At 68.8% G+C, this 338201-nt stretch carries 322 protein-coding genes, 9 tRNA genes and 1 other RNA gene (1 of these 332 running past the window's edge); 203 read left to right on the top strand and 129 right to left on the bottom strand.

Annotated elements, in window-relative coordinates; genetic code table 11:
• The coding region (locus ACFWHT_RS09010; protein WP_378827496.1) for an Rne/Rng family ribonuclease at positions 1-1972 on the top strand (1972 nt) is incomplete at its 5' end.
• Here ACFWHT_RS09010 and ACFWHT_RS09005 read toward each other — a convergent pair.
• Positions 1940-2203, bottom strand: a complete 264-nt coding sequence (locus ACFWHT_RS09005) for a DUF4031 domain-containing protein (protein WP_378827494.1) — start codon at positions 2201-2203, stop codon at positions 1940-1942. The genes ACFWHT_RS09010 and ACFWHT_RS09005 overlap by 33 nt on opposite strands.
• A gap of 213 nt (positions 2204-2416) precedes the next feature.
• On the opposite strand from ACFWHT_RS09005, the gene rplU reads away from it, so the two are divergent.
• The 9 genes from rplU (at position 2417) to rsfS (ending at position 9071) form a co-directional block, all read left to right on the top strand.
• A complete protein-coding gene (gene rplU, locus ACFWHT_RS09000) occupies positions 2417-2725 on the top strand; it encodes a 50S ribosomal protein L21 (RefSeq protein ID WP_378827492.1) in 309 nt (102 codons plus the stop codon).
• Positions 2726-2745: 20 nt separating this feature from the next.
• Positions 2746-3003: a 50S ribosomal protein L27 gene (rpmA, locus tag ACFWHT_RS08995; RefSeq protein WP_309128565.1), complete on the top strand. Its 258-nt coding sequence runs from the start codon at positions 2746-2748 to the stop codon at positions 3001-3003.
• A gap of 76 nt (positions 3004-3079) precedes the next feature.
• Positions 3080-4579, top strand: coding sequence for a GTPase ObgE (gene obgE / locus ACFWHT_RS08990; protein WP_378827490.1), 1500 nt, complete (start codon positions 3080-3082; stop codon positions 4577-4579).
• On the top strand, positions 4576-5361 hold the full coding sequence (gene proB / locus ACFWHT_RS08985) for a glutamate 5-kinase (protein ID WP_378827488.1): 786 nt from the start codon (positions 4576-4578) through the stop codon (positions 5359-5361). The genes obgE and proB overlap by 4 nt, the downstream gene beginning before the upstream one ends.
• A gap of 51 nt (positions 5362-5412) precedes the next feature.
• Entirely contained in the window at positions 5413-6690 is a 1278-nt protein-coding gene (locus ACFWHT_RS08980) for a glutamate-5-semialdehyde dehydrogenase (RefSeq protein ID WP_378827486.1), read from the top strand.
• Positions 6691-6739: 49 nt separating this feature from the next.
• Positions 6740-6952 (top strand): hypothetical protein, encoded by a 213-nt coding sequence (locus ACFWHT_RS08975; protein ID WP_378827485.1) that lies wholly within the window; start codon positions 6740-6742, stop codon positions 6950-6952.
• Positions 6953-6958: 6 nt separating this feature from the next.
• The gene (gene nadD / locus ACFWHT_RS08970; RefSeq protein WP_378827482.1) at positions 6959-7561 is read left to right on the top strand and encodes a nicotinate-nucleotide adenylyltransferase; all 603 of its coding nucleotides are present in this window, start codon (positions 6959-6961) and stop codon (positions 7559-7561) included.
• Positions 7558-8694 carry a hypothetical protein gene (locus ACFWHT_RS08965; RefSeq protein WP_378827481.1) on the top strand — a complete coding sequence of 379 codons (1137 nt, stop codon included), beginning with the start codon at positions 7558-7560 and terminating at the stop codon, positions 8692-8694. The genes nadD and ACFWHT_RS08965 overlap by 4 nt, the downstream gene beginning before the upstream one ends.
• A 26-nt stretch (positions 8695-8720) precedes the next feature.
• Positions 8721-9071 (top strand): ribosome silencing factor, encoded by a 351-nt coding sequence (gene rsfS / locus ACFWHT_RS08960; RefSeq protein WP_378827479.1) that lies wholly within the window; start codon positions 8721-8723, stop codon positions 9069-9071.
• A 7-nt stretch (positions 9072-9078) separates the two neighbouring features.
• On the opposite strand, the gene ACFWHT_RS08955 is transcribed toward rsfS, so the two are convergent.
• From ACFWHT_RS08955 to ACFWHT_RS08935, 5 genes are all read right to left on the bottom strand, one after another.
• A complete protein-coding gene (locus ACFWHT_RS08955) occupies positions 9079-9249 on the bottom strand; it encodes a hypothetical protein (RefSeq protein WP_378827478.1) in 171 nt (56 codons plus the stop codon).
• A 93-nt stretch (positions 9250-9342) separates the two neighbouring features.
• Positions 9343-9975, bottom strand: coding sequence for a DUF3592 domain-containing protein (locus ACFWHT_RS08950; RefSeq protein ID WP_378827477.1), 633 nt, complete (start codon positions 9973-9975; stop codon positions 9343-9345).
• Positions 9976-9984: 9 nt separating this feature from the next.
• Positions 9985-10950 carry an O-acetyl-ADP-ribose deacetylase gene (locus tag ACFWHT_RS08945; RefSeq protein ID WP_378827475.1) on the bottom strand — a complete coding sequence of 322 codons (966 nt, stop codon included), beginning with the start codon at positions 10948-10950 and terminating at the stop codon, positions 9985-9987.
• An 80-nt stretch (positions 10951-11030) separates the two neighbouring features.
• Positions 11031-11103, bottom strand: a tRNA-Ala gene (locus tag ACFWHT_RS08940).
• A gap of 95 nt (positions 11104-11198) precedes the next feature.
• Positions 11199-12338: a calcium:proton antiporter gene (locus tag ACFWHT_RS08935; RefSeq protein ID WP_378827473.1), complete on the bottom strand. Its 1140-nt coding sequence runs from the start codon at positions 12336-12338 to the stop codon at positions 11199-11201.
• 122 nt (positions 12339-12460) lie between these two features.
• Here ACFWHT_RS08935 and ACFWHT_RS08930 point away from each other — a divergent pair, with 122 nt between their 5' ends.
• Positions 12461-13531: an NAD(P)-binding domain-containing protein gene (locus ACFWHT_RS08930; RefSeq protein WP_378827471.1), complete on the top strand. Its 1071-nt coding sequence runs from the start codon at positions 12461-12463 to the stop codon at positions 13529-13531.
• 10 nt (positions 13532-13541) lie between these two features.
• Entirely contained in the window at positions 13542-14696 is a 1155-nt protein-coding gene (locus ACFWHT_RS08925; protein WP_378827469.1) for a glycoside hydrolase family 3 N-terminal domain-containing protein, read from the top strand.
• On the opposite strand, the gene ACFWHT_RS08920 is transcribed toward ACFWHT_RS08925, so the two are convergent.
• Genes ACFWHT_RS08920 through ACFWHT_RS08910 form a run of 3 tightly spaced genes read right to left on the bottom strand, consistent with a single transcriptional unit; the run spans position 14693 to position 17260 of the window.
• On the bottom strand, positions 14693-15568 hold the full coding sequence (locus tag ACFWHT_RS08920) for a 3-methyladenine DNA glycosylase (protein WP_378827466.1): 876 nt from the start codon (positions 15566-15568) through the stop codon (positions 14693-14695). The two genes, ACFWHT_RS08925 and ACFWHT_RS08920, sit on opposite strands and share 4 nt — an antisense overlap.
• Positions 15565-16590, bottom strand: coding sequence for an App1 family protein (locus ACFWHT_RS08915; RefSeq protein ID WP_378827465.1), 1026 nt, complete (start codon positions 16588-16590; stop codon positions 15565-15567). Before ACFWHT_RS08915 ends, ACFWHT_RS08920 begins: the two co-directional genes overlap by 4 nt.
• A gap of 13 nt (positions 16591-16603) precedes the next feature.
• Positions 16604-17260, bottom strand: coding sequence for a DedA family protein (locus ACFWHT_RS08910; RefSeq protein ID WP_378827463.1), 657 nt, complete (start codon positions 17258-17260; stop codon positions 16604-16606).
• Positions 17261-17302: 42 nt separating this feature from the next.
• Here ACFWHT_RS08910 and ACFWHT_RS08905 point away from each other — a divergent pair, with 42 nt between their 5' ends.
• From ACFWHT_RS08905 to ACFWHT_RS08890, 4 genes are all read left to right on the top strand, one after another.
• Positions 17303-18637, top strand: a complete 1335-nt coding sequence (locus ACFWHT_RS08905; protein WP_378827461.1) for an anthranilate synthase component I family protein — start codon at positions 17303-17305, stop codon at positions 18635-18637.
• Between the two features lie 97 nt (positions 18638-18734).
• A complete protein-coding gene (gene leuS, locus ACFWHT_RS08900; RefSeq protein ID WP_378827963.1) occupies positions 18735-21227 on the top strand; it encodes a leucine--tRNA ligase in 2493 nt (830 codons plus the stop codon).
• Positions 21228-21331: 104 nt separating this feature from the next.
• Entirely contained in the window at positions 21332-21952 is a 621-nt protein-coding gene (locus ACFWHT_RS08895; RefSeq protein ID WP_378827459.1) for a ComEA family DNA-binding protein, read from the top strand.
• Entirely contained in the window at positions 21949-22707 is a 759-nt protein-coding gene (locus ACFWHT_RS08890) for a DUF4131 domain-containing protein (RefSeq protein WP_378827457.1), read from the top strand. The genes ACFWHT_RS08895 and ACFWHT_RS08890 overlap by 4 nt, the downstream gene beginning before the upstream one ends.
• Positions 22708-22780: 73 nt before the next feature.
• On the opposite strand, the gene ACFWHT_RS08885 is transcribed toward ACFWHT_RS08890, so the two are convergent.
• The 3 genes from ACFWHT_RS08885 to ACFWHT_RS08875 form a co-directional block, all read right to left on the bottom strand.
• Entirely contained in the window at positions 22781-23752 is a 972-nt protein-coding gene (locus ACFWHT_RS08885; RefSeq protein ID WP_378827455.1) for a zinc ribbon domain-containing protein, read from the bottom strand.
• A 273-nt stretch (positions 23753-24025) separates the two neighbouring features.
• A complete protein-coding gene (locus tag ACFWHT_RS08880) occupies positions 24026-25294 on the bottom strand; it encodes a hypothetical protein (RefSeq protein ID WP_378827453.1) in 1269 nt (422 codons plus the stop codon).
• Positions 25295-25487: 193 nt separating this feature from the next.
• A complete protein-coding gene (locus tag ACFWHT_RS08875) occupies positions 25488-27038 on the bottom strand; it encodes a hypothetical protein (RefSeq protein ID WP_378827451.1) in 1551 nt (516 codons plus the stop codon).
• 195 nt (positions 27039-27233) lie between these two features.
• On the opposite strand from ACFWHT_RS08875, the gene ACFWHT_RS08870 reads away from it, so the two are divergent.
• Positions 27234-27968: an HAD domain-containing protein gene (locus ACFWHT_RS08870; protein ID WP_378827449.1), complete on the top strand. Its 735-nt coding sequence runs from the start codon at positions 27234-27236 to the stop codon at positions 27966-27968.
• 37 nt (positions 27969-28005) lie between these two features.
• Here ACFWHT_RS08870 and ACFWHT_RS08865 read toward each other — a convergent pair whose 3' ends face one another.
• Both ACFWHT_RS08865 and ACFWHT_RS08860 read right to left on the bottom strand, forming a co-directional pair.
• The gene (locus ACFWHT_RS08865) at positions 28006-28152 is read right to left on the bottom strand and encodes a hypothetical protein (RefSeq protein ID WP_378827447.1); all 147 of its coding nucleotides are present in this window, start codon (positions 28150-28152) and stop codon (positions 28006-28008) included.
• A 10-nt stretch (positions 28153-28162) separates the two neighbouring features.
• Positions 28163-28363 (bottom strand): hypothetical protein, encoded by a 201-nt coding sequence (locus ACFWHT_RS08860; RefSeq protein WP_378827445.1) that lies wholly within the window; start codon positions 28361-28363, stop codon positions 28163-28165.
• Positions 28364-28457: 94 nt separating this feature from the next.
• Between ACFWHT_RS08860 and ACFWHT_RS08855 the strand changes: the two genes are divergently transcribed.
• Both ACFWHT_RS08855 and ACFWHT_RS08850 read left to right on the top strand, forming a co-directional pair.
• Positions 28458-28676 carry a helix-turn-helix domain-containing protein gene (locus ACFWHT_RS08855; RefSeq protein ID WP_292885852.1) on the top strand — a complete coding sequence of 73 codons (219 nt, stop codon included), beginning with the start codon at positions 28458-28460 and terminating at the stop codon, positions 28674-28676.
• Positions 28673-29671 (top strand): hypothetical protein, encoded by a 999-nt coding sequence (locus ACFWHT_RS08850; protein ID WP_378827443.1) that lies wholly within the window; start codon positions 28673-28675, stop codon positions 29669-29671. Before ACFWHT_RS08855 ends, ACFWHT_RS08850 begins: the two co-directional genes overlap by 4 nt.
• A gap of 278 nt (positions 29672-29949) precedes the next feature.
• On the opposite strand, the gene ACFWHT_RS08845 is transcribed toward ACFWHT_RS08850, so the two are convergent.
• A complete protein-coding gene (locus ACFWHT_RS08845; protein WP_378827440.1) occupies positions 29950-30417 on the bottom strand; it encodes a hypothetical protein in 468 nt (155 codons plus the stop codon).
• Positions 30418-30763: 346 nt separating this feature from the next.
• On the opposite strand from ACFWHT_RS08845, the gene ACFWHT_RS08840 reads away from it, so the two are divergent.
• From ACFWHT_RS08840 to ACFWHT_RS08810, 7 genes are all read left to right on the top strand, one after another.
• The gene (locus ACFWHT_RS08840) at positions 30764-32278 is read left to right on the top strand and encodes an N-6 DNA methylase (RefSeq protein WP_378827438.1); all 1515 of its coding nucleotides are present in this window, start codon (positions 30764-30766) and stop codon (positions 32276-32278) included.
• Positions 32271-33464 carry a restriction endonuclease subunit S gene (locus ACFWHT_RS08835; protein ID WP_378827436.1) on the top strand — a complete coding sequence of 398 codons (1194 nt, stop codon included), beginning with the start codon at positions 32271-32273 and terminating at the stop codon, positions 33462-33464. Before ACFWHT_RS08840 ends, ACFWHT_RS08835 begins: the two co-directional genes overlap by 8 nt.
• A 1-nt stretch (position 33465) precedes the next feature.
• Entirely contained in the window at positions 33466-36540 is a 3075-nt protein-coding gene (locus tag ACFWHT_RS08830; protein WP_378827434.1) for a type I restriction endonuclease subunit R, read from the top strand.
• Positions 36541-36626: 86 nt separating this feature from the next.
• On the top strand, positions 36627-37961 hold the full coding sequence (locus ACFWHT_RS08825; RefSeq protein WP_378827433.1) for a class I SAM-dependent DNA methyltransferase: 1335 nt from the start codon (positions 36627-36629) through the stop codon (positions 37959-37961).
• Positions 37961-39040, top strand: a complete 1080-nt coding sequence (locus ACFWHT_RS08820; RefSeq protein ID WP_378827431.1) for an N-6 DNA methylase — start codon at positions 37961-37963, stop codon at positions 39038-39040. Before ACFWHT_RS08825 ends, ACFWHT_RS08820 begins: the two co-directional genes overlap by 1 nt.
• On the top strand, positions 39037-39849 hold the full coding sequence (locus tag ACFWHT_RS08815) for a GIY-YIG nuclease family protein (RefSeq protein ID WP_378827428.1): 813 nt from the start codon (positions 39037-39039) through the stop codon (positions 39847-39849). The genes ACFWHT_RS08820 and ACFWHT_RS08815 overlap by 4 nt, the downstream gene beginning before the upstream one ends.
• A 44-nt stretch (positions 39850-39893) precedes the next feature.
• Positions 39894-40124: a helix-turn-helix domain-containing protein gene (locus ACFWHT_RS08810; RefSeq protein ID WP_378827426.1), complete on the top strand. Its 231-nt coding sequence runs from the start codon at positions 39894-39896 to the stop codon at positions 40122-40124.
• A gap of 31 nt (positions 40125-40155) precedes the next feature.
• Here the strand turns inward: ACFWHT_RS08810 and ACFWHT_RS08805 are convergent, their stop codons facing one another.
• The gene (locus ACFWHT_RS08805; protein ID WP_378827424.1) at positions 40156-41004 is read right to left on the bottom strand and encodes a DUF4062 domain-containing protein; all 849 of its coding nucleotides are present in this window, start codon (positions 41002-41004) and stop codon (positions 40156-40158) included.
• Positions 41005-41065: 61 nt separating this feature from the next.
• On the opposite strand from ACFWHT_RS08805, the gene ACFWHT_RS08800 reads away from it, so the two are divergent.
• The gene (locus tag ACFWHT_RS08800; protein ID WP_378827422.1) at positions 41066-42061 is read left to right on the top strand and encodes a hypothetical protein; all 996 of its coding nucleotides are present in this window, start codon (positions 41066-41068) and stop codon (positions 42059-42061) included.
• A gap of 58 nt (positions 42062-42119) precedes the next feature.
• Here ACFWHT_RS08800 and ACFWHT_RS08795 read toward each other — a convergent pair whose 3' ends face one another.
• Genes ACFWHT_RS08795 through ACFWHT_RS08785 form a run of 3 tightly spaced genes read right to left on the bottom strand, consistent with a single transcriptional unit; the run spans position 42120 to position 46306 of the window.
• Complete coding sequence (locus ACFWHT_RS08795; protein WP_378827419.1) at positions 42120-42986, bottom strand: hypothetical protein; 867 nt, start codon at positions 42984-42986, stop codon at positions 42120-42122.
• A gap of 36 nt (positions 42987-43022) precedes the next feature.
• On the bottom strand, positions 43023-44678 hold the full coding sequence (locus tag ACFWHT_RS08790) for a UvrD-helicase domain-containing protein (protein ID WP_378827417.1): 1656 nt from the start codon (positions 44676-44678) through the stop codon (positions 43023-43025).
• Complete coding sequence (locus tag ACFWHT_RS08785; protein ID WP_378827415.1) at positions 44678-46306, bottom strand: ATP-dependent endonuclease; 1629 nt, start codon at positions 46304-46306, stop codon at positions 44678-44680. Before ACFWHT_RS08785 ends, ACFWHT_RS08790 begins: the two co-directional genes overlap by 1 nt.
• Before the next feature lie 199 nt (positions 46307-46505).
• Here ACFWHT_RS08785 and ACFWHT_RS08780 point away from each other — a divergent pair, with 199 nt between their 5' ends.
• Both ACFWHT_RS08780 and holA read left to right on the top strand, forming a co-directional pair.
• Entirely contained in the window at positions 46506-48101 is a 1596-nt protein-coding gene (locus tag ACFWHT_RS08780; RefSeq protein ID WP_378827961.1) for a ComEC/Rec2 family competence protein, read from the top strand.
• A 43-nt stretch (positions 48102-48144) separates the two neighbouring features.
• Complete coding sequence (holA, locus tag ACFWHT_RS08775; protein WP_378827413.1) at positions 48145-49197, top strand: DNA polymerase III subunit delta; 1053 nt, start codon at positions 48145-48147, stop codon at positions 49195-49197.
• 113 nt (positions 49198-49310) lie between these two features.
• Here the strand turns inward: holA and rpsT are convergent, their stop codons facing one another.
• Positions 49311-49571: a 30S ribosomal protein S20 gene (gene rpsT, locus ACFWHT_RS08770; RefSeq protein ID WP_378827411.1), complete on the bottom strand. Its 261-nt coding sequence runs from the start codon at positions 49569-49571 to the stop codon at positions 49311-49313.
• Positions 49572-49807: 236 nt separating this feature from the next.
• On the opposite strand from rpsT, the gene ACFWHT_RS08765 reads away from it, so the two are divergent.
• Together ACFWHT_RS08765 and ACFWHT_RS08760 are read left to right on the top strand one after the other, a co-directional pair.
• Positions 49808-51169 (top strand): GH1 family beta-glucosidase, encoded by a 1362-nt coding sequence (locus tag ACFWHT_RS08765; RefSeq protein ID WP_378827409.1) that lies wholly within the window; start codon positions 49808-49810, stop codon positions 51167-51169.
• A complete protein-coding gene (locus ACFWHT_RS08760) occupies positions 51166-52401 on the top strand; it encodes an MFS transporter (protein ID WP_378827407.1) in 1236 nt (411 codons plus the stop codon). The genes ACFWHT_RS08765 and ACFWHT_RS08760 overlap by 4 nt, the downstream gene beginning before the upstream one ends.
• Here ACFWHT_RS08760 and ACFWHT_RS08755 read toward each other — a convergent pair.
• The 5 genes from ACFWHT_RS08755 to ACFWHT_RS08735 form a co-directional block, all read right to left on the bottom strand.
• The gene (locus ACFWHT_RS08755) at positions 52352-53074 is read right to left on the bottom strand and encodes an alpha/beta fold hydrolase (protein ID WP_378827404.1); all 723 of its coding nucleotides are present in this window, start codon (positions 53072-53074) and stop codon (positions 52352-52354) included. The two genes, ACFWHT_RS08760 and ACFWHT_RS08755, sit on opposite strands and share 50 nt — an antisense overlap.
• A 79-nt stretch (positions 53075-53153) precedes the next feature.
• The gene (locus ACFWHT_RS08750) at positions 53154-54863 is read right to left on the bottom strand and encodes an ABC transporter family substrate-binding protein (RefSeq protein ID WP_378827402.1); all 1710 of its coding nucleotides are present in this window, start codon (positions 54861-54863) and stop codon (positions 53154-53156) included.
• A 143-nt stretch (positions 54864-55006) separates the two neighbouring features.
• A complete protein-coding gene (locus ACFWHT_RS08745; RefSeq protein WP_378827400.1) occupies positions 55007-56950 on the bottom strand; it encodes a dipeptide ABC transporter ATP-binding protein in 1944 nt (647 codons plus the stop codon).
• Positions 56947-57879 (bottom strand): ABC transporter permease, encoded by a 933-nt coding sequence (locus tag ACFWHT_RS08740; RefSeq protein ID WP_378827398.1) that lies wholly within the window; start codon positions 57877-57879, stop codon positions 56947-56949. Before ACFWHT_RS08740 ends, ACFWHT_RS08745 begins: the two co-directional genes overlap by 4 nt.
• 3 nt (positions 57880-57882) lie before the next feature.
• A complete protein-coding gene (locus ACFWHT_RS08735) occupies positions 57883-58866 on the bottom strand; it encodes an ABC transporter permease (protein ID WP_378827395.1) in 984 nt (327 codons plus the stop codon).
• A gap of 258 nt (positions 58867-59124) precedes the next feature.
• On the opposite strand from ACFWHT_RS08735, the gene lepA reads away from it, so the two are divergent.
• The 13 genes from lepA (at position 59125) to leuA (ending at position 73003) form a co-directional block, all read left to right on the top strand.
• Entirely contained in the window at positions 59125-60975 is a 1851-nt protein-coding gene (lepA, locus tag ACFWHT_RS08730) for a translation elongation factor 4 (RefSeq protein WP_378827393.1), read from the top strand.
• Positions 60976-61047: 72 nt separating this feature from the next.
• Entirely contained in the window at positions 61048-61698 is a 651-nt protein-coding gene (locus tag ACFWHT_RS08725) for a DUF1990 family protein (protein WP_378827391.1), read from the top strand.
• On the top strand, positions 61698-62918 hold the full coding sequence (gene hemW, locus ACFWHT_RS08720; protein ID WP_378827389.1) for a radical SAM family heme chaperone HemW: 1221 nt from the start codon (positions 61698-61700) through the stop codon (positions 62916-62918). Before ACFWHT_RS08725 ends, hemW begins: the two co-directional genes overlap by 1 nt.
• 121 nt (positions 62919-63039) lie before the next feature.
• Positions 63040-64083, top strand: a complete 1044-nt coding sequence (gene hrcA / locus ACFWHT_RS08715; RefSeq protein WP_378827386.1) for a heat-inducible transcriptional repressor HrcA — start codon at positions 63040-63042, stop codon at positions 64081-64083.
• 42 nt (positions 64084-64125) lie between these two features.
• Entirely contained in the window at positions 64126-65232 is a 1107-nt protein-coding gene (gene dnaJ, locus ACFWHT_RS08710) for a molecular chaperone DnaJ (protein ID WP_378827384.1), read from the top strand.
• Positions 65233-65249: 17 nt separating this feature from the next.
• Complete coding sequence (locus tag ACFWHT_RS08705) at positions 65250-65978, top strand: 16S rRNA (uracil(1498)-N(3))-methyltransferase (protein ID WP_378827382.1); 729 nt, start codon at positions 65250-65252, stop codon at positions 65976-65978.
• Positions 65979-66017: 39 nt separating this feature from the next.
• A complete protein-coding gene (locus tag ACFWHT_RS08700; RefSeq protein ID WP_378827380.1) occupies positions 66018-66365 on the top strand; it encodes an HIT domain-containing protein in 348 nt (115 codons plus the stop codon).
• An 85-nt stretch (positions 66366-66450) separates the two neighbouring features.
• Positions 66451-67476, top strand: a complete 1026-nt coding sequence (locus tag ACFWHT_RS08695) for a PhoH family protein (RefSeq protein ID WP_378827959.1) — start codon at positions 66451-66453, stop codon at positions 67474-67476.
• Positions 67473-67931 carry an rRNA maturation RNase YbeY gene (ybeY, locus tag ACFWHT_RS08690; RefSeq protein ID WP_378827377.1) on the top strand — a complete coding sequence of 153 codons (459 nt, stop codon included), beginning with the start codon at positions 67473-67475 and terminating at the stop codon, positions 67929-67931. The genes ACFWHT_RS08695 and ybeY overlap by 4 nt, the downstream gene beginning before the upstream one ends.
• A complete protein-coding gene (locus ACFWHT_RS08685; protein ID WP_378827375.1) occupies positions 67928-69223 on the top strand; it encodes a hemolysin family protein in 1296 nt (431 codons plus the stop codon). The genes ybeY and ACFWHT_RS08685 overlap by 4 nt, the downstream gene beginning before the upstream one ends.
• Positions 69216-70124: a GTPase Era gene (gene era / locus ACFWHT_RS08680; RefSeq protein WP_378827373.1), complete on the top strand. Its 909-nt coding sequence runs from the start codon at positions 69216-69218 to the stop codon at positions 70122-70124. The genes ACFWHT_RS08685 and era overlap by 8 nt, the downstream gene beginning before the upstream one ends.
• A gap of 1 nt (position 70125) precedes the next feature.
• Positions 70126-71073 (top strand): NADP-dependent oxidoreductase, encoded by a 948-nt coding sequence (locus tag ACFWHT_RS08675; RefSeq protein ID WP_378827371.1) that lies wholly within the window; start codon positions 70126-70128, stop codon positions 71071-71073.
• Positions 71074-71248: 175 nt separating this feature from the next.
• Positions 71249-73003, top strand: coding sequence for a 2-isopropylmalate synthase (leuA, locus tag ACFWHT_RS08670; RefSeq protein WP_378827369.1), 1755 nt, complete (start codon positions 71249-71251; stop codon positions 73001-73003).
• A 19-nt stretch (positions 73004-73022) separates the two neighbouring features.
• Here the strand turns inward: leuA and ACFWHT_RS08665 are convergent, their stop codons facing one another.
• Entirely contained in the window at positions 73023-73709 is a 687-nt protein-coding gene (locus ACFWHT_RS08665) for a trimeric intracellular cation channel family protein (protein WP_378827367.1), read from the bottom strand.
• Between the two features lie 36 nt (positions 73710-73745).
• Between ACFWHT_RS08665 and recO the strand changes: the two genes are divergently transcribed.
• Together recO and ACFWHT_RS08655 are read left to right on the top strand one after the other, a co-directional pair.
• The gene (recO, locus tag ACFWHT_RS08660; protein WP_378827364.1) at positions 73746-74489 is read left to right on the top strand and encodes a DNA repair protein RecO; all 744 of its coding nucleotides are present in this window, start codon (positions 73746-73748) and stop codon (positions 74487-74489) included.
• Entirely contained in the window at positions 74486-75289 is an 804-nt protein-coding gene (locus ACFWHT_RS08655) for an isoprenyl transferase (RefSeq protein WP_378827362.1), read from the top strand. The genes recO and ACFWHT_RS08655 overlap by 4 nt, the downstream gene beginning before the upstream one ends.
• Positions 75290-75313: 24 nt before the next feature.
• Here ACFWHT_RS08655 and ACFWHT_RS08650 read toward each other — a convergent pair whose 3' ends face one another.
• Entirely contained in the window at positions 75314-75871 is a 558-nt protein-coding gene (locus tag ACFWHT_RS08650; protein WP_378827360.1) for an AAA family ATPase, read from the bottom strand.
• A 53-nt stretch (positions 75872-75924) separates the two neighbouring features.
• Between ACFWHT_RS08650 and ACFWHT_RS08645 the strand changes: the two genes are divergently transcribed.
• On the top strand, positions 75925-76593 hold the full coding sequence (locus ACFWHT_RS08645; protein WP_378827358.1) for a DsbA family protein: 669 nt from the start codon (positions 75925-75927) through the stop codon (positions 76591-76593).
• A gap of 2 nt (positions 76594-76595) precedes the next feature.
• Here the strand turns inward: ACFWHT_RS08645 and ACFWHT_RS08640 are convergent, their stop codons facing one another.
• Positions 76596-77099 (bottom strand): glutathione peroxidase, encoded by a 504-nt coding sequence (locus tag ACFWHT_RS08640; RefSeq protein ID WP_378827356.1) that lies wholly within the window; start codon positions 77097-77099, stop codon positions 76596-76598.
• Between the two features lie 61 nt (positions 77100-77160).
• On the opposite strand from ACFWHT_RS08640, the gene dusB reads away from it, so the two are divergent.
• The 5 genes from dusB to ACFWHT_RS08615 all read left to right on the top strand — a co-directional run bounded on the left by dusB (position 77161) and on the right by ACFWHT_RS08615 (position 82515).
• Positions 77161-78339, top strand: coding sequence for a tRNA dihydrouridine synthase DusB (gene dusB / locus ACFWHT_RS08635; protein WP_378827354.1), 1179 nt, complete (start codon positions 77161-77163; stop codon positions 78337-78339).
• On the top strand, positions 78329-79693 hold the full coding sequence (locus tag ACFWHT_RS08630; RefSeq protein ID WP_378827352.1) for a deoxyguanosinetriphosphate triphosphohydrolase: 1365 nt from the start codon (positions 78329-78331) through the stop codon (positions 79691-79693). The genes dusB and ACFWHT_RS08630 overlap by 11 nt, the downstream gene beginning before the upstream one ends.
• Positions 79693-81549: a DNA primase gene (dnaG, locus tag ACFWHT_RS08625; RefSeq protein WP_378827349.1), complete on the top strand. Its 1857-nt coding sequence runs from the start codon at positions 79693-79695 to the stop codon at positions 81547-81549. The genes ACFWHT_RS08630 and dnaG overlap by 1 nt, the downstream gene beginning before the upstream one ends.
• Before the next feature lie 34 nt (positions 81550-81583).
• Positions 81584-82351 (top strand): ATP-binding cassette domain-containing protein, encoded by a 768-nt coding sequence (locus ACFWHT_RS08620; protein ID WP_378827347.1) that lies wholly within the window; start codon positions 81584-81586, stop codon positions 82349-82351.
• An 88-nt stretch (positions 82352-82439) separates the two neighbouring features.
• A tRNA-Asn gene (locus tag ACFWHT_RS08615) sits at positions 82440-82515 on the top strand.
• A 128-nt stretch (positions 82516-82643) separates the two neighbouring features.
• Here the strand turns inward: ACFWHT_RS08615 and ACFWHT_RS08610 are convergent.
• Together ACFWHT_RS08610 and def are read right to left on the bottom strand one after the other, a co-directional pair.
• Positions 82644-83159, bottom strand: coding sequence for a septum formation family protein (locus tag ACFWHT_RS08610; RefSeq protein WP_378827346.1), 516 nt, complete (start codon positions 83157-83159; stop codon positions 82644-82646).
• 98 nt (positions 83160-83257) lie between these two features.
• Positions 83258-83824 carry a peptide deformylase gene (gene def, locus ACFWHT_RS08605; protein WP_378827344.1) on the bottom strand — a complete coding sequence of 189 codons (567 nt, stop codon included), beginning with the start codon at positions 83822-83824 and terminating at the stop codon, positions 83258-83260.
• Positions 83825-83867: 43 nt separating this feature from the next.
• Here def and ACFWHT_RS08600 point away from each other — a divergent pair, with 43 nt between their 5' ends.
• Positions 83868-84905, top strand: a complete 1038-nt coding sequence (locus ACFWHT_RS08600) for a DMT family transporter (RefSeq protein ID WP_378827342.1) — start codon at positions 83868-83870, stop codon at positions 84903-84905.
• Here ACFWHT_RS08600 and pgl read toward each other — a convergent pair.
• From pgl to tkt, 6 genes are read right to left on the bottom strand one after another with little or no spacing between them, the layout of a single operon-like run.
• Positions 84899-85678 (bottom strand): 6-phosphogluconolactonase, encoded by a 780-nt coding sequence (gene pgl / locus ACFWHT_RS08595; RefSeq protein ID WP_378827340.1) that lies wholly within the window; start codon positions 85676-85678, stop codon positions 84899-84901. The genes ACFWHT_RS08600 and pgl overlap by 7 nt on opposite strands.
• 4 nt (positions 85679-85682) lie before the next feature.
• The gene (locus tag ACFWHT_RS08590; protein WP_378827338.1) at positions 85683-86618 is read right to left on the bottom strand and encodes a glucose-6-phosphate dehydrogenase assembly protein OpcA; all 936 of its coding nucleotides are present in this window, start codon (positions 86616-86618) and stop codon (positions 85683-85685) included.
• Positions 86615-88165 (bottom strand): glucose-6-phosphate dehydrogenase, encoded by a 1551-nt coding sequence (gene zwf / locus ACFWHT_RS08585; protein WP_378827336.1) that lies wholly within the window; start codon positions 88163-88165, stop codon positions 86615-86617. Before zwf ends, ACFWHT_RS08590 begins: the two co-directional genes overlap by 4 nt.
• 34 nt (positions 88166-88199) lie before the next feature.
• On the bottom strand, positions 88200-89804 hold the full coding sequence (locus ACFWHT_RS08580; RefSeq protein ID WP_378827334.1) for a glucose-6-phosphate isomerase: 1605 nt from the start codon (positions 89802-89804) through the stop codon (positions 88200-88202).
• Positions 89801-90913, bottom strand: a complete 1113-nt coding sequence (gene tal / locus ACFWHT_RS08575; protein ID WP_378827332.1) for a transaldolase — start codon at positions 90911-90913, stop codon at positions 89801-89803. Before tal ends, ACFWHT_RS08580 begins: the two co-directional genes overlap by 4 nt.
• A 32-nt stretch (positions 90914-90945) precedes the next feature.
• Positions 90946-93039 (bottom strand): transketolase, encoded by a 2094-nt coding sequence (tkt, locus tag ACFWHT_RS08570; RefSeq protein ID WP_378827330.1) that lies wholly within the window; start codon positions 93037-93039, stop codon positions 90946-90948.
• Positions 93040-93294: 255 nt separating this feature from the next.
• Between tkt and ACFWHT_RS08565 the strand changes: the two genes are divergently transcribed.
• Positions 93295-94215: a heme o synthase gene (locus ACFWHT_RS08565; protein ID WP_378827956.1), complete on the top strand. Its 921-nt coding sequence runs from the start codon at positions 93295-93297 to the stop codon at positions 94213-94215.
• A 32-nt stretch (positions 94216-94247) separates the two neighbouring features.
• On the opposite strand, the gene ACFWHT_RS08560 is transcribed toward ACFWHT_RS08565, so the two are convergent.
• A complete protein-coding gene (locus ACFWHT_RS08560; RefSeq protein ID WP_378827327.1) occupies positions 94248-95369 on the bottom strand; it encodes a heme A synthase in 1122 nt (373 codons plus the stop codon).
• A gap of 232 nt (positions 95370-95601) precedes the next feature.
• Here ACFWHT_RS08560 and sufB point away from each other — a divergent pair, with 232 nt between their 5' ends.
• Genes sufB through ACFWHT_RS08525 form a run of 7 tightly spaced genes read left to right on the top strand, consistent with a single transcriptional unit; the run spans position 95602 to position 102234 of the window.
• Positions 95602-97020 carry a Fe-S cluster assembly protein SufB gene (gene sufB, locus ACFWHT_RS08555; protein WP_378827325.1) on the top strand — a complete coding sequence of 473 codons (1419 nt, stop codon included), beginning with the start codon at positions 95602-95604 and terminating at the stop codon, positions 97018-97020.
• Position 97021: 1 nt separating this feature from the next.
• A complete protein-coding gene (sufD, locus tag ACFWHT_RS08550) occupies positions 97022-98218 on the top strand; it encodes a Fe-S cluster assembly protein SufD (protein ID WP_378827323.1) in 1197 nt (398 codons plus the stop codon).
• Positions 98215-98541 carry a non-heme iron oxygenase ferredoxin subunit gene (locus ACFWHT_RS08545; RefSeq protein WP_378827322.1) on the top strand — a complete coding sequence of 109 codons (327 nt, stop codon included), beginning with the start codon at positions 98215-98217 and terminating at the stop codon, positions 98539-98541. The genes sufD and ACFWHT_RS08545 overlap by 4 nt, the downstream gene beginning before the upstream one ends.
• Positions 98542-99312: a Fe-S cluster assembly ATPase SufC gene (gene sufC / locus ACFWHT_RS08540; RefSeq protein ID WP_378827320.1), complete on the top strand. Its 771-nt coding sequence runs from the start codon at positions 98542-98544 to the stop codon at positions 99310-99312.
• A gap of 9 nt (positions 99313-99321) precedes the next feature.
• Positions 99322-99651 carry a metal-sulfur cluster assembly factor gene (locus ACFWHT_RS08535; protein WP_378827318.1) on the top strand — a complete coding sequence of 110 codons (330 nt, stop codon included), beginning with the start codon at positions 99322-99324 and terminating at the stop codon, positions 99649-99651.
• A 1-nt stretch (position 99652) separates the two neighbouring features.
• Positions 99653-100840 carry a MalY/PatB family protein gene (locus tag ACFWHT_RS08530; RefSeq protein ID WP_378827316.1) on the top strand — a complete coding sequence of 396 codons (1188 nt, stop codon included), beginning with the start codon at positions 99653-99655 and terminating at the stop codon, positions 100838-100840.
• Positions 100837-102234 carry an MFS transporter gene (locus ACFWHT_RS08525; protein WP_378827314.1) on the top strand — a complete coding sequence of 466 codons (1398 nt, stop codon included), beginning with the start codon at positions 100837-100839 and terminating at the stop codon, positions 102232-102234. The genes ACFWHT_RS08530 and ACFWHT_RS08525 overlap by 4 nt, the downstream gene beginning before the upstream one ends.
• Here ACFWHT_RS08525 and ACFWHT_RS08520 read toward each other — a convergent pair.
• Complete coding sequence (locus ACFWHT_RS08520) at positions 102200-102748, bottom strand: TetR family transcriptional regulator (RefSeq protein WP_378827312.1); 549 nt, start codon at positions 102746-102748, stop codon at positions 102200-102202. The genes ACFWHT_RS08525 and ACFWHT_RS08520 overlap by 35 nt on opposite strands.
• Before the next feature lie 78 nt (positions 102749-102826).
• On the opposite strand from ACFWHT_RS08520, the gene ACFWHT_RS08515 reads away from it, so the two are divergent.
• Genes ACFWHT_RS08515 through ACFWHT_RS08505 form a run of 3 tightly spaced genes read left to right on the top strand, consistent with a single transcriptional unit; the run spans position 102827 to position 104701 of the window.
• Positions 102827-103420, top strand: coding sequence for a biotin transporter BioY (locus tag ACFWHT_RS08515; protein ID WP_378827310.1), 594 nt, complete (start codon positions 102827-102829; stop codon positions 103418-103420).
• Positions 103410-104108, top strand: a complete 699-nt coding sequence (locus ACFWHT_RS08510) for an energy-coupling factor ABC transporter ATP-binding protein (protein ID WP_378827308.1) — start codon at positions 103410-103412, stop codon at positions 104106-104108. The genes ACFWHT_RS08515 and ACFWHT_RS08510 overlap by 11 nt, the downstream gene beginning before the upstream one ends.
• On the top strand, positions 104105-104701 hold the full coding sequence (locus ACFWHT_RS08505) for an energy-coupling factor transporter transmembrane component T family protein (protein WP_378827306.1): 597 nt from the start codon (positions 104105-104107) through the stop codon (positions 104699-104701). The genes ACFWHT_RS08510 and ACFWHT_RS08505 overlap by 4 nt, the downstream gene beginning before the upstream one ends.
• A 55-nt stretch (positions 104702-104756) precedes the next feature.
• On the opposite strand, the gene ACFWHT_RS08500 is transcribed toward ACFWHT_RS08505, so the two are convergent.
• The 4 genes from ACFWHT_RS08500 to ACFWHT_RS08485 form a co-directional block, all read right to left on the bottom strand.
• Positions 104757-106049 (bottom strand): acyltransferase, encoded by a 1293-nt coding sequence (locus ACFWHT_RS08500; protein ID WP_378827304.1) that lies wholly within the window; start codon positions 106047-106049, stop codon positions 104757-104759.
• 82 nt (positions 106050-106131) lie between these two features.
• Positions 106132-106803, bottom strand: a complete 672-nt coding sequence (locus ACFWHT_RS08495; protein ID WP_378827302.1) for a response regulator — start codon at positions 106801-106803, stop codon at positions 106132-106134.
• Complete coding sequence (locus ACFWHT_RS08490) at positions 106800-107999, bottom strand: sensor histidine kinase (RefSeq protein ID WP_378827300.1); 1200 nt, start codon at positions 107997-107999, stop codon at positions 106800-106802. Before ACFWHT_RS08490 ends, ACFWHT_RS08495 begins: the two co-directional genes overlap by 4 nt.
• A gap of 4 nt (positions 108000-108003) precedes the next feature.
• Positions 108004-108663, bottom strand: coding sequence for a DedA family protein (locus ACFWHT_RS08485; protein WP_378827298.1), 660 nt, complete (start codon positions 108661-108663; stop codon positions 108004-108006).
• Positions 108664-108815: 152 nt separating this feature from the next.
• On the opposite strand from ACFWHT_RS08485, the gene ACFWHT_RS08480 reads away from it, so the two are divergent.
• The gene (locus ACFWHT_RS08480) at positions 108816-110414 is read left to right on the top strand and encodes an ABC-F family ATP-binding cassette domain-containing protein (RefSeq protein WP_378827296.1); all 1599 of its coding nucleotides are present in this window, start codon (positions 108816-108818) and stop codon (positions 110412-110414) included.
• 16 nt (positions 110415-110430) lie between these two features.
• Here ACFWHT_RS08480 and ACFWHT_RS08475 read toward each other — a convergent pair whose 3' ends face one another.
• The 4 genes from ACFWHT_RS08475 to ACFWHT_RS08460 are packed head-to-tail and all read right to left on the bottom strand — an operon-like array spanning position 110431 to position 112446.
• Positions 110431-111024, bottom strand: coding sequence for a GrpB family protein (locus tag ACFWHT_RS08475; RefSeq protein WP_378827294.1), 594 nt, complete (start codon positions 111022-111024; stop codon positions 110431-110433).
• 29 nt (positions 111025-111053) lie between these two features.
• Complete coding sequence (locus tag ACFWHT_RS08470; protein ID WP_378827292.1) at positions 111054-111866, bottom strand: SURF1 family protein; 813 nt, start codon at positions 111864-111866, stop codon at positions 111054-111056.
• On the bottom strand, positions 111863-112060 hold the full coding sequence (locus ACFWHT_RS08465; RefSeq protein WP_378827290.1) for a hypothetical protein: 198 nt from the start codon (positions 112058-112060) through the stop codon (positions 111863-111865). The genes ACFWHT_RS08470 and ACFWHT_RS08465 overlap by 4 nt, the downstream gene beginning before the upstream one ends.
• Positions 112057-112446, bottom strand: coding sequence for a DUF3099 domain-containing protein (locus tag ACFWHT_RS08460; RefSeq protein ID WP_378827288.1), 390 nt, complete (start codon positions 112444-112446; stop codon positions 112057-112059). Before ACFWHT_RS08460 ends, ACFWHT_RS08465 begins: the two co-directional genes overlap by 4 nt.
• Before the next feature lie 161 nt (positions 112447-112607).
• Between ACFWHT_RS08460 and fabG the strand changes: the two genes are divergently transcribed.
• A complete protein-coding gene (gene fabG / locus ACFWHT_RS08455) occupies positions 112608-113318 on the top strand; it encodes a 3-oxoacyl-ACP reductase FabG (RefSeq protein ID WP_378827286.1) in 711 nt (236 codons plus the stop codon).
• Positions 113319-113343: 25 nt separating this feature from the next.
• Here fabG and ACFWHT_RS08450 read toward each other — a convergent pair whose 3' ends face one another.
• From ACFWHT_RS08450 to ACFWHT_RS08440, 3 genes are read right to left on the bottom strand one after another with little or no spacing between them, the layout of a single operon-like run.
• Positions 113344-114027, bottom strand: coding sequence for an alpha/beta fold hydrolase (locus tag ACFWHT_RS08450; RefSeq protein WP_378827284.1), 684 nt, complete (start codon positions 114025-114027; stop codon positions 113344-113346).
• Between the two features lie 38 nt (positions 114028-114065).
• Positions 114066-114701 (bottom strand): phosphoserine phosphatase SerB, encoded by a 636-nt coding sequence (gene serB, locus ACFWHT_RS08445; RefSeq protein ID WP_378827283.1) that lies wholly within the window; start codon positions 114699-114701, stop codon positions 114066-114068.
• A 43-nt stretch (positions 114702-114744) separates the two neighbouring features.
• Complete coding sequence (locus tag ACFWHT_RS08440) at positions 114745-115986, bottom strand: glucose-1-phosphate adenylyltransferase (RefSeq protein WP_378827281.1); 1242 nt, start codon at positions 115984-115986, stop codon at positions 114745-114747.
• 46 nt (positions 115987-116032) lie between these two features.
• On the opposite strand from ACFWHT_RS08440, the gene glgA reads away from it, so the two are divergent.
• The 3 genes from glgA (at position 116033) to ACFWHT_RS08425 (ending at position 118359) form a co-directional block, all read left to right on the top strand.
• Positions 116033-117217 (top strand): glycogen synthase, encoded by a 1185-nt coding sequence (gene glgA / locus ACFWHT_RS08435; protein WP_378827279.1) that lies wholly within the window; start codon positions 116033-116035, stop codon positions 117215-117217.
• A 17-nt stretch (positions 117218-117234) separates the two neighbouring features.
• Positions 117235-118017, top strand: coding sequence for an ABC transporter ATP-binding protein (locus tag ACFWHT_RS08430; RefSeq protein ID WP_378827276.1), 783 nt, complete (start codon positions 117235-117237; stop codon positions 118015-118017).
• 84 nt (positions 118018-118101) lie between these two features.
• Positions 118102-118359 carry a type B 50S ribosomal protein L31 gene (locus ACFWHT_RS08425; RefSeq protein WP_378827274.1) on the top strand — a complete coding sequence of 86 codons (258 nt, stop codon included), beginning with the start codon at positions 118102-118104 and terminating at the stop codon, positions 118357-118359.
• Between the two features lie 52 nt (positions 118360-118411).
• Here the strand turns inward: ACFWHT_RS08425 and ACFWHT_RS08420 are convergent, their stop codons facing one another.
• Complete coding sequence (locus ACFWHT_RS08420) at positions 118412-118714, bottom strand: hypothetical protein (protein WP_378827272.1); 303 nt, start codon at positions 118712-118714, stop codon at positions 118412-118414.
• A 68-nt stretch (positions 118715-118782) separates the two neighbouring features.
• The gene (locus tag ACFWHT_RS08415) at positions 118783-119502 is read right to left on the bottom strand and encodes an exonuclease domain-containing protein (RefSeq protein ID WP_378827269.1); all 720 of its coding nucleotides are present in this window, start codon (positions 119500-119502) and stop codon (positions 118783-118785) included.
• Between the two features lie 70 nt (positions 119503-119572).
• On the opposite strand from ACFWHT_RS08415, the gene ACFWHT_RS08410 reads away from it, so the two are divergent.
• From ACFWHT_RS08410 to ACFWHT_RS08390, 5 genes are all read left to right on the top strand, one after another.
• Positions 119573-120196, top strand: coding sequence for a LysE family transporter (locus ACFWHT_RS08410; RefSeq protein ID WP_378827267.1), 624 nt, complete (start codon positions 119573-119575; stop codon positions 120194-120196).
• Positions 120197-120345: 149 nt separating this feature from the next.
• Positions 120346-120903, top strand: coding sequence for a single-stranded DNA-binding protein (locus ACFWHT_RS08405; protein WP_378827264.1), 558 nt, complete (start codon positions 120346-120348; stop codon positions 120901-120903).
• 52 nt (positions 120904-120955) lie between these two features.
• Positions 120956-121465 carry a DUF6993 domain-containing protein gene (locus tag ACFWHT_RS08400; protein WP_378827262.1) on the top strand — a complete coding sequence of 170 codons (510 nt, stop codon included), beginning with the start codon at positions 120956-120958 and terminating at the stop codon, positions 121463-121465.
• 97 nt (positions 121466-121562) lie between these two features.
• Positions 121563-123242: an energy-dependent translational throttle protein EttA gene (ettA, locus tag ACFWHT_RS08395; protein ID WP_378827260.1), complete on the top strand. Its 1680-nt coding sequence runs from the start codon at positions 121563-121565 to the stop codon at positions 123240-123242.
• A gap of 10 nt (positions 123243-123252) precedes the next feature.
• Positions 123253-123762 (top strand): acyl-CoA thioesterase, encoded by a 510-nt coding sequence (locus ACFWHT_RS08390; RefSeq protein WP_378827258.1) that lies wholly within the window; start codon positions 123253-123255, stop codon positions 123760-123762.
• Between the two features lie 25 nt (positions 123763-123787).
• On the opposite strand, the gene ACFWHT_RS08385 is transcribed toward ACFWHT_RS08390, so the two are convergent.
• Positions 123788-124672 (bottom strand): acyl-CoA thioesterase, encoded by an 885-nt coding sequence (locus ACFWHT_RS08385; RefSeq protein WP_378827257.1) that lies wholly within the window; start codon positions 124670-124672, stop codon positions 123788-123790.
• An 18-nt stretch (positions 124673-124690) separates the two neighbouring features.
• Between ACFWHT_RS08385 and ACFWHT_RS08380 the strand changes: the two genes are divergently transcribed.
• Positions 124691-125383 carry a hypothetical protein gene (locus ACFWHT_RS08380; RefSeq protein WP_378827255.1) on the top strand — a complete coding sequence of 231 codons (693 nt, stop codon included), beginning with the start codon at positions 124691-124693 and terminating at the stop codon, positions 125381-125383.
• 40 nt (positions 125384-125423) lie between these two features.
• On the opposite strand, the gene ACFWHT_RS08375 is transcribed toward ACFWHT_RS08380, so the two are convergent.
• The 5 genes from ACFWHT_RS08375 to ACFWHT_RS08355 all read right to left on the bottom strand — a co-directional run bounded on the left by ACFWHT_RS08375 (position 125424) and on the right by ACFWHT_RS08355 (position 129265).
• Entirely contained in the window at positions 125424-125699 is a 276-nt protein-coding gene (locus ACFWHT_RS08375; protein WP_378827253.1) for an HPr family phosphocarrier protein, read from the bottom strand.
• A 62-nt stretch (positions 125700-125761) separates the two neighbouring features.
• A complete protein-coding gene (locus ACFWHT_RS08370) occupies positions 125762-127219 on the bottom strand; it encodes a PTS ascorbate transporter subunit IIC (protein WP_378827250.1) in 1458 nt (485 codons plus the stop codon).
• 30 nt (positions 127220-127249) lie between these two features.
• Complete coding sequence (locus tag ACFWHT_RS08365) at positions 127250-127525, bottom strand: PTS sugar transporter subunit IIB (RefSeq protein ID WP_378827248.1); 276 nt, start codon at positions 127523-127525, stop codon at positions 127250-127252.
• Positions 127522-128061 (bottom strand): PTS sugar transporter subunit IIA, encoded by a 540-nt coding sequence (locus ACFWHT_RS08360; RefSeq protein ID WP_378827246.1) that lies wholly within the window; start codon positions 128059-128061, stop codon positions 127522-127524. The genes ACFWHT_RS08365 and ACFWHT_RS08360 overlap by 4 nt, the downstream gene beginning before the upstream one ends.
• Before the next feature lie 49 nt (positions 128062-128110).
• Complete coding sequence (locus ACFWHT_RS08355) at positions 128111-129265, bottom strand: ROK family protein (RefSeq protein ID WP_378827243.1); 1155 nt, start codon at positions 129263-129265, stop codon at positions 128111-128113.
• 64 nt (positions 129266-129329) lie between these two features.
• On the opposite strand from ACFWHT_RS08355, the gene ACFWHT_RS08350 reads away from it, so the two are divergent.
• Positions 129330-131447: a transketolase family protein gene (locus ACFWHT_RS08350; RefSeq protein ID WP_378827240.1), complete on the top strand. Its 2118-nt coding sequence runs from the start codon at positions 129330-129332 to the stop codon at positions 131445-131447.
• On the opposite strand, the gene ACFWHT_RS08345 is transcribed toward ACFWHT_RS08350, so the two are convergent.
• From ACFWHT_RS08345 to pepN, 4 genes are all read right to left on the bottom strand, one after another.
• Positions 131420-133084, bottom strand: a complete 1665-nt coding sequence (locus ACFWHT_RS08345; RefSeq protein ID WP_378827238.1) for an FAD-binding dehydrogenase — start codon at positions 133082-133084, stop codon at positions 131420-131422. The genes ACFWHT_RS08350 and ACFWHT_RS08345 overlap by 28 nt on opposite strands.
• Entirely contained in the window at positions 133081-133530 is a 450-nt protein-coding gene (locus ACFWHT_RS08340; protein ID WP_378827236.1) for a globin, read from the bottom strand. The genes ACFWHT_RS08345 and ACFWHT_RS08340 overlap by 4 nt, the downstream gene beginning before the upstream one ends.
• Positions 133527-134591, bottom strand: coding sequence for a mechanosensitive ion channel family protein (locus tag ACFWHT_RS08335; protein ID WP_378827234.1), 1065 nt, complete (start codon positions 134589-134591; stop codon positions 133527-133529). The genes ACFWHT_RS08340 and ACFWHT_RS08335 overlap by 4 nt, the downstream gene beginning before the upstream one ends.
• 67 nt (positions 134592-134658) lie before the next feature.
• The gene (pepN, locus tag ACFWHT_RS08330) at positions 134659-137211 is read right to left on the bottom strand and encodes an aminopeptidase N (RefSeq protein WP_378827231.1); all 2553 of its coding nucleotides are present in this window, start codon (positions 137209-137211) and stop codon (positions 134659-134661) included.
• Between the two features lie 141 nt (positions 137212-137352).
• Between pepN and ACFWHT_RS08325 the strand changes: the two genes are divergently transcribed.
• The 6 genes from ACFWHT_RS08325 (at position 137353) to ACFWHT_RS08300 (ending at position 143814) form a co-directional block, all read left to right on the top strand.
• Positions 137353-138537, top strand: coding sequence for a ferrochelatase (locus tag ACFWHT_RS08325; RefSeq protein WP_378827229.1), 1185 nt, complete (start codon positions 137353-137355; stop codon positions 138535-138537).
• A gap of 31 nt (positions 138538-138568) precedes the next feature.
• A complete protein-coding gene (locus ACFWHT_RS08320; protein ID WP_378827227.1) occupies positions 138569-139054 on the top strand; it encodes a ribose-5-phosphate isomerase in 486 nt (161 codons plus the stop codon).
• 1 nt (position 139055) lies between these two features.
• Positions 139056-140069 carry an Fpg/Nei family DNA glycosylase gene (locus tag ACFWHT_RS08315; RefSeq protein ID WP_378827225.1) on the top strand — a complete coding sequence of 338 codons (1014 nt, stop codon included), beginning with the start codon at positions 139056-139058 and terminating at the stop codon, positions 140067-140069.
• Between the two features lie 86 nt (positions 140070-140155).
• Positions 140156-141637: an alanine/glycine:cation symporter family protein gene (locus ACFWHT_RS08310; protein ID WP_378827223.1), complete on the top strand. Its 1482-nt coding sequence runs from the start codon at positions 140156-140158 to the stop codon at positions 141635-141637.
• A gap of 57 nt (positions 141638-141694) precedes the next feature.
• Positions 141695-142336: an FMN-binding negative transcriptional regulator gene (locus ACFWHT_RS08305; protein ID WP_378827222.1), complete on the top strand. Its 642-nt coding sequence runs from the start codon at positions 141695-141697 to the stop codon at positions 142334-142336.
• The gene (locus ACFWHT_RS08300) at positions 142333-143814 is read left to right on the top strand and encodes an amidohydrolase (RefSeq protein WP_378827220.1); all 1482 of its coding nucleotides are present in this window, start codon (positions 142333-142335) and stop codon (positions 143812-143814) included. The genes ACFWHT_RS08305 and ACFWHT_RS08300 overlap by 4 nt, the downstream gene beginning before the upstream one ends.
• 51 nt (positions 143815-143865) lie before the next feature.
• On the opposite strand, the gene ACFWHT_RS08295 is transcribed toward ACFWHT_RS08300, so the two are convergent.
• A complete protein-coding gene (locus ACFWHT_RS08295) occupies positions 143866-144351 on the bottom strand; it encodes a Dps family protein (protein WP_378827217.1) in 486 nt (161 codons plus the stop codon).
• 134 nt (positions 144352-144485) lie between these two features.
• On the opposite strand from ACFWHT_RS08295, the gene ACFWHT_RS08290 reads away from it, so the two are divergent.
• Together ACFWHT_RS08290 and ACFWHT_RS08285 are read left to right on the top strand one after the other, a co-directional pair.
• Positions 144486-145034 (top strand): gamma carbonic anhydrase family protein, encoded by a 549-nt coding sequence (locus ACFWHT_RS08290; RefSeq protein WP_378827215.1) that lies wholly within the window; start codon positions 144486-144488, stop codon positions 145032-145034.
• Between the two features lie 13 nt (positions 145035-145047).
• Positions 145048-145121, top strand: a tRNA-Ile gene (locus ACFWHT_RS08285).
• Between the two features lie 14 nt (positions 145122-145135).
• Here ACFWHT_RS08285 and ACFWHT_RS08280 read toward each other — a convergent pair.
• Positions 145136-145348: a hypothetical protein gene (locus ACFWHT_RS08280; RefSeq protein WP_378827213.1), complete on the bottom strand. Its 213-nt coding sequence runs from the start codon at positions 145346-145348 to the stop codon at positions 145136-145138.
• A 119-nt stretch (positions 145349-145467) separates the two neighbouring features.
• Between ACFWHT_RS08280 and ACFWHT_RS08275 the strand changes: the two genes are divergently transcribed.
• Positions 145468-146484: a YihY/virulence factor BrkB family protein gene (locus ACFWHT_RS08275; RefSeq protein WP_378827211.1), complete on the top strand. Its 1017-nt coding sequence runs from the start codon at positions 145468-145470 to the stop codon at positions 146482-146484.
• Positions 146485-146501: 17 nt separating this feature from the next.
• Here ACFWHT_RS08275 and ACFWHT_RS08270 read toward each other — a convergent pair whose 3' ends face one another.
• On the bottom strand, positions 146502-147356 hold the full coding sequence (locus tag ACFWHT_RS08270) for a DUF72 domain-containing protein (protein ID WP_378827210.1): 855 nt from the start codon (positions 147354-147356) through the stop codon (positions 146502-146504).
• Positions 147357-147456: 100 nt separating this feature from the next.
• On the opposite strand from ACFWHT_RS08270, the gene ACFWHT_RS08265 reads away from it, so the two are divergent.
• Positions 147457-147660, top strand: a complete 204-nt coding sequence (locus ACFWHT_RS08265) for a hypothetical protein (RefSeq protein WP_378827208.1) — start codon at positions 147457-147459, stop codon at positions 147658-147660.
• Positions 147661-147694: 34 nt separating this feature from the next.
• On the opposite strand, the gene ACFWHT_RS08260 is transcribed toward ACFWHT_RS08265, so the two are convergent.
• Positions 147695-148921, bottom strand: coding sequence for an alpha/beta fold hydrolase (locus ACFWHT_RS08260; RefSeq protein WP_378827206.1), 1227 nt, complete (start codon positions 148919-148921; stop codon positions 147695-147697).
• A gap of 26 nt (positions 148922-148947) precedes the next feature.
• A complete protein-coding gene (locus ACFWHT_RS08255) occupies positions 148948-150945 on the bottom strand; it encodes a DUF262 domain-containing protein (protein ID WP_378827204.1) in 1998 nt (665 codons plus the stop codon).
• 172 nt (positions 150946-151117) lie between these two features.
• On the opposite strand from ACFWHT_RS08255, the gene ACFWHT_RS08250 reads away from it, so the two are divergent.
• Positions 151118-151891 (top strand): hypothetical protein, encoded by a 774-nt coding sequence (locus tag ACFWHT_RS08250; protein WP_378827954.1) that lies wholly within the window; start codon positions 151118-151120, stop codon positions 151889-151891.
• Positions 151892-152070: 179 nt separating this feature from the next.
• Positions 152071-152574, top strand: a complete 504-nt coding sequence (locus ACFWHT_RS08245) for a DUF3145 domain-containing protein (protein ID WP_378827201.1) — start codon at positions 152071-152073, stop codon at positions 152572-152574.
• Between the two features lie 138 nt (positions 152575-152712).
• On the opposite strand, the gene ACFWHT_RS08240 is transcribed toward ACFWHT_RS08245, so the two are convergent.
• Positions 152713-154116 carry a PLP-dependent aminotransferase family protein gene (locus ACFWHT_RS08240; RefSeq protein WP_378827199.1) on the bottom strand — a complete coding sequence of 468 codons (1404 nt, stop codon included), beginning with the start codon at positions 154114-154116 and terminating at the stop codon, positions 152713-152715.
• Positions 154117-154211: 95 nt separating this feature from the next.
• On the opposite strand from ACFWHT_RS08240, the gene ACFWHT_RS08235 reads away from it, so the two are divergent.
• Entirely contained in the window at positions 154212-154865 is a 654-nt protein-coding gene (locus ACFWHT_RS08235) for a YitT family protein (RefSeq protein ID WP_378827197.1), read from the top strand.
• A 63-nt stretch (positions 154866-154928) separates the two neighbouring features.
• On the opposite strand, the gene ACFWHT_RS08230 is transcribed toward ACFWHT_RS08235, so the two are convergent.
• The 6 genes from ACFWHT_RS08230 to aceE all read right to left on the bottom strand — a co-directional run bounded on the left by ACFWHT_RS08230 (position 154929) and on the right by aceE (position 162545).
• The gene (locus ACFWHT_RS08230; RefSeq protein WP_378827195.1) at positions 154929-156167 is read right to left on the bottom strand and encodes a beta-ketoacyl-[acyl-carrier-protein] synthase family protein; all 1239 of its coding nucleotides are present in this window, start codon (positions 156165-156167) and stop codon (positions 154929-154931) included.
• A gap of 80 nt (positions 156168-156247) precedes the next feature.
• Positions 156248-156496 (bottom strand): acyl carrier protein, encoded by a 249-nt coding sequence (locus tag ACFWHT_RS08225; protein WP_087130211.1) that lies wholly within the window; start codon positions 156494-156496, stop codon positions 156248-156250.
• A gap of 63 nt (positions 156497-156559) precedes the next feature.
• Positions 156560-157558 carry a beta-ketoacyl-ACP synthase III gene (locus ACFWHT_RS08220; protein WP_378827192.1) on the bottom strand — a complete coding sequence of 333 codons (999 nt, stop codon included), beginning with the start codon at positions 157556-157558 and terminating at the stop codon, positions 156560-156562.
• The gene (locus ACFWHT_RS08215; RefSeq protein WP_378827190.1) at positions 157555-158475 is read right to left on the bottom strand and encodes an ACP S-malonyltransferase; all 921 of its coding nucleotides are present in this window, start codon (positions 158473-158475) and stop codon (positions 157555-157557) included. Before ACFWHT_RS08215 ends, ACFWHT_RS08220 begins: the two co-directional genes overlap by 4 nt.
• Positions 158476-158596: 121 nt before the next feature.
• Positions 158597-159814: a PucR family transcriptional regulator gene (locus ACFWHT_RS08210; protein ID WP_378827188.1), complete on the bottom strand. Its 1218-nt coding sequence runs from the start codon at positions 159812-159814 to the stop codon at positions 158597-158599.
• A gap of 4 nt (positions 159815-159818) precedes the next feature.
• Positions 159819-162545, bottom strand: a complete 2727-nt coding sequence (aceE, locus tag ACFWHT_RS08205) for a pyruvate dehydrogenase (acetyl-transferring), homodimeric type (protein WP_378827185.1) — start codon at positions 162543-162545, stop codon at positions 159819-159821.
• 166 nt (positions 162546-162711) lie between these two features.
• On the opposite strand from aceE, the gene ACFWHT_RS08200 reads away from it, so the two are divergent.
• Positions 162712-162784, top strand: a tRNA-Val gene (locus tag ACFWHT_RS08200).
• 225 nt (positions 162785-163009) lie between these two features.
• On the opposite strand, the gene ACFWHT_RS08195 is transcribed toward ACFWHT_RS08200, so the two are convergent.
• The 4 genes from ACFWHT_RS08195 to ACFWHT_RS08180 form a co-directional block, all read right to left on the bottom strand.
• The gene (locus ACFWHT_RS08195) at positions 163010-163831 is read right to left on the bottom strand and encodes a hypothetical protein (protein ID WP_378827183.1); all 822 of its coding nucleotides are present in this window, start codon (positions 163829-163831) and stop codon (positions 163010-163012) included.
• Complete coding sequence (locus tag ACFWHT_RS08190) at positions 163828-164445, bottom strand: hypothetical protein (protein ID WP_378827181.1); 618 nt, start codon at positions 164443-164445, stop codon at positions 163828-163830. The genes ACFWHT_RS08195 and ACFWHT_RS08190 overlap by 4 nt, the downstream gene beginning before the upstream one ends.
• Positions 164427-165074 carry a hypothetical protein gene (locus ACFWHT_RS08185; protein ID WP_378827179.1) on the bottom strand — a complete coding sequence of 216 codons (648 nt, stop codon included), beginning with the start codon at positions 165072-165074 and terminating at the stop codon, positions 164427-164429. The genes ACFWHT_RS08190 and ACFWHT_RS08185 overlap by 19 nt, the downstream gene beginning before the upstream one ends.
• A gap of 446 nt (positions 165075-165520) precedes the next feature.
• A complete protein-coding gene (locus tag ACFWHT_RS08180; RefSeq protein WP_378827177.1) occupies positions 165521-166567 on the bottom strand; it encodes a class I mannose-6-phosphate isomerase in 1047 nt (348 codons plus the stop codon).
• A gap of 105 nt (positions 166568-166672) precedes the next feature.
• On the opposite strand from ACFWHT_RS08180, the gene ACFWHT_RS08175 reads away from it, so the two are divergent.
• The 6 genes from ACFWHT_RS08175 (at position 166673) to ACFWHT_RS08150 (ending at position 172698) form a co-directional block, all read left to right on the top strand.
• Positions 166673-167383, top strand: coding sequence for a FadR/GntR family transcriptional regulator (locus tag ACFWHT_RS08175; protein ID WP_378827175.1), 711 nt, complete (start codon positions 166673-166675; stop codon positions 167381-167383).
• The gene (locus tag ACFWHT_RS08170) at positions 167380-168288 is read left to right on the top strand and encodes a dihydrodipicolinate synthase family protein (RefSeq protein ID WP_378827173.1); all 909 of its coding nucleotides are present in this window, start codon (positions 167380-167382) and stop codon (positions 168286-168288) included. The genes ACFWHT_RS08175 and ACFWHT_RS08170 overlap by 4 nt, the downstream gene beginning before the upstream one ends.
• A 4-nt stretch (positions 168289-168292) precedes the next feature.
• Positions 168293-169525 carry an aminotransferase class V-fold PLP-dependent enzyme gene (locus ACFWHT_RS08165; protein WP_378827171.1) on the top strand — a complete coding sequence of 411 codons (1233 nt, stop codon included), beginning with the start codon at positions 168293-168295 and terminating at the stop codon, positions 169523-169525.
• 7 nt (positions 169526-169532) lie between these two features.
• Entirely contained in the window at positions 169533-170888 is a 1356-nt protein-coding gene (locus ACFWHT_RS08160) for an ABC transporter substrate-binding protein (RefSeq protein WP_378827169.1), read from the top strand.
• A gap of 116 nt (positions 170889-171004) precedes the next feature.
• On the top strand, positions 171005-171865 hold the full coding sequence (locus ACFWHT_RS08155) for a carbohydrate ABC transporter permease (RefSeq protein ID WP_378827167.1): 861 nt from the start codon (positions 171005-171007) through the stop codon (positions 171863-171865).
• On the top strand, positions 171862-172698 hold the full coding sequence (locus tag ACFWHT_RS08150) for a carbohydrate ABC transporter permease (protein ID WP_378827164.1): 837 nt from the start codon (positions 171862-171864) through the stop codon (positions 172696-172698). The genes ACFWHT_RS08155 and ACFWHT_RS08150 overlap by 4 nt, the downstream gene beginning before the upstream one ends.
• Positions 172699-172761: 63 nt before the next feature.
• Here the strand turns inward: ACFWHT_RS08150 and ACFWHT_RS08145 are convergent, their stop codons facing one another.
• The 3 genes from ACFWHT_RS08145 to ACFWHT_RS08135 are packed head-to-tail and all read right to left on the bottom strand — an operon-like array spanning position 172762 to position 175624.
• Entirely contained in the window at positions 172762-173829 is a 1068-nt protein-coding gene (locus ACFWHT_RS08145; protein ID WP_378827162.1) for an acyltransferase family protein, read from the bottom strand.
• 5 nt (positions 173830-173834) lie between these two features.
• On the bottom strand, positions 173835-174788 hold the full coding sequence (locus ACFWHT_RS08140) for a methyltransferase family protein (RefSeq protein ID WP_378827160.1): 954 nt from the start codon (positions 174786-174788) through the stop codon (positions 173835-173837).
• Positions 174785-175624 (bottom strand): aldo/keto reductase, encoded by an 840-nt coding sequence (locus ACFWHT_RS08135; RefSeq protein WP_378827158.1) that lies wholly within the window; start codon positions 175622-175624, stop codon positions 174785-174787. The genes ACFWHT_RS08140 and ACFWHT_RS08135 overlap by 4 nt, the downstream gene beginning before the upstream one ends.
• A 61-nt stretch (positions 175625-175685) precedes the next feature.
• Between ACFWHT_RS08135 and ACFWHT_RS08130 the strand changes: the two genes are divergently transcribed.
• The 4 genes from ACFWHT_RS08130 to rnpB all read left to right on the top strand — a co-directional run bounded on the left by ACFWHT_RS08130 (position 175686) and on the right by rnpB (position 178962).
• Complete coding sequence (locus ACFWHT_RS08130) at positions 175686-176093, top strand: YchJ family protein (RefSeq protein ID WP_378827157.1); 408 nt, start codon at positions 175686-175688, stop codon at positions 176091-176093.
• Between the two features lie 10 nt (positions 176094-176103).
• Positions 176104-176838, top strand: a complete 735-nt coding sequence (locus tag ACFWHT_RS08125; protein WP_378827154.1) for a zinc ribbon domain-containing protein — start codon at positions 176104-176106, stop codon at positions 176836-176838.
• 31 nt (positions 176839-176869) lie between these two features.
• Positions 176870-178567: a bifunctional 3'-5' exonuclease/DNA polymerase gene (locus tag ACFWHT_RS08120; protein ID WP_378827152.1), complete on the top strand. Its 1698-nt coding sequence runs from the start codon at positions 176870-176872 to the stop codon at positions 178565-178567.
• Between the two features lie 35 nt (positions 178568-178602).
• An RNA gene (gene rnpB / locus ACFWHT_RS08115) (RNase P RNA component class A) lies at positions 178603-178962 on the top strand.
• Between the two features lie 70 nt (positions 178963-179032).
• Here rnpB and ppgK read toward each other — a convergent pair.
• A complete protein-coding gene (gene ppgK / locus ACFWHT_RS08110) occupies positions 179033-179779 on the bottom strand; it encodes a polyphosphate--glucose phosphotransferase (RefSeq protein WP_378827151.1) in 747 nt (248 codons plus the stop codon).
• Positions 179780-179846: 67 nt separating this feature from the next.
• On the opposite strand from ppgK, the gene ACFWHT_RS08105 reads away from it, so the two are divergent.
• From ACFWHT_RS08105 to ACFWHT_RS08090, 4 genes are read left to right on the top strand one after another with little or no spacing between them, the layout of a single operon-like run.
• Complete coding sequence (locus ACFWHT_RS08105; RefSeq protein WP_378827149.1) at positions 179847-180062, top strand: SPOR domain-containing protein; 216 nt, start codon at positions 179847-179849, stop codon at positions 180060-180062.
• Between the two features lie 2 nt (positions 180063-180064).
• Complete coding sequence (locus tag ACFWHT_RS08100) at positions 180065-181402, top strand: glutamine synthetase family protein (protein ID WP_378827147.1); 1338 nt, start codon at positions 180065-180067, stop codon at positions 181400-181402.
• A gap of 9 nt (positions 181403-181411) precedes the next feature.
• Positions 181412-184390, top strand: coding sequence for a bifunctional [glutamine synthetase] adenylyltransferase/[glutamine synthetase]-adenylyl-L-tyrosine phosphorylase (locus ACFWHT_RS08095; protein WP_378827145.1), 2979 nt, complete (start codon positions 181412-181414; stop codon positions 184388-184390).
• Between the two features lie 11 nt (positions 184391-184401).
• Positions 184402-185337, top strand: coding sequence for a diacylglycerol/lipid kinase family protein (locus ACFWHT_RS08090; protein ID WP_378827143.1), 936 nt, complete (start codon positions 184402-184404; stop codon positions 185335-185337).
• Between the two features lie 76 nt (positions 185338-185413).
• On the opposite strand, the gene glnA is transcribed toward ACFWHT_RS08090, so the two are convergent.
• The gene (glnA, locus tag ACFWHT_RS08085) at positions 185414-186838 is read right to left on the bottom strand and encodes a type I glutamate--ammonia ligase (protein WP_378827141.1); all 1425 of its coding nucleotides are present in this window, start codon (positions 186836-186838) and stop codon (positions 185414-185416) included.
• A 118-nt stretch (positions 186839-186956) separates the two neighbouring features.
• On the opposite strand from glnA, the gene ACFWHT_RS08080 reads away from it, so the two are divergent.
• Positions 186957-187376: an RDD family protein gene (locus ACFWHT_RS08080; RefSeq protein ID WP_378827139.1), complete on the top strand. Its 420-nt coding sequence runs from the start codon at positions 186957-186959 to the stop codon at positions 187374-187376.
• A gap of 19 nt (positions 187377-187395) precedes the next feature.
• On the opposite strand, the gene ACFWHT_RS08075 is transcribed toward ACFWHT_RS08080, so the two are convergent.
• Complete coding sequence (locus ACFWHT_RS08075) at positions 187396-187875, bottom strand: ATP-dependent zinc protease (protein WP_378827137.1); 480 nt, start codon at positions 187873-187875, stop codon at positions 187396-187398.
• A 25-nt stretch (positions 187876-187900) separates the two neighbouring features.
• Here ACFWHT_RS08075 and ACFWHT_RS08070 point away from each other — a divergent pair, with 25 nt between their 5' ends.
• On the top strand, positions 187901-189088 hold the full coding sequence (locus tag ACFWHT_RS08070) for a RimK family alpha-L-glutamate ligase (protein ID WP_378827134.1): 1188 nt from the start codon (positions 187901-187903) through the stop codon (positions 189086-189088).
• 65 nt (positions 189089-189153) lie between these two features.
• On the opposite strand, the gene ACFWHT_RS08065 is transcribed toward ACFWHT_RS08070, so the two are convergent.
• Positions 189154-189864, bottom strand: coding sequence for a DUF4191 domain-containing protein (locus ACFWHT_RS08065; protein WP_378827133.1), 711 nt, complete (start codon positions 189862-189864; stop codon positions 189154-189156).
• A gap of 122 nt (positions 189865-189986) precedes the next feature.
• On the opposite strand from ACFWHT_RS08065, the gene ACFWHT_RS08060 reads away from it, so the two are divergent.
• A complete protein-coding gene (locus ACFWHT_RS08060) occupies positions 189987-191354 on the top strand; it encodes a hypothetical protein (RefSeq protein WP_378827131.1) in 1368 nt (455 codons plus the stop codon).
• Positions 191355-191360: 6 nt separating this feature from the next.
• Here the strand turns inward: ACFWHT_RS08060 and sucB are convergent, their stop codons facing one another.
• The 3 genes from sucB to ACFWHT_RS08045 all read right to left on the bottom strand — a co-directional run bounded on the left by sucB (position 191361) and on the right by ACFWHT_RS08045 (position 196043).
• Positions 191361-193127 carry a 2-oxoglutarate dehydrogenase, E2 component, dihydrolipoamide succinyltransferase gene (gene sucB, locus ACFWHT_RS08055; RefSeq protein WP_378827129.1) on the bottom strand — a complete coding sequence of 589 codons (1767 nt, stop codon included), beginning with the start codon at positions 193125-193127 and terminating at the stop codon, positions 191361-191363.
• A 67-nt stretch (positions 193128-193194) separates the two neighbouring features.
• Entirely contained in the window at positions 193195-194568 is a 1374-nt protein-coding gene (gene lpdA, locus ACFWHT_RS08050; RefSeq protein WP_378827127.1) for a dihydrolipoyl dehydrogenase, read from the bottom strand.
• Positions 194568-196043: a leucyl aminopeptidase gene (locus tag ACFWHT_RS08045; RefSeq protein WP_378827126.1), complete on the bottom strand. Its 1476-nt coding sequence runs from the start codon at positions 196041-196043 to the stop codon at positions 194568-194570. The genes lpdA and ACFWHT_RS08045 overlap by 1 nt, the downstream gene beginning before the upstream one ends.
• Positions 196044-196155: 112 nt before the next feature.
• Between ACFWHT_RS08045 and ACFWHT_RS08040 the strand changes: the two genes are divergently transcribed.
• From ACFWHT_RS08040 to ACFWHT_RS08015, 6 genes are all read left to right on the top strand, one after another.
• Positions 196156-197082, top strand: a complete 927-nt coding sequence (locus ACFWHT_RS08040; RefSeq protein ID WP_378827124.1) for a proteasome assembly chaperone family protein — start codon at positions 196156-196158, stop codon at positions 197080-197082.
• A gap of 166 nt (positions 197083-197248) precedes the next feature.
• The gene (locus ACFWHT_RS08035) at positions 197249-198484 is read left to right on the top strand and encodes an RNA polymerase sigma factor (RefSeq protein WP_378827122.1); all 1236 of its coding nucleotides are present in this window, start codon (positions 197249-197251) and stop codon (positions 198482-198484) included.
• Complete coding sequence (locus tag ACFWHT_RS08030; RefSeq protein WP_378827120.1) at positions 198481-199800, top strand: MurT ligase domain-containing protein; 1320 nt, start codon at positions 198481-198483, stop codon at positions 199798-199800. Before ACFWHT_RS08035 ends, ACFWHT_RS08030 begins: the two co-directional genes overlap by 4 nt.
• On the top strand, positions 199797-200576 hold the full coding sequence (locus tag ACFWHT_RS08025; protein ID WP_378827117.1) for a hypothetical protein: 780 nt from the start codon (positions 199797-199799) through the stop codon (positions 200574-200576). The genes ACFWHT_RS08030 and ACFWHT_RS08025 overlap by 4 nt, the downstream gene beginning before the upstream one ends.
• Positions 200577-200589: 13 nt before the next feature.
• Entirely contained in the window at positions 200590-201279 is a 690-nt protein-coding gene (locus ACFWHT_RS08020; RefSeq protein WP_378827115.1) for an alanine racemase C-terminal domain-containing protein, read from the top strand.
• Positions 201276-202310: an alanine racemase gene (locus ACFWHT_RS08015; protein ID WP_378827113.1), complete on the top strand. Its 1035-nt coding sequence runs from the start codon at positions 201276-201278 to the stop codon at positions 202308-202310. The genes ACFWHT_RS08020 and ACFWHT_RS08015 overlap by 4 nt, the downstream gene beginning before the upstream one ends.
• A 3-nt stretch (positions 202311-202313) precedes the next feature.
• Here ACFWHT_RS08015 and ACFWHT_RS08010 read toward each other — a convergent pair whose 3' ends face one another.
• Positions 202314-202523 (bottom strand): hypothetical protein, encoded by a 210-nt coding sequence (locus tag ACFWHT_RS08010; RefSeq protein WP_378827111.1) that lies wholly within the window; start codon positions 202521-202523, stop codon positions 202314-202316.
• Between the two features lie 179 nt (positions 202524-202702).
• On the opposite strand from ACFWHT_RS08010, the gene ACFWHT_RS08005 reads away from it, so the two are divergent.
• Positions 202703-204802, top strand: coding sequence for a type IIA DNA topoisomerase subunit B (locus ACFWHT_RS08005; RefSeq protein ID WP_378827109.1), 2100 nt, complete (start codon positions 202703-202705; stop codon positions 204800-204802).
• A gap of 60 nt (positions 204803-204862) precedes the next feature.
• Here the strand turns inward: ACFWHT_RS08005 and ACFWHT_RS08000 are convergent, their stop codons facing one another.
• From ACFWHT_RS08000 to ACFWHT_RS07990, 3 genes are read right to left on the bottom strand one after another with little or no spacing between them, the layout of a single operon-like run.
• Positions 204863-205705, bottom strand: coding sequence for a TrmH family RNA methyltransferase (locus ACFWHT_RS08000; protein WP_378827107.1), 843 nt, complete (start codon positions 205703-205705; stop codon positions 204863-204865).
• Positions 205706-205754: 49 nt separating this feature from the next.
• Positions 205755-206591 (bottom strand): MerR family transcriptional regulator, encoded by an 837-nt coding sequence (locus ACFWHT_RS07995; RefSeq protein ID WP_378827104.1) that lies wholly within the window; start codon positions 206589-206591, stop codon positions 205755-205757.
• Positions 206592-206617: 26 nt separating this feature from the next.
• Entirely contained in the window at positions 206618-209056 is a 2439-nt protein-coding gene (locus tag ACFWHT_RS07990; RefSeq protein ID WP_378827102.1) for a DNA topoisomerase (ATP-hydrolyzing) subunit A, read from the bottom strand.
• 80 nt (positions 209057-209136) lie between these two features.
• Here ACFWHT_RS07990 and ACFWHT_RS07985 point away from each other — a divergent pair, with 80 nt between their 5' ends.
• A complete protein-coding gene (locus tag ACFWHT_RS07985; protein WP_378827101.1) occupies positions 209137-210264 on the top strand; it encodes an alkaline phosphatase family protein in 1128 nt (375 codons plus the stop codon).
• 6 nt (positions 210265-210270) lie between these two features.
• Here the strand turns inward: ACFWHT_RS07985 and sepH are convergent, their stop codons facing one another.
• Positions 210271-211290 (bottom strand): septation protein SepH, encoded by a 1020-nt coding sequence (gene sepH, locus ACFWHT_RS07980; protein ID WP_378827099.1) that lies wholly within the window; start codon positions 211288-211290, stop codon positions 210271-210273.
• 206 nt (positions 211291-211496) lie between these two features.
• Between sepH and ACFWHT_RS07975 the strand changes: the two genes are divergently transcribed.
• The gene (locus ACFWHT_RS07975) at positions 211497-211790 is read left to right on the top strand and encodes a DUF4193 domain-containing protein (RefSeq protein ID WP_378827096.1); all 294 of its coding nucleotides are present in this window, start codon (positions 211497-211499) and stop codon (positions 211788-211790) included.
• A 78-nt stretch (positions 211791-211868) separates the two neighbouring features.
• Here the strand turns inward: ACFWHT_RS07975 and ACFWHT_RS07970 are convergent, their stop codons facing one another.
• Positions 211869-212348 (bottom strand): DUF3093 family protein, encoded by a 480-nt coding sequence (locus ACFWHT_RS07970; protein WP_378827095.1) that lies wholly within the window; start codon positions 212346-212348, stop codon positions 211869-211871.
• A gap of 3 nt (positions 212349-212351) precedes the next feature.
• Here ACFWHT_RS07970 and dut point away from each other — a divergent pair, with 3 nt between their 5' ends.
• The 5 genes from dut (at position 212352) to dxs (ending at position 219274) form a co-directional block, all read left to right on the top strand.
• On the top strand, positions 212352-212801 hold the full coding sequence (dut, locus tag ACFWHT_RS07965) for a dUTP diphosphatase (RefSeq protein ID WP_378827093.1): 450 nt from the start codon (positions 212352-212354) through the stop codon (positions 212799-212801).
• The gene (locus ACFWHT_RS07960) at positions 212798-213385 is read left to right on the top strand and encodes a DUF3710 domain-containing protein (RefSeq protein WP_378827091.1); all 588 of its coding nucleotides are present in this window, start codon (positions 212798-212800) and stop codon (positions 213383-213385) included. Before dut ends, ACFWHT_RS07960 begins: the two co-directional genes overlap by 4 nt.
• On the top strand, positions 213382-214149 hold the full coding sequence (locus ACFWHT_RS07955) for a DUF3159 domain-containing protein (protein ID WP_378827090.1): 768 nt from the start codon (positions 213382-213384) through the stop codon (positions 214147-214149). Before ACFWHT_RS07960 ends, ACFWHT_RS07955 begins: the two co-directional genes overlap by 4 nt.
• A 130-nt stretch (positions 214150-214279) precedes the next feature.
• Positions 214280-217186 carry an aconitate hydratase gene (locus ACFWHT_RS07950; protein ID WP_378827088.1) on the top strand — a complete coding sequence of 969 codons (2907 nt, stop codon included), beginning with the start codon at positions 214280-214282 and terminating at the stop codon, positions 217184-217186.
• A gap of 144 nt (positions 217187-217330) precedes the next feature.
• Positions 217331-219274: a 1-deoxy-D-xylulose-5-phosphate synthase gene (gene dxs / locus ACFWHT_RS07945; protein WP_378827086.1), complete on the top strand. Its 1944-nt coding sequence runs from the start codon at positions 217331-217333 to the stop codon at positions 219272-219274.
• Positions 219275-219280: 6 nt separating this feature from the next.
• On the opposite strand, the gene ACFWHT_RS07940 is transcribed toward dxs, so the two are convergent.
• The 7 genes from ACFWHT_RS07940 to ACFWHT_RS07910 form a co-directional block, all read right to left on the bottom strand.
• Positions 219281-219829 carry a hypothetical protein gene (locus tag ACFWHT_RS07940; protein ID WP_378827084.1) on the bottom strand — a complete coding sequence of 183 codons (549 nt, stop codon included), beginning with the start codon at positions 219827-219829 and terminating at the stop codon, positions 219281-219283.
• Positions 219826-220497: a TetR/AcrR family transcriptional regulator gene (locus tag ACFWHT_RS07935; RefSeq protein WP_378827083.1), complete on the bottom strand. Its 672-nt coding sequence runs from the start codon at positions 220495-220497 to the stop codon at positions 219826-219828. The genes ACFWHT_RS07940 and ACFWHT_RS07935 overlap by 4 nt, the downstream gene beginning before the upstream one ends.
• A 50-nt stretch (positions 220498-220547) precedes the next feature.
• Positions 220548-221243: an SPFH domain-containing protein gene (locus ACFWHT_RS07930; protein ID WP_378827081.1), complete on the bottom strand. Its 696-nt coding sequence runs from the start codon at positions 221241-221243 to the stop codon at positions 220548-220550.
• A 153-nt stretch (positions 221244-221396) separates the two neighbouring features.
• Positions 221397-223505: a 3-hydroxyacyl-CoA dehydrogenase NAD-binding domain-containing protein gene (locus tag ACFWHT_RS07925; RefSeq protein ID WP_378827952.1), complete on the bottom strand. Its 2109-nt coding sequence runs from the start codon at positions 223503-223505 to the stop codon at positions 221397-221399.
• Between the two features lie 29 nt (positions 223506-223534).
• On the bottom strand, positions 223535-224740 hold the full coding sequence (locus ACFWHT_RS07920) for a thiolase family protein (protein WP_378827079.1): 1206 nt from the start codon (positions 224738-224740) through the stop codon (positions 223535-223537).
• Positions 224741-224813: 73 nt separating this feature from the next.
• Complete coding sequence (locus ACFWHT_RS07915; protein ID WP_378827077.1) at positions 224814-226007, bottom strand: HRDC domain-containing protein; 1194 nt, start codon at positions 226005-226007, stop codon at positions 224814-224816.
• Positions 226000-226581: a DUF3000 family protein gene (locus tag ACFWHT_RS07910; protein ID WP_378827075.1), complete on the bottom strand. Its 582-nt coding sequence runs from the start codon at positions 226579-226581 to the stop codon at positions 226000-226002. Before ACFWHT_RS07910 ends, ACFWHT_RS07915 begins: the two co-directional genes overlap by 8 nt.
• Positions 226582-226606: 25 nt before the next feature.
• Here ACFWHT_RS07910 and ACFWHT_RS07905 point away from each other — a divergent pair, with 25 nt between their 5' ends.
• Complete coding sequence (locus ACFWHT_RS07905) at positions 226607-227761, top strand: alpha/beta hydrolase family protein (protein ID WP_378827073.1); 1155 nt, start codon at positions 226607-226609, stop codon at positions 227759-227761.
• Here ACFWHT_RS07905 and ACFWHT_RS07900 read toward each other — a convergent pair.
• Both ACFWHT_RS07900 and ACFWHT_RS07895 read right to left on the bottom strand, forming a co-directional pair.
• Entirely contained in the window at positions 227745-228176 is a 432-nt protein-coding gene (locus ACFWHT_RS07900) for a SufE family protein (RefSeq protein WP_378827072.1), read from the bottom strand. The genes ACFWHT_RS07905 and ACFWHT_RS07900 overlap by 17 nt on opposite strands.
• Before the next feature lie 18 nt (positions 228177-228194).
• Entirely contained in the window at positions 228195-229091 is an 897-nt protein-coding gene (locus tag ACFWHT_RS07895) for a sulfurtransferase (RefSeq protein ID WP_378827070.1), read from the bottom strand.
• A 130-nt stretch (positions 229092-229221) separates the two neighbouring features.
• Between ACFWHT_RS07895 and zapE the strand changes: the two genes are divergently transcribed.
• From zapE to ACFWHT_RS07875, 4 genes are all read left to right on the top strand, one after another.
• Positions 229222-230265, top strand: a complete 1044-nt coding sequence (gene zapE, locus ACFWHT_RS07890; RefSeq protein ID WP_378827068.1) for a cell division protein ZapE — start codon at positions 229222-229224, stop codon at positions 230263-230265.
• Positions 230266-230378: 113 nt separating this feature from the next.
• The gene (locus ACFWHT_RS07885) at positions 230379-231614 is read left to right on the top strand and encodes an ammonium transporter (protein WP_378827066.1); all 1236 of its coding nucleotides are present in this window, start codon (positions 230379-230381) and stop codon (positions 231612-231614) included.
• Between the two features lie 20 nt (positions 231615-231634).
• On the top strand, positions 231635-232249 hold the full coding sequence (locus ACFWHT_RS07880; protein WP_378827064.1) for a type II toxin-antitoxin system PemK/MazF family toxin: 615 nt from the start codon (positions 231635-231637) through the stop codon (positions 232247-232249).
• A gap of 78 nt (positions 232250-232327) precedes the next feature.
• On the top strand, positions 232328-233083 hold the full coding sequence (locus ACFWHT_RS07875; protein WP_378827062.1) for an MBL fold metallo-hydrolase: 756 nt from the start codon (positions 232328-232330) through the stop codon (positions 233081-233083).
• A 7-nt stretch (positions 233084-233090) separates the two neighbouring features.
• On the opposite strand, the gene ACFWHT_RS07870 is transcribed toward ACFWHT_RS07875, so the two are convergent.
• Together ACFWHT_RS07870 and ACFWHT_RS07865 are read right to left on the bottom strand one after the other, a co-directional pair.
• Positions 233091-234290, bottom strand: a complete 1200-nt coding sequence (locus tag ACFWHT_RS07870) for a zinc-dependent alcohol dehydrogenase (RefSeq protein WP_378827060.1) — start codon at positions 234288-234290, stop codon at positions 233091-233093.
• Complete coding sequence (locus ACFWHT_RS07865) at positions 234287-235576, bottom strand: cytochrome P450 (RefSeq protein ID WP_378827059.1); 1290 nt, start codon at positions 235574-235576, stop codon at positions 234287-234289. The genes ACFWHT_RS07870 and ACFWHT_RS07865 overlap by 4 nt, the downstream gene beginning before the upstream one ends.
• Before the next feature lie 170 nt (positions 235577-235746).
• On the opposite strand from ACFWHT_RS07865, the gene ACFWHT_RS07860 reads away from it, so the two are divergent.
• A complete protein-coding gene (locus ACFWHT_RS07860; RefSeq protein WP_378827058.1) occupies positions 235747-236139 on the top strand; it encodes an SPW repeat protein in 393 nt (130 codons plus the stop codon).
• A 57-nt stretch (positions 236140-236196) separates the two neighbouring features.
• Here the strand turns inward: ACFWHT_RS07860 and ACFWHT_RS07855 are convergent.
• A tRNA-Val gene (locus ACFWHT_RS07855) sits at positions 236197-236269 on the bottom strand.
• Between the two features lie 197 nt (positions 236270-236466).
• Here ACFWHT_RS07855 and ACFWHT_RS07850 point away from each other — a divergent pair.
• The 6 genes from ACFWHT_RS07850 (at position 236467) to ACFWHT_RS07825 (ending at position 239955) form a co-directional block, all read left to right on the top strand.
• Positions 236467-236539 (top strand) — tRNA-Gly (locus tag ACFWHT_RS07850).
• A gap of 55 nt (positions 236540-236594) precedes the next feature.
• Positions 236595-236665, top strand: a tRNA-Cys gene (locus tag ACFWHT_RS07845).
• A 26-nt stretch (positions 236666-236691) separates the two neighbouring features.
• Positions 236692-236763: transfer RNA gene (locus ACFWHT_RS07840), tRNA-Val, on the top strand.
• 152 nt (positions 236764-236915) lie between these two features.
• Positions 236916-237083 carry a hypothetical protein gene (locus ACFWHT_RS07835; RefSeq protein ID WP_378827057.1) on the top strand — a complete coding sequence of 56 codons (168 nt, stop codon included), beginning with the start codon at positions 236916-236918 and terminating at the stop codon, positions 237081-237083.
• A 380-nt stretch (positions 237084-237463) separates the two neighbouring features.
• Positions 237464-239401 carry a threonine--tRNA ligase gene (gene thrS / locus ACFWHT_RS07830; protein WP_378827951.1) on the top strand — a complete coding sequence of 646 codons (1938 nt, stop codon included), beginning with the start codon at positions 237464-237466 and terminating at the stop codon, positions 239399-239401.
• A complete protein-coding gene (locus tag ACFWHT_RS07825; RefSeq protein ID WP_378827056.1) occupies positions 239398-239955 on the top strand; it encodes an HIT family protein in 558 nt (185 codons plus the stop codon). The genes thrS and ACFWHT_RS07825 overlap by 4 nt, the downstream gene beginning before the upstream one ends.
• A 12-nt stretch (positions 239956-239967) precedes the next feature.
• Here the strand turns inward: ACFWHT_RS07825 and pdxY are convergent, their stop codons facing one another.
• The gene (gene pdxY, locus ACFWHT_RS07820) at positions 239968-240819 is read right to left on the bottom strand and encodes a pyridoxal kinase PdxY (protein WP_378827055.1); all 852 of its coding nucleotides are present in this window, start codon (positions 240817-240819) and stop codon (positions 239968-239970) included.
• Between the two features lie 30 nt (positions 240820-240849).
• Complete coding sequence (locus ACFWHT_RS07815; RefSeq protein WP_378827054.1) at positions 240850-242157, bottom strand: aminotransferase class I/II-fold pyridoxal phosphate-dependent enzyme; 1308 nt, start codon at positions 242155-242157, stop codon at positions 240850-240852.
• Between the two features lie 81 nt (positions 242158-242238).
• On the opposite strand from ACFWHT_RS07815, the gene pdxS reads away from it, so the two are divergent.
• The 11 genes from pdxS to ACFWHT_RS07760 all read left to right on the top strand — a co-directional run bounded on the left by pdxS (position 242239) and on the right by ACFWHT_RS07760 (position 253531).
• Complete coding sequence (gene pdxS / locus ACFWHT_RS07810) at positions 242239-243141, top strand: pyridoxal 5'-phosphate synthase lyase subunit PdxS (protein WP_378827053.1); 903 nt, start codon at positions 242239-242241, stop codon at positions 243139-243141.
• Between the two features lie 106 nt (positions 243142-243247).
• On the top strand, positions 243248-244114 hold the full coding sequence (locus tag ACFWHT_RS07805; protein WP_378827052.1) for a GyrI-like domain-containing protein: 867 nt from the start codon (positions 243248-243250) through the stop codon (positions 244112-244114).
• Positions 244115-244116: 2 nt separating this feature from the next.
• Complete coding sequence (gene pdxT, locus ACFWHT_RS07800) at positions 244117-244731, top strand: pyridoxal 5'-phosphate synthase glutaminase subunit PdxT (protein ID WP_378827051.1); 615 nt, start codon at positions 244117-244119, stop codon at positions 244729-244731.
• 143 nt (positions 244732-244874) lie between these two features.
• Entirely contained in the window at positions 244875-245636 is a 762-nt protein-coding gene (locus tag ACFWHT_RS07795) for a YebC/PmpR family DNA-binding transcriptional regulator (protein ID WP_378827050.1), read from the top strand.
• A 103-nt stretch (positions 245637-245739) separates the two neighbouring features.
• The gene (gene ruvC, locus ACFWHT_RS07790) at positions 245740-246318 is read left to right on the top strand and encodes a crossover junction endodeoxyribonuclease RuvC (RefSeq protein ID WP_378827049.1); all 579 of its coding nucleotides are present in this window, start codon (positions 245740-245742) and stop codon (positions 246316-246318) included.
• A 9-nt stretch (positions 246319-246327) separates the two neighbouring features.
• A complete protein-coding gene (ruvA, locus tag ACFWHT_RS07785) occupies positions 246328-246927 on the top strand; it encodes a Holliday junction branch migration protein RuvA (protein WP_378827047.1) in 600 nt (199 codons plus the stop codon).
• Positions 246920-247951 carry a Holliday junction branch migration DNA helicase RuvB gene (ruvB, locus tag ACFWHT_RS07780; RefSeq protein WP_378827045.1) on the top strand — a complete coding sequence of 344 codons (1032 nt, stop codon included), beginning with the start codon at positions 246920-246922 and terminating at the stop codon, positions 247949-247951. Before ruvA ends, ruvB begins: the two co-directional genes overlap by 8 nt.
• 72 nt (positions 247952-248023) lie before the next feature.
• Positions 248024-248440, top strand: coding sequence for a preprotein translocase subunit YajC (gene yajC / locus ACFWHT_RS07775; RefSeq protein WP_378827044.1), 417 nt, complete (start codon positions 248024-248026; stop codon positions 248438-248440).
• 36 nt (positions 248441-248476) lie between these two features.
• A complete protein-coding gene (gene secD, locus ACFWHT_RS07770; protein WP_378827042.1) occupies positions 248477-250219 on the top strand; it encodes a protein translocase subunit SecD in 1743 nt (580 codons plus the stop codon).
• The gene (secF, locus tag ACFWHT_RS07765; protein WP_378827039.1) at positions 250219-251208 is read left to right on the top strand and encodes a protein translocase subunit SecF; all 990 of its coding nucleotides are present in this window, start codon (positions 250219-250221) and stop codon (positions 251206-251208) included. The genes secD and secF overlap by 1 nt, the downstream gene beginning before the upstream one ends.
• A 70-nt stretch (positions 251209-251278) precedes the next feature.
• Positions 251279-253531 (top strand): RelA/SpoT family protein, encoded by a 2253-nt coding sequence (locus tag ACFWHT_RS07760; RefSeq protein ID WP_378827037.1) that lies wholly within the window; start codon positions 251279-251281, stop codon positions 253529-253531.
• Here ACFWHT_RS07760 and ACFWHT_RS07755 read toward each other — a convergent pair.
• From ACFWHT_RS07755 to ACFWHT_RS07745, 3 genes are all read right to left on the bottom strand, one after another.
• A complete protein-coding gene (locus ACFWHT_RS07755; RefSeq protein WP_378827034.1) occupies positions 253518-254084 on the bottom strand; it encodes an SAM-dependent methyltransferase in 567 nt (188 codons plus the stop codon). The genes ACFWHT_RS07760 and ACFWHT_RS07755 overlap by 14 nt on opposite strands.
• 66 nt (positions 254085-254150) lie before the next feature.
• The gene (locus tag ACFWHT_RS07750) at positions 254151-255497 is read right to left on the bottom strand and encodes a DUF349 domain-containing protein (protein ID WP_378827032.1); all 1347 of its coding nucleotides are present in this window, start codon (positions 255495-255497) and stop codon (positions 254151-254153) included.
• 58 nt (positions 255498-255555) lie between these two features.
• On the bottom strand, positions 255556-255873 hold the full coding sequence (locus ACFWHT_RS07745) for a hypothetical protein (RefSeq protein WP_378827030.1): 318 nt from the start codon (positions 255871-255873) through the stop codon (positions 255556-255558).
• Between the two features lie 95 nt (positions 255874-255968).
• Between ACFWHT_RS07745 and ACFWHT_RS07740 the strand changes: the two genes are divergently transcribed.
• The 15 genes from ACFWHT_RS07740 to ACFWHT_RS07670 all read left to right on the top strand — a co-directional run bounded on the left by ACFWHT_RS07740 (position 255969) and on the right by ACFWHT_RS07670 (position 273240).
• A complete protein-coding gene (locus tag ACFWHT_RS07740; protein WP_378827029.1) occupies positions 255969-257300 on the top strand; it encodes a replication-associated recombination protein A in 1332 nt (443 codons plus the stop codon).
• Positions 257301-257471: 171 nt separating this feature from the next.
• Positions 257472-258101 carry a 30S ribosomal protein S4 gene (gene rpsD, locus ACFWHT_RS07735; protein WP_337331178.1) on the top strand — a complete coding sequence of 210 codons (630 nt, stop codon included), beginning with the start codon at positions 257472-257474 and terminating at the stop codon, positions 258099-258101.
• Between the two features lie 66 nt (positions 258102-258167).
• Positions 258168-258356, top strand: coding sequence for a hypothetical protein (locus ACFWHT_RS07730; protein WP_378827027.1), 189 nt, complete (start codon positions 258168-258170; stop codon positions 258354-258356).
• Between the two features lie 67 nt (positions 258357-258423).
• Positions 258424-261084 (top strand): alanine--tRNA ligase, encoded by a 2661-nt coding sequence (gene alaS / locus ACFWHT_RS07725; RefSeq protein ID WP_378827025.1) that lies wholly within the window; start codon positions 258424-258426, stop codon positions 261082-261084.
• Positions 261081-261563 (top strand): Holliday junction resolvase RuvX, encoded by a 483-nt coding sequence (gene ruvX / locus ACFWHT_RS07720; protein ID WP_378827023.1) that lies wholly within the window; start codon positions 261081-261083, stop codon positions 261561-261563. The genes alaS and ruvX overlap by 4 nt, the downstream gene beginning before the upstream one ends.
• Positions 261556-263010, top strand: coding sequence for an endolytic transglycosylase MltG (gene mltG / locus ACFWHT_RS07715; protein WP_378827021.1), 1455 nt, complete (start codon positions 261556-261558; stop codon positions 263008-263010). Before ruvX ends, mltG begins: the two co-directional genes overlap by 8 nt.
• A 1-nt stretch (position 263011) precedes the next feature.
• Positions 263012-263836: a shikimate dehydrogenase family protein gene (locus tag ACFWHT_RS07710; RefSeq protein WP_378827019.1), complete on the top strand. Its 825-nt coding sequence runs from the start codon at positions 263012-263014 to the stop codon at positions 263834-263836.
• A gap of 4 nt (positions 263837-263840) precedes the next feature.
• Positions 263841-265070 carry a chorismate synthase gene (gene aroC, locus ACFWHT_RS07705; protein ID WP_378827017.1) on the top strand — a complete coding sequence of 410 codons (1230 nt, stop codon included), beginning with the start codon at positions 263841-263843 and terminating at the stop codon, positions 265068-265070.
• Positions 265057-265587 carry a shikimate kinase gene (locus ACFWHT_RS07700; protein WP_378827949.1) on the top strand — a complete coding sequence of 177 codons (531 nt, stop codon included), beginning with the start codon at positions 265057-265059 and terminating at the stop codon, positions 265585-265587. Before aroC ends, ACFWHT_RS07700 begins: the two co-directional genes overlap by 14 nt.
• Positions 265584-266663, top strand: a complete 1080-nt coding sequence (aroB, locus tag ACFWHT_RS07695) for a 3-dehydroquinate synthase (RefSeq protein ID WP_378827015.1) — start codon at positions 265584-265586, stop codon at positions 266661-266663. Before ACFWHT_RS07700 ends, aroB begins: the two co-directional genes overlap by 4 nt.
• Before the next feature lie 29 nt (positions 266664-266692).
• Entirely contained in the window at positions 266693-267142 is a 450-nt protein-coding gene (locus ACFWHT_RS07690) for a type II 3-dehydroquinate dehydratase (RefSeq protein WP_378827013.1), read from the top strand.
• 126 nt (positions 267143-267268) lie between these two features.
• The gene (gene efp / locus ACFWHT_RS07685; protein WP_378827012.1) at positions 267269-267832 is read left to right on the top strand and encodes an elongation factor P; all 564 of its coding nucleotides are present in this window, start codon (positions 267269-267271) and stop codon (positions 267830-267832) included.
• Positions 267833-267834: 2 nt separating this feature from the next.
• Positions 267835-268245: a transcription antitermination factor NusB gene (gene nusB / locus ACFWHT_RS07680; RefSeq protein ID WP_378827010.1), complete on the top strand. Its 411-nt coding sequence runs from the start codon at positions 267835-267837 to the stop codon at positions 268243-268245.
• 64 nt (positions 268246-268309) lie between these two features.
• Complete coding sequence (locus tag ACFWHT_RS07675; RefSeq protein WP_378827008.1) at positions 268310-271579, top strand: SNF2-related protein; 3270 nt, start codon at positions 268310-268312, stop codon at positions 271577-271579.
• Between the two features lie 89 nt (positions 271580-271668).
• Positions 271669-273240: a Rieske 2Fe-2S domain-containing protein gene (locus ACFWHT_RS07670; protein ID WP_378827005.1), complete on the top strand. Its 1572-nt coding sequence runs from the start codon at positions 271669-271671 to the stop codon at positions 273238-273240.
• Between the two features lie 30 nt (positions 273241-273270).
• On the opposite strand, the gene ACFWHT_RS07665 is transcribed toward ACFWHT_RS07670, so the two are convergent.
• Both ACFWHT_RS07665 and pip read right to left on the bottom strand, forming a co-directional pair.
• Positions 273271-274161: an NUDIX domain-containing protein gene (locus tag ACFWHT_RS07665; RefSeq protein ID WP_378827003.1), complete on the bottom strand. Its 891-nt coding sequence runs from the start codon at positions 274159-274161 to the stop codon at positions 273271-273273.
• Positions 274162-274196: 35 nt separating this feature from the next.
• A complete protein-coding gene (gene pip, locus ACFWHT_RS07660; RefSeq protein WP_378827001.1) occupies positions 274197-275135 on the bottom strand; it encodes a prolyl aminopeptidase in 939 nt (312 codons plus the stop codon).
• 166 nt (positions 275136-275301) lie between these two features.
• Between pip and pyrR the strand changes: the two genes are divergently transcribed.
• From pyrR to ACFWHT_RS07515, 29 genes are all read left to right on the top strand, one after another.
• Positions 275302-275832 (top strand): bifunctional pyr operon transcriptional regulator/uracil phosphoribosyltransferase PyrR, encoded by a 531-nt coding sequence (gene pyrR, locus ACFWHT_RS07655; RefSeq protein ID WP_378826999.1) that lies wholly within the window; start codon positions 275302-275304, stop codon positions 275830-275832.
• Positions 275829-276794 carry an aspartate carbamoyltransferase catalytic subunit gene (locus tag ACFWHT_RS07650; protein WP_378826997.1) on the top strand — a complete coding sequence of 322 codons (966 nt, stop codon included), beginning with the start codon at positions 275829-275831 and terminating at the stop codon, positions 276792-276794. Before pyrR ends, ACFWHT_RS07650 begins: the two co-directional genes overlap by 4 nt.
• Positions 276791-278089 (top strand): dihydroorotase, encoded by a 1299-nt coding sequence (locus ACFWHT_RS07645; protein ID WP_378826994.1) that lies wholly within the window; start codon positions 276791-276793, stop codon positions 278087-278089. Before ACFWHT_RS07650 ends, ACFWHT_RS07645 begins: the two co-directional genes overlap by 4 nt.
• The gene (locus ACFWHT_RS07640) at positions 278086-278592 is read left to right on the top strand and encodes a hypothetical protein (protein WP_378826992.1); all 507 of its coding nucleotides are present in this window, start codon (positions 278086-278088) and stop codon (positions 278590-278592) included. The genes ACFWHT_RS07645 and ACFWHT_RS07640 overlap by 4 nt, the downstream gene beginning before the upstream one ends.
• A complete protein-coding gene (gene carA, locus ACFWHT_RS07635) occupies positions 278589-279761 on the top strand; it encodes a glutamine-hydrolyzing carbamoyl-phosphate synthase small subunit (RefSeq protein WP_378826990.1) in 1173 nt (390 codons plus the stop codon). Before ACFWHT_RS07640 ends, carA begins: the two co-directional genes overlap by 4 nt.
• Positions 279761-283048, top strand: a complete 3288-nt coding sequence (gene carB, locus ACFWHT_RS07630) for a carbamoyl-phosphate synthase large subunit (RefSeq protein WP_378826988.1) — start codon at positions 279761-279763, stop codon at positions 283046-283048. Before carA ends, carB begins: the two co-directional genes overlap by 1 nt.
• A complete protein-coding gene (gene pyrF, locus ACFWHT_RS07625; RefSeq protein ID WP_378826985.1) occupies positions 283045-283908 on the top strand; it encodes an orotidine-5'-phosphate decarboxylase in 864 nt (287 codons plus the stop codon). The genes carB and pyrF overlap by 4 nt, the downstream gene beginning before the upstream one ends.
• On the top strand, positions 283901-284809 hold the full coding sequence (gmk, locus tag ACFWHT_RS07620) for a guanylate kinase (RefSeq protein WP_378826984.1): 909 nt from the start codon (positions 283901-283903) through the stop codon (positions 284807-284809). The genes pyrF and gmk overlap by 8 nt, the downstream gene beginning before the upstream one ends.
• Positions 284810-284905: 96 nt before the next feature.
• Entirely contained in the window at positions 284906-285160 is a 255-nt protein-coding gene (gene rpoZ, locus ACFWHT_RS07615) for a DNA-directed RNA polymerase subunit omega (RefSeq protein ID WP_378826981.1), read from the top strand.
• 109 nt (positions 285161-285269) lie between these two features.
• Complete coding sequence (metK, locus tag ACFWHT_RS07610; protein ID WP_378826978.1) at positions 285270-286466, top strand: methionine adenosyltransferase; 1197 nt, start codon at positions 285270-285272, stop codon at positions 286464-286466.
• 7 nt (positions 286467-286473) lie between these two features.
• Positions 286474-288414: a primosomal protein N' gene (locus ACFWHT_RS07605; RefSeq protein ID WP_378826976.1), complete on the top strand. Its 1941-nt coding sequence runs from the start codon at positions 286474-286476 to the stop codon at positions 288412-288414.
• Between the two features lie 27 nt (positions 288415-288441).
• Positions 288442-289362 carry a methionyl-tRNA formyltransferase gene (gene fmt, locus ACFWHT_RS07600; protein ID WP_378826974.1) on the top strand — a complete coding sequence of 307 codons (921 nt, stop codon included), beginning with the start codon at positions 288442-288444 and terminating at the stop codon, positions 289360-289362.
• The gene (locus ACFWHT_RS07595) at positions 289359-290756 is read left to right on the top strand and encodes an RsmB/NOP family class I SAM-dependent RNA methyltransferase (protein WP_378826972.1); all 1398 of its coding nucleotides are present in this window, start codon (positions 289359-289361) and stop codon (positions 290754-290756) included. Before fmt ends, ACFWHT_RS07595 begins: the two co-directional genes overlap by 4 nt.
• A 3-nt stretch (positions 290757-290759) precedes the next feature.
• Complete coding sequence (gene rpe / locus ACFWHT_RS07590) at positions 290760-291440, top strand: ribulose-phosphate 3-epimerase (protein WP_378826970.1); 681 nt, start codon at positions 290760-290762, stop codon at positions 291438-291440.
• Entirely contained in the window at positions 291437-291700 is a 264-nt protein-coding gene (locus ACFWHT_RS07585; protein ID WP_378826968.1) for a phosphoribosyl-ATP diphosphatase, read from the top strand. The genes rpe and ACFWHT_RS07585 overlap by 4 nt, the downstream gene beginning before the upstream one ends.
• 38 nt (positions 291701-291738) lie before the next feature.
• Positions 291739-292581, top strand: coding sequence for an ATP phosphoribosyltransferase (gene hisG, locus ACFWHT_RS07580; protein ID WP_378826966.1), 843 nt, complete (start codon positions 291739-291741; stop codon positions 292579-292581).
• Positions 292581-293342 (top strand): imidazole glycerol phosphate synthase subunit HisF, encoded by a 762-nt coding sequence (hisF, locus tag ACFWHT_RS07575; RefSeq protein ID WP_378826964.1) that lies wholly within the window; start codon positions 292581-292583, stop codon positions 293340-293342. The genes hisG and hisF overlap by 1 nt, the downstream gene beginning before the upstream one ends.
• Positions 293339-293716: a phosphoribosyl-AMP cyclohydrolase gene (gene hisI, locus ACFWHT_RS07570; protein ID WP_378826962.1), complete on the top strand. Its 378-nt coding sequence runs from the start codon at positions 293339-293341 to the stop codon at positions 293714-293716. The genes hisF and hisI overlap by 4 nt, the downstream gene beginning before the upstream one ends.
• A 2-nt stretch (positions 293717-293718) precedes the next feature.
• Positions 293719-294312 (top strand): Trp biosynthesis-associated membrane protein, encoded by a 594-nt coding sequence (locus tag ACFWHT_RS07565; RefSeq protein WP_378826959.1) that lies wholly within the window; start codon positions 293719-293721, stop codon positions 294310-294312.
• 34 nt (positions 294313-294346) lie between these two features.
• Positions 294347-294577, top strand: coding sequence for an HGxxPAAW family protein (locus ACFWHT_RS07560; protein WP_378826957.1), 231 nt, complete (start codon positions 294347-294349; stop codon positions 294575-294577).
• On the top strand, positions 294577-295389 hold the full coding sequence (gene trpC / locus ACFWHT_RS07555) for an indole-3-glycerol phosphate synthase TrpC (RefSeq protein ID WP_378826955.1): 813 nt from the start codon (positions 294577-294579) through the stop codon (positions 295387-295389). The genes ACFWHT_RS07560 and trpC overlap by 1 nt, the downstream gene beginning before the upstream one ends.
• Positions 295386-296594, top strand: a complete 1209-nt coding sequence (gene trpB, locus ACFWHT_RS07550; protein ID WP_378826953.1) for a tryptophan synthase subunit beta — start codon at positions 295386-295388, stop codon at positions 296592-296594. The genes trpC and trpB overlap by 4 nt, the downstream gene beginning before the upstream one ends.
• Complete coding sequence (gene trpA / locus ACFWHT_RS07545; protein ID WP_378826951.1) at positions 296591-297394, top strand: tryptophan synthase subunit alpha; 804 nt, start codon at positions 296591-296593, stop codon at positions 297392-297394. The genes trpB and trpA overlap by 4 nt, the downstream gene beginning before the upstream one ends.
• Before the next feature lie 10 nt (positions 297395-297404).
• Positions 297405-298403, top strand: a complete 999-nt coding sequence (gene lgt / locus ACFWHT_RS07540; protein ID WP_378826949.1) for a prolipoprotein diacylglyceryl transferase — start codon at positions 297405-297407, stop codon at positions 298401-298403.
• A 151-nt stretch (positions 298404-298554) separates the two neighbouring features.
• A complete protein-coding gene (gene gltB, locus ACFWHT_RS07535) occupies positions 298555-303075 on the top strand; it encodes a glutamate synthase large subunit (RefSeq protein ID WP_378827947.1) in 4521 nt (1506 codons plus the stop codon).
• Positions 303068-304534 carry a glutamate synthase subunit beta gene (locus tag ACFWHT_RS07530; protein WP_378826947.1) on the top strand — a complete coding sequence of 489 codons (1467 nt, stop codon included), beginning with the start codon at positions 303068-303070 and terminating at the stop codon, positions 304532-304534. Before gltB ends, ACFWHT_RS07530 begins: the two co-directional genes overlap by 8 nt.
• A 55-nt stretch (positions 304535-304589) precedes the next feature.
• Positions 304590-306038 carry a pyruvate kinase gene (pyk, locus tag ACFWHT_RS07525; RefSeq protein ID WP_378826944.1) on the top strand — a complete coding sequence of 483 codons (1449 nt, stop codon included), beginning with the start codon at positions 304590-304592 and terminating at the stop codon, positions 306036-306038.
• Between the two features lie 63 nt (positions 306039-306101).
• A tRNA-Leu gene (locus ACFWHT_RS07520) sits at positions 306102-306184 on the top strand.
• Positions 306185-306209: 25 nt separating this feature from the next.
• Positions 306210-306827, top strand: a complete 618-nt coding sequence (locus ACFWHT_RS07515) for an ANTAR domain-containing response regulator (RefSeq protein WP_378826942.1) — start codon at positions 306210-306212, stop codon at positions 306825-306827.
• A 93-nt stretch (positions 306828-306920) separates the two neighbouring features.
• Here the strand turns inward: ACFWHT_RS07515 and ACFWHT_RS07510 are convergent, their stop codons facing one another.
• The gene (locus ACFWHT_RS07510; RefSeq protein WP_378827945.1) at positions 306921-307319 is read right to left on the bottom strand and encodes a hotdog fold thioesterase; all 399 of its coding nucleotides are present in this window, start codon (positions 307317-307319) and stop codon (positions 306921-306923) included.
• Between the two features lie 90 nt (positions 307320-307409).
• Between ACFWHT_RS07510 and polA the strand changes: the two genes are divergently transcribed.
• Genes polA through ACFWHT_RS07475 form a run of 7 tightly spaced genes read left to right on the top strand, consistent with a single transcriptional unit; the run spans position 307410 to position 315342 of the window.
• Complete coding sequence (polA, locus tag ACFWHT_RS07505) at positions 307410-310043, top strand: DNA polymerase I (RefSeq protein ID WP_378826940.1); 2634 nt, start codon at positions 307410-307412, stop codon at positions 310041-310043.
• 39 nt (positions 310044-310082) lie between these two features.
• The gene (locus tag ACFWHT_RS07500) at positions 310083-311756 is read left to right on the top strand and encodes a DUF885 domain-containing protein (RefSeq protein WP_378826938.1); all 1674 of its coding nucleotides are present in this window, start codon (positions 310083-310085) and stop codon (positions 311754-311756) included.
• 38 nt (positions 311757-311794) lie between these two features.
• Positions 311795-313144: an MFS transporter gene (locus tag ACFWHT_RS07495; RefSeq protein ID WP_378826936.1), complete on the top strand. Its 1350-nt coding sequence runs from the start codon at positions 311795-311797 to the stop codon at positions 313142-313144.
• A 35-nt stretch (positions 313145-313179) separates the two neighbouring features.
• Entirely contained in the window at positions 313180-313935 is a 756-nt protein-coding gene (locus tag ACFWHT_RS07490) for an SGNH/GDSL hydrolase family protein (RefSeq protein WP_378826934.1), read from the top strand.
• Positions 313932-314585 (top strand): YitT family protein, encoded by a 654-nt coding sequence (locus ACFWHT_RS07485; RefSeq protein ID WP_378826932.1) that lies wholly within the window; start codon positions 313932-313934, stop codon positions 314583-314585. Before ACFWHT_RS07490 ends, ACFWHT_RS07485 begins: the two co-directional genes overlap by 4 nt.
• Before the next feature lie 5 nt (positions 314586-314590).
• The gene (locus tag ACFWHT_RS07480) at positions 314591-314755 is read left to right on the top strand and encodes a hypothetical protein (RefSeq protein ID WP_378826930.1); all 165 of its coding nucleotides are present in this window, start codon (positions 314591-314593) and stop codon (positions 314753-314755) included.
• A gap of 32 nt (positions 314756-314787) precedes the next feature.
• Entirely contained in the window at positions 314788-315342 is a 555-nt protein-coding gene (locus ACFWHT_RS07475) for an arginase family protein (protein WP_378826928.1), read from the top strand.
• Here the strand turns inward: ACFWHT_RS07475 and ACFWHT_RS07470 are convergent.
• Positions 315236-316564: a nitrate/nitrite transporter gene (locus ACFWHT_RS07470; RefSeq protein ID WP_378826925.1), complete on the bottom strand. Its 1329-nt coding sequence runs from the start codon at positions 316562-316564 to the stop codon at positions 315236-315238. The two genes, ACFWHT_RS07475 and ACFWHT_RS07470, sit on opposite strands and share 107 nt — an antisense overlap.
• A gap of 180 nt (positions 316565-316744) precedes the next feature.
• Between ACFWHT_RS07470 and ACFWHT_RS07465 the strand changes: the two genes are divergently transcribed.
• The 3 genes from ACFWHT_RS07465 to ACFWHT_RS07455 are packed head-to-tail and all read left to right on the top strand — an operon-like array spanning position 316745 to position 319151.
• Entirely contained in the window at positions 316745-317788 is a 1044-nt protein-coding gene (locus ACFWHT_RS07465; protein WP_378826923.1) for a fatty acid desaturase family protein, read from the top strand.
• 12 nt (positions 317789-317800) lie between these two features.
• Complete coding sequence (locus tag ACFWHT_RS07460) at positions 317801-318034, top strand: ferredoxin (RefSeq protein ID WP_378826921.1); 234 nt, start codon at positions 317801-317803, stop codon at positions 318032-318034.
• A 31-nt stretch (positions 318035-318065) separates the two neighbouring features.
• Positions 318066-319151 (top strand): DNA polymerase IV, encoded by a 1086-nt coding sequence (locus ACFWHT_RS07455; protein WP_378826918.1) that lies wholly within the window; start codon positions 318066-318068, stop codon positions 319149-319151.
• 372 nt (positions 319152-319523) lie between these two features.
• On the opposite strand, the gene ACFWHT_RS07450 is transcribed toward ACFWHT_RS07455, so the two are convergent.
• From ACFWHT_RS07450 to ACFWHT_RS07430, 5 genes are all read right to left on the bottom strand, one after another.
• On the bottom strand, positions 319524-320327 hold the full coding sequence (locus ACFWHT_RS07450) for a class I SAM-dependent methyltransferase (protein ID WP_378826915.1): 804 nt from the start codon (positions 320325-320327) through the stop codon (positions 319524-319526).
• An 8-nt stretch (positions 320328-320335) separates the two neighbouring features.
• Positions 320336-322687, bottom strand: a complete 2352-nt coding sequence (locus ACFWHT_RS07445) for an ATP-binding cassette domain-containing protein (RefSeq protein WP_378826913.1) — start codon at positions 322685-322687, stop codon at positions 320336-320338.
• Positions 322684-323094, bottom strand: a complete 411-nt coding sequence (locus tag ACFWHT_RS07440) for a VOC family protein (RefSeq protein ID WP_378826911.1) — start codon at positions 323092-323094, stop codon at positions 322684-322686. The genes ACFWHT_RS07445 and ACFWHT_RS07440 overlap by 4 nt, the downstream gene beginning before the upstream one ends.
• Before the next feature lie 105 nt (positions 323095-323199).
• Positions 323200-323799 (bottom strand): VOC family protein, encoded by a 600-nt coding sequence (locus tag ACFWHT_RS07435; protein WP_378826909.1) that lies wholly within the window; start codon positions 323797-323799, stop codon positions 323200-323202.
• Positions 323800-323809: 10 nt separating this feature from the next.
• Positions 323810-324256 carry a helix-turn-helix transcriptional regulator gene (locus ACFWHT_RS07430; RefSeq protein ID WP_378826907.1) on the bottom strand — a complete coding sequence of 149 codons (447 nt, stop codon included), beginning with the start codon at positions 324254-324256 and terminating at the stop codon, positions 323810-323812.
• A gap of 128 nt (positions 324257-324384) precedes the next feature.
• Between ACFWHT_RS07430 and ACFWHT_RS07425 the strand changes: the two genes are divergently transcribed.
• Complete coding sequence (locus tag ACFWHT_RS07425; protein WP_378826905.1) at positions 324385-324978, top strand: HdeD family acid-resistance protein; 594 nt, start codon at positions 324385-324387, stop codon at positions 324976-324978.
• Between the two features lie 74 nt (positions 324979-325052).
• Here ACFWHT_RS07425 and ACFWHT_RS07420 read toward each other — a convergent pair whose 3' ends face one another.
• On the bottom strand, positions 325053-325817 hold the full coding sequence (locus ACFWHT_RS07420) for an SDR family oxidoreductase (RefSeq protein ID WP_378826903.1): 765 nt from the start codon (positions 325815-325817) through the stop codon (positions 325053-325055).
• Positions 325818-325932: 115 nt separating this feature from the next.
• Between ACFWHT_RS07420 and ACFWHT_RS07415 the strand changes: the two genes are divergently transcribed.
• The 4 genes from ACFWHT_RS07415 (at position 325933) to ACFWHT_RS07400 (ending at position 328603) form a co-directional block, all read left to right on the top strand.
• Positions 325933-326406 carry an NfeD family protein gene (locus ACFWHT_RS07415; RefSeq protein WP_378826900.1) on the top strand — a complete coding sequence of 158 codons (474 nt, stop codon included), beginning with the start codon at positions 325933-325935 and terminating at the stop codon, positions 326404-326406.
• A gap of 8 nt (positions 326407-326414) precedes the next feature.
• Positions 326415-327344 (top strand): SPFH domain-containing protein, encoded by a 930-nt coding sequence (locus tag ACFWHT_RS07410; RefSeq protein ID WP_378826898.1) that lies wholly within the window; start codon positions 326415-326417, stop codon positions 327342-327344.
• Positions 327341-328108 carry a glycerophosphodiester phosphodiesterase family protein gene (locus ACFWHT_RS07405; RefSeq protein ID WP_378826896.1) on the top strand — a complete coding sequence of 256 codons (768 nt, stop codon included), beginning with the start codon at positions 327341-327343 and terminating at the stop codon, positions 328106-328108. The genes ACFWHT_RS07410 and ACFWHT_RS07405 overlap by 4 nt, the downstream gene beginning before the upstream one ends.
• Positions 328109-328219: 111 nt before the next feature.
• On the top strand, positions 328220-328603 hold the full coding sequence (locus ACFWHT_RS07400; RefSeq protein ID WP_378826894.1) for an RNA polymerase-binding protein RbpA: 384 nt from the start codon (positions 328220-328222) through the stop codon (positions 328601-328603).
• Between the two features lies 1 nt (position 328604).
• Here ACFWHT_RS07400 and lnt read toward each other — a convergent pair whose 3' ends face one another.
• The 9 genes from lnt to ACFWHT_RS07355 all read right to left on the bottom strand — a co-directional run.
• Positions 328605-330044, bottom strand: a complete 1440-nt coding sequence (lnt, locus tag ACFWHT_RS07395) for an apolipoprotein N-acyltransferase (protein ID WP_378827943.1) — start codon at positions 330042-330044, stop codon at positions 328605-328607.
• Positions 330045-330133: 89 nt separating this feature from the next.
• Entirely contained in the window at positions 330134-332617 is a 2484-nt protein-coding gene (locus ACFWHT_RS07390) for a DEAD/DEAH box helicase (protein ID WP_378826892.1), read from the bottom strand.
• Positions 332614-333375, bottom strand: a complete 762-nt coding sequence (gene tatC / locus ACFWHT_RS07385; protein WP_378826890.1) for a twin-arginine translocase subunit TatC — start codon at positions 333373-333375, stop codon at positions 332614-332616. Before tatC ends, ACFWHT_RS07390 begins: the two co-directional genes overlap by 4 nt.
• A gap of 62 nt (positions 333376-333437) precedes the next feature.
• Positions 333438-333674 (bottom strand): Sec-independent protein translocase subunit TatA, encoded by a 237-nt coding sequence (gene tatA, locus ACFWHT_RS07380; protein ID WP_378826888.1) that lies wholly within the window; start codon positions 333672-333674, stop codon positions 333438-333440.
• Between the two features lie 29 nt (positions 333675-333703).
• On the bottom strand, positions 333704-334708 hold the full coding sequence (locus ACFWHT_RS07375; RefSeq protein ID WP_378826886.1) for a helix-turn-helix transcriptional regulator: 1005 nt from the start codon (positions 334706-334708) through the stop codon (positions 333704-333706).
• A complete protein-coding gene (locus ACFWHT_RS07370; protein WP_378826884.1) occupies positions 334705-335700 on the bottom strand; it encodes a helix-turn-helix transcriptional regulator in 996 nt (331 codons plus the stop codon). The genes ACFWHT_RS07375 and ACFWHT_RS07370 overlap by 4 nt, the downstream gene beginning before the upstream one ends.
• Positions 335697-336599 (bottom strand): hypothetical protein, encoded by a 903-nt coding sequence (locus ACFWHT_RS07365; protein ID WP_378826882.1) that lies wholly within the window; start codon positions 336597-336599, stop codon positions 335697-335699. Before ACFWHT_RS07365 ends, ACFWHT_RS07370 begins: the two co-directional genes overlap by 4 nt.
• A 10-nt stretch (positions 336600-336609) precedes the next feature.
• Positions 336610-337620: a tRNA (adenine-N1)-methyltransferase gene (locus tag ACFWHT_RS07360; protein WP_378826879.1), complete on the bottom strand. Its 1011-nt coding sequence runs from the start codon at positions 337618-337620 to the stop codon at positions 336610-336612.
• Positions 337617-338201, bottom strand: the 3' portion of a protein-coding gene (locus ACFWHT_RS07355; protein WP_378826877.1) for an HAD family hydrolase. 93 nt of this gene lie beyond the right edge of the window; only the last 585 of its 678 coding nucleotides appear in the window; the start codon falls outside the window, past its right edge; its stop codon occupies positions 337617-337619. The genes ACFWHT_RS07360 and ACFWHT_RS07355 overlap by 4 nt, the downstream gene beginning before the upstream one ends.

Here is a 338201-nt window from a genome sequence, read left to right as displayed (position 1 = left end):
GTATTCCGCCCCGCGCCCCGGGGCCCCCGTGGGGGAGCCGGCGCCGCCCGCCGCGCCGGGTGGGGGTTCCGGGGGTCGCGGGGCCCGCCCCCCCCCCCACGACGGCCGCGACGAACCGCGCCAGCGCCAGCGCTCGGTCGAGTACATCACCGAGCCCAAGGCCATCAAGGGCTCGACGCGCCTGGAGGCCAAGAAGCAGCGCCGGCGCGACGGCCGCGATGCCGGCCGCCGACGTCCCGTCGTGACCGAGGCCGAGTTCCTCGCCCGTCGCGAGGCCGTCGACCGGATGATGGTCGTGCGCGCCAAGAACGGCCGCACCCAGATCGGCGTCCTCGAGGACAACGTGCTCGTGGAGCACTACGTGGCGCGCAACCAGGACGCATCGCTGATCGGCAACGTCTACCTCGGCCGCGTGCAGAACGTGCTGCCCAGCATGGAGGCCGCGTTCGTCGACATCGGGCGCGGCCGCAACGCCGTGCTGTACTCGGGCGAGGTCGACTGGGACTCCGTGGAGACCGGCAACCAGCCTCGTCGCATCGAGCTCGCACTCAAGCCCGGTGACCGCGTGCTCGTCCAGGTCACCAAGGACCCGGTCGGCCACAAGGGCGCTCGCCTGACGAGCCAGATCTCCCTCCCCGGCCGCTACCTCGTGTACGTGCCCGGCGGATCGATGAACGGCATCTCGCGCAAGCTGCCCGACAACGAGCGCGCGCGCCTCAAGCGAATCCTCAAGGAGGTGCTGCCCGAATCCTCCGGCGTGATCGTCCGCACCGCGGCCGAGGGTGCCACCGAGGAGCAGTTGACCCGCGACGTGCAGCGCCTCACCTCGCAGTGGGAGCACATTCAGAAGCTGGTCGAGTCTCAGCAGGCGCCCGCACTGCTGCACGCCGAGCCCGACCTGCTGGTCAAGATCGTCCGCGATGTCTTCAACGAGGACTTCACGCGGATGACGATCCAGGGCGATGACGCGCATCGCACCATCAGCGCGTATCTCGAAAGCGTCGCGCCCGACCTGCTCGAACGCGTCGAGACGTACGCCGACGACGTCGATCCGTTCGACGCCTACCGCATCACGGAGCAGATCGAGAAGGCCCTCGATCGCAAGGTGTGGCTGCCTTCGGGCGGCTCGCTGGTGATCGACCGCACCGAGGCGATGACGGTCGTCGACGTGAACACCGGCAAGTTCGTCGGCTCCGGGGGCAACCTCGAGGAGACCGTCACCAAGAACAACCTCGAAGCGGCCGAGGAGATCGTGCGCCAGCTGCGACTGCGCGACATCGGCGGCATCATCGTCGTCGACTTCATCGACATGGTCCTCGAGTCCAACCGCGACCTGGTGCTGCGCCGTCTGGTCGAGTGCCTGAGTCGTGACCGCACGAAGCATCAGGTCGCCGAGGTCACCTCGCTCGGCCTGGTGCAGATGACGCGCAAGAAGCTCGGACTCGGGCTGCTGGAGACCTTCAGCGAGGCGTGCGAGGTCTGCGCGGGACGCGGCGTCATCGTGCACCACGATCCCGTCGTCAAGCACCGCGGTGGTGCCTCGAACGCACAGGGCCGCCGCTCGCGAGGGGGCTCTTCCTCCTCGCAGCAGAACAGTCAGGCCCAGGCTCCGGCTCCGGCCGCGGCGAACGGGGGCACCCACAGCATCACCGAGGGCGCCAAGTCGGCGTTGGCCGCGATCGCCGCTTCCACCATCGCGCCGGTGACGGGCGAGGTGCCGGTGAGTGAGGCTCCGGAGCCGGACACGGCAGCCGAGCGGCCGAAGAAGGGCCGGAAGAAGCGCGGTGCCGAGCGCCGCGCGCCGAAGTCGGAGGCCGAGCAGCTGCTGGACTCCGTGCTCGACGCCCTTCCCGAGCCTAAGGCCCCCGGCCAGGGGCGCGGCCGGCGCCGGGTCACCACCGCCATGCTGACAGCTTCGCCGTCGACCGGTCAGGACGCCTCAGCGGTCGCGGGCCCGGACCCGCAGTCCTGATGCGATCAGACGCCTCGTGAGCTCCTTGCCGCCGACGCGCTCCGCCCCGGCGGCGAGGAGCCGCGGCAGCGCGTCGGCGGGGACGTCGTAGTGATCGCGGTCGAACGCCCGGCGGGGCAGCGCCTGCGCGATCGCGAAATCGTGCAGCTCGGTCAGGCTCTCGTCGCTGACGAGATGCGCCCACAGCCGGCCGTGCGCCGGCCAGATGGGGTCGTCGACGAGAACGGTCATGCCGAGATCCTAGGCCGATGACACGCCCCGCCGCTCGCTTTGCGGCATCGCCTCACTTCCGGTAAAGTTGTCCTTTGGTGCGAGGCCCCTGCCGGCTGTCCCGGTCGCAGGAGAAGTCTTGCGTCCGCACCCGCCGCTCAGGCGGCGAACGCAAGCAACAGTCTTCCCGTGAGATTCCCGGAGCGATCCGCTCCCCAACGAAACAGGTATGAAGTGGTTTACGCAGTAGTGCGCGCCGGTGGCCGGCAGGAGAAGGTCGAGGTCGGCACGATCGTTCAGCTCGACCGTGTTCAGGCTGCCCAGGGCGAGAAGATCGAGCTTCCCGCCGTGCTTCTCGTCGACGGCGCCACGGTGACCACCGACGCCGACAAGCTGGCGAAGGTCACGGTCACCGCTGAGGTCCTCGGCGACCTCCGCGGCCCGAAGATCATCATCCAGAAGTACAAGAACAAGACCGGCTACAAGAAGCGCCAGGGCCACCGCCAGGAGCTCACGCGCGTCAAGATCACCGGCATCAAGTAAGCACGGGAAGAGGCTGAACAATGGCACATAAGAAGGGTGCGAGCTCGACCCGCAACGGTCGTGACTCCAACGCACAGCGACTCGGCGTGAAGCGCTTCGGCGGCCAGACCGTCAACGCCGGCGAGATCCTCGTCCGTCAGCGCGGCACGCACTTCCACCCCGGCGTCAATGTCGGCCGTGGCGGCGACGACACGCTCTTCGCCCTCGCCGCCGGCTCGGTGGAGTTCGGCGCGAAGGGCGGCCGCAAGGTCGTCAACATCGTCGCAGCCGCGCAGTAAGCGCAGCGCGCAGCAAGGACGGGGCGGGCTTCGGCTCGCCCCGTCCTGCGTATAGCCACAGTCAGAGGAGCACGACATGGTCACCTTCGTCGACACCGTCACCCTGCACCTGCGCGCGGGCAAGGGCGGGAACGGGTGCGTCTCGGTGCACCGCGAGAAGTTCAAGCCTCTCGGTGGACCCGACGGCGGCAACGGCGGCGACGGCGGCGACATCGTGCTCGTCGGGGACCCACAGGTGACGACGCTGCTGTCGTACCACCACTCTCCGCACCGCAGCGCCGGCAACGGCGGCTTCGGGATGGGCGATCACCGCTCCGGCGCCGAGGGGGAGTCGCTCGAGCTCCCGGTTCCCCTGGGCACCGTCGTGAAGAGCGCGGACGGCGATGTGCTGCACGACATGGTCACGCCGGGGGAGCGCTTCGTGGTCGCCGAGGGCGGGCGCGGAGGCCTTGGCAACGCCGCTCTCTCCTCGCCCAAGCGCAAAGCGCCGGGGTTCGCGCTCCTCGGCACCCCCGGTCACGAGGGCTCTGTGGTCCTCGAGCTCAAGACCGTGGCCGACGTCGCACTGGTCGGCTACCCCTCCGCCGGCAAATCCAGCCTGATCGCCGCGATGTCCGCGGCCAGGCCGAAGATCGCCGACTACCCCTTCACGACCCTGCACCCGAATCTCGGCGTCGTGCAGGCGGGCGACAGCCGCTACACCGTCGCCGACGTCCCAGGCCTCATCGAGGGCGCGAGCGAGGGCAAGGGCCTGGGTCTGGAGTTCCTGCGCCACGTCGAGCGCTGCAGCGCCCTGCTGCACGTGCTGGACTGCGCGACACTCGAGCCCGGCCGTGATCCGCTGTCCGACCTCGATGTGATCCTCGCCGAGCTCGCCGCCTACGAGGTGCCCGAGGGGCAGACGCCCCTGCTCGAGCGTCCCCAGCTGGTCGCCCTCAACAAGCTGGACGTGCCCGAGGCGCGCGAGCTCGCAGAACTGGTGCGCCCCGACATCGAGGCACGCGGCTTCCGGGTGTTCGAGATCTCGACGGTCTCCCGCGAAGGGCTTCGCCCGCTCAGCTTCGCCCTCGCGGAGCTGGTGGACGAGCACCGTGCCGCAGTCGCCGTGGAGGTGCCGCCGGAGAGGGTCGTCATCCGTCCCCGGGGAACCGAAGCGCAGTTCAGCATCCGGGTCGAAGGCGGCACCTACGGCAACGTCTACCGCGTGCTCGGCGAGAAGCCCGTGCGCTGGGTGCAGCAGACCGATTTCCAGAACGAGGAGGCGGTCGGCTACCTCGGCGACCGGCTCGAGCGCCTGGGCGTCGAGGACGGCCTGCTCAAAGCCGGCGCGGTGGCCGGCTCCACCGTCGTGATCGGCCAGGGTGACAACAGCGTCGTGTTCGACTGGGAGCCCTCGATCGCCTCCACCGCAGAGCTCATGACCTCGCCGCGCGGCACCGATGTGCGCATCGGCGGCAGCAACCGTCGGACGACCAGTGAGCGGCGTGAGCGCTATCACGAGCGGATGGATGCCAAGGCGGCGGCGCGCGCCGAGCTCGAAGAGCAGCGCCGCGCGTCCCGAGAGGGTGAGGAATGACCACCGTCAACCGCGCGGATCTGGCATCCGCCGGACGAATAGTGGTGAAGGTCGGTTCGTCCTCCATCAGCGGCGAGGCATCGTGGCGCATCCCGATGATCGTGCAGGCGCTGTCCACCGCCCACCGCCGCGGTGCGGAGATCATCCTCGTCTCGTCGGGTGCGATCGCCACGGGCATCCCGGTGCTGGCGCTGGAGTCTCGTCCCACCGACCTCGCCACACAGCAGGCCTCCGCAGCGGTCGGCCAGAACCTGCTCGTCTACCGCTATCAGGAGGCGCTGCGGCCGTTCGGCATCCTGGCGGGTCAGGTGCTGCTGACCACCGGTGACCTGGAGAACGCGACATCGCGCAGCAACGCGCGCCGGGCCATGGACCGCCTCCTGGCGCTGCGGGTGCTGCCGATCGTGAACGAGAACGACACCGTGGCCACGCAGGAGATCCGCTTCGGCGACAACGACCGGCTCGCGGCTCTCGTCGCCCAGCTGCTGGACGCCGATGCGCTTGTGCTGCTCAGCGACGTCGAATCCCTCTACACCAAGCCTCCCGCCGATCCTGGCGCGGAGCCGATCGATCTGGTGCGCTCCGACGCCGATCTGTCGGGCCTGGAGTTCGGCGCATCGGTCGTGAACAGCGTGGGCACCGGCGGCGCGGCGACGAAGGTCTCCGCCGCCCGAATGGCCGCGGCCTCGGGCATCGGCGTGCTGGTCACCAGCGCGGACCTCGTGGGAAAGGCCCTCGAGGGGGCCGCCGTCGGCACCTGGTTCGAGCCCGCCGGCCGCTGAGCGCCGGTCACACGCGGTCGGCGCCTATGCGCACGCCGATACACTGACCGGATGAGCATCCCCACCGTCGTCGACTCGTCGCCGGACACCGCACAGCATCGCCTGGCGCGCGCGAAGGAGGCCTCGCGATCCATCGCCCGGCTGACGAGCGGCGAGAAGGAGCAGGCGCTGGAGGCCATCGCGACGGCGATCGAGGAGAACATCGAGCGCATCGTCACCGCCAACGCCCTCGACATCGCGCACGGCCGGGAGAACGGCATCGGGGATGCGCTGATCGACCGGCTGCGCCTGGACGAGCTGCGGGTGCGCGCCCTGGCATCCGCCGTGCGCGACGTCGCCGCCCTGCCCGACCCGGTCGGGCAGGTGCTCGGCGGACACCGGATGCCCAACGGCGTCGCCCTCGAGCAGGTGCGCGTGCCCTTCGGGGTGGTCGGGGCGATCTACGAGGCTCGTCCCAACGTCACCGTCGACATCGCCGCGCTCGCGCTGCGCGCCGGCAACGCAGCCGTGCTCCGGGGCGGGAGCGCGGCACGTGAGTCGAACACGGTGCTGGTGGAGATCATGCGCGCGGCGCTGAATTCGGCCGGCATCGACCCCGAGGCCATCCAGACCGTCGACGACTTCGGTCGCGAGGGAGCGAGGGCGCTCATGCACGGGCGCGGATACATCGACGTGCTCGTGCCGCGGGGGAGTGCCGCTCTCATCGAGACCGTCGTCACCGAGTCGACCGTGCCCGTGATCGAGACGGGTGCCGGCGTGGTGCACATCGTGCTCGACGAGTCGGCGCCGGTGGAGTGGGCGCGCGACATCGTCGTGAACGCCAAGGTGCAGCGACCCAGCGTCTGCAACGCGGTCGAGACGGTGCTGGTGCTGCGCCAGGCCGCGCCGCTGCTGGTTCCCGTGGTCGCGAGCGCGCTGCAGAGCGAGGGCGTGGCGGTGCACGGCGACGACATGGTGGCGGGGCTCGTGTCGAACGTGATCCCGGCCACCGAGGAGGACTGGTCGACGGAATACCTCAGCCTGGACATCGCGATGAAGGTCGTCGACACGCTCGACGACGCCCTCGCCCATATCCGGCGGTACAGCACCGGCCACACGGAGTCCATCGTGACGACCGATTCCCGCAACGCCGAGCGCTTCCTCGCCGAGGTCGACTCGGCGGTCGTGATGGCCAACGCCTCCACGCGCTTCACCGACGGCGCCGAGTTCGGATTCGGCGCCGAGGTCGGCATCTCCACCCAGAAGCTGCACACCCGCGGGCCGATGGGCGTCTCGGAGCTGACCAGCACCAAATGGCTCGCGCGGGGGTCCGGCCAGACGCGGGGTTGAGGACTAGACTGGTCAGGCGTTTGCTTGACAGCTCAGAAATGGAGCAAGAATGAACCTCGTCGCACAGGTCGCGCTGGCCGCAGCCGAGACCGAGCACCACGGGAATGTGGCGGCCGACACCCTGATCTACGGCGTTCTCGCGGCCCTCGCGTTCGGTCTGCTCGCTGTCGTCACGCTGTCGTACCGCAACGTCGCGAACCGTCACTCGGCGAAGGCCGAGGCGTTCGCCGAGAAGCACGGCAAGGAAGGTCACGGCCACTAGGCGCGCATGCACGATTCCACCGCTCGGGCACCGCGCATCGGCGTGATGGGTGGCACCTTCGACCCCATCCACCACGGTCACCTGGTCGCGGCGAGCGAAGTGGCGCATTCCTTCGGCCTCGACGAGGTCGTCTTCGTGCCCACGGGCGAGCCGTGGCAGAAGCAGAACGTCTCGCCGAGCGAGCACCGTTACCTCATGACCGTGATCGCCACGGCGTCGAATCCCCGCTTCACGGTCAGCAGGGTGGATGTCGACCGAAAGGGACCGACGTACACGATCGACACGCTGCGGGATCTGAAGCGGCAGCGGCCCGACGCGGAGCTCTTCTTCATCACGGGTGCGGATGCCGTGGCGCAGATTCTCAGTTGGAGGGACCATGATGAACTGTGGGACCTCGCCCACTTCGTCGCGGTCTCCCGACCCGGACACGTGCTGAGCACCGACGGACTGCCCACCGAGAACGTGAGCCAGCTGGAGGTGCCGGCGCTGACGATATCGTCGACCGCGTGCCGCGAGCGGGTCGCCGACGAACAGCCCGTCTGGTATCTGGTGCCGGACGGGGTCGTCCAGTACATCGCAAAGCATCATCTGTATCGGAGCAAGGCATGAGCACATCGGACCAGGACGGACAGGCACGCCTCACGCGCAAGCAGCTGCGTGAGATCCGACTGACCGGCTCCACGCCGGTCATCAGCGAGGAGGAGGCCGCGTCGGCTGCGGCGCAGCCCACGCCGGTGCTTCCCCGTGCCGCCGAGCCGGTCGAGATCGCGCCTGCCCCGCCCGCGGACGAGCCCGCCCCCGGTGCGCCCCTGACCCGGCGGCAGATGCGCGCCCTCGAGCACGTCCGTGCAGAGGAGCAGGCGGCTCGCGCACCGCAGCCTGAGGAGCCGACGGGCAACCGGGAGGATGCTCCGGTGACCCTGCCGACGGCGACCGTCGCCCCGCAGACCGCCCCTGCTTCTGCCCCGGCGGAGGATCAGGCACCGTCGCAGGACCAGGACCAGGACCACGACCAGGACCAGGAGGTCGTCTCAGGCCTTCCCTCGTTCGATACAGCTCCGCGGCCGACCGTTCCGCGGTTCGATGCAGAGAACGGCGAGCAGGCCTCCGCACCGACGGATGCCGCCGCCGACCGCGAGCAGGTCGCGGCGATCTTCGATCAGGCCGCTGTCGAGTCCGTCGACGAGCAGGAGCCGCGGAACGCCACGGCCGCGGACGCGTCGAAGGCCACGGAGCCGGAGCGACCCATGGTCGGAGCCGCCTTCGGCATCGGCGTGAAGGCGGAGCACAAGGATCCCGCACTGGACTCGCTCTTCGACGAGCTGATCGACGGCGAGACCTCCGGCTCGCAGCACGGGGCACCGACTGCGCTCATCTTCACGCCCTCGCTCGGGTCGGGGTCGCTGTCGGGTCCCATCGCGTCGACGGGCGAGATGCTCATCACGGGCACCTACACGCTGCCCGACGGGATCGGGTCGCAGGGGCACGCGCACGGCGTGGCCGACGGCAAGGACCTGGACGCCATGCTCATCGACGGCGAGCTCGCTCCCGCGTCGTCGCCCACGCCGATCGCCGCCAGTTCCGCGATCAGCACCTCCAAGCAGGCCGGCGAGGTCATCCGTCCGCCTGCGCCCGACAAGGGCAACAAGCTCATGCTCACCCTGGCGATCGTCGCCGGCGGACTCGCGCTCGCGCTGGCCGCCGCCCTCATCATCGCCTTCACCACGAGAGTCCTTGGTTGATGCAATCCCCTGAGAACGCTGTTGAGATGCTTCAGATCGCCGCGAATGCGGCGGACTCGAAGGGCGGCGAGGACCTTGTCGCACTGAACGTCTCCGGGCCGCTGCCGCTGGTCGACGCCTTCCTCCTCGTCACCGGCAACAGCGAACGCAACGTCGCCGCCATCGCGGACGAGGTCGAGGACCGGCTGTACGAGGCCGGCCACCGCCGCATCCGCCGCGAAGGGCGCGCCGAGGCGCGCTGGGTGCTGCTCGATTTCGGTGATCTGATCGTGCATGTCTTCCACGCCGAGGAGCGCGTGTACTACGGGCTCGAGCGGCTCTGGAAGGACTGCCCGGTGATCCCGATCGAGATCACCGAGCGAGTCTCGGGGGAGTAGCCGGGCTCTACTCCTCGTCACCGCCGGACGCGAGCCGGTCCGCTTCGGCGCTGTCGATCAGCTCCGGGTCGGCATCCGGGTCGAGCTCGGTCTCGCCGTCGACCTCTCGCGTGGCGGGGCCGTCCTCCTCGCGCGCGTCGGGATCCTCGGGAAGGTAGTTGGGTGTGGGGTTGGACATGATCCGCTCCTGTCTCAGTGGATGCTACGGACCGTAGCCCGATCGTCCTCTGTCGTGGAGAACCTTGACGTCGCCGGCTCGCGGCGCTATCCATCAGTCCTGCTCCGACGTCACGCGCACCACGTGGCGTCGGGGGTTGTGCGGGTCGTACCAGAGGGTGAGCGGGTCGCCGGGTCGGGGGATGTTTCCGGACGGGACGCTCGTCGACCCGCGCAGCTCTCGGGGCGCTCCCGCCTCGTCGGAGTAGCGGATGAGGTAGCTCACGCCCTCGTACGCGGAGGTGGCGTCCGAGTGGCCGCCGCGCACTTCGACGAACTCGGCGTCCACCTGATGTCCGCGTGTGAGGATGTGGCGGATACGCCGGGCCCGCCACCACGAGACGGCGCCGAGGGCGGCGGCGAGCGGGAGCAGCACGAAGACGGCCACGAGCGGAGTTCCGAGAACGGCGGCCGAGACACCGACCCCGAGGGCGCCGCCGAGCGCCATGAGTGCGAAGGACGGGAGCAGTGACCGGTCGGTCTCGACGCGTCGGACCTTCATCATGAGGGTCGCGCCACCGAGTCCGACGAGGGCCGCCAGGCTCAGAACCGGTAGGTCGCCGGTGTCGATGGAGACACCGACGACGAGCGTTCTGCTGAGCCAGAACCCGATGAAGGCAGCCGAGCCGAAGACCAGGACCGCGCCGGTCATGGGGATCCACGCCACCAGGCGGTGATGTTCAGCCATGACCGGAGTCTATCCATCGCCTGCGCGAATGCCAGGCGGCTCCGGATACCGGATGCCCGAACCCCATCCGATCTCCCAACCCGGCTTCGGTTCGTACGCGTCGGAGTACGCGACGGGCAGCGCAGCATGGTCGGTGATGAGGGCGACGAGTCCGGAGAACCATCGTCTGTACTCCGGATCCGGCTCTGTGGCTTCCAACCCCAGCGCGGTGGCGATCAGCTCTGCGAAGTCGGCCGGGCTCGTGGTCACCGAGACCATGGTTTCCGCGAACTCCATGCCGCCTGCGGTCGAGTACCGGATGATCGGCCCGGCTTCTTCCCTTCGTGTGTGGTCGAGTTCTCCGGCAAGGACTCGGGCTTCGGCGATGGCAACGCGCCAATACGCGCCCGACGGACTCATTCCGGGGAGCGCTCGGACCTGCTCGTACCCGCGTTCATGCAGCACGCGCACACCCTCGAACATGTGGATGAGCATGTTCAGCTCCAGCTCGGCGCGCACGACGCGTTCGGTCTCCTCATCGAACGCGACGAACCGGATGTCCTCCACTGTGCCGGGCATCTCAAGGATCGTGCGCACCGCGATCTCGACGGCGTGACGGAGCGGCCACCGGTAGATCCCTGTACTGATGAGTGGGAACGCGATGCTGTTCGCGCCGAGCTCGTCGGCGACGGCGAGAGATCTGCGGTAGCAGGAGGCGAGCAGTTCCGGGTCCTGCTGGCCGGCACTGTAGTTCGGACCCACGGTATGCACGACCCACTGCGCAGGCAGGTCGCCTGCGGTCGTGTAGCCGGCGTCGCCGGTCGCGAGCCCGTCCGGGAAGCGTTCGATGCAGTCGGCGAGGATCTCGGGTCCCCCTGCGCGGTGGATGGCGCCGTCGACGCCGCCTCCGCCGCGCATGCGGTGGTTGGCTGCGTTGACGACGACGTCGACCAGCTGCTGGGTGATGTCGCCACGAACGACGGTGATGGTGCTCATACAGCAAAGCTATCGACTGGCTACCGATCGCTCGATTACCGGCGTGCAGCTGGAGACGTTTCTGAACATCTCACATTCGGTGGACCTGAGGGGACTCGAACCCCTGACCCCCTGCATGCCATGCAGGTGCGCTACCAGCTGCGCCACAGGCCCATCGCTGCCGTCTCGCGGCAACCTGTTCAGCATACTACGGCCGCCGAGCACAGTGCGAATCCGGCTCGAACACCGGGAGTGTCGTCCGCTGCGGCTTACGAGAACACGCTCATCGCGTACAGGGCGAAGACGAAGAGGTGCGCCGCGCCGTGCAGCGCCGTGACCCGCCGGCCCGCGAACGTCGCCAGAGTGAGCAGCAGCGTCACGCCGAGCAGCAGCAGGTTCACGGGGCTCTCGGCGAGCAGCACGTGCTGGCCGGTGAGCAGTCCGATGGTGAGCACCGCGGGAATGGTCAGGCCTGCGGTGGACACCAGCGCGCCGTGGCACAGGTTGCTGACGCGCTGCATCTCGCCGAGCAGCGCGGCGCGCACCGTGGTGATCGTCTCCGGCAGGAAGACGATCATGGCGATCAGCACGCCCGACAGGGCGACCGGCGCTCCTGCGCGCGCGAGGCCGTCATCCAGCAGCACCGCCATGTCGTGCGAGAGCAGCACGATGGGCAGTACCAGGGCGATCAGCAGAATCGTGCGCCCGAGGAGCTCGGTGCGATGCGCGGCCGGTCTGGCACCGGTCGGCCCGCCCGGCCGGGCATCCGATGCGGCAGCAGGGGCGCTTTCGGCGACTTCCTGGAAGTCCGCGCGCTGCGCACCGGTCTGGCGCACGAGGAAGAAACCGTAGAGCAGGATCGTGAGCGCGATGATCCCGATCGCCTGCGCGGGGGCGAAGGCCCCGCCGACTCCGAGGAGCCCCGGGAGTGCGAACGCCGTGGACAGCAGCACGATCAGCATTCCCAGGTACGCCGAGACGCCCGTGCGGTTGGCGCGCAGCTGCCGATGCCGCAGTCCGCCGATGACCAGCGCCGCACCGACGACCAGATTCATGATGATCATCGACACCGCCATCACCGAGTCGCGGGCGATCGTGGGGTGCTCGCCGGGGCCGAGCATCACGGCGGCGATGAGGATGACCTCGATGCCTGCGATCGACAGCGTCAGCACCAGCGTGCCGTACGGGTCGCCCAGGCGACGTGCGAGGTGCTCCGCCTCGGTGACGACGCCGAACGCGCACACGGTGATGACGGCGACGATGCCGGCCAGCAGAAGCCACAGGATGCCCGTGGACAGCGGAGCGTCGAGGAGCGGTGCCAGCGCCGACAGCACGCCGAAGGAGAGCCAGCCCAGTGCGAGTCGGGTCAGGGCGAGAGGAGTGAGGATCGAGCGGACGGTGGTGCGCATGACAGGATGCCGAATCTGCGGGGCCGTCCCAGCTCTGTTCTCGCCGCCCGGGTCGTCCCGGCGGTCGCTTCCACGCCATCCTATCCGGGAACAGGCGGGGACCGGGCGGCGTTGAGGGTGACGTGACCATCCTGGAGAGCGTCGTGGTGGGGGCCGGTCAGGCCGGCCTGTCGGCCTCGTACCATCTGAAGCGGCTCGGCATCGAGCGCGTCGTGCTGGATGCGAACCATCGACCGGGCGGCGCGTGGCAGCACCGCTGGAACGCCCTCACCATGCACGATGTGCACGGTGTCGCGGAGCTGCCCGCCGACGCCCCACCAGCGCGCTCGTCTCAGCGCGCAAACCGAGTGGTGCCGGCGACCTTCGCCGCCTACGAGCGTGCGCACGCGCTCCCGGTCATCCGCCCCGTCACCGTGCGCCGGGTGAGCGACGCCGGCGGCATCCTGACCGTCGATGCGGATGCGCGGCAGTGGCGCACCCGTACCCTCGTCAACGCCACCGGCACGTGGACCAGACCGTTCCTGCCGCACTACCCCGGGATGGAGACGTTCCTCGGCGAGCAGCTGCACACGGTCGACTATCCGGGGGCCGAGCATTTCCGCGGCAGACGCGTTCTGGTCGTCGGCGCCGGTGCGTCCGCGGTGCAGTTCCTGGGTGCTCTGGCACCCATCGCCGACACCCTGTGGGTCACACGCCGCCCACCCGTGTGGCGCACAGACGATTTCACACCCGAGGCGGGGGCGGCAGCGGTCTCCCTCGTCGAGCAGCGCGTCGCCCGAGGCCTGCCCCCGGAGAGCGTGGTCAGCGTCACCGGCCTGATGCTGCGGCCCCAGGAGCGCGAGGCCGAGCGCCTGGGCGCCTACGCTCGACGCCGGCCGATGTTCCAGCGCATCGAGCCCGACGGGGTCCGCTGGCCGGACGGGAGCTTCGAAAGGGTCGACGCCATCCTCTGGGCCACCGGCTTCCGTCCGGCGGTCGCCCACCTCGCGCCACTGCACCTGCGCGGCCCGATGGGCGGCATCCAGCTGGATCGGAACGGGCGCGGCACCACCGCCGTCGCCGATCCGCGCATCCAACTCGTCGGCTACGGGCCGTCCGCCAGCACGATCGGCGCGAACCGCGCCGGGCGCACCGCGGCCCGGGGCGTGCAGCGCCGGCTCGCGCTGATGGTGGCATCCAGCGCCGTGGCGTAGCGTCGCTGGCATGCGCAGGATGCTTCAGAGCGGCCTGGCCGCGGTCGCCGCCGTGGCTCTGCTCGTGGGTTGCGCGCCCGCACCCGCACCGACCGTGGCGTCGAGTCCGACGGCGTCGACGCCCACGCCGACGCCCACGCCGACCGTCGAACCCGCCGCGGCCGCGGTCGCGGAGATGAGCACGGCAGAGCAGGCGGCGAGCGTCGTGATGGGGCACGTGCCCAGCACCGACCCGGCGACGCTGCGCGCGTACATGGCGTCGGGGCCCGATGGAGCGGCGCTGGGCGGGTTCATCCTGATGGGCGCGAATGTTCCGGGCGACGCCGCGCAGGTGAGGGCCGTGGCGGACGCGCTCACGCTCGACGCGTCACTGCCCCCGCTGATCGCGATCGACCAGGAGGGCGGCGTCGTCTCGCGGCTGCCCTGGGACGACCTGCCCGGAGGACGTGCCCTGCAGGCCGAGACCCCCGAACGTACCCGCGATGTGTTCGCGCAGCGGGCGAAGCTCATCGCCGAGGCCGGCGCCCAGGTCAACTTCGGCATCGTCGCCGACGTGCCGATGGACTCGTCGTCGTTCATCTCGTCCCGGGCGCTGGGCGCAGACGCGGACTCGGCCGCCGCGCGCGTCGCCGCCGCCGTCGAGGGCGAGCGGGGGACCGTGCTCTCCACTCTCAAGCACTTCCCGGGCCACGGCGCCGCGCCGGGCGACTCACACCACAGCGTCCCGTCATCCGGGATGACGCTGTCGCAGTGGCGCGCCGCCGACGCGACGCCCTTCCAGGCCGGCATCGACGCGGGCGCCGAACTGCTGATGTTCGGACATCTCGCCTACACGTCGGTCGACGACGCCCCGGCGTCGCTCTCCGCCCGCTGGCACGCCATCGCCCGCGAAGAGCTCGGATTCGACGGCGTGATGATCACCGACGACCTGGGCATGCTCAGCTCCTCCGGCGTCGCGGCGTACCGGGACCCGGTGGCGAACGCCGTGGCGTCGATCGGCGCAGGGAACGACATGGTGCTCATGATCGCGGGCTCCAGCGCGCAGACCGCGCACGACATGGCGGCAGGCATCGCCCGAGCGGTCGACGAGGGCACACTTCCGGCGGAGAGGCTCAGAGACGCCGCGGAACGCGTGATGGAGCTGCGGATGCAGCTGTCGGGCTAAGCCGCGTCGGATGCCGCGGCGCCGAGCCAGGCCTCGAGCATCCGTGCGCGCAGCGCCGCACCGCGCTCCGCGAAGGCGCGCTGACGCCGTACGTACTCGGCCTTGCCCTCCGGGTCCTCGATGAGCACGGGGAGCACGCCCCAGGCGGAGAGGTCGTAGGGGGCCGCCTGCATGTCCAGCAGGCGGATGTCGCGTGCCAGCTCGAAGGCGTCGAGCAGCAGCTCTCCGGGCACGAGCGGTCCGAGTTTCACCGCCCACTTGTACAGGTCCATGCCCGCGTGCAGGCATCCGGGCTGCTCGAGCTCGGGCTGCGTGTCGCGCGTGAGCACCTGCCTGTTGCGCGGCGCGGCGGCGCCGGTGAAGAAGCGGAAGGCGTCGAAATGGGTGCAGCGCAGGTCGTTCGCCTCGACCACGGCATCCGTTCCCGCCTGGCCGAGGCGCAGCGGGACGGGATGTCGGTGCTCCTGGTCGCGGTAGACCATCGCCCATTCGTGCAGGCCGAAGCATCCGAACTGTGCGGGACGAGAGGCGGTGCGGCGCAGCATCCGTTCCACGAGGTCAGCGAGCTGGGGCTTGTCGGCTCGGAACAGGGCGGCATCGGGAGCGACACCGCCGGCGGCGGGGGAGTACCAGCGCCATCCCGCGCGCTCCTCGGCTCCGGTCAGAGCCACGCCGGCACCCGGATGCCAGCGCCGCAGCACGGCCGGCTTGTAGGCGTAGTAGGTGAACAGGAAGTCCCAGACCGGATGCTTCTCGCCTCGTGCAGCGCGTTCGCGGTGCGCGGCGGTGAGAGCATCCGCGCGCTCGGCGTGCGCCTGCGCGCGCGACGTCCACTCCGTGCGGGAGAGGGCAGGACTGGCCGAAACGGTCATGGCTTCGCGTCGATGATGCCGGCCTCGCCCAGTCGGTCGCGCAGTCCCGCGCCGTCCTCGGCGCTGACCCACGGCACTTCGTCGGCGGTGTGCTCGACCGAGGCCCGGCCACCGGCCAGAACAGCCTCGGCGGGGAGCAGGCGACGGATGGCGACGCCGGCGACCGCTTCCGGATGCTCGTCCAGGAACTGCGAATAGATCGCCTCGTCGTGCTGGCCGTCGTCGCCGATCAGCAGCCATCGCACATCGGGGAACTGTTGCGCGAGGCGGCGCAGATTGCCCGTCTTGTGCTCACGGCCGCTGCGGAACCAGCGATCGTGCGTGGGGCCCCAGTCGGTGAGCAGCATGGCACCGGCGGGGAACAGATTGCGGCTGAGGAACCGGCGCAGGGTCGGCGCGATGTTCCAGGCGCCGGTGGAGAGATAGATCATCGGCGCGCCCGGGTGGTCGCGCCGCAGCTGTTCGAGCAGCACCGCCATGCCGGGCACCGGCGTGCGCGCGTGCTCGTTGAGCACGAAGGAGTTCCACGCGGCGATGAACGGACGCGGCAGTGCGGTGACCATGACGGTGTCGTCGACGTCGCAGACCACGCCGAAGCGCTCTCCCTCGGCGACGACGAACACCGTGGCCTCGACAGGTTCGCGCCCCTCGACCGACATCGTGAAGGTCTGCCAGCCGGGCTCGAGGTCCGCGTCGATCACCGTGTCGATCACACCGCCGCGGTCGGCGACCACGTCGTGCGTGCGGCCGCCGAGATGCACCTGCACCGAGGCGAAGCTGACCGGGATGCCGACGAAAGCGCGCCATCCGCGCACGCCGGTGCCCTCGCCCCGTGAACCCTTCGGCGGTGGGACGATCAGCACGCGGCCGACGACGCGAATCCAGCCGGTGCCGCCGTAGCCCGGGAACGGGACGACGGTCGCCGAACGCCCGCGTCGGCGGGCGCGGCGTTCGCGCCAGACGTGGAAGCGGTGCTCAAGGCGAGCGAACCAGTGGATCTTGGCCGCTGTGGCTGGGGACATCGCCTCCAGTCTTTCACGGTTCCGCGTGGGGCTCATCCGTCATGTGACGCGCCTCGCGCCGGGCGATGACCTTCTTCGCGACGAACAGCCCGACCAGCAGCAGGGCGATCACGCCCACGAACACGTATCCGGCGTAGTGCACGCGCTGGGAGAGCTCCTGAAAGCTGCCGGCGGCTCCCGCGGCGAGCCCGACGTAGATCGTCGCCCACAGCGTGCAGGCGGGCAGAGTCCACGCGATGAACCGGCGGTAGGCGTACCCGCTCATGCCGACGGTCAGCGGTACGAGCGAATGCAGCACGGGCAGGAAGCGGGAGAGGAAGATGGCGATGCCGCCGCGGCGCCGGAGGTAGCGCTCCGATCGTTCCCAGTGATCCTCGCCGATGCGCCTGCCCAGCCACGACGAGCGGATGTGCGGGCCCGCCCAGCGACCCAGCCAGAAACCGAGCGATTCGCCGATCAGCGCGCCCACGATGACCGCTGCGCCCAGCACGATGCCCTGCGCCCACGAGGTGACGCCGATGGCGGCGACCAGCACGACGGTGTCGCCGGGTACGACCAGCCCGACGAGGATGCTGGTCTCGAGCATGATCGCGACGGCGGCGAGCACGGTGCGCAGCACGGGATCGACGGACCGCACGGCCTCGATCGCCCAGGACACGAAGTCATCCACACCATGAGCGTAGGGCCTGCCTGCGCGCTCTACGCTGTGAAGGTGCCTGCACCGCGCCCGCTCGCCGTCCGTCCTCTGGAGGGAGCCGTCGACGCCGAGAGCCTCTTCCTCCGCCTGTTCGCCGACGAGCAGGCGGCCTTCTGGCTGGATGCGGGAGACGGCGCCGCGGACGGCTGGAGCATCCTGGGCGCAGGCGATGAGGAGCCGGATCCCGCGGCGGTGCGGTCCGTTCCGCTGACCGCGGCCCGCCCGGACACGACGACTGAGCTGCCGTTCGCCGGCGGATGGGTGGGCTGGCTCGACTACGAGCTCGGCGCCGCAGCGCTGGGCGCGCCGGTCGCCGGTTCGGTTCCCTCGGGTGCGTGGATGCAGGTCTCCCGTGCGGTCGCCGTGGACCACGCCGCGGGGCGCGCCTTCGCGCTGGCTCCGGCAGGTGACGTCGACCGATGGCGCGCTCGTGTGCAGGAGGTCCTGCATCCAGGTGCGCCCGCGCCGGTGCTCGAGCCGGCAAGCGTCGCTCGCCCTGCCACGGCACGGCACGACGTCGCCGGGTACATCGGTCTCGTCGAGGAGTGCCGTGCCGCGATCGAGCGCGGGGACGCGTATCAGCTGTGCCTGACCACACGGTTCACGGTGCCGCGCCCCGAGCATCCGATCGACGTGTACCGCCGCCTGCGCACCGTCACACCCGCACACCACGGCGGCTACATCCGCATCGGTGGCCGGCACCTGCTCAGCGCGAGCCCCGAGCAGTTCCTCGCGGTCGAGGGCGGCGTCGCATCCACCAGCCCCATCAAGGGGACCAGGCCTCGGGGCGCGACCGCCGAGGACGACGTGCGGCTCGCCGAGGAGCTGCGCACCGATGTCAAGGAGCGCGCCGAGAACGTCATGATCGTCGACCTCATGCGCAACGACCTGTCGCACGTCGGCGTCCCCGGCACGATCCAGGTGGAGCGGCTGTGGGAGGTGGAGTCGTATCCGGCCGTGCATCAGCTGGTCAGCACCGTCAGTGTGCGACTGCGAGAGGGCGTCACCGTCGGAGACCTGAGCGACGCCGCGTTCCCGGCCGGGAGCATGACCGGCGCGCCGAAGCTCTCGGCGATGACGCTGCTGCACGCCTTCGAGAAGGTGCCCCGTGGCATCTACTCGGGGTGCTTCGGGCACGTCGGCCTCGACGGCAGGCTCGATCTGGCGATGGTCATCCGCTCGATCGTCGTCGAGGACGACATCGCCTACGTGGGGGCGGGCGGGGGGATCACCTGGCTCTCGGAACCGGCGGCCGAGGCTGCGGAGGTCGCGGTGAAGGCGCGCGCGCCACTGGCGGCGCTGGGTGCGACGGTGCCCGGCGAGTGGGCGGCCGTCGTCCAGTCGCGATAACCTGGAAGGACCCGATTTCCGGGCCGTCCCGCAGCGTCAGATTGGCCGTTCCTTGTCCGAGCATCCCGCAGAGTCCACCGCCGAGTCCACCGAGGCGATGTCGGCGCACGACATCCAGAGCAAGTGGCAGCAGTACTGGGCGCAGAACGAGACCTTCCTCGCGGGCGGGGCCGACGACGAGCGTCCGCGCAAGTACATCCTGGGGATGTTCCCCTACCCCTCGGGTGACCTGCACATGGGGCACGCGATCAACTATCTGTACCCCGACATCGTGGCGCGCTACTGGCGCCACCGCGGGCACAACGTCCTGAATCCGATCGGCTGGGACTCCTTCGGCCTGCCCGCCGAGAACGCGGCGATCAAGCGCGGCGCGGACCCGCGCGAGTGGACCTACAAGAACATCGACCAGCACAAGGCCGGCTTCCGCGGCTACGGGATGTCTTACGACTGGTCGCGCGTGCTGCACACCTCCGACCCGGAGTACTACCGCTGGAACCAGTGGCTGTTCCTGAAGCTGTACGAGCGGGGCCTGGCGTACCGCAAGAAGAGCGCCGTCAACTGGTGCCCGAACGACCAGACCGTGCTGGCCAACGAGCAGGTCGTCGACGGGCGCTGCGAGCGCTGCGGCGCCGAGGTCGTCAAGAAGAAGCTCACGCAGTGGTACTTCAAGATCACCGACTACGCCGACCGGCTGCTCGATGACCTGGACGCCCTGGAGGGCCACTGGCCGCACAAGGTGCTGCAGATGCAGCGCAACTGGATCGGCCGTTCCACCGGCGCCGACGTCGATTTCCGCATCGAGGGCCGTGAGGAGCCCGTCACGGTGTTCTCCACGCGCCCCGACACGCTGCACGGCGCGACGTTCTTCGTGGTCGCGCCCGACTCGGACCTGGCCGCCGAACTGGCCGCCGGCGCATCGGCCGAGGTGCGGATGCGGTTCCAGGACTACCTCGACACCGTCCAGAAGCAGACCGAGATCGAGCGGCAGTCGACCGACCACCCGAAGACCGGCGTGTTCCTGGAGCGCCATGCCGTCAACCCGGTCAACGGCGAGCTGCTGCCGATCTGGGCCGCCGACTACGTGCTCGCGGACTACGGCCATGGCGCCGTCATGGCGGTGCCCGCGCACGACCAGCGCGATCTGGACTTCGCCCGCGCCTTCGACCTGCCCGTCAGGGTCGTCGTCGACACGACCGTTTCGGGTGGAGCGGACGACGGCGAGGATCTCGCCGAGCTCGACCCCGCGACCACCGGTAAGGCACTGGTCGGCAGCGGACGGATGACCGGCTCGGGCGAGCTGGACGGGATGGACAAGGATGCCGCCATCGCGGCGACCATCGCACGCATGGAGGCCGACGGCACCGGCCGCGCGGCGAAGAACTACCGTCTGCGCGACTGGCTGATCTCACGCCAGCGGTTCTGGGGCACGCCCATCCCGATGCTGCACCTGCAGGATGGATCCGTGGTCCCCGTCCCCGAGGACCGGCTGCCGGTGAAGCTGCCGAGCGTGGAGGGCCTGGACCTGCGGCCCAAGGGCACGTCCCCGCTGGGTGCGGCGGAGTCGTGGGTGCGCACGGTCGATCCGGCCTCAGGGGAGCCCGCGCTGCGCGACCCGGACACCATGGACACTTTCGTCGACAGCTCGTGGTACTTCCTGCGCTTCCTGTCGCCGAACAGCGACGAGTTCGCGTTCGATCCGGCCGAGGCGAAGCGCTGGGCGCCGGTGGACGGCTACTTCGGCGGCGTGGAGCACGCGATCCTGCACCTGTTGTACGCGCGGTTCATCACCAAGGTGCTCTTCGACCTGGGGGTGATCGAGTTCGAGGAGCCGTTCTCGAACCTCGTCAATCAGGGCATGGTCATCATGGACGGCGCGAAGATGTCCAAGAGCAAGGGCAACCTCGTCGAGCTCTCCGACCTGCTGGGCCAGTACGGCGCCGACGCGCTGAGGCTCGGCCTGGCGTTCGCCGGACCGGTCGAGGACGACAAGGAGTGGAACGGCGTCTCGATCGCCGGCGCGCACAAGTTCCTCGCTCGTGCCCTGCGAGCCGCAGACGAGACGTCGAGCGCCGTGGGCGCCGACGCGGCGATCGGTGACGCGGCGCTGCGCCGCATCACCCACCGCCTGCTCGCCGATGCTCCCGGTCTGCTCGAGCAGACGAAGTTCAACGTGCTCGTCGCACGCCTGATGGAGCTGGTGAACGGCATCCGCAAGACGATCGACGCGGGTGCCGGCGCGTCGGATCCCGCCGTGCGCGAGGCCGCCGAGACGGTGGCGCTGCTGCTCGAACCCATCGCACCGCACACCGCCGAAGAGCTGTGGGCGCGTCTGGGACACGAGCCTTCGGTCAGCGCCGTGCCGTGGCCGGATGCCGACCCCGCGCTGCTCGTGGAGGACACCGTCACCACGGCCGTGCAGGTGAACGGCAAGGTGCGCGCGACGATCGATGTGCCCGCCGACATCTCCGAGGCCGATCTCGAGGCCGCCGCCCGCGCGGACGAGAAGGTGCAGCGCGCCCTGGAGGGCAAGGAGATCGTGCGGGTGATCGTGCGTGCACCGAAGATCGTGAACTTCGCCGTCAAGGGCTGACCAGACACCTCGAGAACTCCTGCACATCCGGCGATGTGCGGGAGTTCTCCACATCTGCCGGGCCCGCGCCTTCCGGACGGATGCGGGATGCGTAGCGTGACGACGTGCCCCCTTCAGAACCGACAGACGCGCCGGCCAGGCCGCGGCTGCGGCTCGGCGTCGGCGCGGCCGTCACCCTGGGCCTGGTGGTGCTCTCCGCCGCGGTGGGATGGGGCATCCTGCGCGGCCAGGCGGCGCCCGTGGAGGCGCTCGGGCTCGATGACTCCGTGTCGTCGGGCGAGGTCAGCGTCGACGAGGGCGGTGGGCTCTACGTGCACGTGCTGGGCGAAGTCGCGCACCCCGGACTGTACATCCTGGAGACGGACGCCCGGCTGGTCGATGCGCTTGCGGCCGCGGGCGGCGCCCTCGACGCCGCGGATCTGAAGGCGGTAAATCTGGCGCGTCCCCTCAGCGACGGCGAGCAGATCGTCGTGCCCGCGCAGGGTCAGCAGGGCGCAACGGGCGCGTCGTCCGATTCGGCGGTGGATTCTGACGGCCGGGTGGACCTGAACGCGGCGTCCCAGGCCGACCTGGAGACGCTGCCGCGGATCGGGCCGGCGCTGGCGCAGCGCATCCTCGACTGGCGCGAGGAGAACGGCCGGTTCCGCGCCGTCGAGGATCTGCTCGCCGTGCCGGGCATCGGGGAGAAGCTGCTCGCGGGCGTGCGCGAGAAGGTGCGGGTGTGAAGGACCTGCGCACGAGCCTGCTGGCGGTCGTCCTCTGGGCGGTCGCGCTGATGTGCATCCACCTTCCGCCGCTGGCGCTTGCGCTGGCCGGTGCATGCGGGGCGGGAGCCGTGTCGTACGTCGTCGTGCGACGGCTCACACGGCAGCGTGCGAACGGGCTGGTCGTGCTCGTGCTGGTCTGCTGCTGCGCGGTGGGTCTCGCCGTCGCCGGGGCGCAGCCTCGGAGAGCGGTGCTCGCGCAATCGGACGGGCGTGCGGTGGAGGCCGTCGTGGAGGTGTCCTCCTCGGCGTCGGTGGGCTCCGACGGGCGCCTCTGGTTCGACGCGGAGACCGTTGCGCTCGGCGCGCCGGATGCGATGCGGCCGCTGCGCGCCCCGGTGCGGGTGGGCGTGGATCCGATCGATGGCGTCGACATGGGCGCACGGCTGCGAGTGACCGGTCAGGCGAAGGCCACTGAGCCGGCGGAGCGGGCCGGACTGGTCGTCTTCGGTGCCGATGCGGAGGTGCTGGCACCCGCATCCGGCGTGTTCGCGGTCGCGGCCGGCACCCGCGCCGCGTTCGTCGCCCGAGCGACACGATTGCCGCAACCCGGCGCCGGCCTGCTCCCCGGCCTCGCGGTGGGTGACACGACGGCCGTCTCCGAGGAGCTGAACGCGGCGATGCTCGCCTCGGGGCTGAGTCACCTCACCGCGGTGAGCGGCGCGCCTCATCTGAGAGCATTCGCGAGAACGGATCAGCCACTTTCTCCAGGTTAGCGCCCGGTCAGGGTCGGTTTATGAACCCACCTTCTCACTGTAACCGACCCACCTGTTAACTCACGATCTTGGTTCATCTCCAGACGAGCTCAACCCGACCTTCGTTGATTCCTCTCAAGCCTCGATCGGACGGATCAATCGGATGGATCCGAGGATTGACGAGTGCACGAACGACGTGTCGCTGTTGAGCGATCGACATCCGCTTCCAGAGCTGTGCCGCGACCGGGAACGCTCTGTACAACGCGGTCACGAGAGGGTCCTGCGCCTCGAGTTCGATCATCCGATGTTGGGCTGCTTGGATCTTGGGGAGAACGATGTCCTGTTGCGGTTTCAACAGGTCGCTGGACGGACCTCGTCGCGAGTATTCTTCGTGTACTTCTTGGAGCCAGGCCCGGTGGCCTGCGATCTCGAGTCGAAGCGCCTCGTGCTCGTCACGAGCTGCCTCGTCTTTCAGCCGTGACGGCACTCGGAAACTCTCCTGTGCAACCCGTTCGAGCACAGCCTCGGTGATGATCTGGTCGAGGTGCTCCTGCCTCATGGACACGTGGAATCCGGTCTGGCCGGGTTGTCCAGGGCATTCGTAGACGCGGTACCTCGACGGCTCAGCGACCGAGCCGCGTGCACGAGGCCTGCGGCCGTTCTGAGCGCCGACACGGAGAGGCGCGTCGCACACGCCACACAGGGCAAGACGGCTCAGCAGATACTTCGAGGGACGACCGCCTTTTCGTGCGGCCGATATGCCAGCCTCTGCGCCCATGCGCTCAAGTCTGTCGTAGATGCATCGAGCCGCAGAGCGATTCGCGGTGAGGACCTCGATGGACCTGTTCGCCAGATCCGGACTGTTTGCCAGTGCGTCGTGTTGCGCTTCACGAGACGAGGACTGGTTGGTGCTGCAGAGGTCTACTTCCAAATGCGTATGTGCCGCACTGACGATCGCGGCGCGCACGGCATCGCCGATCGAAGCTCCGTTGGCGACGAGCGCGTCGAGTGCGTCGCCGGCGGCGATGTCGAGCGCAACGCTGATCTGCGCGCGCGTGGGTGGCATTCAGTGATCGCTAGATCGCGCGGGCAGCAGGAGCGAGCGGCGAATCATCCCGACCTGCGCGCGGAACAACGGGGATCAGGTTGCCGCTACTGGAACTTATCACTTCCTGTCTTTGGCTGCTGAGTCGGGCGGGCCTTCACCATGCCAGGAACGGCCGCGCGGACTACTTCCAGAGCTGGCTGCGCGCTCGGAGCACGTCTCGCGACTCCATCGTTGGGCACGTGTATCGGCAGCCCGGGCTCGCTGCGGCCCATGTTCATGACTGCAACGTTCCTAGATCGGGTAGTCCTTGGCGTCGGGCCAAGGCTCCTTCCAATCGCGGTTCTTCGGATGGCTGGCCAGCCATTGACGGATGTTGATCAGGACCTCGTCGACTTCGTGCATCAGGCGTTTCTGCTTGCGTACGAAGGTCCGGTCGGTCACGTTGCTGCGGAGGACGTGCGCGGGCTTCTGCCGTGCGGCGCGCACCTCACGTAGAGGTGCGAGTGCCCACTTCGCCCTGTCGGCTTCCACGCGGTTCATCGTCATGAACATCTCGAGCCGCACGAGGGTACCCAGAGGCTGCCCGGCGGCGTTCTTCTTGGGGACTCCCGCCTTATCGAGCGCTTTGCCATCGATGTTGTCCGACAAGAGCTTGTCGAACGAGTGAATGAAGTGGTCCCACTCGCGCTGATCTGCACGCAGGATCCACCCGAAGTCCTCGGGCGGCTCATGGGTCTTGAAGAGCTTCGCGTCCCAGACGTTCTCGAACAAGTCGTTGATGTTCTCGAGCTCCTGAGTCAGCCTGGCAAACGGCCCGATGCCGTCCGGCCAGCGGCCCATTTGCGTGCCGTACCAGACCGGATGGGGGTCGACGTCGTCGGCCTCGACCTGGAAGCTGGCCCACCGCTGCTGATGCTCGGGCGTCAGGTCCTTCAGATCGCCGTAGAACGCTGCGACGCGTCGAACTATCGGGGAGTCCGGCTCCTCAGGGTCGTACTGACTCATGTCGTATGCGAAGCCGAGATGCATCATCCCAACGTGGTCCTTGTCAGGCTGATTGTCGTCGTACGCCTCGTCTGACAGCCCGAAGTTGATGCCGAAGTCCCCCATGCCGAACCGGAACCGCGCGTCGTTGCGATACCCCTCGAGCACGTCCGCGCTGAAGAAGGCCAGTTCCAGCGTCGAGCGGCCGCGAGCCATGGCTCGGGAGAACGGAGCATCTTCGAACTTCTTCGGGAGCTTCACGCCCTTCATTGCCTTCGCCATCGGGTAGAGCGCGACGCCGTAGTCATCTTCGGTAAGCTCGCGCAGCTCCTCGATCTGAGCGGCAACGGTCCGGCGCGACGGCCATGGCCGGATGTGGATGTTCATGTAGTCCTCGTGCCCGACGACCTGGACGAGACCGGCTTCCGCGAGCTCGACCGCGGCATCGATCACCTCCTGGCCGGTTCGGTTCGGACGGATGTGCAACCCGTTGAAGTCCCTCGACTTCAGGTAGCGCTGCTTGACCAACTTCAGAAGGTCGCGCGCGGCGGGGGACAGGTCCTTCTTCGCAGCCATCTGCGCCTCCTCTCAGTCGAGCCACACAGGACAAGCATCGTGACAGCCTTCACGACACCGGAACGCCGGCGATCACGCCAACCTGGATGCCATGGAGCGAGGCTATCGCCCGCGGCGGACACTTTCTCACCAGGTCAACCGGGTGGTATCAGCGGTGAGCGGAACCGCTTCGCATCGTGATTGAGACCCTGCGTTAGCGACGCCACCAGCTGGGCCGGTCGCGCATACCCGGGTGCCAGGCCCGAGGCTCCGGCGAATGTCGGGCCTGTTGCTCGTGCGAGTCGCGACCGATGCTGTAGTCCTTGTGGGGCGCTGAGGGATCCCAGCCCTCCATGTACGGTCGCAAGTCCTTGGCCGATGGCTCCGCGTCGAAGACACCGTCGTCGAGGTGCGCGAGGTTGACCATCGGGTCGAACTCGTCCGCGCGACGACGGGCCCATTCCAACCACTCCTGCAATCTGGGGCGATCTTCCAGTAGCCCTTTCGCGGTTGCTTCGGTCTCGAGCTGGCTCGCGAAGTCCCGTAGCTCCTGCGCCCCTCGCCAGCTCTCGAACGCTCGCGCGAAGATCACCTCTCGCTGGACGAGAAGGGCCTTTGCGCGAGCGCGTTCGCGCACCTCTTCCCATGCACGCCGCTCGGCGGCCCTCTCTCGTTGAAATGCTTCATGAGCCTCGGCACGTCGTTGCTTCTCGCGCTCGGCCGCATCGACGTCCTCGACGACACCCTCCTTGATCACGCGCGCGATCTCGCCAACTCGGGTCTCGAGCGGCTTCTTGTCGTCGGACCAGCGGTCGCTGTTGCGTTCATAGGTGTAGCTCTGGCGACCGAGGTCGACCTGGTGCGAGCCGTCTCGTTCGATCTTGAGGTGCAACCGCCCGGACGGCACATTGTCGAACTTTGGGGTCTGCTTCCAAGGCGAGCGCCGGAGTTCTCGCTGCTCTGCGTCCGTGAGCATGTGGGGCACTTCGTCCAGGAGTTCGGTGATCTCCAGGTTCCGGCGGCGCGTGTCGACCTGGATGAACAGCTTCGGCGTCTTTAGCTTTTGGTTTACCGCGAGCCTCAGCTCGTGCGCGCGGAGCTCCTCGGCAAGACCGAGCACGACCTCGATGGCGCGGGGGCGAAGTGTCTCGCTGATCGAGCTCAGGATCGACGTGTTCTCCAACGCGGTGCGGAGCACGTCGAGATTCGTCGTGACGGTGCGCGCCGTCGTTCGGATGCGGTCCCAGGTTGTGGTGTCCGCCGGGGAGCCGCTGCTGAGCATGATGACGATGTCGCCCGAGGCGCGCCCGGTGAAGCGCAGTTCTTGTCCATCTGGCACCAGGTGATGGATTCTGCAGGCGTGCAGCACGCGACGATAGCGGGCCCTGATCGACTCCTCCGGGTCGGTGACCGTGAGCTGCCCTTGATCCTGGAGCTGCTGGATCAAGGTCTTCGCCTCCGCGAGCGTGTCTGACGCTCCCTCGCCCAGATCGAGCTTCGGCTGTGTCTCGCGACGTGAACGCTTGACAGCCGATACCGCGACCGGCGGGTCGTCGCTTGGCGGGTAGCTCCCATGCTCCAGGTAGTGCGTGCCCGCGTCGGTGATCGTCGCGGTCCAGGTTCTGCCATGGCCGGTGATGGTCGCGAGGCCCCGCGACTTCAGGGCGGCGGCACTGATCTTGTGCACGTTGTCGTCCGCGGACCACTTGCCCGCGGGGCACCCGTCGGCGATCCACCGCAGGACCTGCAGCTGCCGGTCATTCACGGGCCTGTTCATACGTGCAACGTATCGAATGCGCCTGACGTTGGCTCTACCTGGAACCTCCCAACTCACGTGCGACGCTCCATGAGCTACGGGCCGCCCTTCGCCCCCCGATGGCGTCGCGCTGCTCAGGTCTCGACGACATCTGCACAAGTCGGCTCTCGCAGGAAGATACGGTCGTACGACGAGGAGGAGATCATGCCGCCGACGGAGATGCCCGTGAGAGGTGAGAAGCCGCTGCTCCTGCTCGACGTCGACGGGCCGCTCAACCCCTACCGCCTTATCACTAAGAAGGGTTTTCTCGAGCCGAAGGTGAAGCCCGGTGAGCGGCGCTACCAGTACGAGCGCCAGGAGATGTACCCACGTGGCTGGGCCGGTCCCGGGGCTCTGACGGTGCTCCTCTCGCCCGACCACGGAGATGAGCTGCGCCAGCTTGCGGAGGTCTACGATCTGGTCTGGGCGACGACGTGGGAGCACACGGCGAACGAGCTCATCGCGCCGGTGCTCGGGCTGCCCGAGCTGCCGGTGATCCGGCTGCCCTGGTCGGAGATGAAGCGCTGGGGCCAGCACGCGCACCACTCGGGCTCCTGGAAGACCTGCATCATCGCCGGCTGGCTCGACGCCCACGCTCCCGGTAGGCCATGGGTCTGGATCGACGACGACATCACACGAGCCGACCGCGAGTGGCTCCACCGTCACTACGGCGACCATCGCGGCGGGCCGCCGGCACTCGACCGGTGGCTGCTCGACATCCATCCGTCGCATGGCCTGCGTGAGCACGACTTCGAAGCGCTTCGTACTTGGGCAGCGACGTTACAGACGCTCGCGCGTGGGCCGGTCACGCCCCCGTGCACGGCGCGGCACGAGCACATTGACTACCCGACGATGGCGGCCTTCTACGAGAAGGTCGACCTGGATCGCTCGGCCGAGTAGCAACGCCAAGCGGCCACGGCTCATCGGGGGAGAGAGCCTACTCGGCCGGTTCGGAGGCGCACCCCGGAAGTCGCTCTTCGACGCTGAGTTGCTCGATCGCATCGAGCATGCGCTGCTTATGAGCGTCGACGGTCGCCCGATCGACGGGATGGTCGACGAGGAACTCCTCCAGTGTCATCGCCACCACGTGCTCCTTACCGAACGTCATCGAACGGGTCGACGACCCCCTGCGGCCCGTGCTTGGGGCATGTGAACGCAACACGCACGCCATGCTGCTCCGTGACCATGGGTTCCGGCTCGCAGTCGCCACCGCAGACCGCGCAGGTGCGGTAGCCGTCGTCGCGCGGGACGCGGATCTCGAGTCCGTCCGGGCCCTCGATGCGCTCGTAGTCCATGGGTCGAGCCTAGAGGAGAAGCGCGGCGCGCGAAGGCGCAACCGGAACGCATAAGTACCTGGAAGCCATGAGTACCCGCCGCGACGCTTGAAAGGTGTCGAAACCTCTCCGATCGGTCCTGGGCGCGCAGTTGCGCGAACTCCGCCGATCCCGAGGACTTACCCAAGAGGGGCTCGCGGAGGAGCTCGGCGTCACGCCCCGCTACCTCGCCGGAATCGAGCGTGGCGAGCGGAACCTGACCTTGGACTCGGTCGATGCGCTTGCCAATCAGCTCAAGGTACCCGTCATGTCGTTGCTCGGTCTGCGACGATGAGCGCGGCGGGTGGAATTGAGCGCCTCGGGGAAAACTTCACCGAGCGTGATTTCAGCCTGCTCGTGCAACAGGCGTTGCCGGAGATTCTTGACACAGCTTCTATCGAACGAGAACCGCGTCTGAAGGGCGGGGCGCGGCCCGACTTCCTCGTGGTTCGTTCGGATGGGACTCCGGCCATCGTGGAGTTGAAGATCCCAACCCCGATGACGGGCGCCCGGTTGGAGAGAGTCGCCGCTCAGCTTCGTTCGTACGGCGAGACGTTCGCCGAGTCCTCGGGTGGGCGCGCGCCACAACTAATTCTCGTGGTTTCCGGGACTCTCACGCTTGAGCACGTCGCCCAGCTGCGGAAGGCGGGTGTGGACCGGGTTGTTGACGGGCCAACGTTACGTGACGCAGCGCCGTATTTGCCCTGGCCGCCTGCGGTTCGTGAACGCCACGTTTCGTCTGGGCCTCGTGCCGATAAGCGGAGTGACGGGGGTTCACTGGAAGGTCGGCTCGCGAGCATCGCTCCGGGAAAGCCCGAGTGGCCGGCCTATCAGCGTGTGGTGCGCGACATCTTGGCTGAGACAATTTCGCCGCCCCTCGAACAACCGCTCGACGAGCACAGAAATCAAAGCGGTGTGAATCGGCGGGACATCATCTTGGCGAACTATGCCGAGAGCGGCGGCTGGAAGTTCTTGCGGGATCACTATGAGGCGCACTACGTCGTCGTGGATGCCAAGAACTACAAAGGCGGTGTGAAGAAGAAGGACGTCCTGCAGATCGCCAACTATCTGAGCGCCCATGGTGCGGGACTCTTCGGCATTATCGTGTGTCGCACGGCAGAGCACCGCAGCGCTGAGATTACACGACGTGAGCAGTGGGTCATCCACCGCAAGCTGATCCTTGTGCTAGACGACGATGACCTCCGAACGATGCTTACGCTGTCCGCGACTGGCCAGGACCCCAGCACGGTAATCCGCCAGAAGGTCGAAGACTTCCGGCTCGGCTTCTGAGACCCGAGATGAGGTCAGAGGTCAGCCGAGCGCTCGATCAGCCTCTCACCATCCAGCCGCGCGACAAGCGCTGCAAGCTCGCGATCTTCGGCTTCGTAGCCCGCGCCTACGTCGGGAAGTCCCATGCGCCGCGGTCCGCATGCGCTGCCATGGGTCACCGCTTGATCTGACTGGACCAGACCGGGGTCGGATCGGTGGAGAGCCATCTCACCCAAAGTCGACAAGACGTGGAGGAGCTCGTCGCCCCTTCGTCTTTCTGCGGGACCGCCCACGCGTGTCTAACGCGCTCGGTTGGCGTAAAGCAGCTTCGCGACCTCAGGGGTCATCGAATAAGCCTCGCCGTCCCACTCCCAGATGTAGTGCCATGTGCCACCGCTCGGCGTGCGGTACATGGGCAGCCCAGCGCGACGGATCGCCTTTCCGACTCCGCCCAGAACTCCGGCCACGCCCGAGATTCCGTTCGGGTGCCTAGAGATGTCCGCAAGTTCTTGGGGGCGCAGGCGGATGGTCTCCTTGTCTGCTCCCTCGATCAGGTGGCGCAGCACGCCATACCCCATAAGTGAGATCTCGCTCATCAGCTTGGTAGCCATGCCCTTCGCCTCCTGGGTCTGGATCCATGCAGGTACTGTTCCGGACTCGAGGTTGAGAGGTCTGCCAAGATCTGGCGTTTCGACGATGAACTCGGCGAAGCGGACATAGAACTCTTCGACGCGATTCTCGCGGACGTGGACGGTGATCGGGATCACGATGCTTCCAAGGTAACTGACAAGATAGGTAACACCAGTGTGGTGCCCGCCTGCGTGGGTGTCAAGCTATCTGGTGAGATATCTTGATTGGGCTGCTCGCGGGGATGTGCAGCGGGAAGTGATCCCAGCTGGACTGCCCCCGGATGAGTCCTCCAAGCCAGGAATCGACAGCGGCTACTTTCCGGTCGGCTCCCTCGCCCCTCTCTCAACCGAGTCGGATCGTCGGATGGACTCGATAGATTTGAACGTGGCGAACGGGTCTTGCGTGGACCGGTCCCAATCGGCATGCGTCAGGGCTAAGCAGTGCCCCGTTTCCGAACCGTGCAATCTAGGAGCAACAACTTCAGTGACGATCACCCAGCAAGAACTCGAATCCAGGTTGTGGGATGCGGCCAACGCGTTGCGCGGCCCGGTTGATCCGGCCGACTTCAAGACCTACGTCTTCCCGATGCTCTTCTGGAAGTGGATCAGCGACACTTGGGTCTTCGAGCACGAGAAGGCGATCGAGGAGTACGGCGAAGAGCTCGACGATGAGATTGAGGCCGACTTCCACCGCTTCGAGATGCCGAAGGGCACGCTGTGGGACGAGGTCACCGGAACCGTCGCCAATCTCGGCGCAGCGATTGCGAAGACCTTCCAGCGCATCGAGAAGGCGAACCCGAAGTCGCTGGCCGGAGTGTTCGGCGACGCCGCTTGGGGTAACAAAGAGCGGATCCCTGAGTCGGCGCTGCTCGGACTGATTCAAGCGTTCAACCAGATCCGCCTCGACCCGTCGACCGTCTCCCACGACCTACTCGGTGCCGGCTACGAGTACCTCCTGAAGAACTTCGCCGACGAGTCCGGCAAGAAGGCGGGGGAGTTCTTCACCCCTCGCGAGGTGGTGAACCTTCTCGTCGGGATCCTGCAACCCGAGCCCGGCGAGTCCGTCTATGACCCGACCTGCGGCTCGGGCGGCATGCTGGTGGCGACGATTAACCAATTGCGGGCACACGGTAAGGACCATCGCACTCTGCGGGTCTACGGCCAAGAGATCAATCTGACCACGGCCTCGATCGCGCGGATGAATCTGTTCCTGCACGAGATCGAGGATTTTGAGATCAAGCGGGGAGACACGCTTCGAGCGCCGGCGTTCAAGGACACCAGAGGAGCTGTACGTACCTTCGACGTCGTGATCGCGAATCCGCCGTTCTCGCTTGCGAACTGGGGAGCTGAGCGCTGGGCGGCGGACCCGCGAGCGTTCTGCGGAGTGCCACCTGCTAAGAATGGCGATTTCGCCTTCGTGCAGCACATGATTTCGTCGATGAACTCGGGAACTGGACGAGTAGGCGTCGTGATGCCTCACGGTGTGCTGTTCCGAGGCGGGGCCGAGGCGAAGATCCGGCAGTGCCTCATTAGGGAGGACCGTCTAGAGGCGGTAGTCGGCCTGCCCCCGAACCTGTTCTACTCGACGTCGATCCCTGCCTGCCTGCTGATCTTCCGCGACCAGAAGCCCGCCGAGCGCAGGGGTAGTGTCCTGTTCATCGATGGTTCCGCGCGGTCCGCCAAGGGTAAGAATCAGAACGTCATGTATGAGAGCGATGTCCAGGCCCTCATTGACGCTTACCGCAGGGGTCAGGGCCCCGACGGTGAGGACGACACCGAGGTCCGCCTCGTGCCGCTCGAGGAGATCGAGGGCAACGGCTTCGACCTGAACATCGGGCGCTACATCAAGGTCGCCGCCGAGGACACCGCCGATCTGGCCACGGCGCTCGTCGCCTTCGCAGAGGCGCGTCAGCGCCGCATCGACACTGAGGCGGTCATGCTTGGGCGTCTCGCGGCGGCTGGTATCGATGTGAGTACCTTGGAAGTGTTTGATGAGTGAGTGGGAGGAAACGACCCTCGGTGAGGTGGTAACTGCTTCGCGTGATCGTATCGATCCACGTCAGCTTGGAGATATTGAACTCACCCACTTCAGCATCCCGGCGTTTGACGATTCCAAACAACCGGTGGTCGAACCTGCGGCCGGTATCAAGAGCCACAAGTTCGCGGTTCCGGTGGAGAGCGTGCTTGTTTCCATGTTGAATCCGCGTATTCAACGAACATGGAAGGTGCCCGGAGGTAGGTCTCATGTTTGCTCCACCGAGTTCGCCGTCCTTACGAGCAAAGATCCTACGCGCCTGATGCTCGAATACCTCTTCTTGCTTTGCGATGAGCGATCTTTTGCAGAGAAACTCGATATCCGTTCTAGGGGCACGACGGGAAGCCGCAAACGATCGAAGATCGAGGACGTCCTGGGACTCACGGTTTGGCTCCCGACCATCGAGGAGCAGCGTCGGGTAGTCGACCTGATGTCCGCTGTCGATACGCACGTCGAAAACTTGAGGAGCGAGCATGCTCGTTGTCTCACCGCGTACGCGCATACAAGTGGGGTGCTGTGGAACGAAGAGGACGGTACCGAAGCGGCCGGTCGTCCTTTCTCTCAACTTATGAAACTCGATGTCGAACGTCGTCGGCTCGAGATGAACGAGAGCTACCGCAGCGCCGGGGTGCTCAACGCGGGTCAGGGCCTGATCGACAAGGGTGTCTTTCGAGGCGAGGATACCGGGTACGAGGTCATGAACGTCTTGCGAGCCGGACAGGTTGTGATGCGGAAGCTGACGGCGTGGGAGGGGCCGATCACGGTAGTCCCCAACGAGTTCGATGGCTATCTCGCGAGCAACGAGTTTCCTACGTTTACGCTCAATGACGGGATCAGTGCTCGGTGGATTAAGCACGTGTGTCGATCGTCTCGACTGTGGGGGGAGATGAAGAGTCGAGTGACTGGTTCGGTCCAGCGTAGGAAAAGGTTGAGTGCCGAACAGCTCCTAACGGTTTCGCTTCCGGTGCCATCTCATTCCGCCCAAGAACGGACCGCTTCTGCGTTGGACTCGTTCGATCACGTCGCGGCCGCTCTGTCGTCTGAGCTCGCAACCCTGCGCTCTTACCGAGCGAGGCTCTTGACCTCGCTTCTAAACCAGGAGATCGAGATCCCCGACTCCTACGACCGTCTCCTCGAGGAGGTGTCGTGAGATGGGTTTCACCGAAGCGAGCACGATCCAGCGCTCCCTGATCGAGTGGGCGGAGGAGGCCGGCTGGGAATACCTCCGGGGTGACGAGCTGCCTCGTGACGAGCACGATGTGATCGTCGAGGGCTGGGCTCGCGAGGCCCTGCTCGCGCTGAATCCCGAACTCGTCGACGATTCCGAGTCCACGGAACTGGTGCTCCATGAGCTCAATCAAGCGATCTTGGATGCTCACAACGGCCTGGTTGCGGCCAACGAGCGTCTGACGGTGATGCTGCGCGGGGACCACTCGTTCCCGACCATCGACGGCGAGCACGTGCCGCGTCGGCTGATCGACTTCGACAACTTCGACAGCAACCGGTTCACCGTGGCCGACGAGGTGACGATCGCGGGTGCAGGCAGGCCGCGCCGCTTCGACGTCGTCTATTTCGTCAACGGGTTCCCGTTGGTCGTCGCGGAGACAAAGACGCCCGTGAAGCAGCAGGTCTCGTGGGTGAACGCCGCGCGCGACATCTACGGCACCTACGAGGAGGAGTATCCGAACTTCTTCGCGACGAACGTCTTCAACGTCGCGACCGAAGGTCTGGAACTCCGCATGGCCCCGATTCGTGCCGTGCCAGATCCCGACTCCGAGATTTGGGCTCCATGGGGCTCCACGGAGGATGACCCGAAGGTCATCACCGGCCCGGCTCGTGTCGAGCGAGCGGCAAGGCTGCTGCTGCGGCCGGAGACGATCCTGCCCATTCTCAAGGACCTGGCGATGTTCCGCCATGCACGCGATGCTTCCGAAATCGACGTCAAGTTCCTGCCCCGGTATCCGCAGTTCGAGGCAGCGCTCGGCATCCATCAGAAGGTCCTCGACGGTCGCCCCGGCGGCCTGATCTGGCATCATCAGGGGTCGGGGAAGACGGAGCTGATGGCGTTCGCCGCGGCGCGACTGCTGCGGGACCCGGCGGTGACCGAGTCCTTCGGCGGCGCACCGACGGTCATCGTCATCGCCGACCGGAAGGATCTGGTCCGCCAGACGGCGGAGATGTTTGAGACCGCAGGCATGCCCCGCATGAGCGTGCCCAGGAACCGACGGGAGCTGTTCGCCCTCCTCCGCAACGGGGAGCCGGGGGTCATCATCACCACGGTGCACAAGTTCGCCGAGGCCGGACACCTCAACGACCGATCGAACATCGTCGTCCTCGTTGACGAGGCGCATCGCTCCCAGGAAGGGAAGTTCGGCGAGGCCTGGCGCGTGGCAGTGCCGAACGCCAAGTTCTTCGGCGCGACCGGCACTGCGATTCAGGACAAGGACCGATCCACCTTCAAGCTGTTCGGCGATCCTGCCGACCCGGACTTCGTCATGTCTCGGTACACACCGGAGCAGTCGATCGCCGACGGGTTCACCAAGCCGGTGATCGTCGAGGGCAGATCCGTCGGCTTCAGCCTCGACAAGGAGGCCCTCGATGAAGCCTTCGACGAGCTCGCGGCCGAGGAGGCCCTTGATGAGGATGAGAAGGTCTACCTCTCGGGGAAGGCATCGCACATCGAGACGATCCTGTCGAACCCCGATCGCGTCGCCGCGGTGTGCGCCGACATCGTCGAGCACTTCCTCAACTACGTCGCACCCCTCGGGCAGAAGGCCCAGGTCGTCGCCTACAACCAGAGCCTCGTCATCGCCTATGCCCGCGCCATCGAGGATGAACTCGTCCAGCGTGGCGCGGTCATGCCTGATGGTCGCCCTCGCGAAGTCGGCGTCGTCATGCACGTCGCCGACAGTAAGGACACGCCGAAGGAGTATCGGCAGCACCTCCTCACGCCGGAGCAGGAGGAGGCGCTGAAGCGCCGCTTCAAGAAGGTCGATGACCCGATGTCGTTCGTCGTCGTCACTGCGAAGTGGATGACCGGCTTCAACGCGCCGATCGAGGGCGTGCTGTACCTGGACAAGCCGGCCAAGGACGCAAATCTCTTCCAGACGATCACCAGGCCCAACCGGCCGTGGAAGAACCCGATCACCGGGCAGCGCAAGGACTATGGGCGCGTGGTGGACTACATCGGGTTGGCCAAGGCCATCGGTAACGCGATCTCCGGACCGGAGGCAAGAGGAGGAGAAGACGATGAGCTCAATGTCACCGACGCCTCCAAACTCGCAGGGAAGTTCGTCGCGGATCTCACGCGCCTGCTGCACCTGTTCGCCGGAATCGACACCACCGATTCGTCGTTCGACTCGCTCGCCGAGGCGCACGAACGGATCCCCGAGGACAGCGCCGGACGTTCGGACTTCGTCGAGACGTATGTTGCGCTGCAGACCGTGTGGGAGTTCCTCGACCCGCACCCGATGCTGACGCCGTTCAAGCAGCAGTACTTCTGGCTGGCGAAGGTCTACGAGTCGATCCGGCCGAAGGACGTCTCGAAGGCGTTCCTCTGGGCGCGTCTCGGTGCCAAGACCACGGAGCTCATCCACGGCCACATGAACGAGGTCGTCGTGAAATCGCTGGCGTCGCGGACGGTGACCCTCGACGCCGCCGGCTTGGCACTCGTGAAGCGCATCGCCGAACAGCTTCGCGTGCCCAGCACCGCTCCTGAAGGGCCGGATCAACCCGACGTGTATCAGCAGGTGCTCGACTCGATCGAGGCGCGGCTCCACCGGCGTCTCGCCGAGACCGAGAGCCCGGTGTACAAGTCGCTCGCGGAGCGGATCGAGAAGCTGCGGGCGAAGGCCATCGAGAACGTCGAAGACTCGCTCGCTTTCCTCGAAGAAGCGCTGAGGATCGCGCAGGATGTCGTCGCTGCCGATCGGGCAGCCGAGGCGGGAGACGATGAAACGCTGGAGCGGCTCGCGGATCCCAAGCGCGGCGTGCTCACGCAGATCGTCGAGGAGAACACCCCACCGGGACTCCACCAGATCGTGCCCGAGATTGTCGACCGCATCGACGCGATTGTCCACGAGGTCGCTTACACCGGCTGGACGACGAGTGACGCGGGGGACAAGGCTGTTCGTCGAGAACTGCGCGCGGTACTCAAGAACTATGGTCTCCCGATCAAGGGCGATCTGTTCGACCGGATCTACCAGTACGTCCGGGAGAACTACTGATGTCCGTGCAGAACCCTCATCCGGCACTCCAGGCCATCCTTGAAGGTCCGCGGCCGTCGACTATGGGCTCCGACTTGGATGATTGGATGACCACGAGTCCGAGCCTCGCAAAGGCGCTGGCCGTGGGTTGCCTTGCCGGGCTGGACCAGAGCCTGAAGAAGATCGACATCTGGGACCCGGCGGTGGGCTCCGGCTACGCGGGCGGCATGTTGGCCGATGCCTTGACGGCCGCCGGAATCAATGTTCGCTACCGCGGACAGGACATCAACGAACGGGCCGTCATGGCGGCCCGAGATCGGCTTGCCTCGGTGCCCGACGCCGAGGTCGTGCACACGGACACACTTGGTGAAGACCGATTCGCGACCTTCACTGCGGATCTGGTCATTGTGGACGCGCCGTGGGGTCTCGATTGGAAAGCTTCGGGTCCCGCGGTGCACGCGCGACACGATCGGGGCGAGTTCCGATTCGGATTGCCGCAGGGCAGCGACAGTGCGTGGCTGTTCATCTCCCTTGCACTGGAAAAACTACGTCCGGCGAGTCAAGGAGGAGGACGAGTGGCGGCGCTGGTCGCGCCGAGGGCTTTGAGCTCAGGCGGCTCCACGGAGGAGCTGCGTCGCGCGATCATGGCCGCGGGTCTGATCGAGTCCGTGACACGGCTTCCCGAAGGCCTCGCACCGAACACCGCGATCCCGCTTTACCTGTTGACCTTCACGAATACCACGGGCCGAGTGACTCGGGACACGGCAATGATTGCGGATCTGCGGGCGCAGTTCACGACCGACAAGCGTCGACGTTCAATACTGCGGTCAGCGTTCGACGAGCTGGAATCCGGACTCCGCAGGTGGAAGCCCGGCCCGCGTAGCCGTGTTATTCGCACTAGCCAGTTCATCCGTCGCGACGCCACCCTGGGCAGGACAACCAGCGAGGGGCGAAAGCTCTCCTGGCGGCTGACGTCCTTCAATGACACTCCGGTCGACTCGGACCTCCTCGAATCGCGCTATGGGCCTGAAAGCGGCATCGCCGTTGACGGCTCACCGCGCGAGACCGTAGATCTGGATCCGAGCCACCACTTCAGCGATGACGCGGGAGACATACTGAAGAGTCTCGCCGCCACCGGATGGTCGGCGCGGCGTTTGACCACGCTGCTGGCGAGTGAGCCGACGCAGTCCGATGGCACCGAAGAGAGCAACGCGAGCATTTTCGTGCCGACCACACGAGTGGGCGTCGTGTCGACAGCGTCCGCCGGCACCAACTCCGAAGGACGTGTTCTTCGGGTCCCACTGGACGAGGTCTCGATCGACACGGGGTTCCTGGCAGCCTGGCTCAACTCTGAAGTCGGCGAGAGTAGCCGACGTAGGCGATCGACGCCGGAAGTACTGGCGCTCTTGTGCGAGCTCTCCGATCGGATTCGGGCTCATTGATGCGCTGGGCCGACGAGATGATCGTCCCAGTGCCGCCACGCGAGGTTCAGATCAGCGTGGTCTCCGCAGACGAGCGTCTCGCCTCGTTCCAATCAGAGCTGGACAGGCGGCGGGCAGGCATCTGGGTTGCTCCCGACACGGCGGACGGAGTTGTAGATAGTGTCGCTGGCGCTTTTGACGACTCGCTCAGCTCATGGATCGAGCAGCTCCCCTATCCGATCGCCACGGCGCTGTGGACAGCCGAGACAGCGTCTTCGCTCGGTGACAAGCAGCTCGCCTACATCCACGCGTGGGAAGCGATCGTCGCATTCCACGCGACCATTCTGCTCTCAGCATGTCGGAGCATTCCGGGCACGGGGGACGAGATGCAGGCTTCGATCCGCAGGGCTCTTGACGCGCACGGGCTCACGATCGAACGGGCGACGTTCGGAACTTGGGTCTTGATCGCGGAGAAGGCCTCGAGCGTCGTGCGGCAGGCGCTCTACTCTAACGATCGCGACGAACTTGCGCGCGTCCGGGCCGCGTTTGGCGACCTCGGACAGGCATCTATCGCTAAGCTCGCCTCGAAGCACCTCATCAGGAAGTTCAACGAGGCGAACAGCAAGAGAAACAAATGGATCGGTCACTCTGGCTATACCTCCGATGACGAGCGACAGGATCGAATCGAATCCCTTGTCGCGGACCTCAGAGAACTGCGGCAAATCCTCGGCGACGTCTGGTCGCAGTTGACGCTTGTCCGTGCAGGCGGGCTTGAGCGAGGACGAGATGGATACGTGCAAACGGCGGAGGTTGCGCTCGGGGCGAAGTCGCCCTTCCGCAGGAACGCCTATCGAGTCGGCGATCCGATGGTTGCCGGTGACCTGTATCTCGTGAAGGACGGCTCGGAACGCCCCCTACATCTACTGCAGTTCGTACAGCTGAGGTCGTCATCGCGCGATACGCGATGCACCACCTACTTCTACACTCGCATCGAGGGGACGAGCGTCCGCCTCGTGAGCTATCAATCCGGCTCCGAGAGCGAGCTGATGGAGAACGTCGCAAGTTTCGTTGACGATTTCGGACCGTTGGTGGGCCCTTGAAGCTCACGCTCGATCCGATCCTGCGCAGCGCCGGGATCGACCCGCTCGAGGCCCAGGTGCTTCGGCATGCTTTCGTGAAGGAGCACGAGGACACCGGCCTCCAGGGCATCCACGCCGACTCCACCGATGAAGAGATTCTGCTCTACACGAGCCAGCAGTCCGCGAACCCGAGGATCTTCCCGACGACGCCGCCGGCGATCTGGGTGGTGTTCGTCCGCGAGGGCGGCGACCGGGCCCGGTTCTGGTCGGTCGTGGAGAACCGCGGGGAGCTCGCGAACGACGGCGCGCTCAGAACCTTCGATCTCGTCGTGTCCGAGCAGATGGCGGACCTCAGGAACCGGCTGGTCATCGGCTGGCGGTCGCCCCGCACGTGGCGACTGAACGGACCAACCGCTGCCGGCTATCCGGTGATGGAGATCGCGGACGCGCAGCCGGTGCCGTTCCCGGGCTTCGACCGCCTCGTCCTCGACCACCCGCATCTTCAGGCGGTCATGCGCGAGCACCGTTACGCGGCTTGGCGAACGGCGCTCTCGTCGGTCGTCGGCATCTACCTCATCACCGACACGCGCGACGGCCGTCACTACGTCGGCAAGGCCGACGGTGCCGAGAACCTCCGTCAGCGTTGGAACGCCTACGCGACGAACGGCCATGGCGGCAACGTCGAGCTGCGCGGTCTCGACGCATCGACATTCCGCTTCTCGTTGTTGCGCGTGTTCGACCCGTCGACTCCGACACGCGAGATCGACGCAGCGGAGAGTCACTTCAAGCTCGCGCTGGACACACGCAAACACGGGCTGAACCGAAACTGATCCGCGATACTAGAGAAATGCCTCGCAACTCTTCGCCTGCCGCCGTGCAGATCGGCGGCAACATCGCGAATGCGCGGAAGGCGTTGTCGATGACGGTGGACCAACTCGCCGTCGCGAGCCGGATCGACTCTTCGAACATCCGCTCCTACGAAGCCGGCCGGGCGATGATGAACGTGCGATCCCTCGTGCGAATCGCAGAAGCACTCAAGGTCGATCCAGGTGTTCTGCTGGACGGGGTGGCCTCAGAGATGTTCGCGGGCGCGAGTCCGAGCTGAGCTGTCGCCCTGGTAGATCGTCGGCAGCGTTCTAAATGTCGTACTCCTTACTCTTAGGTTCCCCGTTCTCCACCCAGGTCAGTTTCACCCGGGGCTCGCCGCCGCCCATGCCGAGCCAGTAGCTCGCTGTTTGCTTCTGTCCCGCGTGAACCGTCCTTGGGCGATCCCACCCGGGAAGTAGCATTTGCTCGCTGACGCCCTCCAGCATGACTTCGATGACGTCGTCGTTGCCTCGGTTGGTGATCTCGACCCAGCGGCGAGTGTCGTAATGAACCCGACCCTTGCTGTCCGTCTTCGGTTCGCGTTCACTCCGTCCCTGTACGAGGAATCGCTCGCTTGGAGGCGTGGGCAGCGAAGCGGCCGCATGGAGTGGCTGGATGATGTCCCGAAGGTCCATCTCGATAGCGCTCCAGACCTTGGTCAGGAGCTCGTCCTCGTTCTCGAAGCTCCCGTACAAACCCCGCTCCTGCAGCGCAGCGCGGAAACCCCTCAGCGCCTGGAGCTGGGTAAGGTCGACATTCGCGGGATGGGGTGCTTCCGAGAAGAAGAGATGCACCGGCTTCCCACTGGCGACAGCGCCTTCGATCTCTTCGACGGTGCCGGAGATGCTGTTCGGCGTCTCGCTCCCGACGCGACTCCCGAAAAGCGCGATGACGATATCGGCCTTGGCGAGAAGCTGCTCGTTGAGGATGGCTTGCGGATGGTGCCCGAGCATCGGCACGGAGTCGGTTTCCCAGCGGAGCGGGTGAAGAACGAACCCACGGCCCGGCGTGTTGGCGCTGTTCCAACTCCGGAGAGCGCGCTCGACGGCGTCTCGTGCGGCAGGGATGTCCGATGGGGACGCGATCATCACGTTCACGACAGTTGCGAGTTGGGTCACACATGCACTCTAAGAAGCGGTTCGGACATTGAACGTCGGAAGCAAGAGCTAAGACGGATACATGGACGAGAAGAGGGGTACTGCCCAGGACATCAGCGTGACGCTTGAGCATGTCGGAGATAACCCGGTGCTCAACTTAGCGTTGGGGCTTCTGATCAACGAGTACAACCTTCTCGGCGAGATCGCGACCCAGATTCTTGAGCTGATGCCCGATCCCAGCCGCTGGCGACTGAATCTGAGCGGGGATCTGAGCGCCACGGTGAACGCGCTGGATTATCGACCTCTGCAGTCCGGATACAAGACGACCCGCGGTTCGGGGTACGTCGGCGGTGTCACATTCCCTCAGGAGGACGGAACTTTCCTTTTCGTCCTGGACGCGAACAATCTGGCGTTCCCGCCTGTCGACTCGGACTCGCTCGAGGAGGTGGTTGCGCATGCCCTTGCCACCGCGCGGCATCTCGGGCGGCATGAAGCTGGTCACGCGCTTCTCATGACGCGCGGGGAGAACGCCGAGATGTATCGTGACCTCGCTGACCTCGACCCGTCAGCGGCGGCGTGGTCGCACATTGTTGCTCGCGACATCGACGACTTTCGGATCGAGCGACATGTGCGCCAGAACCTCCTCTCGCCGTATTCGCATGTTGAGGGCCTGCCGGGTGCGCTCGATCACCTGTCAACCGCACTGGCGGCCGCAAGCAGAAATTGGCAACGGGACATTGCCAAGTACGCGGAAGCGAGCGATCACGCCGTCAGCGCGTTTTTGAGGGTCGTCGCGTACTTGTCCGCGGAAGTTGGACTGGATGAAGCCGCAGTTCCGCTGGTTCCTCGACCGGTTCCGGTCAAGTGGGACCGATACCTCGCGGATCATTGGGCGAGATGGAGCGCGGCCTTTCATCGGCTGAGCCCAGCCGATGAGCCCATGACGCTGGACCAGCTTGCGTCCACGACTGGCGAGCTCTGCGAGATCGCCGTCGAGTGGATGTCGGCTATCGGCTATCGAAGGGGCGTTGCGGATTCTGGCGAACTGTACGCCTACTGGACTGCAGACAGTTACTGACGTGGGTCGCCTGCAGGCGAGGGGCCCCTGATCAGATGCAGCGCTTGCAACGGCTTATCTATGGATCGATGCGTCCTCTGAATCGACGCTGAGGTAGTCGGAGGCGCGGTCTGAAGGCTGATTGGGGCCGGCGGAGCGTAGCCAGCGTCTCTTCACCCAGGTTGAAGGTTCGGGGCGTCGCACTCCGGATCCTCTCCAGCTTCTCGCCGACGACCTGGATGTCCTTCCCAATGCGGATCAGCGGGTCCACTGGGAGCTCGATGCGCTTCTCGACGTCCAGATCCAAGATGAACGTGTCGTGGAATGGTTTGTCTGAGACTGTCCCGGTGTATTCCGCCTCGACTGCCCAGCGACGGGGAACGCCCGCGGCTTCTTCGAAGAGCTCGGGTACGCGCCCCAAGAACCAGATGTATGAGTTTCCGGGATTCAACGTGGGAAAGGCAGTTTCGCCGTTGAACACTCGGTTGACTTCCTCGAAGTGCTGGCCCATCATCCCGGGCTTGAAGAAGGTCTCCAAGGACGTGAATGGAGGCGTTACGCGTAGTTTTACGTCGGTCGCGGGGCTGACGCCGATGTTGCGTACGGCGACGTAGAGGGTGCCCTTGACGGGACCGCCTCGCTCTTTCAGTACAGTCCGGTCAGCACGAAGCGCGACCTGAACGCGCGGCCTTACCGCTTCTGCGTTCACATGCTGTGAGTGCTCGTTGGATGCGATCAGGGCTTTGTTGGATTGGTCGACCTGGCGGATCTGATACCAAGCGAACCCCAGAGCGATCAGCGCGGTTGCGCCGAAGAGCGCCGACCATTCTTCGGCACTGGGCATTCCTGGGAAGCGCCACCAGGAGCCCCAAAACCATACGCTCGCGAAGAAGACAGCAAATATGCCAACGGCGGCGATCACTGCCCATACAGCTCGTCGTTTCACGGTTCGATCATAGAGATGACTGGCGGCCAGTCTTTCCTACGCTGGCTGCGCCTTCATCAGCTTCGCGATCGCCGGGGTCAGAGGTTTCGTCGCTTCGGCCATCTGGTCCCACCATTGCGACGGGTCGTTGTAGAACACTTTGCCGTACTGGTTCGTGTTCGAACTGGCGTGGGTGAGGAAAAGGCCCTTGCGGGCTCGGGAGACCATCACGAGCAGGATCCGTTCCTCCTCCAGTATCGCGGCGGGGGTCTTGGAGTAGCTGCTTGGGACGTGCCCGTCCTCGAGACCCATCACGATCACCCAGTCGAACTGCTGACCTTTGCCGACGTGAGCGTTCAGCACGTGCACACCGGGCGTGATCGTGGCGACGACCTGGTGGTCTCGGATACGGCTCACCAGCGCCGGGACTGAGGTTTCGGCGTTCTCATACTCGCGCAGCTGCTCGCACGCTTCGTGCACTTCTCGCAGTGTCTCGATATCGGTCGGAGGAATCGCCGCGCACGCGCGTTCCTGGAGGTCGTCCACCTGATCCGTGAACGGCACGTCCGGGTCGACGTGCCGGGCGTGAAGCTTCAGCAGCCGCGCAACCCTCGGTGTGTCAAGCGCGATGTCCCAGAACTGCGGCTGATGCTTGGCGCGATCGTAGGCGCGTTCCAGCGCTCCGCGGCGGTACTCCGCACGGCAGATGACGCCGATGCGGTCGTCCGGGTACTTCTCAGCGAGGTAGTCCGTGAGTTCGACGATCCCGTCAGCTTCGGCGGCGTCGTTCGGGTAGCCCGCTGCGTACGCGTGCCCGCCGGACTTGCCCCACTGCTCTGGTCGCGCGGCTTCGAGCGCGGGCGCGCCGAGGTCGGCCGACACGGTGTTGACGACCTTGAGAACCGCGGGGGAGGAACGGAAGGAGCTGGAGAGGTGCAGTACCTCGCAGCTTGATTCGAGGTCGGCCTGGATCTGTTCGGGCGCTGCGCCCGCCCAGCCATAGATCCCCTGGAATGGGTCCCCGACGTATGTGGCGTTGCGTCGACACACGCGCTGCGTGAGCTCGTACTGCTGCAGGGACAGGTCCTGGAACTCATCGACCAACAGTGCGTCGAAGTGGGCCTGGAACAGCGCAGCGACGCGGTCGTTGCGAAGGATGAGCTGCGCGTATCGCATAAGGTCGCCGTAGTCGACGTAGTTCTCGTCTCGGCGGGCCTCCTCAATCTCCAGCGCATCCTGATCCTGGGCAAGGCGCGCGAGAACCTCATCGTCGGTCAGTGGCTCCCGCTTGACGGACTGAAGGAGATCCTTCACCTCTCGTTCACGGGTCCGGCCCAGGTCTTTGGCTGCGAGGGCGCGGCGGAGCCAGGCGGGATTCGGCCCCTTGTATCCCCGCTCGAGACCGATCACGGGTGCATGAGCCTCGACGATCCGGGCCGCGAGCTCATGGAAGTTCATAGTCGACACACTGGTTCGCATCTGCGCCTCGCCGAGCTGCTGGCGGAGTCGCTCACGGAGGTTGTCACGGGCGCGGTTCGTGAAGGTAATTGCCAGGAGCCGTCGGCCAGGCCGCACGGTGCCGTCTCGAATCATGCGTTCCGCGCGCATGGCGAGTAGCTCCGTCTTCCCGCACCCGGGCGGCGCGACCACCAGCAATCGATCTGCCGTGCTGTCGACAGCCTGCCGCTGCGCGCCAATCGGACTGTTCGCCATCAATCCACCATCGCCTTGAGGTGTTCGACCAAGCCGCTGAGCGCGCCAGAGGGGGCGATCGCCTCGGGCGTGAGCAGCGGCGCGAGTACGCGCGCCGCTGGGATCTTTCGGTTGCCCTGAGCTCCGATGAAGTCGGCAAGGTTCTCTGCCGATAGTTCGTCCAGCTTGGTCACGCCAGCCGCGTTGAGGAATCCCTTCTCATCGCGAACGACGCCGGCAGCGACCAGCTTCGCGGCAACCACGCTCGGTTCAAGGCACGGAACGTACTCGTGCTCAAGGTCTGATCTCGCGACGAAGAATCCGTTGTCCTCAAGCTCCGTTGCCTTCATTCCCAGCGTGTTCGCCCACGACTGCTCGCGATCTTCGTCGCACAAGCCACACATGGCGAGGTCGAAACCGTACTTCCCAACGATCTCAAGGACTTTCTTGAACTTGTCCGCACCGTCAAGCACGAACACAGAGACACCGGCACGGTCCAGGCTGACGCCCGCGTTCATCGCAACCGCTTCGATGATCACGCGGTCCGCTGCGCCCTCGACGAAAAGCAGCCTCCGGGCGGTCAGCCCCTCGAGGAGCTGCGGCGACCACCAGTGGATGCGCTCCTTCTCGACGGCGCTGAAGTTCGCTTCCGGAATCTGCTTCACCTCCCGGTCGGGGTTGACCACGAGCACATGCTTCGGCTCGAATCGCTGGACCACGTAGGGGGAGTGCGTGACGACGATGCGCTGCTTCGGAGACGCGGCGAAGAGGGCGGCGACGGTTCGCTGGCTCGCCGCGTGCAGGTGGATTTCCGGTTCGTCGACGGCCACGATGTTCGCGGCCGATTGCGCGAGGTCGAAGAACGTCAGCGCCATGAGCTGCCGCATGCCATCGCTCTGATCCCCGAGTGCCTTGTAGCGGTCACCGTCACGGAGGTACAGCGTCGCGCCGTCGAGAGGACTGGTCTGAGGGTCAGCCGACGTGCGGATCGTCAGGCCGTCTGCATCATAAGAGCGTGGTACGGCGCGCGAAAGGTGCCCGGCGATTTCCTCGCGCAACGACTGGAGGGCGGCGTTGTCGGCGAGCTTCTCGTTGAAGGACTCGAGAAGGAGTTCCAGAGCGTCCTTGTCTTCGCCGACATCGACGGAGTCGAGCATCATGCGGAACGCACTCCGCTTGCCCTCCATGTAGTCCGCGGAGTTGCTTCGATCGGCCGGAAGGTACTGCCAACCGATCACCGCGAGCTGGTCCCGCGTCGGCTGTCTCCGGTTCCCGGAATCTGGGAAGTAGCGATCGATCAGGACGCTGTCGGCGTCTCCCTCCACCCTCGACACCTCCAGTCGGAGAAGCAAGTAGTCCGGTTCCCCTTCGCGAATGGACATCTGGAACGGGAACTGGCCTGCTTCGTCTTCGGTGAAGTCCTCGAGCCGCGCTTCCACGACAAGCATGTCTGCGCCCTCGCGGATGTGCTCGGGGCGAAGCGATTGATACAGCTGCTGTGTTGAAGCTCCCAGCAGCTGGTGAAGGAGCCGGAGGATCGACGTCTTCCCGACGTCGTTCCCTCCCACGATCACGAGGTGCTCCCGTACGGGAACATCCAGGTCGGCGAGCACGGCGTGCCCTGTGATCTTGATCTTCGTTAGCTTCATCGGTACCTCATGCCGGTCGGAGCATTCGTTGGCTGGTGGCATCCAACGATCGCCCCAGGCTATCGAGACGTAGTGGCTCCTCTGGCGGACCTGCTCCGTGTCTCGCCCGAGGAATCAACCCATTTCGATGCAACTTCAATCCGAGCCGGGAGGGAAAGTGAATCTGATCAGGTAAAAGCATGGGCACTCACCTGCCTGAATAACATTATCGGGAGCGAACTGCATGATCATCGTCGCGGCGGTGTTCTGGATGGTGTCGCTCGCCGGTGGAGGGCGTATGCTGCGCGTGGTGCTCGCGATGCTGGCGCTGGGGGCGTTCGTCGTGCTCGTCACACCGGAGCCGAGCGTTGTGCGCGCGGCGGTGATGGCGGCCCTCGCGATGCTGAGCGTGCTGCTGGGCCGGCCGAGCGCGGGACTGGCGATGCTGTCGCTGGCGGTGTGCGGTCTGCTGATCTCCGACCCGTGGTTCGCGGCGTCGCCCGGCTTCGCGTTGTCGGCCGCGGCGACGGCGGCGCTGCTCGTGCTCTCGCGGCCCCTGCTGAAAGGGCTCGGCCGCTGGATGCCCGCACCGCTCGCCCTCGCGCTGTCGGTGCCGCTCGCGGCGCAGGTGGTCTGCGGTCCGATCATCGCGCTCTTCTCCGAGCAGCAGTCGCTCGTCGGCGTCGCGGCCAACCTCATCGCCGCGCCGGCTGCGCCGGTGGCGACCGTGATCGGGCTGCTGGCGTGCCTGACGGCAGCCCTGCCCGCCGTCTCCGATCTGCTGGCGGCCGCGGCCTGGCTCCCCGCCGCCTGGATCGAGACGACCGCACGCGTGAGTGCCGATCTTCCCGGGGCCACCTTCGACGTCGTCGCAGGCCCTCTCGCCGCACTCGTGGTGGCTCTGGTGAGCGCTGCGCTGACCACCGTGCTCGTCCGACCGCGATCGCGCCGACTGCGCACCGCATCCGCCATCGTGCTGGTTCTCGTTCTCGGCTCGGGCGGAGCGCGGATGCTGCTCTCGGGCCCGCTCGCGACGCTGACGAACCCGGGGGACTGGTCCATCGCCGCGTGCGACGTGGGACAGGGCGATGCGGTGCTCATCCGATCCGAAGGGCGCACGGCGCTGATCGACACCGGACCCGAACCCGATGCGCTGAGCGAGTGTCTGGTGAGGACCGGCGTCGCCCGGATCGATCTGCTCGTGCTCACCCATTACGACCTCGACCACGTCGGCGGCACGGCGGCCGTGCAGGGCCGTGTGGGCGCGGTGCTGCACGGGCCGGTGTCGGAGCCCGCCGACGGTCGGCTGCTCGCGGAGCTCGCGGCCGCGGGCGCCACGCTGAGAGATGCGACCACGGGGATGACCGGCACGCTCGGCTCCGCGCGGTGGCGGGTGCTGTGGCCCGAGCCCGACCCCGTGGTCTTCCCGTCCGGGAACGACGCGAGCGTGGTGATCGAGATCGAAGGCGGCGGTGTACCGCGCACCCTGCTGCTCGGCGATCTCTCGGCCGCTCCGCAGCGGATGCTGCTCGCTTCGGGCCGTGTGCGGGGGACGTACGACGTGGTGAAGGTCGCTCACCACGGGAGCGGCGATCAGGAACCGGGGCTGTACGACCTCGTACGCGCCCCGGCCGCCTTGATCGGCGTCGGGAAGGACAACGACTACGGGCACCCGCGTGACAAGACCCTCGCGCTGCTGCAGCATGCCGGATCGCGTCCGCTGCGCACGGACGAACGCGGCATGATCCTCCTCGGAGTGCGCGACGACGAACTCAGAGTGTGGTCGGAACGCCCGCCGTCCGACGGGAGTCCGTGAGGTTCGGGCGGGTGATGTCGCTGCCCGCGGCTAGGCTGGATGCATGGCCGGCCCCCGTTCGACATCCCGAGGAAGCGGCAGTGCCGCCAAGGGCGTCAACATCCCCCAGGTGGCCTGGCGTGAGCCGCGACCCGCGCCGATCGTGCTGGTGTCGGGCCCGGAGGAGGTGCTCGCCGAACGTGCCATCGCCGGCGTACGCGACTACCTGCGCGCCGAGGATCCGGCGCTCGAGGTGAGCGACCTGCGTGCCGACGACTATGCGGCCGGCACGCTGCTCGCCCTCACCTCGCCGTCGCTGTTCGGCGAGCCGCGCCTGGTGCGGGTGGCCGGTGTCGAGAAGTGCTCCGACGCGTTCCTCCAGGAGGCGGTGAAGTACGTCGAGCATCCCCAGGAGGGCGCCACCGTCATCCTCCGCCACACCGGCGCCAGCGTGCGAGGCAAGAAGCTGCTCGACGCGGTGCGCTCGGGCACGGGCGGGGGGATCGAGATCCCCTGCGCCGCAGTCAAGCGCGACGGCGACCGGGTGGACTTCGCCGCGGGGGAGTTCGCAGCGGCGCGCAAGCGCATCGCCCCCACAGCACTGCGATCCCTGGTCTCCGCCTTCGCCGACGACCTCACCGAGCTCGCAGCCGCCTGCCAGCAGCTCATCGGCGACGTCGAGGGCGACATCACCGACGACATCATCACCAAGTACTACGGCGGACGAGTCGAGGTGTCGGCGTTCGTCGTCGCCGACACCGCCATCGCCGGGCGTCACGGAGAAGCGCTGATCGCGCTGCGTCACGCCCTGGCATCCGGTGCCGACCCGGTGCCGATGGTGGCCGCCTTCGCGATGAAGCTGCGCACGATGGCGCGGGTGGCCGGCAACCGAGAGCCGAGCCGGCAGCTCGCCCAGCGCCTGGGGATGAAGGACTGGCAGGTCGACCGGGCCCGCCGCGACCTCGCCGGCTGGAACGAACGCTCGCTCGGCATGGCGATCCAGGCGACCGCGCGGGCGGACGCCGAGGTCAAGGGCGCCGCGCGCGACCCGATCTTCGCCCTCGAACGGATGGTCACCGTCATCGCCACGCGCGAGCCCTTCGCCGCGACCCGCTGAGGTTCTCCGCACCGCTGCGGCCGTCAGCGGACGCCGTCAGAGGACCGAGACGGTCGCGGATGCGAAGAAGGCCCGCCCCGCGAACGGGACGGGCCTTCCGAGGTGTGTGCGGCTCAGAGCGCGGCGACCTGCTTGGCGATGGCCGACTTGCGGTTCTTCGCCTGGTTCTTGTGCACGACGCCCTTGCTGACGGCCTTGTCGAGCTTGACCGAAGCGACCTTGAGGGCGGCCTCAGCGGCCTCCTTGTCACCGGCGACGACGGCCTCGCGGGTCTTGCGGACGACGGTCTTCAGCTCGCTCTTGACGGCCTTGTTGCGCTCCTGCGCCTTCAGGTTGGTCTTGTTGCGCTTGATCTGCGACTTGATGTTTGCCACGTGTGGACACGCTTTCTGTCTGGATGGTGATCGGATGCTGCAGACGAGAGAGGGGCGCCGACAGCGGTCGTGAGGGACGAACCCACACGCAAGCCAAGAGTCAATGTTACCAGCACCGGGCCCCTGCACGCGAAACGGTGCCCGAGGGCGCGCCGAGAGCGCGAATGCGCCGCGGGAAGCGGGCGCCGGGTGCAGAATCGACGATAGCCGACAGACGACGACGTCGAAGGAGCACGATGACCCGCGCGCTGCCCGAAACCCGCATCCCCAGGGGCCTGCGCTGGTCCGCGGCGACCTCGGCCTTCCAGATCGAGGGCTCGCGCACCGCGGACGGCAGGGGCCGCTCGATCTGGGACGATTTCGTCGATCGCCCGGGCGCGGTGGTCGATGGCAGCACCGCTGAACCCGCCTGCGACAGCTATCGGCGCTCCGAGGACGACATCGACCTGCTCGCGGGCCTCGGTGTCGACGGCTACCGCTTCTCCATCCCCTGGGTGCGCATCCAGCCCGCAGGAGCAGGACCGGCGAACCGGGTAGCGCTCGATCGCTACTCGCGCTTCGTCGACGGGCTGCTGCAGCGCGGCATCGAGCCCGAGCCGACGCTGTACCACTGGGAGCTGCCCAGCGAGCTCGAGGACGCCGGCGGCTGGCTGAACCGCGACACGGCTTCGCGCTTCGCCGATTTCACCGCACTCGTCGCGGAGGGTCTCGGCGACCGGGTGCGTCGCTGGTACACGATCAACGAAGCGGCCATGACGACCCTGCAGGGGTACGGAATCGGCGATCTCGCCCCCGCAAGGCAGCTGATGTTCGGCGCGCTCCCGACCGTGCACCATCAGCTTCTCGCCCACGCCAGGGCGGCCGCCGTCCTTCGCGGCGCCGGAGCCCACCGCGTGGGTCTCACCAACAACCACACGCAGGTGCTCCCCGCGAGCGGCTCCGAGGCGGACCTCGCCGCATCCTTCGCCTACGACACGCTGCACAACCGGATGTTCTCCGAACCGCTGCTGGCCGGCGCCTACCCCGACATCGAGTCGCTCGGCCTGCCGCCCCTGCCGGTGCACGACGGCGACCTCGAGGCGATCGCCGGATCGCTGGACTTCTACGGCGTCAACTTCTACAACCCCACCACCGTCGCAGCCGCTCCCGACGGGAGCCCGCTGCCGTTCGAGCTCCTGCCGACCCCCGGCGTTCCGCTAACCGGGTTCGGCTGGCCCATCATGCCCGAGGCACTGCGCGACTTCCTCGTCGACCTCCACCGGCGCCATCCCGGTATGCCGCCGATCGTCATCGGCGAGAACGGCGCCTCTTTCCCCGAGCCCGACGTCGCGGCGACCGTGGAGGACGACGACAGGATCGCATTCCTCTCGGCGCACATCGGCGCCGTCGCCGACGCGGTCGATCAGGGCGTACGCGTGGAGGAGTACACCGTGTGGTCGTTGATGGACAACTTCGAGTGGGCCGACGGGTACACGCAGCGCTTCGGACTCGTGCACGTCGACTTCGACTCCGGGGTGCGCACCCCGAAGGCCTCCTACGACTGGTACCGACGACTCATCCTCGACGACCGCGCCGCAGGCCAGGGGAGCACCCGATGACTCCGGCGACCAGGGTCGGCGCGACGTGGATGTCGTTGTTCACCCTCGCCTGGCTCGCCATCTGGACCGTTCAGCTCACCCCGGTGCAGCTTCTCCTGCCGCTGCAGCTGGACACACCCGAGGACGACTGGATCCGCGGGGTCGTCTCCTCCGGCCTGGTGCTCGGCATCGGAGGACTGGCCGGCATCGTGGCCGGTCCCCTGGTGGGGGCGATATCGGACCGATCCCGATCCGCGCGCGGACGCCGGCGCCCCTGGGCGCTGCTCGGCGTGTGGGTGTCGGCGATCTTCCTCGTGCTGACCGGCCTCGTCGAGGGGCCGTGGCTGGTCGGCGCATGCTGGGTGGGGGTCTCCACCGGCGTGTCGGTCGCCTCGGCCGCGTTCACCGCGCTCATAGCCGACCAGCTGCCATCGTCACAGCGAGGCGCCGCGTCATCGGCCGTCGGCTCCAGTCAGGCGGTGGGCATCGTGCTCGGCGTCGGACTGGTGGTTCTGCTCGGTCTCGGCGTGCTCTCCGGCTATCTGCTGCTCGCGGGGGTCATCGCGGTCGTCGGCACCCTGAGCGCCGTGCTGCTGCCCGACCCGCCGGCTGCGGCATCCGATCGTCCGCCGCGTGCCGAGACGAGGCCGCGACTGGCTTCGCTGCGCGATCGCGACTTCGCGTGGATGCTGTCCGGACGGCTGGTCACCAACATCGGGAACGCGCTCGGGACGGCCCTGTTCCTGTTCTTCCTGCTGCACGGTCTCGGGCAGCCGAGCGCGATCGCGCAGGACAATCTGCTGATGCTGATCGTCGTGTACACGGTGTTCGTCGTGATCGCGTCGGTGCTGACCGGGATCGTCTCCGACCGCACCGGCCGGCGTCGCGGCCTCACAATCGCCGCGACGGTCGTCCAGGCTGCCTCGGGCGTCGTGATCGTCAGCTTCCCGACGTTCGAGGCGACCCTGGTCGCCGCGGCGCTGATGGGAGTGGGCTACGGCGCGTTCTCGACGGTGGGGCTCGCCTTCGCGACCGACCTGCTCCCGGGTGAGCACGACCACGCCAGGGACCTCGGCATCGTCAACGTCACCGCCGCCCTGGGCCAGCTGATCGGGCCCGTGCTCGGCGCGGCGTTCGTCGCCCTGGTCGGCGGGTTCTGGCTGGTGTTCCTGATGGCGGCGGTGCTCTCGCTGGTGGGCGGCCTCATGACCTCCCTCGCACGACAGCCAGAGCCAGTCCCAGCACCGCGTTGAAGACCTGCGGGCGCATGGCGGTGACCAGGTGCGAGGTCCGCGGCACCACGATGACCTCCGCGTGCGGGGCGAGACGGCGGAACAGCGCCTCATGGGTGCGCAGCTGATCGAACTGACCGTTCACGAACCACAGCGGGATCCGGATGCGCGCCACGGCCGTGGTGAGGTCCAGGGCAGAAAGGCTGCGAAGCGCGGTGTCCTGCGCATCCAGCGCGTAGCCGCCCGCACCGAAATCCGCACGGGTCTCCGCCGGGATCGTCGCGTCGAGGACGCGCTCGGTCAGCCAGGCGCCGCGCCCGGGGAGCGCGTCGAGGGCAGTCGCGAGCAGCCGGTATGCGCGCAGCGCCGCGCCACGGGGGAGCGCGCTGCAGGAGGCGGCGATCAGCCCGGCGACCGGGGGCGGCTCCTCGCCGCCGACGTAGGCGAGTGAGAGCAGCCCGCCCATCGAGTGCCCGACCAGCAGGACCGGGCCGCGCTCGGCGGCGGCGCGGACGGCGGCATCGATCGTGTGCAGCGCCTCGTGCAGGGTGAAGTCCTCGCCCAGCCGCGAACCGTGCCCCGGAAGGTCCACGGCCGTCACAGGGAAGCCGGCCGCCTCGAGATGCGCGACCTGTGCGCGCCACATGGTCGCCGAGGTGCGGATGCCATGGACGAGGACGACCTGTTCAGTCACGCTCCCAGCATAGGAAAGCGGGGCCGGTGGATGAACCACCGGCCCCGCTTGAGCCGAAGCTCAGGGACTCAGCTGGGGATCACTTCTCCCAGCCGACGTTCTCCACCGGCTGGACGCCGAACCCGTCGAGGCCCACGTAGGGCTCGGGGGTCAGGTTCGCGAGCCCGTCCTTGACGGCCGAGATGGTCGGACCGTTGTAGAGCGGGATCAGGCCCCAGCCCTGCAGCAGCTCCGGCTCGAGCTCCATGGCGGCGGCGATCTGCTTGTCGCCGTCGGTGATCTTCTCGACCTCGTGGATCTTCGCGTCGGTCTCCGCCGTCGGGACGCCCGACAGGTTCAGGCCCTGGTCGACGCCGTAGAGCTGGAAGAAGTCACCCACGCCGTACGGGTCGGACGACGTGAAGCGCAGGCTCACGATGTCCCAGTTCTTCGAGTTGTAGTCCTCGGCGAACTTGTTCGAGGGGCGGACATCGATCTTGACCTCGATGCCGATCTCCTTCTCGGACTTCTGGATCGACTGCGCGAGCGCGGCCTGCGTCGGGTCGTCGCTGAAGATCGGGTAGGTGACCGAGAGCTTCACGCCGTCCTTCTCGCGGATGCCGTCGGCGCCCTTCTCCCAGCCGGCGTCGTCGAGGAGCTTGTTCGCGTCGTCCTGGTCGAACTTCCAGCCCGCCTTCTCGAGCGAGTTGCTGTAGCCCGGCTGGAAGGGATACATCACGAAGGAGCCTGCGTCGGCCTCCTCGTAGTCCAGCCCGTTCCACGCGATCTGCTTCTGCTGGTCGATGTTGATCGCCTTGAAGAACGCCTCACGGACGTTCACATCCTCGAACTGCGGCTTCTCGGCGTCGACCTGCATGAGCGTGTTCGCGGTCTGCGTGGCGCGGTGGATCGTGACACCGTCCATGTCCCCGACCTGAGCGAGGCGGTCCTTCGTGTTCGTGCCGACCTGGTCGATCTGGCCGTTCTTGAACGCGTTGATGGAGGCCTGCGCGTCCATGCCCTGGAAGGTCACCTTGTCGAGGAGCGGCTTCTCGCCCCACCACTCGGGGTTCGGCTTGAAGGAGACGAAGTCCTTGTTCGCGTCGAACGTGTCGATCGTGTACGGGCCTGCACCCCACTCGGCGTGCGGGTCGTCGATGAACGCCGTGTTGAACAGCTCAGGCGTGTTGACCTTCGGGTGCAGCAGGATCGTGAAGCCCTTCGCGATCCAGGGGTACTCCCCGTCGTAGGTGACGATGGCGGTCTTGGCGGTCTCGCCCATCTCGACGGACTTGACCTCCTTGTAGCCGCTGGTCGCGTTCGGGACGAAGCCGTCCTTGTCGGAGCGGTTGGCCTTCCACGTGGCGTCGATGGCGGTCCAGTCCATGTCGGTGCCGTCGTTCCAGTGGGCGTCCTTGTTGAAGGTGAACGTGATGACGGTGTTGCCGTCCTTGTTCTCCACGTTCCACTCGTCGAGGTAGGCGTCGTTCTTGTACGGCGTTCCGTCGTCCTTGAACAGGATGAGCTGCGGCATGTACCACGCCGCCACTCGCGTCGTGTCTGCGCTGCCGTCGCCGTTGAACTGGTTCAGCTGCTCGGGGATCTCGTTGATCGGGAAGTTGACCGTGCCGCCTTCCTTGAGGTTCTCACGAGGCTGCGGGTTGTAGTCCGCGAAGTTGGTGGTCGGCTTGTCGCCACCGTTGTCGCCCCCATCACCGTTGTCGCCGGTGTTGGAAGCGCACCCGCTCAGAGCGAGTGCGAAAGCGCCGGTGAGTGCCAGCGCTCCCATCAGCTTGTGATGCTGCTTCATGGTGCTCCTTTCGCCTTTCGGCGTGTCATAAGGGGAGATTAGTTCGCATCGCCGTGCGGGGACGCGTGCGGGAGTGAATCCCGGCTAACTGTTATCGGACGGTGATCCGTCGTCCGCCGTGCGGTCCACGGCAGTCCGGGACGTCAGGCCGAGGCCGGCCTGGTGCTCATCGTCGCGGCGTCGAACACCACGCGCTGACGCGTGCGCTCGACGTCGGGATCGGGCACGGGAATGGCCGACAGCAGCGCCTGCGTGTACGGGTGCTTCGGATTGTCGAACACCTCGTCGACGTCGCCGTGCTCCACGAACTCGCCGAGATACATGACCGCGACGCGGTCCGCGATGTGGCGGATGACGGAGAGGTCGTGCGCCACGAACAGGTAGGACAGGCCCAGCTTGACTTTGAGTTCGTCGAGCAGGTTGATCACCCCCGCCTGGATCGAGACGTCCAGCGCGGAGACCGGTTCGTCGAGCACGACGATCTTCGGATTGGTCGAGAGCGCGCGCGCGATGCCGATGCGCTGGCGCTGCCCGCCGGAGAACGCTCCGGGGAAGCGGTCGCGGTGGGCCGGATTGAGGCCGACCAGGTCCATCAGCTCCTGCACGCGGGCTTGCACCTCGTCCTTGCGCATGCCGATGGCCCGCATCGGCTCGGCGATGATGTCCGTCACCGTCATCCGCGGGTCGAGCGCGCCCATCGGATCCTGGAAGACGATCTGGATGTCGCGGCGCAGGGTCCGCTCGAGCTTGCGATCGTCGAGTCCGTTGACGCTAGTGCCGGCGATGATGATGTCGCCGTCCTCCTGCTTCTCGAAATCCATGATCTGCAGCAGCGTCGTGGTCTTGCCGGAGCCCGACTCGCCCACGATCGCCATCGTCTCGCCCTCGCGCACATCGAAGCTGATGCCCTTGACCGCCTGCACCTCGCCGACCTTGCGCTTGAAGAGCGACCCCTTCATGAGCGGGAAGGTCTTGACCATGTTGCGGACCTCGAGCGTGACGGGACGCTCCTCGCGCGGCGTGCGGGTCAGGTCGCTGGCCGGAATCTCGGGCACCGGGTACACCGGCAGGCCCCCGATGCGCCCGGCGGAGTCGATCTCGTCGGCGCGGATGCAGGCGGCCAGGTGCGCCCGGTCGCCGGAGTCGGCGATCGGCGCCAGGTCGGGCTCCCGCTTGACGCACGCATCGATGGCGATGGGGCAGCGCGAAGCGAACGGGCACGCGTCCGGCAGATCGATCAGAAGCGGCGGGTTGCCCTTGATCGGGATCAGGGGTTCCTTCTCGGCCTTGTCGACCCGCGGGATGGCACCGAGCAGACCGATCGAATAGGGCATCCGGGTGTTGTGGAACAGCTCGTGCGCCGCCGCGTGCTCCACCGGCTTGCCGGCGTACATCACCATCACGTCGTCCGCTGTGCGGGCGACCACGCCCATGTCGTGGGTGATCATGATCACCGCGGCGCCGGTCTCGGTCTGCGCCTTCTCGATGAGATCCAGGATCTGGGCCTGGATGGTCACGTCCAGCGCGGTCGTCGGCTCATCGCAGATGATCAGACGCGGGTTGTTCGCCATCGCGATGGCGATCACGACCCGCTGGCGCATCCCGCCGGAGAACTCGTGCGGGAACGACTTCATCCGCTTCTCGGGGTCGGTGATGCCCACGACGCGGAGCAGTTCGAGCGAACGCTCCCACGCCTCGGCCTTGGAGAGACCGCGGTGCACCGTGAGCGCCTCGACGAGCTGGTCCCCGATCGTGAACACGGGCGTCAGCGAGGTCAGGGGGTCCTGGAAGACCATGGCCATGCCGTTGCCGCGGATCATCGACATCTGCTTGTCGGACTTGCCCAGCAGCTCCTGGCCCTCGAACTGGATCGAGCCGGTGACCTTGGCGTTCTCGTCGAGCAGACCCATGATGGCGAGCGACGTCACGGACTTGCCGGACCCGGACTCGCCGACGATGCCGAGGGTCTTGCCCGCGTCAAGGTCGAAGTTGACGCCGCGGACGGCGTCCACACGGCCGGCTTCCGAGGCGAAGCTGACCTTGAGGTCGCGGACGGACAGGACGGTCTTTGCGATGGGAGTGCTCATGCGCGGCCTCCAGCCGCCGAGGTGGGATCGAGGGCGTCGCGCAGGCCGTCGGCGATCAGCGCCATGGAGACGGTCAGCAGGGTCAGTGCCAGTGCGGGGAACGCGAAGAGCCACCATGCGCTGGTGACGCTCGCCGCTCCCGTGCCGATCAGCGAACCGAGCGAGATGTCGGGCAGCTTCACGCCGAAGCCGATGAAGGACAACCCGGTCTCGGTCATGACGGCGCTCACGACGCCGAGGGTGAAGTTGATCACCAGCAGCGAGCCGATGTTCGGCACCAGGTGCCGCAGCACGATGCGCATGCCGGGAACGCCCATGTAGCGGGCGGCGTCGACGTACTCGCGCTCTCGCAGCGACAGCGCGAGCGTCCAGATCACGCGGGCCGGGAAGAACCAGCTGACGAAGATCATCGCCAGTGAGATCACGCGCCAGTCGCCGCCCGCCCCGTTGGAGATCAGGGCGAGGATGAGGAACGTCGGCACGACCATCAGGAAGTGGATGAGAAGCAGAATGCTCTGCTCGACACGCCCTCGGAAATAGGCGGCCGCGGCGCCGACGATCGCCGACAGGACGGTGACGCCGACCGAGACCACGATCGCGATCATCAGCGACCTCTGCAGACCCACCGCCGTCTGCGTCCAGGTGTCATGGCCGCCCACACTCGTGCCGAACCAGTGCTGGGCGGACGGACCGGTGCTGAGGTTCATGAAGTCCTGATCGTCGATCTTGTACGGCGACGTGAGCGGCACGATGATGGAGAACAGCACCATCAGGACGAAGATCACGATGCCCGCGACGGCGGGCCTGTTGCGCAGGAAGCGCCTGGTGTACAGCCGCCACTTGCTCAGCTGCTTGGCCGGGATGCGCTCAGCCGTCGTGTCCGGGCCGACCGGCGGCTGCATGGCGGGGTCGAAGGTCTCGGTGCTCATGATTCAGCTCACCCTCACTCGGGGGTCCAGGACGACGACCGCGATGTCGGCGAGCAGAGCGCCGATGGCGGTCAGGACGGCACCGAAGGCCGCGACGGCGACCACGCCGTGAATGTCGTTCCCGTTGATGGTGGTCAGGAAGTAGCGGCCCATGCCCTGCCAGGCGAAGATCGTCTCGGTCAGGATGCCGCCGGTGAAGATCGCGGGGATCGAGAAGGCGACCTGCGTGGCCACCGGGATCAGCGAGGTGCGCAGTGCGTGCCGGCGGATCGCCTGCTGCTTGGTCAGACCCTTGGCGCGTGCGGTGCGCACGTAGTCGGCGCTGATGTTGTCGAGCAGCAGCGTGCGCTGCAGGAAGTGGTACTGCGCGTAGCCGATGATCACCAGGGCGATGGTGGGCAGGATCAGATGCTGCAGCGCGTCTATGATCACCGGGAAGAAGCCGGTGACACCCTCACTGGAAGACCCGGTCACGTAGAAGACCCGGGTGCCGACCCAGTTGTTGAAGTTGATCGCGAGGAGCACGACGGCCAGGCCCGCGACGATGATGTTGACGTTCATCGTCACGATCGAGATGCCCTGCCAGATGCGGTCGCCCACCTTGTACTGACGCGAGGCGGTGTAGACGCCGACGGCGATGCCCAGCAGGGTCGCGATGATCGTCGCGCCGAGCACGAGCTCCGCGCTGACCCACATCCGGAAGCCCACCTGGTCGTTGACCGATCCGCCGGTCGGGCTCACGCCCCAGTCCCAGCGGAAGATGACGCCGGAGAACCAGTTCCACCAGCGCTCCAGCAGCGGCATGTTCTGGCTGAGGTTGCGCGGGCCCAGCAGGCCTTCGATCTGTTCGGGGCTGAGCGGGGGCTTCCGGCCGACGTAGTTGCTGCGCGGATCGAGGAACGCCCATGCCAGGAAGTAGGTGACATTGGTCGCGACCACGATCATCAGCAGCCAGCCGAGTGTCCGGCGCGCGAGATACTTGATCAAGGTGGTGATTCTTTCTCTTCTACAGCTCGCGCGGGATCTGCCGACGCAACGCTGGGTCGGGATGACATTCAAGCATCATCCGAGCGCAAGCGCACTTCGACAGCTCGGGCGGCTGTGACGGAGTCCTGCGCCCCGTGGCATCCGGTGTCAGACGCGGCAGGGCAACTTCGGGAGACTATCACCGGATCCGCCGAATGGGGGATTAGGGCCGCCTGAACGTACAATCGACGGAACCCCTCCGGCCGCACCAAGGACCACATGTCACCCCGCGCTCTCACCCCGCTCTCGCCCTCCGCGACCCCTGCCTCGCAGATCCGGAACTTCTGCATCATCGCCCACATCGATCACGGCAAGTCGACCCTCGCCGACCGCATGCTGCAGATCACCGGCGTGGTGGCGGAGCGCGACATGCGGGCACAGTATCTCGACCGCATGGACATCGAGCGCGAGCGCGGCATCACCATCAAGAGCCAGGCGGTGCGGATGCCCTGGCAGGCGCAGGACGAGACCTTCGCCCTCAACATGATCGACACCCCCGGTCACGTCGACTTCACCTACGAGGTGTCGCGCTCCCTGGCCGCGTGCGAGGGAGCGATCCTGCTCGTCGACGCCGCCCAGGGCATCGAGGCGCAGACGCTCGCCAATCTCTATCTGGCGCTCGAGAACGACCTGACGATCATCCCGGTGCTGAACAAGATCGACCTGCCGGCGGCAGACCCCGACAAGTTCGCGAAGGAGCTCGCCGATCTCATCGGCGGCAGGCCCGAGGACGTGCTGCGCGTGTCCGGCAAGACCGGGCTGGGAGTGGAGGACCTGCTCGACCGCATCGTGCAGGAGATCCCCGCCCCGGTCGGCGACGCGGAAGCCCCGGCCCGCGCGATGATCTTCGACTCGGTGTACGACGCGTACCGCGGCGTGGTCACGTACGTGCGCATGGTGGACGGCAAGCTCGAGCCGCGTGAGCGCATCCAGATGATGTCGACCAGGGCGACGCACGACCTGCTGGAGATCGGCGTCTCGAGCCCCGAGCCGATCCCGACCCAGGGGTTGGGCGTCGGCGAGGTGGGCTACCTCATCACCGGTGTGAAGGATGTGCGCCAGTCGAAGGTCGGCGACACGGTGACCACGAGCCGGGGAGGGGCGACCGAGGCCCTGGCGGGGTACACCGACCCCAAGCCGATGGTGTTCTCGGGCATCTACCCGATCGACGGCAGCGACTACGCCGAGCTGCGCGAGGCCCTCGACAAGCTCAAGCTGTCCGATGCGTCGCTGCAGTACGAGCCGGAGACATCGGTCGCGCTGGGGTTCGGATTCCGCTGCGGCTTCCTGGGCCTGCTGCACCTCGAGATCGTCACCGAGCGGCTCAGCCGCGAGTTCGGCCTCGACCTCATCACGACCGCGCCCAGCGTGATCTACGAGGTGACGACCGACACGGGTGAGACGGTGACGGTGACGAATCCGAGTGAGTACCCCGACGGGCGCGTCGCCTCGGTGGCGGAGCCGATGGTGAAGACCGCGATCCTGCTCCCCAAGGACTACGTGGGAACCGTGATGGAGCTGTGCCAGGCCCGCCGCGGATCGCTGCTGGGCATGGAGTACTTCTCCGAGGAGCGCGTCGAGCTGCGCTACCTCATGCCGCTCGGCGAGATCGTCTTCGACTTCTTCGATCACCTCAAGTCGAAGACCCAGGGCTACGCCAGCCTCGATTACGAGCCCGCGGGCCAGCAGGCGGCGGATCTGGTGAAGGTCGACGTCCTGCTGCAGGGCGACAAGGTCGACGCGTTCAGCGCGATCGTGCACCGCGACAAGGCCTACGCCTACGGCACCCTCATGACCGAGCGGCTGCGCAAGCTGATTCCCCGCCAGAACTTCGAAGTCCCGATCCAGGCGGCCATCGGCGCGCGGATCATCGCCCGCGAGACGATCCGCGCCCTCCGCAAGGACGTGCTCGCCAAGTGCTACGGCGGTGACATCAGCCGCAAGCGCAAGCTGCTCGAGAAGCAGAAGGAGGGCAAGAAGCGCATGAAGATGGTCGGCCGCGTCGAGGTGCCGCAGGAGGCCTTCATCGCCGCGCTCTCCGGCGACGTCGAGAGCAAGGACAAGAAGTAGCGGTCCTCGCCCCGAGCGCCCGATCGGCGAGCCGGTCGGTCGTCGCTCAGGCGGGTCACGTAGGGTTGGATCATGCGTCGCGGGACATTCCGAGAAGGCACGGTGGACTATGCCGCGGTCGGGGCGACGCACGCCCCCGATCTGATGCACTTCCCGCCCGAGCGGAGCACTCCCGCCGAGGACTCCTGGCGCATCGGCAGTGGTGAGGACCGCTTCCGCACGGCCGGCGACGCCCTGCTGTCGTGGACCGCGCAGCGCGCCGCCGGGCTGGAGCTCCACGACGTACGGCCGGCCTCGGGCGCGGCCTACACGGGTGTCAGCTTCGACGCCGAGGGTGCACCGATCGCCCCCAACCGCACCCAGGTCGAGCAGCGGTTCGACTCGGAGGGCACCCCGTTCGTCGCCCCGGGCATGACGCTGCGCCTGCGCGGCCGTGTCGGCGGGATGAGAGCGGATGCCGAGCTGCGTGTCATCTCCGTCACCGAGGAGCGTCGCCGCATCGGCTTCGTGCTGGGCACGGTGGGCGGCTCGGTGGTGAGCGGCGAGGAGTCCTTCGACGTCGAATGGCGTGAGGACACCGACGAGGTCTGGTTCACCGTGCGCGCGTTCGACGCGCCGGTTGCGCTGCTGTACCGGGTTCCCGGCATGGTGCGGCGTCGTCGCAGAGAGCTGTTCGCCCGGTACCTGCGTGCGATCTCACCGCTGTACACCACGCCGATCTGATGGGCGGCCCCCTGCCCCTCGGAGATCCGGCGCCCGCCGACGGCCGCTTCCCCGAAGGCCTGCCGGTCGATGCGTCGACGCCGTTCTCCGCCTACCTGCACGTGCCGTTCTGCCGCGTGCGCTGCGGGTACTGCGACTTCAACACCTACACGTCCACCGAGTTGCGCGGTGCCAGACAGGACGAGTACGCGGACACCCTCATCCGCGAGATCGAGCTGGCGCACGCCGTGCTCGACGACGCGGGCGCGGTGCGGCCGATGGACACGGTGTTCTTCGGCGGCGGCACCCCGACGTTGCTTCCACCCGGTGACCTCGCCCGGATGCTGCGCGCAGCATCCGGCTCCTTCGGGCTGCGCGACGGAGCCGAGGTGACGGTGGAGGCCAACCCCGATACCGTCACGCCCGACGTCGTCGGCACCCTCGTCGACGCGGGCGTCACCCGGCTCTCCATCGGCATGCAGTCGGCGGTGCCGCACGTGCTGGCCGCCCTCGACCGCACGCACCGCCCCGAGAACGTGAGCAGCGCAGTGCGCGCGGCACGCGACGCGGGGCTCGATGTGAGCGTCGACCTCATCTACGGCGCACCGGGGGAGTCCCTCGCCGACTGGCAGTGCTCGCTCGATGCGGCCCTGGAACTCGAGCCCGATCATCTCTCCGCGTACGCCCTGATCATCGAGGACGGCACCAAGCTGGCGAGACAGATCCGCCGGGGCGAGGTCCCCGCGCCGGACGACGATCTGCAGGCGGACATGTACGAGGCCGCCGACCGGCGCCTGAGCGAGGCCGGATACGCCTGGTACGAGGTCAGCAACTGGGCGCGGTCGGATGCCAACCGCTCCCGTCACAACCTCGCGTACTGGCGGGGGTCGGACTGGTGGGGCTTCGGGCCGGGCGCGCACAGCCACGTCGCCGGTCTTCGCTGGTGGAACGTCAAGCATCCCGCGGCGTACGCCCAGCGGCTTCACGCCGGCGAATCGCCGGCGGCCGGCCGGGAGCGGCCCGACGCGCAGGCGCGCAACCTCGAGAGGGTGCTGCTGCAGAGCCGGCTGTCGGAGGGTCTGCCGATCGAGCAGATCGCGGAGAGCCGCCGGGAGCGCGTGGCGGGCCTGATCTCCGACGGGCTCGTCGATCCCGCCGCCGCTCTGCGGGAGCGCCGCGTGCGCCTGACGCTGCGCGGTCGGCTCCTGGCGGATGCGGTCGTGCGCGCGCTCACCGACTGACGCCCCCTTCGCCGACGGTGCCGCTCCGTGCAGACGCGACCGGCGTCTCGCGCGCAGGCCCGTTCCAGCCCGGCGGGGTAGGATTGGCACTCGACAGGTCTGAGTGCCAGCGGGAGGGATCATGGTCACAGAACGAGGACTCGAGGTCCTTCGCGCGATCGTGCAGGACTATGTCGCCACGCACGAGCCCGTCGGCAGCAAGTCGATCGTCGAGAGGCATGCGTTCGGCGTGTCGGCTGCGACCATCCGCAACGACATGGCCCAGCTCGAGGACGAGGACCTCATCGTCGCCCCGCACACCTCGTCGGGACGTGTGCCCACCGACAAGGGCTACCGCGTCTTCGTGAACCACCTCGCACAGCTGCGCCCGCTGTCCACCGGCCAGCGCAGCGCGATCGAGTCGTTCCTCACCGATCCCGCCGATCTCGACGACCTCATGGCGCGCACCGTCCGGGTGCTCACCCAGCTGACGGGCCAGGTCGCGCTGGCCCAGTACCCTTCGTTCGCTCGCGCGAGCATCACGCACATCGAGCTCGTGGCCCTCGCGCCGAACCGGCTGCTCGTGGTGCTGGTCACCGACGCCGGCGGCGTCTCGCAGCGCATCGCGCCGCTGCCGATCGAGCTCGACGACTCCGACGTGGCCGTGCTGCGCGCCCAGCTCTCGGCCCTGATCACGGGACGGGCGGTGAGCGAGGCCTCCGACCGGATGCAGGCCGTCGGGCAGGTCGACCCCGGCTCACCGGCCGCGCGGCTGCAGCCGGCCGTGATCAGCCTGGCTGCCGTGATCAGCGAGGAGCTCGCCGAGTTCCGCCAGGAACGGCTGGTGATGGCCGGAGCTGCGACCCTGGCGCGCCGAGAGCAGGACTTCCGCGGCAGCATCCACCCGCTCCTGGAGGCCATCGAGGAGCAGGTGACCCTGCTGCGACTGATGAGCGAGATGGTCACCGACGAGCACGGTCTGGCGACCAGCATCGGCACCGAGAACGCGCCCTTCGGGCTCGGCGAGGCGTCGATCGTCGCCAGCAACTACGCCGCACCCGGCGGCACGGCGCGCGTGGGCGTGATGGGCCCGACGCGCATGGACTATCCGAGCAACCTCGCCGCCGCGAGGGCGGTGGCGCGCTATCTGTCGCGGATGCTCGAAGAAGACGGATCCGCTCGCTGACGCGGTCGGACGCACAACTCACGCACACGCAGAAAGGTGATCGTGGCGGACCACTACGAAGTCCTCGGGGTGTCCCGGGACGCCTCACAGGACGAGATCAAGAAGGCCTATCGAAGGCTCGCCAGGCAGCTGCACCCGGATGTGAACCCGGGCGAGGACGCCTCCGAGCGCTTCAAGCTCGTCACCCACGCCTACGACGTGCTCGGCGACGAGGAGTCGCGGCGTCGCTACGACATGGGCGGCGACGAGAACAGCGGATTCGGGGGATTCGGCGGGTTCGGCGACATCTTCGAGACCTTCTTCGGCGCCGCCGGCGGCGGACGCTCCGCCCGCCCGCGCTCTCGCCGGGAGCGCGGGGAGGATGCGCTCGTGCGCGTGGACCTCGATCTCGGTGACATCGTCTTCGGCGTGCACCGCGACATCGAGGTCGACACGGCTGTGCTGTGCGAGACCTGCCAGGGCAGCTGCTGTCAGCCGGGCACGTCGCCTGTCACGTGCGACGTGTGCGGGGGCACCGGCCACGTGCAGCGACAGGTGCGCAGCCTGCTCGGCAACGTCGTCACCACCCAGCCCTGCGGCAGCTGCGAGGGATTCGGGACGACCATCGCGTTCCCGTGCGGGGGCTGCGCCGGTCAGGGGCGGGTGCGCACGCGCCGCACCGTGTCGCTCGACATCCCGGCCGGCGTCGAGACCGGTCTGCGTCTGCAGCTTCCCGGCTCGGGTGCCGTGGGGCGCGCGGGCGGACCCCACGGCGACCTGTACGTCGAGGTCACGGTCGCCCCGCACCCGGTGTTCAGCCGCGAGGGCGACGACCTGCTGGCGACGCTCGAGGTGTCGATGACGGATGCCATCCTCGGTGCGACCACGACCATCGAGGGGCTCGACGGCGAGGTGGATCTGGAGCTGCGGCCCGGCGTGCAGTCTGGCGACGTGCTGACGATCGGAGGCCGTGGTGTCACGCCGCTGCGCGGGTCGCAGCGCGGTGATCTCCGTGTGGGCGTTCAGGTGATCACGCCGACCAGGCTCGACTCCGCACAGCGCAGGCTCATCGAGGACTTCGCCAAGAAGGCGAAGGGCCCCGCCCCGAAGCTCGCCCAGTTCCAGCAGGGACTGTTCTCGAAGCTGCGCGACCGCTTCCGCGGTCACTGATCACGATCGGAGCCGACATGGCGCTGCACTTCATCGTCCCGGACTGCGCCGATGCCGCGGTCGGCGATCTCGTCTCGCTCACCGGTGCCGAGGCCAAGCACGCCTCGGTCGTGCGCCGGGTGCGCGTCGGTGAGACGATCACGCTCGGAGACGGGCGCGGCGTGTGGCTGGAGGGCGCTGCCGAGGACGTGGCCGCGGCCCACGTGAGCGTGCGGATCACGTCGCGCACGGTGCACGAGACGCCCGAGGCGCGAATCCTGCTCGCACAGGCGCTGGCGAAGGGCGACCGTGACGAGCTCGCCGTCCAGGCCGCGTGCGAGCTCGGCATCGACGAGGTCATCCCGTGGCAGTCCGCGCGAAGCGTGTCGCGGTGGGAAGGAGCGAAGGCCGCGAAGGGCCGCGAGCGCTGGGCGAGCATCGTCCGCGAGGCCGCGAAGCAGGCGCATCGCGCGTGGATCCCCGACGTGACCGAGGTCGTGACGACGGCGCAGCTGGCGAGCCGCGCCGCGGAGGCTCGGATGCTCGTGCTCGACCCGTGGTCGCAGACCCGGCTCTCCGGCATCCGCCCGGACGGCCGCGACATCCTGCTCGTCGTCGGACCGGAGGGCGGCATCGCCCCGGACGAACTGGAGCGGCTGGAGGCGGCCGGGGCCGAGCGCGTGCGGCTGGGCGACACCGTGCTGCGCACCTCGACGGCCGGACCCGCGGCGATCGCGGTGCTCTCCGGTGCTCTCGGACGCTGGTGACCTGGGACGAGCGTCCCCGCCCTCGGTAGACTGGACGTCATGACCGAAGCCTCGATCTTCACGCGCATCCTGAACGGGGAGATCCCCGGTGACTTCGTCGCGAGGACCGATCGGGTCTTCGCGATCCGCGACATCAATCCGCAGGCCCCGCTGCACGTGCTGGTGATCCCCGTCACCGAGCAGTACCGCGACGTGACCGAGCTGGCCGCCGGCGACCCTGCGCTCATGGCCGAGATGGTCGCCATGGCCGAGCAGATCGCGACCGAGCACGCCGACGGCGAGTTCCGCCTGATCTTCAACAACGGCGCACGCGCCGGTCAATCGGTCTTCCACGTGCACGCGCACGTGCTCGCCGACCTCGAGGAGGACAGGCTCGTTGGCTTCTGACACGGCATCACCTTCGGACGGCGGCGGCCCGCAGTTCCCCGCGCAGCCCGAGCGCACCGAGCGCATCTACGCCGACGGGGTCGCCATGGTGCAGCTGCTCGGTCCGCAGGACCGGCTGCTGCGGATGCTCGAGAAGCAGCATCCGCGCGTGCAGGTGCTGGTTCGCGGCAATGAGATCAACCTCGGAGGGTCGGATGCGGACGTCGCCGCGGCGAAGCGTCTCGTCGAAGAGCTGCTGGAGATGACCCGATCCGGGCACGATCTGGTGCCCAGCGACGTGGAGAACTCTGCGCGCATGCTCCGGCGTGACGACGGCCCCCGCCCGAGCGAGGTGCTCGGCGAGGCGATCCTGTCCACGCGCGGCCGGGTCATCCGCCCCAAGACGCTCGGGCAGAAGGAGTACGTCGACGCGATCGAGGAGAACACGATCGTGTTCGGCATCGGTCCCGCCGGCACCGGCAAGACGTACCTCGCCATGGCGAAGGCCGTGCAGGCGCTGCAGCGCAAGGAGGTGCAGCGCATCATCCTCACACGGCCCGCGGTCGAAGCGGGGGAGCGGCTCGGATTCCTGCCCGGGTCCCTGACCGACAAGATCGACCCGTACCTGCGCCCTCTCTACGACGCGCTGAACGAGATGATGGACCCGGAGATCGTGCCGCGGCTCATGGCGACGGGCACCATCGAGGTCGCACCGCTCGCCTACATGCGCGGGCGCACCCTGAACGACTCCTTCGTCGTGCTCGACGAGGCGCAGAACACGACGCCCGAGCAGATGAAGATGTTCCTGACGCGCCTCGGCTTCGGGACGAAGATGGTCGTCACCGGCGACATCACGCAGGTCGACCTGCCTCAGGGCGCGTCGGGCCTGCGGCTGGTCACCCGCGTGCTCGGGGACATCGACGACATCCACTTCTCGCGCCTCACCAGCGATGACGTCGTGCGCCACTCGCTGGTGGGACGCATCGTCGACGCGTACAGCGAGTACGACGAGCGACGCACCGCGGCACGGGTGGAGCGCGAGCAGGCGCACGAGTTCGCGAACCGCGCCGATCGGCGCGCGGGCATGCGACCGAACCTCCGAGACCGCAAGCCGAAACGGGGCCTGGAATGATCGAGATCAACAACGAGTCGGCGATCGAGGTCGACGAGACCGTCCTGCAGCGGCTCACCGCGTTCAACCTCGCGCAGCTGCACGTCAGTCCGGATGCCGAGGTCGCGATCGTCCTCGTCGACGAAGGCGCGATGGAATCGCTGCATGTGCAGTGGATGGATGAGCCCGGTCCCACCGACGTGCTGAGCTTTCCGATGGACGAGCTGCGCCCCGGCACTCCCGATCGCCCGACTGCACCCGGCCTGCTCGGCGACATCGTGCTGTGCCCGCAGGTGGCCGAGGCCCAGGCCCAGGCGGCCGGGCACACCCTTGTGGACGAGCTGATCCTGCTCACCACGCACGGACTGCTGCACCTGCTGGGCTTCGACCACGCCGAACCCGACGAGGAGCGTGAGATGTTCGGGCTGCAGAAGTCTCTGATTCAGGGATTCGCGCGCACCGAACGCCGCCGATGACGCCGGCCGTCCTTCTCGCGGCGGCCGTGCTGCTCGTCGCCTTCGGCGGCCTGATGGCGGCGGTGGACGCCGCGTTCTCGGTGACCTCGAGCAGCGATCTCGAGGAGCTGGCGGAGAGCGGCGGAGGGTCTGCGTCGCTGCGCGCCATCGCCGCCGATCCCGATGCGCACGTCAACTCGGTCGCCTTCATGCGCGTCCTCTCCGAGACCACGGCCGCCGTGCTGGTGACCGTCGCACTGGACTCTCTGCTGCCGAGCATCTGGTGGGCGATGCTCGCCGCGGCCCTGCTGATGACCGGCATCACGTTCGTGCTGGTGGGTGCGAGTCCCCGCTCGTTCGGACGGCTGCACGCGGCCGGCATGCTGCGGGTGTGGTCGCCGACCGTGCGCACCGTGCGCATTCTGCTGGGGCCGCTCGCCCAGGCGCTCGTGCGCGTCGGCCGCCGGGTCACGCCCAGGGCAGGCCGCAGCAGCTTCGCGTCGGAGGAGCAGCTGCTGAGCATGGTCGACGAGGCCGCCTCCAACGCCCTCATCGAGGAGGACGATCGCGACCTGATCCACTCCGTCTTCGACTTCACCGACCAGTTCGTCCGCGCCGTCATGGTGCCGCGCACCGAGATGCTCACCGTCGACGCCATGGCGACGACCACCGAGGCCATGGGCCTGTTCCTGCGCAGCGGGGTCTCGCGCATGCCGGTCGTCGACGACGACGCGGACGATGTGGTGGGCGTGCTGTATCTCAAGGACCTCGTGCAGTTCGCGTATCGCGACGAGAGCGCCTGGCGCGGCGCGCCGGTGCGGCCGATGGCGCGTGCCGCGGTGTTCGTGCCGGAGTCGATGCGCGCCGAGACCCTGCTGCAGCAGATGAAGCGCGACGCCGTGCACGTGTGCATCGTGGTCGACGAGCACGGCGGCATCTCCGGTCTGGTCACCCTCGAGGACCTGATCGAGGAACTCGTCGGCGAGATCGCGGACGAATACGATCGCGGCCCCGCCGAGGTGGTCGAACTGGGCGATGGACGGTACCGGGTGAACTCGCGGCTGCCGCTGGAGGATGTCGGCGATCTGTTCGGGCTGGAGCTGGAAGACGAGGACGTCGACTCCATCGGAGGCCTGCTCGGAAAAGCGCTGGGGCAGATCCCGCAGCCCGGCGCGACGACACGGGTGTCCGGACTGGTGCTGACCGGCGGCGCGTCGCGCGGCCGCGGGCGCGGCATCGCCACGGTGTTCGTGGAGCGGGCGCCCGGGGAGATCGGAGATGCGGATCGCGATGGAGGACACCGAGATGACTGAGGAACGCGACGAGAGCACGCGAAGCGGGTTCGTGACGTTCGTGGGACGGCCGAACGTCGGCAAGTCCACCCTGACAAACGCCCTCGTCGGCGAGAAGATCGCGATCACGAGCGAGAAGCCGCAGACGACCAGGCGGGCGATCCGCGGCATCCTCAACCGCCCGGACGGACAGCTGGTGATCGTCGACACGCCCGGAATACACAAGCCGCGCACGCTGCTCGGCGAGCGGCTGAACGACCTGGTCGAGCAGGTGCTCGGCGACGTCGACGTGATCGGGTTCTGCGTGCCCGCCGCCGAGAAGGTGGGGCCGGGAGATCGCAGGATCGCGGCATCCCTGGACGGCTATCCGCGGGCGAAGAAGGTGGCGATCGTCACCAAGACGGATGCTGCGGAGAAGGACGAGATCGTCGAGCGGCTGATGGAGGTCGACTCGCTGCGGGAGGACTGGGCCGCGGTGATCCCGCTCTCGGCGCTCACCCGAGAGCAGCTGGACGTGCTGGCGGACGAGATGCTGCAGCTCATGCCGAAGGGCCCACGGCTGTACGAGGACGGCGTCGTGACCGACGAATCGGACGAGGACCGCATCGCGGAGATCATCCGGGAGGCGGCGCTGGAGGGAGTGCGGGACGAGCTGCCGCACTCGATCGCCGTCGTCGTCGACGATGTCGAGCCGCGGGAGAACGGTGACCTCACCGACGTGTACGCCTCGATCGTCGTCGAGCGCGACAGCCAGAAGGCGATCATCATCGGGCGCAAGGGCTCCCGCCTCCGCGACGTCGGCGCGGCCGCGCGCGAGGGGATCGAACAGCTCCTCGGCACCCGCGTGTTCCTGAAGCTGCACGTCAAGGTGGCCAAGGAGTGGCAGCGCGATCCCAAGCAGCTCGGCCGACTCGGTTTCTGAGATGGGCGCCCGCTGGATCGCGCCGACGTGGGGGAGCCCCGCCACGTGGAGGCTGGTCGATGACGAGCCCAGGACGCCCGGCCCGGGCGAGGTGACCATCCGCGTGCGCGCTGCCGGCGTGAATCCGGCGGATGCCAAGCACGTCGCAGCCCCGCGGGCGGGCCTCGAATGGCCCGTGGCGATCGGCTACGAGGTGTCGGGGGAGATCTCCGCGATCGGGCCCGGCACTCGGATCGTGACCGGCGCCGCCTCCGTGGGCGATGAGGTCATCGCCTTCCGGGTGCGCGGTGGATACGCCACGGAGATCACGGTCCCGGCGCAGAAGGTGCTGCGCAAACCCGCGGCACTGACCCATCCCGAAGCGGCGAACCTCCTGCTCGCCGGTACCACGGCGGCGGAGATGCTCGAGGTGGTCGGCGCCGCTCCCGGGGAGACTCTGCTGCTGCACGGCGCGTCCGGTGCGGTGGGCGTGAGCGTCCTGCAGCAGGCGGCCGTGCGCGGCATCCGCGTGATCGGCACGGCGAGCCCCGCGCGCCATGCCGACATCCGCCGGTTCGGGGGCATCCCGGTCGTCTACGGCAACGGACTGGCTGAACGCGTGGAGCATGCACTCGGCGAGCACTCCGCCGGGCGGATCGCCGCGGCACTGGACGCCGCAGGCACGGACGAGGCCGTCGAGACGTCGCTGGCACTCGTCGCCGATCGGGATCGCATCGTGACCATCGTCGACCCCGGGTCGGCGGCGGCGCGCGGGTTCCGTGGCATCGCCGGCTCGATGCCTGCGAGCGCGCGCTTCCGCGACGAGGTGCGCGAGCATCTGGTCGAACTCGCCGAGAAGGGGCTCCTCGTCGTGCCGATGGCCGGGGAATTCCCCTTGGAGCGGGCGCCGGAGGCGCTCGATCTTCTGGCATCCGGGCATCCTGGGGGAAAGCTCGCGCTGATCCCCTGACAGCGCTCGCGTCGCGGTGATGAGCACAGTGCCAAGTGTGGTGCTAGCATCGAGGCATGCCTCTGGGCGGTCTGCTTCTTCTTAGCTGCCGCGACGAGTCCTGATCATCGGGCCTCTCTCGTCGCGGCGCTTGTGTTGGCCTGAACACGTTTTCTGACAGAGAAGCAGCCCCACCATGAAGAACAACCAGAAGCCCTCGTCGATGCCGGTCCACAAGTACCGGCCGTTCCACGAACAGATCCGCATCGACCTGCCCGATCGCACCTGGCCCTCCAACCGGATCACCGAGGCGCCCCGCTGGTGCGCTGTCGACCTGCGCGACGGGAACCAGGCCCTCATCGATCCGATGTCCCCCGAGCGCAAGCGCGTGATGTTCGAACTGCTCGTGAGCATGGGCTACAAGGAGATCGAGGTCGGCTTCCCCTCTGCGAGCCAGACCGACTTCGACTTCGTGCGCCAGCTGATCGAGGAGAACCTGATCCCCGACGACGTCACGATCCAGGTGCTGACCCAGTGCCGGGAGCACCTGATCGAGCGCACCTACGAGGCCATCGCCGGTGCGAAGCAGGCCATCGTGCACTTCTACAACTCCACCAGCGTGCTGCAGCGCGACGTGGTGTTCCGCTCCGACCGCGAGGGCGTCAAGCAGATCGCTCTCGAGGGCGCGCGCATGTGCCGCAGGTTCGAGAGCCGCATCCCCGACACGCAGGTGTACTACGAGTACTCCCCGGAGAGCTACACGGGCACTGAGCTGGAGTACGCCGTCGAGGTCTGCAACGAGGTCCTGGAGATCCTCGAGCCCACCGCCGACCGCAAGGTGATCATCAACCTTCCCGCGACGGTGGAGATGGCCAGCCCCAACGTGTACGCCGACTCGATCGAGTGGATGAACCGTCACCTGGCGCACCGTGAGAACGTCATCCTGTCACTGCACCCGCACAACGATCGCGGCACCGCGATCGCCGCGGCGGAGCTCGGCTACATGGCCGGCGCCGACAGGATCGAGGGCTGCCTGTTCGGCAACGGCGAGCGCACCGGCAACGTCGACCTGATCGCCCTGGGCATCAACCTGTTCACGCAGGGCATCGATCCGCAGATCGACTTCAGCGACATCGACCAGGTCAAGCGCACCGTGGAGTACTGCAACCAGCTGCCGGTTCCCGAGCGCAGTCCCTGGGCCGGTGACCTGGTGTTCACGGCGTTCAGCGGCTCGCACCAGGACGCGATCAAGAAGGGCTTCGAGGCGATGGCCGCGAAGGCCGAGGCCGAGGGCGTCACGGTCGACGAGATCGACTGGGCCGTGCCCTACCTGCCGGTCGACCCGAAGGACCTGGGACGATCGTACGAGGCGGTCATCCGCGTGAACTCCCAGTCCGGCAAGGGCGGCGTCGCCTACCTGCTGAAGACCGACCACGCGCTCGACCTGCCGCGCAAGCTGCAGATCGAGTTCTCGGGGGTCGTTCAGGCGAAGACGGATGCCGAGGGCGGCGAGGTGACCAGCGACCAGATCTGGTCCATCTTCACCGACGAGTACCTGCCCGCCGACGAGGACGCCGCCAAGTGGGGGCGCTTCGAACTACTGGGAACGCAGACCCGCAGCGACATGACCGGCGAGGTATCGCTGGATGTGCTGTTGCGCGACGGTGAGGAGCGGGTCGCCACGTCAGGCGGCGGCAACGGGCCCATCGCCGCCTTCATCGAGATCCTGCGCTCGCGCGGTTTCGACATCTCGCTCTACGACTACGTCGAGCACACCCTGTCCACCGGCGGCGACGCCCAAGCCGCCGCCTATGTGGAGCTGCAGGTCGACGACCAGCGGCTGTGGGGCGTCGGCGTCGACGGTGACATCTCGACCGCGTCGCTGAAGGCGATCGTCTCGTGCGTCAACCGCTCCATCCGCACACGGGAGTCCCAGCTCGTCGTCGCGTGAGCCTGCGGGAGGATCCCGGTCAGGGCTTGATGATCGGGATCATCCCCGTCTCGGTGGCGACCTTGCGCCGGTACAGGCGGCGCTGCTCGGGGAGCGAGACGTCGAAGATCACGGCGAGCACGCGGATGACCGCCGTGACAGCGATGCCGACCACCGCGGCGACGGTGATGCTGACGTCGAAGGCGTGCAGCACGACCACGGTCGTGCAGCCCACTCCCGCCGCGACGGCATAGAGCGAGCCGACGTGCATGATGGCGACGGGAAGCCCCATGAGCATGTCGCGGAGGGCGCCGCCTCCGACGGCGGCGCAGACGCCGATGAACACGGCGGGCACCGGCGGGATGCCGAAGGCGACGGCCTTGCTGACGCCGAACGCGCCGAACATGCCGATGACGATCGCATCGAGCACGACGATGACCGTGTTGAGCCGGTTGAAGACCCCGGCCAGCAGCATCCCGATCAGAGCGGCGCCGGTGGCGGTGATCAGGTACCAGTCGCTCTGCAGCGTGGCCGGCGGCTGCCCGATGAGCAGGTCGCGGATGAGACCGCCGCCCATCCCGATCATGATGCCGATGATCGCGACGCCCAGCCAGTCGAGCCGGCGCTGGCCCTGGAATCCGGAGGCGAACATCGCTCCCTGGATGCCGCCGAGTCCGACGCCGAGCAGATCCGCCCAGAGCGGGATGGTGAAGAGCGGTTCGGTCACCCGTCCATTCTCTCGTGCGCGGGGGATAATCGTGGAGTGCCCACCTACCGAGACGAAGCAGTGATCCTGCGCACCCACAAGCTGGGTGAGGCGGATCGCATCGTCACGATGCTGTCGCGGCGCAACGGCAAGATCCGCGCGGTCGCAAAGGGCGTCCGGCGCACGTCGTCGAAGTTCGGCTCCCGGCTGGAGCCGTTCATGGTCGCCGACGTGCAGCTCTACCGGGGACGCTCACTCGACATCGTGCAGCAGGCCGAATCCCTGGGCGCCTACGGCGCCGACATCGCGGTCGACTACGAGCGCTTCACCGCCGCCAGTGCGATGGTCGAGACGGCGGACCGGCTGAACGAGGCCGAAGCGACCGTGGAGCAGTACCTGCTGCTGGTGGGCGGGCTGCGCTCGCTCTCGCGCGGGGAGCATGCCGCTCGCAGCATCCTGGACTCGTACCTGCTGCGCGTGATGGCACTCTCGGGCTGGGCGCCCGCTCTGGAGGACTGCGCCCGCTGCGGTGCCCCCGGACCGCACGTGAACTTCGCCCCGCAACTGGGCGGCACGGTCTGCGGACAGTGCGCGCCTGCGGGCACACCGCGCCTCTCGGCTTCGACGCTCGGGCTGCTGAGGGCGCTGATGGGCGGGGACTGGGATACGGTGGACGCCGCACCGCCCGCCGATCTCGCCGCCGCCTCGGGTACCGTCGCCGCCTATGCGCAGTGGCATCTCGAGCGGGGCATCCGCTCTCTCGAGCACGTGAGCGCCGTTCGAGGACAGGGAGCACGGTGACCCCGAAGCCATACACGCACAAGGATGCGGTGCCGTTCCGGCCACTGGACTGGACAGGCGTGCGCCCACCGGCGTTCCCCGCCGTTCCCGGTCACGTCGCCATCGTCATGGACGGCAACGGCCGGTGGGCGAACCGACGCGGGCTCAACCGCATCGAGGGGCACAAGGCGGGCGAGGAGGTGCTTCTCGACGTGGTCGCCGGCGCGATCCAGGCGGGGGTGAAGCATCTTTCGGTGTACGCCTTCTCGACGGAGAACTGGGCGCGCTCGCCCGAAGAGGTGCGCTTTCTGATGGGTTACAACCGCGATGTGCTGCACCGTCGCCGCGATCAGCTCAACGAGTGGGGCGTCCGGGTGCGCTGGGCCGGCCGCAGGCCGCGCCTGTGGGGCTCGGTCATCAAGGAACTGCAGTTCGCGGAGCAGCTCACTCGCGACAACGACGTGCTCACGCTCACGATGTGCGTGAACTACGGTGGGCGCGTCGAGCTGGTGGATGCCATGCGTGCCATGGCAGAGGATGTGAAAGCCGGCAGGCTCAAGCCGAGCGCGATCACCGAGAAGCAGATCCGGCGGCACCTCTACGTGCCTGACATGCCCGATGTGGATCTGTTCCTGCGCAGCTCGGGGGAGCAGCGCACCTCGAACTTCCTGCTCTGGCAGTCGGCGTATGCGGAGATGGTCTTCCTGGACACGCTGTGGCCCGACTTCTCCCGCGAGGAGCTGTGGCGCGCCATCGGGATCTACCTGTCGCGCGATCGTCGCTTCGGTGGCGCGGTGGACGCGCCCGACGCGAGCGCCTAGCCTGCGCCCAGAAGGAGACTGCCCTCAGAGCACGGACACCGCACTCAGCCATCGGTCCGCCGCACGGGGGTGCCCGAAGCGGATCACCTCCAGATGCGGATACTGCTCGCGCAGCGCCGGCATCCGCTCGGACCAGTGACGGAGCGTCCTCGTCTGCCAGGCGAGGATGTTCCGATGGGGGTCGGGGTGGAACATGTTCGTCAGCCCGCGTTCGCGATTGCCGTTCCACAGCTCGGTGCGCAGCACCGCACGCCCGAACGTGCGCCTGATCAGCCGGGACCGCACGACGCGATACGGGTAGTCCAGCCACACGACCAGCTCGGCGCGCGGGGCGAGGATCTCGCTCGTCCCGCGGCTGGTGTACTGCCACTCCGTGACCCAGCGCTCCTCGGCGGCGAACGCCGTCACGTCGTCGAGAAAGCTCTCTCGCGGCGTCCAGTCGGGGCCGTGGAACAGGGCGTCGATCTCGACGTGGCGCAGATCCCATGCGGATGCCAGGCGCCGCGCGAACGTCGTCTTGCCCGAGCCCGTCACGCCGGCGATCAGCACGCGCGGGACAGGCGGATGCGGGTGCGGGAGCATCCGTGGATGCTACCAGCGGAATACGTCCGCGCTCCCGCGGGTTGTCCTGCTGTGTGAGCGAACCCATCTCCATCGACATCTGGTCCGACATCGCCTGCCCCTGGTGCTACATCGGCAAGCGCAACCTCGAGAAGGGACTCGCGGCCACCGCCGCTGACGACGATGCGCCACAGGTCAGCGTCACGTTCCACTCTTTCGAGCTCTCGCCCGACACTCCGGTCGACTTCGACGGTGACGAGATCGACTTCCTCGCCGGCCACAAAGGCGTGCCGCGCGAGCAGGTCGAGCAGATGCTGTCGAACGTCACGAACGCGGCGGCGGGCGCCGGACTGGAGTACCGCTTCGACCTGCTCCAGCACACCAACACCGTCAAAGCCCACGAGCTGCTGCACTTCGCAAAGGCTCAGGGACGCCAGCATGAGATGGCGGAGCGGCTCATGTCGGCCTACTTCACCGAAGGCGCGCACGTGGGACGCGTCGACGATCTCGTCGTCCTCGCCGAGGAGATCGGGCTCGACGGGGGCGCCGCGCGCGCCGCGCTCGAATCGGGCTCGTACCTGGATGCCGTGCGCGCCGACCAGGCGCAGGCACGCACCTATGGCATCAACGGCGTGCCGTTCTTCGTGATCGACGGCAGGTACGGCGTGAGCGGCGCGCAGCCGCCGGAGGCGTTCGAGAACGTGATCCGCGACGTGTGGGCGGAGAAGCGGACGCCCGCCTGAGCTCAGCGGCCGGCGGCGGTCAGCGCCTCCTCGATCGCCGAGACGATCTCGGGAGCATCCGGACGCTGCTTGGGGCGGAAGCGCTGAACCGAGCCGTCGGCCGACACGAGGAACTTCTCGAAGTTCCACTCCACGCGGCCGGCCTTGCCCGAGGCATCCGTCGTGCGCTTCAGCGCCTTGTACAGCTCGTGCGCGTTGCGGCCGTTCACCTTGAGCTTGTCGTTCACGGGAAAGCTCACGCCGTAGGTCGTCGAGCAGAACTCGAGGATCTCATCCATCGACCCCGGCTCCTGGCCGAGGAACTGGTTGCACGGGAACCCGATCACACTGAATCCGCGCTCACCGTATTCGCGCTGCAGCTGCTCGAGCTGCTCGTACTGCGGGGTGAGCCCGCAGCGCGAGGCCACGTTCACGACGAGCACGACGTCAGAACCGTACTCGTCGAGCGTCCGCTCCGTTCCTGTCGCATCGGAGAAGGGGATCCGCCTGATCGTCGTGTCGGTCATACTCCACAGCATAATTCCGCCTGACCCGCGCTCGGCCGCCGTCTGGGAGAATGGGAGGGACATGACTCTCGCCACCGCAAACGCCCCGGCCACCCGCCGCGCTCCCGCCCTGCGTATCGGACCGATCGATCTCGACGTCCCGGTCGTCCTCGCGCCGATGGCGGGCATCACGAACACCGCCTTCCGGCGCCTGTGCCGCGAATACGGCGCAGGCCTGTACGTCAGTGAGATGATCACCTCTCGCGCGCTGGTGGAGCGCAACGCCATCACCATGCGGCTCATCCAGCATCACGAGAGCGAGACGCCGCGTTCCATCCAGCTCTACGGCGTCGACCCGGCGACCATCGCGGAGGCGGTGCGAATCATCGTCGCGGAGGATCGCGCCGATCACATCGACCTGAACTTCGGATGCCCGGTCCCCAAGGTCACGCGCAAGGGCGGCGGAGCCGCGCTCCCGTGGAAGATCGGCCTGTTCGCGGACATCGTCGACCGGGCTGTGACGGCCGCGGGAGACGTGCCGCTGACCGTCAAGATGCGCAAGGGCATCAACCGCGACCACCTCACCTTCCTCGATGCGGGACGCGCCGCCGAGGACGCCGGGGCGGCTGCCGTCGCCCTGCACGCCCGCACGGCATCGGAGTACTACTCCGGGCACGCGGACTGGAGTGCCATCGGTGAGCTGAAGCAGGCGGTCACGAGCATCCCCGTGCTCGGCAACGGCGACATCTGGTCGGCCGACGACGCCGTGCGGATGATGTCGGAGACGGGCTGCGACGGGGTCGTGGTCGGGCGCGGATGCCTCGGTCGGCCGTGGCTGTTCGGCGAGCTCGCCGATGCGCTCGGGCCGGGGACGGCACGCAGCCCGAAGGTCGACGCCACTCTGCAGTTCGTCGCCCGGGCGTTCCGCCGTCACGCCCAGCTTCTCGTGGAGTTCTTCGAAGACGAGGATCGCGGCTGCAAGGACATCCGCAAGCACGTCGCCTGGTACTTCAAGGGGTACCCCGTGGGCGGCGAGCTGCGTGCCGCGCTCGCGCGGGCATCCAGTCTGCAGGAGATCGATGATCTGCTCGGCACCCTCGGCGACGCCCCCTATCCGGGCATCGGTGCGGAGGGGCAGCGTGGGCGTGCCGGGTCCCCGAAGCGCACGGCGCTGCCGGAGGGCTGGCTCGACTCCCGCGACATCGGTGCGGACACGGGCGACATGATGCGCGGAGCGGAGATCGAGAACAGTGGCGGTTGATCCCGGCTACGGCGAGCCCGACGCGGAACGCTTCTTCTCCGAGACGCACCGTTCCGAGCGCAACGACTTCTCCCGCGACCGCGCCCGCGTGCTGCACTCCGCCGCGCTGCGGCGGCTGGCAGCGAAGACCCAGGTGCTGAGCCCGGCCAGCACGGCGGACTTCGCGCGCAACCGGCTGACCCATTCTCTGGAGGTCGCCCAGGTCGGTCGCGAGCTGGCCAGCGCGCTGGGAGTCTCGGCCGACGTGGTCGACACCGCCTGCCTGAGCCACGATCTCGGGCATCCACCCTTCGGACACAACGGCGAGCGCGCCCTGAACGACTGGGCAGCCGACATCGGCGGGTTCGAGGGGAACGCGCAGTCTCTGCGCATCCTCACCCGACTCGAGGCGAAGGTGCTCGACGACGCCGAGCATTCCGTCGGACTGAACCTGACCCGCGCCAGCCTCGACGCCACCTGCAAGTACCCCTGGACGGTGGACAACCCGCTTCCCGATCCGGGCGGAAGGCTGAAGTTCGGCGTCTACCCGGAGGACGAGCCGGTGTTCCGGTGGATGCGGCAGGGGGCACCCGGCCGCCTGCGCTGCATCGAGGCCGAGATCATGGACCTCTCGGACGACATCGGCTACTCAGTGCACGACTTCGAGGACGCGATCGTCAACGGCTACCTCGACGTCGCCCAGCTCTCGGACCCGGTCGAGCACCACCCGCTCGTCGGCCGGATCCAGCAGTGGGTCGGGTACGACTACACCCGTGAGGAGCTGGCCGACGCCCTGTACCGGCTCACCCGCCAGCCCATGTGGCTGAAGACCTTCGATCGGTCGCGTCGCGATCTGGCGCGGCTGAAGAACCTCACCAGCGACCTGATCGGGCGATTCGCCCGCGCCTCGGTCGCCGCCACGCGCGAGGCTCATCCCGGCCCCTCCCTCGCGCGCTACAGCGGTCATGTCGTCGTGCCGCGCGTCGTCGAGACCGAGATCGCGGTGCTCAAGGGCATCATGGGCCAGGCGATCGTCACGATCGACGCCCGCAAGGGCGTCTACAAGGAGCAGCGCCGAGTGCTCACGCGCCTCGCCGACGCGCTGTGGTCGACGGACGCCCTGTGGTCGGCCGGCGCCGATGTGCTCGAGCCGGCGTTCGCCGCGGACTTCCTCGCCGCGTCCACGGATGCCGAGCGCGCACGCGTCGTCGTCGACCAGGTCGCCAGCCTCACCGATCAGACGGCCGTCGACTGGCACAACCGCCTGGTCGGAGAGATCGACCCGGCCGAAGTCGGCATCTGGACCCCCCGCCACGCCCGCCCCGGCGCCCACCGTCGTCCCGCGACACGGGTCGTCGTCGAAGGGGCCGTCTGATGCCGCGCATCCTGCAGGCCGACGTGGAAGAGGTCAAGTCGCGCACCAACATCGCCGACATCGTCGGCGAGCGCGTGGCGCTGAAGTCCGCCGGCGTCGGCTCCATGAAGGGTCTGTGCCCGTTCCACGACGAGAAGAGCCCCAGCTTCCACGTGCGACCGCAGGTCGGCTTCTACCATTGCTTCGGATGCGGCGCCTCCGGCGATGTGTACTCGTTCCTGCGGGAGATGGATCACGTCAGCTTCACCGAGGCCGTCGAACGCCTCGCGGGCCGCATCGGCTACGCGCTGCACTACGAGGACGGGGGAGCGGCGCCGGAGACGAGCGGCCGCAGTCGCCTGTACGCGGCGAACACGGCGGCCGCGGAGTACTTCCGCGGTCAGCTGCTGAGCGCCGAGGCGGAGAGCGCACGACGGTTCCTCGGCGAGCGGGGCTTCGACGCCGGCGCGGCTGCGCATTTCGGCGTGGGCTACGCGCCGCGCGGCTGGGACAACATGCTCAAGGCGCTGAACGCGCAGGGGTTCACGCGCGACGAGCTGAGCGCCGCGGGCCTGGTGTCGACCGGGCAGCGCGGCGTGTACGACCGGTTCCGTGGCCGTGTGATCTGGCCGATCCGCGACGTCACCGGTCAGACGATCGGCTTCGGTGCGCGGAAGCTCTACGACGACGACCAGGGGCCGAAGTACCTGAACACCCCCGAGACGCCGCTGTACAAGAAGACGCAGGTGCTCTACGGTCTCGATCTCGCCAAGCGTGACATCGCCCGCGGCGACCCGCGTCGCGTGGTCGTGGTGGAGGGCTACACCGACGTCATGGCGTGTCACCTGGCGGGCGTCACCACCGCCATCGCCACCTGCGGCACCGCGTTCGCCGCAGAGCACATCAAAGTGCTGCGGCGCGTGATGGGAGACGACTCCGCGAACGGCGAGGTCGTGTTCACCTTCGACGGCGACGAGGCGGGCCAGAAGGCCGCCCTGCGTGCGTTCTCGGAGGATTCCCGCTTCAACGCGCAGACGTTCGTCGCCGTCGCACCCGACGGGCTCGACCCGTGCGATCTGCGTCTGCAGCGCGGGGATGCCGCGGTGCGCGGCCTGATGGATGCCAAGGTGCCGATGTTCGAGTTCGCCATCGACCGCAGACTCGCCGGCTACGACCTCGCGACGGTGGAGGGGCAGGTGGGCGCGCTTCGTGCCGCCGCTCCGATCGTGGCGGAGATCCGCGACGAGCTGCTGCGTCCGGGCTACGAGCGCGTGCTCGCCCGCCGTCTCGGAATGGATCCCACCGCCGTGCACCAGCAGGTTCAGCGCGTGGCGCGAGGAACGGCGGCCCAAGACCTGCGACCCTCGCGGACTGCGGCGCAGGGCGCGCCGGAGACCGAATCGACCGCGCGGGTGCGTCTGACGGACCTGCCGCGCACGGCGGACGTCGCCATCGAGCGCGACGCCCTGATGGGCGCCCTGCAGTACGGGCACCGCATCGATGCCGCCCTGCTCGAGCGGGCCGTGTCGGAGCAGTTCCGGCATCCGGCGCTGGAAGCGGTGCGGGAGTCGATCGCATCCGCCGGCGACCGCGCCCGTGTCGGGTGGGCCGCTGCGGCCGCGGATGCGGTGCGCGAGCCGTACCGCGCTCTGGCGGGCGAGCTGCTGATGATGCCGTTCCCCGCCCGCGACGAGGAGGGAGCGGTGGCGTCGGCCACGGACCTCTGCCGGCGGCTGATCGTGCGCGGGATCGATCGGGAGAAGAACGAGCTGCTCGGTGCCGTGCAGCGGGTGCCCGCCGACTCGGACGGTGGCCGGGCGCTGCGCATGCGGCTGCGCGATCTCGACGCGGAGCGGATGCGGTTCGTCGAGTCGTGAGCGGGTGAGGGCGCGCACCAGGCAGGATGGAGTCATGCCTGCCGCCGCCGACGCCGCCATCGAGAGCTCCGATCTGGTCATCGACCGGGTCGGACACGGGGGAGTGACCCGCGCCGTGGACGGCGTGACGTTCACTGTCCGCCCGGGAGAGCTGATGTGCATCGGCGGAGCGACCGGGTCGGGAAAGTCGACGCTCGTCGCCGCTCTGGCCGGAGTCAGCGACCCCTCGCTGAAGGTGGCGGGCGGGCGCGCCCGCGTGTGCGGCGTCGACATCCGCAGGCCGGGCAGGAAGCGACGCATCCTGACGGCGCTCAGCGGCTACCTTCCGCAGGGAGCCGGAGCGAATCTGCCGCCGCGGCTGACTATCGGCGAGGTGATCGGCGAGCCGATCACCTCGCGTGAGAAGAAGGTCAACAGCAGGGCGCTCGCGATCCGGGTGGCATCGCTCCTGGACGAGCTGCATCTCCCGCTGGGGGCGGCCGGAAGGTTCCCGTACGAGCTCAGCGCCGGCATGCGCCAGCGCGTCGCGATCGCCCGTGCGCTCGTGCTCGAGCCGCGCGTGCTCATCGCCGACGAGCCGCTCGCCAATCTCGACCTGGAGGTGCGTCCGGTCGTCTTCGACGCGATCACACGGCGACGGACCGAGCAGTCGATGGCGGCGCTGCTGGTCACCAACGACGCGGCGTTCATCCGCGAGCTCGAGGCCGAGGCGCTGATGCTCCGCGGAGGTCATGTGGTGGCCCGCGGCATCGGCCGCAACCTCATCTGGGCACCGAACGCCGAGGCCGATACCACCCGCTGAATGCGCCACGCCCGGGCCGCCGCCCGTGTTCGGCAGTCGCTTCGGAGTTTGCTAAGCTGGATGAGTTGCCCGCCCGCGGGAAGCATGATCCTCGGTAGCTCAATTGGCAGAGCAGCCGGCTGTTAACCGGCAGGTTCTTGGTTCGAGTCCAAGCCGGGGAGCCAACCCCTCGAAACCCCGTCCTCGTGGCGGGGTTTCGTCGTCTCCGACGCCGCCATCTCGAAGGGGGACGACGAGGGCCCCGCCGCGCTCGTCGGTCGGACGAGGCGACAGGGCCCTCACAACCGGTTTCTCAGGCCTTGGCACCCTTCATCGACGCATCGAGCTTGGACTCGTCCTCGGCGTAGAGCACGCACTGGATCAGCCGGTCGTCGAGCTCGGTCCAGCCCTGTGAGGTCGGCCAGTAGTAGAAGTAGTGCAGAGCGGACTCCTCGGCGGCCACGCCCACGAACGTCGCGAACTCGGCCGCGCACTTCTCTTCGGCCGCGGCGACGATCTCGTCCTCGGCCGGATAGTCCCCCTCGGGCAGGTCGAACTCGAAGTAGACCTCCTCGTCGTGCGGCTCGTCGCACGGCACGACGTTGGTGTCGCTGAGCTGCTCGCTGTTCTGATCGTCGACCAGCTTGCAGTCGCCCACCTTCAGCTTGAAGATGTCGATGCTCGACTCCTCGGTGACGCTGCCGGCCTCGTCGCGCTGGGCGTCACCGCTGAAGAGGTTGGCGGGCACGCTGCAGGCGCTGAGCAGAGCGGCGAGGATCACGGCCGCGCCGGTCATGGCGAATCCGCGGCGAAGGGGGCTGGACGACATACGTGTGCTCCTGAAGAGAAGAGGGGGAACGGCGGCGATGCTGCTCGCCATCCCACACCGTACTGATCAGCGATCGACCCCGCCAAATCGACGGCGGATCAGCCCTCGAGGTCGTCCACTCCGGGCATCCAGCTCGCACCGCCCCGGGTCCACCCGCGCTTGCGGGCGATCTTCTGCACGGTCTTCGCATCTGCGTCGGAGAGGCGATCGACGTAGAGGACGCCGTCCAGATGATCGAACTCGTGCTGCATGATGCGCGCCCGCCAGCCGTCGACCTCGATGCGCACCGACGCGCCGGACAGATCGACGCCGGTCACGATCACGCGCTCGGAGCGGCGCAGGGCGAAGCGCTCACCCGGGAAGGACAGGCAGCCCTCCGACTCCTCGTCGGGATCGGGGGCGCCGGGAACCAGAGGCGCCATCCAGAGCACGGGGTTGATGATCTCGCCGCGCCACGGCAGCTCGTCGTCGTCGACGTACGAGTACACGTAGATCCGCAGCGCCACACCCACCTGGGGAGCTGCGAGCCCGACGCCGGGAGCGAGGTCCATGGTCTCGTACATGTCCGCCACGAGGGTGCGGATCTCGTCGGTGATCTCGTCGACCTCGGATGCGGGGGAGTGCAGCACGGGGTCGCCCATGATGCGGATCGGAAGAACAGCCACGCCACAACACTACTGGGCGCCTCGCGCCAGGTAGGGTGAAACGGTGCATCATGGGGTGGAGTCCGCGGCCGGCGTGAGTGATCAGCTCATCGGCGTCTTCCAGAACCCGGCGCTGCTGCTGGGCATCCCCCTCGCCCTGGCCGGTGCCGTGTTCATGTCGCTCGGGGCGCAGTACCAGCACCGCGGCGTGGAGAAGGTCGAGCGGATCACCGGCGTGGAGGGCACGACCGGTCTCAGCGGCACCCAGATGAAGGGTCTGCTCACCCGGCCGTCCTGGATCATCGGCACGATCATGCTCGGCTTCGCGATCCTCTGCCAGCTCAGCGCCATGGCGATCGCTCCGCTGATCGTCGTGCAGCCGCTCGGCGCCGTCGCGCTCGTCGTGACGACCCTGCTCAACGCGCGCGTCTCGGGGCACAGTCCCACGCGCCAGTCGCTCATCGCGATCAGCAGCTGCCTCGGCGGCATCTTCCTGTTCGTCGCCCTCGCCGCGTTCTACGCCGTGGAGCGGGAGATCAGCAACGAGGACCTCTTCACGATCCTGGCCGTGCTGCTCGTCGTGATCATCGTGCTCGGCGCCTTCTGGCTGGTGCTGCGGCACCGCATGCGGGCGCTGTTCTACGTCACCGGCGCCGGGATCCTGTACGGCTTCGTCGCGACGCTGGCCAAGGCGGTCATCAGCCGCATCCAGAACGGCAACTTCGAGTGGCTCACCGTGGTCTGCGTGATCGCGCTCATCGCCGCGGCGGCCGTCGGCGCCTACTTCGTGCAGACCGCCTACAGCTCCGGCCCGCCCGATCTCGTCATCGCAGGCCTCACGGTGATCGACCCGATCGTGGCGGTGCTCATCGGCGCGCTCGTCCTCGGCGAGGCCGAGGCCGCGCCGGTGCCGGTGCTGATCTTGTTCGTCGTCGCCGGTGCGATCGCCGTGTTCGGAGTGTTCGGCCTCGCGCGCTACCACCCTCAGGTGCTCAGCGAGAGCCAGGAGCTGGGGATCGAGCGCGGCAGCAGCGGGGACGGGTCGGGGACGGCGCCTTCCTCTGACGTGCCGCGGCCGCGCGACGGTGAGCCGCCTCAGTAGTCGCGGTCGATGAGCTCGGGTGCGACCTCGGATGCGGCGGCCTCGTCGACGAAGAACACCGTGCGCCGGCGCCCCTTCGCCCCCGCTGCGGGAACGCTCGCGTAACTCGCACCGGCCAGGGCCAGACCGAGTGCCGACGCCTTGTCCGCACCGGTGAGCACCAGCCACACGCGCTTGGAGGCGTTCAGCACGGGTCGGGTGAGCGTCACGCGCTCCGGCGGCGGCTTCGGCGAATCACGGACCGGCAGTACAGCGGCATCCGTCACGGTCACCTCGGGGCGATCCGGGAAAAGCGATGCGATGTGTCCGTCCGGACCGACGCCGAGGAAGCACACCGCGAACGACGGCCAGGGCTCGTCGTCGATGCCGAATCGCGCCAGCTCGGCGGCATACGCCGACGCCGCCTCGTCCAGGCCGACGCCGTCGGAGGGAGCGGCGACCTCGTGGATGTTCTCCGCAGGCAGCGGGAGCTGGTCCAGCAGCGCCCGGCGGGACTGCAGCGAGGTGCGGTCCGGGTCGTCGCGGTCGACGAACCGCTCGTCCCCCCACCAGAAGTGCACGAGCGACCAGTCGATCTCGTCGATGCGGTCGTCGTCCGCTGCGGCGGCGAGCACCGCTCCGCCCATGGACCCGCCTGTCAGGCAGACGTGCGCCAGCCGCCCATTCCGAGTGCGCGCCCTGACGCGGGTGAGGAAGCGGTCTGCGACCCGTGCGGCCACGCCGGCCGGGGTCGGCTGCACGACGACGGACTTGGTCGAACGCTGGACCTTCACGCGATCACGCACCCTTCTCCGGCGGACCGAGGCGCTCCCAGCCCTCCGTGATGACCCGACCGTACAGCAGGTCGGCGTCGAGGCGGCGCAGCTCCTCGGCGAGGCACTCCCGCAGGGTGCGGCGCGGCAGGTGCAGCTCATGGTCCGGCTGACCGGGCTGGGTGAGCACGGCCACTCCCGGCGCGGGGCGCTCGAGCAGGATGTCGCCGCTGGCCCGCGTGAGGCGCACCGACTTGATGCCCTCCTGCCAGCTGTCCGGCTCCTCGTACGACCAGGTGACCGGAACATCCAGTGCCATGCGCAGCCACGCGGCGAGCAGCGCGGTCGAGGGCGAGGCGGCGGCGCCGCGCACCTCGACCGCGGTGACGCGCTCGTACGGCGGCTGGTCGAGCACCGCCGCGAGCTGCTCGCGCCAGTGCGTCAGCCGGGTCCACGCCAGATCGGTGTCTCCCGGAGCGTGCGTGCGCCCCAGCAGCGCCAGGCGGTCCCGTACGTCGGGAGAGGTGGCGGCGTCGGTGATGCGCCGCTGCGCGATGCGGCCGAGGGGCGATGCCGCGGCATCCGTCGGAGCCTCCTCCGGCCACCAGGCCACGACCGGGGCGTCCGGCAGGAGCAGGCCGGTGACCAGGCTCTCGGCGTTGCTGGCGGCATCGCCGAAGGCGTGCAGCACCACGACCTCGCTGGCGCCGGCGTCACCGCCGACGCGGATCTGCGCGTCGAGGTGGGCGTCGCCCTCGCCCGTGACGAGCACGATCACGCGCATGGGGTGCTCGCGGGACGCGTCGTTGGCGGCGTCGATCGCGGCCTCGGCCACACCGTTGCGCGCGACGATGAGCAGCGTGAGAACGCGGCCGAGGGCGACCGCGCCGCCCTCTTCGCGCACCTTCACCAGCTGCTTGGCGACCTGGCTGACCGTCGTGTCGGGAAGGTCGATGATCACGGGCGTCTCCAGACTCGTCCGTCACGGGCAAGAAGGTCGTCGGCGGATGCCGGACCCCAGGAACCGGGTGCGTACTGCTCCAGCGGCGTGTGCAGCGAGGACCAGTACTCCTCGACCGGGTCGAGGATCTTCCACGACAGCTCCACCTCCTCGTGGCGGGGGAACAGCGGCGGGTCTCCCAGCAGCACGTCGAGGATCAGGCGCTCGTAGGCTTCGGGGCTCGCCTCGGTGAAGGCGTGGCCGTAGCCGAAGTCCATCGTCACGTCTCGCACGTTCGCACCGCTTCCGGGCACCTTCGAGCCGAAGCGGATGGTGACGCCCTCGTCGGGCTGCACGCGGATGACGAGCGCGTTCTGCCCCAGCTCGGAGGTCTGCGACCGACCGAACAGGTGCTCGGGCGCGCGCTTGAAGACCACGGCGATCTCGGTCACCCGGCGTCCGAGTCTCTTGCCGGTGCGCAGGTAGAACGGCACGCCCGCCCAGCGCCGGGTGTCGATCTCGAGCTTGATGGCGGCATAGGTCTCCGTGGAGGACTGCGGCGCCATGCCGTCCTCCTCGAGGAAGCCGTTGACCTTCTCGCCGCCCTGCCATCCGCCCGCGTACTGCCCGCGCGCGGTGGCCAGCGAGATGTCGTCGGGCAGGCGCACCGCCGAGAGCACCTTCTCCTTCTCGGAGCGCAGATGATCGGCCGACATGCTGATCGGCTCCTCCATCGCCGTGAGGGCGAGCAGCTGCAGCAGGTGGTTCTGGATCACGTCGCGCGCCGCGCCGATGCCGTCGTAGTAGCCCGCGCGACCGCCGACGCCGATGTCCTCGGCCATCGTGATCTGCACGTGGTCGACGTAGTTGCGGTTCCACAACGGCTCGTACAGCTCGTTCGCGAAGCGCAGCGCCAGGATGTTCTGCACCGTCTCCTTGCCGAGATAGTGGTCGATGCGGAAGATCGCGTCGGCGGGGAAGGCGGACTCGAGCGCCTCGTTCAGTGCACGGGCGGTCTCGAGGTCGCTGCCGAACGGCTTCTCGATCACCACGCGACGCCAGTGCAGATCGTCCGCGCTCTGCTCGCCGACCAGTCCCGACTCCCGCAGCTGCTTCGCCACCTGGGGGAAGTCCTTCGGGGGGATCGAGAGGTAGTACGCGTGGTTTCCCATGGTGCCGCGTTCGACGTCGAGCTTCTCGACGGTCTCGCGCAGACGGCGGAAGGAGTCGGGGTCGTCGAAGGTGCCCTGGACGAACCGGATGCCCTGCAGCAGCTGCTGCCAGGTCTCCTCGCGGAACTCGGTGCGCGCGTGCTGCTTGACAGCCTCGTAGACGACCTGGGCGAAGTTCTGGTCCTCCCAGTCGCGGCGGGCGAAGCCGACCAGCGCGAACCCGGGCGGCAGCAGGCCGCGGTTGGCGAGATCGTACACGGCGGGCATGAGCTTCTTGCGCGACAGGTCGCCGGTCACGCCGAAGATCACCAGGGCGCTGGGACCGGCGATCCGGTTGAGGCGGCGGTCATCGGGGTCGCGGAGCGGATTGTGTCCGCGCGAGATGGGGGCAGTCATCGGTGGGGGATATCTCCAGGTCTTCCGGACGGGGTCACTGAGTGGCGGTGAAGAGGGCGAGCACGTCGTCGGCGGCATCCGTGATCGTCAGCGAGACGACGGGGCGCCCGAGCGAGGAGAGCACCGATGCGTCGCCGGATGCCTGCGCCTGCAGGAGCTCGCCGAAGGTGTAGGGGCGACCGGGGATCTCCAGGTCCACGTCGGTGCGCTCGAGGATCTGCAGGAAGACGCCGGTGGCGGGCCCGCCCTTGTGGAACTGCCCGGTGGAGTGCAGGAAGCGCGGTCCCCACCCGAAGGTGGCAGGGCGGCCCGAATCGGCCGCCGCCATCTCGCGCAGACCCTCCAGCTGACCCAGCTCGAGGCGGTTCACGTACGCCTGCACCGACACGTAGCCGTCGGAGGGGAGCTCGGCCCAGAGTGCGTCGAGCACGCCCTCCACCGTTCCGGAGGCGGCAAGACGCGGATCGCTGACGCGCACCTCGATGCCGTCCTGGACGAAGGCCGGCTCGGAGGAGGCGGGGCGACGGTCGAGGAGTCCGCGCGCCGCCGCTTTGGCGGATTCCACATCGGGCTGGTCGAAGGGGTTGATGCCGAGCAGGTGCCCGGCGATGGCTGTCGCGTGCTCCCAGAGCAGGAACAGCGCGCCCAGGCTGCCGCTGACGAGGATCTCGCCGGGGTGTCGGTCGCGCAGGTGGAACTCGTCGGCATCCTCGACCAGACGCACGATCTGCAGATCCGCGGGACGTGCCTCGAGCTCGGGTGAGACGGGCAGCATCACCACCGGCAGGATGCCGGTGCCCTGCTTGCCCGTGGACTCGGCGATGAGCTGCTCGACCCAGTCGGGGAGCCCCTCGACATGGGTGCCGTCGCTGATCAGGCCCAGTTTGTCCCGACGCGGCGAGCCGCCCGCGATCGCCGCGGCCAGCCGCAGCGCGGGATTCTCGGGGGAGTCGATCGCGAGCTCCAGCAGCGACGCCTCCGCCTCATCCAGCAGCTCTCCGATGTCGACGCCGGCGAGCCCCGCGGGCACGAGGCCGAAGGCGGTGAGCGCGGAGTAGCGGCCCCCGACGTTCGGGTCGGCGTGGAACACGCGGCAGCCCGCCGTGCGAGCCGCGTCGTCGAGCGCCGAGCCCGGGTCTGTCACCACGACGATGTGTCGGGCGGGATCGATCCCGAGGTCGGTGAACGCCGCCTCGAAGGCACGGCGCTGAGCATCGGTCTCGACCGTCGTGCCGGACTTCGACGACACGACGAGCACGGTGCGGGCGAGATCGCCGTCCAGGGCGGCGAGCACCTGCGCGGGCGCCGTCGAGTCCAGAACCGTGAGAGGGACGCCGGAGGTCCTGGCGATCACCTCGGGTGCGAGCGATGAGCCGCCCATCCCGGCAAGCACCACCCGGTCGACGCCCTCCGCCGCGAGCTCCTCGCGCAGCGCGACGATCTCGTCGACGAGGGGACGGGACACCGAGACGGCCTCCACCCAGCCGAGGCGCACGGCGGCGTCGGCCTCGGCATCCGGGCCCCACAGGGTCGGGTCGCCGGCGGTGACACGTGACGCGACCAGATCGGCGACGAGGCCGTGGACGAGTTCGTCCACGGCACCCTTCGCCGCCTGCGACACGTGCACCGAGACGCTCATCGCGCGGCTTCCAGCCCCTCGGTCACCTGGGCGAGCAGACCGTGCCACGAGTCGATGAACTTCTCGACGCCCTCGTCCTCGAGCACCTGGGTGACGTCGTCGAAGTCGACACCCACGTTCTTCAGACCTGCGAACACCTCGCGAGCGTCGTCGTAGCCGCCGGTGACGGTGTCGCCGGTGACGACTCCGTGGTCGAAGGCGGCCTCGAGGGTCTTCTCGGGCATCGTGTTGACGACGCCGCGCGCCACGAGCTCGGTGACGTACAGCGTGTCGGGCAGGTTCGGGTCCTTCACACCGGTCGACGCCCACAGCGGACGCTGCAGGTTCGCGCCGGCGGAGATCAGCGCCTGCGCGCGCTCGCCCGCGAAGGTCTTCTCGAACAGCTCGTAGGCGAGCCGGGCGTTGGCCAGCCCCGCCTTGCCCTTCAGGGCCGCGGCCTCATCCGTGCCGATGGCGGCGAGACGCTTGTCGGTCTCGGTGTCGACGCGCGAGACGAAGAAGGACGCGACCGAGTGGATCGTGGACAGATCGGTGCCGGCGGCCTTCGCCGTCTCCAGACCCGTCAGGTATGCGTCGATCACCTCGGCGTAGCGCTCCAGGCTGAAGATCAGCGTCACGTTCACGCTGATGCCCGCACCGATCGCCTGTGCGATGGCGGGGAGGCCGGCCTTGGTCGCGGGGATCTTGACGAGCAGGTTCGGGCGGTCGATCTTCGCCCACAGCTCCTTGGCCTGCGCGACGGTGCCGTCGGTGTCGTGAGCCAGATCGGGGGAGACCTCGATCGAGACGCGGCCGTCGACGTGATCGGTCGCCTCCCAGACGGGGCGGAAGACGTCGAGGGCGGCCCCGACGTCCTGCGTGGTCGCGGCGAACACGGCCTCCTCGGCCGAGGCTCCGGCGGCGGCGAGTTCGCTGACCTGAGCGTCGTAGGACGTGTTGCTCGCGTCGGTGATCGCGTTGGCGAAGATCGTCGGGTTGGTGGTCACGCCCGTGACGTTGCGCGTCTCGATGAGCTGCTGAAGGTTGCCGGACGTGATCCGGGTGCGGGACAGGTCGTCGAGCCAGATGCTGACGCCGGCGGCGGAAAGGTCTGCGGTGGGGGTGCTCATGCGTTCTCCTCAGTGCTGTCTGCTGCTGCCGCTCACGCGGCGGCGATGGTCTCGCGAGCCGCCTGGACGACGGCCTCGGCGGTGATGCCGAACTTCTGGAACAGGGTCTTGTAGTCGGCGGAGGCGCCGAAGTGGTCGATGCCGACGGAGCGACCGCGGTCGCCCACGATGCCCCGCCAGCTGAGGACGGAGCCTGCCTCCACCGACACCCGCGCGGTGACGGCCTTCGGCAGCACGGACTCGCGGTACGCCTCGTCCTGCTCGGCGAACCACTCGAGCGAGGGGGCCGAGACGACGCGCGCGTTCACGCCCTCGGCGGCCAACGTCTCGCGTGCGGCGACGGCCAGCTGCACCTCGGATCCGGTGGCGATCAGGATCACGTCAGGGCTTCCGCCCGCGGCCTCGGCGAGCACGTACGCGCCCCTGGCCGTGTGGGACGCCGACGCGAACTCGTCGCCGGTGGCCGCCCCCTCGCCGCGTGCGAACACCGGGATGTTCTGACGGGTCAGCGCGATGCCGACGGGACCGCCGTGGCGTCGCAGGATCTCCAGCCATGCCGCGGCGGTCTCGTTGCCGTCCGCGGGACGCACCACGGTGAAGTTCGGGATGGCGCGAAGCGACGCGAGCTGCTCGATGGGCTGGTGGGTCGGCCCGTCCTCGCCGAGTGCGACGGAGTCGTGCGTCCAGACGAAGATGCTGGGGATGTCCATCAGCGCGGCCAACCGGACGGCGGGACGCATGTAGTCGCTGAAGATGAGGAACGTGCCGCCGAAGGCCCGGGTCGGACCGTGCAGCGTGATGCCGTTCAGGATCGAGCCCATCGCGTGCTCGCGGATGCCGAAGTGCAGCACGCGGCCGTAGGGGCTCGCCTTCCAGTCGTGCGTGGACCACTCCTCGGGGATGAACGAAGGGGCCCCCGAGATGGTGGTGTTGTTCGAGCCGGCGAGGTCGGCGGAGCCGCCCCAGAGTTCGGGGAGCTCGGGGGCGAGCGCGTTGATGACCTTGCCCGAGGCGGCCCGGGTGGAGACCTCGGTGCCGCTCTCGAAGGTGGGGAGCGCGTTCTCGATCCCCTCCGGGAGCGCCTGCGCCTCCAGCCGGTCGAGCAGCGCCTTGCGCTCCGGGTTCGCCGACGCCCAGGCGTCGAACGTCTGCTGCCATGCCGCGCGGGTCTCCCGGGCGCGGTCGGCGAGGCTGCGCGTGTGGGCGATGACCGCGTCGTCGACGACGAAGGACTTCTCGGGATCGAAGCCCAGCACCTCCTTGGTCGCCGCGACCTCGTCTGCGCCGAGCGCGTTGCCGTGCACGGACTCGGTGCCCGACTTGTTCGGTGCGGGCCAGCCGATGATCGTCTTCAGGATGACGAGCGTCGGCCTGGTCGTCTCGGCCCTGCCCTGCGCGAGGGCGTCGTCGAGCTCCTGCACGTCCTCGACGTACTGTCCCGTGCGGCGCCAGTCGACCTCGAGCACCTGCCAGCCGTACGACTCGTAGCGTGCACGCACGTCTTCGGTGAAGGCGACGTCGGTGTCGCCCTCGATGGAGATCTGGTTGGAGTCGTAGATCGCGATGAGATTGCCGAGCTGCTGGTGGCCCGCGAGCGACGACGCCTCGCTGGTCACACCCTCCTGCAGATCGCCGTCGCCCGCGATCACGTAGACGTGGTGGTCGAAGGGGCTGGTGCCGGCCGCGGCATCCGGGTCGAACAGACCGCGCTCGTAGCGGGCGGCGTAGGCGAAGCCGACGGCGGAGGCCAGCCCCTGCCCGAGCGGACCGGTGGTGATCTCCACGCCCTTGGTGTGCCCGTACTCCGGGTGGCCCGGCGTCAGCGAGCCCCAGGTGCGCAGGGACTCCAGGTCCGACAGCTCCAGCCCGAACCCGCCCAGGTACAGCTGCACGTACTGAGTGAGGGAGGAGTGCCCCACCGACAGGATGAAACGGTCGCGGCCGAGCCAGTCGGTGTCGGCCGGGTCGTGACGCATCACGCGCTGATACAGCAGGTACGCCACGGGGGCGAGACTCATCGCCGTTCCCGGGTGGCCGTTGCCGACCTTCTGCACCGCATCCGCAGCCAGCACCCGGGCGGTGTCCACCGCTCGACGGTCGATCTCATCCCACTGAAGCTCTGACACGGCCATACTCCTTCTGACGCTTGCGGAGGCACCCGTATTCCTGCGCGGTCCGCGTCGTCACGGAATGGTGTGCACAGCGCCCGGGCGCGCGAGTGATTTTCAGCATACCCGCGGCCGATCGCCCGCTGTGGGTGCATTTCAACCCGCGGCCCAGCCGGAGCGGCGGCACGGGTTCCGCCACTTCCCGACGCGTCGGCCCGTCATGCCCGAGGCACTAGACTGGAAGGAGTGTCCGCTTGCGCTCAGAAGGAGGGGATCGCGATCACGTCGACATCGCAGACCGCTGAGACCGAGTACTCGTTCGGTCAGAAGATCCGCGGTTACATCGCCCTCACCAAGCCGCGCGTGATGGAGCTGCTGCTCGTCTCCACCGTGCCGGTCATGTTCCTGGCGCAGGGCGGCATGCCCAGCCTGTGGCTGATCTTCGCCACGGTTCTCGGCGGCGCGATGAGCGCGGCATCCGCGGCATCCTTCAACATGTACCTCGACCGGGACATCGACGTGCACATGAAGCGCACCGAGAAGCGGCCTCTGGTCACGGGAGAGGTGTCGCCGCGCGGCGCCCTGGTGTTCTCGTGGGTGCTCGCGGTCGTCTCCACCGTCTGGCTGCTGCTGACCACGAACTGGCTCGCCGCCGCACTGTCGGCCGGAGCGATCTTCTTCTACGTCGTCATCTACACGATGATCCTCAAGCGCCGCACCGAGCAGAACATCATCTGGGGCGGCATCGCCGGCTGCTTCCCGGTGCTCATCGGCTGGAGCGCCGTGACCGGCTCGCTCGACTGGCCCCCCTTCGTGCTGTTCGTGCTCGTGTTCCTCTGGACGCCTCCGCACTACTGGCCGCTGTCGATGAAGTACAAGGACGACTACGACGACGTCGACGTGCCCATGCTCGGTGTGACCCGCTCCGCCTCGCAGGTCGGCCTGCAGGTCATCCTCTACGCCTGGGCGACCTTCGCGTGCTCACTGCTGCTGGTTCCCGTCGCGCAGATGGGCATCGTCTACACCGTCTCCGCACTGGTGTTCGGCGGGTGGTTCATCTACGAGTCGCACCGTCTGTACAACCGTGCCGTGCGCGGTGGCGAGGCGCGTCCGATGCGGGTGTTCCACGCGTCGATCACCTACCTGACGCTGATCTTCCTCGCCGTCGCGGTCGACCCGCTGCTCCCGTTCTGATCGCCGGGCCTCTTTCGCATCGGTGGAGGAGCTCAGTCCTCCGCGTACGGGTTCGCGGCCCCGAGGGGCTTCTTGAGTTTCGTCACCACGACCGTGTAGGCGGCCGCGGACAGCGAGGCCAGCACCATGTGCAAGCCCACGAGCACGGCAGGCAGCCCGCTGCGCGCCTGAAGCACGCCGACTGCGACCTGCACGGCGATCGCCACGATGAGCACGAGCAGCCATCGCCGCGGCCGCAGGTGCAGCACCCAGGCTGCGATCGCGAGCGTGAGCACGAGTGCCGTGAGGATGTATCCCGGCCAGGAGTGCACGTGCGCCAGGATGCTCGCATCGAAACCCTCGCGCCGGATGTTCACGTCGCCGGAGTGCGGACCCGAGCCGGTGGTGAGCACACCGAAGAGGATCGTCAGCGCCAGGGCGAGGCCTGTCACGTGCGTGAGCGCCGCGAACCATCCGGGCACGGCCCGCTCCCGGGCTCCGACCGGGCCATCCAGACGCACCAGGAACAGGGCCGTCACGCACACCAGGAGCAGCGACGCGGTGTAGTGGAATCCGACGATGAAGGGGTTCAGGTCGCTGATCACCGCGAAGCCGCCGACCACGGCCTGCGCCATCACCCCGACGAGCACCACCCAGGCGAGCACGGCCAGGTCGCGCCGACGCGTCGTGCGTCGCAGCGAGTCGACGGCACCGGCCAGGACCGCCAGGAGCAGGACGGCCGACATCAGCGCGGCGGCGGCGGGCAAGTCGAGTGCGGATGCTGCGGCCCAGACCCCCACGGCGACGACGATCCCGCCCAGCGCGAACCAGACCGCGCGCACCACCAGTCGCCGGCCGCTCAGCGCGTGCAGGGTGAGCATCAGCACGGCCAGGGCCAGAAGGCCCACGATGCCCGTCATGGTGCGGTTGCCGAACTCGATGACCCCGTGAATGCCCTGCACCTCGAGGATCGGCACGAGGGACTCGGGAGTGCACAGCGGCCATTCCGAGCAGCCGAGGCCGGATCCGGTCAGTCGCACGGCACCGCCGGTGCCGATGATGAGCACCTCGGCGACGAACGACAGCCAGGCGAGAATGCGCAGCGGACGGCCCGGCACGATGCCGCGAGGGTCGGCGGGGATGACGGATGCGGTCGGGGCGGAGCTGGCGGGCATGTGTCCTCCGGTTCGGCTCGGCGACGGGCACGGCCCGGATGCCAGGTCGAACCTGTAGAATCGGATTGTTGTGATGGGTGCGCGAAGCGCGGCGTCCATCACTGACAGTTTAGGCGCGACGCGAGCGCCGATGATGGGGCCCACCAGCGGCATCCGATCTCCGCAGACTCGACGGAGGTCAGGTGTGTCGGGGCGGATGACACCGTTGAGGCCCGTTTGAGGAGAGTGTGTGATGTCGGATGTGCTGATCGACCGCCCGGAACTGGATGGTCTGGGGGTGTACGAATTCGGCTGGCACGACGCCGATGCGGCGGGAGCGAGCGCCAGGCGCGGGCTCTCCGAAGCCGTCGTGCGCGACATCTCGGCTCTCAAGAGCGAGCCGGAGTGGATGCTGAAGACCCGCCTGAAGGGCCTGTCGCTCTTCGGACGCAAGCCGATGCCGACCTGGGGCGCCGATCTCAGCGAGATCGACTTCGACAACATCAAGTACTTCGTGCGCTCCACCGAGAAGCAGGCGCAGTCCTGGGAGGACCTGCCCGCGGACATCCGTGAGACGTACGAGCGTCTGGGCATCCCCGAGGCCGAGCGCCAGCGCCTGGTCGCCGGCGTCGCCGCGCAGTACGAGTCCGAGGTCGTCTACCACCAGATCCGTGAGGACCTGGAGCAGCAGGGCGTCATCTTCATGGACACCGACACGGCGCTGCGTGAGCACCCCGAGTTCTTCGAGGAGTACTTCGGCACCGTCATCCCCGCCGGTGACAACAAGTTCGCGGCTCTCAACACCGCGGTCTGGTCGGGCGGGTCGTTCGTGTACGTGCCCAAGGGCGTGCACGTCGAAATCCCGCTCCAGGCGTACTTCCGCATCAACACCGAGAACATGGGGCAGTTCGAGCGCACCCTGATCATCGCGGACGAAGACAGCTACGTGCACTACATCGAAGGCTGCACGGCCCCGATCTACAAGTCCGACTCGCTGCACTCGGCCGTCGTCGAGATCATCGTGAAGAAGAACGCCCGCGTGCGCTACACGACGATCCAGAACTGGTCGAACAACGTCTACAACCTGGTCACCAAGCGCGCAGTGGCGCACGAGGGCGCGACCATGGAATGGGTCGACGGCAACATCGGGTCCAAGGTGACGATGAAGTACCCGTCGATCTATCTGATGGGCGAGCGCGCCAAGGGCGAGACCCTGTCGGTGGCCTTCGCCGGTCCGGGGCAGCATCAGGACGCCGGCGCGAAGATGATCCACATGGCGCCGTACACCCAGTCGTCGATCGTCTCGAAGTCGATCGCCCGCGGCGGTGGACGCTCGGGCTACCGCGGCGAGGTCCGCGTCGATCCGAACGCGCACCACTCGGCCAACTCCGTGGTGTGCGACGCCCTGCTCGTCGACACCCAGTCGCGCTCCGACACGTACCCCTCCATCGACATCCGTGTCGACGACGTGCAGCTGGGACACGAGGCGACCGTCTCCAAGGTCAGCGCGGAGCAGCTCTTCTACCTGCAGTCGCGCGGCATCGAGGAGACCGAGGCCATGGCGATGATCGTGCGCGGCTTCATCGAGCCGATCGCGCGGGAGCTGCCCATGGAGTACGCGATGGAACTGAACAAGCTCATCGAGATGGGCATGGAAGGCAGTGTCGGCTGAGATGACCGCCCCCACCCAGGCGCCCGCCGTGGCGCCGCAGACGAACGCGCACATCGACCCCGCGGCTCAGGTGGCGACGGCCGGCTTCGTACCGGTGCAGACGCGATCCGAGCGGCCGAGTTCGTTCGATCCCGACGACTTCGGCACGCCCACCGGCCGCGAGGTCAACTGGAAGCACACGCCCGTCGCGCAGCTCGCCTCGCTCTTCGAGCCGGCTGCCGCGAACGACGGCGTGACGTACACCATCAGCCACGAGCAGTACCTCTCCACACCGCTGCCTTTCGGCCAGGCACCGCGCGGCGAGTTCTTCACGCCGGAGGACATCGTGTCCGCGGTGGCCTGGCAGGGCTCCGCGGATGCCATGCACCTCAGCATCCCGAGCGATGAGGAGGTCGCCGAGCCGATCGTCCTGCAGATCGACGGCAACGGCGGACGCGCCGACGGTCACCTCGTGATCGAGGCGGGTCGTCACAGCGTGGCGACGGTGGTGCTGCGTCACTCCGGTGTCGCGCAGTACGCGCAGAACCTCGAGGTCATCGTCCGCGACGGCGCCAAGCTCACCCTCGTGAGCGTGCAGCAGTGGCACGACGACGCGATCCACTCCTCGGCGCACCAGGTGCGCGTCGACCGAGACGCGGAGCTCAACCACTTCGTGGTCAGCTTCGGCGGAGGCATCGTGCGGGTCAACCCCAGCGTCGAGCTCTCGGGGACCGGATCGCACGGCTACCTGTACGGGCTCTCGTTCGCCGACTCCGGTCAGCACCTGGAGAGCCAGGTCTACCTGCACCACAAGGGCGCGCACACGACCGGTGACGTGCTCTACAAGGGTGCGCTGCACGGATCCAGCGCCCACAGCGTGTGGATCGGCGATGTGCTCATCGGGCCGGATGCCGTCGGCACCGACTCCTACGAGGCGAACCGCAACCTCGTGCTCACCGAGGGTGCGCGGGCCGACTCGATCCCGAACCTCGAGATCGAGACCGGCGACATCGCCGGCGCGGGTCATGCCAGCGCCACCGGGCGCTTCGACGACGAGCAGCTGTTCTACCTGCAGGCGCGAGGCATCAGCGAGGAGGAGGCACGCCGCCTGGTGGTGCTCGGCTTCCTCACCGAGGTCGTGCAGCGCATCCGCATCCCCTCCCTCCAGGAGGAGCTGCTGTCCGCCATCGACGCTGAGCTCGCCGGAGTGACCGCGTGAGTGCGCAGCGCGCCTGCAGCGCCGGCGAGCTCGAGCCCGACACGCCCCTGCGCGTCGAGATCGGCGGCGTCGCGATCGCCATCGTGAAGGATGCCGACGGCGAGATCCACGCCATCGGCGACCGCTGCACGCACGGCGACATCTCGCTGTCCGAGGGCTTCGTCGAGGGCAAGACGCTGGAGTGCTGGGCCCACGGCTCGGCGTTCTCCCTCGAGACCGGCGTGCCCCTCAACCTCCCCGCTTACGAGCCCGTCCCCGTCTACGTCGTCGAGATCGACGGCGACGACGTGCTCATCGACCCCACTGTCACGAAGGAAGTCTGAATGTCTGTTCTCGAGATCCGCGACCTGCACGTGACGGTCGAGACCGAGGAGGGCACCGCGCCGATCCTCAACGGCGTCGACCTCACCATCCGCACCGGCGAGACCCACGCCATCATGGGCCCCAACGGCTCGGGCAAGTCGACCCTGGCCTACACGATCGCCGGCCACCCGAAGTACACCGTCACCCAGGGCACCATCACCTTCGACGGTGAGGACGTGCTGGAGATGAGCGTCGACGAGCGCGCCCGCGCCGGGCTCTTCCTGGCCATGCAGTACCCGGTGGAGATCCCCGGCGTCACCGTGACGAACTTCCTGCGCACCGCGAAGACGGCGCTCGACGGCGAGGCACCCTCGATCCGCCAGTGGACGAAGGACGTCAAGGGTGCGATGGCGAACCTGCGCATGGACCCCAAGTTCGCGCAGCGCAACGTCAACGAGGGATTCTCGGGCGGCGAGAAGAAGCGCCACGAGATCCTGCAGCTCGAGGTGCTCCAGCCGAAGTTCGCCGTGCTCGACGAGACGGACTCCGGTCTCGACGTCGATGCGCTCAAGATCGTCTCCGAGGGAGTGAACCGCGCCAAGGAGGCGACGAACCTCGGTGTGCTGCTCATCACGCACTACACCCGCATCCTGCGCTACATCCGCCCCGACTACGTGCACGTCGTCGTGGCGGGAAAGATCGTGGAAGAGGGCGGCCCGGAGCTGGCCGACCGGCTCGAGGACGAGGGCTACGATCGCTTCCTCGACCCCGCCGCGCCGATCGAAGCGTAGGCTGAGGCCATGACCGCAACGCTGACCGAGGAGAAGTACGATCAGGTCACCGAGGCACTGAAGGACGTCATGGATCCCGAACTCGGGATCAACGTCGTGGACCTCGGCCTGATCTACGATCTCGCCTGGGACGACGAGAACGACGCCCTGGTCATCCACATGACGCTCACCAGCGCCGGATGCCCGCTCACCGACGTGCTCGAGGAGCAGACCGCGCAGGCACTGGACTCCGTGGTGGACCGGTTCCGGATCAACTGGGTGTGGATGCCGCCGTGGGGTCCGGAGCGGATCACCGACGACGGTCGCGACATGATGCGCGCCCTCGGCTTCGCGATCTGAGATGAGGGTCGACGCGCTCGCGCTGGCGGAGCTGCGGGAGCGCACCAGCGAGAAGTGGCGCGAGTACCCGGACGACGTCCTTCCGCTGTTCGTCGCCGAGACGGACTTCCCCCTCGCACCGACGGTCACGGCGGCGCTCGAGAAGGCGGTGCGCAGCGGAGACACGGGCTATGTCGCCTCGCGGACACCGCTGGCATCCGCCTATGCCGGGTTCGCCGGGCGAAGGTTCGGATGGACTCCGGACCCTGCGCGCATGCGCTCCACGGCTGATGTGAGCATGGGCATCGTGGAGATCCAGCGCCGGGTGATCCGGCCCGGCGAGCGCGTCGTGGTGAACCCTCCGGTGTACCCGCCGTTCTTCGATCTCGTGACCGAGGCGGGCGGCGTGGTCGAACGGGTGCCGCTCCGTGACACGGGCGAGGGCTGGGAGCTGGACCTCGACGGCATCGCGACGGCGCTGGCGGCCGGTGCGCGAGCGATCCTGCTGTGCAACCCGCACAATCCGACCGGGACCGTCCACTCCGCCGGGAGCCTCGCCGCGCTCGCGCGGCTCGCCGAGGACCACGGCGCGGCCGTGATCTCCGACGAGATCCACGCACCCCTCGCGCAGCCAGATGCCGCGTTCACCCCGTTCCTGGCGAGCGGTGGGGCCGCCGGACGGATCGGCTACGCCGTGGTCAGCGCGAGCAAGGCGTTCAATCTCGCGGGGCTCAAGTGCGCGCTGATGGTCGCCGCGTCCGACGAGACCCATGCGGTGCTGCGGGGACTGCCGGTGGAGGTGGAGTGGCGCACCGGGCAGTTCGGTCTGCTCGCCGCGGTCGCGGCGTTCTCGCCGGAAAGCGACGCCTGGCTGGACGGACTGCTCGTCACGCTGGACGAGAACCGGCGACTGCTGCAAGCGCTGCTCGCGCAGCATCTGCCCGAGGCGCACTACCGGATGCCGGATGCCGGATACCTCGGCTGGGTCGATCTCAGCGGGCTGGGATGGGGGTCGAACCCGGCGAAGCAGATCCTGCGCCAGGCCAGGGTCGCTCTGCACTACGGCCCGGCGTTCGGGGCGGAGGGTGCGGGACACGTGCGGGTGAACTTCGGAACGAGCCCCGAGATCCTCACCGAAGCCGTCGAGCGCATCGCGGCCGCCAGGGAGAAGATCTCCGCCCCGGCGTCGATCCTCCCGGGTGCGGAGTGAGCGGCCCGGCCGCCGCCACGATCTGGGACCGCACCCGCATCGGCATCACGATCGGCACCGTCGTGCTGATCTTCCTCGCGGCGATCGAGGCGCTGGCTGTGACGACCGTCATGCCGGTCGTCGCCGACGACCTGCACGGTCAGGCGCTGTTCGCCGTCGCGTTCTCGGCCACGCTCGCGACGGGCGTGATCGGCATGGTCGCCGTGGGTGCGTGGAGCGACCGCTCCGGCCCGCGCGCTCCGCTGTACGCGGCCGTCGCGCTCTTCGCGGCGGGTCTGCTCGTGTCGGGCTTCGCCCTCGACATGCACACCTTCATCGTCGGACGTCTGATCCAGGGGCTGGGCGCCGGTGGCCAGACGGTGGCGCTGTACGTGGTCGTCGCCCGCATCTACCCGCCGCACCTGCACGGCCGGATCTTCGCGGCGTACGCGGCGGCATGGGTGGTGCCGTCCATGATCGGACCGTTCCTCGCCGGCGCGGTCACCGAGTTCCTGCACTGGCGGTGGACGTTCCTCGGCGTCGCCGTGCTCACCGCAGCCGCGTTCGCCCTCGTCGCGGCGCGGCTGCGCGGCGTGTCGCTCGCAGCCGACGCGACGGAGGGCGACGAGCCCGAGCCTCCCGCGAGCGGTTCGCCACGCGGCCGGGTGGCGCTGCGGATGCTGCTGGCCGCCGTCGTCGCGGTCTGCGCCGTCACGGTGGGGTTCGCCGCGGATGCGCCGGCGGCCCTCGGCGTGCCGCTCGCGCTCGGCGCCGTGGCCCTGATCGCCGCGGCGCTGCTTCCTCTGCTGCCAGCCGGTACTCTGCGCGCGGCACCGGCGCTGCCGAGCGTCGTGCTCATGCGGGGAATCGCGGCGGGAGCGTTCTTCGCCGCTGAGGCGTACGTTCCCAAGCTGCTGATCGATCGGTTCGAGTTCTCGCCGACGTTCGCGGGTCTGGCGCTGACGCTCGCGGCCCTGGGCTGGTCCGGTGCGTCGGCGGTGCAGGGCCGGTACGGTGATGCGCTGGGCAGCATCCGGATCACCGTGCTCGCCGTCGCGCTGATGCTGGCCGGCGTCGGCGGGGTGCTGATCGTCAGCATCGCCGAGAGCTCGCCCTGGATCGTCGTCGTCGCGTGGGGGCTGGCCGGTGCGGGGATGGGTCTGCTCTATCCGCGCCTCACAGTGCTCACGCTGGCGTATTCGACCACCGCGAACGAGGGCTTCAACTCATCCGCCCTGTCGATCTCGGACTCCACCGGATCGGCAGTCCTGATCGCGGTGGCGGGGCTGGGCTTCACGCTGCTCCCGGTCGGCGGCTCCGGCTACGTCACGGTCTACCTGCTCGCGGCGGCTCTGGTGCTGCTGTCGCTGCTGCCCGGGCTCAGGATGGGCGACGGACCGGGCGGACGCCGCTGAAGCTGCGGATGCCCGCCTGGAAGACCTCGTCCGCCCGGGCCAAGGGATCGGCGCGATCCGGGTCGACTGCGCCGATGCTCTGCGCATGCATCCGCTGCTGCACGAGGGTGGTGTGGCCGAGGATGAACTCGAACGCCGCATCGGCCTGAGCCTCGTCGTGAGTCGGCAGGGACGCGATGAGAGCGTCCTGGGCGCGGCGCGCGCCCAGGCGCAGCGCGTACGTGCTCATCACGACCTCCGCGCCGTCGCGATAGGCGAGCAGGGCGTCGCGGATCGCGCCGCCCACCGCGGGCAGCCCGAGCTCCGCGTCGGGCCGGGGCACCGCGTCGAGGATGCGATCGGCGACGGCGGCGAGCAGCGCCTGCTTGCTGGGAAAGTGCCAGTAGAGCGCGCTGGGCTGAACGTCCAGCTCGGCGGCCAGCCGGCGCATCGAGAGATCGGGCAGGCCGACCTCGTCCAGCAGCCGAAGCGCGCACTCCACGACGCTGCGGCGGTCGTGACGTGAAGGAGGCATGCGACCAGTATAGTGAACACCGTTCAGGTGAACAGTGTTCAGGAGCGGTCGTGCGCCGCTCCGCCCGGAAGGAACCCGATGACCGAGACCGTCCAGCGCGTCGAGCCCCGGCGCCCCGCCGCCGCCGAACTGGCGCGCATCGCCGTCTTCGCCGCGCTCATCGTCGTGCTCGGCACCGTCACGATCCCGATGCCCGCGGGTGTGCCCATCACGGCCCAGACCCTCGGTGTCATGCTCGCGGGACTCGTCCTGGGAGCGCGGCGGGCACCGTCGGCCGTCGTCGTCGTGATCGTCCTGGCGGCCGCCGGGCTCCCGGTGCTCGCGGGAGGGCGCGGCGGGCTCGGCGTGCTCGTCGGCCCGACGGCCGGGTACCTGGCCGGGTGGATCGCCGGAGCCGTCGTCGTCGGCCTGATCGCCCACCACCCGCGTTTCACCTGGTGGCGCGCGGCGCTCGGCGCTCTCATCGGCGGCATCCTGGTCGTCTACCTGCTCGGCATCCCCGTGCAGGCGCTGGTCACCGGAGTGCCGCTGGCGCCGACGGCGCTGTCCAGCCTGGTCTTCCTGCCCGGCGACGTGCTGAAGGCGGTCGCGGCGACGGCTCTCGCGGTCGCGCTGCGCCGCGCCTACCCGCGGGCGTTCCCCGCCCGGGGCCACCTCGCGCATGCCCGCTGACCGGACCGCGACCGACACGGCCGCGGTGTTCGAGAGCGTCGGCCTGCAGGTGGACGGCACCGTCCTGCTCCGCGATGTCAGCCTGCGCCTGGCGGCCGGTCGCACGGCGGTGATCGGCGCGAACGGCTCGGGCAAGTCGACATTCGTCCGGATGCTCAACGGGCTCCGTACACCGACCGCCGGCAGCATCCGGGTCCTCGGGTTCGATGCGGTGCGCGAAGCGGCCGCGGTGCGGCGCCGGGTCGGCTTCGTGTTCACGAACCCGGAGGCGCAGATCCTCATGCCCACGCCGGCGGAGGATCTGGCGCTGTCTCTCCGATCCGCGCCGCGGGCCGAGCGCTCCGCCCGCGTCGAGGAGATCCTCGACCGGTACGGTCTGCGCGGGCTTGGCGACGTGCCCGCTTCGGCGCTGTCCGGCGGCCAGCGCCAGCTGCTCGCCATCGCCGCTGTGCTCGCCACAGAGCCGGCGCTGGTGGTGGCGGACGAGCCGACGACCCTGCTCGATCTGCGCAACGCCCGCCGGATCGGCGACCTGCTGCTCGGTCTGGACGTTCCCCTGGTGCTCGTCACCCACGACCTCGAACTCGCCGCGCGATGCGATGAGGCGGTCCTGTTCCAATCAGGCACCGTGCAGGCTGCCGGCGATCCTGCCGCGGTCATCGAGGAGTACCGCCGGAGCTGCGCGTGATCTCGCTGTACGCACCCGGCGACGGGTTCCTGCACCGCGTGCCCGCGGGCGTGAAGCTCGGCGCGCTGGCTGCGGCCGCCCTCACGCTCTCACTGGTGCACCCCGGCGCCGTGGGAACCGTCGCGATCCTCGTGGCCGTCAGTGCACTGCATCCCCTGGCGCGACTGCCGTGGCGACAGCTCGTGAACGCCTGGTGGCGGCTCCGCTGGCTCATCGCGGTGCTCGGCGGCGCGCTGTGGCTGTTCGTCTCGGCGCCGGCCGCCCTCGAAGGCGCCGGCCGGGTCGTTGCACTGCTCCTGCTGGCCGACCTCGTCACCCGCACGACGCGGATGGGAGATCTTCTCGACGTCCTGCGCCGTGCGTCGGCTCCGCTGCGTCGACTCGGCGTCGACCCCGAGACCGTGGCCCTGACGTTGTCGCTGACGATCGCCATGGTCCCCGTCATCGCCGGCTTCGCCGCGCAGGTGCGCGATGCGCAGCGCGTGCGCGGGGTGCGGCTGGGCGCGGGTGCCGTGCTGCCGCTGCTGGTCATGACCCTGCGGCACGCCGACGACGTCGGCGATGCGCTCGTCGCACGGGGCATCGCCCGATGAGCCGCGTGGATGCGCGCCCACGTGTTCGTGAGCGATGCACGTCGGCTCACGCCGGTCACCGGAACACCGCGGCCGCCCGGAAGGGCGCCGGTGCGGGAACGGGGGAAGTCAGCGTGAGCTGCAGCGCGAGCAGCCAGCATCCGACCGCCAGCAGCGCCGTCGTCGGCGTGGTCCCCGCAGCCAGCAGCAGACCGACTCCTGCCGCGCCGATGATCACCGCCGCCGACGCCCGCCGTGCTGACGCGCCGCCGCGCGGCGGACGGATGCGCTCCAGGCGCGCCAGGGGGATGGCGAGCAGCACCGTCCCGGCCAGGACGCAGGCCAGCCAGAGCGGCCGGGTGAGCCACCACGACGCGGAAGCCGGGACGGGAAGCTGCAGTCCCGCGGCGAGCCCGATCACGGCGGTGACGCCTGCGAGAGTGAGCACGACCGGCATGTGCCACAGATAGATCGTCATCGCACGGGCGCTGACGAAGGAGATGAACGCATCCGCACGGGGACGCGCGGCGAGAGCCGACAGTCGCGGACGCAGCAGCGAGAAGGCGGCCGTGTGGACGACGCCGACGAGCAGCAGGGCCGTCGTCGGCGGGTTGATGTTGGCGACGAGGTCGGGGGAGTGCACGCCCGATGCGAAGGAGGCGATCAGCAGGGCGAGGGCGCCGGCGGCGGCGGCGATGCGGGTGCGCACCGGCAGGGCGTCGATGCGCCCGTCGGCGAGCAGGAAGCCGAGCTGCTGAAGCGCGAGCCAGACGAACGCGAGGTTGAGGAATCCGATCGCGGGGATGCCGCTGCTCTCGCGAACGACGTCGACCGCGAGCGCAGCGGCGGCCAGCAGTCCGAGCGTGCGCAGCGGCGCCCGCTCGTGCAGGTGCACCATCACCGGGAGCAGCCCCTGGCAGAGCAGGAAGACGCCGAGGAACCACAGCGGCTGACCGAAGCGGTATCCGGCCATCTCGACGAGGTCGTCGCCGACCCCGGCATCGCGCAGGAGGGTGAGCAGCATACCGGCCGTGCCGACGGCGGCCACGGCCGGTATGAGCAGCCGCTGCACGCGCGACGCGGCGAAGGCCGCCGCGCTCCCGCCGCGCCGGCGTGCCGCGCGCAGACCTGACAGGCCCGAGAAGCCGCCGATCACGAAGAAGAGGGGCATCACCTGCAGCAGCCAGCTCACGGGAACGAGCCAGAAGCCGGTCTCGCCGGCATTCGCGAAGACAGGCCCCTCCGGACCGAGGGTCACCCCTGCCATCAGCGAGTGCAGCACGACCACGCCGATGATGCAGAGGGCACGGACGAGATCGATCGCGCGATCGCGCGTCGGGACGGGCGCGGAGGAGGACGGTGATGTCATGTCCCGCAGGCTATGAACCGGGTGCCGGGACGGTCATCACTCCACGGGGTCGTCGTCTCTCATACCGTGGTCTCGTCCACCGTCAGGAGGCCGGTTCGACCAGGCCGGCGTCGTAGGCGAGGATCACCGCGTGCACGCGGTCGCGCAGCTCGAGCTTGGCGAACACCTTGCCCACATGCGTCTTCACCGTCTGCTCGGCGATGAACAGCTCCGCCCCGATCTCCGCGTTCGACCGACCGCGCCCGATCAGAGTCAGCACCTCGAGCTCGCGCTCGGTGAGATCGCGCAGCGCCGAGCGGGACCGAGGAGCCGGCGGGCGCCGGGATGCGAAATGCTCGATCATGCGGCGAGTCACACGCGGGGCGAGGAGCGCATCGCCGCCGGCGATGACCCGCACGGCCTGGACGAGCTCCTCGGGAAGGGCGTCCTTGAGCAGGAACCCGCTGGCGCCGGCCTGCAGGGCGTCGTACACGTAGTCGTCGATGTCGAAGGTGGTGAGCATGAGGATGCGCGGCACCTTCGCCGCGGGGTAGGAAGGACCGAGGATGCGCCGTGTCGCCTCGATCCCGTCGAGCTCGGGCATCCGCACATCCATCAGGATGACGTCGGGATCGAGGCGCGCCGACAGCGTCACGGCCTCGGCGCCGTCGGCGGCCTGGCCGGTGACGCGGATGCCCTCATGCGCATCCAGCAGCGCGGCGAAGCCGGCGCGGACCATCGCCTGATCGTCGGCGATGAGGACCTCGATGGTCATGATGCTCCTTCGGGCCGGGGGACGGCGGGCCGGCGGGGGAGGCGTGCGCTCACGAGCCAGCCGTCGCCGTCGGGGCCGGCCCGGAGCTCGCCGCCGAGCAGGCCGGCACGCTCGGACATGCCCCGCAGTCCGTGACCCGCCGCCGGAAGGGGAGCGTCGGAGACGGGGGCATTGCGGACGCTGATCGTCACCACCGCGGCGTCGGCGGCGACGTCGACGGCGATCGGGGAGCCGGGAGCGTGACGGACCGCGTTGCTCAACGACTCCTGCACGATGCGATAGGACGCGATCTGACTCGCCGCGGAGACGTCGCCCTCGACCCGCCCGGTGAGCTCGACGACGGCGCCGGCGCGTCGCGTCGTCTCGACCAGCGCCGGGATGTCGTCGATGCCACGTTGCGGGGCGAGTTCGGCAGTGTGGTCGTCGGTGCGCAGCACGCCCAGGATGCGCCGCATCTCGACGAGGGCCCCGCGGGCGGAGGCGGCGATCGACTCGAACTCGGCGACCGCTGCGTCGGGCAGGTCGGGCGCACGGAAGCGCGCGGTCGACGCCTGCACCTGGATGAGGGACATGCTGTGCGCGACGACGTCGTGCAGCTCTCTCGCGATGCGCGTGCGCTCCTCGGCCAGCTCGCGCCGGGACTGTTCGACGGCCACGTGCTCCCGCTCGCGGGTGAGCTCGGCCCCGAGTCGCAGGCGGCCGGCCAGCAGCACGCCGACGACGTAGGCCACCCCGGCGATGGATGCGGTGACGATGAGGTCGGCTCCCGCGGCGTTCGCGGTGGCCGCCTTCGTCAGCAGCAACGGGGCGGTGAGCGATCCGGTCAGGCCGAGAAGCAGGGAGAGCCCGCCGAGACGCCATCCGTGCAGTGTCGTGACGATCAGCACAAAGACGGCGAACACGATGAGCGCCGGAACCGACCACGGCCAGGGCCAGAACGGATCCCGGACCGGCGACACGGTCAGCGGAAGAGCGAAGGCCGCAGCCGAGAACACCGCGATCGCCGAGCGGGGAGCACGCACGGCGACAGCCGGGGCGACGCAGACGGCCGCACCGAGCAGGAACGCGGTGGGCAGTGCGACGCCGTAGAGCGTCGCGTGGATCGGGACGAGGATCGCGTAGAGCGCCACGAGCACCGCGCCGAGCCCCCACAGCGCCGCCGCGGGCCGCGGCGCGCGGTTCGCCGTATCGGTCATACCGTCATCCTCCCATCGTCGCGCCCAGCCGGTCTGCGTCGACATCCGTGTCCGCAGCGCGCCGTGCGCCGCGGGTGCGACGACGGTGAGCGCCGATGCGATCCACGACGATGCCGATCGCCAGCGCGAGTCCGACCCCGATGACGGCGCTCAGCATGGGCTGGTCCTTCACCCACTGGCCGGCCAGGAGGCCGATGCCGGCGCTGTACGCCGCCCAGGTGACGCCGCCGAGCAGCGAGAGAGGCAGGAAACGCCGCCAGGGATAGTCGAGAGCGCCTGCCGACATGTTCACCGCGACCCGCCCGACCGGCACATAGCGCGCGCCCAGGATGAGCCCGGCGCCGCCGCGCGAGAGAGCGCGCCGCGCCGCCTCGAACGCCGCGGCGGCCCGCGGGCGCCGCATCCACCGGAACCGCTCGGTGCCGATGGCCCGGCCCAGAGCGTAGGCGATGTTGTCGCCGATCATCGCCCCCAGTGCACCCGCGAGACACAGCAGAACGATGTTCACGCCGCCGGCCGAGACCGAGACCGCCGCCGCCGCGACCAGCACGGTCTCACTCGGGATGGGCGGGAAGAACCCGTCGATCACGGCGACCGCGAACAGGATGAGCGGAATCCACGGCGAGGCGACCGCCTGCAGAATGAGGTCGTTGATGATGTCCACGCGTCCGACGCTACGAAGTGCTCCCGCACTCGCACATCACCCCGCAGTATCGTCGCCGTCATACCGCAGAGGGGTTCTGTCCGAAACCGCGAACTATACTGGGAGGCTGGCCCATCGGCCGCTGCCCCTCCCTGACGAACGGATACCCCGCTGTGCTCGCCGTGCATGACCTCGAGATCCGCGTCGGCGCACGCGTGCTGATGTCGGACGTCTCGTTCCGCGTCGCCGACGGTGACAAGATCGGGCTGGTGGGGCGCAACGGCGCGGGCAAGACGACCCTGACCAAGGTGCTCGCCGGTGACGTGCTGCCCTCCGAGGGCAAGGTGACCGCCTCCGGAGAACTCGGCTATCTGCCGCAGGATCCCCGCTCGGGCGATCCCGAGATGCTGGCGCGCACGCGCATCCTCGACGCGCGCGGCCTCGGCACCATCCAGCTGGGCATCTCGCAGGCCTCTCACGACATGGCATCCGACGACCCGAAGATCGCCGAGCGCGCCATGCGCAAGTTCGCCAACCTCACCGAGCGCTTCGAGGCGCTGGGCGGCTACGCGGCCGAGGCCGAGGCGGCGTCCATCGCCAACAATCTCTCGCTGCCCGACCGGATCCTCGATCAGCCCCTGAAGACCCTTTCGGGCGGCCAGCGACGGCGCATCGAGCTGGCGCGGATCCTGTTCTCGGATGCAGGCACGATGATCCTCGACGAGCCGACCAACCACCTCGACGCCGACAGCGTCGTGTGGCTGCGGGAGTTCCTGAAGGGATACAAGGGCGGGCTGATCGTGATCAGCCACGACGAGGATCTCGTCGGCGACACCGTGAACCGGGTGTTCTACCTCGACGCGAACCGTCAGGTCATCGACATCTACAACATGAACTGGAAGAACTACCTGCGCCAGCGGGTGGCCGATGAGGAGCGCCGCAAGAAGGAGCGCGCCAACGCCGAGAAGAAGGCGAGCCAGCTCCAGATGCAGGCGGCGCGCTTCGGCGCCAAGGCGTCGAAGGCCGCCGCCGCGCATCAGATGGTCGCGCGCGCCGAGAAGCTGCTGGCGGGCCTCGACGAGGTGCGTCAGGTCGAGCGCGTCGCGAAGCTGCGCTTCCCGAAGCCGGCGCCGTGCGGCAAGACCCCGCTGATGGCATCCGGTCTGTCCAAGTCCTACGGATCGCTCGAGATCTTCACCGACGTCGACCTCGCGATCGACCGGGGCTCGAAGGTCGTCGTCCTCGGACTCAACGGCGCGGGCAAGACCACGCTGCTGCGGATCCTCGCCGGCGTCGACAAGCCGAACACCGGCCAGCTGGAGCCGGGGCACGGCCTGAAGATCGGGTACTACGCGCAGGAGCACGAGAACCTCGACGTCGATCGCTCGGTGCTGCAGAACATGATGTCCGCGGCGCCCGACATCACCGAGACCGAGGCCCGCAAGGTGCTCGGCTCGTTCTTGTTCACCGGAGACGATGTCCTCAAGCCTGCCGGCGTGCTCTCGGGCGGTGAGAAGACCCGCCTGTCACTGGCGACCCTCGTCGTGTCGTCGGCGAACATGCTCCTGCTGGATGAGCCCACGAACAACCTCGACCCCGCCTCGCGCGAGGAGATCCTCGGAGCCCTCGCTCACTACGAGGGCGCCGTCGTGCTCGTCTCGCACGACCCCGGCGCGGTCGAGTCCCTCAACCCCGAGCGCGTGCTGATCCTGCCCGACGGCGTCGAGGACATCTGGAGCAAGGAGTACCAGGACCTCATCGAGCTCGCCTGAGCTCGCCGGAGGCCGCTCACTCGCCGCGGCGGGCCGTGATAAAGGCCGACTTGCCGTCGATGTAGGCGAGACGGTCGAGCGGGTGCCGGACCGCGAGGTCGTGCTTGAGGGCGGCGTAGGCGTCTCGATCAGCGGGGTGCGCGCGCAGATGGTCCCGAAAGGCCAGGTACCGTCGCCGGTCCTCGGAGTCCGCCTCGACGACATGCACGTTGGCGAGGCGGATCATGGGCTCCAGTTCGAAGCCGTACATGCGGTCCGGTCGCACCTCGTTCGCGTCTCCGCGCAGCAGCATCCCGAGGCCTGTCAGCCAGTCGTCGAGCGGAGCCGGCGACGCACCGTGACGCACCGCGACCCCGATGTCGAGGACGGGCTTCGCGTCCAGACCGGGGACCGAGGTCGAGCCGATGTGGTCGATGGCGACGACGGATGCGGGAGCCGTGTCGCGCAGCACGCGGTGGACGCCGACGAAGGCTCGCGCCCACGAATCCGAGGTGGGCGCGAGATCGACGACGCCGCGGCGAAGGCCCAGACCGGCGTTATGGAACGCAGCGCGCAATGCGAGGCGCGGATGGGCCGGTCGGGCCTCATCAGGACTGTCGAAGCGCTGCACCGCTCCACGGTATCGCGGCTCCGCCGAGTTCAGCGCCCGACGGCGTCCAGCAGCGCGTCCTCGTCGTCGGCGTCTCGGTCGCGTCGCCGCGGCTGAGGCCTGCTCCGCTCTCCGGCATCCTCCCGGGCCTTCACGATCTCGGTGCGGATCACGTAGCCGATGAAGATGAACCCCATGACGGCGAACAGGATCCACTGGATCGCGTAGGACAGGTGCGGGCCCGGATCCTCCGCCGGAGACGTGAATCCGCCCAGCGCCGTATGCGGCGCGGGCTCCTCGGAAGCCAGCTGCCCGTAGCCGCCCGTGACCAGCTCAGGATTCACCCGATCGGCGATGGTCGGCAGGTGGATCGTCGGCACCTGTCCCTCGGGTGCGCCCCGACCGGACGCCGGAAGCTGCTCGCCCGGACGCATGCGGACGATCACCGTCGTCTTGCCGGCCGGGGGAGCGGGCACGGAGTCGGGGGAGTCCCCGTCGCCCGGCGGAACCCAGCCCCGGTCCACGAGAAGGACCCGGCCGCCTTCGTCGCGGAAGGGCACGAGCACCTCGTAAGCGCTCGTGCCGCCATGCGGCCGGTTGCGCACGAGAACCTGCTGATCCGGCAGATACTCGCCGTGCAGACGAACCGGTCGCCACTGCGCCTGCGGATCCAGGGCGCCGTCGCCGGTGACGACCTCGTCGACATCGGCGGGGCTCGCGTCGTAGTTGCGCTCGACGAGGGTGATCTCAGCGCTTCGCTGCTCATTGCGATCGAACTGCCACTGAGACAGGAATGCGCACGCCACCGCGAACAGGATCGCGACGACGAGGTAACCGCCCCAACGCAGCAGGGCACGGTTCATGCCGGCAGCCCCTCATGCACCTCGACGGGGAAGTCTCTGGTCCTCAGGTAGTCGGCGAGAAAGCCGACGTGCGCGTCGCACGCCGGCCAGATCTTGCGGCGGTCGGCGCTGTGGATGCGCGGGTTGCGCCACACGATGTGGTGGGTGGCAGCCGCGGGGCAGTCGGCGCGGGCGCACTCGATCGGAGCGCTCATCGCGCCTCCGGCCCGTCGTCGTGCGCACCGCGGTCCGCCTGCGGCCCGCCGCGGTCCTCGTGGATCGTGATGACATCCGGCGTGGTCGGTTCGGGTCCGTCCGCGGCTGCGTCGGGGGACTCCAGCTCCAGCTGCGGCGACTCGACCACGGACGGCGTGCTGTCCGCGCCGGCGTTCGCCGAGACGACGGCGATGTAGGGCAGGAAGATCGCGCCGGCCGCGAAGACGAAGGTCCACCAGCCGATCGGCTGAACCAGCGCCATGAGCAGGAAGCAGGCGGTTCGGATGCCCATGGTGAGGGCGTAGCGACGCACGCGGTGGGTCGCCTCGTCCTGCGGCGACGGCGGCAGGGAGGTGACGGAGGGGGTGCGTCGGCTGTGCTTCACGGTGGTTCCAGCCTACGCCGCCACGGGCGGAGCGGACGCCGGAGGCCGGGCGATCTGCGGGCGTCGCAGGGCCTTCCCGGAGGCGCGGACAGACCTTCCGGCATGCCGGCGGCGGGCTCTCGATAGGATGTCCAGCGTTCGTCCCACAGGCAGGAGCCCCCATGAGCACTGATCGCGTCGTCCTCGTCACCGGCGGTAACCGCGGCATCGGCCGTGCGATCGCCGAGCGGTTCGTCCGCGACGGCTACCGTGTCGCCGTGACGGCGCGCAGTGGCGAAGGGCCCGATGGCACCCTCACGGTGCGCGCGGACGTCACCGATGCGGCAGCGGTCGACGCCGCGTTCACCGAGGTCGAGCAGAAGCTCGGCCCGGTGGAGATCGTGGTCGCGAACGCCGGCATCACGAAGGACACCCTGCTCATGCGCATGAGCGAAGACGATTTCGACAGCGTGGTGTCCACCAACCTCGGCGGATCTTTCCGCGTCGTCAAGCGCGCCTCGAAGGGGATGCTCCGCTCGAGGTTCGGTCGCGTCATCCTCATCTCGAGCGTCGTGGGCCTGTACGGTTCGGCCGGTCAGGTCAACTACGCGGCCTCCAAGAGCGCCCTGGTCGGGTTCGCCCGCTCGCTCACCCGTGAACTCGGCGGGCGCGGGATCACCGCGAACGTCGTGGCCCCCGGCTTCATCGAGACCGACATGACCGCGGAGCTGCCCGAGGAGACGCAGAAGCAGTACCGGGCCAGCATCCCGGCGGGCCGTTTCGCCACCGCTGACGAAGTGGCGGGCGTCGTCAGCTGGCTGGCGGGCGATGACGCGGGCTACATCTCGGGCGCGGTCATCCCCGTCGACGGGGGACTCGGCATGGGGCACTGACCGGGCCGGGATGCGCGGGTCCTCGTCAGCCGACCGCTTCAGCGATCAACCGGCCCAGGTGCCCGGGGACGGTGAACTGCGGCCAGTGACCTGAACCGATCCTCGTCACCGTGACGTCCTTGATGGACTGGTACTCGTCGCGGTAGGGCCCCCACTGCGACACCTCGGCCTCGAGGGAGGTCTGGTCGTAGGAGCCCATCAGCAGGGTCGCCGGCACGTCGAAGCGCCGCACGTCGGTCAGCACGATCGGCTCGGTGGGAACGCGCACCGGGATCGACCTCGTCATCGCCCCGGCGCGCGCACGTGTCGGCGCATCGATGTCGTACACGTCCTCTTCGGGGAAGAAGTCCCATCCGGGAAACGGCACGACGCCGTCGACCGCCTCGAAATCGCTGATGCCCCGGCCCGGGGCCGGCGGAACGGTGTCGACGAAGATCACCCGCGCGACCCGCTCGGGGCGGGCGTCGGCGGCGGCCCATGCGACGTTGCCGCCGCCGGAGTGCCCGACGACGATGACCGGCGCGGCGAGCTCATCGATCTCGGCGACGACAGCCGCGACCCAGTCGGAGATCCCGATGTCCGATGCCGGCTCGCCCACACCCGGCATCGTCATCGGGTGCACACGGTGTCCGGCTTCGGAGATCGGCGGAACCACGTCGTCCCACGCGGAGGCATCCAGCCAGAGGCCGGGGATGAGAATGATGTCCATGTCTCGACGCTAGGCTCCGCCACCGACATCGGCAACGATCAGGGAAGGAGCGGGATGATCTCCGACAGGTCCTGAGGGCCGCAGACGAGCGACGCGGCCGCGCGCACGGCCGGCTTCGCGTTGAACGCGATCCCGAGGCCCGCTGCGGACATCATGATCAGGTCGTTCGCCCCGTCGCCGATCGCGATCGTGGCGCGCGGGTGCACACCGAGTTCGGCGGCCCATTCCCGCAGCGAGTCCGCCTTCACCTGCGCGTCGACGATGTCGCCGTCGACCTCGCCCGCGAGGAGCCCCTCCGAGGCCACCAGGCGGTTGGCGCGCCAGCGATCCACACCCAGGCCGGGGGCGACGTGGTCGAGGATCTCGTGGAAGCCGCCGGAGACGACGCCCACGACGCCACCGCGTTCATGGACGGCCGCCGTGAGCTCCCTCACGCCCGCCGTCGGCTCGATGCGCGCCCGCACCCGCGGGAACGAGTCGATCGGCACGCCGCTCAGGGCCGCGACCCGAGAGCGCAGGCTGACCGCGAAATCGACCTCTCCTCGCATCGCCGCCTCGGTCGCCGCCTGCACCTCGGCGCGACGACCCGCCTCGTCTGCGAGGAGCTCGATCACCTCGTTGCGGATGAGCGTGGAATCGGCATCGAGGACGACGAGGAAGCGCGCAGCGGTCACCCGACGAGCGTATCGGGCGCGCAGGCACGGCGACGGCTCCATGTCACCGTGCGATGCGGATGCCCTTGCCGACCACCGTGATCCCGGAATCCGTGATCGTGTACCCGCGCTCGAGATCACGCTCGCGATCCACACCGACCGTCGCGCCGTCCTCCAGCACCACGTTCTTGTCCAGCACCGCGCGGCGCACGCGTGCACCCGGCCCGACGTGCACGCCGTCGAGCAGGACCGAGTCGGTGATCGTGGATCCGCCCGACGCGAGGGCGCCCACCCCCACCACGCTGCGCTCCAGGTGCGTGCCGGAGAGCACGGACCCCACCGAGACGATCGAGTCGATGGCGTTGCCGATGCGACCCACCGCGTCCCGCACGAACTTCGCGGGCGGTGTGTTCACGCTCTGGGTGCGGATCGGCCACGCCGTGTTGTACAGGTTGAAGATCGGCAGGGTGGAGATGAGGTCCATGTGGGCGTCGAAGTAGGAGTCGATCGTCCCCACGTCGCGCCAGTACGACCTGTCCCGGGGTGAGGACCCCGGCACGTCGTTCTGCTTCATGTCGTAGTAGCCCGCCTCGCCCCGACCGACGAAGTAGGGGATGATGTCGCCGCCCATGTCGTGGCCCGAGCTCGCCGACTCGCCGTCGGCCTCGACGGCCGCGATGAGCGCATCGGTGTTGAAGACGTAGTTGCCCATCGAGACGAGCACCTCATCGGGGGAGTCGGCGAGGCCGGCGGGACTGGTCGGCTTCTCGAGGAAGTCGCGGATCCGTCCCGTCTCCGGGTCCGCGTCGATGACGCCGAACTGCGAGGCGAGTGCCAACGGCTGCCGGATGCCCGCGACGGTCGCCGCGGCACCCGACTCGATGTGCGCGTCGACCATCTGCTGGAAGTCCATCCGGTACACGTGGTCTGCGCCGATCACCACCACGATGTCGGGCTTCTCGTCCACGATCAGGTTCAGGCTCTGCAGGATGGCATCCGCCGAGCCCGAGAACCACCGCTTGCCCAGACGCTGCTGCGCCGGCACCGACGCCACGTAGGAGTCGAGCAGGGCGGACATCCGCCAGTTCTGCGACACGTGCCGGTCGAGGCTGTGCGACTTGTACTGCGTGAGCACGACGACCTGCCGGAGACCGGAGTTGATGAGGTTGGATATCGCGAAGTCGATGAGCCGGTACTGCCCGCCGAACGGCACCGCTGGTTTGGCCCGATCCGCCGTCAGGGGCATCAGTCGCTTGCCCTCGCCGCCGGCGAGGATGATCCCGAAAACCTTCTTAGGTGCCGACATGGCTCCACAATAGAGCGCACCCCGGGGGATGTACTACCGTGCATTCATGCGAGTCGACGTGATCACCAAGGAGTACCCGCCGGAGATCTACGGCGGTGCCGGCGTGCACGTGGCCGAGCTCGTCGCGGCGCTCCGCGGAAGCATCGACGTGCAGGTGCGCGCCTTCGGCGGCGAGCGTGACGAAGCCGGAACGCACGCGTACCGCACCCCGGCCGAGCTGAGTTCCGCGAACGCGGCGCTGCAGACGCTCGGGACCGATCTCGTCATGGTCGGCGACGTGGCGGGTGCCGACGTGGTGCACAGTCACACCTGGTACGCGAACTTCGCCGGTCACCTGGCATCCCAGCTGCACGGCATCCCGCACGTGCTCACGGCGCACAGCCTGGAGCCGCTTCGGCCCTGGAAGGCCGAGCAGCTCGGCGGAGGGTATGCGGTCTCCAGCGGCATCGAGAGACTCGCCTACGAGAACGCGGCCGCGATCGTCGCCGTCAGCGCGGGCATGCGCGCGGACATCCTGCGCAGCTACCCGCAGGTCGACCCGTCGCGGGTGCGCGTGATCCACAACGGCATCGACGTCGAGCGCTGGCGGCCGGTGCGCGATCCCGAGTTCCTGAGCGGCATCGGCCTGGATCCCGGTCGGCCCTCCGTCGTCTTCGTGGGTCGCATCACGCGTCAGAAGGGCCTGCCGTATCTGCTGCGCGCGGCGCAGCTGCTGCCACCCGAAGTGCAGCTCGTGCTCTGCGCCGGCGCGCCCGACACCCCGGAGATCATGGCCGAGGTGCAGGAGCTCGTGCGGCTGCTGCAGCAGAGCAGACAGGGTGTGATCTGGATCGAGCGGATGCTGCCGCGCGACGAGCTCTCCGCGATCCTCGCGGCCGCCACCACGTTCGTGTGCCCGTCGGTCTACGAGCCGCTGGGGATCGTGAACCTCGAGGCGATGGCCTGCGGTGCCGCCGTCGTGGGCACGCGCACCGGCGGCATTCCGGAGGTCGTCGAGGACGGCGTCACCGGTCGCATCGTCCCCATCGAACAGCTGCAGGACGGCACGGGCACCCCGGTGGATCCCGAGCAGTTCGTGAGCGATCTCGCAGAGACGCTCAGCGAGGTCACCGGCGATCCCGGGCGCGCTGCGCAGTACGGCGCGGCCGGACGGGAGCGCGCCAGGACCCTGTTCAGCTGGGACGCGATCGCCGACACGACCCGCGCGCTCTACGAAGAGCTCAGCGCCTGAGCCGATAGGCTGAGGGCATGTCGAGCGCCCTGGAATTCACCGATGTCGTCGTGCGCCGTGACGGACGCGACATCGTCGACCACGTGACCTGGCAGGTCTCCGACGAGCAGCGCTGGGTCGTGCTCGGACCCAACGGCGCGGGCAAGACCACTCTGCTGCAGATGGCCGACACGCTGATGCATCCCACCTCCGGCACCGTCACGATCCTGGGGGAGACCCTGGGTCGCACGGACGTGTTCGAGATCCGGCCGCGGATCGGCTTCGCCTCCTCGGCCATGGCCCGTCGCATCCCGCGCGATGAGACCGTGCTGAACACGGTCATGACCGCCGCATACTCCGTCCTCGGACGATGGAACGAGGACTACGAGGGAATCGACGAGCGGCGCGCGCGTCGCGTGCTGGCCGACTGGAAGCTCGAGCACCTCTCCGACCGTCTGTTCGGCACGCTCAGCGACGGTGAGCAGAAGCGCGTCCAGATCGCGCGCGCCGTGATGACCGATCCCGAGCTCCTGCTGCTCGACGAGCCGACGGCCAGCCTCGATCTGGGATCGCGTGAGGAGCTGCTGCAGCTGCTCAGCGGATACGCGGCGTCGCCGACCACCCCGGCCATGATCATGGTCACCCACCATGTGGAGGAGATACCGGTCGGCTTCACGCACGTGCTGCTGCTGCGCAAGGGCCGTGTGGTCGCGAAGGGCCCGATCGGCGAGACGCTCACGGCAGAGGCGCTGAGCGAGGCGTTCGGGATGCCCATCGCCCTCACCGCCGACAGCGGCCGCTTCGCTGCTCGGGCCGGCTGATCTGCTAAAGTAGATCCTTGGTGCGCACGCACCGCAGACTTCCCTCGCCCCTGGCAGAATCCAGGGCACCACGTAAGGAACCCCATGAAGACTGACATCCACCCCGACTACCAGGCCGTCGTTTTCCGCGACCTCGGCTCGGGCGAGACCTTCCTCACCCGTTCGACCGTCACCAGCGACAAGACGGTCGAGCTGGACGGTGTGGAGTACCCCGTCGTCGACGTCGAGATCTCCTCGGCCTCGCACCCGTTCTACACGGGCAAGCAGCGCATCATGGACTCGGCGGGTCGCGTCGAGAAGTTCAACCAGCGCTTCAAGAACTTCGGCGGCTCGTCCAACTGAGCCGTTCTCGAAGGCCCCGCTCCGGCGGGGCCTTCGTCGTGTCCGGCGACGATCAGAGATCGAGGCGGATGCGGTCGCCGTCGATCGCCCAGGGCGGGTCGCCGGCGACCGGGGCCGGGGCCGAGCGCTTGGTCATGCGCTCCAGCTCGGCACCCGCCTCGTGGGCCGTCGGCGAGAACACCGCCTCGAGTCCGCTCGCGTAGCCGCCGGCGAGACCGCCGCCGCCCGCGACGTACTTCTCCTCGACCGGCTTCGACGAGAAGTGCGCGAGCAGGCCGATGCCGCCGACCACGAGCACCGCGACGGCCAGCGTCACGAGAAGAGCCAGTCCGATCAGCTGGCCGATGTCATCCATGCATCGACGCTACGTGTCCATTCGTCGGTGCGCATCCTCCTGCGGAATGATCTCGCGATGAGGCAGCTTCAGGGGGCGTCGACGGATCGAACCGGCCAGCCGCCGTCGATCGTCTCGAGCGGATCGAGTCTGCCCACCGTGATGAAGTAGTCGGTGAGGCTCGCGGCCTGGGCACGCGCCCAGGCGATCTGCTGGGTGTGCAGCTCGGACGCCGTGCCGGGAAACGCGAACGACCGGGCGAGGGCCAGGGCGACACGACCTGCGGCCACCGCATCCGCCGACGCCTCGTGGGCGCCGTCGAGTGGAACCGCATAGTGCTCGGCGACGACGCTCAGCGTGCGCTTTCCGCACCGGTAGCGGTCGTACGCCTTGTCGATCACGAACGGATCGATGATCGGCTGCGGGTCGACGAGCGCGGGCACTCCGTGGCGCTCGGCCTCGTTGGCGAGCAGGGAGAAGTCGTAGGACGCGTTGTATGCCACGATCGGCATGCCCTGCGCGAGCAGCGCTCGCAGAGCCTTGCTGACCTCCTGCACGACCTCGCCCGCGGGACGGCCCTGCGCACGTGCGTGCTCGGTGGTCACGCCGTGGACGGCCGTCGCGCCGTCGGGGATGGGGATGCCGGGATCCGCCAGCCAGTCGCGCGCGGCGATCTCGCGTCCGTGACGGTCGAGGACCCCGACGTGCGCGGTCACGATCCGGTCTGCTGTGACGTCCACGCCGGTCGTCTCGAGATCGAAGACGCCGATGCGGGTGATCCAGGCGGGAAGCTGCGCGGGAATGCTCATGCGCTCACCGTAGAGCCGACCTCGGACGTCGTGGTCCGCGGGGTCGTGCGAGGCCCCCTACACTGTGCTGGTGACCTGGACCGTCTGGCTGTCGCTGCTGCTGGCGTGCGTGGTGATCAGCCTCACCCCGGGGGCGGGCGCCATCAACACCATGAGCAACGCTCTCACTCAGGGCTGGCGACGCTCGCTCTGGGGTGTTCTCGGTCAGCAGGCCGCCCTCATCGTTCACGTGGTGATCGTCGCGGCCGGGGTCGGGCTGGTCGTCTCGCGATCACCGGTGCTGTTCGAGATCATCCGGTACGCGGGTGCCGTGTACCTCGTGTACCTCGGCGTGCGCCTCGTGCTCGCGAGACCGCGCGCCGGCGGCGTCGAAGCCGGGAAGGGGGCACGAGAGAGCGCCTGGTCGATCCTGCGGCGCGGGTTCTGGGTCAATCTGCTCAACCCCAAGGCGATCGTGTTCTTCCTCGCATTCGTGCCGCAGTTCGTGCGCCTCGATCGAGACCCTCTGCCCCAGTACCTCATCCTGATCGCCACGGTGATCGTCGTCGATGTGCTGGTGATGTGGTTCTTCTTCGCCGCCGCGGCCAAGCCGTTCCGCCGGTACACGCGCGACGCCAGGGGGCAGCGCGTGCTGAACGCGATCTTCGGGGCGCTGTTCATAGCCGTCGCCGCTCTGCTCCTGCTCGTGCACTGACGCACCCGCGCCGTCCGGAGCGGATCATCCTGCACACCGGGTCGAGGCGACGGGTTGTCCACAGATCGCGGGAATCGTCCCCGCGGCGTCGGTGCCCCGCGTGCACGCTGTTCACATCCGGGCTCGCCCCGGCAGAACAGGAGGATCGTATGAGCATCACCAACGACACCGTGACGATCGCGGGCAACATCGGCAATGATCCGGTCAAGAACGAGACCCGCGGCGGCAAGCCGGTCATCAACTTCCGGGTCGCGACCTCGTCGGGCTACTTCGACCAGCGCACCGGAGCCTGGGTGGAGGGCAACACGAACTGGTACGCCGTATCGGCGTTCGGCTACCTGGCCGAGCACGCGAAGGCCTCGCTGCGCCGGGGCGACCCGGTGATCGTCTCCGGGCGGCTCCGGGTCAAGGAATGGGAGGCGAACGGCAAGAAGGGCATCGACGTCGAGATCGTCGCGGATGCCATCGGGCACGACCTGAACCGCGGCACCAGCGCGTTCGTGCGCCGACCCAAGGCGGGCGGCGCCGATCAGGCGCCCGCCCCCGCATCCGCCGAGCGCGGGGCGGTCGGGGAGGAGATCCCCGACGAGCCGACCGCCGCCGAAGCGGACGCCTGGGTCGAGGCCGGGATGCACCTGATCGACGCGCCCGACGCGGATCCGGATGACGAGGGTGCTCCCAGCGAGGAGGAGCTCGCATACACGTGAGCACCACCGCCGGCGGGACGGATGATGTGCGCGGTGCGCCTAGACTTCAAGCGTGCTCCGAGCGTCATCCGTCCCCGTCGCCCGCCGTCGCGCATCCGCCGCGACGGGAGCAGCGTTCGTGCTCCTCGCGGTGCTGACGGGCTGCACCGGCGTACCCGGCCCCGGGGCATCCACCACCGCGCCCCCGCCGAGCGGTGCCGTATCGGCGCCTCCCACGCCGGCGGAGCCACAGCTCGTGCCCGAAGGCGACGGCACCGACAACCTGCCGCTGTTCGCCGCCGTGACGGCGCGCGTCTGGGCCTCGGCGGACCGCGCGGAGGGTCGAGCATATGTCGACGCGCTCGTCTCGGCGGGCTTCCCCAAGGAGCGCATGCAGGTGACGGCCGACCGTTCGACGGTCGGCAACCCGGCCGAGAGCATCCAGTTCTCGGTCGCGTGGGGTGAGTCGGACTGCCTCATCGGGCAGGTCGGACCGTCTACGGGCGAGCCCGTCACCTCCGTCATGGCGCAGCTCGCCGACGGACGGTGCCTGGTCGGGGCCACGCGGGACATCGACTGGTGAGCCGATGCGCCGAGGCGGCTCGGCAAGACGGGTAGGCTGGTGAGTCGGCTCCCCGCGAGCCGTTCCGCGTGCCTGCTGACAGAAGGAGAGCTGCTTCGTGGCCGAGTACATCTATTCCATGGTGCGAGCCCGCAAGGCGGTGGGCGACAAGCTCATCCTCGATGACGTCACGATGGCCTTCCTGCCGGGCGCGAAGATCGGCATGGTGGGTCCGAACGGCGCCGGAAAGTCGACGATCCTCAAGATCATGGCCGGCCTCGACACTCCCTCCAACGGAGAGGCGAAGCTGACGCCCGGATTCTCGGTCGGCATCCTGATGCAGGAGCCGGAGCTCGACGGGTCCAAGACCGTGCTGGAGAACATCCAGGACGGCGTGGCGATCAAGCCCAAGCTCGACCGCTTCAATGAGATCTCGGCCCTCATGGCCGACCCCGACGCAGACTTCGACGCGCTTCTCGCCGAGATGGGTGTGCTGCAGGAGGAGATCGACGCCGCGGACGGCTGGGATCTCGACTCCCAGCTCGAACAGGCCATGGATGCCTTGCGCACGCCGCCGGCAGATGCCGAGATCGGGCCGCTCTCCGGTGGCGAGAAGCGGCGCGTCGCCCTGGCCAAGCTGCTGCTGCAGAAGCCCGACCTGCTGCTCTTGGACGAGCCCACCAACCACCTCGACGCCGAGAGCGTGCTCTGGCTCGAGCAGCATCTCAAGGACTACAAGGGCGCGGTGATCGCGATCACCCACGACCGGTACTTCCTCGACAACGTCGCCGAGTGGATCGCCGAGGTGGACCGCGGACGCCTGATCGGCTACGAGGGCAACTACTCGACGTACCTCGAGAAGAAGGCCGAGCGTCTCGACATCCAGGGCAAGAAGGACGCCAAGCTGGCCAAGCGACTCAAGGACGAGCTCGAGTGGGTGCGCTCCAGTGCCAAGGGCCGTCAGACCAAGTCGAAGGCGCGTCTGGCGCGTTACGAGGAGATGGCCGCCGAGGCCGAGCGCACCAGAAAGCTCGACTTCGAGGAGATCCAGATCCCTGCAGGGCCCCGCCTGGGCAACGTGGTCATCGAGGCCAAGAAGCTCGAGAAGGGCTTCGGCGACCGGATGCTCATCGACGGGCTGAGCTTCAGCCTGCCTCCGAACGGAATCGTCGGTGTGATCGGTCCCAACGGCGTCGGAAAGACCACGCTCTTCAAGACCATCGTCGGGCTCGAGCCGCTCGACGGCGGAGACCTGAAGATCGGGGAGACCGTCAAGATCAGCTACGTCGACCAGTCGCGCGCGAGCATCGACCCGAACAAGACCCTGTGGGAGGTGGTCTCGGACGGTCTCGACTTCATCACGGTCGGCAAGATCGAGATCCCGTCGCGCGCCTACGTCTCCAAGTTCGGCTTCAAGGGCCCCGACCAGCAGAAGAAGGCGGGCGTGCTCTCCGGCGGTGAGCGCAACCGGCTCAACCTCGCTCTCACCCTCAAGGAGGGCGGCAACCTGCTGCTGCTCGACGAGCCGACCAACGACCTGGACGTCGAGACGCTGAGCTCGCTCGAGAACGCCCTGCTGGAGTTCCCCGGCTGCGCGGTCGTCATCACCCACGACCGGTGGTTCCTCGACCGCATCGCCACACACATCCTCGCTTACGAGGGCACCGACGAGAACCCGGCGCAGTGGCACTGGTTCGAGGGCAACTTCGAGGCGTACGAGAAGAACAAGATCGAGCGCATGGGACCGGAGGCGGCGCGCCCGCACCGCACCACGCACCGCAAGCTCACGCGCGACTGATCCCTCGTTCATGTCCATGACGATCCCTCCGCTCGAGCGCGTGCTGGACGACGGGCGTCTTCACATCCCCATCCAGCTGCGCTGGGGAGATCTCGACGCGTTCAACCACGTCAACAACACCGCGATGCTCAAGCTGCTGGAGGAGGCGCGCGTGCGCGCGTTCTGGCGGCCCGCGCCCGGTGAGACCGGGCCTGCGACGGCCATCCTCGATTCGGGCCTGTCCCACGGGATGCTCACCCTGATCGCCCGGCAGGAGATCGAGTACCTTGCTCCGGTGCCGTACCAGCGGCATCCGCTCGACATCCAGATGTGGTTCGGCAAGCTCGGCGGCTCCAGCATCGAGGTCTGCTACGAGGTGCGCACGGACCCCGCCGCCGAGCAGCACTCGCTGTATGCGCGCGCGACGACCGTGATCGTGCTCGTCGAGGCCGCATCCGGGCGACCGGTGCGGCTGACCCCCGAGATGCGGGAGGCGTGGTCGCCGCTTCTGGGCGAGCCGCTCGTGTACCGCCGGAACTGAGCCTCGCGACCGGTCGAGCGGGACGTCAGAGCTGCGGCACGCGGACCATGACCTCCTGTGCGACCGACGCGAGCAGTTCGCCGTCGCGGCTGTGGATACGGCCCTGTGCGAGACCGCGCCCGCCTCGCGCGTTCGGCGACTCCTGCACGTAGAGCATCCACTCGTCGACCCGGCCGAAACGGTGCCACCACATCGCGTGGTCGAGGCTCGCGACCTTCAGCCCGGGAGTCTGCCAGGTCACCCCGTGACGGCGCAGGATCGACTCCTGAATCGTCATGTCGCTGAGGTAGGCGAGGGCGGCACGATGCAGACGGGGATCGTCGGGCAGTGGCGCGCGCATCCGCATCCACACGGCCTGCTGGGGAACGCGTTCGCCGTGCACCTCGAGGAACAGCGGACCGCTGATATGACGGATGTCCGCCGGGCGTTCGGCGAGCAGACGGCCGGTGATCGGATGCACGGCGCCGATCAGCTCGTCGTCGGACGGGACCTCGTCGGGGTCGGGGATCCCCTCCGGGAGTCCTTGCGCATGCTCGAGCCCCGGATCCTCGTCCTGGAAGGAGGCGATCATCGAGAAGATCGGCACACCGCCCTGGTACGCCTGGGATCGCCTGGTCGAGAAGGAGCGGCCGTCGTGGATGCGGTCGACCGCGAACGTGATGCCCTCGGTCGCGTCGCCGGGGCGCAGGAAGTAGCCGTGCATGGAATGCACGATGCGGTCCTCGGGAAGGGTGCGCTCGGCGGCGATCAGCGACTGCGCGAGCACCTGGCCGCCGTAGACGCGACCGGTGGGCATCGGATGCGAGACGCCCGTGAAGATGTCCTCGGTGGTCCGCGCCTCGGAGTCGTCCAGGTCGAGCACTTCGAGAAGCGCGGCAATGGATCGGCTGGCGTTCTCCACGGCGGTCATCAGGCTAGTTTAGAAGGAGTGACCAGACCTCTCGTTCTCGCCGACGCGCTCACCGCTCGCGATGTGCTCACCTTCACCGGCCGTGCCGCCACAGCGGCACCCGACGGAGTGCGCCTGCAGGCGCAGGCAGGCGTGCTGGCGATGACCGCCGCGGCGCTCGCACCGCAGGGCCTGTTCGATCAGACCCCCACGATCCTCGCGATGCGCATCGTGCGAGCGGATCCCGAGCTGAGCTGCGACATCGTCGTGGACTCCTTGTCCGCAGGAGAGGCCGATGACGAACTGCTGCTGCCCGACGTCGGTCGTTCACCGGCATGGGCCGGCGTCTCCCCGCCGCGCGGGGGCTGGGAGCACGTGGGGGAGCTCACCGCGGCTGCGATCGACGAGCGAGCGCAGTGGGGCATCTCCGCCGTGGCGCACGGCAGTCCGGCGGGGGCCGGGGAGGACGCCGTGCGTGCGCTCAGGGCCCGCGTCTGGGGCGAACCCGACGAGGAGCTGCTCGGTCTTCCCCGAGGGGTCGCCTTCGCCGCACACGCCTTCGGCTTCGTCGCATCGAGGCGCGATGCGCGCTCCGCGGACCCCGACGGCGAGCGCGTGCGGGTCACCCGTTCGGGCCGCTGGACCCGGCTGGCGTTCGCACGGGGCCACGTCCTGAGCCGGGGACCGGCGGCGAACGGACTCACCGCCGTGCGGCAGACCGGTTCGCCCTAGAGGAGAGCCGTTCGCCCTGGAGCGGACCGGCCCGACGCGCCTATTCCTCGTCGTGGTCGGTCTCGAGGAGCTGCTGAAGGCGGTCGAGCACCGACTCGGCGTCCTCACCCGACGCGGTGAGCGTGACGGTGTCGCCGTGCCCGGCGCCGAGCGCGAGGACCGCGAGGATGCTGGCCGCATTCGCGGGTCGCCCCTCGCCCTTCGCCACCGTGACGGGCACACCCGCGTCGCGGGCGGTCTCGGCGAACAGCTTCGCGGGGCGGGCATGCAGCCCCTGCGCCGATGCGATCGTGATGGTGCGGGACACTTCGGTCATGGTGTTCCTTCTCGAAGGGATCGGATCGGGACCGCGCCGACGCGCGATCCCGATCCGGGAGATCAGCGGGTCGTGGTCTTCTCGGCGAGGTAGGCGTCGCGTGCGGCGCCCGGCACCCAGCCGCCCTCGACGACCCTGCGCTGCCAGATCGATGCGGCCAGCACCAGCACCACCGCGATGACGATGCTCAGGATGACGCCGAGCGCCGCCGGACCCATCACGCTCACGCCGATGAGCGTGCCGAACCAGCCGAAGTCCGCGTCGCCGAACGTGCTGTTGGCGAAGCCGAATTCGCCCATCACCAGGAGAAGGACGGCCGGGAGGACGGTGATGATGATGCCGTTGACGAAGCCGCCGACGGCGGCGCCGACGCGTCCACCCGCCGCGTTGCCGAAGACGCCGGCGCCACCGCCGGTGAAGAAGTGCGGCACCATTCCCGGCAGGATCAGCGCGAGGCCGAACATCGGGTTCAGCCAGACGGCGAGCAGCACCAGCGTGAACAGACCGCCCGCGAACGAGCTGATGAAGCCGATGAGCACGGCGTTCGCGCCGAACGGGAAGACGATCGGGACGTCCAGCGCCGGCTTCGCACCGGGCACGACCTTCTCGGCGACGCCCTGGAACGCCGGGACGAGCTCGCCGAGCACCGTGCGCACGCCGAACAGGATGACCGCGACACCCACGCCGAACTGCAGCGCCTGCGCGAACCCGGCCATGACCGCCGCGCCGCCGTCGGCGCTGCCGAGCGTCTCCAGCGTCGCGTCGTGCTGAGTGATCAGTCCCCAGACGACGAAGACCAGGTAGATCAGCACCATCGAGATCGCGGTGGCGACCATGGAGTCGCGCAGGAAGCTCAGGCCCTTGGGGAACTTGATCTCCTCGGTGGAGCGACTGCGCCGGCCGACGGCCTGCCCCACCGCTCCGGCGGCGATGTAGCCCGCGCTGCCGAAGTGCCCCATGGCGATCGTGTCATCGCCGGTGATCTTCTTCATCCACGGCTGTGCGAAGGCGGGCATCACCACCATGATCACGCCCAGCAGCAGGGCGCCGATGAGGACGACGAGCCAGCTGAGCTCCTCGCCGAAGCCGACGGTCAGCACCACGGAGATCATCAGCGACATGAAGACCATGTGGTGGCCGGTGAGGAAGATGTACTTCAGCGGCGTGAAGCGCGCGAGCAGCAGCATCACGACGAATCCCAGAACGAGGACGTACGCGCTGGTCGCGCCGTACTTCTCCGAGGCGATCGCCGTGATGACCTCGTTGGTGGGTATCACGCCCTGCGCTCCGGTGACGGAGAGGATGAGATCGCCGAGCGGCGACAGGGAGGCGACCACGACCCCGGCGCCCGCGCCGAGGATCAGGAAGCCGAGCGTCGCCTTCAGGGCACCGCCGACGACCTGACCCGCACTGCGCCGCAGAGCGATGAGGCCGATCGCGGTGATGATGCCGATCAGATAGGCGGGGACGTTGAGGATCTGCTGTCCGATGAAGTTCAGGACGACGACAAGCCACTCCATTGCGGCTCCTTTACGAGTGGGAGGGTGGGATTACTTCTGGAGGAACTGCGAGAGCTTCTCGGTGATCTCGGACACGTCGGTGAAGTTGTCGATGACGATCACCTCGGTCGGGACCTCGCCGATCTCGTCGACGAGCTCAGCAGATGTGAGCACGAGATCCGACATGCGCGCCGCGCCGCGCGCCGTGCCGATGTCGGCGGCTTCGACGTCCGCGTCCACATCGAGGGCGCGCAGCGCCTTCTCGGCGTTCATCTTGAGCAGCACCGAGGTTCCGATGCCCATGCCGCACACTGCAACGATCTTCATTTCGTCTCTTCCTCTCGGATCGGGTCGTGCTCCGGTTCGGCGCCGAGGGCGGCGCGCACCGCTGAGGGACTGTCGGCGGCCATCGCCGCGGCGAGAACCGCGTCGTCGGCGAGCACGCCGGCCAGTGAGGACATGGCCTCGATGTGGGCGTCGTGATCCAGAGCCGCGAGACCCACGACGAGTCGCACGGGATCATTCGCCTCGCTCCCGAACTCCACCGGCTCGGCGAGACCGACCCAGCTGAAGCCCGTGGCCAGCACCGCAGGGGAGGGCCGCGAATGCGCGAGGGCGAACCCCGGCGCGATCACGATGTAGGGCCCGAGACGCTCGATCGCCTCGATCATCTCCTGTGTGTAGGCGTCCGTCGTGACACCCTGGGCCACGAGGCCCTCGCCGGCGAGGCGCACGGCGTCGCGCCAGTCCGTCGCATGAGCTCGGGTCCGGATCGCGGACTCCGGTAGATGGTCGGCGAGCGTCATCGATGCCTCCTTGCTGAACGCGGTGACCGTGCGCACCTGCTGCGTCCACTTTTGCATATTTCTATACGAAAGCAACAGTCCCGAATGCGCGCCGCTCCCGACGATGTCAGCGCCGGGTCAGCTCGCTGATCCGGTCCTGATCGAAGAGCGCGTCGAGGGCGAGCGCCGAGCCGCCTCGCACACCGGCTTTGTCGGCGAGCCGGGATCGTTCGACGACCAGTCCCTGGCGGGAGTACGGGTGCGCAGCGCCGAAGAGGGCGCGCCGGATCGCGCCCACGTACGGGTCGCCCGCTTCGGCAAGATTGCCCCCGATCACGACGGCCGAGGGATTCAGAAGCCCGACCGCGTCCGCCAGGGCGTAGCCGATCGTCTCGCCCGCTTCGCGCAGCAGCCTCGCGGCCTCCGGATCCCCGGCGTTCGCGAGGGCGACGATCTCGGCGCTGGTGCGCACGCTCGCACCGCTCTCGGAGAGGTCGTCGCGGATCGTGCCTCCGCTCGCCACGGTCTCGAGCCTGCGCAGCGGGTCGCTCATCCGGGCGCGCAGGGGAGCGCTGAGTTGCCCGGCGCCACCCCGGCTGCCTCGGACGATCGAGCCATCCAGCACGAAGGCGCAGCCGACGCCGATCCCCGACTTCACGACGATGAGATCGCGGAACTCGGGCCAGCCGAAGCGGGCTTCGCCCAGAGCCAGGATGTTCACGTCCCGATCCACGGCCACGATGACGTCCGGGTCGAGGTCGACCAGGTAGTCGGCCACGAGCACGCCGTCCCAGCGCGGATCGAGCTGCGGGCTGCCCAGCCGGCCGGTCCTCGGATCCACCGGGCCGGGCACACCGATGCCCACGCCCCGGACGTCGGCGAGTGGGCGCCCGAGGCGGCGGAGCAGGAAGTCGAACACCTGCCTGGACCAGCTGAAGATCTCCTCGGGTCCGTCGAAGAGCCCGATGTCGGCCTCGTCCTCGCTCAGCACGGAGCCTTCCAGATCCGTGATCGCCACTCGGGTGTGCGAGCTTCCGATGTCGATGGAGAGGATCAGGCCCAGGTCCCGGTTGATCGCGAACTCCTCGCGGGGGCGGCCGCCGCCGCTCGCGCGGGAGCCCGCGCGGACGATGAAACCCGCGTCGAGCAGCTCCTCGAGACGGCGCTCCAGGGTCACGCGGGACCAGCCGAGGGCGTCGAGCAGATCACGTCGCGTCGTGCACGCGCCGGATCGTATGAGGCCGAGCACGACGCCAGATCCCGTCGCCGAGGTGTGTGCCATCGCAGCCCCCTGTGTCTCGCAAAGATGGATTGACTTATGCCTACTTCTATACCAAAGTAGCGGCATGGTCGCCTCCCCATCTTCCTCCATCCCCGCTCAGGGGCCCGAGCACGGCCTGATCCGTGGCGCGCGCGATCGCATCGAGGCCCGCGCCGTCGCCGCGGCGATCGCCCTGCCCGCCGTCGCGGTGCAGAACAAGGGGCACGGACACGCGGGAACGGCGATGGCGATGGCTCCCCTCGCGCACGTGCTGTTCCAGCGCGTGCTCCGCCACAACCCGCGCAACGCGACGTGGGCGGGGCGCGACCGGTTCGTGCTCTCGGCGGGGCATGCCAGCCTGCTCCTGTACACGCAGCTGTTCCTCACCGGGTACGACCTCGGCATCGAGGACATCGCGGCGAGCCGGACGCTCGACGCACGCACGCCCGGACATCCGGAACTCGGCCACACCGACGGGGTGGAGATGTCCACCGGCCCGCTCGGACAGGGCGTGGCGAGCGCGGTGGGACTCGCCCTCGCCGCCCGCCGCGACGAAGCGCTGCACGGCGCGGGATCAGGCCTGTGGCGCCCCACCGTCTTCGTGCTCGCCGGTGACGGCTGCCTGCAGGAGGGGGTGTCCGGCGAGGCGTCCAGCCTGGCCGGAACGGTCGGCCTCGACGACCTCGTCCTCATCTGGGACGACAACCGCATCACGATCGACGGGGGCACCGACGAGGCGTTCAGCGAGGACGTGCGCGCCCGCTACCGTGCATACGGCTGGCGAGTGCTGGAGGTCACGGACTTCCAGGACCTCGGCGAGATCGAGCGGGTGCTGAGCCAGGCGCGCGAGCGCACGGGCGCGCCGACGCTGGTGGCCGTGCGCAGCGTCATCGGCGCGCCGGCACCGCATCGTGCCGGCACCCCGGCCGCGCACTCCGGCGGCTTCGGTGAGGACGAGGTGGCGGCGGTGCTCGACGCACTCGGATACCCGGTCGACACCGCGCTCGACGGACTGGTCGACGACGAGATCCTCGGCTTCACGCGCGACGCGATGCGGCGCGGGGACGAGCTGGAGCGGGAATGGAACGTCGCACGCGAAGCGTGGCGGGCGGAGCATCCGGAGCGTGCGCACGCACGCGAGCGACTGGAGCGCTCCTCGGCCCGCCCTGCCGTGCTGGGTGCGCAGGCACCGGATGCCGATGAGCCGCGCCGCATCCTCGCCGGACTGACGCCGCCCGAGGAGGGGACTGCGGTCGCCACGCGCAAGGCCAACGGCCGCGTCATCCGGGCGCTGCAGACGTGGGGAGGGCTCTGGGGCGGATCCGCCGATCTCTCCGAGTCCACGAGCGTCGCCGTCCCGGGCGCCGCGGTGTCGGCGGCGAACCCGGGAGGCGAGTTCATCGCCTTCGGCATCCGGGAGCACGCCATGGCGGCCGTCCTCACGGGCATCGCGCTGCACGGGCTGTGGCGGCCGTTCGGCTCCACCTACCTCGCCTTCAGCGACTATCAGCGGCCGAGCATCCGCCTGGCGGCCCTGATGGGCGCTCCCGCCGTCTACGTCTACACGCACGACTCCGTCGCCGTGGGCGAGGACGGGCCCACGCACCAGCCGGTCGAGCAGATCGCGTCGCTGCGCACCGTGCCCGGGCTCGCGGTCATCCGGCCGGCGGACTCCGCGGAGGTGTTCGCGGCGTGGCGTCGGCTGCTCACGGAACCAGAGGGCCCGGCGGCGCTCGTCCTCTCCCGCCAGGACCTGCCGACCCTGCCGGGCGGCGAGGCCGCCGAGGCGATCGAGCGCGGCGGCTACGTGCGCTGGCAGCACGGCTCCGGCGCCGACCTCGCCCTGATCGCCACCGGCAGCGAGGTGCATCTCGCGGTCGGAGCCGCGCGCATGCTCGCAGAGGACGGCGTCGCGGTGCGCGTGGTCTCGATGCCGTGCGTGGAGTGGTTCGCCGCCGCAGGCGCCGCCTGGCAGGAGAGCGTCCTGCCCGCGAGGCTGTCGGCGAGGGTCGCCGTGGAGGCCGGCCGCGGCGACGGCTGGTACCGCTGGGTCGGCCGCGACGGACGAGTGCTCGGCATCGACGGCTTCGGCGAATCCGGGACCGGTGCCGCGGTGATGCAGCGTCGCGGGATCACTGTCGAGCGTATCGTCGCGGAGGCACGGGATGCCCTCGCTCAGCGCGCGGCGGCGCGTCCGGCCTGACGGCCCGAGAACAGGCATCCGCCCAGGAAGGTGCCCTCCAGAGCGCGGTACCCGTGCACGCCGCCGCCCCCGAAGCCGCTGGACTCACCGGCCGCGTACAGCCCGGGGATGGCGGAGCCGTCGGCGCTGAGTGCACGACCGTCGAGGTCGGTCTCGATGCCCCCGAGCGACTTGCGCGTGAGCACGTGCAGCTTGACCGCGATCATCGGCCCGGCCGCGGGATCCTGCAGGCGGTGCGGGGGAGCGGTGCGGATCAGCCGGTCACCGCGGTACGCGCGCATCGAGCGCAGCATGGCGATCTGCGCGTCCTTGGTGAAGTCGTTGCCGATCTCCCGATCACGGGCGACCACCTCGCGACGCACCCGATCGATCTCGAGCAGGTCGCCGCCGGGCATCGCCTGCATCCTCGCCAGCAGCGTCTCCAGGTCGTTCTCCACGATGAAATCGGCGCCCTCGTCGAGGAAGGCCTGCACGGGACCGGTCGGCCCCTTGGCGAGTCGTGAACGCAGAAGCAGCGCGAGATCCTTGCCAGTGAGATCCGGGTTCTGCTCGCTGCCGGAGAGCGCGAACTCCTTCTCGACGATCTTCAGCGAGGTGACGAACCAGGAATGGTCGTGTCCCGTCGTGCGCAGGTGCGCAAGGGTGCCGAGCGTGTCGAAGCCCGGGTACAGGGGCACCGGCAGTCGCTTGCCCGTCGCGTCCAGCCAGAGCGACGAGGGGCCGGGGAGGATGCGGATGCCGTGCGCGGGCCACACCGGGTCCCAGTTCGCGATGCCCTCCACGTAGTGCCACATGCGGTCGCCGTTGATCAGATGCGCCCCGGCACTCGCCGAGACCGCCTGCATGGAGCCGTCGACGTACGCGGGCACGCCGGTGAGCATGTGCCGCGGCGGCGATCCCAGCCTCGCGGGCCACGCAGCGCGTACGAGATCGTGGTTGCCGCCGATCCCGCCGGAGGCGACGATCGTGGCATCCGCTCCGATCTCGAACTCGCCGACCCTCTCGCGCGAGGTCCGAGACCCGCGCGGCGCGTGGTCCGGCGCCAGCATCTCGCCGCGCGCACCGGTGACGGCGCCGTTCTCGACGACCAGCTCCGTGACCCGGTGACGGGGCAGGATCGTCACGCGACCCGCTGCCTCGCCGGCTTCGACGGCGCCCACGAACGGCGCGACGATCCCGGGGCCCGTGCCCCAGGTGATGTGGAAGCGCGGCACCGAGTTGCCGGGACCGATGGCGCCGCCGCCACCGCGCTCGGCCCAGCCGACGACGGGGAAGAAGCCGACCCCGTGGCTGCGTAGCCAGCTGCGCTTCTCACCGGCGGCGAAATCGAGGTACGCCTCGGCCCAGCGCCGGGGCCACGTGTCCTCGGGTCGGTCGAATCCGGCATTGCCGAACCAGTCCTGCGCCGCCAGCTCCCGCGAGTCGCGGATGCCCATGCGCCGCTGCTCCGGCGAGTCGATGAGGAACAGCCCGCCGAACGACCACCACGCCTGCCCGCCGAGGTTCGCGCGCGTCTCCTGGTCGACGATCGTCACCCGCCGTCCCGCCGCGAGAGCCTCGGAGGCGGCCACGAGCCCCGCCAGCCCCCAGCCGATCACGAGGACGTCCGTGGTAGCGGGGCGGGGGGTGTTCGTCATGAGGTCTCCGTCGACTCCGATGCGGCCTTGTGCTCGAGCGTGGTGCGGCCGCCCGCGGCGGGACCGATTCCGGACGGCTCGAATGTGTTCACCATGGCATATGCCGCGCGCTCCAGGTAGTCCCACAGCGTCGCGTCGTGCAGCGGCGAGAGCTGCGCCTCGTCCAGCGCCGTGCGCATGTGCTGCAGCCAGCGGTCCCGGGCATCCGGATCGATGTGGAAGGGAACGTGCCGCATCCTCAGTCGCGGATGGCCGCGATTCTCCCCGTAGGTCGTCGGACCGCCCCAGTACTGCGCGAGGAACCAGGTGAGACGCTCGGCGGCGGGACCGAGGTCCTCCTCGGGATACATCGGCTTGAGGACGGGATCGAGCGCGACCTCGCGGTAGAACACGTCGACGATGCGCCGGAACGTCGCGTGGCCGCCGACCTCGTCGTAGAACGTCATTTCGCGCCTCCGTCCTGATCTCCGGACTTCTTGCGCCGCCAGATGCCGCGTTCGATGACCGGCGGCACGCCGGTGACCGGGTTCGGGCGCGTCTTCGGCGGATTGGCGCCGCGCACGCGCCGGGCGCCGTCGAGACCGGAGAGGGTGACGGATGCCAGGCGGGGGATGAGCACGTCCTTCTGCGTCAGCGCCTCGCGAAGACGGCGGCGCAGCTCCTGCGCGACGTCGTCCATCGCGTTCGCCCGGGTCTTGATCACCACGCGGACCACGAGGGCGTCCCCGTCGATTGACTCCAGGCCCCACACCTCGGGGCGCTCGATGATCCGGGTGCGCCATTTCGGATCCTTCGCCAGGCCCTGCGCGGTCTCCAGCAGCGTCGACTCCACGACCTCCAGGTCTGCGTCGGGCTGCACGCCCAGGTCGACGATCGCCCGCGCCCAGCCCTGGGACATGTTGCCGATGCGGGTGACCTCGCCGTTGCGCACGTACCAGAGCGTGCCGTTCACGTCGCGCACCTGGGTGATGCGCACGCTGACGTACTCCACGACGCCGGATGCCAGTCCGAGATCGACCACGTCGCCGATACCGATCTGATCCTCGGCCACGAGGAAGAGTCCGTTCAGCACGTCCTTGACGATGTTCTGCGCCCCGAAGCCGAGTCCGGCGCCGACAGCGGCGGTCAGAAGGGTCAGCGAGCCGAGCAGATCCTTGTTGAGGTGATTCACGATCAGCACGATCGCGACCACGACGAGGATGACGTTGACGATGTTCTGCAGGATCGTGCCCAGCGTGCGCGTGCGCTGCACGAGGCGCATGTCCGCCAGGGGCGAGCGCTCCAGCGCCTGCGTGTCGTCGACCTTCGCCTTGGACTTCGCGCTGTCGACGATGCGCTTGACGACGCGCCGGATCACGATGCGCAGCAGGAGCGCTGCGATCGCACAGGCCGCGATGATGATCGCGATGTTCAGGATGTTCCAGCCGACGTCTCGCAGCACGCTGAGGACGGTGTCCCAGGTGGTCGCATCTGCGGCGGCGGCATCGGCGGCGGAGGGGATGTTCATCACCTCGATGTTACCGAGCCGTCCTCAGCGCTCACTGGGCGCGCCACGCCGGAGCGGGTCGCCGTGATCAGTCCTCCGCGTCGCGGGACTGCGCGGCGAGCGCGCGCTCCACATCGGCCAGGTTCTCGTGCACCAGACGGCGCAGCGCCGGGGCGGCATCCTGGTTCGAGGACAGCCAGGCGCGAGTCGCGTCGCGCAGCTCGACGCTGGCGAGGGAGCGGGGGAACAGGCCCACGATCAGGTAGTCGGCGATCTGATAGGTCCGGCCCTCCCAGATCGGGACGAGCATCTCGAAGTACTTCGGGATGAAGTCGGCCAGAACCTCGACGCCGGACGGATGCACGAAGCCCAGCGCCGCGGCGCGGACGATCGTGTTGGGCAGGTCGGCGTTGTCGATCAGCGATGACCAGGCGATCTGCTTGGCCTCGGCGGTCGGCAGGGCGGCGCGGGCCTGTGCGGCGAACTCGGCGCCCTTCGAGGTGTTGTCGGCGGCGAGAGCGCCGTCGATCGTTGCGGCGTCGGTGGCACCCGCGGCCGCCAGGCCGATCAGCAGCAGCCAGGAGAGGTCGGCGTCGATGTCCAGTCCGGGCAGCGTCTCCTCGCCGGAGCGCAGGCGCCCGACGATGCCGGCGTGCTCGGGGGTGACGAGCGTGTTCGCGAAGGCGGTGACCAGCTGAAGCTGGCTGTCGCTGCCCGCCTCGGCCTGCTGTGCCAGCGTCCACAGCCCGTCGGCGACCTTCTCGCGGGCAGCGGAGCGGCGCTCGGGCGCGACGTAGCTCGCGGCGGCGAGCTGGAGCTGCGCGAGGGTGGTGCGCACGGTGGTGGATTCGGTCTCGCGGCCGATGTTGCCCAGCACCAGGTCGATGTAGTCGGATGCCGCGCTCTCGGCGTCTCGCGTCTGGTCCCATGCGGCGCCCCAGACCAGCGAACGGGCGAGCGGGTCGCGGATGTCGGCGAGGTGCTCGATGGCGGTGGCGAGGGACCGCTCGTCCAGCCGGATCTTCGCGTAAGCCAGGTCCTTGTCGTTGAGCAGCACCATGTCGGGCCTCTTCATGCCCTGCAGCTCGGGGATCTCGGTGCGGTCGCCGTCGACGTCCACCTCGACGTGGTGCGTGCGCACGAGCGCGTCGCCGTCGAGGTCGTAGAAGCCGATGCCCAGCCGGTGCGGGCGGATCGTCGGGTAGTCCGCCGGAGCGGTCTGCGTCACGGCGAAGCGCGTGATCGCGCCCGAGGCGTCCTCGGCGATCACCGGGGCGAGGGTGTTGACGCCGGCGGTCTCGAGCCATTTCTTGGCCCAGCTCGTGAGCTCGCGACCGCTCGTCGCCTCCAGCTCGGTGAGCAGGTCGCTCAGCTCGGTGTTGCCCCAGGAGTGCTTCTGGAAGTACTTGCCGACGCCGGCGAAGAAGGCATCGATGCCCACCCAGGCGGCCAGCTGCTTGAGGACCGAGCCGCCCTTGGCGTAGGTGATGCCGTCGAAGTTGACCTGCACATCCTGCAGGTCGTTGATCTCGGCGACGATCGGATGCGTGGAGGGGAGCTGATCCTGACGATACGCCCAGGTCTTCTCCATGGCGTTGAACGTGGTCCAGGCCTCGGTCCACTCGGTGGCCTCGGCGGTCGCGATGGTCGAGGCCCACTCGGCGAACGACTCGTTCAGCCACAGGTCGTTCCACCACTTCATGGTGACGAGGTCGCCGAACCACATGTGTGCCAGCTCGTGCAGGATCGTGACGACGCGGCGCTCCTTGACGGCATCCGTCACCTTGCTGCGGAACACGTAGGTCTCGGTGAACGTCACCGCACCGGCGTTCTCCATCGCACCCGCGTTGAATTCCGGGACGAAGAGCTGATCGTACTTCGCGAAGGGGTAGGGCACGCCGAACTTCGATTCGAAGTAGGCGAAGCCTTCGCGCGTCTTGTCGAAGATGTAGTCGGCGTCGAGGTGCTGCCACAGGCTCTTGCGGCCGTAGACGCCGAGGGGGACGACCTGCCCCGAGGCGCTGGTCAGCTCCGAGAACGTCGCCTCGTAGGGGCCGGCGACGAGCGCGGTGATGTACGAGGAGATGCGCGGCGTGGGCTCGAAGCCCCAGGTGGCGGTGGTCCCGTCGTCGTGCACGATGGGCTCGGGAGTCGGGGAGTTCGAGACGACCTTCCACGCCGCCGGTGCCGTCACGGTGAACTGGAAGGTCGCCTTGAGGTCGGGCTGCTCGAACACGGCGAACACGCGCCGGGAGTCCGGGACCTCGAACTGCGAGTACAGGTACACCTCGCCGTCCACGGGGTCGACGAATCGATGCAGCCCCTCGCCGGTGTTCGTGTACAGGCAGTCCGCGTCGACGATGAGCACGTTCTCGGCCTGCAGGTCGCTCAGGGCGATCCGCGAGTCGCGGAACGCCTCGGTCGGATCGATCTGCTCGCCGTTGAGCGAGATCTCGCGCACGTCGCGGGCGATCAGGTCGATGAAGGTGAAGCTCCCGGGCGTGGCGGTGAAGCGCACGACGCTTCGTGAACCGAAGACCTCGGCGCCCTTGGTGAGATCGAGCGAGACCGCATAGGAGTGCGTGTCGATGACGGCGCGGCGCTCCTGCGCTTCGGTACGGGTGAGGTTTTCTCCAGGCACAGCTGTTTCTCCCAGTGGTCAGGGGATGTCGTCCCGCGTCGGCACGGCTGGCGCCGACGACAACCCTGACAGCCTACGCCAGCCGTGCCGCGACGGACGCGACTCCGCAGGCTCATAGCCTCCGGTGGCAGGATCGATGCCGTGATCTCGTTCGAACCCGCCGTCGTCCCTCACGCCTCGCCCGCCGCCGCCGGGGGTGACGCGTACATCGAGCAGCCGGTCGCGTACGACGCGATCCTGCTGGCGGGCTTCGGCGGGCCCGAGGGCCAGGATGATGTGATCCCGTTCCTGCGCAACGTCACGCGGGGCCGCGGCATCCCCGACGACCGGCTGGAGCAGGTCGCCCACCATTACCGTCACTTCGGCGGGGTCAGCCCGATCAACGCCCAGAACCGCGCGCTGAAGGCCGCGCTGGAGACCGAGCTGGCGTCACGCTCCATCGCTCTGCCGGTCTACTGGGGCAATCGCAACTGGACCCCCTACCTCGAAGACGCGGTCGCCGAGGCCGCCGAGCACGGACACACCACGCTGTTGGCCTTCGCCACCAGCGCCTACAGCTCCTTCTCCAGCTGCCGGCAGTACCGCGAGGACTTCGCCCGGGTGCTGGACGGCACCGAGCACGAGGGTGTCGTCACGATCGACAAGATTCGTCCGTTCTACGACCATCCCGGTTTCGTGCAGGCCTTCGTCGAGGGCGTGCACGACGCGGTGGCCGGCTTCCTCGCCGACGGGATCGCGGCCGAGTCCGTGCAGGTGCTGTTCTCGACGCACAGCATCCCGACGTCGGACGCCGAACGCTCGGGCCCGCGCGACGTCGACTGGGGCGAGGGCGGCGCATACGCCGCACAGCACGAGGCGGTCGCCGCCTGGGTGATGGACCGCGTCGCGCGCCTGCTGCCCTCGGCCTCGGACGTCCCGTGGGAGCTGGTGTACCAGTCCCGTTCCGGCCCGCCCTCGCAGCCGTGGCTCGAGCCCGACGTATGCGACGTCATCGGCGACCTCGCCGATCGCGGCCGCACCGCCGTCATCGTCGTGCCGGTGGGATTCATGAGCGACCACATGGAGGTGCTCTGGGACCTGGACACCGAGGCCAGGCAGGCCGCCGAGGAGGCAGGGCTGCGGTTCGCCCGCACGCCCACGCCTGGTGTGTCCCCGTCGTTCGTCTCCGGCATCGTCGACCTGATCCAGGAGCGCCTGGAGGGCCGGCCCGCCGCCGACCGCGCGCACGTCACGGCGCTGGGTCCCGCGTTCGACGTCTGCCGCCCCGGATGCTGCGAGAACGTGCGCGCCGGGTTCAAGCCGGCAGCGGCCGGGATCGCACCCTGATCCTGCGCCGCGGCTGAATAGGATGGACGCCATGCGCATCCACATCGCCACCGACCACGCCGGCCTCGAGTTCTCGACCCGGCTGCAGGAGCACCTTCGCACGGCGGGTCATGAGGTCGTCGACCACGGTCCGGTGGAGTACGACGCAGTGGACGACTATCCCGCCTTCTGCATCCGCGCCGCGCAGGCCGTCGTGGTCGATCAGACCGCCGGCGTCGACGCGCTCGGCGTCGTCTTCGGAGGATCGGGCAACGGCGAGCAGATCGCGGCGAACAGGGTGCAGGGGGTTCGTGCGGCTCTGGTGTGGAACACGTCCACCGCCGAGCTCGCCCGCGAGCACAACGACGCGAACGTGATCTCCATCGGTGCGCGCCAGCACGACTACGACGAGGTGACCTCGTTCATCGACACGTTCATCGCGACACCGTTCTCGGGCGACGAGCGCCACGTGCGCCGCATCCGGCAGATCGCGGATTTCGAGCGCGACGGTTCCCTGCTGCCCGATCCGCGAGCCTGACATGCCCGAGGGTCATTCCGTCCACCGCATCGCGCGACAGTTCTCCCGGAACTTCGTCGGTCACCGGGTGCGCGCCTCGAGCCCGCAGGGGCGCTTCGCACAGGGAGCCGCGGTGCTCGACGACCGCGAGATGCTGCAGGCGAAGGCCGTGGGCAAGCAGATGTTCCTGGAGTTCGAAGGCGACACGTGGCTTCGGGTGCACCTGGGTCTCTACGGCGCGTGGGACTTCGCCGGAGACATCCTGGTCGACCCGACGATCGCCTCGGCGAACGGCCGCATGGGCCAGACGAATCAGCGCGGCACAGACCTCGAGCCGGCCGACCTCGACGAGCCGATCTTCGACGGTGCGGGGGAGAACTCCCTGGCCTCCATCGGCGCACCGCGAAGAACCCGCGTCCACGTGCGCATGTCCGAGCAGACCAGCGGGCTCGCCGACGAAGGCGAGCAGTGGCCGCCTCCGGTCGTCGGTCAGGTGCGGCTGCGACTGCTGACCTCCGCCGCCTGCGCAGACCTGCGCGGGCCGACCGCCTGCGCACTGCAGACACCCGACGAGATGCTCGCCACCGTCGCGAAGCTCGGCCCCGACCCGCTCGTGGGAGACCCGGCAGAGGGCGAGGAGCGGTTCGTGCGCATCGTGCGACGCAAGCCGACCCCGATCGCGCTGCTGCTGATGGACCAGGCCGTGGTCAGCGGCATCGGCAACGTCTACCGCGCCGAGATGCTCTACCGGGCGCGCCTCGAGCCGCACACGCCGGGGCGCGACGTACCGGAGGACGTCGTACGTGGGCTGTGGCGCGACTGGGTGCGCCTGCTCGCGATCGGCGTCGAGACCGGTCAGATGATGACGATGGACGACCTCTCGGCCGAGCAGTACCGGGCCGCGATGGCGAGCCGCGACGATCGGCACTGGGTGTATCACCGTGCCGGGCTGCCGTGTCGGGTGTGCGGCACCGAGATCGCGCTGGAGGAGATCGGGGCGCGCAAGCTGTACTGGTGCCCCTTCTGCCAGCGCTGAGCCGGATTCGGCGATTCACTCGAAGCTGAGTGCGCGCTGTGAATAGGATGGCGGGGTCTGTTCACCGATGCACGACAGGAGACGCCATGGACCTATCCGGCCTGCAATCCGTTCTCGAGAAGATCAGTTCCTGGATCTGGGGACCCTGGATCCTCATCCCGCTGCTGCTGGGAACCGGTCTGTATCTGACCATCCGCCTCGGCGGTCTGCAGTTCATCCGCCTCGGTGCCGCGCTTCGGCTCGGTCTGTTCACCCGCAAGGATGCCGGCTCCGATGGCGACATCTCGCAGTTCCAGGCCCTGACCACCGCTTTGGCGGCGACCGTCGGAACCGGCAACATCGTCGGTGTCGCCACGGCCATCGGCATCGGCGGGCCCGGTGCGCTGTTCTGGATGTGGGTGACGGGCCTGCTGGGCATGGCTTCGAAGTACTCGGAGGCGTTCCTCGGCGTCCGATTCCGCAAGACGGACGACGCCGGTGAGAAGTCCGGCGGACCGCAGTACTACCTCGAGCGCGGCATCAGGAACCGCTTCGGGAAGTTCCTCGCGCTCTCCTTCGCGGTCTTCGCGGTCATCGCCTGCTTCGGCATCGGGAACATGACGCAGGGCAACTCCATCGCCACGAACATGGAGAACAGCTTCCAGGTGCCCACCTGGGTCACCGGCGTCGTGCTCACCGTCTTCGCCCTGCTCGTTCTCGTCGGCGGCATCAAGTCGATCGGGCGCGTCACGGCCGGCCTCGTGCCGATCATGATCATCTTCTACGTGCTGGGTGCGCTGTACATCCTTATCGCCAACATCGGCGGCGTGCCCGCGGCGTTCGCGCAGATCTTCACCGACGCGTTCACCGGTACGAGCGCCGTGGGCGGCTTCGCAGGATCGGCGATCATCATCGCCGTGCAGTTCGGCGTGGCGCGCGGCATCTTCTCCAACGAGTCCGGCATGGGCTCGGCCGCCATCGCCGCCGCTGCGGCGAAGACGAGTCACCCGGTGCGTCAGGGTCTCGTTTCCATGACCCAGACGTTCATCGACACGATCATCGTCGTCACCTGCACGGGACTGGTGATCGTCACCACCGGCGTGTGGAACATGACCGACCCGGACACCGGCGAGCAGATCAGCGCAGCCCTGATGACGGGCGAGGCGTTCTCGCACGGGCTGCCCGGGGAGTGGGGGCACTACATCGTCACGATAGGTCTGGTGATGTTCGCGGGCTCCACGATCCTCGGCTGGTCGTACTACGGCGAACGCAACATCGAGCGCCTGCTCGGGCGCCGCGCGGTGATGCCGTTCCGGATCGTGTTCTCGCTGGTGGTGTTCATCGGCTGCACGGTGCAGCTCGGCGTGGTGTGGGCGTTCTCCGACGTGATGAACGGGCTCATGGCCATCCCGAACCTCATCGGCCTGCTGCTGCTGTCGGGACTCATCGCGCGCGAGACCAAGAAGTACCTCGACAACGATCCGAAGCTGCGGGCCACCACCGACGAGGTGAACGCGTTCATGGCGGGCGATGCGGCGTTCGAGGAATGGAAGACCCAGGCTATCCCGGTCGTCGACGGCAAGCGGTGAGCGGGGCGGCGGGATCGGCCGGCGCCGGTCCCGCCGCTGCGGTTCTAGTCTGGATCCATGCGCCAGAACCCGAGCTTCGCCATGACCGACGTGACCGAGCTGCGCCGGGTGATCGCACAGAACCCCTGGGCGACCGCGATCGCGGTGGGAGACGAGGGGCTGGTCGCCTCCCACTACCCGGTCCTGCTCGATCCTGAGCGCGACGATCTGACCGTCGTCGGGCACGTCGGCCGGCCCGACGACCAGGTGCTGCACCTGGGCGAGCGCGAGCTGCTGCTGATCTTCCAGGGCCCGAACGGCTACATCTCGCCCGGCTGGTACGGCGACGTGCGGGCGGTGCCGACGTGGAACTACACGGCTGTGCATCTGGCCGGGATCCCGGAGCTTCTCGACCCACCGGCGAATCTGCGGGTCCTCGACGATCTCGTCACTCATTTCGAGCGGAGGCTTCCGCAGCCGCGGACGATGTGGCAGCCGCCGAACACCGAGGAGTTCGTGACCGCCCTCGAGGCGGGCACCGTCGGGTTCCGCCTCACGCCGACGCGGGTGTCGGCCAAGCGCAAGCTCAGTCAGAACAAGCCGGACGACATCGTCGAGAGCGTGATCGCCGAGCTCGACGGCGCGGGTGAGTACGCGAATCCGGCTCTCGCCGCCGAGATGCGCCGGGCGCACGAGACGCGTGTGGCGCATCGTCGATGAGCGCTGACCTGCTGATCCGATCGGTTCGCGTCGCCGGCCCCGGGCGTGAACTGGTGCCGACGCACGAACCGGTGGACATCCTCGTCCGCGCCGGCATCATCGCCGACATCGCCCCGGCGGGCGGCCTGCGTCTCACGGCGGAGACGCTCGACGCGGACGGTGCCTGGGCGGTCCCGGGGCTCTGGGATCACCACGTGCACACGGTGCAGTGGGCGCTGGATGCACAGCGGGTGCCGCTGGGCGCAGCCACCGGCGCCGGGCATGCGGCACGGCTGATCGCGGTCGCCGACCCGCTTCCGGACGGAAGGCTCGTCGGCGCGGGCTTCCGCGACGGGCTGTGGAGCACCCGCCCGACCCGGGGTCTGCTCGACGAGGCGACGGGGGAGCGGCCCGCTTACCTGATCAACGCCGACGTGCACAGCGTGTGGCTGAACTCGGCCGCCCTGCGGCGGGAGGGCTTCGACGGCCGTGACGACGACGGGATGCTGCGGGAGGAGGATGCGTTCGAGATCTCCCGGCGTCTGAACGCGGCGGACGACGCGACCGCCGACGCGGCCGTGGCCCGGGCCGGCCGCCGCGCGGCGACCCGCGGAGTCACGGGCATCGTCGACTTCGACATGGCGTGGAACGCCGAGGCATGGCGGCGGCGCTGCGCTGCCGGCTTCGACGAGCATCGGGTGGAGTTCGCGTTCTACCGCGAGGGACTCTCCCGGGCGGTCGAGGAGGGGCTGCGCACGGGCGATGAGCTGCCCGGCACATCCGGCTTGGTGCGCGTCGGGCCCCTCAAGCTCATCACCGACGGCTCGCTCGGCACCCGTACGGCCGCCTGCTCGCACGCCTATGCGGGGGACCCGCAGAACTTCGGGGTGCTCACGATCGGTCCCGATGAGCTGCGGCAGCTCCTCACCCGTGCGACGGGAGCCGGCATCGAGGTGGCCGTCCACGCGATCGGCGACCGTGCCGTGGCATCCGCACTCGAGGCTTTCAGCGCCACCCAGGCCCGCGGAACGATGGAGCACGCGCAGCTGGTGCGGCACGTCGATCTCGTGCGCCTGGTACGGCTGGGCGTGGTGGCGAGCGTGCAGCCCGCGCACGCCGTCGACGACCGTGATCTTGCGAGCGAGCTCTGGCACGACCAGCCGGCGATGGGGTATCCGCTCGCATCACTGTTCGCCGCGGGCGCGGCGGTGAGATTCGGTTCGGATGCCCCGGTGGCGCCACTGGATCCCTGGCGCACGATCGCTGCGGCCGTGCATCGCACCGACGATGAGCGCGCACCATGGCATCCCGAGGAGCGCGTGAGCCTCGATGTCGCGCTGGGCGCCAGCAGTCGCCACGGCGAGGCGAGGATCGTACCCGGCGCCGTCGCCGACCTGGCACTGTGCGGTGCCGATCCGCATGCGCTCGACCGTCAGGGGCTCAGCACGATGCCGGTCGTCGCCACGGTTCTGGGCGGGCGCCTCACGCACCGCGCCTGACACGCCGAAGGGCGCCGGAGCCTGCGCTCCGACGCCCTTCGATCCTGTGGATCAGGCCGCGATGTGCGAGACGAGGAACCAGCGGTCCTTCTCGAGGCCGCGCTGGATCTCGATGGCGACGTCCTGGCTGGTGAGGTCGACGGCGTCGAGGCCGTCGACGGCGGCCTTGACATCGGCGAGCACGGCGTCGATGTCCGAGATGACGGCCCGCACGATGTCGTCGGACTGAGCGAAGCCGGCCGGCACAGCGGTGGAACCGGCCTTCTCGGCGACGGCCCCGATGCGGGAGTCGATGGGCAGTCCGAGGGCGACGATGCGCTCCGCGGCTGTGTCGGCGTAGTCGCCGGCGTGGGCGACGATGGTGTCGAGCAGCTCGTGGACGCCGACGAAGTTCGCGCCGCGTACGTGCCAGTGGGCCTGCTTGCCGTTCACGGTCAGCGCCTCAAGCCCGAGCACGACGGGGGAGAGGAACTGCGCCGCGGCTGCGGCCACGGTCGGGTCGACGGCGGTGGTGGGGACAGTCTGCGCCTTGCTCATGGAATCCTCCGGTTCTCGCGGGCTTGTTGAGCACAACGCTACTCAGCCTCAGGCATTCCGCAAGCAAGCCTAGGCAACGCTAACCACCCTGTTCTGCCCCGTGATTCCGCGGTTCTCAGGGTAGTCTCACCTACATGAGCATCGCCCGGACCGCATCCCTCCTCGCCCTCGACGACCGCCGTCCGGAGGTGGCTGCGGACGCGTTCGTGGCAGACGGCGCACGCATCATCGGAGAGGTCAGCCTGGGGCGGCGAGCAAGCGTCTGGTACAACGCGGTGCTGCGCGCGGACTCCGCATCCATCACCGTCGGAGCGGACAGCAACGTGCAGGACAACGTGTCGGTGCACGTCGACAGCGAGCATCCGGTGCTGATCGGCGAGCGCGTGTCGATCGGCCACAACGCCGTCGTGCACGGCTGCGCGATCGGCGACGGTTCGCTGATCGGCATGGGAGCGGTCGTGCTCAGCGGAGCGGTGATCGGCCGCGGATGCCTCGTCGCGGGCGGTGCCGTCGTGCTCGGCGGCACGCACGTGCCCGACGGATCGCTGGTGGCGGGCGTGCCCGCGAAGGTGCGGCGCCTCCTGACCGATGAGGAGCGTTCGGGCCTGATCCGCAATGCGGAGATCTACCTGAGTCACATCGGCACTCACCTGGCTGCCGAACCCGCGGCCGAGCACCGCTAGGCTGGTCCTCTACGGGGCGGTGGCCAAGCTGGTGAAGGCAGTGGGCTCATAACCCAACGATCGCGGGTTCAAGTCCCGCCCGCCCTACCGAGTGATCCAGGTCAGTCGTGGCTCTCGCCCTCGGCCTGGTCGGGCGTGAGCGACTGCGGTCCGCCCACGACGCCGATCCCCACCGCCTGATGGCTGGGCTCGGGGTCATGGGGTGTGGGAGCCTTCGGCTCCTCGTCGGGCTCCTTCTCGGTGCTCGGCTCCTCCAGCTGCTCGTCGCTCGGGACCTGCTCGGGGTCGGGGTGCTCGGATGTCTGATCGCTCATGCGAACACGCTCTCGCAATCGTCCGAGGGGCGCAGGGGCCTTGACAGGTGCCCTAGCATCACGCACGCGACACGGGCAAGGGCGCACACGAGGAAGGCCTGACGGGCCACACTGGTGCGATGGGTACGGACCAGGCGGAGGTGCGGACGCACGGCTCTCACGACCGGGGCGAGCGACGCCGGCAGGTCGGATTCGTCGTGCGCCGGGTGGTGCGGGGCTTCTTCCGCACCTCGTCGCCGGATGCCGCCGCCGGGCTGACGTTCTACGCTGTGCTCGCTCTGGTGCCAGCGCTCATCGCCGCGTTCTCGCTGGTCGGGCTGGTCGGCGACAAGAAGGATGGCGTCCGCGCCGTGCTCGACATCGCGCGATCGGTGCTGACGCCCGATGTCGTCGCCGGGATCGGGCAGCCGATCGAGGACGCTGCCTCCGTCGCCGGCGCCGGGTGGGTACTGGTCGCCTCGCTCGCGGTGGCCCTGTGGTCGGTTGCGCGCTACGTGACGGGCCTGGGGCGCGCCATCAACAGGATCTACGGCGTGCCGGAGGGGCGCATGCTGTGGAAGGCCAAGCCGATGCACCTGCTGGTCACGCTGACCGTCTTCGTGCTGGTCGCCTTCGCCGCCGTGATCGCGGGGCTGAGCTGGCCGCTCGCGCAGTCGCTCGGCCGCGCCCTCGGCGCCGGCGATGCCGTTCTGCTCGTCTGGCGCATCGCGCGCTGGCCCGTGCTCGTCCTCGTGATCATCCTCGTCATCGCGATCCTGTACTACTTCGCGCCGAACATCGCGCATCCGCATTTCCGGATCGTCAGCGTCGGCGCGGTCGTCGCGGTGATGCTGTTCGCGATCGCCTCGCTCGGCTTCGGCCTCTACGTGAGCGCCTTCGCGGACTACGACAGGATCTACGGCTCGTTCGCCGGGATCATCATCTTCCTGCTGTGGCTCTGGATCGCGAACATGGCGCTCCTGTTCGGCGCGCTCCTCGACGCTGAGCTCGAGCGCATCCGCGAGCTCCGCCGTGGCGTGCCGGCGGAACGGGAGCTGCAGATGGAGCTGCGGGACACGTCGCGGATGCAGCGCAATGCCTCGGTCGATGCGGCGGAGGTGCGCGCAGCCCGCCGGTTCCGCCGATCCCGGCGCTGATCGTCGGCGGTGCCGCGTCAGCCCGCGGCGGGTGTGTCGCCGACGAGCCCGGCGAGAGCGACGGCGTCGTGCGGGGCGTGTCCCCGGGCGTCGTTGTCGAAGTAGACGTACACGTCGCGTCCCTTCCTCGCCCACGCCCCGATCCGATCGGCCCACGAGGCGAGCTCCTCGGCGGAGTAACCGCTGTGGTAGAGCTCGGACGAGCCGTGCAGGCGCACATAGGCGAAGTCGGCGGTGACGTCGTCGAACTGCGGCCAACGGCCTGCCGTGTCGGCCACGGTCAGGGCGACGCCCTGCTCGCGCAGCAGATCGAGCGCGCGCGGATCTGAGAAACTGGCCGATCGCGGCTCCAGGGCATGGCGGATGGGCATGTCCTCTTCGATGTCGAGCCAGGCGCGCCCGTCGAGTCGTTCATCGTGCGCGCGGGCCAGGTGCTGCGCGTGACCCATCGAGCGGGGAAGCGCTTTGAGGAAGTTCGACAGCGTTCCCGGGTCGAAGACCTCTCGCTCCGGCAGCTGCCACAGCACGGGCCCCATCGCATCGCCGAGAGCGAACACCCCCGACGCGAAGAAGTTCGCGAGCGCCGTGTGCACGTCGCGCAGCCTGAGCATGTGCGTGATGTAGCGCGAGCCCTTGACGGCGAAGACGAACCCCTCGGGAACGCTCGCGCGCCATCTCCGATAGCTCGCGGGGCGCTGCAGAGCGTAGAAGGAGCCGTTGAGCTCGACCGTGGACAGCAGCGCGCCCATGTGCTCCAGTTCACGGCGCTGGGGGAGGCCGGTCGGGTAGAAGTCGCCCCGCCAGGACGCATAGCGCCAGCCGGAGGTGCCCACGCGCACCCGCCCCGATCCGGTCCGCTCGTCCGTGTCCATTCCGCGATGCTAGGCAGAGCACCGGACGTCCTGGCAACCCCCTTCCCATCGGGGTGGCCAGCGGAGCAGCGTGGGGTGGAGCCGAACCGAGGAGGATGACATGAGCGACCCCCGAGACGACGAGACGATCGAGATGCCCCATGCGGACAGGGTGGAGCAGCAGCGGGACGCGCTGGAGGAACCGGCTGATCCGGAAGACGTGGCCTCCGAGCCCGGGGCCGGTGGCGTCGAGGCGGATGCGGCGGACGTCGCGGATCAGGCCCGTTCGGTGCCGCCGGCAGACGAGGAGCGCGAGGGGCGCTGAGCAGCGACCGGGCGGGCGAGCCGGCCCGGCGGCGTCAGCGCACGCGCCGGCCGCGCGCGAGGTCGACGAGACGTTCCAACACGGGGCCGGTGCGCAGTCCGTTGTGCTCGTGCTCGCTGGTCACCCAGGTGCGCACGCCCGGCAGCAGGCGCGCGGTCTCCAGGGAGAACTCCAGGGGCACGTAGACGTCGTTGACGTACACGGCCGCCGCGCCCTGCGCATCGGAGCGCAGCAGTGCACCGCGATCGTAGATCGCCGGCCACTCGTGCTCGGCCAACGTGAGCGCGACATCGCGCCAGGGCCGCAGCGCCGGAACCGTCCGAGTCCACTCCCGGCGGATGTGCTCTCCGGTGAACAGGGTCGGGTCTTCGGCGAAGTCAGAGGGCTCGACCCGCTCCGCCGACCAGCGGGTCGCGTGACCGGAGGCGTAGCTGGACTCGTGGAACACGAAGTACAGCGGGTTGCGGCCGCCGAACGGCATGGCGGCGGCCAGGTCGTGACGGAAGGCGTTCGAAGCCGGGTCGAGTTCGAGCAGCGACCACACGGCCTGCCAGCCGTGATCGGTGCCCAGGGCGGATCCGACCGAGCGCAGCCGGGAGACCGAGACGACCTCGCCGTCGGGCAGCACGATACCGCCCGCAGCGGCCCGGTCCGCCAGCCGCCGCATGCGATCCCGATGCTCCGGGAAGCGGCGGTAATAGCGCTCGGATGCCTCGCGCATCTTGTCGTAGCAGAGCGCGTACACCTCGTCGGGGGATCGGTCGATCGTGCTCAGGCCACCCGTGATGTACACGCGATCCAACGCGTCGGCATCCGTCGACAGATAGGCCAGCGTGGTGAAGCCGCCGAAGGACTGGCCCAGAACACTCCACGTCTCGGTTCCCAGGTGCTGGCGCAGAGCTTCGCAGTCCCTCACGATCGAATCCGCCCGCAGGTGCGTCAGATGCTCGGCGACCGCGTCGGCCCCCGACTCGAGATGCTCATCCGCAACCGGGGTGGACCGGCCGGTGCCGCGCTGGTCCAGCAGGACGACGCGGTGCTCAGCGAGCGCGGCGTCGAGCCACGCGGGGCCGGTCGGCGAGCCGAAGGCGCGCGGCGCCTCGTGCCCGGGACCGCCCTGCAGGAACAGGAGGCAGGGAAGGTGCTCGCCGCCTTCGCGGCTCACGACCGACGCGAACACGTCGATCGTCCGGTCGTCGGCGGGATCGGTCCACACCAGCGGGACGGTGAGCGTGTGCTCCTCGATGACGAGCCCGGGCATACGACGTACCTCGGTCCGGGCTTTCATCACATCACGTTCCCGATGTAGGAGTACTTCACGAACACCTCCGCGGCGATGCCGGACTCCTCCAGCACCCCCTGCAGCGCGGTCATCATGTAGTTCGAGTCCCAGCCCATGTAGAGGTGGCTTCCCTCCGCGATCGTGTCCCAGTGGCCCTTCCAGGCCATCGCCGGGTACAGCGGCCCCCCGTGGCGCTCGCTGTACGCGAGAGCGGCGGGACGGTCGTCGGTCCATGCCCGCCGGAAGACGCGGTTGAAGAGCGCCTTGACGTCGTAGACCTCCCAGTGCTCACCGCGGTACTCGACGTAATCGAACTCGCGATCCCATCCGGCCGGCCACCCGCGGCGACGCACCGCGTCGAGCACGGGCGTCAGGCCGTCATCATCGATCTCGGGGAGGGACGGCCGAGCCCAGATGCGCACGAGCTTTCCGCTCAGCCGCGCAGCGCGCTCGGAGATGGCGGAGGTCCCCCAGCCCTCCCGCTCGCTCAGCGCGCGGGTCCCGGGCACCGCGCTGCGCGCGTAGGCGTCGCTCTGCTTCTGCGGGAACGAGCCGCCGAACGCCCGCTCCGCAAGCGGCTGCTCCAGCAGCGTGAGGTTGCCGAGGGTGGGGGCGAGCGCTCGATGACTGTTCTGCTCGTCTTCGCTGTACTCGCTCCACAGTCGGCGGCCGTCACCGCTCCAGGAGTCCGCCGGAACGGCCGGAACGATGCTCTCGACGTCGTACCCGGATGTGTCGTCCACGCCCTCGATGCGCCCGAGGACATACGCGGGATGCGGCAGCTCGCCGTACTTCAGCACCGCGCTCACGCGCTCGTCCGACGGGGTGATGCGCGCGATGGCGCGCATGAGATCCTCACGTCCGCGGCGGCGGGCACGGCACAGCCGGGCGATCAGACGCTCCGCCGGGAGACCGACGATCGCCCGCCTGAGGAACATCGCCTGCAGCCATTCGAGCGTCTCGATGAGCTCATCGCGCGCGATGAGACCGCGCCGGTGGTCCGCGAGCACGTCCATCACCAGCGGATAGGTGACCCGTCCGAAGGTGTTGACGTGCTGGAGCTGCAGGCGGATACCGGCATCCGCCTCGCGCGATGGATCCAGCAGGGTGCTGTAGATCTCGGCGTGCTCGCGCCAGATCGCGGCATCCGCGCGGAGATGCTCGACGTCGAGCCGCGGGAACGAGGTGCGGAAGGCGGCGTACACGCCGTGTTCGCCCGCCACGTCGATCTCACGTCCCGTGGTCATGACGAGATAGTGACGCCAGAACGCACCGATCGTCTCGCCGGTGAAGTGCTCGATCGGCAGCCAGAACTGCTCCTCGATGTCGAGCTGCTCGGCGTGCGAGAGACCCATGAGGATGTAGTTGTGGATCAGTTCATGGTCACGCAGGGGCTGACCCGTCGAGTTCAGGCTCTCGAAGATCTGCTGTGCGTTCGCCGCGGCGCCGAGGGTGATCGACACATGCTCGAGTCGCTGCAGTCCCCGCCAGATCGACGGCACCTCATCGGGATGCACCTGGCTGCGGAAGAAGGCGTAGTTGTCGTCGAAGCGCGACTCCCGGTCCGCGTCGTCTCGGCGGTCGAGGATGACGGATTCGTACAGCTCCGCCCACGCGTGATGGGGACGCAGCTTCGTGCGCGCCGGGTCGTCCGCGCGCACGAGCACCCGACGCAGATCCTCCGCCAGTTCAGCGTCCGTGCCGCGCACGGCGTGCTGGAGCGCGGCGATCAGCAGCATGATCGTCGTGATCCGCTGCTGGCCGTCGATGAGGATCAGGTCCGAAGCCTCCGGGTCCTCGGCCGACAGCACCGATCCGATGAAGTGCCGGTGCGCTTCGTCCTCTCGCGCCACGCGCCGCACGTCCGACAGCAGCTTCTCGCAGGCTCCGATGTCCCAGCGGTACTGACGCTGATAGACCGGGACGACGATGTTGGTCGCGGGGGAGGCGAGCCATTCGATGGTGCCCGTCGCGGTCGCTTCGACATTGGTCGCCGTTGCCATCACTGCGTGAATCCTCCGATTGGCGGCTAGACGCTTTCCGCCGGATCGAGTCTAGCCGCCGTCGATTCCCTCCGGTCAGGCTCAGAGGAGTGTCCAGGGGGCCGATGTAGGCTTGCCTAAGTAGGGCCTGTTAAAACGTGCTGGCCCGCTACGAAAGGACATGACTCGGATCATGGGATACATCAAGTCCGAAGCCCTTGAGGAAAAGGGATTCGTCATCCTCGACAGCTACGCCCAGGAGCTCGACCCCCAGGAATGGCTGGACATCGAGTACGTCGACTGGAAGTCCTCGGGTGACACCCGTTTCGCTCCGCTCGCGAGCGCCAAGGGTGAGATCGAGTGCAACGGCTTCTGGAACCACAAGCCGCCGCGCACCGACAAGGACGGGGTCTGGATCGACTCGCAGGTCGAGAAGGCGCCGAACCTCACCCGTCGTGCCCAGGAGCCCGGCGCGAACGTAGGACGCTGCCGTGTCATCGAGCTGCAGCCCACGCCGTACGGCGACTGCCTGTACAACCTGCACCAGGATGACAACAACCGCCTCAATCCGGACGGCACCGGCTGGGTCGTGCGCGGTTTCTTCAACCTGACCGACGACAAGGACAGCTTCTTCGTGCTGCGCGAAAACCGCACCGACCCGCAGGGCGAGGTGCGCATCGCGCTTCCGGCGGGGGCGCAGCTGATCATCGACACGCAGCGGCTGTGGCACGCCACCACGCATAACGGCACCGAGCCGCGCTACAACCTCATCACCTCGTGGACGTCGGGCCCCGAGCTGGACGCCTACATCGCGAAGTACAACGGCACGGACAAGCACGAGCAGTTCGAGGTGCCGCAGGACGTGCTCGAGCACGGGTACGCCGAGCAGGCGCGCAAGGACGCGGCTCGCGCCGCCTACTATGCGGCCAAGGGCCAGCAGGCCAAGCTCGCGATGAGCGAGGCCTGAGCCGCGCATCCATCCCGGCGTCCCCGATCCACGGATCGGGGGCGCCGTCCCTGAACGGGCCGAATGACACGCTTGTGATTCGGCTCGTTCTGGGTGATAATCGCCGTATAACCGCATAGTTCGCCGAGTTCTTCGGGTCAGGTCGTAGGGGAAGACGTACCTGATGAAACGGAGAGATCATGGCGACGGGATACGCACGCGGAGTGGTGTACATCCACTCCGCACCTCGCGCGCTCTGCCCGCACCTCGAATGGGCGGTCGGACGCGCTGTCGGTCGCGCCGTCAGTTTCGACTGGAGCGACCAGCCCGTCCAGCAGGGAACCCGACGAGCGGAGTTCTACTGGGACGGTCCGATCGGCACGGGTTCCGCTCTGGCGACGGCGATCCGCGGCTGGGAGCACTTGCGCTTCGAGGTCTCCGAGGACCCGACGCCGGGCAGTGACGGCGGCCGCTGGTTGCACACGCCCGATCTCGGCATCCACTACGCGCAGACGGACAGCGCCGGCAACATCGTGATCGGCGAGGACCGCATCCGTTACGCGATGGAGATCGCGGCGGGCAGCGCCATCGAGCTGCAGCGCGAACTCGGCGTCGCCCTGGGCGCCGCCTGGGACGAAGAGCTGGAGCCGTTCCGACACGCCGGCGACGACGCGCGCGTCGTCTGGCTGCACAAGGTCGGATGACCCCCGGCCCACACGAGCTGCGGAGGAGGCGGGAGTAACGAAATCCGGTGAGGAACTCCCGGAATCCGAGAAACCGAATCCTCCGCATAAGGATCGAAGCCCCCTGCGGGGAAGCAGGGGGCTTCGTCCTGTGCGCTGTCAGATGACCGCGGCGGGGTGCAGCGCCTCGTGCGACACGGATGCGCCCTCGCGGACGTCCGTCCATGCGCGTCGAAGGCGGGTCATCGCCTCGGCCGTCTGCTCGGGCGGCAGTGTGATCGGAATCCGCATGCGCCGCTCCAGCACGCCCCCGGTGGTGAAACGCGGACCGGGCGGGACGATGAGCCCGTGCTCGCGCGCGGCCAGGGCGAGGCGCGTCGACAGCGGCGCGCCCAGATCGACCCAGGCCGACAGTCCGCCCGGGGTCGCCGGCATGCGGAGCCCCGGGATGCGGGCGAGCCCTGCCGACACCGCATCGCGGCCCGCCCGCAGTCGCTCGCGCACATGCGTGGTGAGCGCAGAGACGTCTTGGAGCAGCTCGATCGCGATGCACTGCTCCAGCAGCGCGGTGCCGAGTTCGAAGGACGGACGCACGGCGAGGAGCCTCTCGACGAGAGGGCGCTCCGCACGGATCCAGCCCAGCCGCATGCCGCCCCACGCGATCTTCGACATGGAGCCGACGGTGACGATGTGCGGTCCGAAGGCGGCCATCGGCGTCGGGGTCCAACCGCGGTCGATGTCGAGCTCCGTCGTGGTCTCATCGACGATCAGCACGGTCCCGGCACTGCGTGCCGTCGCGGCGATCCGCGAACGCGCGTCGTCGGGCAGTGTCGCGCCCGTGGGGTTGTGGAAGTCGGGGATGAGATATCCCGCATGCGGACGCGCCCGCAGCAGCAGATCCATGAGGTGGGTGCCGTCCCACCCGTCGACGTCGACCGGAGTGGGCAGCATCCGATATCCGTGCAGGTGCAGCGATTCGAGTGCGTGCGGGAAGGTCGGCTGCTCGACCAATGCGCGCTCGCCCCGGCGCGCCAGAGTCGTGAGGATGAGGTTCACCGCGTTCAGTGCGCCAGAGGTGATGACGATCTCGTCGGCGGAGGTGCGCGCGCCGCGAACCGTGAAACGCTGCGCGACGGCGTCACGCAGCTCGGGCAGGCCCTGCAGCGAGTAGCCGCTCGTTCCGCGCAGGGCCGCCAGGCGCGGCAGCGACCTGACCGTCGCGTCGTACAGACCCGGGGTGGAGTCCATGGAGGCGATGGAGAGATCGATCGATCCGCCGCTGTGCAAGCCGGGACGCGGAGCACGTGCGTGGGGGAGCGCCACACGCGTGCTCCCGCCGTGCAGCCTGTTCACATAGCCGTCGACTGCGAGCGCGTCGTATGCCCGGGTGATCGTCGAACGGGAGCGGCGGAGCTCCGCGGCCAGCGCCCGTTCGCTGGGAAGTCGCTCGTCGACGGTCAGCCGACCGTCGAGGATGAGCGCGCGGATCTGGTCGGCGAGGGCGAGGGCCGTCGCACCGGCGACGCTCTGCGCGCCGAGCTGCTCCACGAGTCGAGAGGCCATGACTCTATTGTGCGGCAGAGTGGCCTGCATTCGTCAGGCCACTTCTCGGCGAGTGGCCTGCGTTCCGGGCGTCGCCGCGACGGCACGATGAGGGGATGCGACCCCTCTTCCTTGCGCTCTCCGCAACCAGCCGGCGAGACCTTCACGAGCGTCTGGCTCAGCTGCTGATCGGGCTGTTCCTCTTCGGTGCGGGGATGGCGCTCATGGTGCGCGCCGGAATCGGCGTGGCACCCTGGGATGTGCTCGCCGTGGGCGTGGTCGCCACCACGGGCCTTCGCTTCGGCGTGGTCACCTGTCTCGTGGCCGTCGTGGTGCTGCTGCTGTGGATCCCTCTGCGTCAGCGGATCGGTGTGGGAACGCTCCTCAACGCCGTGCTGGTCGGCCCCAGCGCCGAGGTGACGCTGGCGATCGTCCCGCCGGCGCCGTCGCCGTGGGTCGGGGCCGCCATGTTCCTGAGCGGGCTGGTTCTGCTCGCGTTCGCGACCGGGCTGTACATCTCTGCGGACTTCGGCCCGGGCCCGCGAGACGGCCTGATGACGGGCCTGGTCGCCCGCACGGGCCGCCCGGTCTGGCTCGTGCGCACCGCACTGGAGGGCACCGTGCTCGTCGTCGGGTTCCTACTGGGCGGTCCGGTCGGCGTCGGCACGCTGATCTTCGCGTTCGGGGTCGGACCGCTGATCGGCTGGTTCCTCCCGGTACTGACCCGGTGGCGTCGCGCCCGGTCCTCGGCGCTCGTGTCACTGGGCTGAGGCGCGCCGTACGACGAGGGGCCCGCGGACGACTCCGCAGGCCCCTCGACGCAGAAGACGGACTCAGTCGGCGCTGCGGAACGCCACCACGGCGTTGTGACCGCCGAAGCCGAACGAGTTGCTGATCGCGAGCAGTTCGCCGTCTCCGAGCGGCTGCGTCTGTCCGGACAGCTTGAACGGGACTGCCGGGTCGGGCTCGGTCATGTTGATGGTCGGCGGTGCCACACGGTCGCGCAGCGCCAGTACCGTGTACACGGCCTCCAGAGCGCCGGTGCCGCCGAGCAGGTGTCCCGTGGACGCCTTCGTCGCCGAGACCGGGATGTCATCGATCCGCGTGCCGAAGACGCGCTTGAGCGCCTCGTACTCGTTCGGATCCCCTACCGGCGTCGACGTCGCGTGCGCGTTGATGTGCGAGACCTCGTCCGCGCTCGCGCCGGCCTGCTGGAGAGCCTGCTCCACCGCGCGCGCCGCACCGGCACCCTCCGGGTCGTTGCCCGTGATGTGGTACGAGTCGGCGGTCACGCCGCCCCCGACGAGATAGGCGTAGATCTTCGCCCCGCGTGCTCGGGCATGCTCCTCGGTCTCGAGGACCAGCGCGGCGCCGCCCTCGCCCATGACGAAGCCGTCGCGATCGATGGCACCGGGCCGGGACGCGGTCGCCGGGTCGTCGTTGCGACGCGACAGCGCCTGCGCCGAGGCGAAGGAAGCCATGGTGATCGGGTGGATGGCCGATTCAGCGCCACCGGCGATCACCACGTCTGCCAGGCCGTCCTGCAGATGCTCGTAGGCGTTCGCGATCGACTCGGTGCTCGAGGCGCAGGCGCTCACCACGGTGCGCGCGAAGGCCTTGGCGTGGAAGTGCAGCGAGAGGTTCCCGGCACCGGCGTTGGGCATCAGCATCGGGACCGTGAGCGGCATGACGCGGCGGGGCCCCTTCTCGCGCAGGGTGTCCCAGGCATCCAGCAGCGTCCAGACGCCGCCGATCCCGGTCGCCCAGTCGATGCCCAGCCGCTCAGGTGCCACCTCGGGCGCGCCGGCGTCCTCCCAGGCCTCGCGCGCGGCGATCATCGCGAACTGCGTGGAGGGGTCGAGACGCTTGGCCTCGTGGCGGGGCAGCACCTCCTCGGGGCGGACTGTGGCCTCGGCGGCGAAGTGCACGGGGATCTGATACTTCTCGATCCAGTCGTGCGACAGTGTGCGCGTACCCGACATTCCGGCGAGCAGGTTGGTCCAGTTCTCCGGGGCCGTGCCGCCCAGAGCGGACGTGGCACCGATACCGGTGACGACGATGCGCTTGGTCATGAAGGTCCTTCGTGAGGAGGGGAGGGATCAGGGAAGGAGGATGCCACGCCCCGCAGCCAGCGGGGGTGGCATCCGCGGGGTCACTCCTGGCCGGCGACGATGAAGTTGACGGCGTCGGCGACGGTCTTGAGGTTCTTGACCTCGTCGTCGGGGATGGTCACGCCGAACTTCTCCTCGGCGTTGACGACGATCGTCATCATCGAGATCGAGTCGATGTCGAGATCGTCGGTGAACGACTTCTCCATCGCGACCTCGGATGCGTCGATGCCGGTCTCGTCGGTGACCAGTTCAGCAAGTCCTGCGAGGACCTCGTCGTTGGTGAGAGCCATGGTGTTTCCTCTTTCTCGGAATGGTTTCGAACCGGTGAACAGTCTAGGGAAGGGCGCCCCCGATCAGGGGAGCACCACCACCTGCGCGCCGAAGACGAGCCCGGCGCCGAAGCCGATCTGCAGCGCCAGACCACCGCTGAGCTCGGGATGCTCTTCGAGCAGACGGTGGGTGGCAAGGGGGATCGATGCGGCGGACGTGTTGCCCGTCGTCTCGATATCGCGGGCGATGACCGTGCTCTCGGGGAGCTTGAGCTGCTTCGCGAACTCCTCGACGATGCGCAGGTTCGCCTGATGCGGGATGAAGGCGGCGAGGTCCGACGCCTCGATCCCCGCCTTCTCCAGCGCCTCGCGGGCGACCTTCGCCATCTCCCACACCGCCCAGCGGAAGACGCGGGGTCCCTCCTGGCGCAGAGTGGGCCAGGGGGCGGTGCCGTCTCGGAACTCCGTGAGGGTGTGGTTCATGCCCACGAGGTCGGCCTTGGAGCCGTCCGAGCCCCAGACGGTGGCGGAGATTCCCGGGGTCTCACTCGGCCCGATCACGACCGCGCCTGCGCCGTCGCCAAGCAGGAACGAGATGCTGCGGTCGGTGGGATCGACGATGTCGGAGAGCTTCTCGGCGCCGACGACCACGGCGTGACGCGCCGCACCGGCGCGGATGAGCGCATCGGCCTGCGCCACGGCGTATGCGTAGCCTGCACACGCCGCGTTCATGTCGTAGGCGGCGGCGGGCGTAGCGCCGATGCGGTCCGCGACGATCGCGGCGACGGAGGGCGTCTGCTTCGGGTTGCTGATCGTGGCGACGATGACGAGATCGATCTCGGACGGATTCACGCCGGACTTCTCGACGGCCTCGGTCGCCGCCGCAGTGGAGAGGTCGATCGCGTCGGTCTCGGCGACCGCGCGCGCCCGGGTGATGACGCCGGTGCGCTGCCGGATCCACTCGTCGCTGGAGTCGATCGGACCGATGAGGTCCTCGTTGGGAACGGCGTTCTCGCCGCGTGCGGCGCCCACCGAGTAGATGCGGGTGTATGCCGGGCCCGAGGCCGGCTTGAGCGTGGTCACTGAGCTGCTCCGTTCAGCAGCTCAACGGCTGCGTCGAGGTCTTCGGGCGTCTTCACGGCGACGTTCGGGATGCCGCGCATTCCGCGCTTGGCCAGACCGACCAGGGCGCCCGCGGGGGCGACCTCGATGAATCCGGTGATGCCTGCGGCGAGGAACGATTCCATGCACAGGTCCCATCGCACGGGCGAGGAGACCTGCGTCACGATGCGGTCCAGGGCGTCGCGTCCGTCGGCGACGACCGCGCCGTCGCGGTTCGACCACAGCGTGGCGGCGGGGTCCCTGTGCTCGACCTCGGCGACGGCTGCGCGCAGCGTCTCCACGGCCGGGGCCATGTACGAGGTGTGGAAGGCGCCGGCCACCTGCAGCGGCATCACGCGTACGCCGCGGGGGGCGCGCTCGGCGAGTTCGGCCAGGTTCTCCAAGGTGCCGGCGGCGACGATCTGCCCTGCGACGTTGTAGTTCGCGGGGGTGAGGTCCAGCTCGTCGAGCAGAGTGATGACGTCGCCCGGGTCACCGCCCAGCACAGCGCTCATCCCGGTGGGAGTCCGGGCGGCGGCATCCGCCATGGCCCGACCGCGGATGCCGACCAGCCGCATCGCGTCCTCGGAGCTGATCACTCCGGCGCCGCTCAGCGCCGCCAGCTCGCCGACGGAGTGTCCGGCGAGTCCGCCGGCGGATCCCTGCGCGCGCTGGATGAGCTGCTTCATCGCGATCATGGATGCCGCCACGATCAGCGGCTGCGCGATGCGCGTGTCCCGGATGGTCTCGGCATCCGACCGGGTGCCATGGGCGACGAGGTCGACCTCGGCGGCGTCCGAGTAGGCGGCGAGCTGGTCGGGTACCCCGTCCAGGTCGAGCCAGGGCGCGAGGAAACCGGGGGTCTGTGAGCCCTGACCAGGGCAGCCGACGACGATCACCCATCCATCTTGCCAACGATTCGCCGACGCCGGTGGATGAACCGTCACAAGAATCACCGTTTCCCTTGTGCGTGGCGCACAGTGCGGGCGTCGATGAGGGCGGCCGGTGGCGGCTGGACGTCTACCGGCGCCGGGTGAGCGGGCGTCGTCGTGCGGGCTCTGCGGCGCCTATCGAGCCGAGGATCAGCGCGGTCTGCAGGATCAGGGCCTCGCGCGGGCCGGTGGCGTCCCACCCGATCACCTCGCTGACGCGCTTGAGGCGGTAGCGGACCGTGTTGGGGTGCACGAACAGCTCGCGCGCCGTGGCCTCCAGAGAGCGCCCGTTGTCGAGATAACTCCACAGCGTGGCCACGAGATCAGGGGAGTGCGCCTGGAGCGGGCGGAAGATCCGCTCGATCAGCGTCTGCTTGGCCAGCGTGTCGCCCGCCAGTGCACGCTCGGGCAGCAGGTCGTCCGCCTCGACGGGGCGCGGGGCGCCGCGCCATGCTCGGGCGACGGCGAAGCCGGCCAGCGCCGCGCGTGCGCTCTGCCCGGCATCGACGAGCGCGGCGACAGGAGGGCCCAGCACGACGTACCCGGGGCCGAACGACGGCTCCAGCCGGTGCGCGATCTCGGAGAACGGCAGCTCCTCGCCGTCGACGCTCTCCTTGCCCGGCACGTTCGCCCGGCCGACCACCAGCACCAGCCGGGACCCCTGCACGCCGATGAGCACGTCCACGGAGAGTCGCCGTGCGGTTCGACGCACCTGGTCGACATCGAACTGCGGGGGAGTCGTGCCGACGAGCACGCAGACCTCTCCGTGCCCGTGCCATCCCAGAGCCGCGATGCGACTGGGCAGCTCCTCGTCGGCCTCGCCCGTGAGGATGGAGTCCACCACGAGCGCCTCGAGCCGGGCATCCCAGAGGCCACGCGCCTCGGCGGCCCTCGCGTACACGTCGGCAGACGCGAAGGCGACATCGCGGGAGTACAGCAGGATCGCCTCGCGCAGGTCGTCTCCGCGACCGGCGACGCGCTCCTCGGTGACCTCCACGGTGACGCGGATCAGCTGCAGCGTCTGCTGCAGACTCACGCTGCGCAGCAGCTCTCGGGGTGCCGCGGCGAAGATGTCGGCCGCGATCCACGGAGTCGATGACGGGTCCTCGTACCACTGGATGAAGGACGTGATCCCGGCCTGGGCCACCAGCCCGACGGCGGAGCGCCGGGCCGGCGGCATGTCGGCGTACCACGGCAGGGTGTCCTCGAGCCGCTTGATCGTCACGGTGGCGATGTCGCCGGAGATCCGGCGGAGCCAGGCGAGCGTGGCGGCCTTGTCCATGGCCGGCGTGGAGGGACCGGTCATAGGCTCAGCTCTCGCCGCCCGCGTTCCCGCTGGTGCCGGCGTTGACGTCGTGGAGCGAGTACTTCTGGATCGCCTGCGCGATCACCGAGCGCTCCACCTTGCCCTCGTCGGCCAGAGCCTGGAGGGTGCGGACCACCATGGACGGGCCGTCGATCTTGAAGAAGCGACGGGCGGCGGCGCGGGTGTCGGAGAAGCCGAAGCCGTCCGCGCCGAGCGTGTAGTAGCGGTTGGGGACCCACGGGCGGATCTGGTCCTGCACGGCGTGCATGTAGTCGCTGACAGCGACCACCGGACCCTCTGCGCCCTGCAGCTTCTCGGTCAGATAAGCCGTGCGCGGCTCCTCGTCGGGGTTCAGGAAGTTGTGCTCGTCGGCGGCGAGGCCGTCCTTGCGCAGCTCGCCCCACGAGGTGACCGACCACACGTCGGCGTTCACACCCCAGTCGCTGCGGAGCAGCTCCTGCGCCTCGATCGCCCAGGGCAGACCGACGCCCGACGCGAACAGCTGGGCCTTCGGGCCCTCGCCGCTGCCGGTCGAGACGCGGTGGATGCCGCGGACGATGCCGTCGACATCGACGTCCTCCGGCTCGGCGGGCTGCACGAGCGGCTCGTTGTACACCGTGATGTAGTACATCACGTTGGGGTCCTCGTGCTCCCCGCCGTACATGCGGTCGAGGCCCGAGCGCATGATGTGCGCGATCTCGTAGCCGTATGCCGGGTCGTAGGTGACCGTCGCGGGGTTGGTGGACGCCAGCAGCGGCGAGTGCCCGTCGGCGTGCTGCAGGCCCTCGCCGGTGAGCGTCGTGCGTCCTGCGGTGGCGCCGATCACGAAGCCGCGCGCCATCTGATCACCGGCGGCCCACAGGGCGTCGCCGGTGCGCTGGTAGCCGAACATCGAGTAGAAGATGTAGATCGGGATGAGCGGCTCGCCCTGCGTGGAGTACGAGGTTCCCGCCGCGGTGAACGCCGCCAGTGCGCCCGCCTCGTTGATGCCCACGTGCACGATCTGGCCCTGCGGGCTCTCCTTGTAGGCCAGCAGCAGCTCGCGGTCGACCGATGTGTATTGCTGACCGTTCGGGTTGTAGATCTTCGCGGTGGGGAAGTAGGCGTCCAGACCGAACGTGCGTGCTTCGTCGGGGATGATCGGCACGATGCGGTTGCCGAAGTCCTTGGAGCGCAGCAGGTCCTTGAGCAGCCGGACGAACGCCATCGTCGTGGCGATCTCCTGCGTGCCGGAGCCCTTCTTCGGCAGCGCGTAGGTCGCGTCGCCGGGCAGGGTGATCGAGGTGTGCTGCGTGCGGCGCTCCGGGATCATGCCGCCGAGGCTGCGCCGGCGCTCCAGCATGTACTGGATCGTCTCGTCGTTCTGGCCCGGGTGGTAGTACGGCGGCAGGTACGGGTTCTCCTCGAGCTGCGCATCCGTGATCGGGATCTGCATGGTGTCGCGGAAGGTCTTGAGGTTCTCCAGCGTCATCTTCTTCATCTGGTGGGTCGCGTTGCGGCCCTCGAAGTGCGGACCCAGCCCGTAGCCCTTGACGGTCTTGGCGAGGATGACGGTGGGCTGACCCTTGTGCGCCAGTGCCGCCTGGTAGGCCGCGTAGACCTTGCGGTAGTCGTGTCCGCCGCGGCGCAGGTGCCAGATCTGGTCGTCGCTGTAGCCCTCGACGAGCGCTGCGGCGCGCTCGTCCTTGCCGAAGAAGTGCTCGCGGATGTACGCGCCCGACTCGGCCTTGTACGTCTGATAGTCGCCGTCGGGAGTGGCGTTCATGATGTTCAGCAGCGCGCCGTCGGTGTCACGGGCGAGCAGATCGTCCCACTCGCGGCCCCAGATGACCTTGATGACGTTCCAGCCCGCACCGCGGAAGAACGACTCGAGCTCCTGGATGATCTTGCCGTTGCCGCGGACCGGTCCGTCGAGGCGCTGCAGGTTGCAGTTGATCACGAAGGTGAGGTTGTCGAGTCCCTCGTTGGCCGCGACCTGGAGCTGACCGCGGCTCTCGACCTCGTCCATCTCACCGTCGCCGAGGAACGCCCAGACGTGCTGGTCGCCGGTGTCCTTGATGCCGCGGTTGGTCAGGTACTTGTTCGCCTGCGCCTGGTAGATCGCGTTGATGGGGCCCAGGCCCATCGACACGGTCGGGAACTGCCAGTAGTCGGGCATCGAGCGCGGGTGCGGGTAGGAGGGGAGCGCGCTGCCCTCGTGCGACTTCTCCTGGCGGAAGCCGTCCATGTCCGCCTCGCTCAGGCGGCCCTCGAGGAAGGAACGTGCGTAGATGCCAGGGGAGGCGTGACCCTGGATGAAGATCTGGTCGCCGCCACCGGGGTGATCCTGGCCGCGGAAGAAGTGATTGAACCCGACCTCGTACAGCGAGGCGGCGCCTGCGTAGGTGGAGATGTGCCCGCCGACGCCGATGCCGGGGCGCTGGGCGCGGTGCACGGTGATCGCGGCGTTCCAGCGGATCCAGTGCCGGTAGCGGCGCTCGATCTCCTCATCGCCACCGAACTCGGGCTCGTTCTCGGGTGCGATCGTGTTGATGTAGTCGGTGGTCGGCACCATCGGCACGTTGAGGTGCAGCTCCTTGGAGCGCTTCAGCAGGCTGAGCATGATCTCGCGCCCGCGTCCGTGGCCCTTCGCGTCGACCAGTTCGTCGAGCGACTGCTGCCACTCGCCGGTCTCCTCCGGATCGCTGTCGAGGGGGCCCTGGGAGTACGGATCCTGGTCGTGAACGGTCACGGGGAGCCTTTCGTCAAGCTGGCAGGTCGTGCCAAGGAAACGGGATGCGGCGTGCGGGAGCCTTGTCGGCTCGGCACAACACGCGCTGTGCCCAGCCTATATCCGTTCGAGGGCCGGATGCCGCAATCGGAACGGGCGCCGACGGATGGCTAGACTGAACGCATCAGGGCCTTTAGCTCAGCTGGTAGAGCGCCACGTTTACACCGTGGATGTCGTCGGTTCGATCCCGGCAGGGCCCACCCAAGTTGTCTTACGGGAACACGCCCGGCACCGCACGCGACGGCAGCCGAGACGATCGCGAAGAACAGGATCACACCGAGAACGATCCCATCGAACGGCAAAGAACGCCCCAGGCCAGAAGCGGTGAAGCTATCACGAAAAGGATGAGCCAAATCCTCGGCTCCCGCCGATCGATTACTGGGGCCTGTCCATTCCCCGCGAACGTCGCTGAACTGATCCGGTGCTCATAACTCAAACCTCCATTTCGAGTCTTCGCGGAGGAACGGCGATCCGGGTCCCGGTCTGACGGGTCCGCCTTCGCCGCCGAGCCGGACGCCGTCGAGCTTGTAGCCGTCGCGCCAAACGTCATCGTGGGCTTCGGTGAGGAAGACGACGGCGTTCGCGAGCTGCGGATTGCGGAAGGCGTACACCTGCCAGGTCGAGTCGGGGGCGAAACGGTCCAACCAGGAGTCGTCGATGAGGTCGGCGAGGTCCGCGTCGTGCTTTTTTCCGTCGACGCCCCGGTAGCGCACAGCGATGGTCTGCGCGCCCTCGGAGTCTTCACTAGCGAGAATCACGCGCGCGGACCGTGGCGTCCGGTCCAGCGCCGGGAGCGGCCGGCTTGTCTGAAGGCGCAGTCCAAGGAACGTGGTCGCGATGAAGGCCACGGTGCCGACAGGGATCACGACCTGCCAGCCGGGAGGAAGGGAGTCCGGGCCGCGCCAGAAGACGTACGGGATGCCCGCTGCCAAAAGAGCGGTCATACCACTCCACCCGAACGCAGAGAGCGCCTCGCCGATCCATACCGCCGCAGGCTCGCCGCGTCGCCAGCTTCGCCACGGATCGATGGACAACCAGACAGCCATGACCAGACCAAGCCCGAGTCCGAGCCACACCAGTGTCGCGCGGCCACCGTCGGTCAGCGACAGGACGACCACCCCGCCGACGATGACGACAAGCCCGGTCACGATGAGCGCGGCGAGGTGCTCGAGCCAGAACGGTGCTTTGTCGTCTTCGCCGTACACGACGGTGCGCCCGCGAGAGGTGACCTTGATCTGCTTGCTCATCGCGCGCTCCTTCCACGACCAGGACGTGGCTGTTTCTTGTTGAGCCAGCCCACGAAGTGCACGTCGTCGAAAGCGTCGGCATCGAGCGTGTTGTGCCGGAACCGCAGTCGGCTACCCAAGCGGCGATCGAGGTGTTCGCCTTCGAGGTGCAGGCGGCGTCGTAGCGTTTTGCCATCTGGAAGCACGGTGCTGAGCCGCAGGTCGAACCAGGTATGGTCATCTCCGCTGCCGGGATGCTCGATCACCCGGTCCACGGTACCCACGACGAGCTGATCATCGGCGAAGCAGGCCGCCTCTCTTTTTCGGATCGCGATCACCCAACCGACGGCACCGCACGCGGTCACGCCGATGGCGACGCCCCAGCTCCACCAGAACAGCGCCGGGGGCGCGTTGCCGATGCCGCTCCCCATGGCCGTCGCGATCGATACGACCACGGCCACGATGACGAGAGAAAGGCCGAGAAGAAACGTCGCAAGGCCGAGGGCTTCGATCCTCACCCATTGCCGTATACGTGCGCGCGTCTCAGGTGTACGGGCCGCAGCCATCCACTGCCGGGTCTGCTCGTCGGTCGTGAAGAGCGACCGTAGCACGACGGTTATCTCCTGGGTGACCATCGAGCGCTCCTTCTCGCTTTTCGGTGCAGCTTGCGACGGATCTTCTCCAGCTTCTTCGGCACGGGGACCGGCGTCACGAGTACTTCGCCGTCGCTGTCGTTATCGTCCTGATGCGGTTCGGTGATGAGCATCCAGCGATGTTCGGCAGTGTCTCCGGCGGTCGCGGGGACCGGGAGGTGGAGGATGAAATACCCGCCCGCCGCCTCAGACCCGAACAGGGTGGCCGAGGAGATCGGTTTCGATCCCGCTGGCGGCATTCCGCCCTGGGTAAGCCACCGTTCGAATGCGTGGTAGATCCGCGCGGCTCGCTTGCTGTCGAGGCGATGATCGAGAGCGATGTAGGTCGCCCAGACCCCCTCGCCGTCGTCGTGGTCCACTGAGGTGCGGTGGATCGAGTACGCGACGCCATGCTCATAGACCCACGCGTTCTCGGTGCGCAGATCCCGCAGGATGCTCAGTCGGAGCACGAGCACACCGATCGCGATCAGCAGCCAGAGAGCGACACCTCCCCAGATGAGCCACAGCACCCACTCAGGCCACGAATCACGGCTCTGCCCGTTGATCGTGATGTTCGAGTCCGCACCGGTCGGATCGACGATCGCCTGCTGGATCAAGAACCCGAGCGCCACCAGAGGCAGGACCACCCAGAAGACCGGAGCGTAGGCGAGTTCGACCCGGCGGGAATCCTCACGACCCGCCCACACAGTGACCTCGTCGACGGACTCCGGACGGGGAACGTCATTGGGTCGGGCGATACGCGGCCACGACGACGCCGGAACACTCGCTCAGATCGCGGAATGACTGCCAGAGGACGTATTCGCCGAGCTGCTCTGCTTCATGTCGCGTCTCCCTTCCCGTCCGGTCAGGGATCGCTACGATGCGATGCAGACTTCTGTCGTCCAGCCGGTGCTCACATGCTGCAGCCGGGTGCGCGACGTCCCTTCTCTGATGTCCTCATTGTCCCACGACCATTGCTCCCGATGATTCCATGCGGAAACGAGCTTCTTGACCCGTGGTCGTCTGTTCCCGCAACGCTCCGTTGCGTCCACCGGAGCCCGTCCGTCGCCGCGCTGTCTCACGGTGCTTCACGTCCCGGAGGGGCGCAGAGGATCGCACCGAATGAGCCCTCGCAGTGCACGGTTCCGGAGGCGTGCGGGAGAAGCACTGTCGAGCCGCGGCTCACGGAGAGCTCTCCGCCGTCCCAGCGCAGCGTCCCGTCGCCTTCGACGACCACGAGCACCGCGAAACCGGGGCGGAGATCCTTTGTAGTGCGGGAGTCTATCCACCACGCCCGGAAGAAGTCGTCGGCACTGGGAGGGAGAAGTCTGCGCGTACCGGGCCCCAGCATCGCTCGCTCCACGCACTCGTCGGGGCAGAACCGTGTGTGCCGGAGCCCATCGAACGCGCGCGTCGCGTCCAGCCCGAGCAGAGCACCTTCGCGATCGATATCGCCGAAGCCGCGATACTCCAGAAGGAGGGACAGATCTGCCGGTTGCTGCACCTCGACGAGCGTGATTCCCGGGCCGATCACATGAGGCACGCCGGCCGGCACCAGCAATGTGTCGCCGACGGCGAGGGGGAGGCGGTTCATCGCCGCTGTGATGGCCGCGACATCCTGCCGGTCGAACCAGTCGACGACGTCAGCCGGGTCGACGTCGCGGGAGAATCCGAGCAGCGCATACGGGTCGTGTGCGGGGTCGGTGTCGATGACTATCCAGGCCTCCGTCTTGCCGCGCGGTGCACCGAGGGCGTCCCCGGCGAAGCTGTCGCCGGGATGGAAGTGCGCGAAGAGCCGTTCTCCGGTGTCGAGCAGCTTGACCAGCAGCATCACCTCGTCTCCGTAACGAGCGACGTGGTCGGCGCCCAGGAACTCCTGCGGCGCGGCACGGACGGCGTCGCGGAGCAGCCGCCCGTCGGACAGGCGGGTCAAGCCGACGCCGCCCCCCGCCCAGACCTCGGTCGTGGACGCGAGGAAGTCTTCAGGCCCTGCGTTGTGCTCCGGGCCGAGTCCACGGAATCGTGCGATGCCGAGCCCACCCAGGTAGGGGCGATCAGCGGGTTGGTTCGGGGGCAGCGCGATGGGAACCGGAGACGCAGACGGGTTCTCGGAGAGTGGTGCCACGGAGTTCTCCTCAAGCTGGAGGGATGAGTGTGACACCACCATATCGGAGAACAGATATCAGATATCAGTGGACAGAAGCCTGATATCTGATCTATAAATGCTGACATGGCCACCAGCACTCGCCCTCGGAACCGCCAGCCCCTGTCGAAGCAGGCGCAGGACGCGATTCGTCAGTACATGATCGATCACAGGATCGCGCCCGGTGAGGCGCTTCCGTCCGAGGCGGAGTTCGCGGAGATCCTCGGCATGGGAAAGACGTCCGTGCGTGAAGGACTCAGCGGACTCGTGACGCTGGGAATCGTCGAGGTCGCACACGGGCGTGGCATCTACGCGGGGCGATTCTCGTTCACCCCGCTCGTGGAGAACCTCCCGTATGGACTGATGGTCGAGCACCTCCCGCTTGTCGAACTCCTTCAAGTGCGCCGCGCGTTGGAAGAGGGGCTCATCGAGCAGGTCGCCCAATCGCTCACGGCCGAAGACATCGCCGCGCTCGACGCGCTGGTCGACAGGATGGAAGCGGAGTCCAGCGGCGGTGCCGTGCCGACCGACGTCGACCGTCAGTTCCACGTGAGCTTGTTCGGCCCGCTGCGTAACTCCCTCGTGACTCAACTGATCAACGTGTTCTGGACGATCTTCGAGAAGGCACCTGAGTCCCTGAAGTCCACGCGGGTGCATCACACTGCCCAGATGCACCGGGACATCCTTCTCGCCATCCGCTCGGGCGACGGCGCCCGCATGCGACGCGCGGTGGCAGATCACTTCATCGACATCCACGAAGCCCTCATGCACGTGGCGACACAGAAGGCAGTATCTTGATCCACGGAATCATTCCCGCTCTGCTTGCCAGCTACGACGAAGACGGTGCCCAAGACGTCGGCCGCAGTCTTGCAGCCGTCGACAAGCTCATAGAGGCCGGCATCGACGGCGTCTTCCTCTGCGGAAGCACCGCGGAGTTCCCGCTGCACACCATCGACGAGCGCAAGCGGTTGATCGACGCGGTGACCGGGCACGTCGCCGGACGGATCTCGGTTATCGCTCACGTGGGAGCACCCGACACACGCTCCTCCAAAGAGTTGGCCGCCTTCTCATCAGCGGTGGGCGTGACCGCCGTCGCCGCGGTGACGCCACACTACTTCGACTACGACGAGGCCGCATACACCGACTACTACCGTGCGCTCGCGGACTCCATTGAGGTGCCGCTGCTGGCCTATCAGATCCCGTCGCTGGCACACGCGCGGCTGTCCACCGAATGGTTCGCAGCACGCGCGGACGAGGGGGTCCTCTCCGGCGTGAAGTACACCTCCTCTGATCTGCATCAGCTCGCCGATCTCCGGCGCATCATCGGCCAGGACTTCACCATCCTCAACGGAGCGGACCAGGTGCTGCTGGGCGGGCTCGCGCTCGGCGCGGATGGCGGAGTCGGGTCCACCTACAACGCGATTCCGCGCACCTACGTCGAGCTGTACCGCGCCTTCCAGGCGGGCGATCTCGTGACCGCCCGTGCACGCCAGGACGAATCACTGAAGTTCATCGCGGCGCAGGACCAGTTCGACTTCATTGCGTTCCTGCGTGAGGCGCTGCAGCTGCGCGGCGTTCCGATGGGGCGCAGCAGAGCTCCGCTCCCGATGCTGAGCGCCTCCCAGACCGCGCACGCGCATGAACTCCTTGCGCAGTTCGGAATTGCAGCGAGCCCATCCACGTCCGAAGAACGAATGCCCTGACTCCATGACCACCGCATCGAAGACGCATTCGGCGCACGAGAAGCCGGGTGCTCCGGCGCCGCTCCTCGCGCCGGATGGGGCGCCGGCGATCGAGGACTGGTCCGTGGATCAGTCGCTCCGCCACCTCAACCATGGCTCGTGCGGAGCCGTGCCGCGTGCAACCCAGGCGCGACAGCTCCAGCTCCGCACCGAGATGGAATCGAACCCGAACCGGTGGTTCCGAGGTCTCCCGGGCCGGGTGGCGGAGGCGCGTGCGCGGATTGCGGCATACCTCGGCGCAGACGTGACACAGGTGGTCGCGGTCCCCAGCGCCAGCGGCGGCGCGAGCGTGGTCTACAACAGCCTCGCCTTGCCCCGCGGGGCGAGCATCGTCGTCACTGACCACTGCTACGGAGCGCTCCGGATGGGCGCCGAACGCCTCGCGCGCCGATCGGGCGCGCACGTGCGTGAGGTCACGGTGCCGCTCGCCGCCGATGACGCCGAGGTGCGTTCCCGGATCGACGCGGCCACCGACACCTCGACGGCGCTGCTCATCGTAGATCAGATCTCCTCAGCGACCGCCCGCGCGTTTCCGCTGCCCGGCATCATCGAGGACGCACATGCGAAAGGTGCGCGCGTGCTGGTCGACGCGGCGCACGCCCCGGGCGCGGTCGACCGTCCGCTTGAGGGCAGTCTGGCCGACTACTGGATCGGCAATCTCCACAAGTTCGCCTGCTCTCCGCGCGGTGCGGCAATCCTCTTCGCTCAGACCGAGGTCATGCAGGAGCTCTACCCGCTGATCGATTCGTGGGGGACACCTGAGCCGTATCCGGCAAGATTCGACAGGCAAGGGACGATCGACGTCACAGCGGTGCTGTCGGCGATGGAATCGATCGACGCAATCGAATCGCGCTTCCGCTGGCGACGTGTGCGGGAGTATGCGAGCGACCTCATGGACTACGCGCACCGACGGGTGATCGAAGCACTCTCCCGGCAAGGGGAGTACGAACCGGACCTGCGTCCCGAAAGCCCGGCCCGCCCGATGCGGATCGTCGCTCTGCCCCCGGGTGTAGCTGACACCGCGGACGGCGCGACGATGCTGCGTGAAAGGCTCGCCGACGCGGGCTTCGAGACAGCCGTGAACGCCTGGCGCGGACAGGGCATCCTGCGCCTCTCCGCGCACGTCTACAACACCGCGGACGACTACGACCTCTTCGTGGAGCGGGGCCTGCCCGTCATTCTCGCGGCAGGACGCTGAACGACCTGTGCGATGGCGCCCCGAGCCGTCGCGCCTCTCCCAGAGAAACAAGGAAGGAAACATCATGCGCAAACCCATCACGCTCGTGGCCGCAGGGATCACGACGGTGCTGGTGCTGAGCGGCTGCAGTTCCTCCGGCGACGCTGCCGATGGAACAGTCACCCTGCAGATGGTCGAGAGCCTGACCAACCCTGCGCGGACGCAGCTTCTGAAGTCTCTCATCGCCGATTTCGAGGCCGAGCACGAGAACATCACGGTCAATCTGATCTCGCCGCCCACCGACGGTGCCGACCAGAAGATCCAGCAGATGCTCCAGTCAGGAACCGGGATCGATGTCTTCGAGGTGCGCGACAACACCGTCGGACCGTTCAATGCGAACGGCTGGATCTACGACATGTCCGACGAGATCAAGAGCTGGGAGGGCTGGTCCGATCTGACAGCGACGGCGCAAGAGTTCTCGCAGCTCGACGGGAAGACTCTCTACATTCCCTACGGCTTCTACGTTAAGACCCTGTTCGAGCGCACGGATCTGCTCGAAGCGGCTGGTCTGGAGTCGCCCGCGTCATGGCAGGATCTGCTGGACGCCGCCGTCGAGATCAACGATCCCGACGACAACACGTATGGCTGGGCCTACCGTGGCGGAACAGAAGGCTACAGTCATGCCGCGATCATCATGGAAGCTTACGCGGCCGATGATCTCGACCCGACCAATGCCTACCGTCTGCAGAACGGGAACACTTTGTTCTCCTCGCCCGAGGCGGCGGAAGGACTGCAGCTCTCGCTCGACTTGTTCAATGAGGCGTCCCCGCCGTCATCCGTTGCATGGGGTTACCCCGAGATGGTCGAGAGCTTCAGTGCTGGCACGAGCGGTTTCCTGATGCAGACCTCGGAGGTGATCGCGACGATTCAGGAGTCCACGTCTGTCGCCGCCGACCAATGGAACACCACTCCGCTTCCGGTCGGTCCGACGGGCAAGGCTCCGCAGCCACTCGGGTCCAATGGGTGGGGCATCGCGGAGTCGAGCGCCCATAAGACGGAGGCGATCGAACTGATCGAGTTCCTCTCCTCCGGCGAGACCTCCCTCGAGTTCTCCAAGGGCAACAACCTGGTGCCGATCCTGCTGAGCGCCGAAGCCGATCCATACTTCACCGAGGGCCCGTGGGCCAGTTATCTGAAGATGAACGAGGATCCCGAGGTGCACTACACCGTGCAGGAGCCTCGATCGGTGACGTGGTGGTCCGAATGGGCGGCGAAGGCCAACACGGACTTCCAGTCCATGTTGATCGGCGACCGGACGGTCGGCGATGTGCTCGCCGACTGGGATGCCTACTGGACCGAGAAATGGGATCAGGCGAAGGAATGACGATGACAAGGGAGGCGGGGTCACTGGCTGCGGCCGGTGCCCCGCGCCCTCCTCGGCCTCGGCGGACGAGGAGCAGCGCCGGCATCTCCTCACGGAACTTCACCTGGCGCAGGGCGATGCTGATCGCCCTCTACCTGCTTCCAGCATTGCTCGTTGTCGGGATCTTCACGTACTACCCGATCCTCAACGGGCTCCAGATGGCTTTCCGTAACTGGAATCTCGCGAACTTCAACAACACGGACTGGGTTGGGCTCGACAACTTCATCGACGTGCTCAAAGCACCCTCGTTCGGAGTGTCCCTGCTCAACTCGGTCGTCTGGGTGCTCGGCTCGCTGATTCCGCAATTCGTGATCGGATTCGCGCTTGCGCTGTGGCTGCGCCGGAAGTTTCGTTTCCGCGGTCTGTACCAGGCGCTCGCGTTCGTGCCATGGGCGATCTCGGGCTTCCTCATCGGCATTCTGTTCCGCTGGATGTTCAATGCGGAGTCGGGTGTCATCAACGATCTGCTGCTCAAGGCCAATCTCATCGAAGAGCGGATCCCGTGGCTGGCCGACCCATCGACGGCGATGACAGCAGCCATCATCGCCAACGTCTGGTATGGCGCGACCTTCTTCGCGGTAATGATGCTCGCCGCACTGCAATCCGTCCCTGAGGAGCTTTATGAGGCAGCTGCCCTGGACGGCGCGGGCAAGGGCCGCACGCTGTTCAGCGTGACGATCCCTTACATCCGCGGGACTATTCTGCTGACCGTCCTGCTGCGCACGATCTGGATCTTCAACTCGCCGGAGATCATCTACGGAATGACCGGAGGCGGGCCGGCAGGCAAGACGAGCATTCTCACCAGCTACATGATCCAGGTCAATCAACAGGGCAACTACGGGCAGGCATCCGCGATCGGGCTCATCGTGATGCTCATCCTCGCCATCTTCGCTGCGTTCTATCTTGCCGCTACGCGCGAGAAGGAGTCGAGCTCATGATCGGGCAGGAGTCCACCCTGGCACGGACCGTCAAGTTCGTTGTTCTGGGCATATGGTTGGTGATCACGCTGTTCCCGATCTATTGGATCACCGTGACAGCGTTCAAGGCCCCCGGGTCGATCTTCACGGTGCCGTTGCAGTACTGGCCGGAACAGTTCTCGCTGGAGAACTTCCAGCAGCTGTTCTCGATGTCGGCCTTCGGCACCTATCTCGCGAACAGCTTGATCGTCGGCCTCGTCGCCGCCGCGTTCGTCACCGTGATCTCGATCCTCTCGGGTTATGTGCTGGCGCGGTTCCGATTCAAGGGGAAGGGGCTTGTGTTCGCAGCCTTTCTCGTCACCCAGATGCTTCCCGCGTTCATCGCGTTGGGGCCTCTCTACCTGCTGATGACCAGGCTCGGGCTCGTCGACCAGCTCATGGGTCTGGTGCTGGTGTACATCGCTATCGGAATTCCGTTCAGCACGATCATGCTGGTCGGCTTCTTCCGCAATGTTCCCGACGCCCTCGAAGAGGCGGCGATGATCGACGGATGCTCCCGCACCGTCGCTCTCTTCCGGATCGTCGTTCCCGTGATGCTGCCCGGTATCGTTGCGGCGTTCATCTTCAACTTCGTCGCCTGCTGGAACGAGCTATTTCTGTCGATGACTCTGATGAACTCGGACATTCGGAAGACGATTCCTCCCGCACTCAACGGGTTCATCACGAGCTACAACATCGAGTGGGGTCAGCTGTCGGCAGCGGCCGTGCTGACGATCATCCCCACTCTCGTGGTGTTCGCGTTCGCCAGCAAATACATCGTCCGCGGTCTGACCGCTGGCGCGGTGAAGGGCTGATCGGCGAAGCGCCGTCTCGGACGCGAAGTCCCGTCTGTGCCGCTGGTCAGGCGGGACTTCGCGTCAGCGGGCGACGATCCGCGCCGGCCACAGCCGCCGCGGCAGCTCGAACAGCAGGCTCACCGGCATCCGGCGTCCCAGCAGCGCGAACCCCGTCGACACCGCCACCGTCGCGGTGAAGATCACCACGAGACCGAGTCCCGGATCCGAGATGCCCGCCTTCATCGCCAGCCACCCGAGCGCTGCGAACACCGGATAGTGCGACACGTAGTAGATCAGTGAGTACCGCCCCACGAAGCGCACCGGCGCGAGCCAGCGGGCCTCCGGCGCGGCCGCGGTCAGACGCACGAGGATCATGATCCCGAGCATCGCCGGGAGCGCCGACAGCGGCTCATACCAGAGCGGGTCGATCAGACCCGAGTACAGCGCGACCCCGATGGGGATGATCGACAGCACGGCCGCGAGCGGCACGCTCAGGATCCGGGCGTACGAATCCCAGTGCTTCTCAATGAGCGCCCCGAGGAAGAAGAAGGGCATGAGGTAGAAGAAACGCTGCAGGAGCTCGAGCTCGGCCGGCACGAGGAACATGACCACGAAGGGCACGGCGACCATCACCCACGCGGGCACCCAGCGCATCAGCAGGGCGAGGATGTAGTAGGCGAAGATGAACTGCATGAACCACAGGTAGGTGTTCCAGAACCCCAGCTCCCAGGGCATGTATTCACCCTGTCCCACGATGCGCTCTGACACGGCGTACAGTACGGTCCACACGACGATGGGCCAGACGATGCGGCGCACCTTGCCCCACACGTACTTGCCGGTCGGCGCGTGCAGTGAGCCCGCGACCAGGAGACCGGAGAGGAACATCAGCATGGGCATCCGGAACGGCGCGAAGAACGCGCTGAGGAACTCGAAGAACGCGGGGACCTCGTCGATCCGGTAGGTGACGATCTGCGTGGTGTGATGCAGGACCACGAGCAGGATCGACAGCCCGCGGAGCAGATCCATCCAGCCGATCCGCCGATCGTGCCGGTCGAGGGCACGGCTGATGTCCGCCCCGCCGCGGGCGGTCCTGGCATCGGCGCGGGTGGCGGGCGTCGTGGAGGGTGCGGGTTCGGTGTGCTCGGGCATCCGGCTCAGTATACGAGGGGCTCCCGGGCGGGCCCGGAGGCGCGACGGCGCGGACGACGCGGGATCCAGCACGACACGCGCCGGCGATACGCCTCGTACGACGCGCCGAACCGCCGGAGCAGATCCTTCTCCTCCCACGGTCGGATCAGGTCGTTCCACACCAGCGAGCCGCACAGGGCGTAGACCACGACCAGCCAGGAACCGCTGAGCAATCCGACGGCCACACCCTGTGAGATGCCGGCTACCGCCATCGGATTGCGCACGAGACGATAGGGGCCCGTGACCACCAGCCGGCGGGCCGTCGCGATCGGCAGCGGAGTGCCGTCACCCCGTCCGGCCATCGTGACCGCCGCCCAGAGCCCGAGTGCGCTCGCGGCGACTAGCAAAGTGCCTCCCGCGAGCGCCGCTCCGGGGGGATGCGGGAGGCGCAGTCCCCAGCGGTCCTCGGTGATCGCGATGACCCAGGGGATCACGACCAGGCAGACGCCCCAGAAGACGAAGATCTGCGCCGCGGTGCGCAACAGGTGCCGTCGTGCCGATGCGGGGGCGGCCTCCCTGACCGCGAACGGTCCGATGAGCAGCCACTCCGACGGCATCCGCCCCAGCCGCACGAGCAGCAGTGCTCCGGTGGAGGCCACCGCCGCCGCGATCATCAGCACGGCTCCCCAGCCGGCCAGAGTCGTCGCGGTGGCATAGAGCGCCATCCCGGCGGCGACCAGGACGGTCCATGCCGTCGCGGTCTCCGCGGCGAATCGGATTCCGAGCGCGGCGAGGGCCGATGCGATCACGAACAGCGGGACGTCGAACGCGGCGACCACCCCGGCGGGCAGGTCACCCAGGGTGAGCCGGCGGATGCCCGGCTGCACCGCGACTCCCAGCCACCAGCCGGTCCCCGCGACGGCCTGCACGGCGAAGTACGCGCGACCCCACCGGGCATCCAGCCGGCCGGTGAGCGTCACATCTCCTCGTGGATGGCGGGATCGGCGCCGAAGAGCCGGCCGTCCGGACGCCCCAGCGCGGTGATCGCCTCCACCTCGGCGGGCTCGAGCACGACCTCGGCCGCCTGCAGATTCGCGCGCTGATGCTCGGCGGACGAAGCCTTCGGGATCGACACGGTGCCGCGCGCGACGTGCCACGCGAGGACGACCTGCGCCGGCGTGATCTCGTGCGCGCCGGCGATCTCGCCGATCACGGGCTCCTCGAGCAGCTCCTTGCCGCGTCCGAGCGGACTCCAGGCGACGGTGAGGATGCCGCGCTCGGCATGCAGCTCCAGTGCGTCCGTCTGGGGGAAGTAGGGGTGCACCTCGATCTGGTTCACCACCGGCCGCGCACCGGTCTCGGCCTCGATCCGCTCCAGGTGCTCGGGCAGGAAGTTCGAGACGCCGATCTGACGGACGAGCCCCCGCGTCTGGGCGTCGACGAGCGCCTGCCAGGCCTCGCCGTACAGATCGCGGCTCGGGTTCGGCCAGTGGATCAGATGCAGGTCGACGGCGTCCCCTCCGAGGCGGTACCGGCTCTCCTCGATGCTGGTGCGCGCGCGCTCGGCGGCGTGGTGGCGGCCCGGCAGCTTGGTCGTCACGATGATGTCGGCGCGCTCGGTCGACGCCGTGCGCACTCCCGCGCCGACAGCACCCTCGTTCTCATAGTTGAACGCCGTGTCGACCAGCCGGTAGCCGAGATCGATCCCGGCGGCGACCGCGGCCGCACCCGCTTCGCCGTTCAGCCGGTACGTGCCCAGACCGACGGCGGGAAGGGCGAATCCGTTGTGGGCGGTGAACTGGGGCGTGCGGGTCATGATCCTCCTCGGGGTGTGTCCCGCTAGCCTACGCGCGGTCGTGGTCTGCGACGATGAGGGGATGCCGACCATCGACGATCCCGCCGACCGCCGCCGCTGTCCGTGCACGAGCGGCGATGCCTTCGGCTCCTGCTGCGGACCGGTGATCGCCACGGGAGCTGCGCCCAGCGCACTGCGCCTCATGCGCTCGCGGTTCACCGCCTTCGCGATGGGTGATGCGTCGCACCTGCTGCGCACCTGGCATCCCTCGACGCGCCCGGACCGGCTGGAGCTGGACCATGACGTGCGCTGGTTGCGTCTGGACATCCTGGACGTGCAGGCCGGGGGCCCGTTCGACAGTGAGGGGATCGTCGAGTTCGAGGCGATCTATCGCGAGGACGGCGGCCGCGGATCGCTGCAGGAGCGCAGCCGGTTCGTCCGGGAGGAGCGGGTCTGGCTGTACGTCGACGGAGTCATCCGCACCGGATAGGTTTGAGAGTGTGAAAGCCTCTCCCGAGAACCAGCGGACCCTGCTCGAGATCGCCGAACTGGATCGGCGGATCCAGCAGGCCGAGCGCGCGCGCACGCAGCCCGCGCAGGGGGCGCGCATCAACGAGCTCGCCGCGCTCCGTCAGCAGCAGCTCGGAGAGCTGACGGCGTTGACCGGCACCCTCGACGACGCCCGGGCGGAACTCGCCCGGCTCGAATCCGATGTCGCGCTGGCCACGCAGCGACGGGATCGCGACGGCGAGCGACTCGCCTCCGCCACCGACCCCAAGCAGGCCCAGGCTCTCGAGAACGAGATCGACAGCCTCGGACGCCGCATCTCGATGCTCGAGGACACCGAGCTCGAGGTCATGGGTCGTGTCGAGGAGGCGCAGGCGGCCGTGGACGCCCAGCAGGCTCTGATCGACCAGACGCAGTCCGAAGGCGCTCGCCTGACCGCAGAGGCGAAGGGCGACATGGCCGCTGCGGCCACTGACGGCGAACACCTGGCGCGTGACCGTGCCGCTCTCGCCGGCACGGTCGCCGCGGAGCTGCTCGCCGAGTTCGAGCGGCGCGCCTCACGGGGCGGTATCGGCGTCGGCCTGCTGCGGAGAGGCGTATGCGAGGGGTGCCGTATGGTGCTCTCGGGCACCGACATCACGGAGATCCGACGCGCGGCGGCGGACGAGGTTGTCTCGTGCCCGGAGTGCGGAGGCATCCTCGTGCGGACCGAGGAATCGGGACTGTGACCTCACAGGGCATCGCGCTCACCGCCGGACCGTGAACCGCCCGCCGCCGCACGTCGTCGTGGCGCGCGATGCGGACCGGCCAGGATGGCTGCTCGCCGTGACGACCGCTCCGGCACAGGACGTCACCGCCGAGCATGTGCGGGAGGATGCGCTGCACGACCGTGTCCGTGCGCTGGAGCACGAGCTCGCTCCCCGCTGGACGGTCCGCAGCCTGCGGTCGTTCTACCCGCCGTTGCTCGCCGCAGGAATACGGCTCCGCCGCGCGCACGACCTGCTGCTGTGCCATGCGATCCTGCGTGACACCCCGGCCCTGTCCGAACCGCTGACGCCCTCGCCGCTCTGGGTGCGCCCCGATCAGCCCGAGGACCTCGTCGCGCAGCCGGGCCTGTTCGATGTGGGCCCCGACGCCGGAAGCGACCTCGACGAGGTGCTCGCGCAATGGAGAGCGCAGCAGGATGCTCTGGATCGTGCACCGGACGGGCGCCTGGCGCTGCTGTGCGCGGCCGAGTCGACCGGTGCGCTCATCGCCGAGGAGATGACGGCCGCCGGGCTGCCGTGGAGCCGTGCAGTCCACGAGGGCATCCTCGAGGACGCGCTCGGCCCCCGCCCTCTGCGCGGTGCGCGACCGGCGCGGATGGCGAGCCTCGTCCGTGAGATCGGCGAGTGCCTCGGCGACGCCGAGGTCAATCCGGACAGTCCGCCACGCCTGTTGCGCGCGCTGCACCGCGCCGGCGTCTTCGTGGAGTCGACGTCGAAGTGGGAGCTGTCCGACATCGATCACCCGGTCGTGGCGCCACTGCTGGAGTACAAGCGGCTGGCTCGCCTGTTCACCGCCAACGGGTGGTCGTGGCTCGACGACTGGGTGCGCGGCGGTCGTTTTCGCCCCGTCTACCTCACCGGTGGGGTCGTCACCGGAAGGTGGGCCTCGTCCGGCGGGGGCGCGCTGCAGATACCCCGGCAGCTGCGTCCGGCGGTGCATGCCGACCCGGGTTGGGTGTTCGTCACCGCTGACGTCGCGCAGCTGGAGCCCCGCGTGCTCGCCGCCATGTCGCACGACACCGCGATGGCGGATGCCGCCAGGGGATCCGACCTGTACGAGGGCGTCGTGCGGTCGGGCGCCGTGGCATCCAGGCAGGAGGCGAAGTACGCCGTGCTCGGGGCCATGTACGGGGCGACGACGGGAGAGAGCGGTCGGCTGGTGCCGAGGCTGCGCACCGTCTTCCCGCGCGCGATGGCACACGTCGATGCGGCTGCGCGCACGGGCGAGGAGGGCGGTGTGGTGAGCACGCTGTTGGGCCGGGGGTCTCCACGCCCCGACGAGGCCTGGCGCAGCGCTCAGTCACGCGCCGGTGATCCCGGCGCGGGCGGAGCGGACGAGGCGCGCGCACGCAGTCGCGCCCGGGATCGCGGACGCTTCACCCGCAACTTCGTCGTCCAGGGCACGGCGGCGGAATGGGCCCTGCTCTGGCTGGCGGAGATCCGCCACCGGCTCATGGCGCTGCCCCCGGCGCCGGTCAGCGCACCGGCATCCGGACCTGCCTTCGACGACCGGCCGCATCTGGCCCTGTTCCTGCACGACGAGGTGATCGTGCACTGTCCCGCCGATCAGGCCGGCGCCGCCGCCGAGGCGGTCCGGGCTGCGGCCGAGGCGGCCACCGCGCGCCTGTTCCCCGGGTTCGCGATCGACGTGCCGCTCGATCTGAGCATCCGCGACGACGCCGCCACGTGATCCCGCCGCGCGCGCCGCTAGAATCGGAGGGCGAGCGGGTCGGCCGGACGGTCGCGTGGCGCGAGAGCGCACCGAGGAACGTCCGGGCTCCGCAGGGCAGGGCGGTGGGTAACACCCACCCGGAGTGATCCGCGAGACAGTGCCACAGAGAGAAGACCGCCGGACTTCGGCCCGGTAAGGGTGAAAGGGTGGTGTAAGAGACCACCGGGGGGCATGGTGACATGCCCCGCCAGGTAAACCTCGCCCGGAGCAAGACCAGACAGAGGACGTCGACGCGGCCCGCCGAGTCCTCGGGTAGGTCGCTGGAGCGGCACGGCAACGTGTCGCCGAGAGAGATGGCCGTCGAAGGAGCGCGAGCTCCCGAACAGAACCCGGCGTACAGGCCGGCCCGCTCGCACCCGGCATGTTGAAGGCCCCGATGGATCCGCAGTGCGGATCCATCGGGGCCTTCGGCGTCGGGATCGCCTAGTCCGCGGCCAGCGAGGCCGCGCCGATGATGCCGGAAGCATTGCGGTGCACGGCGGCGACGATCGGGGTCTTCAGCTCGAGACGGGGCAGGAACTTCTCGGGATGCTTCGAGACGCCGCCGCCGACGACGAAGAGATCCGGGCTGAAGAGGAACTCGACGTGCGAGTAGAACTCCTGCAGGCGCGCGGACCAGTCCTCCCAGGACAGGCTCTCGCGCTCCATCGCGGAGTAGGCGGTCCAGCGCTCGATCGACTCGCCCTCGCGACGCAGGTGACCCAACTCGGTGTTGGGGACGAGCACCCCGTCGTAGAGGAAGGCCGAGCCGATGCCGGTGCCCAGCGTAGTCATGATGGTCAGACCGATGGCGTCCCGGGCTGCTCCGTGGCGGGCTTCGGCGACGCCGGCGGCATCGGCGTCGTTCACGAAGGTGATGTGGCGGCCCAGGCCGTCCTCGAAGAACTTCTCGGCTTCGAAGCCCACCCAGTCCTTCGCGATGTTCGCGGCGGACAGCGTCCTGCCGCGCTTCACGATCGCGGGGAAGGCCACGCCGAGCGGGAGCTGGGAACCGGTCACGCCGAGGGTGTCGAGCACCTCGCGGACCGTGTCGAGGACATCGGCCGGGCGTGCCCCCTTGGGCGTGTCCACGCGCACCCGCTCCGAGTCCAGCGTGCCGTGCTCGAGATTGACGATTCCTGCCTTGATGCCGGTGCCGCCGATGTCGACGCCGATTGCCTGCTGTGCCATGCGGAATAGCCTAGCGACGTCCCTGCGCACGATTAGGATCGTGACAGATCCCGAACAAGGAGCTGACATGTCCGACGGCGACGAGAAGTACTGGTACAACCTCAGCACCGGAGAGGTTGAGTTCGGCATGCAGTCCGCTGCGGTCGATCGGGTGGGCCCCTTCGACACCGCCGACGACGCGGCCCGGGCTCCCGAGACGCTGCGCGAGCGCGCGCGGGCGTGGGCGGAGGAGGACGCCGCGGACGACGGCTGGGGTGCGAAGGCGAACGGGGACGACGCGTGAGCATGGACAAGCAGCGGGACTTCGTCCTGCGCACCATCGAGGAGCGCGGTGTCAAGTTCGTCCGCCTGTGGTTCACCGACGTCATCGGCACGCTGAAGTCGGTGGCCATCGCCCCGGCAGAGGTCGAAGGCGCCTTCGCCGAGGGCATCGGATTCGACGGGTCCGCGATCGAGGGACTCACTCGCACCTTCGAATCCGACCTGCTCGCGCAGCCGGACCCGTCGACGTTCCAGATCCTGCCCTGGCGAGGCGAGGTGGATCCGACAGCCCGCATGTTCTGCGACCTGACGACTCCCGATGGCCGCCCCGCGGTCTCCGATCCGCGCAACGTGCTGCGCCGAACGCTCGCCAAGGCGGCGGATGCCGGATTCACCTTCTACACGCATCCGGAGATCGAGTTCTATCTGCTCAAGTCGTCGCAGTACGGCGCAGAGGGCCCCGTGCCCGCGGACTCGGCCGGCTACTTCGACAACGTGCCGGGCGGCACCGCGCACGACTTCCGCCGCAGCGCGGTGAGAATGCTGGAGGACCTCGGCATCTCGGTGGAGTACAGCCATCACGAGGCGGGTCCCGGACAGAACGAGATCGACCTGCGTTACGCCGACGCCCTGACCACCGCGGACAACATCATGACGTTCCGCACCGTGATCAAGGAGGTGGCGATCGAGCAGGGCGTGTACGCGACGTTCATGCCGAAGCCGCTGAACAATCACCCGGGAAGCGGTATGCACACGCATCTGTCCCTCTTCGAGGGCGATGTCAACGCGTTCTACGAGGCCGGCGCCGAGTACCAGCTCTCGATCACGGGCCGGCGTTTCATCGCGGGCCTGCTGCGCCACGCGAACGAGATCGCCGCGGTCACCAACCAGTTCGTCAACTCGTACAAGCGGCTGTGGGGCGGCGACGAGGCGCCCAGCTTCGTGACCTGGGGACACGCCAACCGCTCCGCGCTCGTCCGCGTGCCGATGTACAAGCCCAACAAGGGTCAGTCGACCCGCGTCGAGTACCGTGCGCTGGACTCCGCAGCCAACCCCTACCTCGCGTACGCACTCATGCTCGCGGCCGGACTGAAGGGGATCGAGGAGGAGTACGAGCTGCCGCCCGAGGCCGAGGACAATGTGTGGTCGCTCAGCGACGCCGAGCGCCGCGCGCTCGGGTACGCGCCGCTGCCGGCGAGCCTCGACCATGCACTGGAGTACATGCAGGACTCCGAGCTCGTCGCCGAGACGCTGGGGGAGCAGGTCTTCAACTACGTGCTGCTGAACAAGCGCAAGGACTGGGAGGCGTACCGTGGCCAGGTCACGCCTTTCGAGCTGCAGAACAACCTCGGGCTGCTCTGAGTCACACACATGGATCGACCTGATGCGTCCGTCTCGCTGTCAGCGCTGGCCCGGCTCGGGTTCGTCGGGCTGACCGCGGCCGCCGCCGGCCTCGGGGAGCTCGCCGAGCTCACCGGTCTCGAGCGCGCGGAACTGGTCGAGGGTATGACCGCCGCCGACCCCGACTCGGCGGTCTCGGGGATGCTGCACATCGCGCGTCGAGATCCCGCCCGCACGGCGGCGGTGCTGCGCGACCCGGATGCCAGGGCGGCCGCGTGGCGCCTGCTCGGGGTCTCCACAGGGCTTGCGGACTTCTTCGCACGGCGTCCGGAGCAGTTCGCCGCCGCGGGGCTGCTGCGCTCAGACGTGCCCACCGCGGTGGAGCTCACCGACAGGATGCTCGCCGCCGTCGACGCGCAGGACGGCTTCGCGCACGCCCCGGACGCTCAGACCGCACTGCGCGTGGAGTATCGTCGGTGCCTCGCCGAGATCGCCGCCGGGGATCTGGCATCGCCCGACGCCTCGGCGGCGATCCCCGCCGTCTCCGCCGCACTCGCCGACGCCGCGTCCGCGGCGCTGGAGGCCGGCCTGGCGGTCGCGCGGACGACCGTGGCCGAGGCCGGCGCGTCGTCGGCTCGTGCAGAGATCGCCGCCACGCTGCTGGCGATCATCGGGATGGGCAAGGCCGGCGCGCACGAGCTCAACTACCTCAGCGACGTCGACGTGATCTTCGTCGGCGGCAGCGCCGATGAGGACATCGTCAGCGAGGCCAGGTCGATCGACCTCGCGACGAGACTCGCGCGGGAGACCATGCAGGTCGTCTCGGGCATCGACGCGGAACCCGCCCTGTGGGAGGTCGATGCCGCTCTGCGCCCCGAGGGCAAGCAGGGCGCGCTCGTGCGCTCACTGGCCTCGCACGTCGCCTACTACGACCGCTGGGCGAAGAGCTGGGAGTTCCAGGCACTGCTGAAAGCGCGTCCACTCGCGGGCGACCGCGATCTTGGAACGGCATACATCGACGCCGTGCAGCCGCAGGTGTGGTCGAGCGCCGGACGCGCGGATTTCGTCGAGAGCGTGCAGCGCATGCGCGAGCGGGTCACCGATCACATCCCGCCCGAGGACGTGCCCTATCAGCTCAAGCTGGGTCCGGGCGGCCTGCGGGACATCGAGTTCACGGTGCAGCTGCTCCAGCTCGTGCACGGAGTCAGCGATGAGAGCCTGCGCACCCGGGGAACGCTGGAGTCGCTGGACGCCCTGGCCGAGGGCGGGTACATCGGGCGGACGGAGGCGGCGGCGTTCGCCGAGCAGTACCGGGTGCTCCGGCTCATCGAGCACCGGCTTCAGCTGCACGAGCTGACCCGCACCCATCTGCTTCCTCGCGACGACGAGGGCATGCGCCGCCTCGCCAGGGCGACCGGACTCGCCGACTCGGGCGCTCCGCTGCAGGCGGTCTGGGAGGGGGTGCGCCGCGAGGTCCGCGAGCAGCACGTGCGCCTCTTCTACCGGCCGCTGCTCGCGGCCGTGGCATCCCTGCCCGCCGAGGAGCGCGCGCTCACCACCGGTCAGGCTGCCGATCGGCTCTCCGCCATCGGCTTCCGCGATCCGCAGGGCGCCCTGCGGCACATCGCCGCGCTCACGTCGGGACTCAGCCGCAAGGCGACGATCCAGCGGCACCTGATGCCCGTCATGCTGCGCTGGTTCGCGGACGGCACAGACCCGGACTACGCGCTGGTCGCCTTCCGCCGCATCAGCGAGCGCCTCGGCGACACGCACTGGTTCCTGCGCATGCTGCGCGACTCCTCCGGGGCGGCTGAGCGTCTCACGCGTGTTCTCTCCGGTTCTCGGTACGTCGGCGAGCTGATGGAGTGGATTCCGGAGTCGGTGGCCTGGCTCGACAGCCCCTCGGCGCTGCGTCCCCGCGGCGGGGCCGCCCTCGATGAGGAGGCCCGGGCCATCCAGACCCGCCATGCCACGACCAAGGCTGCGCTGCAGGCGGTGCGTGCACTGCGGCGCCGCGAGATGCTGCGGACCGCCATGGGGGCCGTGCTCGACCACATCGGCGTCGACGAGATGGCGCGCGCACTCACCGAGATCAGCGAGGCCGCCATCCAGGCGGCGCTACGCGCCGTGCGCCGCGAGGTCGTGCCCCCTGAGGACGACGCACTGGACTTCTCGATCATCGCGATGGGCCGCTTCGGGGGTGCAGAGCTGGGCTTCGGATCGGATGCCGACGTGCTGTTCGTATACGACCCGAACGGCGTGGAGCCGCAGCGGGCGCAGCAGCTCGCCGCTGCGATCGTCGCCGGACTGCGCGAGCACCTGACCGATCACCGTCTGCCTCTGGATCTCGACGCGGACCTGCGCCCGGAAGGCCGCAACGGTCCGATCGTGCGCACGCTGGAGGCGTACACCCAGTACTACCAGCGCTGGTCGCTTTCGTGGGAGGCTCAGGCGCTGCTGCGCGCGAGAGGGATCGCCGGCAGCGTCAAGCTGATCGGCGCGTTCATGAGCCTGGCGGACAGCATCCGATTCCCCGAACAGGTCTCGATGCAGGACGTGCGGGAGATCAAGCGCATCAAAGCGCGTGTCGAGGGAGAACGGCTGCCGCAGGGCGTCGACCCGCGACGCCACCTCAAGCTCGGACCCGGCACGCTCAGCGATGTGGAGTGGATGGTGCAGGTGCTGCAGCTGCAGCACGGGCATCGTGTGCCCGACCTGCGCACGACTTCGACGCTTCAGGCGCTCGACGCCGCGGTCCTCGCAGACCTGCTCCCGGCTGCGGGTGCTGAACAGCTGCGCGGAGCGTGGCAGCTCGCCAGCCGTCTGCGCTCGGCCATGACTCTGCTCACCGGGCAGACCCGCGACGTGCTGCCCACCGAGATCCGCGAGCTGGACGGGCTCGGCAGACTGCTGGGGTATCCCGATCGCAGCGGAGGCGCTCTGGAAGAGGACTACCTGCGCACGACGCGCAGAGCACGTCGGGTTTTCGAGAAGCAGTTCTACGGCTGAACGGGGTAGAGATGACGATGCGCATCGGGATCGTGTGGAATCCGACCAAGGTCGACGAGGAGCAGCTGCATGCGGCGGTCGACGCGGCCTTCCCGGAGGAAGCCGAGGTGCTGTGGTGGGAGACCTCGGAGGACGACCCGGGGCGGTCGATGGCCGAGGCCGCGGTAGAAGCGGGATGCGACGTCGTGCTGGCGGTGGGAGGCGACGGCACGGTGCGCACGGTGGCCGAGGTCATCGCCCAGGCCGGAGAGGACGCCCCTCGTCTCGGGATCGTTCCGCAGGGCACCGGCAACCTGCTTGCGCGCAACCTCGGCATCCCGCTGGGCAGCATCCCGAAAGCGCTCGCGACGATCGCCTCCGGCGGAGAGCGCGAGATCGACATGGGCTGGGTCCGCACCGACGCCGCGGATCCGGAGGTGGGCTTCCTCGTCATGATCGGCTGCGGTCTGGATGCGCACATGCTCGCGGAGACGGATGACCGCCTGAAGGACAGAGCCGGCTGGCTGGCCTACGTCGAGGCGATGGGGCGCGCGGTCAATGCCGCGGAGACCGTGGACTTCGAGGTCACCCTCGATGGCGGAGAGCAGCACGCGCTACGTGGTCACACGCTGCTGATCGGCAACTGCGGGTCCATCCAGGGCGGGGTGACGCTGCTGCCGGACGCCCAGCCGGACGACGGGCGGCTGGATCTTCTCCTGGTCAGCGCGGAGGGCGTGGCGGAGTGGGCCGAGACCCTGCGGACCATCGTCTGGGACAACGGGATCCGGCGGCTGCTCGGCGGCACCGACGACACCGTCAGCACCGGCGCCGCGCAGCACCTGACAGGCGAGTCCGTGAGTATCACGCTCCCGACGCCCGTCGCCTTCGAGATCGACGGCGAGGAGTCCGGCGAGGTGAGCGCGCTCGAGGTGCGCGTGCAACCCGGGGCGCTGCGCATCCTCTGCTGAGTCGGCCGGTGATCGTCCGCAGGCGAACGGCGCCCGACCCTGAGCGGGACGGACGCCGTTCTTGCCGCGTGCAGGCTCAGACTCCGTAGTAGAGCTCGAACTCGTACGGGTGCGGGCGCTGCGCCATGGGCAGGATCTCGTTGTTGTACTTGTAGTCGATCCAGGTGTCGATGAGCTCCTGGGTGAACACGCCGCCCTCGAGCAGGAAGTCGTGATCGACGCGAAGCGCCTCGAGCGAGTCCAGCAGCGAGTTCGGCACCTGCGGGATGTTCTTCGCCTCCTCCGGGGGAAGCTCGTACAGGTCCTTGTCGATCGGCTCCATCGGCTCGATGCGGTTCTTGATGCCGTCCAGGCCCGCCATCAGCTGCGCGGCGAAGGCCAGGTACGGGTTGCCCGACGCATCCGGAACGCGGAACTCGATGCGCTTCGCCTTCGGGTTCGAACCCGTCAGCGGGATGCGGATCGCGGCGGAGCGGTTGCCTGCGGAGTACGCCAGGTTCACCGGGGCTTCGAAGTGCTTCACCAGCCGGTGATAGCTGTTCAGCGTCGGGTTCGTGAACGCCAGCACGGCGTGCGCGTGCTTGAGGAGCCCGCCGATGTACCAGCGGGCGACGTCACTGAGCTGGCCGTAGCCGGCCTCGTCGAAGAAGAGGGGCTTGCCGTCGAGCCACAGCGACTGGTGCGTATGCATGCCCGAGCCGTTGTCGCCGAACAGCGGCTTCGGCATGAACGTGACCGTCTTGCCCCACTCCTCGGCGGTGTTCTTGATGATGTACTTGAACTTCAGGATGTCGTCGGCAGCGCTCACCATGGTGTCGAAGCGGTAGTTGATCTCCTGCTGCCCGGCCGTGCCGACCTCGTGGTGCGAGCGCTCGAGGTGGAACCCCGAGTCGATCAGGCGCAGGGTCATGTCGTCGCGCAGGTCCGCGGTCTTGTCGACCGGGGCGACGGGGAAGTAGCCGCCCTTGAACGGCGTCTTGTTGCCGAGGTTGCCGCCCTCCTCCTCCCGACCCGAGTTCCACGCGGCCTCCTCGGAGTCCACCTTGTAGAAGCTCTCTCCGGACGTGACCGAGTAGCGCACGTCGTCGAAGATGTAGAACTCCGCCTCGGGAGCGAAGTAGGCGGTGTCGGCGATGCCCGTCGAGGCGAGGTACTTCTCGGCCTTCTTGGCGACCTGACGCGGGTCCTTGCTGTAGATCTCCCCGGTGCGCGGGTTGTAGATGTCGAAGACCATCACGAGGGTCTTCGCCTCGCGGAACGGGTCGAGGTAGGCGGTGGTCACGTCGGGGATCAACTGCATGTCCGACTCGTGGATGCTCGCGAAGCCCCGGATCGAGGAGCCGTCGAAGAGCTGACCGTCGCGGAAGAAGTCGTCATCCACCGTGGAGGCGGGGATGTTGAAGTGCTGCTGCACCCCGGGCAGGTCGGTGAAGCGGATGTCGAGGAACTTGACGTCGTTCGCCTCGATGTAGCGGAGGACCTCTGCGGGATCTGTGAACATGTACGACTCCTGATCGGGTTTCGGTTCAATGCAACCTTACGCAGGTTAGATGGAGGGCGTTTCCCGGTCGTGTCCGTCGTGTTTCGGGCATGTTACGGGCGCTCGGTAGGCTGGACGGGTGAACGACTACCCCGGCGAACGTCTCGGCCTCCCGGCGACAGGACCCCGCAGCATCGCCAGGCCAGGGCGTCGCATCGGCGCTCTCGCGATCGACTATCTCGCGGCGACGATCATCGCAACCGGTTTCCTCGGATTCGAGCAGTTCGCCCTGCCGGGAGAGGCCGGCCTGACGCAGTTCGCACCGATGGCGGTCTTCATTGCGCTGCAGATCCTGTTCATCCCGACGACCGGCGGCAGTCCCGGTCACCGCATCCTCGGCATGCGGGTGGTGCGCTTCGGCGGGGGAGGCTGGGTCGGTCTGTGGCGTCCGATCGTGCGCACTCTGCTGCTGGTGCTCGTGATTCCCGCCGTGATCTGGGACGCCGACCAGCGCGGCCTGCACGACAAGGCCGCGGGCACGGTGCTCATCCGGGCCTGACGCCCGGACCGGATGCCCGTCAGGCGCGTCCGCGATTGCGGCGCCGCGTCTCGCGCGGTGCCCGGCCGCCGAGGAACGACTTCGCCGGGTCGACGACGAACCCCCGCCTCAGAACCTGGCGTCCGATCAGCATCCGGAAGCCCATCTCGTCGCGATTGGTCAACGTGACCTCTCCCTCGACCTCGTCGGAGACGAGGCGGATGCGCAGCTTGACCACGATGCGCTTCTCGGCGTGTCCGGAGGAGCTGCGCACGGCACGACGATCGTGCACGGGGCATTCGTGGACGACGGCATCCTCCCGGCTGTCCTGCCAGGGGTGCACGGCGAAGCGGACCCAGTCCTCGCCCTCACGGCTGAACTCGGTGACGTCGAACGCGTGCAGCGACGACGTCCGCGCGCCCGTGTCGATCTTCGCCTTGATCCACTCGACCCCCAGATCGGGCAGGCCCACCCACTCCCGCCACCCCGTGGACGTGTTTGAATGAGAAGACCGATTCACCCCTACATCCTGGCAGGAAACATCTGTGAAGATCGCCGTCCTCTCGCGCGCACCGCAGTCGTACTCCACGCAGCGTCTCCGGGCGGCGGCACAGCAGCGGGGCCACAACGTGAAGGTGCTCAACACGCTGCGCTTCGCGATCGATCTGACCGCCGATGCTCCGGATCTCTTCTTCCGGGGCAGGCAGCTCAGCGACTACGACGCGATCCTGCCGCGCATCGGCAACTCGATCACCTACTTCGGCACCGCCGTGGTGCGTCAGTTCGAGCAGATGGACGTGTACACCCCGAACACCGCCAACGGCATCTCGAGCGCACGTGACAAGCTGCGCGCCAACCAGATCCTGTCCCGGCACAACATCGCCATGCCGGCCACCGCGTTCGTGCGCAACCGAGCCGATGTCCGGCCTGCCATCGAGCGCGTCGGCGGCGCTCCCGTCGTCATCAAGCTGCTCGAGGGCACACAGGGCATCGGGGTGATCCTCGCCCCGCAGGTGAAGGTCGCCGAGGCGATCATCGAGACGCTGCACTCGACCAAGCAGAACGTGCTCATCCAGAAGTTCATCGCCGAGAGCCGGGGTCGCGACATCCGGGCCCTCGTCGTCGGCGACCGCGTGGTGGCGGCCATGCGACGCGTGGCGGACGGTGACGAGTTCCGCTCCAACGTGCACCGCGGCGGTCGCGTGGAGCCCGTCACGCTCGATCCCGTCTACGAGCAGACGGCGGTGCGCTCGGCGCAGATCATGGGTCTGCGGGTGGCCGGCGTCGACATGCTGGAGAGCGACGACGGCCCGCTGGTCATGGAGGTCAACTCTTCACCGGGTCTGCAGGGGATCGAGGCGGCGACCAAGCTGGATGTGGCCGGCGCGATCATCGACTACATCGCGAACCAGGTCGCGTTCCCCGACATCGACATCCGTCAGCGACTGAGCGTGTCGACGGGCTACGGCGTCGCGGAGCTGCTGATCCACTCCGGTGCCGAGCAGGTCGGCATGCAACTCGGCGACCTGGGGCTGTGGGATCGGGACATCACGGTTCTGACCCTGCACCGAGGCGTGAGCGTGATCCCGAACCCGCGCAAGCACGTGGTGCTGGAGGCGGAGGATCGGCTGCTGTGCTTCGGCAAGCTCGAGGAGATGCGATCCATGATCCCGGAGAAGCGCCGCCGGCGGCCGCGGGTGCGTCGGCTGCCCAAGGCGCCCCTGGGCGACTGAACCCGCCGGGGAGGACTGCGCCCGGCGGCGGGGGACCGCCTCCCTCGCTCGTCGAGGACAGCAGATCAGCGCGGACGCTGCGCGCGCACCTTCGTGGGGTCGACGCCCTTCGGGATCGGCAGCGAGGACAGCGACTGCGACACGGACTCGATGCGGCGGATGACCGCGCCCATGGTCGCCTTGTCGATGGCCTTGGGCAGCTTCTTGATGGTCTTGGCCAGGTCGGCGATCTGGACCTCGTCTTCGCCATGGCCCACGTAGAGCACCGTCACCGGCACGCCGTGCGCAACGCGCTGCGCCTTCTGGCGCTCCTCGTTGACCAGGCGGGTGAGGCGTCCACGCGTGCCCTCGCCGACGACGACGATGCCTCCGCGCCCGATGGCGCGGTAGACCGCCTCCTGCGTCTTGGGGTTGATGCCGACCGGAGTGTCGGACGACTGCCAGCTGCGGCCGAGGCTCGTGCTCAGAACATGGCCGCTGGCGCCGGGCATTCCGTCGATCTTGGTGTACATCGCCTTCGTCGACAGCCTCGTCATCAGGAACATGGCACCGAGGATGCCGAGCATGAGACCGGTGATGCCCCAGAGGACGAGCGAGAGGACCGTGCCGCCGCCGATGACGTATCCCAGGATCAGGCCGACAAGCACCCCGGCGATCAGGATCGCGATCTGCGCCCACGGAAGCCAGCCGTATACCTCCCGGGTGAACCGGAACAGGGAACGGATCTGGGAGAAGAAGCCTGGTCGCTTCTCAGCTTCAGGAGCACGCTTTGCCATGGGTACCAGCCTACCGAGTGATGGCGGCGCATTCGTCCTGCACATCCGACTGCTCGGGGCAGTTGTGCACAGCCGCCGGAAACCCGTGTGCGGCGCCCGCGCGGAGGCGCTGTCATGGGTGCATGGACGATGTCGATGAGGGGCACGCGCTCACCCCGGGGGCGCACCGCAGCATCCGCCGCCTCGACGCGCAGGAGGCGGCTCTCGCCGGTGAGCTGGTGACCGACGGCGACCGGCGCAGGGTGCGCATCCGCGCGGCGGCCGTACCGGACGCGCTGTGGGAGTTCGCGGGCGCGGAGCACGTCGCGGGTGTGCGTGATCTCGTGCGCACCGCCGACGGACAGGATGCCCTGCTGCCGTGGTGCACGGATCCGCTGGAGACGTTCCTGGCCCGTCGTTCCGCCGCCGATCGACCGCTGAGCTCCGGGGAGATCGTGACGCTTGCCGGAAGCCTGCTGCGGGGCGTCGCGGAGGTGGGCGCGCTGCGGACCACGGGTCGCTGGTGGCTGGACGACGACGCCCGGCCCCTGTTCGTGCCGGGGGAGGGGCGCGCCTGCGCGGCGGCGGCGAACGAGATCCTGGAGCGCGTGCGTCACGGCTGCGCCGATCGAACGCTGGAGCGACTGCTGGGCCGCATGACGGACGCCGCCGAGGATCACCGCGTCGTGGTCCGTGCCCTGGACGAATGGGAGCGCGAGCTCACCGAGCTGGCGGCGCCGCGGCCTCTCGAGCGCGAGGACTTCGCCGCCGAGCGCGTGAGCAGCATCCCCGTCCATCGTGCGCGCCTGCCAGAGGATGCGGCGAACCTTGCCGACCGGCCCGGGCTGCGCGCCCGCGCCGTCGCCGCCTGGCAGCGGCTGACGGCGCACGTGAGCGAGGGTCCCGGACTCGGGTCGCTGCGGCGGATCATGCCCGGCCGGGGAGTCCGGCGGCGCAGGGATACCGCCGCCCGTGCGCCGCGCGGCCGGATGCTCGTGCTCGGCGCCGCCGTGGCAGGTCTCGTGCTCGTGGGAGGACTGCTGTGGCCGGGCGGAGACGAGGGCTCGGTCGCCACCGAGCCCTCGTCGCAGCATCCGGAACGGGTGGCTGCAGAGCCGGCGAGCCCGCCGGCGTCGTCTGCAGCCGCCGCGCGGGAGACGGGGTCTGCCGAGCCCGTGCCGCCGCCGGCCGCCGGGGACGGCTCCGGGGCCGATCCCGTGTCGACGGCAACCCGATTGCTGTCGCTCCTCGAGCGATGCCGTGAGGATGCGGATGAGGACTGTGCGGAGGCTGTCGTCCCCGGCGCCGGAGCCGCGGTGCTGGAACGCACGGCCCCGGACGGCGCCGAGCGAGCCGTCACCCTGATCGACGACTACGGCGACGTCGCGGTGCTGCGTCTCGCGGCGACGGACGGCGGAGTCGATCAGATGCTCGTGCTCGTGCGCCACGACGACAGATGGCTGGTCCGCGACGTCTACGACGTCGCCGACCAGCCATCCGGACGGGACTGAGAGCGCTCAGATCCCGAGGTTCGCTGCGAAGTCCGCGGCCTCCAGCCGGTTCTTCATAGCGCCCAGGAAGCGGGCGGCATCCGCACCGTCGATCGTGCGGTGATCGTAGGAGATCGCCAGATAGACGTAGGAGCGGACGGCGATCGCGTCGACGCCGTCGACCGTGACCACGCCCGGTCGCTTGAACACGATGCCCGTGCCGAGGATCGCGGACTGGGGCAGGAACACCAGCGGAGTGTCGAACAGCGCACCTCGGGATCCCGTGTTGGTCACCGTGAAGGTGCCGCCGGCGAGCTCGTCGGGCTTCAGCTTGTTGTCGCGCGTGCGCGCCGCCAGATCGGCGATCTCGTGCGCGAGCTGGGCGAGGTTCTTCGTCGCCGCGTCACGGACGACCGGCGTCAGCAGGCCCCGCTCGGTGTCGACGGCGATCGAGATGTTCTCGGTTGCCGGGTAGACGATCTTGTCGCCATCCACGGTCGAGTTGATGATCGGGTACGCCTGCAGGGCCTCAGCCGCCGCGAGGGTGAAGAACGGCAGGAAGGAGAGCTTGTCGCCCGTCTTCTGCTGGAACTCGTTCTTCTTCGCGTTGCGGTAGGCGGCGAGCGCGGTGACATCCACCTCGACGAAAGTGGTCAGCTGCGCCGTCTGCTGCATCGAGGCGACGGCACGCTCCGCGACCACCTTGCGCAGCCGCGACATCGGCTGAGTGGTGCCGCGCAGCGGCGACACCTCCAGTGGAGCGGCGGCGGGCGCGGCCGGAGCGGCGGCCGGTGCCTGAGACTTCGCCTCCGCAGCCTTGAGCACGTCCTCCTTGCGGATACGGCCGCCGACACCGGTGCCGGTCACGGTGGAGAGGTCGACGCCCTGCTGGCTGGCCAGCCGCCGCACGAGCGGGGTGACGTACAGCGTGTCGGATGCCTCCGATGCCTCGGAGGTCTCGGCGGTCGGAGCGGCGGGCTCGGCGGGTGTGGTGGGTGCTGCGGGGGCCTGTGCGGCCTGCGGCGCCGGAGCAGGCGCGGCCTGAGCCTGCGGTGCCGGAGCCGCCTGGGCCTGCGGCGCGGGAGCGGGCTCAGCCGGAGCGGGCTCAGCCTGCGGTGGAGCCGCTGCGGGTTCTGCGGCCGGCGCGGCCGCGCCGGAGCCGATGCGTGCGAGGACGGCCCCGACGGCGACGGTCTCGTCCTCGCCGGCGAGGATCTCCTGCAGGGTGCCCGCGACGGGCGACGGGATCTCGGTGTCGACCTTGTCGGTCGAGATCTCGAGCAGCGCCTCGTCGACGGCGACGTCGTCGCCGATCTGCTTGAGCCAGCGGGTGACGGTGCCCTCGGTGACGCTCTCGCCCAGCTCGGGCAGCACGACGTCGGTGGCGTCGCCGGACTCCGCGGGCGACTCTGCGGCGGGTGCGGCCTCGGGGGCCGGTGCGGCGGCGGGCTCCGCCGAGGGTGCTGCCGACTCGGCCGGTGCAGCCTCCGCGGCTGGTGCGGCGTCGGCGGCCGGTGCAGCCGCAGCGGGCGCGTCGCCGCCGGACGCCGCACCGCTGCCGTCGCCGATGCGGGCGAGCAGGGCGCCGACCTCGACGGTCTCGTCCTCGGCCACGAGGATCTCCTCGATGACGCCGGTGATGGGCGAGGGGATCTCGGTGTCGACCTTGTCGGTCGAGATCTCGAGCAGGCCCTCATCCGCCTGCACGGTGTCGCCGACCTGCTTGAGCCAGCGGGTTACCGTCCCCTCGGTGACGCTCTCCCCGAGTGCGGGAAGGACCACGGGTGTGCTCATGACGGAGTCTCCTTCAGAAATCTGTGACGCCCCCAGCTTAGTGACCTGGGAGCACCGGGTGTTCGGTTCAAAGTGCGTGGAGCGGTTTTCCGGCCAGTGCGAGGAACGCCTCGCCGAGGGCCTCGCTCTGCGTCGGATGCGCGTGGATGAGGGGTGCGATGTCCTCGGGGTGCGCCTCCCAGGCGACGGCGAGCTGGCCCTCGGTGATCAATTCGCCGACCCGATCGCCGAGCAGGTGGACGCCGAGGACGGGGCCGTCCTTGCGGCGCACGACCTTGACGGTGCCGCCCGTGCCGATGATCTCGCTCTTGCCGTTGCCGGCGAGGTTGTACTCGTAGGAGACGACGGCATCGGCTCCGTGCTCCGCGATGGCGGCCTCCTCGGTGACGCCGACCGAAGCCACTTCGGGGCTGCAGTACGTCACGCGCGGGATCTGCGTCTCGGGGAGAGCCGCGACCTCCATGCCCGCGATGCGCTCGGCGACCGCGATGCCCTGCAGGAAGCCCCGGTGAGCGAGCTGCAACCCGGGCACGATGTCGCCGACCGCCCACAGACCCGGAACGCCGGTGCGCAGCTGCTCGTCGACGGTCACGAAGCCGCGCTCGAGCTTCACCCCGGCCTCCTCGAAGCCCAGGCCGTCTGTCGCAGGACCGCGGCCGACGGCGACGAGAAGATAGTCGGCGGTGAAGGTCTTGCCGTCCTCGAGGGTGACGGTCACCTGCGTGTCGTCCTGCTCGGCCTTCTGGAAGCGCGTTCCGAGGCTGTACGCGATGCCCTTGCGGCGGAAGGCGCGCTCGAGACCCTTGCTGAGCACGACGTCCTCGTTGGGCACCAGGTGCGGCAGAGCCTCGATGATCGTGACCTCTGCACCGAACGAGTGCCAGACGCTGGCGAACTCGACCCCGATCACTCCACCGCCGAGCACGATGGCCGTGGCGGGGATCTCATCGAGCGCGAGCGCCTGCTCGCTGGTCAGAATGCGGCCGCCGATCTCAAGACCGGGGAGGGTCCGGCTGTAGGAGCCCGTCGCGAGCACGACGTCGGCGCCGACGTATCGGTCGTCGCCCACCCTCACCGAGCGGTCAGCCTCCAGATGCCCCTCGCCGGGGACGACCGTGATGCCGCGCGCTTTGATGAGGCCCTCGAGTCCTTTGAACTTCTTCGCGACGATGCCCTCACGGTAGGCGGTGACGCCGGAAGCGTCGATCCCGTCGAGCGTGGCCGTCACGCCGACGGATGCCGCGGTGCGCACGTGATCGGCGACCTCGGCGGCGTGCAGAAGCGCCTTCGTGGGGATGCATCCGCGATGCAGGCAGGTACCGCCGACCTTGTCCTTCTCGATCAGCGCCACCTTCTTCCCGAGCTCAGCGGCGCGCAACGCTGCGGCGTAGCCGCCGCTGCCGCCGCCGAGGATGACCAGGTCGTACTCGTGGACTGCCATCAGGCCTCCTTGACCGATGCGCGGGCGAACGCGATGAGGGAGCGCACGGTCGCTCCGGTGGGGCCCTTCTCCGTGAAGCCGTACGCGGATCCCTTGTGCTCAGAGGATCCGGCGATGTCCAGGTGCACCCAGGGGATGCGCGGTGCGTCGTCGGCATCCGAGACCCGGCCGACGAAACGCTGCAGGAACAGACCCGCGAACAGTGAGCCGCCTGACCGATCGGACATGTTCGCGTTGATCATGTCGGCGATCGGTGACTCGAGGGTGTCCTCCATGTACGAGGGCAGCGGGAGCGGCCAGGCGAGTTCCCCCTCCTGCTCCGACGCCGCGACGTACTCGGCGACCGCGGCCTCGTCGCCCATCACGCCGGTGTGGCGCATGCCGAGTGCGACGATGATGGCACCGGTGAGGGTGGCGACGTCGATGATGACGTCGGGCTTCTCGCGACTGGCGGCGACCAGGCCGTCGGCCATCACCAGGCGACCCTCGGCGTCGGTGTTGAGCACCTCGACCGTCTGGCCGTCGAGCATCCGCAGCACGTCGCCGGGGCGAGTGGCGCGTCCGGACGGCATGTTGTCGGCGATGCACATCCACGCGGTGACGCGCACCGGCAGTCCCAGCTCGGCGATGGCGCGGGTCACGGCGAGGATGGTCGCGGCCCCCGTCATGTCGAACTTCATCCCCACCATGCCGGCGGACGGCTTGAGGGAGAGGCCTCCGGTGTCGAAGGTGATCCCCTTGCCCACCAGGGCGATGTGCCGCTCGGCGTCGGCGGGGGAGTAGCTCAGGCGCACCAGACGCGGAGGGCGGTCCGATCCGCGTCCGACGCCGATGATGCCTCCGTAGCCCTGCTCCTCGAGCTCCTTCTCGTCGAGGACCTCCACCTCGACCGGGAGCGAAGCGACCGCATCGACCGCGGACTGCGCGAGCTGCGCCGGGCTCTGCCACTCGGCGGGCACCGAGACGAGGTCCTTCACCATCGCGACGGCCTCAGCGACGATCCGTGCGTTCTCGAGCACGCCATCGCCGAGAGAGGTGGCATGCAGCACGAGGGACTCGGCGCGGGCGGGCTTCTTCTCCGAGCGGTAGTCGTCGAAGCGGTAACCGCCGAGCAGCGCTCCCTCGGCGCCGGCGTCCGCGAACTCCTCGAGGCCGCCCGCGAAGCCGATGGCGACGGTGGCGAAGCCGGTGAGGCTGCGCACCGCGGTCGCGACGGCGTCCCGCACCGTCTCGGACGAGGGTGTCGGTCCGGCGCTGACGACGGCGAGGGGCAGTGAGGTCACACCCGGAAGGTGGACGCGCACATAGGCGGATGCTGCGCCCTTGAAGCCGATGGCGGCGAGCGTCTCGGTCAGGCCCTCGTGAACCGACAGCGCATCTGCGGAGGTGTCGGGATCGGGGATGACGAGCACTGCGGCGTCTGCGGCACTTCCGGGAAACGGATCGGTCGTGTGCGAGATCACGGGAAGCGTCATGCTTCCATCCTAGGGAGGGCGCGCCGTCTCGCGCCGCCACGGCCGTCGCCGTGTTCGCTCTGAGCATGACGGTGCGCGGCCCGGGTCCCGCAGCGCCTCGTAGCATGGATCCATGGCCTCTTCCGCGGACCTGTACCAGTCGATCGCCGGCGCTCCTGACGTGCCGACCGGCCTGCCCCTGGTGATCCTGCTCACCGGCTTCACCGATGCGGGCAACGCGGTCTCCGGGCTCATCGACCACGTGCACGCCACCACGGGGCCGCAGACGCTCGTGGCGTTCGACAACGACGTTCTGCTCGACTACCGCGCGCGCCGCCCCGTGATCGTCTTCGACCAGGACCACCTCACCGAGTTCCGGCCGGCGCGTCTGGAGCTCGCACTCGCGCACGACGCGCTCGGGCAGCCCTTCCTCCTGCTGTCCGGGTACGAGCCGGACTTCGCGTGGAACGCCTTCACCGCCGCCGTGGTGGGCTTCGTCGACGCGTTCCAGGTCACGGCGGTCAGCTGGGTGCATTCGATCGCGATGCCCGTGCCGCACACGCGACCGCTGGGGACCACGGTGAGCGGCAACAGGCGCGATCTGGCGGCTGCGCACTCGGTCTGGCGCCCGCGTACGCAGGTCCCCGCGACGGCTGGACACCTGCTGGAGTACCGGCTCATCGAGCACGACGTGCGCGTGGCGGGCTTCGTGCTGCTCGTTCCGCACTATCTGGCCGACACGGAGTATCCGGACACGGTGCTCGCGGCCGCCGACAGGCTGATGATCGCGACGGGCCTGGTGCTGCGCATGGACGAGGTGCAGGACGGTCGCGAGGAGTTCCTGACCCGCGTCGAGGAGCAGGTGCACGCCAGTGAGGAGCTCACGCAGATGGTGCACACCCTCGAGCGCCGCTACGACGCGTACATGGCCGGACGCGATGAGGACGACGGCGACGGGGCGTTCGACGAGCGCGATCTGCCCAGCGCCGACGAGCTGGCGGCCGAGCTCGAACGGTATCTGGCCAACCGCCGACCCGGCGAGGAAGACAAGCACGGCTGAATCCACCACGCGGTGCGACTCGCGAGGATGCCGGATGCCGACGGGTGTGTGATAATGGATGCCTGACCCGTTGTCAACAGGTGATCTCCGCGATCGCACTTGACAAGGGTCTTACTAGTGTCCGAAAAGGCCCGGAGCGTGTGCACCGCTCCGTGAAAGGCGAAACGTGACTCCTGCCACGACGAAGAAGACCCGGACGACCACGAAGAAGACCACTGCCGCAGAGGTCGAGGCCCCCGAGGTCGAGGACTCCGCTGAGAAGGCGGTGACCTCCAAGAAGGCGCCGGCGAAGAAGGCGCCGACCAAGCGCGCCTCGAAGAAGAAGGACGACGCTCCCGAGGTCGAGGAAGTGGTCGCCGAGGCGACCGACGCCGAGGACGAGGAGAACGCCAAGCCGGCCTTCACCGAGCCTCTGCCGACGGGTGCGATCGTCATCTCGTCCGGCGACGAGGATGACGTCCCCGTCTACTCCACGCAGATCACCGGAGCCACCGCCGACCCGGTCAAGGACTACCTGAAGCAGATCGGAAAGGTCGCACTGCTGAACGCGGCCGAAGAGGTCGAGCTCGCGATGCGCATCGAGGCCGGACTCTTCGCCGAGGAGAAGCTCTCGGCCATGTCGCCCGCCGAGAAGTCGGGTCAGCTCGGACTCGACCTGCAGTGGGTCGCACGCGACGGCCAGCGCGCCAAGAGCCATCTGCTGGGCGCCAACCTACGTCTGGTCGTGTCGCTGGCCAAGCGCTACACGGGTCGCGGCATGCAGTTCCTGGATCTGATCCAGGAGGGCAACCTGGGCCTCATCCGCGCGGTGGAGAAGTTCGACTACACCAAGGGCTTCAAGTTCTCGACGTACGCCACCTGGTGGATCCGCCAGGCGATCACGCGCGCGATGGCCGACCAGGCTCGCACGATCCGCATCCCCGTGCACATGGTGGAGGTCATCAACAAGCTCGCCCGCGTGCAGCGCCAGATGCTGCAGGATCTGGGACGCGAGCCCACGCCCGAAGAGCTCTCGCGCGAACTCGACATGACGCCCGAGAAGGTCGTCGAGGTGCAGAAGTACGGCCGTGAGCCGATCTCGCTGCACACGCCTCTCGGCGAGGACGGCGACAGTGAGTTCGGTGACCTGATCGAGGACACCGAGGCCGTGGTCCCCGCGGACGCCGTGGGCTTCACGATGCTGCAGCGTCAGCTGGAGCAGTTGCTGGACTCCCTCTCCGAGCGCGAGGCCGGCGTGATCCGCATGCGCTTCGGCCTCGGTGACGGCCAGCCCAAGACCCTCGACCAGATCGGCGACACGTTCGGCGTGACGCGCGAGCGCATCCGCCAGATCGAGTCGAAGACCATGGCCAAGCTGCGCCACCCCAGCCGTTCGCAGTCGCTGCGGGACTACCTCGAATGATGTCGGCGGCACCTCAGGCGCGCTCGGCCGGCCTGCGGTACGTCTTCCCCGTGCTGGCGGGAAAGCTCGCGCGTTTCGCGACCCGTCTGCGCGGAGGGGGCTCCGCCTTCCCCGGCTACCTCACGAACCGTCTCGCCCCCTCCCTGCTGCCGACGCTGGCGGATCAGTTCCGCTACGGCGTGGTGTTCGTACTGGGCTCCAACGGCAAGACGACGACGACGCACATGATCAGTGAGGTGCTGCGTGCGCACGGGCTCACCGTGTTCACCAACCCGACCGGCGCGAACCTGCCGCAGGGCGTGACCAGCGCTTTGCTCGCCGATGCCACCCTCACGGGGCGGATCAGGGCCGACGTCGCCGTGCTGGAGATCGATGAGGGTTACGCCGCGGATCTCGCGGACCGTCTCTCACCCGCCGTGATCCTCTCGCTGAACGTGCAGGTCGATCAGCTCTACCGGTTCTACGAGACCGAGCGGGTCGCCGACATGATGCTCGAGGCGTCAAGGCGCGCGCATGCGCACGTCGTCGTGAACCGCGACGATCCGTACCTGAGCAAGATCGACGTCGGCGCCATGCGCGCTCCGGTGTCCTTCTTCGGCGTGGCGCCCGAGATCGTGGCGGCATCCGCGCACGGCCTCGCCAATGCGGCCGACACGCGCAGTGGAAACGCCGGCACGACCGAGCGCGACGCCTACTCCGAAGTGCGCGCGGTGAGCGGTCGCGACGTCACGATCCGCATCGGAGAGACGGATGCCGCCCTGCGGCTCCCGGCACGTGGCCTGCATTACGCGGCGGACGCCGCAGCGGCCGTCGCCGTCGCCTCCCGGGTGCTCGACGGTGAGTTCTCGGCCGACGCCGCGGCGCGGGGATTCTCGCGCATGGCGCCGGCCTACGGCCGTGGAGAGGTGATCCCACTGCGGCGCGATCCCGCGGGCGAGCAGGTGGAGTTCGTCATGTTCAAGAACGCGCCCAGCCTGCAGATGAACCTGGATGCGCTGGACGGTGCTCCCGAGCGTGCACTGATCGCCATCGACGAGGGCACTCCGGACGTCTCCTGGCTGTACGACGTGGATTTCCGGGCTCTGAACTCCGTCGACGTGGTCACGGGGGAGAAGGCCTACCAGCTGGCGCTCGCTCTCGAGCACGCCGGGGTGCGCATCGGCACCGTCGAGCCCGATATGGAGAAGGCCGTCGCGATGATGCGGGGACTCGCGCCCACCGCGGCGGGCCGGCAGATCTGGTTCGTCAACTACGAGCTCATGATGATCGGCCGCAGGATCCTCGGCCATGGTGACCAGGAGGTGGCTCGCCGATGACCGCGACCGTGCGCATCGCGCAGCTGTATCCGGATGTGCTGGGCATCACCGGCGACCGCGGGAACGTGAGCGCCCTGCAGACGCGCCTGCAGCGCGCCGGCGCGTCCGTGGAGTTCCTCCCGGTGAACATCGGCGACGATCTCCCGATCGATCTGGATGCGATCGTCTTGGGCAACGGACCGCTCTCCGCCATGCGCGGCGTCCGCGACGACCTCCTGAAGCATGCCGAGCGCATCCGCGCGCACGTGGCGGACGGTGGTGCGCTGCTGGCGGTCGGCGGCGGCGCCGAGCTGCTCAGTCGCGAGGTGACCACGCTGGAGGGGGAGAGGATCGAGGGGCTCGGCGTCTTCGACGCATCCGTCGAGCGCACCCGGCAGCGCAAGGTCGGCTACATCGTCGTCGAGACCCCGATCGGCCGTGTGATCGGCTTCGAGGACTACGCCAGTGAATGGAAGCTCCACGACACCGAAGACGGCTACGGCCGCGTCGTGTCCGGGCAGGGCAGTTTCGCCCTGCCCACGTCGGGAGGGCAGACGGAGCTCCCCCGGGGAGAGCTCATCCGGATCGGGAACGCGATCGCGTCGAACGTGCAGGGTCCGCTGCTGCCGCTCAATCCCGACCTCGTCCGGGACATCCTCACCGGAATCGCCACGCGGCGGGGCCTGGAGTGGAACCTGATGGCGGGCGTCGACTCCCTGGACGCATACGCGTCCGGTGCGCGAGTGGCGATCGAGACGCTCGTACACGGCAAGGGCTTCAACAGCATCCAGCTCTGAACCGGAGGCGGACATGTCAGGCAGTTCGGCGCCGCGCGCGCTTCTCAGCAGGAGCGCGCTGATCCGGAACGCCCGAGGGCTCCTCTCCGGTGGCGGCGTCGTCGATCTGCGTCACGACGGACTCGGGCACGGCCTCGCCGACGTCGCGCCCATGGTCGTCGAGGCCGGGGCCACCGGCGTGCTCGTCGATGAGGACGCCGATCTCGTGCGCCTCGCCGGCCTGGACATCCCGGTTCGCACCCACGGCGACGCGGACGTCGATCCGCTGAGCCTGTTCGGCATCCCAGGAGACGCAGGCGCGCCGGGCATCCCCGTGATGACCCTCGAGGGGACGGTCCTGAGCACCAAGTCCCTGAGGCAGGGGGAGGCCGTCTCCTACGGCTATACCCACCGAGCCGCGCGCGATACGCGCGTCGCACTGGTCACCGGAGGCTATGCGCAGGGGATTCTGAGAGCGCTCGGCAACCGTGCGCGCGTCGGGATCGCCGAGCGCACGCACCCGATCGTCGGACGCATCGCCATGGACGTGTGCGTCGTCGATCTGGAGGGCGAGGATGCTGCGGACGGCGATCGCGTGATCTTCTTCGGCGGGAGCGGACGGATGCAGGACGCCCTCGCGCAGTGGTCCGCGGTGTCCGGACTCACCGCCCTGGAGATGGCCGTCGTCGTCGGACGGCGTGCCGAACGGAAGTGGGTCGCATGAACGCACCGGTGCTGGAGATCTCCCGCGCGGTGTTCCGTGCGAACATCGCGGCGATCCGATCGCGCCTGGGCTCCTCGCAGCTCATGCTGGTGATGAAGGACGATGCCTACGGTCACGGTATCGAATGGGCCGTGCCCGCTGGCGAAGAGGCCGGTGTGCGCTGGTTCGGGGGCTACGACATCCCCTCGGCGCTGCGCATCCGCGCTCTCACATCCCGGCGCGTGTACGCCTGGGCGACCTCCTCGATCGAGGAAGTCGAGGCGGCCCTCCGCGCGGACGTGGAGCTCGGCGTCGGCTCGGCGCGTTACCTGCGCGACGTGATCGCCGCCGCGGAGCGCCTGGGCACGCCCGTCGCCCTGCACCTCAAGATCGACACGGGGCTGCACCGCAACGGGTTCCGGCCCGAGCACTGGGACGAGGCCGTGCAGATCGCACGCACCGCCGAGCGACGCGGCTCCGCCCGCATCGCGGGCGTGTGGAGTCACCTTGCGGAGGCGAGCGACGCGGAAGACGATGCCGCCCAGCAGGTGTTCCTCGACGCCGTGCGGCGACTCGAGGCGACCGGCGACGCGCCCGAGGTCCTGCACCTGACCGCTTCGGCCGCCGCCTGGTGGCGTCCCGAGCTGCGCGGGAGCCTGAGCCGCATCGGGGCGTTCTGCTACGGCGTGCGCTCCGCGGACGGCCCCGCCCTCGAGGGCGTGCGCCCGATCGCGCGCCTCGTCGCCACGGTGGAAGAGGTGCGCACCGACCACGTGCGTCTCGGGATCGGATCGTTCCACGGCCTGCCGTCGATCCTCCGCGGTGCCGCGGTCATGACCCCGGCCGGGCCGCGCGGCATCATCCGCATCGACGGAGTCAGCACCGCCGTCGAGACCTGGCCGCGGGCATCCGTGGGGGACCGGGTGGTGCTCTTCGGCCCGGGTGACGACGGTGAGCCGGATGCGACCGGCCTCGCGGAGCGGATCGACACGGTCGGCGAGGAGATACTCACGCGCCTGACGCCCGCTGTCGCGCGGGTGCTGACGGACTAGCGCTCAGGCCTCGATGAGACGCGCGGTCTCGTCGTGCCACGTCGTGGCGATCGCGCGCAGCTTCTCCTCGTACTTGCGACCGTGGTGCGCGCAGAAGAGCATCTCGGTGCCGTTGACCTCGGCGGCGATGTAGGCCTGCGCTCCACAGGAGTCGCACCGGTCCATCGCAGTGAGGCGGTACTCGACGGTCTCTCGCTCAGTCGTAGCGTTCATCTCGGTGCCTCCTCGGAGTTCGGGTTCGATGAGATCGTGCTCAATACAACCACGCGCAGCCTGAGTGCATGCCCGCTTTGCGGCGTGTTTCGCTCTGCGCGTACGCGGCACCCGCGGGGTCGAGCAGGCGCGAGTGTCGCGACCGCCGCCGGGCCCGGCGGGAAATAGACTCGAACATTGTGACCGCCGAGTATTCCGCCCATCATCTCCAGGTGCTCGAGGGGCTCGAGGCCGTCCGCAAGCGTCCCGGCATGTACATCGGGTCCAACGGATCCCCGGGGCTCATGCACTGCCTGTGGGAGATCATCGACAACTCCGTCGACGAGGCCGTCGCCGGCAACGGCTCGAGGATCGACATCCTGCTGCACGCCGACGGCAGCGTGCAGGTGTCCGATCGCGGTCGCGGGGTGCCGGTCGACGTCGAGCCGCGCACGGGGCTGAGCGGCGTCGAGGTGGTCTACACCAAGCTGCACGCCGGCGGGAAGTTCGGCGGCGGGTCGTACGCCGCGTCGGGCGGTCTGCACGGCGTGGGCGCCTCGGTGGTCAACGCGCTCTCCGAGCGCCTCGACGTGGAAGTCGACCGCGGTGGCAAGACCTATGCGATGTCGTTCCACCGCGGTGAGCCCGGGGTGTTCGCCGACGACGGCGAGCCCCGGCCCGATGCGCCTTTCACACCGTTCGAGCAGCGCAGCGAGCTGCGGGTGATCGGCAAGGTGGCCAAGGGCGTGACCGGCACACGGGTGCGCTACTGGGCCGACCGGCAGATCTTCACCAAGGACGCGGCGTTCCAGCTCGGAGACCTCGAGAACCGTGCGCGGCAGACCGCGTTCCTCGTGCCCGGCCTCGAACTCGTCGTCCGCGACGAGCGCCCGAAGGACGATGGTTCGGAGGCCGCCGACACCTCCTATCTGTACGAGGGCGGCATCTCGGAGTTCGTCGACTATCTCGCCGCGGACGCTCCGGTCACCGACACCTGGCGCATCCAGGGCAGCGGGAGCTTCACCGAGACCGTCCCGGTGCTGCAGCCCGACGGGCACATGAAGGCCACCGAGGTGCAGCGCGAGTGCGCGGTGGACATCGCCCTGCGATGGGGTACCGGCTACGACACCAGCATCCGCTCCTTTGTGAACATCATCGCCACGCCCAAAGGCGGAACGCACCAGCAGGGCTTCGAGCAGGAGCTGCTGAAGACCCTGCGCGGACAGGTGGAGCAGAACGCCCGTCGGCTGAAGGTCGGCAACGACAAGCTCGAGAAGGACGATGTGCTGGCCGGCCTCACCGCGGTCCTCACGGTCACGGTGCCCGAGCCGCAGTTCGAGGGACAGACCAAGGAGGTGCTGGGCACCCCGGCCGTGCGCTCGATCGTCGCGCAGGTCATGCGCAGGGAGCTCGCGCAGCGTTTCACCTCGACCAAGCGCGACGACAAGAGCCAGGCGTCGATGCTGCTCGACAAGATCGTCTCGGAGATGAAGGCGCGCGTCTCCGCTCGCGCCCACAAGGAGACGCAGCGGCGCAAGACGGCGCTCGAGTCGTCGTCGCTGCCGGCGAAGCTCGTCGACTGCCGGTCCAACGACGTGGAGCACAGCGAGTTGTTCATCGTCGAGGGCGACTCGGCGCTGGGCACCGCGCGTCACGCACGAAACAGCGAGTTCCAGGCGCTGCTGCCCATCCGGGGGAAGATCCTCAACGTGCAGAAGGCATCGGTGAGCGACATGCTCGGCAACGCCGAGTGCGCGGCGATCATCACCACGATCGGCGCCGGCTCGGGCAGATCGTTCGATCTGAGCGCGGCGCGGTACGGCAAGATCATCCTGATGAGCGACGCCGACGTCGACGGAGCCCACATCCGCACCCTGCTGCTGACGCTGTTCTTCCGGTACATGCGTCCGCTGGTCGAGGCGGGCCGGGTGTTCTCGGCTGTCCCGCCCCTGCACCGGGTGATCGTGATGAACCCGGGGTCCAAGCCGAACGAGACGATCTACACGTACTCCGAGGCCGAGTTGCACACGCTGCTGTCGAAGCTGCAGAAGGCCGGCAAGCGCTGGCAGGACCCGATCCAGCGCTACAAGGGGCTCGGCGAGATGGATGCTGACCAGCTGGCGAACACGACCATGGAGAGGTCCGGGCGCCTGCTGCGTCGGGTCACGATCGAGGACGCGGAGTCCGCGGACGCGGCGGTGCGCACCTTCGAGCTGCTCATGGGCAGCGAGGTCGCGCCGCGTCGCGAGTTCATCATGACCTCCAGCGACAGGCTGAGCCGCGACTCGATCGACGCGTGATGGCGCCGGCGGTGCGGCTGGGCGCTGCGACCGCCGATGACCTGGAGCACGTCGTCTCCCTCAAAGAGCGCGCCCGGCCGCGTCACGGACCTGATGGCGTTCGTAGAGCGCGATACCTGCGGCGACCGAGACGTTCAACGATTCCGCATCGGCGGTCATCGGGATGGCGCAACGATGCTGAGTGATCTTGTCCAGCTGTCGGGATACGCCATGACGCTCGCTGCCCAGGACCAGCGCGAGACGTCCGGTCACCTCACGGAGCGCGTCGAGCGGCTCGGCCGCACCCGCGGACAGGGTGGCCACCTGCAGGCGCTCGCGGGACAGGAAGTCGACACATTCGGCGCGGCCCGCCAGCACGACCGGCACGGAGAACACCAGACCGCGACTGGCTCGGATCAGACGACGATCAGTGATGCTGCGCAACCCGCTGTCGACGAGGATGACTCCTGCTGCTCCCAGCGCTCCGGCCGTGCGTGTGACGGCACCGATGTTCCCGACCAGTCGCACTCCGTCCAGCACGAGCACGTCCCCGGGGCGCTTCAGCAGGTCTCGCGGTCGCAGCGGCCGCGGTGCGCGCGCCAGGGCGAAGACTCGAGCGTCTTTCTGACCGCGGAAGAGCCGGCGTGAGGATTCCGCATCGATGATGCGGAATGGCTCGTCATGCGCTGCTCCGCGCAGCCGCGGCAGGCCCTGCTCCAGCATGCGCTCCGTCGCGTAGAGGGCGTCCACATGCACGTCGCACGCGATCGCCTGCTCGATGTTCTCGGGATCATCGATGAGCACGACGCGCGGCGCGAGCGCACCGCTGCGCAGCACGTCGGCGATGCGCCCGATCTCCTCGCGCTCCGCTCGGACGACCCTTCGGAGAGGGGAGTGCTTCGCGGTCGAGAGTGCGTCTGCCATGCCCCCAGCGTCAGGCCTCACGCGACGTCAGGGTCAAGTCCGCGCTCGGTCACTCCCACTCGGCTGTGGCCGGATCCACCCCGTGGCGTCCGGCGTTGGCGGCGATCACATCGGCCAGCCACGGCGCGAGGCCGGGTTCGAACGCATCGAAGTACGGAGTGAACCTCGCATCGTCGACGTACATCCGGCTGAGGACGACCTGCATGGAATGCGTGCAGTCGAAAAGCGCACCGATCAGTTCACGATGACGCTCGGCGAGGGCGTTGGCTGCGTCATCCCCGGGCGCCGCGCCCGACCGCATGGCGGCGGCGAGATCGGCGTACAACTGCTCGCCCGCTGCGTGCATGCGGGCGCGATCCGTCTCGCTCGCGTGGGCGGCGTTGCGTTGGAACTGCGTCCACTCCGGGGAATCGCCCCAGCGCTCGCGTGCTTCATCGCCCCATTCCTCGCGCCATTCGCTTCCGAAGATCTCCGCCTGCTGACGCGCAGTCAGCAGTGTGCCGGAGGCATGGGAGGAGAGGATGCTGTCGACTGCGGCCGCCATCCGCGTCAGCCGGGCGATGCGCTCCTCGATCAGTTCGCGCTGACGTCTCAACTGCGTGGCCACGTCCAGCCCCGGCTCATCGAGCATTCGTCCGATGTCCGCCAACGGGAAACCGAGTTCGCGGTAGACGAGAACACGGTGCACGCGCGCGACGTCCGCCGGTGAGTACGTGCGATATCCGGCGGCGGTCCGACTCTCGGGGCGGACCAAGCCGGTGGCATCCCAGTGGTGCAGCGTGCGCACGCTGACACCGACCAGCGACGCGAGCTCGCCGACGGTCAGGTCGGCAGGCTCCGTTGTCTCCCTCCCGCCGTCCGCCGGTTCACGAAGCCACGGCGTCATCGAGGCGGGAGCGTTGACATCCACGCTCAGCCGATCGCGGTGCCGACGGAGCCGATCACGGAGTCGAGGGGCTGGCCGGAGGCGTCGCGCTTGGCGCCGGATGCCGGCAGCTGACGCGCGGCCCCGTCCGATCCGATCGCACGGGGTTCCGCACCCACCCAGGCCAGAAGCAGACGGTCCTCGCCCTTCAGGAACGCATGTGCACGCACACCACCGGTTGCGCGGCCCTTGCCGGGGAACTCCGCGAAGTCCGACACCTTGGCGCGTCCGGCATCCGCCCCCGCCAGCATCCCGTCGGAGCCCGACACCGTGACGACCACGGCCTCCTCCGGGGAGGCGAGGACGGTGAACGAGATCACCTCGGCAGCGGCACCGAGCTTCACGCCCGCCATGCCGCCCGCAGGTGCGCCCTGCGGGCGCACGGTCGACGCGGGGAAGTGCAGCAGCTGGGCATCCGAGCTGACGAAGACGAGCTCCGTGTGGTCCGCTGCCGGCGCGGCGCCGACGACCACGTCCTTCGGCTTCAGGCCGATGATCTCGAGCTCGGGGCGCACGGCCAGGCCCGACGGGACGACGCGCTTGACGACGCCGTCCTTCGTGCCCAGCGCCAGTGGCGTGTCGTCGTCGAACCGGATCAGGGCGAGCACGCGCTCGCTCCGATCGGTGAGCCCCAGGTAGTCGTGCATCCGCACACCGGCGCCGAGTCCGACCGAGCTGGCCGGCACGGCGGGGATGTCGATGGGCGTGAACCGCACGACCCGGCCCGCACTCGTGACCGCCCCGATCTCACTGCGCGTCGTGGTCTCCAGCCGCGCCTGGATGGCGTCGTGCTTGCTGCGGCGCGCCGGTGTCGTGATCGTTCCGCCCGGCCCGAGATCCACGCGCACCGCACGACCGGTCGTCGACAGCAGCAGCGTGGTCGGGGCATCAGCGATCTGGAGCTCCGCCGCGGACTTCGTCGTGCGCGCCTTCGGCGGTGCCGCGTTCAGCAGCAGAGTTCGGCGGTGCGTGCCGAACTGCTCGGCCACGGCGTCGAGCTCCAGCGCGACCTGGGCACGGACCAGCGCCGGGTCGGCAAGCAGCTTCTCGAGCTCGGCGATCTCGGCGAGCAGCTTGTCGCGCTCGGTCTCCAGCTCCAGGCGGGAGAACTTCGTCAGGCGGCGCAGACGCAGCTCGAGGATGTACTCGGCCTGAACCTCGTCGAGATCGAACACCTGCTGCAGGCGCTCGCGGGCCGTCTCCGAGTCGTCGGACGAGCGGATGACCTGGATGACCTCGTCGATGTCGAGGATGGCCAGCAGCAGCCCGCGCACGAGATGCAGACGCTCGTTGCGCCGTGCCAGGCGGTAGCGGCTGCGCCGGGTGACCACGTCGACGCGATGCTGCAGATACACCCGCAGCAGTTCCTTGAGCCCGAGCGTGCGAGGCTGCCCGTCGACGAGGGCGACGTTGTTGATGGAGAACGAGTCCTCGAGCGGCGTGTACCGGAACAGCTGCTCCAGCACGGCGGCCGGGTCGAAGCCGGTCTTGACCGTGACGACGAGCCGCAGCCCGTTCTTGCGGTCGGTGAGGTCCTGCACGTCGCTGATGCCCTGCAGCTTCTTGGCGCTGACCGCGTCCTTCAGCTTCTCGATCACGCGCTCGGGACCGACCTGGTAGGGCAGCTCGGTGACGATGATGCCGGTCTTGCGAGGGCCGAGCGGCTCGATCGACGTCTTGGCCCGCAGCTTGAAGGCGCCCCGTCCGGTCTCGTACGCGTCCTTGACGCCGTCGAGGCCCATCAGGATGCCGCCGGACGGGAAGTCCGGGCCCGACACGAAGTCCATGAGCTCGGCCGTGGTGGCATCCGGGTTCTCGAGCAGGTGTGTGGCGGCGGCGACGACCTCGATCAGGTTGTGCGGTGCCATGTTGGTCGCCATCCCGACCGCGATGCCGCTGGCGCCGTTGACGAGCAGGTTGGGGAAGGCCGCCGACAGCACGGCCGGCTGCTGGAACTGGCCGTCGTAGTTGGGGACGAAGTCGACGACGTCCTCGTCGAGGTTCTCGGTCAGAGCCAGAGCGGATGCCGCGAGCCGAGCCTCCGTGTAGCGCGATGCGGCCGGACCGTCATCCAGGGAGCCGAAGTTGCCGTGCCCGTCGACCAGAGGCACGCGCAGCGCGAAGTCCTGCGCAAGGCGCACCAGGGCGTCGTAGATGGCTGAGTCGCCATGCGGATGCAGCTTTCCCATCACCTCGCCGACGACGCGGGCGCTCTTGACATGGCCGCGGTCGGGCCGCAGCCCCATCTCCGCCATCTGGTACAGGATGCGGCGCTGCACGGGCTTGAGTCCGTCGCGGGCGTCGGGCAGAGCGCGCGAGTAGATGACCGAGTACGCGTACTCGAGGAACGAGCCCTGCATCTCCTGGGAGAGGTCGATGTCCTGGATGCGCTCCTGGACGGGCTCGGGTGACGAGGGCTTTGGCATGGACTTCCTGCTGGACGCTCGGGGCGGGTTCGCGACGCCCGGGTACGGTGCGGCGGGACGCCTGTGAAAGACTGACCCGGATGTCTCTCATGCTACCGTCCGGGCTCGAATCGACGCGGAGCATCGCCGGGGTGGCGCCTCAGTTGCTCGCCGCGATCGACGGTGCGCGAGCCGACCTTCCCGCGGTGCGCTCGGCCGTGCTCGTCGTCGTCGACGGACTCGGTGCCATCCCGCTGCGTGCGCACGCGGGTCACGCGAGGACGCTCGCGCCGCGGATGTCGAAGAAGGACATCGCCGCCGCGGTGTTCCCCACGACCACGGCGGCCGCGCTCACGAGCCTGCTGACGGGCGTCGCGCCCGGGGTGCACGGCATGGTCGGATACCGGGTGCTCGACCCGGCGCAGGACCGGCTGGTCAACCAGCTCAGCGAATGGGAGAGCGCCGGGGTCGACCCCCTCACGTGGCAGGGGGCGCCGACCGTGTTCGAACAGGCCTGCGCCGGCGGGCATCCGGCCTTCGCGGTCGGCCTGAAGGAGTACGCCGACAGCGGCTTCAGCCGGGCGACACTGCGCGGGGCGGAGTTCCGCTCGGCGCGCTCCGTCGGCGAGCGCGTGGAGCTGGCGTGGGAGCTGGCCGCGGCGCATGAAGGGGCGCTGGTCTACTGCTACCTGCCCGAGGTCGACAAAGCCGGACACAAGCACGGCGTCGCGTCCGGCTCGTGGGTCGCGGCTCTCGAAGACATCGATGCCGCACTGGCACGGCGCGTGCCCGACGGAGTGGGTGTCCTCGTCACCGCGGATCACGGCATGGTGGATGTGCCTTCGCATCGCCAGCTCTTGCTCGAGGCGAAGGACGGCTGGCACGACGGCATCCGGCACATCGGCGGCGAGCCGCGGATGCTGCACGTCTACACCGAACCGGACACGGAGCCCGCGGGAATCCTCGCGCGCTGGCGGCGAGATCTGCAGGGCTTCGCCGACGTCATCAGCCGCGTAGAAGCGATCGATGCCGGCCTGTTCGGGCCGCTGGTCACGGATGCGGCGCGCGCCCGCATCGGGGACATCCTGGTGATCGCACGCTCCAATGTCGCCGTCTACGACGGCGAGGCGGACGATCAGCGCGGCCGCGGGATGGTGGGCCAGCACGGCGGTCTCACCCCGGAGGAATGGCGGGTCCCGTTCATCCGGATGGGTGCCTTCGCGCGCTGAACCCGGTCACTCGTCGGTACGCGCTCCGAAGACGATCTCATCCCAGCTGGGCATCGCATTGCGCCGTCTGCGCCGGCCGGACGAGTTCTCCGCGGGCTCGGGACGCGCGTCGGGCTCCGTCTCGGGCTCGTCGTCGACGGCGTCGAACAGGGCGATCGGCGACGGCTCCTCGGCCTCGGTCTCGTCGAACAGGGGCGCGGATTCGCGCTGTCCACGCCGGCGCCTCAGCGCCTCGAGCAGGTCGGCGGTCTCGGCGTTCGGCATGCTCTCCTCGGGGGCGCGCCGTGCGGCGGCCTCCTGCGCGGCCGAACTCGAGTGCTCCGGCTCGGAGGCATCGGAGTCGTGCGGCTCCGGCTGAGGGACCAGCCGCGGACCGAACGCACCCGAATCGAAGCGGCTGTCGTCCTTGTAGGGGGAGACCCGCTCGGACTCGACGGCCCTCAGCCGAGGGATGAGTCCCTCGGGCAGTGAGCCCTGCCGGGAGAGCTGGGTGGCGTCGGCGTTGAGGGGCGAGAGCGTGCTGCGCCGGGGATCGAAGGCCCAGCGCGCGTCATGCGCGACCTCGTTCGCGGTGAACTCGAGCTTGACGGTCCAACCGGACTCGTCCTTCCAGCTGGCCCAGCGCTCGTCGCCGGCCTGCAGATCGGCGAGCTTGGCTCGCACCGCCGCGCCGAAGGTCGGCTGCGCGTCGGGCTCGACCTCGCTGCCGATGAGGACGGGAACGGCCAGAGCCTGGCCGACGACATGCTCGCGCTCCGCGAGCACGGGGCCCTCGAAACGGGCGACGTCGGCCTCGCTCACGCCGAGCAGTGCCGCGACCTCCGCGGCCGAGAGACCCGCGCGGATGTGCATCTGGATGTCGCGCGGGCTGGCCGCGAGGCGTGCGGCCGCGGGCTCCGCGTCGCGCGTCGCCCGGCGAACCTCGCGGTGGAGCACGTCGTCGATGGGCAGCGCGAAGCGCTGTCCGGACTCCGTGGCGAGGACGAGGACTCCCGCTTCTGTTCCGACGATGGTGACGTTTTCCATGCCAATGCCCCTCTGATGGGTGTGCGTTCATGCTGTCACGACGACCCGTCACCAGGCGGGAATACCGTGGGCGCGCCGCGAGTTTCCCCGTGCGAGCGCGAAGGCATTTGCCAAATGACCCGCGGTCATGCAGACTAACGCCGCTGAACTCCCGAATCAGCACCCCCCCCGAAACCACTCGCACCACGGAAGTGGAGATCCACCGCATGGCAACCGACTACGACGCCCCTCGTAAGAGCGAAGACGACTCCGAGTCGATCGAGGCCCTCAAGGAGCGTGTGCCGAACAACCAGTCCGGCGCCGGCGACGTCGAGGACGCCGACAATCCCACACCGTTCGACCTCCCCGGAGACGACCTCTCCGACGTGGAGGACGTCGTCGTCGTGCTCCCCGCGCAGCAGGACGAGTTCACCTGCATGAGCTGCTTCCTGGTGAAGCACCGCTCGCAGCTGGACCACGAGGGCCCCGAGGGCCTGATCTGCAAGGAGTGCGCCGCCTGACGACGCGACACCGCGACATGCGCGCCCCGGCCGAACGGCTCGGGGCGCGTTCTGCGTCCAGAAGCGGTCGGGCTCGGTTCAGCGAACGTCGCGGGCCGCGCGGATGGCCGCCGCCAGGCGGTCGGGGGTGCGGGTGGAGATCGTCCAGCTGCGCATCGGGTCGTCCGGGTCGGTGACGGGCACCATCACGATGCCGTCGATGCCACCGCGGATGAGATGCCAGCCGTCGCGAGCGATGTCTCGCGTGCGGCGTTCCCGGGCCTCCTGCCCCGTGAACTCCTGCGGATCGCCGAGCCAGCGTGCGTCGATGTGGGCTCGTCCCGCGTGCAGCACCCCGCCCCGCACGCGGACCGACGGCGAGAGCAGGATGCTGAGGACGACCAGCACGAGCGACACCGCGGCGCCGAGGAGGATGGCGAGGTCGGCCGCCACGGGGGCGAGCACGAGCGAGACCATCGGACCGCCGAGGGCGATCGTGACGATCATCCACAGGCTCGGGGACAGTCGCTCGCGGTAGCTCTCGCGCGAGTCCGTATCGATGTTCTGCATTAGCCTCATGGGGTGACTCATTCCGTTGCCGTTCCCATTATCGCCGCGAACGCTCCCTTCTACGCCCACCCCGGCGACGCCGGTGCTGATCTGGTCGCGAGCGAAGCCGTGCGACTGGAACCCGGGGAGCGTGCTCTCGTCGGCACGGGGCTGCGCATCGCACTGCCCGAAGGATACGCCGCCTTCGTCGTGCCGCGCAGCGGTCTGGCGGCCAGGCACGGCATCACGGTGGTGAACTCGCCGGGAACCGTGGATGCGGGGTATCGCGGCGAGATCAAGGTGAGCCTGCTGAACACCGACAGCACGGACGCGTACGATGTGGCGGTCGGAGATCGCATCGCGCAGCTGATCGTGATGCCCGTGGTCCAGGCGCGGTTCGAGCCCGTCGACGAGCTGCCCGACAGCGTCCGCGGCGAAGGCGGCTTCGGGTCGACCGGATACACCCAGGGAAAGAGCGAATGACTGAAGAGATCGAGCCCACGCTGAAGTCGGCGCCGGAGGACCGCGCGACGGCCGGACCGTTCGATGACGCCGAAGCGAATCCCGTCCGCCCGTACATCGACCTGGGCGGCATCAAGGTGCTGCCGCGCGAGGGCCTCAACCTGCGCCTCGAGGTCGAGGAGCAGAGCAAGCGCATCGTCGCGGTCGGTCTGGACTACGCCGGCTCCTCGCTCCAGGTGCAGCCGTTCGCCGCACCGCGTTCCCGCGGCCTCTGGGACGAGACGCGCGTGCAGTTGCGTGACCAGATCAGGTCGCAGGGCGGACGCGTGGAGGAGCGCGACGGCCCGCTGGGCAAGGAGCTTCTCGCCGAGGTCCCGGCCACGGCCGCAGAAGGCTCGGAGCTGCGGCTGGCCCGCTTCATCGGCGTCGACGGGCCGCGCTGGTTCCTGCGCGGCGTGATCGGCGGCGACGCGGCATCCGATCCCGCGGCGGCGGAGCAGGTCGAGGATCTGTTCCGCTCGATCGTGGTCGTCCGCGGCGGCTCGCCCATGCCTCCGCGCGACCTGATCCCCCTCAAGATGCCGTCCACCCCCGGTTCGGCGTGACCGACGTGCCCGCGGACCGTCCCGACACGGATCGTCCCGACACCGGTCGCCCCGACGAGGACCGCACGGGTGAGTCGAACGAGGAGCCGACGGCCGCCGAGCTCATCGGCGCCGCGCTCGGGGGCGCCGCTCGTCGCGCCGGTCTCGGCGCCGAGACCGGGGCGAGCACGCAGCACGTCGTCTGGGGCGCCATGGGCGGGTGGCGCGGCATCCTCGAGTCGGTGCTGCCGAGCCTCGCCTTCGTCGTGCTGTTCACGATCAGACCCGAGCCGCTCGTCCTGTCGCTCGGAGTCTCGGTCGGACTGGCCGCGGTGTTCACAGTGGTCAGGCTGCTGCAGAAATCGCCGCCGTCGGCGGCGATCGGGGGCCTGGTCGCGGCGGGCGCGGCCGCGCTGCTCGCCCTGTGGACCGGCAACGCCGCCGACAACTTCGTCCCGGGTCTGATCACCAATGCGCTGTACGGCACGGCGATGATCGTCGCCGCTCTCGCCGGGTGGTCGCTGATCGGACTCGCCGTCGGCTTCCTCCTGGGGGAGGGGACGGGCTGGCGCGCCGACCGGCGCAAGCGCCGTGCCTTCTTCTGGCTGGGCATCGCCTGGGGAGTGCTGTTCTTCCTCCGCCTGGGCGTGCAGCTTCCCCTTTACCTCACGGATCAGGTCACGCTGCTGGGCACGCTCAAGCTCGTCATGGGCCTGCCGTTGTTCGCGCCGCTCGTCGCGGTCACCTGGCTCGTCGTCCGAGCGCTCTATCCGCGCGGCGAGTGACGCCTGCGCCCGTGGACTCTGGTAGATTTATCTCGACATCAAGATAAATTTCGGGCTTTTGCCGACCGGGCGCGCGGCGCAGACTGGTAAGGGGAACCTTGCTAGCCGCAGCGCATCGGAGGCGAGCAAGATGGAGTCGCCTGTCGCTCCCATCCGAACAGAAGGAGACGGATCCGTGTCCACGGTGAATAGCTTCGGTGCCAAGAGCACCCTGACGGTCGGCAGCACCGACTACGAGATCTTCCGCATCGACACGGTCGCCGGTCACGAGAAGCTCCCCTTCAGCCTGAAGGTCCTGCTCGAGAACCAGCTGCGCACCGAGGACGGCGCGAACGTCACCCGGGCGCAGATCGAGGCTCTCGGGTCCTGGGACCCGAACGCCGAGCCCGACACCGAGATCCAGTTCACGCCCGCGCGCGTGGTGATGCAGGACTTCACCGGCGTCCCCTGCATCGTCGACCTCGCCACCATGCGCGAGGCCGTCACCGCTCTCGGTGGCGACCCCAACAAGATCAATCCGCTCTCGCCCGCCGAGATGGTCATCGACCACTCGGTCATCGCCGACCTGTTCGGACGACCGGACGCGATCGAGCGCAACGTCGAGATCGAGTACCAGCGCAACGGCGAGCGGTACCAGTTCCTGCGCTGGGGCCAGACGGCCTTCGACGATTTCAAGGTCGTCCCCCCGGGCACCGGAATCGTGCACCAGGTCAACATCGAGCACCTCGCCAAGGTGATCTACGACCGCGGCGTCGACGGGGTGCTGCGCGCTTATCCCGACACCTGCGTCGGCACCGACTCGCACACCACGATGGTCAACGGACTCGGCGTGCTCGGCTGGGGCGTCGGCGGCATCGAGGCCGAGGCGGCGATGCTCGGGCAGCCCGTCTCCATGCTCATCCCGCGCGTGGTGGGCTTCAAGCTCACCGGCGAGATCCCGGCCGGTGTCACCGCGACCGACGTCGTGCTCACGATCACCGACATGCTGCGCCAGCACGGCGTGGTCGGGAAGTTCGTCGAGTTCTACGGTGCGGGTGTGGCATCCGTTCCGCTCGCCAACCGCGCGACCATCGGCAACATGTCGCCGGAGTTCGGCTCCACCGCGGCGATGTTCCCGATCGACGACGTGACGCTCGAGTACTTGCGCCTGACCGGTCGCGACGAGCAGGCCGTCGAACTCGTCGAGCAATACGCCAAGGTGCAGGGCCTCTGGCACGACGCCGACAAGGAGCCGTCGTACTCGGAGTACCTGGAGCTCGACCTCTCCACCGTGGTCCCCTCGATCGCGGGCCCCAAGCGCCCTCAGGACCGCATCCTGCTCTCCGAGGCCAAGACGCAGTTCGAGAAGGACATCGTCAACTACGCCAGCGTGTCGGAGGGCTCGGTCGAGGTCGAGGGAACCTTCCCGGCATCCGATCCCGGCAACGCACCCGGCGTCGAGCGCGAGCACGTCGCCGAGGAGGGCGTCTCCTACCAGCACGAGACGGCTCACGCCGAGTCGATGCTCGTTTCGAGCGGCGACCACGGCGCGTCCAACCCGGTCGAGGTCACCACGCCCGAGGGGCAGCGGTACATCCTCGACAACGGCGCCGTGACGCTGGCCGCGATCACCTCCTGCACGAACACCTCGAACCCGTCGGTGATGATCGCCGCAGGTCTTCTCGCACGCAAGGCGCGCGAGAAGGGCCTGAAGCAGAAGCCGTGGGTCAAGACGACCCTCGGACCCGGGTCGAAGGTCGTCACCGACTACTACGAGAAGTCCGGGCTGGACAAGGACCTCGAGGGTCTCGGGTTCTACACCGTCGGCTACGGCTGCACGATCTGCATCGGGAACTCCGGTCCGCTGATCGACGAGGTGTCGGCCGCGGTCAACGAGCACGATCTCGCCGTCACCGCCGTGCTGTCGGGCAACCGCAACTTCGAGGGACGCATCAGCCCCGACGTGAAGATGAACTACCTCGCGAGCCCCCCGCTGGTCGTGGCGTACGCCCTGGCCGGGTCGATGCACTTCGACTTCGACAACGACGCGCTGGGCACCGACGAGACGGGCAACGAGGTCTTCCTGAAGGACATCTGGCCCGATCCCGACGAGGTGCAGGCGATCATCGACACCTCGATCTCGCGCGACCAGTTCATCAAGCAGTACGCGACGGTGTTCGACGGCGACGAGCGCTGGACGAGCCTGCCCACCCCGACCGGCCCCGTGTTCGAGTGGGATGAGGACTCCACGTACGTCCGCAAGGCTCCGTACTTCGACGGCATGGGACTGACCCCGGCACCGGTCACCGACATCACCGGCGCGCGCGTGCTGGCGACGCTCGGCGACTCCGTCACCACCGACCACATCTCGCCCGCGGGCAACATCAAGGCCGGCACGCCGGCCGCGCAGTACCTCACCGAGCACGGTGTCGCGCAGAAGGACTTCAACTCGTACGGCTCGCGCCGTGGCAACCACGAGGTGATGATCCGCGGCACGTTCGCGAACATCCGCCTGAAGAACGCGCTGGTCAAGGCGGTCAACGACGGACAGCAGATCGAGGGCGGCTTCACCCGCGACTTCACCCAGGCCGGCGGTCCGCAGGCGTACATCTACGATGCGTCGCAGAACTACCAGGACCAGGGCACCCCGCTGGTGATCTTCGGCGGCAAGGAGTACGGCTCGGGCTCGTCGCGCGACTGGGCGGCGAAGGGGACGAACCTGCTGGGCGTGAAGGCGGTCATCACCGAGAGCTTCGAGCGCATCCACCGCTCGAACCTCATCGGCATGGGCGTCGTGCCGCTTCAGTTCCCGGCCGGCGAGACCTGGGAGAGCCTGGGTCTCGACGGCACCGAGGTCGTCTCGATCGAGGGCCTGACCGCGCTCAACGAGGGCATCACCCCGAAGACGGTGAAGGTCACCGCGACCCCGAGCGAGTTCTCGGCCGAGGGCCGCGAGCCCATCACCTTCGACGCGGTCGTCCGCATCGACACCCCCGGTGAGGCCGACTACTACCGCAACGGCGGCATCCTGCAGTACGTACTGCGCTCGCTGGTCTGACACCTCTCACCCGAAGGGCCCGGATGCCGCGCATCCGGGCCCTTCGCGGCCCCCGCACACCGAACACCCACCACCCGGCGATAGACTGGAGACAGTTCGCACGGCGCATCGCCGCGCACGTCGTCGAGTCGCGGAGGAGCGTCCATGCCGATCCTGCCGAGCATCACCGGCCCACGGGACCTCGACCGGCTCACGCCGGAGCAGCTCACCGAGCTGGCATCCGAGATCCGCGCATTCCTGGTCGAGAACGTCGCCCGCACCGGCGGCCACCTCGGACCGAACCTCGGCGTCGTGGAGCTGACGATCGCACTGCATCGGGTGTTCTCCTCGCCCGATGACCCGTTCATCTTCGACACCGGCCACCAGTCCTACGTGCACAAGCTGCTCACCGGACGGCAGGACTTCTCGGCGCTGCGCTCCCGCGGCGGTCTCGCCGGCTACCCGCAGCGGGCGGAGAGCGCCCATGACGTCGTCGAGTCCTCGCACGCCTCCAGCTCGCTCAGCTGGGCGGACGGCGTCTCCCGCGCGCTCACGGCCACCGGGCGCGCCGATCGGCATGTCGTCGCCGTCGTCGGCGACGGCTCGCTCACGGGCGGGATGACCTGGGAGGCGCTGAACAACATCTCCGACGACAACGACCGCAACCTCGTCATCGTCGTCAACGACAACGGACGCTCGTACGCGCCGACCATCGGCGGCATGTCCCGGTATCTGAACCGTGTCCGCACGGCCGCCGCCTATCGCGAGATGCATCGCAAGTCGGATCGACTGTTCCGGGCATTCGGACCGCTGGGGCGCGCGCTGTTCCGGGGTGTGCGCGGCGGCACACACGGATTCCTCTCGCGCTTCACCAACAACGCGGCACTGTATTCCAATCTGGACATCAAGTACCTCGGCCCGGTCGACGGACACGACATCCCGGCGCTGCTCGAGACCCTGAAGCTGGCGAAAGAGTACGGCGCCCCCGTGATCGTCCATGCGATCACGGAGAAGGGCCGGGGCTATCAGCCCGCACTTGACGACGTCGCGGACCAGTTCCATGCCGTCGGCCGCATAGATCCGAGAACCGGCGGAGCACTGTCGGCATCGTCGGGACGAGCGTGGACCGACGTCTTCGCGGAAGCGCTCGTCGAGGTCGGAGGGCGGCAGAAGAACGTCATCGCGATGACGGCCGCGATGCTGCGACCGACCGGACTGGCACCCTTCGCGGAGCGCTTTCCGGATCGCGTCTACGACGTCGGCATCGCCGAGCAGCACGCGGTCGCGTCCGCCGCCGGGCTCGCGTTCGGCGGGTTGCATCCCGTCGTGGCGATCTACGCCACCTTCATGAACCGCGCGTTCGATCAGGTGCTCATGGACGTGGCCCTGCACCGCGCGGGGGTCACGTTCGTGCTCGATCGGGCCGGGGTGACCGGTCCCGACGGTCCGAGCCACCACGGCATCTGGGACCTCGCCATGCTGCAGCTCGTGCCGGGCATCCGCATCGGCGCGCCGCGCGACGCCGCCCGCCTGACGGAGATGCTCGACGAGGCCGTCGCCGTCGATGACGCACCGACGGTCATCCGCTACCCGAAAGGGTCCGTGCCGGAGGAGATCCCCGCGATCGAGCGGCTGGACGACGGCGTCGACGTGCTCTCGCGCGACGACACCGAGGACGTCCTGCTCGTGGGCATCGGACCGTTCACATCACTGGCGCTCGAGGTCGCGTCGCGACTGCGCGCGCAGGGCATCGGCGCCACCGTGATCGACCCGCGCTGGGTGATCCCCGTGCAGTCCTCGCTGGTCGACCTGGCGCGGCGGCATCGGCTGGTGATCACGCTCGAGGACGGCATCCGCGTGGGAGGCGTCGGCACGCGCGTGCGTCAGGTGCTGCGCGAGGCCGGCATCGACACGGCAGTGGATGAGCTGGGCGTTCCCGACGAGTTCATCGATCACGCGACACGCGAGGAGATCCTCGAGGATGCGGGACTGACCGCGGCGAAGATCGCGCATGACGTCGTGGCGCAGGTACTCGGGCGCCGTGTCCCCGTCGCGCGTCAGAGCGGCGAGACCGGCGCGATCGAGATCCCGATCCACGAGACCCGCTGACCGGCGTCAGAGTCCGCTCGCGCCGTCTTCATACGCGGCATCCTCGTCGAGCACCGCCGGCCGACGCAGGGCGCGGACACGTGTCCGCGCCCGATGCGCATGCCGCATCGCGTGAGCCCACCCGCCCAGCACCGAGATCGCCGAGACGATGACCACCGTCCATGACCACGCGGACGTGAGCGCGTCGGGCAGCAGGACATCCGTGCTGGCGACATAGAGCAGCACAACGCCGAACCCGGTGGCGGCGCCGAGTGCGGTGAAGGCCAGAGCGTGGAGCCCGACGGCCCGCACGCGCACGAGCGCGCGACCGAGCAGCCAGGCCAGGGGACAGCCGGCGAGCATCACGGCCAGGCTGATCGCACCGCCGACGACAGCCCCGTAGCCGAGCAGGAGGACAGCACCCCCGGGGTCGCCGCCGGCCAGCGAGAGAAGGACGAGCGCACCGATCAGGATCGCCATGAAGACGGTCCAGGCGGTCACGGCACCCCGGGCCAGGTCGCGGAAGCCGAAGTCCATCGGATGCGCGGCACCGCCATGCGACGCCGGCGTCTTCACGGCCGGACCCCGGCGACCTGCTCGAGCAGATCGCGGACGACGCCCCGCACGCCGGGAAGCCGGGTGAAGGGGAGGCTCACGGTGAGAACGCGCAGGGCGGTGTCGAGCAGGCGGCCGGTACGGCTCCGGTCGTCGGAGTCGTCGTACGTCCAGCGCAGCACCAGCGCGAGGTAGGCCACGAACAGTGCTTCGGGGAGCCGGTCGGCGATGTCCTCGGGCAGGCGGTGCTCCGCATCCGCCACGGCGTGCCGGAACAGACCGATGGTCACTTCACGAGCGGGGGAGGACTCCCGCGAGAGCGGGTTGATCGGAGAGTCCGGTGCGATCATCGCGCTGAGGAATCCCGGGGCGACCCGCCGGTACGGCTCGAGTGTCGCCAGGCCGGTCTCGAACACGATGCGCAGTCGCTCGACCACGCCGATGGCCTCGCCGAGACGCTCGGCGGCGATCTGGGCATGCTCGTGCTGCACCTGTTCGTAGAGCTCCTGGACGAGGTGGGTCTTCGACGGGAAGTAGTAATAGGCGCTGCCTGTCGAGACTCCGGCCTCATCGGCGATGAGGCGGATCGTCGTGTCGGCGTATCCCCGTGAGACGAACGAGTTGATCGCGGCGTCCCGGATGCGGGTGCGCGTCTTCTCCGCCTTGGGCGTGAGCTCAGAACTGAACATGTTCAAATCCTAGCGCACGGGCATCCGGCGCTGCGGACACGCTGGCGCGCTCAGTTCAGGGCGTGCAGGGCGGCGACGGCATCCGCGTGCGGATCGGAGCCGCGCAGGGCGCCGGCGAGCAGATAGCCGTCTGTCAGCGCATCTCCGGTGATCATCACGCGCACGAGCTCCACGCCGCAGGCGGCGCGCAGCTGGCTCGCGCAGGCGGCGAGCACACGGCGGTTGATCTCGTCGTTGTGCGGAAGCTCGTCGGCGTCGAGCTGGCGGATCGTGTCGCGCAGGGCGGCACCGACGATGTTCGACGCGCGCTCCTTGACGTTGACGACGTCGAGCTCGAAGACGCGCAGGTCGCGGCCAGTCGGTATCGGTCTCCATTCGAACGAGGCGTGCACTCGATGCTGGTGACCGTTCAGGCCGGTCATCTCCCGCGCGGGAAGGTCACTCGCGCGGCAGCGGACGTCGATCAGCCGGTACCAGTAGAACAGCGGGAACGCGCCGTGCGATCCGGGAGCGAGCACCACCACCTCGCCGACGGCTCCGCCCATGCCGGTCTTGCGGCGGGCGGGCCGGTTGCGGATGATCGGTTTGCCGTTGCGCGTGCGGATCGCGGCCCAGCCCTCGTCCACGGTGACGATGAAGAGCTTGAGCAGTGCGGGGACCACCAGCAGGATCGTGAGCAGAGCGGTGCCGGTCTTCAGCAGACTCGACATCCCCTTGGCGCTCATCATCGTCAGGAGCATGTCCATGCCACCACTGTGCCGCCTCGCGACCGGTCGGATGCACCGAAGCCGCCCCCGGGGCGGAGGTGTTCACACGCTGTTCCTCGCGCGTTCCGCGCCCCGTCCCGGCACGGAAAGGGGCGGGAGGCGCTCAGGCCTCCCGCCCCGACGTGCCCGATGTCAATCGTGCGCGATGCCGCGGATCGGAGGATTGTGGAACGTGGTCTGGAAGACGCGCTCCGACGCGCCCTCGCGATCGAGGTAGGGCGAGGCGCCGCCGTCGATGAACGGCCAGCCGGCCCCGAGGATCAGGCAGAGGTCGATGTCCTCGACCTCGGGGACCACGCCCTCGTCGAGCATGATCCTGATCTCCTGCGCCAGACCGTCCTGCACGCGACGCAGGATGGTGTCCGCCGACGCCGGCGTCTGACCGACGTTGCCCTTGAGCGCCTTCTCGGCCGCCTTCGTCCAACCGGTAACCCGCCCGCCCTTGTCCTTCTCGACGACCGCCTCCAGCTCTGCGAGAGCATGGAAGTTCTCGTTCGCGTAGAAGCGCTCCGGGAAGGCGCGGACCATGGTGTCCTGCACATGGGCGGCGACCTTCCACCCGACCAGGTCGATGAGCTGGAAGGGTCCCATCGGCAGGCCGAGCGGAGCGAACGCCTTCTCGACCTCGACCACCGGTGCGCCTTCGTAGACGGCGCGCGCGGCCTCGCCCATGACCTTCGCCAGCAGACGGTTCACGACGAAGCCGGGGGCGTCGGCCGTGAGCACGGCGTTCTTGCCCAGACCCTTCGCGACTACGAACGCGGTCGACAGTGCGGCATCCGTCGTGGCGTCCGTCTTCACGATCTCGATCAGCGGCATGACGGCGACCGGGTTGAAGAAGTGGAAGCCGACCAGGCGCTCGGGGTGGGCGAGCTTCGCGCCGATCTCCTCCACCGACAGCGAGGACGTGTTCGTCGCGAGAATGGCGTCCTCGGCGATGATCTTCTCGATCTCGCCGAACACCTGCTGCTTGACGCCGACCTCCTCGAACACGGCTTCGATCACGAAGTCGCAGTCCGCGTAGAGGCTCTTGTCGGTGGTGCCCGTCACGAGCGAACGCAGCTTGTTGGCGGTGTCGGCATCGAGGCGTCCCTTCGCCTCGAGCTTGCCGATCTCCTCGTGGATGTAGGCGACGCCTTTGTCGACGCGCGCCTGGTCCAGGTCGGTGATGAGCACCGGCACCTGCAGCTTGCGGACGAACAGCAGCGCGAACTGACTGGCCATGAGGCCCGCACCGATGATGCCGACCTTGGTGACCTTCTTCGCCAGCGCCTTGTCGGGTGCGCCGACGGGCCGCTTGGCGCGCTTCTGCACCAGGTCGAACGCGTACATCGAGGCGGCGAACTGATCGCCGGTCACGAGCTCGGCGAGCGCCTCGTCCTCGCGGGCGAAGCCCTCCGCCTTCGTACCGCTCCTGGCCTTGTCGAGCAGCTCGAGTGCAGCGTACGGCGACTTCGGCACGGTGCCGATCTTGGACTCGAGCATGGTGCGCGCCATCTTGATGGCGACCGGCCACTTGACGGTGCGCTCGATCTTGCCCGGGACGTTCTTGCGCTCCACCTTCTTGCCGCCGAGGACCGCGTCGGCCCACGCCAGCGAGTTCTCGAGGAAGTTCGCCGCCGGGAAGACGGCGTCCATGAGGCCCAGCTCGAAAGCCTGCTGAGGCTTGAGCATCCGGTTCTGCTTCAACGGGTTCGAGATGACGACCTCGAGTGCGTTCTCGATGCCGATCAGGTTCGGGATGAGGTATGCGCCGCCCCAGCCGGGGATGATGCCGAGGAAGACTTCGGGCAGGGCGAGAGCGGCTGCGGACGCGTCCACCGTGCGGTACGTGGAGTTCAGTGCGATCTCCATGCCGCCGCCCAGGGCCAGTCCGTTCACGAAGGCGAAAGAGGGCACGCCGAGCTCGGAGAGCGATCCGAGGACTTTGTGACCGAGCTGCGCGATGAGTCGCGCGTTGTCCTTCGACCCCAGGCGACTGATGTCGGACAGGTCCGCACCGGCGGCGAGGATGTACTGTTTGCCGGTGATGCCGACGGCCTGGATCTCTCCGGCCGCCGCGCGCGCCCTCAGTCCGTCCAGGGTCTCTCCGAGCTCGGTGAGCGTCGCAGGACCCAGGGTGTTCGGTCGCGTGTGGTCGCGACCGTTGTCCAGGGTGATCAGCGCCAGCACTCTGCCCGAGGCGAGCCGGATGTCGCGCACGGGGGAGTGCGTGATGACCTCGCCCTCGGTCAGCGCCATGATGGGCGAGAAGTCGACGTCTTCGTAGCTCACTTCTTCTTCTTTCCGTCGTAGAACGGGTTCTCCCAGACGACCGAGCCGCCCTGACCGAGACCGACGCACATCGCGGTCAGTCCGTAGCGCACGTCGGGGCGCTCGGCGAACTGCGCCGCGAGCTGGATCATCAGGCGCACGCCGGATGCGGCGAGCGGATGCCCGAGGGCGATCGCACCGCCCCACTGGTTGACCCGCGGGTCGTCGTCCGCGATGCCGAAGTGGTCGAGGAGGGAGATGACCTGGATGGCGAAGGCCTCGTTGAGCTCGAACAGCCCGATGTCGTCGATGGTCAGACCGGCCTTCTTCAGGGCCTTCTCGGTCGAGGGGATCGGGCCGATGCCCATGATCTCCGGCTGCACGCCGGCGAAGGCGAACGACACCATCCGCATCTTCGGGGTGAGACCGAACTCCTTCACGGCGCCTCCGCCCGCGAGCAGCGACATGGTGGCGCCGTCCGTGAGCGGCGAGGACGTGCCGGCGGTGACGCGCCCGTGCGCACGGAACGGCGTCTTCAGCGCCGCCAGGTCGTCCATGGTCGTCTGCGGGCGTCGGCCCTCGTCCTCGGTGGCGAGGCCCCAGGCGCCATCGGCGCCGCGGATCGCCACGGAGACCAGGTCGGGCTGGATCTTCCCGGCGTCGTAGGCGGCCTGTACCTTGTGCTGGCTGAGCATCCCGAAACGGTCGGAGCGCTCCTTGGTGAGGTGCGGGAAACGGTCGAAGATGCGCTCCGCGGTCACGCCCATGTTGAGGGCGCCGGGGTCGACCATCTTCTCCGCGACGAAGCGGGGGTTGGGGTCGGCGTTGCCGCCGATCGGGTGGTGCCCCATGTGCTCGACTCCGCCGGCGAGGGCGAAGTCGTACATACCGACGCCGATGGACGCCGCCATCGTTGTGACGCTCGTCATGGCGCCGGCGCACATGCGCTCCACGGCGAGGCCGGGGACGGTCTGCGGGAGGCCGGCGAGGATCGCGACCGAGCGGCCGAGGGTGAGGCCCTGATCGCCTGTCTGCGAGGTCGCGGCGATCGCCACGTCGTCGATGCGGTCGGCGGGGACGGATGCATTGCGCTCCATCAGGCCGATGGTCGCCTTGACGGCGAGGTCATCCGCGCGGGTGTTCCAGTACATGCCCTTTTCGCCGGCGCGCCCGAAAGGGGTGCGCACTCCATCGACGAAGAAGACGTCCGAGATCTCGGCCACTCCTGCCTCCATTGGTTGGGATGCCTACAGCCTAGGAGTGCCCGTCGGGCGCCTGGAATCGGTTGGATCGAACCTACGAAGCGTCTTCCTCGGCGTCCGAATCCGGTTGCGGACCTTCTACAAAGGCAGACGCGATCTTCTGTGCAGTATGCGCAATCTGCCAAGGTCGGGCGCCGAGATCTGCAAGTGCCGCGCCGATGGCATCCGCAGTCAGCGCCGGGGGCTGCCATGCCACCCGCCGCAGATGCTCGGGGGTGAGCAGGTTCTCGGTGGGCATGTGCAGCTCCTCGGCGATCGCCTCCACGACCGGACGAGCGGCCTTCAGCCGCAGATCGGCCTCGGGATTGCGATCGGCCCAGGCGCGCGGCGGCGGTAGCGCGTCGCTCGGCACGCGTTCCCGAGGCAGATCCTCGGTGGTGCGTCCACGATCGATCGCCTCCCACCAGCGATCCAGCTGAGTGCGGCTGGCCCGCCCGTTGAACTCCTTGATCGCTGCGAGTGCGGACTTGCTCGCAGGTGCGGCGAGCACGGCTGCCAGCAGGGCCCGGTCGGGGACGAGCCGCCCGGGGGAGACATCCACCTCCTGCGCGTACTCCTCGCGGGCCGTCCACAACTCGCGGGCCACCGCGAGTTGACGCGCGCCGCGCACCTTGTGAAGGCCGCTGAGCCGGCGCCACGGCTCAGCGCGCGGCGGCTTCGGTGCACGGGTGAGAGTCGCGTCGAACTCCTCCCGGGCGATCTCGGTCTTGTCCGCGGCGACGAGTTCCCGCGCGAGAACGTCGCGGACGTCGAGAAGATGGAGGACGTCGAGCGCGGCGTACTCGAGCCACGACTCGGGAAGCGGGCGCGTGGACCAGTCGGCCGCCGAGTGCGCCTTGGCGAGCGTGATGCCGATCGTGCGCTCGACGACCGCGGCCAGGCCGAAACCGTCGCTGCCCAGCAGCCGCGACGCCAGCTCTGTGTCGAAGATGCTCGCGGGGCTCAGCCCGAGCTCCCGCAGCGAGGGCAGGTCCTGGCTGGCCGCGTGGAAGACCCACTCGGCCTCTCCGATGGCATCCTGCAGCGCGGAGAAGTCGCCGATCGCCGGCGGATCGAACAGGAAGACGCCGGTGCCGCGACGGAACACCTGCACGAGGTAGGCGCGCTGGGAGTAGCGGAAGCCGGATGCCCGCTCCACGTCCACCGCCACGGGCCCTTCGGCGGCCGAGAGCGCGCGGCAGGCGTCCTCGAACTCCGTGCGGTCACCGATCACGGAGTATTCAGCCACGTCCGCCCCTTCTCGCGCCGAGCACGGCGACGTCCTCGGAACCCGGCGGAAGCCCCGCCAGCATTCCGACCAGCTCGGCCCATGCTTGCACATGAAGGCGCAGCGGCGCCTCCGGCGTCCACGACGCGCGCAGCTCGATCTGGGCGCCGTCGCCCTCCTGCGCGAGTGAGCCGAACCCTTTCGACAGCATCTTCGTCGACGTCCCGGACGCGGCGTGATACACCGCGTCGCGCGAGTCCAGAGCATCCACCAGCCACGACCAGGCGACGTCGGCGAGCAGCGGATCCGTGCCGATCTCCGGCTCCAGAGGCGCCTGCGCGAAGGCGACGATCCTCCAGGCGCCGTCCCATGCCGGCGGCTCCTCGGGATCGTGCAGCAGCACGAAACGGCCCGTGCCGTACGCCGAGTCGCCATGGTCATCGGGACGCACGTCGGCGGCGAGCGCGAGGGCGTACGGGGCCAGGCCCGCCGGTGACGGGATCTCGCGCACGACGACGTCGGGGCGGAACGAGGTCTCGCGCAGCTCTGCCGCGGCCTCGTCGAAGAGCGCTGCGGCATCCGGGTGTGCGGTCACGTGGACAGGCTAGAGTCAGGAGGCGATGAAGAGTCTCAGGCACGCCGTAGCCATCGCGGTCCCCGCGCTCGTCGCCCTGGGCGCCGCGGCCGCGATCGCGGTGTTCTCGACGGCGCGCCGTGTGGTCACCCCGTCGGTGCGCCGCACCGACACCCGGATCGTCGCGGTCGACACCGGCGCGCAGACGATCGAGCTCACGCGCACGAGCGACACCGAGCTCCCCGGCCGCTATGGGCTGTTCACGACCGGCACCTACGGCTATGTGAAGCTCGGCGCGGTGCTCGGCGCGGATGCCAGGACCGTGCGCCGTAAGCTGCTGACCCAGATCGAACCGGGCGCGCAGGTGGACAGGGACGCCGCCTTCAGCGGCTGGTACTACGTCACCCCCAGCGAGCTGCACCTCCCCTGGGAGAGCGTGCTCATCGGCTCTCCCGTCGGCCCGTGCCCCGCCTGGCTCTTTCCCGCCGCGTCGGACACCTGGGTGATCCAGGTGCACGGACGCGGCACCACTCGCTCCGAATGCCTGCGCGCCGTGCCCGTGTTCCACGCGCTCGGACTGCCGACGCTCGTCGTGTCGTACCGCAACGACGGCGAGGCGCCGCGGTCACGGGGCGGAAGCTACGCCCTCGGCGCGTCGGAGTGGCGGGACGTCGACGCGGCGATCGGTCATGCGCTGAGGCACGGCGCACGACGAGTGGTGCTGATGGGCTGGTCGATGGGAGGGGCCATCGCCCTGCAGACCGCGGTCTCCTCGGGCCACCGGGACCGCATCGCCGCGCTGGTACTCGACTCGCCCGTGGTCGACTGGCGCACCGTACTGCGCTTTCAGGCACGAGAGGAGGGGCTCGTCGACCCGCTTCCCGGTCTCGCCATGGGCGTTCTCCAGAACACTCTGACGGCCCGATTCGGCGGAGCGGAGGGTGCCATCCGCTTCGACCGCCTGGACATGGTGGCGCGTGCTGCGGAACTCGAAGCGCCGATCCTCATCCTGCACAGCGACGACGACGGCTTCGTCCCCTCCGACGCCTCGCACGCTCTGGCCACCGCACGGCCCGATCTCGTGACGATGCGCGCGTTCGCCGTCGCGCGGCACACCAAGCTGTGGAACTACGACCAGTCGCGTTGGACGGGTGCCATCACCCGGTGGATGACGGAGCAGGGGCTCAGCGCTTCTGCGTGACCTGGCGCTTCGCGCGCATCAGCATCCCGGTCATCCCCGCGATCCGCAGGGGTGAAACGGCCTTGGTCAGCCCGATCGTCTGCGGATAGTCGCCGGGGATGGCGAGCACCTCGTCCGGGCTCAGCCCGGTGATGCCCTGTGCGAGGATGCTCGCGAAGCCGCGCGTGGTCGGCGCCTCCGGCGGCGCCGTCGCGTGCATGGCGACGACGCCGTCGACGACCTCGACGTTGATGAACACGGGGGACTGGCACTCCGCCACGCGCTCGTACATCTCGGGGTGGTCCGCGAGGTGGGCGGGCACCTCGGGGAGCTCGTTCGCGAACTCGAGGAGCAGCTCGAGGCGATCCGCCTCGGCGAGCTCGAGGAACTCGTCGCGGAACTCCGCGAGCCGCTCCGGAAGGTGCGTGTCAGTCACCCTGTGATTCTCGCACGATCAGAGCGTGCCCGGCTCGGTGCCCGTCGCGATCGGCACGCGGACGGCACTGCCCCACTCGGTCCAGGATCCGTCGTAGTTGCGCACGTTCTGGAAGCCGAGCAGGTGCTGCAGGACGAACCAGGTGTGGCTGGAGCGCTCACCGATGCGGCAGTACGCGATCACATCGTCGCCGTCGTTCAAGCCGGCCTCGTCGCGGTAGATGGCGTCGAGTTCGGCGCGCGACTTGAACCCGCCGTCCGGGGCCACGGCGCGGGCCCAGGGAACGCTCTGGGCGGTGGGGATGTGACCGCCGCGCAGCGAGCTCTCGTCTGGGTAGGCGGGCATGTGGGTGCGCTCTCCGGTGTACTCCTCGGGGGAGCGCACATCGATCAGGGGGCCGGTTCCGATGAAGGAGAGCACGTCTTCCTTGTACGCGCGCAGCGCCGAGTCGTCGCGTTCGACGACGGGGTACTCGGTCGCGGGACGCTCGGTCCTGTCGGTCGTGATCTCGCGACCCTCGGCGATCCACTTGTCGCGTCCGCCGTCGAGCAGGCGCACGTCCTCGTGCCCGAAGAGCGAGAACACCCAGAGCGCGTAGGCGGCCCACCAGTTGTTCTTGTCCCCGTAGATGACGATGGTGTCGTCCCGCGAGATCCCCTTGCGGCCCAGCAGCTCGGCGAAGCCCTCGCCGTCGACGTAGTCGCGCACGACGGGGTCGTTCAGCTCGGTGTGCCAGTCGACCTTCACCGCACCGGGGATGTGGCCGGTCTCGTAGAGCAGGACATCCTCGTCGGACTCGACGACCACCAGCCCCGGCGTACCAAGGTTCGCGGCGAGCCAGTCCGTGGTCACGAGTCGGCCGGGCGTGGCGTACTCGGCGAATTTGGCGGATGAGGTGTCGTGTTCGACGGTCACAGTTGCTCCTCTGGATGCAGGACGCGGGACGGGGTGAGGCGACGGCGTAAAGTTGAGCCGTCCCCATCGACGATAGATCCCTTCGGGCGTGCCCGCATCCGGATCGTAAGAGTATGACCTCAGGAATGTGATGACCCAGCAGACCAGCACCGGCATCGTGCATCTGACCGATCGCACGCCGTCCGTCACCGGACCGGAGATGCTGGCGGGTCTCGTGCCGCCGCCGCAGTTCGACCAGGCCACTTTCGACAGCTACCGCGCCGACCCCGCCCACCCCTCCCAGGAGGCTGCGAAGGAGACCCTGCAGCGCTTCGCCGGACGTGGTGAGCCCGCCAAGCGGGGCGGGCTCTTCCGTCGCGCGCCCAAGGAGACGCCCATGAAGCCGGGCGTGTACCTCGACGGCGGCTTCGGCGTCGGCAAGACGCACCTCCTGGCCTCGATCTACCACGCGCTTCCCGCACGCAGGAAGTACTTCGGCTCCTTCATCGAGTACACCGCGCTCGTGGGCGCCCTCGGCTACCGCAACACCGTCGACCTGCTGCGCGGAGCCGATCTGCTGTGCATCGACGAGTTCGAGCTGGACGATCCGGGCGACACGATGGTGATGACCCGCCTGCTCGGCGAACTGGTCGCATCCGGCACCCGGCTCGCCGCCACCTCGAACACGCCGCCGAACGCCCTCGGCGAGGGACGGTTCGCGGCGCAGGACTTCCTGCGGGAGATCCACGCCATGTCCGACAGCTTCCAGACCCTGCGCATCGACGGCGTGGACTACCGTCAGCGCGCGATCGACGGCAGCTCCGTCACGATGGACGAGGCAGGATACGCTGCGGCGCTGACCGCGGCAGCGTCCGGAGGCGTCGCCTCGGACGACGCCTTCCACGACGTCGTGCGCCACCTCGCCCAGGTGCACCCGTCGCGGTACATCCGGCTCATCGACGGACTGGACCTGGTGGGACTGCGCGCGGTCCACGTGCTCAGCGACCAGTCCGAGGCGCTGCGCTTCGTCGCCTTCGTCGATCGCGTCTACGACGCGCAGGTGCCGATCATCGCGACCGGCGTGAGCCTGGACGGCGTCTTCGCGGACGAGATGCTGGGCGGGGGCTACCGCAAGAAGTACCTGCGCGCGATCTCGCGCCTGAACGCGCTGACGCACTCCGCATCGGCGGCGTAACACGCTGTTCACACCCGGGCCCTCGGCGTAACACCCCGGCAACACGGCGAGCGATCCGCGGTAACGCGCACGCTCCACACTGATCTCACTCTTCCCGAAAGTGAGGTTCGAATATGGATGCCGCAGGCAACATCTCCTGGGTGATCACGGCCACGGCGCTCGTGCTGCTGATGACCCCGGGACTGGCGTTCTTCTACGGCGGGCTGGTCAAGGCCAAGAGCGTCATCAGCATGATGATGATGAGCTTCGGGGCGATCGGGCTGATCGCCGTGCTCTGGGTGCTGTACGGCTTCGCCATGAGCGCCGTCGACTCGCCGACCCAGTTCGCCGGAAACCCGTTCGCCGACTTCGGACTCGCCGTCTCCTCGCAGGAGCCCGGTGCGAACGTGGCGCTGCTGTCTGTGGCGTACGGGGCGACCTTCGCGATCATCACCGTCGCCCTGATCTCGGGTGCCATCGCCGACCGCGCCCGATTCGGTCCCTGGCTCATCTACGTCGGCATCTTCGGCACGATCGGCTACTTCCCGATCGCGGCATGGGTCTGGGGCGGCGGCTGGATCATGAACCTCGGCGCCTGGCTGTTCGGCGAGGACAGCGGAATCCACGTCATCGACTACGCCGGCGGCACGGCTGTGCACATCAACGCCGGGGCGGCGGCGCTCGCGCTCGCGCTCGTGCTGGGAAAGCGGATCGGCTTCCAGAAGGGCATCCAGAAGCCGCACAACGTCCCGCTGACGCTGCTCGGGGCGGCCCTGCTGTGGTTCGGCTGGTTCGGGTTCAACGTGGGCGCGGTCTGGCTGACGGAGGACATGGCGGGCGCGGGCCTCATCGCGATCAACACACTCGGCGCAGCGGCAGCCGGGATCCTCGGATGGATCCTCGTCGAGAAGCTCAAGGACGGCAAGCCGACCTCGATCGGGGCGGTCTCGGGGCTCGTCGCCGGTCTCGTCGCCATCACCCCGGCATGCGCGAACCTCACGCCCGGCTGGTCGGTGCTGCTGGGCGCCCTCGCGGGTGTCGCGTGTGCTCTTGCGGTGGAGCTGAAGTACCGTCTCGGCTTCGACGACTCGCTCGATGTCGTGGGGCTTCATCTCGTGGGCGGCATGCTCGGCACGGTCTACCTGGGCTTCTTCGCCACAGGGCAGGGCGTGCTCGTCGGCGGTGACCTGAGGCTGCTGGCCGTGCAGGTGATCGCCTCTCTCGGCGTGATGGCGTACTCGTTCGTCGTCTCTCTCGTCATCGGTCTCGCCATCGAGAAGACGATCGGCTTCCGGGTCAACAGCGAGGAAGAGGTCGCCGGAGTCGATCTGGTGGTGCACGGCGAGGCCGGATACGCGCTGGTGGAGTGAGTCGCGGCTAGGGTGGGCGTGTGAGTTCGACCAAGCGCATCCTCGGCGTCGTCGCCGACATGATCGGCAGGATGCTGGCGAAGGAGGATCCGAAGCGGCCCTCACGCCCGCGTCGCCCTGACGCGGTTCTCCGTCCGGACGGGAAAGGCCGTGCGGGCGGGGATTCCGCGTCCCGCGACGCGCGCCGTGTGCCGGGGGGCGAGGGGTCCGCGGGAGCGGTGCCCGGCTCCGAGACCGTGCAGGTGGACCCGGAGCGCGTGCACGATGTCAGCGTCGCCTACTCTCCCTCGCGCAACGACCTGCCCGATTCCGGGGAGGTCATCTGGACCTGGGTGCCCTACGAGGAGAACGACGGCCGGGGCAAGGACCGTCCCGTGCTGGTCATCGGCCGGCAGTCCGCTCAGCGCGTGTACGCCGTGCGGATGACCAGCAAGCCGCACGACGGAGACCGGGACTATCTGCCGATCGGATCGGGCGGCTGGGACTCGCGCGGGCGGGAGTCCTGGGTGGACATCGAGCAGCTCTACAGTGTGCATCACGAGGGCATGCGGCGGGAGGCGGCCGTGCTGGACGCGCAGCGCTATGGCCGGGTCGCCGATGCGCTGACCCGCAGATACGGCTGGGCCAAGGGGTAGCGCAGGGCTCGGATAGCATCGCGACGCGCAGACGGCAAGGCACCTGCGCGAACGGGGCTCGGCGCGCAGGGTGGGCGCATGGACACCAGAGCGACGGGATGGACCGAGGTCGCGCCGGGCGTGAACCGGCTCGACGTGGCGCACGTGAACTGCTACCTCGTCGAGGCAGAGGGCGGGTTGACGCTCGTCGACGCGGGGCTGCCCGGCACGGGGCCGCTGCTCGACTCGCTGCTTGCACGCCTGGGCGCCCGTCGAAGCGACATCGATGCGCTGCTGCTCACGCACGGTCATTTCGATCACGTCGGCATGGCGCGCGGACTGAGTCGCGACGGAGTGGGGATGCTCGTGCATCCGGGCGATGCCGCGCTGGTGCGCCACCCCTACCGCTACGCGCACGAGCGACCGCGGTGGGCGTACCCCCTGCGCTACCCCTCGGCGATACCCGGCCTGATCTCGATGGCGCGGCACGGGGCGCTGGGCGTCAAGGGTGCGGTCGCGGCGCCGCGCCTGGCCGACGGCGCGATCCTCGACGTCCCCGGGCGGCCGAGGGTGGTGTGGACTCCGGGGCACACCGAGGGTCACTGCGCGTTCGTGTTCGAGCACGTCGGGGTGACGATGTGCGGTGACGCGATCGTCACTCTCGACCCCTACACGGGGCGCCGTGGTCCGCAGATCGTCGCCGGCGCCGCAACGGCCGACAGCGTGAGGGCGCTGCAGTCGGTCGAAGCGCTTCGGGACGTGGAGACGGGCACGCTGCTTCCCGGTCACGGCGAACCGTGGAGCCGCGGCGTCGACGAGGCGATCGCCGCGGCCCGCAGGACCGGCCGGCACTGAGCGGCGGTCAGGTTCGAGGAATGTCGCTCCGGTCGGGATGAAGGACGACCTTGATGCATCCGTCGTCCTTGCGCTGGAAGACGCCGTACAGGTCGGGCGCTTCGTCCAGCGGTGCGTGGTGCGTGACGAGGTCCATGACGCCGAGCGGGTCATCGGGGGCCTGCACGAGCGGCACGAGCTCGTCGATCCAGCGCTTCACATTGCACTGGCCCATGCGCAGCGAGATCTGCTTGTCGAACATCGTCTTCATCGGCAGGATGTCGGCGTCTCCCGCGTAGACGCCGGAGAGCGAGATGGTCCCGCCCCGTCGCACGAGGTCGACGGCCGCGTGCAGGGCCGCGAGGCGATCCACGCCGGCGTGCGAGAGCATCGGCTTGGCGAGTGCGTCCGGCAGCATGCCGACGGCCTGCTGCACCGCCTTGATGCCTGGGCTGCCGTGAGCCTCGAGCCCGACCGCGTCGATCACGGAGTCAGGCCCGCGCCCGTGGGTCAGGTCGCGCAGCTCGGCGACCGTGTCATCGCCGAGGTCGAAGACATCGATCCCGTGACGGGCCGCCATCTCGCGACGTTCCGGAACCGGGTCGACCGCGAGCACCCGATGCCCGCGCGAGCGGGCGATGCGGGCGACGAATTGGCCGACCGGGCCCAGGCCGAGCACAGCGACGGTGCCGTCCGGCGGCGTCTGGGCGTATTCGACGCCCTGCCACGCGGTGGGGAGGATGTCGCTGAGGAAGAGCCAGCGCTCGTCGGGAAGGTCGTCGTCGATGCGGATGTGGTTGTAGTCGGCGAGCGGCACGCGCAGGAACTCCGCCTGTCCGCCGGGCACCTGTCCGTAGAGCTTGGTGTAGCCGAACAGCGCCGCGCCGCTGCCGTACTCGCGCACCTGCGTCGTCTCGCACTGCGACTGCAGGCCGTGGGTGCAGAACCAGCATGTGCCGCACGAGATGTTGAACGGTACGACGACCCTGTCGCCGACGTTGAGTGCCCGCACCCCGGATCCGACCTCCACGACCTCGCCCATGGTCTCGTGGCCGAGGATGTCGCCGCGATCCAGGAAGGGGCCGAGCAGCTCGTACAGATGCAGGTCCGATCCGCAGATGGCGGTGGAGGTCACGCGGATGATGGCATCCGTCGGCTCTTCGATGCGGGGGTCGGGCACGCTCTCGACGCGGACGTCGCGCTTCGCGTGCCAGGTCAATGCCTTCATGATTCGCTCCTTCTCGTGTGATCGGCCGCGTGGACGCAGCCGCCTGATGCGGGTCTGGTGGGAAGACGTCGACGATCGACGTCGAGGCCCTCGCCGCTGATCTCCACTCGCGGATCGCTGAGGGCGGCGATCGCAGCCGCCAGCCCGGTGATCGCGAGCTTCTCCCCGGGGCAGCGGTGTCCGTGCGAGACGTCGGCTCCGCCGTGGGGGATGAAGGCCTCGAGCGTCTCGTAGTCGGGGTGCTCGAGGAATCGCTCCGGCTGGAATCGCTCGGGATCCTGCCAGAAGGCGTCGTCGAGGTCGGTGCCCAGGATGTCGATGACGACCCGTCCGCCTGCCGGGACCTGCTGACCGTCGAGGTGGATGTCACGCAGCGCGCGACCGGGCAGCATCGGCACGAAGGGGGCGGTGCGTCGCACCTCTTGCGCGAAAGCCGTGGCGAGGGGACCGCCGATGAGCGTGCCGCGCTCGGCCGTCTCCGCGTGGATGCGAGCACGCCAGCCCGGACGGTCGTGCAGCTCCTTGGCGGCGAACGCCACGAAGCGCGCCACCGCGATCATCGGGCGGATGCTGTTCTGCAGCTCGACACCGGCCACGTGCGGTGCCAGCAGGCGGCCGGTGCGATCCTCGTGCCAGGACCAGTGGTGCAGCGCGGTGTGCGACGGGGGAGTGAGCTCGCCGGCGCGCACGGCGCGCACGAGCCGGGTGGTGTGTCTGTCGGAGAAGACGCGGTCGAGCACGGCTGCCACGAAGCCCGGTGTGAGGGGACGGCCGAATCCGTCGACGATCTGCGCGAGGCGGTGCGCCCAGCGCGTCTGCGCGTCGGGCGTTCCGGGGATCCCGGCCCAGCGCATGCACGCCCGGCCGAAAGCGCCGATCGCGGCGTCGTAGGCGCTGCGCCGGCCGCCCTCCAGCCACGCGTCCAGTTCGGCGCGCCACTCCCGATCGAGTTCGGGTGCCAGACGCTCGACCTGCTCGTCGAGATAGGTCACCTCAACGAAGGTCGCCTTGCGGTGGCGATGCTCCTCGCCGTCGAGGCTGTGCACGGAGCCGTGCCCGAACAGGGTCTCCTGGACGAAGCGCGGCATCGCGCCGTGCCGGGCGATGAGGTCATCGTCGTAGAAGACGCGCACGCCCTCGGTGCCCCGCACGAACAGGGCGGCGTGCCCGAGCAGCCGCATCGGGGCGGCGCGGGCGCCTTCCCGAGCGCGGGTCCAGATGCGAGGGCCGGCGTCGTAGCCGCGAAGGAGGATCGAAGGGGCATCGTCGAGGAACCGGTTGCGCATCACGTCATCGTGCCTTCGGGCCGAGGAGAGCGGAACGGGGGCGCGCGAACGGGACGGTTGTGATAGACGTCGCCGCGGTTCCGCGGCGAGCGGGCGCCGGCGCAATCCGTTCCGACCGGGGCTCCGAACCAGGAGTGAGCCGCGTCCAGCGGTGAAACCAAGGAGGAATCATGCGCTTCATCCCCACCAAGGTCCACGGCATCCTCGACTACGTCGTCGGCGTCGCGCTGATCGCCGCACCCTGGCTGTTCGGGTTCGCCGGTGTCGGCGGTGCAGCCGTCATCATCCCGATCGTGCTCGGCGTGGGCCTGATCGTCTACAGTCTGTTCACCAAGTACGAGTGGGGTCCGTTCGGACTCATCCCGATGCCGGTCCACCTCGCGTTCGACATCATCGCCAGTCTCTTCCTCGCGCTGTCGCCGTGGATCTTCGGTTTCGCCGGAGAGGCGCTGAACGTCTGGCTGCCGCACGTCGTGGTCGGTGCCGCGGTCGTCGTGGTCGTGCTCTTCTCTCAGACGCAGCCACAGGGCGCATCGGCGAAGAGCGGTGCCGTCCGCGCCTGACACTCGCGCCGCAACGAAGAAGAGCCTCGGGGGACCGAGGCTCTTCTTCGTTCTGTGTGGGCGATACCGGACTCGAACCGATGACCTCTTCCGTGTGAAGGAAGCGCGCTACCAACTGCGCCAATCGCCCCTGTGGAGTTATGCGTGCACGGTGGCACAGCTCAAGAGCATACCCGATCCGGTGCCGCGGATCCGCACCCGTCCGGAGGCCGGGCGTGGCGCGGCTGGGCGCCCCGGCTGTGACACGCCCGGCGACGCGAGGCGGTTTGGTGAAGCGGCGAACCTGGGCTAGTGTATTTCAAGTGCCCGGGACGCCGGGAACGGAATGCGGATGTAGCGCAGTTGGTAGCGCATCACCTTGCCAAGGTGAGGGTCGCGAGTTCGAGTCTCGTCATCCGCTCGAGTGCAGGAACCCCCGTCAGGGGGTTTCGGCATGTGGGTACGAATCCACCCCTGGTGGCGTGGCCGAGTGGCTAGGCACCGGCCTGCAAAGCCGTTTACACGGGTTCGAATCCCGTCGCCACCTCTCAGCACAACTGAATAGCCTTCTAGGCGCGATTGGCGCAGCGGTAGCGCGCTTCCCTGACACGGAAGAGGTCACTGGTTCGATCCCAGTATCGCGCACTCCTGAGACCCCCGGTCACCGGGGGGTTTTGTCATTCCCGGGCGCGATATAGCCACCTGCAGATGCCATCGTCAACCCCCTGCCCGCGCATCCCGCCGCTCTCTAGCGTCGAGGTGAACGGACGCCAGTCGTCCTGACGAAAGGAGTCGAGATGAACATCCTCTTCATCATCATCGCAGTCGTCGCGATCGTCCTTGCGATCACGGGTGGCTTCGTGCAGTCCCTGAACTTCCTGCTCTGGGTGGGTCTCGTGCTGCTTGCCCTCGCGGTCATCGCGTGGCTCATTCGCGCCATCTCCGGGCGCAACACGACGACGTAACCGACCGATCTCTCGGGTGGGACGAATGCGTCGACCCTGAAGAGCAGGTGCTCGCCGAGATGCTCGGCGAGCACCTGCTCTTCGGCGACGGGTGGTTCTTCACAGTGTGGGGCCGACTCATCGAGGACGATCTCGACGAGGTCGGCGTCGCCGCGGCGTAGACTTGCGGCATGGAATCCGTGTCGACCCTTCTCGTGACCTCTGTCACCGGTGTCGTCACGCGAACTACGGGCGCCTGAGCGGGCAGGGCGCAGTCGCGTCCGCAGCTGAGTCGTCACATTCCATCGTCTATCTGGAGAATCCCCGTGTCAGACATCGCCCAGCCCCGCGCCGAAGGGCGCGATGGCTTCGCCCTGTTCACCGATCGTTCCGTCATCGCCATGCGCGTCAACGGCGTCCTCAAGGACCTCGCAGCGACCGTCGCCGAGAGCGACGTCGTCGACCCGGTCACCGTCGACAGCAAGGATGGCCTCGACATCCTGCGGCACTCGACCGCGCACGTGCTCGCGCAGGCCGTGCAGCGCATCCGTCCGACCGCCAAGCTCGGAATCGGGCCGTTCATCACCGACGGCTTCTACTACGATTTCGGCGTCGACGAGCCCTTCACCCCGGAGGATCTCAAAGCCATCTCGAAGGAGATGCAGCGCATCGTCCGCGACGGCCAGCGCTTCACCCGCCGGGTCGTCACCGAGGATGAGGCCCGGGCCGAGCTGGCGCACGAGCCGTTCAAGCTCGAACTGATCGACCTGGCCGGGGGACCCGGCTCGGGCGCGGATGCCGCCGAAGGCGCATCCGTCGAGGTCGGGGCCGGCGAGCTGACGATCTACGACAACGTCGCCAAGGACGGCGAGGTCGCCTGGAAGGACCTCTGTCGTGGACCTCATGTCCCCAGCACGCGCATGCTCGGCAACGGGTGGGACCTCACCAGGGTCGCCGCGGCGTACTGGCGCGGGAGCGAGAAGAACCCGCAGCTGCAGCGCATCTACGGCACGGCGTGGCCCAGCAAGGACGAGCTGCGCGCCTACCAGGAGCGCCTGGCCGAGGCCGAGCGCCGCGACCACCGCAAGCTCGGGGTCGAGATGGACCTCTTCTCCTTCCCCGACGAGATCGGCTCGGGGCTGGCAGTGTTCCATCCCAAGGGCGGCATCATCCGCTACGAGATCGAGGAGAACCTGCGTCGTCACCTGCTGCGCAACGGCTACGACGTGGTGAACAGCCCCCACATCACCAAGAAGGATCTCTTCCAGACGTCGGGGCACTTGCAGACCTACGCCGACGGCATGTTCCCTCCGATGCACCTCGACGAGGTGGTCGACGAGGAGGGGAACGTGACCCGCCAGGGGCAGGACTACTACCTGAAGCCGATGAACTGCCCCTTCCACAATCTGATCTTCCGCGCGCGCGGACGCAGCTACCGCGAGCTGCCGCTGCGCCTGGCCGAGTTCGGCACCGTGTACCGGTACGAGAAGAGCGGAACCCTCTCAGGGCTGACGCGCGTGCGGGGACTGACCCAGGACGACGCGCACATCTACGTCACCCAGGATCAGGTGCGCGAGGAGCTCACCACCAACCTGAACCTGGTGCTCGAACTGCTGCGCGACTACGGCCTGAACGACTTCTATCTCGAGCTGTCCACGAACGAGGAGGGCAACCCGAAGTTCCTCGGCGAGCCCGAGCAGTGGACCACCGCGATCGACACGCTGCGCGAGGTCGCCCTGGAATCCGGCCTCGAACTGGTCGCCGATCCGGGTGGAGCCGCCTTCTACGGCCCGAAGATCTCGGTGCAGGCTCGGGACGCCATCGGCCGCACCTGGCAGATGTCGACCATCCAGCTGGACTTCAACCAGCCTGAGCGCTTCGAGCTCGAGTACACCGGGCCGGACGGCGCCAAGCACCGCCCGGTGATGATCCACCGGGCACTGCTCGGGTCGGTCGAGCGCTTCTTCGCCATTCTGCTCGAGCACTACGCCGGCGACTTCCCGTTGTGGCTCGCCCCCGTGCAGGTCGTGGGAGTCCCTGTCGCGGATCAGTATGCCGACTACCTCGGCGAGGTCATCGGTCAGCTGCGCGCGGCCGGGGTGCGGGCCGAGGTCGACCACTCGGACGACCGGATGCAGAAGAAGATCCGCAACCACACCACCGCCAAAGTGCCCCTCATCCTCATCGCCGGCGAGCAGGACCGGGCGGCGGGCACCGTCTCGTTCCGCTTCCGTGACGGTTCGCAGGAGAACGGGGTGCCGATCGCGACGGCCGTCGAGCGCATCCGCTCGGCGATCGCGAAGCACGAGCGCGTCATGACCTCGGAGGACCTTGCGTGAGCTCCACGCCCACTGAGCCGGGTGGCCCCGTCGAGGACGGCGGCCACCTGGCCGGTGTGCCCGACGAGTTCCAGCGGCTGTGGACGCCGCACCGCATGGCGTACATCCAGGCTGGCCCCGAGGTGCTGCGCGAGGACTGTCCGTTCTGCGAGGCACCCCAGCATCCGGACCCCGAACGGCTCGTCGTGGCCAGAGGCGAGACCGCCTTCGTGCTGCTGAACCTCTTCCCGTACAACTCCGGGCATCTGCTGGTGTGTCCGTACCGCCACATCGCGACCTACGACCAGGCGACCGCCGAGGAGGTCGCCGAGATCGGTGCGCTGACCCAGACGGGCATGCGCGTGCTGCGGGAGGTCTCACGCTGCGACGGCTTCAACCTCGGCATGAACCAGGGCGCTGTCGCCGGCGCCGGGGTCGACGCGCATCTGCACCAGCACATCGTGCCGCGCTGGACGTCGGACGCGAACTTCTTCCCGATCATCGCGAAGACCAAGGCGCTGCCCCAGTTGCTCGGCGAGGTGCGCGAGGCCATCGCGCACGCCTGGCCCCGCTGAGTCGCCGAGGAGTCAGCGCACCTGACGGGCGCTGAACTGCAGGCGCGGATGCGCGTACGCCTCCTGCGACTCGACCAGGCGCAGCTCGCGGTCACCGGAGTCGAGCGTGTTCTGCAGCAGGTCGAAGACGCTGGACACCGTGCGCTCCAGGGCGGTCTTCGCGTCGCCCGTCTGCACGTAGTGCGCGGTGAACAGCGCCGCCGTCACATCGCCCGATCCATTCGCCTTCATCGGCAGGTGCGGCGTCGCGACGAGCCACGCGCCCTTGTCGTCCACGGCGAGCATCTCGATGGTGCCGTCCTCGCGGTCCGGACGCTCGACCGAGGTCACCAGCACGGTGGAGGGACCCATCGCGCGGGCCGCATCCACCGACTCCAGCGTGGATTCGAGGGTGTCGGGGGAGGTCTCGGTCAGGTAGCCCAGCTCGAACTGGTTGGGCGTGATGATGTCGGCCACCGGCACCACCCGGTCGCGAAGCAGATCGGGAATGGCCGGGGCGACGAAGCATCCGGACTTGGCGTTGCCCATCACCGGGTCGCACGCATAGCGGGCGTCCGGGTTGGCCGCCTTCACCCGCGCCACGGCGTCGATGATGACATCGGCGATGCCCTCGCCGCCCTGGTAGCCGCTGAGCACCGCGTCGACCTGACCCAGTACCCCGCGCTCCTCGATGCCGGTGATGACCTCGCGCACGTCGCCGGGATCGATCATCGGCCCGCGCCAGGAACCATAACCGGTGTGGTTCGAGAAGTTGACCGTGTGGACGGGCAGCACCTCGACGCCGATGCGCTGCAGCGGGAAGACGGCGGCCGAGTTGCCGACGTGGCCGTGCGCGACGGCCGACTGGATCGAGAGGATCTTCATCCTGCCATCTTCTCACCGCGCATCGCGGCCTCAGCGCACCGCCGACTCCAGATCATCGAGCAGGCGCGCCGCGTCGGCGTCGGACAGGTCGTGCACGGTGAGGCGGAGGTGATCGGATGCTCCTGATGCCGGGTCGATCCGGAACTCGTCGCCGGTGCGCACCAGCCACCCGCGCCGCATGAGCCGCTCCGCGGCGGTGCGGGCGGCGACCGGCAACCGCACCCACAGGCTCAGACCGTCCGACGAGTGCGTCACCAGCCCGCGTTCGTCGAGCGCGTCGACGAACGCGGCGTTGCGCTCGGCGTAGTGTGCGGCGGCCTGCGCGATCCGGGCCCGCACGCTGCCGTCCGAGAGCTGCGCGTGCGCCAGCCGCTGCAGCAGGTGGCTCACCCACGTCGTACCGGGGTTCAGGCGCATGCCGAGTCGCTCCGCGGTGGTCGGGTCGGTCGCTGCGAGGGCGAGGCACATGTCCGGGCCGAGGAACTTCGACACCGAGCGCAGCAGTGCATAGCGCCGGTGCTCGGGGCCGATCAGGGTCGCATAGGGGTGTGCCGAGAGCATCGAGAAGTGGTCGTCCTCGATGATGAGTACGTACGGGTGCGGACGCAGCACCTCGCGCAGGGCCGCAGCCCGTGCGGGGGAGAGGCTCACCCCAGTGGGGTTCTGAGCACGCGGTGTGCTGATGATCGCCCGGACGCCGGCGTCCAGCGCCGCCTGCAGGCCGTCGACCGTCATGCCCTCCTCATCGATGGGGACCGGCACGGCCCGATAGCCGCCGAGGCGGACGGTGTGGATGCTCGCCAGAAAGCACGGATCCTCGAGGGCGACTGCATCGTCACGGGTGAGCGCCTGGGCGAGCAGTCGCTCCACGGCGTCCACGGCACCGCTGGTGACCGTGAGGTGCAGGTCGTCGCGGGGAAGGTCCGCGAGCATCCACGCGCGCGACCATTCCTCCAGGGCGGGGTCGATCACGGGTTCGCCGTACAGCACCGGGCGGCCGGCGACGCGGGTGAGCGCCTGCGTCGGATCCGGGATCAGTCGCGCATCGGGGTTGCCCGAGCCGACATCCTGCAGCACGGTGTCGGCGGCGACACCCTCCTGCGCGACCGGCGCGGCGCCGGCGATGAGGGTTCCGCCCCGGCCTTTCGAGACGACCAGGCCGGCCTGCGCCAGCTGACGGTAAGCCGCGACCGCGGTGTTCCGGTTGACGCCGAGCACGGCCGCGAGCTCGCGCACAGGAGGCAGGAGATCGCCGGAGCGGAGCATGCCCCGCTCGCGCAGTGCGCGGACACTGTCCGCGATCTCGGCCGCGGTCGTGCCGGTGATATCCGTGCTCATCGCTCGATTCTATGGTGCTATGTTTTGACATAGGCCAAAACAAACTTTGTGCTGAACCGACTGTTGCCCCGAGGAGAGACGATGGCAGTCACCGAGCAGACCCCGACCACCGGATCGCAGCGCGTCAAGCGCGGACTCGCCGAGATGCTGAAGGGCGGCGTGATCATGGACGTCGTCACGGCCGACCAGGCGAAGATCGCCGAGGACGCCGGCGCCGTCGCCGTCATGGCGCTCGAGCGCGTGCCCGCCGACATCCGAGCGCAGGGCGGCGTGTCGCGCATGAGCGACCCGGACATGATCGACAGCATCATCTCGTCGGTCTCGATCCCGGTGATGGCGAAGGCCCGCATCGGCCATTTCGTCGAGGCTCAGGTGCTGCAGGAGCTCGGCGTCGACTACATCGACGAGTCCGAGGTGCTCTCGCCCGCCGACTACGTGAACCACATCGACAAGTGGCCCTTCACCGTTCCCTTCGTGTGCGGTGCCACGCACCTGGGTGAGGCGCTGCGCCGCATCACCGAGGGGGCCGCGATGATCCGCTCCAAGGGCGAGGCCGGCACCGGCGACGTGTCCGAGGCGATGAAGCACATCCGTAAGATCCGGGGCGAGATCGCGGCCCTCGGCGCTCTGTCGAAGGACGAGCTGTACGTCGCGGCCAAGGAGCTGCAGGCGCCTTATGAACTGGTCGCCGAGATCGCCGAGACCGGTACGCTCCCCGTCGTGCTGTTCGTCGCCGGTGGTGTGGCCACACCCGCGGATGCCGCGATGATGATGCAGCTCGGCGCCGACGGCGTGTTCGTGGGCTCGGGCATCTTCAAGTCGGGAAACCCCGCAGAGCGCGCGAAGGCGATCGTGAAGGCCACCACGTTCTACGACGACCCGACGGTGATCGCCGAGGTCTCGCGGGGCCTGGGCGAAGCCATGGTGGGTATCAACGTGACCGACCTGCCCGCACCGCACCGTCTCGCCGAGCGGGGCTGGTAGGCCCCCGCCCGCCGGCGCGACGCCTGGTCATCCGACCGGATCGAACCGGGATGGTCGGGCGTCGCGCCGCACCGCTCGACGAGAGTTGACGTCGAAGGGAGCCAGCATGATCGAGGTCCTGAACCGCGTCGTCGACGAGATCGAGACGCACCTCGGCGACGCGATCGACATCGACGGCGTCGCTGCGGCGTCCGGCACCACCGGGTACCACCTGCGACGGATGTTCTCCTCGCTCGCCGGCATGCCGCTGGCGGAGTACGTGCGCCGTCGACGGATGACGGTCGCCGCCTCGGACGTGATCGGCGATGAGGATCTGCTCACGATCGCGGTGCGCTACGGCTACGGCTCGACCGAGGCGTTCGGCCGCGCGTTCCGTGCCGTGCACGGCGTCGCCCACGGTGATGTCCGTCGCGACGGCGGGCCCCTTCGCAGCCAACCACAGCTCAGGTTCCGCCTGACCGTCGAAGGGAGCGTCCCCATGGATGCCCGCATCATCGAACAGCCCGCCTTCCGGCTCATCGGCCACGCCGCGCGCGTGCCGTTGATCCACGAGGGCGTCAATCCGCATATCCAGGCGCACATCGCATCCCTGCCGATGGATGAGCACGCTCGCCTGAAGGCGCTGGGCGACACGTCGCCCTCCGGCCTGCTGCAGGTGACCACCGACGTCGATGAGACCTACGCGGAGGGCAGCGAGCTGACCTACCTGCACGGCGTCGCGGTCGCCGCCGAGACGAGCGTGCCGGATGACCTCGACGCCATCGAGGTCGCCGCAGGCACGTGGGTCGTCTTCCGCATCGAAGGCGACTACCCGGCCGCGCTCCAGGCGGCCTGGGCGGCGACGGCCGGAGAGTGGTTCCCGTCGAACCCCTGGCGTCTGCGCCCGGGGCCCTCCATCGTCGCGATCCTGGAGCGCGCCGATGACTTCAGCACAGCCGTCTGCGAGCTGTGGATGCCGATCGAACGGAGTTGAGAGTGGTCGACGAATCCTCGTATCGGCAGGGTGGTCGTGTCGGCGTGCTCGCCCTGCAGGGCGACGTGCGTGAACACACCGCCCTGCTCGAGCGGCTCGGCGCGGAGGTCGTGCGCGTGCGCCGTCCGGAGGAGCTCGCGCGCGTCGGCGGCCTGGTGATCCCCGGGGGCGAGTCGACGGTGATCGACAAGCTGTCGCGGCAGTTCGGACTGGCGCAGCCGATTCGCGACGCGATCGGTGACGGGATGCCGGTGCTCGGGACCTGCGCGGGCCTGATCATGCTCGCCGACAGCATCGAGGATGCCATCGAGGGTCAGCAGACGTTCGGCGGGATCGACGTGGTCGTGCGCCGCAACGCCTTCGGACGCCAAGTGGAGTCCTTCGAGGCGTCGCTCGAGGTCCCGCTGCTGGGCGAGCGCCCGGTGCGGGCGACGTTCATCCGCGGTCCGGTGGTGGAGCGGCTGGGCCCGGATGCCACGGCGCTCGCGGCTCTGGAGGACGGGCGCGTCGTGGCCGTCGAGCAGGGCAACCTGATCGGCATCAGCTTCCACCCCGAGCTCGACGGCGAGCCGCGGTTCCACGAGCGCTTCCTCGATCGCGTCGCCTCCCGCCCCTGAACTCGACGGCCGCCCGCCGTCCGGGTTGACGCCCGGCGATCGGCGCGCGAGCCCGGAGGGCTGACGGCACAACGTTCGCGATTCGTTAGAATGGACGACGCCCTGGGCAACGCCTTCGGGGCGGATCACACGAGCGGAGATATATGTCCGGGCATTCCAAGTGGGCCACGACCAAGCACAAGAAGGCCGTCATCGATGCGCGGCGTGCCAAGTCGTGGGCGAAGCTGATCAAGAACATCGAGGTCGCCGCCAAGCTCGGCGGCGCTGACCTGGCCGGGAACCCCACGCTCTACGACGCGGTGTTCAAGGCGAAGAAGATGTCGGTCCCCAAGGACAACATCGACCGCGCGGTGAAGCGTGGTGCGGGCATCGGGGGCGAGTCGGTCGAGTACTCCTCGATCATGTACGAGGGCTACGGCCCGAACGGCGTGGCGCTGATGATCGAGTGCCTGACCGACAACAAGAACCGCGCGGCCGCCGAGGTGCGCACCGCGCTCAGCCGCAACGGTGGAACGCTCGCAGACCCGGGCTCGGTCGCCTACAACTTCAGTCGCAAGGGCGTGATCGTCGTCGGCTCGGACGGCACCACCGAGGATGACGTCATGATGGCGGCGCTCGAGGCCGGCGCCGAGGAGATCGAGCCGCACGCCGAGGGATACCAGGTGATCACCGAGGCCACGGATCTCGTGACCGTCCGCTCCGCCCTGCAGGAGGCGGGGATCGACTACGAGTCGGCTGATGTCGAGTTCGTGCCGAATCTCAAGGTCGAGATCGACGCAGATGCCGCACGCAAGATCTTCCGGCTCATCGACGCGCTCGAGGACAGCGACGATGTGCAGAACGTGTTCAGCAACTTCGATCTGACCGCCGAGGTGCAGGCCGAGCTGGAGAACGACGAGGACTGAGACCCAGGCCCGCTGCGGCACGCGAGATCATCGATCCGATCAGGACCGGACGGCCCCGGGCGCGCCTGCGTCCGGGGCCGCTGCACGCCCGTAGCCTGGGGGAGTGAGTTCCCTGCGCGTCCTGGGCATCGACCCCGGGCTGACCCGATGCGGTGTCGGCGTCGTCGATGTCGACCGGAGCCGACGTGCCTCGCTGGTGCATGTGGGCGTCGTTCGCACGCCTGCGGACGCCGATCTGTCGGTGCGACTCGCGGCCGTCGCGGCAGGCATCCGGAGCGTCATCGAGGAGCACCGGCCGGATGCGGTCGCGGTGGAGCGCGTGTTCGCACAGCACAACGTGCAGACCGTGATGGCCACGGCACAGGCATCCGGGGTCGCCCTGCTCATCGCCGCCGAGGCGGGCCTTCCCGCCGCCACCCACACCCCCAGCGAGGTCAAGGCCGCCGTCACCGGGTACGGGTCCGCGGACAAGCGCCAGGTGCAGTCGATGATCGCCCGCATCCTCCGGCTGGACGCACCGCCGCAGCCTGCCGACGCCGCCGACGCCCTGGCCATCGCGCTCTGCCACGCCTGGCGACGCGGCGGTGCCGGCGCTGCGGCCGCCGGAGTCCTGACCCCGGCGCAGCAGGCCTGGGCGCAGGCGGAGCGTGTCGCTCGAACATATGTCCGACCCACTCGGTAGGGTGGAGAGATGATCTCCTCGCTGCGCGGCACGGTGCTGCACACGGCATCCGACCGCGTCGTCATCGAGACCGGAGGAGTCGGCTTTGCCGTGTTCGTCCCCGCCGACGTCGCCCACATGGCGAACGCGGGGGAGTCGCTGCAGCTGCACACCAGCCTGATCGTCCGGGAGGACGCGCTCACGCTGTACGGGTTCGCCGACCTCGACGAGCTGGAGATCTTCGGTCAGCTGCTCAGCGTCACCGGCGTCGGTCCCAAGTCGGCCCTCGGCGTGCTGTCGCATCTCACGGTCGACCAGATCGCGGAAGCCGTCACGGCCGAGGACGACGCGCCGTTCCGGCGCGTGTCGGGAATCGGCCCGAAGACCGCCAAGCTCATCGTCGTGCAGCTGGCGGGCAAGGTGCAGCCGCGCGTGTCGGCCACGGCGCAGATCAGCGACGTCGCCGAGCAGGTGACGGCGGCGCTGGTCGGGCTCGGCTGGTCGGAGAAGGTCGCCGCCGAGGCGGCGTCCCAGTCCGCGGAGGATGCCACGGATGCCGAACGGGAATCCGTGCCGGCCCTGCTGCGCCGCACGCTCGCGACGATGGGTCCGGGGGGCAAGCGTGGCTGAGAATCCGCGCGACGCCGGCGAAGCGCTCGACGAGACCGAGCTCGCGATCGAGGGGGCGCTGCGTCCTGCCAGCCTCAGTGAGTTCGTGGGTCAGCCGAAGGTGCGCGGTCAGCTGCAGCTGCTCCTGGACGCCGCACGCATCCAGGAGCGTCCCGCCGACCACATCCTGCTGGCCGGCCCGCCAGGACTCGGCAAGACCACGCTCGCCATGATCGTCGCTCACGAGAGCGGGCGTCCGCTGCGCCTGTCCAGTGGTCCGGCGATTCAGCACGCCGGCGACCTCGCGGCCCTGCTGTCCAGCCTCACGCCGGGTGAGGTCCTCTTCATCGACGAGATCCATCGGATGGCGCGCTCGGCCGAGGAGATGCTCTACCTCGCCATGGAGGACTTCCGCATCGACATCATGGTGGGCAAGGGCGCCGGCGCCACCAGCATCCCCCTCGATCTGGCTCCGTTCACGCTGGTCGGCGCGACGACGCGGTCGGGGCTCCTGCCGAATCCGCTCCGTGACCGGTTCGGCTTCACCGGGCACCTGGAGTTCTACGACGAGAGCGACCTGGAGCGGGTCATCGCCCGCTCCGCGACCGTCCTCGGGGTTTCGCTTCCCGATGACTCGCTCTCCGAGATCGCCCGCCGCTCCCGCGGAACGCCGCGCATCGCCAACAGACTGCTGCGCCGCGTGCGCGACTACGCGCTGGTTCACGGCGAAGGAGACGCCGCATCCCTGCGAGACGTGCGGGCGGCCCTGGAGCTGTACGACGTCGACGCCATCGGTCTCGACCGGCTCGACCGAGCTGTGCTGGATGCCCTGGTGCGACGCTTCCGCGGGGGCCCCGTCGGTCTCAGCACGCTCGCCGTCGCGGTCGGCGAGGAGGCCGAGACCGTGGAGAGCGTGGTCGAGCCGTTCCTCGTGCGCATCGGCTTTCTCGGGCGCACACCGCGCGGGCGGATCGCGATGCCGGAGGCCTATCGGCATCTGGGCGTCGCGCATCCGGAGGGTGCGTCATTGTTCGATGACCTATAATCGCTGAAGGCTTCCCGGCTATCCCCATACGCACCGCCGCGTTCGGCGTGCACCCTGAAAGGCTCTGCTCTTATGGAACTCATCCTCTTCGGCCTCCTCGCCGTGATGCTCGTGTTCATGTTCCTGAACACCCGCAAGCGTCAGAAGCAGCTGAAGGAGCAGCAGGAAGAGAAGGCCTCCAAGACCGTCCCCGGTGCCAAGGTGCTGCTTCAGGGCGGGCTCTACGGCACGGTCGTCTCCTACGATCCGGTCGACCTCGACAAGCCGGCACAGATCGAACTCGCGCCCGGCGTCGTCATCGAGGTGCACAGCCAGGCGATCCTGCGCGTCGTCGACCCGACCGAGGCCGAGGCCGGCATCGACGAGCCCGAGGAGGGCTCCGACGCCGACGTGACCCCGGCGATCGAGGCGGAGGACGGCATCGAGGCGATCACGGTGGAGACGCCTGAGGAGACCAAGGCGCGTCTCGAGCGCAACAACGACAACTGACGCCCGGCGTCGCACTCTCGCGGAAAGCGGAACCACGTGGCATCCACATCCCCGACCCGCCACGCCTGGCGGGTCCTGCTCGGCCTGCTCATCGTCACGGCGGTGTTCTTCGGCATCAACGCGCTCGGCGTGTACGTGTTCAAGACCGACGCGGGTGAGCCCGCGAGCTCCTGGGCGCCCGAGCTCGCGCTCGACCTGCAGGGCGGCACGCAGATCATCCTCGCCGCCAGTACACCCGACGGTTCGGACCCGACCCAGGAGCAGCTCGATCAGGCGGCCTCGATCATCCGCCAGCGCGTCGATGCGTCCGGCGTCGCCGAGGCGGACATCACCACCGAGGGCGGGCGCAACATCGTCGTCCAGATCCCCGGGCCCGCCGATCAGGAGACGCGGGACCGGATCCAGGCGAGTGCCAAGCTGGAGTTCCGCGCCGTGATCCAGGCCACGGCGCCCTCGAACGAGTTCGTCGGGGAAGACGGCAAGAGCACGCCCAACCCGACGCCGGCCGAGACCCTCAACGCCGAGCCGACCACGAAGCCCACCGATGGCTCCGACCCGAACTGGGTGACGGACAAGCTCAGCGCCGAACTCCTCGCGTTCGACTGCAGCGCCGAGCGCGACGGCGAGGTCCCCGAGGACCAGCCGATGATCGCGTGCGAAGAGGACGGCTCGGCCAAGTACATCCTCGGCCCCATGGAGCTCGACGGGACGGTGATCAACGACGCGACGGCCGGCCGCGAGCAGCAGTCGGGCCGGTGGACCGTCAACCTGTCGATGAACGGCAAGGGGACCGAGGTCTTCGGCGAGATCAGCCAGCGCCTCAACGCCAACCGCATCGCCGGACTGAGCCCTCGCGACCAGTTCGCCTTCGTCCTGGACGGCAAGGTGATCTCGGCACCCGTGATGCAGGCCGCCATCCTGAACGGCAAGCCGAGCATCTCAGGCAACTTCACGCAGGACAGCGCCAAGGCGCTGGCCGATCAGCTCAAGTACGGCGCGCTGCCGCTCAGCTTCGAGGTGCAGAGCTCGGACACCATCTCGGCGACGCTCGGATCGCAGCAGCTGCAGTACGGTCTCATCGCCGGTCTCATCGGTCTCGGACTGGTCGCCGTCTACTCGCTGATCAGCTATCGGGCGCTGGGCTGGGTGATCATGGCGTCGATCGCCGTGATGGGCGTGCTGACGTACATCATCATCGCGATCCTGGCGTGGCGGATGGGCATCCGCCTGTCGCTCGCCGGTGTTGCCGGTCTGATCGTGTCGATCGGATTCGTCGCCGACTCGTTCATCGTGTACTTCGAGCGAATACGAGACGAACTGCGCGACGGCAAATCGATCACCGCATCCGTCGAGGACGGCTGGGGCCGGGCCAAGCGCACGATCTACATCTCCAAGTCGATCAACATCCTCGCGGCCACGGTGCTGTTCATCCTGGCGGATGCCACGGTGAAGGGCTTCGCGTTCACGCTGGGGCTGACGACGCTGATCGACGTGTTCATCTTCGTGATCTTCACGCACCCGGTCATGCAGCTGCTCGCCCGCACGCGCTTCTTCGGCGGTGGCCACAGGCTGTCCGGCCTGGACCCGGAATCGCTCGGCGCCGTGTACCGGGGTCGTGCGCAGTACCGTGAGGCCGAGCTCGGCTCCACAGGCCGCTCCGCCCGCAACCGGGGCGCACGAGGCGAGGCCGAGAAGCGCCAGACCATCGCCGAGCGCAAGCGCGCGGAAGCGCTCACTCCGATGGGATCCAAGGATGCCGGAAAGGACTCCGACGCCTGATGTTCTCCATGAATGAGTTCGGCAACAACCTCTACTCCGGCAAGACCTCCTTCCCGTTCGTCGGCAGACGGCGTCTGTGGTTCGTGATCGCGATCCTGCTGGTGCTGGGCTCCGTGCTCGTGCCGCTGACCAAGGGCGTGCAGTTCTCGATCGAGTTCACCGGCGGGTCCCAGTTCATGGTCGTCGATCCGGTGACGACCGACCAGGATGTCGCCACGGACGCGGTTCGAACGGTCGTGCCCGACGCGACGACCAAGGTCGTCGTGGTGAACAAGAAGGACGTGCGCGTCCAGACCGACCAGATGACCACTCAGCAGACGCAGGAGGTCAAGGCCGCCCTCGCCGAGGCCTACCAGGTGCAGCCCGACGAGGTCGCAGACTCGTTCATCGGCCCCGCCTGGGGCGAGAACGTCACGCGCCAGTCGCTGTGGGGTCTGGCGATCTTCCTCGCCCTGACCTTCCTGATCCTGGCCATCTACTTCCGCACCTGGAAGATGTCGGCCGCGGCGATCATCGGCCTGCTGGACGTGCTCGTCATCACGGTCGGCATCTACTCGCTGGCCGGATTCGAGATCTCTCCCGCTGCGGTGATCGGGTTCCTGACGATTCTCGCGTATTCGTTGTACGACACCACAGTGGTGTTCGACAAGGTGCGGGAGAACACCACCGAGGATGCCAACCAGACCACGCGGACGTTCGGGGAGTCCGTGAACCTCGCGGTGAACCAGACGCTGGTGCGCTCGATCAACACCTCCGTGGTCGCCGCGCTGCCGGTCGGCGCCATCCTGTTCATCGGCGCGTTCTGGTTCGGCGCAGAGACGCTGACGGACATCTCGCTGTCGATCTTCGTCGGCATCCTCGTCGCCACCTACTCGACGCTCTTCGTCGCCGCACCCCTGTACGCGGCGTTCCGGGAGAAGGAGCCCGCCCTGGCCGCGCACGACGCCAAGGTGCGCGCCCAGCGCGAGCGCGCCGTCGCCAGCGCCTGACCTCGTCCGCGGGGGCCGGGCACCCCACGGCCCCCGCGTAGGATGGGATCATCGCGCGACAGGAGCACAGATGGCGGATTCGCAGGTCACATCGCAGGGTTCCAGCCTGCGCAGGCTGGTCCCGCGCATCTTCTCGCGCGCGCCACGGGTCAACGACCTCGACAACCTCATCCGCACCGTCCGGGCCAACCATCCCCGCGGGGACCTGCCCGTCATCGAGCGCGCCTATCGCGTCGCGCGCGACAAGCACGCCGGTCAGGTGCGCCAGAGCGGCGAGCCGTACATCACCCACCCGCTCGCCGTCGCTCAGATCCTCGCCGAACTCGGACTGGGGCCCAGAGCCATCGCCGCAGCGCTGCTGCACGACACCGTCGAGGACACCGGGTACGCCCTCGCAGAGCTGACCGAGGAGTTCGGCGACGAGGTCGCCATGCTGGTCGACGGCGTCACCAAGCTCGACAAGGTCAAGTACGGCGAGAGCGCCCAGGCCGAGACCGTCCGCAAGATGATCGTCGCGATGTCGAAGGACATCCGCGTCCTGCTCATCAAGCTGGCCGATCGCCTGCACAATGCGCGCACCTGGGGTTTCGTGCCGCCGGAGAAGGCGGCGAAGAAGGCCAAGGAGACGCTCGAGATCTATGCGCCGCTGGCGAACAGGCTCGGCATCCAGACGATCAAGTCCGAGCTCGAGGACCTTTCCTTCGCGGTGCTGCACCCGAAGATCTACGCCGAGATCAACAGTCTCATCGCGCAGCGCACGCCGCAGCGCGAGAAGTACCTGCAGCAGGTCATCGAGGCCATCGACGAGGATCTGCGCGAGCTGCGGATCCGCGGTCGGGTCGTCGGCCGGCCCAAGCAGCTCTACTCGGTCTATCAGAAGATGGTCGTGCGCGGGCGCGAGTTCGACGACATCTACGACCTGATCGGCATCCGCGTCCTGGTCAACTCGGTGCGCGACTGCTACGCCGTGCTGGGAGCGATCCATGCGCGCTGGACGCCCCTGCCCGGCCGCTTCAAGGACTACATCGCCACACCGAAGTTCAACCTGTACCAGTCGCTGCACACCACGGTCATCGGGCCCTCCGGTCGCACCGTCGAGATCCAGATCCGCACGCACGAGATGCACCAGCAGGCGGAGTTCGGCGTCGCCGCGCACTGGATGTACAAGGAGCGGATGAACGGCGGAAAGGTCGACCCGCGCCGCACCGATGCCGACATGGCCTGGCTCGCGCACATCTCCGACTGGCAGGCCGAGACCGCCGATCCGAGTGAGTTCCTCGACTCCCTGCGCTTCGAGATCGGCGCGAAGGAGGTCTACGTCTTCACGCCGAAGGGGCGGGTGGTCGGCCTGCCCGCCGGAGCGACGCCCGTCGACTTCGCCTACGCCGTGCACACCGAGATCGGCCATCGCACGATGGGCGCGAAGGTCAACGGACGCCTCGTGCCGCTCGAGTCCGAGCTGAAGAGCGGCGACGTTGTCGAGGTGTTCACCTCGAAGAACCCGGATGCCGGGCCGAGCCAGGACTGGCTCGGCTTCGTGAAGAGCACCCGCGCGCGCAACAAGATCCGCGGGTGGTTCACGAAGGAGCGACGCGAGGAAGCGATCGAGCAGGGCAAGGAGTCGATCGCCCGGGCGATGCGCAAGCAGAACCTGCCGCTGCAGCGCCTGATGAGTCAGGAGTCTTTCGCCGAGGTCGCCCGGCAGCTGCGGTACGAGGATGTCTCCGCGCTGTACGCCGCCGTCGGCGAGGGGCACGTCTCGACCCAGTCGGTGCTCGAGAAGGTCACCGCGCTGGTCACAGTCGAGGAGGACACCAGCACCGGCGCGATCGAGCTGCCGGGGCAGGTTCCCCCACGGGAGAGCCGCGGCGGGGATTCGGGCATCCTCGTCCGCGGTGCGTCGGACATCCTGGTCAAGCTCGCCCGCTGCTGCACGCCGGTGCCCGGCGATCCGATCGTCGGTTTCGTCACACGCGGCAGCGGCGTGTCGGTGCACCGTTCCGACTGCGTGAACATCAAGGCGCTCGGCAGCGACTCGGAGCGGTTCGTCGAGGTGGAGTGGGCGCCGACCACCAAGAGCGTGTTCCGGGTGCAGATCCAGGTGGAGGCGCTCGACCGATCAGGGCTGCTGTCCGACGTCACGCGCGTGCTCAGCGAGCATCACGTCAACATCCTCTCGGCGACCGTGTCCACGACCGACGAGCGTCTCGCCCTGAGCCGCTTCGTCTTCGAGATGGGCGACTCCGTGCATCTCGACCGCGTGCTCAACGCCGTGCGCCGCATCGACGCCGTCTACGACGTGTACCGCGTCACGACCTCCTGAGAAGCGGGCAGGGCACAGCCGCCAGCTCCTCGACGACGCGGGCCGCACCACGTCGTCCCGGACGACGAGGCATGCCGGCGATCTCGTCTCGCAGGCGCTGCCGGAGCCAGGGGTGCGCGACGACGAGTGCGAACAGCCAGCCGTCGTCGTCGCCCATCGCTGCGCTGAAGGCCAGTTCGACGGCCGTGGGCACCAGGGTCACCACGCTCACGCCCGAGATGTCCTGCAGCTCGTGCGCCGGCGCGCGACGCTCATGATGGATCACACGCCCGGCGAACGGCACACGTCGCCGCGTGGAACTGGTCCGTCGCACATGGTGGACGACAGGCGGCCGGTCGCCGGCGCCGTGGATCCAGGCGGCGGTCGGCCCGCACGCGGCGGTCCCCGGCAGAACGAGCCCGGCCACGCCGGCCGCCCTGGCCTCCGCCCCCTCCACAGTGTCGGCGGGCATGAAGCCCTCGCCGACCTCGACGACATGACCGTCGAGGCGTGCGGCGCCGAGCTCGGGGAGCGACAGCCGTTCACCGGGCCGGTAGAAGAGAGCGGGATGCACGTTAACAGTGTGGGCCGTGCGCTCCCGTCGAGGGAGGGCACGGCCCACACTGTGGATAACGCGGAATCAGCCGCCCAGAGCGCTGAGCCAGGCACGGCGGGCGGCGAGGGCCTCGCCGGCCTCCTTCGCCGCCTTCTTGTCGCCGGCTGCCTCGGCCGCCGCCAGTTCGGCCTCGAGCTTCTCGATCGCTTCGACCAGCTGCGAACTCATGTCGTTCGCGCGCGCCTTGGTCTCGGGGTTGTTCTTCTTCCAGTCGACGTCCTCACGCGACTTGAGCGCCTGCTCGATGCTGCGCATGCGGTCATCGAGTGCGCGCTCCTTCTCACGCGGGAAGATGCGGCCGATCTCGTCCCACTGGCGCTGGATGCGCGTGAGCAGCGCGCGTGCGCGCTTGAGGTTCGACTCGTCGGCCACGGCCTTGGCTTCTTCGAGAAGCGTCTCGCGCGCCTCGATACGGGGAGCGGAGTCCGCCTCCTCGGCCGCCGCCTGCTCCGCACGGGCCGCGTACAGCGCGTCGCCGGCGGCCTTGAACTTCGCCCAGAGGGCGTCGTCGGCCTTGCGACCGGCCCGGCCGGCAGCCTTCCACTCGTCCAGCAGCGTGCGATAGGCGGGGATGCCGTCCACGCCCCGGGGAGCGAGGGCCTCGGCGCGCTCGACCAGCCGGGACTTCACGTCGCGCGCCGCGCGGTGCACGTCATCCAGCTCGGAGAAGAACGCCCGCCGGGCCTTGTCGACGGTCGCCCGGGCGTCGCGGAACCGCTTCCAGAGCTGCTGCGCCGTGCCCTTGGGAAGGCGAGGACCGTTCTGCTGGTGCGCCTGCCAGGCGTCGAACAGCTCGGTCATCTCGACGGTGACCTGCTTCCACTGCACCTTCGCGAGGTCACGAGCGGCCACGGCCTCGGCCTTCTCGACGATTCCGGTGCGCTCGGCGACGGCGGCGTCCAGCGCCGCCTTCGCGGCCTCGGCCTCCTTGGCGGCGGCCTCGGACAGCGACGCGAGCAGAGTCTCGATGCGCGTGCGCAGACCCGCGAGGTCGCCCACGGCGGCAGCCCCGGTGACCTCGTCGAGCAGGTGGGTGGCCTGCTTGGTCAGATCGGATGCCGAACCGCCGCCGCCCTGGGCTCGGGTCTCGAGCGTCCCGAGCTTGACGGCCAGGTCGTCGAACTTGCGCGCGTAGTAGGCGAGAGCCTCGTCGGCGGTGCCGTCGGGGTACTGCCCGACCGCACGCCAGTCTTCGCCCTCGCGCACCTCGACGGTGCCGTCTTCGGTCACGCGCCCCCATTCGGCGGCATCCGAGACCACGGGGGAGACGGCAGCGGCAGCGGGCGCCGCGACCGGGGCGACACGGGGCAGGGGCCTGCGCGGCGGTGCGGGTACGGGAGGGGCGGGCTTGGGGGCGTTGTCGTCAGACACGGTGTTCTCCTTGCGCGGTCATCCCGCGGGAGTGGGAAAGGACGCTGCTCAGCCTAGTTCACTCGTCGGGAGTCTGCGTGGGCGCTGGGGTGGGGGATTGGCCGGTCGGAGTCGAGATCAGAGGTGTCGGCTCCGGAGCGGTCGGGGACTCGGACGGTGCGGACGGCGTCGGCTCCGGCGCGGTCACCTGAGCGTGCACGGTCTGGCTGACCACGGCACACACGACGATCACACCGCCGGCCAGCACGGCGATCACCGTGTCGCGCCGTCGGCGCCGCTTCACCTGGTCGTGCCACGCCGTGCGCGCGGCGTAGAGCCGCGCACGCTCGGCATCCGTCCGGGCGCGCTGCGCGCCGCGGGAACCGCGTACCGCCATCTCGTTCCTCTCTCGGCATGGCCCACGGCGGGGCCGACGGTGCGAGCCTACCGGTGAGCGGCCGCCGTGTCGGAGACCACGGCTAGCCTGGAGTGATGACCTCACCCGCTCCGCTGCTCTCCGGGCAGACACCGCTCGCCGTGCGCATGCGGCCGGTGTCGCTCGACGAGGTGGCGGGCCAGCAGCACCTGCTGCGCGCCGGATCGCCCATCGTGGCGCTCGCGGATCCCGATGCCGCCTCACCCGGCGCGGTCTCGATCATCCTGTGGGGCCCTCCGGGCACGGGCAAGACCACGCTGGCACAGGCCATCGCCCGCTCCTCGGGCCGCCGTTTCGTCGAGCTCTCGGCGATCACGGCCGGCGTCAAGGACGTGCGCGAGGTGATGCAGGAGGCGATCACCCAGCGCGACCTCTACGGCCAGACGACGATCCTCTTCCTCGATGAGATCCACCGGTTCACCAAGGCGCAGCAGGACGCCCTGCTGCCCGGAGTGGAGAACGGGTGGGTGATCCTGATCGCCGCGACCACGGAGAACCCGTCGTTCTCGGTGATCTCCCCGCTGCTGTCCCGGTCACTGCTGCTGACGCTGAAGCCGCTCACCGACGAGGACATCGGCGTCCTGATCGACCGCGCGGTGACCGATGCGCGTGGTCTCGCCGGCGCGGTCGGTGTGTCCGACGAGGCGCGCGCCGCCCTGATCCGTCTGGCCTCGGGCGACGGCAGGCGGGCACTGACCGGCCTGGAGGCGGCCGCTGCGGTCGCGCTCTCGCGGTCGGATGCCGGCCAGGCGCAGACGGTCACCGACGACGACGTCGCCCAGGCCGTCGACCGCGCTCTGCTCCGGTACGACCGGCAGGGCGACGAGCACTACGACGTGATCAGCGCCTTCATCAAGTCGATCCGCGGATCGGACCCGGATGCCGCGGTGCACTACCTGGCGCGGATGATCGAGGCGGGGGAGGACCCGCGGTTCATCGCGCGACGCCTGGTGATCTCCGCGGCGGAGGACATCGGTCTCGCCGACCCGCAGGCGCTCACCATCGCGACGGCGGCCGCCGATGCGGTCGCCTTCATCGGAATGCCGGAGGGGCGCATCCCGCTCGCGGAGGCGACGATCTATCTCGCGACCACCGCGAAGTCGAACGCCGCCTACCTGGCCATCAACCAAGCCATCGCCGATGTCCGCTCGGGGGGATTCGGGCGCGTGCCGATCCACCTGCGCGACGCGCATTACGCGGGCGCCAAGCGCCTGGGCCATGGAAAGGGCTATCGGTATCCGCACGACAGCGATGCCGGGATCGTGCCCCAGCAGTATCTGCCCGAGGAGCTGGCCGGGCGGCGCTACTACGCGCCGAAGAACCTCGGTGCCGAGCGCGAGGTCTCGGCCCGGCTCGAGCGCATCCGACGCATCCTCGGCGACGGCTGAGCCCCGCACCGGATCTGATAGGATGGACCGGCTCGAAACCCAGTTTTCGGGCATCCCTCCACTCCTGCATCACTTCCCGACGTGCCCCGGCGTGCGCGGCGGGAAGGCGGAACCGAGGCGATACGTCCGCGAGTCGTGAAAGACACGACCGCGTCATGGAAGGAACGCTTCGTGGTCACGAAGTCCCAGGACCGCCGCAAGGTCCGTCTCAGCCGCGCGCTGGGCATCCCGCTCACCCCGAAGGCCGCCCGCTACCTCGAGAAGCGTCCCTACGCTCCCGGTGAGCACGGCCGCACCAAGCGCAAGGCCGACAGCGACTACGCCGTCCGTCTGCGTGAGAAGCAGCGCCTGCGCGAGCAGTACGGCATCCGCGAGAAGCAGCTGCGCATCGCGTTCAACGAGGCCCGCCGCAAGGACGGCCTGACCGGTGAGAACCTGGTCGAGCTGCTCGAGATGCGTCTCGACGCCCTCGTCGTGCGTGCCGGCTTCGCCCGCACCACCGCGCAGGCCCGTCAGCTGGTCGTGCACCGTCACATCCTCGTCGACGGTCAGCTCGTCGACCGCCCGTCGTTCCGCGTGAAGCCGGGTCAGCTCATCCACGTCAAGGCGAAGTCCGAGGGGCTCGAGCCCTTCCAGGTCGCAGCCGCCGGCGGTCATGCCGAGGTCCTGCCTCCGGTGCCCGGCTACCTCGAGGTCGAGCTCGACAAGCTGCAGGCCCGCCTGGTCCGTCGCCCGAAGCGCGCCGAGGTCCCCGTGACCTGTGAAGTGCAGCTGGTCGTCGAGTACTACGCGGCTCGCTGATCTGACAGCATCCGCACGAGAGGCGTCGGGGGATATCCCCGGCGCCTCTCGTCGTAGGATGGCGGAATGAAGAATCTGCTCTGGTTCCTGATCGGTGTGATCGGCGGGTTCGTCGCCGCGCACTTCATGAACAAGGACCCCCGCGGTCAGGAGATCTTCGCCGACATCGATGCGCGCATCTCGGAGTTCACCGGCATCCTCGGTGAGGCGTACCGGCAGCAGGAAGCGCGTCTCGCGGATCCCGCAGACGACTGACCACGATCGATCCATCCCGTCGCGTCGCAGGACGCGGCTCCGCCACGCAAGGAAACCCACGAGCACTATGAGAACTGCGGAGATCGCGCAGCGCTATCTCGACTACTTCGAGAAGAACGACCACCTCATCGTCCCCTCGGCGTCCCTGGTCAGCGACGACCCCTCGTTGCTGTTCACGGTCGCCGGGATGGTGCCGATGATCCCGTACCTCACCGGAGTCGTCCCCGCGCCGCACCCCCGCATCGCCGATGTGCAGAAGTGCATCCGCACGAACGACATCGAAGAGGTCGGCCGCACCGCCCGGCACGGCACGTTCTTCCAGATGCTCGGCAACTGGTCCTTCGGCGACTACTTCAAGGAAGGCGCCATCCGCTACGCGTGGGAGCTGCTGACCTCGTCGGAGTCGGACGGAGGCCTCGGCTTCGACGAGAAGGACCTCTGGGTCACGATCTACGAGACCGACGACGAGGCCGAGGCGATCTGGCGCGACGTCATCGGGCTCAAGCCCGAGCGCATCCAGCGGCTCGGACGGGCCGACAACTACTGGAACACCGGCCAGCCCGGCCCCGGCGGTCCGGATTCGGAGATCTTCTTCGATCGGGGTCCCGCCTATGGCCGCGACGGCGGCCCTGCAGCGGACGACACGCGCTTCCTGGAGATCTGGAACCTCGTGTTCATGCAGGACTTCATCGAGAACATCCGCGGCAAGACCGAGTTCGACATCGTGGGCGAACTGCCGATGAAGAACATCGACACCGGAATGGGACTCGAACGGGTCGCCTTCCTCAAGCAGGGCGTCGAGAACATGTACGAGACCGATCAGGTCCGTCCCGTACTCGACCGCGCCGTCGAGCTCTCCGGCCGGAAGTACGGCGTCGCGCACGAGGACGATGTGCGCTTCCGCGTGATCGCCGACCATGTGCGCTCGTCGCTGATGCTGCTCTCGGACGGGGTCCGTCCCTCCAACGAGGGCCGCGGCTACATCCTGCGCCGACTCATGCGCCGAACGGTCCGCGCGATGCGTCTGCTCGGTGTGGACGATCCTGCCTTCCCCGAGCTGTTCGCCGCGTCGAGGGACGCGATGAAGTCCGCCTACCCGGTGCTGGAGACGGAGTGGACGACGCTGTCGTCCGCCGCCTTCGCCGAGGAGGAGACGTTCCGCCGCACGCTCGCGCAGGGTTCGACGATCCTGGATCTCGCCCTCGCCGAGACGAAGAAGACCGGCGGGTCGACGCTGAGCGGCCCGGAGGCGTTCCTGCTGCACGACACGTACGGCTTCCCGATCGACCTCACCCTCGAGGTCGCCGAGGAGGCCGGGCTCGAGGTCGATCGCCCCGCCTTCGACTCCTTGATGAAGGAGCAGCGCGATCGTGCCAAGGCCGATGCACGCAATCGCAAGCGTCAGCTCGCCGATGTGTCCGTCTACCGCGAGTTCCGCGCCCTGGGCGAGACGGGCTTCGCGGGTTACACCGATCTGAAGGCCGAGACCCGCGTCCTCGGGCTGATCGTCGACGGCGCCCCGGTGCAGACCGCGGCCGAGGGGCAGGTCGCCGAGGTCATCCTGGCCGAGACGACCCTCTACGCCGAATCGGGCGGACAGGTGGCGGACAGGGGAACCATCGTCGGATCGGGCTTCGAGCTGGACGTGCTCGATGTGCAGCGCCCGGTGCCCGGGCTCATCAGCCACACCGTGCACGTGGCGACGGGAAGCGTGTCGGTCGACGATCGTGCGACGACGGTGGTCGACGCCGCCAACCGTCGCGCCGCACGGCAGGCTCACTCGGCCACGCACCTCGTGCACGCCGCCCTGCGCGACACCCTGGGCAAGACCGCGACGCAGTCCGGCTCGCTGAATCGCGCCGGCTACATGCGCTTCGACTTCGCGTGGTCGCAGCCGTTGTCGGCCGAGACGCGTTCGGAGATCGAGGACATCACCAACCGCGCGGTGAGCGACGCCCTCGAGGTGACCACGCGCATCGTCTCCCTGGATGAGGCGAAGGACGCCGGCGCCATGGCGCTGTTCGGAGAGAAGTACGGCGATGTCGTACGGATGGTCGACATCGGCGGTCCCTGGTCGCGCGAGCTCTGCGCGGGTACGCATGTTTCCTCGAGTGCCGAGATCGGGCTGGTGAGCGTCGTGGGCGAGTCGTCCGTCGGCGCGTCGAACCGCCGCATCGAGGCGCTGGTGGGCCAGGACGCGTTCCGCGAGCTCGCCGCCGAGCGCGCGGTGGTCTCTCAGCTGTCCGCGGCGCTGAAGGCGCCCCGCGACCAGCTGTCCGCTCGCATCGACGAGTTGCAGGCCAACCTGAAGATCGCCGAGAAGCGCATCGCGCAGTTCGAGGCGAAGGAGCGTGAAGGGCGCGTGCCCGCTCTGGCGGATGGCGCGCGGACGGTCGGCGGCTATCGTGTCGCCGCGAGCGCGCTGGGTGAGGTGGGTTCCGCCGATGACGTCCGCACACTCGCCCTGGGCGTGCGCGAACGGCTCGGATCGGATGCTGCAGTGGTGGCGTTCGGCGGCATCGCGAACGGTCGGCCGATCGTCGTCGTCGCGACCAATGAGGCGGCCCGGGCGGCAGGCGCCAAGGCCGGCGCACTGGTGCGCGTCGCGGCGGGCGTGCTCGGCGGCGGAGGAGGCGGCAAGGACGATGTCGCGCAGGGCGGCGGAGCAGACGCCTCGGCGCTGGACGCCGCGCTCGACGCCGTGGTCGCGGAGCTCTCGGCAGCGTGACGGGTTTCCGTCGCGGCGTCCGTCTCGGCATCGACGTCGGGAAGGCACGGGTGGGCGTGTCCCGCTGCGATCCTGACGGGATGCTCGCCGTGCCGGTCGAGACGGTGCCGCGGACGGAGGCCTCTGTTCAGCGCATCGCCGAGCTCGTGCGCGAATGGGAGCCGTTGGAGGTCGTCGTCGGTCTGCCCGTGAACATGCGGGGCGAGGACACGCCGTCGACGACGGATGCCAGGGACTTCGCCCGTGCGGTCGGCCGGAGCACCGGGGTGGCCGTGCGCCTCGTCGACGAGCGGCTGAGCACGGTGACGGCGCACGCCGCACTGCGTTCTTCGGGGAGATCCCAGAAGAAGTCTCGTAGCATTGTCGATCAGGTGGCCGCGGTCGTGCTCCTGCAGCACGCGGTGGACACCGAGAAGAGCACCGGGAACCCCGCCGGTGCGACGATCGACCTCGACGAGGAGTCCCGCAGCGATGACTGAGCCCGAGGGTTCCGCGAAGCGCCCCGGCCTGGGGGATCTGTTCGAGAACCTCCCCACCGCGGCCTCGCCGCTGCCCGAGCGGGAGACGCGCGATGACGCGGCGCCGGGCTCGAGACGCGCGCGACGTGAGGCGCGTCAGACGCCCGGGGCTGCGGTCGGCGACGGGGATGCCACGGTCGACGCAGCCGCAACTGCAGCCGCGGCGGGCGCGGGGCAGGACGCCGCTGCGGAGCCGGGAGTCGACACAGGAGCAGCGCCTGGCGCGAACGCATCTGTCGCTCCGGGCAGCGCGGCCGCACGCCCTCTCGACGGCGATGGCGACGCGATCGGCGGGATCGACGACCTCTTCGCGCCGGAACAGCATCGCGTCGCTCCCAAGTCGAAGCGCGGCCGGGGCTGCCTGGTCGGTCTCATCATCCTGCTGGTCGTGCTCGGCGGCATCGCCGCGGGCGGCGTCTGGGCGATGAACACCTACGGCGACCGGATCAACGAGATCATGGGCTGGGGTGAGCCCAAGGACTACGAGGCCGGACAGGCGACCGGCGAGGCGCTGGTCACGATCAAGACGGGCGATACCGGCTCACCCGTGTCCACCGCACTGTTCGAGGCGGGCGTGACGAAGACCGATCGCGTGTTCTACGACTACCTCATCGCGGAGAACCCCGGCGCCACCTTCTACCCCGGCGTCTACAAGCTGCAGCAGAAGATGACCGCCGCCGCCGCGCTCAAGGCGCTCGACGACCCGGCCAACCGCATGGAGAACACCGTGCGCATCGCCGAAGGCGGCACGATCGAATCGTCGCTGCCTCGTATCGTCGACGGCGTCGGCATCCCGCTCGAGGACCTGCAGGCCGCCGTGAAGGACCCCGGTGCGTATGGAGTGGATGCGAGCACGCTCGAGGGCTGGCTGTTCCCGGCGGTCTACACGTTCGATCCCGGCGCCACGGCGCAGGACGTGATCGCGCGGATGGTCGAGCGCACGCGTGAGTCGCTCGACACGGCCGGCGTGCCGGATGCCGATGCGCAGCGCGTGCTGACCATCGCCTCCATCATCGAGCGCGAAGCCCGCACGCCGGACTTCGCGAAGGTGTCGCGTGTCATCCAGAACCGTCTCGATGACGGCATGAAGCTCCAGATGGACTCGACCGCGCAGTACGGCTTCGGCGAGCTCCACGCCGGCTCGGCGAGCACCTCTGCGAAGGCTCAGCACGACGAGAACGACTGGAACACGTATGTCATCACCGGTCTGCCGGTCACACCGATCGCCAACCCGGGCGATGCGGCGATCGACGCCGCGATGCATCCCGTGGACGGGCCCTGGCTGTACTTCGTAACCGTGGACATGGCGACCGGAGAGACCCAGTTCTCCACCACCTACGAGGAGCACCAGCAGGGGATCAGGAAGATGCAGGCCTGGTGCAAGGCGAACCCCGGCACGGGCTGCTGAGATGAGCTCCCGGACCCGGCTCGCCGTGTGGGGCGATCCGATCGGGCACAGCCGCTCGCCGGCGCTGCACGCGGCGGCGTACCGACGCCTCGGACTGGACTGGGAGTACGGACGGTCGCGGGTGGATGCGCGTGGCTTCGCGGCGGCTCTCGGCGCCCTGGACTCGTCCTGGCGCGGTCTGTCGCTCACAATGCCGCTCAAGGAGGTCGCGCACGACGCGGCCGACACCCTGGATGTGCACGCAAGACTCACGGGTGCCGTCAACACGCTGCTTCTGGACGAGCGCAGACACGGATTCAACACCGACGTCGGCGGGATCGTCGACGCCTTCCGCGGCGCCGGCGTGCGGCAGGTGCGCTCGGTGCGCATCCTGGGGGCTGGTGCGACGGCGGCATCCGCCCTCGTCGCCGCACACGATCTGGGCGCCGGGTCGGCCGAGATCCGCGCCCGCCGCCCGCAGGCGGCGCAGCGGCTCACCGGCATCGGCGCCGAGCTCGGCGTCACCGTGACCGTCCGCGCCTTCGACGAGCCCGCGGACGGCGTCGACGCCACCGTCGCGACGCTGCCCAGTGGCACGGAGCTCGACGGCACGGTCGCCGCCGAGCTGGGGTCGGCAGGGGGCGCGCTCTTCGAAGCCGCCTATGCACCGTGGCCGTCGGCTTTGGCGGCGAACTGGCCCGACCCGACGGTGATCTCGGGCTTCGAGATGCTGCTGCACCAGGCCGTGCGACAGATCCGCATCTTCCTTCTCGGCACGCAGGATCGTCCGCTGGACGACGAGGACGTCATCGTGGCCGTCATGCGGTCTGCGGCCATGGGAGACTAGAGCAATGCTCCGCGTGCTCACGGCCGGCGAATCGCACGGTCCCGAACTCATCGCCGTCATGGAGGGCTTGCCCTCCGGTGTCACGGTCGACGCCACGGCCATCCAGGCCGACCTCCAGCGCCGCAAGCTGGGCTATGGGCGCGGATCGCGGATGAAGTTCGAGCAGGACGAGTTGACCATCTCCGGCGGAGTGCGTCACGGCAAGAGCCTGGGAAGCCCGATCGCTCTGCGGATCGGCAACACCGAGTGGCCGAAGTGGACCGAGGTGATGAACCCCGCACCTGCCGAGCTCACCGAGAAGTCTCGCGGTCGCGGAGCCGCGCTGACCCGGCCCCGCCCGGGGCACGCCGACCTCGTCGGCATGCAGAAGTACGACTTCGACGAGGCGCGCCCGATCCTGGAGCGCGCCAGTGCGCGCGAGACGGCTGCGCGTGTGGCGCTCGGCGCGGTCGCCAGGGCCTTCCTCTCCGAGCTGGGGATCCGCCTGGTCAGCCACACGCTCTCCATCGGTCCGGTGCAGGTGCCCGAGGGGTCGCGCATCCCGGCGCCCGACGACGTCGACTCGCTCGACGCCGACCCGCTGCGCTGTTTCGACCCGGCGACCTCCGCACGGATGGTCGCCGAGGTCGACGCCGCTCGTAAGGACGGCGACACACTGGGCGGGATCGTCGAAGTGCTCGCCTACGGCCTGCCGCCCGGGGTCGGCTCCCACGTGCACTGGGACCGCCGGCTGGACGGTCGTCTCGCACAGGCCCTGATGAGCATCCAGGCCATCAAGGGCGTCGAGGTCGGCGACGGCTTCGAGACCACGCGCCGCCGGGGTTCGGCCGCGCATGACGAGCTCTTCGTCACCGATGACGGCATCGCGCGCGCCTCGGATCGCGCCGGCGGCACCGAAGGCGGCATGACGACCGGTACCGTGCTGCGCGTGCGCGCGGGCATGAAGCCCATCGCGACCGTTCCGCATGCGCTGCGCACCATCGATGTCGCCTCCGGCGAGGCGGCCACCGCGCATCATCAGCGCTCGGACGTGTGCGCCGTTCCCGCGGCCGGCGTCGTCGCCGAGGCGATGGTCGCGATCGAGCTGGCGAATTCCGTTCTCGAGAAGTTCGGCGGCGACAGCATCCGCGAGACCCGGCGCAACCTCGACGCGTACCTCGAGGCCATCCCCGCGTCGCTCCGGACTGCTCCCGCGTCGGAGGCGGCCCTGCTCGCCCATGATGAGCTCTCCTGAGCCGCACGGGCGACCGCTGACCCTGGTTCTCGTCGGCCCGATGGCTGCCGGTAAGACCAGCGTGGGCCGCAAGGTCGCGCGTCTGCTGAGCGTGCCGTTCATCGACACCGACAAGCGGATCGCCGCCGCGCATGGACCGATCCCGCAGATCTTCGCCGAACACGGCGAACAGCGATTTCGCATGATCGAGCGCGAAGAGGTTGCGTCGGCTGTTCGCGAGGGGGGTGTCGTCTCGCTGGGCGGGGGAGCGGTGACCGATGCCGGCACACGCGACCTGCTGGCCGGTGAGCCCGTCGTGTTCCTGACGGTGAGCGCGGAGGCCGTGGCGCATCGCGTCCGCGGCGCCGGACGACCCCTGCTCGCCGGTGAGGAAGACCCTGTGCAGCGCTGGCGGACGATCTTCGCCGAGCGCCGGGGCTGGTACGAGGAGGTCGCCGATCTGACGGTCGACACCTCCCGCCGCCCGATGAGGATGATCGCGGAGGAGATCGCCGCATGGAGGAAGGAACAGGCATGACCACGACCACCATCAGCGTCACCGGCGCCGAGAGCTACGACATCATCGTGGGCCGGGGGATCCTCGACCGCGTCGCGGCAGCACTGGACCCGGCTGTGCGCAAGGTGCTGGTCGTGCACCCGCCGACTCTGGCGAATCGCGCCGCCGAGCTTCGCGACCGCCTCATGGCCGATGGTGCCAGGCAGGTGCTGCTCGCCGAGATCCCGGATGCCGAGCAGGGCAAGCGAATCGAGGTCGCGGCGTTCTGCTGGCAGGTGATGGGTCAGGCCGACTTCACCCGCACCGACGCGGTGATCGGCTACGGCGGCGGGTCCGTCACCGATCTCGCCGGCTTCGTGGCCGCGACCTGGCTGCGTGGTGTGCAGGTCGTGCAGGTGCCCACGACCGTGCTGGGACTGGTGGATGCCGCGGTGGGCGGCAAGACCGGTGTGAACACCGCGGAGGGCAAGAACCTCGTCGGCGCGTTCTGGGCGCCTCGCGCCGTGATCGGCGATCTGGACGAGCTGGGCAGCCTGAGCGCGAACGAGGCGACCGCGGGATACGCCGAGGTGGTGAAGGCGGGCTTCATCTGGGCGCCGGAGATCCTGGACATCATCGAGGCGGGACCGCAGCGCGCCGTGGACCCGACGACGGACGAGTTCCGGCGCACGGTCGAGCTCGCGATCGACATGAAGGCCAAGGTCGTCTCGAGCGACTTCCGCGAGGCGGGGCAGCGGGAGATCCTGAACTACGGACACACGCTGGGTCATGCGATCGAGCACGCCGAGCGGTACCAGTGGCGCCATGGGGCGGCGATCTCGATCGGCATGATGTACGCCGCCGAGCTCTCGCGTCTCGCCGGCCGACTCTCGGACGATGCCGTCGACCGGCACCGGAGCGTCATGGAATCTCTGGGCCTGCCCACGACGTATCGCGCCGGCGCGTGGCGAACGCTGCTGGCGACCATGCAGCGCGACAAGAAGGCGCGCGGCGGCATGCTGCGCTTCATCCTGCTCGACGACATCGCCAAGCCCACCGTCCTGCAAGCACCCGACGAGTCGCTGCTGTTCGCCGCATACCAAGAGGTCTCCGACTGAATCGACCGGGCGCTGGTAATGTGCGGAGCGTGTCCGCACCCCATCGCCTGCTGCTCGTGAACGGCCCCAACCTCAATCTGCTCGGCACTCGCGAACCAGACGTGTACGGCACGGCGACACTCGCCGATGTGGAGCGGCTCGCGACCGCATCCGCGACGGATGCCGGCTATGAGATCCGCGCGGTCCAGAGCAATCACGAGGGCGTGCTGATCGATGCGATCCACGCCGCGCGCGAGGACTGCGTCGGCATCGTCATCAACCCCGGCGGCCTGACCCACACATCGGTGGCGCTGCGCGATGCGCTGACCGGCGTCGGAATGCCCTTCGCGGAGGTGCACGTCTCGGACGTCTACGCCCGCGAGGCGTTCCGCCACTTCTCGTACCTCGACGACGTGGCCGCCGTGCGCGTGGTCGGCAAGGGCGTCGAGGGGTACGCGCAGGCGGTGCGGGAGCTGATCGCACTGCTCAGCAGGGGCTAGGCCCTCCGATTCGACGTCGGTGAGACCCGGCGATTCCGGCCATCGGATAGAATCGCTTCTCGGCCACTTCTCTGCGCGCATCCGCGCCGGCCATCGCCCTCCACAAACGAACGGACTCCCACCCGCATGGCATCCACCGCAGACATCAAGAACGGCGTCGTCATCAAGATCGACGGACAGCTCTGGAGCGTCGTGGAGTTCCAGCACGTCAAGCCCGGCAAGGGCGGTGCGTTCGTGCGCACCAAGCTCAAGAACGTCGTCACGGGCAAGACCGTCGACAAGACGTACAACGCCGGCACGAAGATCGAGATCGAGAACGTCGATCGTCGCGACTTCACCTACCTGTACACCGACGGCGACAGCTTCGTGTTCATGGACCAGGAGGACTACGACCAGATCAACGTCCCCGCTGCGACCGTCGGCGACGCCGCGAACTTCATGCTCGAGAACCAGCAGGTGCAGATCGCGCTAAACAACGGCAACCCGCTGTACATCGAGCTGCCGGCATCCGTCGTGCTCGAGGTCACGTACACCGAGCCCGGCCTGCAGGGCGACCGCTCCTCGGCCGGCACCAAGCCCGCCACGCTCGAGACCGGTTACGAGATCCAGGTGCCGCTGTTCCTCGAGACCGGCACGAAGGTCAAGGTCGACACCCGCACGGGCGACTACCTCGGCCGGGTCAACGACTGACCTTGAGCGCTCGCACCAAGGCGCGCAAGCGCGCCCTCGACATCCTCTTCTCCGCCGACGTGCGCGGAGAAGAGGTCTCGGTGTCCCTGGCGGCCGCCGCCAGGCGCGCCGCCAACGAGCCCTCCCGTGAGGCGTCCTGGCTGTACGCGCGCGACATCGTGGACGGGATCATCGATCATCACGACGAGATCGACGAGCAGATCACCACGCACAGCCGTGACTGGAAGATCGAGCGGATGCCCGCGGTCGACCGCGCCCTGCTGCGGATCGGTGCCTGGGAGATCCTCTACAACGACGAGGTGCCGACGGCCGTCGCCATCGACGAGGCCGTCGAGCTCGCCAAGGAGCTCTCCACCGAGGACTCGGGCTCCTTCGTCCACGGCGTGCTGGCGCGCATCGACCGGGCGAAGTGAGCGGTGCCGGGCGACGCTCGGCTGAGTCACGGCGGATGTCGGCGGCAGCCATGAGGATGCTCGGATGAGCATTCCGCGACCGAGCGCGCAGCAGCTGCGTCGGCTCGCCGGCGACGGCGGCTACCAGCGCGGCCTGGACTACGCACGCCGTGGCCAGGTCCAGCACACGTCGTGGGATGCCGGATCCGAGACGCTGCACGCCGAGGTCTACGGCGGCGATGCCATGCCGTACCGCTGTGTCGTGCGGTTCCGGGGCGGGGAGATCCTCTCCGCGACCTGCTCGTGTCCGGTGCGCACCGCCTGCAAGCACACCGTCGCCGCGCTGCTGGTCGCCCCCGAGCAGGAGAGCAGGGAGCGTGCCGCCGCGGAGTCCAGGCGCGAAGCGCAGCGCGCCGCGTGGAGGCGCCTGGTCCCACAGGCACCGCACCACGGCGCCATCACGCCCCTCGCCCTGGGGGTCGAGCTGCGGGTGCGCCCACCCCGCTCCGCCGACCGCTGGGGCGCTGCCCCGGCGCGCACCGCCACACCGCGCGAGCTCGCACGCGAGCACGGGGAGGTCCAGCTCGCGGTGCGGCCGCTGATGCGCAGCGAGTCGACCGGCAGGTGGGTGCAGGGTGATGCGACCTGGGACGGCATCCGCCGTCCCAGCGGCAGGTTCGACAGCGCGCAGGCGCGCTGGTTCACGGACTTCCTCGCGATCGCCCGCGATTCGCTGCTCTCGGGCACCGCGACCGAGTGGATTCCACTGGATCGGGTCGAATCGCCCTTGCTCTGGCAGCACCTGCACGCGCTCGGAGGCCTGGGCATCCCGCTCGTCCCCACACAGAAGCACACCACCGCCCGGTTCGCGGAGGTCGCGACCGCAGGCATCCGGATCGACGCCGCTGACGACGGCGGACTGCGCGTCAGCGCGCTGATCCACATCGACGGCACCGAGGTGCCCCCGGCGTCCGTCCGGCCGATCGGCTCGACCGGCGTGTACCGCTGGGAGGTCGCGGGCGCCGAGCTGCACGTCGTCCTGGCGCCGGTCGCGCTGTCCGCCACGGTCCGCGCCGCGGTGACCACCGAGATGCCCATCGACGTCTCCGCTGACGACCGGGAGCTGTTCCTGGCCGAGGCGTACCCGACGATCGCCCGACAGGGCAGCGTCACGACGGCCCCCGGGCTGAAGCTGCCCGCACCGGCGAAGCCGGAACCGGTGCTGCACGTGACCTTCGGCGCGGCCGACCGGGTGACGCACCGGTTCGAATGGGAGTACCGCGGGCACGGATCCGTCCCGGTCGAGCCCGACATCCCCATCCCGCCCGATCATCCGTTCCGTGACCAGGAGGCCGAACGGCAGTCGCTGCGCGAGCTGGAGCGGATCTGGCGCACGGCGACGCCGGCGCCGTTCGACGCCCGTGCCGCCCACCTCGGAGTCGCGACGGCGGAATGGTCTGCGACAGTGCTTCCCGCCTTCGAGGACAGCGAGGTGCGCGTCGTCGTCACCGGCAGACGCAAGAAGTACCGCGAACTGACCGGAGCGCCCGAGATCACCGTGTCCACCGTGGACTCCCCGGACCCCGACTGGTTCGATCTCGGCATCATCGTCAAGGTCGACGGGGTCTCGATCCCCTTCACCCCGCTGTTCACCGCCCTCAGCATGCGCCGCACCAAGCTGCTGCTCGTGGACGGCACGTACTTCTCCCTGGCGCATCCGGCCCTTCAGACCCTTCGCGACCTCATCGACGAGGCGGCGGACCTCGCCGAGTGGGAGACCGGCCCGCGCATCAGCAGGCATCAGACGGCGCTGTGGGCCGACTTCGAGGACCTCGCCGACCAGTCCGAGGCGGCCGTCTCCTGGCGGGCGCTGGCGCAGGGCCTCCGCGATGTCGAGCACGTTCCGCCGACGGAGGTCCCGCGCGGACTGAACGCCACGCTGCGCCCGTACCAGAAGCAGGGATTCGACTGGCTCGCCTTCCTCTGGCGGCATCGGCTCGGCGGCATCCTGGCCGACGACATGGGGCTCGGCAAGACGCTGCAGCTGCTGTCGCTGATGGCGCACGCCCGCGAGACGGGGGAGTCGGCGCCCTTCCTGGTCATCGCCCCGACCTCGGTGCTCGGCACCTGGCGCGGCGAGGCGGCGCGCTTCGCCCCGGGGCTGCGCGTGCACGTCGTCGAGGGAACCGCCGCACGGCGCGACGAGGACCTGCGCGAGCTCGCCGCGCAGGCGGATGTCATCGTGACGTCGTACACGCTGCTCCGGCTGGACGAGGGCGAGTACGCCGGCCAGGAGTGGGCAGGCGTCATCCTCGACGAGGCCCAGTTCGCGAAGAACCCGGCCACGAAAGCTCACAAGGCCATCGCCGCGCTGCGCGCCCGCGTGAAGATCGCCGTCACGGGAACACCGCTCGAGAACAGCCTGACGGATCTGTGGGCTCTGTTCTCGATCACCGCGCCCGGGCTGTTCCCCTCCGCCCGCAGGTTCCGCGAGGAGTACGTGCAGCCCATCGAACAGGGTAAGGTGCCCGAGAACGAGGAGGGCGGCGAGTACCGTCGACGTCGACTCGACCGGCTGCGCCGTCGCATCCGCCCGCTCATGCTGCGCCGCACCAAGGAGCTCGTCGCGGCGGAGCTGCCCGAGAAGCAGGTGCAGGAGGTCTTCGTCGAACTCTCGCCCGCGCACCGTGCGAGATACGATGCCGTCCTGCAGCGCGAGAGGCAGAAGCTGCTGGGGCTGCTGGCCGATCTGGACCGCAACCGCTTCATCGTCTTCCGGTCGCTGACGATGCTCCGGATGCTCGCTCTCGCCCCGGGCCTGATCGACCCGGCCGACGCGTCGATCGCCTCCAGCAAGCTCGACGTCCTCCTCGAGCACGTGCACGAGCTGCGCGCCGAGGGCCACCGCGCTCTGGTCTTCAGTCAGTTCACGAGCTTCCTCGACCTCGCGGCCGAGCGTCTCACCGCCGCCGGCGTGCCGCATGTGCATCTCGACGGGTCCACACGCAACCGCAGCCAGGTGATCGAGGAGTTCCGCACGGGCGACCAGCCCGTGTTCCTGATCAGCCTGAAGGCGGGCGGGTTCGGTCTCACACTCACCGAGGCGGACTACGTGTTCCTGCTCGACCCGTGGTGGAACCCCGCTGCCGAGGCCCAGGCCATCGACCGCACCCATCGCATCGGTCAGACGAGCCGCGTGTTCGTGTACCGTCTGATCGCCGCAGCGACCATCGAGGAGAAGGTGCTGGCACTGCAGCAGCGCAAGGCTCGTCTGTTCACCGCAGTGATGGACGACGACGAGCTGTTCGCCCAGGCGCTGACCGCCGACGACATCCGCGGTCTCCTGGAGACCTGATCCCCGGTGGCACGGCGCCACCGGCCGCGCACCCCTGGCGCACAGCATCCGCTCGGTAGAATCGACACTGCCCAAGCAGGAGGAGAGACATGCGGATCACGGGACTCGGCCACGCCGGGATGTTCATCGAGACGGTCGGCGGGAACATCATCTGCGATCCCGTTCTCGGCCCGTCGTTCTTCGGATCCTGGTTCCCGTTCCCCGACAACCGCGGACTCGACTGGGAGCGCCTCGGACGCGAAGCGGACTTCCTCTACATCTCTCACCGTCACCGCGACCACTTCGATCCGCGCCTGCTGGAGCGGTACATCCGCAAGGACATCGAGGTCCTGCTCCCCGAGTACGTCACCGACGACCTCGAGAACGACATCCGCGCTCTGGGCTACACCAACATCTTCTACGCGCCCGCGGGAGAGGTCTTCGAGCGCGGCGGCGCGAAGATGATGATCACGCCGCTGCGCGCGCCCAGCGACGGCCCGATCGGCGACTCCTCGCTCAGCGTCGACGACGGCACCGCATCCATCCTGAACCAGAACGATTCGCACCCTCTCGACCTTGAGGCGCTGATGTCGTTCGGCAAGCCTGAGGCGTACTTCACGCAGGTCTCCGGCGCGATCTGGTGGCCGATGGTGTACGACCTGCCGCAGGACGCCAAGCAGAAGTTCGCCCGGCTCAAGCGCGAGGCGCAGAACAAGCGTGCGATGTACTACATCGAGAAGGTCGACGCTCCGCACGTGTTCCCGATGGCGGGACCGCCCATGTTCCTGCGCGAGGAGCTGTTCCGCTACAACGGCACCGGCCAGGACGACGACTCGATCTTCACGGATCAGAAGGAGTTCCTCGCTCACCTCAAGGAGCAGGCGCCGCAGTACGACGGCCGGCTGTTCGTGCCGGGCACCGTCGTCGAGATGAACCACGGCGAGATGACGGTCACCCAGAGCCTCTACACCGAGGCGGAGATCGACCACATCTTCGACGAGAAGTGGGAGTACCTGGAGGAGCAGAAGGCCTCGCGCCAGCAGGAGATCCGCGACGAGGAGGCCACGCGCGCCGACATCATCCCGCCGGCCGAGATGCTCGAGGCCATCAAGACCTGGTGGGAGCCGCTGCTGAAGAAGTCGCGCACGATCCGGCTGGGCGTGGGCGGCAACGTGCGGTTCCGGATCGGCGAGCTGGACCTGGTCGTCGACTTCCCGAAGGCCAAGGTGCGCGAGTACGCGGGGGAGGAGTGCATCTACTGGTACACGATCCCCGCCGACCTGGTCTCGACGAACATCCGCGACCACGAGATCGACTGGTCGAACTCGATCTTCCTGTCGATGCAGTTCTCCGTGGGCCGCAGCGGCAAGTTCAACGAGTTCCTGACCACGTTCCTCAAGTGCCTGTCGGTCGACCGCATCGAGTACGTCGAGAACTGGTACCAGGAGCAGACAGACCAGACCGAGGACGCCGAGATCGGCGACTGGGTGGTCCAGCGCCGCTGCCCGCACCTGCGCGCCGATCTGACCCGCACCGGGAAGATCGAGGACGGCGTGCTCACCTGCAGCATGCACGACTGGAAGTGGGACCTGAAGACGGGCAAGTGCCTGACGACCACGGGCCACCCGATCCGCGCGGCCAAGGTCGACCCGGTCACCGACGAGGCGCTGCGCGCCGGCTGATCGCCAGGGGGCTCTCCGGTTGGCCGATTGTCAGCGGTAGGTAGCCGAAGAATCGGCCAGGATCCGCCGCTTGAGCTCGACGGGCCGGAGATCGAGCCCTGATACCTGGGAGCGAGCGACGAACTCGACGTCATACGTGCCGCGGGTCGGATCGGCGAGCTCCGGGCCGCTGCGGAGCGACAGGTCCATGCCGATCAGCCGCACACTGCAGAAGATCTCGGAGCGGATGCCGTCGATCATCCGCTCGAACAGCACCTGTCCGATCTCCGCCTCAGCGCCCAGCTCCTCGCGGAGCTCCCGCTGTAAGGCATCCTCGATCGACGCATCCGTTAGCGCGACGCCACCGCCGGGCGCTGTCCAGTAGGGGGCCTGCCCGGGGCGCGTGCGCTTGATCACGAGGTATCGGCCCTCGGCATCCGTCAGCACCGCACGAACGCGAGGGAGCGGGATGTCGAGGTCGATGACATCCGGGAATCCCAGACCCTCCCAGAAGCCGACCGCGGCATCTCCCGCAGCGACGAGCCCCATCGACACCATCCAGGCCGTCAGCACCATGCCGTGCGTGCCGACGATGAGATGGTCGGCAGAATGGGCGAGCAGTCCCATATGAAAGCGGTGCGCTGCGGCATCCGGTGTTTCCCAGCCGTCGTGCCGCGCGTCCAGTCGGCCGGACACCCATGCCCGGCGCGCTTCGCGAAACCCGTAGTGCACCTGCTCCTCACGGTCGACCTCACGGAAGCGCATGTCTTGGATGATCGCCGCCGCGTCGACATGCAGCGCAAGCGCGGCCGTCTGCACCGCCTTCGTCTCGGGGCTCGATACCGCCGTCGTGGCGTCGATCATCAGCGCGGATGCGTCGGCGGTTCCTTCGGCGCTGAGTCGCCACGCACTCGGCGGTGCCGACACAACGACCTCCGGCATCGCGTGTCGCAAAAGCGTCAGGCGGCGCCGCGGGCTCATCGTTGCACGAACCCATCGGTCGTGTCTGCGACGAGCTGCATCTGCTTCGGGCCGCCATGTCCTTCGTCCTCGGCGATGTGCAGCGAACTCCCCGGCCACCGCCTGTGCAGCTCCCATGCCGTACCGGCGGGGCCGCTCACGTCTCGGCGGCCGTGGATGAGCACGCCCGGGATCCCGGCGAGCTCAGGTGCGCGGTCCAGAATGCGCTGGGAGCCGGTGAGGAAGCAGTCGTTCGACCAGTAGTGGCTGACCAGCAGTGCGAAATTCTGCTGGTCGCGAGGGTCGTGATGCAATGGCCCAGGCATCCACTCCGGGTCGAGCGAGATGTGCGTCGACTCCCAGGTATCCCAGGCAGATGCAGCCGCACGGCGGACGGACGAAGAAGGATCGCGCAGCATCTCGGCGTAGACGTCGACAATGCGCCGGTCGCCAGCAGGCGCGGCGAACCTCTCCCACGCTTCAGGGAAGATCCGGCCCACACCTTCGGTGAGCCAATCAATCTCTTCGCGGCTGCCGGTTGTCACCGCCACGTTGATGATCTCCGAGACACGGTCTGGGCGCTCCAGTGCATAGGCGAGCGCGAGCGTCGATCCCCATGACACCCCGTGCATGAGCCATTGATCGACCCCGAGCACCTCGCGTAACGCTTCGATGTCGGCGATCTGCGCCTGGGTGGTGTTCCCGGTCAGTCCGTCCAGGTCATCCATCGCCCAGGGCGTGCTCCTCCCGCATCCACGCTGGTCGAATCCGACGATCAGATACTTCTCCGGATCGAACCTGCGCCGGTATCCTCCACGGCGCAGCCCACCACCAGGCCCCCCGTGCAGATACAACGCCGGACGTCCATGCGGGTTGCCGGAGAGTTCCCAGTACAGCTCAGCGCCATCGGGTCGGGCGAGACGACCGGTCCGGAAGGGCTCTACACGCGGGTACACATCCGCATCCTATGCGTCTCGATGTCCGAGTCCGGGGCCACTCTGCGTGGCATGGACGACACCGCATACACAATCGGAGTCATCGTGGCGCCGGGTCCCGTCTGGCTACAATGGATCCATCACCACCTTTAACACCGTCCCGTGAGGCGGAGAAGGGAAGTGGCCATTGTCTGCACGCACCGTGCTGCAGGAAGCCGATATAGCGCGCGCTCTGACGCGCATCGCCCACGAGATCCTCGAATCGAATCGCGGTGCGGAAGGACTCGTCCTTCTCGGCATTCCCACCCGCGGGGTCACCCTGGCTGAGCGTCTCGGCTCGGTGGTCTCCGAGATCGCGGGCAAGCCGATCCCCGTCGGCTCGCTGGACATCACGCTGTACCGCGATGATCTGTCGCAGCATCCGACCCGCTCGCCCAAGCGAACGGAGATCCCTGCCGGCGGCATCGACGGCAGAACCGTGGTGCTCGTCGACGACGTGCTCTTCTCCGGTCGCAGCATCCGTGCCGCGCTCGACGCCATCCAGTCGATCGGCCGACCTGCGGTCGTGCGGCTGGCGATCCTCGTCGATCGTGGGCACCGCGAGTTGCCGATCCGTCCCGACTTCGTCGGCAAGAACATCCCGTCCGCCAGTGCCGAGCGCGTCAATGTGCGTCTGCGGGAGCTCGACGGCACCGAGGAGGTGACGATCGAGTCATGAGGCACCTGCTCGACACCCGCAGCCTCGACCGCGCGACCGCCCTGCAGATCCTCGACGTCGCCGAGGACATGTCCGACACGCAGTCCCGTCAGGTGAAGAAGCTGCCGACCCTGCTGGGCAAGACCGTGGTGAACCTGTTCTTCGAGGATTCCACGCGCACGCGGATCTCGTTCGAGGCCGCCGCCAAGCGGCTCTCCGCCGATGTGATCAACTTCTCCGCGAAGGGCTCGAGCGTCTCCAAGGGCGAGAGCCTGAAGGACACCGCACAGACCCTGCAGGCGATGGGTGCGGATGCCGTGGTCGTCCGTCACCCCGGATCCGGCGCACCGCGCACCCTCGCCACGAGCGGCTGGATCTCGGCCGGCGTCGTCAACGCCGGCGACGGCACGCACGAGCACCCCACCCAGGCGCTGCTGGACGCCTTCACGATCCGCAAGCGCCGCTTCGCCGCGGAAAGCCGCGGACGCGACCTCGCCGGCCTGCGCGTGGTGATCGTCGGCGACGTGCTGCACTCGCGCGTCGCCCGCTCGAACGTGTGGCTGCTGTCGACGCTGGGCGCGGAGGTCACGCTGGTCACCCCGCCCACCCTCGTCCCGCAGAACGTCACGCAGTGGCCGGTGCGGGTGCTGTACGACCTCGATGCGGCCCTCGCCGAAGGCCCGGACGCGGTCATGATGCTGCGCATCCAGGCCGAGCGCATGCACGCCGCGTATTTCCCTACTGAGCGGGAGTATTCGCGCCTCTGGGGACTGGACGCATTGCGGGCTGCGGCTCTGCCGGAGGGTAGCATTGTCATGCACCCCGGCCCGATGAACCGCGGCCTGGAGATCTCATCCGAAGCCGCCGACTCGCCACGATCCACCGTGCTCGAGCAGGTCACCAATGGGGTGTCGGTGCGCATGGCAGTGCTCTACCTGCTTCTGGCAGGAGAGCGGAACGACGAACGAGGGGAAGTGAGATGAGCCAGGCCCTCGTCATCACAGGAGTCCAGCTTCTCGGGCGCGAGAGCGCAGACATCGTGATCCAGGACGGCATCATCGCCGAGATCGGCTCGGGCCTGAGCCGCTCCGGCGCTCGTGTCGTCGATGCCGCCGGCCTCGTCGCCCTGCCGGGCCTCGTCGACCTGCACACCCATCTGCGCGAGCCCGGATTCGAGGCCTCCGAGACCGTGCTGTCGGGCACGCGGGCCGCGGCGTCCGGCGGCTTCACCGCCGTGTTCGCCATGCCCAACACCCAGCCGGTCGCGGACACGGCCGGCGTCGTCGAGCAGGAGCTCGCTCTCGGCGAGGCCGCCGGCTACGCCACAGTCCAGCCGATCGGCGCCGTCACCGTCGGGCAGAAGGGCGAGCGCCTCGCCGAGCTGGGCGCGATGGCCGGATCGCGCGCACGTGTGCGGGTCTTCAGCGACGACGGCTTCTGCGTATGGGACCCGCTCATCATGCGCCGCGCGCTGGAGTACGTGAAATCCTTCGGCGGCGTGATCGCCCAGCACGCGCAGGACCCGCGGCTCACCGAGGGCGCCCAGATGAACGAGGGCGTGGTCTCGGCCGAGCTGGGCCTGGCAGGCTGGCCCGCGGTCGCCGAGGAGTCGATCATCGCCCGTGACGTGCTGCTCGCCGAGCACGTCGGCTCCCGGCTGCACGTGTGCCATCTCTCCACCGCGGGCTCGGTCGACATCATCCGCTGGGCCAAGAAGCGGGGCATCCGGGTCACGGCGGAGGTCACCCCGCATCACCTGCTGCTCACCGACGACCTCATCCGCGATTACGACGCCCGCTACAAGGTGAACCCGCCGCTGCGCACCCGGGAGGACGTGCTCGCCGTGCGCGAGGGCCTGGCCGACGGCACGATCGACATCGTCGCGACGGACCACGCGCCTCATCCTGCCGAGAACAAGGCCTGCGAGTGGCAGGCCGCCGCGAACGGCATGGTCGGACTGGAGAGCGCCCTGCGGGTCGTGCACGAGTCGATGGTCAGCACCGGATTGCTCGACTGGGCCGATGTCGCCCGCGTGCTCAGTGCGACTCCCGCCAGAATCGGACAGCTGGAGGGTTTCGGCGCTCTCGAGGTCGGCCGGCCCGCGCATGTCACGCTCTACGACGCGAACGTCGCCGGCGTGTTCACCGAGGCGGACCTGCTCGGCCGCAGCCACAACTCGCCCTACCTCGGGCGGGAGCTTCCCGGTCGCGTGCAGTGGACGATCCACGGCGGTGTCGTCACACTCGAGGACGGCGCTCTCGTCGAGGACCTCGCGTGACGCGCGAAGGAGCGGCACTGATCATCGCCGCCGTCGCAGCGCTCGTCCTGCTGGCGATGTTCCTCGGCTGGCGACGACGACTCCGGCGCGATTCCGGCCTGACGGCGCCGCTCGGCGTTCCCGAGCACGCCACGGTGAGCGCACGGCACGAAGTGCTGTACGTCGCCACGACCGCGCACGACCAGCCGCTCGAACGCGTCGCCGTTCAGCCGCTGGCGTACCGCGCACGTGGCGAGCTCGTGCTCACCGACAGGGGAGTCGCGCTCAGCCTCGACGGCTCACCCACCGTCTTCCTCGCCTCCTCCCGGCTCATCGCGGCCGACCGCGCGACCGTGACCATCGATCGCGTCGTGGAGCCGAACGGTCTCATTCGCCTCGTGTGGCGAGTGGCCGACGGCACCATCGTTGACACCTACCTGCGCCTGGCATCCATCGGGCCGCAGCAGATCCTTCCGGAGCTCGAGCGCCTGTGCGCCGCTTCGGAGAACGGAGAACAGTCTTGACTGCCACCACCACGGGGAACCGCTCCCCGCTGACAAGCGCCGTGCTCGTGCTCGAGGACGGCACACGCCTCACCGGACGGGCCTACGGCGCCATCGGCACCACGCTCGGCGAGGTGGTCTTCGCCACCGGCATGTCGGGGTACCAGGAGACGCTGACCGATCCTTCCTACGCCGGCCAGATCGTGCTGCAGACCGCACCGCACATCGGCAACACCGGCATGAACCGCGAGGACGACGAATCCGGTCGCATCTGGGTCGCCGGCTACATCGTGCGCGATCCCGCACGCCGGGTCTCCAACTGGCGCGCCGAGGAATCACTCGACGACGCGCTGGTGCGCGACGGCATCGTCGGGATCAGCGGGATCGACACGCGAGCCCTCACCCGGCGCATCCGCGACACGGGATCGATGCGCGGCGGGATCTTCTCCGGTGCCGACGCCGACCTCCCCGCAGAGGAGCAGCTGCGTCGTGTGACCGCGGCGCCCGAGATGGCGGGCCAGAACCTCTCGGCATCGGTGTCGGTGACCGAGGCCCGGGTGATCCCGGCCGCCGCGGAGCGCATCGGCAACCTCGCCGTGCTCGACCTCGGTGTCAAGCAGTCCACGCTCGACAACCTCGCCGGTCTCGGGTTCGACGTCCACGTGCTCCCGCAGTCCGCGAGCTTCGAGGACATCCGCGCGGTGGACCCGGTCGCCGTGTTCTACTCCAACGGCCCCGGCGACCCCTCCGCATCCGACGTGCAGGTCGCCGTGCTCCGCGAGGTGCTCGATGCCCGCCTGCCCTACTTCGGCATCTGCTTCGGCAACCAGCTCTTCGGCCGCGCCCTGGGACTGAGCACCTACAAGCTCACCTTCGGGCACCGCGGGATCAACCAGCCCGTGCTCGACAAGGTCACCGGCCGGGTCGAGATCACCGCCCACAATCACGGCTTCGCCGTCGACGCCCCCGTCGAGGGCAGCTTCGACAGCCCGCACGGCTACGGCTCGATCGAGGTCAGCCACGTCGGTCTGAACGACCGGGTCGTCGAGGGGCTGCGGGCGCACGACATCCCCGCGTTCTCGGTGCAGTACCACCCGGAGGCCGCGGCCGGGCCCCACGACGCCCACTACCTCTTCGCCAGGTTCCGCGACCTGGTCATCGCAGACATCGCTGAGAAGGACGCCAAGTAATGCCCAAGCGCGACGACATCAACTCCGTCCTGGTCATCGGATCGGGGCCGATCGTGATCGGCCAGGCCTGCGAATTCGACTACTCGGGCACGCAGGCGTGCCGCGTGCTGCGTGAGGAGGGCGTGCGCGTCATCCTCGTGAACTCCAATCCGGCGACGATCATGACCGATCCCGACTTTGCCGACGCCACCTACATCGAGCCGATCACCCCCGAGGTGATCGAGACGATCATCGCCAAGGAGAAGCCGGATGCCATCCTGCCGACCCTGGGCGGGCAGACAGCGCTCAACGCGGCCATGGCACTGCACGAGCGCGGCATCCTGGAGAAGTACGACGTCGAGCTGATCGGCGCGAAGGTGGACGCGATCCGCAAGGGCGAGGACCGCCAGATCTTCAAGGAGCTCGTCATCGAGGCGGGCGCGGACGTCGCGGCCTCTCGCATCTGCCACACGATGGACGAGGTCCTGGCGGGTGCCGAAGAGCTCGGGTACCCCCTGGTCGTGCGCCCGTCGTTCACGATGGGCGGACTCGGCTCCGGCTTCGCGTACGACGAGAACGACCTGCGCCGTATCGCGGGTGCGGGTCTGCACGACTCGCCCACGCACGAGGTGCTCCTGGAGGAGTCCATCCTCGGCTGGAAGGAGTACGAGCTCGAGCTCATGCGCGACACGGCCGACAACACGGTCGTCGTCTGCTCCATCGAGAACGTCGACCCGGTCGGCGTCCACACCGGAGACTCGATCACCGTCGCACCGGCGCTCACGCTCACCGACCGCGAGTACCAGAAGATGCGCGACATCTCGATCGACATCATCCGCGCGGTGGGGGTCGACACGGGCGGCTGCAACATCCAGTTCGCCGTCGATCCGACGAACGGCCGGATCATCGTCATCGAGATGAACCCCCGGGTCTCCCGTTCGTCCGCGCTGGCGTCGAAGGCGACGGGATTCCCGATCGCCAAGCTCGCGGCCAAGCTCGCTCTGGGCTACCGGCTCGACGAGATCCCCAACGACATCACCGGTGTCACCCCGGCCAGCTTCGAGCCGACGCTCGACTACGTGGTCGTGAAGGTCCCGCGTTTCGCGTTCGAGAAGTTCCCGGCGGCGGATGCGACGCTCACCACCACCATGAAGTCGGTCGGGGAGGCGATGGCGATCGGCCGCAACTTCACCACGGCTCTGCAGAAGGCGCTGCGCTCCCTGGAGCAGCGCGGCTCCTCCTTCCACTGGGGTGACGAGCCGCGCTCGCTCGAGCAGCTGCTCGAGGTGGCGAAGACCCCGACCGATGGCCGGATCGTCGTGCTGCAGCAGGCGCTGCGCAAGGGCGCGACCATCGAGCAGGCGTTCGATGCGACGGCGATCGACCCGTGGTTCCTCGACCAGATCGTGCTCATCAACGAGGTCGCCGACGTCGTCGCCCAGGCGGGCGAGCTCGACGCGGCGACGCTGCGGTACGCCAAGGAGCACGGATTCTCCGACGCCCAGCTCGCTCAGCTGCGCGGAATCGACGAGGCGGAGGTGCGCGGCATCCGGCACGACCTGGACGTGCGCCCCGTGTTCAAGACGGTGGACACCTGCGCGGGGGAGTTCCCCGCGCTCACCCCGTACCACTACTCCAGCTACGACCTCGAGACCGAGATCGCCGCCTCGGACCGCACCAAGGTGGTCATCATCGGCTCCGGCCCGAACCGCATCGGCCAGGGCGTCGAGTTCGACTACTCGTGCGTGCACGCCTCGTTCGCGTTGTCGGATGCCGGTTTCGAGACGATCATGGTCAACTGCAATCCCGAGACGGTCTCGACCGACTACGACACCTCGGACCGGCTGTACTTCGAGCCGCTCACCCTCGAGGACGTGCTCGAGGTGCTCGACGCCGAGGCGCGCAGCGGGAAGATCCTCGGCGTCGTCTGCCAGCTGGGCGGTCAGACCCCGCTGGGCCTGGCGAAGGGCATCGAGGCGGCCGGCTACGCGGTGCTCGGCACAAGCCCCGCCGCGATCGACCTGGCTGAAGAGCGCGAGCTGTTCTCGCGTCTGCTCGACGACGCAGGCCTCGTCGCACCGCGCAACGGCACCGCGATCGACGTCGACGGTGCGGTGCGGATCGCCGAGGAGATCGGCTACCCGGTGCTGGTGCGGCCGAGCTTCGTGCTGGGCGGGCGCGGCATGGAGATCGTCTACGACACCGCGTCGCTGCGCGACTACTTCGTGCGCACCGCGGGCCAGGTGATCATCGAGGAGGGCAAGCCCCTCCTCGTCGACCGCTTCCTCGACGATGCCATCGAGCTCGACGTCGACGCCCTCTACGACGGGTCGGACCTGTACATCGGCGGCGTCATGGAGCATCTGGAGGAGGCCGGCATCCACTCCGGCGACTCCAGCTGCACCCTGCCTCCCGTCTCGCTCGGGCGCAGCGATGTCGACCGGGTGCGCGAGGCGACGCTCGCGATCGCCCGTGGTGTGGGAGTGCGCGGCCTGCTCAACGTGCAGTTCGCGATCAGCGCCGGCGTGCTGTACGTGATCGAGGCGAATCCCCGTGCGAGCCGCACCGTGCCCTTCGTCTCTAAGGCGCTCGGCATCCCGCTGGCGAAAGCCGCCAGCCGTCTCATGGCCGGCGCCACGATCGCCGAGCTGATCGCCGAGGGCATGCTGCCCGCACAGGACGGGTCGCGTGTGCCGCTGGGCGCGCCGATCGCCGTCAAGGAGGCCGTGCTTCCCTTCAAGCGGTTCCGCACCCACGACGGCAAGGTCGTCGATTCCGTGCTCGGGCCCGAGATGCGCTCCACGGGCGAGGTCATGGGCATCGACCGCGACTTCCCGACCGCGTTCGCGAAGAGCCAGGCCGCCGCCTACGGTGGGATGCCCACCTCCGGCACGGTGTTCATGTCGGTGGCGGACGCGGACAAGCGCGCGGTCATCCTGCCTGCGCACCGACTGCAGGAGCTCGGCTTCTCACTGGTGGCCACCGAGGGGACGGCCGAGATCCTGAGCCGCAACGGCATCGATGTGACCGTCGTCGCGAAGTACAGCGATGCGCGCGGCGAAGGCGAGCGCAACGTCGTCGATCTGATCAACGACGGCGAGATCGACATCATCGTCAACACGCCCAGCGGTGGCGCCGCCCGGGCGGACGGCTACGAGATCCGTGCCGCTGCGGTCGCGGCTGACAAGGCACTGTTCACCACCATCGCGGTGCTCGGCGCGGCCGTCAGTGGGATGGGAGCGGCAGACGCGGGCTTCGCGGTGCGCAGCCTGCAGGAGTACGCCCTGGATCGGCGGGATTCGCAGTGACGCTCTCCTTCGGGGCGCGTCTGCGAGCCGCCCTGGATGCGCACGGCCCGCTGTGCGTGGGGATCGACCCTCACGCACAGCTGCTCGACCGCTGGGGTCTGACGCAGGATGCCGAGGGGCTGCGGTCCTTCGGCCTCGCCGTCGTCGACGCCGCTGCGGGTCGCGTCGGCGTGGTGAAGCCGCAGGTGGCCTTCTTCGAGCGCTTCGGCTCGAAGGGCTTCGCAGCCCTGGAGGATGTCCTCTCGGCCGCCCGTGCAGCAGGCCTGCTCGTGGTCGCCGACGCCAAGCGCGGCGACATCGGCTCGACCATGGCCGGGTACACCTCGGCCTGGCTCGAGCCCGGCTCGCCGCTGGAGTCGGACGCCGTCACGGTCAGCCCGTACCTCGGGCCCGAGTCCCTGCGCGAGACGCTCACCGCGGCGGTGCGCGCCGGCAAGGGGGTGTTCGTGCTGGCGGCGACGAGCAACCCGGAGGCCGCGGCCCTGCAGACCGCACGCACCGTCGACGTGGGCTCCGGTGAGGATCAGACGGTCGCGAACCGTGTGGCGCGTGACGTGACCTGGGTCAACGGTTCGACCGCGTTCGACGGCGGGTTGGGACCGGTCGGCGTGGTGATCGGGGCAACGGTCGACCGCGCGGAGCTCGGACTCGGCGACGAGGCGCTCGCGGGCACGCCGATCCTCGCTCCCGGATTCGGCGCTCAGGGCGCCGAGCCGGACGATCTGGTCCTGCGCTTCGGTGCGGTCGCCGGGCAGGTTCTCGCGAGCGAGAGCCGCAGCGTGCTCGGAGCGGGACCGGCCCGCATCGCATCCGCCATCGCCGAACGCGCCGAGCGCTACCAGGAGGTGCTTCGTGGCTGAGGGTCGAGCCGTCCCCGATGTCGACCGGGCCGCCGCCTCGCGGCGCGCACTCGAGCGCCGGCGGGCGCGCGCAGCGCTCAAGCGGGATCTCACCACGCGCGTGCTCGCGCCGCAGGCGGTGCTGCAGCAGGCGACGCGGGACGCGGACTCGGATGCCGCCACCATGCGCGTCACCGATTTCCTCATGGCGCTGCCGGCCATCGGCGCCGGCAAGCGCGACCGCGTGCTCGATGAGCTGAGCATCTCCCCGGTCAAACGTCTCGGCGGACTGGGCGTGCGTCAGCTGGCGGCGCTGTCGGAATGGCTCGACGAGCGGTTCCCGCCGCACACGCCGCGCCCCGGTCGCAGCCGGCTGCTCGTCCTGGCCGGTCCCACCGCCGTCGGCAAGGGCACGGTGGCCGCGCACATCCGCGAACGGCACCCCGAGATCCACCTGTCCGTGTCGGCGACCACCCGGGCACCGCGTCCGGGAGAGATCGACGGCGTGCACTACTACTTCGTCGACGACTCCGAGTTCGATCGCCTGGTCGCCGAGGGTCAGCTGCTCGAGTACGCCGTCGTGCACAATCGGCATCGCTATGGCACCCCGCGCGGTCCCGTCGACGCCGCGCTGGCCGAGGGCAGGACCGTGCTGCTGGAGATCGACCTGCAGGGTGCGCGGCAGGTGCGCCGTGCCGAGCCGTCGGCCACGCTGGTGTTCCTGCTCCCGCCTTCGTGGGATGAGCTGGTGCATCGGCTGGTGGGTCGCGGCACCGAGGATGCGGAGGAGCGGGCGCGGCGGCTGCGCACCGCCCGCACCGAGCTCGCAGCCCAGAACGAGTTCGATTACCTCGTCGTGAACGCCGACGTCGCCACGGCGGCGCGGGAGGTCGTAGAATTGTCTTCGGGTCCTGCGCGCTGACCGGTTCCTGAGCCCGTCCAGAGCGCGCGTCCCCATCCACCGACTTCGCGGCACGTCGTGACACCACGGCACCGCCGCCTGACCAGGAGGTCCACCATGGCCGGAAGCAACCAGGGCATCATCGACCCGCCCATCGACAACCTGCTCGAGCGGGTCGAGTCGAAGTACGAGCTGGTGATCTACGCGTCCAAGCGCGCGCGTCAGATCAACGACTACTACTCCGACCTGCACGAGGGCAACCTCTTCGACAACGTCGGGCCGCTGGTGGACTCGTCCGTCGAGGACAAGCCGCTTACCATCGCGCTGCACGAGATCAACGAAGACAAGCTTCGCATCCGTCACGCCGAGTGACCCTTCGCACCGTGAGCCGCCGACGTCCGCACCCGGATGTCGGCGGCTTCCTGCACACTGGCGTCGAGCCGGCCCCGGCTCCGCCCGAACTTCTCGCTTTGGAGCACCGATGAGCGCGCTGCGCCTGTTCACGTCCGAGTCCGTCACCGAGGGACACCCCGACAAGATCTGCGACCAGATCTCCGACAGCATCCTCGACGGTCTCCTCAGCGTCGACCGCGACTCGCGCGTGGCCGTCGAGACCCTCGTCACCACCGGGCTCGTGCATGTGGCCGGTGAGATCCGCACCGAGGGATACGTGGACATTCCCACGATCGTGCGCGACGTCGTCAACGGGATCGGCTACACCTCGAGCGACACCGGCTTCGACGGCTCCTCCTGCGGTGTCAGCATCTCGGTCGGTGAGCAGTCCACCGACATCGCGCACGGCGTCGACCAGGCGCAGGAGCATCGCGACGGCAGCTCCACCGACCCGCGCGACGAGCTCGGTGCAGGCGACCAGGGGATCATGTTCGGTTTCGCGACCGACGAGACCCCTCAGCTCATGCCGATGGCCGCGTGGACGGCGCACCGCATCGCCGAGCGCCTCACCGAGGTCCGCCGCTCGGGCGAGCTCGCGTTCCTGCGTCCGGACGGCAAGACCCAGGTGACGCTCGGCTACGACGGCTTCACGCCGAAGACCGTCGACGCGGTCGTGCTCTCCACGCAGCACCACCCCGACATCTCTCAGGACGAGCTCAAGGCGCTGGTGCGCGAGAAGGTCATCGATCCGGTGCTCGAGCAGACCGGCCTCGACCTGGCGGACGACCTGAAGTACTACATCAACCCGGCCGGTCCGTTCGTCACGGGCGGCCCCAAGGGCGATGCGGGTCTCACAGGCCGCAAGATCATCATCGACACGTACGGCGGAGCAGCCCGCCACGGCGGCGGCGCGTTCAGCGGCAAGGACCCCTCGAAGGTGGACCGCTCGGGCGCGTACGCGATGCGCTGGGTCGCCAAGAACGTCGTCGCCGCGGGTCTGGCCCGGCGGGCGGAGGTTCAGGTGGCCTACGCGATCGGCGTGGCCCGTCCGGTCGGGCTCTATGTCGAGACCTTCGGCACGGGCGCCGTCGCCGAGGACGTGATCACCCGCGCCATCGACGAGGTGTTCGATCTTCGTCCGCAGGCGATCATCGAGGAACTGGACCTGCTGCGTCCGATCTACGCGCAGACCGCGGCATACGGGCATTTCGGCCGTGAGCTGCCCGACTTCACCTGGGAGCGCACGAACCGCGCCGAAGAGCTGCGCCGCGCTGCCGGCGTCTGAGGCCGAGATGGCCCCGGCGCGCCGCATCGCGCGTGTGCTCATCGACTCTCCGCTTCCGCAGCTGGACCGGCTGTTCGACTATGCACTGCCCGACGAGGTGGGCGAGGTGCGTCCTGGCGTGCGGATCAAGGCGCCGCTGCGCACCGCCGGGCGGGTGATCGACGGATACGTCGTGGAGATCGCCGAGGAGCCGGATGCCCGTCGTCCCCTCTCCGAGATCGACAGCGTCGTGTCCGCAGTCGAGGTGCTTCCCGACAGGCTCTACCGCCTCGCCCGGCGGACGGCGGACCGGGCCGCCGGCTCCGCCTCCGACATCCTCCGTCTGGCGATCCCCAAGCGCCAGGTGCGCGTCGAGAAGACGTGGGTGCCCCCGGAAGACGCGCCGACGCCGACCGCTGAGGCCGTCGCACGTGCGAGGGAGGTGCTCTCCGGATACGAGGGACTGGAATCGGTGCTCGCCGATTGCGGGCGTGCGGCCGTCGAGGCGGTGCCCGTGCAGTACGGCGACCAGCCCGCGTGGGCGACGCTGCTGGCCTCCGCCGCGGCTGTACAGCTCGCCGAGGGCCGCTCCAGCATCCTGGTCGTGCCCGACTACCGCGATCAGGAGCTGCTTCTCGCCGCCCTGCAGACGATGGTCGACGAGGCTTCGGTGGTGCGGCACGATGCCCGTCAGTCCAATCCCGACCGATATCGCGCATTCCTGCGCACCCTCAGCGACGTTCCGTGCATCGTCGTCGGCAATCGCTCCGCCGTGTACTCACCGGTGCGCGCCGCGCTCGTCGCCATCTGGGACGACGGCGACCCCCTGCTCGCAGAACAGCTCGCACCGTACGTGCACGCCCGTGACGCCGCGCTCGTCCGGCAGGAGCTGGAGGGGAGCGCCCTTCTGCTCGTGGGGCACACCCGGTCCACCGACGCCGAGCGCCTCGTCCAGCACGGCTGGCTGCGGGACATCACGGCGCTGCGCCGCGTGCTGCCCCAGGTGCGGCTGAGCACCCCGCAGGAGCTCGAGCAGACCGGGCAGCGAGTGCCGTCCAGTGCCTTCGCCGCCGCGCGCGCGGCGACAGCCGAGGGCCCGGTGCTCGTGCAGGTGGCACGGCCGGGCTTCGCGCCGACGCTCGTGTGCGCGGGGTGCCGTGCACCCGCCCGCTGCACACACTGCGGAGGTCCCCTCGGCGCGCGCCGCCGGGGCGCTGTGCCGGTGTGCGGGTGGTGCGGTCGCTCGGCGAACCGGTGGCGGTGCACGGAATGCTCATCCGACCAGGTGCGCCTGGCGTCCTCGGGCACGGAGCGCACCGCCGACGAGCTGGGCCGGGCGTTTCCCGGCGTGCGCGTGATCGTGTCGGATGGCGCGCATCCGGTGCAGCGCGTCGAGGCCAGACCGGCACTCGTCGTCGCGACCCGCGGTGCGGAACCTCTCGCCGACGGCGGCTACCGGGCGGTGATCCTGCTCGACGGAGCGCGGATGCTGCAGGCACCGGAGCTGCGCATCGCGGAGTCGTGCCTGCGCTGGTGGGCGAACGCCGCGGCTCTGGCGGCGCCGGGTGCGCCGATCCATCTGGTCGGCGTGAACGGACCCGTGGCGCGCGCGCTGGCGACCTGGTCACCTGCCGCCTATGCGCGCAGCGAGCTCGATTCGCGTCTTCCGCTGCACATGCCGCCCACCGCGCGGGTGGCGCAGATCGAGGGGCTGCCGGCATCCGTGCGCAGCGCGCTCGACGCCGTCGCCCCTCACGGGGTGACCGGCGATGCCGTGCTCGGCCCGCTGCCGGTCGGAGACGACGGACGCGTGCGCGCGCTCGTGCGCTTCGGCTACGCGTCGGGCGCGGCCGTGGCGGCGAGTCTGCGCGCAGCCGTGGTCGCCGACGCCGCCAAGAACCGCCGCGGACGGGGCGGGCCCCGGGCCTCGCTCTCCGTGCATCTCGATATCCTCGAACCAGAGATCTGATCAGCCATCACCGACCGGAGAACCTTCATGCGCCTCGTCTTCGCAGGCACCCCCGCCGTCGCCGTCCCGACCCTGCGCGCACTGGCCGCGCAGCACGAGATCGCGGCGGTCGTCACCCGACCGGACGCGCCCCTCGGGCGCAAGCGGGATCTCACCCCTTCGCCCGTCGCCGACGAGGCGGAGCGCCTCGGGCTGCCCGTGATCAAGGCGGCGCGGCTCGACGACGAGGCGACCCGGCGCATCTCGGCGCTGCACGCCGAACTCGGCGTGATCGTCGCCTACGGCGGGATCGTTCGCGAACCTCTGCTGTCGGCCCCGCATCACGGCTGGATCAACCTGCACTTCTCCCTGCTGCCCGCCTGGCGCGGCGCCGCCCCCGTGCAGCGCGCTCTCATCGCCGCAGACGCCGCGCTCGGCGTGAGCGTGTTCCGGCTCGTCCCCGAGCTCGATGCGGGTGACGTCTTCGCGATGCGCACGGTCGCCGTGCCCGGCGACGCCACCGCGGACATCGCGCTCGACGTACTCGCCGCCGACGGAGCGGCGCTCACCGGGGAGGTCGTCGCCGGCATCGCCGCGGGGACGGCCACCGCGACACCTCAGAGCGGGAGCCCGTCGCTCGCCCCCAAGCTCGTACTGCAGGACGGGGCGCTGGACTGGACGCAGCCGCTGTCGGCCGTCTACGCCCGCTACCGCGGGGTCACCCCCGAGCCCGGCGCCCACACGACGATCGACGGTGCACGTCTGAAGATCCTCGCGGCGACGCCTGCACCCGATGCCCCGGGCGTCGCGCCCGGGATGCTGACCGGATCGAAGTCGTCGGTGTTCATCGCCTGCGCGGACGGATCGCTGGAGGTGACCCGCGTGCAGCCCGCCGGCAAGGGCGCCATGAACGCCGCCGACTGGTGGCGCGGCATGCGGGCGGACCCGGGCGTGAGGGCCGGATCGTGACTGCGCCCGGCCAGGGGAAGCGGGGCATCCAGCCCGCCCGCTGGGTCGCGTACGACGTGCTGCGCGCCGTGTCGGATGACGACGCCTACGCGAACCTGCTGCTTCCCAAGCTCATCGTCGAGGCCGGGCTCGACGCGCAGGACGCCGCTCTGTCCACCGAGCTCGCCTACGGCACGCTTCGCCGGCGGGGCACGTACGACGCGATCATCGCTGAGGCGGCCGGCCGCCCCGTGAGCGACATCGATCCCGCGGTGCTCGACGCCCTGCGCCTGGGCGCCCACCAGCTGCTGGCCACCCGGGTGGCGGCGCATGCGGCCGTCAACGAGTCGGTCAATCTCGTCGCTTCGGAGGTCGGACGCGGCGCCTCGGGGTTCGCGAATGCCGTGCTGCGCCGTATCGGGCGCGACTCGGCGGACGTCTGGCAGGAGCGCATCGAGAGCGGCGCCCGCTCCGATGACGAACGACTCGCGCTGCGCACTGCGCATCCCGTGTGGGTGATCCGGGCGCTGCGTCGCGCGCTGGCCGCCGAGGGCCGTGCGGGCGAGCTGGACGACCTGCTCCGCGCCGACAACGTCTCACCCGAGGTCACGCTCGTCGCGCTTCCCGGGCTCGCCGAGCCCGGAGAACCGGCGCGCCCGTACGCGCCGACCGCCTTCGCGTCGCCGGGGGGAGACCCGCGGCAGGTCATCGCGTCCGCGGCGGGGGCGATCCGCGTGCAGGACGAGGGCTCCCAGCTCGTCGCGCTGGCTCTGGCGGAGGTCGCGCCGGTGCGCGCGGGGGAGCGCTGGCTGGACCTGTGCTCGGGCCCCGGAGGCAAGACGGCCCTGCTGGCCGCGGTGGCACATCGCGGTGGCGCGTCGATCGAGGCGAACGAAGTGGTCGCCGCCCGCGCGGGTCTCGTCCGCAACGCCGTGCGTCCCCTGCCCGCCGACGTCCCGGTGCACGAGCTGGACGGGCGCTCCTTCGCAGCGGAGCATCCGGCGACCTTCGACCGGATCCTCGTGGACGCGCCGTGCACCGGCCTGGGCGCTTTGCGACGGCGCCCCGAGGCGCGGTGGCGGAAGTCGCCGGCCGACGTGGCGGAGCTGGTCGAGCTGCAGACGCAGCTGCTCGACGCCGCCGTCGACGCTCTCGTACCCGGCGGCGTGGTCGCCTATGTCACCTGCTCCCCGCACCTCGCCGAGACCTCGGGTGTCGTCGAGGAGGTGCTCCGACGGCGGGACGATCTCACCGAGCTCGACGCGCAGACCGTCGTGCGGCGCGTGGCCGTCTCGCCGATCGATCTGGCCTCCGCAGTCGACGGCTCATCCCGCCGGGTGCAGCTGTGGCCGCACCGCCACGGCACCGATGCCATGTTCCTCGCGCTGCTGCAGCGCACATCCCCGGAAGGCTGAGCAATGATCCTCCCCGACGCACCGCGCATCAACCCGAGCATCCTCGCGGCCGACTTCGTGAACATGCAGACCGAGCTCGCCCGCATCGCCACGGCCGATTTCGCCCACGTCGACGTGATGGACAACCACTTCGTGCCGAACCTCACCTTCGGACCGCAGATGGTCGAGCGCATCCAGGCCACCAGCCCCATCCCGCTCGATGTGCACCTGATGATCGCCGACCCCGACCGCTGGGCACCCGGGTACGCCGAGCTGGGCGCGGCCAGCGTCACCTTCCATCTGGAGGCGGCCGCCGATCCCGTGACGCTCGCGCGGCAGCTGCGCGACAGGGGCGCGAGGGCGGGCATCGCCATCAAGCCGGGCACGGACGGCGAGGCGCTGTACGAGCTCCTCGACGAGTTCGATCAGATCCTCGTCATGACGGTGGAGCCCGGATTCGGCGGACAGGGCTTCATGCCCGAGACCATGCCGAAGCTGCGCGCTCTGCGCGACGAGGCGCGCCGACGCGGATCCGATGTGTGGCTGCAGGTCGATGGCGGCATCTCGGACACCACCATCGCGCAGGCGGCGGAGGCCGGCGCCGACACCTTCGTCGCGGGCTCGGCCGTCTACGGCGCCGACGACGTCGAGGCGGCCGTCACCCGTCTCCGGCAGCTCGCCCGAGCGGCTAGCCTGGAATCGTGAAGACATTCGACGAGCTGTTCGCCGAGCTCCAGCGCACCGCAGAGACCCGTCCCGAGGACTCCGGCACGGTCGCTCAGCTGGACCGGGGCGTGCATGCGATCGGCAAGAAGATCGTCGAAGAGGCCGCCGAGGTGTGGATGGCCGCTGAGTACGAATCGACGGATGCCGCTGCCGAGGAGATCTCGCAGCTGCTCTACCACCTGCAGGTGATGATGCTCGCCAAGGGACTGAGCCTGGAGGACGTCTACCGACATCTGTGAACGCGTCCCGACCAGACCGTTCGATCCGAAAGACATCCATGCTCCGCATCGCCGTACCGAACAAGGGCTCGCTCTCCGAGACCGCCGCCGAGATGCTCGCGGAGGCCGGCTACGCCGGCCGTCGCGACTCCAAGACCCTGCACGTCATCGACGCCGACAATGACGTCGAGTTCTTCTTCCTGCGTCCGCGCGACATCGCCACCTACGTCGCCTCCGGGGCCCTCGACGTGGGCATCACCGGCCGAGACCTGCTGCGGGATGTCCGCCAGGAGGACGCTCGTGAGATCGAGAGTCTCGGCTTCGCCCGCTCCACCTTCCGCTTCGCAGGCCCTCCCGGCAGATACAGCACCGTCGAGGAGCTGAACGGTGTGCGCGTCGCCTCGGCGTACCCCGGCCTCGTAGACGACTTCCTGCGCGAACGTGGCGTCGAGGCGGTGCTGGTGCCGCTGGACGGCGCGGTCGAATCCGCCGTGCGTCTGGGCGTCGCCGACGTGATCGCCGACGTCGTCGAGACCGGCACGACGCTGCGACAGGCGGGTCTGGAGATCTTCGGCCCGGTGATCATCGAGTCCGAGGCCGTGCTGATCAGTCGTCCGGGCGATGCCGACGGCACCGACACCCTGTTGCGCAGGCTCCGCGGTGTGATGGTGGCGCGCCAGTACGTGCTGCTGGACTACGACCTGCCGGAAGAGCTGGTCGACCAGGCGGTGAGGATCTCTCCCGGCCGCGAGTCCGCGACGATCTCGCCGTTGCGCGACGCCGGGTGGGTCGCGGTTCGCGTGATGATCCCGCGCCGCGGCATGAACCGGGTGATGGACGAGCTGTACGCCCTCGGCGCCCGCGCCATCCTCGTCACCGCGATTCACGCGGCGAGGCTGTGATGTCCATCGCGGCCCGTGTGATCCCGTGCCTCGACGTCGCCGCAGGACGCGTCGTCAAGGGTGTGAACTTCAAGGACCTGCGCGACATGGGCGACCCCGTGGAGCTCGCCGCGCATTACGCGGCACAGGGCGCGGATGAGATCACCTTCCTGGACGTCACCGCCACCGTCGACGCGCGCGCGACCACCTACGACGTCGTGCAGCGCACGGCCGAGCAGGTCTTCGTGCCACTCACCGTCGGCGGGGGAGTGCGCAGCGTCGAGGACGTCGCGAGGCTCCTCTCCGTCGGTGCGGACAAGGTGGGCGTGAACTCCGCCGCCATCGCCCGGCCCGAGCTCATCGACGAGATCGCCGACAGGTTCGGCGCCCAGGTGCTCGTGCTCTCCCTGGATGTCAAGCGCTCGCCGGCCGCGCTTTCCGGCTTCGTCGTCACGACCCACGGAGGTCGCACCGAGACCTCGCTCGACGCGCTGGACTGGGCGCGTGAGGCGATCGAGCGGGGTGCGGGCGAACTGCTCGTGAACTCGATCGACGCCGACGGCACCAAGGACGGGTTCGATCTCGAGCTCGTACGGCTCATGCGCGAGGTCGCCGCGGTGCCCGTGATCGCCTCCGGCGGCGCCGGCTCGGCGGAGCACTTCGCCCCGGCGATCGCAGCGGGGGCGGATGCCGTGCTCGCCGCGAGCGTCTTCCACAGCGGCCAGCTGACGGTGGGCGACGTCAAGAAGTCCCTGACCGCGGCGGGGGTGGTCGTGCGATGACCGGCGCCGACAGCAGAGCCTCCGGCGTCGAGTCGGACATCGCCCGTGTCGCCTGGAACGACGACGGGCTCGCTCCCGTCGTCGTCCAGCAGTTCGACACCCGCGAGGTGCTCATGCTCGCCTGGATGGACGCAGAGGCGCTGAGGCGCACGCTGACCGGCGGGCGAGCCGTGTACTGGTCCCGCTCCCGTCAGGAGTACTGGCGCAAAGGCGACACCTCGGGCAACACCCAGAAGGTGCACGGCGTCGCGGTCGACTGCGACGGCGACACCATCCTGCTCCGCGTGGACCAGCACGGCCCCGCCTGCCACACCGGCACGCGCACCTGCTTCGACGACCGCGACCTCGCACTGGTCGCGGCGGGGGAGGACTGACGATGCTTCGCCGTCCCCGTGTCATCGCGGTCCTGGGCTTCCTGCTCGCCGGTGCGATCGGCATCGTCTCGTCGACCCAGACGTGGATCTCCGTGTCGATGACGGACGCGGGCGACCCGCTGCTGGTGGCCGGTGCCGATGCCGTGTCGCTGCTCGCCCCGCTCTCGCTCGCGGTGCTGGCGCTCGGCGCCGCGCTGTCGATCGCCGGTCGCGTGCTGCGGTACGTGATCGGGGCCCTCGGCGCCATCGCGGCGGGAGTGCTGATCACGAGCACACTGCCGGTCGTGACCGCCCCGCCGATCTCCGCGGTCGCGGCGGCCCTGACCGACGCGACCGGCATCAGCGGCGATCGGACGCTCGCGTCGATCGTCACCGCGCTCGATCCCACCGCCTGGCCCGTCACAGCACTGATCACCTGGGGCGTACTCGCTGCGGCATCCGTGTTCACGCTCGCGACCGCGCACCGCTGGCGCGCGGGCGGACGCCGCTACCGGCAGGGCGGCGACGCGCGCGGCTCGGAGGGCGGACCGCTGGACGCGGTCGACTCCTGGGACGACCTGTCGCACGGCACGGACCCCACCGGACCATCCCGATAGACTGAAGACACCGTCGACCCTCCCGGAGGAGAACATGACCAACCCGATCGCCGATCCCGGACACGGACACTCGCCTGCGGCCTGGACCGCCGTGGTGATCATGCTCATCGGCTTCGCCGTCGGCACCGTCTTCTTCTGCATCGAGCAGCCCGTCGGCGTCTGGATCTCCGCCGTGATCGTCGTCGTCGGCGCGATCGCGGGATGGGTGCTCGCCCGGGCCGGCTGGGGTGTGAAGGGCCCGAAGTACGCACCGAAGGGTCACTGATGGTCCTCGCCGACCTCACGGCCGGCGCTGTCGCGGATGCCGAGCGGCGCGCGCTCACGAAGCCGCTGGCCGATGTGGAGCGCGCTGCGCTGGCACGCCCCGCCGCCCGGGATGCGATCGCCGCGCTGGCGCCGTCGGACTGCGTCCGGATCATCGCCGAGGTGAAGCGCGCGAGCCCGTCGCGCGGCGCCCTCGCCGACATCCCGGATCCCGCGCTCCAGGCCTCGCTGTACGAACAGGGCGGCGCGTCCGCGATCAGCGTGCTGACCGAGGAGCGCCGGTTCGGAGGCAGCCTCGCCGACCTGGAAGCGGTCACCGCGCGTGTGAACCTGCCCGTGCTGCGCAAGGACTTCATCGCCACGCCCTACCAGGTGCTCGAAGCGCGCGCCGCGGGCGCCGACCTCGCGCTGCTCATCGTCGCGGGTCTGCCGCGCGCCGTGCTGAGCGAGCTCTACGCGCTGATCCGCGAACTCGGGATGACGCCGCTCGTCGAGACCCATTCCGCCGAGGAGCTCGAGATCGCCATCGACCTCGGAGCCGAGCTGATCGGCGTCAACGCCCGCAACCTCCAGACCCTCGAGCTGGACCGCGACCTCTTTGCGCGCCTTTCCGATCGCATTCCGGACTCGGCGATCAGGATCGCCGAGTCCGCGGTGCTGAAGCCCGACGACGTCACGAGCTACCGCGAAGCCGGCGCCGACGTCGTCCTCATCGGCGAGGCGCTCGTCACCGGCGACCCGGTCGCCACTCTGCACGCGTTCCTGGCGGCCGGCGACCAGCCGGTGCGCGGTCGGAAGGAGATCGACACGTGAGTCTGCGCGACCAGCACGGCCCGTCCTTCGGCGAGTTCGGCGGCAGGTACATGCCGGAATCGCTGATCGCCGCGATCGACGAGCTCACCGCCGCTTACGAGGACGCGATCGCCGATCCCGCGTTCCGCGCGGAGCTCGCGACTCTCCTGCACTCCTATGCGGGGCGGCCGTCGCCGATCACGGAGGTCCCGCGGTTCGCGGAGCACGCGGGAGGCGCACGCGTGTTCCTCAAGCGGGAGGATCTCAACCACACCGGCTCCCACAAGATCAACAACGTCCTCGGGCAGGCGCTGCTCACCAGACGCCTGGGCAAGACCCGGGTCATCGCCGAGACCGGGGCGGGCCAGCACGGCGTCGCGACCGCGACGGCGGCGGCGCTGTTCGGCCTCGAGTGCACGATCTACATGGGCGAGGTCGACACCGAGCGTCAGGCGCTGAACGTCGCACGCATGCGCCTGCTCGGCGCAGAGGTCGTCGCGGTCAAGACCGGCTCCCGCACGCTCAAGGATGCCATCAACGACGCGTACCGCGACTGGGTCGCCACGGTCGAGACGACCAACTACATCTTCGGGACCGCCGCAGGTCCCCATCCGTTCCCGGCGATGGTGCGCGACTTCCAGAAGATCATCGGCGAGGAGGCTCGTGAGCAGCTGCTCGGCGAGGCCGGGCGGCTTCCGGATGCCGTGATCGCGTGCGTCGGAGGCGGCTCGAACGCCATCGGCATGTTCGACGCCTTCCTGGACGACGAGACCGTGAAGCTCTACGGTGTCGAAGCGGCGGGCGACGGTGTGGACACGCCGCGCCATGCGGCCTCCATCGAGCGCGGCCGGCCCGGCGTGCTGCACGGGGCCAAGACGTACGTCCTGCAGGACGAGGACGGGCAGACGGTCGAGTCGCACTCGATCTCCGCCGGACTCGACTACCCCGGTGTTGGACCCGAGCATGCCTGGCTCTCCGACATCGGCCGCGCCGCGTACATCCCCGCCACGGATGACGAGGCGATGCAGGCGCTTCGCCTCCTCAGCCGCACAGAGGGCATCATCCCTGCCATCGAGTCGGCGCACGCACTGGCCGGAGCACTGCGGATCGGACGGGAGCTCGGCCCCGAAGGCGTCATCGCCGTGTGCCTTTCGGGACGCGGCGACAAGGACATGGACACGGCGGCGCGCTACTTCGAGCTGTACGACGAGGAGGACGCGCCGTGAGCCGTGTCGAGGATGCCATCCGCCGGGCGCATGCCGAGGGCCGGGGCGCGTTCGTCGGGTATCTTCCCGTCGGCTACCCCGACCTGCAGACCAGCATCGACGCGGCGCTGACGCTGGCGCGCAACGGCGTGGACGTGATCGAGATCGGCCCGCCCTACTCGGATCCCGTGATGGACGGCGAGGTCATCCAGCAGGCGACCCAGCAGGCGCTCGCGAACGGCTACCGCACGCGGGATCTGTTCACGGCCGTGCAGGCGATCTCCTCCCAGACCGACGTCCCGGTCGTCGTGATGACGTACTGGAACCCTGTGATGCAGTACGGCATCGACCGCTATGCCGACGATCTGCTCGCCGCGGGCGGCGCCGGGCTCATCACCCCGGACATCACGCCCGAAGCGGCGGGGGAGTGGATCGCCGCGAGCCGGCGCACGGGACTCGACCGGGTCTTCCTCGCCGCCCCCACCTCCACGGATGAGCGCCTCGACCTCGTCATCTCCTCGTCCACCGGTTTCGTGTACACCGTGTCCACCATGGGGATCACGGGGGAGAGGGCCGCGCTGGACCGCGCCGCCCGCACCCTCGTGGAGCGGATGCGGGCACGCGGTGCGGGATCCGCGTGCGTTGGCATCGGCATCTCGAACGCCGAGCAGATAGCCGGTGTCGTGGAGTACGCCGACGGCGCGATCGTCGGCACCGCCCTCGTCAAGGCGCTGCGCGACGGCGGCCTCGACGCCCTCGCCGCAACCACTCGTGCACTCGCCGCCGGAACGCCGTCGGCTCGATTCGTGACAGGAAACTAGACTCTCTCTCATGTCCTCCGCGCTTCACAGCACCTTCACGAGCGTGCTCACCAGCATCCCGAGCCCTCCGTCCAACGGCTTCGACATCGGCACCGTCCCGATCCGCTACTACGCGCTGTGCATCATCGCGGGGATCATCGCCGCCACCTTCATCACGAACCACCGTCTGACCAGGCGCGGCGCGGAGAAGTGGGTCGTCATCGACATCGCGATCCTCGCGGTGCCGCTCGCGATCATCGGCGCTCGCATCTTCCACGTGCTCACGCACCCGAACTTCTACTTCGGCCCGGGCCGCAACACCTGGAACCCCTTCGAGCCGGGCTCCGTGTGGGCGATCTGGGAGGGCGGCATCGCCATCTTCGGTGCGCTTCTCGGTGGTGCAGTGGGCGCCTGGCTCGGATGCCGGTGGACGGGCATCCGGTTCTGGACGTTCGCCGACGCCCTCGCGCCCGGTCTCCTGCTGGCGCAGGCCATGGGACGCTTCGGCAACTGGTTCAACCACGAACTGTTCGGTCTGCCGACCGACCTGCCGTGGGGCCTGGAGATCGAGTCCAGCAACCCCGCCTTCCCTCCCGGACTTCCCGAGGGCACGCTCTTCCACCCGACGTTCCTCTACGAGGTGGTCTGGAACGGTCTGGGAGTCCTCGTCCTGCTGTGGCTCGGCCGCACAATGCGCCTGCAGTGGGGCAAGCTGTTCGCCATCTATCTGATCTGGTACGGCGCAGGACGCATCGTCTGGGAGTCGATCCGCATCGATCCGAGCGAGGTGATCCTCGGACTGCGCAGCAACGTGTGGGCGGCGATCATCGGCGTGATCGTCGGCATCGTCATCCTCATCGTCCAGACGCGTCGTCACACCGGGGTCGAGCCGTCGCCCTACATGGTGGGCCGAGAGCGTGCGGACGCCGTTGTACAATCGCAGGACGATTCGAACGACTACGTCGACCTGAGCGAGCCTCCGGCCGACGAGATCGACGCAGAAGCCCCCGCCACAAGCACGGCTTCCTAGAGCGGGGCGCCACCCGAGCCACCCCGCGACCCTTCACACTGAACGAGCGGGCCAGCGCTGTCCCCGGTTTCAATCCCGACATTGAGGACGGTGACTGGTGTACTTCCAGCCTCCCTACGGCGCCTCCGGCGCCTACCCCCCGAAGCAGGGGATGTACAACCCCGCCCACGAGAAGGATGCCTGCGGCCTGGCCATGGTCGCGACACTCCGCGGGGAACCCGGCCATGACATCATCGCGCTGGCGCTCGAGGCGCTGCGCAACCTGGAACACCGCGGTGCGATCGGCTCTGACGCCGGCACCGGCGATGGCGCCGGCATCCTGACCCAGATGCCGGATGCGTTCCTCCGTTCGGTCACTGATTTCGATCTTCCCCCTCTCGGCGAGTACGCCGCGGGCCTCGCGTTCCTCCCCCGGGAGTCGAGCGCACGCCGCGAGCAGAAGGCCGGCATCGAGCGCATCGCCGCTGAAGAGGGGCTCGCTGTACTCGGCTGGCGCGTGGTTCCGACCGCGAACGAGAACCTCGGCAAGCTCGCCGACGAGGCACGACCCGCGTTCGAGCAGCTGTTCGTCTCACGCCCCGGCGCCATCGGCGCGGGCGCCCCCTCCGGCCTCGCCCTCGACCGCATCGCCTACCGGCTGCGCAAGCGCGCGGGGCACGAGCTCGGTGCGTACTTCGTCTCGCTGTCCGCCCGCACGCTCGGTTACAAGGGCATGGTCACCACGCTGCAGCTCGAGCCGTTCTACCCCGACCTTCAGGACGAGCGTTTCGCCTCCGAGCTCGCCGTCGTGCACTCGCGCTACTCCACGAACACGTTCCCGTCCTGGCCGCTCGCACAGCCGCTGCGCATGCTCGCGCACAACGGCGAGATCAACACCGTCGGCGGCAACCGCAACTGGATGCGCGCGCGGCAGTCCCAGCTCGAGTCCGAGCTGCTCGGCGACATGGCGCCGCTTCTGCCGATCTGCACCGAGGGCGCAAGCGACTCCGCCTCCTTCGACGAGGTGCTCGAACTGCTCACCCTCACCGGCCGCAGCCTGCCGCACGCCGTGATGATGATGGTGCCCGCGGCCTGGGAGAAGCAGGCCGAGCTGGACCCCGACCTGCGGGCGTTCTACGAGTATCACGCGAACCAGATGGAGCCGTGGGATGGCCCCGCCGCGCTGATCTTCACCGACGGCACCCAGGTCGGCGCGACCCTCGACCGCAACGGCCTGCGGCCGGGGCGTTGGACGGAGACCACCGACGGACTCGTCGTGATCGGCAGCGAGACCGGAGTGCTCGAGTTCGAGCCCGGGCGGATCAAGCGGCGCGGCCGTCTTCAGCCGGGGCGGATGTTCCTCGTCGACACCGCACAGGGCCGCATCGTCGAGGACGAGGAGATCAAGCACGATCTCGCTGCGATGCACCCGTGGCAGCAGTGGCTCGACCAGGGCGCCGTGCGCCTGGAGGACCTCCCGGAGCGGGAGCACATCGTGCATCCCGAGGCGTCGATAACCCGCCGCCAGCGCACCTTCGGGTACACCGAGGAAGAGGTGCGCATCCTGCTGACCCCGATGGGCCAGAACGGCGCGGAGCCGCTGGGCGCCATGGGCAGCGACACGCCGATCGCGGTGCTCAGCGATCGCCCGCGGCTGATCTTCGACTACTTCGTCCAGCAGTTCGCACAGGTGACCAATCCGCCGCTGGATGCCATCCGCGAAGAGGTCGTCACGAGCCTGCGCCTGGGGCTGGGGCCGGAGCGCAACCTGCTCTCCTGGGGGCCGGATCACGCCAGGACCGTGAGCCTGGACTTCCCGGTGATCGACAACGATGAACTGGCGAAGATCCGTCACATCGAGAAGGCGCTGCCCGGGCGCTCCAGTGCCACCATCCGGGGGCTCTATCACTTCGACGCCGGCCCGCACACGCTGCAGGAGCGGCTCACCGAGATGTGCGCCGAAGTCGACGCGGCCATCGAACGCGGCGCCGAGCTGCTGATCCTCTCGGATCGCGATTCCAACAAGGACCTCGTCCCCATCCCCTCGCTGCTCATGGTGGCGGCCGTGCATCACCACCTGATCCGCCGCGAGGACCGCATGAAGGTGGGCCTCATCGTCGAAGCGGGCGACGTGCGGGAAGTCCACCATGTCGCGACCCTGATCGGCTATGGCGCCTCGGCGGTCAACCCGTACCTCGCGATGGAGACCGTGGAGCACCTCGTGCGCACCGGCTACATCACCGGGCTCTCTCCCGAGAAGGCCGTGCGCAACCTGATCCGAGCCCTCGGCAAGGGCGTGCTGAAGATCATGTCGAAGATGGGCATCTCCACGGTGTCGTCCTACGCGGGCGCTCAGGTCTTCGAGGCGATCGGCCTGAGCCAGGAGCTCGTCGACGCCTACTTCACCGGAACCGAGACCAAGCTCGGCGGCATCGGCATCGAGGACCTCTTCGCCGAGAATCAGGCGCGGCACGACTTCGCCTACCCGGAGGACGGCGCCGCCCGGGCGCACGAACGGCTCTGGACCGGCGGAGAGTACCAGTGGCGCCGCGACGGATCACCGCACCTGTTCAACCCCGACACGGTGTTCCGCCTGCAGCATGCCACGCGCACCCGCCGCTACGACATCTTCCGCGAGTACACCGCACTGGTCGACGACCAGGCCCGGGATCTCAAGACCCTGCGCGGCCTGTTCGAGCTGCGCGTGGGAGAGCGCCCCGCGGTGCCGCTGGACGAGGTCGAGCCCGTCAGCGCCATCGTCAAGCGCTTCTCGACCGGCGCGATGAGCTACGGCTCCATCTCGAAGGAGGCGCACGAGACCCTGGCGATCGCCATGAACCGGCTCGGCGCCAAGTCGAACACGGGCGAGGGCGGGGAGGACCCGGATCGCCTGGTCGACCCCGAGCGCCGCAGCGCCATCAAGCAGGTCGCGTCCGGTCGCTTCGGCGTCACGAGCCAGTACCTCACGGAGGCCGACGACCTGCAGATCAAGCTCGCGCAGGGCGCCAAGCCCGGGGAGGGGGGTCAGCTGCCCCCGCAGAAGGTGTACCCGTGGGTCGCCCGCACCCGGCACGCGACACCCGGAGTGGGCCTGATCTCGCCGCCGCCGCACCACGACATCTACTCGATCGAGGATCTCAAGCAGCTGATCTTCGATCTCAAGCGTGCGAACCCAACGGCGCGCATCCACACCAAGCTGGTCAGCCAGTCGGGGATCGGAGCCGTCGCCGCGGGTGTTGCGAAGGCGCTCAGCGATGTCGTGCTCGTCTCCGGCCACGACGGCGGCACGGGGGCGAGCCCCCTCAACTCGCTGAAGCACGCCGGCACGCCGTGGGAGCTGGGCCTCGCCGAGACGCAGCAGACGCTCATGCTCAACGGCATGCGCGACCGCGTCGTGGTGCAGGTGGACGGTCAGCTCAAGACCGGCCGCGACGTGATCATCGGCGCGCTGCTCGGCGCCGAGGAGTTCGGCTTCGCGACCGCCCCTCTCGTGGTGAGCGGCTGCATCATGATGCGCGTGTGCCACCTCGACACCTGCCCCGTGGGCGTCGCGACGCAGAACCCGCTGCTGCGGCAGCGCTTCACCGGCAAGCCGGAGTTCGTCGTGAACTTCATGGAGTTCATCGCCGAAGAGGTGCGCGAGATCCTCGCCGCGCTGGGCTACCGCTCCCTGGACGAGATCATCGGTCGCAGCGAGCTCCTGCGCACAGACGCCGCGGTGCGGCACTGGAAGACCGAGGGGCTGGATCTGACGCCGATCCTGGACGGCCCGCTGTTCCCGGCGGGAGAGCCGCGCAAGAGCGCACGGCCGCAGGACCACGAGCTGCACAAGCACTTCGACACGACCCTCATCGCGCTCTCCGGCGATGCGCTGGACGACGGCGATCCGGTGCGGATCGATCTGCCGATCCGCAACACCGAACGCGCCGTCGGCACCATGCTCGGCCATCACGTCACGGCCAAGTACGGCGCTGCCGGGCTGCCGAGGGAGACGATCGACGTCACTCTGCGCGGAACCGCCGGGCAGTCACTCGGCGCCTTCCTGCCCGCCGGGATCACCCTGCGTCTGGAGGGCGATGCCAACGATTACGTCGGCAAGGGCCTGTCCGGAGGCGACATCGTGATCCGGCCCTCGCGCGATGCCGCGTTCGAGCCGCACCGCAACGTCATCGCGGGCAACGTGATCGGCTACGGAGCCACGGGCGGCACGATGTTCATCTCCGGGGTGGTGGGGGAGAGGTTCCTCGTGCGCAACTCCGGTGCGACCGCGGTCGTCGAGGGAGTCGGCGACCACGCCCTGGAGTACATGACGGGCGGCATGGCCGTGATCCTCGGTGAGACCGGCCGCAACCTCGGAGCGGGGATGTCGGGCGGCGTCGCGTACGTGAAGGGCCTGCGCGAGGCGCAGGTCAACGCCGACGCGCTCTCGACCGGAGAGCTGAGCCTGGGCGCCCTCGACGAGCAGGACCTGGAAGCGCTGCGTCACCTGCTGACGGAGCACCTGGAGCGGACCGGATCGCCGCTGGCGGCCGAGCTGCTCGGCGACCAGGACTCCCTGCGCGTCACTTTCGTCAAGGTGCTGCCGCGCGACTACGCCGCGGTGCAGGACATCCGCCGTCAGGCGGAGACCGCCGGGGAGGATCCCGACGGCGAGAGTATCTGGACCCGGATCCTGGAGGTGACCGGTGGCTGACCCGAAGGGCTTCCTGAAGACGACCGAGCGCGAGCTCCCCGCCCGCCGGCCGGTCCCCGTGCGGATCATGGACTGGAAAGAGGTCTACGAGCCGGGGGACCGCACCGTGCTGCGCCGCCAGGCGAGCCGTTGCATGGACTGCGGGGTGCCGTTCTGCCATTCCGGCTGCCCGCTGGGGAACCTCATCCCGGAGTGGAACGATCTCACGTGGCGGGATGAGGGCCGCGCGGCCATCGACCGGCTGCACTCGACCAACAACTTCCCGGAGTTCACCGGCCGCCTCTGCCCCGCTCCGTGCGAGAGCGCCTGCGTGCTGGGGATCAACCAGCCCGCCGTGACGATCAAGCAGATCGAGGTCTCGATCATCGACGAGGCGATGGAGAAGGGCTGGGTCGAGCCGCGCCCGGCGGAGCGGCTGACGGGCAAGACCGTCGCCGTGGTCGGCTCGGGGCCCGCCGGCCTCGCTGCCGCCCAGCAGCTCACGCGAGCGGGGCACACGGTCGTCGTGTTCGAGCGGGACGACCGCATCGGCGGACTGCTGCGCTACGGCATCCCCGACTTCAAGATGGAGAAGCGCCACCTGGACGCGCGCCTACGCCAGATGGAGGACGAGGGCACGCGGTTCCGTGCTGGGGTGGAGATCGGCACGGACATCACCTGGAGCGACCTGCGCGCCCGGTACGACGCGGTTCTCCTGGCCACGGGAGCCACAGTGCCGCGCGACCTGCCGATCCCCGGCCGCGACCTGCCCGGTGTGCACTTCGCCATGGACTACCTCGTGCAGTCCAACCATGCCGTCGCGGGCGACCGGGTAGCCGATCAGATCACGGCGTCCGGCAAGCACGTCGTCGTGATCGGCGGCGGCGACACCGGAGCCGACTGCATCGGCACGGCGCACCGGCAGGGCGCCCGCAGCGTGACCAACCTCGCCATCGGACGCCGTCCCGGCACCGAACGCGCCGAGCACCAGCCGTGGCCCACCCAGCCGACGCTGTTCGAGGTGCAGTCCGCACACGAGGAGGGCGGTGAGCGCAGCTATCTCGCGTCCACCGTGGAGTTCCTCGCGGATGACTCCGGTGCGCTGCGAGCCGTGCGCGTCGCCGAAACGGCCTTCGTCGACGGTCGCCGGGTGCCGCAGAGCGGCACGGAGCGTGAGATCCCGGCGGATCTGGTGCTCATCGCGATGGGCTTCACCGGGCCCGAGAACGAGCTGCTCGGCGACGCGGAGGCCCCGGCCGTCACCGACCGCGGCGTGTTCCGGCGCAGTGCTCGCTATGCGTCCTCGGAGCCGGGCGTGTATGTCGCGGGCGACGCCGGACGCGGGCAGTCGCTGATCGTCTGGGCCATCGCGGAGGGCCGCGCGGCGGCATCCGCGATCGATCACGATCTGATGGGCGCCACGGTGCTGCCGGCGCCCGTGAGCGCAACGGATGTCGCACTCAGCGTCCTGCCCGCGTAGGCTGAGCGCGGCATCCTCGCCACCTCCCCTTCCACCTCTTACCCTGGAGAAGCCGTTGAGACGCGCGAAAATCGTGGCCACCCTCGGGCCAGCAACATCGACCTATGAGACGGTGCGAGCCCTGATCGATGCGGGCGTCGACGTCGCCCGTCTGAACCTCAGCCACGGCGACTACTCGGTGCATGAGACGAACTACGCGAACGTGCGCCGCGCCGCCGAGGACTCCGGTCGTGCGGTCGCGGTGCTGGTGGATCTGCAGGGGCCGAAGATCCGGCTCGGCCGGTTCGAAGACGGGCCGTACGACCTCGCCGTGGGCGACATCTTCAAGATCACGATCGAGGACATCCTCGGAAATCGTGAGATCTGCGGCACCACCTTCAAGGGGCTGCCACAGGACGTCAAGCCGGGCGACTTCCTGCTGATCGACGACGGCAAGGTGCGTGTGGAGGTCGTCGACACCGACGGCACCGTCGTCACCACGCGCGTTGTGGTGGCCGGCGCGGTGTCCAACAACAAGGGCATCAACCTCCCCGGTGTCGCCGTGAACGTGCCGGCCCTCAGCGAGAAGGACGAGGACGACCTGCGTTGGGGTCTGCGCACCGGCGCGGACATCATCGCCCTGTCGTTCGTGCGCAACGCCGCGGACGTGGAGCGCGTGCACGAGATCATGGCGGAGGAGGGGGTGCGCATCCCCGTCATCGCCAAGGTGGAGAAGCCGCAGGCCGTCGACGCCCTCGAGGAGATCGTGGACGCGTTCGACGGCATCATGGTCGCCCGCGGTGATCTGGGTGTCGAGCTTCCGCTCGAGGCGGTCCCGATCGTGCAGAAGCGCGCCGTCGAGCTCGCACGGCGCAACGCCAAGCCCGTGATCGTCGCCACCCAGATGCTGGAGTCGATGATCTCCAGCCCGGTGCCCACCCGCGCGGAGACCTCGGACGTCGCCAACGCCGTGCTCGACGGGGCCGATGCCGTGATGCTGTCGGGGGAGACGAGCGTGGGTGACTATCCCGTCGTGGTCGTGGAGACCATGGCGCGGATCATCGAGTCCACCGAGGAGCACGGGTTGGAGCGGATCTCGCCGCTCACCACCAAGCCGCGCACCCAGGGCGGTGCGATCACGCTCGCAGCGCTCGAGGTGGCCGAGTTCGTGGAGGCGAAGTTCCTGTGCGTCTTCACGCAGTCGGGCGACTCGGCGCGCCGCCTGTCGCGGCTGCGCTCGCGCATCCCGATGCTCGCCTTCACGCCCGAGCCGGGCATCCGCCGCCGCATGTCGCTGACCTGGGGCATCCGCTCGACACTGGTCGACATGGTGCAGCACACCGACGCGATGTACCACCAGGTCGACGAGTACCTGCTCGGCCAGGGGCTCGCGCAGGAAGGCGACAGGGTCGTGGTGATCTCGGGTTCCCCTCCCGGGATCATCGGCTCCACCAACGACATCCGCGTCCACAAGGTCGGGGATGCGGTCGGCGGAGCAGCACCCGTCTACAAGACCGGCGTCTGAGCTCTCACCGTGCAAGGGCGGGCCTGCGGGCCCGCCCTTGCACGTGCGCTAAAGTCGATCCGGGCCGGCGTGGCGGAATGGCAGACGCGGAGCACTCAAAATGCTCTGTCCGCAAGGGCGTGTGGGTTCGAGTCCCACCGCCGGCACAAGGTGAACAGATAGGATCTAACCGTGACTGAAGAACAGCCTGAGCAGCCCACGGCCTCCGCCCCGCGACGCGTCGTCGTCGCCGAGGACGAATCGCTGATCCGCCTCGACATCGTCGAGATCCTCCGTGACAACGGCTTCGACGTCGTCGGCGAGGCGGGCGACGGCGAGACCGCTGTTCAGCTGGCCACCGAGCTGCGCCCCGACCTGGTCGTGATGGACGTGAAGATGCCCCAGCTGGACGGCATCAGCGCCGCCGAGAAGCTTCACAAGGCGAATATCGCCCCGGTCGTGCTGCTGACGGCGTTCAGCCAGAAGGAGCTCGTCGAGCGCGCGAGCGAGGCCGGTGCGCTGGCCTATGTCGTCAAGCCCTTCACCCCGGACGACCTGCTTCCCGCCATCGAGATCGCGCTGGCCCGTCACGAGCAGATCATCACGCTCGAAGCCGAGGTCGCCGACATGGTCGAGCGCTTCGAGACCCGCAAGCTCGTCGACAGGGCGAAGGGCCTGCTCAACGAGAAGATGGGTCTGAGCGAGCCCGAGGCGTTCCGCTGGATCCAGAAGGCGTCGATGGACCGCCGCCTGACCATGCAGGACGTGGCGAAGGCGATCATCGAGCAGCTCGCGCCCAAGAAGTCCTGACCGGCTTTCCGCACGACATCCGGCTCCGGCCGCTCCAGAGGAGCGACGGAGCCGCTGTCGTCCCGCCCGTGCGCGCGGTCGCGCGCATCCGGCTCAGCCCTGTGGCAGATCGCGGATCATGTTCGTGATCCGGATGGTGGAGCAGCGGCGCCCCTGATCGTCGGAAACGACGATCTCGTGCACGGTCATGCTGCGTCCGAGGTGCACGGGCGTGCACACGCCGGTCACGAGGCCGGAGGTGGCGGAGCGGGTGTGGGTGGCGTTGATGTCGACCCCGACGGCCAGCCGCCCCGGACCCGCGTGCAGGTTGGCCGCCATCGATCCGAGAGACTCGCCCAGCACCACGTAGGCACCGCCGTGCAGCAGACCGACGGGCTGGGTGTTGCCGTCGACGGGCATCGTCGCGACGCTGCGCTCGATGGCGAACTCGGTGAACTCGATGCCCATCTTCTCCGCGAGCGCCCCCATGCCGCGGCGCGCGGCCCAGTCCATGCCCGCTGTGCGAGCGCGATCCGTCGTCTCAGCCTGATCCGTCACCTGTCCTCCTCCACGGCTGTCCGCCGCCCTCGTTAGGCTTGCAGGGTGACGGACTCCGCAAAGCCTACCCTCATGGTCGTCGACGGCCACTCGCTCGCCTACCGGGCGTTCTTCGCCCTCCCGGTCGACAACTTCACGACCCGGGACAACCAGCACACGAACGCCATCTACGGTTTCCTCTCGATGCTGGTCAACCTCATCAAGGCCGAGAAGCCGACGCACATGGCGATCGCCTTCGACACGTCGCGGCATTCGTTCCGGACGGACGAGTATCCGGAGTACAAGGCGACCCGCTCCGAGACTCCGCAGGAGTTCCGCGGACAGATCCCGCTGCTTCAGGACTGTCTGGCGGCCATGTCGATCCGCGTGCTCACCAAGGAGGGCATCGAGGCCGATGACATCCTGGCCACGCTTGCCCGCCAGGGATCCGAGAAGGGCTATGACGTCCTGGTCGTCTCGGGCGACCGCGATTCGATCCAGCTCGTGAACGACGAGGTGACCCTGCTGTATCCGTCGGTGCAGGGCGTCTCGCAGCTGAAGCGCTACGACCCGGCAGCGGTGCAGGAGCGTTACGGTGTGCGGCCGGAGCAGTACCCGGACATCGCCGCCCTGGTCGGCGAGACGAGCGACAACCTTCCCGGCGTGCCGAAGGTGGGGGAGAAGACCGCCGTCAAGTGGCTGACCCAGTTCGGCAGCCTCGACGAGCTCCTCGAACGCGCGGGCGAGATCAAGGGCGTCGTCGGCGGAAACCTGCGCGAGCACATCGAGGACGTGCGCCGCAATCGCAAGCTGAACAAGCTGCTCGACGACGTCGAGCTTCCTGTCGGACCCGACGACCTCGCGGTCGCACCGATCGACGCGCAGGCGGTGCGGGACATCTTCGCACGGCTGGAGTTCCGCACCCTGCTGCCGCGGGTGTTCGAGGCCGCGGGGGCCGAAGAGGAGGCGCATCAGCCGGAAGCCGCGGTGGACATGCCGGTGCCCGCGGAATCGGATGCCGCGACCATCGCCGCCTGGCTCACCGCGCAGTCGGCACCCGTGGGATTGAACGTCGTTTCGGCCGCCGGCATCCCTGTGCGCGTGGGACTCGCGAGCGAGGCCGAGCTGCACGAGGCCGGCTGGTCCGAGCCGATCGCCGCGGCGCTGCGGCACTGGCTGGAATCCGACGCCCCGAAGGCGATGCACGACGCCAAGCCCCAGGTGAAGGCGCTGCTGCGCGCGGGCATCCGGCTGAGAGGACTGGCGGACGACACCCTGCTGGCCGGCTGGCTGATGCGGCCGAGCTTTCCCGACAAGACCCTGGGCAATCTGGTCGAACGCTACCTCGACGAGAAGCTCCCGGAAGCGGATCCGAGCCAGCTGGTTCCCGAGAACGAGGGGGCGACGCCCGCGCAGGAGGCGTGGTTCACGCTGCGCACCTCGGTCGCACTGCGCGCGGCGATGCCCGACAGCGTCGTCGCCGTGCTCACCGACATCGAACTGCCGACGCTGATGACCCTCTCCGACATGGAGCTCGCCGGCGTCGCCGTCTCGCACACGGCGCTCTCCGGATTCTCGGCCGAGCTGGGCGCTCGCGCCGACGCGATCGCGCAGGATGCGTACGCGACCATCGGGCGGGAAGTGAACCTCGGTTCGCCCAAGCAGCTGCAGGAGGTGCTGTTCGAGGAGCTGCAGCTTCCGAAGACGCGCAAGACGAAGACCGGGTACTCCACGGACGCCGCCTCGCTGGCCGACATCCAGGAGAAGAACCCGCATCCGTTCCTCGAGCAGCTCTCGCAGCATCGCGAGGCGACCAAGCTGCGCCAGATCATCGAATCGCTCGACACCGCGATCCGCGACGACCGGCGCGTCCACACGACCTACGTGCAGACCGGCAGCCAGACCGGACGGCTCTCCAGCACGGATCCGAACCTGCAGAACATCCCGGTGCGCACCGAGGAATCGCGTCGCATTCGTGCGGCCTTCGAGGTCGGCGACGGGTACGAGACCCTGCTCACGGCCGACTACTCGCAGATCGAGATGCGCATCATGGCTCATCTGTCCGGCGACGCGGGACTGATCGAGGCCTTCAACTCCGGCGAGGACCTGCATCGTTTCGTGGGTGCTCGGGTGTTCGGAGTCACGCCCGAGGAGGTCACCTCGGCGATGCGCACGAAGGTGAAGGCCATGTCGTACGGCCTGGTATACGGACTCAGCGCCTTCGGCCTGTCCAAGCAGCTCCGCATCGAGCAGTCCGAGGCGAAGCAGCTGATGCTGGAGTACTTCGCCCGCTTCGGCGCCGTGCGCGACTACCTGCGCGCCTCGGTGCTCAAGGCGAAGGACGACGGCTACACCGAGACCATCTTCGGTCGACGGCGCCCGTTCCCCGACCTGGCGAGCCCCAACCGGGTGCTGCGCGAGAACGCGGAACGCGCCGCCCTCAACGCCCCCATCCAGGGCAGCGCCGCCGACATCATGAAGATCGCACTGTTCCGGATCCACGACGATCTCACCGTGCAGGGCCTGTCGTCGCGCGTGCTGCTGCAGATCCACGACGAGCTCGTGGTGGAAGTCGCGTCGGGGGAGTGGGACGCCGTCGAGGCGGTTGTGCGCGCGCGGATGGCGGGCGCTGCTGCGCTGTCGGTTCCGCTGGACGTGCAGGTGGGCCGCGGCCGGGACTGGAACGAGGCCGCGCACTAGCGTTCCCCGCCGTGCGGATGCCCGGTTAGGCTCGTCCCCATGACTGCTGAAGCGCGCATCCCGTCCGCGATCGATCAGGTCGCCGAACGATGGGTGGACACCCTGGTCGACCTCTCGCCGATCCTCGCGACCTACATCGGGCGCAACGAGGCGAACGGCCGACTGGACGATCTCAGCCCCGAAGGTCATGAGCGATCGGTGGCGGCCGCTCGTGCAAGCCTCGCCGAACTGGACTCCCTGGAGCCGGTGGATGAGATCGACCGGGTGACCAAGACCGATCTCTCGGCCGAGCTGCGGCTGCAGGTCGAACTGCACGATGCGCAGTGGCACCTGAGGGATCTGAACGTGATCGCGTCGGCCCCGCAGGACTTCCGGCAGGCATTCGATCTCATGCCGACGGCCGCTGCCGACGACTGGGCGGTCATCGCCGAACGGCTCGCCGGACTGCCTGCGGCGCTGAAGGGATACACCGAGACGCTGCGCGAGGGCATCCGCCACGGCGTGGTGCCCGCGCGCCGGCAGGTGACCGAGGTCGCCGCGCAGATCGCACGCTACAGCGCCGACGATGGATTCTTCGCCTCGTTCGTCGCGGATGCGGCACCGGCGGAGGGTCAGCTGCCCGCCTCGCTGGCCCGTGAGCTCGCCGACCACACGGGCGCGGCGCGCGTCGCCTACGACGAGCTGCGCGACTTCCTGACCGGAGAGCTCGCACCCACCGCATCCGAGCAGGACGCCGTCGGGCGCGAGCTGTACGCGCTGAACTCACGACGATTCCTCGGTGCGACGATCGACCTCGACGAGACATACGAATGGGGTCGCGACGAGCTCGAGCGCATGATCGCCGAGCAGAGCGCGATCGCCGACGAGATCCTTCCGGGTGCCACGGTCGAAGAGGCCGTCGCGCATCTCGAGGCGGATCCTTCGCGCAAGCTGCACGGCACGGAGGCGCTGCAGCGCTGGATGCAGGAGACCAGCGACCGCGCGATCGCCGACCTCGGCGCGAGCCACTTCGACATCCCGGAGCAGATCCGTGAGCTGGAGTGCATGATCGCGCCGACGCAGGAGGGCGGGATCTACTACACGGGCCCCACCGACGACTTCTCCCGCCCGGGGCGCATGTGGTGGTCCGTGCCCGAGGGCGTGACCGAGTTCGACACCTGGCGCGAGCTCACGACCGTGTATCACGAGGGCGTCCCCGGCCACCATCTCCAGATCGCGCAGGCGACGTACAACCGGGCGGAGCTGAACACCTGGCGGCGCGTCCTCGCCGGAACCTCCGGGCACGCCGAGGGCTGGGCGCTGTACGCGGAGCGCCTCATGGAGCAGCTCGGATACCTCGACGACCCGGCGGACCGTCTCGGCATGCTCGACGGTCAGCGGATGCGCGCGCTGCGCGTGGTGCTCGACATCGGCGTGCACCTGGGCAAACCGCGCCTGGACGGCGATGGCGTCTGGGATCACGACTACGCGCTCGAGCTGATGCGCCGCAACGTGAACATGCCCGATGAGTTCCGTCAGTTCGAGGTGAACCGTTACCTCGGCTGGCCCGGACAGGCCCCCTCGTACAAGGTCGGTCAGCGGATCTGGGAGCAGGTGCGCGACACGGTGCGCGAGCGGGAGGGCGAGGCGTTCTCGTTCAAGGAGTTCCACAAGCGCGCGCTCGACCTGGGAGGAGTCGGTCTCGACACGCTCCGCTCGGTGCTCGTCGACTGAGCGCGCGTGCAAGGCCGTGCGCACCCTACGATGAGAGGATGTCCGGACCCTCGCTGACGAGCCGCTCGACGATCGCCGCTCGACTCGATGCGCTGCCCTTCACCCGATCGCATCTGCGCATCCTGACCGGGTCGGGTGCCGGTTGGGCTCTGGACGCCATGGACGTCGGGCTCATCTCCTTCATCATCGCCGTCCTGGCCCAGCAGTGGTCCCTGACTCCGGCGGAGACCGGGTGGATCGCCTCGGTGGGCTTCATCGGCATGGCGATCGGTGCCAGTGTCGGCGGGCTGCTCGCCGACCGCCTCGGACGCCGGCAGGTGTTCGCGATCACCCTGCTCGTGTACGGCGTCGCAACCGGCGCGAGCGCCCTCGTGGGCGGGGTCTCGATGCTTCTGGTGCTGCGCTTCTTCGTCGGGCTCGGGCTCGGCGCCGAGCTGCCCGTGGCATCCACCTATGTCAGCGAGTTCGCCCCGGCCGCCATCCGGGGCCGGCTGATCGTCATCCTCGAGGCCTTCTGGGCGGTCGGGTGGACGGCATCCGCCCTGATCGGCTACTTCGTGATCCCGGCCTCCGAGAACGGCTGGCGCTGGGCCTTCGCCCTCGGTGCCGTGCCCGCCGTCTACGCCCTGGTCGTGCGCTGGGCGCTGCCCGAGTCGCCCCGGTGGCTGGCATCCCGCGGCAGGATGGCGCAGGCCGAGCGGGTCGTGTCGGCGATGGAGACGGATGCGGATCTGCGGCGCCGGCCGTCGGGCGCGCGGCCGGTGCCCGAGACGCTGGCGGTCACCGCGTCCCGGCGGATCGGGATGCTCTGGTCTTCGGAGTTCCGGCTGCGCACCGTGAGCATCTGGCTGGTCTGGTTCTGCGTGAACTTCGCCTATTACGGCGCCTTCATCTGGATTCCGAGCATCCTCTTCGCCGCGGGATACGACCTGGTGAAGTCCTTCGGATTCACCCTGTTGATCACCCTCGCGCAGCTGCCCGGATACGCGGTGGCCGCATGGCTGATCGAGGTCTGGGGAAGACGGGTGACGCTCTCGGTGTTCCTCGCGGGATCCGCTGTCTCCGCTGTGTTCTTCGGGCTCGCCGACACCGAGTTCACGATCATCGCTGCGGGCATGGCGCTGTCCTTCTTCAATCTCGGCGCCTGGGGTGCCCTCTACGCCATCACACCGGAGATCTATCCGACCTCGCTGCGCGCGACGGGAGCCGGATGGGCGGCCGGCGTGGGCAGGATCGCGTCGATCATCGCGCCCGTCGCGGTGCCGGTCCTGCTCGCGCAGGGTGGCGCTCCGCTGGTCTTCATCGTGTTCTCGGCCTTCTTCGTCGTGGCAGCCGTCGTGACGTGGGGCCTCGTCGACCGCCGCGGGGCGACGCTCGACGATCGCTGATTCGTCGCGCCGCCGGTCACCCCTAGGCTGGACGGATGGCTGCTGTGCGTTTCGTGGCGATTGGAGACTCCTTCACGGAGGGCGTCGGCGACGAGCTGCCCGACGGCACCGTGCGGGGCTGGGCCGACATCGCCGCGCAGGGGTGGGCGGATGCGGCAGGGCAGCGCGTGCAGTACGCGAACCTCGCGATCCGAGGCAAGCTCGCATGGCCGATCGTCGAGCAGCAGCTGGAGCCGGCGCTGGCGCTGAGGCCCACGCACCTGTCGTTCAACGGCGGCGGGAACGACATGCTGCGCCCGAACGCCGACATCGAGCACCTCGCCGACGCGTTCTCGCGTGTGCTGCGCCGCTGTGACGAGGAGGGCGTGCAGCTGATCGTCCTCTCCGGCGCCAATCCCAGCGCGCGGCTGCCGATGGGGCGCATGGTGCAACGTCGGGGCGACGAGCTGTCTGCAGCGGTGATCCGGCGCATCCAGGAGCGGCCCGACGTCGTGCGCGCACTGAACTGGCCGGATGCCGAGCTCTCGCGGCCGCAGTACTGGTCCGAGGACCGCCTGCACATGAACGCGCACGGGCACCATCGTGTCGCCGCGCGCGTGCTGCACGCCCTCGGCTACGAGCCGCCGCGGGAATGGTGGTCGCCGACAGCGCATCCGCCGGCGGGACCCCGCGGTCTCGCCTACTACCGGCAGTTCGTCGGGCCCTGGGTGCAGCGCCGTCTGACGGGAACCTCGTCGGGCGACGGTCGCCGGGCGAAGTACGCTTCCTGGGTCGACCGGGATCCACGTTGACATCGCGTTCGGGACGCCGACTGCCTCGTCGCGTCGTCCAGCTGCTCGTCGGCCTGTTCCTGTACGGGATCGGCATCGCCTTCATGATCCGCGGGATGATCGGCGCCGCACCCTGGGATGTGCTCACGCAGGGCATCTCCCGGCATCTTCCGCTGAGCTTCGGCATTATCACGATCCTCGTGAGCGCCATCGTGCTGCTCATCTGGATCCCGTTGCGTCAACGGCCGGGAATCGGCACGATCCTGAACGCCCTGCTCGTCGGCCCGTCCGCCGACTTCGGCTTCCTGGTGATCCCTCAGACCGACGTCCTGTGGATCCGGGTGCTGCTCTTCATCATCGGTCTCACGGTGCTGGCCGCCGCGACAGGCCTGTACATCGGCGCCCACTTCGGGCCCGGCCCGCGCGACGGGTTGATGACGGGGCTGCACCGTGTGCTCGGACGGCCGATATGGATGGTGCGCACGGCCCTCGAGGTCACGGTCGTGGTGATCGGCTGGCTGCTGGGCGGAGACGTCGGCGTGGGCACGGTGGCCTTCGCGCTCCTGGTGGGGCCGATGTGCCAGTTCTTCATGAGGATCTTCGACGTCTCGCTGCCCGCCCGCGTTCACGCCACCGGTGCAGAGATCCCCGCGGACCGCGCGGAGGGATGACGCGCATGGAGATGTCCGAGATGCGCCGGATGCCCGGAGGAGCCGTGACGCTGCACGACGACGATCGGGTCTTCCGGGGCGGCGGCTTCGACGCCGACGCCTGGAGCGTTCGGGCATCGGTGCGGCGCGGGGGAGGCCCGCGGCCGCTGGGATGGACTCCGCGGCGATGAGATACGCGGACAGAAAGCAGGGGAGCAGCGGAATGTCGCAGCACATCGACGTCATCATCTCGCAGGGCCGCGTCGGCGACCGCACCGACGGCGCGCTCCCGGGCGCCCTGAAGGCGGGGACGGGCCTGGCGGCGCTTCTCGCGGTCGAGCCCCGCATCATCGGCACTCCGTCGGCCTCGACCACGGACGACTGGTCGGTGAGCCTGCCCGCAGCATCCGAGACGCTCACACAGCTCCGCGACGCACTGCGCCTGTCCCTGGACGCCGGGCGGCTGCCGGTGCTCGCGACGAACACCTGTGGCGCGAGCATCGGGACGCTGCCCACCGTCGCCGAGCGCTTTCCCGAAGCTGTCGTGCTGTGGATCGATGCCCATGGCGATTTCAACACACCGCAGACGACGGGGTCGGGATATCTCGGCGGGATGGTGCTCCTTCCAGGCGCTCCGGCTCTGAGCAGGGCCCCGCCGAGAGCGCTGAGCGTCAGCGGTGGCGCCTGCGCTCCGGATCGAGTCCCATCCGGATGCGGGTGCGTTTGCGCTCGACGACGATCATCGTCGTGCCGATGGCCCACAGCGGCACCTGCGTGAGGAAGGCGAGCCGGAAGGCCTCCAGCGAGTACGTCGCAGGTGTCCCGGCTCCCTGCAGATCGAGGGTGAGCCCGATCAGGAAGATCGCTGTGAGAGCGGCGAGGAAGCCGCCCGAGTTCGTGACGCCGGTGGCCGTGCTGAGCCGGTGGACCGGGTTGTGCGTGCGGGCGTGATCGAAGGCGATCATCGATGCCGGACCGCCGGCGCCCAGCGCGACGATGAGGCCCACCAGCAGCCATGCCGGTGCCGGTCCCGGCCACAGGAGCACGGTTGCCCAGGCGAGCACCTGCACACCCACGCTGGGCACGACGAGGGCGAGGGAGCGACGGGTCGGGATGCGCCGGGACAGCTCCCCGAGGATCGGCCCCAGGGCCATCGCGACGACGACGTTCAGCGAGAGCAGTCCCGCGGCCCCGGCCGCGGTCAGCCCCTCACCCGCGGTCAGGTAGGGCATGCCCCACAGGAGAAGGAACGCAGTGCCCGCGAACGGCGTGCTGAAGTGCGACCAGAACGCCAGGCGGGTGCCCGGGTGCGCCCAGGCGGCGCGGATCCCCACCCCGGTGTCGATCGACGAGGTCACGACCCGCACCACCCCCGTCTCCGTGTTCACGGTGACGTCGACCGCGCGCTCCGGGGGTCGATTGCGCACGATCGCCCACACGAGCACCGCGAAGAGGATGCCGAGTCCGGCAATGCTGCCGAAGGTGATCGTCCACGACGTCGAGTGCAGCATCGCCGCCAGTGGCAGCAGAGCGACCAGCTGTCCGGATTGTCCGGCGATACCGGTCATCTGCACCATCAGCGGCCCCCGCTGGGCGGGAAACCACGTGGCGACCAGACGCAGTACGGCGGGGAAGATCGCAGCGTCCCCGGCGCCCAGCAGCACGCGAGCGACGATCGCGACGCCGATGCTCGGCGAGACCGCCATGACGAACTGACCGAGCGCCATCAGCAGCATCCCCACGACCATGATCGGCCGGGAGCCGTACCGGTCCAGCAGCACCCCGATCGGGATCTGCATGCCGCCGTACACGGCGAGCTGCACGACCGCGAACAGTGAGAGGGTCGCCGCATCCGCGTGGAAGCGCTCGGCCGTGTCGACGCCCACCGCGCTCAGCGAGCTGCGATTGGTGATCGCGAGCACGTAGGCGGCGACGGCCACCGACCAGATCAGCCAGGCGCGCCATCCGGGGGTGGTGCGGGGGAGGGGAGCGGCGGTCACCCGAACCAGACTAGTGGGCGCAGTGGCGGCTACCTCGGTTACCGAATCGTCAGGCGAGTGTCAAGGTTGTGGCGGGGATCCGCCCCTGGGCGTGATCATCGCGTCGGAAGGGAGGACCGAGGTGAAGATGGGACAGATCAGGCTGACGAGGACGGACGTCGAGGCGAACTGGAGGCGGAGATGATCGGGGAGCGGTACGTCGAGGCCTTCCACGCCCTGTCCGCCGAGGTGAACGAGGCAGGACTGCTGAAGCGCCGGTACGGCTACTACTGGACGATGATCCTGTTCTGGATGCTCGCTGTCGCGGCCATCCTCCTCGCAGTCGTGCTGTTGGGACCGACGTGGTGGCAGCTCGTTCTGGCAGCCCTGCTGGGCCTGGCGTTCGCCCAGCTCGGCTTCCTCGGCCATGAGGCCGCCCATCAGCAGGTCTTCGCGTCAGCACGGTGGAACGAGTGGACGGCACGGGTCATCGCCGGACTGTTCACCGGGCTCAGCTTCGGCTGGTGGGTCGACAAGCACGGCCGTCATCATGCGAATCCCAATAAGGACGGCGTCGATCCCGATGCTGACGCCGGAGTCGTCTCGTTCACGCCGGAGGGCACTGACCGACGCTCCGGCCTCGCAGCGAAGGCGGGGGAGTACCAGGGCTATTACTTTCTGCCGGTGCTGCTCTTCGAAGGCGCATCGTTGCACGTCGACTCCATCAGGCGCATCCTCTCCAGGAAGAGACTCGCACACCGATGGACGGAGATCCTCTTCGTCGGCGTCCACTTCGTGGGGTACCTGACGCTGCTGTTCATCGTGCTGCCACCGGGGATGGCGGTCGCGTTCTTCGTGGTGCAGGTCGCCGTCTTCGGGTTCCTCCTCGGCGGGGCCTTCTCACCCAATCACATCGGGATGCCGACCGTGCCGCGTGACGCGGAGATCGATTTCCTGCGAAGGCAGATCCACATGTCTCGCAACGTCCGCGGCGGAGCGTTCGTGCACTTCTTCATGGGCGGCCTCGAGTATCAGGTCGAGCACCACCTGTTCCCGCGCGCAGCTCGACCGAACCTGCCGGCGCTGCAGAAGGTCGTGCGGCGGCACTGCGCGGAGAACGGGATCCCGTACACCGAGACTTCGCTCCCCGAGGCGTTCCGCACGATCATCGCCTATCTCAATCAGGTGGGTCTGAAGAACCGCGATCCGTACACCTGCCCGCTGGTACGGCAGTACCGGGGCTGAGGGGAGCTGCGCATGAACGTGACGACGAACCCGACGACCTGCATCGCTTCGGGCAACTGCAGCCACACTGCACCGCGGGTCTTCGCGAACCTCGACGAGAACGGCGGCTTCGTCAGTGTCCTCGACGAGCACCCGCCGGAGTCGGAATGGGCCGCGGCGCGCGAAGCGGCGCGGCTGTGCCCCTCGGCGACCATCCACATCGAGAACGACGACGTGGATGAACCCGCCCACGACGCCCTTCCGTGACAGCAGTCGCGTCGTGGCGCAGACTCGAGGGATGAGTCCTCCGGTGCCCTGGGTGCTTCACGTCGACATGGACCAGTTCATCGCCGCAATGGAGGTGCGGCGCCGCCCCGAACTGGCTGGCAGAGCGGTCATCGTGGGCGGCAGCGGCGACCCGAGTGAGCGAGCCGTGGTGGCCACCGCTTCCTACGAGGCGCGCGCATTCGGGATCGGATCGGGGATGCCCATGAAGATCGCCGCACGGAAGGCACCCGACGATGCGGTGTTCCTGCCTGTCGATCACGCCGCCTACGAGACGGCGTCGGCACAGGTGATGCAGACGCTGAGGGCGATCCCGGGCGTCGTGCTGGAGGCCATCGGCTGGGATGAATGCTTCCTCGGCGCCTCCACCGATGATCCCGAGTCGCTCGCGTACGAAGCGCAGCGCGCGGTGCTGGACTCGACGTCGCTGCACTGCTCGGTCGGCATCGGAGACAACAAGGTGCGGGCGAAGATCGCCACCGAGTTCGGTAAGCCCGGGGGAGTGTTCCGACTCACCGAGCAGAACTGGTTCGAGGTGATGGGCGAACGGGGAACTCGAGCTCTCTGGGGTGTGGGGCCGCGCGTCGAGAAGCGCCTCGCGGCGCACGGCATCAGCACCGTGCAAGAGCTGGCCGAAGCCGATGAAGGCGCGTTGGTCGCGGAGTTCGGCCCGAAGATGGGCGTCTGGTACCACGGCCTCGGCTCAGGAAGGGGCCCTGCAGCCGTCGACGACACGCCCTGGGTGGCGCGCAGCCACAGTCGTGAGACGACGTTCCAGCAGAACCTCACAAGTCAGGCACAGGTCGAGCGGTCAGTGCGCGAGCTGGCCGAACAGGCCTTCGCGGAATGCGCAGCAGAGGGGCGCCCCGTGATCCGCGTGCACCTCAAAGTGCGGTACGCGCCCTTCGACACCCGGACGATCTCACGCAGGCTTGCGGCGCCGACCACCCGTGGCGACGAGGTCGTCGTCACGGCACTGGAACTGGCCGGATCGCTCAACCAGGATCGCGAGGTGCGGCTTCTGGGCGTGCGTGCGGAGATGACCATGCCGGAAACCGGCGACCCGATCAAGCGCACGCCGGTGCGCGGAAGGATCTGACACGGTGTCTAGACTCGTCGCTGATCGCCGTGCGCCACTGACGAACGGCTTCCGGATCGCGGCGGACTCGCTGAAGCGCGCCCGCGGGGAAGGGCCGATTCCAGCGTGAACTGACATAATGTGCATTATCGGCTCATCCGCGATGAGTGGGAAACCGGGAGCTGATCCTACAACCGGAGCGTCAGCCACCCCGGGTCAGGTCGAGAACAGCAGGGACTGCTCACGCTGGTCGTCACTCATGCGATCGAGCTTCACGATCGCGCAGGATGCCGAACACCCGCAGTTCCGCGAGGGACAGATCGTTACCGAAGTTGACTGGATCGCAATAGCAACTATTGCGGCGCCCGCTTGCACGTCGCCATCCCGAGTCACTCAGGACGGCACGTGCGCGACCGCCAGAAGGTGGGCGCTCTGATCCCGGATGCCCTCCATCGACGACGCCGCCCGCGCCAGCATCAGCGCCGCATGGCGGATCTCATCGCTCACGGCACCGGCCTGCTCCAGATAGAGCCCCGCCGGGCCCTCGACCCCGAAGACGCCGTGGACCAGCAGCCCAGCATCCTCGACCTCGGCTTGCAGTTCCTCGGCGGTGTGGAAGTGACCGGCGGGGAACCGCAGGCCAGAGCCCGGCGTGCCGTCGGCGATCAGCGCGGCCCACTCCCCTGGCATCGGCGACGGCACCGGGCGCCCGAGCGACGTCGCCCCGAACGCGACGTATCGCGACAGACCGGCCGCGAGCACAGCACCTCCGGGTCGCACGACGCGCGCGGCCTCGCGCAGCGCCGTCACGCGATCCGCACGGGATGCCAGGTGATACAGCGGCCCGAGCAGAATCGCCGTATCGAATGAGTCGTCGTCGAAGCCCAGCTCACGAGCGTCCCCGAGCGAAGCCGCCACCCCGGCCTCCCGGGCCCGATCGACGTGACGCGGCACGGGGTCGATCATCTCGACCCGATACCCCGCGTCCATCAGCGCGCGGGAGTGGATGCCGGCCCCGCCGCCGATGTCCAGAACGCGACCTTCGGGCGCATGTGCGCGGATGATCTCCTGGGTGCGCTGGAATTCGAGCGGACCCTGCGCCGAACGCGTCGTGAGACGGATGTGCTCATCGAACAGCTCTCCGTAGTACGTCTGGATGCGCGCGTCGATGTCGTCCTGGTCGGTGATGGTCGTCACTCCCCCGCTCAACCGCCGACGTACTCGGCGAGATGCTGTCCGGTGAGCGTCGACTTCGCCGCGATCAGCTGTGCGGGCGTTCCCTCGAACACGACCCGACCCCCGTCATGCCCTGCACCCGGACCGATGTCGATGATCCAGTCCGCGTGTGCCATCACGGCCTGATGGTGCTCGATCACGATGACCGTCTTGCCCGAGTCGACCAGCCGGTCGAGCAGACCGAGGATCTGCTCGACGTCGGCGAGATGCAGTCCTGTCGTCGGCTCGTCGAGCACGTAGACGTCGCCCTTCTCGCCCATCTGGATGGCCAGCTTGACGCGCTGCCGTTCGCCGCCGGACAGCGTCGACAGCGGCTGGCCGAGAGACAGGTAACCGAGCCCCACGTCCTCGAGGCGGCCGAGGATGGCGGCGGCCGCCGGGATCTTCGACTCCCCTTCGGAGAAGAACTCTCGGGCACGCGCGACCGGCAGGTCCAGGACCTCCGTGATGTCCAGACCGCCGAGCTTGTAGTCCAGCACCGCAGCCTGGAAGCGCTTGCCGCCGCAGTCCTCGCAGGGTGTCTCGATCGTGTCCATGAAGCCGAGCTCGGTCACGATGACCCCCGCGCCCTTGCAGGTCGGGCAGGCGCCCTCGGAGTTCGCACTGAACAGGGCGGGCTTGACGCCGTTCGCCTTGGCGAAGGCCTTGCGGATCGGCTCCAGCAGGCCGGTGTACGTCGCCGGGTTGCTGCGGCGCGATCCCTTGATGGCGCTCTGGTCGATCGACACGACACCCTCCAGAGGCGTGACCGAACCATGGATCAGAGAACTCTTACCCGAGCCGGCGACGCCCGTGACGACCGTCAGCACGCCCTTGGGCACGTCGACGTCCACCTTCTGCAGATTGTTCGCGGATGCGCCGCGGATCTCGATCGCGCCGTCTCCGGCGCGCACCGAGTCCTTCAGAGTCGCCCGGTCGTCGAGGTGCCTTCCGGTGAGCGTGCCGCTCGTGCGCAGATCCGCCACGGTGCCCTCGAAGCAGATCTCGCCGCCGTCGCGGCCTGCGCCCGGACCGAGATCGACCACATGGTCGGCGATCTCGATCGTCTCGGGCTTGTGCTCGACCACCAGCACGGTGTTGCCCTTGTCGCGCAGCTGGCGCAGAAGCCCGTTCATCCGCTGGATGTCGTGGGGGTGCAATCCGATCGTGGGTTCGTCGAACACATACGTCACGTCGGTCAGTGAGGAGCCGAGGTGCCGGAGGAGCTTGATGCGCTGAGCCTCTCCCCCGCTCAGCGTTCCGGACGGACGATCAAGGCTCAGATATCCGAGTCCCAGCGTCACGAAGGAGTCCAGGTTCGCGCTCAGCGCCTTCAGCAGCGGGCCCGCACCGGCGAGATCCAGGCTCCGCACCCACTCCGCCAGATCGGTGACCTGCATGCGGCAGGCATCCGCGATGCTGACACCGGCGATCTTCGACGAGCGCGCGCCTTCCGTCAGACGGGTGCCGTCGCACTCTGGACAGGTCGCGAACGTGGCCACCTGCTCGACGAAGCGACGGATGTGCGGCTGCAGCGCATCGAGATCCTTCGACAGCATCGACTTGGTGATCTTGGGAATCAGCCCCTCGTAGGTCATGTTGATCCCGGAGATCTTGACCTTGGTGACCTCGCCGTACAGGAAAAGGTGTCGCTGCTTCTCGGTGAACTGCGCGATCGGCTTGTCGGCCGGATAGAAGCCCGACTGCGAGAAGCCCTTCACCATCCAGCCGTCCGCCGTGTAGCCGGGGACCATGATGGCGCCCTCGTCGAGAGACTTCGACTCGTCCACCACCTGCGCGAGGTCGATGTCCGACACCGCTCCCCTGCCTTCGCACCTCGGGCACATGCCTCCCAGGTAGATGGCGTCCTTGACGATCTTCTTCTCGCCACCGGGCCCGGTCATCACCCCGCTCGCCTTCTGCGTGGGAATGTTGAACGAGAACGCGGTGGGGCCGCCGATGTAGGGCTGACCGAGCTTGGAGAAGAGGATGCGCAGCATCGCGTTCGCATCGGTCACCGTGCCGACGGTCGAGCGGGGGTTCGCGCCGAGCCGCTCCTGGTCCACGATGATCGCCGTCGTCAGCCCTTCCAGCACATCGACATCCGGCCGCGGGACCGACGGCATGAACCCCTGGACGAAGGCGCTGTACGTCTCGTCGATCATGCGCCGGGACTCGGCTGCGATGGTGTCGAACACCAGCGAGCTCTTGCCCGATCCCGAGACCCCGGTGAACACCGTGAGGCGGCGCTTCGGCAGGACGACGCTCACGTCCTTGAGGTTGTTCTCCCGCGCCCCCTCGACGCGGATGCGGTCATGGCTGTCCGCCGCATGCGCCGTCATCGCCGCTCCTGGATCCGCACGAGGTTCCCGGCGGGATCGCGGAACGCGCAGTCGCGCGAGCCGTACGGCTGCTCCACCGGCTCCTGGACCACCTCGGCGCCGGCGCCGACGGCCTTCTCGAATGCCGCATCGAGGTCGTCGGTCGAGAGAAGGATCCAGCCGTACGTGCCCTTGGCCATCATCTCGAGGATCGTCCGCCGCTCGTCGTCCGTCACGCCCGGGTCGGTCACGGGAGGCGCGAGCAGGATCGATGTGTCCGGCTGATCCGGGTGACCGACCGTGATCCAGCGCATCGTTCCCTGGCCGACGTCGCTGCGCACCTCGAATCCGAGAGCGTCACGGTAGAAGGACGCCGACGCGTCCGGATCGAGGTGCGGAAGAGCCGTCGTGTGGATCGTCATCGACATGTCAACTACCTTATGGTTCGATTCGGTGGAGAGCGGGATGGATTCGGCGAACGCGCGGGTGAGCGCTTCCCGCCAGCCCTGCAGGCACATGGGCGCCGACCGCCATCAGGCCCACGTGAAGCCGTCGGGATCGACGAAGGAACCGGCGGCCGGATGGATCTCGAGGCGATGAGAGCCGGTGCCCTCGGGCGCGACACCCGCGTCCTTGGCCAGAGCCGTCCGCTTGTACAGCGCGAGCTTGATACGGTCATCCGCACCTCCCAGCTCGGCGTAGCTGCCGAAGCTCTTGCCCGGCCGGAAGTCGTGCCCGGCGTAGAAGCGCTTGGAGTCGGCGACGTTCGTGGCGCCCAGCAGGAGCACGACGGACTCGAAGCGGGTCCCGGCCTCGCGGGTGTTCCTCTTGGACGAGGTCGCGACCTTCCAGATCGTGCCGTCGGGTGCCTGCACGGTTCCGCCGTAGCCCCACAGCGACTTCGAGACCGGCTTGATGGTCGTCGCGCCGGCGTCGATGGCGCTGTTCACGAGTGCGTCGACATCCGCGGGCTGCGCCGCGAGGAGCGAGAGGGTGAATCCCCGGAATCCGGTCGTCGCGGCCTCGCTCCGTCGAAGGCGGATGAGGTCCTCCGCACCGAAGGCGGAGTCGTAGAAGGTCTCGGCTGCGGACAGGTCGTTCACCTCGAGGGTGATGTGCTCGATTGCGTTCATGGACTCAACGCTAGAAAGGCGGGGCGGCGGACGCTTCTCGATTCCTGATCGGTTTGGTCACCTGTTTCGCGATGCACGCCGGCATCCCGGCGGTCTGCATCGCGCCGCGCTCGCGGTACACGCTCGGCGGAACGCCGACGAGCTCGGTGAAGCGGGTGCTGAAGGTGCCGAGTGACGAGCAGCCGACGGCGAAGCAGATGTCGGTGACGCTCTGCTCGTCGCGCCGCAGCAGCATCATCGCCCGCTCGATGCGACGGGTCATCAGGTACGAGTAGGGGGACTCGCCGAACGTCTGCTTGAAGCGCCGGCTGAGATGTCCGGCCGACATGTGAGCGCCCTGCGCGAGAGCCTCCACGTCCAGGGGCCGGGCGTACTCGCGGTCGATGCGGTCGCGAACCCGCCGCAGGGTGGCCAGCTCACGGAGGCGGTCATCGGCGCGGGTCGTCTCCTCAGCCATCCCCCGATGATGGCACGCCCCGTCGACATGGTGCATCCCTTCGAGCCGAAACGCCTGTCGTCTCGCCCGTCCACGCACTACGCTGGCGCCATCCTCACCATCCGGTGACATCGAGAAAGGACATCCTCATGTCTGTCACCTCCACCGATGCGAAGGGCTTCTTCTCCGTTGTCAGAACGACGCTCGCGGTCTCAGGCGTCATCATGCTGCTGCTCGGCCTGTTCATCCTCGTCTGGCCGGCCAAGACTGCGATGTTCTTCGCGGGGATCATCGCCGTGTACCTGATCGTCCAGGGACTCGTCTACGTCGGCACCGGTGTCTTCTCCAGGACGGACGGAGGATGGTCGCGGATCGGACACGTCGTGCTGGGCCTGGTGTACGTGGTCGGCGGCGTGCTGGCGTTCGTCAACCTGTTCGCGTTCACGGCCACACTCGTGCTGTTCATAGGCGTCCTGCTCGGCATCACCTGGATCGTCGACGGCGTCGTCTCGCTCTCGCTGCTGGGACACGGCAAGTCCAGGCTGTGGACGATCCTCTACGCGGCACTGAGCATCGTCGCCGGCGTGGTCCTGCTTTTCTCGCCGTTCTACGTGGCCATCTTCTGGTGGCTCACGGGCATCGCCCTGGTGGTGCTCGGCATCGTGCAGATCGTCCGCGCGATCATGCTGCGGCGGGACGCCGCCGTGCTGGCCGCAGCCCTGAACGCCGACGGCGCGGTCTGAGCCTCGGAGAAGGACACGGACAGTAAGAGAGCTGCCCGCTCCTGGGCGGGCAGCTCTCTTCCGTGCTCAGCCGGTCACTCTCGGGCGAAGTCCGAGGTGTCGCCGATCAGTCGGGTGTTGTCTGCTGGAATCGGGTCGAGCGCGGCCTGAGCGACCTCGGCCGCGAACTCCGAAACGTTGTAGAGCTTGCCCGCCGACTCGCGACGTCCTGCGATCGCGCCGGGATTCGCACGCTCGAGAAGGGTGGCCGTGATCGTCCCCTCGATCATGTCTCCCGAGACGACGGTGAGCCCGATGCCCTTCTCTGCCAGCCCGGGGATGAGCTCGCGCAGCGCGTCCTCGCCGGCGCGCTTCGACTTCGCGACCGGCTCGTACTCGGGCATCGTGGGGGTCGTTCGGATGAAGTGCGCCTGGTGACTCGTCACGAAGACGACACGCGAGCCGTCTCCCATCAGCGGCTCGGCCGCCTGCAGCGCGCCGACCTGAGCGTCACGGTTGAGCTTGAGCGCGTAGTCCTCCGCCATGCCGGCCTCCATGCCGCCGGATGCGTTGAGCACGAGGATGTCGAGGCGCCCGAACTCCTCGCGCACGCGGTCGAACATCGCCGAGACGGACGCGGGGTCGGTCAGGTCGGCACCGACGACGAGCGCCCGGCGTCCGAGAGCGCGCAGTTCGGTCGCAAGCTTCTCGGCGCGCGGCGCCTTGTTGCGGTAGTTGATGACGACGTCCGCACCGGCCTCGGCGAAATAGCGGACGGTGTCGGCGCCGATCCCTCGCGACGAGCCGGTGACGAGTGCCACTTTGCCGTCGAGGGATCCGGCGGGGAGAACCTGGGTCATTCCTGACTCCTCGTGGTGCGCGGATGGATCGCACGGATGGCGACCTCCCAACCCTACAACGCACGCCAGTCCGGCCACGGGCCGGCGCGTGATAGGTTGACCGCAAGGAGGGGCGATGGACGGTTCAGCGGCGTTGATGGCGGGGATCGAGCAGTGGGCCTGGATCGGCTGGCTCGTGCTCATCGCCGTCTTCCTGGTCATCGAGATGATGACCCTCGACTTCACGTTCCTCATGCTGTCGTTCGGCGGCGCTGTCGGGCTGGTCACCGACCTCGTGGGGCTGCCACTGTGGGCGCAGGTCATCATCGCCGCGGTCGCGGCCGCGGGCTTCATCTTCTTCCTGCGACCGCCGCTGCTGCACCGGCTGCGACGCGGCGAGGACCCCACGAAATCCAACGTCGAAGCGCTTCTCGACCTGCACGGCACCGCTCTTCAGGACATCACCCAGGTGTCGGGCCAGGTCAAGCTCAGCAACGGCGACACCTGGACGGCGCGCAGCGCCGATGGCATCCCGATCCTTCAGGGCCACCGTGTGACCGTCGCCGAGATCAGCGGCGCGACCGCCCTCGTCCGCCCCGTCACCGAATAGGAGCACAGATGGACGACTCCTCGTTCCTCCCCGCCGCCATCGCCTGGATCCTTGCGATCGCGGTGATCATCTTCGTGCTGGTCACGATCGCGCGATCCATCCGGATCATCCCGCAGGCGACTGCGGGCATCGTCGAGCGCCTGGGGCGATATCACAAGACCCTGGCCCCCGGCCTGAACCTGCTGGTGCCGTTCATCGACCGCCTCCGGCCGCTGATCGACATGCGCGAGCAGGTCGTGTCGTTCCCGCCGCAGCCCGTGATCACCGAGGACAACCTGGTCGTCTCGATCGACACCGTCGTGTACTTCCAGGTGACGGATGCCAGGGCCGCGACCTACGAGATCGCCAACTACCTCGGTGCCGTCGAGCAGCTGACGACGACCACACTGCGCAACGTCGTCGGTGGCCTGAACCTCGAAGAGGCCCTCACCAGCCGCGACAACATCAACGGCCAGCTCCGCGTGGTGCTCGACGAGGCGACCGGCAAATGGGGCATCCGTGTCTCGCGCGTCGAGCTGAAGGCGATCGACCCGCCCGTCTCGATCCAGGACTCCATGGAGAAGCAGATGCGCGCGGAACGCGACCGGCGCGCCGCCATTCTGACCGCCGAGGGCTCCAAGCAATCCCAGATCCTCGAGGCGGAGGGCCAGCGGCAGGCCGCGATCCTGAAGGCCGAGGGCGACAAGCAGGCCGCTGTGCTCCGCGCCCAGGGTGAGGCGGAGGCGATCCAGAACGTCTTCACCGCGATCCACCAGGGTCAGCCCGACGACAAGCTGCTCGCCTACCAGTACCTGCAGATGCTGCCGAAGATCAGCGAGAGCGAGTCCAGCAAGCTCTGGATCATCCCCAGCGAGCTGACCGAGGCGCTGAAGGGCATCGGATCCGCCTTCACGCCGCGCCCCGGAACCACGCCCGACGGCTCGCAGCACCCGGCGTGACCCATCCGTATCTCGTCGGAACCCGGCATCCCCGAGTCCTCGCCCACCGCGGCCTCGTAAGCACAGCGGGCGGGGACTCGGCCGTCTGGGAGAACACCGCCGCCGCGTTCGCGGCCGCGCATGCCGCCGGGGTCGAGTACATCGAGACCGATTGTCAGCTGACCGCGGACGGCGACGTGGTGCTCTTCCACGACGACACCCTGGAGCGGGTGGCGTCCGACTCCCGTCGGGTCTGCGATGTGCGCACCGCCGAGCTGACCGAGCTGTTCGCCGATCACGGCGGGCTGCTGACGGTCGCCGACGCTCTCGACGCCTTTCCCGACACCCGGTTCAACATCGACGTCAAGACACCGGCCGCGGCGGAGCCCATCGGCGCACTGCTCGCGCCGCACACCGACCGTGTACTCGTCACCAGCTTCTCTGACCGCACTCGACGGGCAGCCGTCGACGCCACGATGCGCGCCGGCGCAGCGCACCGGCCCGCCACCTCGGGCGGCCGCGCCACCATCCTCGCCGTCCGCTCGCTGACCACGCTGCGCCTCTCCCCCGCGCACGCGCTGAAGGACATCGACGCCCTGCAGATCCCCGAGCGCCATGGCGGCGTCCGCATCGTCACACCGGCGCTGCTGCGCGCCGCGGCCCGCTGCGCCGTCGAAGTGCATGTCTGGACGATCAACGATCCGGAGCAGATGCAGCGACTCGTGCGTGCCGGCGCCGACGGGATCGTGACCGATCGCGCAGATCTGGCCCTGCGCACGCTCTGATCCCTTCCGTGGGCGCTGGGATTCCCCTGTGAGTTCGACGCGGAAGTCGCCGCTGTGGATGAAGCGCACAGGCGCGAACGTTATACCTGACAGCGACGAGAGGACCACACAATGGCAGATCGCAGCCTTCGCGGCATCCGACTGGGTGCCCAGAGCCTTCAGAGCGAGGAGGGCGTCGTCTTCATGGAACGGCGCGCCACTTCGTACAAGTGCGACACGTGCGGCCACGAGACGACCCTGATGTTCGCCGCCGATGCAGAACCGCCGCAGACCTGGGAGTGCCGCAGCTGCGGTGCCGAGGCGCGACTGGAGGTCGACGGCGCACCTGTCCAGCTCGAGAACACCGACGAGAAGGCGGCACGCACGCACTGGGACATGCTGCTGGAGCGTCGCACCCGCGAAGAGCTCGAGGAGCTCCTCGCCGACCGGCTCGCCTACGTGCGCGCCCGCCGCGGCGCCGGCGACGACCCGACCAGGGAGCGCATCGGCGCCTGACTCAGCGTCGCCGCCGTGCGGACAGGCCGGCGGCGATCAGCGTCGCAGGGCCACCGACGAGCAGCAGCAACTGCAGCCACGGTCCCAGCAGCACCCCCGCCGTGAGGCCGGATCGCAACTCGACATCCTCGAGCAGCGATCCGGCCTCATTCGCGTCGAGGGACGAGACCGTCGAGCCGTCGGGGCGGATGATCTGGCTCGTGCCCACCGTCGAAACGTTCACGACGCTGCGACCGGTCTCGATCGCCCGCATCCGGGCGAAGGCCAGCTGCTGGAGATTCTCGTCCGTCCCCCGGAAGTCCGCGTTGTTCGTCTGGAAAACGAGAACCTGCGCCCCCGCCGCCACACCTTCGCGGATGACCTCGTCGTAGATCACGTCGAAGCAGATCGCGAGTCCCACTCCGATGCCGTCCACGTTCACCACCGGCGGGTTGGAACCCGGCGTGTACTCGCGCTGGAGCAGGCCGATCAGATCGGGCGCGAGCGCGTTGAAGAAGTCGCGGTTCGGAACGTACTCGCCGAACGGCACCGGATGCCGTTTGTCGTGCAGCTGATCTGCGGTTCCCTCGGCCGTCCAGAGGAACGAGGTGTTGAAGATGTCGCGACCGCGCTCAGTGGCGCTGTTGGCGAGGAGCGGTGCGTCGACCGATGTGACGACGCGCGTCAGCCGACGGGCCGTCGCCGGATCCTGGAACGGATCGTAATCGACGCCGCCCTCGGGCCAGACGACCAAGTCGACCTGCTCGCCGTAGAGCGGCCGGGTCGCCTCCGTCTGCGCGTCGATCACGCCGTACTGCTCGCGCTCGTCGAAGTAGCCGGTCGTGCCGTTGCCCTGCACGGCCGCGATGCGCATCGACCCGGAGTGCACCGTAGGGAACAGCGGGGTGAACAGCAGGACCAGCACGGTGACAGCGGGCGCGATCAGTGTGGGGATGCGCCGCCAGGTGCGTCCTCGGATCACCTCCACCAGCAACGCGACCACGAAGACCATCAGGAACGACAGCCCGCTGACGCCCAGCCATGAGACGACGGGCGCGAACGGGCCCTCGGCCTGCGTCATCCCCAGCCGCGCCCAGGGAAAGCCCCCGTACGGCCAATTGCCGAGGAACAGCTCCTGCACCGTCCACAGCGCAGCGACCGTCAAGGGAAGCACGATGGTCCGGCTGCCCGGCCAGGCGCGCGGCAGCCACCGGTAGGCCAGCGCCACCGGCAGCAGCGCGATCGCCATGAGCACGCCTTCGACGACCGTCAGCGCGAGCCAGGGAACCGGGCCGAGATAGCGCGCCGTCCACGAGACGAGGAGCGAGAAGAAGATCAGCCCGAAGACACCGCTGACGAGCAGGGCGCTGCGCAACCGTCGGCCGTCCAGGGCGACGAGCATCATCCCGACCGCTATGGGCGCAAGCGGCCAGATCGCCGCAGATGGGACGGACAGGTCCATGAGCACGCCTGCCAGCGCCGCCAGCCAGAGGGCGAGCCAGAGCGGCACCGGCGGGCGCACCGAACGCCCTCGTCCTTCGACGGTCACGCTCACACCGCCGCGTAGGCGACGATGCCGCGACGCACGCCGTCCAGTGCTCGTCGTGCCGTGCGGGCCAGTTCGTCGTCCTCGGCGACGATCGAAAGCTGATCGAGCAGATCGATCGTCTGCTTCGCCCAGCGCACGAAATCCCCCGCAGCCATGTCCGCATCCACCAGCACGCGGTCCAGCGAGCCGCCGCGCGCCCAGGCGTGCATCGCCGCCGCCAACCCGGGCGCGAGCGGCTCCGTGCGCGGAAGGGCGTACGTGTGCTCGATGTCATCAAGCTCCGCCCAGAGGCGGGTCGTCGCATCGTACGCGATCCGGAACGCGCCGCGCGGCAGGCCCCGCTCCCCCGCGTTCTGCTCGTCCCGGCGCGGCTCGTACACGAGGCAACTGGCCATCGCCGCGAGCGACGGGGCATCCAGACTCCGCCAGAGCCCTGACCGCAGCGCCTCGGCCACCAGCAGATCCCGCTCGCCGTAGATGCGTCGCATGGTGCGGCCCGCTTCGGTCAGGAGCAGGTCGTCGCCCTCACCCGAGAGGTAGTCGACGACCTGGAGCACGTCGATCACGCGATCGAACGTACGGGCCACCGTCCCCGTGCGGGTCTCGATCTGCTTGCGGATTCGGTCCGTGTCGCGCTTGAGCCGGAAGTAGCGCTCCGCCCAGCGGGCGTGATCCTCACGGTCGGGACAGCCGTGACAGCCGTGACAGCCGTGCCGCTGCATTCTGCCGCGCAGCGACTGGATCTTGCGCATCCGCTTCTCGCGGGCGACGCGCGGTCCACCGGCGTCACGACGGTTCTTCTTCTCGAGGTCGCTGAGCTCCCGACGGATCGCGGCGTAGTCCGCGAAGTCGCCGTGATCGCACTGCATCGCCTTCAGATAGCCCTGCAGCGACTCCTCCGCGTCCTTCACCTTCCTGGCGAGTCCGACGACTGCCCGATCGGCCTGGAACTGAGCGAAGGAGGATTCCAGGATCTCGCGCGCTCGCGTGCGACCGAACCGGTCGATGAGGTTGACCGCCATGTTGTAGGTGGGCCGGAAGCTCGAGTTCAGCGGATACGTTCGCCGTGAGGCGAGAGAGGCCACCGCCTGCGGGTCCATTCCCTCGGTCCACTGCACGACCGCATGGCCTTCGACGTCGATGCCACGGCGCCCCGCGCGGCCGGTGAGCTGGGTGTACTCCCCCGAGGTGATGGCGACCCTGGCCTCGCCGTTGAACTTCTCCATCTTCTCAAGAACCACCGTGCGCGCGGGCATGTTGATGCCCAGCGCGAGGGTCTCGGTGGCGAAGACGACCTTGACGAGCTTGCGCTGGAACAGTTCCTCCACGACCTCCTTGAAGGCGGGCAGGAGTCCGGCGTGGTGTGACGCGATGCCGCGCTCGAGATCGTCGCGCCATTCCCAGAAGCCGAGCACGTCCAGATCCTCGTCCTGCAGGGACCGGGTGCGCTCGGTGACGATCTCGCGGATCTCGGCCCGCTCCTCCTGGCTGGTCAGGCGGATGCCGGCACGGCGCACCTGCTGCACGGCGGCGTCGCAACCGACCCGGCTGAAGATGAAGAAGATCGCCGGGAGGAGGTTGGAGCGCTCCAGCAGCCGCACGACCTCCGGCCGGTCCATCCGCTCGATGCGGCGCATGTTCGATGCCCGAACGGGTCTCTTGCCGCCCCGGGGCGGGCGCTGCGCCTGGCGGCCGGCGTGCCTGTTGCTGCTGTACTCCTGTGCACGGCGGTTGCTCTCATAGCGCGATCCGGTGAAGGAGCGGATGCGGAACAGCTCCTGATTCACCTGAGCCGTGGCCACTCCCGCCCGATCGTCGAAGAGCGGCAGCAGGTCGTCCCGCACCAGCACATGCTGCTCGAGGGGCACGGGACGTGTCTCGGAGACGATCACGTCGGTGTCGCCGCGCACCGTGTCCAGCCAGTCGCCGAACTCCTCGGCGTTGGACACGGTCGCGCTCAGCGAGATGAGTCGGACGGCCATCGGGAGGTGCAGGATGACCTCCTCCCAGACCGGACCCCGGAAGCGGTCCGCGAGGTAGTGCACCTCATCCATGACGACGTAGCGCAGCCCGCGCAGCGCGTCGGAATCCGCGTACAGCATGTTCCGCAGCACCTCGGTGGTCATCACCACGATGCGCGCGCCGCCGTTGATGTTGGTGTCGCCGGTGAGCAGCCCGACCTGGTCGGCGCCGTACACGTCCACCAGCTCACGGAACTTCTGATTGGACAACGCCTTCATGGGCGTCGTGTAGAACGCCTTGTCGGTGTCCGTCTGCATCGCGAGATGGATCGCGAACTCACCCACGATGGTCTTGCCGGCGCCCGTGGGCGCCGCGACCAGCACACTGCGTCCGCGCTCGAGCGACTGGCAGGCATCCACCTGGAACGGGTCCAGCTCGAAGCGCTGCCGCTCTGCGAACGCCTGCGTCTGAGGGTGCTGCGCGGCTGACCGGGCGGCCGCGTAGCGCTCAGACGGCGAACTCATGCCACCGCTGCGTCAGGGTCGAGCCCGGCCGCGACCTGCCGCTTGCGCTTACGACGATCGAAGAGCAGTGAGAGCCCGGCGGCCGCGAAATACAGCACCGTGAGCATGCCTGCGAGCATCAGCATGCTCACCACATCGGCGGCGGGAGTGGCCAGCGCTGCGAAGGTGCACGCGATGAGCACCGCGATACGCCAGCCCTTGAGGATGGCGCGTCCCGACATGATCCCCGCGAAGTTCAGCGCCACGAGGAACACAGGAAGGACAAAGGCCACGCCGATGACCATCATCATCTTGAACACGAAGTCGTAGTACTGCCGAGCCGTGTAGAGGTTCTGGCCTCCCTCGGGAGTGAAGGTCGCCATCAGCTCGATCACGTGCGGCACGACCAGCGTCCCCACGTAGCAGCCCGCGAAGAACAACGGGAGAGCCGCACCGAGGAATCCGAGTGTGTACCGGATCTCCTTGCGGGTGAGTCCTGGCATGATGAACGCCCAGATCTGCCACATCCAGATCGGTGCCGACAGGAAGAGCCCGATCGAGAAGGCCATGCGCATGCGCAGGTCGAACGGAGAGGTCACCGAGTCGAAGGTCAGAGCGACCAGCTGATCGCTCTCCTCCGCGACCTTGTTGATGGGCTCCGTGATGAACGCGATGAGCGGATCGGTGACGATGAACGCCACAATCATCCCGGCGAGAAGCCCTGCCGCGGCGATCAGGAGTCGGTTACGGAATTCGCGAAGGTGCTCACCCAGCGACATGCGCCGCTCGGTGCGAGGTTCTCGTCCTTTCGCGGTGCTGGAGTCTACCGCCACGACGTCACTCAGGCGGTGCGATCAGGGCCGGTCTTCGTATCCGGCGTGCTGTCCGCGTCGTTCACGTCGGCCGCGTCCTGGGCAGCGCTCTTGTCTTCTTCGCGCATCGCCTTCATCTCACCCTTAAACACGCGGGCGGACTGACCCATGCTCTTCGCGAGAGCGGGCAGCTTCGCCGCGCCGAAGAGCAGAAGGATGACGACGAGGAGGATGACCAGGTGCCAGCCATTGAGATTACCGAGCATCAAGCTCTCCTAGGATCGATGGATTTGGTTCAGTCTACCCGGGCGGAGCGCGCATCGGGCACGTTGTACAGCTCGAGCGCGGCAGACGCCCATTCCCGGCTCGTCCTGCGCGCGATCGGCGGGTCCAGCACCTCCATCGCACCGCCGAAGCGAGCGGCGATCCGCTTGATACCGCGCGGGTCCGCCATGCTGATCCCCAGCGTCACCGTGCCGTCTTCGTGCACGGACTCGTCGTCGCGTGAGGCCTCGTCCAGCGAGAAGCCGTCGAGCAGAGGGACGAGGCGCTCGGGTATCCGCACCGTCACGCGGCCGACGACCTCGTCGCCTCCGAACTCGGTGGGAACCGCCGCGTCCGCGTGCGTGATCGCGATGTCGGTGAGACGCGGTTCGCTCACTCTGTCGAGGTGGAAGGTGCGCATGGCCTGACGGAGATGACACCAGCCCTGCAGGTACCACTGGCCGTTCGTGATGAGGATCTGCATCGGGTCCACGGTGCGGGTGGTGGCCTCGGCATCCGGTGCCTGGTACTGGAACGACACGGCGACGCCCTCGTGCAACCCACGCGAGACCACGTTCTGCACCTCGGTGACCTCGACCGGAGCGACCACGAGGTCCGGGGGCGCGCCCGCAGAACCGCGGGAGAGCTTGGCCATGAGACCGGCGACCAGACCCGAGTCCGCCACGGCCGGCACGGCGGCGACCGTCTGCAGCCCGGCCAGCAGCGCGGCGGCCTCTCGCGCGGTGAAGCGGGGCACGCGGCGCAGTGCCACGTCATTCGTGATCTCGATGACGTCGTGCTCGTCGAGCAGATCCCAGTCGATGTCGAACATCTCCTGCGGAAGCTGCCAGTAGCCCGAATCGCCCGGCAGGCCGATCACGGTCAGCTTCTCGACCATCGTCCGCATCTCGCTCGCCGTCACGCCGAACTCCGCCGCCGCCTCGTCGAGGGTCACCTGCCCGCGCTCCAGCAGATAGGGCACGAGCGTGAGGTAGAGACGCACGCGATCGGCGGCGAGCAGCGGCGCGGCGCTCATACGAGAGTCTCCTCATCGGGATGTGCCTGGACGATCGCACGAAGACGCTCGATCACGCTGTCGCGCAGGTCGACCGGCTCGACCACGCGCACCTCCGGGCCGTACGTCGCCAGCTCATCCGCGAAGATGTGCCTGTCGACGTACGGGACGCGCACTCCCTGCACGGCGGGGGTCGCACGGCGGCCCAGACGCAGCGCCGCCTCCGTGCCGGGGGTCACTTCGAGAAGGGCGCTCTGCGCAGCGGCGACGGCGGCGAGCCCGGCCAGGGCCCGATCGGTCGCACCGTCTCGCAGCGCGGGGTCGAAGGTCTGGCCCGTCACCTTCACGTCGCTCACGATCCTGCTCAGCAGGAACGTCCGCTCGGCATCGGCGTCGATGTCGAATCCGAACACGTGCCAGCGGGCCTCGTATTCGACGAGGGCCAGGGGCCGGATCCGGCGCCGGGTGGGAGCAGCCTCCCCCGGTTTGAGGTATTCGAACACCACCACGCGGCCGCGCTCGATGCCTTCCTGAAGAGCGGGAAAGGCGGCGTCGCGCACGCTGATCCGCGGTGCGAAGCCGATGATCGGCTCGTCGCCGTCGATCCCGAGGGCGCGGATCTTCCGCACGCCGGCCTGCGCGTCGGACGAGACCGACTCACTGCTCCAGACGCTTCCCGCCAGCCGCAGCACCGCAAGCTCGGCAGCGGTGAACTCGATGTCGGCGGGAAGGTCGTACTCGGCCTGCGGGATGCGATAGCGCGCTTCGCGCAGATCGTGCGGGTCGGTCGGATCGCCGATGGTCTCGACGGGCATGCCCAGGGCACGCAACTCGTCCTTGTCGCGCTCGAACATCTTCTCCAGCGCATCCGGCTTGGCGCCGGCGTCGACACGCTGCCGGTAACCGGAGACGTTGTCGATGATCTGCTGCTTGGTCAGCCCGATCTCCGTGGCCATGAGCGCCACGACGAGATTCGTCAGGCGCTCGACGGCGGGGATCTGCGAGGGCGTCATCCCTGGATCAGCTCCGGCGGGACGATCCCGACCACGTCGACGACGTACGCGGTCGCGCCGTCGTCGCCGGGAACGACGACGAGCAGCTGAGAGCCGACGGTCGCCTTCGCGACCTCCTCCATCACGGATGCCGGAAGCGCGTCGGCCTGGAAGACCGCGCCGCTGTCCCAGGACGTACCGGTCACCGTGCGGTCGGTCCAGTTCACGGCCGTGTACTGCAGCATCGCGCGGCCGTCGCCCACCTCCGGGCCTTCTCCTTCGATGAGGGTCTGGTGCACCAGCTTCTCGGGCGCGGTGGCGTCGGGGATGATGATGCCGGGGCGGCCGTCCGCTGCGCGGACCACCGTCGGCAGACCGCGTGCGTCGTTGAAGACGTCGCGACCGCGCGCGCGATCCAGCCCGACGTACTGGATGTCGTAGACGCCGACGACGCTGCCCGCCTCGTCGACGCCCAGCTGAGCAGCCATGCCCTCCGGCAGATCCTTCACCGGAACGGCCACCGCCACGCGGCTGCCCTCACGGGCGCACTTCAGCGCCGCGCCGGCACCCGGCAGGCTCTCATCGGCGCTCTTCGGGGTCGACACCGTGATGCTCGGGTTCGACTGCCGGCCATCGGCGCCGTCGACGAGGACGAACGTCGTGATCATCGTCTGATTCTCCGAGGAGACCACCGGCCCCTCGCCCACGACGAGATCGTCGTAGATCGTCTCAGCGGTGTCGACGGGTGCGGTGAGGCTCAGGGACGGCGCACCGATGTCACCGCTCGAGGTCACGGACATCTGGAGTGCGGCCGACTCGTCGCGCACGCAGTCCGCCCCGGCGCCGGGCGCGACGGAGCATCCCGTCAGGGCGAGAGCGGACAGGGCGATGGCGGCGACGGCCGCGGTCGTTTTACGCACGCGCCCCAGTCTATTCCGAAGCGGTGTCGCCCTCGCGCGACGCGGCCGCGACCCGCGCGCCGCTCGCCGCCTTCTGCGCCTCCCGCACGCGCTTGCGCAGATTCTTGTCGGTGATCTCGCGGTCGCCGACCGCGCCCGGCGTCCACAGCTCCACGTCCTCGTCCCCGTAGCTGGACTTGGAGGCGCGACGACGCACCTCAGGAGGAATCGCTCCCGGCGCGAGACGACGCGCGGTGAGCAGGAAGCCGGTGTGCGCGACCATCCGGTGATCCGGCCGCACGGCGAGTCCCTCGACGTGCCAGCCGCGCACCATCGTCTCCGATGCATCCGGCTCGGTGAACAGGCCCGTCCCGCGGATGTACTCCGCGACGCGCGAGAGCTGCGTCGCGGTGGCGATGTAGCAGAGCACGACGCCACCGGGAGTCAGGGCGTCGGCGACGACGTCGATGCACTCCCACGGTGCGAGCATGTCGAGCACCACACGGTCGACGGTGCCCGCCTCGAACTGCTCCGGCAGCTGCTCGGCGAGGTCGCCGACGACGACGTCCCAGCTGGCCGGAGCCTCTCCGAAGAAGGTCTCGACATTCGCTTTCGCCACCTCGGCGAAGTCCTCGCGTCGTTCGAAGGATGTCAGGTGACCGTCCTCGCCGATCGCCCGCAGCAGGGCCAGTGAGAGCGCACCGGATCCGACTCCCGCCTCGACGACGACCGCACCGGGGAAGATGTCCGCCTGCATGACGATCTGCGCGGAATCCTTCGGGTAGATGATCGCCGCGCCCCGCGGCATCGACATCGCGAAGTCCCGCAGCAGCGGGCGCAGGGCGAGATAGTCGTGTCCAGAGCTGTTCGTCGCGACCGATCCGTCGGGCAGGCCGATGAGATCGCGGTGCCGCAGAACGCCGTGGTGGGTGTGCAGCTCGCCGTCCGCCCGGAGCGTGATGGTGTGCATCCGGCCCTTGGGCCCGGTCAGCTGCACGCGGTCGCCCTCCCGGAAAGGGCCGCTGGGTCGTCTCGTGCTCATCGTGCGGTCTCCTTGGCATGGCGGCTGTGCAGCGCGCGGATGTCGGCGCTCGTCCGACCGTCGAGGCTGTGCCACAGTTCGTGGGCACCCGCGCCGTCCAGCGAGACGAGGTGCGGTACCCCGAGCGTGATCGCGCCGGAGGATGCGCCGGCTGTGACGCCGGTGACGGAATCCTCGATGACGACGGCGTCGGAGATCTCGATTCCGAGCACGTCCGCGGCGCGGAGGTAGGGATCGGGGAACGGCTTGGGTCGGGTGACCTCGTCGCCGCCTATCACGAGGTCGAATGCGCTGAAGTCGATGAGGGAGACCACCTCGAGCGCCATCCGCTTCATCGACATCGTGACCAGAGCCGTGGGGATCCCGTTCGCTCTGAGGTCGGCGAGCAGCTCGCGCGCGCCAGGGCGGAACGGCACTCCCTCGCCGCGCAGGCGCGCGGCGACGTCGTCGGTCAACCGCTGCACGATCGCCTCGGCGTCCATGTCGACTCCGCACCCCTGCAGGATCACCGCGCTGTCGATCAGACCGTTGCCGACCAGCTGCAGCGCATCGTCGTGCGTCCAGGAGCCGCCATACGACTC

The organism is Microbacterium sp. NPDC058342, assembly GCF_042723935.1.
Lineage (GTDB): Bacteria > Actinomycetota > Actinomycetes > Actinomycetales > Microbacteriaceae > Microbacterium.
The sequence above is the reverse complement of the archived record's forward strand: the minus strand, read 5'-3'. Positions and strand labels throughout refer to the sequence as shown.

Excerpts from the sequence above, each read along its gene's own strand:
- ACFWHT_RS09005 (WP_378827494.1), bottom strand. The coding sequence starts at position 2,203 with ATGACCGTTCTCGTCGACGACCCCATCTGGCCGGCGCACGGCCGGCTG.
- rpmA (WP_309128565.1), top strand. The coding sequence starts at position 2,746 with ATGGCACATAAGAAGGGTGCGAGCTCGACCCGCAACGGTCGTGACTCC.
- obgE (WP_378827490.1), top strand. The coding sequence starts at position 3,080 with ATGGTCACCTTCGTCGACACCGTCACCCTGCACCTGCGCGCGGGCAAG.
- proB (WP_378827488.1), top strand. The coding sequence starts at position 4,576 with ATGACCACCGTCAACCGCGCGGATCTGGCATCCGCCGGACGAATAGTG.
- ACFWHT_RS08980 (WP_378827486.1), top strand. The coding sequence starts at position 5,413 with ATGAGCATCCCCACCGTCGTCGACTCGTCGCCGGACACCGCACAGCAT.
- ACFWHT_RS08975 (WP_378827485.1), top strand. The coding sequence starts at position 6,740 with ATGAACCTCGTCGCACAGGTCGCGCTGGCCGCAGCCGAGACCGAGCAC.
- nadD (WP_378827482.1), top strand. The coding sequence starts at position 6,959 with ATGCACGATTCCACCGCTCGGGCACCGCGCATCGGCGTGATGGGTGGC.
- ACFWHT_RS08965 (WP_378827481.1), top strand. The coding sequence starts at position 7,558 with ATGAGCACATCGGACCAGGACGGACAGGCACGCCTCACGCGCAAGCAG.
- rsfS (WP_378827479.1), top strand. The coding sequence starts at position 8,721 with ATGCTTCAGATCGCCGCGAATGCGGCGGACTCGAAGGGCGGCGAGGAC.
- ACFWHT_RS08955 (WP_378827478.1), bottom strand. The coding sequence starts at position 9,249 with ATGTCCAACCCCACACCCAACTACCTTCCCGAGGATCCCGACGCGCGC.
- ACFWHT_RS08950 (WP_378827477.1), bottom strand. The coding sequence starts at position 9,975 with ATGGCTGAACATCACCGCCTGGTGGCGTGGATCCCCATGACCGGCGCG.
- ACFWHT_RS08945 (WP_378827475.1), bottom strand. The coding sequence starts at position 10,950 with ATGAGCACCATCACCGTCGTTCGTGGCGACATCACCCAGCAGCTGGTC.
- ACFWHT_RS08935 (WP_378827473.1), bottom strand. The coding sequence starts at position 12,338 with ATGCGCACCACCGTCCGCTCGATCCTCACTCCTCTCGCCCTGACCCGA.
- ACFWHT_RS08925 (WP_378827469.1), top strand. The coding sequence starts at position 13,542 with ATGCGCAGGATGCTTCAGAGCGGCCTGGCCGCGGTCGCCGCCGTGGCT.
- ACFWHT_RS08920 (WP_378827466.1), bottom strand. The coding sequence starts at position 15,568 with ATGACCGTTTCGGCCAGTCCTGCCCTCTCCCGCACGGAGTGGACGTCG.
- ACFWHT_RS08915 (WP_378827465.1), bottom strand. The coding sequence starts at position 16,590 with ATGTCCCCAGCCACAGCGGCCAAGATCCACTGGTTCGCTCGCCTTGAG.
- leuS (WP_378827963.1), top strand. The coding sequence starts at position 18,735 with ATGTCGGCGCACGACATCCAGAGCAAGTGGCAGCAGTACTGGGCGCAG.
- ACFWHT_RS08885 (WP_378827455.1), bottom strand. The coding sequence starts at position 23,752 with ATGCCACCCACGCGCGCGCAGATCAGCGTTGCGCTCGACATCGCCGCC.
- ACFWHT_RS08880 (WP_378827453.1), bottom strand. The coding sequence starts at position 25,294 with ATGGCTGCGAAGAAGGACCTGTCCCCCGCCGCGCGCGACCTTCTGAAG.
- ACFWHT_RS08870 (WP_378827449.1), top strand. The coding sequence starts at position 27,234 with ATGCCGCCGACGGAGATGCCCGTGAGAGGTGAGAAGCCGCTGCTCCTG.
- ACFWHT_RS08860 (WP_378827445.1), bottom strand. The coding sequence starts at position 28,363 with ATGGACTACGAGCGCATCGAGGGCCCGGACGGACTCGAGATCCGCGTC.
- ACFWHT_RS08850 (WP_378827443.1), top strand. The coding sequence starts at position 28,673 with ATGAGCGCGGCGGGTGGAATTGAGCGCCTCGGGGAAAACTTCACCGAG.
- ACFWHT_RS08835 (WP_378827436.1), top strand. The coding sequence starts at position 32,271 with ATGAGTGAGTGGGAGGAAACGACCCTCGGTGAGGTGGTAACTGCTTCG.
- ACFWHT_RS08830 (WP_378827434.1), top strand. The coding sequence starts at position 33,466 with ATGGGTTTCACCGAAGCGAGCACGATCCAGCGCTCCCTGATCGAGTGG.
- ACFWHT_RS08825 (WP_378827433.1), top strand. The coding sequence starts at position 36,627 with ATGACCACGAGTCCGAGCCTCGCAAAGGCGCTGGCCGTGGGTTGCCTT.
- ACFWHT_RS08820 (WP_378827431.1), top strand. The coding sequence starts at position 37,961 with ATGCGCTGGGCCGACGAGATGATCGTCCCAGTGCCGCCACGCGAGGTT.
- ACFWHT_RS08800 (WP_378827422.1), top strand. The coding sequence starts at position 41,066 with ATGGACGAGAAGAGGGGTACTGCCCAGGACATCAGCGTGACGCTTGAG.
- ACFWHT_RS08790 (WP_378827417.1), bottom strand. The coding sequence starts at position 44,678 with ATGGCGAACAGTCCGATTGGCGCGCAGCGGCAGGCTGTCGACAGCACG.
- ACFWHT_RS08785 (WP_378827415.1), bottom strand. The coding sequence starts at position 46,306 with ATGAAGCTAACGAAGATCAAGATCACAGGGCACGCCGTGCTCGCCGAC.
- holA (WP_378827413.1), top strand. The coding sequence starts at position 48,145 with ATGGCCGGCCCCCGTTCGACATCCCGAGGAAGCGGCAGTGCCGCCAAG.
- ACFWHT_RS08765 (WP_378827409.1), top strand. The coding sequence starts at position 49,808 with ATGACCCGCGCGCTGCCCGAAACCCGCATCCCCAGGGGCCTGCGCTGG.
- ACFWHT_RS08760 (WP_378827407.1), top strand. The coding sequence starts at position 51,166 with ATGACTCCGGCGACCAGGGTCGGCGCGACGTGGATGTCGTTGTTCACC.
- ACFWHT_RS08750 (WP_378827402.1), bottom strand. The coding sequence starts at position 54,863 with ATGAAGCAGCATCACAAGCTGATGGGAGCGCTGGCACTCACCGGCGCT.
- ACFWHT_RS08745 (WP_378827400.1), bottom strand. The coding sequence starts at position 56,950 with ATGAGCACTCCCATCGCAAAGACCGTCCTGTCCGTCCGCGACCTCAAG.
- ACFWHT_RS08740 (WP_378827398.1), bottom strand. The coding sequence starts at position 57,879 with ATGAGCACCGAGACCTTCGACCCCGCCATGCAGCCGCCGGTCGGCCCG.
- lepA (WP_378827393.1), top strand. The coding sequence starts at position 59,125 with ATGTCACCCCGCGCTCTCACCCCGCTCTCGCCCTCCGCGACCCCTGCC.
- ACFWHT_RS08725 (WP_378827391.1), top strand. The coding sequence starts at position 61,048 with ATGCGTCGCGGGACATTCCGAGAAGGCACGGTGGACTATGCCGCGGTC.
- hemW (WP_378827389.1), top strand. The coding sequence starts at position 61,698 with ATGGGCGGCCCCCTGCCCCTCGGAGATCCGGCGCCCGCCGACGGCCGC.
- hrcA (WP_378827386.1), top strand. The coding sequence starts at position 63,040 with ATGGTCACAGAACGAGGACTCGAGGTCCTTCGCGCGATCGTGCAGGAC.
- ACFWHT_RS08705 (WP_378827382.1), top strand. The coding sequence starts at position 65,250 with ATGGCGCTGCACTTCATCGTCCCGGACTGCGCCGATGCCGCGGTCGGC.
- ACFWHT_RS08700 (WP_378827380.1), top strand. The coding sequence starts at position 66,018 with ATGACCGAAGCCTCGATCTTCACGCGCATCCTGAACGGGGAGATCCCC.
- ACFWHT_RS08695 (WP_378827959.1), top strand. The coding sequence starts at position 66,451 with ATGGTGCAGCTGCTCGGTCCGCAGGACCGGCTGCTGCGGATGCTCGAG.
- ybeY (WP_378827377.1), top strand. The coding sequence starts at position 67,473 with ATGATCGAGATCAACAACGAGTCGGCGATCGAGGTCGACGAGACCGTC.
- ACFWHT_RS08685 (WP_378827375.1), top strand. The coding sequence starts at position 67,928 with ATGACGCCGGCCGTCCTTCTCGCGGCGGCCGTGCTGCTCGTCGCCTTC.
- era (WP_378827373.1), top strand. The coding sequence starts at position 69,216 with ATGACTGAGGAACGCGACGAGAGCACGCGAAGCGGGTTCGTGACGTTC.
- ACFWHT_RS08675 (WP_378827371.1), top strand. The coding sequence starts at position 70,126 with ATGGGCGCCCGCTGGATCGCGCCGACGTGGGGGAGCCCCGCCACGTGG.
- leuA (WP_378827369.1), top strand. The coding sequence starts at position 71,249 with ATGAAGAACAACCAGAAGCCCTCGTCGATGCCGGTCCACAAGTACCGG.
- ACFWHT_RS08650 (WP_378827360.1), bottom strand. The coding sequence starts at position 75,871 with ATGCTCCCGCACCCGCATCCGCCTGTCCCGCGCGTGCTGATCGCCGGC.
- ACFWHT_RS08640 (WP_378827356.1), bottom strand. The coding sequence starts at position 77,099 with ATGACCGACACGACGATCAGGCGGATCCCCTTCTCCGATGCGACAGGA.
- dusB (WP_378827354.1), top strand. The coding sequence starts at position 77,161 with ATGACTCTCGCCACCGCAAACGCCCCGGCCACCCGCCGCGCTCCCGCC.
- dnaG (WP_378827349.1), top strand. The coding sequence starts at position 79,693 with ATGCCGCGCATCCTGCAGGCCGACGTGGAAGAGGTCAAGTCGCGCACC.
- ACFWHT_RS08620 (WP_378827347.1), top strand. The coding sequence starts at position 81,584 with ATGCCTGCCGCCGCCGACGCCGCCATCGAGAGCTCCGATCTGGTCATC.
- ACFWHT_RS08610 (WP_378827346.1), bottom strand. The coding sequence starts at position 83,159 with ATGTCGTCCAGCCCCCTTCGCCGCGGATTCGCCATGACCGGCGCGGCC.
- zwf (WP_378827336.1), bottom strand. The coding sequence starts at position 88,165 with ATGACTGCCCCCATCTCGCGCGGACACAATCCGCTCCGCGACCCCGAT.
- ACFWHT_RS08580 (WP_378827334.1), bottom strand. The coding sequence starts at position 89,804 with ATGAGCGTCTCGGTGCACGTGTCGCAGGCGGCGAAGGGTGCCGTGGAC.
- tal (WP_378827332.1), bottom strand. The coding sequence starts at position 90,913 with ATGAGCACCCCCACCGCAGACCTTTCCGCCGCCGGCGTCAGCATCTGG.
- ACFWHT_RS08560 (WP_378827327.1), bottom strand. The coding sequence starts at position 95,369 with ATGCCCGCCAGCTCCGCCCCGACCGCATCCGTCATCCCCGCCGACCCT.
- sufB (WP_378827325.1), top strand. The coding sequence starts at position 95,602 with ATGTCGGATGTGCTGATCGACCGCCCGGAACTGGATGGTCTGGGGGTG.
- sufD (WP_378827323.1), top strand. The coding sequence starts at position 97,022 with ATGACCGCCCCCACCCAGGCGCCCGCCGTGGCGCCGCAGACGAACGCG.
- sufC (WP_378827320.1), top strand. The coding sequence starts at position 98,542 with ATGTCTGTTCTCGAGATCCGCGACCTGCACGTGACGGTCGAGACCGAG.
- ACFWHT_RS08535 (WP_378827318.1), top strand. The coding sequence starts at position 99,322 with ATGACCGCAACGCTGACCGAGGAGAAGTACGATCAGGTCACCGAGGCA.
- ACFWHT_RS08530 (WP_378827316.1), top strand. The coding sequence starts at position 99,653 with ATGAGGGTCGACGCGCTCGCGCTGGCGGAGCTGCGGGAGCGCACCAGC.
- ACFWHT_RS08520 (WP_378827312.1), bottom strand. The coding sequence starts at position 102,748 with ATGCCTCCTTCACGTCACGACCGCCGCAGCGTCGTGGAGTGCGCGCTT.
- ACFWHT_RS08515 (WP_378827310.1), top strand. The coding sequence starts at position 102,827 with ATGACCGAGACCGTCCAGCGCGTCGAGCCCCGGCGCCCCGCCGCCGCC.
- ACFWHT_RS08510 (WP_378827308.1), top strand. The coding sequence starts at position 103,410 with ATGCCCGCTGACCGGACCGCGACCGACACGGCCGCGGTGTTCGAGAGC.
- ACFWHT_RS08500 (WP_378827304.1), bottom strand. The coding sequence starts at position 106,049 with ATGACATCACCGTCCTCCTCCGCGCCCGTCCCGACGCGCGATCGCGCG.
- ACFWHT_RS08495 (WP_378827302.1), bottom strand. The coding sequence starts at position 106,803 with ATGACCATCGAGGTCCTCATCGCCGACGATCAGGCGATGGTCCGCGCC.
- ACFWHT_RS08490 (WP_378827300.1), bottom strand. The coding sequence starts at position 107,999 with ATGACCGATACGGCGAACCGCGCGCCGCGGCCCGCGGCGGCGCTGTGG.
- ACFWHT_RS08470 (WP_378827292.1), bottom strand. The coding sequence starts at position 111,866 with ATGAACCGTGCCCTGCTGCGTTGGGGCGGTTACCTCGTCGTCGCGATC.
- ACFWHT_RS08465 (WP_378827290.1), bottom strand. The coding sequence starts at position 112,060 with ATGAGCGCTCCGATCGAGTGCGCCCGCGCCGACTGCCCCGCGGCTGCC.
- fabG (WP_378827286.1), top strand. The coding sequence starts at position 112,608 with ATGAGCACTGATCGCGTCGTCCTCGTCACCGGCGGTAACCGCGGCATC.
- ACFWHT_RS08450 (WP_378827284.1), bottom strand. The coding sequence starts at position 114,027 with ATGGACATCATTCTCATCCCCGGCCTCTGGCTGGATGCCTCCGCGTGG.
- ACFWHT_RS08440 (WP_378827281.1), bottom strand. The coding sequence starts at position 115,986 with ATGTCGGCACCTAAGAAGGTTTTCGGGATCATCCTCGCCGGCGGCGAG.
- glgA (WP_378827279.1), top strand. The coding sequence starts at position 116,033 with ATGCGAGTCGACGTGATCACCAAGGAGTACCCGCCGGAGATCTACGGC.
- ACFWHT_RS08430 (WP_378827276.1), top strand. The coding sequence starts at position 117,235 with ATGTCGAGCGCCCTGGAATTCACCGATGTCGTCGTGCGCCGTGACGGA.
- ACFWHT_RS08425 (WP_378827274.1), top strand. The coding sequence starts at position 118,102 with ATGAAGACTGACATCCACCCCGACTACCAGGCCGTCGTTTTCCGCGAC.
- ACFWHT_RS08420 (WP_378827272.1), bottom strand. The coding sequence starts at position 118,714 with ATGGATGACATCGGCCAGCTGATCGGACTGGCTCTTCTCGTGACGCTG.
- ACFWHT_RS08415 (WP_378827269.1), bottom strand. The coding sequence starts at position 119,502 with ATGAGCATTCCCGCGCAGCTTCCCGCCTGGATCACCCGCATCGGCGTC.
- ACFWHT_RS08405 (WP_378827264.1), top strand. The coding sequence starts at position 120,346 with ATGAGCATCACCAACGACACCGTGACGATCGCGGGCAACATCGGCAAT.
- ACFWHT_RS08390 (WP_378827258.1), top strand. The coding sequence starts at position 123,253 with ATGTCCATGACGATCCCTCCGCTCGAGCGCGTGCTGGACGACGGGCGT.
- ACFWHT_RS08385 (WP_378827257.1), bottom strand. The coding sequence starts at position 124,672 with ATGACCGCCGTGGAGAACGCCAGCCGATCCATTGCCGCGCTTCTCGAA.
- ACFWHT_RS08375 (WP_378827253.1), bottom strand. The coding sequence starts at position 125,699 with ATGACCGAAGTGTCCCGCACCATCACGATCGCATCGGCGCAGGGGCTG.
- ACFWHT_RS08370 (WP_378827250.1), bottom strand. The coding sequence starts at position 127,219 with ATGGAGTGGCTTGTCGTCGTCCTGAACTTCATCGGACAGCAGATCCTC.
- ACFWHT_RS08365 (WP_378827248.1), bottom strand. The coding sequence starts at position 127,525 with ATGAAGATCGTTGCAGTGTGCGGCATGGGCATCGGAACCTCGGTGCTG.
- ACFWHT_RS08360 (WP_378827246.1), bottom strand. The coding sequence starts at position 128,061 with ATGCAAAAGTGGACGCAGCAGGTGCGCACGGTCACCGCGTTCAGCAAG.
- ACFWHT_RS08355 (WP_378827243.1), bottom strand. The coding sequence starts at position 129,265 with ATGGCACACACCTCGGCGACGGGATCTGGCGTCGTGCTCGGCCTCATA.
- ACFWHT_RS08350 (WP_378827240.1), top strand. The coding sequence starts at position 129,330 with ATGGTCGCCTCCCCATCTTCCTCCATCCCCGCTCAGGGGCCCGAGCAC.
- ACFWHT_RS08345 (WP_378827238.1), bottom strand. The coding sequence starts at position 133,084 with ATGACGAACACCCCCCGCCCCGCTACCACGGACGTCCTCGTGATCGGC.
- ACFWHT_RS08340 (WP_378827236.1), bottom strand. The coding sequence starts at position 133,530 with ATGACGTTCTACGACGAGGTCGGCGGCCACGCGACGTTCCGGCGCATC.
- ACFWHT_RS08335 (WP_378827234.1), bottom strand. The coding sequence starts at position 134,591 with ATGAACATCCCCTCCGCCGCCGATGCCGCCGCCGCAGATGCGACCACC.
- ACFWHT_RS08320 (WP_378827227.1), top strand. The coding sequence starts at position 138,569 with ATGCGCATCCACATCGCCACCGACCACGCCGGCCTCGAGTTCTCGACC.
- ACFWHT_RS08315 (WP_378827225.1), top strand. The coding sequence starts at position 139,056 with ATGCCCGAGGGTCATTCCGTCCACCGCATCGCGCGACAGTTCTCCCGG.
- ACFWHT_RS08310 (WP_378827223.1), top strand. The coding sequence starts at position 140,156 with ATGGACCTATCCGGCCTGCAATCCGTTCTCGAGAAGATCAGTTCCTGG.
- ACFWHT_RS08305 (WP_378827222.1), top strand. The coding sequence starts at position 141,695 with ATGCGCCAGAACCCGAGCTTCGCCATGACCGACGTGACCGAGCTGCGC.
- ACFWHT_RS08300 (WP_378827220.1), top strand. The coding sequence starts at position 142,333 with ATGAGCGCTGACCTGCTGATCCGATCGGTTCGCGTCGCCGGCCCCGGG.
- ACFWHT_RS08295 (WP_378827217.1), bottom strand. The coding sequence starts at position 144,351 with ATGAGCAAGGCGCAGACTGTCCCCACCACCGCCGTCGACCCGACCGTG.
- ACFWHT_RS08290 (WP_378827215.1), top strand. The coding sequence starts at position 144,486 with ATGAGCATCGCCCGGACCGCATCCCTCCTCGCCCTCGACGACCGCCGT.
- ACFWHT_RS08280 (WP_378827213.1), bottom strand. The coding sequence starts at position 145,348 with ATGAGCGATCAGACATCCGAGCACCCCGACCCCGAGCAGGTCCCGAGC.
- ACFWHT_RS08275 (WP_378827211.1), top strand. The coding sequence starts at position 145,468 with ATGGGTACGGACCAGGCGGAGGTGCGGACGCACGGCTCTCACGACCGG.
- ACFWHT_RS08270 (WP_378827210.1), bottom strand. The coding sequence starts at position 147,356 with ATGGACACGGACGAGCGGACCGGATCGGGGCGGGTGCGCGTGGGCACC.
- ACFWHT_RS08265 (WP_378827208.1), top strand. The coding sequence starts at position 147,457 with ATGAGCGACCCCCGAGACGACGAGACGATCGAGATGCCCCATGCGGAC.
- ACFWHT_RS08260 (WP_378827206.1), bottom strand. The coding sequence starts at position 148,921 with ATGCCCGGGCTCGTCATCGAGGAGCACACGCTCACCGTCCCGCTGGTG.
- ACFWHT_RS08255 (WP_378827204.1), bottom strand. The coding sequence starts at position 150,945 with ATGGCAACGGCGACCAATGTCGAAGCGACCGCGACGGGCACCATCGAA.
- ACFWHT_RS08250 (WP_378827954.1), top strand. The coding sequence starts at position 151,118 with ATGGGATACATCAAGTCCGAAGCCCTTGAGGAAAAGGGATTCGTCATC.
- ACFWHT_RS08245 (WP_378827201.1), top strand. The coding sequence starts at position 152,071 with ATGGCGACGGGATACGCACGCGGAGTGGTGTACATCCACTCCGCACCT.
- ACFWHT_RS08240 (WP_378827199.1), bottom strand. The coding sequence starts at position 154,116 with ATGGCCTCTCGACTCGTGGAGCAGCTCGGCGCGCAGAGCGTCGCCGGT.
- ACFWHT_RS08235 (WP_378827197.1), top strand. The coding sequence starts at position 154,212 with ATGCGACCCCTCTTCCTTGCGCTCTCCGCAACCAGCCGGCGAGACCTT.
- ACFWHT_RS08230 (WP_378827195.1), bottom strand. The coding sequence starts at position 156,167 with ATGACCAAGCGCATCGTCGTCACCGGTATCGGTGCCACGTCCGCTCTG.
- ACFWHT_RS08225 (WP_087130211.1), bottom strand. The coding sequence starts at position 156,496 with ATGGCTCTCACCAACGACGAGGTCCTCGCAGGACTTGCTGAACTGGTC.
- ACFWHT_RS08210 (WP_378827188.1), bottom strand. The coding sequence starts at position 159,814 with ATGACCGGTCCCTCCACGCCGGCCATGGACAAGGCCGCCACGCTCGCC.
- ACFWHT_RS08195 (WP_378827183.1), bottom strand. The coding sequence starts at position 163,831 with ATGAGCAAGCAGATCAAGGTCACCTCTCGCGGGCGCACCGTCGTGTAC.
- ACFWHT_RS08190 (WP_378827181.1), bottom strand. The coding sequence starts at position 164,445 with ATGGTCACCCAGGAGATAACCGTCGTGCTACGGTCGCTCTTCACGACC.
- ACFWHT_RS08175 (WP_378827175.1), top strand. The coding sequence starts at position 166,673 with ATGGCCACCAGCACTCGCCCTCGGAACCGCCAGCCCCTGTCGAAGCAG.
- ACFWHT_RS08165 (WP_378827171.1), top strand. The coding sequence starts at position 168,293 with ATGACCACCGCATCGAAGACGCATTCGGCGCACGAGAAGCCGGGTGCT.
- ACFWHT_RS08155 (WP_378827167.1), top strand. The coding sequence starts at position 171,005 with ATGCTGATCGCCCTCTACCTGCTTCCAGCATTGCTCGTTGTCGGGATC.
- ACFWHT_RS08150 (WP_378827164.1), top strand. The coding sequence starts at position 171,862 with ATGATCGGGCAGGAGTCCACCCTGGCACGGACCGTCAAGTTCGTTGTT.
- ACFWHT_RS08145 (WP_378827162.1), bottom strand. The coding sequence starts at position 173,829 with ATGCCCGAGCACACCGAACCCGCACCCTCCACGACGCCCGCCACCCGC.
- ACFWHT_RS08135 (WP_378827158.1), bottom strand. The coding sequence starts at position 175,624 with ATGACCCGCACGCCCCAGTTCACCGCCCACAACGGATTCGCCCTTCCC.
- ACFWHT_RS08130 (WP_378827157.1), top strand. The coding sequence starts at position 175,686 with ATGCCGACCATCGACGATCCCGCCGACCGCCGCCGCTGTCCGTGCACG.
- ppgK (WP_378827151.1), bottom strand. The coding sequence starts at position 179,779 with ATGGCACAGCAGGCAATCGGCGTCGACATCGGCGGCACCGGCATCAAG.
- ACFWHT_RS08105 (WP_378827149.1), top strand. The coding sequence starts at position 179,847 with ATGTCCGACGGCGACGAGAAGTACTGGTACAACCTCAGCACCGGAGAG.
- ACFWHT_RS08100 (WP_378827147.1), top strand. The coding sequence starts at position 180,065 with ATGGACAAGCAGCGGGACTTCGTCCTGCGCACCATCGAGGAGCGCGGT.
- ACFWHT_RS08095 (WP_378827145.1), top strand. The coding sequence starts at position 181,412 with ATGGATCGACCTGATGCGTCCGTCTCGCTGTCAGCGCTGGCCCGGCTC.
- ACFWHT_RS08090 (WP_378827143.1), top strand. The coding sequence starts at position 184,402 with ATGACGATGCGCATCGGGATCGTGTGGAATCCGACCAAGGTCGACGAG.
- glnA (WP_378827141.1), bottom strand. The coding sequence starts at position 186,838 with ATGTTCACAGATCCCGCAGAGGTCCTCCGCTACATCGAGGCGAACGAC.
- ACFWHT_RS08065 (WP_378827133.1), bottom strand. The coding sequence starts at position 189,864 with ATGGCAAAGCGTGCTCCTGAAGCTGAGAAGCGACCAGGCTTCTTCTCC.
- ACFWHT_RS08060 (WP_378827131.1), top strand. The coding sequence starts at position 189,987 with ATGGACGATGTCGATGAGGGGCACGCGCTCACCCCGGGGGCGCACCGC.
- sucB (WP_378827129.1), bottom strand. The coding sequence starts at position 193,127 with ATGAGCACACCCGTGGTCCTTCCCGCACTCGGGGAGAGCGTCACCGAG.
- lpdA (WP_378827127.1), bottom strand. The coding sequence starts at position 194,568 with ATGGCAGTCCACGAGTACGACCTGGTCATCCTCGGCGGCGGCAGCGGC.
- ACFWHT_RS08045 (WP_378827126.1), bottom strand. The coding sequence starts at position 196,043 with ATGACGCTTCCCGTGATCTCGCACACGACCGATCCGTTTCCCGGAAGT.
- ACFWHT_RS08040 (WP_378827124.1), top strand. The coding sequence starts at position 196,156 with ATGGCCTCTTCCGCGGACCTGTACCAGTCGATCGCCGGCGCTCCTGAC.
- ACFWHT_RS08030 (WP_378827120.1), top strand. The coding sequence starts at position 198,481 with ATGATGTCGGCGGCACCTCAGGCGCGCTCGGCCGGCCTGCGGTACGTC.
- ACFWHT_RS08025 (WP_378827117.1), top strand. The coding sequence starts at position 199,797 with ATGACCGCGACCGTGCGCATCGCGCAGCTGTATCCGGATGTGCTGGGC.
- ACFWHT_RS08020 (WP_378827115.1), top strand. The coding sequence starts at position 200,590 with ATGTCAGGCAGTTCGGCGCCGCGCGCGCTTCTCAGCAGGAGCGCGCTG.
- ACFWHT_RS08015 (WP_378827113.1), top strand. The coding sequence starts at position 201,276 with ATGAACGCACCGGTGCTGGAGATCTCCCGCGCGGTGTTCCGTGCGAAC.
- ACFWHT_RS08010 (WP_378827111.1), bottom strand. The coding sequence starts at position 202,523 with ATGAACGCTACGACTGAGCGAGAGACCGTCGAGTACCGCCTCACTGCG.
- ACFWHT_RS08000 (WP_378827107.1), bottom strand. The coding sequence starts at position 205,705 with ATGGCAGACGCACTCTCGACCGCGAAGCACTCCCCTCTCCGAAGGGTC.
- ACFWHT_RS07995 (WP_378827104.1), bottom strand. The coding sequence starts at position 206,591 with ATGACGCCGTGGCTTCGTGAACCGGCGGACGGCGGGAGGGAGACAACG.
- ACFWHT_RS07990 (WP_378827102.1), bottom strand. The coding sequence starts at position 209,056 with ATGCCAAAGCCCTCGTCACCCGAGCCCGTCCAGGAGCGCATCCAGGAC.
- ACFWHT_RS07985 (WP_378827101.1), top strand. The coding sequence starts at position 209,137 with ATGTCTCTCATGCTACCGTCCGGGCTCGAATCGACGCGGAGCATCGCC.
- sepH (WP_378827099.1), bottom strand. The coding sequence starts at position 211,290 with ATGGAAAACGTCACCATCGTCGGAACAGAAGCGGGAGTCCTCGTCCTC.
- ACFWHT_RS07975 (WP_378827096.1), top strand. The coding sequence starts at position 211,497 with ATGGCAACCGACTACGACGCCCCTCGTAAGAGCGAAGACGACTCCGAG.
- ACFWHT_RS07970 (WP_378827095.1), bottom strand. The coding sequence starts at position 212,348 with ATGAGGCTAATGCAGAACATCGATACGGACTCGCGCGAGAGCTACCGC.
- ACFWHT_RS07960 (WP_378827091.1), top strand. The coding sequence starts at position 212,798 with ATGACTGAAGAGATCGAGCCCACGCTGAAGTCGGCGCCGGAGGACCGC.
- ACFWHT_RS07950 (WP_378827088.1), top strand. The coding sequence starts at position 214,280 with ATGGAGTCGCCTGTCGCTCCCATCCGAACAGAAGGAGACGGATCCGTG.
- dxs (WP_378827086.1), top strand. The coding sequence starts at position 217,331 with ATGCCGATCCTGCCGAGCATCACCGGCCCACGGGACCTCGACCGGCTC.
- ACFWHT_RS07935 (WP_378827083.1), bottom strand. The coding sequence starts at position 220,497 with ATGTTCAGTTCTGAGCTCACGCCCAAGGCGGAGAAGACGCGCACCCGC.
- ACFWHT_RS07930 (WP_378827081.1), bottom strand. The coding sequence starts at position 221,243 with ATGGACATGCTCCTGACGATGATGAGCGCCAAGGGGATGTCGAGTCTG.
- ACFWHT_RS07925 (WP_378827952.1), bottom strand. The coding sequence starts at position 223,505 with ATGGCGCTGACCGAGGGCGAGGTCATCACGCACTCCCCCGTGCGCGAC.
- ACFWHT_RS07905 (WP_378827073.1), top strand. The coding sequence starts at position 226,607 with ATGAAGAGTCTCAGGCACGCCGTAGCCATCGCGGTCCCCGCGCTCGTC.
- zapE (WP_378827068.1), top strand. The coding sequence starts at position 229,222 with ATGACCCAGCAGACCAGCACCGGCATCGTGCATCTGACCGATCGCACG.
- ACFWHT_RS07885 (WP_378827066.1), top strand. The coding sequence starts at position 230,379 with ATGGATGCCGCAGGCAACATCTCCTGGGTGATCACGGCCACGGCGCTC.
- ACFWHT_RS07875 (WP_378827062.1), top strand. The coding sequence starts at position 232,328 with ATGGACACCAGAGCGACGGGATGGACCGAGGTCGCGCCGGGCGTGAAC.
- ACFWHT_RS07870 (WP_378827060.1), bottom strand. The coding sequence starts at position 234,290 with ATGAAGGCATTGACCTGGCACGCGAAGCGCGACGTCCGCGTCGAGAGC.
- ACFWHT_RS07865 (WP_378827059.1), bottom strand. The coding sequence starts at position 235,576 with ATGCGCAACCGGTTCCTCGACGATGCCCCTTCGATCCTCCTTCGCGGC.
- ACFWHT_RS07860 (WP_378827058.1), top strand. The coding sequence starts at position 235,747 with ATGCGCTTCATCCCCACCAAGGTCCACGGCATCCTCGACTACGTCGTC.
- ACFWHT_RS07835 (WP_378827057.1), top strand. The coding sequence starts at position 236,916 with ATGAACATCCTCTTCATCATCATCGCAGTCGTCGCGATCGTCCTTGCG.
- thrS (WP_378827951.1), top strand. The coding sequence starts at position 237,464 with ATGCGCGTCAACGGCGTCCTCAAGGACCTCGCAGCGACCGTCGCCGAG.
- pdxY (WP_378827055.1), bottom strand. The coding sequence starts at position 240,819 with ATGAAGATCCTCTCGATCCAGTCGGCCGTCGCGCACGGCCACGTCGGC.
- ACFWHT_RS07815 (WP_378827054.1), bottom strand. The coding sequence starts at position 242,157 with ATGAGCACGGATATCACCGGCACGACCGCGGCCGAGATCGCGGACAGT.
- pdxS (WP_378827053.1), top strand. The coding sequence starts at position 242,239 with ATGGCAGTCACCGAGCAGACCCCGACCACCGGATCGCAGCGCGTCAAG.
- ACFWHT_RS07805 (WP_378827052.1), top strand. The coding sequence starts at position 243,248 with ATGATCGAGGTCCTGAACCGCGTCGTCGACGAGATCGAGACGCACCTC.
- ACFWHT_RS07795 (WP_378827050.1), top strand. The coding sequence starts at position 244,875 with ATGTCCGGGCATTCCAAGTGGGCCACGACCAAGCACAAGAAGGCCGTC.
- ruvA (WP_378827047.1), top strand. The coding sequence starts at position 246,328 with ATGATCTCCTCGCTGCGCGGCACGGTGCTGCACACGGCATCCGACCGC.
- yajC (WP_378827044.1), top strand. The coding sequence starts at position 248,024 with ATGGAACTCATCCTCTTCGGCCTCCTCGCCGTGATGCTCGTGTTCATG.
- secF (WP_378827039.1), top strand. The coding sequence starts at position 250,219 with ATGTTCTCCATGAATGAGTTCGGCAACAACCTCTACTCCGGCAAGACC.
- ACFWHT_RS07760 (WP_378827037.1), top strand. The coding sequence starts at position 251,279 with ATGGCGGATTCGCAGGTCACATCGCAGGGTTCCAGCCTGCGCAGGCTG.
- ACFWHT_RS07745 (WP_378827030.1), bottom strand. The coding sequence starts at position 255,873 with ATGGCGGTACGCGGTTCCCGCGGCGCGCAGCGCGCCCGGACGGATGCC.
- ACFWHT_RS07740 (WP_378827029.1), top strand. The coding sequence starts at position 255,969 with ATGACCTCACCCGCTCCGCTGCTCTCCGGGCAGACACCGCTCGCCGTG.
- ACFWHT_RS07730 (WP_378827027.1), top strand. The coding sequence starts at position 258,168 with ATGAAGAATCTGCTCTGGTTCCTGATCGGTGTGATCGGCGGGTTCGTC.
- alaS (WP_378827025.1), top strand. The coding sequence starts at position 258,424 with ATGAGAACTGCGGAGATCGCGCAGCGCTATCTCGACTACTTCGAGAAG.
- mltG (WP_378827021.1), top strand. The coding sequence starts at position 261,556 with ATGACTGAGCCCGAGGGTTCCGCGAAGCGCCCCGGCCTGGGGGATCTG.
- ACFWHT_RS07710 (WP_378827019.1), top strand. The coding sequence starts at position 263,012 with ATGAGCTCCCGGACCCGGCTCGCCGTGTGGGGCGATCCGATCGGGCAC.
- aroC (WP_378827017.1), top strand. The coding sequence starts at position 263,841 with ATGCTCCGCGTGCTCACGGCCGGCGAATCGCACGGTCCCGAACTCATC.
- ACFWHT_RS07700 (WP_378827949.1), top strand. The coding sequence starts at position 265,057 with ATGAGCTCTCCTGAGCCGCACGGGCGACCGCTGACCCTGGTTCTCGTC.
- aroB (WP_378827015.1), top strand. The coding sequence starts at position 265,584 with ATGACCACGACCACCATCAGCGTCACCGGCGCCGAGAGCTACGACATC.
- efp (WP_378827012.1), top strand. The coding sequence starts at position 267,269 with ATGGCATCCACCGCAGACATCAAGAACGGCGTCGTCATCAAGATCGAC.
- ACFWHT_RS07675 (WP_378827008.1), top strand. The coding sequence starts at position 268,310 with ATGAGCATTCCGCGACCGAGCGCGCAGCAGCTGCGTCGGCTCGCCGGC.
- ACFWHT_RS07670 (WP_378827005.1), top strand. The coding sequence starts at position 271,669 with ATGCGGATCACGGGACTCGGCCACGCCGGGATGTTCATCGAGACGGTC.
- ACFWHT_RS07665 (WP_378827003.1), bottom strand. The coding sequence starts at position 274,161 with ATGCCGGAGGTCGTTGTGTCGGCACCGCCGAGTGCGTGGCGACTCAGC.
- ACFWHT_RS07650 (WP_378826997.1), top strand. The coding sequence starts at position 275,829 with ATGAGGCACCTGCTCGACACCCGCAGCCTCGACCGCGCGACCGCCCTG.
- ACFWHT_RS07645 (WP_378826994.1), top strand. The coding sequence starts at position 276,791 with ATGAGCCAGGCCCTCGTCATCACAGGAGTCCAGCTTCTCGGGCGCGAG.
- carB (WP_378826988.1), top strand. The coding sequence starts at position 279,761 with ATGCCCAAGCGCGACGACATCAACTCCGTCCTGGTCATCGGATCGGGG.
- rpoZ (WP_378826981.1), top strand. The coding sequence starts at position 284,906 with ATGGCCGGAAGCAACCAGGGCATCATCGACCCGCCCATCGACAACCTG.
- metK (WP_378826978.1), top strand. The coding sequence starts at position 285,270 with ATGAGCGCGCTGCGCCTGTTCACGTCCGAGTCCGTCACCGAGGGACAC.
- ACFWHT_RS07605 (WP_378826976.1), top strand. The coding sequence starts at position 286,474 with ATGGCCCCGGCGCGCCGCATCGCGCGTGTGCTCATCGACTCTCCGCTT.
- fmt (WP_378826974.1), top strand. The coding sequence starts at position 288,442 with ATGCGCCTCGTCTTCGCAGGCACCCCCGCCGTCGCCGTCCCGACCCTG.
- rpe (WP_378826970.1), top strand. The coding sequence starts at position 290,760 with ATGATCCTCCCCGACGCACCGCGCATCAACCCGAGCATCCTCGCGGCC.
- hisG (WP_378826966.1), top strand. The coding sequence starts at position 291,739 with ATGCTCCGCATCGCCGTACCGAACAAGGGCTCGCTCTCCGAGACCGCC.
- hisF (WP_378826964.1), top strand. The coding sequence starts at position 292,581 with ATGTCCATCGCGGCCCGTGTGATCCCGTGCCTCGACGTCGCCGCAGGA.
- hisI (WP_378826962.1), top strand. The coding sequence starts at position 293,339 with ATGACCGGCGCCGACAGCAGAGCCTCCGGCGTCGAGTCGGACATCGCC.
- ACFWHT_RS07565 (WP_378826959.1), top strand. The coding sequence starts at position 293,719 with ATGCTTCGCCGTCCCCGTGTCATCGCGGTCCTGGGCTTCCTGCTCGCC.
- ACFWHT_RS07560 (WP_378826957.1), top strand. The coding sequence starts at position 294,347 with ATGACCAACCCGATCGCCGATCCCGGACACGGACACTCGCCTGCGGCC.
- trpC (WP_378826955.1), top strand. The coding sequence starts at position 294,577 with ATGGTCCTCGCCGACCTCACGGCCGGCGCTGTCGCGGATGCCGAGCGG.
- lgt (WP_378826949.1), top strand. The coding sequence starts at position 297,405 with ATGTCCTCCGCGCTTCACAGCACCTTCACGAGCGTGCTCACCAGCATC.
- gltB (WP_378827947.1), top strand. The coding sequence starts at position 298,555 with ATGTACAACCCCGCCCACGAGAAGGATGCCTGCGGCCTGGCCATGGTC.
- ACFWHT_RS07510 (WP_378827945.1), bottom strand. The coding sequence starts at position 307,319 with ATGGACTGGGCCGCGCGCCGCGGCATGGGGGCGCTCGCGGAGAAGATG.
- ACFWHT_RS07500 (WP_378826938.1), top strand. The coding sequence starts at position 310,083 with ATGACTGCTGAAGCGCGCATCCCGTCCGCGATCGATCAGGTCGCCGAA.
- ACFWHT_RS07495 (WP_378826936.1), top strand. The coding sequence starts at position 311,795 with ATGTCCGGACCCTCGCTGACGAGCCGCTCGACGATCGCCGCTCGACTC.
- ACFWHT_RS07490 (WP_378826934.1), top strand. The coding sequence starts at position 313,180 with ATGGCTGCTGTGCGTTTCGTGGCGATTGGAGACTCCTTCACGGAGGGC.
- ACFWHT_RS07480 (WP_378826930.1), top strand. The coding sequence starts at position 314,591 with ATGGAGATGTCCGAGATGCGCCGGATGCCCGGAGGAGCCGTGACGCTG.
- ACFWHT_RS07475 (WP_378826928.1), top strand. The coding sequence starts at position 314,788 with ATGTCGCAGCACATCGACGTCATCATCTCGCAGGGCCGCGTCGGCGAC.
- ACFWHT_RS07465 (WP_378826923.1), top strand. The coding sequence starts at position 316,745 with ATGATCGGGGAGCGGTACGTCGAGGCCTTCCACGCCCTGTCCGCCGAG.
- ACFWHT_RS07460 (WP_378826921.1), top strand. The coding sequence starts at position 317,801 with ATGAACGTGACGACGAACCCGACGACCTGCATCGCTTCGGGCAACTGC.
- ACFWHT_RS07455 (WP_378826918.1), top strand. The coding sequence starts at position 318,066 with ATGAGTCCTCCGGTGCCCTGGGTGCTTCACGTCGACATGGACCAGTTC.
- ACFWHT_RS07445 (WP_378826913.1), bottom strand. The coding sequence starts at position 322,687 with ATGACGGCGCATGCGGCGGACAGCCATGACCGCATCCGCGTCGAGGGG.
- ACFWHT_RS07440 (WP_378826911.1), bottom strand. The coding sequence starts at position 323,094 with ATGTCGATGACGATCCACACGACGGCTCTTCCGCACCTCGATCCGGAC.
- ACFWHT_RS07435 (WP_378826909.1), bottom strand. The coding sequence starts at position 323,799 with ATGAACGCAATCGAGCACATCACCCTCGAGGTGAACGACCTGTCCGCA.
- ACFWHT_RS07430 (WP_378826907.1), bottom strand. The coding sequence starts at position 324,256 with ATGGCTGAGGAGACGACCCGCGCCGATGACCGCCTCCGTGAGCTGGCC.
- ACFWHT_RS07425 (WP_378826905.1), top strand. The coding sequence starts at position 324,385 with ATGTCTGTCACCTCCACCGATGCGAAGGGCTTCTTCTCCGTTGTCAGA.
- ACFWHT_RS07420 (WP_378826903.1), bottom strand. The coding sequence starts at position 325,817 with ATGACCCAGGTTCTCCCCGCCGGATCCCTCGACGGCAAAGTGGCACTC.
- ACFWHT_RS07415 (WP_378826900.1), top strand. The coding sequence starts at position 325,933 with ATGGACGGTTCAGCGGCGTTGATGGCGGGGATCGAGCAGTGGGCCTGG.
- ACFWHT_RS07410 (WP_378826898.1), top strand. The coding sequence starts at position 326,415 with ATGGACGACTCCTCGTTCCTCCCCGCCGCCATCGCCTGGATCCTTGCG.
- ACFWHT_RS07400 (WP_378826894.1), top strand. The coding sequence starts at position 328,220 with ATGGCAGATCGCAGCCTTCGCGGCATCCGACTGGGTGCCCAGAGCCTT.
- lnt (WP_378827943.1), bottom strand. The coding sequence starts at position 330,044 with ATGGACCTGTCCGTCCCATCTGCGGCGATCTGGCCGCTTGCGCCCATA.
- ACFWHT_RS07390 (WP_378826892.1), bottom strand. The coding sequence starts at position 332,617 with ATGAGTTCGCCGTCTGAGCGCTACGCGGCCGCCCGGTCAGCCGCGCAG.
- tatC (WP_378826890.1), bottom strand. The coding sequence starts at position 333,375 with ATGTCGCTGGGTGAGCACCTTCGCGAATTCCGTAACCGACTCCTGATC.
- tatA (WP_378826888.1), bottom strand. The coding sequence starts at position 333,674 with ATGCTCGGTAATCTCAATGGCTGGCACCTGGTCATCCTCCTCGTCGTC.
- ACFWHT_RS07375 (WP_378826886.1), bottom strand. The coding sequence starts at position 334,708 with ATGAGCGCCGCGCCGCTGCTCGCCGCCGATCGCGTGCGTCTCTACCTC.
- ACFWHT_RS07370 (WP_378826884.1), bottom strand. The coding sequence starts at position 335,700 with ATGACGCCCTCGCAGATCCCCGCCGTCGAGCGCCTGACGAATCTCGTC.
- ACFWHT_RS07360 (WP_378826879.1), bottom strand. The coding sequence starts at position 337,620 with ATGAGCACGAGACGACCCAGCGGCCCTTTCCGGGAGGGCGACCGCGTG.